General features: G+C 59.5%; 360 protein-coding genes, 5 tRNA genes and 2 pseudogenes (2 of these 367 only partly in view). 155 read left to right on the plus strand and 212 right to left on the minus strand.

The features are described 5' to 3' along the window. The 10 genes from J8C06_RS03900 to secA form a co-directional block, all read right to left on the minus strand. On the minus strand, positions 1-573 hold the 5' portion of the coding sequence (locus tag J8C06_RS03900) for a phenylalanine 4-monooxygenase (protein WP_211429478.1). 291 nt of this gene lie to the left of the window's left edge; the window shows 573 of its 864 coding nt (coding positions 1-573); it begins with the start codon at positions 571-573; the stop codon falls past the left edge of the window. Between the two features lie 239 nt (positions 574-812). After that, positions 813-2,243, minus strand: a complete 1,431-nt coding sequence (locus tag J8C06_RS03905) for a cytochrome b N-terminal domain-containing protein (protein WP_211429479.1) — start codon at positions 2,241-2,243, stop codon at positions 813-815. Between the two features lie 119 nt (positions 2,244-2,362). Beyond that, the gene (locus J8C06_RS03910) at positions 2,363-2,896 is read right to left on the minus strand and encodes a QcrA and Rieske domain-containing protein (RefSeq protein ID WP_211429480.1); all 534 of its coding nucleotides are present in this window, start codon (positions 2,894-2,896) and stop codon (positions 2,363-2,365) included. A 188-nt stretch (positions 2,897-3,084) separates the two neighbouring features. Next, positions 3,085-3,270: a CPXCG motif-containing cysteine-rich protein gene (locus tag J8C06_RS03915; RefSeq protein ID WP_211429481.1), complete on the minus strand. Its 186-nt coding sequence runs from the start codon at positions 3,268-3,270 to the stop codon at positions 3,085-3,087. 8 nt (positions 3,271-3,278) lie between these two features. After that, positions 3,279-4,121 carry a signal peptidase I gene (lepB, locus tag J8C06_RS03920; protein WP_211429482.1) on the minus strand — a complete coding sequence of 281 codons (843 nt, stop codon included), beginning with the start codon at positions 4,119-4,121 and terminating at the stop codon, positions 3,279-3,281. A gap of 351 nt (positions 4,122-4,472) precedes the next feature. After that, the gene (locus J8C06_RS03925) at positions 4,473-5,861 is read right to left on the minus strand and encodes a M16 family metallopeptidase (protein ID WP_211429483.1); all 1,389 of its coding nucleotides are present in this window, start codon (positions 5,859-5,861) and stop codon (positions 4,473-4,475) included. A gap of 124 nt (positions 5,862-5,985) precedes the next feature. Then, positions 5,986-7,386, minus strand: a complete 1,401-nt coding sequence (locus J8C06_RS03930) for an alkaline phosphatase D family protein (protein WP_211429484.1) — start codon at positions 7,384-7,386, stop codon at positions 5,986-5,988. Between the two features lie 80 nt (positions 7,387-7,466). Further along, entirely contained in the window at positions 7,467-8,681 is a 1,215-nt protein-coding gene (locus tag J8C06_RS03935) for a serine/threonine-protein kinase (protein ID WP_211429485.1), read from the minus strand. Between the two features lie 44 nt (positions 8,682-8,725). Next, a complete protein-coding gene (locus J8C06_RS03940; protein ID WP_211429486.1) occupies positions 8,726-10,435 on the minus strand; it encodes an ABC transporter substrate-binding protein in 1,710 nt (569 codons plus the stop codon). Positions 10,436-10,607: 172 nt separating this feature from the next. After that, positions 10,608-13,376, minus strand: coding sequence for a preprotein translocase subunit SecA (gene secA / locus J8C06_RS03945; RefSeq protein ID WP_211429487.1), 2,769 nt, complete (start codon positions 13,374-13,376; stop codon positions 10,608-10,610). Between the two features lie 526 nt (positions 13,377-13,902). Between secA and J8C06_RS03950 the strand changes: the two genes are divergently transcribed. From J8C06_RS03950 to J8C06_RS03970, 5 genes are all read left to right on the plus strand, one after another. After that, positions 13,903-14,400, plus strand: coding sequence for a roadblock/LC7 domain-containing protein (locus J8C06_RS03950; protein ID WP_211429488.1), 498 nt, complete (start codon positions 13,903-13,905; stop codon positions 14,398-14,400). A gap of 69 nt (positions 14,401-14,469) precedes the next feature. Then, positions 14,470-15,060, plus strand: a complete 591-nt coding sequence (locus tag J8C06_RS03955) for a GTP-binding protein (protein ID WP_211429489.1) — start codon at positions 14,470-14,472, stop codon at positions 15,058-15,060. Between the two features lie 167 nt (positions 15,061-15,227). Beyond that, positions 15,228-16,040, plus strand: coding sequence for an enoyl-ACP reductase FabI (locus J8C06_RS03960; protein WP_246602078.1), 813 nt, complete (start codon positions 15,228-15,230; stop codon positions 16,038-16,040). Between the two features lie 32 nt (positions 16,041-16,072). Next, on the plus strand, positions 16,073-16,702 hold the full coding sequence (locus tag J8C06_RS03965) for a hypothetical protein (RefSeq protein WP_211429490.1): 630 nt from the start codon (positions 16,073-16,075) through the stop codon (positions 16,700-16,702). A gap of 82 nt (positions 16,703-16,784) precedes the next feature. Beyond that, on the plus strand, positions 16,785-19,736 hold the full coding sequence (locus J8C06_RS03970; protein WP_211429491.1) for a TonB-dependent receptor: 2,952 nt from the start codon (positions 16,785-16,787) through the stop codon (positions 19,734-19,736). Between the two features lie 59 nt (positions 19,737-19,795). Here J8C06_RS03970 and J8C06_RS03975 read toward each other — a convergent pair whose 3' ends face one another. After that, positions 19,796-20,941, minus strand: a complete 1,146-nt coding sequence (locus tag J8C06_RS03975) for a pyridoxal phosphate-dependent aminotransferase (RefSeq protein WP_211429492.1) — start codon at positions 20,939-20,941, stop codon at positions 19,796-19,798. Positions 20,942-20,967: 26 nt separating this feature from the next. After that, entirely contained in the window at positions 20,968-22,458 is a 1,491-nt protein-coding gene (gene gltX / locus J8C06_RS03980) for a glutamate--tRNA ligase (RefSeq protein ID WP_211429493.1), read from the minus strand. A gap of 216 nt (positions 22,459-22,674) precedes the next feature. Here gltX and J8C06_RS03985 point away from each other — a divergent pair, with 216 nt between their 5' ends. Together J8C06_RS03985 and J8C06_RS03990 are read left to right on the plus strand one after the other, a co-directional pair. Next, positions 22,675-23,604 carry a PLP-dependent cysteine synthase family protein gene (locus J8C06_RS03985; RefSeq protein WP_211429494.1) on the plus strand — a complete coding sequence of 310 codons (930 nt, stop codon included), beginning with the start codon at positions 22,675-22,677 and terminating at the stop codon, positions 23,602-23,604. Positions 23,605-23,807: 203 nt separating this feature from the next. After that, on the plus strand, positions 23,808-25,931 hold the full coding sequence (locus J8C06_RS03990; RefSeq protein ID WP_211429495.1) for an AAA family ATPase: 2,124 nt from the start codon (positions 23,808-23,810) through the stop codon (positions 25,929-25,931). A 7-nt stretch (positions 25,932-25,938) separates the two neighbouring features. Here J8C06_RS03990 and J8C06_RS03995 read toward each other — a convergent pair whose 3' ends face one another. The 5 genes from J8C06_RS03995 to queD are packed head-to-tail and all read right to left on the minus strand — an operon-like array spanning position 25,939 to position 34,417. Next, complete coding sequence (locus J8C06_RS03995; RefSeq protein ID WP_211429496.1) at positions 25,939-28,473, minus strand: glycogen/starch/alpha-glucan phosphorylase; 2,535 nt, start codon at positions 28,471-28,473, stop codon at positions 25,939-25,941. A 44-nt stretch (positions 28,474-28,517) separates the two neighbouring features. After that, positions 28,518-29,009: a hypothetical protein gene (locus J8C06_RS04000; protein ID WP_211429497.1), complete on the minus strand. Its 492-nt coding sequence runs from the start codon at positions 29,007-29,009 to the stop codon at positions 28,518-28,520. Further along, positions 28,969-32,766, minus strand: a complete 3,798-nt coding sequence (locus J8C06_RS04005; protein WP_211429498.1) for a PD-(D/E)XK nuclease family protein — start codon at positions 32,764-32,766, stop codon at positions 28,969-28,971. The genes J8C06_RS04000 and J8C06_RS04005 overlap by 41 nt, the downstream gene beginning before the upstream one ends. Positions 32,767-32,807: 41 nt before the next feature. Next, entirely contained in the window at positions 32,808-34,046 is a 1,239-nt protein-coding gene (locus tag J8C06_RS04010; RefSeq protein WP_211429499.1) for an MFS transporter, read from the minus strand. Then, positions 34,043-34,417 (minus strand): 6-carboxytetrahydropterin synthase QueD, encoded by a 375-nt coding sequence (gene queD / locus J8C06_RS04015; protein ID WP_211429500.1) that lies wholly within the window; start codon positions 34,415-34,417, stop codon positions 34,043-34,045. Before queD ends, J8C06_RS04010 begins: the two co-directional genes overlap by 4 nt. A gap of 236 nt (positions 34,418-34,653) precedes the next feature. Here queD and J8C06_RS04020 point away from each other — a divergent pair, with 236 nt between their 5' ends. The 3 genes from J8C06_RS04020 (at position 34,654) to J8C06_RS04030 (ending at position 42,184) form a co-directional block, all read left to right on the plus strand. Then, positions 34,654-38,823: a protein kinase domain-containing protein gene (locus tag J8C06_RS04020; RefSeq protein WP_211429501.1), complete on the plus strand. Its 4,170-nt coding sequence runs from the start codon at positions 34,654-34,656 to the stop codon at positions 38,821-38,823. A gap of 327 nt (positions 38,824-39,150) precedes the next feature. Next, positions 39,151-39,672, plus strand: coding sequence for a helix-turn-helix domain-containing protein (locus J8C06_RS04025; RefSeq protein ID WP_211429502.1), 522 nt, complete (start codon positions 39,151-39,153; stop codon positions 39,670-39,672). Further along, positions 39,665-42,184 carry a VIT domain-containing protein gene (locus J8C06_RS04030; RefSeq protein WP_211429503.1) on the plus strand — a complete coding sequence of 840 codons (2,520 nt, stop codon included), beginning with the start codon at positions 39,665-39,667 and terminating at the stop codon, positions 42,182-42,184. Before J8C06_RS04025 ends, J8C06_RS04030 begins: the two co-directional genes overlap by 8 nt. Positions 42,185-42,335: 151 nt before the next feature. On the opposite strand, the gene J8C06_RS04035 is transcribed toward J8C06_RS04030, so the two are convergent. After that, positions 42,336-43,361, minus strand: a complete 1,026-nt coding sequence (locus J8C06_RS04035; RefSeq protein ID WP_246602079.1) for a quinone oxidoreductase family protein — start codon at positions 43,359-43,361, stop codon at positions 42,336-42,338. Positions 43,362-43,429: 68 nt separating this feature from the next. Here J8C06_RS04035 and J8C06_RS04040 point away from each other — a divergent pair, with 68 nt between their 5' ends. The 4 genes from J8C06_RS04040 to J8C06_RS04055 are packed head-to-tail and all read left to right on the plus strand — an operon-like array spanning position 43,430 to position 52,833. Continuing rightward, on the plus strand, positions 43,430-47,029 hold the full coding sequence (locus J8C06_RS04040) for a protein kinase domain-containing protein (RefSeq protein ID WP_211429504.1): 3,600 nt from the start codon (positions 43,430-43,432) through the stop codon (positions 47,027-47,029). 22 nt (positions 47,030-47,051) lie between these two features. Further along, positions 47,052-50,684 carry a protein kinase domain-containing protein gene (locus tag J8C06_RS04045; RefSeq protein ID WP_211429505.1) on the plus strand — a complete coding sequence of 1,211 codons (3,633 nt, stop codon included), beginning with the start codon at positions 47,052-47,054 and terminating at the stop codon, positions 50,682-50,684. A gap of 9 nt (positions 50,685-50,693) precedes the next feature. Then, a complete protein-coding gene (locus J8C06_RS04050) occupies positions 50,694-51,338 on the plus strand; it encodes a PH domain-containing protein (RefSeq protein ID WP_246602080.1) in 645 nt (214 codons plus the stop codon). Then, complete coding sequence (locus J8C06_RS04055; RefSeq protein WP_211429506.1) at positions 51,328-52,833, plus strand: PH domain-containing protein; 1,506 nt, start codon at positions 51,328-51,330, stop codon at positions 52,831-52,833. The genes J8C06_RS04050 and J8C06_RS04055 overlap by 11 nt, the downstream gene beginning before the upstream one ends. Before the next feature lie 68 nt (positions 52,834-52,901). Here the strand turns inward: J8C06_RS04055 and J8C06_RS04060 are convergent, their stop codons facing one another. Together J8C06_RS04060 and J8C06_RS04065 are read right to left on the minus strand one after the other, a co-directional pair. Next, positions 52,902-53,531: a histidine phosphatase family protein gene (locus J8C06_RS04060; RefSeq protein WP_211429507.1), complete on the minus strand. Its 630-nt coding sequence runs from the start codon at positions 53,529-53,531 to the stop codon at positions 52,902-52,904. 17 nt (positions 53,532-53,548) lie between these two features. Continuing rightward, a complete protein-coding gene (locus tag J8C06_RS04065) occupies positions 53,549-54,076 on the minus strand; it encodes a GNAT family N-acetyltransferase (RefSeq protein WP_211429508.1) in 528 nt (175 codons plus the stop codon). Between the two features lie 102 nt (positions 54,077-54,178). On the opposite strand from J8C06_RS04065, the gene J8C06_RS04070 reads away from it, so the two are divergent. From J8C06_RS04070 to J8C06_RS04125, 12 genes are all read left to right on the plus strand, one after another. Further along, on the plus strand, positions 54,179-54,889 hold the full coding sequence (locus tag J8C06_RS04070) for a TetR/AcrR family transcriptional regulator (protein ID WP_211429509.1): 711 nt from the start codon (positions 54,179-54,181) through the stop codon (positions 54,887-54,889). Further along, complete coding sequence (locus tag J8C06_RS04075) at positions 54,886-56,124, plus strand: efflux RND transporter periplasmic adaptor subunit (RefSeq protein ID WP_211429510.1); 1,239 nt, start codon at positions 54,886-54,888, stop codon at positions 56,122-56,124. The genes J8C06_RS04070 and J8C06_RS04075 overlap by 4 nt, the downstream gene beginning before the upstream one ends. Positions 56,125-56,143: 19 nt before the next feature. Continuing rightward, positions 56,144-56,923, plus strand: coding sequence for an SDR family NAD(P)-dependent oxidoreductase (locus J8C06_RS04080; RefSeq protein WP_211429511.1), 780 nt, complete (start codon positions 56,144-56,146; stop codon positions 56,921-56,923). A 37-nt stretch (positions 56,924-56,960) separates the two neighbouring features. Then, positions 56,961-60,116 carry an efflux RND transporter permease subunit gene (locus J8C06_RS04085; protein WP_211429512.1) on the plus strand — a complete coding sequence of 1,052 codons (3,156 nt, stop codon included), beginning with the start codon at positions 56,961-56,963 and terminating at the stop codon, positions 60,114-60,116. Further along, a complete protein-coding gene (locus J8C06_RS04090; protein ID WP_211429513.1) occupies positions 60,116-62,641 on the plus strand; it encodes a VWA domain-containing protein in 2,526 nt (841 codons plus the stop codon). The genes J8C06_RS04085 and J8C06_RS04090 overlap by 1 nt, the downstream gene beginning before the upstream one ends. Positions 62,642-62,757: 116 nt before the next feature. Continuing rightward, positions 62,758-63,534 carry an ABC transporter ATP-binding protein gene (locus J8C06_RS04095; RefSeq protein WP_211429514.1) on the plus strand — a complete coding sequence of 259 codons (777 nt, stop codon included), beginning with the start codon at positions 62,758-62,760 and terminating at the stop codon, positions 63,532-63,534. Beyond that, the gene (locus tag J8C06_RS04100) at positions 63,531-66,068 is read left to right on the plus strand and encodes a glycosyltransferase family 4 protein (protein WP_211429515.1); all 2,538 of its coding nucleotides are present in this window, start codon (positions 63,531-63,533) and stop codon (positions 66,066-66,068) included. The genes J8C06_RS04095 and J8C06_RS04100 overlap by 4 nt, the downstream gene beginning before the upstream one ends. A 25-nt stretch (positions 66,069-66,093) precedes the next feature. Continuing rightward, complete coding sequence (locus J8C06_RS04105; RefSeq protein ID WP_211429516.1) at positions 66,094-67,983, plus strand: glycosyltransferase family 2 protein; 1,890 nt, start codon at positions 66,094-66,096, stop codon at positions 67,981-67,983. A gap of 5 nt (positions 67,984-67,988) precedes the next feature. Then, positions 67,989-68,618: an HAD family hydrolase gene (locus J8C06_RS04110; RefSeq protein ID WP_211429517.1), complete on the plus strand. Its 630-nt coding sequence runs from the start codon at positions 67,989-67,991 to the stop codon at positions 68,616-68,618. A 5-nt stretch (positions 68,619-68,623) separates the two neighbouring features. Continuing rightward, positions 68,624-70,486, plus strand: coding sequence for a glycosyltransferase family protein (locus J8C06_RS04115; RefSeq protein ID WP_211429518.1), 1,863 nt, complete (start codon positions 68,624-68,626; stop codon positions 70,484-70,486). Between the two features lie 38 nt (positions 70,487-70,524). Then, positions 70,525-72,480 carry a hybrid sensor histidine kinase/response regulator gene (locus J8C06_RS04120; RefSeq protein ID WP_211429519.1) on the plus strand — a complete coding sequence of 652 codons (1,956 nt, stop codon included), beginning with the start codon at positions 70,525-70,527 and terminating at the stop codon, positions 72,478-72,480. Positions 72,481-72,490: 10 nt separating this feature from the next. After that, positions 72,491-73,870 carry an FAD-binding protein gene (locus J8C06_RS04125; RefSeq protein ID WP_211429520.1) on the plus strand — a complete coding sequence of 460 codons (1,380 nt, stop codon included), beginning with the start codon at positions 72,491-72,493 and terminating at the stop codon, positions 73,868-73,870. 11 nt (positions 73,871-73,881) lie between these two features. Here J8C06_RS04125 and J8C06_RS04130 read toward each other — a convergent pair whose 3' ends face one another. From J8C06_RS04130 to J8C06_RS04145, 4 genes are all read right to left on the minus strand, one after another. Further along, positions 73,882-75,657 carry a tetratricopeptide repeat protein gene (locus J8C06_RS04130; protein ID WP_211429521.1) on the minus strand — a complete coding sequence of 592 codons (1,776 nt, stop codon included), beginning with the start codon at positions 75,655-75,657 and terminating at the stop codon, positions 73,882-73,884. A 65-nt stretch (positions 75,658-75,722) separates the two neighbouring features. Next, positions 75,723-76,694 (minus strand): NAD-dependent epimerase/dehydratase family protein, encoded by a 972-nt coding sequence (locus J8C06_RS04135; RefSeq protein ID WP_211429522.1) that lies wholly within the window; start codon positions 76,692-76,694, stop codon positions 75,723-75,725. Between the two features lie 102 nt (positions 76,695-76,796). Next, positions 76,797-77,141, minus strand: a complete 345-nt coding sequence (locus J8C06_RS04140) for an STAS domain-containing protein (RefSeq protein WP_211429523.1) — start codon at positions 77,139-77,141, stop codon at positions 76,797-76,799. 202 nt (positions 77,142-77,343) lie between these two features. Further along, positions 77,344-77,889: an ATP-binding protein gene (locus J8C06_RS04145; protein WP_211429524.1), complete on the minus strand. Its 546-nt coding sequence runs from the start codon at positions 77,887-77,889 to the stop codon at positions 77,344-77,346. A gap of 226 nt (positions 77,890-78,115) precedes the next feature. Here J8C06_RS04145 and J8C06_RS04150 point away from each other — a divergent pair, with 226 nt between their 5' ends. From J8C06_RS04150 to J8C06_RS04175, 6 genes are all read left to right on the plus strand, one after another. Beyond that, complete coding sequence (locus J8C06_RS04150) at positions 78,116-79,237, plus strand: alpha/beta fold hydrolase (protein ID WP_211429525.1); 1,122 nt, start codon at positions 78,116-78,118, stop codon at positions 79,235-79,237. A 161-nt stretch (positions 79,238-79,398) separates the two neighbouring features. Further along, the gene (gene yhbH / locus J8C06_RS04155; protein WP_211429526.1) at positions 79,399-80,568 is read left to right on the plus strand and encodes a sporulation protein YhbH; all 1,170 of its coding nucleotides are present in this window, start codon (positions 79,399-79,401) and stop codon (positions 80,566-80,568) included. A 129-nt stretch (positions 80,569-80,697) separates the two neighbouring features. Continuing rightward, positions 80,698-81,198, plus strand: coding sequence for a transcriptional regulator NrdR (nrdR, locus tag J8C06_RS04160; RefSeq protein ID WP_211429527.1), 501 nt, complete (start codon positions 80,698-80,700; stop codon positions 81,196-81,198). A 269-nt stretch (positions 81,199-81,467) separates the two neighbouring features. Further along, complete coding sequence (locus J8C06_RS04165; protein WP_211429528.1) at positions 81,468-82,730, plus strand: type IV pilus twitching motility protein PilT; 1,263 nt, start codon at positions 81,468-81,470, stop codon at positions 82,728-82,730. Between the two features lie 57 nt (positions 82,731-82,787). Then, a complete protein-coding gene (locus J8C06_RS04170; RefSeq protein ID WP_211429529.1) occupies positions 82,788-83,474 on the plus strand; it encodes a zinc-ribbon domain-containing protein in 687 nt (228 codons plus the stop codon). Positions 83,475-83,599: 125 nt separating this feature from the next. Continuing rightward, a complete protein-coding gene (locus J8C06_RS04175) occupies positions 83,600-84,064 on the plus strand; it encodes a DUF3299 domain-containing protein (RefSeq protein ID WP_211429530.1) in 465 nt (154 codons plus the stop codon). A gap of 171 nt (positions 84,065-84,235) precedes the next feature. Here the strand turns inward: J8C06_RS04175 and J8C06_RS04180 are convergent, their stop codons facing one another. From J8C06_RS04180 to J8C06_RS04245, 14 genes are all read right to left on the minus strand, one after another. Beyond that, on the minus strand, positions 84,236-85,267 hold the full coding sequence (locus J8C06_RS04180) for a Gfo/Idh/MocA family protein (protein WP_211429531.1): 1,032 nt from the start codon (positions 85,265-85,267) through the stop codon (positions 84,236-84,238). A 312-nt stretch (positions 85,268-85,579) separates the two neighbouring features. Then, entirely contained in the window at positions 85,580-86,119 is a 540-nt protein-coding gene (locus J8C06_RS04185; protein ID WP_211429532.1) for an acyltransferase, read from the minus strand. After that, a complete protein-coding gene (locus J8C06_RS04190; RefSeq protein ID WP_211429533.1) occupies positions 86,116-86,730 on the minus strand; it encodes a D-sedoheptulose-7-phosphate isomerase in 615 nt (204 codons plus the stop codon). The genes J8C06_RS04185 and J8C06_RS04190 overlap by 4 nt, the downstream gene beginning before the upstream one ends. A 71-nt stretch (positions 86,731-86,801) precedes the next feature. Beyond that, positions 86,802-88,079, minus strand: coding sequence for a sialate O-acetylesterase (locus J8C06_RS04195; protein ID WP_211429534.1), 1,278 nt, complete (start codon positions 88,077-88,079; stop codon positions 86,802-86,804). Further along, positions 87,977-89,038: a glycosyltransferase gene (locus tag J8C06_RS04200; RefSeq protein ID WP_211429535.1), complete on the minus strand. Its 1,062-nt coding sequence runs from the start codon at positions 89,036-89,038 to the stop codon at positions 87,977-87,979. Before J8C06_RS04200 ends, J8C06_RS04195 begins: the two co-directional genes overlap by 103 nt. A gap of 3 nt (positions 89,039-89,041) precedes the next feature. Beyond that, positions 89,042-90,178: a hypothetical protein gene (locus J8C06_RS04205; protein ID WP_211429536.1), complete on the minus strand. Its 1,137-nt coding sequence runs from the start codon at positions 90,176-90,178 to the stop codon at positions 89,042-89,044. Positions 90,179-90,181: 3 nt separating this feature from the next. Beyond that, a complete protein-coding gene (locus J8C06_RS04210; RefSeq protein WP_211429537.1) occupies positions 90,182-92,119 on the minus strand; it encodes a hypothetical protein in 1,938 nt (645 codons plus the stop codon). Between the two features lie 8 nt (positions 92,120-92,127). Then, entirely contained in the window at positions 92,128-93,105 is a 978-nt protein-coding gene (locus tag J8C06_RS04215) for a glycosyltransferase family 2 protein (protein ID WP_211429538.1), read from the minus strand. Positions 93,106-93,149: 44 nt separating this feature from the next. Continuing rightward, the gene (locus tag J8C06_RS04220) at positions 93,150-94,346 is read right to left on the minus strand and encodes a glycosyltransferase family 4 protein (protein WP_211429539.1); all 1,197 of its coding nucleotides are present in this window, start codon (positions 94,344-94,346) and stop codon (positions 93,150-93,152) included. Continuing rightward, positions 94,343-95,605 (minus strand): glycosyltransferase family 4 protein, encoded by a 1,263-nt coding sequence (locus tag J8C06_RS04225; protein WP_211429540.1) that lies wholly within the window; start codon positions 95,603-95,605, stop codon positions 94,343-94,345. The genes J8C06_RS04220 and J8C06_RS04225 overlap by 4 nt, the downstream gene beginning before the upstream one ends. Further along, positions 95,602-96,621 carry a glycosyltransferase family 2 protein gene (locus J8C06_RS04230; RefSeq protein ID WP_211429541.1) on the minus strand — a complete coding sequence of 340 codons (1,020 nt, stop codon included), beginning with the start codon at positions 96,619-96,621 and terminating at the stop codon, positions 95,602-95,604. Before J8C06_RS04230 ends, J8C06_RS04225 begins: the two co-directional genes overlap by 4 nt. Then, complete coding sequence (locus tag J8C06_RS04235) at positions 96,618-97,760, minus strand: glycosyltransferase family 4 protein (protein WP_211429542.1); 1,143 nt, start codon at positions 97,758-97,760, stop codon at positions 96,618-96,620. Before J8C06_RS04235 ends, J8C06_RS04230 begins: the two co-directional genes overlap by 4 nt. Continuing rightward, complete coding sequence (locus J8C06_RS04240; protein ID WP_211429543.1) at positions 97,757-98,506, minus strand: class I SAM-dependent methyltransferase; 750 nt, start codon at positions 98,504-98,506, stop codon at positions 97,757-97,759. The genes J8C06_RS04235 and J8C06_RS04240 overlap by 4 nt, the downstream gene beginning before the upstream one ends. A 9-nt stretch (positions 98,507-98,515) precedes the next feature. Next, positions 98,516-99,817, minus strand: coding sequence for a glycosyltransferase family 4 protein (locus J8C06_RS04245; RefSeq protein ID WP_211429544.1), 1,302 nt, complete (start codon positions 99,815-99,817; stop codon positions 98,516-98,518). Positions 99,818-99,876: 59 nt separating this feature from the next. Between J8C06_RS04245 and J8C06_RS04250 the strand changes: the two genes are divergently transcribed. Beyond that, positions 99,877-101,607, plus strand: a complete 1,731-nt coding sequence (locus J8C06_RS04250; protein ID WP_211429545.1) for an LIC_10190 family membrane protein — start codon at positions 99,877-99,879, stop codon at positions 101,605-101,607. A 126-nt stretch (positions 101,608-101,733) separates the two neighbouring features. Here J8C06_RS04250 and J8C06_RS04255 read toward each other — a convergent pair whose 3' ends face one another. From J8C06_RS04255 to J8C06_RS04280, 6 genes are all read right to left on the minus strand, one after another. After that, positions 101,734-102,678, minus strand: a complete 945-nt coding sequence (locus tag J8C06_RS04255; RefSeq protein WP_211429546.1) for a class I SAM-dependent methyltransferase — start codon at positions 102,676-102,678, stop codon at positions 101,734-101,736. Then, complete coding sequence (locus J8C06_RS04260; protein ID WP_211429547.1) at positions 102,660-103,961, minus strand: ABC transporter ATP-binding protein; 1,302 nt, start codon at positions 103,959-103,961, stop codon at positions 102,660-102,662. Before J8C06_RS04260 ends, J8C06_RS04255 begins: the two co-directional genes overlap by 19 nt. A gap of 24 nt (positions 103,962-103,985) precedes the next feature. Continuing rightward, entirely contained in the window at positions 103,986-104,870 is an 885-nt protein-coding gene (locus tag J8C06_RS04265) for an ABC transporter permease (RefSeq protein ID WP_211429548.1), read from the minus strand. 79 nt (positions 104,871-104,949) lie between these two features. Beyond that, positions 104,950-106,341 carry a tRNA uridine-5-carboxymethylaminomethyl(34) synthesis GTPase MnmE gene (gene mnmE / locus J8C06_RS04270; RefSeq protein WP_211429549.1) on the minus strand — a complete coding sequence of 464 codons (1,392 nt, stop codon included), beginning with the start codon at positions 106,339-106,341 and terminating at the stop codon, positions 104,950-104,952. A gap of 25 nt (positions 106,342-106,366) precedes the next feature. After that, complete coding sequence (locus J8C06_RS04275; protein WP_211429550.1) at positions 106,367-107,101, minus strand: arylesterase; 735 nt, start codon at positions 107,099-107,101, stop codon at positions 106,367-106,369. Positions 107,102-107,171: 70 nt separating this feature from the next. Continuing rightward, positions 107,172-110,804 carry a two-component regulator propeller domain-containing protein gene (locus J8C06_RS04280; protein ID WP_211429551.1) on the minus strand — a complete coding sequence of 1,211 codons (3,633 nt, stop codon included), beginning with the start codon at positions 110,802-110,804 and terminating at the stop codon, positions 107,172-107,174. A gap of 242 nt (positions 110,805-111,046) precedes the next feature. Between J8C06_RS04280 and J8C06_RS04285 the strand changes: the two genes are divergently transcribed. Beyond that, a complete protein-coding gene (locus J8C06_RS04285; RefSeq protein WP_211429552.1) occupies positions 111,047-111,745 on the plus strand; it encodes an ABC transporter ATP-binding protein in 699 nt (232 codons plus the stop codon). A gap of 51 nt (positions 111,746-111,796) precedes the next feature. Here the strand turns inward: J8C06_RS04285 and J8C06_RS04290 are convergent, their stop codons facing one another. Beyond that, positions 111,797-112,699 (minus strand): LysR family transcriptional regulator, encoded by a 903-nt coding sequence (locus J8C06_RS04290; RefSeq protein WP_211429553.1) that lies wholly within the window; start codon positions 112,697-112,699, stop codon positions 111,797-111,799. Between the two features lie 248 nt (positions 112,700-112,947). On the opposite strand from J8C06_RS04290, the gene J8C06_RS04295 reads away from it, so the two are divergent. Then, positions 112,948-113,319 carry a response regulator gene (locus tag J8C06_RS04295; protein WP_211429554.1) on the plus strand — a complete coding sequence of 124 codons (372 nt, stop codon included), beginning with the start codon at positions 112,948-112,950 and terminating at the stop codon, positions 113,317-113,319. A 69-nt stretch (positions 113,320-113,388) separates the two neighbouring features. Here the strand turns inward: J8C06_RS04295 and dnaJ are convergent, their stop codons facing one another. The 6 genes from dnaJ to J8C06_RS04325 all read right to left on the minus strand — a co-directional run bounded on the left by dnaJ (position 113,389) and on the right by J8C06_RS04325 (position 120,327). Then, positions 113,389-114,534 carry a molecular chaperone DnaJ gene (gene dnaJ / locus J8C06_RS04300; RefSeq protein WP_211429555.1) on the minus strand — a complete coding sequence of 382 codons (1,146 nt, stop codon included), beginning with the start codon at positions 114,532-114,534 and terminating at the stop codon, positions 113,389-113,391. Positions 114,535-114,671: 137 nt separating this feature from the next. Further along, on the minus strand, positions 114,672-116,534 hold the full coding sequence (dnaK, locus tag J8C06_RS04305) for a molecular chaperone DnaK (RefSeq protein WP_246602081.1): 1,863 nt from the start codon (positions 116,532-116,534) through the stop codon (positions 114,672-114,674). 140 nt (positions 116,535-116,674) lie between these two features. After that, complete coding sequence (grpE, locus tag J8C06_RS04310; RefSeq protein WP_211429557.1) at positions 116,675-117,535, minus strand: nucleotide exchange factor GrpE; 861 nt, start codon at positions 117,533-117,535, stop codon at positions 116,675-116,677. Positions 117,536-117,963: 428 nt separating this feature from the next. After that, on the minus strand, positions 117,964-119,133 hold the full coding sequence (gene hrcA, locus J8C06_RS04315; protein ID WP_211429558.1) for a heat-inducible transcriptional repressor HrcA: 1,170 nt from the start codon (positions 119,131-119,133) through the stop codon (positions 117,964-117,966). Positions 119,134-119,425: 292 nt separating this feature from the next. Further along, positions 119,426-120,019 (minus strand): cupin domain-containing protein, encoded by a 594-nt coding sequence (locus J8C06_RS04320; RefSeq protein WP_246602082.1) that lies wholly within the window; start codon positions 120,017-120,019, stop codon positions 119,426-119,428. Positions 120,020-120,027: 8 nt separating this feature from the next. Then, a complete protein-coding gene (locus J8C06_RS04325) occupies positions 120,028-120,327 on the minus strand; it encodes a hypothetical protein (RefSeq protein ID WP_211429559.1) in 300 nt (99 codons plus the stop codon). Between the two features lie 248 nt (positions 120,328-120,575). On the opposite strand from J8C06_RS04325, the gene J8C06_RS04330 reads away from it, so the two are divergent. From J8C06_RS04330 to ftsH, 6 genes are all read left to right on the plus strand, one after another. Next, entirely contained in the window at positions 120,576-121,637 is a 1,062-nt protein-coding gene (locus tag J8C06_RS04330) for a hypothetical protein (RefSeq protein ID WP_211429560.1), read from the plus strand. 82 nt (positions 121,638-121,719) lie between these two features. Continuing rightward, the gene (locus J8C06_RS04335) at positions 121,720-123,312 is read left to right on the plus strand and encodes a DUF4388 domain-containing protein (RefSeq protein WP_211429561.1); all 1,593 of its coding nucleotides are present in this window, start codon (positions 121,720-121,722) and stop codon (positions 123,310-123,312) included. A 90-nt stretch (positions 123,313-123,402) separates the two neighbouring features. Continuing rightward, positions 123,403-123,978, plus strand: a complete 576-nt coding sequence (locus J8C06_RS04340) for an RNA polymerase sigma factor (protein ID WP_211429562.1) — start codon at positions 123,403-123,405, stop codon at positions 123,976-123,978. 131 nt (positions 123,979-124,109) lie between these two features. Then, positions 124,110-125,489, plus strand: a complete 1,380-nt coding sequence (locus J8C06_RS04345; protein ID WP_211429563.1) for a hypothetical protein — start codon at positions 124,110-124,112, stop codon at positions 125,487-125,489. Beyond that, on the plus strand, positions 125,479-126,534 hold the full coding sequence (gene tilS, locus J8C06_RS04350) for a tRNA lysidine(34) synthetase TilS (protein WP_211429564.1): 1,056 nt from the start codon (positions 125,479-125,481) through the stop codon (positions 126,532-126,534). The genes J8C06_RS04345 and tilS overlap by 11 nt, the downstream gene beginning before the upstream one ends. 199 nt (positions 126,535-126,733) lie before the next feature. After that, complete coding sequence (ftsH, locus tag J8C06_RS04355) at positions 126,734-128,650, plus strand: ATP-dependent zinc metalloprotease FtsH (protein ID WP_246602083.1); 1,917 nt, start codon at positions 126,734-126,736, stop codon at positions 128,648-128,650. Between the two features lie 83 nt (positions 128,651-128,733). Here ftsH and J8C06_RS04360 read toward each other — a convergent pair whose 3' ends face one another. The 4 genes from J8C06_RS04360 to rfbB form a co-directional block, all read right to left on the minus strand. Beyond that, a complete protein-coding gene (locus tag J8C06_RS04360; RefSeq protein WP_211429565.1) occupies positions 128,734-129,393 on the minus strand; it encodes a class I SAM-dependent methyltransferase in 660 nt (219 codons plus the stop codon). Positions 129,394-129,402: 9 nt separating this feature from the next. Beyond that, positions 129,403-131,484, minus strand: coding sequence for a thioredoxin domain-containing protein (locus J8C06_RS04365; RefSeq protein WP_211429566.1), 2,082 nt, complete (start codon positions 131,482-131,484; stop codon positions 129,403-129,405). Positions 131,485-132,002: 518 nt separating this feature from the next. Beyond that, positions 132,003-132,986: a DUF4351 domain-containing protein gene (locus J8C06_RS15130; RefSeq protein WP_246602084.1), complete on the minus strand. Its 984-nt coding sequence runs from the start codon at positions 132,984-132,986 to the stop codon at positions 132,003-132,005. 87 nt (positions 132,987-133,073) lie between these two features. Further along, positions 133,074-134,081: a dTDP-glucose 4,6-dehydratase gene (rfbB, locus tag J8C06_RS04375; protein ID WP_211429567.1), complete on the minus strand. Its 1,008-nt coding sequence runs from the start codon at positions 134,079-134,081 to the stop codon at positions 133,074-133,076. 273 nt (positions 134,082-134,354) lie between these two features. On the opposite strand from rfbB, the gene ccsA reads away from it, so the two are divergent. Continuing rightward, positions 134,355-135,989, plus strand: coding sequence for a cytochrome c biogenesis protein CcsA (ccsA, locus tag J8C06_RS15135; protein WP_246602085.1), 1,635 nt, complete (start codon positions 134,355-134,357; stop codon positions 135,987-135,989). On the opposite strand, the gene J8C06_RS04385 is transcribed toward ccsA, so the two are convergent. The 7 genes from J8C06_RS04385 to J8C06_RS04415 all read right to left on the minus strand — a co-directional run bounded on the left by J8C06_RS04385 (position 135,971) and on the right by J8C06_RS04415 (position 144,302). Continuing rightward, positions 135,971-136,900, minus strand: coding sequence for a 50S ribosomal protein L11 methyltransferase (locus J8C06_RS04385; protein ID WP_211429568.1), 930 nt, complete (start codon positions 136,898-136,900; stop codon positions 135,971-135,973). The genes ccsA and J8C06_RS04385 overlap by 19 nt on opposite strands. A gap of 57 nt (positions 136,901-136,957) precedes the next feature. After that, positions 136,958-137,902 carry a GTPase Era gene (era, locus tag J8C06_RS04390; RefSeq protein WP_211429569.1) on the minus strand — a complete coding sequence of 315 codons (945 nt, stop codon included), beginning with the start codon at positions 137,900-137,902 and terminating at the stop codon, positions 136,958-136,960. A gap of 12 nt (positions 137,903-137,914) precedes the next feature. Beyond that, positions 137,915-138,676 (minus strand): lysophospholipid acyltransferase family protein, encoded by a 762-nt coding sequence (locus J8C06_RS04395; protein ID WP_211429570.1) that lies wholly within the window; start codon positions 138,674-138,676, stop codon positions 137,915-137,917. 13 nt (positions 138,677-138,689) lie between these two features. Further along, positions 138,690-139,445 (minus strand): 5'/3'-nucleotidase SurE, encoded by a 756-nt coding sequence (gene surE / locus J8C06_RS04400; protein WP_211429571.1) that lies wholly within the window; start codon positions 139,443-139,445, stop codon positions 138,690-138,692. 128 nt (positions 139,446-139,573) lie between these two features. Next, a tRNA-Pro gene (locus J8C06_RS04405) sits at positions 139,574-139,650 on the minus strand. Positions 139,651-139,882: 232 nt separating this feature from the next. Beyond that, a complete protein-coding gene (locus J8C06_RS04410) occupies positions 139,883-143,482 on the minus strand; it encodes a two-component regulator propeller domain-containing protein (RefSeq protein ID WP_211429572.1) in 3,600 nt (1,199 codons plus the stop codon). Positions 143,483-143,615: 133 nt separating this feature from the next. Beyond that, a complete protein-coding gene (locus J8C06_RS04415; protein ID WP_211429573.1) occupies positions 143,616-144,302 on the minus strand; it encodes an esterase/lipase family protein in 687 nt (228 codons plus the stop codon). Between the two features lie 218 nt (positions 144,303-144,520). Between J8C06_RS04415 and J8C06_RS04420 the strand changes: the two genes are divergently transcribed. The 4 genes from J8C06_RS04420 to J8C06_RS04435 all read left to right on the plus strand — a co-directional run bounded on the left by J8C06_RS04420 (position 144,521) and on the right by J8C06_RS04435 (position 149,079). After that, entirely contained in the window at positions 144,521-145,489 is a 969-nt protein-coding gene (locus tag J8C06_RS04420; protein ID WP_246602086.1) for a DNA-methyltransferase, read from the plus strand. 4 nt (positions 145,490-145,493) lie between these two features. Beyond that, complete coding sequence (locus J8C06_RS04425) at positions 145,494-147,104, plus strand: hypothetical protein (RefSeq protein WP_211429574.1); 1,611 nt, start codon at positions 145,494-145,496, stop codon at positions 147,102-147,104. Then, on the plus strand, positions 147,101-147,919 hold the full coding sequence (locus J8C06_RS04430) for a 1,4-dihydroxy-6-naphthoate synthase (RefSeq protein ID WP_211429575.1): 819 nt from the start codon (positions 147,101-147,103) through the stop codon (positions 147,917-147,919). The genes J8C06_RS04425 and J8C06_RS04430 overlap by 4 nt, the downstream gene beginning before the upstream one ends. A gap of 140 nt (positions 147,920-148,059) precedes the next feature. Further along, the gene (locus J8C06_RS04435) at positions 148,060-149,079 is read left to right on the plus strand and encodes a DUF4351 domain-containing protein (protein ID WP_211429576.1); all 1,020 of its coding nucleotides are present in this window, start codon (positions 148,060-148,062) and stop codon (positions 149,077-149,079) included. Positions 149,080-149,119: 40 nt separating this feature from the next. Here J8C06_RS04435 and J8C06_RS04440 read toward each other — a convergent pair whose 3' ends face one another. The 14 genes from J8C06_RS04440 to J8C06_RS04505 form a co-directional block, all read right to left on the minus strand. Beyond that, positions 149,120-149,707 (minus strand): GNAT family N-acetyltransferase, encoded by a 588-nt coding sequence (locus J8C06_RS04440; protein WP_211429577.1) that lies wholly within the window; start codon positions 149,705-149,707, stop codon positions 149,120-149,122. Positions 149,708-149,807: 100 nt separating this feature from the next. Then, positions 149,808-151,166, minus strand: a complete 1,359-nt coding sequence (locus J8C06_RS04445; RefSeq protein ID WP_211429578.1) for a circularly permuted type 2 ATP-grasp protein — start codon at positions 151,164-151,166, stop codon at positions 149,808-149,810. Between the two features lie 18 nt (positions 151,167-151,184). Continuing rightward, positions 151,185-151,628: a DUF4870 domain-containing protein gene (locus J8C06_RS04450; protein ID WP_211429579.1), complete on the minus strand. Its 444-nt coding sequence runs from the start codon at positions 151,626-151,628 to the stop codon at positions 151,185-151,187. Positions 151,629-151,680: 52 nt separating this feature from the next. Next, positions 151,681-152,730: a S1C family serine protease gene (locus J8C06_RS04455; RefSeq protein WP_211429580.1), complete on the minus strand. Its 1,050-nt coding sequence runs from the start codon at positions 152,728-152,730 to the stop codon at positions 151,681-151,683. Between the two features lie 199 nt (positions 152,731-152,929). Continuing rightward, positions 152,930-154,672: a serine/threonine protein kinase gene (locus tag J8C06_RS04460; RefSeq protein WP_211429581.1), complete on the minus strand. Its 1,743-nt coding sequence runs from the start codon at positions 154,670-154,672 to the stop codon at positions 152,930-152,932. A 99-nt stretch (positions 154,673-154,771) separates the two neighbouring features. Further along, the gene (locus J8C06_RS04465) at positions 154,772-155,416 is read right to left on the minus strand and encodes a hypothetical protein (RefSeq protein WP_211429582.1); all 645 of its coding nucleotides are present in this window, start codon (positions 155,414-155,416) and stop codon (positions 154,772-154,774) included. Then, positions 155,413-156,012 carry a globin family protein gene (locus J8C06_RS04470; RefSeq protein WP_211429583.1) on the minus strand — a complete coding sequence of 200 codons (600 nt, stop codon included), beginning with the start codon at positions 156,010-156,012 and terminating at the stop codon, positions 155,413-155,415. Before J8C06_RS04470 ends, J8C06_RS04465 begins: the two co-directional genes overlap by 4 nt. A gap of 115 nt (positions 156,013-156,127) precedes the next feature. Further along, positions 156,128-156,637: a hypothetical protein gene (locus tag J8C06_RS04475; RefSeq protein ID WP_211429584.1), complete on the minus strand. Its 510-nt coding sequence runs from the start codon at positions 156,635-156,637 to the stop codon at positions 156,128-156,130. A 65-nt stretch (positions 156,638-156,702) separates the two neighbouring features. After that, complete coding sequence (locus J8C06_RS04480; RefSeq protein ID WP_211429585.1) at positions 156,703-157,365, minus strand: V4R domain-containing protein; 663 nt, start codon at positions 157,363-157,365, stop codon at positions 156,703-156,705. Between the two features lie 148 nt (positions 157,366-157,513). Continuing rightward, positions 157,514-157,987 (minus strand): 2Fe-2S iron-sulfur cluster-binding protein, encoded by a 474-nt coding sequence (locus J8C06_RS04485; protein WP_211429586.1) that lies wholly within the window; start codon positions 157,985-157,987, stop codon positions 157,514-157,516. A 4-nt stretch (positions 157,988-157,991) separates the two neighbouring features. Next, positions 157,992-158,687 carry a ferredoxin--NADP reductase gene (locus J8C06_RS04490; RefSeq protein ID WP_211429587.1) on the minus strand — a complete coding sequence of 232 codons (696 nt, stop codon included), beginning with the start codon at positions 158,685-158,687 and terminating at the stop codon, positions 157,992-157,994. Positions 158,688-158,802: 115 nt separating this feature from the next. Beyond that, a complete protein-coding gene (locus J8C06_RS04495) occupies positions 158,803-159,558 on the minus strand; it encodes a hypothetical protein (protein WP_211429588.1) in 756 nt (251 codons plus the stop codon). 1 nt (position 159,559) lies between these two features. Beyond that, positions 159,560-161,371, minus strand: a complete 1,812-nt coding sequence (locus tag J8C06_RS04500; protein ID WP_211429589.1) for a response regulator — start codon at positions 161,369-161,371, stop codon at positions 159,560-159,562. Between the two features lie 65 nt (positions 161,372-161,436). After that, complete coding sequence (locus J8C06_RS04505) at positions 161,437-161,901, minus strand: PIN domain-containing protein (RefSeq protein WP_211429590.1); 465 nt, start codon at positions 161,899-161,901, stop codon at positions 161,437-161,439. A 172-nt stretch (positions 161,902-162,073) separates the two neighbouring features. Here J8C06_RS04505 and J8C06_RS04510 point away from each other — a divergent pair, with 172 nt between their 5' ends. From J8C06_RS04510 to J8C06_RS04525, 4 genes are all read left to right on the plus strand, one after another. Then, positions 162,074-164,005: a PrkA family serine protein kinase gene (locus J8C06_RS04510; RefSeq protein WP_211429591.1), complete on the plus strand. Its 1,932-nt coding sequence runs from the start codon at positions 162,074-162,076 to the stop codon at positions 164,003-164,005. Between the two features lie 20 nt (positions 164,006-164,025). Further along, entirely contained in the window at positions 164,026-165,315 is a 1,290-nt protein-coding gene (aroA, locus tag J8C06_RS04515) for a 3-phosphoshikimate 1-carboxyvinyltransferase (protein WP_211429592.1), read from the plus strand. Positions 165,316-165,347: 32 nt separating this feature from the next. Beyond that, a complete protein-coding gene (locus J8C06_RS04520) occupies positions 165,348-166,754 on the plus strand; it encodes a sigma-54-dependent transcriptional regulator (protein ID WP_211429593.1) in 1,407 nt (468 codons plus the stop codon). 67 nt (positions 166,755-166,821) lie between these two features. After that, positions 166,822-168,399: a cellulose synthase family protein gene (locus tag J8C06_RS04525; RefSeq protein WP_211429594.1), complete on the plus strand. Its 1,578-nt coding sequence runs from the start codon at positions 166,822-166,824 to the stop codon at positions 168,397-168,399. A gap of 36 nt (positions 168,400-168,435) precedes the next feature. On the opposite strand, the gene J8C06_RS04530 is transcribed toward J8C06_RS04525, so the two are convergent. Together J8C06_RS04530 and J8C06_RS04535 are read right to left on the minus strand one after the other, a co-directional pair. Continuing rightward, entirely contained in the window at positions 168,436-170,220 is a 1,785-nt protein-coding gene (locus tag J8C06_RS04530; protein WP_211429595.1) for a two-component system sensor histidine kinase NtrB, read from the minus strand. Between the two features lie 50 nt (positions 170,221-170,270). Further along, a complete protein-coding gene (locus J8C06_RS04535) occupies positions 170,271-171,056 on the minus strand; it encodes a 4'-phosphopantetheinyl transferase family protein (RefSeq protein WP_211429596.1) in 786 nt (261 codons plus the stop codon). A 41-nt stretch (positions 171,057-171,097) separates the two neighbouring features. On the opposite strand from J8C06_RS04535, the gene J8C06_RS04540 reads away from it, so the two are divergent. The 6 genes from J8C06_RS04540 (at position 171,098) to ftsY (ending at position 178,579) form a co-directional block, all read left to right on the plus strand. Continuing rightward, positions 171,098-172,279, plus strand: a complete 1,182-nt coding sequence (locus tag J8C06_RS04540) for an alpha/beta fold hydrolase (RefSeq protein ID WP_211429597.1) — start codon at positions 171,098-171,100, stop codon at positions 172,277-172,279. A gap of 12 nt (positions 172,280-172,291) precedes the next feature. After that, positions 172,292-173,062 carry a crotonase/enoyl-CoA hydratase family protein gene (locus J8C06_RS04545; RefSeq protein ID WP_211429598.1) on the plus strand — a complete coding sequence of 257 codons (771 nt, stop codon included), beginning with the start codon at positions 172,292-172,294 and terminating at the stop codon, positions 173,060-173,062. Next, positions 173,059-174,180, plus strand: coding sequence for an outer membrane protein assembly factor BamB family protein (locus J8C06_RS04550; RefSeq protein ID WP_211429599.1), 1,122 nt, complete (start codon positions 173,059-173,061; stop codon positions 174,178-174,180). Before J8C06_RS04545 ends, J8C06_RS04550 begins: the two co-directional genes overlap by 4 nt. A 32-nt stretch (positions 174,181-174,212) precedes the next feature. After that, positions 174,213-174,307: transfer RNA gene (locus J8C06_RS04555), tRNA-Sec, on the plus strand. Between the two features lie 128 nt (positions 174,308-174,435). Beyond that, the gene (locus J8C06_RS04560; protein ID WP_211429600.1) at positions 174,436-177,147 is read left to right on the plus strand and encodes a penicillin-binding protein 1A; all 2,712 of its coding nucleotides are present in this window, start codon (positions 174,436-174,438) and stop codon (positions 177,145-177,147) included. Positions 177,148-177,217: 70 nt separating this feature from the next. Then, positions 177,218-178,579, plus strand: a complete 1,362-nt coding sequence (ftsY, locus tag J8C06_RS04565) for a signal recognition particle-docking protein FtsY (protein ID WP_246602087.1) — start codon at positions 177,218-177,220, stop codon at positions 178,577-178,579. A 188-nt stretch (positions 178,580-178,767) separates the two neighbouring features. Here the strand turns inward: ftsY and J8C06_RS04570 are convergent, their stop codons facing one another. The 3 genes from J8C06_RS04570 to J8C06_RS04580 all read right to left on the minus strand — a co-directional run bounded on the left by J8C06_RS04570 (position 178,768) and on the right by J8C06_RS04580 (position 185,287). After that, entirely contained in the window at positions 178,768-180,141 is a 1,374-nt protein-coding gene (locus tag J8C06_RS04570; protein WP_211429601.1) for a response regulator, read from the minus strand. Between the two features lie 33 nt (positions 180,142-180,174). Beyond that, complete coding sequence (locus tag J8C06_RS04575; RefSeq protein ID WP_211429602.1) at positions 180,175-182,397, minus strand: response regulator; 2,223 nt, start codon at positions 182,395-182,397, stop codon at positions 180,175-180,177. 274 nt (positions 182,398-182,671) lie between these two features. After that, positions 182,672-185,287, minus strand: a complete 2,616-nt coding sequence (locus J8C06_RS04580; RefSeq protein WP_211429603.1) for a SpoIIE family protein phosphatase — start codon at positions 185,285-185,287, stop codon at positions 182,672-182,674. A 293-nt stretch (positions 185,288-185,580) separates the two neighbouring features. On the opposite strand from J8C06_RS04580, the gene J8C06_RS04585 reads away from it, so the two are divergent. From J8C06_RS04585 to J8C06_RS04610, 6 genes are all read left to right on the plus strand, one after another. After that, complete coding sequence (locus tag J8C06_RS04585; protein WP_211429604.1) at positions 185,581-186,564, plus strand: VWA domain-containing protein; 984 nt, start codon at positions 185,581-185,583, stop codon at positions 186,562-186,564. A 73-nt stretch (positions 186,565-186,637) separates the two neighbouring features. Further along, complete coding sequence (locus tag J8C06_RS04590; protein WP_211429605.1) at positions 186,638-187,915, plus strand: S41 family peptidase; 1,278 nt, start codon at positions 186,638-186,640, stop codon at positions 187,913-187,915. Positions 187,916-187,966: 51 nt separating this feature from the next. Further along, a complete protein-coding gene (locus tag J8C06_RS04595) occupies positions 187,967-188,749 on the plus strand; it encodes an FAD-binding domain-containing protein (protein WP_211429606.1) in 783 nt (260 codons plus the stop codon). Positions 188,750-188,800: 51 nt separating this feature from the next. Beyond that, on the plus strand, positions 188,801-189,820 hold the full coding sequence (locus J8C06_RS04600; protein ID WP_211429607.1) for a BMP family lipoprotein: 1,020 nt from the start codon (positions 188,801-188,803) through the stop codon (positions 189,818-189,820). Next, positions 189,817-190,980 carry a glycine oxidase ThiO gene (gene thiO, locus J8C06_RS04605; protein WP_211429608.1) on the plus strand — a complete coding sequence of 388 codons (1,164 nt, stop codon included), beginning with the start codon at positions 189,817-189,819 and terminating at the stop codon, positions 190,978-190,980. Before J8C06_RS04600 ends, thiO begins: the two co-directional genes overlap by 4 nt. Before the next feature lie 16 nt (positions 190,981-190,996). Beyond that, a complete protein-coding gene (locus J8C06_RS04610) occupies positions 190,997-191,818 on the plus strand; it encodes a purine-nucleoside phosphorylase (protein ID WP_211429609.1) in 822 nt (273 codons plus the stop codon). Positions 191,819-191,839: 21 nt separating this feature from the next. On the opposite strand, the gene J8C06_RS04615 is transcribed toward J8C06_RS04610, so the two are convergent. Together J8C06_RS04615 and J8C06_RS04620 are read right to left on the minus strand one after the other, a co-directional pair. After that, positions 191,840-192,523 carry a YggS family pyridoxal phosphate-dependent enzyme gene (locus tag J8C06_RS04615; protein ID WP_211429610.1) on the minus strand — a complete coding sequence of 228 codons (684 nt, stop codon included), beginning with the start codon at positions 192,521-192,523 and terminating at the stop codon, positions 191,840-191,842. Between the two features lie 10 nt (positions 192,524-192,533). After that, positions 192,534-192,884 (minus strand): TraR/DksA family transcriptional regulator, encoded by a 351-nt coding sequence (locus J8C06_RS04620; protein WP_211429611.1) that lies wholly within the window; start codon positions 192,882-192,884, stop codon positions 192,534-192,536. Between the two features lie 137 nt (positions 192,885-193,021). Between J8C06_RS04620 and ruvX the strand changes: the two genes are divergently transcribed. From ruvX to J8C06_RS04660, 8 genes are all read left to right on the plus strand, one after another. After that, positions 193,022-193,573, plus strand: a complete 552-nt coding sequence (gene ruvX / locus J8C06_RS04625; protein WP_211429612.1) for a Holliday junction resolvase RuvX — start codon at positions 193,022-193,024, stop codon at positions 193,571-193,573. Positions 193,574-193,636: 63 nt separating this feature from the next. Further along, on the plus strand, positions 193,637-194,107 hold the full coding sequence (locus J8C06_RS04630; protein ID WP_211429613.1) for an arsenate reductase ArsC: 471 nt from the start codon (positions 193,637-193,639) through the stop codon (positions 194,105-194,107). Positions 194,108-194,192: 85 nt separating this feature from the next. Next, complete coding sequence (locus tag J8C06_RS04635; RefSeq protein WP_211429614.1) at positions 194,193-196,979, plus strand: DUF7948 domain-containing protein; 2,787 nt, start codon at positions 194,193-194,195, stop codon at positions 196,977-196,979. A 220-nt stretch (positions 196,980-197,199) separates the two neighbouring features. Then, complete coding sequence (locus J8C06_RS04640) at positions 197,200-197,892, plus strand: NfeD family protein (RefSeq protein ID WP_211429615.1); 693 nt, start codon at positions 197,200-197,202, stop codon at positions 197,890-197,892. Beyond that, positions 197,885-199,486, plus strand: a complete 1,602-nt coding sequence (locus J8C06_RS04645; RefSeq protein WP_246602088.1) for a flotillin family protein — start codon at positions 197,885-197,887, stop codon at positions 199,484-199,486. Before J8C06_RS04640 ends, J8C06_RS04645 begins: the two co-directional genes overlap by 8 nt. Further along, positions 199,483-200,172: a DUF7003 family protein gene (locus tag J8C06_RS04650; protein WP_211429616.1), complete on the plus strand. Its 690-nt coding sequence runs from the start codon at positions 199,483-199,485 to the stop codon at positions 200,170-200,172. The genes J8C06_RS04645 and J8C06_RS04650 overlap by 4 nt, the downstream gene beginning before the upstream one ends. Before the next feature lie 2 nt (positions 200,173-200,174). Next, positions 200,175-200,759, plus strand: coding sequence for a phosphatidylglycerophosphatase A family protein (locus tag J8C06_RS04655; protein WP_211429617.1), 585 nt, complete (start codon positions 200,175-200,177; stop codon positions 200,757-200,759). Between the two features lie 52 nt (positions 200,760-200,811). Next, positions 200,812-201,540 carry an ion transporter gene (locus J8C06_RS04660; protein ID WP_211429618.1) on the plus strand — a complete coding sequence of 243 codons (729 nt, stop codon included), beginning with the start codon at positions 200,812-200,814 and terminating at the stop codon, positions 201,538-201,540. A gap of 43 nt (positions 201,541-201,583) precedes the next feature. Here the strand turns inward: J8C06_RS04660 and J8C06_RS04665 are convergent, their stop codons facing one another. Then, complete coding sequence (locus J8C06_RS04665) at positions 201,584-203,755, minus strand: tetratricopeptide repeat protein (protein WP_211429619.1); 2,172 nt, start codon at positions 203,753-203,755, stop codon at positions 201,584-201,586. 235 nt (positions 203,756-203,990) lie between these two features. Between J8C06_RS04665 and egtB the strand changes: the two genes are divergently transcribed. The 5 genes from egtB to J8C06_RS04690 all read left to right on the plus strand — a co-directional run bounded on the left by egtB (position 203,991) and on the right by J8C06_RS04690 (position 213,228). After that, positions 203,991-205,283 carry an ergothioneine biosynthesis protein EgtB gene (gene egtB, locus J8C06_RS04670; protein ID WP_211429620.1) on the plus strand — a complete coding sequence of 431 codons (1,293 nt, stop codon included), beginning with the start codon at positions 203,991-203,993 and terminating at the stop codon, positions 205,281-205,283. Then, a complete protein-coding gene (egtD, locus tag J8C06_RS04675; protein ID WP_211429621.1) occupies positions 205,280-206,299 on the plus strand; it encodes an L-histidine N(alpha)-methyltransferase in 1,020 nt (339 codons plus the stop codon). The genes egtB and egtD overlap by 4 nt, the downstream gene beginning before the upstream one ends. 218 nt (positions 206,300-206,517) lie before the next feature. Continuing rightward, positions 206,518-210,876, plus strand: coding sequence for a glutamate synthase large subunit (gene gltB / locus J8C06_RS04680; protein WP_211429622.1), 4,359 nt, complete (start codon positions 206,518-206,520; stop codon positions 210,874-210,876). A gap of 66 nt (positions 210,877-210,942) precedes the next feature. Beyond that, positions 210,943-211,440 (plus strand): YajQ family cyclic di-GMP-binding protein, encoded by a 498-nt coding sequence (locus tag J8C06_RS04685; RefSeq protein ID WP_211429623.1) that lies wholly within the window; start codon positions 210,943-210,945, stop codon positions 211,438-211,440. A gap of 78 nt (positions 211,441-211,518) precedes the next feature. Beyond that, positions 211,519-213,228, plus strand: coding sequence for an Rqc2 family fibronectin-binding protein (locus J8C06_RS04690; RefSeq protein ID WP_211429624.1), 1,710 nt, complete (start codon positions 211,519-211,521; stop codon positions 213,226-213,228). 29 nt (positions 213,229-213,257) lie between these two features. Here J8C06_RS04690 and J8C06_RS04695 read toward each other — a convergent pair whose 3' ends face one another. The 5 genes from J8C06_RS04695 to J8C06_RS04715 all read right to left on the minus strand — a co-directional run bounded on the left by J8C06_RS04695 (position 213,258) and on the right by J8C06_RS04715 (position 219,552). Beyond that, on the minus strand, positions 213,258-214,187 hold the full coding sequence (locus J8C06_RS04695; RefSeq protein ID WP_211429625.1) for a M50 family metallopeptidase: 930 nt from the start codon (positions 214,185-214,187) through the stop codon (positions 213,258-213,260). Between the two features lie 72 nt (positions 214,188-214,259). After that, positions 214,260-214,928, minus strand: a complete 669-nt coding sequence (locus tag J8C06_RS04700; protein ID WP_211429626.1) for a biotin--[acetyl-CoA-carboxylase] ligase — start codon at positions 214,926-214,928, stop codon at positions 214,260-214,262. Next, complete coding sequence (locus tag J8C06_RS04705; RefSeq protein ID WP_211429627.1) at positions 214,891-216,639, minus strand: TolC family protein; 1,749 nt, start codon at positions 216,637-216,639, stop codon at positions 214,891-214,893. The genes J8C06_RS04700 and J8C06_RS04705 overlap by 38 nt, the downstream gene beginning before the upstream one ends. Positions 216,640-216,897: 258 nt before the next feature. Further along, a tRNA-Ala gene (locus J8C06_RS04710) sits at positions 216,898-216,973 on the minus strand. A gap of 302 nt (positions 216,974-217,275) precedes the next feature. Next, positions 217,276-219,552 (minus strand): TonB-dependent receptor, encoded by a 2,277-nt coding sequence (locus tag J8C06_RS04715; RefSeq protein ID WP_211429628.1) that lies wholly within the window; start codon positions 219,550-219,552, stop codon positions 217,276-217,278. Between the two features lie 206 nt (positions 219,553-219,758). On the opposite strand from J8C06_RS04715, the gene J8C06_RS04720 reads away from it, so the two are divergent. Genes J8C06_RS04720 through J8C06_RS04735 form a run of 4 tightly spaced genes read left to right on the plus strand, consistent with a single transcriptional unit; the run spans position 219,759 to position 224,841 of the window. After that, a complete protein-coding gene (locus J8C06_RS04720) occupies positions 219,759-220,955 on the plus strand; it encodes an efflux RND transporter periplasmic adaptor subunit (protein WP_211429629.1) in 1,197 nt (398 codons plus the stop codon). Positions 220,956-220,971: 16 nt separating this feature from the next. Further along, positions 220,972-221,184 carry a YgaP family membrane protein gene (locus J8C06_RS04725; RefSeq protein ID WP_211429630.1) on the plus strand — a complete coding sequence of 71 codons (213 nt, stop codon included), beginning with the start codon at positions 220,972-220,974 and terminating at the stop codon, positions 221,182-221,184. Between the two features lie 24 nt (positions 221,185-221,208). Beyond that, positions 221,209-224,487 (plus strand): efflux RND transporter permease subunit, encoded by a 3,279-nt coding sequence (locus J8C06_RS04730; RefSeq protein ID WP_211429631.1) that lies wholly within the window; start codon positions 221,209-221,211, stop codon positions 224,485-224,487. 15 nt (positions 224,488-224,502) lie between these two features. Beyond that, the gene (locus tag J8C06_RS04735) at positions 224,503-224,841 is read left to right on the plus strand and encodes an ArsR/SmtB family transcription factor (RefSeq protein WP_211429632.1); all 339 of its coding nucleotides are present in this window, start codon (positions 224,503-224,505) and stop codon (positions 224,839-224,841) included. Positions 224,842-224,933: 92 nt separating this feature from the next. On the opposite strand, the gene J8C06_RS04740 is transcribed toward J8C06_RS04735, so the two are convergent. From J8C06_RS04740 to J8C06_RS04770, 7 genes are all read right to left on the minus strand, one after another. Continuing rightward, positions 224,934-226,574 (minus strand): hypothetical protein, encoded by a 1,641-nt coding sequence (locus J8C06_RS04740; protein ID WP_211429633.1) that lies wholly within the window; start codon positions 226,572-226,574, stop codon positions 224,934-224,936. Positions 226,575-226,775: 201 nt separating this feature from the next. After that, entirely contained in the window at positions 226,776-228,227 is a 1,452-nt protein-coding gene (locus J8C06_RS04745) for a cytochrome ubiquinol oxidase subunit I (RefSeq protein WP_211429634.1), read from the minus strand. Between the two features lie 18 nt (positions 228,228-228,245). Further along, complete coding sequence (locus J8C06_RS04750; RefSeq protein WP_211429635.1) at positions 228,246-229,367, minus strand: cytochrome b; 1,122 nt, start codon at positions 229,365-229,367, stop codon at positions 228,246-228,248. After that, positions 229,339-229,830, minus strand: a complete 492-nt coding sequence (locus tag J8C06_RS04755; RefSeq protein ID WP_211429636.1) for a QcrA and Rieske domain-containing protein — start codon at positions 229,828-229,830, stop codon at positions 229,339-229,341. Before J8C06_RS04755 ends, J8C06_RS04750 begins: the two co-directional genes overlap by 29 nt. Next, positions 229,823-230,923 carry a hypothetical protein gene (locus tag J8C06_RS04760; protein WP_211429637.1) on the minus strand — a complete coding sequence of 367 codons (1,101 nt, stop codon included), beginning with the start codon at positions 230,921-230,923 and terminating at the stop codon, positions 229,823-229,825. The genes J8C06_RS04755 and J8C06_RS04760 overlap by 8 nt, the downstream gene beginning before the upstream one ends. Before the next feature lie 225 nt (positions 230,924-231,148). Beyond that, positions 231,149-231,727 (minus strand): Maf family protein, encoded by a 579-nt coding sequence (locus J8C06_RS04765; RefSeq protein ID WP_211429638.1) that lies wholly within the window; start codon positions 231,725-231,727, stop codon positions 231,149-231,151. Between the two features lie 24 nt (positions 231,728-231,751). Beyond that, positions 231,752-232,285: a nitrous oxide reductase accessory protein NosL gene (locus J8C06_RS04770; RefSeq protein WP_211429639.1), complete on the minus strand. Its 534-nt coding sequence runs from the start codon at positions 232,283-232,285 to the stop codon at positions 231,752-231,754. A gap of 198 nt (positions 232,286-232,483) precedes the next feature. On the opposite strand from J8C06_RS04770, the gene J8C06_RS04775 reads away from it, so the two are divergent. Both J8C06_RS04775 and J8C06_RS04780 read left to right on the plus strand, forming a co-directional pair. Then, complete coding sequence (locus tag J8C06_RS04775; protein WP_211429640.1) at positions 232,484-233,275, plus strand: helix-turn-helix domain-containing protein; 792 nt, start codon at positions 232,484-232,486, stop codon at positions 233,273-233,275. Then, positions 233,272-234,402 carry an alpha/beta hydrolase family protein gene (locus J8C06_RS04780; RefSeq protein ID WP_211429641.1) on the plus strand — a complete coding sequence of 377 codons (1,131 nt, stop codon included), beginning with the start codon at positions 233,272-233,274 and terminating at the stop codon, positions 234,400-234,402. Before J8C06_RS04775 ends, J8C06_RS04780 begins: the two co-directional genes overlap by 4 nt. Positions 234,403-234,419: 17 nt before the next feature. On the opposite strand, the gene lptE is transcribed toward J8C06_RS04780, so the two are convergent. The 5 genes from lptE to J8C06_RS04805 form a co-directional block, all read right to left on the minus strand. After that, positions 234,420-234,995: an LPS assembly lipoprotein LptE gene (lptE, locus tag J8C06_RS04785; RefSeq protein ID WP_211429642.1), complete on the minus strand. Its 576-nt coding sequence runs from the start codon at positions 234,993-234,995 to the stop codon at positions 234,420-234,422. A 14-nt stretch (positions 234,996-235,009) separates the two neighbouring features. Then, positions 235,010-238,720: a DUF6079 family protein gene (locus tag J8C06_RS04790; RefSeq protein WP_211429643.1), complete on the minus strand. Its 3,711-nt coding sequence runs from the start codon at positions 238,718-238,720 to the stop codon at positions 235,010-235,012. Between the two features lie 195 nt (positions 238,721-238,915). Then, a complete protein-coding gene (gene lpxA / locus J8C06_RS04795; RefSeq protein ID WP_211429644.1) occupies positions 238,916-239,689 on the minus strand; it encodes an acyl-ACP--UDP-N-acetylglucosamine O-acyltransferase in 774 nt (257 codons plus the stop codon). Positions 239,690-239,692: 3 nt separating this feature from the next. Then, positions 239,693-240,667, minus strand: coding sequence for an alpha/beta fold hydrolase (locus J8C06_RS04800; protein ID WP_211429645.1), 975 nt, complete (start codon positions 240,665-240,667; stop codon positions 239,693-239,695). Between the two features lie 22 nt (positions 240,668-240,689). Beyond that, a complete protein-coding gene (locus J8C06_RS04805) occupies positions 240,690-241,943 on the minus strand; it encodes a vWA domain-containing protein (RefSeq protein ID WP_211429646.1) in 1,254 nt (417 codons plus the stop codon). Positions 241,944-242,183: 240 nt separating this feature from the next. Here J8C06_RS04805 and J8C06_RS04810 point away from each other — a divergent pair, with 240 nt between their 5' ends. From J8C06_RS04810 to J8C06_RS04855, 10 genes are read left to right on the plus strand one after another with little or no spacing between them, the layout of a single operon-like run. Beyond that, positions 242,184-242,570 carry an NADH-quinone oxidoreductase subunit A gene (locus J8C06_RS04810; protein WP_211429647.1) on the plus strand — a complete coding sequence of 129 codons (387 nt, stop codon included), beginning with the start codon at positions 242,184-242,186 and terminating at the stop codon, positions 242,568-242,570. Between the two features lie 29 nt (positions 242,571-242,599). Further along, on the plus strand, positions 242,600-243,121 hold the full coding sequence (locus J8C06_RS04815; RefSeq protein ID WP_211429648.1) for an NADH-quinone oxidoreductase subunit B: 522 nt from the start codon (positions 242,600-242,602) through the stop codon (positions 243,119-243,121). Continuing rightward, positions 243,118-243,636 (plus strand): NADH-quinone oxidoreductase subunit C, encoded by a 519-nt coding sequence (locus J8C06_RS04820; protein ID WP_211429649.1) that lies wholly within the window; start codon positions 243,118-243,120, stop codon positions 243,634-243,636. Before J8C06_RS04815 ends, J8C06_RS04820 begins: the two co-directional genes overlap by 4 nt. 36 nt (positions 243,637-243,672) lie before the next feature. Then, on the plus strand, positions 243,673-244,932 hold the full coding sequence (gene nuoD, locus J8C06_RS04825) for an NADH dehydrogenase (quinone) subunit D (protein ID WP_455423713.1): 1,260 nt from the start codon (positions 243,673-243,675) through the stop codon (positions 244,930-244,932). Between the two features lie 5 nt (positions 244,933-244,937). Next, positions 244,938-245,420 (plus strand): NADH-quinone oxidoreductase subunit NuoE, encoded by a 483-nt coding sequence (gene nuoE, locus J8C06_RS04830; protein WP_211429650.1) that lies wholly within the window; start codon positions 244,938-244,940, stop codon positions 245,418-245,420. After that, positions 245,417-246,196, plus strand: coding sequence for a bifunctional hydroxymethylpyrimidine kinase/phosphomethylpyrimidine kinase (thiD, locus tag J8C06_RS04835; protein ID WP_211429651.1), 780 nt, complete (start codon positions 245,417-245,419; stop codon positions 246,194-246,196). The genes nuoE and thiD overlap by 4 nt, the downstream gene beginning before the upstream one ends. Before the next feature lie 7 nt (positions 246,197-246,203). Further along, positions 246,204-247,034 (plus strand): peptidoglycan editing factor PgeF, encoded by an 831-nt coding sequence (pgeF, locus tag J8C06_RS04840; RefSeq protein ID WP_211429652.1) that lies wholly within the window; start codon positions 246,204-246,206, stop codon positions 247,032-247,034. A gap of 7 nt (positions 247,035-247,041) precedes the next feature. Beyond that, entirely contained in the window at positions 247,042-248,205 is a 1,164-nt protein-coding gene (locus J8C06_RS04845) for a glycosyltransferase family 4 protein (protein WP_211429653.1), read from the plus strand. Between the two features lie 9 nt (positions 248,206-248,214). Continuing rightward, positions 248,215-248,622 (plus strand): hypothetical protein, encoded by a 408-nt coding sequence (locus J8C06_RS04850; protein ID WP_211429654.1) that lies wholly within the window; start codon positions 248,215-248,217, stop codon positions 248,620-248,622. After that, positions 248,558-249,052 carry an FkbM family methyltransferase gene (locus J8C06_RS04855; protein WP_211429655.1) on the plus strand — a complete coding sequence of 165 codons (495 nt, stop codon included), beginning with the start codon at positions 248,558-248,560 and terminating at the stop codon, positions 249,050-249,052. Before J8C06_RS04850 ends, J8C06_RS04855 begins: the two co-directional genes overlap by 65 nt. A 13-nt stretch (positions 249,053-249,065) precedes the next feature. On the opposite strand, the gene fabZ is transcribed toward J8C06_RS04855, so the two are convergent. From fabZ to J8C06_RS04870, 3 genes are read right to left on the minus strand one after another with little or no spacing between them, the layout of a single operon-like run. Then, entirely contained in the window at positions 249,066-249,527 is a 462-nt protein-coding gene (gene fabZ, locus J8C06_RS04860) for a 3-hydroxyacyl-ACP dehydratase FabZ (protein ID WP_211429656.1), read from the minus strand. 2 nt (positions 249,528-249,529) lie between these two features. Continuing rightward, positions 249,530-250,606, minus strand: coding sequence for a UDP-3-O-(3-hydroxymyristoyl)glucosamine N-acyltransferase (lpxD, locus tag J8C06_RS04865; protein WP_211429657.1), 1,077 nt, complete (start codon positions 250,604-250,606; stop codon positions 249,530-249,532). Between the two features lie 9 nt (positions 250,607-250,615). Continuing rightward, complete coding sequence (locus J8C06_RS04870; protein WP_211429658.1) at positions 250,616-251,239, minus strand: OmpH/Skp family outer membrane protein; 624 nt, start codon at positions 251,237-251,239, stop codon at positions 250,616-250,618. 297 nt (positions 251,240-251,536) lie between these two features. On the opposite strand from J8C06_RS04870, the gene J8C06_RS04875 reads away from it, so the two are divergent. The 4 genes from J8C06_RS04875 to J8C06_RS04890 all read left to right on the plus strand — a co-directional run bounded on the left by J8C06_RS04875 (position 251,537) and on the right by J8C06_RS04890 (position 255,755). Then, complete coding sequence (locus J8C06_RS04875; protein ID WP_211429659.1) at positions 251,537-252,313, plus strand: RDD family protein; 777 nt, start codon at positions 251,537-251,539, stop codon at positions 252,311-252,313. A 371-nt stretch (positions 252,314-252,684) separates the two neighbouring features. Then, the gene (locus J8C06_RS04880; protein ID WP_211429660.1) at positions 252,685-253,413 is read left to right on the plus strand and encodes an RDD family protein; all 729 of its coding nucleotides are present in this window, start codon (positions 252,685-252,687) and stop codon (positions 253,411-253,413) included. A 433-nt stretch (positions 253,414-253,846) separates the two neighbouring features. Then, on the plus strand, positions 253,847-254,638 hold the full coding sequence (locus J8C06_RS04885) for an RDD family protein (RefSeq protein ID WP_211429661.1): 792 nt from the start codon (positions 253,847-253,849) through the stop codon (positions 254,636-254,638). Positions 254,639-254,993: 355 nt separating this feature from the next. Then, positions 254,994-255,755, plus strand: a complete 762-nt coding sequence (locus J8C06_RS04890) for an RDD family protein (protein ID WP_211429662.1) — start codon at positions 254,994-254,996, stop codon at positions 255,753-255,755. 48 nt (positions 255,756-255,803) lie between these two features. On the opposite strand, the gene J8C06_RS04895 is transcribed toward J8C06_RS04890, so the two are convergent. The 9 genes from J8C06_RS04895 to resB all read right to left on the minus strand — a co-directional run bounded on the left by J8C06_RS04895 (position 255,804) and on the right by resB (position 267,030). Beyond that, positions 255,804-256,787 carry a serine/threonine-protein kinase gene (locus J8C06_RS04895; RefSeq protein ID WP_211429663.1) on the minus strand — a complete coding sequence of 328 codons (984 nt, stop codon included), beginning with the start codon at positions 256,785-256,787 and terminating at the stop codon, positions 255,804-255,806. A gap of 39 nt (positions 256,788-256,826) precedes the next feature. Beyond that, positions 256,827-257,747, minus strand: a complete 921-nt coding sequence (locus J8C06_RS04900) for a S66 peptidase family protein (protein WP_211429664.1) — start codon at positions 257,745-257,747, stop codon at positions 256,827-256,829. Then, entirely contained in the window at positions 257,726-258,349 is a 624-nt protein-coding gene (locus tag J8C06_RS04905) for a pyroglutamyl-peptidase I (protein ID WP_211429665.1), read from the minus strand. The genes J8C06_RS04900 and J8C06_RS04905 overlap by 22 nt, the downstream gene beginning before the upstream one ends. A gap of 22 nt (positions 258,350-258,371) precedes the next feature. Beyond that, entirely contained in the window at positions 258,372-260,660 is a 2,289-nt protein-coding gene (locus tag J8C06_RS04910; RefSeq protein WP_211429666.1) for an NADP-dependent malic enzyme, read from the minus strand. 172 nt (positions 260,661-260,832) lie between these two features. Continuing rightward, entirely contained in the window at positions 260,833-261,789 is a 957-nt protein-coding gene (locus tag J8C06_RS04915; protein WP_246602089.1) for an ABC transporter ATP-binding protein, read from the minus strand. A 35-nt stretch (positions 261,790-261,824) separates the two neighbouring features. After that, positions 261,825-262,289 carry a putative molybdenum carrier protein gene (locus tag J8C06_RS04920; protein WP_211429668.1) on the minus strand — a complete coding sequence of 155 codons (465 nt, stop codon included), beginning with the start codon at positions 262,287-262,289 and terminating at the stop codon, positions 261,825-261,827. A 31-nt stretch (positions 262,290-262,320) separates the two neighbouring features. Next, a complete protein-coding gene (locus tag J8C06_RS04925) occupies positions 262,321-264,072 on the minus strand; it encodes a nitric oxide reductase activation protein NorD (protein WP_211429669.1) in 1,752 nt (583 codons plus the stop codon). Then, the gene (locus tag J8C06_RS04930; RefSeq protein ID WP_211429670.1) at positions 264,026-265,351 is read right to left on the minus strand and encodes a hypothetical protein; all 1,326 of its coding nucleotides are present in this window, start codon (positions 265,349-265,351) and stop codon (positions 264,026-264,028) included. The genes J8C06_RS04925 and J8C06_RS04930 overlap by 47 nt, the downstream gene beginning before the upstream one ends. Positions 265,352-265,368: 17 nt before the next feature. Further along, entirely contained in the window at positions 265,369-267,030 is a 1,662-nt protein-coding gene (resB, locus tag J8C06_RS04935; protein WP_211429671.1) for a cytochrome c biogenesis protein ResB, read from the minus strand. 380 nt (positions 267,031-267,410) lie between these two features. Here resB and J8C06_RS04940 point away from each other — a divergent pair, with 380 nt between their 5' ends. From J8C06_RS04940 to J8C06_RS04950, 3 genes are all read left to right on the plus strand, one after another. Beyond that, entirely contained in the window at positions 267,411-267,815 is a 405-nt protein-coding gene (locus tag J8C06_RS04940; RefSeq protein WP_211429672.1) for a hypothetical protein, read from the plus strand. 12 nt (positions 267,816-267,827) lie between these two features. Continuing rightward, on the plus strand, positions 267,828-269,030 hold the full coding sequence (gene lysA, locus J8C06_RS04945; protein ID WP_211429673.1) for a diaminopimelate decarboxylase: 1,203 nt from the start codon (positions 267,828-267,830) through the stop codon (positions 269,028-269,030). 75 nt (positions 269,031-269,105) lie between these two features. Then, the gene (locus tag J8C06_RS04950; RefSeq protein ID WP_211429674.1) at positions 269,106-270,275 is read left to right on the plus strand and encodes a VWA domain-containing protein; all 1,170 of its coding nucleotides are present in this window, start codon (positions 269,106-269,108) and stop codon (positions 270,273-270,275) included. 27 nt (positions 270,276-270,302) lie between these two features. Here the strand turns inward: J8C06_RS04950 and J8C06_RS04955 are convergent, their stop codons facing one another. Then, positions 270,303-270,941, minus strand: a complete 639-nt coding sequence (locus J8C06_RS04955; protein ID WP_211429675.1) for a carboxypeptidase regulatory-like domain-containing protein — start codon at positions 270,939-270,941, stop codon at positions 270,303-270,305. Between J8C06_RS04955 and uppP the strand changes: the two genes are divergently transcribed. Then, a complete protein-coding gene (gene uppP / locus J8C06_RS04960) occupies positions 270,934-271,785 on the plus strand; it encodes an undecaprenyl-diphosphatase UppP (protein ID WP_211429676.1) in 852 nt (283 codons plus the stop codon). The genes J8C06_RS04955 and uppP overlap by 8 nt on opposite strands. Positions 271,786-271,790: 5 nt before the next feature. Here uppP and J8C06_RS04965 read toward each other — a convergent pair whose 3' ends face one another. The 5 genes from J8C06_RS04965 to atpD form a co-directional block, all read right to left on the minus strand. Beyond that, positions 271,791-274,064, minus strand: a complete 2,274-nt coding sequence (locus tag J8C06_RS04965) for a transglycosylase SLT domain-containing protein (protein WP_211429677.1) — start codon at positions 274,062-274,064, stop codon at positions 271,791-271,793. 109 nt (positions 274,065-274,173) lie between these two features. Further along, positions 274,174-275,940: a hypothetical protein gene (locus tag J8C06_RS04970; protein WP_211429678.1), complete on the minus strand. Its 1,767-nt coding sequence runs from the start codon at positions 275,938-275,940 to the stop codon at positions 274,174-274,176. A 158-nt stretch (positions 275,941-276,098) separates the two neighbouring features. Continuing rightward, the gene (locus J8C06_RS04975; protein WP_211429679.1) at positions 276,099-277,775 is read right to left on the minus strand and encodes an ATP-binding protein; all 1,677 of its coding nucleotides are present in this window, start codon (positions 277,773-277,775) and stop codon (positions 276,099-276,101) included. Between the two features lie 136 nt (positions 277,776-277,911). Beyond that, positions 277,912-278,952, minus strand: coding sequence for an NAD-dependent epimerase/dehydratase family protein (locus J8C06_RS04980; protein WP_211429680.1), 1,041 nt, complete (start codon positions 278,950-278,952; stop codon positions 277,912-277,914). Between the two features lie 86 nt (positions 278,953-279,038). Continuing rightward, positions 279,039-280,490, minus strand: a complete 1,452-nt coding sequence (gene atpD, locus J8C06_RS04985; protein WP_211429681.1) for a F0F1 ATP synthase subunit beta — start codon at positions 280,488-280,490, stop codon at positions 279,039-279,041. 365 nt (positions 280,491-280,855) lie between these two features. Here atpD and J8C06_RS04990 point away from each other — a divergent pair, with 365 nt between their 5' ends. Both J8C06_RS04990 and J8C06_RS04995 read left to right on the plus strand, forming a co-directional pair. Then, positions 280,856-282,280: a tetratricopeptide repeat protein gene (locus J8C06_RS04990; protein WP_211429682.1), complete on the plus strand. Its 1,425-nt coding sequence runs from the start codon at positions 280,856-280,858 to the stop codon at positions 282,278-282,280. Positions 282,281-282,319: 39 nt separating this feature from the next. Further along, positions 282,320-282,778 carry a Fe(2+)-trafficking protein gene (locus J8C06_RS04995; RefSeq protein ID WP_211429683.1) on the plus strand — a complete coding sequence of 153 codons (459 nt, stop codon included), beginning with the start codon at positions 282,320-282,322 and terminating at the stop codon, positions 282,776-282,778. Here the strand turns inward: J8C06_RS04995 and J8C06_RS05000 are convergent. The 4 genes from J8C06_RS05000 to J8C06_RS05015 form a co-directional block, all read right to left on the minus strand. Continuing rightward, positions 282,762-284,114 (minus strand): 3-deoxy-D-manno-octulosonic acid transferase, encoded by a 1,353-nt coding sequence (locus tag J8C06_RS05000; protein WP_211429684.1) that lies wholly within the window; start codon positions 284,112-284,114, stop codon positions 282,762-282,764. The genes J8C06_RS04995 and J8C06_RS05000 overlap by 17 nt on opposite strands. A gap of 66 nt (positions 284,115-284,180) precedes the next feature. Next, positions 284,181-284,738 (minus strand): elongation factor P, encoded by a 558-nt coding sequence (gene efp, locus J8C06_RS05005; protein ID WP_211429685.1) that lies wholly within the window; start codon positions 284,736-284,738, stop codon positions 284,181-284,183. 145 nt (positions 284,739-284,883) lie between these two features. Further along, positions 284,884-285,912 (minus strand): sigma-54 interaction domain-containing protein, encoded by a 1,029-nt coding sequence (locus J8C06_RS05010; RefSeq protein WP_211429686.1) that lies wholly within the window; start codon positions 285,910-285,912, stop codon positions 284,884-284,886. Further along, positions 285,905-287,290, minus strand: a complete 1,386-nt coding sequence (locus J8C06_RS05015) for a sigma-54-dependent transcriptional regulator (RefSeq protein WP_343216886.1) — start codon at positions 287,288-287,290, stop codon at positions 285,905-285,907. Before J8C06_RS05015 ends, J8C06_RS05010 begins: the two co-directional genes overlap by 8 nt. Between J8C06_RS05015 and J8C06_RS05020 the strand changes: the two genes are divergently transcribed. Continuing rightward, positions 287,289-287,741 carry a tRNA (cytidine(34)-2'-O)-methyltransferase gene (locus J8C06_RS05020; RefSeq protein ID WP_211429687.1) on the plus strand — a complete coding sequence of 151 codons (453 nt, stop codon included), beginning with the start codon at positions 287,289-287,291 and terminating at the stop codon, positions 287,739-287,741. The genes J8C06_RS05015 and J8C06_RS05020 overlap by 2 nt on opposite strands. 141 nt (positions 287,742-287,882) lie before the next feature. Here J8C06_RS05020 and J8C06_RS05025 read toward each other — a convergent pair whose 3' ends face one another. The 3 genes from J8C06_RS05025 to J8C06_RS05035 form a co-directional block, all read right to left on the minus strand. Next, on the minus strand, positions 287,883-289,073 hold the full coding sequence (locus J8C06_RS05025) for an AAA family ATPase (RefSeq protein ID WP_211429688.1): 1,191 nt from the start codon (positions 289,071-289,073) through the stop codon (positions 287,883-287,885). Positions 289,074-289,196: 123 nt separating this feature from the next. Next, the gene (locus J8C06_RS05030; protein WP_211429689.1) at positions 289,197-292,466 is read right to left on the minus strand and encodes a SpoIIE family protein phosphatase; all 3,270 of its coding nucleotides are present in this window, start codon (positions 292,464-292,466) and stop codon (positions 289,197-289,199) included. Positions 292,467-292,487: 21 nt separating this feature from the next. Continuing rightward, the gene (locus tag J8C06_RS05035) at positions 292,488-293,513 is read right to left on the minus strand and encodes a zinc-dependent alcohol dehydrogenase (protein WP_211429690.1); all 1,026 of its coding nucleotides are present in this window, start codon (positions 293,511-293,513) and stop codon (positions 292,488-292,490) included. 272 nt (positions 293,514-293,785) lie between these two features. Between J8C06_RS05035 and J8C06_RS05040 the strand changes: the two genes are divergently transcribed. The 4 genes and pseudogenes from J8C06_RS05040 to J8C06_RS15140 form a co-directional block, all read left to right on the plus strand. After that, positions 293,786-294,832 carry a methyltransferase gene (locus tag J8C06_RS05040; protein ID WP_211429691.1) on the plus strand — a complete coding sequence of 349 codons (1,047 nt, stop codon included), beginning with the start codon at positions 293,786-293,788 and terminating at the stop codon, positions 294,830-294,832. A gap of 57 nt (positions 294,833-294,889) precedes the next feature. Then, positions 294,890-295,990 (plus strand): alpha/beta hydrolase, encoded by a 1,101-nt coding sequence (locus J8C06_RS05045; protein ID WP_211429692.1) that lies wholly within the window; start codon positions 294,890-294,892, stop codon positions 295,988-295,990. An 8-nt stretch (positions 295,991-295,998) separates the two neighbouring features. Further along, positions 295,999-296,955 carry a Gfo/Idh/MocA family protein gene (locus J8C06_RS05050; protein WP_211429693.1) on the plus strand — a complete coding sequence of 319 codons (957 nt, stop codon included), beginning with the start codon at positions 295,999-296,001 and terminating at the stop codon, positions 296,953-296,955. Positions 296,956-297,193: 238 nt separating this feature from the next. Next, positions 297,194-297,601 (plus strand): annotated as a pseudogene (locus tag J8C06_RS15140) (class I SAM-dependent methyltransferase); the annotation flags it as partial. A 246-nt stretch (positions 297,602-297,847) separates the two neighbouring features. Here J8C06_RS15140 and J8C06_RS05055 read toward each other — a convergent pair. Beyond that, the gene (locus J8C06_RS05055; protein WP_211429694.1) at positions 297,848-300,397 is read right to left on the minus strand and encodes a hybrid sensor histidine kinase/response regulator; all 2,550 of its coding nucleotides are present in this window, start codon (positions 300,395-300,397) and stop codon (positions 297,848-297,850) included. Positions 300,398-300,539: 142 nt separating this feature from the next. Next, the gene (locus tag J8C06_RS05060; protein ID WP_211429695.1) at positions 300,540-301,364 is read right to left on the minus strand and encodes a formylglycine-generating enzyme family protein; all 825 of its coding nucleotides are present in this window, start codon (positions 301,362-301,364) and stop codon (positions 300,540-300,542) included. A 222-nt stretch (positions 301,365-301,586) separates the two neighbouring features. On the opposite strand from J8C06_RS05060, the gene aceE reads away from it, so the two are divergent. The 3 genes from aceE to J8C06_RS05075 all read left to right on the plus strand — a co-directional run bounded on the left by aceE (position 301,587) and on the right by J8C06_RS05075 (position 306,424). Next, positions 301,587-304,289: a pyruvate dehydrogenase (acetyl-transferring), homodimeric type gene (gene aceE / locus J8C06_RS05065; RefSeq protein WP_246602090.1), complete on the plus strand. Its 2,703-nt coding sequence runs from the start codon at positions 301,587-301,589 to the stop codon at positions 304,287-304,289. Positions 304,290-304,297: 8 nt separating this feature from the next. Next, a complete protein-coding gene (locus J8C06_RS05070; protein ID WP_211429696.1) occupies positions 304,298-305,320 on the plus strand; it encodes a hypothetical protein in 1,023 nt (340 codons plus the stop codon). 132 nt (positions 305,321-305,452) lie between these two features. Further along, entirely contained in the window at positions 305,453-306,424 is a 972-nt protein-coding gene (locus J8C06_RS05075; protein ID WP_211429697.1) for a DUF4351 domain-containing protein, read from the plus strand. A gap of 88 nt (positions 306,425-306,512) precedes the next feature. Here the strand turns inward: J8C06_RS05075 and hisB are convergent, their stop codons facing one another. Both hisB and J8C06_RS05085 read right to left on the minus strand, forming a co-directional pair. Continuing rightward, positions 306,513-307,103: an imidazoleglycerol-phosphate dehydratase HisB gene (hisB, locus tag J8C06_RS05080; RefSeq protein WP_455423715.1), complete on the minus strand. Its 591-nt coding sequence runs from the start codon at positions 307,101-307,103 to the stop codon at positions 306,513-306,515. Between the two features lie 26 nt (positions 307,104-307,129). Continuing rightward, positions 307,130-309,100 (minus strand): M1 family metallopeptidase, encoded by a 1,971-nt coding sequence (locus tag J8C06_RS05085; RefSeq protein ID WP_211429698.1) that lies wholly within the window; start codon positions 309,098-309,100, stop codon positions 307,130-307,132. 148 nt (positions 309,101-309,248) lie between these two features. On the opposite strand from J8C06_RS05085, the gene J8C06_RS05090 reads away from it, so the two are divergent. Both J8C06_RS05090 and glpK read left to right on the plus strand, forming a co-directional pair. Continuing rightward, a complete protein-coding gene (locus J8C06_RS05090) occupies positions 309,249-310,370 on the plus strand; it encodes a M48 family metallopeptidase (RefSeq protein WP_211429699.1) in 1,122 nt (373 codons plus the stop codon). Positions 310,371-310,456: 86 nt separating this feature from the next. Next, the gene (gene glpK / locus J8C06_RS05095) at positions 310,457-311,965 is read left to right on the plus strand and encodes a glycerol kinase GlpK (RefSeq protein ID WP_211429700.1); all 1,509 of its coding nucleotides are present in this window, start codon (positions 310,457-310,459) and stop codon (positions 311,963-311,965) included. 11 nt (positions 311,966-311,976) lie between these two features. On the opposite strand, the gene J8C06_RS05100 is transcribed toward glpK, so the two are convergent. The 12 genes and pseudogenes from J8C06_RS05100 to hemW all read right to left on the minus strand — a co-directional run bounded on the left by J8C06_RS05100 (position 311,977) and on the right by hemW (position 323,489). After that, positions 311,977-312,309, minus strand: a complete 333-nt coding sequence (locus tag J8C06_RS05100) for a nucleoside triphosphate pyrophosphohydrolase family protein (RefSeq protein ID WP_407064910.1) — start codon at positions 312,307-312,309, stop codon at positions 311,977-311,979. Positions 312,310-312,333: 24 nt separating this feature from the next. Next, the gene (locus tag J8C06_RS05105) at positions 312,334-313,860 is read right to left on the minus strand and encodes a sigma-70 family RNA polymerase sigma factor (RefSeq protein ID WP_211429701.1); all 1,527 of its coding nucleotides are present in this window, start codon (positions 313,858-313,860) and stop codon (positions 312,334-312,336) included. Between the two features lie 284 nt (positions 313,861-314,144). Then, positions 314,145-315,263, minus strand: coding sequence for a glycosyltransferase (locus tag J8C06_RS05110; protein WP_211429702.1), 1,119 nt, complete (start codon positions 315,261-315,263; stop codon positions 314,145-314,147). Between the two features lie 71 nt (positions 315,264-315,334). Continuing rightward, positions 315,335-316,135, minus strand: coding sequence for an FHA domain-containing protein (locus tag J8C06_RS05115; RefSeq protein WP_211429901.1), 801 nt, complete (start codon positions 316,133-316,135; stop codon positions 315,335-315,337). Between the two features lie 81 nt (positions 316,136-316,216). Further along, a pseudogene (locus J8C06_RS15405) lies at positions 316,217-316,282 on the minus strand (zinc-ribbon domain-containing protein); the annotation flags it as partial. 39 nt (positions 316,283-316,321) lie between these two features. Continuing rightward, positions 316,322-317,305, minus strand: coding sequence for an electron transfer flavoprotein subunit alpha/FixB family protein (locus J8C06_RS05125; RefSeq protein WP_211429703.1), 984 nt, complete (start codon positions 317,303-317,305; stop codon positions 316,322-316,324). Between the two features lie 143 nt (positions 317,306-317,448). Continuing rightward, positions 317,449-318,234, minus strand: a complete 786-nt coding sequence (locus J8C06_RS05130; protein ID WP_211429704.1) for an electron transfer flavoprotein subunit beta/FixA family protein — start codon at positions 318,232-318,234, stop codon at positions 317,449-317,451. 137 nt (positions 318,235-318,371) lie between these two features. Then, positions 318,372-319,286 carry a succinate--CoA ligase subunit alpha gene (locus J8C06_RS05135; RefSeq protein WP_211429705.1) on the minus strand — a complete coding sequence of 305 codons (915 nt, stop codon included), beginning with the start codon at positions 319,284-319,286 and terminating at the stop codon, positions 318,372-318,374. A gap of 78 nt (positions 319,287-319,364) precedes the next feature. Continuing rightward, positions 319,365-320,597: an ATP-grasp domain-containing protein gene (locus J8C06_RS05140; RefSeq protein ID WP_211429706.1), complete on the minus strand. Its 1,233-nt coding sequence runs from the start codon at positions 320,595-320,597 to the stop codon at positions 319,365-319,367. 173 nt (positions 320,598-320,770) lie between these two features. Next, a complete protein-coding gene (locus J8C06_RS05145; RefSeq protein WP_343216887.1) occupies positions 320,771-321,646 on the minus strand; it encodes a UbiA-like polyprenyltransferase in 876 nt (291 codons plus the stop codon). Positions 321,647-321,818: 172 nt separating this feature from the next. Further along, positions 321,819-322,160, minus strand: coding sequence for a hypothetical protein (locus J8C06_RS05150; RefSeq protein ID WP_211429707.1), 342 nt, complete (start codon positions 322,158-322,160; stop codon positions 321,819-321,821). Between the two features lie 129 nt (positions 322,161-322,289). Continuing rightward, a complete protein-coding gene (gene hemW / locus J8C06_RS05155) occupies positions 322,290-323,489 on the minus strand; it encodes a radical SAM family heme chaperone HemW (RefSeq protein ID WP_211429708.1) in 1,200 nt (399 codons plus the stop codon). 123 nt (positions 323,490-323,612) lie between these two features. Between hemW and pyrE the strand changes: the two genes are divergently transcribed. After that, positions 323,613-324,203 carry an orotate phosphoribosyltransferase gene (pyrE, locus tag J8C06_RS05160; protein WP_211429709.1) on the plus strand — a complete coding sequence of 197 codons (591 nt, stop codon included), beginning with the start codon at positions 323,613-323,615 and terminating at the stop codon, positions 324,201-324,203. Positions 324,204-324,209: 6 nt separating this feature from the next. Beyond that, positions 324,210-325,619, plus strand: a complete 1,410-nt coding sequence (locus J8C06_RS05165; RefSeq protein ID WP_211429710.1) for a cytochrome P450 — start codon at positions 324,210-324,212, stop codon at positions 325,617-325,619. Here the strand turns inward: J8C06_RS05165 and J8C06_RS05170 are convergent. The 6 genes from J8C06_RS05170 to J8C06_RS05195 all read right to left on the minus strand — a co-directional run bounded on the left by J8C06_RS05170 (position 325,570) and on the right by J8C06_RS05195 (position 330,262). Further along, positions 325,570-326,271 carry a SanA/YdcF family protein gene (locus tag J8C06_RS05170; protein WP_211429711.1) on the minus strand — a complete coding sequence of 234 codons (702 nt, stop codon included), beginning with the start codon at positions 326,269-326,271 and terminating at the stop codon, positions 325,570-325,572. The genes J8C06_RS05165 and J8C06_RS05170 overlap by 50 nt on opposite strands. A 24-nt stretch (positions 326,272-326,295) precedes the next feature. Then, positions 326,296-327,333 carry a hypothetical protein gene (locus J8C06_RS05175; protein WP_211429712.1) on the minus strand — a complete coding sequence of 346 codons (1,038 nt, stop codon included), beginning with the start codon at positions 327,331-327,333 and terminating at the stop codon, positions 326,296-326,298. An 85-nt stretch (positions 327,334-327,418) separates the two neighbouring features. Continuing rightward, complete coding sequence (gene nusB / locus J8C06_RS05180) at positions 327,419-327,886, minus strand: transcription antitermination factor NusB (protein ID WP_211429713.1); 468 nt, start codon at positions 327,884-327,886, stop codon at positions 327,419-327,421. A gap of 60 nt (positions 327,887-327,946) precedes the next feature. Beyond that, the gene (gene ribH / locus J8C06_RS05185; RefSeq protein WP_455423716.1) at positions 327,947-328,462 is read right to left on the minus strand and encodes a 6,7-dimethyl-8-ribityllumazine synthase; all 516 of its coding nucleotides are present in this window, start codon (positions 328,460-328,462) and stop codon (positions 327,947-327,949) included. A gap of 126 nt (positions 328,463-328,588) precedes the next feature. Continuing rightward, the gene (kdsA, locus tag J8C06_RS05190; RefSeq protein WP_211429714.1) at positions 328,589-329,425 is read right to left on the minus strand and encodes a 3-deoxy-8-phosphooctulonate synthase; all 837 of its coding nucleotides are present in this window, start codon (positions 329,423-329,425) and stop codon (positions 328,589-328,591) included. Positions 329,426-329,431: 6 nt separating this feature from the next. After that, a complete protein-coding gene (locus J8C06_RS05195) occupies positions 329,432-330,262 on the minus strand; it encodes a 3'(2'),5'-bisphosphate nucleotidase CysQ family protein (protein ID WP_211429715.1) in 831 nt (276 codons plus the stop codon). 373 nt (positions 330,263-330,635) lie between these two features. Here J8C06_RS05195 and J8C06_RS15285 point away from each other — a divergent pair, with 373 nt between their 5' ends. After that, complete coding sequence (locus J8C06_RS15285) at positions 330,636-331,133, plus strand: type II secretion system protein (protein WP_211429716.1); 498 nt, start codon at positions 330,636-330,638, stop codon at positions 331,131-331,133. Between the two features lie 120 nt (positions 331,134-331,253). Here the strand turns inward: J8C06_RS15285 and J8C06_RS05205 are convergent, their stop codons facing one another. Then, complete coding sequence (locus tag J8C06_RS05205; protein ID WP_211429717.1) at positions 331,254-332,507, minus strand: serine hydroxymethyltransferase; 1,254 nt, start codon at positions 332,505-332,507, stop codon at positions 331,254-331,256. A 38-nt stretch (positions 332,508-332,545) separates the two neighbouring features. Continuing rightward, positions 332,546-332,998, minus strand: coding sequence for a ribose 5-phosphate isomerase B (gene rpiB / locus J8C06_RS05210; protein WP_211429718.1), 453 nt, complete (start codon positions 332,996-332,998; stop codon positions 332,546-332,548). Positions 332,999-333,193: 195 nt separating this feature from the next. Between rpiB and J8C06_RS05215 the strand changes: the two genes are divergently transcribed. The 5 genes from J8C06_RS05215 to J8C06_RS05235 all read left to right on the plus strand — a co-directional run bounded on the left by J8C06_RS05215 (position 333,194) and on the right by J8C06_RS05235 (position 341,732). Further along, positions 333,194-334,480 carry an RNA-binding domain-containing protein gene (locus J8C06_RS05215; protein ID WP_211429719.1) on the plus strand — a complete coding sequence of 429 codons (1,287 nt, stop codon included), beginning with the start codon at positions 333,194-333,196 and terminating at the stop codon, positions 334,478-334,480. Between the two features lie 8 nt (positions 334,481-334,488). Then, positions 334,489-335,769 (plus strand): molybdopterin molybdotransferase MoeA, encoded by a 1,281-nt coding sequence (locus J8C06_RS05220; protein WP_211429720.1) that lies wholly within the window; start codon positions 334,489-334,491, stop codon positions 335,767-335,769. 74 nt (positions 335,770-335,843) lie between these two features. Beyond that, complete coding sequence (locus tag J8C06_RS05225) at positions 335,844-338,045, plus strand: carbohydrate binding family 9 domain-containing protein (protein ID WP_211429721.1); 2,202 nt, start codon at positions 335,844-335,846, stop codon at positions 338,043-338,045. A 66-nt stretch (positions 338,046-338,111) separates the two neighbouring features. After that, on the plus strand, positions 338,112-338,966 hold the full coding sequence (locus J8C06_RS05230; protein WP_211429722.1) for a hypothetical protein: 855 nt from the start codon (positions 338,112-338,114) through the stop codon (positions 338,964-338,966). Between the two features lie 75 nt (positions 338,967-339,041). Beyond that, complete coding sequence (locus J8C06_RS05235) at positions 339,042-341,732, plus strand: S9 family peptidase (RefSeq protein ID WP_211429723.1); 2,691 nt, start codon at positions 339,042-339,044, stop codon at positions 341,730-341,732. On the opposite strand, the gene J8C06_RS05240 is transcribed toward J8C06_RS05235, so the two are convergent. The 13 genes from J8C06_RS05240 to J8C06_RS05300 all read right to left on the minus strand — a co-directional run bounded on the left by J8C06_RS05240 (position 341,729) and on the right by J8C06_RS05300 (position 361,562). Continuing rightward, positions 341,729-344,026 (minus strand): sensor histidine kinase, encoded by a 2,298-nt coding sequence (locus tag J8C06_RS05240; protein ID WP_211429724.1) that lies wholly within the window; start codon positions 344,024-344,026, stop codon positions 341,729-341,731. The two genes, J8C06_RS05235 and J8C06_RS05240, sit on opposite strands and share 4 nt — an antisense overlap. A gap of 295 nt (positions 344,027-344,321) precedes the next feature. Next, positions 344,322-345,188: a patatin-like phospholipase family protein gene (locus J8C06_RS05245; RefSeq protein ID WP_211429725.1), complete on the minus strand. Its 867-nt coding sequence runs from the start codon at positions 345,186-345,188 to the stop codon at positions 344,322-344,324. A 7-nt stretch (positions 345,189-345,195) separates the two neighbouring features. Beyond that, the gene (gene pgl, locus J8C06_RS05250) at positions 345,196-345,921 is read right to left on the minus strand and encodes a 6-phosphogluconolactonase (RefSeq protein ID WP_211429726.1); all 726 of its coding nucleotides are present in this window, start codon (positions 345,919-345,921) and stop codon (positions 345,196-345,198) included. A gap of 21 nt (positions 345,922-345,942) precedes the next feature. Beyond that, positions 345,943-347,112 (minus strand): glucose-6-phosphate dehydrogenase assembly protein OpcA, encoded by a 1,170-nt coding sequence (locus tag J8C06_RS05255; RefSeq protein ID WP_211429727.1) that lies wholly within the window; start codon positions 347,110-347,112, stop codon positions 345,943-345,945. A gap of 16 nt (positions 347,113-347,128) precedes the next feature. After that, positions 347,129-348,838 (minus strand): glucose-6-phosphate dehydrogenase, encoded by a 1,710-nt coding sequence (gene zwf / locus J8C06_RS05260; protein WP_455423717.1) that lies wholly within the window; start codon positions 348,836-348,838, stop codon positions 347,129-347,131. Then, a complete protein-coding gene (gene gndA, locus J8C06_RS05265; RefSeq protein WP_211429728.1) occupies positions 348,774-350,207 on the minus strand; it encodes an NADP-dependent phosphogluconate dehydrogenase in 1,434 nt (477 codons plus the stop codon). The genes zwf and gndA overlap by 65 nt, the downstream gene beginning before the upstream one ends. Before the next feature lie 124 nt (positions 350,208-350,331). Then, positions 350,332-353,166 (minus strand): bifunctional transaldolase/phosoglucose isomerase, encoded by a 2,835-nt coding sequence (locus J8C06_RS05270; RefSeq protein WP_211429729.1) that lies wholly within the window; start codon positions 353,164-353,166, stop codon positions 350,332-350,334. An 85-nt stretch (positions 353,167-353,251) separates the two neighbouring features. Beyond that, positions 353,252-355,300 carry a transketolase gene (tkt, locus tag J8C06_RS05275; protein ID WP_211429730.1) on the minus strand — a complete coding sequence of 683 codons (2,049 nt, stop codon included), beginning with the start codon at positions 355,298-355,300 and terminating at the stop codon, positions 353,252-353,254. A 191-nt stretch (positions 355,301-355,491) separates the two neighbouring features. Continuing rightward, positions 355,492-356,457 (minus strand): VWA domain-containing protein, encoded by a 966-nt coding sequence (locus J8C06_RS05280; RefSeq protein ID WP_211429731.1) that lies wholly within the window; start codon positions 356,455-356,457, stop codon positions 355,492-355,494. A gap of 247 nt (positions 356,458-356,704) precedes the next feature. Beyond that, on the minus strand, positions 356,705-358,765 hold the full coding sequence (gene tkt, locus J8C06_RS05285; RefSeq protein ID WP_211429732.1) for a transketolase: 2,061 nt from the start codon (positions 358,763-358,765) through the stop codon (positions 356,705-356,707). Positions 358,766-358,905: 140 nt separating this feature from the next. After that, positions 358,906-359,526: a class I SAM-dependent methyltransferase gene (locus J8C06_RS05290; protein WP_211429733.1), complete on the minus strand. Its 621-nt coding sequence runs from the start codon at positions 359,524-359,526 to the stop codon at positions 358,906-358,908. Further along, positions 359,501-360,490 carry a hypothetical protein gene (locus J8C06_RS05295; RefSeq protein WP_211429734.1) on the minus strand — a complete coding sequence of 330 codons (990 nt, stop codon included), beginning with the start codon at positions 360,488-360,490 and terminating at the stop codon, positions 359,501-359,503. Before J8C06_RS05295 ends, J8C06_RS05290 begins: the two co-directional genes overlap by 26 nt. 103 nt (positions 360,491-360,593) lie before the next feature. Continuing rightward, on the minus strand, positions 360,594-361,562 hold the full coding sequence (locus J8C06_RS05300) for a pyridoxal-phosphate dependent enzyme (protein WP_211429735.1): 969 nt from the start codon (positions 361,560-361,562) through the stop codon (positions 360,594-360,596). 128 nt (positions 361,563-361,690) lie between these two features. Between J8C06_RS05300 and J8C06_RS05305 the strand changes: the two genes are divergently transcribed. From J8C06_RS05305 to J8C06_RS05335, 7 genes are all read left to right on the plus strand, one after another. Further along, complete coding sequence (locus J8C06_RS05305; protein ID WP_211429736.1) at positions 361,691-362,497, plus strand: uroporphyrinogen-III synthase; 807 nt, start codon at positions 361,691-361,693, stop codon at positions 362,495-362,497. Positions 362,498-362,514: 17 nt separating this feature from the next. Continuing rightward, positions 362,515-362,847: an FxLYD domain-containing protein gene (locus tag J8C06_RS05310; RefSeq protein WP_211429737.1), complete on the plus strand. Its 333-nt coding sequence runs from the start codon at positions 362,515-362,517 to the stop codon at positions 362,845-362,847. A gap of 23 nt (positions 362,848-362,870) precedes the next feature. Further along, positions 362,871-363,887, plus strand: a complete 1,017-nt coding sequence (holA, locus tag J8C06_RS05315) for a DNA polymerase III subunit delta (protein ID WP_211429738.1) — start codon at positions 362,871-362,873, stop codon at positions 363,885-363,887. Between the two features lie 109 nt (positions 363,888-363,996). Then, a complete protein-coding gene (gene cutA / locus J8C06_RS05320; RefSeq protein ID WP_246602092.1) occupies positions 363,997-364,338 on the plus strand; it encodes a divalent-cation tolerance protein CutA in 342 nt (113 codons plus the stop codon). A gap of 103 nt (positions 364,339-364,441) precedes the next feature. Next, complete coding sequence (locus tag J8C06_RS05325; RefSeq protein WP_211429739.1) at positions 364,442-365,227, plus strand: DUF4388 domain-containing protein; 786 nt, start codon at positions 364,442-364,444, stop codon at positions 365,225-365,227. A 286-nt stretch (positions 365,228-365,513) separates the two neighbouring features. Beyond that, positions 365,514-366,386: a lipase family protein gene (locus tag J8C06_RS05330; RefSeq protein ID WP_211429740.1), complete on the plus strand. Its 873-nt coding sequence runs from the start codon at positions 365,514-365,516 to the stop codon at positions 366,384-366,386. A gap of 32 nt (positions 366,387-366,418) precedes the next feature. Further along, positions 366,419-367,624, plus strand: a complete 1,206-nt coding sequence (locus J8C06_RS05335) for a hypothetical protein (protein WP_211429741.1) — start codon at positions 366,419-366,421, stop codon at positions 367,622-367,624. Positions 367,625-367,814: 190 nt separating this feature from the next. Here the strand turns inward: J8C06_RS05335 and J8C06_RS05340 are convergent, their stop codons facing one another. The 3 genes from J8C06_RS05340 to J8C06_RS05350 all read right to left on the minus strand — a co-directional run bounded on the left by J8C06_RS05340 (position 367,815) and on the right by J8C06_RS05350 (position 372,340). Next, positions 367,815-368,438, minus strand: a complete 624-nt coding sequence (locus tag J8C06_RS05340) for a hypothetical protein (protein WP_211429742.1) — start codon at positions 368,436-368,438, stop codon at positions 367,815-367,817. 111 nt (positions 368,439-368,549) lie between these two features. Continuing rightward, entirely contained in the window at positions 368,550-370,616 is a 2,067-nt protein-coding gene (locus J8C06_RS05345) for a M28 family metallopeptidase (protein ID WP_211429743.1), read from the minus strand. Positions 370,617-370,699: 83 nt separating this feature from the next. Beyond that, complete coding sequence (locus J8C06_RS05350; protein ID WP_246602100.1) at positions 370,700-372,340, minus strand: tetratricopeptide repeat protein; 1,641 nt, start codon at positions 372,338-372,340, stop codon at positions 370,700-370,702. A 376-nt stretch (positions 372,341-372,716) separates the two neighbouring features. On the opposite strand from J8C06_RS05350, the gene J8C06_RS05355 reads away from it, so the two are divergent. Continuing rightward, the gene (locus J8C06_RS05355; RefSeq protein WP_211429745.1) at positions 372,717-376,304 is read left to right on the plus strand and encodes a TonB-dependent receptor; all 3,588 of its coding nucleotides are present in this window, start codon (positions 372,717-372,719) and stop codon (positions 376,302-376,304) included. 83 nt (positions 376,305-376,387) lie between these two features. Here the strand turns inward: J8C06_RS05355 and J8C06_RS05360 are convergent, their stop codons facing one another. Further along, entirely contained in the window at positions 376,388-376,603 is a 216-nt protein-coding gene (locus J8C06_RS05360) for a hypothetical protein (protein ID WP_211429746.1), read from the minus strand. A 346-nt stretch (positions 376,604-376,949) separates the two neighbouring features. Here J8C06_RS05360 and J8C06_RS05365 point away from each other — a divergent pair, with 346 nt between their 5' ends. From J8C06_RS05365 to cdaA, 3 genes are all read left to right on the plus strand, one after another. Continuing rightward, on the plus strand, positions 376,950-377,384 hold the full coding sequence (locus J8C06_RS05365) for a hypothetical protein (RefSeq protein WP_211429747.1): 435 nt from the start codon (positions 376,950-376,952) through the stop codon (positions 377,382-377,384). Positions 377,385-377,425: 41 nt separating this feature from the next. Then, on the plus strand, positions 377,426-378,724 hold the full coding sequence (locus J8C06_RS05370; RefSeq protein ID WP_211429748.1) for a lysophospholipid acyltransferase family protein: 1,299 nt from the start codon (positions 377,426-377,428) through the stop codon (positions 378,722-378,724). A gap of 144 nt (positions 378,725-378,868) precedes the next feature. Continuing rightward, positions 378,869-380,782 (plus strand): diadenylate cyclase CdaA, encoded by a 1,914-nt coding sequence (gene cdaA, locus J8C06_RS05375; protein WP_211429749.1) that lies wholly within the window; start codon positions 378,869-378,871, stop codon positions 380,780-380,782. A gap of 49 nt (positions 380,783-380,831) precedes the next feature. On the opposite strand, the gene J8C06_RS05380 is transcribed toward cdaA, so the two are convergent. Further along, positions 380,832-381,158 carry a hypothetical protein gene (locus J8C06_RS05380; RefSeq protein ID WP_211429750.1) on the minus strand — a complete coding sequence of 109 codons (327 nt, stop codon included), beginning with the start codon at positions 381,156-381,158 and terminating at the stop codon, positions 380,832-380,834. Positions 381,159-381,237: 79 nt separating this feature from the next. Beyond that, a tRNA-Cys gene (locus tag J8C06_RS05385) sits at positions 381,238-381,312 on the minus strand. Positions 381,313-381,380: 68 nt separating this feature from the next. Here J8C06_RS05385 and J8C06_RS05390 point away from each other — a divergent pair. Beyond that, complete coding sequence (locus tag J8C06_RS05390; protein WP_211429751.1) at positions 381,381-382,364, plus strand: lysophospholipid acyltransferase family protein; 984 nt, start codon at positions 381,381-381,383, stop codon at positions 382,362-382,364. Continuing rightward, positions 382,364-384,511 carry a fibronectin type III domain-containing protein gene (locus J8C06_RS05395; protein WP_211429752.1) on the plus strand — a complete coding sequence of 716 codons (2,148 nt, stop codon included), beginning with the start codon at positions 382,364-382,366 and terminating at the stop codon, positions 384,509-384,511. The genes J8C06_RS05390 and J8C06_RS05395 overlap by 1 nt, the downstream gene beginning before the upstream one ends. Before the next feature lie 96 nt (positions 384,512-384,607). On the opposite strand, the gene J8C06_RS05400 is transcribed toward J8C06_RS05395, so the two are convergent. Continuing rightward, positions 384,608-385,120 carry a hypothetical protein gene (locus tag J8C06_RS05400; protein WP_211429753.1) on the minus strand — a complete coding sequence of 171 codons (513 nt, stop codon included), beginning with the start codon at positions 385,118-385,120 and terminating at the stop codon, positions 384,608-384,610. A gap of 144 nt (positions 385,121-385,264) precedes the next feature. Between J8C06_RS05400 and recN the strand changes: the two genes are divergently transcribed. The 4 genes from recN to J8C06_RS05420 all read left to right on the plus strand — a co-directional run bounded on the left by recN (position 385,265) and on the right by J8C06_RS05420 (position 389,297). After that, positions 385,265-386,962, plus strand: coding sequence for a DNA repair protein RecN (gene recN / locus J8C06_RS05405; RefSeq protein WP_211429754.1), 1,698 nt, complete (start codon positions 385,265-385,267; stop codon positions 386,960-386,962). 102 nt (positions 386,963-387,064) lie between these two features. Beyond that, positions 387,065-387,559 carry a bifunctional nuclease family protein gene (locus J8C06_RS05410; RefSeq protein WP_211429755.1) on the plus strand — a complete coding sequence of 165 codons (495 nt, stop codon included), beginning with the start codon at positions 387,065-387,067 and terminating at the stop codon, positions 387,557-387,559. A 93-nt stretch (positions 387,560-387,652) separates the two neighbouring features. After that, positions 387,653-388,453 (plus strand): ParA family protein, encoded by an 801-nt coding sequence (locus J8C06_RS05415; protein ID WP_211429756.1) that lies wholly within the window; start codon positions 387,653-387,655, stop codon positions 388,451-388,453. Next, on the plus strand, positions 388,446-389,297 hold the full coding sequence (locus J8C06_RS05420) for a ParB/RepB/Spo0J family partition protein (protein ID WP_211429757.1): 852 nt from the start codon (positions 388,446-388,448) through the stop codon (positions 389,295-389,297). Before J8C06_RS05415 ends, J8C06_RS05420 begins: the two co-directional genes overlap by 8 nt. A gap of 18 nt (positions 389,298-389,315) precedes the next feature. Here the strand turns inward: J8C06_RS05420 and J8C06_RS05425 are convergent, their stop codons facing one another. Then, a complete protein-coding gene (locus J8C06_RS05425) occupies positions 389,316-389,861 on the minus strand; it encodes a hypothetical protein (protein WP_211429758.1) in 546 nt (181 codons plus the stop codon). Positions 389,862-390,033: 172 nt separating this feature from the next. Here J8C06_RS05425 and xerD point away from each other — a divergent pair, with 172 nt between their 5' ends. Then, positions 390,034-390,915 (plus strand): site-specific tyrosine recombinase XerD, encoded by an 882-nt coding sequence (gene xerD, locus J8C06_RS05430; protein ID WP_211429759.1) that lies wholly within the window; start codon positions 390,034-390,036, stop codon positions 390,913-390,915. A gap of 287 nt (positions 390,916-391,202) precedes the next feature. After that, entirely contained in the window at positions 391,203-392,219 is a 1,017-nt protein-coding gene (locus J8C06_RS05435) for a sugar phosphate nucleotidyltransferase (RefSeq protein WP_211429760.1), read from the plus strand. Here J8C06_RS05435 and J8C06_RS05440 read toward each other — a convergent pair. From J8C06_RS05440 to J8C06_RS05510, 15 genes are all read right to left on the minus strand, one after another. Then, positions 392,187-393,869, minus strand: a complete 1,683-nt coding sequence (locus J8C06_RS05440) for an ArnT family glycosyltransferase (RefSeq protein ID WP_211429761.1) — start codon at positions 393,867-393,869, stop codon at positions 392,187-392,189. The genes J8C06_RS05435 and J8C06_RS05440 overlap by 33 nt on opposite strands. Before the next feature lie 128 nt (positions 393,870-393,997). Further along, the gene (locus J8C06_RS05445) at positions 393,998-394,414 is read right to left on the minus strand and encodes a single-stranded DNA-binding protein (RefSeq protein ID WP_211429762.1); all 417 of its coding nucleotides are present in this window, start codon (positions 394,412-394,414) and stop codon (positions 393,998-394,000) included. A gap of 27 nt (positions 394,415-394,441) precedes the next feature. Continuing rightward, on the minus strand, positions 394,442-395,122 hold the full coding sequence (locus J8C06_RS05450) for a dienelactone hydrolase family protein (protein ID WP_211429763.1): 681 nt from the start codon (positions 395,120-395,122) through the stop codon (positions 394,442-394,444). 71 nt (positions 395,123-395,193) lie between these two features. Beyond that, positions 395,194-396,723: an aldehyde dehydrogenase family protein gene (locus J8C06_RS05455; RefSeq protein WP_211429764.1), complete on the minus strand. Its 1,530-nt coding sequence runs from the start codon at positions 396,721-396,723 to the stop codon at positions 395,194-395,196. 39 nt (positions 396,724-396,762) lie between these two features. Then, the gene (locus J8C06_RS05460) at positions 396,763-397,077 is read right to left on the minus strand and encodes a hypothetical protein (protein WP_211429765.1); all 315 of its coding nucleotides are present in this window, start codon (positions 397,075-397,077) and stop codon (positions 396,763-396,765) included. 474 nt (positions 397,078-397,551) lie between these two features. Then, positions 397,552-399,096, minus strand: coding sequence for a DegQ family serine endoprotease (locus J8C06_RS05465; RefSeq protein ID WP_211429766.1), 1,545 nt, complete (start codon positions 399,094-399,096; stop codon positions 397,552-397,554). A 97-nt stretch (positions 399,097-399,193) separates the two neighbouring features. Further along, positions 399,194-400,555 carry an adenylosuccinate lyase gene (gene purB / locus J8C06_RS05470; protein WP_211429767.1) on the minus strand — a complete coding sequence of 454 codons (1,362 nt, stop codon included), beginning with the start codon at positions 400,553-400,555 and terminating at the stop codon, positions 399,194-399,196. Continuing rightward, the gene (locus J8C06_RS05475) at positions 400,552-401,007 is read right to left on the minus strand and encodes an acyl-CoA thioesterase (protein ID WP_211429768.1); all 456 of its coding nucleotides are present in this window, start codon (positions 401,005-401,007) and stop codon (positions 400,552-400,554) included. Before J8C06_RS05475 ends, purB begins: the two co-directional genes overlap by 4 nt. 9 nt (positions 401,008-401,016) lie before the next feature. Beyond that, entirely contained in the window at positions 401,017-401,808 is a 792-nt protein-coding gene (locus tag J8C06_RS05480; RefSeq protein WP_211429769.1) for an MBL fold metallo-hydrolase, read from the minus strand. Positions 401,809-401,814: 6 nt separating this feature from the next. After that, entirely contained in the window at positions 401,815-403,197 is a 1,383-nt protein-coding gene (locus J8C06_RS05485) for a M16 family metallopeptidase (protein ID WP_211429770.1), read from the minus strand. Next, positions 403,194-403,871 (minus strand): TraB/TrbI/VirB10 family type IV secretion system protein, encoded by a 678-nt coding sequence (locus J8C06_RS05490; RefSeq protein WP_211429771.1) that lies wholly within the window; start codon positions 403,869-403,871, stop codon positions 403,194-403,196. Before J8C06_RS05490 ends, J8C06_RS05485 begins: the two co-directional genes overlap by 4 nt. A 125-nt stretch (positions 403,872-403,996) precedes the next feature. Then, positions 403,997-405,733 carry a DUF4388 domain-containing protein gene (locus J8C06_RS05495; protein WP_211429772.1) on the minus strand — a complete coding sequence of 579 codons (1,737 nt, stop codon included), beginning with the start codon at positions 405,731-405,733 and terminating at the stop codon, positions 403,997-403,999. Positions 405,734-405,823: 90 nt separating this feature from the next. Beyond that, complete coding sequence (locus tag J8C06_RS05500; RefSeq protein WP_211429773.1) at positions 405,824-406,726, minus strand: DNA-3-methyladenine glycosylase 2; 903 nt, start codon at positions 406,724-406,726, stop codon at positions 405,824-405,826. A gap of 6 nt (positions 406,727-406,732) precedes the next feature. Further along, the gene (locus J8C06_RS05505; RefSeq protein ID WP_211429774.1) at positions 406,733-409,162 is read right to left on the minus strand and encodes a tetratricopeptide repeat protein; all 2,430 of its coding nucleotides are present in this window, start codon (positions 409,160-409,162) and stop codon (positions 406,733-406,735) included. Positions 409,163-409,214: 52 nt separating this feature from the next. Beyond that, on the minus strand, positions 409,215-410,537 hold the full coding sequence (locus tag J8C06_RS05510) for a PEGA domain-containing protein (RefSeq protein ID WP_211429775.1): 1,323 nt from the start codon (positions 410,535-410,537) through the stop codon (positions 409,215-409,217). Positions 410,538-410,656: 119 nt separating this feature from the next. Between J8C06_RS05510 and uvrA the strand changes: the two genes are divergently transcribed. Continuing rightward, entirely contained in the window at positions 410,657-413,467 is a 2,811-nt protein-coding gene (gene uvrA, locus J8C06_RS05515) for an excinuclease ABC subunit UvrA (RefSeq protein WP_211429776.1), read from the plus strand. 146 nt (positions 413,468-413,613) lie between these two features. On the opposite strand, the gene J8C06_RS05520 is transcribed toward uvrA, so the two are convergent. From J8C06_RS05520 to glpX, 7 genes are all read right to left on the minus strand, one after another. Continuing rightward, positions 413,614-414,057 (minus strand): TlpA family protein disulfide reductase, encoded by a 444-nt coding sequence (locus tag J8C06_RS05520; RefSeq protein ID WP_343216888.1) that lies wholly within the window; start codon positions 414,055-414,057, stop codon positions 413,614-413,616. Between the two features lie 26 nt (positions 414,058-414,083). Beyond that, on the minus strand, positions 414,084-414,617 hold the full coding sequence (locus tag J8C06_RS05525; RefSeq protein ID WP_211429777.1) for a peroxiredoxin: 534 nt from the start codon (positions 414,615-414,617) through the stop codon (positions 414,084-414,086). A gap of 215 nt (positions 414,618-414,832) precedes the next feature. Continuing rightward, positions 414,833-414,913: transfer RNA gene (locus J8C06_RS05530), tRNA-Leu, on the minus strand. A 92-nt stretch (positions 414,914-415,005) separates the two neighbouring features. Then, on the minus strand, positions 415,006-415,989 hold the full coding sequence (locus tag J8C06_RS05535) for a radical SAM protein (protein ID WP_211429778.1): 984 nt from the start codon (positions 415,987-415,989) through the stop codon (positions 415,006-415,008). A 69-nt stretch (positions 415,990-416,058) separates the two neighbouring features. Next, positions 416,059-419,028, minus strand: coding sequence for an ATP-binding protein (locus tag J8C06_RS05540; RefSeq protein WP_211429779.1), 2,970 nt, complete (start codon positions 419,026-419,028; stop codon positions 416,059-416,061). 6 nt (positions 419,029-419,034) lie between these two features. Beyond that, a complete protein-coding gene (locus tag J8C06_RS05545) occupies positions 419,035-420,663 on the minus strand; it encodes a TonB-dependent receptor (protein ID WP_211427738.1) in 1,629 nt (542 codons plus the stop codon). A gap of 128 nt (positions 420,664-420,791) precedes the next feature. Then, positions 420,792-421,838 (minus strand): class II fructose-bisphosphatase, encoded by a 1,047-nt coding sequence (glpX, locus tag J8C06_RS05550; RefSeq protein WP_211427739.1) that lies wholly within the window; start codon positions 421,836-421,838, stop codon positions 420,792-420,794. A gap of 219 nt (positions 421,839-422,057) precedes the next feature. Here glpX and coaBC point away from each other — a divergent pair, with 219 nt between their 5' ends. Genes coaBC through J8C06_RS05565 form a run of 3 tightly spaced genes read left to right on the plus strand, consistent with a single transcriptional unit; the run spans position 422,058 to position 425,368 of the window. Beyond that, the gene (coaBC, locus tag J8C06_RS05555; protein WP_211427740.1) at positions 422,058-423,308 is read left to right on the plus strand and encodes a bifunctional phosphopantothenoylcysteine decarboxylase/phosphopantothenate--cysteine ligase CoaBC; all 1,251 of its coding nucleotides are present in this window, start codon (positions 422,058-422,060) and stop codon (positions 423,306-423,308) included. Between the two features lie 42 nt (positions 423,309-423,350). After that, positions 423,351-424,526 (plus strand): hybrid sensor histidine kinase/response regulator, encoded by a 1,176-nt coding sequence (locus tag J8C06_RS05560; RefSeq protein ID WP_211427741.1) that lies wholly within the window; start codon positions 423,351-423,353, stop codon positions 424,524-424,526. Further along, positions 424,523-425,368, plus strand: coding sequence for an NAD-dependent epimerase/dehydratase family protein (locus tag J8C06_RS05565; RefSeq protein ID WP_211427742.1), 846 nt, complete (start codon positions 424,523-424,525; stop codon positions 425,366-425,368). The genes J8C06_RS05560 and J8C06_RS05565 overlap by 4 nt, the downstream gene beginning before the upstream one ends. A gap of 45 nt (positions 425,369-425,413) precedes the next feature. Here J8C06_RS05565 and J8C06_RS05570 read toward each other — a convergent pair whose 3' ends face one another. Continuing rightward, a complete protein-coding gene (locus J8C06_RS05570; protein WP_211427743.1) occupies positions 425,414-425,614 on the minus strand; it encodes a hypothetical protein in 201 nt (66 codons plus the stop codon). Positions 425,615-425,673: 59 nt separating this feature from the next. Further along, complete coding sequence (bchG, locus tag J8C06_RS05575; protein ID WP_211427744.1) at positions 425,674-426,684, minus strand: (bacterio)chlorophyll synthase; 1,011 nt, start codon at positions 426,682-426,684, stop codon at positions 425,674-425,676. A gap of 157 nt (positions 426,685-426,841) precedes the next feature. Between bchG and J8C06_RS05580 the strand changes: the two genes are divergently transcribed. The 9 genes from J8C06_RS05580 to mobA all read left to right on the plus strand — a co-directional run bounded on the left by J8C06_RS05580 (position 426,842) and on the right by mobA (position 434,533). Continuing rightward, positions 426,842-427,792 (plus strand): phytoene/squalene synthase family protein, encoded by a 951-nt coding sequence (locus J8C06_RS05580; protein WP_211427745.1) that lies wholly within the window; start codon positions 426,842-426,844, stop codon positions 427,790-427,792. A gap of 87 nt (positions 427,793-427,879) precedes the next feature. Next, complete coding sequence (ppgK, locus tag J8C06_RS05585) at positions 427,880-428,653, plus strand: polyphosphate--glucose phosphotransferase (RefSeq protein WP_246601988.1); 774 nt, start codon at positions 427,880-427,882, stop codon at positions 428,651-428,653. Next, positions 428,650-429,636 (plus strand): glucokinase, encoded by a 987-nt coding sequence (gene glk / locus J8C06_RS05590; protein WP_211427746.1) that lies wholly within the window; start codon positions 428,650-428,652, stop codon positions 429,634-429,636. Before ppgK ends, glk begins: the two co-directional genes overlap by 4 nt. A gap of 27 nt (positions 429,637-429,663) precedes the next feature. Next, complete coding sequence (locus J8C06_RS05595) at positions 429,664-431,157, plus strand: gluconokinase (RefSeq protein ID WP_211427747.1); 1,494 nt, start codon at positions 429,664-429,666, stop codon at positions 431,155-431,157. A gap of 25 nt (positions 431,158-431,182) precedes the next feature. Next, positions 431,183-431,956, plus strand: coding sequence for a lysophospholipid acyltransferase family protein (locus J8C06_RS05600; protein WP_211427748.1), 774 nt, complete (start codon positions 431,183-431,185; stop codon positions 431,954-431,956). Beyond that, positions 431,953-432,780: a CPBP family intramembrane glutamic endopeptidase gene (locus J8C06_RS05605; protein ID WP_211427749.1), complete on the plus strand. Its 828-nt coding sequence runs from the start codon at positions 431,953-431,955 to the stop codon at positions 432,778-432,780. The genes J8C06_RS05600 and J8C06_RS05605 overlap by 4 nt, the downstream gene beginning before the upstream one ends. Next, positions 432,777-433,523, plus strand: a complete 747-nt coding sequence (fabG, locus tag J8C06_RS05610) for a 3-oxoacyl-[acyl-carrier-protein] reductase (protein WP_211427750.1) — start codon at positions 432,777-432,779, stop codon at positions 433,521-433,523. Before J8C06_RS05605 ends, fabG begins: the two co-directional genes overlap by 4 nt. 43 nt (positions 433,524-433,566) lie before the next feature. Next, the gene (locus tag J8C06_RS05615) at positions 433,567-433,842 is read left to right on the plus strand and encodes a hypothetical protein (RefSeq protein ID WP_211427751.1); all 276 of its coding nucleotides are present in this window, start codon (positions 433,567-433,569) and stop codon (positions 433,840-433,842) included. Position 433,843: 1 nt separating this feature from the next. Further along, positions 433,844-434,533: a molybdenum cofactor guanylyltransferase gene (gene mobA, locus J8C06_RS05620; protein WP_211427752.1), complete on the plus strand. Its 690-nt coding sequence runs from the start codon at positions 433,844-433,846 to the stop codon at positions 434,531-434,533. Here the strand turns inward: mobA and J8C06_RS05625 are convergent. The 3 genes from J8C06_RS05625 to J8C06_RS05635 form a co-directional block, all read right to left on the minus strand. After that, a complete protein-coding gene (locus J8C06_RS05625; protein ID WP_211427753.1) occupies positions 434,510-435,082 on the minus strand; it encodes an LOG family protein in 573 nt (190 codons plus the stop codon). The two genes, mobA and J8C06_RS05625, sit on opposite strands and share 24 nt — an antisense overlap. Positions 435,083-435,180: 98 nt before the next feature. Continuing rightward, entirely contained in the window at positions 435,181-436,761 is a 1,581-nt protein-coding gene (locus tag J8C06_RS05630; protein ID WP_211427754.1) for an ABC transporter substrate-binding protein, read from the minus strand. Further along, on the minus strand, positions 436,748-438,406 hold the full coding sequence (locus J8C06_RS05635; protein WP_211427755.1) for an FAD-dependent oxidoreductase: 1,659 nt from the start codon (positions 438,404-438,406) through the stop codon (positions 436,748-436,750). The genes J8C06_RS05630 and J8C06_RS05635 overlap by 14 nt, the downstream gene beginning before the upstream one ends. A 111-nt stretch (positions 438,407-438,517) precedes the next feature. On the opposite strand from J8C06_RS05635, the gene J8C06_RS05640 reads away from it, so the two are divergent. The 4 genes from J8C06_RS05640 to J8C06_RS05655 all read left to right on the plus strand — a co-directional run bounded on the left by J8C06_RS05640 (position 438,518) and on the right by J8C06_RS05655 (position 447,637). Continuing rightward, entirely contained in the window at positions 438,518-439,057 is a 540-nt protein-coding gene (locus tag J8C06_RS05640; protein ID WP_211427756.1) for an STM3941 family protein, read from the plus strand. A 76-nt stretch (positions 439,058-439,133) separates the two neighbouring features. Further along, complete coding sequence (locus J8C06_RS05645; RefSeq protein ID WP_211427757.1) at positions 439,134-442,265, plus strand: CHAT domain-containing tetratricopeptide repeat protein; 3,132 nt, start codon at positions 439,134-439,136, stop codon at positions 442,263-442,265. A gap of 27 nt (positions 442,266-442,292) precedes the next feature. Then, on the plus strand, positions 442,293-444,356 hold the full coding sequence (locus J8C06_RS05650; RefSeq protein WP_211427758.1) for an FHA domain-containing protein: 2,064 nt from the start codon (positions 442,293-442,295) through the stop codon (positions 444,354-444,356). After that, positions 444,356-447,637, plus strand: coding sequence for a CHAT domain-containing tetratricopeptide repeat protein (locus J8C06_RS05655; RefSeq protein WP_211427759.1), 3,282 nt, complete (start codon positions 444,356-444,358; stop codon positions 447,635-447,637). Before J8C06_RS05650 ends, J8C06_RS05655 begins: the two co-directional genes overlap by 1 nt. 76 nt (positions 447,638-447,713) lie before the next feature. On the opposite strand, the gene J8C06_RS05660 is transcribed toward J8C06_RS05655, so the two are convergent. From J8C06_RS05660 to J8C06_RS05725, 14 genes are all read right to left on the minus strand, one after another. Beyond that, positions 447,714-448,289, minus strand: coding sequence for a Rossmann-fold NAD(P)-binding domain-containing protein (locus J8C06_RS05660; RefSeq protein ID WP_211427760.1), 576 nt, complete (start codon positions 448,287-448,289; stop codon positions 447,714-447,716). 221 nt (positions 448,290-448,510) lie between these two features. Next, a complete protein-coding gene (locus tag J8C06_RS05665) occupies positions 448,511-450,040 on the minus strand; it encodes a M91 family zinc metallopeptidase (RefSeq protein ID WP_211427761.1) in 1,530 nt (509 codons plus the stop codon). A gap of 238 nt (positions 450,041-450,278) precedes the next feature. After that, positions 450,279-450,995, minus strand: a complete 717-nt coding sequence (locus J8C06_RS05670; RefSeq protein ID WP_211427762.1) for an OmpA family protein — start codon at positions 450,993-450,995, stop codon at positions 450,279-450,281. A gap of 217 nt (positions 450,996-451,212) precedes the next feature. Then, positions 451,213-452,256 (minus strand): serine/threonine protein kinase, encoded by a 1,044-nt coding sequence (locus tag J8C06_RS05675; protein ID WP_211427763.1) that lies wholly within the window; start codon positions 452,254-452,256, stop codon positions 451,213-451,215. 52 nt (positions 452,257-452,308) lie between these two features. Beyond that, on the minus strand, positions 452,309-452,659 hold the full coding sequence (locus J8C06_RS05680; protein WP_211427764.1) for a histidine triad nucleotide-binding protein: 351 nt from the start codon (positions 452,657-452,659) through the stop codon (positions 452,309-452,311). Between the two features lie 59 nt (positions 452,660-452,718). Then, positions 452,719-453,777 (minus strand): lipopolysaccharide heptosyltransferase I, encoded by a 1,059-nt coding sequence (waaC, locus tag J8C06_RS05685; protein WP_211427765.1) that lies wholly within the window; start codon positions 453,775-453,777, stop codon positions 452,719-452,721. Positions 453,778-453,804: 27 nt separating this feature from the next. Next, positions 453,805-454,182, minus strand: a complete 378-nt coding sequence (locus J8C06_RS05690; RefSeq protein WP_246601989.1) for a diacylglycerol kinase — start codon at positions 454,180-454,182, stop codon at positions 453,805-453,807. 28 nt (positions 454,183-454,210) lie between these two features. Then, positions 454,211-454,993, minus strand: a complete 783-nt coding sequence (locus tag J8C06_RS05695) for a glycosyltransferase family 2 protein (protein ID WP_211427767.1) — start codon at positions 454,991-454,993, stop codon at positions 454,211-454,213. Between the two features lie 5 nt (positions 454,994-454,998). Next, complete coding sequence (locus J8C06_RS05700; RefSeq protein ID WP_211427768.1) at positions 454,999-455,571, minus strand: NUDIX hydrolase; 573 nt, start codon at positions 455,569-455,571, stop codon at positions 454,999-455,001. Continuing rightward, positions 455,568-455,786, minus strand: a complete 219-nt coding sequence (locus J8C06_RS05705) for a hypothetical protein (RefSeq protein WP_211427769.1) — start codon at positions 455,784-455,786, stop codon at positions 455,568-455,570. Before J8C06_RS05705 ends, J8C06_RS05700 begins: the two co-directional genes overlap by 4 nt. 210 nt (positions 455,787-455,996) lie before the next feature. Beyond that, positions 455,997-456,959, minus strand: coding sequence for a VWA domain-containing protein (locus tag J8C06_RS05710; RefSeq protein ID WP_211427770.1), 963 nt, complete (start codon positions 456,957-456,959; stop codon positions 455,997-455,999). Next, a complete protein-coding gene (gene trmFO, locus J8C06_RS05715) occupies positions 456,956-458,323 on the minus strand; it encodes a methylenetetrahydrofolate--tRNA-(uracil(54)-C(5))-methyltransferase (FADH(2)-oxidizing) TrmFO (protein ID WP_211429841.1) in 1,368 nt (455 codons plus the stop codon). The genes J8C06_RS05710 and trmFO overlap by 4 nt, the downstream gene beginning before the upstream one ends. Before the next feature lie 128 nt (positions 458,324-458,451). Next, complete coding sequence (locus J8C06_RS05720; RefSeq protein ID WP_211427771.1) at positions 458,452-460,491, minus strand: alpha/beta hydrolase family protein; 2,040 nt, start codon at positions 460,489-460,491, stop codon at positions 458,452-458,454. Between the two features lie 275 nt (positions 460,492-460,766). Next, positions 460,767-461,373, minus strand: the end of a protein-coding gene (locus J8C06_RS05725) for a TonB-dependent receptor (protein ID WP_211427772.1). 3,095 nt of this gene lie beyond the right edge of the window; the window shows 607 of its 3,702 coding nt (coding positions 3,096-3,702); the start codon falls outside the window, past its right edge; its stop codon occupies positions 460,767-460,769.

Below are 461,373 nucleotides of genomic sequence, written 5' to 3' on the forward strand. Positions count from 1 at the left end.
CCAGTAGATGCGCCCTAGTTTGAGTGTATCCGCTTCGTTACGGGCATGGATGCCGGCCAGCCCAAACTTGTGGAAAAACGAGGCAAATCGAGGATTGGTGATCATGGGCAAGTGGCCCATGAGATCGTGGAACATGTCCGGCGCCGGCGTGTATTCCAGCTCGGTTGGATGCCGCAGAAAGTCAGTGCACGGAAAAAGCTGCTGCGCCAGCAGCAAAAAGAAGGTCGCCTCTGGAACGTAGCCTTCCACCCGTACGCACTGCCAGCCGGTGCAGGCGCGCAGCCGCTCGCTCAAGTCGGCCAGGTGCGGCACCCGTTCTCGTTCGTAGCGGAGCTTGTCACGCCCGGCGAGGTATTCGTCGCAAACGCGCCCCAGAATCGCTGCCGCCTGTCGGTCGTATAGCCGCCGCCAAGTTTCATGCTGAACCGGCGCATAGACCGGCGGCCGAATATCACGCCCAATCGTGCCTTCTGGGGATGGACTCGGCGCAAGGGGAGGCGATGGTTTCGCCTTGAAGACGACTTCCGTGGAGAGCTTCTGAGGAAGGGGTTGGAGGACCGCTGTTGCCGACATCGTACGCTCTCCTTTCCATGCAAGGGTGTGACTTGGGGACGCCAGCCAAACGCTACCGAAGGATGGCGTTAAGACCAACGGCCACCCGCCATAAGTCGTCCCAACCAATTAGTAACGCTGCGTCCTGGCAAATGTGCCCAGAAAAATAGCCCGAAAAGACACCCTTAGAAAAATCTGCCCAAAAGAAACGCGCCTGCCAAAAGCGCAGGCGCGTCAGCTCTGGGTATGTCGGCTAGAAACTACTTGAGGGTGTGAATCCACTCAGCAATTGCCGCCCGTTCTGCCGCCGAGACTTGTGGCATCGGCGGCATCTTGGAGGCGTCATAGGCAGATGGATTCTCAATCAGCCCGGCAATCTCTTCTTTGCTCCGTCCTGGCTTTTTGGCGATGCCAACCAGCTTTGGCCCAGCCGGACCGCCGGCACCATTTTCACCATGACAAACGGCGCAATTCTTGACGAAAGCTTCGGGTGGTGGCGCGACGGCAAGTGACTTTTGGCTCGTGTCTTTTGGCTCAAACGGCTCTTTCAAGAAACGTGCGCCTTCTTCCTCCTGTGCCTTGAGCTGGGCAGCAAAGTTCTGGTTGTCGTCCTGCTTGGCCAGCAGGTGAAGCGCGCCAATCGCCACCAGCAAAGCCAGCGTGCCCAACATAACAAAGGGACGCTTGAGCGGATGCCGTTCTGGATTCCGGTCAAGGAAGGGGAGGAACGTGATGATGGCCATAACGATGCCCGGAATGATCAACGAACCAATGATGGCAGTTGAGCCGGGGAAATACTTCAAAAGCTGGAACAGAAAAAGGAAGTACCACTCCGGTCGCGCAACATATTGCGTTTGCGACGGGTCAGCCTTTGGTTCAAGTGGCGCAAGGGTTGCGAAGGAAAGGTAAGCCAGGATGGCGAAGACCACCAATGAAAAGACGGCATCCTTGAAGACCTGTCCCGGCCAAAAAGGCTCAACCTTGAACATGGCTTCCTGTTCCGTCATGTTGAATGGACCCGCCGGCTGCGCTTTGCGGAACAAGTAAAGGTGAGCAGCAATCCCGCCGGCCGTCAGTGCCGGGAGCAGAAATACGTGAACCATGAAGAAGCGTGAAATGGTAATCGTACCCATCTCTGTTCCACCGATGATGATGCGCTTGATCATGTCCCCGAAGATGGGTACCTCACTGGCGATGCCTACCGTAACAACCGTCCCGTAGTACGCTTTCATGTCCCACGGCAACAGATAGCCGGACAGTGAAAACGCCAAAACGAGTTGAAATAATCCAGCCCCCACTAACCAAAGCAGTTCACGCTTTTGCTTGTATGCACCCCAAATGACGATTTGGAGAATATGCAGCACCACCATGATAACCATGGCACTGGAACCGTAGTGGTGCATGCCACGCATGAAGGCTCCGAAAGGAACTTCCTTCATGATGTATTCAACCGATTTGTGCGCATCTTCAGCGCTCGGCACGTAATACATCGCTAGGAAAACGCCAGTGATGGATTGCAGCGCAAAGATAAAAAGCAATGCGCTGCCAAAAGCGTAGGCATACTTCGTGCCACCTGGAATCGGTTCGTCAAGCAACTCGTGCATGATTTCACTGATGCCAGCGCGCTCATCAACCCAATCGTAGATTTTTCCTAGCGTACCGTTGAACTGTGGAATTGCCGGAGAAGCCATAAGAAAACCTTTCTAGCTGAAATTCTTCTAGCTAAACGTCAATATGGATGCCGAGGCGTGGGGGCTGTCGCCGGCTACGACGGCCAAAGCCGCCGCATGTTCTTCACGAAAAATGTTCTTCACGAAAAGACTTCCTTGGTTGGAAGCAAGTTCTTGAACTTTTGAAAAACAACCTGAAGCTTACCATCGGAAACGCGATATTCGAGTGTATCCAACCCACGCGCCGAGGCTGCGCCAGGCTTTTTCTCCCCAGTCACTTCAAAGGCGCTATTGTGGCAAGGGCAAAAGTACTCACTGCGCTCTGGAACCCAGTTGACCTTGCAGCCAAGATGTGGGCAAGTTGCCGTGAAGGTGAGAAACTCATTGCCTTTTTTCACTACCCAAATGGTTTCATCTGACGACGATTTAACCCATCCATCACGAATCTCAATCGTGATTTTCTTGGCAGTGGGTTTACCTTCCTCAAACTCGGATGCAGAACCCAAGTCAATCCAGTCTTTACTATCCCCATCGTCTGCCGTTTTTAGTGCGTTCCCAACGGCAAATTGGAAAATTGGATAGGCCAGTGCGCCGCCAATGCCAGCGCCAATCACAATTGAACCAAGCCCCATGAAAAGGCGCTTAGTTTTGTCCACTTCGGACAGGTCGGACATACGAACTCCTTACGAGTCAAGCAAAAGTCAAAGGTACTGCTCTGGTAACATGCGCTGGGGAATACGCTATCGCGCTTGTGGAGGATAACTGAGCGCGAGTATAGCGATGGACTGATGCGGTGTGTGTAAGCAACCTTACAAAGCTTTTGCGTTTTCACCAGGTGGAGTGGCTAGGGTGATTTGAGCCACTACGCCGGCTCAACCACCACGCTCACTTCATCTAAATCGGGATTGAGACATACACGAAGCACATTGGGTTGGCAGCAGACAGCGCAATCTTCGATATATTGCTGCCGCCGTCCGGCGCTCCAGTCAGGAAGGGTGACATTCAGCTCGCCACAGTAGGCGCACGGGTAGGTTGCCGTGTCTTGCATGGTGGTGATTACTCGGCCGGGGGCAACTCGCGTTGCGGCTCCATCCGCCGCAGCGACCGGAGCGGCTCAAGTGTGGTTGCTTCATCTTCAATAAAGCCAATTTCGCTCACTGGCCAGTAGCGATAGACCGCTTTGCCGTAAATGTACATTTCGGGCACCAGTCCCCAATTGCGACTGTCATTGCTGGCATCCCGGTTGTCACCCATCACGAAATAGTGGTGCGGCTCGACGATCCAGGTGCGCGGTGGGCTGACAATGGTCGTGTAGTCACTTGACAAGTAGGTTTCAGGAACCAGCTTGCCGTTGATGTAGAGCTTGCCGCCTGACAGTGTGACCTCGTCGCCGGGCAGCCCAATGACACGCTTGATAAAACTCTCCTGGGGGTTTTTAGGGTAGTAAAACACCACGATGTCCCCCCGCTCGATGTTTGAAAAATTATAGATGAAGCGATTGACGAAAAGGCGTTCACCCTCGCGCAGCCGGGGCAGCATGCTTGTCCCCTTGACATAGACGGGTTGAATGACGAAGAGGCCAATCAGCAGCGCAATCACGAGCGCCAACAGCATGTCCCGACCAATGCTTAGACCCTCCTTGACCCAGTGTTTCCAGCCTGGTGGCGCGCCGGTAAACGTGGACACCACTACGCCACCCTCGTCTGTAAAAGCGTGCCCGGCTGAAAGTGGCTGGTTGGGCGCGACAGTCCACAGTGGGCGGAACGTGGGAAGGGTAAGGAGTGGATCCTGAGCGAATATAACTGCCTCATCCGCTTCATCCGCACCTTCCGGTTGCAACCCATCGGCCTGGGCTGGCGGTGCTTGAGCTAGGACTTCCTCGGTTGGAGGCTCTGACACTGAATTGGCACAAACCGGGTATTCAGTATCGTCGGCGGTAAGTTTCGGCTCTGTGCCAGATTCGCTTGGCGCCGTCACGGATGAATCTTTCGCCAAAGCCTCCGCAAAAAGCACTTCCACAGGGACTTCGGCTGATGAAACCGCGGCTTCTCTCCCTGGCGTTGGTGAGGTGGTTGCTTCGGGGCCCAACGGGGTACTCGACTGGTGAGGCGAGTCGCTGGCCGGGGAGTAACCAGTTAGCGGAAGTGCCTGTGGAAATTCAACTATCTGGTTGTCGGAGAAATCATCGCGCATCGTCGTTATCGTTGTTCAGTTCGTAAGCTTCCAGCCCAAGCTTCGGGACACTCAGGCCTATGGTTGGACAAGTTCAACGTTTCCAAACTTTGCCAATGCCGTTTGAAGTGTGGTGGACCCACCCTGAAGCACCACGAGCCGCCCGCGGCCAAGCATTTGGCTGGCCAAGGCCTGGCAGTCGGCTGGGGTTACGGCTGCCAACCGGGCTGGCAGATCAGCTTCGATGGTTGGACTAAGTCCGTAGGTTTCCAACCATACAAGTTGCTGGGCAATGTCCCGGTTATTTGGCGTATGCCCACGAAGCACCGCTTCGATTGCCGTCCGTGCGGCTTGAACCTCTTCCTGGCTTGGGGGGGCGTCGCGCAGCTTGTCAAGTGTTTGTAAGACAACATCAATATCCGCAACAGCCGTTTCTGTGGTGAGCTTGCTGCTCAACATCCACGGGCTGTCAGGTAGTCGGCGGTGGGTGAGTTCAAGCGTCCAGGGCTGGACACGACGCTTGATCAGCTCGGCCAAAACAAGCCAAGCTGCCCGGCTTTCAGGTGTGGCTTCGGGCAGAAGTCCCCCCAGGCGAACGTGAACCCACTTGCCCGTCCCAGGTTGCAGCACCAAGCGCAGTTGCTCCGGTGGATTGGGCGGGAGGAATGTGGCTGGCGCCAGTTTGCCTTTGGCCCAGCCGCCAAAGGCACGGCGCGTCACACTCCGCACTTGAGCGGCCGTGACATCCCCCACAATGACAACCGCCGCGTTGTTGGGTAGCCAGTGGCGACGGTAAAAGTCGGCGACATCCGCCTGCGTGATGGCGGCAATGCTCTCCGGCGTGCCGAGCAGGCTGTGGTGATAAGGGTGAGCGTCATAAAGCGTCTGGAAAAACAGCGCATCCGCTGCTGCTTCCTCGGTTTGAGCCGCCTGGGCGGCGGCCATCGCAGCTTCCTGAAATGGCTTGAAACGGGCCTCGGCAAAGTCGCGTTTGGCAAAGTCGGCAAGTGTAATGAGTCGCCCAAGCAAATCAATCAGGACCGCCGCGTTGCGGGCTGGCCCGGTAAGCAGAATGCAGGTGCGGTCCCAGTTCACGTCAACCTCGAGTTGGGCTTCAGCCTCCTCAAGCTCAATCCGCACCCGCTCGGCGTCATAGCCACCGCCACCGCTGCGAATACATTCCGCCGTCAAGCGTGCCAGTCCCGCTTTGCCAACTCGGTCAAACGTGCTGCCAACTTTGATGACGACGGCCACAGTGACGGACGTCGAACCAGGCCGTTCACCAACGAGAATGGGCAGTCCCGTCAGTAGGGTATCCCGTTGGACATTCGGTAATCCGTCTGGTTCGCATATTCCAAGTGTCGTCGCCACCACCTGGAATGGCAGCGCAAGTTGCAGGATCAAAGCGAGCCAAGCGGCAAGCCTCCAAGGTGGCTGGCCGTGAAATGTCATCTGCTTGATGGGCATAGCGCTAACACCACGCTCAAAACCAATCGCAAACTTGGCGGGGAACCATCATCGCCCCACCAGCTCAACATCCTAACTGATGCCTGACAGTCACGCTACCGTGCGCCGTTGTGTGTCCCGCCGCCTACGGTTCCGACCATCCACCTGACTTATCTGCCTGGCGGGCGAAGCGTAGCTCGCTGATTGGAATTTCGCGTTTCCAGTGTTCGATGCCGTCTTCGTCAATGCAGCGCATCGTCAGAAGCCGGGTGGCGCGGGAACCCGAGAACTCCAGGATGCCAAAGTTGTGTTTCTCCACAAGCGTGCCACTCACGCGGGCGGGATTGCTTTGTTCAGCCTTGGAAAGGGTAGCGATGCCAGCCGTGAGTGAGCTTGAGGTGAAGTCATACAGCGGGTAAAGCCCTGGCTCTCGGCGCTGATTGAGTTCAGCGAGGTGGCGGTCGCCAGAGATGAACAAGACACCTGAGATTTTCTCCGCTCGAATGAAATCAAAAAGCCTGGCTTGCTCAACCTTGAAGCGGCTGAAGCATTCCCAGGGCGAAACTGGGTTGAGCATTTGTCCGCCGCCGACCACGACCTTGAAGGTCGCTTGGCTGGACCGCAACGATTCCAGGAGCCATTGGAGCTGCTCACGTCCAAACAGCATTTTCTCTGGTGAGTCATCGCTCAGCTCATTTGGCGTACGATGGTACCGACCATCCAGCATGAAAAATTCGATATCCGCCCACTCGAAGCGGAAGAAGCAGCCGGGAATGTCTGGCGTCCCGTAGGCTGGGTTGCCCCAGTAGTCCCGGAAGATGCGCAGGGCTATGTCGCGTCCACGAAATGTGCGGTCCGAGTCGTTTGGGCCGTAATCGTGATCATCCCAAATCGCGTAGTGGTGTGTCGCCGCCCACAGCGGTTGTAGTTCGGCTTGGGCCCGCGTGTGGGCGTAGCGATACCGCATGCCGGCTTCGGTATGGTAGTCCGCTTCCCGGTAATAGCAGTTATCGCCGAGCCACAGCATGACGTCCGGTTTGTGCGCCATGATCGCCGAGAAGATTTTGGCTGGGCTGCCATAGGGGCGGCCGGGGCGATCAAATGGCGGATCGTTGACGTAGTGACACGACCCAAAGGCGACCTTGAACGGCGGCGGTTCCGTCCGCCACTTCCACATGGGCTGCGTTTGGAACGTCATCGCGTAGGGACGCTCAATTCGGTGACCGTCTAGGTACACCTCGTAGTCGTAGCGTGTCCCGAACGCCAACCCGGACAACGTGAATTTGGCGATAAAGTCTCCGGCCTGGGTGGTTCGGTATTCTTCGCTGATGCGCGCCGTCTCTGGTTTGCCCTGAACCCAGTAGCGAAGCTGGGCGCGCGCCGCCCGTCGCGTCTGAAGCCAGATGACGGTTTCCGTGATTTCGCTGTAGCCAACCATGGGACCTGAGAGCAGGGCATCCACTGCCTCCCCTTCAGCTCGGAGCTGAAGGAGTGACAGAGCCACCGGCGACAACAGCAGGTGACTCATGAATGAACGTCGCTTCACGATAAAGTTCCTCGTTTAGGGGATTGGTGGCGGCGCTCGATTGACTAGGTGCGCGAATTGACGCTACCGCCAGAGACGTGTCACCCACGCCAATACCACCACAGCATGCCTCCGATGAAAGCGCACGCTACGACGATAACTGCAATAACGACTGTACGCCAAGTTGCACTCCGGCGCGGCTCTTCACGGGCAAGTACCGTTTGGGAAGCCATGACTAGGTCGGCCGGGCTGGTGGCTAAGGCTGCTGGCTCAACTGCATCCGCAGTGGGTGGCAACGGCGGGGTTGCCGGCGGCAGTGACCGTTGTTCGGCTTCACGCTTGCTCATCGTTGCTGCCAGGCGCACCGCGAGTTCCAATTCACGCGCAAACTCACTGCCTGACTGTGGACGCCGCAGTGGGCTTTTCTCCAGCGCCCGCATGATGACGCGCTCGACGTGAGCGGAAAGGTCTGGGCGTAGTCGGCGTGGCGATGGTGGGATTTCGTTGGCGTGTTTGTTGAGGATAATCTTGGACGGCCCGCCCTGAAATGGCGTCTTGCCGGTGAGCATCTCGTAAACGATGATCCCGAGGCTGTAAATATCGGAACGCGCGTCGAGTTCCAGTCCCTTGGCCTGTTCGGGCGACATGTACTGCGGCGTTCCCATGACCATGTTCTGAGCCGTGAGCGGCGCGCTATCGCTGGTGTCTTCCTGCACCTTGGCAATGCCAAAATCGAGCACCTTGACTCGTTCGCGCTCCGCCTCATCCGTGGGCAAGAGCATGATATTTTCAGGCTTGAGGTCACGGTGAATGACGCTTTGGGCGTGGGCGGCGTCAAGCGCCTCGCCAATCTGCCGAACGATATGCACGGTCCGGTCGAGCGAAAACGGTCCGTCAGTCTGGATGGCGCGCTTGAGCGTCGTCCCTTCCAGATATTCCATGACCAGATAGACATAGCCCTCTTCGCTCGTCCCGAAGTCAGTCACCTGGATGACACTGGCGTGGTCAATCCGGCTGGCGGCCTGAGCTTCTTTTTGAAACCGCTTGACCGCCCGCCGCTGCGCGGCAAGTTCGGCATGTAGAATCTTGACCGCCCAGAGCTTGCGGGTGAGCACATGGGTGCCACGATAGACCGTGCACATCCCCCCTTCGCCAATCCGGGCCGTGAGATGGTAGCGGTCAATGAACACGCGCCCGACCAGCGGATCGTCCCCAAGCTCTTCTTCGTCCGACACCGCCGACAGTGGCTTGCCATCGTATGGGCAAAAGGCGATGTCCGCCGTGTAGGTGCGCCGACATTGCGAACAGGCTTTCATGGCTTACACGATTGACGAAACCGATGGGTGGACCCGCCCCGTGCTCACTTCAGATAAAGTTCCTCGAGATTCCACGTCGCCGCCGGATCGAACGCTGCCAGACGGACATTCAAAACGTTGGACCGCGCGCCAGCTATGGTATGTTCTGAAACAAGGTAGATAACAGGTGAGACTTCATTCCAACTTTTCTGGAAGTCATCATAGAGCTTTTTGCGCTCCTCGACCGTTTTCTGCTGGAGTGCTTTGTTAAAGTCCCTAGCTATTTTCTTGAACCAGTCGTAACCACGCAAGTCTAACTGCGGATTGACGATGGTGGCTTCCGCAAAATAGGGGCGCGTCCCTGTCACAAATGGCTGGAGGAACACGGGGTCTGGGAACTCAGGCTGAAGCTCGACCAAAATCATGTCGAAGACCCCGGTCGTCAGGGCTTTCCACCATTTGTCAAGCGGCTGCTCTTCGATGACGATGTCCAATCCGGCGGCCGTCAAGTCCTGCACGATGGACTGTGCCAGCGCGATTGCCGTCGGCTCCTTGGGCACCGTGAACTTGAAGCGCACCGGCGTTTTGATGCCGTCAAAGAGCTTGCCATCCTGGTAGCTGTAGCCTGCGGATTGAAGAGCCGCCTTCGCGGTTTGCACATTGGGTTCGTAGCGTGGCGCGTTGGGGTCGTACCACGTCGCATTGCCGGGGGCAATAAGCCCGAATGATGGCTTGGCCTCGCCATTCAAGACGGTCTGAGCCAGGCGGTTACGATCAATCAGCCGTGAGATCGCTTCCCGAAAGTCATCGGTGAGGAAGTGCTTTGAGCGATTGCGATCAACCTTGGTTTGATCAATCCGGGTATTACCCACAAGGGTCCACACCCGCAGCGAGCCGCCGGCGTTCCGAATTTTGGCCTGCCCGTCGAGAGCTTTGGCTTGTTCCGGTAGCAAATAGTCAATGATGTCGTATTTGCCTTCCGCAAATCGCTCGGACTGGGTTTTGCGATCGACTCCCAAGTCATAGACCACTTCATTGAGGTAGGGCAGGACTGTGCCTGCGTTATCCACTTTCCAGTAGTTTGGATTGGCCGCCAAACGCAGCTCTTTTGCAGAGGATGCTTTGACGACAAACGGGCCGGAATAGGCCAGTTTGGTTGGATCGTCCTTGGCGGTTGGAAAGTTTGCTTTGGAAACGATTGGAATCCGCGCAAAGACAAACTTGGCTGCGTCTGCCGAGATTGGATCGTTGAATTGGATTTGCACCGTTTGAGCGTCAATGATGCTGAACTTGGCATCTGACCGCTCATTCCCAACGCCGGTCTTGAGGAGGTCGCTCAACGCTGAACCAGCCGCCAAGGCGCTACTGTATGAGAAGACGACATCATCCGGCACAAGCGGCGAGCCATCTGAAAACAGGCACTTGCGCAGTGTTACCCGATAGGTTTTGCCATCTTCTTGGAGCGAAACGGCGGTTGCCAGCCCGCTGTCTTCGACGACCTGTTTTTCAAAGTCGTAATCCAGCAGCGTGCCGTAGAGCTTGCGCAGCACGGCAAAGGTATCTGGCGTGGAATCAACGAATGGATTGAACGTCAGCGGGCCAAACGCCAATGCCAGCCTGAGCACACCCCCCTGCTTACCGGGTTCACATTTGGCTGGTTTGGGATCAATTCCTGCCACGAGCTTGCGGGAAGACGTCCCACACCCGGTGACCAGGGTCAGACAAAGCGACAGCGCCAATGACAGCGCCAAGGCAGCTTGAGTGGTTGATCGCATGTGTTTTTCGGTCCGCCGGTCTTGGCTACAACAAGCCCGCGCCGACGGCAGTTTATGAAATGAAATCAAAGAAGCTTAGCTGCCTTTTACCAAAGTGGCGGGAAAAACGCCATGACTTGCTTCAAACGCAGGCGTATGCGCTGGAGCAACCGGGTGGCTGACTAGGCGGGTGTTATGAAGCGCCGTGACAGTTTTTATACTTCTTGCCTGAGCCACAGGGACAGGGCTCATTCCGCCCAACCTTAGGCGTCCGCCGCACGACCTGCCCCCCTGACCCGGCACGAGCTGCGCTAGCGTTGGCAGCCGTGTAAACCTGTCCGGTCACTGGGCGCGGAGCAGGCAATGGCACCGCCGGCCTGGGTTGGGGCGCGACGCGGGAAAGGTTCGCCGGGGCGATTGCCTCGCTGGCGACCTCGAAGCTCCCACTCTCAACGTCCTCAGCCTCGATTTCGAGCGCCGAAGCTTCCGCGACCTCGACGCGCATGTTGAACAGAATGCGGACACACTCTTCATCCATCCGGTCAATCATCTCTTCAAAGAGGCGACTGGACTCCTTCTTGTATTCAATCAGCGGGTCCTTCTGACCGTAGCCACGCAAGCCAACCCCTTCTTTCAGGTGATCAAGCGTGGCAAGATGTTTTTTCCAGTGGGCGTCAACGACATTGAGCATGACGTGGCGCTCAAGCTGCCGCAGGTTCTCAGCCCCGACCTTGGCCTCGCGCGCCTTATGGCGCTCCAGGACGGTCTGCCATACTTTGTCACGGATTTCATCTCGGCTCAGATGATCGAAGTCGAGCTGTTCCGCCTCACAGTCAAAGGCATAAATGTCGAGCAAGGCGACTCGGAGCCCATCCACATCCCATTCCTCTGGGCGTCCGTGGAGGTAGCGGCGAATAACGTCACCAAGCAAGTCTTCCGCCAGATGAATGAACTCCCGTCCCCCATCTGCACCTTCCATGAGTTCCTGGCGCAGTCCGTAGATGGTGCCGCGCTGGAGATTCATGACATCGTCATATTCGAGCAGATGTTTGCGGATCGAGAAGTTATGGGCTTCAACTGACTTTTGGGCAGCTTCCACGCGCCGCGATACCATCCGGCTTTCAATCGCCACGCCCTGTTCCATGCCCAGGGTGAGCATGACTTTTTTGAGCCGGTCGCCACCAAAAATCCGCATCAGGTCGTCTTCGAGCGAGAGGTAGAAGCGGGAAGAGCCGGGGTCGCCTTGCCGCCCAGCTCGACCGCGTAACTGGTTGTCAATCCGGCGCGATTCATGGCGCTCACTGCCGATGATGTGCAGTCCGCCGATGGCGACGACCTCTGCGTGTTCGCGGTCAATTTGCGCCTTGATTTGATCGAAAACAGCCTGGCGCTCTTCGGGGGAAACCTCCGCCGGATTGCGCTCCTGCCGTCGCAGTTCGGCATCGGTGAGAAAATCTGGGTTGCCGCCCAGCAGAATATCCGTCCCGCGCCCGGCCATGTTCGTGGCAATCGTGACCGCACCCTTGCGTCCGGCCTGGGCGACGATTTCCGCTTCGCGCTCGTGATACTTGGCGTTGAGAACGTTATGTGGAATCCCGATGGCTTCGAGCTTGCGTGAAACCAGTTCCGAGTTAGCTACGGATGCCGTCCCCACCAGAATCGGCTGTCCGGTTTGGTGGCGTTCCTTGATTTCTTCAACAATCGCATCCCACTTTTCTTCGGCCGTCCGGTAGATAAGGTCTGGATAGTCCTGACGAATCATGGGCCGGTGGGTTGGAATGACCGTAACTTCCAGATCGTAAATTTTGGCAAACTCTGGCGCTTCGGTTTCCGCCGTGCCGGTCATGCCGGCCAACTTCTCGTACATGCGAAAGTAGTTTTGGAGCGTGATCGTCGCCAGCGTCTGGGTTTCAGCCTCAATTTTGACGCCTTCCTTGGCTTCGACGGCTTGGTGAAGGCCATCCGACCACCGGCGTCCATCCATCGGTCGCCCCGTGTGCTCATCCACGATGATGACCTGTCCATCCCGGACCATGTATTCCTTGTCGCGGTGATAGAGCGTGTGAGCCTTGAGCGCTTGGTTGACGCAGTGCAACAGCTCGAAGTTCGCCGGGTCGTAAAGATTTTCGATGCCAAGCAGTTTCTCGACCCGCTCGATGCCGACCTCGGTCAGGGCTGCGGTGTGGGTTTTTTCGTCAACGAGATAGTCCGTTGCGCGGTCCAGCTTGGGGATGACATCGTTGGCCAGGTAGTACTTCTCGCTCGATTCATCTGATGGGCCGGCGATGATGAGTGGTGTTCGAGCTTCATCAATCAGGATCGAGTCCACTTCGTCCACGATGGCGAAGTAGTGTCCGCGTTGGACACAGGACGCGACCGCGTATTTCATATTGTCGCGCAAGTAATCAAAGCCGAACTCGTTGTTGGTACCATAGGTAATATCGCAGGCATAGGCTTCACGGCGCTCGTCGTCATAGAGATGATTTTGAATGACGCCCACCGACAAGCCCAGAAACCGGTAAATTTTACCCATCCACTCCGCATCGCGCTTGGCGAGATAGTCGTTGACCGTGACCACGTGAACGCCCCGTCCTGCAAGCGCGTTGAGGTAAACCGGCAGGGTTGCCACAAGCGTTTTGCCTTCCCCGGTGCGCATCTCGGCAATCCGTCCGTGGTGGAGCGCCGTGCCGCCGATAAGCTGGACATCAAAGTGTCGCATGCCCGTCACGCGGCGTGACGCTTCGCGTACGGTGGCAAAGGCATCCGGGAGAAGGTCATCCAGTGACGCTCCGAGGTCGAGGCGTTCCTTGAAGCGGGTAGTTTGCGCCTGTAGCTCGGCATCGGAAAGCGCCTGGAGCTTGGCTTCGCGCTCGTTGATGGCGGTGACAATGGGACGAATCCGCTTGAGGTACCGCTCATTAGCGCTACCGAAAATCTTGGCGAGAACCTTATCGAGAAGCATGGAAGTGCCTGGGCGGAATGAGAAATGAAACGAAGTTGGTCAATGTACCTTCCCTCAGCAAGTCGCCCGGGTAACAGCCAGACGCTTCAGCAGAGCGGTTAAGCCCGGTCTGACATAGTAGGGAACCAGTGGTGTGGCGTCAAGAAAGGGCAGCTCGCGCATTCGTTTCGCTGGACAGGAGAGTTTTGAGCGGATAAATGCCCTTGAAAGCTTTTTTTCGCCTATGCTATGAAGCCGCTTGCTCCAGACAAGCTTCCGTATCGGCGTTTCGCTCGGTGGTGGTGTGGCTTCGGAATGGGTCGGAGTGCGGTAGTGCCGATGCCGCTTGGAGCAGCCGGCGTGCGGATAACCAGCTACGGTAAGTAACCGGCTATGGTAACCGGCTATGGTAAATGACTGGCGCATGGGGTTCTGAAGGATAAACCGGCCACAACTCGCAACATATGAAAACTTGGGCTGCTAGCGCAACTTGGGTGTAGCCAAACTGAGCCGCACGCGCTACCTTTCTCGGCGAGGACGTTACAACATGTCAAGTGCCGCGCTGGTGCTGTATGGTGAAGAGTACCAGCAAATCAAGACTATCATCGCCCGTTTGTGTGAAGACGCCAACGCCCGAATGGTCTTTCTGATCGATAAAAACGGTCAGAAGATCGCCGATCATGGCGACGTTGGCGCCATTGACACAACCAGCTTGGCTTCGCTTACTGCCGGGAACGTCGCCGCAACCGATGCGCTGGCGCACCTGGTCGGGGAAAAAGAATTTCCAGTGCTCTCGCATGAAGGTGAGCGTGATAATATCCACATCTCAATTGTGGCTCAGCGCGTCATTCTAGTAGTAATTTTTGACGAACGGTCGAGCTTGGGGTTGGTTCGGTTACGTGTCAAGCGAGCGGCGACGGATATGGCCGAAGTGCTAGAAGCCATCGCTCGTAAAGTAGAGGAAGAAAAAGCCCGTGGGGTCAACCTTGAGTCGCCATTTGCCGAAATCACCGAAGATGATATTGACAACCTGTTCTCTGACTGAGAAGGTGTACCCAACATACCCAAGTATTTTTTCAGGTTCTGTTCCTAGTCGTCCAAGGAGTAGCCGGCCTTGACATTCATCAACTACGCTGCCCGTGAAATCAATTGCAAGCTCGTCTATTACGGCCCTGGGCTTGGTGGAAAGACGACAAATTTGCAGTACATCTACGACACCACTTCGCCCCAGGCGAAGGGCAAACTCATCAGTCTTGCCACGGAAACGGATCGTACGTTGTTTTTCGACTTTCTGCCGCTTGAGCTGGGTACGGTGCGCGGTTTCAAAACCCGCTTCCACCTCTACACCGTGCCGGGACAGGTTTTCTACGATGCCAGCCGCAAGCTGATTCTCAAAGGCGTGGACGGTGTGGTGTTTGTCGCCGATTCCCAGGAAGAACGCATGGATGCCAACATTGAGTCCCTGTGGAACCTTGAGCAGAACCTCAAAGCCCAGGGCTATGACCTGATGAAGATTCCCTACGTTCTCCAACTCAACAAGCGCGATCTGCCAAGTGCCATGCCAGTCGAGGAGCTGAAGAAAGAGCTGATGCGCAAGGGGGAGCCGGTGTTTGAAGCGGTTGCCTACAAAGGCACGGGCGTGTTTGATACGCTCAAGGCTGTTGCCAAGCAGGTGCTGGTCGAACTCAAGAAAGGTGGCGGCTAGTTGCGCTTCATCGTGTTTGGGAGCGTGAACCATCGCGCACTTCAAGGCTTCGGTAGTCAGCCGAAGCCTTTTTAGTTTAGAGCTTTTTAGTTTAGAGTTAGTGTATTTCCAACGTTGGCGGCTTATCGGCCGACGCGCCGTTCTCAGGATAGGAGCTTCATCATCGCATGTCTGGTCTCATGCTTGCCGATAAAAAGGGTGTCGTTCTGGGTGTTGCCAACAAGCGCAGCATCGCTTGGGGTATTGCCCAAGCGGCGGCGAACGCCGGCGCAACCCTTGCCCTGAACTATCAGAATGAGCGCCTCGAAGCGAATGTTCGTGAACTTGCGGTGACCTTGCAGAACCCACTGGTTCTGCCTTGCGATGTCACCAACGACGCCGACATCGAGACTTTTTTCGCGCAAGTTCAGTCCAAGTTTGGCGCTCTGGATTTTCTGGTTCACGCCGTTGCCTATGCGCCCAAAGAAGACCTCGAAGGGCAGTTTATTGATACTTCGCGTGAGGGATTTCGCATCGCGCATGACATCAGCGCCTATTCGCTGACGGCCGTGGCGCGGGCGGCGCTGCCGCTGATGAAGGATCATGGCGGAAGCCTGGTGACGTTGACCTATCTTGGCAGCGAGCGGGCGGTGGTTGGCTACAATGTCATGGGTGTGGCCAAGGCAGCGCTTGAAGCCAGCGTGCGCTATCTCGCAGCGGATTTGGGCCCCTACGGTATTCGCGTCAATGCCATTTCAGCCGGGCCGATCAATACGCTTGCCGCGCGCGGGATTCAGGGCTTCACCAAGATGCTCAAGCACCATGCGGCCATGGCCCCGTTGCGCCGCCCCACCGAGGTGGCGGAGGTGGCCGATACGGCTCTGTTCCTCATTTCGCCCATGGGGCGCGGCGTTACCGGGGAAGTGATTCATGTGGATGGCGGTTATCACTGCATTGGTCTCGTCCCCAAAGATGAACCAGCCGAAAGTAAACTGGGCTAGCCGCGTTGATACGCCAGCAACTCAGCGCGTGGTTGGCGCGAACCCGCACGCCAATTGATGAGCGCGAACTGCCGTCCTGGGCGGCACTGCTTCCGTCCGTGCGGGACAGCTTCGAGGTCGCTGGTGTTACACCCACCGACTTTGCATGGTTTGGGCGGCGGCGTGGCGACCTGCTCAACTTTTACTGGGCGTTGCGACGAAAGCGCCTGTGGCGACATGTCACCTTCAAACAACCTAACCTAGAAGTCGGTTTCAACGGTCTGCGCTTGCACCCACGCTTTGGAACGGATGAACTCCTTGCAGATTTGCGGGCGGATGCTACCTTCACGGACCTGCGCCAGACCTATCGTGGGCGCTTCAACAGCCGTTTACACCCAGAGCGGTACAACTTTTCAGAAAATGACACGTCCCTCGCGGCGCTCCACTTCAATTTTGATGATGACGCGACCGTGGATGTGCACTTTGATTACTTCAACGCCCATGCGCCGGGAGGGTGGCCGCTGATCGCCCACGCCTTGTGGGAGTATCCGCTCAAGTTTCTAGTGGATTACTCAAACGCCGAAGACATTCGGCGTTGCTTCCAGGCGCGGGATGGACAGGACCCATGGCAAGTGACGCGAGGCGTCACGGATGAGCCTCCCCAAAAAGCGCTTGGCTACTAGACCGGCGCTTCAGTTGAAATCAAAACACTTTTACCACGTTTTTGATGCAATAGAGAAAAAACTAACGCTTTCAGGTTACACAATGATGACCATCCGAGCGCACTGGTTAATCATTTGTTTGGCTGTCTTTTTGGCGCTGGGTTCGAGCACTGGGTATGCCCAGAGCGGCTCAACGACGGGTGCCATTACGGGGCGTGTTCGGGATGCTTCGGGTGCGGTGATTGCCGGTACGGAAATTGTCTGCTTGCAAGTGGCTACCGGAACAGAGCGCGCGACGCAATCCCGTGAGGATGGCACGTATGAATTTCTCAACCTTCCGCCTGGCGATTATGAAATCCGGGCTATGGCGGCCGGTTTTGAGGATCGGCGGCAGACTGTCCGGCTCTCGTTGGGCACAACCGCCCTAGTGGTGATTACCTTGGCCACGGCGGGGACGACGGATGTGATCGAGGTCGTGGCCGATGCTCGGAATGCGGCTGAATCTGCCACGAATGTGAGAGAAACTGACATCCCAAGGCTGCCTATCAACCGGCGCGATTTCTTGCAGTTTGCGATTACCGCTGCGCGGACGGTCCCGGATAATCTCCCGGACCAGGGAGCAACCGCGACTTCTGGTCTATCTTTCAACGCCCAGTCGCCGCGACTGAATAACCTGACCATTGACGGACTGGACAACAACGATGCCACCTCTGGGAGCATCCGCTCGACGTTCTCACAGGAAGCCGTGCGCGAGTTCCAAGTCGTGTCGGATGGGTATTCCGCCGAGTTTGGACGCGCATTGGGCGGTGTCATCAATATCATCACGAAGTCTGGTGACAATACGTTTCGTGGATCGCTGTTTGGCTTCTTCCGCAACGCGGCGCTGAGCGCGCGCGAATCCCTCACGCCGAGCAAGCCGCCATTTGAGCAGTATCAATACGGTCTCACGGCTGGCGGGCCGCTGCGGCCGAATCGGGCCTTTTTTTTCGTGACGGGCGAGCGTCTCAACATCAAGCAGAATACCGTCGTCACGATTTCCGACACCGTCCGGGCGGCGGCGCTGCGGAATGGTTTTCGGTTTGACACCGGTAGTGTCCCGTTCAGTACCGGTGGTTCGACGGCACTGGTGCGCGGCGACTGGCAAATCGTTCCTGAAGACAACCTGACCGTACGTTATAACTACGGCGGACAGGTCAACACGGCGTTTGAGCCATTTGGTGGGCTGACGGCTAGTACCTTCACGGGAGAGCAACGCCTGACGGACCACAATCTGGCGGTCAACAATACGTTTGTCGGACAAAATGCGCTCGTCATCGAGAGTCGCTTTCTGTACAGCACCCGCCTGCAAGACATTGGCGCGGCTGATCCTGGCCCGCGCATTGCCATCAACGCGCCAGAGGGGCAGGTGATCTTTGGTAAATCACTGGTCTTGCCACAGTTTCGAGATACGCAGACCTATCAGTTTTTCACGGCCGTGGGGTTGGTGCGTGGTCGTCATCAAGTAAAATTTGGCGGCGATCTGCTCCGCGTGAACTCACGCCAGCGCCAACCCGCCAGCGAGGGCGGGCAGGCGAACTTTTCCAACACGAATCTGGTCGCTTTGGGCGCGCCGGCCGGATCGCCGGTGCTATCCGCGCTCCAGGCTTTTGACCCTTCGCTCCGCACGCCGGAACAACGCGCGGCACTGGCCCTGATTGGCGCGAGTTTGCCGAGTCGGTTTCCAGGCTTCCCAGCGCTCCCACTCGATATTCTGCCGCTTACCAATGACTATCGGCAGGGCTTTCTCGATCCACAGCCGACGCCGATTCCCCAAACCTCACTGAGCCTGTTTGCGCTTGACGATATTTCACTTGGTCCGAGCTTGAAGCTCAATGTGGGGTTACGCTACGATTTGACGCGGGCGCGGAGTACGCCGGAAAACAATGGACTGCTGTCGCCCCGCGTCGCGGTCGTCTGGCAGCCACTCAAGAAGCTGACGGTACGGAGCGGTTACGGACTGTTTGCGGCCAGCAATCTCACCTTTCCGATCTTCACGGTCGTGCCACCGACGCGCCGGACACTGGTCCTGCCGTTTCCCTTCAGCATTTTGCCCTTTACACAACCCAATCGGCAGCTTCCCCCATCCGGTGATTTTCCGTTTGGGATTCAGTTTGTTCCCCAGTTCGGGCTGGAGTTTCAGTTTGCCCAACGGCTGCCGGCCAGTTACACCCAACAGGCGAGCCTGGCCCTGGAGTCGCAGGTTGGCAACACGCTGTTTTCGGCTGTGTACAACTACGTCCGGGGTAACCGCATTCTCTCGCTGCGCACGATCAACCCGGTCGTCCGGCCGGGCATCGATCCCCTGGACAGTGTCATCAACGGACGCCTCGACCCACGGCGCGGCACGGTGAATGAGTATGCGGCGGCATACGACAGCTACTATCACGGTGTGACGTTTGGCGTGGAGCGGCGCGTCGGACGCTTTACCGGACGGGCCAGCTACACCTTGTCCAAGGCGATTGACAACTATGTGGATTTCCGAACGTCGCTTCAGGAGTTTGCCGAGCCGCTCGATATTAGCGGCGAACGCGCGCTTTCAATCCAGGATGCGCGCCATCGGCTAGTGCTGGCCGGCATCTGGGACATCAACTATTCAAAGAACCCGCTGCTGCGCGACTACGCGCTGTCATACATTTTGACGGCCGTTTCGGGGCGTCCCTGGAACCTGCTGGCCGGCGTAGATTTGAACCGCAACGGAGACGCCAATGACCGACCGGCCGGGCTGGGGCGGAATGCCGGCGTGACGCCCGCGTTTTATAACCTCGATGTGCGCTTTTCGCGCCGCTTCATCAACCGCGAACGGCTCAAGATCGAGGGCATCATCGAGTCGTTCAATCTTTTCAACCGGACGAATGTGCGTGAGTTTGGGCGCACCTTCCCGCCTATCAATCCGCCACTCAATACGCAGTTCAACCTCCCGCCGCGCCGGGGTGGACGTTTCATCGTTACCCCGGATCGCTACCGGCGGGCCTTTCCGCCGCGGCAGTTCCAAATTGGTTTTCGGATTACGTTCTGAAGCCAGTCTGGGACGTCGTTTTGGCATCTTCGCGCGCAATGGCAGACGCCGGCTGGCGCTCAGGCCGGGCTTGATAGCCGATTGACCAGAATCTCCAACCCGGCGCGCAACTGGGTCGGTTCGGTCAGACAGGAAATCATCAGGTGCGCCCCTTGCTCGCAACCGTAGAAATAACCCGGATGGACCAGGACACCAGCTTCGAGTAAGTCCAGGACCAGCTCTTCTTCGTCGTCCCAGCCTGCAACCTGCGGAAAAAGATAATACCCCCCGTCTGGGGGCCGGACGGTAACATTCGAGCAGCGCTGGAGTGTTTCCAGCGCCATATCAAGTGCTGCGCGGATGCGAGCCTGCATCGTTGCGACGAAAGCCGTCCCCTGGTCAAAGAGTCGCGGCAGCATGAACTGCGTCAGGCTGTTGGCACTCAGGAACGCATCGTTGAGGATTTCCAACCGTGCGCCGAACCGGGCGACCGCCGGTTCGTTGAGCGCCATCCATCCGAGCTTCAAGTCCGGTAGGGCAAATCGCTTGGAAATGCCGTTGAGGTGAAAAACAGGCAGTTCCGGGTGGAGCACCCCAAGGGGAGGCGTGGTGGCGGCACGGTAGGTAAAGGCCGCGAAGACCTCGTCGCAAATGAGGGGCAACCCCAGTTGGGTCAGTGTCGGCAGCCGTTCGGCAACGATGCTGCCGGTTGGGTTGTGGGGCGAAATCAGCAGGATGGCCCGCGTTCGCTCGTCGGCGGCTGCCAGCAGTGAGTCGGCCTGAATCGCCCAGCCGCGGGCTTCGTCCAGCGTGTACGTGCGCAGCGCGATGTGATGGGCCGCCGCGAGATGCTCAAACAGTGGGTAGGTGACATCCGGCCCAAGCACGTTATCGCCGGGTTCCGTCAACAGCGTGAACAGCAGGCTGTAGGCTTCACTGGTGCTGGCCGTGATGAAAATTTGGTTTGGCGACACGTCGAACTGCGGTGTCCGCCGCGCATAGTCGGCCACAACAGCCGTTCGCGCTGCCAGCAGCCCGCGCGGGTCGGGCGCGTAGGCTCGATTGCTCCAGTAGCCATCTGCCGCCGCGCGGAGTATGTCGGGCGGGAACAGCAGCCCCTGGGTCGTTGGATTGCTGCTTGTCAGGTCAATGTATGCGCCCGCTTGTCGGCGGGCGCGTTCAATGCGGTTGGGTGTGAGGTCAACGTCTGACAGAAAACCAGGCATGGCCGGAATGGCTGGCAGCCGCGCTTTCAGAATGGTTGCTGGCGAATGGCACGCAAGCGCGCGCAGGAGCGTTCCCGTCCGATGAGCGCGAAGACCTCAAACATGCTCGGCCCAACGCTTTGCCCAGTGAGCGCCACGCGCGCGGCGTTGATAAAAAGGCCGGCCTTGGCAGCCTTTGACTCGGCAAAGTCCCGCAGCGCCGCTTCGACGGTTTCCGCCGTCCAGTCAGTTACCTTTTCCAGCGCATCGGCCAGTTCGGGCAGCCAGTCCAGCAAACGCGCGTCCCGAAGGTTTTTCTTGACGGCCTCCGGGTCAAACTCAAACGCATCGTCAAAATAGGCTCGTCCATAGGTGGTGAAATCCACCAGCGTGCGGAAGCGTTCGCGGATGACATCTACCGTGCGGGCAAACCAGGCGTGACCGTCCCCTTCGGCAAGCTCGGCTTTCCACAGGCCGGCCGCTTCGAGCTGCGCCCGAACCATTGGCAGAAGCTGATCGAGCGGCATCGTTTTGAGATATTCCGCGTTCATCCAGAGCGCCTTTGGGTCGGTGAACTGGCGCGGATCAGGGAGTGGCTGGTCGGTCGGCACAAGGTTGAAAATACCGTTGGTGCGGCTCACTTGCGCGAAATCAAACGCGGCAATCATGGCTTCGCGGGAAAGGATTTCACGGTCGTCGCCGGGCGACCACCCGATGAGGGCAATGGCGTTGAGAAAGGCATCGGGGATGAACCCGCGCTCCTGGTAAAACTGGACCGTTGCGCCCGCGCCATGCTTTCGCTTAGAGAGCTTGGCACGTTTTCCGTCCAGAATGAGTGGCAAGTGGGCAAAGGTTGGTTCGGCGACACCTAAAGCGCGGTAAATCAGCAGTTGCTTGGGCGTATTCGCCAGGCCGTCTTGCCCGCGGATGACGTGTGTGACTCCTTCGGCAATGTCATCGGCGGCATTGCTGAGAATGTAGAGCGGCGAGCCGTCGGAGCGAAGCAGCGCAAAGTCTTCGATGTCGGCATAGCGTTTGGTCTGCTCGCCATGCACTAGGTCGTGAAAGGTAACGGCGCCGTCCGCGCGCGGGACGCGAAACCGGACGACATAGGGAACCCCATCTGCCTCTCGCCGGGCACACTCCGCCGCCGTCAACACCTGACCGCGAAAGACAAAAGCCGTTTTGGCAGCTTCGGCCGCCCGCCGCATGGCATCGAGTTCTTCCTTGGTTTCGTATGACTTGTAGGCATGTCCGCTGGCCAGCAGGCGTTCAGCCAACGCACGGTGATCGGCCAGCCGTTCGGATTGGTAGAATGGCCCTTCGTCCCAGTCGAGGCCAAGCCAGCGCAAGCCATCGAGAATCGTGGCGATGGCATCTGGCGTGGAGCGTTCGCGGTCGGTGTCCTCGATGCGCAGAATGAAGACGCCATTGTGTTTGCGGGCGAAAAGCCAGTTGAAGAGGGCTGTGCGCGCGCCGCCGATGTGCAGGTAGCCGGTCGGCGACGGCGCAAAGCGGACTCGGATGCGATTGGTCATGCGGTATGATGTGTCCTATCAAGAAGATTTGGCGGCGTAGCGTGCCAAGTCACGGCGGTTTCCCCAAAGTCTTAGCAAACTGCCTGGCGTTCGTCACGTTGGTTGCGTCAGGGCTGTCATTGGTTCCGGCAAGTTGTTTGCGTGGCCGCCGTTGCGCTGGCGTCCTGGCGACGATACCATCCCCTCGTTCGCATCATCACGCTTGAGCTACGTTCTATGGCACTTGGTATTACCGAAGACATCACTGAGCTTATTGGCAAAACCCCGCTGCTTCACTTGCGCACTGTCGTCCCGCCGGGCGCGGCAAATGTGTATGCCAAGCTCGAATACCTCAACCCCGGCGGAAGCATCAAAGACCGGGCCGCGCTCGGCCTCATTACCGACGCCGAGCGGCGCGGGCTGCTCAAACCTGGCGCGACCATCATTGAACCCACCGCCGGCAACACCGGCGTTGGGCTGGCGCTCATTGGACGGACACGCGGCTATCGAGTCATCTTGTGTGTTCCCGAAGGCTACAGCCGTGAGAAGATGCAGGTTGCTGAAGCGCTGGGCGGTACGTTGGTTTACACGCCCACTGAAGAGGCTATCCCAGGCGCGATTCGCAAGGCTTTGGAACTAGCGGAAACCATCCCTGATTCATTTGTTCCGCAGCAGTTTAGCAACCCGGCAAATCCCCACATCCACTACGTGACGACCGGCGCGGAAATCTACGAACAGCTTGGCGGCAAGGTGGATGGCTTGGCGATTGGTTGTGGCACGGCCGGGACGTTTTCCGGCGTGGCCCGCTACATTCGAGAGCGCAATCCACAAGCCGTTTGTGTCGCCGTTGAGACAGAAGGCTCAGTTCTGGGTGGCGGCCAGCCCGGCCCGCACAAGGTTGAAGGCATTGGCACCAGCTTCATTCCAGAAAACTTTCACCGCGAGTTGTGTGACGAAATTGTGGCGGTCACAGACCGCGACGCCTTTGCCATGGTGCGCCGCTTGGCGTGTGATGAGGGCGTGTTGTGTGGCGGCTCAGCCGGGGCCAATGCCTTTGCCGCCATCCAACTGGCCATCCGTCTTGGGGAAGGGAAGAATGTTGTCACCATCTTCCCGGACGGCGCCGAGCGTTACATGAGCAAGGGAATCTTCGACCCCATCCCATAGTAACTGCCGTTTCCGTATCCCGGATGGGTTTCGATGACTGTGCGCCGTGCTGACTGTCGCGCGCGGGGTCCGCTGCCTGAAGAGAGTTTTGTCGCATGGGAGCGGTTCCCATGCGATAGTGGAAGTGGGATCACGTGGGCTTGGCTTTTCCCCCGCGCCGACCGGTCATCTGTGGTCTCATCTTGCCCGGTTGACACGCATAGATGATGGACACTGCGGAAGCGCGCGCCGCGAACGTACGCGGCAATGAACATTTACAGCGTGGTGATTATGCCGCTGCCATTGCTGCCTATCAGGAAGCAATTGCGGCTGATCCGCACGCGCGGGCCTACCCACGCGAGCGTGGGATCATTCACGCCAACCTAGCCTATGCGCTGTTGCTGTCTGGGGAGCTGGATGCCGCTCGCGCCGCATATCAAACGGCCATCCAGCTTGAGCCACGTCGGGCAACCTACCATAACGAGCTTGGCGATGTACTTTTCCGCCTTGAGGATTGGTCATCTGCCCTGGCGGCCTATCACCGGGCCGCTCAAGCCGAGACCTTCATGCGGGTGTATCCCGAATCACCCGGGCTGATTCAATATAACTTGGGCGTGACCTACCAGCGGCTCGGTGACCGGGGCGCGGCGCGGCGCCACTTGGCTGAAGCGGCGCGGCGGGAGCCGCGCAACGAAACGTACCGGGCGGCGCTTGACCAGCTTGGTGACGCTGCTGAACCGGTGGCGGCGCCCATCCCGTCAGACCGCCCCACCTTTGCGGCGGTTGGTGGGTGTGCCGAGGCCAAGCAAGCCATTGCCCAGGCTGTGCGGATTGTTCTCGATACCGAGCGCGCCGCCCGATACCGAATCCGCTTGAACGGCATCTTGCTGATTGGCGCACCGGGAACGGGCAAGACGTTTCTTGCCGAGGCCACGGCCGGAGAGTTCAAGCTGCCACTGCTGCGGATCACCCTCAGCGAAGTGACCTCAAAATGGGCCGGGGAAGGCATCGAGCGCCTTCGGCAAGTGTTTGAGCAAGCGGCTCAACGCGCGCCCTGCCTGCTGTTTTTTGACGATTTTGATGGGTTAGCCGCGACGTTGCGCGACACCGAATCCAATATCGAGCACCGCCGCTTCCTGGAAGCCTTCATTCAGCATATTGAGCAAATTCGGCGACAGCCAAGGGTGGTGCTCATGGCGGCAACCTCCCAGCCGGACGCGCTGGACGCTGCCATTGTGCGTCCGGGGCGGTTTGATTGGCGGGTCACCCTTCACCCACCGGGAACGGCCGAACGGCGGGCGATGCTTGAAAGTTTATTGCAAGCCCGCCCAATTGGTGAGATCAATGTTGACCACTGGGCCACGCGCACAACCGGATACACGGCAGCCGATTTGACGCGCCTTGTCAACACAGCCGCACTCAACGCCTTTGATGCCAATCAGTTGATTGCTGACCAGCACCTTGCCGAGGCCCTGTCGCAGTTTGAAGCCAGCGAGCGTTTCGTGGGCGTGAAACGCTCTTGGCAGGACATCGTCTTGGATGAAGATGTACGGGCCGCGTTCCGGCTTATCCAGCACCTGCTAGAAGACCCCGATGCCGGTCGCGCCTTTGGGCTGATGCCACCCCGCGGAGCGATCCTTTACGGACCGCCGGGCACCGGCAAAACGACGTTGGCGCGCGTCCTTGCCTACGAAGCCCGGTGTAGCTTCTACGCCATCACGCCAAGCGACATCTACGCCAAGTGGGCAGGCGAATCGGAGCGCCGCGTCACTGAACTGTTTCAGCGCGCGCGCGCCAACCGCCCCAGCATTATTTTTTTCGATGAGGCCGATGCCTTGTTCGGTGCGCGCTCCACCGCTGCCGGAGAAGCCGCGCCACACGTCAATCGCGTGGTCAATCAGTTCCTGGCCGAAATGGACGGGCTTCGCGCCAATGAGCGGCTATTTGTTTTAGCCGCGACAAATCGTCTCGATCTCATTGACCCGGCAATGTTACGTGCTGGTCGCCTGTCAGAAAAAATCCACGTTCCCCTGCCAAACCAGGCACAGCGCTACGCGCTGCTTAAGCTCTTCACGCGCCACATGCAATTCGATGCGAACCTGTGCCTGGATGCATTGGCAGCGAAGACAGCCGGGATGTGTGGCGCGGATATCGAGGAGCTTTGCCATGCCGCCGCGCGCGCGGCGTTTCTTCGGTACTTGGATACACCGTTATCATCACGCCAGTGCTTTGTCACCGAAGCCGATTTTCATCGCGCTTTGCTCCACACCAGCGCCTGCACGGCACCCTCACCCGTATCACCAGTGACCGAACCACATCTCGACGCCGAGGCATTCGCGGCTAGATAAGGCTCGACTAAACTTCACAGGTTGCCATATTAACCGTGACCGGTGAGACGTTCCAGATTGACTTGGCATATTCCTGTATGGTTCGGTCACTAGAGAATTTCCCCATTTTCGCGGCGTTGAGGATAGACTTTCGCGTCCATTGATCCTGGTCAAGGTACGCCTGCGAAACTTGCTCCTGACATTCAATATATGAACGGTAGTCGGCCAGCACCATGTACTGGTCCCCACCTTCAAGCAGTGAAAACAGAATGGGGTGAAACAGCTCTTTATTCAGTGGGCTAAAGTATCCACCTCCGATCATGTTCAGTACTTCATTCAGCTCTGGATCGTTGTGAAAATAATCCCAAGATGAATAATGTGGCTTGAGGGCAGCTATTTCTTCAACTGTTAATCCAAAGATAAATATATTTTCGCTTCCAACTTCTTCAGCAATCTCAATATTTGCCCCGTCGAGTGTTCCAATAGTCAGTGCGCCATTGAGAGCAAATTTCATATTCCCTGTGCCGCTTGCTTCCATACCAGCCGTAGAAATTTGCTCGGAAAGTTCAGCGCCTGGCATAATTTTTTCGGCAAGGGAAACACGGTAGTTCGGAAGAAAAATTACGCGCAACCGATCTCTAGTAGATACATCATTATTGATGACATCAGCTACCGCATTGATTAACTGGATAATTAGCTTTGCTTGTCTGTACCCTGGGGCAGCTTTTCCTGAAAAAATAATAGTTCTTGGCACAACGTCAAGCTGAGGTTGGTGTCGAATCCGGTTGTAAAGGGTAATAGCATGTAGCACATTAAGGAGCTGGCGCTTGTACTCATGAATTCGCTTGACCTGACAATCAAAAATGGACGACTGGTCTATTTTAATTTTGCCTTTCCATCCTTTTTCAATAATATTGATGATGAGATTCTTACCGGCCTGCTTAATTTTTTGCCACTCTTGACGGAAGCCAGCGTCTTCGGCAAGCGGCAGGAGTTTCTCTAATTGATAGAGGTCGGTCATCCATTTGTCCCCAATAGCCTTGGTAATCAGGGAAGCCAGGTCAGGGTTACACGATGCCAACCAGCGTCGTTGCGTAATACCATTGGTTTTATTCTCAAATTTTCCAGGGAACATGGTAGCAAAATCTCTAAACAGCTCGCGTTTGATGATTTCCGTGTGGAGTGCGGCGACCCCATTAACGCGGTGCGAACCAACAATCGCTAAGTTCGCCATTCTGACAGATTTAGGTCGGATACCTGGAACTGGTTCCTCGATGATAGAGACTCTTTCGACCAATGACTCATTGTTTGGATATTTCATTCTAACTTCACGGAGAAATTTATGATTGATCTCATAAATAATTTCCAAATGACGTGGCAGCACTTTTCCTAAAAGTTCGACTGTCCACTTCTCTAAAGCTTCTGGCAAAACGGTATGATTTGTATAAGCGACAGTTGCTCTTGTCAGTTCCCAAGCCTTATCCCAAGGTAGTTCTTCAATATCGACAAAAATTCGCATGAGTTCAGCAATAGCAATCGCCGGATGGGTGTCATTAAGTTGAATGGAAACTTTGTCGGAAAATTCATCAAAAGTATTTCTTGTTTTTTTATAACGCCGAAAAATATCTTGTAGTGTTGCTGACACAAAGAAGTATTCCTGCTTTAATCTCAGTTCCTTGCCAGAGTGACGACTATCGTTTGGATAGAGAACCTTTGAAATTGTCTCAGATTCAGTTTTCATGCGTACTGCGCTGATATAGTCGCCTTCATTGAAATGATGAAAATCAAATTCTCGTGATGCTTTTGATGACCAGAGGCGGAGAGTGTTGACATTTTGTACGCCATAACCTGGGATGGGAGTATCATAAGCTAGGGCTAAAATCTTTTCTGTTTTGACCCACTTGTGAAAAATTTTCCCTTTCCCGTTTGGATACTCAACAACTTCCCCATAATAGTGGACAGGATAGATTACCTCTGGGCGTACGATCTCCCATGGGTTTCCATAACGAAGCCAGTTATCCGGCTGCTCAATTTGCTCACCATTCTTAATCTGTTGATTGAAAATACCATACTCATAGCGAATTCCATAGCCGTACCCAGGCAGTGCTAACGTTGCCATTGAGTCAAGGAAGCAAGCTGCCAGCCGTCCAAGCCCACCGTTGCCAAGCCCTGCATCTGGCTCAATCTCCTGAATTGCCTCAAGCGCATAGCCGAGTTCAGCCAGCGCCTTTTGACATTCGTCTCTAAGGTTAAGGTTAATAATGGCATTGCCTAGAGTTCGGCCCATGAGGAATTCCATTGAAAGATAGTACACTCGCTTGGCATCAGCCCGGTAATAGGCATCCTGAGTTCGCAGCCAACGTTCAATCATCCTGTCACGAATAGCATGAGCTAAAGCTAGATATTGATCGAGTTCAGTCATGCTAAAGCGATCTTTGGCCAACGTGAATTCAAGGTGGTCAAGAAAGCTGCGCTGGATAGCTTGTGCTGTAAGTCCATGATAGCTTTCATAGGCCGAGAGCTCAGTGGACGAATCAGTAAACTGCTTTGCTAATTGTGACATACTATTTCTCCTTTTCCCTAAGCGACCAAGACGAGAAATACTTTTTACTTGGTATCCGTCACCCTAACCATAGCAGGTGCTAGTGAGCCAAAAAGCGCGCGGCTGACACAAGCCACAATAATGCAGAGAATAGGGGCTGTGAACAGCGCGACTGTGCGTGGAATCATAGCTCTGTAATCAGCTATGCTACCTTCTGGAAGATTGAGTGAATCCCAGTGAAGGAAGTATGAATTATGCAGATTACCCATCAAGCTTATGAGTGTGAAAATCCAGATTAAGATTTCGGCAAACTCAGCAATGATAAATCCAACTAGTGCAGTCTCGATCCATCGAAAGTTGCCGAATGAACTTGATAAAGCTCCAAAGTAAAAAGAACTTAAAATCATTGTAACAACAATTGAAAACATAGAATTTCCGCGCGGCGTGTATGGCACACCCGATATACCAATAACAAATCTTCCAAGCGCAACTATAAAAATTACAATTAGAGGAAGTCTAACGAATTTGAATACTTTCAAGAACATGACTTTTGACATTTTTGTTTTCCTCACCAAAGTTGGTTTTTTGACGGACCCGATAGTTTTCGTAACGACACACTGACTTAAAATTGCAGAATCTACATTCTTCTAATCCACGAAACGGCGTGATTTGAAAATTTCCGTTTCTTATTCTAAATTGATATTTGAATGTATGACTAATTATTGTTTCAATTTGCGAATCCCACTCCGATTCTTCTAATAAGGATTTTTCTGAAATATTTGGCAGTAGATTTTTGTAATTAGATTTATAAAAACCATTGTTGCATCTAGGCGTTTTTGTGATCGAATAATACCCTCCTCCAATGATAGTTTCACGGGGTAAAAAAAGAGACTTTAGTGCTTTGAGGTAGATAGCGACCTGGACATCCCTTCCTTCGAGCATTTGCCTTGGTGAAAATCCACTAGATAGCTTGTAATCATAAGCTATAAAAACTCTTTTGCTGTGTGATTCATTTTCTATTTGCAAGACATCAATTCGATCAATTTGCCCGCGTAAGCGAAGTTCCTGGCCTTGTTCGTTGCTTAGCACAAGTGGATTTTTGTCTGAATGTAGGTCAGCTTCAGGCGGCCGCATTCCGAAAGCAATTTCCGTTATGTGTTCGATTGCTTGTGGGGAATTGGATAGTTCCTCGGCCACAAACTGCTTGAGTTGTCCAATGAGGACGCGCTTCTCAATCTCCCAGAGTCGAGCATTGAGTGGCGGAAGCTGACGCTCATAGTGCGCGCAGGTTTCTTTGGCAATCAGTTCAAGGCGATGTAGCTTCTCCTCAAGCGAGGCATTGTTGGCAAAAGAGACCCGGTAAAAGTCCCTAAGAATATCGTGCATGAGTCGCCCACGGTCCTGTGCCTGAAGGTCGAGCGCCGCCGCAACTCGTGGACGCAGGTTCAGCACCCGATGCGCAAAAAAACGAAATGGGCAAGCGGCATATTCATTGAGCGCCGTGGCGCTGAAGACATATTCGGGGCCAAAACGGAGCGTCAGGCTATCGCGTATGTCTTGTGCTTCAAGCCAGCCATCGAAGGGCGTCCAGTGGAAACCCTGCCGGGCTGCCTCAGCGGCGAGCCGTTGAGCGAGCGTTGGGCTACGCCACGACTTTTCTTGGAGGTACGCTTGAACCGTGTCGAGCTGCTCGGATGGCAACAGTTGATAAGGGGTGTTTTCAAGTGTCAGGAGGGCCGGCTCGGCGACGCCGCGTTGGCGGCGAGCAGCGACGGCTTCAGCGAGGCGTATCAACTCGTGGGGCGTGGTTGCTTCTAGAAGTGGTGAGCCATCGTAGCCCTTGGGAACAACCACGCGGCACGCGCCCCCAGGTCGGATTGCGGGCAAGAGGCGCATCACTTCAGACACGAATGAGGACAGGGTCAGTTCTTCGTCTTCCGCCCCGACGGTGGCGTAGGAGAGATGAAGTGCCCGCGTCGCGCGACAGGCAGCCTGATAAAAATAGTGTTCTTCCTTGGCAAGCGTGGCCGGTGAGATATCTTCGAGCGTCAGTCCATCTTCCTTGAGCCGCTCGCGCTCCGCGGCCGGGTAAATCCAGTCGCCTGGCAGGCGAATGGGAAAGCCCCCTTCGACCAGGCCGGGAAGGAAGATGACCGCGAAGTGCAACCCACGGACGGTTGTGGCTTCCAGAATCCGCACGGCGCCGAAGGTTTCTGGTTCAACCCGCAGCGTCAGTCCATCCAGCGCGCGCAGGATGTCGGATTGCAACGCGGTCAACTTCATCTGTGGTTGAAGGGAAGGATTTGGCGCTGACGCGCCAAGCACGGCCGCAATGCCGCGCGCCGCTACACTCTGAGCGTCGAGCGTCGCCGCAATGGCGCGGCGCACGGCCTGAAGTCCCCGTAAGTCCAGCGTGGCTTGAAGGAGTTGCTGCGGTTTTCCAGCCGCCGCCCGAATGTTGGCCGTGAGCTGTGACTCGAAGTCAAGCGCGGCGAGCGTGTGTTCAAGGGCATTGACCAAGGCTGGGGCCTCGCCCTGCGTTGGGATTGCCGCGATCATCTCTCCTAACTGCGTGAGGAGCGCGCTGACTTTGTCCACATCAGAACTGGTCACGGTATCTGGCCGGACGGTTGTCCCGTGCTCCTCTGCGTCCACGTCGTCGGCGTCCGCTTCCTGAACATCATCCGAAACGCTTTCATCTAATGAAACGCTTTCATCTAATGCCGTCTCGCCTGGAACTGCCAGTTGGTTATCCTTGGTTTCTCCCTTGCCTTCCGTTGTTCGCAGGTACGCCGCCAAGCGCGCGGCGCGGGCAAGCCAAGTGTCCAAGTGCAGTTGGTCTCCGACAAAAGCAACGACGTTTTCAATATCATCCGGTGGCAGATGGCTGCCGGGCAGCGCGAAGTAATCGCTTTTGATCACGTCAAGCAGCCGACTCACCGGCACGTGTGGGATGGTGTCTGGTGGGGTGTTGTCCGGCCGGTCCAGCGCCGCGGCCAAGAGTTTGAGCCAGGCGCGCACAGCCGGAATGTCAGTGATCGGCAGGCGCTCATCGAGCGTGTAGGCAATACCCTCGTCGGCGAGGATGCGCCGCAGGTGCGGCCCGTAGGTTTCTTTGTCGCGCACCACAATGGCGATGTCGGAAGGTGCCAGCCTGGCAACGCGAATGTATCGTTTGATTGTTTTGGCAATGTGCCGAAGCTCGCGTTCCAGATCAGGCGCTTCGGCCAAAAAGACGGGAGCCGGCGCGGGGCCTGGGTCAAGTGAAGTCAATGCTGAATCAATGGTTGGGTTGAAAAGCCCCCGACGCAGGGTATCGAGTCCGTCCGCCACGGGAAAACAAGCTATCGGCTGGTCGCCGGCGCGGTCGTGGAAGATGACGTCCGTGAAGCCCTCGCCCATGGTGCGTACCTTTTCGATGGTTTCCCGAACCGGCGCGAAAACCTGTGGGTTGTCGAGGTCATCATCAAAGTTGAACGTGACCTGTGGGATGCGCCCGATCAGTCGCCGCAGGATTTCACCCTGAACCGGGGTGAAGTCGAAAAACCCATCCACGATCAGCCAAGTCACGCCCTGCACCATTGGCGTCTGGCAGGTGTGTCCATCCAGTTCGCCGTCCAGGGCAGCTATGGCGCGCAAGTAATTCACATCACTATCGGTCAGACCGCCCGCTTCGAGCGCGGCGGCATAGCACTGGGCGATGCGCGCCACATCTTGCTCGTAGCCATACACCTGCTCGGCCGGGTGCGGCGCTTGCGCCCCGGTTGGATCGGGCGCCGGCAAGCTCTCCTGGTAGCGGGCAATGCGTTGTTCGACAATCCGGGCAAATTCCGCCGCGGTCTTGCCGGCCCGCGTGATTTCGCCAATGAGTTTCGTCACGGAAGCGATGCAGCCACTGGCCGTCGCCAGTGGACCAAAGGCCGGTAATGCCCCCTGCTGCGCAAGCTGGCGCATCACTTGGGCAATCAGTGGACGGCGGGCCGGATAGTCTTCCTGGCCGATGTCACGCCGGAGCAGTGCTGGTTGCCACGCGCCGGCGTCTTGGACGCGGGCCGTCCGCAGTAGTTGGTGGATAAACCCGTTGAAGAGATAGACCGGAAGCCCATCAAAGCTGCCTTGCACAGATTTCCCGTCCAGCAAGCGACGGGAAATCGCGTCCAGCATCGGGCGCGAAGCGGTCAGATAGATGACCTGCCTGGCTTTTCCCTCACCAATCAGCCGCTTGACTTCGTCCAGCAAGCGGTCGCGTTGCTGCCCAAGTATGGGTCCACGCCAGATTTCACGCTTCACGGCTACCGCCTGCTTGCCTGACATGGTTTCCCCTCTGAGCGTGCGCCGGCCACTGCCGGTTTCGGTTAGGACTGCGCAGATGCCGTCCGTTGTACAGTCAAGAATGCCAGAAACACGGCCGCGGCCAGCGCCGCGACGGAAGCTCCGGTAACGAATGGAGAAACGACAGCCACATGCTTCATGGCATAGCCGCACCAGGCCGGGGCGACGATGCGCCCAAGGCTGGCAACCGATGCGGCAACGCCGAGCACTTCACCACGTTCATCATCGGCGGCCCGATTGGTCAGCAGCGCCAGGAGCGTTGGGTTGGCCAGCGCCGTGCCAATCCCCATCCCGGCGCACAACCAGACCAGTCCCGTAACCGTACTTGCGGCGGGAGCCAGTCCGAGCGTCATGGTGAGCAAGCCAATACCGATGGCAAAAATCGTCCGCTCACCGAAGCGATGCACCAGCGGGCGAATGAAGCCACCCTGCACGATGGTCATCGTCAGACCCAGGAAGGCAAAGAGGTAGCTGTTGTCGCGTTCCTCCAATCCGAAGCGGAGATTGGTGTAAAGCGGGAGCATCATCTGGTAGCAAGAGGCGGCCACGATGAACAAAAAGTTGATGAGTAGCAACGGCCCAAGTTGTGGGTGGCGCAGCCACGCCCACAACGAAGTCAGGTTACCCGTGTGGTGATTGAGCCTCGCTCCCTGGCGCTGTTCCGGCGAGAGGCTTTCGGGAAGCACCCACCACATCACCAGCGCGTTCACGAGGGCCAGTCCGGCGGCGACGTAAAATGGCGTGGCCGCATTGCTGTAGTGGGCAATCAATCCCCCCAGTGCCGGGCCGATCGTGTAGCCCAGACCAATGGCCGCGCCGATCAGGCCGAGTCCCTGGGCCCGGCGTTCAGGCGGTGTCACATCGCTGGCGTAGCTCATCGCCAGCGCGGTGTTGCCCCCGGTGATGCCATCGAGTGCGCGGGCCAGGAACAACACACCAAGCGCAAGCGCCCCATCCGTCAGCAGGGAGGCCGCGCCGGTGGCCGCCGCCGCGACGGCCGAGCCGCCCATGCAGGCGAGCAGTAACGGCTTGCGTCCGGTGCGGTCGGACAGCCGCCCAAGGGCCGGCGCAAACAGGAGTTGGGCCACCGAATACGACGCCAGCAACCACCCGACGACAATTGCCGAACCGCCGAACGTCCGGGCGTAGGTCGGCAAAATGGGGATGACCATGCCCCACCCAATCTGATCAACCAAGGTGACGACAAAAATGAGCCACGGCGCGCGCCGTAGCCGATTGTCCATGTTCACGACCTTGCTCATGGGGGTGTTCCCTCGCCGTAGTAGTGACAGGCCGAAGTACAGGTTTCGGCAACGCTCACGCGATACAGACAAGGTAATACCGGCGCAAGCCGTTCCCAAATCCAGCGGGCGAGGATTTCGCTGGTCGGGTTTTCAAGTCCGGGAATTTCGTTGAGGTAGTAGTGGTCGAGCTGGAGACGCAGCGGTTCAAACGCTTGCTTGATCTGGTCAAAGTCCATGAGCCAGCCGAGTTCGGGATCAACCTCCCCACGCACGACGACCTCCACTCGATAGCTATGCCCATGCAGGCGTCGGCACTTGTGGCCGGGCGGCACATGAGGCAGGTGGTGGGCCGCTTCAAAGGTGAAAGTTTTCGCCAGCTCAACGCGCATCGTCACGAACCTGCCTGGATAAGAAACTCAATGTGATAGTACGCACAATCGGCATAAGGTCAACGCCCGGCTTGTGTCAAGTCCTGGTCGTCAACGGGCGTTGCTTGACTTGATCTGACTTGACACATACCGTTTAGCCCACACGCTGGTTCCTTTCTAGCTAACCTCTCGACTCGTTTTTTCACTGTGATGAGCTACGTCTAGGATGTAGGTGGTCACGCTCTTCGCCCGCACACATGACTGAACGCGAGTCGCCGTCAACTGAAGCTGCTGACATCCAGTCTGATCCACTCCTTGGGATGACGGTGGATGGGAAGTACCGTGTCGAGCGGGTGCTTGGCGTCGGTGGCATGGCCACTGTGTATGCCGCCGTCCGGCTGCAAATTGGCGATATTGCCGCCATCAAAGTCCTGACGCCAGAATCCACGGCCGTTCCACTGGCCGTTGCCCGTTTTCAGCGGGAAGTGCGGGCCGCCGCGCGGATCAAGCACCCAAATGTCGTTTCGATTTATGATTTTGGCACGCTGCCGGACGGTCGCGCCTACATGGTGATGGAATACATCACGGGTGAGTCGCTGCGTGACGAACTCAAGCGGATGGGACGTCTTTCCCCAGAGCGCGCGGTTTCGATCATGGTCAGCGTTTGCAACGCCATTCACGCCGCGCATCAGGAGGGCATCCTGCACCGCGACCTCAAGCCGGAAAACATCATGCTGGCGCGGATGCGGGATGGGTCGGAAGTCGTCAAGGTCGTGGACTTCGGCGTGGCCGAACTCCACGACCAGGCGGCTACCTCCGCGGTGACGAAGCTGACGGAGTATGGCTTGATGGTGGGCACACCACACTATATGTCACCGGAGCAGTGCCGCAGCGAGCCGCTCGACCCGCGGTCAGATATCTACAGCCTGGGCATCATTCTCTATGAATTGCTGACCGGAACGGTGCCCTTCAACGCCCGTACCGTATCCGCCGTCATCATCCAGCAAGCCACCGAGGCTCCCCGCCGTCCGCGTGACCTCCACCCGGAGCTAAGCTGGGCGCTGGAGCACGTCGTGTTGCGGGCCTTGGAAAAAGACCCGTCGCGCCGACCACAAACCGCGGCCGAACTGGGCCAGGATTTGAGTCTGTCGCTGTCAAACATTCGTCCGTCCCTGTCAAGCCAGCGTCCGACCGGTTCACTTGGCGGCTTTGCGGCGCCGCCAACCCGCGAGATGACCGGTCCGTTGTCACTCACCACCCGTGGCGGAGCCGGAGAGCCGTCGCTGGCGCGCGGTGGCCTGACGCGCCGTTCGGGTACGTTGCGGTACGACAGCCTAACCGGCATCCGCAACCTGACCTTTCTCAAGCAAGAAGTCGAGAGCCTGGTCGCGGCGCGCCGCGCGGCGGCATTGCTCCTGGTCGGAGTGGACGGCATGAAGGACCACAATGACCGACTGGGCTATGCTGCCGGCGACAATCTCCTGCGTGACCTGGCCCACTGGCTGCGGGAGCATGTCGGTGACCTGGGCATTGTCGCCCGATTCGGCGGCGATGAGTTTGCCATCCTCTTGCCGGGCAGCACAGCCTCAGATGCCATCGTCTTTGCTGACCAAATGGTGCAACGATTGTCTGAGCAGCGGTTTTTGCGGGCGGAAGTTCCCGATGGCATCGCCTTGCAGGTGACGGTGGCCGTGGTCGTCTCGCCGGACGATGCCGCAACTGGGGTTGAACTGCTCGATATAGGCGGCCGCGCCCTGTCCGCGGCCAAGGCGCAGTCGCCGGGGCGCGTCTATCGCCGGGGCCTCGATGACAACGCGCTTCAGCATCACCCAAACTTCAATGCGTTTGTCGGACGGGAACAAGAACTGCACTGGCTAAGCGAAATGTTTGACCGAACCGTGGCCGGGCGTGGTCAGCCGGTGCTCGTGCTCGGCCCGACCGGAATCGGTAAAACGCGCCTTCTGCACGAGTTTCGGCGGCGATTGGCCGGGCGGGAGGTCACGTTTCTGACCATGCCATTCTATGAGGCCGGACAGGGAACACCTTACAAGTCCTTTTATGACAGCCTGCGCGCCAGCATTCAGTTGCTGCTTGAAGTCCCCGAGCCAGCGGATGCCGCGCAGCTTTTCGGTCCACTGGCCGAGCGGGTGGCTTTGGAGTTTGCAACGGAAGATGGCTTCTTGCACTTCTGCGACTCCGTGCAGTCTGACAATCTGCATGAGCGTTATCTGGCCTTTGACTATCTCGCGGCGCTCTATGCCACGCTGGCCGGTCAGCAAGTCACGGTGTTGTTCGTGGATGATGCCCACTTTGCCGATGAACTGAGTTTGGACCTTCTCGCCTATTTGGCCCGTGCCCTGTCCGAACAACGTCTGATGCTCGTTCTCACCGCACGGACGGAACTCCTGACCGAGCAGCATCCGTTGCGCAATTGGATGCGGGCCGTCAACCAGTCGGTCGGGTTTGAGTCGCTGACGCTTGAGCCGTTGTCGCTGGAGCATACGACCGCGCTCATTCAGACCATCTTTCCCGGTGTCAAGGTGGCTGCCGGCACCGTTGCGCGCCTGCATCACGAAACCCGTGGCAACCCTTTCTTCTTGGCTGAAACCCTGCGTCACCTGACCCAGACGCAACACATTGTGCGTCAGCCAGACGGTTGGTCGTTCCCCCCGCTGACGGATGTTTCACTGCCGCCTTCGGTGGTCGAAGTCGTCGAAGCCACCTTTTCCCGGCTTTCGCCCAGCGCCCTTGAACTGCTCTCCCAGGCGGCCGTGATCGGCATGGACTTCACCTTCGATTTGTTACTGACCATTACGGAACGCCCGGAACGGGAAGTTTTGGCCGCGGTTGAGGAAGGACTAGCCCAGGGCGTGATCACCGAGATCACCGAAGCCGAAGAGGACAGTTACCGTTTTCGCCATGGAACGGTGCAAAAGGTGCTGTACAACCGTCTCAATCGCCGTCGGCGTCGCACGACGCACGCTGCCGTCGGCTATGCGCTGGAGCGGGCCGCAACGGCGACCGGCCACGGCGGGCGACTGGCCGGAGAGCTGGCTTTTCACTTCCACCACGCAGCGGAACACCTGCCGACGTTGCGTTACGCCTCGGCCGCCGGCACCCAGGCCTGGCGAACCTGGGCCATTGACGAAGCCCTCAAGTTCTACGGCTGGGCCGAAGAAGCTGAGCGGCGACTGAACATCCTGGTGGATGTCATTTTTGATGAAAAACAAGCGTCGTTCGACAATGTCCCCGTGGAGCAACTGCGGCTCATTGCCGACTTCAATCTCCACTACGGGCAACTTCTCGTGCATATCGGCCGGCTGGATGAGGCGGAAAAGAAGCTTCAGCTTGCCCAAACATTGGCCCGTCCCTCTCAGGATGAGCACCTGCGGGGCAAAACGCTGGCCGCCTTGGGCGAGCTGTGCGAATCCCGCAGTGAGTACTCCTCGGCGCTCCTGTACTGCCATCAGTCCCTTGAAGTCCTGCGGCGCAAGGGCGACAAGCGCGCCGAAGCGCGGACCACGGCCGTCATCGGCACACTCTATGACCGGCTTGGGCAATTTGCGCGCGCGGCCGAAGCGCTGGATAAAGCCCTGACCCTGGCCCGCGCCATACGCGACCGCAACGTCGAGGCGCTGGCCCTGCGGGAAGGCGCGTTCGTTCGCGCGCGGCAGGGGCAGTTTGCCACGGCGACATCCCTGGCCAGGGAAGCCGTCACCGTCGCCGAACGCCTGGGCGACCCGCTCGGTGTCTCAATTGCGACAAGTATTCTAGGTTCGGCGCTGCGTGCCCAGGGCGTTTATGAAACCGCCTTGGAACACTTTGAGCGCGCGCGTCAGTTGACCTCCGACCTGAACCGTCCACGCAGTGAGTGCATCGAACTCATCAACTTGGCCGAATCCCTGATCGGACTGGGCGAAGCGCCCCAGGCGTTGGAAAAAGGCCAGAAGGCGCTCGATATTGCCCTTCAGATCGGCAGTCGTCAGCTCGAGGGACTGGCGACGCTCGTCGTCGGCCGGGCCTATCGCCAGCGGGATGAGTTAGGGGCGGCGGTGGTCTGTTTCCAGTCGGCGCTGAAATTGTTGTCGGCCATCAGCGACCGCGCCGCCGAGTGTGACGCCCTGCTGGCGCTGGCCGACTGGCACTGCCTGGACCGCCATCCGGTCGAGGCGCTGGAACTCGTCCACCAGGCATCCACGGTGCTGCCGGATGTCACCGCTTGGCCCTGGCAGTGGCGCATCGCCGTGATGTCGGCACGGTGCCACCGCCTGCTGCGGCAGATGGAGGCGGCGCGGTCCGACCTTGAAAAAGCCCGCACCATTGTCGAAAACCTCCGCGCCAATCTCAGCGCAGAAGTCAGACCCGAGCACTTTGCGCGCGTCATCCAACTGTTTGAGGCGGAGTGGCAGGAAGTGCACGGCGGCTGAGTGTCACACGCGCCGCGGCGACCGTTGTCATCAGCGGGCAACGGCTCTTGTTCAGACGGCCTTGAAAAGTTCCAGCGCCGGCCCGGAGCTAACGCGGCCTTGCTCAGACCAAGGTTGGGGTAGGCAACCGCGTAGAAGGCGGGTTTGGGGCGGAACCTGAGTGGCGTCTGCAACCCCGAATGTTCACCCATCAACGACAGGTAACCGAGCAGCTAGGCCAATTCTGGCGCAAGATGAGTCCACGCAAACGCACTCACGACGCACAGGGTTCAGAGCTGTACTTGACAGTATTACAGTAATTTGCTATACTACTGTCAGATTAAGCTCATGACCATTGAAGAGTTATGTCAAGCGACAGCACACGAACTTGCCCGGCGCGGACTGGCGACACCCCAGCCCGACGGGCGGGTTACGGATGCGCCGGATGAGCGGACCGTGCGTTACTACCAAACGCTTGGGTTGCTGCCGCGTCCGTCAGTCCTCGGCCGCAAGTCGTGCTACGCTGCCGTGCATGTGCAGCGATTGCTGGCCATCAAGGCATTGCAGCGTCAAGGCTGGTCACTGGCAAAGATTCAACAGTGGTTGGTCGGGCGGACCGATGAAGAACTGCACGCCCTGATCGATAGGGTATCGGAGTCAGTTCGTTCTGAAGGGCAGTCACTCCCAACCACCGTCTGGCGGGAAGTCACCCTCCTGCCTGGTCTCAAGCTGCTGGCGGCAACCGACTGGTCTCCGCCAGTCGAGGCCACTGCCGCACTCGAAGCACTGTTTCGCGCGGCACTGGCTACGTTGCGTACGGCCCACCCCGGCTCCCCTGGAGGAAGAATGCATGAACCCGCAAATGAATGACGCTGCAGACCAAAAGACCAACCGACAACTCGGAACACTCGCCGTCGAGCAGTCCAGTAAGCGCGTGGCGCTGCCATTGGAGCGCGTTTGTATTTCCGCGCGCGTGGTTGAGCGGATTGCTGAGGTTGAGGTCAGGCAAACCTTTGCCAATGACTTTGACCAGCCACTTGAGGCGGTTTACATCTTTCCACTCGCGGGTGGCGCTGCCATAACACAGTTTGAAGTAACGTTTGCCGGGCGTACGCTGACCGGTGCGCTTGCCGAGCGCAAAGAGGCGCGGCAGCAGTACGCCGAGGCGGTCCAGCAAGGTTATCGGGCCGCCTTGCTAGAGTCAGAGCGGGATGACGTGTTCACCATCCAGGTGGGTAACCTGCCCCCCAGAGAAACTGCCGAGGTGCGGTTGGTTTACGTCGAGTCACTACCGTTTTGGGCGGATGGCATGACCGAGTTGCGGCTGCCGACAGTCGTCGCGCCACGTTACATTGCCGGACAACCACTTGACCGTGACAGTGTCGGCACCGGGGTTGAGTCAGACACGGACCGCGTCCCGGACGCCTCGCGGATTACGCCGCCGCGATTGGCGCCGGGCTTTGATCCGAATGTCGGATTGAAGATAACGGTTGAGTTCGATGGCGAGGACCTCGCCGACCTCAGTTGTGTCCAGCATGCGATCAGCCTCACGCTGACCAAGGGCAAGGCGCGGATTTCGTTGGCGCAGCAGACCGAACGACTCAACCGAGACTTCGTCTTGCGTTGGAAATCCGCCGGTGACGACATCCAGTTGCGCGCGCGAGCCTTTCCGGCCAAAGCCCGCAAAGTGTTCACCATGCTCACACTGACCCCACCGGTATTGCCTGGCCGGGAAGTCGTGGCGCGTGATGTCACGCTGGTTCTCGACCGGTCTGGCTCGATGGGCGCGGTGAAGATGCTCAGCGCAGTACGAGCCGTCACCTTGTTGCTCAGAAGTCTAACCCCACAAGACCGCTTTGCGATCCTTGCCTTTGATGACCGAATGGAGTGGTTTGACCAGGGTCAACTGCGTTCCGCGGATGGGCCTAACCTCACCCGTGGCGAACAATGGCTGCGTACCATCGAATCGCGTGGGGGCACCGAAGTCACCAAGGCACTTACGGCTGCCTTGGACGGGATACAGCGCCAATGCACCGAAGCCAACCGATTGCCGGTGATCATCTTGCTGACAGATGGGCAGGTCGGTGATGAGTCATCTGCCCTCAAGCTCGTGCAAGAGCGCTTGGGGCATGGACGGCTCTTCACCGTTGGGATTGATACCGCCGTGAACGATGCATTTCTAAACCGGTTGGCCAAACTCGGCAGGGGCACGGCCACGATGGTGACACCTGACGAGAGCCTCGACCGGGCGCTGCGCCAGATCGCCGAGGAAATGGGTACTCCGGTACTCAGAAACTTGGCAGTCGTCGAAGCGGCATCTGGCGCATCTATTTCAACGCTGGCGCCGATGTCCCTCCCCGATCTCTTCCCGGGACGCCCGGTGACGGTTTTCTTAGAGACGAGTGACGTGAGAGAACTGCGTGTGACCGGTGTTTTGCCCAACGGGAAGGCTTGGCAAAAGTCACTCAAGCCGGTCAAGACCGATGTGCCAGCGCTAGCGCACCTGTGGGCCAGGCACCGGATTGCCGATCTCGACGATCAGTTCCGCCTCGAGCGCGCGAGCCATCTCAAGCAAACCATCATTGATTTGTCCATCAGCCACTCGGTGCTCTCCCGTTTCACGGCATTCCTGGTCGTGGACAAGAAGGAAATCGTCAATCAGGGCGGAAAACGCCTCACTTATGTTCAGCCGGTCGAGACCCCAGCTCGTTGGGAAACAGAGACTAATTTCACCTTAGGTGCAGGATTTTGCCCCTTTCCACCATTCGAAGTATCTTCCCCAAGAGACTCTGCTGCCCCACCACCTGCTGCCCCACCACCTGCTGCCCCATTAGCTTGTGCTATGCTACATTTCACAGCAGAGGTTGTAGCTTCTGCGACTGAGGACTCCGCTCGGAATCTCACTCAAGGTGCGCCTGATGCGACAGCATCACTGCCGGATGACCTCACGACCGTCTTGGCTGATTTTGCCAAGGAACTCACGAAATTCGTTCAACTTGCCGACCCATCACTGCCCGAGAAGGACATCGAGACCCTTTGGGCCAAGTTAGCCTCGACGGAACTTGATGATCTCGCCGAGGCCTGCATTTACGCGGAGGTGTATCTTTCGGGCCATTTTTCGGACTTCAAGGTTCATTTCCCTGAGACGCAGCGCTTGCTAAACGAGTTGGACCAGCTTCTTTGGGTGGACAGCGACTTGAGGTTTGGGGGGAAAAGGCAGCTCTCGGCAGCGGAAGCCTGTGCGCAAGGGTTCTGTGCCAAAACCTTCAAGCCATTGATGGAAGCGTGCTTGAAGGAAATAGCCCCTTACGTGAAGCCGGCACCGCCGATGCGAACCTCCTCAAGTCAAGAGGATGGGGATTTCTGGTCGGGAAGCATCTAGAGTTGAGTGGTTCACACCGGGGTGGCCGTGCGGATGGCTCCGCGCTGCCACCCCCCGCACAGGCTCAGGCTACCTTCATACGGGCAGGAAGCGCTTGTCAGTCCCAGTGGCTGGATGCGTCGTTGCAGGAAGCTTTGGCACGTGGTCGAGATCACCGAAGCGCGCTGCCTGTTGGCGGTAGGTTTTCCGCTTCCCCAGACGTGACGAGCAGCAGTTTGCCGATGACGGCGCGGCTTTCGAGTTGACGGTGGGCCGTTGCCGCGTCGCTCAACGGGAAGCTCCCGGCAATGATGGGATGGAAGGTCCGGTCGGCAACCCGCTCCAGGATTGTGTCGAGGTCTGCGCGCGCCTCTGGATAGCGCCCGGCCGCCATCAAGTTCCCCAACTGAAAGCCATAAATCTGGGCGTTTTTAGGGTAAAAATCCCGAACGTTGATGACGGATGGCTCGAGCGTAACGTTGGCCAGCGCCGTGACGCGACCAAACGGCGCCAGGGCTTTGAGGCCGTCGGCAAAGGTCAGTCCGCCGACCGTATCGAGAAACGCCGTCACGCCTTTGCCCTCGGTGATGTCGCGGACGGCTTCGAGGAGGTTAATCTCGGCGTAGTTGACGGTCACATGAGCGCCCAGCCGGGCCGCAACCGCCAGTTTTTCCGGGGTGCTGGCCGCCGCGATGATCCTGGCTCCAACGTGGCGCGCGATTTGAATGGCTGCGACGCCCACGCCACTGGTGGCGGCAGGAATGAGCAGGGTATCGTCCGGGCGCAACCCAATCAGTCGCCGGAGGCAGTACCACGCCGTCAGCCAGTTGACCGGCAGCGCGGCGGCCGTCACGGTTGAAACCGCATCGGGGAGCAGCGCGACCTCGGAGGGCTGGACGACCACCTCGGTTGCATAAAGTCCGGTTCGATTGCCAAAAATGACAACCCGGCTTCCAACCGGGAGGTCGGGTGTGCAAGATTCAACGACCGTCCCGGCCGCTTCGAGACCAAGTCGCGCCGGCGGACGCGCGCCATGGTAGGCTCCGGCGCGAAGCAGAATGTCGGCGCGGTTGACGCCGATGGCTTCAATGGCAACCCGCGCCAGGCCTGGCGTCAGGTTTGGTAGCTCTTCAGTGACGAGGCGGAGCGCTTCGGGTCCGCCAAACGTTTCAACAATCATGGCTTGCCGCGTAGGCATACGGGTTGGGAATGCACCTTTCGTCGGATTGTCTAGGGTCACGCCAGAGTGTGCGCTTGCGCACAACCATGCCATCACGCGGGTGGATTTGGCTACTTGGTCTGTGGTTGGCGTTAGGTGGACTGGGTGAAATTTCCGGTGCCGATGGGGAGGCGTCGTCACCGTCGGGGCCGACCTTGCGCCCCTTCACGCGCCTGTTCACCGGAAAAGACGGATTGCCCCAGGTGTCGGCGATGAGCCTGGCGACCGACGCGCAGGGCTATCTCTGGGTGGCGACGCAGGACGGCGCGGCCCGATTCGACGGGCGTGCTTGGCAGTCCTTTGCCGTGCCGAATCGCAGCCGGTCAAACTTTCTCCGGGTATGCCTTGCCACCCGTGATGGGCGGGTGTGGTTTGGCCGGCAAGATGGCGGGTTGGCCTGCCGTCTGCCGGATGGCACCTGGGAAAACTATGACGAAGCTCAGGGCTTGCCGGCCGGACGGGTCAACGGTCTCCTGGAGCGTTCAGACGGCGCGCTTTGGATTGGAACGGAACAGGGCCTGTCCGTATGGATGCCAACCACGTCGCGGGTGACACCGCTCCCGGCGACGCACGCCACCGGGCGGGTGCTTGCCCTGGCGGAAACCGCCGACGGCCTGGTTTGGCTTGGGACGGCCCAGGGATTGGCCAGCTCCGATGGAAAGACCTGCGAAATCGTCGCCAACGGGCCGACCGGGAGCGTGTTTGCCACGTTCGTTGACGGGACTGGGGCGCTCTGGGTTGGCGGCCGAGACGGTTTGCTTTGGCGTCGGGAAAGCCAAACCTGGCAGCGTTGGCCATTGCCGACCCGGAGCCGCGTGACGGCGCTGACCGAAACCGTGCTGCCCAGCGGTGAACGTCGGCTCTGGATTGCCACCGATGGCGACGGGCTGTTTTACACCCGCTCCGATGGCCGCCCGGACCTGGCCGGCGTTCAGGCGTTCGATGCATCATACGGTTTGCCGAACATCAGCGTCTGGAGCTTGCTCCCGCTCCCGGCGGCCGACCCCGGCCGCCACGTTGGGCTGTGGGTTGGGACGGATGGCGGATTACTGCACGTCTCGTTTACCGGATGGGCGACGCTGGACAATGTTCCGGCACTGGCCGGGGCAAGCGTGTACGGCATGGGCACGGCCACGGGGCCGGACGGGACGACGAACTACTGGTTTGGGACGCGCGGCAAGGGGCTGGTTGGCTACGTGGATGGGCGCTGGCGCCAGCTCACCATGGCCGACGGACTCTCCACCAACACTGTGTTCAGTGTTCATGAGTCGTTCGATCCGAAGACCGGCAGTACGCTCTGGATCGGAACGCAGTTGGGGCTATTCCGCAAGTCCGGGCAGGGGCGGCCGTTGCCGGTGCGCGACGCGCCAGGGCTTGAAAAAGCAAGCATTCGCGCTTTTCTGGCGTCAGATGGTTGGCGTGGCCGGCCGGGGCTGTGGGTGGTTACGGCCGAAGTGGGACTGGCACGCTTTGAAGATGGGCAGTGGTCATCATTCACAACCGCCAATGGCCTACCAACCAACGCCCTGCACAGCATTTGTGAGAGCGTCGCGCCGGATGGTGAAAAGACCATCTGGGTGGGCACGGAAGGCGGCGGACTGGCGCGGTGGCGTAACGGGCGATGGGACACCTGGCAAACGCCGACATTGCCCAACAACACGGTCATGACGGTGCAAGCCATGACCTTTCCCGATGGCAAGCAGTTTCTGTTCGCCGGGACGGAAGGTGGCGGTCTGGTGACGGCCGAACTGAACCTGCCTGAGCTGCGCTTCCACGTCTGGTCACAAGCCACCACACCGGGCTTTCCGAACGATACCGTGTATCAGGTGCAGTTCGATGCTGAGCGGCGGGCTTACGCGCTCACCAACCAGGGGGCTGCCCGGCTAACCTACCAGGGGAACGGCACCTTCACGATTGAAACGTTTGACGCGGAAGATGGTCTCCCCAGCGGCGAGTTCAATGGCGGCGCTTCGATGGTGGATCCATCGGGGCGCATCTGGGGCGGCACGCCCAATGGCGTTGCCGTGTTTGATCCGGCGGTCAATGCCTTACCGCCACCCCCACGCCGGCCGGTGCTTCAGGCAATGACAACCGGGGCGACCAATCTTTTGCTCACCGATGGGCTGACGGTGCCCTACAGTGCGCGTAACTTGACATTTGATGTCTCCACGCCAGTGTTTGCGTCGCCTGCGCGGTTGCGTTACCGAACCTACCTTGAAGGCTTCGATGAACAGCCAAGCGTGTGGAGCGCCGAACCGCGCCGGTCGTTCACCAACCTCTGGCCGGGCGAATATGTTTTTCAAGCGTGGGCACGGGATGGGCAGGGGCGTGAAAGCCAGCCGGTCCAACTCCGTTTTCGGGTCGCTACCCCGTGGTGGTTGCGGTGGTGGGCGTGGGTGGGGTACGTAGGCTGTGGGGTTGGACTGGTGTACGGCGGGGTGCGGTGGCGACTGCGGGCGCTGGAGCGCCAAAACGCCGAACTGGAAGCCAAGGTGGCCGAGCGGACGGCGGCGCTGGAAGCGGCCAAGACCGAGGTGGAAGCCCAGAACCAGGCGTTGGCGGCGGCCAAGACGGAAGTGGAGCGCAAGAACGCGGCGCTGGACGAGAAGGTGGCGGCGCTGGAAGCGTCGCAGCGGCGTGCGGATCGGATTTTTTCGGCTCTGGCGGAAGCGCTGCCTGGGACGGTGCTGGATGGGAAGTACCGGCTTGGGGAGAAGTTGGGGGCTGGGGGGTATGGGGTGGTGTTTGCCGGGGAGCACCTTGGGTTGAAGCGGGCGGTGGCGGTGAAGGTGTTCAAGCCGGTAGCCGGGAACGACAGCGCGGAGGCGCTGGAGCGGTTTCGGCGGGAAGGGGCGTTGGCGGCGCAGATCAAGGATCGGCACGTGGTGGAGGTGGTGGACGCTGGGGTATCGAGCGAGGGGATGGCGTACTTGGTGATGGAGTTGCTGGAGGGGTACGCGCTGACGCGGGAGGTGCGGGGTGGGGTGAGCGTGGAGCGTGCGCTGCGGGTGTGTGGGGCGGTGTGTCGTGGGCTGGCGGCGGCGCATGAGCTGGGGGTGGTGCATCGGGACGTGAAGCCGGAGAATGTGTATGTGGATTGGTCGAGTGGGGAAGAGGTGGTGAAGGTGGTGGATTTTGGGATTGCGACGGTGGTGGAGCGTGGGAGTGGGGAGGTGTTGGAGACGCTGACGGCGGCTGGGTCGGTGGTTGGGACGCCGGCCTACATTGCGCCGGAGCGGGTGGTTGGGGGGACGTATGATGGGCGTGCGGATGTGTATGGGGTTGGGGTGATGTTGTACGAGATGGTGTGTGGGGCGGTGCCGTTTGGAGGTGGTGGGGAGAGTGGGATACGGGTGTTGTTGGCGCACGTGCATGAGGCGGCGGAGGCGCCGGCGGCGCGGGTGGCGGGGTTGGATGAGGAAGTGAGTGCGTATGTGCTGCGGATGCTGGCGAAGCGGCCGGAGGAGCGTCCGACGGCGGCGGAGGCGGCGGCGGACCTTGACCGCCTGGCGGACAAGGTCCGTTGTCAACGAACCTTGGACTTCGAGCCGGCAACCACCAAACCAGAGGATTGGGATACATTGGTTGAAGCCCGGCGGCGGACCATCAACATTCGGCGTGATACGGCAATGGACAAGAACGCATAGCTCGATCGTGAGGCGGCATACGTTGGAACGGCTTCTTTCCAAGCAGTGGCGCGGTTGGGGGCGGCGAGCCATCCTCTGGTTGGGATGGCTGTTGGCTGGCAGTTTGGTTTCGGCCGCCGCCAATGTCCGTGAAGCCCTACCGACACTACGCCCGGCCCTGCGCGTTTTTACGGATCGCGACGGCCTGCCCCAAAATACCGTTGGGGCCATGACCTGGGATCGCCAGGGACGCCTATGGGTGGGAACACAGGATGGACTGGCGTGCTACAACGGGCAACGGTGGCGGACCGTGGCGTTTCCCGCCACCGCCAAGTCGCGCAACATCCGCGCCCTGCTGGCGACTGCCGACGATGCCCTGTGGGTCGGCACACTCGATGGTGTGCTGCGTCTCCAGGCTGGCCAGTGGACGAGCTTTGGGCCGCACGAGGCGGCCGAAACCGGCAAGTTTCCAGGCCGTGAAGTGTACGCCTTACTTGAGGAAGCCACGCCACAGGGGCCGGTCGTGTGGGCCGGTGGCGATGGTGGCGTGGCGCGCTTCAGCGGCGGCCGCTGGGAGGCGGTCCCTATCCGGGCCAGCCTCCCCAGCGTGACGGTAAAGTGTCTCGCCCGCACGGTAGATGCCGCCGGGCAAACGGTGCTCTGGATTGGAACCACCAACCGCGGTCTGGTGCGCCAAGTGGGTGATGAAGCGCGTGTGCTCGGTCTCGACACCGGCCTTCCGGGCGAGTACATCACCTGCCTGCTGGCTGTCCAAAGCGCCGATGGTCAGCCGCAGGTGTGGGGTGGCACGCAAGGGGGCGGCGTGTTTCAACTGGATGGGCAAGGTGCCGTGCTTCAGCGGTTTGACCCGAAAACCTCGCCGCTGCCCAACGGACGGATTCAGTGCCTGGCTCAGTCGGTCGCGCCGGATGGGGCGCGTCACCTGTGGATTGGAATGGATGGGAGCGGTGTCGCCTGCTACACGGGACGTGGCTGGCAGGTTTACACGCCAAAGCAGGGGCTTCCCGCCGAGCGAGTTTTTTCACTGCTCCAAGAAACCGGCGATGTGACACCCGCTGTCTGGATTGGCACCGGCGGCGGCGGTTTGGCGCGCTGTGATCTCGAAGGCTGGCAGTCCCTGACGGTCAGCGAAGGATTGCCAGACCGCCGGGTGTATGCCTTTCTCGAATCGGCGGGGCGCAATGGCAAGCGCTGTTTCTGGATTGGAACGTCGGGCGGACTCCTCCGCGCCGAGGCTGGCCAGCTTCAAACCTTTACCCGCAAAGATGGCTTGCCCGGCGATACCGTGCTGAGTCTGGCCGAGACCCGCGCCCCAGACGGCGCGTCAATCATCTGGGCCGGGTGCGACGGCGGACTGGCCAAGTGGGTTGGCAACCGCTGGCAAGCCGAGCCAACCCCATGCGATGGCAAGTATGGAACCGTCTATTTTTCATTGGCCGTGACCAACCATCCAACCGGACAACCCATCCTCTGGGCTTTTACCTATGATGGTGTCCAGTATCTCGAAAACGGACGGTGGCAACGGGTGACACTGCCCGGATTTGAAGAAAAACATATTCCAACGTCGGTGATGCGCGATCCTCTGCGACCAGATGTGCTGTGGGGCAGCGTCTATGGAATGGGCGTTCTGCGCTATGCCGATGGACAGTGGACACAACTGCCACGCCAGGGATTACCGACCGATTTGCTGCTTGGCGTCGGCGTCTTTGAGGTCCAGGGTCAACCCCAGCTCTGGGTTGGCACGCAAAGCCAGGGCGTGGTGCGCTATGACCCGGAGCGGACTGAGATGCCCTGGACAAACTTTTCTGAGCAGAGCCAACCGCCGCTGCCCAATAATCACGTCTATGGGGTGGTCGTGGATGCGCTCGGACGCTTGTATTTCCCCACCAACCGGGGTGTCGCGCAGTGGACGTTCAGCGACGGCAGTCGTCAGCCGACCCAAACCCGCACCTTCACCATGGACTATGGCTTGCCAAGCAATGAGTGCAACCAGGGAGCGTTTTACCGGGATAGCGCCGGCCGGCTCTGGATTGGCACGGTGGCAGGCGCGGCCGTGTATGATCCAGGCTTGGAGATCACGCCTCCACTGCGTTCGCTCGTCATGGAGCAGGTGTTTGTCAACGGTCGTCCGGCGCGTCTGGCATTGGGACAGCGCCTCGCTTATGCCGACAACAACCTGGCGTTCGAGTACGCCTTGCTTGACTTCACCGAGCCGCAGGCGATCCGCTACCGGGTTCAACTGGACGGCTACGACCGCGCCCCATCCGACTGGGTGTCCGAAGCCAAAGCGGTTTACACCAACGTTCCCGCCGGAAACTATCGTTTGCGGATTTGGGCGCGTGATGCGCGCGGCCGGGTCGTCGAAATGTCGCCGCTGGCGTTTGAGGTGCTGTCACCGTGGTGGTTGCGGTGGTGGGCGTGGGTGGGATACGTAGGCTGTGGGGTTGGACTGGTGTACGGCGGGGTGCGGTGGCGACTGCGGGCGCTGGAGCGCCAAAACGCCGAACTGGAAGCCAAGGTGGCCGAGCGGACGGCGGCGCTGGAAGCGGCCAAGACCGAGGTGGAAGCCCAGAACCAGGCGTTGGCGGCGGCCAAGACGGAAGTGGAGCGCAAGAACGCGGCGCTGGACGAGAAGGTGGCGGCGCTGGAAGCGTCGCAGCGGCGTGCGGATCGGATTTTTTCGGCTCTGGCGGAAGCGCTACCTGGGACGGTGCTGGATGGGAAGTACCGGCTTGGGGAGAAGTTGGGGGCTGGGGGGTATGGGGTGGTGTTTGCCGGGGAGCACCTTGGGTTGAAGCGGGCGGTGGCGGTGAAGGTGTTCAAGCCGGTAGCCGGGAACGACAGCGCGGAGGCGCTGGAGCGGTTTCGGCGGGAAGGGGCGTTGGCGGCGCAGATCAAGGATCGGCACGTGGTGGAGGTGGTGGACGCTGGGGTATCGAGCGAGGGGATGGCGTACTTGGTGATGGAGTTGCTGGAGGGGTACGCGCTGACGCGGGAGGTGCGGGGTGGGGTGAGCGTGGAGCGTGCGTTGCGGGTGTGTGGGGCGGTGTGTCGTGGGCTGGCGGCGGCGCATGAGCTGGGGGTGGTGCATCGGGACGTGAAGCCGGAGAATGTGTATGTGGATTGGTCGAGTGGGGAAGAGGTGGTGAAGGTGGTGGATTTTGGGATTGCGACGGTGGTGGAGCGTGGGAGTGGGGAGGTGTTGGAGACGCTGACGGCGGCTGGGTCGGTGGTTGGGACGCCGGCCTACATTGCGCCGGAGCGGGTGGTTGGGGGGACGTATGATGGGCGTGCGGATGTGTATGGGGTTGGGGTGATGTTGTACGAGATGGTGTGTGGGGCGGTGCCGTTTGGAGGTGGTGGGGAGAGTGGGATACGGGTGTTGCTGGCGCACGTGCATGAGGCGGCGGAGGCGCCGGCGGCGCGGGTGGCGGGGTTGGATGAGGAAGTGAGTGCGTATGTGCTGCGGATGCTGGCGAAGCGGCCGGAGGAGCGTCCGACGGCGGCGGAGGCGGCGGCTGACCTTGACCGCCTGGCGGACAAAGTACAGGGAACGACGGATGGGAAAGTCCGTTCCATCGCTGCGCAGTTTCCAACGAAAGCGACTTTGGTGACGACAGACGAAACAAAACCAACCCCAAGTTCACGCGAGTGAGGTGGTCGCATGCCAGATTCCATGCCTGAAACGGCTACACTTGAAGCGCCGTCAAACAACCAGCCCGAAACCACCCTGCCGCCTTCGCTCGTATCACAAGCCGCGCCGGTCGTGGATGAGCCAATGCGTCTGGAACCGGATGTCATCGCTTTGTGGCGGCTCAATGGTGGAATTGAGTGGGCCATGCTGCTCGGACTTGCCTTTGTGGCGATAACCATCGGCAGCATCATCTTGTCGCTGGGCATGTGGTTCTGGCTGCTTCTGGCCGCCTGGGTTGTCATGGCGCTACTGGCGGTTGTCCAGACGATTTGGTATCCACCTCTAGCCTACCGGCACTATGCCTACCGCATTGCCGAGCGCGTCATTGAGGTACGCCACGGGGTGTGGTTTCGTGAAAGTCGCCTTGTGCCACTGTCACGCATCCAACACGTTGATCTTCGGCAGGGACTGTTTGAGCGGTCATACGGCCTGGCAACGCTCGTTTTTCACACTGCCGGCATGCATGAGTCGAGCACCGTTTTGCCCGGACTGGCCCTGGCGACCGCGACCGACCTCCGCGATCGATTGATGGCGCAGATTCACGGCGGCCGTCCGCTTCGCCGTGAATCACCACACCCTGGCGAAGCCGTATCTGAGGCCGGGCATGGCGGCTGAAGCCAATTCGTTGTCCGCCGGCCGCTTGGCGGGACGGCTGCATCCGTGGACGCTGGCATTCGGCCTCCTGGCCGTGGCGCGGCAAATGCTCATTCCGCTGCTGTACTGGGTCTTTTCCGGTTTTGGGTTCTTCGGCACATTGCTGGTTCTGGTCTTTGGCGTGCCAAACCTGCTGTTGGTGGTCGCGCGGTACTGGAGCTTCCGTTACCGCGTGGAAGCCGAAGAACTCGTCGTCGAGCAGGGCATCCTGCGCCGTCAGGAGCGGCATATCCCGCTAGCCAACATCCAGGAGATTCGGCTGGAGCAAAATCTCATCCAGCGTCAACTTGGTGTAGCGCGGGCCGACATCGAGACTTCTACTGGTGGTGGCATTGAGGCCTCCCTGGCCGTGCTTTCGGTGGGCGATATTGCGCGGTTGCGTCAGCGGGTGTTCGGTCACCGCCCGGTGGCAGCCGTGGAAGCGCAGACGGGCGCGGATGAAGTGCCGATTGTTGCCGTAGGCCCCCGCGAACTGCTCTTGGCCGGACTGACCTCAAACGGCGTTTTTACGTTGTTTATTGTGCTGGGTGCGCTGACGCGGTTTGCCGAAGAATGGCTCCCTGAAACGGCGCGCCGGTTGGTGTGGCAGGGACTTGAAAACCTGGCGGTGACGCTCGGCGGCCGGAGCTGGATGACGGTCTTGGCACTGCTGGTGGGGGTGGTCGGCGGGTTGCTGGTGGTTAGTACGGTAGTTTCCAGCTTGCTCTCGCTTGCGCGATTTTACGATTTTCGGCTGACCCAACACGGAACCGCCTTGCGGCGCACCTATGGACTGTTGACACGCCATGTCAGCAACTTGTCACCGGCGCGTATTCAGTTGATTGCCATCGAGCAAACGCTGGTGCGGCGCTTCTTTGGCTGGGCTGCGCTGCGCGTGGATGTGGCCGGCGTTGCCTACGAACGCGACGAAGAGCAGCAGGGGCGGGGACTGCTGGCTCCGCTGCTGGAGCGCGGCGCGGCCGAACGCTTGCTCCCACGGTTTTTGAACGACTGTGACCTCGACCCACAGGCTTGGCAGCCGGTGTCACCGCTGGCGATTCGACGCGGTATCTGGCGTCGGTCGGCCTGGCTGGTGGCGCTGACGGCCGGTGCGCTGTGGTGGTCGGGCCTGCCCTATGGGCTGTGGCCGTTGACGCTCTTCCCGGTCATCATTTGGGTGAGTTGGCTGGATTACCGCGCGCGGGGCTACATCGCCGGTGAGGCGTACTGGTTTGTTCGGCAAGGATGGATCAACCGGGCGACATACGTCATTCCGGTCTGCCAGATTCAGTCGGTAGTCGTTGCCCAAACCCCTTTTGATTGGCGGTTGGGCCTGGCAACGCTCATCCTGGATACCGCCGGACAGACGCCAGTGGTCATTCGGGATGTCCCAGTCGCTGAAGCCGAGGCGCTCGGCCGTCAAACGGTGTCTCGGGCTGAAACTGCCGCACTGGAGATGACACCGAGTGGTGGATAGCTGCGGATGATTGAAAGCGATCGGGCCCGAAGACCACCTTGGGTCTTGTTTCTGGAAGCTGGGGCCGTTCACCGGCCGTGATCGGGTTCAGGCACGAAATTGTGGAGCACCAGCCGCGGATGCAACGGTCCAAACGTGACAATGTTGAGGCAGCCATGGTGCTGCTCCAGCCGGACGAGGTATTCATCCGGCAGTCCAAGCGCCCAGCCCAAAATCACGCGGTTGACGCCGGAATGAAGCGCGAGGGCGATGGTCGAGCCGGCATGTTGGGCGAGCAGGCGCTCGATGGTCGGCAGCACGCGCTGCTTGACGGACTGGAAACTCTCGCCGTTGGGAAAGTGGCAGGTCGCCGGATTCGCGCGCCAGGCGGTGATGGTTGCCGGAAAGCGTTGGGGAAGCTCATCCACCAAGCAGCCTTCGAGGTCGCCAAAGTTGATTTCGCGCAACGCCGGTAGCGCCACCGGGGAAAGGTTACGCCCGGTCGCCAGGATGCGCGCGGAATGTTGGGAGCGCGTCAAGTCACTGGCGTAGAGGGCATCAATGGGTTGGTGGCGCAGGTAGCGCGCGAGGCGTTCGATCTGTTTTACACCTTCATCGGATAACGCCAAGTCGGCCCAGCCATGGCAGCGTGGCTCTGAGCCGTCCGTTGTCTGTCCGTGGCGAATGATGAGCAGTCTGGTTTCGGTGGAATAGGTCATGAACGTTGTGAGCGCAGTCAGTTGCTTTCTGATGAGATGATTGCTTGAGCGGGCTGCGGACTGGGACGCACCATCTCGACATGGGGAATCCCATCTTCATCATAGGGTTCGGACACCGTCCGGTAGCCGAACGCGCCGTAAAACCGCTCTAGGTACTGCTGCGCCGAGATGCGATTGGCCTGTCCCGGATACAGCCGGTCGTGCAGGTCCAGCGCCTGCCGGAGTAGCGCCCTGCCGAAGCCTTGTCCGCGTCCGGCCGCCGGGGTAATCACCCGCCCAATAGACGGTTCAGCGTATTTGATACCCGGTTCGACGAGCCGACAGTAAGCAACCAGTGTGCGTCCATCTGGCGTTCGTCGCCACCCCATGACGTGGTGGGCATGGCGGTCAACGCCATCGGCATCCTGATAGGCACACTGCTGTTCAACGACAAACACGGCCAGGCGAGCCTGAACAATGTCGTACAGCTCGTCGAGCGTCAGTTCGGCAAAGCGGGCCGTCTGCCACTCAAGTGGCGGCATCGGGGGCGTAGGTTCTGGTGTCATAGGTGGAAAACTAGCTTGTTGGCAGTTGAGACGCCAGTGTAGTGTTGGTGAGTAAGTGAATACTAACTTTGTGGGTAAACGCACACAGTACGCTCTGTCACCATGACCAGCTCCCTGCCAACCGCTTCACCTCGGTCACTTCTGGCCCGCGCCCCGCGGCGCATGTCAGGCGAAGACCGGCGACAACAAATCGTCCGGGTAGCCATGCAGCGCTTTTCTGAAAAGGGTTTCAACGGCGTGACCACCAAGGAAATTGCGGCTGCGGCCGGCGTAAGCGAGGCCATCATTTTCCGGCACTTTGCCACCAAGCAAGACCTGTATGCCGCCATCCTCGACCAGAAAATGAAAGACGCCGATGCGGCAACGTTCTGGGCGTGCATGCGCGAGCTGGCTGCGGAACGCGATGACCGGCGCTTTTTTGAGGCGATCATGAGGCACGTCATCGAACGCCACCGCGCTGATTACTCCTTTCAGCGGTTGTTGTTTTTTAGCGCGCTTGAAGGTCATGAGCTGTCGGAGATGTTTTTCCGGCTGTATGTGCGCGATATTTTTGACTTTTTGGGTGATTACATTGAAACCCGCATCCGCGAGGGCGCGTTTCGGGAAGTGAACCCGCAGGCCGCCGCGCGTTCACTATTTGCCATGCCGTTTCTTCAGACCATGTTCGAGCAACTTCACGGCGATGCGACCGTTACCGGATCGCCGGAAGCGCTGGCGCGCGCTTACACCGCTATTTTCCTCGACGGTGTGCGGCAGCCGGTGGCCGATGTGGCCGAAACGTCATCCCCGGTAAGAAAGGTGAGAACGTCATGACGACGAAAGCTTGGTCGGTGGGTCGTATGGTGCTTGGAGGATGGGGACTGGCACTCCTGGTCGCCGGCGCCGGTGGATGTTCCCACAAGAAGGAAACGGTCAGCGCCGCCGCCCCGGAAGCCACCGCGCCGCCGGCGGTCGTCGAGGTCAAAACCACGCCGGCCGTTGAGCGGCTCATCCGCAAATCCATTGAAACCGTTGGCTCGCTGGTCCCGGATGAGCAAGTGGTCGTCGCCGGACAGGTCGGCGGCGAGATTGCGGAACTGACCGTTGATGTCGGCAGTCCCGTCAAGGCCGGGCAGCCCATCGCGCGCATTTCGCCCAAGGAATATGAACTCAAGCTTCAGCAGGCCGAGGCGGCGCTGGCGCAAGCGCGCGCCATGCTCGGTGACGCCGGACGGCGCGACCCGATTGATATTGAAGCCGTCCCAACGGTGCGCCAGGCCAAGGCGGCTCTGGACGATGCGCGGGCGCAGATGGAGCGTACCCAGCGGTTGGTCGAGTCTGGGGATGTCCCACGCCAGCGGTGGGACACGGTCGAAGCCAGCTACCGCGCGGCCGAAGCCCGCTACCAGGCGGCTCGTGACGAGGCGGTGATGCGCATTGGCGCGGTTGAGCAGCGTCAGGCAGAAGTCCGCTTTGCGAGAAAAAAACTGGAAGACTCAACGGTTCGCGCCCCAATCAGTGGATTCGTCAGTGTCCGCCACAAGTCGCGCGGGGATTTCATCAACGAACAGGGCGGCAACCGTGACATCGTCACCATTGTCCGGCTCGATCCCATCCGGGTCCAGGCCAATGTCGCTGAAGTTGGCGTTTCGTACGTCAAGGCCGGCATGCCGGTGCGTTTCACGACTGACGCCTACCCAGGGCGCGATTTTCCGGCGCGGGTGGCCCGCATCAGTCCTGTTCTCAATCAGCAGGCGCGGCTCTTGATGGTCGAGGCGACCGCTCCGAATCCACAGGGACTCCTCAAGCCGGGCATGTTTGCGCGGGTCTATGTGGACATCGCCAGCGACGTGCCGGCGGTGTTCGTTCCATCTGGCGCGGTGGTCAGCGTCGCCGGCGTGGAAAAGGTCTTTGTTTTTGAGGGTGGCAAGGCCGTGGAGCGGCGCGTCCGGTTGGGCAAGCGCGATGGCGAGGCAGTTGAAATTACCGAAGGCCTCAAGCCCGGTGAAAAGGTCATCACGACCAACCTGGATCGCCTGACCAATGATCAGCCAGTGAACGTTTCATAAGAGTCGAGGACAGAAGGCGATGCGGCTCGAAGGCAGTGTGGTCGTGATTACTGGAGCTTCAAGCGGGATTGGCGCCGCCACGGCGAAGCACCTGGCCGCGCGGGGGGCCGCGGTGGCGCTCTTTGCCCGCCGCGAACCGGAAATGCAGGCCGTCGCGCGCGACATCACGCAGGCCGGCGGCCGGGCGCATGTGGTTCCGGGCGATGTCACCAACGGGGAGCACGTCCGCCATTTGATCCAGTCCACCCTGGATGCCTTTGGGCGCATAGATGCTCTCGTCAACAACGCCGGCACCGGGGGCGGTCTCAATCTGTGCGACACCCGCGACGACCTGCTCAAGCAGGTGCTCGACGTGAACGTGCTCGGCTGCGCGCTCTGCGCCAAGTATGCCCTACCACACCTGTCGCCCGGTGGCGTCATCGTCAACATCGGTTCGGTGGCCGGCGAAGTCGCTACCGTTGGGATGTACACGGCCTCGAAGTTTGCGCTGCGCGGTTTCAACGACGCCTTGCGGCGCGAGGTCAAGGGACGTGGGCTGCGGGTGGTGCTGGTCGCGCCGGGCTTCATTCGCACGGAGATGACCGCCGGACTGCGCTACCGCATGCCGGGACCGGAAATCGTCGCCCGCGCCATTGAAAAGGCCATTCGGTCGCCCCGGCGCAAAATCGTCGTGCCGTGGTGGTATCGCCCGCTGATGTATCTCGGCAAAATTCCCCTCATTGCCGACGCCATCTTTAGTAACCCAAAGACCCAAGCGCGCTACCGTGACCGCGACAGCGTGAAGCGGTTGACGACCTGATGCCGCCGCGGGTGGCTTGTCCCGCGTTTCTACCGCTATGCAAAAACTTGCCGAACTCTGCATCAAGCGCCCCGTTTTTGCCACCATGCTCGTCATGGCGTTCATCGTCGTGGGGGCGTTTTCCTACTTCAAGCTGGGCGTGGACTTGTTTCCCAAGATCGACCTTCCGACTGTGACCATCACGACGCGGCTCGATGGCGCGTCGCCGGAGGAAGTCGAATCGCAAGTCACCAAGCGCATCGAGGAAGCCGTCAACACCATTGCCGGCGTGGATGAGCTGCGGTCGGTGTCGGCCGAAGGCGTGTCGCAGGTGTTCGTCGTGTTCGTGCTTGAGCGCAAGATTGACGACGCTGCCCAAGATGTGCGCGACAAGGTCAACCGCATCCTGGGTGAGCTGCCGTCCGATGTGAAAGCGCCCATCATCGAGAAGCTCGACCCGGATGCGCAGCCGGTGTTGTCGCTGGCCGTGTCTGGCAATCGTTCGCCCCGCGAGATTACCGAAATTACCGACAAGGCAATCAAGCAAAACCTGGAATCGCTCAACGGCGTTGGCCGCGTTTCCTTCATTGGCGACCGCAAGCGGGAAATCCAGGTGACGCTCGATGCGTCAAAAATCGCGGCCTATAACCTCAGCGTGGAGGCGATCAAGCAGGCGTTGCGCGCCCAAAACGTCGAAATCCCCGGCGGACGCCTCGATGACGGCCAGCGTGAACTCTCACTACGCACGCTCGGACGAGTCACCAGCGTGGAAGACTTCAATCAAGTCATTGTCGGCACGGTCAATGGACTGCCCATCTACGTCAAAGACATTGGGTATGTTGAAGACGGCGTGGAAGAACCCCGCTCGCTGGCCCGGCTCGATGGTCAGCCGGCGGTTATTTTGGAGGTTCGCAAGCAGTCGGGTAGTAACACGCTCGAAGTTGTCCGGCTGGTCAAGGAGCGGGTAGCAGAACTGCTGCCGCAACTGCCGTCTGACTTCCGGGTGCAGTATCTCAAAGACCAGTCCATTTTTGTGCAGGATGCTTTTGACGCCGTGCAGGAACACCTCCTCTTGGGTGGCATCATGGCGGCGCTGGTCATCTTGCTGTTTTTGCGCAACTGGCGTTCGACCGTGATTTCGGCCATTGCCATTCCGGCGTCGGTCATCGCGACCTACGGGCTGATGTACGCCATGGGCTTTACCCTCAACCGCATGACCATGCTGGCGCTGGTCCTGAGCGTCGGGATTGTGATTGACGACGCCGTGGTGGTGCTCGAAAACATCTACCGCTTCATGGAAGAAAAGGGCATGTCGGCGTTTGAAGCCGCCAAGGAAGCCACCGCCGATATTGGTTTCGCGGTGCTGGCAACGACGCTTTCGCTCGTAGTGATTTTCATTCCCGTGGCCTTTATGGGCGGCATCGTGGGGCGCTTCATGTCATCGTTTGGCTTCACCTGTGCCTTTGCCATTCTGGTCTCGATGGTCATCAGCTTCACGCTGACCCCGATGCTCTGTTCGCGCTTTTTGCGGCCGCCGAAAGCTGCCGACGCTCGCCACAAATCATCACGCGCCACAGGCTTTTACGGGTGGTTGGAGCGAAACTACATCTGGCTACTCGAATGGTCCCTCCGGCGGCCGGTCGCCGTAATTGGCATTTCGCTGCTGACCGTCCTTTCGGTGATTCCAATTTTTTCTGTGATCGGGAAAAACTTCATTCCCTTTGATGACGCGGGCATGTTTGAGGTCGCCGTCAAGTTGCCGGAAGGAATGACCTTGCAGGAAGCCGAAAAACAAATGGCCAACTTGGAAGCCATGGTCAAGACGACCCCACATGTCACGCACTATCTCACGACGCTTGGCGGTGACGAACAGCGCCGCGTCAATCGGGGCAACATCTTTGTTCAACTAACGCCACTGACAGAGCGACGCCTGACCCAGGCCGACTTGATGCAGATGGTCCGTGACAAGCTCGCCGATCAGCAGGGTAAGCAAATTTCGGTGCAGTACGTGCAAGCCATTTCCGGCGGGGGCAACTCGGCAGCGCCGGTGCAGTATGTCGTGCGTGGCCCCGACATCGCCGTGCTGACCCAAGCCTCGCAACAGCTCTCAGACTTCCTCAAGGCGACGCCTGGGGTCGTGGACGTGGACACCACTCTGGAAGTTGGGAAGCCGGAACTGCGCGCCACGATTGACCGTGAAAAAGCAGCCAACTTGGGCGTGAATGTGGCGACGATTGCTTCGTCCTTGCGCACGCTCGTGGCGGGGGAAGTGGTCGGGACGTACCGCGAAGGCGATGACCGTTACGACGTGCGGTTTCGGCTGCGGGGTGACGACCGAACCGGCCCGGAAACGTTGTTGCGGTCGTATGTCCCCTCGACCAAGTTGGGGAATGCGCCGATTGCCAACTTTGTGTCGTTTTCGAGCGGTGTCGGGCCGGCCCAGATTGACCGTTACAATCGGCAGCGGCAAGTCACCATCTCGGCCAACCTCCAGGAAGGGTATTCGCTTGACCGGGTGCTTCAGGCGCTCGATGAAAAAGCCACGGCGCTCAACCTGGGTCCTGACTACCGGGCGGCAAAGCTTGGTCAGAGCAAGGAATTGGGCAAGGCGGCGGCCAACTTCCTGCTGGCCTTCGTGCTGTCCTTTGTGTTCATGTACATGATTTTGGCCGCCCAGTTCGAGAGTTTCCTCCACCCGGTGACCATTTTGTTGAGCCTGCCCATGGCCGTACCGTTCGCGCTGCTGTCACTGATTCCATTTGGGGAGACGCTCAATATCTTTTCGGCACTGGGCATCCTGATGCTGTTTGGCGTCGTCAAGAAAAACTCCATTCTCCAGATTGACCACATCAACGTTTTGCGCGCCGAAGGGAAAGCGCGTTACGACGCCATCGTGGCCGGTTGCCGCGACCGGCTGCGCCCGATTCTCATGACGACTCTGGCGCTGGTCGCCGGGCTGATCCCCATGGCCGTGGCACAGACGCCTGGTTCGGCCGCCCTCCGTTCGGTCGCCATCATTGTCATCGGCGGACAAACGCTGTGCCTGCTGCTGACGTTGGTGGCAATCCCGGTGTTTTATCAGCTTTTCGACACCCTGACGGACGGTTCCTGGTGGCGCGCGCGGTTTGACGCACTGCCTGGTTTCTGGCGTCCAACACCGCGTGAAGAAGCGCCGACGGATGTTTCGGCTGCCGCGCGAGAACAGATGCCGTAATGCTGCTCAGGACTTGGTTGCGTCTCACCCGACCCCGCCGCCCGACCGCGCCGCCAGCGGGACTTGTCCCTTCATCTGCGGCCGCGTTGGCTGCTGCCGAGCCGACGTTCAGCCCGGATGTGGCGGCGGTGCTGGCCGCCCTGCAAGCTGACCTGGGACGGCTGTCACCCCAGTTGGCCGCCGGTTTTGCCGACCAAGCGCCAACTTTGATCGGACAGCTTGGGGAGCCGGTTTTCATTGCGCTCTGCCGCGCGCTCAACGCCGCCAGCGCGACGCGGCACACGGCGCGCTTGACCGACATTGTTGCGGAAACTTGCCAAGTCGTTCTGGCCCTGCGTGACGATGAAGCCCGGTGTCAGGCTTTGGTCGAGGCGGCGCTGCCACTCTATGCCACGCAGCCGCTGCTTGGCGCAGCCGCCTTGCGCGCCGCGGCTGAGCATCTGGCGCTGACGGCAGATGGTTTCGCGCAGTGGCTTTCATTCGGATTGGCACGCCACGGCGCGAACCCTTCACACTTGGCAGCGTTTGCGCGATTGGAAACCGCGCAAGCGCGGTCGGTGCTTGAAGCGTATTTGCCCGGACTTCCACTGGAAGAAGCCGCGCCAACGCTGCGCCACTACCTGCGGGCCCTCACCGGGCGGAGCTTTCGTCTTGCGCCGTCCGCTGGTGCGGCGGACGTGGGCGGGCAAGTGCGTTTTCAGGCGCAAGTCCATCAGTTGGCGTTGCCGCGACGGGTTGCCCTGTTTTCAGAACGCGACCGAAATTTTCTGCTGTACAAGCTGTTGGCGGCGCAGGGGGCTGGGCGACTCCTGTTTGGCAGCTATGCCGAAGACACGCCGCCGCTGCGAGTGGCCTACGAAACCATGCGGGCGTTTTTTGCGGATTTGGGGGCCGGTGCGGGCGGGCTGTCGCATGTGGATTTTGCCGTGATCCGAGACCGCGCGGTGGAGCGCCGGCTGCCGCCACGTCCCGGCGTGGTCACGGCCGAGGATGCGCTGGCACTTTTCCCCGATGTTGAAACCGCCAGAACGCTCTTCGATGTCGTGGAGATGGCGCGGGTGCTCCGGCGGCTTCGCCGGGCTTACCGCGGCGTGGCACGGGATGCCGACGCCTTGACCGCTCCCTTGCTGGCCAGTCGGCAGTCGTTGGCCGGAGCGCCGTTGACGACGGCTGCTGTTGAGCTGCTCTTTCGCTTGGCGCTGGCGGGCGAAGTTGGGCCAGCGGTCCAGGCAGAGTACGCCGCCCTGACCAAAACGCTCACCGATGCGCTTGCGCCGTGCCTGGCGGGCGATGCAACGGTTGCCGACTCATTGCAAGCAACCCTTGACATTTACAGGCTGTTGCCGCCGCCGTCTCAGCCGCGATGGTCTTCAGACGCGCCACCATCAAACGGCATGGCGCCGCAGCGCGTCCCGGCCTCTGGCACCGCACAGCCCAATCCGTCCATTGCTGATGCCGCCGGCCAGAGCCAGTCCATCCGGGTGGTTCCGGCGCTGCCCGGCGGACTCGCTCAGTCGGTCACAAGTGGCAATCTGCCAGCGTCGGCTGTGCCGCCGCCGGATGATGCGACACCACCGCCGAGCGACGGCCTCCCTGGCGATCAGCCGCTGGTTCCCAGACAAGCGAGCTGGCGCGCAGTGGCAAGCTATCGCTACCCAGAGTGGGATGTTCGACTGGGCGAATATCGCCCCGATTGGTGCCAGGTGAGTGAACTGGATACACCGGGCGACCTGCCGACCGTTCCGGTCGGGGACAGCGCCACCGTGGCGCGGCTGCGCCGCGCTTTTGAACGCTGGCGTCCGGCCGATTTAGCCTGGGTGCGTCCCACCACCGATGGGTCAGAGTTGGCGCTCGATGCCCTGATTGAGCGCCACGTCGAACGGCGGGCGCAGCCTTGGGCTTCAGACGCGGTGTATGCCCGACGGCAGCGGATGGTCCGTTCTGTGGCGGCGCTGCTCCTGCTGGATGTGTCACGCTCGACCGGTGAGCCGATGGCTGGCGCGGCTCCGCGGCGCGTGCTGGATGGCGAAGTGGAAAGTGTCCGCTGTCTGGCGGCGGCGCTCGAACAGATTGGGGATCGTTTTGCCATTTATGCGTTCAATAGTCAGGGGAAAGATGCTGTGCGATGTTTTCGGCTCAAGGCCTTTGATGAGCGCGCTGAACGCCTGGCCGGACGGTTGACGGCGCTGGCGCCGGCGTCCAATACCCGTTTGGGGGCGGCCATCCGCCATGCCACGCGGCTGCTCTTGGCTGAGGCGGCGCGCTCGCGGCTTCTGCTGGTTGTGACGGACGGATTGCCGCACGACAGCGACTACGGAGATGTCACCTACGCCGTGGCCGACACCGCACAAGCTGTGGCGGAGGCACAGGCCGTTGGCATCCGAGCGTTGGGCGTCGCCCTGGACGCCGGGCAGGATGCGGCGCTCTTGGACACCTTGTTCGGGCGCGGCCGCTATGCCCGCCTCCGTGAGGCATCCCGGCTGCCTGACGCGCTGCCTCGCCTGTATCGCCGGTGGGCAGTCTAGCATCGCGTGCCTAAATGCTCTGCCGAACGGGGTTGTGCTGGCTTGGCAAAATCCACACTTGACACTGTGTCAAGGCACGACGCATCATCGGCGGCTTGACACCCAGGAGGTGCCACTTGACGGTTGCCATTCACGTCGAACGTCTCAGCAAAACCTTCAAGCGCTACCAGCCGCGGCGGTATCGGACGCTCAAAGAGTCACTCATCAACGGAGAAATGTTCGAGCGGCGACTATCGGAACGAATTGAAGCCGTCAGGGATGTATCGTTTTCCGTGACGGCCGGTGAGACATTTGGCATCGTCGGGCGCAATGGCGCCGGAAAAAGCACCCTGCTCAAGCTGCTCTGCGGCATTCTCAAGCCGACGAGTGGCCGGATTGCCGTCAACGGGCGCATTGCCGCGCTGCTCAGTCTTGGCGTCGGCTTTCACGAGCAAATGTCCGGTCGGGAAAATGTTTTTCTCAACGGACTCGTGCTTGGACTCACACCGCGTGAGGTTCGGGCGCGCTTTGATGACATCGTGACCTTCGCCGAGCTGGAAGACTTCATTGACGCCCCAGTGTGGACGTACTCGACCGGGATGCGCATGCGACTGGCTTTTTCGGTCGCCGTCAATGTGGACCCTGACATTCTCATCATTGACGAAGTTTTGGCGGTGGGAGACGCTGCCTTCATGGAAAAGTGCCTGGGGCGAATGCGTGAGTTCAAAGCAAAAGGCAAGACCATGTTGCTCGTCACGCACGAGACGGCGGCGCTGACGGAATGGTGCCGACGCGCGCTATGGCTCGATTATGGGCAAGTGCGCGCGCTTGGCGACCCAGCCGAAGTGGTTCAAGCTTATCTCAACGAGTTTTCCGAGGCCGTTTCGGTTGCGGCTATGAATGCCGTTGCATGAAACCCGTTGCGTTTTGCACCATTGCCGCCAAGAACTACTTTGCCTGCATTCAAACGCTGGCCGATTCAATTCGTGACCACCACCCGCAAGTGGATGTCATGGCGCTTGTGGTGGACCGTGACGAGCTACCGCCACTGACACCGATCGAAAAGCCGCTCCAACTTCACGGCCCGCTGGATTTTCTATCCGAAGACCGGTTTCGCTCGATGGCCTTCAAATATGATGTCACCGAGTTTTGCACGGCGGTCAAACCCTTCTATCTTGAATACTTATTCAAGCAGGGCTACCAAAAGGTAATCTACCTCGACCCAGACATTTTGGTCTTGCGCCCGCTTGATATTGTTCTTGCCGCGCTTGACCAGTCCGCCATTGTACTGACACCACACTTGGTCGAGCCGCTGCCGCTTGATGACAAGTTTCCAACTGAAGTCACCATCATGCAGGCCGGGGCCTACAACTTGGGGTTCATCGGTCTGGCGGCCGGCGCGGAAACCGAGCGCCTGCTGGCGTGGTGGTCACAGCGTCTAGAGGACTTATGCTTCAGTGACTTCAGCAAGGGGTTGTTCGTTGACCAGAAATGGATTGACCTTGTGCCGGGACTGTTTGATGGCGTTCAAGTTCTGCGTCACCCGGGTCTCAACGTTGCCTACTGGAACTTGCGGGAGCGAGACATCACCGAGCAGCAGGGCGAGTTCTTTGCCAAGGGTGAGCCAATTCTGTTCTTTCACTTTAGCGGTTACAACCCGTCGCGCCCGACCATCATTTCGCGCTACCTCTCCCGCTACACGCTTGATGACTACCCAGTGGCGGCGCCAATTTTTGACAAGTACACCAAGCTTTTGGCGCAAAATGGTCATGCCATTTACCGAAAGATTCCCTACGGATTTGACACCTTCGACAATGGTTTTCCCATCGAGCCGACTATGCGCCGGCAATATGCCGACGCGCTGAGACAAGGGCGGCACTTTGGCAATCCGTTTGTCGTGGGTGGGCGACGCTCGTTTTTCCGCGAGATCACCGGCGTTGAGGCGGTTGAGTTGCCCATGGGGGTCAATATCGCCGGGTACTTTCGGGCCGAGCTAGGGCTTGGCGAAGCCGCGCGCGGATACGTCCATGTCATTCGGAAGCTGGGCTACGCGACCAGCCTGTATGATTTCTCCGACACCGTGTCCAGTCGAAAGCTGGACACGACCTTTGGTGAGTTTTCCAATGAAAACCCCTTTGGCGTGAACCTCGTATGCGTCAATGCCGATCAGTTCGATGTCTTTACGAGCCGGGTGACCGAAGCTTTTTTTCAGGATCGCTACAACATCGGCCTCTGGGCTTGGGAGTTGCCGGATTTTCCATCTGAATGGTCTCCCTGCGCCAGGTGGTGCGATGAAATTTGGACGGCCAGCCACTTCATCCGGTCCAGTCTGGAGAAAGCTATCCAGACGCCTGTTTACACCATTCCCCATGTGGTCGAAATTGGACCGATCAAGCCGTTGAGCAAAGCGCACTTTGGACTACGCGAGCAAGACTTTTGCTTTCTGTTTTCATTTGATTTCAACAGCACCCTCGAGCGGAAAAATCCCTTGGCGGCGGTGGCCGCTTTCAAGCGGGCATTTCGTCCCGATGAACCGGTGTGCTTGGTGCTCAAGTGCGTCAATGAACATCTCCACCCAGAGAGCTTTGCGCGGCTCGAAGCGGCGGCGCGTGGGGCGAACATCCGCATTCTCAATGGCTACCTCTCGCGTGAGGAAAAGCATGCGCTGACGCAAGCCTGCGATGCCTATGTGTCGCTGCATCGCTCGGAAGGCTTTGGGCTGACGATTGCCGAGGCGATGTACTTCGGCAAGCCGGTCATTGCTACGGGGTGGTCGGGGAACATGGACTTCATGACGCCGGCCAACAGTTATGCGGTGGAAGCGCGTCCGACGGTCATTCGTGAAACGGTTCATGTGTACCGCGCCGGCAACGTCTGGGCCGAGCCGAATGTCGAACATGCCGCCCGCCTCATGCGTGACGTCTATGATCACCCGGAGGCTGCGCGCGCGCGCGGCGAGCAGGCCGCGCGTGACATCCGCGAACACAACTCCATTGCCGCCGTCGGCCGCATTATCGAGTCACGCTTGCGGGATATTGAGCAGCGCCGCCGTACGCAGGTCATCAGCCGCACTCTGGCCGCTCGAGCGGCAACAGCGGCTATGACGGCGTCGCCAGCTCCCTTGCCCGTAGATGCGGTGCCGGCGACGCAAAACGGTCATCATCCAACGTCGAGCTGGCAGCTCGCCCTGCGCTCGAAGCTCGATGTGGCTCGCCAGGCGCTGCCGCTGCCCGGCGAAGCCTACATGGACGATTCCCAGGTTGGGACGCTGGGGCGTATCTCGAAGCGTTTTCTGGCCCGCCTGTTTCGGTTCTACATTTTCCATCAAAACAAGGTAAATCAGCATCTCCAGGCGCGGGTGGCCGAGCTGACCGAGGATATCCATCGGCTGAACGAAACTTTGGCTGAGTTGCGGGCTCCGGTGCTGCCGCCTGAAAAGCACCGCTAGGCAGTCGTGTTCATCTTGGAAAGCCGTGAAATCGCTGCTCGACTATTACCGCCGTCATCCGCACCGGATTCGGCAAGTGATGCAAACGGCGGGCAGGCTCTGGCGCACGGAAGGCGTGAGTGGCATCTGGCGTCATGTGCGAACCCGCATCGCTGAAGAAAGCGGCGCGGCGCCACCGCGTTGTCCCTACGCCCGGTGGGTTGCGCGCTATGACCGACTGACGCCCACCGACCGGCAGCGTATCCAGGAGCGCCTCGGCAAGCTTTCATCTCACCCGCGATTTTCCATCATCATGCCGGTGTGCGACCCGGAGGTGCGCTGGCTGCGCGCGGCGCTCGATTCAGTCCGGCGGCAGTTGTACCCACACTGGCAACTCTGCCTGGCCGACGATGCTTCAACCAATCCCGAAGTACGCCGCTGTCTGACGGAAGCAACGCAAGCTGACCCCAGAATCGTTGCAGTGTATCGTCAGGCGCGCGGCCACATAGCTGCCGCGTCAAACAGCGCCCTCGAACTGGCGACCGGTGACTTCATCACGTTCCTTGATCACGACGACCTGCTGGCCGAGCACGCGCTGGCCTGCGTTGCCGTGGCGCTCGATGTGCACCCCGCAACCGATGTGTTGTACACCGATGAGGACCAGTTTGACGCACGCGGTCGCCGCTTTGCTCCCCATTTCAAGCCACGATGGAGCTTGGAGTTTCTGCGTTCCTGTCACTATCTGGCGCACCTGACCGTCTATCGGGCCGCGACGGTGCGCGCGGTCGGCGGCTTTCGTCCGGGATTTGACGGCGCGCAGGATTATGACCTGTGTCTGCGCGTCATCGAGCAAATCGAACCCGAACGAATTCGGCATCTACCCCATGTGCTTTATCACTGGCGCGTCACGGCCAGCTCAACCGCCGGAAGCGCGGCTGCCAAACCCTATGCCACCGTGGCCGGGCAGCGAGCGCTGGCTGACCACCTGAAACGGGTTGCGCCGGAGGCCGAGGTGACCTCGATCAATCCGGGACGTTACCGCGTTCGTTATCCGCTGCCATCGCCGCTACCGCGTGTCAGTGTCTTGATGGGAACCCGCGATCAAGCGCGTTTGACGCAAGTCGCTCTGCACGGCGTTTTGGCGGCCACGGACTATCCCAACCTGGAAGTCGTTCTGGTGGATAATGGCAGTCGTGAAGCCGAGACGCTTCGTCTGTTTGACGCGCTCCGCACCGACGCGCGGGTGCGCGTCATTGCTTATGACGCGCCGTTTAACTTTTCCGCCATCAACAATCTGGCCGCGTCCGAAGCGACCGGAAGCGTTTTCGTTTTGCTGAACAACGATGTGCAGGTCATGCGCCCCGACTGGCTAACGGAGCTTATTCGTCTTGCCATGCGCCCGGATGTTGGCGTGGTTGGGGCAAGGCTTTTGTATCCAGATGACACCATCCAGCATGCGGGTGTGGTGCTGGGGATTCGGGGCGTTGCCGGACACGTTCATCAACGCACGCCACGTCTGGCCCGGAGTGTCCCTTCCAATGTTCAACTGATCTGGAATGAGGTTGTCCGGGAAGTCTCGGCCGTTACTGGCGCGTGTCTGGCACTTCGGCGGGAAGTCTTTGAAGCCGTGGGCGGACTCGACGCCGAAAACCTGCCTGTCGCCTTCAATGATGTGGATTTGTGCCTGCGCGTGCGCGAACGCGGCTACCGAGTTTTGTTTACGCCCTACGTTGAGTTGTATCATCTGGAATCAGCTTCTCGCGGTTCGGACCACCGGCCGGAACGCCAGGCAGCTTTTCGGAAGGAATGCGACTACATGCGCGCGCGGTGGGGTGAACTGCTTGGCGACGACCCATACTACAACCCCAACCTGACGCTCGACCGTTTGGATGCTTCGCCGGCACCGCCGAGGCGTCCGTACTTTTTTCGGGAGTAAATCTCATGCTGCTGTCTGCCGTGATCTTTGACTATGGCAGGGTACTTTGCCTACCTCAGCCGCCGGAGACGGTAGCGGCCCTGGTAACGCGGCTGGGCATCTCGGAAGATTGTTTCAGACAAGCTTACGCGCAGTTCCGGGAAGCCTATGACCGCGGCACGCTGGATGACGTTGCTTACTGGCAGGCCGTGGCCCGGCACTGCGGCCGGTCGGTGGACGCCGAAACCGCATACCACCTGGCCGATTTGGATGCGCGTGGCTGGTCGCATCCAAATCGGCCACTCGTGGACTGGGCCGCGCGGGTGAGAGCGGCAGGCTTCAAAACCGCGATCCTGTCGAACATGCAGCGGAGTCTCCGTCAGCGGTTGCACAACCTGTGCCCGTGGTTGCCGCCGGTTGACGCGGCTGTTTTTTCAAGTGACGTCGGGATGGTCAAACCTGAATCAGGCATCTATGACCGAGTGCTGGAAGCGCTGGGCGTGCGGCCGGAGCAAGCCCTGTTCATTGATGACGTTGAAGCAAATACAGCGGCGGCGCGACAGTTGGGGATGGTTGCTTTGCGCTTTACCGAGCTGCGAGAGCTGGCGCGGTCAATTGCTGCTTTCCCCAAACTGCCACAGCTCGACGTTTCTTAACCAACATGCGTGACCAACCTGATCTCGTTGACGAAGCTTCCGGTGTAGCGTGGCGCAACTGGCTGCACCGGAGCCTATTGCTGCTGGTGCTTGGATTGTTCGCTGCCGCGACGTGGCGTAAGTCGGGTGATCCCATTGTGGACTTCGGCTGTGAGCTGTACGTGCCGTGGCAGATTACCCAGGGGAAGCACCTGTATCGGGATATGGGATGGTTGGGTGGGCCACTGGCGCAGTATGCCAATGCCTTGGCTTTTGCCTTGTTTGGCGTTTCCCTGACCACGTTGATTTGGGTCAACCTCGTGCTCCTGGCACTGCTGACCGAACTCATCCGCAGCTACTTTGCGCGCTGCGTATCGCCGGCGGCCGGACTGGTCGCCGGGCTGTTGTTTCTCACGCTCTTCGGCTTTGGGCAGTACGCGCCGCTAGCAAATTACAACTACATTGCGCCATATCGGCACGAACCGATTCGGGGGATACTGCTGTCCATCGGCGCTTTGCACGGCGCTACACAAGCCTTGGCAGCGTGGACTGACCGACCCGACCGCGCCAACTGGTGGGCTGGACTGAGCGGACTGCTGTTCGGTGGCATCCTGCTGACCAAGCTTGAAATGGTCGTGGCGACCGGGGGGGCGCTGGCGGCCGGGTTCGTCATCGGGATCCGTCGTGCGCGCATCCAGCCGCCTGCCAAACGCAAAGACGCCTGGACGTTAGCACTATGGTTCATGCTGGGCGCGATGGCGTTGCCGGTTGGGTTTGTCGCCTACCTTTCGTTGCACATGCCAATGACCACCGCTTTGCGGGGGACGCTTGGCAATCTTGTCACGATTCTATCCACCAACCCGACGCAGCAAACATTTTACCGCCACGTGCTCGGCCTCGATGCCTGGGAGCAGCACGTCAACCACATCGCAACCGGCTGTGGCGTCGTTGGCGCGGCTGTGCTCGGTATCCTGGTTGCTGAACGCTGGATACCCCGTCGGTGGCACAGCGCACTTGGGCTGGGTGGGGCGCTCGTGATGGGGTGGCTATGCTACCAAGTCGTGCCCTGGGACTGGTTTGCCAATCCTTTCCCGGTATTGTTGGCGCTGACGGCAGCGGGTTTGGGTTACGCCTCGATGGTAGCGGAGCGCGAGTCCAAACATCGGCAATGGCTGTCGTTGTTGATGTGGAATGTGCTGGCATTGGGGCTGCTTGGGCGCTTGGGGCTGGCGGTGCGGCTCGGTCACTACGGCTTTGCGCTGGCGATGCCGGCCTTTTTGTTGCTGGCCGTCCTGGCACTTTTTGTCTTCCCTGACGTGATTCGCCGGCAGCATGCCGGAACCGGACAACTTATGAGCGGTGTAGCGACGGGTTTTCTGATAGCGTGCACCGTGGTGCACCTCCAAGTTGCCTTTCGCTATCACGAGAAAAAAACACAGGTCGTTGGGGCCGCGGGCGACTACCTGATGACCTATGCCGCACCGTGGTCGCCGGTGGGGCTGGCGCTATCCGAAGCCATCACGGAACTCAGCCACGAGCTGCCACCGCGCGCGACACTGCTCGTGATGCCGGAGGGCATCACGCTCAATTACTGGCTCCGCCGTGAGAACCCGACCACCTTTCTCGCGTTTGACCCGTACTACTTGACCGCCCGCGGAGGAGAGCCAGCGGTCATTGCCGAGCTGGAACGCCGTCCGCCAGATTTTATTGCCCTGACGCGGCGTGATATGCGCGAATACGGCGTCGGTTGGTTTGGCGAGGATCCAAACTATGGAAGGGACATCATGGTCTGGGTTTCACAGCGGTATGAAGTCGCCCGAATCTTTGGCGAATGGGAAGAGTTTGGCGTCGTCTTACTGAGACGGCGGGATGCAAGCCGGGGCTTGTAGAAGCAAAAACGCTTTGGTTGAACAATTGGAATCACAACATGACAGACCACCCTCGCTATGACGCCCTTCCGCCGGAACTTTTGGCAGCTCTGTTTCAAGACTTTGAGCTTCCGCTCCTGCTCATTGATTACGACACCCGGCGCGTCATCGCCGTCAACAACGCTTTTGTCCTGGTATCTGGTTACACGGCCGATCAGGTGGTCGGGCAAGAAACCAAGCAGTTTTCAATTTTTCCTTCCGACGACGAACGCGAACAAGTTTACACGCAGCTCAGTGCGCAAGGGCGCACTGCCATAACCCTGCTTGTTCGTCGTCCACGCGGTGACGTTGGCGAGATCTCCCTGCGCTTGACGCTGCTTGAAGTTGGCGGGCATCGCTACATCACCGCTCAGGTCGATGGCGTGACGGGGGTGGCCCCTGAGTCAAGGTCACAGATCGAACAATTGCGCGATGTTCTCGCCGTTGTTCCTGGCGTGATTTACCAGTACACCTTTGATGTGTCAGGTAAAGGGCGTTTTACCTACATCGGTGGAAGAAGTGATGAGTTGTTCGGTCTGTCGGCGGAAGTCATTGCCACCGATGAGCGCACTTTCTGGCGGCAAGTGCCATACGAACATCGCCTAAGGATAAGAGATACGTTTGCCCCGGTATTTGAAAGCCAGCGTCCCTGGGGTGAGGAATGTCCTTTTCGGCACGCGATCACTGGGGAGGAACGATGGCTACAAATCGTCGCCTTTCCCAGAGCTGCGCCGGATGGAGGAACGATTTGGACCGGCTTCTGCTCTGACATCACCGAAATCCACCGCCTACGGACTTCTCAGATGGAAGCGCAGGACTTGCTAGAAAAAGAACGGCTGCGAAAGAGCAAACTGGAGTCGCTCGGCACGTTGGCCGGTGGCATTGCGCATGACTTCAACAACTTGTTGGCGGTTTTGACCGGAAACATTGGCCTCATCAAGCACGAGTTATCACTCAGCCCGGCAAATCAACGCCGATTTGACGCCATCGAGCAGGCGACCGAGCGGGCAAAGTTGTTGGCCAAGCAGCTTGTGACCTTTGCCAAAGGTGGCGATCCAATTTTGGAAAGCGTTTCACCGGAGGTGTTTGTCATCGAGCCAATGCGCTACATCCTGGAAGGGCGGGGCGTGCAACTCCACTCTGAGCTGGCAAGTCCACTGTGGCTCGTGCGTGCCGATAAGGGACAACTGATGCAGGTTTTCCAGAACTTGGCCACAAATGCTGCCGATGCCATGCCACAGGGGGGGAGTGTGAGCGTGACACTCCAGAACTGCGCGCTCGGCGATCAGGAAGTGCCGGGCTTGGTGGCAGGCAGGTACGTTCGGATCAGTGTCACGGATACCGGCGTTGGGATTGCGCCAGAGCATGTGGCGCGGATTTTTGATCCCTATTTCACGACAAAATCCGGTGGGCATGGCCTGGGGCTATCCATCGGTTACTCGGTCGTCACGAAGCATGGCGGGCAAATTATTGTGAACTCGAAGGTCGGGGTTGGGACACGCTTTGATGTGTATCTACCGGCCAAACCGACAGCCGAAATTACCCTTGAAGCCTCACTACTGACGGAAGACGCTGCCGCCAAATTTCTCCAGCGCCGATTGCTGGTGATGGACGACGACGAGTTGATTCGAGACCTGCTCGGCGCGATGCTCGAGGCCTTTGGCTATGGGGTGGTCGTATCGCGCCATGGCGAGGAAGCCATCGAACGTTACCGGACGGCCCTGGAGAGCGGCCATCCATTTCTTGGCGTGATTCTCGACTTGCGGATTGCCAACGGCCTTGGCGGCCAGGAAACGCTGGAACGTCTGCGGCAGCTCAACCCAAATGTGACGGCGATTGTGTGCAGCGGCTACCACGATGACGGGGTCATGGCGAACTACCGTGAGCACGGGTTTGCTGCCAAGCTACCGAAGCCATTTGATGTAAAAGAGCTGGGACGGCTGCTCGAGCGGCTCTTTGGTTCGAGCGATGAGTGAGCAGGGGCGGATGAGTTTACGGGCGTGTCATATTCCCTTGACCAGTTGGGGGCGTTTTCCGGTCGCCACGGCGGAAGTGTTGCGCCCGGCTCGGCAGTCCGATTTGACGTGGCTGGTGGGTGAGCGAGTCTATCCATCGTTGATCGGGCGTGGCTACGGACGGAGCTACGGCGACGCGGCGCTCAACAGTCAGGGTGGCGTCGTGGAACAAACCTACCTGGACTGCATGCTGGCCTTTGACGAGACCACTGGCGTGCTGGTCGGTGAGGCGGGTTTGCGCCTCAAAGACATCCTCGAAGTCTTTGTCCCGCGCGGCTGGTTTTTGCCGGTAACACCTGGAACCAAATACATTAGCCTGGGGGGGGCGCTCGCCTGCGACATTCACGGGAAAAATCACCATGGCGATGGTTCGTTTTCCGGCCACGTTGAGTGGTTTGAGCTGCTCGCTGCCGACGGAAGTGTGCGCCGCTGTTCCCGGACAGAAAACCCCGACCTGTTCTGGGCGACGGCCGGCGGCATGGGGTTGACCGGACTGATCCTGACCGTAGCCCTGAAACTCCGTCGGATAGAGACCGCCTACATTGCCGTGGATTACGTTCGCACACGGGATTTGGACGAAACGCTGGAACGCTGCGAGGCCGAAGACGACCGTTATCGCTACGCCGTTTGCTGGATTGATTGCCTGGCAACGGGAAGAGCTTTGGGGCGGAGCGTGCTGATGCGCGGTGACCACCTCGCCAAAGCCGACTTGCCGGCGCACCGGCGCGCCCAGCCGTTGACTATCCCACGCAAACTTGAAGTAGCCGTGCCGTTTTCCTTTCCCAATGGCGTCATCAATCCGCTGACCGTCAAAGCCTTCAATACGGTGTTTTATCACAAGCATCCAAGGGCGAAGTCCGGCGTGGTCGTGGATTTTGATTCGTACTTCTACCCATTGGACGCCGTGTTGGAATGGAATCGGGTCTATGGTCGGCGTGGCTTCATTCAGTATCAGCCGGTGATTCCGCTCGAAACAAGCCGGGCCACGTTGATCAAGCTGCTCGAAGCGTTGAGCCAGGCCAAGATTGCTTCGTTCCTGGCCGTCCTCAAGCGCTTTGGCCCGCAGGAGGGGCTGCTTTCCTTTCCCATGCCGGGCTACACCCTGGCGCTGGACATCCCAGTGACGGATGCCCGGATGTTTGCTGTTCTGGATACGCTCGATGAGATTGTCGTCAACGCCGGTGGTCGGGTGTACCTGGGCAAGGATGCCCGGCTGAAACCACAACACTTGGCGGCGATGTATCCGCAGCTCCCGGTGTGGCAGCGAATCAAGCAAACGATAGACCCGGAAAATCTCTTTGCGTCCGACCTGTCCCGCCGGGTGGGCTTGACGCCGGTGGCGCGCCCCTGATGGTTCACCCGTCACGGCTTGTCTGGTCGGAACGGTCGGGCTTTTCCGGCGACGGCTTCGGCGTAAGCGCCATCCCGCACGTCACCTATGGCGATGGCGCGCTCGTAAGCCGCGATGGCTTCCGGTCGCCGGTCGGCCAAGTCGTAGAGCTTGCCGATGGCGACGTGGGCGCGGGACGCCAGCCATCGCTCGTCGGCTTGCGCTAACTTGGCCGCGCGTTCGTAAAGTTCGACGGCTAGCTCAAACCGTTCCTGGAGCGCCGCCAGCTTGTCGCTTTCGTCGGCGTCGGCATCCAGTTCGATGGCGCTGGGTTGCTTGGCCGTGAGTTCGGCGAGACCAAATGCCGCGCGAGCGTTGGTCGGTTCCTCCCGAACCAGCATTTCAAGCAACTGCCGCGCTTCGGCATACTTTTTGGCGCGCAGCAGGTCGTCGGCCTGCTCGATGCGTGACCGCCCGGCGGCCACTGGAGCCGCGCGCGCCCGCCGCCGCTCGACCCGCGCGCGTAGGTCGGCGAGTTCGGTTGGTCGGCGCCGTTCGCGGTCAGTATCAAAACTTGTCACCATGCGCGGCAGCCATTCCAGAATGTCCACGCCGGTTTCATCCAGCGCGGCAAGCTGCTCGAAAAAATGGAGCGCCAGCACGCCACCCCGTTCCCAGACGCCAAGCAGTTCAATCCGGGCTTCCTCGTCGGCCAGGATGAGTGCTGCCCGTGCATCATCCGCGCCGGCGCGGGCCGCGGCGCGCGCTTCCTGGAGGCTCAGGCGCGCTTCGATGGCTCGCCCAAGCGATTCCCGGACGATTTCAAAGACATTGTTCTTGAGTGCCGGATCGGCATTGGGCGCACTCCCGGCCAACTTCACGATGGCCGCCCGCCGGTCGGCAATGAGTTTGGCGGAACGCGCAATGACCGGCTCCAGAATGAAGCGCATCAGCGCCCGCCGCAGGGGGCGATTGGGCGCTTCCCGTGGGGCGCTGACGACCAGGAAAAATTCATCTCCGGGCCGCCGGTACGTGCGGCGGTCAGACCCGTCTAAAAAATCATTGCGTGTCACGACCCGTCCGACCGGGCCAAGCAGGTCCGGCAGGATGAACAGCCGGCGCGTCCGCTCACGCATTTCGCCGGCCGGGAGGCTGGCACTGGTGAGCGTGTCGAGGTCAGCGAGCGGCGGCGCGTCACGGGCCGTCACGATGGGCTGGGTGTGCAAAAACGTCAGCAGCCGAAACAGTTCTTCCTGAGCGACTTGCTGAAGAAGCTCCGCAAATGCCGCATAGTTCGCCGCATATTTGGGGAACACCGACTTGACCGGCGAGCGTGCCGCAAATTCAGCAATCAACGGAGCCAGTCCGGCCAGTGGGCGGACATCCGGGGGCAGGCTCTCCGACGGTGGCAGTGTAAACTCTGGCAACGGGCGCGCGATGAGCGCCAGGGCGACCGCGCTGCCCAGCAAGGTCGAGCGCGTCCGCTCGGCTTCTGGGAGCTGCTTCCAGAAAGCGCGTAGCTTTTCGGTGACTTCCGGCGGTGTCGCCTGAAGGTCGCGGAGCAGTTCCGCCCGGACTTCATTCGGCGGCGCGCCCGGCGTTTCGGCATCGAACCCGGCAAGATTGAGGGCCGCCAGCGTTACGAACAGTCGCTCATCCGTGCCAACGAAGACGTTGTTTGTGGTGGATTGGGGCGACGTTTGCCCAAAGGCTTGCCCAATGAACAGGCTCAACACCAGGCAGCCCAGGAGAAACCACGGTAGTCGTCCCCGGCGCGTCCAGGGAAAGCTCCAAAATAAGCGAGGCATGGGGTCGTCAGTGATTGGTGGATCGAGGATGAAAACAGAATGTGAAAAGGCAGCGGGGAGACGGTTCACGTGAGCCGGCTCGCGTCTGGTTTATACACTCGGCGCATCCAGTCGGCTGTGATGCGCAAGCCTTCCTCCAGGCTGTAGGTATTGCGGTGATCGAGGTCACGAACGGCCTTACTCGTATCCACCAGCTTGGTTTTCGTCGTCAACGGCTCGGATTCGGCATAGCGCACAAGCGTTGGTGACGCGCCGGTGACCTTGAGGACCGCGTCTGAAAGTTCTTCGATTGTGTGCAGTTGGTCCCCGCCGATGTTGTAGGTTTCGCCTGGCTTGAAGTTCTCTACGATGTTGGCGACCGTCCGAACGGTATCGGCAAGGAACGTGGATGTTCGCGCATGCCCCCGATAGACCGTCCAGGGCAGCCCGTGCAGCGCACAGTAGAGAAACCGGCAATTGACGGAACGATAGGGACTGTAGTACTCGCCCGGGCCATAGGTGTTGAAGAGGCGCACCACGACGCATTCAACCCCCCGCTGCGCCGCGGCGTTGCGAATCTGCATCTCGTTGACCCACTTTGAGATGGCGTAGTCATTGAGTTGCTTGATTTCAACGTCGTCCGTGATGTGTTCGACCATCAGGTGCGGATAGTCGCCGTAGATTTCTGACGACGAAAAGTGAACGAGCCGGAATCGCTGGCTTTCCTGGAGTCGCAGCAGGTGTTTGGTTCCGATGACGTTCGTGCGCCAAAGCGTTTCGTAGAAATCCTCGCCATTCCAGCGCCCAAACTCCGCCGCGCAGTGAAACACATAGTCGAACCGGCCAAAGTGGTCGAAGAGGCGGGCGAGCTGGCGGAACTCGCCAACATCACAGCGGGCGTAGCGTGGCTCGCGTAAGTCGCCGTGAAGCCCAAAGGCCGCTTCATCTGGCTGGTGAGCCAGGTCGCAGGCGATGACCTCGTGATGCCGCTCACGAAGTTCACGGACAAGCCCGGCGCCAACCACGCCAAGCCCGCCCGTGACAAGAATGCGCGCCATGAATCTATGGAAACTCAGGATGGAGGTAACGTGTGACTGCGCGGCGAAAAACTCGCCGCCGCCCTACGTTTCAAGGTGAGAAGCGGACGTTGAGCCACCGGCCTAGGCAAAGCTGGCGACGGCATCGGCCTCATTGTCGAACGTGTCGAACACCGTGAGCAGCTTCGTAATCATCAATAAATCCTGAATCTTTTTCGTCAAGTTGAGCAACTTGAGCTGCCCTTGCTGATTCTTGACCGTCGTGTAGCTGTGAACCAGTTCGCCAATGCCGGAACTGTCAACGTAGCTGACATCACCCAAGTTGAGCAGAATGTTTTTATTGCCGTTTTCAAGAAGTGACTTGACAGCGTTGCGAAGTTGGACGCTGCCCTCGCCAATCGTGATTTTGCCACTGAGGTCAAGGACGGCAACATCACCAACATTGCGATGGGAAATGGTAAGTGACATACGAACGCGGGACTCCTTCACTGAAAATATCGGCCGGTGAACCGATAGGATATGGCTTGCCTTCTGCCGCCAGCTTATGAACGACGGCGCATAACCTGCGTCACACGTCCAGTTGGGTCAGAAACCCAAGCCCCGACGACCGACCGCGCGAAAGGTCCGGTCCGAAGCTGTGGCTTGCCCTGCGATGGGACGACTTGAGCGCCTAACTACCACCATTATGGAAACCACCGTTGCGCGTTGGACGGTGCTTGACCATACGAACTTCAAGTCCGCCTTGCTGATGGGTCGAGAACTCAACGTCATCCATAAACGTTCGCATATAGAAGATACCACGTCCGTTCGGGTTGAGCAGGTTCTCTGGGTCGCGGGGGTCGGCCACATGACTGGCGTCAAAGCCATTGCCCCGGTCACGAATGACGACAATGAGCTTTTCATCCGTCAACTGGAAGCGGACCTGAACCGGTTTGGAAACATCGAGCTGATTCCCATGCTTGATGGCATTGACAATCGACTCCCGAACGGCCAGTCCAACCCAGTCAACATTTTCTGTTTCAAATCCGGCAAGCTGGGTGAGTTGGTCGGCGACCGCCCCAACCATTTCGACAAACCGATAATGACTCGCGATAGTAATTTCGACGACCGTGTCGGTCTTGTCCAGAATATCGGGGTGTGTTACTTCCACCGTTGTTGCCCGTCCGCGTGATGACTGATTTTGGCCCAACACCGTGCAACCAGTGAACTCATCCATAACTGGCCAAGCTAGATAGCACGCGGTGAAAACAAGCGTCAAGGCAACGACTGGCATGGCGGGGGCGTGATTCGTGCTATAGTCTAAGTTGGTTGTGACGCGCAGGCGCCGTTGAGTCCTCGCTGCCAGTGGTGGTCGGTGGACTGCGTCCCGGCTCGCGGCCGCTTTTTGTCGCCAGGCCGCAAAACAGATATGATTCCGTGAGTTTTCTGGGGGAAATTACGAAGTGAATACGAAACGATGGCTGGCGGCGCTGGGCGGCGCGGTCTTGGCAGGTGGCGTTGCTTGGCAATATCTCAAGCGCCCACGGGACGTCCGCTGGATTGATTGCGTGGGCGAACTCCCGCACCCAGACGCAAGTCGCTTCCTGGTTGTGGATGGCGTGCGCTTGCACTACCAGGAGTTTGGCGCATCCGACGCGCCCGCGCTGGTGTTGCTGCATGGCTACTGCTCATCCACCTACACGTGGAAGGATGTCGCCGAGCCATTGGCGGCGGCCGGCTATCGCGTCATCGCGCCCGACCTCAAGGGATTCGGGTTTTCGGAAAAACCTGCCGACCGGCGCTATCACGTCCAGGATCACGCCCAGCTTGTGGTTGGTTTGCTTGACCGGCTAGGGATCGAGACCGCCACGTTCGTTGGCAATTCTTTCGGCTGCGCGGTCTCGCTGGCCTGCGCGTTGATGTGGTCGTCGCGCGTGGCGGGACTGGTTTTGCTGGATGCGGCGTACAACGACGCTCCGCTACAGCAGTATCCCTTCAGCCTCTATGCGCAAATTGCCCGAACTTGGTTGGTGGGCGAAGCGACAGTGCCACTTCTGATGGCAACCCGCCAGACATCCGAAACCCTCCTGCGCGGTTTCTTTCATGACCAACAGGTGGTGACGCCTGACCGAATCACGGCTTACTTCCGTGCCTTGCGGACGGTCGAAGGTCAGCGGGCGGCCATGACGACCGCCCGCCAGTGGGACTTGAACTGGATTGAGCAAGAGCTAGACAGCATTACCGTGCCCACGTTGATTGTGTGGGGAGAGTATGATCGGGCCATTCCGGTGACGCTTGGCGTGCGTTTGCGCGCGCGCCTCCCCCATGCCGAGTTTGTTGTGATTCCAGACTGTGGTCATATCCCGGCGGAAGAGCGTCCGGCGGAAACCACAGCGCTGATCCTAGATTTTTGTCGTCGCCAGTCCCCGCGACCGGTGGCGGCTTTGGCCGGTCCGGCGGTCGCGTCGTCGGCGTCATCCGCGGTGATCAACCTGGCGATGTCGGCGTCTGCGACGCCCGCCCCATCGCTTCATTCCACGACTGCTACCACCGTTGACCCGGCTGATGAATCGCCTGCGACGTAGCCGCCGGCCAGAGCCTCGGTCAGCTCGCGCGCCGCAAGTTTTTACTGAAGTGTTTACCTGGCGTGGGTGGTTGCTTGGTTTGTGGTTTACCCTTGTCTGGCTTGTTTGAGGTTGGCAATTCATCAAGCCGGTCAGGTAGGGCGGTACATCGGAGAGAGGGCATGGCTATTCGACAGCAAGACTGGAGCCTCCAACGCAAGGGTGTCATTGACCAGGAGCGTCACAAGGAGCGCGTCAAGGACGCCATCCGCAAAAATCTTGGTTCGATTGTCTCGAATGAGTCGATCATCCTGTCGGACGGCAGCAAAACGGTCAAAGTGCCAATCCGTTCGCTGGACGAGTACAAGTTTCGGTTTGACCGCCACAAGCAAAAGCATGTCGCCCAGGGGGATGGCAACTCGAAGGTCGGAGATGTCGTGGCCCGGGAAGGACAGCCGGGGAACGGTCCGGGCAAAGGCGGGTCGGGGCCGGCCGGGAGCGATCCCGGTCAGGACTACTACGAAGCCGAGGTCAACATTGACGACATCGCGGCACTGATCTTCGAGGACCTCCAGTTGCCTTTCCTCGAGGAGCGCGCCAACAAGGCCATGCCCGCGCGGACCACGCGCTTTACCGAAATCCGCCGAACCGGTCCCTTTTCCAACCTCGACAAACGGCGCTCGATCATTGAAAACCTCAAGCGAAACGCTGTCGAAAAGGGACGCGCCCAAGTCGGCGGCTTCAAAAAGGAAGACTTGCGTTTCAAGAGCTGGGAAGAAGACATCCGTTTCGAGTCGAATGCCGTTGTGTTGGCGTTGATGGATGTCTCTGGCTCGATGGGCGAGTTCAAGAAGTACATCGCGCGGAGTTTCTACTTTTGGATGGTGCGTTTTCTGCGCACCAAGTACGACAACGTCGAAATCGTTTTCATCAGTCACCACACCGAGGCCAAGGAAGTCACCGAGGAGCAGTTCTTCACCCAGGGGGAATCCGGCGGCACGGTCGTGTCGAGTGCCTACAAGCTGGCGCTCGACATCATCGAGAAGCGCTATCCCCCGAACGACTGGAATGTGTATCCGTTTCACTTCTCAGACGGCGACAACTATTACAGCGACAACGAGGAGGCCGTTCGGTTGGCCGATAAGCTGATTGCGACCTGCAACCTCTTTGGCTATGGCGAGATTGGTGACGAAGGGGCGTCAAGCTATCGCCGCTCATCAGGCGCGCTGCTTTCGATTTTCAAGGAACACCTCAAGCAACAGCATCGCTTCATTGGCGTGCGGATTGACAGCAAGGAAGATGTTTATCCCGCGCTCAAAGAGTTTTTCGGCACGCGCGGTATCAAGGTTTAGTTCAGCCAAGGAAGTTTCCTGGTCTATGCTTGCCCAGTCTGAGTCTGCCCTGCGATCGTCCGGTGGCTTGGGCGCACCGGGTGACGCAAGCGTTCCTATCCGACGTATGGAGACGAGAAGAGCAACCCCGTGAAATGTCCATATTGTGGCAACCTTGAAGACAAGGTCGTGGACTCGCGTGAAAGCCGTGAGGGGGATGTCATCCGCCGTCGGCGTGAGTGTCTCAAGTGTGAGCGGCGCTTCACGTCGTATGAGCGGATTGACGAGATTCCCTACATGGTCATCAAGAAAGACGGTCGGCGTGAGCCGTTTGATCGGCAGAAGGTGTTGGCCGGGCTGGCACGCGCCTGCGAGAAGCGTCCCGTGTCAACGGCCAAGCTCGAAGCCCTGGTGAGCGCGGTGGAGAAGTACGTTCAGGAGTCCCGCGACCGTGAGCGTTCGACCCAGAAAATTGGTGAACTCATCATGCGCCGCCTCAAGGACCTCGATAAAGTCGCCTATGTGCGTTTTGCCTCGGTGTATCTGGAGTTCAAGGATGTAACCGAGTTTATGTCCGAGCTGAAGTCGCTGGTGAAGGGGAGTCCGGCGGCAGTGCGCCGAAGGCGTGACGTGGATGGCGTCTCGACCTAGGCAATCGGGGCCCTCCAGCGGCGACTTGGACGACTCAAGGCCGCCGGCCGCACGCGATGGCGACGTGGTTCGCGCGATGGCGGCGTGGTTGATGACTCGCTCGCTTGCATCTGACGCAGGGCTGATATAGCGTTTTCGCCTTGGAACGCTACTCGGTAAACAAACGGTAAAACGGCATCCGAGTCAGTACACGCTTCATCATCAAGAGAGCTTGAGCTGGAAAGCCTGACGATGGCTGACTGGAGCAGACGTACGAGGGGGTTGGGCGTATGAGTTACTTTGACTTACCACCGATCATCGAGCGCATGCTGGCGGTTGATGAAAAAATTAGCGACTTGAACTTTTCCGTTGGGCGGCCGCCGCAGGTCGAGCTGAATGGGAAGTTGGTTCCGGTGGACATCAAGGGCCTGCGCAATCTGACGCCCTACCAGACGGAAATCATTGCCATGGCGCTCTTGGCGGGCAACAGCGATGCCGCCGAAAAGTTGGTGCAAACCGGCTCGGTGGACTTGTCGTATAGCTTGCCCTCACGAACGCGCTTCCGCGTCAACATCTTCTCGCAGCGCGGCACCTACTCCATCGTCATGCGCGTCATCCCAACCGAGGTGCCGACGATTGAGTCGCTGGGTCTGCCGCCGCAGCTAGGAGAAATCTCGCACCTCAAGAACGGGATTGTGCTACTGACCGGCCCAACCGGGAGCGGGAAATCATCCACGCTGGCCGCCATTTTGCGGAAGATCAACGAGGAAAAGTTCTACCACATCGTCACGATTGAGGACCCGATCGAGTTTCTCCATACGCACAAAAACTGCACTATCAACCAGCGCGAACTGGGTAGCGACACGCCAAGCTTTGCGCTGGCCCTGCGCGCCGCGCTGCGTCAGGCCCCGAAGGTCATTCTCGTGGGTGAGATGCGCGACCTGGAGACAACTGAAATCGCACTCGAGGCCGCCGAGACGGGTCACTTGGTGTTTTCAACGCTGCACACCACAGACGCCTCGAAGACGGTGGATCGCATCATCGGTATCTTTCCCAAGAACGAAGAGCACGTCATTCGGGTACGGCTGGCGCAGGCCTTCCGCTACATCATCACGCAGCGTCTGATTCCACGCGCGGATGGCAAGGGGCGGATTGCCGCAGTCGAGATTCTCAAGTCCACGCCCCGCACCCGCGAATACATCGAAAAAGGCGAGAGTGAAGGCAAGTCACTTCTGGATGCAATGGAAGATGGTTCGCTCGACGGCATGCAGCACTTCGATCAAGTCATTGAGCGGATGATTCGCCAGGGCATCATTACTCAGGAAGACGGTGTGGCATTTGCCACCAATCAAAACAACTTGCTGTTGCGGTTGTCTGGGCTTGGTTCCTCGAGCGACTTTGCGGGCGCCGGCGGCAGTGAAATCCAGCGCATACAAAAGGAGCAACAGGGGATACGCAACCCAACGCTGGGTGGCATGCGTCCGGTCGCCCCGCCAGTGCGCACCACAACTGAGACACCACGTCCGTCAATGCTTGACATCATTGAGCGGTGATGGTGTTGGGCGTTGACCAGCGCCCTTTGGCTGTCTGATTTACGTTTTGATGGCGTTATGCAAGTTGTTTGCACGCAATGCCGGGCCAAGTTCGAGATTCAGGAAAAAAACCTGCCGGACAAGCCGTTTTCAGTCAACTGCCCGAAGTGCCGCTTCGGGATGACCGTCAAACCTCCACCAAAAGCCGCACCCACGATCCGCGGCGCGCCGAAGTCCATGCAAGTCAATCAGGATGCCTTGACGCAACTCGTGGCCCTGCTCTCCGGCCAGACAACCCGCAATGCCGATGGCTCGACCGGTTCGCTGGCAAGCTGGCAACGTCGCCAGACCTTGCTGTGCCTGACTGATCAAGCTCAAATACAGCAGGTGCTCGAAAAGCTCGACCACAATGCCTATGCCCCATCCGTCTGCGAAGAAGCTGCCAAAGCGATTGAGCTGATGCGCGATTCGCAGATTGACTTGGTGTTACTCGACCCGCAGTTTGATAGCGCCAACCAGGGGGGCATTGCCGTTCTGCGCCATGTCAACTCGCTGCCGCCCAAGTATCGGCGACGCACTTACTTGGTGCTCATCTCGCCTCAGGTCAAGACGCTCGATACCTACATGGCATTTCTGAACGGCGTCAATCTCACGGTCAACGCGGCTGATGTTGAAACCATCAATCTGATACTGGAGCGGAGCATCCGCGATTTCAATGAACTGTATCGTTGTTACAACACTGCCGCTGGACTGAACCCCTTCTAACAACTGGCGTCGAGTCTGCGCCGCCAGTCCAATCACAGGTGGTAAGTGGCTGTGTCGGGAGGATGATTGCCCAAGCTAGCTTGGTTGAGCTGCTTGTTGAGACCCTTTGAGAGGTTGAAGTCGCTGTGTCGTGGTCGAGATCGTTTGTGGTGACGTTGGTTGTTGTCGGATGCTTGCTGGTTGCCGGCCCCAAGGGATGGGCGGCGACGCTTGCGCCGAGCGCGCTTCGATTCCGCGACCTCAATGGCGTGCAGGTCAATGGCCGGGAAGTGGTGTATCCCCAGCGGGCGCAGCAGCTCAACGGCAAGCAGGTCGAAATCAATGGCTTCATGGTGCCGCTTGGCATCAGCGATGGCAAAATCCGACGCTTCATTTTGATCGAAGTGCCGTTGGCGTGCTGTTTTGGTGATGGCCCAGGCATCGAGCAAATGATTTTCGTCACACTCGCGCCGGGGCAGGAACTCAGCGCAGCCAGTGACTATCCGGTAGCCGTGACCGGAACCCTTCAGGTTGGCGTCCAGCGCCGCGAGAGTGGCGCGGTTGAAAGCCTGTACCGGATTGTCAACGCGCGCGCGCGCAAGCTGGTCTGACATTGGTGGTGCGGCTGGTCAAACAAGCCAGGGTTGACGCTGGTTGCCTTTACGCCACCGGGCTGCCGGGTGCGCCCTGGTTCCCCACCCGCACGCTTCCGGGAGAACTCGTAGCGTGCCGCTGATGTGCCGAACAAGGTTGTCCCATCAGCAAAGAAGCGCGCTTGATAGCTAGCCGGCTTTGCTTACTGGTATCGGCGCGCCATGCTGCAAAAGTGATGCCTGAATGGCTTCGAGCGTACGGACGACTGCCAAGCCACTTTTTCCGTCCGAGACGGTGATGTGTCCCCGGCGCAGGCCGTCGAGGAAGTAACGGGCCTGGGCCTTGAGCGGTTCTTCGAGTTGAATCCGGGGAATCGCAATGTCACCCTCGCGGGCGAGGAGTTGGAACTGCCCGTAGTCTTCGTAATACGGTTCACGCACAACGCCTTTGTCGTAGATACAGATGGGGCCGACCGTCGCCAGGTCATCCCAGACGAGCATCTTCTTGTCGCCGACAACCGTAATTTCGCGGACCTTGCGTGGGTTGAGCCACGACACATGAACGTGCGCCAGCAGGTCATTTGGATAGCGCAGCGTAATGAAGGCGAGGTCTTCCACGCCGGGCTGTAGGTAGGCCGCGCCAGAGGCGGATACTTCCAGCGGCGTTGCGCCCGTCAGGAAGTCGAAAATCGCAATGTCATGCGATGCCAAATCATAGACCGCGTTGACATCCTTGCGAATCGGCCCAAGGTTGGTGCGGGTTGAAACCAGGGTGTAAATCCGTCCCAGGTCGCCAAATTGCAGGTATTCCTTGAGCTTGAGAATGCCGCGATTGAACAGGAACACCTGCCCTACCATCAGCAAGCGTCCCCGCTCGGCGGCGAGGGCGACGAGTTCCTCGCCTTCTTCAGACGTTCGGCAGAGCGGCTTTTCAACGAGAACGTGCTTATCGGCCAGCAACGCATCGCGGACGATGGCATGATGCGTACTCGTCGGCGTCGAAATGACAACCGCGTGCGCTTCTGTTTCCGCCAGCATGCGGCGGTAATCTTCAAACAGCGCCAGGCTCGGATAAGCCTTGCCCACCCGTTCCAAGTTAGGGCGACTCACATCGGCTGCTGCGATAACCCTGGCCTCCGGGAACGAAGAAAACGTGCGAATATGGTTTGGTCCCCAGTGACCGCATCCAATAATGGCAATGTCAACCGTAGCCTGGCCCATGCGTGTGTTTGCACTTTCCAAAACTTTCAGCCCAAGAGCAAGTAAACCGGGGCCGCTCACATGGTCGCCCGCTTCTGCTCCAGGTTGCGTTGCGTGCTGTGGCAGTATCGTCGTTGTCCGGTAACTGCGTCAACCACTAGGCCATAGCCAGTCGCTGGCGCGGAAAGAGCGACGGAAAGAGCCATGGAGCGTGGGAGCCGTTGACGCGCTGCGCCGGGCGTAACTGCCAACTGACCAAGCTGGTTGGCGGGTCGTGGTGTCTCCATCACGAGCGCGAACGACTGTGCCGCCTCGGACTTTTTTCGACGCGCTCTAAACCAGAAAGGGCGCGTAGTTGAAGGCATAGCGCAGGTTGGCTTCCCGGGTGCCGATGGGCCGCGCCGGAACGCCTCCGACAATCGTGTAGGGCGCGACATCTTGCGTCACGACGGCCCCGGCCGCCACCACGGCCCCTTCGCCCACCGTCACGCCCGGCATGATGATGGCGCGGTAGGCAATCCAGACCCGGTCGCCGATGACGATGTCGCCGCCCTGATCGGCAAAATCCGGCGATTGGGGATCGTGCCCCAGGGTGAGCAGCGTGGCTTCGGGCCCAATCGAGACATCGCTGCCGGTGCGAATCGCGTAGCGCCGACCGTCAAACAGACAGCCGAAGTTGATTGAGTTGCGCGGACCTAGAAAGACCTTCCGTCCGTTGAGAAACCGGCACCCCATCTGTACCCAGGTGCGGTCGCCACACGCGCCCAGGTAGGCGCGCAGGTAAGCGCGGCGGATGTGGTGCGAGGGCACATGCGTGAGCCAGTGGTTATAGACGTAGCTGAGCAGGCTTCCGGCAAGCACACGTGGGGTCATCGTCCGGCCTCACCCAGGGTTCGCTCAATCACGTCACACAGAACGTGTCCGATGAAGATGTGCATTTCTTGAATGCGCGGCGTGGCGTCGGACGGGACACACAGGCACAGGTCACACAGCGGCAACAACGCACCGCCGGTGCGGCCGGTCAGTCCCAGAACGGTCATCTGTCGGTCGCGGGCAACTTCAGCCGCGCGGATGACGTTCGGACTCTGTCCACTGGTTGAAATTGCCAGCAGAAGGTCGCCGGGCCGACCCAGCGCCGCCAGTTGGCGGGCAAAGACTTCCGTATAGCCAAGGTCGTTGGCAATGGCCGTAAGGGCCGAGGTGTCGGTGGTCAGGGCCAGGGCCGGGAAGGGGCGTCGGTCGCGCTCGAAGCGTCCGACGAGTTCCGCCGCAATGTGCTGGGCATCGGCCGCCGAACCGCCATTGCCACAGAGCAACAGGCGGCCGTCCCGCCGGATGGTTTCAACCATCCGGGCTGCCAAATCGGCAACGGTCGGCAGCAAGGGCATCAGCGCGGTCACGACCGCGGCATGATCGCGCAGTGCCGCTTCGGCTACTGTCAGGGCATCGTTTACCGGAAGCAAGTCAGAAGATTGGGACGACATAGCTGAAAACCAGGGTCCGGCGCTCTGCCGCGCTCACTCCGCCAGTGTAGCGCACTTCTGCGCTAGCCCCATCAAAAAGGCCGGTGACGACCAGTCTCAGGGGACAGCTTGGCAGAACCCCCGGAGACGGGCGGGGCGTCCGCCGGCGGAGGAGCCTGAAAGATGGCTTCGAGGATTGCCGCGGTCCATAACCCGGCCGCCGCCCTGGTACCCTCCGCGTTGAAGTGAACGCGGTCAGGCTGGCGCAGTGCAGGGCCGAGCTGATCGGTATCCGGCCCGCGCCGGGCCAGTCCAGACGCCCACACCTGCTGCTGGCCGGCGCGGACGCCATCGTAAGTCTGCCCATCCTTGAACGACGCCTGCGCCACCACCCACGGCACCGCCGAAGTACCCAGCGCCTGGTGGGTCGCGGTGATGAGCGCGCGCAAGTACCGGGCATAGTCATCCGCGGTCATGCCGGCGTCACTTTCACCCTGGTGCCAGAGAATGGCGCGCGCGCCGGTCGGTCCGAGGGCGCGCAGCGTTTGCACCAGGCGCGTGAAGTTAGCCGTTCCCGGCTGCCAGTCGCGGATGCTGCTTCCGCCAACAGCAAGGTTGACAAAGCCGACCGGTACCTCGAGGCGTTCCACCAGGGCGTCCCCGACCAGCGGCCACACCGAGCCGCCGCCGTTTGCCGTCTGCGGATCATCGCCGAGCTTCCACACCAGGCGGTCGGCATCGTCCAGTTGTCCGGTCCGAACGAACGGCGACCGGGCGGTAAACAGGGTCGCGCAGCTTCCGGCGGCATTGGACTGTCCGGCCACGACGAACACCTCACCCACGCACACTTCGCACGTTTCAACGTGATTGAACGCCTGTGGGGGGCGCGGCTCCCCAACCCGGACAAACAACCGGGAGCAACCGGTCGGGAGCGCCAAGCGCCCTTGGAACGAGGTTCGGGTTGGACTGCCCAGCACCTGCCATTCGTGCTCGGCAACGTCCAGGTCGTCGGCCTGGGTCGTGGCGACTTCGACCGTGCGGGCCAGCCACCCCACGCGCCCGGTCAGGGGGACGGTCGCCAGGGCGTCCGCGCCGCGCTGGAGCACCTGGCCCGGCTGCGGGAAGGTCAAAGCGTGGATGCGCCGGTCGAGGTAGAGCATCCGCCGCAGGCCGAACCAGTTCTTCCAGATGCCGAGCGCAGCTACGACCAATCCCGTGGACAGGATGACGCCGACCACCAGCCCGCGGGATGAGAACCGGCCGACCTTCACCATGGCGAGACTCCGGCGCGGCGCAAGCGGACGCGGCAGTCGGCGCAGCGTTGGCGGCCGGACCACCAGCCGCGCCAGTAGCCACGTAGGGCCGCCCATTTGACTGCGTATTCAAACCAGGGCAGCCGCCACCAGCCGCCGCGTCCACCGCGGGCGTGATAACGTGCCACGGCGGGCGCCAGTTGCCAGAGGCGAAGGCCCAGCCCACCGGCCCCGACCAGCCACACCAGTCCACCGCCGATGGGCGGCCGGCCCAGGCCCCAGATTTCAAAGCCACCGACCAGCAGCCCGACCGGCCAGGCAAGCCACTCGACCAGCAGCCTTCCGCCAACCAACAAGCCATGCTTGCGCCAGATGTCGGCTTCCCCGGCCCCGAAAAAGTTCCGTTCGGCTTCGCGCCGAAAACGGCGCAGGGTCGCCGGACGTTCCCAGAAGCAACGCGGCGTCGGGGCGCTCGTCACCGCCTTCGTATGCGCATGGAGCAGGAGCGCAAACACCATGTCGTCAGCCGCCAGCGTGAGGTCTTCGGGATACCCACCGAGCTGTTCCCAGAGGCGCTTGCGGTAGGCAATGGCGCGCGATGAGGCATGCGAATCAGGCTGCGCCCGGAGCGCAAACTCAGGGTAGCAGGCAAATTCCACCCGCGCCCATGCATCCGGCAAATCTTCATAACGCACCATCCAACTGCCCATCACGGCGTCGAGGGCCGGATCGGCGAGGAGGGGTGTTGCCAGCTCTTCCAGCCACCGGTCGTCCCACTGGCAACCGACATCCGTTGAAACGATGATGTCGTGCGTCGCGCGCGCAATGGCCAGATTTCGTCCGCGGGCGACGTTACAGCCGACTTCCTGCGCCACGATCAGGCGGTAATCGCGGCGTGGGCAGTAATCCTGCAAAAACGCCCAGGTGCCGTCCCGCGAACCACCATCTACGATGACGATCTCCCGCGGACAAAGCGTCTGTGCCTCCATAGCCGCGAAAAACGCCTGGCAACCGGCAAGGTCATTGAGCACCGTCGTCACGAGTGACACCGGCGCATAGCGGGCTTCCGTCGGCATGGCTCAGTCGAGTTGGCGACAGACGGCGACCCACCGGCGCAGGTTGGCCGCCACATTCTGAAAGTAGCCCTGCAGGGCCTCGCTCCACAGAAAACCCTTCTGGCCGGCGGCCCAGGCCTCGATCCGGTCGGCCAGTTCCAAGGCCGCCGTGCCGTAGTCGGATGCCGGCGTGAGCGGCGTTTCCAGCAGGGGCAGCATGTCGTCGAGCACGACCATCCCGGCCAACTCGTGCCACAGGTCAACGTAGAGGTTGTGCGGCGTCCGGCGATGCTCCACCACCGGCGAGCCAACGCGCACCCAGTGGCCGACGGCCTCGGCGCACTTCTGGACGAAATAGCCGCTGAAAATGTCGCCAAACCGGTCGAGCTTCAACCCGGCCAGGGAAACCCCCATTTTGACGTAGTAGTACGCCGGTAGCGCCGCCCGCATCAGCGCCGTGTTCTGCGTGTTGATCGGAGACCGCACCCCGCGCCCAAGCAAATAGCTTTCCGTGAAGTTTTCGCTGGTTGCGCAGCGCGTCACCAGGCGCGTAGCGGCATCCACGTCGGGGTCGCCCGACCATAGCCCGGCATTGATCGCAACCTGCCCGGTTGCGAGCTGGTCGCTCACCGTGCCGCAGGCGAGCGTCCGGCGCGGATAGGGAAAACCGCGCGGATAGACCGTCTGACCGCCGCCCAGTGACGGACACCTAACCGCCATCATCGAGCAAAGGTTGAACCAGCCCTGGTCGCCAACGGCCAAGCGCAGCGTGACTTCGCGCCCGACGACGGCATGTTCGCCCAGGAAATCCCATCCCTCCGTCGGGTAGTTGTCGTCGTCAATGCTGATAATCGGATCGCAGCCGTCACGGTAGGCCATCAGAAACCCAACGTTGCGCCGGTTGTCACTCCGCCATGGGATTTCGGCCGCCAGTTCCGGGAAATCGGCCAGAAACGCTTCCTGGTCGTCCGGCGTGAGAAAGAACCAGGGCAGCCCACGGCGGGTATAGGCCCGCACCCGCTCGGCACAGTCAGCCGGTGTCGTCAGGTCGCCCACGACGTAAAACCGTGCGTCTTCGAGCCGGCCGTGACGGTCAAAGTGTTCATAGTAGGCGTCAATGAAAGCGCCATCGTAAATGGTCGTGACGACGATTCCAAACATGCGTTAGTCGTCCTTGAGTGGAGTGAAAGTCATTTGGCGAAGCCGCCACGATAGCCGATCCTGCTTCGGCCGCAAGCCGATTTGTTCGGCGGCAACTGCCTGGTCGGCCACGAGGCGAAGTTCGATGGCCTGCCGCGGCTGAATGACCGGAACGGTCACTTCCCACCGCAGGGCCGCGCCGGGCTGAAGCGTCTGCTCATGCGTGGGCCGGCCATCCACCAGGCAGCGCAGTCGTACCGGGGCCGGCATTGCCGCCGGAAGTTCACCGGCAATGACGAAACGCCCCGGCTGATGGACGAGCAGAGTCAGTTCGGGCCCTGTCCAGTCATCGGTTCGCCACAGGCCGCCGTTGAGGGCGAAGCGGACCGGCGGGGCCGCCTCCAGCCGGTAGAGGGCGTGTTCCATGACAACCCGTTGCCCGACGTCGCGCCCCGGTATGAGGTTCGGCATGCCAAAGTCGTATGTTCCCATCGGCGTCAGTTTCCAGCCCAGGTTGGCCAGGCGGGGCAGAAGGTTGACCGTCGCGCAATCTTCAAACAGCCGGACATGCTTGCCAAAGGCATGCGCGTAGCGCCGAAGGGCAAGGTAATCACCGGCGGTCGGCTGCCGGAGTTCGTCCGGCTTCGGGTCCTGCCCCAGCGCCAGCGCGCCGGCGCCGGGCAGCGCGCCAAGTCGCCGGCCGCCATACACGTGCTTGACTTGGTTGTTGACTTCGATGGGGACTTCTTCCTCGGTGATGTTTTCCGGGAAAAAAAGCCGTGAATCGGGCGCGCCGGTTTGCGCATAGGTCTGGGTGAACATCCCGAAGCCCTGCCAGCAGGCGCGTTGCAGGCGGGCCGTCTGCGCGAAGCCGACCACGTTGAGCGCCAGCCACAGGCTGCCCACGCCGGCTGCCACCGTTTGCCACGGTCGGGCAAGCTTGCCAAACGCCTCCCCGGTGAGCAGGAGCGCCGCCAGCCAGCAGGCATTCACCGGCATCAGAAAGTAGCCACAGGGCCATTTCCAGACAATCAGCAGCCCGAGCGCCGCGCCACCGGAAAGCCACGCCGTTGCGCCGAGCAGCCAGATTGGGTCACGCCGCCGCGCTTTCTCCCATTCCAGCGCCAGCCCGATCAGCGTGGCCGCGCCCAGCAAAGCCAGCTCAGGGTATTTCGTCGCGTAGGTGTAGCCGTTGAACGCCATGCCACGCAGTGACAAATCGGCAAGTGTCAGCCGGTAGGTCGTCGGTTGAATGAGGTACTTGGACGGCAGCCAGTACGCGCCGAGGAAGAGCAGCCCGGCCGCCAAGTGCCAGCTCAGGAGTCCGCGCACTTTCCAGCTTTGCGCGACATATCCGGCAATGCCGATGAGCGACAGCGTGCCCAGCGCCACCAGGCCGCTTTCCTTGCACAGGATCGCCCCTCCCGCGCACAGACTCGCCCAGCCCATCCACCAGGGCAGCCGGTGTGGTTGGGTAAGCGCAAACAACCCGGCCGTGATCGCGCCCAAAAGGCCGAGCGCCACCATCCAATCCGCTTTGCCAAGGGTATAGGCGTTTTCGGCCAGTGGCGACTGGATGAATAGCACGGCCGGCAAGCTCCAGCCCAGCCAGGCGGGGGCGTTCATCCGGCGTGCCAGAAGTAGGAGATACCCGCCACCAAATCCCAGCAGCGCGAGCGCCTGGACGATGTGGTGGGCCGCGCGTGACATGCCGAGTCCGTTGGCCATGGCGGCGTAATACAGCCAAAAAACCGGGCGGTAACGTTCCCCGTCGTTGCGGCTGAGCGCCACGTCCACGAAGCCATGACTCGTGGCCATGTCCCACAGCCGCCAGTCGTCCAGGGCGGCCCAGGGCCGTGGGAGCGCCGACGGCAAGATGGCAATTGCCCACACGAAAAGCACAAGGAGCAGGGCCGGCGGCCAGGGCGTGGGTTTCACATCTGCTGTTGAACGTGAAGACATCGTCGTACCTATGCCGGCCAGAGCCTTCGGTAGCGCAGGAAGCGGGACAGCCCAAGCCAGCGCCGAAAGCGCATGGCCCAGGCCGGCTCATCGGCAATGGCAAAGTAGCGCGCAAGCCACTGTTCGGCGCGGGCCAGCGCCGCCTGCGCCGTGCTGGAATCGTTGATGCGGCCGGCGGCTTCATACACGCTTGAATAAGCGCGCATCAAGGCCGCCGCTTGACCGGGCGTTGGCTGGCGACCGCGTTCGGTCAGCCACCGCAGGTTGTACTCTGCCGCTAAATCAAACTCGCGCAAGCGTTTGGCGGGGTCGTCAAGCTGGTTGCGGGCCGTTGGTGTCTGCATGCGGTAAAAGGCTCCGGTCGCCGAACTAAAAGCCGTCGAGCACGTCATGACCAGCCGAAACCAAAAAACGGCATCCTCGTTGGAGAAGCGGTCGAGTTCTTCCGGCCAGAGGTACTCTTCGGTCAGCGCCTCCCGGCGGACGAGCGCCGCATGGACGGCCCAGGGAGGGAAGGCAAAGGCGGCATCCTGGAGCGCCAGTGGCCCCTGTCCGTAGCCGGCCGGCCGCTGGACAACCACCTGTCCGGGCCGGTCGTCGCGTACCTCACGCCATCCGCCCGCGATGAGCGCCGCTTCTGGGTGCCGCGTGGCAACGGCAAGCTGGCGCTCGATGTGGTCTGGGGCCAGCCAGTCATCGGCATCGAGAAACTGAATCCAGTCGCCCCGCGCCATTCGGATGCCGTAGTTCCGCGCCGCGCCTGGTCCCTGGCGAGGCGACGTGACCACCTGCACGCGGGCGTCGTCGAAGCCGCGGGCCAGCTCGGCGCTGCCATCGGTCGAGCCGTTGTCCACCACCAGCAGTTCCCAGTCGGTGCAGGTCTGCGCCAACACGCTGCGGAGCGTGTCACCCACATAGGCGGCCTTGTTGTAGAGCGGGACGACAATCGAAATCAAAGCCAACGTATCGCACTCAATAGCTGACAAATCGTATCACCGGCCGAACCCGTCCGGCCGGTGTGTCTGCCAAGTCAGGTTGTGGAAAGAGCCGTTTGGTAAACCTCTATGTATCGCTCGATGACCTGTTCCCAAACGAACCTGGAAGAAATCTGAAAGCCGCGCTCTCCAAGCTTGGAGCGAAGCGACTGGTTTTGAGCGAGCCGGCAAAGCGCTTCGGCTACGTTTTCTGCGGTCTTGGCTTGGTCTCCAGTGTGATCAACCAGGATACCACCTGGATCATCTCCGTTGATTTCCTCCAGGACCGGAAGCTTTCTCGCTATGATTGGCTTTTTGTACCGCCAGGCTTCCATGTACACGATGCCAAAAGACTCTCCTTCGGATGGTACGCACAGGACATCGCAGGCCGCCAGGGCATCGTGCTTGTCGTCTTCTCCGACGTGGCCGACTTCGATGATCCGACTCGCATGAGGCAGCGGCACGTGGACTTGCGGCATGTCAGCCGGCCCGATGACAACCAGTGTCGCATCCGGGTGGTGCTTGAGGAAGTTCAGGAAAGCTTCGACGGCAACTGGATAGCCCTTGTCCTTCGACCGCCTGCCAAGAAAAAGCACCATGAAGCCCTGGACATCGTGCTTTTTTCTAAATCGTGAGCCGTTGCCGTCGGTACGGTCCTCAAAGCCGTGGATGACGTGGATTTTTGGGGATGGAATCCCACGGCTGATGAGAAAGTCCTTTTCAAAATTGGTGTGCGCGATCAGGGCATCCGCCTGGTGATACAACCTCAAGTCAACGGCCTGGTCGCCCCACTGTCCTGGATGAACGCACGGTTCGACGATGAAAGGTTTTCTCAGCGTCGTTGCGCTTTTTAGGCCTGCGAAACCGAGCAGCTCCAAACCTTGACCCAGGAAGTGAACGACATCGGAGGCTTTGATTTTTTCGGTTATTTTTTCTCTGTAAAGGAACTCGAAAAGTCGAATGGGGATGGTCGCGGTTCGTTCCCTGAAAAGCAATTTGTAGGAACTTTTCAGAAGCCAGCCGGACAGTTGACCGTGGCCGACGACGTGGGTTTGGATGCGCGCGCTTTCGATGGTTTGCTCTCGTTCTGAGCTGACCAGGTGGTTTTCCAGTGGATGGCGCTGTTGGGTAAAGCGGGTGATGACTTCAAACTCATGGTGTCTTTTTTTGAGTTCGTGGCCAAGCTGGGCTGCCAGCACTTGCAACCCGCCGGTGAGTGGAAAGAACTCGCGTGTGACCAAGGTGATCTTCATGTCAACTCCGCAACTTCGGATGCCGATGGTTGGTCGGCGCATGGCGCGGTTTGTCCGGCATAGGCCGCCAGGTACTTGCCGGCCTGGGGTTGCAGTCCAAATTCCCGCTCAACGAAGTGGCGCGCACGGGTTCCCAAAAGCCTTCGTTCGTCATCACGTTCGATGAGGCGAAGGATGGCATCGGCAAGCTTGGCCGTATGTTCCGGTTCGACGGTGATACCGGTCTCTCCATCGCGCACAAGGTCTGGCATGCCACCAACCCGGAAGCTCAGGCAGGGAACACCGCAGGCCATGGCTTCCTGAAGGACAAGCCCAAAGGCCTCTTCGCGCGCCGGGCTGACGAAGACATCTGCCGCCGAGTAGAGGCGCGCCTTGAGATGGTCGTTGAACACGCGCCCGGTGAGTACCATCTGGCAGCCCAGACCGGTGCAGTCGTCCGGTCGGGTATCCCCCAGCACCAGCAGCGTCAGGCGCTGCCGATGGTGGATGGGCAACTGCCGGAGCGCCGCTACCAGCAGGTCACTGCCTTTGCGTGGATCGTTGACGTTCATCGCGGCAAACATCAAAACGAAGCGGTCATCTGGAATCCCAAGTAGTTGCCGACAGGCCAACCGGTCATGCGGACGATACACCGCCGTGTCGAGGCCGGCCGGAATCCGATATACCGGCAGGTCGCCCAGAAAACTGGCCTTGGCAATGGCTTCCATCCACTGACTGAGCACGAAGACGCCGCTGAGGGTCTGGGCGAAGACGCGCCGTTTGAGCCGCCATTCCAGGGCCGAGGTGTCAAACCGCATGGCCGGGTACGCCAGGGGATAGGGACACCGCCCGCAACCGGTCTTCCACCGCTGGCAGTCGGCGCTGTAGCTACAGTGTCCGGTGACGGCCCACATGTCGTGCAGGGTCAGAAATGCCCGCTTGCCGCGGAGCAGTTTCGGCAGCGCCAGATAGTTGAAATAGCCATGGTGCAGGTTGTGCAGGTGAATGATTTCGGTTTCCTGAAACACCGGCTCCCGCGCCAAGTCAAAGGTGCTGGTGATGAGCACATCGGGAAACCGCAGCCAGCGTCCAAGCCGCGCCAGGTGGTAGTCACGTCGCCGCCAGCGTGGTAGCGGGTGAACGTCCACCGCGTCGCCGCTGATGCGGGCCGCCAGGATGCGTGAGTTGACGCCGAGCTGACGCAGTCCGCTATGCAGCCGCCACATGGCCGTAGCCGCTCCGCCGATCTGGTCAAACTCGTTGATGTGCAGCACGTTCATGCCGGGCGTCGCTTCCATAATCGGGTCTTGAGCGGACGCAGCGTCCGCCGCAGACAGGCCGCGCCCAGGGGCCAGGACCACAGCGCCGGTCGCCGCAGCATTTCACGCCACCTGCGCCCGTGGTCGGGTTCGTGGTCGGCAAGGATATGCGCCCAGGTCTCAACCAGCAGGCGGTCGAGTTCAACTGGGTCGTAGCGGTGAACCCGCTGGTTGGCCCGCCGGATGCGCTCAAACAAATCGCCGATGAGGGCGGTCGGCGGATTGCCGGTGGCTTCGTTGACGAAGACATAGGTCAATGTTTCGACGTCGGTTTCCTGAAGCTCGCCCAGTAGCGCCGCCAACTGTTGGCGCAGCACCAGCCGCGTGCCGGCGAGTTGGGCGGCCCGCCGGGTCGTCGTCGTTTGGCCGGCATGCAACCGGTACTTCAGCAGCACAGCCGGCACGTTGGCGACGGCGGCCCGGTTGGCGACGGCTACCCAGTAGGCGTAATCAAAGGCTAACCCAAAGGCGTCGAAGTCGAAACCGCCCGGAAGCCAGGCGTCCCGGCGCATGACGACGGTAGGCGTGGAAAAGGGACACGCCATGAGCAGCCGGACGGCCAAAGCCGCCGGTTCGGTCGGAAAGCAGCGTCGTTCCTGGCGCGCGCCAAAGGTTTCCACCCACGCCCCGCAGAGCGCCACTTCGGGATGGCGTTCCAAAAACGTCACTTGCCGCTCCAGCCGCTCCGGGAGACTGATGTCGTCGCTGTCCATGATGGCCAGGTACGCGCCACGCGCCAGGGCAAAACCACGGTTGAGCGACCCAGCATGCCCAAGGTTGGTCGCGTTGCGGACGTAGCGCAGGCGGGCATCGGCAAATCCCTGGATGACGCTTGGCGTGGCGTCGGTCGAGGCATCATCCACGACGATGAGTTCAAGGTCGGTAAGGGTCTGGCGCAGGATGCTCTCGATGGCTTCCGCCACGTAGGCTGCCTGGTTGTAAACGCATAGCACTACCGAAACACACGGAGAAGTCATGCGAAAATTTCCCTGAGCTTATCGGCGAACACTTGCGCCGGATCGGAGGGCAGACGGTGGCGAATCATCTCCGCGGCGCGCTCGCCCATGGCGCGCCACGTGGCACGCCGGTCGTAGGCTCGTTCCAGGGCTTCATCGAGCGAGACTACATCCGGCGCGCGCGCGATAAAGCCGGTGACCCCATCTTCCAGCAGTTCGGCGTTGCCGGGTACGTCGGTCACGATGGCCGGCCGGCCGCAGAGCATGGCTTCGATCAGGGCCAGTGGCATCCCTTCGTGGCGTGAAGGGAGCACCAGCGCGTGATGCTCCCGCCAGAACGTCGCCATATCCGACACGAAGCCGGCGAAGTGAACCGATGCCAGCCCTAGCTGCTCGGCATATCGCCGCAGTCCGCCTTCCCAGGGGCCTGTTCCGGCCAGCGTGACGCGCACCTCCCGCGCCCGCCACTTCGGCAGCGCCAGGGTTTCCAGCAGGATGTCCTGCCCCTTGGCCGAGGGCTCCATTCGCGCCACGCAGCCCAGTCGCAGCGGGCAATCCGTGTCCGGCCAGGGTGGGCGGGCCTCGGCATCCACGTTGAACGGGTTGAAAATGACCTCGGCATTGCCGAGGGGTTGTCCGATTTGTTTTTCGAGGAGCTGCCGGTTGCCTTCCGACACGAAATACGCCCGCGCTGCCTGGGTGAACATTCGTGTGACCGGCGCCACCAGCGCATCCGAGGGCATCCAGAGCAGGCTGTTGGCCTGGGTGAGGATGGCGTACGGACGTGCCAGGCGGTGGCACTCTTCGGCAAAGAACAGCGACCACTCATCGAAGTTGGCCCCCTGGGAGATGACGACGGCTGCCGGACGGACCCGCTCCAGCCAGCGGCGGCTCGCCAGGTGGACCGGCGGCACATAACCGCCTCCACCCAACCGATGGAGCAGGCTCTGGAGTTTTTTGTATCGGTCGAGCCGCCGAAACGCGACCTGGATACCCACTGCCGCCAGCGCTTCGATGGCCGGGGCCGGTGTTGGCCAATACTTCACATTGGCGTGAACTTCCCATCCGGCTTCGAGCAAGTGGCGCGCGGCGCGGCTCCACAGTTCTTCGCTGCCGCCCCACGGGCTGCCTTCCATCGTCGAGATGAACGCGATGTTCATGTTTTTTCGAGGACGACCACGTTGGCTTGATAAAACGTAAACGGGCTGTGCCAGCTCACCCGTGATTGCAGTTGCCTTGATTTCAGTCCCCACAACAGCAGGCGGTGAACCGACCAGTAAGCGCGATTGACCAGCCGATTGACCAGCGACCGTCCAACCGGCTGCGGATAGCTGCTGGCCAGGAGCGTTCCTAGAATGTCCCAGCCGTCCCCGGCCGCTTTCTGAAATTTGACCTCGAAGCCATACTTGGCGGCAAAGTGTTGAAAGGCGTAGGGTGTCGGGCGCCAGAAGTCGTTTGGTTCCTCATGCAAAAAATAAAAATGAGGGCAAGTTACAAGGGCGCGTGCGCCGGAGCACATCAGGCAGGCAAAGTTGGCAAACGACGTTTCCCAGTCGGCCACGTGTTCGAGGACTTCCAGGCACAGCAGAAAATCAAACGGCCCGGCCGCCAGCAAGGCCTCCGGCAGTGGACGGTCAATCTCACAGAGGAAATCCACCGTCCCTTCGGGATTCTGGGCGACATCGAGGCTGACATACCGAAAGCCATGCGCTTCCAGCCAGGGGCGAAAGGGCTGCCGGCCGCACCCAACATCCAGGGCGCGGCCGGATGGTGATTGGGGCAGGTAAGCTTCCGGCATGGCTTCAATCTCCCGGCGCAAAAGCGGAACCATGAAGGCTTCGTGAGGGGCTGCGGGCCGGTAGTCCGGGCGTTGGATGTCGTTCTTACATTCAAGCATGGCTGCCATGGTGACATATCAAGGTGAGGCAGGCTGGCGGCCGGTCCACAGTCGGCGGGTCAGGGCTATCAGCTTGGCCCGCGCCACCCGGCCGTAATACACGAGCGGCGGCGGTTCGCGCCAATGATCTTCTTCCAGATTTGGATGTGGCGGCGGCAATCCAAGGCGGCGCGACCGGCGGCGCAGCAGCGGTTGCCCCTGATAGGTTGCTTCCCGGTTGCGGCGGTCAAGTAAGTCCAGCCACTGCCGATGGCAGGTTTCCAGGTCGTAGCCGGAAGTAGTGATCTGTCGCCGGGCCCCCTGTGCCAGCCGCGCCCAAGTCTCCGGCTGGCCGGCCAGGCGGGCAACTGCCGCCACGAAGCCGTCGCCACGGTCGGGGACGATGAGGCCGGTTTCTCCGTCCACGACGAGTTCGCCGATGCCGCTGCGCATGGGCGTGCAGATGGGCACGAGTCCGGCCGCCATGGCTTCCATCAGCGCAATCGGCAGTCCTTCATAATCCGAGAGCAGGACGAAAACGTGGTGTTCGGCCATGAGCGCCTGGATGCGGGCGTTATCCACCAGCCCTACGTAGCGCACGCGACCGTGGCTTTCCTGGGCAATGATGCGCTCAACGGCAGCGCGACCCCGTCCGTCGCCGGCGATGGTGGCCGTAACGTTGGGAAGCTGCGCCGCCCGACACAGGGCGCGGGTGACATCCGAAATCCGTTTTTGTTCCTCTTCGAGCCGCCCGGCATAGAGCAGCCGGAGCGGACCCTGTGTCCACTGCGCGGTCGTGGCCGGGAGGGGGACACCGTAGGGGATGCCCCAAACGGACGTTTCGGGCGCGGCCTGGGCTTGCGTGGCTACCGTGAGGTAGCGCGAAACCGTCACGATGTCGGTGGGGCGAAAGCGCGCCGGGCCGGCAACAAACCTGTCCACCAGCGCGCGATGGTAATCGTCATCAGAATGGAGCACGCCCACCGTGGGGAGACCGGCCGGGCGCGTCCAGGCGGTGGCATAGAGTCCGGCAATGACGAAGTTCGGGATGAAAACGCTTGGTTGGAGGGCTTCGAGCTGGGCCAACAGCCAGAGAAGCTTCTTCTCGATGGTTTCCCAGTGGGGAAAGGTCACGAAGCCGATGCCTTGGGCAGCAAGCGCCGCAAGCAGGGGATAATCGTCTGGAATCCGATGCGCATGGGGATTGAGGATGAACGCAAGCACCCGGACCTCGAAGCCACGCACCGTGACAAACGCGCTCCAGCGCCGTAGCCAGCTATTGGGGCCGCCGGTGAAGCCCGGGGCATCGAAGGTGCAGATTGCAACTCTTGGTTTCTTCATGGAAAACTTGATGAGTACGTATGTATCAGATTTTTTACGTTTAGTATATTTTGAAAATTATGATAGCAGTCATTTTATCATGGATTACGGTGTTAGCGATTGCTTACGTTTTTGGAAGCATTTTTGTAACAGAAAAATTATTTGAACGGATGGGAGACCATTTTTTAGTTTCTATTTGGGTAGGGTTAACAGTTATTTCTAATTTTTGGATCTTGTTGGCATTTTTTATTCCACTAAAATTTTTCTCGACAATGTTCTTTACCTTTGTAGTAGTAGTGTTGCTATCTATTCGTTTTAAGATAAAATATAATTTTAGATTTTTTAAGGATTTATTGAGGTATAAGTATTTTATAATTTTGAGTTTTTTTATCCTGAACATTGTTGCATTTTTAGCTTCCCAGGAAGTGAAAAATATAGACACAGGTGGTTATCATTATCCAATAGTTCGCTGGTTAGTAGAGTATGGGGTCACATATGGTTTAGCATTGCTTCAGTTGCAGTATGGTTACATCTCCACTTGGTATGCATTGATAGCCCCATTTGAAGCTGGACCTTGGCAAGGGCACATCGGCGGGATTGGCGCTTTTCCAGTTTTCTTACTCTCACTTCATGGTTTACTTAGCATCTTTCGAATACATAAAGGCGAGGAATGTTTTTCAGATTGGTTTATACTTGTTTCCTGGTTTCTTGGAACTAGCTTAATTGTTCTCTCACCAGTTGTTGTTGGCATGTCTACACTTTCAACTGATATACCAATTGCTGTAACTGTTATTGTTACAACATGGATGCTCATTTATCATTGCAATAAAGAAGATTCAGACAATCTAACCAGTAACCTTAGAATTGTGGTGATCGCTTTACTCGCTTTTGGAGCTTTTGCGATAAAATTTTCGTCATTTCCACTAGCTCTATTTGTAACGTTGTATATCCTCTTCAATCTAGGTAAACGGAAATTTAATAGAATAACTCTCTTAGCGTTGACTCTTGTTTTTTCTTTAGCTCCAACTATGGCAGCTAGGTTTGTTGCATCAGGTTATCCACTTTGTCCCTCAACACTATTTGGCTTTGACTCAGTGGAATGGGCTGTTGATCGCCAAGTCATAGAGAACGCAACTGTAGAGATTAGAGACTTTGCCCGTTGGCAATGGCACACTTTATCATCTCCGCGTTATAGTCTTGGATGGTTTGACCTGTCTTGGTTACAGTATTGGGTAAAGTTTGAAATCTTGATGGCTGCCTATCTAGTTGCTTCTATTTTTTCAACACTTTTCTTAATTTTCAGACGAAAATCCGAGCTAAATTTATTTGCAGCGATCTTTATTGGATTAACAGGGACTTTTTATATCTTTATCTCTGCACCCTTCTTACGTCTAGGCATAGGATTTTTGGTCATTTTACCATCTTTACTTTTATCTTATCTTTTGTGGATGAAGAAATTAAAATTAGCTTACACAGCAGTTGGAATTATTGTTTTACTTACAAGTTTATCTGTTTTTTGCAGACAGCCACCTGGAAAGTTTTCGGTTTTGGTTTTCATTTTTATTCTACTTACGCTCTGGCTTTTTGCGATTTGGAGTGGTAAGAGATGGTCAATGCTAACAAGGGTTGTCATAATAGGGGTGTTGCTATGCTTGCCGATGCTTTTTACTGGTGTTGCTATGCTTGCCGATGCTTTTTACTGCTGTGCGCATGCGTCCCAAGTTATACCTCGTCAGGCCAGCAAAGATGCCATCTTGGCCAACCACGGTAATTATAGTCAATGGAATCCAGGTTCACCGTCCGATTATTGAACCCGGAATTTATCCTTTATGTTGGGGAAGTCCACTTCCTTGTGCCGTATCTCCTGACCCAAATCTTGCACTGCGCAACCCAAAACGGGGTTTAGCAAGTGGTTTTAAACGCTTATCTAAGTAAGATTATTGCTTAAATCGAAATACAACTAGTAGGTTTCTCGGTATTGCTAAACTTGTCATAAACCATGCCAAGGCTTTTGTTAACCATTGCTTGGAATTCTGTCTTTGTTGACTTTGGTAAAAGTTCCATAGCAACCAATCACGCTTACGAAAAAAAATGGAATTATTAACTAACGAAAATGTAAGATACCGATTGTATTCCCCGATTTCCATAGGTATGGTATAGGTATTCCTAAGTGTCATTGGAAAGACGTTAGCCAATGCTTTTAATGATTGGCGATTCCAAAGCCCCATGTGGTGAGGTGGGGCATTGAGTGCAAAGTATAAGTCAAATTTGTAGGCATAAGGATCACTATTTGGAACAGCAATAACTAGGCATCCGCCAGGTTTAAGAAGAGTCAGCGTTGAACTGAGAAAATTGTGAACATTTGTAATGTGTTCAAGGACATGAAAAGCACAAACGACATCATAGGAATGTGCGTGCGCGTTCACGTGAGCTTCAACTGTTTCCAGTCGAACATCCAGCCCATCGGCGCGACACTGGGCGACGGCCGCGCGGTTGAGGTCGAGTCCGACCGCCGCCACCTGGCGGGCTGCCAGGCGTTTCAGAAAGAAGCCGCGGCCGCAGCCGATTTCAAGCACCCGGTCGGATTGTCGGATATGGCGTTCGGCCAGGGCATGTTCCGGGCGGTCGGTGTAGTACCACGGAAATTGGGCAAGCTGCGCGTAGAGGTCTTCGCGTCCGGCCAGCGTGAACGGGTAGTAAAAGCGGTAGCCCGTCACCGAACAGGCGTAGATGTCAACCTGGGGCAGTCCGTGGAAGTAATCGGCGACGTCCACGCCGTAATCGCGCTGATAGCTTTCAATCAACCGGGACGTGTCGAGCGCCTCCACGCAGCGTGCCGGCGCGCCGGGAACGACTGGGCTGGTCAGTTGGCGGCTTCCCATACCACTCCCTCGACCGGCCGGACGGCCGACCACACCGTGTCTTCGACATAGGCTGCTTCGCCCGCATGCCGTTCGTATTCCGCGCGCGGTTGCGCGAGCATCGAGACCTCGAAGGCGAGAATCCCCGAAAGCTTTTCGATGAGTTGATTGGAGCGCCGATTGGCCAGCCAGGTGGTCACGGTATAGCGCCCCATGTAGAGCCGCGGCCGTGGCAAGTGGCACTCAAACTGATGAGCGCCGCGCTCCAGTGGGCCGAAGTCATAGTCGGCCCCAGTCACCGGATTGACGTAATGGCAGTGAAGCACCGGGCGTTCCTGCTCGTCCAGGACCTGAAAGGTGAAGGCGAAGTGCCGGCTGGGTTCGTCACAGTGCAGGACGAAACGGAAGGTAAGCGGTTGTCCCCAGTCGTGCTGGCCGCGCGGCCCGGAGGTCAGGACGCTGGCCCGCGCGACATGGCTGTGACGGGGCGGTGGGTTGGCGACGTAGTTCGACGCCGTATCGGTTGTCAGCCGTTGGCGCCGTTCGTATTCCTGAATCGCGCCGCCGGTAGGACCGGCATAGACGACTTCGCCGCCTGAAAGGACGAGGCAGGTCGTCGTGAGCCGCCGGACGGCCTGCATGCTGTGGCTGACAAACAGGACGGTTCGCCCATGCTGGGCGATGTTCTCCATCTTGCCCAGACACTTTTTCTGAAAGCCGGAGTCGCCCACGGCCAGGACCTCATCCACGATGAGGATTTCAGGTTCGAGGTGGGCCGCCACGGCAAAGGCGAGCCGCATGTACATCCCGCTCGAATAAAAGCGCACCGGCGTATCGAGGAAGCGCTCCACTTCGGCAAAGGCGACGATTTCATCAAACTTGCGCGCAATCTCGGTCCGGCGCATGCCGAGGATCGCGCCGTTGAGAAAGATGTTTTCGCGTCCGGTCAGTTCCGGGTGAAAGCCTGTGCCGACTTCCAGCAGCGAGCCGACCCGCCCGTGCAGCTCGACCTGTCCGGTGGTCGGTTCGGTAATGCGGGATAGCACCTTGAGCAGCGTGCTTTTTCCGGCCCCGTTGCGTCCGATGACGCCGACGGCCTCGCCCCGCTTGATCTCGAACGACACATCTTTCAGCGCCCAGAAGGTGGTTTCGCCGTCGTCCGGGTCGTGGTTCGACCGGCGGCGCAGGGGAGACAGGAGCGTTTCCTGAATGGATTCCCGCAGTGAGCGATAGGGGCCGCGGTTGCCGCCGCCAATCCGGTATCGTTTGCCAAGTCCGCAAGCGCGAATCGCAATGTCATTCATCGGGGTTGAGGTCGCGTGGGTTGGTCATACCCGGTCGGCAAAGGTTTTTTCCATGCGGCGGAAATAGAACGCTCCGGTGAGCAGCAGGCCAAGCGCCGCCGCGCCGGACACCAGCAAGGGGAGTCCGGGAGGGGCGCCTGTGCCGAGCAGCGCCCACCGGAAGCCGTCCACCACCCCGCTCATTGGGTTGAGGTGGTAAAGCAGCCGCCACCGGTCTGGCACGAGGCTACTGGGATACACCACCGGCGTTGAAAACATCCAGATTTGGGTCAGGAACGGTATCACGTGGCGCACGTCGCGGTATTCGACATTGAGCGCCGACGCCCACAGCCCAACGCCCAGCGCCGTCACGGTTGCCAGTCCGACCAGACCGGGCAGCCAGATGACCTGCCAACCCGGCATGATGCCGTAGTAAAGCAGCATCGGCACGAGAATCAGGCAGGCAATGGCCAAATCCACCAGGCCGCCGAGCACGCTGGCCAGCGGAATGACCAGTCGGGGGAAGTACACCTTGGCAATGAGGTGGGCGCTGTTGACCAGGCTGTTGGACGATTGACCCAGCGCGTTGGCGAAGAACGTCCAGGGAATGAGCGCCGCCAGCGCAAACAGCGGATAGGGAACGCCTTCGGACGGTATCCCGGCCAGCCGCCCAAAAAAGACGCTGAACACCACCATGGTGAAAAGCGGCTGGAGAATCGCCCAGGCCGCCCCCAGAACGGTTTGCTTGTAGCGGACTTTGACATCGCGCCAGATGAGAAAGTAGAGCAGTTCGCGGTAGGCCCACAGTTCGCCGAGCTTGATGGCCGTCCACCCGCGCGATGGCGCAATGCGGATGGTCGGGTCGGCAGGCGCGTCGGAAGCGTCCAGACGCTGGTGAACCGGCTTGTCAAGCGGAGCGGTTGAATCCATACGTGGCGACTATACGCAATCGTCTGAGTTGGTCTCAAGAGACGCAATCTAAGTGCAACAACTGCCTGGCTGGTCAGCCTTACTTGCCGATGCAGAAGGTGGCAAACACCCGGTCGAAAATCGCCTCGATGTTCGTTTCGCCGGTGATGTCGCCGAGCGCCTGAAGCGCCTGGTGGAGGCCGGCCAGCGGGACTTCCTCGGAGTGTCCGGCCTGAAGGGTCTCCCGCGCCTGGCGAAGGGCAGCGGCGGCGGTCGTGAGGGCTGCGGCATGCCGCGCCTCGGTGATGAGCCAGTCATGGCCGGCGTCGAAGGTTGTGCCGACGGCAACTTGCTGGATGGTTGCCTTGAGCTGATCGAGGCCGGCGCGGGTGTGCGCCGAAACCCCAACCACCGGCAAGTCGAGGTGATGCTGGCGCAGTAGCTTCTGGAACGAGTCAACGGCCGGCACGAGGTCGCTTTTGTTGACGACGCAAATGGCTTGCCGTTGGCGCAGGTGGTCAAGGACGCGCTTTTCGTCCGGGTGCGGGCCGGCGGCGGCATCGCCCACGAACAACACCACATCGGCGTCGGCCAGGGCGGTGTAGCTTCGCTCGACGCCCATGCGTTCGACGATGTCGGAGGTGTCGCGGATGCCGGCCGTGTCAATCAGGCGAACGGGCAAATCGCCAATCGTAGCCGTTTCCTGCAACGTGTCGCGGGTCGTTCCGGCAATGGCAGTGACAATGGCGCGGTCGGTGTCCAGAAGCGCGTTGAACAGGCTGGATTTGCCGACATTCGGGCGACCGATGATCGCCAGCGAGACGCCTTCCCGAACCAGTCGTCCGGTGCGGTAGGTGGCGGCAAGGCCGTGCAGCTTGGCTTCGAGTTCGGCCAGGTCCGCGACGAGCGCCGTCCGGGAGCGGGTATCGAGTTGCTCCTCGACGAACTCAACCGCCGATTCCAGGTGAACGATGGTCGTCAGCAGTTGTTCCTTGAAGGCGTACAGTTGGGTGGACAGCGCGCCACGCGCCTGCTGCGCGGCCAGCCGCGCCTGGTAGGTCGTTTGAGCAGCAATGAGGTCGCGGATGCCTTCGGCCTGGGCCAGGTCGAGGCGTCCATGGCGGACGGCGCGCAGGGTAAACTCTCCCGGACGCGCGGCCCGCGCGCCTTCCCGCAACGCGCAGGCGACGATGCGCCGGAGCACCACTGGCGAGCCGTGCGCGTGCAGCTCAACGACGTCCTCGCCGGTGAACGAACGCGGCGCCGGAAAATACACGGCCAGGCCGTCGTCAATGGTTTCATCAGCGGCCATGTCAACGAAGGTGCCGCGGAGCGTGCGGAACGGATGCTTTGCCAGTGACCGCCGCCCGCGGAACAAGGTTGAGCCAATTGACTGCGCCTGGTCGCCGCTGATCCGAACGACACCAATGCTGCCGTGTCCGGGTGGGGTGGCAATCGCAACGATGGTGTCTTGCCAGTCGTAAGTCGGCATGGCGGTTCAACGCGGGGCGAAAAAACTACGGTTGGGGCTGGGGCGTCGGGGTGGCGGCCTGCCGGGCGACCGGCTCCAGCACTTTCCAGACATTTTCGGCGACCAGGGCCGCACCTTCTTCGTTGGGGTGAATACCGTCTTTCTGATTGAGGTTAGCTTTGCCGGCAACGCCTTCAAGCAGGGAAGGGATCAGCGGAATTTGGTACTGCTGGGCAAGCTTGCGATAAATCGTCTCGAAACGCGCGCCGTAATCCGGGCCGGCCTCGGTCGGCGCTTTGAGTCCAGCCAGAATGACGTTGGCGCCCCGCGCCTTGGAACGTTCAATAAGCGCGCGCAGGTTGGCTTCGAGTTGGTCCAGCGGCAGACCCCGCAGGCCATCGTTCGCACCTAGAGCAATGATGACAATCCGCGTGTCACCTTCCACCGACCAATCAAACCGCTCGACGCCGCCGGCCGAGGTGTCGCCGGAGATACCAGCATTGACGACCTGGTAGGCCAACCCGGCCCCGTCGAGTTTGCGTTGAAGCAGCGCCGGGTAGCTTTTATCGCGCTCCAGGCCAAATCCGGCCGTGAGGCTGTCACCGAGAATGACGATGCGGGCTTTGGGCGCGGCGGTGGTCTCGGTCGCCGGTGGAGCCAGGACGGGCAGGGCTTCGGGGCCGTCCGTCCCGGAGCGGCCGCACCCGCTCAATCCCAAAACGCCACTGACGACCAGTCCCCCGATGACCAGTCCAAACCCTCCGGTGTATCGTGCGCGCATCTGTCCGTTCCTATGCCACGCCGTGGCTCTCGAAAGTTCTAGTAACCAGAATAGTAGCGCAAGTTTGCCTTCAGCCAACGCCATCTTCGCCCGGTGCTAGCCAAGTCGGCAGGTCGGCGGTGTCATGGGCGGTGTCTGGTTGTGCAAGGTGCGTGGGGCGGGCGGGGCGTGTCGTCACGACTGGCCGGGTCGCCTGAAGGGACGTCAGTTGCTCTTTGACTTCCTGAGCGGACGGACGCCGCAGCGGGTCTTTCGTGAGCATGCGGGCCACCAAATCCGACAGCGCCGGTGGCACATCTGGCGACAGGTCGTGCAGCCGGGGCGGGATGGTCTTCAAATGTGCGTTGATGACTTGCCAAAAGTGTCCTTTGGCTGATGGGAAGGGTGGCTCGCCCGTGATCATCTCGAAGAGCAGTATCCCCAGGCTGTACACGTCGGTTCGTCCGTCGAGCGTCCCGCCTTCGATGCCTTCCGGTGACATATAGACAGGTGTGCCGAGCAAGCCGCCGGTTTGGGTTAGTTTGGCGTCTGGACCCTGGCCGTCCGCGTTAGTGAGTTTGGCGATGCCAAAGTCCACGACCTTGACCACCTGGCCGGCAGTGGACTGGTGCAAAAAAATGTTCTCTGGTTTGATGTCGCGGTGGATGACGCCTAGCCGGTGAGCTTCGGTGAGGGCGTCGGCTACGTCCCGCGCAATGCCCATGGCTTCGCCAAGCGCAAGACGAAGCCTCTGGCGCAGTTCGTCTTTGAGCGAATGCCCGATGAGCAACTCCATGGCGAGGTAGGCGATTCCATCGGTTGAGACGCCGGAATCGAAAACCGTGACAATGTGTGGGTGGGTCAGGCGTGATGCCGAGACACCTTCGCGCTTGAAGCGCTCAATCGCTTCGGCTGAGTCGTTGCTGCTGGAGGGGCGAAAGACCTTGACGGCAATCGGGCGGTTGAGCGCCAGATGACGCGCTCGAAAGACCACCCCAAAACCCCCAGCGCCAATCTTGACTTCAAGGTGATATTTACCGTCGAGTGTCGTTCCGGGGAGAGCTTCGGCCAGGGCTGAAAAGATACGATCCGCTTGCTGCTGTGAAGCGACTAGGTTTTGATTGGCTTGCTCCAGGTCATCGTTGGCCTGCGCCAGCTCACGGTTGACCTGAGCCAGTTCGTCATTCATCCGCGAAAGTTCGTGGTTGCGGGCTTCGAGCTGGACGGCTGCTTCGGCCCGAATCCGGGCTTCGGTCAGGGCGGCGCGTTCGCGCAGGCGTCCCATCTGAAACCGGAAGGCGATGGTCAGCAGGGCCGCCCCGGCGAGGGCATAAAGCGTGTAGGCCCACCAGGTTTTCCAGGGCGGCGGCATAATTCGCAGGCGGAGTGCCGCGCCGCGTTCATTCCAGACGCCGGCATCGTTGGCTGCCCGGACGCGAAAGACATACGCGCCAGGGGCGAGGTTGGTGTAGCTTGCGAAACGCTGCGTTCCGGCTTGAATCCAACCCTTGTCATAGCCTTCCAGACGATAGGCATAGCGATTCTTTTCACTGTTGACGTAGTTCAACGCCGTAAACTCGAAGGCAAAGTTGTTGGCGTCGTAGGTGAGCGCCAAGTCATCCGGCACGGGACGGCTCTCGGGCTGATCGAGCTGGCGAAAACCGGTGATGATGACCGGCGGCGGCGTCTGGTTTTCAAAGATATGCGCCGGGTGGAAAACCGTGTAGCCGGCAATGCCGCCAAACAGCATCGCCCCGGTCGAAGTTCTGAAGAAAGCGTTCGAGTTGAACTCGTTGCTCTGGAGGCCGTCTTGAGCGTCAAAGTTACGAAACGTTTTCGTGTCGGGTGAAAAGCGCGACAGTCCGTGGTTGGTGCTCAACCACAAGTCCCCGGCATCATCCTCCAGGATTCCATACACGATGTCGTTAGCCAGTCCATCGCGGGTGGTGTAGGCCACGCACTGCCCCCCGGCCGGGTCGAGTTGACAGAGGCCGCCACCGTTGGTTGCCACCCAGAGCTGTCCGCGCCGGTCTTCATGAACGGCGTTGATTTCATTGGTCGGAAGGCTATTGACATCCTGTGGGTTGCATCCAAACCGCGTGATGGATTGGGTTGCCGATTCAAAACGGCTGAGGCCGCGGTTGCTGCTGACCCAAACGTTGCCACGGCGATCCCGCTGAATCATCCAGGGTAGCGGGGCGCTGAGACCGGTGGGCGATGTGGGCGCAGGCTGGAAGTGGGTCTTGGTTTTTCCGGTGGCAGGCTCAATCACATAGATGCCTTCTGGCGTTCCTAACCAGAGCTGGTCGCTGGCGACCAGCGCAAGCGCGAGAATGTCATCCGCCGGTAGCTCCTTTGCAAGCGGCACGGGGCGGGCGCGCCGGGTTCGGCCATCCACACGGGCCAACCCCTGCTCATAGCTGACCCAAAGGTTATTGTCCGAGTCAATCTGAAGCGCATTGACCCGGCAACTCCCGTTCAAGGGCTGGGCCGGAAGTGGAATAGGTATCTGCCGGTCCGCTATCCGGTCATGCCAGAGCAATCCATCCTCAGTGCCAATCCACCAGTTGCCGTCACGGTCTTCAGCGAACGCCCAAACGTTGCGGCGGCTCAGTTGCTTCCGGCTCGGCTGGTAAACGAGGTGTGAGGTGAAGGCGCGTGGGCGCAGGCTCAGGCAGTTTACGCCCCCCGTCTCTGTGCCAATCCAGAGACCCTGGGCGCTGTCTTCACCAATGCACCAAATACGGTCGCCGCCCAGGCTGGCCGTTTCACTCGAAACGACCGGAACGCGCTCGAAGGTTTGGGTGCCGCCGTTGAAGCGATAGAGTCCGGCGGTGTAGGTGCCTACCCACAGCGTCCCCAGGCTGTCCTCATAAATGGATAGAATCGCATGGCTGCCTGATCGGGAGGCCAGTCGTGGATCGAGCGAGAGCCGGCGGAACTGGCCCGTCTCCGGCAGAAACTGGCATAGCCCCCCTTGCGTTCCAACCCAGAGTATTCCACTGCGTCCCACGTGCAAGGCGCGTACGCTCCCTTCGCCAAGGGTGCCGGGCTGGGCTGGGTTGTGCCGGTAATGGGTGAACTGGCCGGTTTCCGGGTCGTAGCAACTCAGTCCCTGGGACGTACCGGCCCAAAGCCGCCCGGCGTGGTCAAGCGCCAGGCTCAGAACGCGCTTTCCAAGCAACGCCTGTGGCGTCTGGGTGTCTGCCGATGGGAAGCGGGTGATGTGTCGCCGCTCACGGTCAAGGCGGCACAGCCCTTCGGAAGTGCCAATCCAGAGTTGACCTTGCCGGTCTGCGCAAAGGCTGCGCACCTGCCCGCCATAGAGGCTGGTTGGCTGGTCGGGGTGATGGGCGTAGCGGGTGAAGCGTTCGGTGCGCGCGTCATAGCGACTGAGTCCGCCCTCGCTCGTGCCGACCCACAGCACGCCAGTGTGGTCTTCACACACGGCATAGACCAAGTTGCCGGCCAGGCTGTCGGGCTGGCGCCCGTCACGACGAAACACCTTGAACCCGTAGCCGTCATAACGATTGAGACCATCCGCCGTCCCAAACCAGAGAAAACCGGTTCGATCCTGTAGAAAACAGGTCGCCGTGCTCTGGGATAGCCCGTGCTCGATGGAGAGATTGCGAAAGTGGACCGGGGTTCGGGTTTGCGCCCAACCCAACCCATTCCACAAAACCAGCGTGGCAAAGCAACTCATCACGCTGAGAAGTCGCTTCACCCAAGGGCGTCTATTTTGCTCCTGACTGGTGTTACGTAACCTCATGTCCCTGCCTGCCAAAAGCCACGGGTTTGCGCGTAAGCTCTGGTTAAGCCGCGTGATTCAACGTCGCTGGTCAAATTACTGGTCAACCGGTGACGAGAATGTAACACTGCACGTCATCTCGCCGTGTAAACCTGACGGCGGATACATCCCGGTCGTGAGTGCGGTGTTCAAGGTTTTTTGAAGATCAAGCGTTTTGAATGATTGAACTGAAAGAACTCTCAAAGCAAGCCATCAGTGGACAAAGTCGGTTGACCATTCTCCATCCGCTCGACCTGCTGATTCCAGCCGGGCAATTCGTGGCCATTCTGGGGCCTTCCGGCAGTGGGAAGTCCACCCTTCTGGGGCTGATGGCCGGATTGGACACCCCGACGACCGGCGATGTCATTCTGGCCGGAACCTCCATCACCCGCCTTGGCGAAGATGCGCTGGCGGCATTTCGGAGTCGGACCATCGGATTTATTTTTCAGGCGTTTCACCTCGTGCCGACGGCAACGGCGCTGGAAAACGTCCAGATTCCCATGGAGATTGTCGGGCGGCGGGACGCCAAACGGCGGGCCAGGGACCTCCTTGCCGCCGTCGGCCTGAGTGAGCGTGAACATCATTATCCATCCCAGCTTTCGGGCGGAGAGCAGCAGCGCGTGGCGATTGCCCGCGCCTTTGCCAATGAGCCATCCATCCTCCTGGCGGATGAGCCGACCGGCAACCTCGACTACACCAACGGCATGCGGATTTTCGAGCTGCTGCGCCAGCTCAACCAAGAGGCTGGGACGACGCTCGTCATGGTGACGCACAACGAAGAACTCGCGCGCGCGGCTGACCGGGCCATCACGTTGCGCGATGGGCGGGTGGTCCGCGACAACCCCACGCTCTCCATCGAACCCCTCCCATCCGGTTAGAGTCTGCCTAGGCCATCGAGCAGGTGGCGGGTGGACTGGCGGAATGCCTGTTCAGGCGCATGGTTCGTGATCGGCCGTGCCGGACTCGCGCACCAGCGTAACAAACGCTTGCGCCGCTCGTGACAACGACGCCGGTTGCCGATAGACGACGCGCAGCTTGCGGGCCAGGCGCATTTCCCGAACTGGAATCGCCACCAGTTGCCCCCGCGTGGTTTCCGCCGCCACACACAGGCGAGGGAGGATACTGACACCAATCCCGGCTTCGACCATGCGTTTGATGGCCTCGATGGATGGCAACTCAACGGCGATGCGGAGTGGCGTGCGGTGGCGGGCAAAGGCTTCAACGACTTGCAACCGGTACCGCGACACAATGTTGTGCGCAATGAAGACTTCCTGGCCCAGCTCCCGAATCGAGACCTCGCCGCGCCCGGCAAGTGGATGCTCCGGCGCCGTGACCAATGCCACCGCATCGGTGGCAATGGTCACGGCGCGCAAGCCGTCCTCTGGCGGCGCGAAGCTGATGACGCCCAGCTCAACGCCGTGCCGCAGCACTTCGGATGGCACGTCGCTGGCCCGGCACCGCTTGACCTCGACCTGCACGCCCGGATGCGCTCGAATGAAGCGTTCCAGCCAGGGCAGGATGTAGGTGACGGTTTGTTCATTGGCTCCGATGACCAGCCGCCCGGCAGTGAGCGCATCGAGTTGATGCATCGCGTGCAGGGTTTCGTCGCGTAGATCGAGTAGCCGCCGGGCATAGTCGTAGAGGAGGCGGCCGGCTTGGGTAGGCGTGACGCCCTTGGAGTTTCGGTCAAGGAGTGCCGCGCCAAGATCACTTTCGAGCTTTTTGATGGTTTGGCTCACGGCCGCCTGCGTCCGCGCCAGGCGGGTCGCCGCGCGGGAGAAATGCTTCTCCTCAACGACGGCAGTGAAAACTTCGAGGTAAGACAGTTCCACAGGCTTCACTGATGGCAAGCTACGCAGCCTAGCGCAACTTTGAGTGGACAGTTCACGCACAAGTGTGAGAGTGTTTTCATCCGAAAGTCATAAAATTTCAGCGTTGGCCGTCCCTTCACTTGACCGCGTTTGTGCACGCTAGGCAAGCTTGGAAAAAGCTATGCTTGGCCAGGACTGTGGCTAGCCGCAACGACCTGGCTGCTGCCCCATTGTGTCCTCTCGTTATTACACACTCCGGTGATTGCGCCATGCCGCCATACACGATTTTGATTGTGGACGATGAGTCGTACATCCGTGATTTGCTGGTTTCTGTGCTGAGTCTGGAATATAGCGTCCTCACTGCCGAGGATGGGGTTGAAGCCTTTGAGGCCTACAGGCAGCACCAGGATGTCATTCGGTGTGTGATTACCGACTTGTTCATGCCACGCATGGACGGCGAAGAACTCATCGGACGACTTCATGGTGAAAACCCTGACCTGCCCGTTATTCTCATCACAGCCCTCCAAGATGAAGCTCGACTCAATCAACTGCGCGAGCGCCCAAACGTAACAGTGATGCCCAAACCGTTTAACCTTGGGCAGTTACGTAATACGCTCCGCCAGTCCACGGTGGCCCAGTGAGGGACTGGTGAACGACCTGAACCGGTCGCCGGTGCGGCCGGTTGCTGAAAACCGGCCGGGCGCGGTGGGTTAGCTACCGAAGATGGCATCTTTGACGCGGTCAAAAAAGCCCCTTTCCTCGCTTTTGCGGACGCTGTTACGACGCTCACCCCTGGGGCTGAGTGCCGCGAACTCTTCAAGGAGCCGCCGCTGCTCGCGGGTGAGATTGGTGGGGGTGACAACATTGATGACAACAAACAAGTCTCCCACCTCGCCTGAAAGGGAAGTAATGCCCTTGCCACGCAGCCGAAAGGTCGTCCCGGTTTGGGTGCCTTCGGGTATTTTCAAGCTGGTCTGACCTTCGAGGAGCGGAACTTCGATGTCGGCGCCAAGCGCCGCTTCGGCGATATCAATCGAGACTTGGCAGAGCAGGTTGTTATCCTGGCGTTCAAAAATCTCGTGTTCACGAATGTGAATGACAACCTGCAAATCGCCCGGCGGCCCACCACCCAGCCCCGACTCGCCTTCGCCGCCAACGCGCAGGCGCATGCCGTCGTCAACTCCGGCAGGGACTTTGAGTTCAATTTTCTTCTCTCGCCGCACGCGGCCCTCGCCGCGGCAAGTCCGGCAGGGGTCTTTGATGGTTCGCCCCACGCCACGGCACTGCGGGCAAGTTCGGGTAACACTGAAGAAGCCCTGTTGATAGCGTACCTGGCCGAGTCCCCCACAGGCCGGGCAGGTCTCCGGCGCCGTTCCAGGCGCGGCCCCACTGCCGCCGCAATCATCGCAGGTTTCTAGGCGCGGCACGCGAATTTGTGTGGTCACGCCCTTGGCCGCCTCTTCGAGTGTCAGTTCGAGGTCGTAGCGCAGGTCGGCGCCGCGCTGGACCTGGCTGGTGCGCCGTCCCCCGGCCCCACCGCCAAAGCCGAATCCGAAAAGATCCCCTAAAATGTCCTCGAAGTTTTGGAAACCGGCAAACCCACCCCCGAATCCGCCGGCCGCCGCCGCGCCGACGCCAGCGTGCCCGAAGCGGTCGTAGCGCGCGCGCTGCTCGGCATCCGACAGAACCGCATAGGCTTCAGCCGCTTCCTTGAATTTTTCTTCGGCGGTGGTGTCACCTGGATTTTTGTCTGGGTGATACTTCATCGCCAAGCGGCGATAGGCTTTCTTGATGTCTGTTTCGGTCGCATTGCGAGCGACGCCCAGCACTTCATAGTAGTCCCGTTTAGTTGCCATGCCTCAATCCTTCCGAAGCCAAGCTACGTGCCACGGTCTGAGCGACCTCTGGCGGAGCAGCCGCCGCTGGCAGGCCGCGCCGCAGTCGTCGCGGAGCTATCGGCCATCCGCCTAGTCCCTACCATTTCCGACGGCGGTCATTCCGTCAACATCTTTACGCCGCCGGTTTCGGATGGTGGGGGCGTATCCCCGGTTGGCGCATTGAACATGGCGTTGGTGATGATTTGAGCGGCATTTTCAAGCGCATCGAGCCACTGCTTGACAACCGCCGGGTCCTGGATGCTCAACACTTCCTTGGCGCCGGTCAGCGTTTCACGGACCAGTTCTTGTTCTTCGGCGGCCAGCATCCAGCCAAATTCACCAAAGGAGCGCTGGGTGTTTTGCAGCAGTCCATCCAGGCGACTCTGCATCAGCAGCAGCTCCTTCATTTGGCGGTCGCTTTCGGCGTTGCGCTGGGCTTCGGCAATGAGGTTGGCAATCTCGCCCGGCGAGAGACCTGACGACGGGGTAACGCGCATGTTTTGCTCAAGTCCAGTGGACTTGTCACGCGCCGATACTTGCACGATCCCGTCGGCATCAATCTCGAACGAGACTTCAATCTGCGGGACACCACGGGGGGCTGGCGGAATCCCGATCAACTCAAACTTGCCCAACGAGCGATTACCCTTGGCGATTTCACGCTCACCCTGGAGTACATGAACCTCGACGCTCGATTGGTTGTCCACAACGGTGGTAAAGGTCAATGCCTTGCGGACTGGAATCGTGGCATTGCGCTCGACGATTTTTTGGAAGAGTCCCCCACGGACTTCGATGCCGAGCGAGAGCGGAATCACGTCCAACAGCACCAAGTCCTTGACCTGGCCGGTAAAGACCCCGCCCTGAATGGATGCCCCAATAGCCACGACTTCATCGGGGTTGATGCTCGCGTTGGGTTCGCGCCCGAAAATCTTCTTGACGCACTCATGAATGATCGGCGAGCGCGTTTGTCCACCAACGAGCAGCACTTGGTCAATGTCTTCGGGCTTGAGCCGGGCATCCCAGAGCGCTTTTTGGCATGGCTCGACGGTGCGTTCCACCAAGTCCTTGACCAGCTCTTCAAACTTGGCGCGGGTGAGGTTGAGGTTGAGATGCTTGGGGCCGGTCGCCGGATCGGCCGCGATGAAGGGCAGATTGATGTTGGCTTCGAGGGTGGATGACAGCTCGCACTTGGCCCGCTCGGCCGCTTCTTTCAGGCGCTGGAGGGCCAGCCGGTCGGCGCGGAGGTCAATGCCGGATTCGCGCAAGAATTCTTGGATGAGCCAGTCGATGATGCGTTGGTCAAAGTCCTCGCCGCCCAGAAACGAGTCACCGCACGTTGACAGGACTTCAAATACGCCGTCATTCATTTCGAGCACCGAGACGTCGAACGTGCCACCGCCTAAGTCATAGACTGCGATGCGCTCCGATTCGCGGCGACCCGATCCATAGGCCAGTGCCGCTGCCGTTGGCTCGTTGATGATGCGCTGAACGTTGAGGCCGGCAATCTTGCCCGCGTCTTTGGTGGCTTGACGCTGGAAGTCATCAAAGTAGGCCGGGACGGTAATGATGGCTTCTTCGACCGGTTCGCCAAGAAAGTCTTCGGCCGAAGCTTTCAATCGCTGCAAAATGATGGCTGAAACTTCGGGCGGGCTGTAGGCACGGCCCTGGGCGCGCACCCACGCATCCCCGTTGGAAGACTCACAAATTTCGTAAGGGCAGGTCTCACGGGCGCGTTGGACTTCCGGTGAATTGAACTTGCGACCGATCAACCGCTTGACGGCATAGATGGTGTTGGCGGCATTGGTAATGGCCTGCCGCCGCGCAATCTGTCCCACCAGCCGCTCACCCTTGTCGGTAAAGCCAACGACCGATGGCGTGGTGCGGCCACCCTCTTTATTGGGGATGATTTGCGTTGTGCCACCTTCCATGACGGCTACGCAACAGTTAGTTGTGCCAAGGTCTATGCCAATAACTTTGCCCATGACGTACGTCCATTGCATGTCTTCCCGACATGCGCAAGGGAAATGTCTTTACGGCACGCCAAAAGCGCGCTGGTCGGCGCTGCGCCAGTCGCCAGGCGTCAGTTGTTCCACCCGTCGTTCACCCATTGGCCACTACGCCGTCAGGTAGATGCGGGACGGACCGCGACCCGCACCATTGCCGGACGCAGCAGCCGGTCGCCAAGCTTGTACCCACGCTTGAGTTCTTCCAGTACTGTATTTGGTTTGTACTCGTTCGTCTCATCGGTGGCAATGGCTTCGTGAACCGTGGGGTCAAAGATTTCACCAATGGCTGGAATTGAAACGACGCCCATGCTCGTCAAGCTGTCCGTCAGTTGGCGGTGGATAAGCTCAACGCCGGCGAGGAAATCCACCAAACTGCCACCCTCGTTCCGCCCGGTTGCCAACGCGCGCTCGAAGTTGTCAACGACTTCCAGGATGCTCAAGATCACGGCCTGCTTGCCCCGCTCGACCGCTTCAGCCTTTTCACGTTCGACTCGCCTGCGATAGTTGTCAAACTCGGCCATCAGCCGCTGGAGCTGTTCTTGAAGGGTCGTTTTCTCGGTGGTGGTCTTGGCCAGTTGCTCCTTGACAACCTCGACGTGCCGCCGCGCTGAGTTGGTTTGCTCACGCGCACGCTCCAGGTCTTCCTGCAGGCTTGCCAGGTCCATCAACAGGCGAATGGTTTCATCATCGGAAAATGCTTGACGCCCGCTGGTGCTGGCATCCGGGGTGACCGGTTCATCCGCCAGGACTGGTTCATCCGCCAGGACTGGCTCATCCGCCAGGACTGGCTCATCCGCCACGACTTGGGCTGGGGGAGCGGTCACGTCCGGCGTCGCTTTGCCTGCGCGAGTGTCATCCGCCGGCGGTGGGGCAGACTGTGGTGCGGACTGGGCAGGCGGAACATCCGTCGGCCGTGTTCGGTCAGCTTCCCCGCCGAGCCGAAACGCTTGTGGACGTGGTGGGACGTTAGTTGCCACCTCTGGTGTCTCATCCGTTGAAGAAGATGAGACCGTGGAACTTGTCGTGACAGGCTGTTTGTCATCCGACCTGACAAATGGTGGCACAGCGGAAGCTGTGGCGGGATCCTTGGTTGAGGGCGCGACTTCCGTATGGTCATCTAGAATGTCTGGCGTTGTAGGAAGCTCCAGTTCCATCGTGCGGTGCACCGACGGCCTGACGCCAAACTTGGGCATGACGTTACCAACAGGCGTATTCACCGTGCCATCCTCCTCAGGTCGTGGACCTTCCGCTCGGCCAGGTCACAGGACTTTGCATTGCACTTGTCCGCAGCTAGCTTCAGTCGCGCCAGCTCGTTTGGGTAACGGTGTTTGCACCGCCCGTCCGGTTTCTGCCTACTGCGCAATACGTTTTTGACGACCAGCCCCAGTTTGGCTCCAAACAGCTTTTATCTAACACTGCGTGGAGGTCCACCACTAGGCAAGTTTACGACCTGAATCTGCCCGGTTGGTTGTCCAACGAGTGCTGGGGGGAATGGGGACTGGGTCGTATCACTCAAAAGTTGATTAAACATTTTCGCCATGTAGCCAACCAGCCGCATGACGCGCCCATACCTCATGCGCATCGGACCCACCACCGTTACGCTGCCAACCGAATCAGGCCGATAGTAGTATGGTGCCGTGACGATGGCACAGTCCCGCAATCCGGGTACGTGATGCTCCGTACCAATTTGGACGACGATACCACTGGTTGTATCAGCTTGCGATAGGCAAGCGTTGAGGATTTTGACCAAGCGCCCTTTTTCCTCGAACATGCGAAAGATGGTTCGCATCCGGGCGGTATTGGCAAACTCTGGGGCGTCGAGGATGTTGACCGTCCCATCCACATACACATCGGTTTCCGAAGCACTTGTCCCAAGGTCTTGATTGCACAGCACCAGGGCGTTTTTGAGCAACCGATCATAAAGGCTTTTTTCTTCCGACATGCGTTTGAGCAATTCCACGCGAATGTCGGCAAGGCTGCGCCCGGCAAAGTTTTCGACGATGTAGTTGGCCGTCCGTTCCAGTTCACCGAGGGGAATATCCTCATCCACGCGAACGACAAAGTTGCGCACAAGCCCAGTTCTCGACACGGTGATGACCAGGATACGGCGTGCTTCGAGCCTGACGAAATCAATGTGTTGCAGGATGTCGCGGGAGAGCGGCGGCGACAACACGACGCCTACGTGGGAGGAGAGGTTTGACAGCACATGGGAGGCACGCGCCAGCACATCCTCGCTGGTAACGTTGGGGTCGGAGAATAGGCTGCGCTGGATGATTTCCTCATCCGTCTGTGATGGGCGCGCATCAAAGTCCGCCACGAGGTTGTCCACATAGTAGCGGTAGCCGCGATCCGTCGGAACGCGGCCGGCTGAAGTGTGCGGCTGGACGACGTACCCTTGCTCTTCCAGGTCCGCCATGATGTTGCGGATTGAAGCCGGACTCAGCGTTTGCCCAGCCTGCTTGGAGAGCGTCCGCGAGCCAATCGGCTCACCAGTGGCAATGTGGAGGCGCACCAAGGCTAGCAGTAGCTCGTGGCTACGTTCATCCAGCCCGTGAGTCGCTCGCCGCTTGCCCATAAACCATTGTTTTTCTTGGAAGAAAGGTTTTTCAAAAAACCTAGCACCAGTTTAAAAAAGGTGTCAAGACAGAGGTTCTCAAACTGTACCACAGCAATCATTCGTCGCCGTCGGCGATGACGCTTGGCCGTCCCGTCCGGCTTATTCGGCTTGCCGCCCGGTGGCGGGCGAGCCGATGGCCAAGGCGCGCACAGACATTTCGAGTCAGTCTGCCACGCATGACATCCAAGCTTGCCTGTAGGGTGGTATTCGTTCTCCGCCGCTTCAACCCCAAATGGGATGCATTAGGACGCTAATCCAGTGAGGTGGTCTTGCCTGACTGGGTCGGCTGGGGTGCGCCCTGGACTCCCCCGCGCTGAATCAGGGCTGCCAGGGCCGGGTTGGTCAGTAAGTCGGGGACATCCGCTGGGCGCAGTCGGCGCGGACGGTCGCGCTTGGCATCCACGATGCACAGAAACCCGAAGGGTGTAGGTTCATCGTTGACCAATCGGTGCACGCAGTTCGGGCCGATGTAGGCCAGGTCCAGAAACCTAAGCGTTTGAACGGTATCGCCCAGCAGCACCTTACCCACGCCACGCAAGCCAATGACGGCATGCGCGTGCCCATGGCACTCAAGCGATGACCATCCGCCGGGCGCAATCTCGAAGTAGCGGACTTCAAAGCCAATCGTTTCACCGGACTGGCCGAACAGTGTCTGCCGGGTGATGCCGGCAAAGTCAGCGGCCGTGGCTGGCGTGCGCTGGTAGGCGGTGACCGGTATGTTCTCCCACCGGAAAGGCTCGGTCGTGGGCGTGAAGCGGTGGTCAGGGGCGAGAGGGGGGCGCTGTGTCGTCTCCGGCGAGGCTGCCATTTCTAGCTGGTCGGCCGGTTGGGTCAGGGTTTCCATGACTGATTTTACTCCGTTCCGTCCTGCGTCTGGGGCGAGTCTGTCGTTGAGGGCGATGGATCGGTTTCCAAGTCACGGCTGTCAAGGGCAAAGCTCGCCCGAAACTGTTGGGCCTCGCTGCGACGCGCGGACTCACTTTTGACCAGTGCTGCAAAGTCGTCAATGCTGTAGTCTTCGGCCACGACATAGGCCCGCACGACGAGCGCAACGCCAAAGTTATGCTTCGGGTCGAGTTCGTAGCCAAACCGAGTGCGGGTTGCAAGCTCGTACGTTTCACTTCCGCGCAAACGAATGATTCGGTCGTACATGGCACGGCATGCGATGCGGCAACCCAAACGGTGGTTTTCTACCTCCACATGCACACTGACTTGCTTCCGGGTCTGGGACCGCCGCGTTAACCTGGTGTTTCCCCTGGAAACGTTGCACATCTGGGTTGCTCCAGGATGCGCTACAAGCAAGGTGAACGTCTGTCTCATCGCTGTCAAATGACATTGCCTAGATCATTGCCCAGATACAAGCTTGAAACCAACTAGAGCAATCCATAATGATGATACGTATGCATCCTGTCACATTCATTCAAACGCTAGCACGAGTCTTTCGTTTCCACCTTCTTCGCCCAGTTTTTGTCCTTGGACTCAGTGGGTTATGCGGTTTGGTGAATCCGACCTTTGGACATCGGCCTGGGTCACCAACCGCATCTGGTTTGGTGGTTGGCCCAGGGGCTATCTCAAAGCCGGTTCCAGCATCGGCGCAGCGCGCCCGCGACCTGCGCCCGGTGGATATTGTCGCTGCCTGCGTCGAGGCCTTCTTTCGGGGCGATGACCCGGCCATCCGGGCGTTTTTTACCGAACGCGCCCAAGCGACACTCTCTACGCTGGCAACCAATGATAACGCGGCCTACAACGACATTCGACGGGCGCTGTTGGGCGACCATCCACTGAGCCGGCTGGCTGAGCGTGGCGTCCGGGTGGAGTCCATTACAACCGGCACTGGCGCACGCGAGATGTTGCTTCGCTCAGGAACGCGCATCGTTGGCAACATCGCGTTCCGGGATGTGACAGAGGAAAACCTCGCTTCGGTCGAGCTGCGCGCGTCACTCAACACTGAAGAGGCACAGCCGCTCGTTATCAACGTTATTCTGACCCGCGACCGGAAGCTCAAAACCTGGCGGATTGTGGCGCTTTACGCGGCAACGTTTGGCGGACAGACGGATGATGTATTTGACCTGGATCGCTTGTTCGAGGTCCGCATTGCTGCCAATGAGGCGGCCATCCTCCCCTTGCTTGACCAGTTGCAAGAAGCCCAGGCCCGGTATGCGCTGGGGGTTGGTCAAAACCGCTTCGGAACCCTAGCCGACTTGCGCCGCGCGGGTGAAATCACGGGCCTCACGGATGGTCAGTACCGCGGCTATCGGATTGAAATGCTGGTCAACAATCAGGCCGTTCCCCCAACCTTTCAAATCCATGCCGTGCCAGAGCGTTACCGTGAGACAGGCCGCCGCTCGTTTTTGATGGACGATAGTGGCGTTTTGCGTGGGGCGGATCGCCAAGGCGAACGAGCGCGGCTTTCCGACCCGGTTCTCAAGGGGAAGGACAGTGACTCTGCCGAAACTGACTAACGTGCTGTAGAGCTAACTTGCCTGGGCCGCAGGTCTCCGCGCATGCGTGCCTGCTCCCCTGGCTTTTTCGGAGGAACGCGCCGTGACAAGTCCACTTCTACAAGGTGATCTCGTTCAAGATGGGCTGCCAGATGTGATCCGGCGGATTTACACCCGCCGCCTGAGCGGTGAACTCGTCGTGCGTCAGCAAGCCATCAGCAAGGCGATTTACTTTGAGCTGGGGGCGATTGTGTTTGCGCGGAGCAATGACCGCGCGGATCGCATCGGCGAAAGCATGATGCGCAACGGGCTGCTCTCGCAGGCTGATTTTCTGCGCGCTTCCGAAGCCATGGGCCGTGGAAAAAGATTTGGCCGCGTGCTGGTTGAGTTGGGCATTGTCTCGGAGCGCGACCTGTCAAACGCTGTAACTTTTCAGATTCTGGGTATCATCTACTCGCTGTTTGAATGGACGAGTGGGGAATACCAATTCACGAAACAGGAAAAGCTGGTGCCCGACGATTTGCGGCTTGAACTTTCAACCGCCAACATCGTCTTGGAGGGCGTTCGGCGCATCCGCGATTTTAGCATCATCCAGCGGGGCATGGGCGACCTGAACCGACTGATCGGCCCATCGAGCAATCCGTTGCTGCGGACACAATCACTTTCACTCAAGCCCATCGAGCGCCAGCTTATCGCAGGCATCAACATTCCAATGAATGTCTTGCAGGCGATGATGCTCGTCAACGGTCCGCCCAATGCCACGCTCCAGGCGCTGTATGGACTTATCTCCGCCGGAATTTTGGAGCGCCAAGCGGCCCCGGTGGTCAATCGTGAAACTGGGCAGATGGAAATTCCTGCCGAAGTGGTGGAGCAGGCCGTGAGCGCGCCACCGGTGATCCCCCCAAAGGTGGCGGACGCGGCAGCCAAGCGAACCGGCTCGCTCAAGGCCGTAAACATGCTGCTGGCGATGCAGGCCCGACTTGACACCACCAACGACCCGCATGAGATTCTGGGTGTCTCGCCGCACGCCACCCGCGATGAAATCCGAGATGCTTACTACCGGTTGGCAAAAGATTTTCACCCTGATCGCCATTTGAACGCAACACTAGAGACCCGGCGCCAAGTAGATGCTGTTTTCGCGCGGGTCACGGAGGCCTATGAGGCGATTCGAGATGGTGGTCAAAAGCCAACCGTGCTGTCCCCGATGCCGCTGACGGCGGTGACGCCATCGCCGCGTGGAAGTGCACCGCTGCCACCACCCACCTCGCCTGCGCTCGCCGGGGAGACCACGGCGCAACGTGAAGCTCGCGCCGAGAAGGCTTTTCAAGACGCCCGCGCCAAAATTGCGAATCGTGACTTTGTGGGGGCGGTCACCTTGCTCCGTGAAGCCGTGACCCTCAATCCAGACGCTGCCCGCTACCACCTATTGCTTGGGACGACACTTGCTGCCCACCCAAAAATGCAGCGGGATGCGGAAAACGCCCTGAAAAAGGCTGCGGAACTCGACCAGTTCAACACGGCCCCACTGGTGGCGCTGGGGCAGCTCTATGCCCGGGCCGGCATGAACATTCAGGCTGAAAAAATGTTCAATGAAGCCCTGCGTCTGGACCCAGACTCGAAAGTTGCGCGTAAGGGACTAGAAGCCATCAAATCCACCAAGGGCGGTGGTTTCTTTGACAAGCTGTTCAAAAAGTAAGCGTACCCGGCCGCCCTGCGAGCCGAGTCGTTCGTCATCGAGAACCGCCGGTACTTCAACCCGACATCGCGCATCTGCCGCGAGCTGGCCATGGACACAGACGAGGACCTGCTGCGCGCCTTCCAGCAGGGCGACGAACAAGCGTTTACACAACTCTATCAGCGCCACCGGGCGCCCGTGTATCGTTTTCTGGCGCGGCGGTTATCCTCACCCGCGCGCGCTGAGGAGCTGTGCCAGGATGTCTTTGTCGCGCTGGTCGAGCACGCCGGCAGTTGGCGCGGCGAGGCATCCGTCAAAACGTACCTCTACCGCATTGCTTTCAACCGTTTGGTCAGTGATGCCCGTCGCCGTGAGCACCGCGTTATGGCAGCCTCACCGACGACGCCCGACGATGAGCCGTTGCCAGCCGTTGAGCCGACTGCGGTAGAGCGCCCCGATACTGTGTTTGAGCTCAACGAGCGCGCGCGTCTGGTGCGCGATGCGCTGGTTGAGCTGCCCCCCGACTTTCGGGACACGCTGGTGATGAAAGAGTACGACGGGCTGAGTTGTGAAGAAATTGCTGATATTTTGGGCGTGGCAGTCGGAACGGTCAAATCCCGCCTGTTTCGCGCTAAACTGGAACTCAAGCGTCGTCTGACTGACTTTTTTGCTTCGCCAACCCGCTAACTGCGCCTTGGGCTTGGTGGGAGACGGGTGCTATACAAACTTCAGTCGTTTGAATTATGTTTCAGCCTTGCCACGCTTGGTGTTGGTTGTCTGTCACCCGCACGGTAGCTTTAGCCCACAGGCATTGACCCATGAATGATGTTCAATCCATCACAACTACAGTAGTGGAAGATACGGCTTCATCGGTCATCGCCCCACCGCCACCACTTGCCCCGGAAACCTCGCTGGCGGGTGCAGGGCAACGCTGGCTTTTTGAACTAGACATGCTCGTTCAGAGCCTGGGGCATTTTTTTCGAGTTGAGCTTCATCCACTTCCAGAGTCGAGTTGTCCTGCTCTAAGGCAGCGTGATTTCACCGAAGAGTTGCGCATCATTCGGCAGACCGTGTTGCGGATGAATTATTTGTCCACGGAGGTCATTACTTTCCTTCAGGCTTCTATCGCCAAGGGCGATACCGGGCGACTAACCAAATCGGCCACCCCTGATATGCCGGGGGTGGCTGGTTCGCCATTGGTGGCGGCGCTGTATCAACTGACGGAAGCCCTGTTTGATGTCCGAACCATTATTGACGACCTCATCCGTGCCAAGCCAGTCGGGTGTCATACCTTTACGGCGATCGGGCGATTACTCAATCAATCTATTGAGCAGAGTGGCTTCCAACCGGCGGTTCGCCAGATGATCGTGACGCCAAAGCCGGAAATCAGGTCTGACGCCTTGCACAAGCTCGTCGCCGCATTGCCCGACCCGGCGCTGCGCCAAGACTTACGTTACATCTTTAGTTGTTTTTACCGTTTGCTCCGCTATCTGGACTTTATCCAGGATGACCTGCGCCAGGACCGGCCGCTCAAGAGCACGTTGCCGATTTTTATCCTGGTTCGGGCCGAGGCCGAGGCCCTGATCGAGTTTATCGAAACCCGCCCCATGCGGCTGCCCAACCTCCTCCCAGATGTCACCGATGCTTTTGACGCAACGGTGTATGCGCTCGAAATGGAGCTTCAAAAGATTTACGGGCGGGAACTGGTCGGCTTTGCCGAATTGCATCAAGCGCCACCGATTTACGCCCGGACGGAAAACGCCCATGGCTTGCTCCGCGATTGCTTCCAGCAATCACTCGTCGCGCTGGCAGTCGTCTTTGACCCGGCTTTTGATGGCGCCGCCGCCTTTGACATGTTTCAGACCAAACTCGAACAGTCACTCCACTTGCGCGATGACATCTGGCGGTTGCTTTGCCACTTGCGGCGTTTTGAGTCCAGACCAGACAAAACTGCCGTCGCGCCGTTGATCGAGCGGATCACGCTCTTTCGGGATACATCGCTGCGGTTCCTCATGTACAAGGATTGGGATGAATATGACCGCTTCCTGGACGAAGTCCAGTCAGCGCGCAACCTTGAAGAGCTTCTCAAGACTATCCACCTGCTCTCGACGTTTCTTGAAACCCTGCTTGGGCAAATCAACATGCGCGCGGTACTCGCCAATCACCCGTTTGATTATCCATCCCTCGATGATGCGTGACAGGTCCACCCGGTCGGCGACTGAGCGTTTGGCGCGTCAAAGTGGAAGGCGGCAAGCTGCCGGAAGCCCGCTCAATATCGAATGGCTGCGGCACGTGGTTGGTTTTCCAGAGCGTGGCGTGGTGGTGGCCGTGTCGGGCGGGCTTGACTCGATGACGCTTTTGCATGCGCTGTCCGCTTGGCGAGGGTCGGCCGGGAACTGGCTGCACGTCGCCCATCTCGACCACGGGTTGCGGGGGGCAGCGTCAGCGGCGGATGCTCGGTTGGTGGCTGAAACGGCTGACCAGATGGGCTTGAGCTGGACGGTGGAGCAAGTGGATGTCGCCCGGTTGGTCGCCGTCGAAGGCGGCAATCTGGAAGCCGTTGCCCGGCGAGTGCGCTATGCGTTTCTCCAGCGGACGGCCGAGCGCCTCGGCGCGGCGTTTGTGGCCACCGCGCACACGCAGAACGACCAGGCTGAAACCATTCTGCTCCGACTGGTACGGGGAACTGGCCTGGACGGGTTGACCGCAATTGCTCCAGTGCGTCGGCTGGCGCCTGGGTCGGCGGTACAGGTGATCCGTCCGATGCTGGCAACCCCGCGTCACCGGATTGCAGCCTATGCGCAGCGGCACGGCATAAGGTTTCACAAAGATGCGACGAATGACGACCTCTCACGGGCGCGCAATCGGTTACGCCAGATCGTGATTCCAGAGCTGGCGCGGCTCAATCCACGCTTGGGCGAGTCGCTCGCTAGGCTGGCGGCACAGGCGCGAGAGGATAGTGACTATTTGGCAAGTGTTGCGCAGGGGTGGTTGCAGCGACATGCCCGCCGCGTTGACCGGCGACTGGCGCTGCCGGTCACTGAGTTGGCGGCGCTTCCGCCCGCGATCCGTCGAAGGGTCTTGCATACGGTCGCGCAACAGGATGATTATCCGGCTGTGGCGTTTCGGCACATCAACGCCATCGAGCAAACCCTCCTTGCCGCCGACGCGGTCGGAAAGTGTCTTGATTTGACCGGCGGACGCACGGTACGGCGCGTCGCTGATGCGCTCGTGTTCGCCTAAGCTTATATTGAAGGTAGGTAGGCCACGCCGCCTGCCGCAGGAAAACGCGCGATGACTTTTCTTTGGAAAAGCCATTCGTGTAAACTCACGCTCCCATGCGCGACAGGCGCCCCAACGCCTGTCACAGCTTATTCAACCGAATCTCTCGGTCATCCACACAGAGACAACCGACGACCGAAACGGAAAGGCAGGCGCGACGTTGAATACGGCAGTCCGACAAGTAGTTCTTTGGATCGTCATCATTGCTGGCGGCGTGTTGTTCTGGAGCTTGCTCCATCGCAACGGACCACTCAAGGAAGACAACCCCGATTACGCGACCTTGGTCAAGAAGATTGACGCCAAGGAAATCCAAGAAGCCGTCATCTCGGATACGGAAGTCACAGGCAAGTACGTCAATGGGAAACCCTTTCGTACGGACATCGTGGCTAACGTATCTGGCGACCTGATGAAACGCATGGCGGAAAAAGACATCAAGGTCCAGGGCAAGCCGGCCACCAGTGGTATCTGGCTAACCATCTTGCTCTACTATCTGCCGGTGTTCCTGCTGATTGGATTCGTTTTCCTGATGATGCGTCAGATGCAGGGCAGCGGCAACAAGGCCCTGTCCTTCGGACGCAGTCGGGCGCGTCTGCTCTCGAACCAGGCCAAGCGCATTACCTTCAAGGACGTGGCCGGCGTCGAGGAGTCAAAGGAAGAGCTTCAGGAAATCATCGAGTTTCTCAAAGAACCCCAGAAGTTCCAGAAGCTGGGTGGGCGTATTCCGAAAGGCATTTTGATGATGGGCCCGCCTGGTACGGGCAAGACCCTGTTGGCGCGCGCGGTGGCCGGTGAAGCCAATGTGCCGTTTTTTTCCATTTCGGGGTCTGACTTTGTTGAGATGTTCGTTGGCGTGGGCGCGTCGCGGGTCCGCGATCTGTTTGAACAAGGCAAGAAAAACGCCCCCTGTATCATTTTTATTGACGAAATTGACGCAGTGGGTCGCCATCGTGGGGCCGGTCTGGGCGGCGGCCACGATGAGCGTGAGCAAACGCTCAACCAGTTGCTGGTTGAAATGGATGGCTTTGAGTCGAACGACGGCGTCATCTTGATTGCCTCGACCAACCGGCCGGATGTGCTTGACCCGGCGCTGCTGCGTCCAGGGCGATTTGATCGGCGGGTGGTCGTCAATCGCCCGGATGTCAAGGGGCGCGAGGGAATTTTGGCCGTCCACACGCGCAAGATTCCGCTGGGCGATGACGTGGACATCTCCGTGATTGCGCGTGGTACTCCCGGCTTCACCGGGGCTGACCTGGCCAATCTGGTCAACGAAGCTGCGCTCAATGCGGCCCGCAACAACCAGAAGTTTGTTACCATGCGTGACTTCGAGTGGGCCAAGGACAAGGTCATCATGGGCAGCGAGCGGCGCTCGATGGTGATGTCAAATGAAGAAAAGCGCAACACGGCTTATCACGAAGCCGGACACGCGCTGGTTGGCATCAAAGTGCCGAATGCCGACCCGGTTCACAAGATTACGATTATCCCCCGCGGCATGGCTCTGGGACTCACGCAGCAACTGCCAGAAGCGGACCGCTATTCGCACACCCGTGAGTACATCGAAGGGCAAATTGCCATTTTGATGGGTGGCCGCTTGGCTGAGGAAATCTTTCTCAACCACATCACCACTGGCGCGTCGAATGACATCGAACGGGCCACGGAAATGGCGCGGCGGATGGTGTGCGAGTTTGGCATGTCGCAGTTAGGCCCGCTGACCTTTGGCAAGAAGGAGGAGCAAATCTTCCTGGGACGTGAAATCGCCCAGCATCAAGACTACAGCGAAGACACGGCCATCAAGATTGATCAAGAGGTCAAGCGAATCGTCATGGAGCAATACAATCGGGCGCGGCAAATCATTTTGGATAACAAGGACGCGCTCGTTCGGCTGGCGGAGGCGTTGCTAGAGCGCGAGTCGCTCGATGCCATCCAGGTTCGCCGGTTGGTTGCCGGTCTCCCGCTCGATGACGATGAGCCGACTGGCAGCAGCGATCGCGACGACGCCAAGCCGGATGCGCTGCGCCCGGCGGTCGTCAAACCCTTGATTCCACCGGTTGCCGCCGGTGACAACCCGGCAACGGCATAGCGCCTGGCGCAGTTTGCTGGACCACGCCCTGCGACGTCCGTTTTCGAGGCTCGCAGGGCTTTTTCTTCTTTACCGGCGCGCGCTCAATGCCGAGGCGGCCGTATGAGCGTCCAGTGCCGGTCGCTCGTCTGAGTAACGGTGATGCCGGTCAATCCAGCTTCGCGCGCGGCGGCTTGGATTTCCGCCAGCGTGAGCGCCGCACCGAGCGAGTCCCGGAAAAGTTTCTGCTGGCGCAGGGATTCACCCGCCGCATACTGCGCAACTAGAGCGTCAGCCGCTTCCGGTGTTGCCGGACGAAGCAGGTCACGAATGAAAAGCGCAGCTTCTGGCTTGGCGACGCGCGCAATTTCACGAAGTGCGTGTTCTGGCTGCGGGATGTGGTGGATGATACTGTTCGAAATCACCACGTCAAAACTGGCGTCAGGAAAGGGAAGTGCCTTGGCATCCGTCAAGCGCAGCTCGATTTGTGCCGACAAGCCGGCCAGGGCCACGTTGTGAGCGGCCAGCTTGAGCATTTCGGCTGACAAATCCACGGCGATGATGCGCACTTCCGGCAGCCGCCCGGCAATGAGGATCGGAATTCGCGCCGTGCCAGTGCCCACGTCAAGTAGCCGTCCGGCTTGAATTCCCAGCGCAACGACGCCTTCGGCAAAGGCTGTATTGACTTCGGTAAAGTCCATGGCGTCGTAATCCTGGGCTTCCTCTGGTGTGTCCATCACTTCGGGTTCAAGGATGCGTTCCATGGGGCGTTCCTACGCTTCCGTGAGTTGACTGCGGAGTGCTTCTGGTGATGTCACCGGCGACTGGCAGGTGAAGTTTTGGCAAACATAGGCCGTTGGCTGTCCGTCCTGCATGACACGCTGGGCAGCCAGCGCCACTTCGCGTCCGTGTTCGGCATCATCCGGTGCGACCAAGGCCAGGACGCGATGGGGACGAAACGTTTCTTCAATCACCTGACGCAAAGCCAGCGTCGCCGGCGCGGCTGGCGGGCCAACGATAACGATCTCTTTGGTGCTGGCGAGATAAAAATCAAGTGCCCCAAGGAGTTGTCCAAAACCGGACGGCATCTTGGACAGTGAGCCGGAAAGTGTTCGCAAAATGTTCTCGGCGCGCTCACGATAGCGCCGTTCTCCGGTCAACACAGCCAACCGCAGCATGACCTCTACCGCAACTGAGTTACCAGACGGCGTCGCGTTGTCAAACACATCCTTGACGCGAGTAATCAGTTGCTCATGCCGGTCGCCCGTGAAGAACAACGCCCCGCCCTGGGGATCATCAAACTGCGCCAGCAGGGCGTCGGTCAGTTCACGCGCGGCGCGGAAATACGTGACGCAACCGGTGGCCTCATACAGCGCCAGCAGCCCTTCGGCATAACAGGCATAGTCTTCCTGGTAGCCTGGAAACTTGTTTTGCCCATCCTTGTGCGAGCGATAGAGGATGCCATCCCGGCGCATCGTTCCCAGGACAAAAGCGGCATTGCGTTCGGCCACGGCGCGGTAGTCGTCGCGTCCAAGGACGGCCGCAGCGCGGGCAAACGCATACAGCATCAGGCCGTTCCAAGCCGCCAGGCGTTTGTCATCACGCCCCGGCTTGACCCGCCGCTCACGCGCCTCAAACAAGATGGCTTTGGCGCGAGCAAGCACGGCTTCAAGGGCTTCCGGTGGGAGGTTCTTGAGACGGGCGAGCGCTTCAATGGATAACGGCGTACTGAGAACCGTCCTGCCCGTTCCCTCGAAGTTGCCTTCATCCGTGACATCAAAGTAGCGGCAGACCAGCGCCGCATCTTCTTTGCCAAGCAATGTGCTGATTTCGGCTGGTGTCCAGACAAAAAACTTGCCTTCTTCGCCTTCGCTGTCGGCATCCTGGGTAGCGTAAAAGCCACCGTCTGGAGCCGTCATTTCACGGATGACGTAATCGAGCGTTTCTTCGACCACTTGGCGGTAGCGTGGCTTGCCGGTTGCTTGCCAGGCTTCGAGATAGGTGCGCGCCAGCAAGGCGTTGTCATAGAGCATTTTTTCAAAGTGCGGCACGAGCCAGTGGTCATCGGTTGAATAGCGATGGAAGCCGCCCCCCAAGTGATCATAGATGCCGCCGCTCGCCATCTTGTCGAGCGAGAGTTCAACCATTTCAATCGCGTGAAGTTCGCCGGTGGTGCGCCAGTACCGCAGCAGGAACGACAACGCCATCGAGTTGGGGAATTTGGGCGCGCCACCAAAGCCACCGTGCACATGATCAAATCGCGTCGCCAGCCGCCGGTAAGCATCGTTGAGCAGTTGGGGTGAGAGGTCGCCCGCGCCGCCGAGCGGCTCGTGCATGCGGCGCAACTCCGCTGTAATGTCGGCAATGCTCTGCGTGACCTCCTCCCGGCGTTGGCGGTAGGCGTCGGCTACCGAGCGCAGGATACGCGGAAAGCCCGGCATCCTCCCCCGGTCTTCAGGAGGAAAATACGTGCCGCCGTAGAATGGCTCGCCACTCGGCGTCAGAAACATCGTTAGTGGCCAGCCGCCGCGTCCGGTCATGATCTGAACAGCGTTCATGTAAATGGTATCCAAGTCGGGGCGTTCTTCCCGGTCCACTTTGATGTTGATGAACAGCTCGTTCATGAGCGCGGCGATTTCTGGATTTTCAAAACACTCGTGCTCCATGACGTGGCACCAGTGGCAGGCTGAATAGCCAATACTGAGCAAGATTGGTTTGTCTTCGGCCCGGGCCCGCGACAGCGCCTCTTCACCCCACGGATACCAATCCACCGGGTTGTGGGCATGCTGGAGCAGGTAGGGGCTCGTTTCACTGATGAGCCGGTTGACGAACTGAGGACTAGGTTGAGCCGACATGACGCAAGATTCCTTTATAAGCATTTGGTCAATATAACCAAACTAAGCTTTACCCATGGTCAACGTCCACTGGCTGTGTCGGAACGGACGCTTGCTGCGTGCCGTCCCTCAGCTTTGGCATCTGCGCTATGTTGGTTTGAAAAATGACAGGACTGTGAGCGCCGGTCTGAACCATCAGACCGGACCAGTCATCACACGGTTAGCAGATGTCACTTGCCACCAAAGCCAGCAAGTGGTGAAGTGGTGCGCCGGTTGTCTTACCCGCGTACCCAGATGGGTGGGACAACCCAGATGCCAGTGAATCACCGTTCTGAATCACCGTTCGGCCGCAGGAATAAGCAAGTTAGGTGGACGTACCCGAAACAACGCACGCTGCGCCAGAAAGTCAGTAGCGTGACGTCCGTCAGGTTCTACGGCCGTGATGGACACGGGGCGATCATGGGCTTGATCGATCAGGTAGGTAGTCAAGTGGGCGTGGTTACGAAGCGGTTTATCACGATAGGAAGGGCGCAGGCGCGTTATTCGATGCGATCCAGCCAAGCGGCAAGGTCAGGGGCAGCCGACATGTCAAGCAAGTCTTCGGCGAGGCACTCAAGGACTTTGCGCGGCAGCGCTCGGACGCGCGCGGCAAGCGCGTCTGGCAGTGCTCCAAACTTATGGCGTAGTTGGCGGACAATCATTTCCCGCTCATGTTCAAGCCCCTGTTCAAGCCCCTGTTCAAGCCCCCGTTCAAGCCCCTGTTCAAGCCCCTGTTCAAGCCCTTGCTCAAGCCCCTGTTCAAGCCCTTGTTTCAGCCCCTCGGCTTTTCCCTCTTGCAGAATCAGTTGATAAATGCTCGACTCCCGAAGTTGTTCCAGCGGTATCATGAATGACCTCTCCAAGAGCGCGATGAGTGTTTCGACATCATAGCGCAAGCCGCCCAAAACCAAAAAATGCAGCTCGAGTTCCCGCCGGCGTGCGTCGTCGGGCACGGCAGCAATACGCTCTGCCGCAGCCGTCAGCGCATCGCGTCCGCCTGCCATAAGCGGAATGAAGGGCAACAGCGCGGGGCGGTCGGCATTCAGAACGTCCGCTGCCGTCAGCTCCCACAGCTTGACGACCTCGTAGCCGAAAGTGATGCGCAGTCGTCCCAACTCGACCGTGACTTCGGTCGGCGTGGAGGCTGGGGCGCCGCGCCTGGTGAGCAACAGCAAAAACGCGCGCACTGGAATGTCGTAGCTGATGCGGAGGCGGACGGCATAATCGAGCAGGCGAATGGGAATGTCCGGCGCATAGCGGGTCTGGGCCTCGATATGGGCGATCCAGCGTTCGCCCTGGTCGGCAATCAAGTACAGTTCGTCAGGGATGACGGCGGAGGAGATGAGTTCCTTCGGCAGCCGGGTGATGGTCGCGGTGGCGTCGTGGGGGAGCGCGCCGAGCAAGATGAGCAGGGCGTGTGGGTCGCTTTCGGCGAGATACTTGAAGGCTTGGTCGTAAAGCTTGAGGTTGCCGGGTTCGGTCATGGACAAGATTCTCGCGTGGTGGAGTCCCTAACGGCGGGATGCCGACCAACGGCGCTTCAGAGCGTTCGGCAAATGCGACTCACGTGGCTAAAGTGCGCCGTACATCTGCGCATAATACGTCCGATACTCACCGCTGCGCGCCCGTGCCACCCACACTGGGTTGTTTTGGTACCAAGCAATCGTTTGCGCCAACCCTTCCCGAAAAGCAACCTGTGGACGCCATCCCAGTTCACGCTCGATTTTTGAACAATCCACGGCATACCGCCGGTCGTGCCCCAGACGGTCAGTCACTTCCGTCAGCAGGGAGGTCGGCTTGCCCAGAAGTTCAAGCAACATCGTCAGGACGGTTCGATTCGGCAGCGGTGACCGTCCGCCAATGTGGTAAGTCGCGCCCGGCTGACCCTTTTCCAGAACCAGCCGCAGGGCCGCGCAGTTGTCATCAACGTGAATCCAGTCCCGCACCTGCTGACCATCGCCGTAAACCGGAATCGGGCGATCCGCGAGCGCGTTGGTCAGCGCCAGTGGAATGAGCTTTTCAGGAAACTGATAGGGGCCATAGTTGTTGCTCGTCCGGGTGATGAGGGCGTTGAGTCCGAAGGTGTGGGCAGCGGCGCGCACGAGGTGTTCGGCGGCGGCCTTGCTGGCCGCGTAGGGACTACTCGGCGCTAACGGCCCATCTTCAGCAAAGAACTGATCTTCGGGCACGCTCCCCCCAACTTCGTCGGTTGAGATGTGTAAAAAGCGCTTCACGCCTTTTTCACGGGCAACATCCAGCAGCGTCTGAGTGCCTAAGACGTTGGTCAGAATGAACTCGCGCGCGCTCAGAATGCTCCGGTCAACATGCGACTCCGCCGCAAAGTGAACGATGGCATCACAGCCGTCCGGGATCGCCGCCCGCAGTGCCGCCGCGTCGCAGATGTCGCCGCGCACAAACTGATAGGTAGCTTGGTCGGCAACCTCCGCCAAGTTGTCCAGGTTGCCAGCGTAGGTCAGCTTGTCAAAGTTGATAACGGTGTCGTTCGGGTAGCGCTTCACCCACGACCGAATAAATGCCGAACCAATAAACCCGGCCCCGCCGGTAATGAACATCGCCATGCGCGTTATGTCCTCACTACTCAAGTCGCATTGCTCTGGGCCTATAACACGCGCCTCGGCCAGCGCAAGGTCGCCGTCGGAAACCCCAGCCGTGGTCACCTGTCAGTCCGCGCGGATGAGGCCTCTCGGAAGCACGCCCTCATGGGTTGCCGCCGAATGGCACGCTTCAGTATAGTTTCACACGTTCTTGACCGAGCCAGGCCGCCACCCTAGGCGGTAGGCATCCCCCTAAAAAGTGGCTCGCTTCAGGTTTTCACCCATCGAGGATTCGCCATGTCAACCGACGCACTCAAACTAGACACTTCCATGCCTTCCTCTGCCGCGCCCTCTTCACCGGAGGCTCAATCGGCCTGGCCGCGAAGTTTGCTTTTCATCGTTCCCATTGCGGTGGCAACCGGGTTGGTGTTGGCGCGGGCTTCGGGCGTGGCCCCAACGGTTCTCAAGGAAGGCAATCTTACCGTGTTGGCGTTGTTGTCTTATCTGGGAGCAACGGCTGCCTTTGTGATGTGGATGATGGGGCGTGAGTCGCTGCTTCAGCGCATTGGCATCGGAACGATGGCCTTCGGCTATGTGATGAACCTTGCCGCCTGGGGCATCCGGTGGATTGAGTACGTCGAGTTCGAGAAAACCAAGCCCACGATGCAAGCCATCTGGCACACGTTGCCGTTGATGGAGAAAATCTCGCACACCTATCCGCTCAACAATCTCTACGACATCGGGCTGGCCTTCACCGGTTTTGCCGTCCTCGCCAGCCTCATCATCACCACGCGCGACAAGTACCGCTTTATCGGTGCGATGACAATGCCGCTGGCGGCGTTGACGCTGACCCTGGTGGTTTTTCTGGGGAGTGAAGTCACCACGCTCCAACCCATTTTGCGGAGCTACTGGCGTCCGATTCACGTCAGCATCGCTGCCATCAGCTATGGCGTGTGCCTCGTAAGCTTCGGTATCGCGCTGCTCTACCTGCTGCGCGATGGCGTTCGGATTGAAAGCATGGCCCTGTGTGTGGCGATATTCGGTCTGGTGCTCTATGCCACGATTGGCGACTTCAAAGTACTGACGACCGGAAGCTACGGGCTGGGCGTTCGCTGGATGGGGAGCGGGCTAAACTTGGCAGGTGGTGGCTCACTGCGCGCAACGCTGCCCGGCGTTGGGGCGCTCATGGCACTCGGCTGGCTAACCTATGCCGCCGCCGCCGTTGCGCTGACCGTGTACTTTTTCCGCAACGACAGTCTAGCCCAGCAGTGGGGCAATCGTCTGATTGGGGCGGCGCTCATCGTACAGGTACTGGTCTTCGGCGCGATTTTCTATCAGATGAAGTCTCCGATGGACATCAACGGAGCGATCAACGCCAATCAGCACCAAGCGTTTGGCGCGTGGCTGGCCAAGCGTTCTGACATTGACCCGACCACGCTGGCGCCGCAGCAGTTACAGGCTGAAGGCGCGCGCTGGCTGAATCAAAATGCCAGCGGCTTGGAAATCAGCTTCAACTCGAATCCGGTTGAACTGGCCGGAATTTTGACCCTCATTGCCTGTACGGCTTTTGTGGCACTGTTTGCCTGGCGCGGCAAGCGCATGCTCGAAAAACTGCCGAACCTCGATGCCCTGGATGACTTGACCTACAAAACGGTTTCGGTTGCGTTCCCATTGCTCCTGATGATGCTTGTGACCGGAGCCGTCTGGGCCAATGAGTCGTGGGGAACCTACTGGAGCTGGGATCCAAAGGAAACCTGGGCGCTCGTGACTTGGTTGGCCTATGCCGGCTATCTCCACACCCGCATCGTCCATGGTTGGAAAGGGCGCACTTCGGCGTATTTTGCCGTGCTGGGCTTTATTTTCGTGCTGTTCACTTACTTGGGCGTGAGCTTCCTTCTGCCAGGGCTACATTCCTACGCCGGGGTGGATTGATGGTGGTCCGTCCCTGGCGCCGGCGGTATGGGCCGCCGCTGCGCCAGGGCAGCCCACCATTCACCATCCGTTTGTGTGGTCAACACCTCCATCCCGGCGGCCCTAAGTGCCGCGCCGACGGCAAAGTGCCGGTCGGTGAGCACCCCGGCGACAATGAGCCGACCACCAGGGCACAGAACCCGTGCAAACTCCGTTGCCAAGTCCGTGACAACTTCCGCTGTCAGGTTGGCCAGTAGGATGTCAACGTCACTGTCTGGGTAGGCCGTAACGCTCCCCACCAGAAAGTGGATGCGCCCATCCACGCCGTTGCGCCGGGCATTGTCGGTTGCAATGGCAATGGCGTCCGAGTCGGTATCACAGGCGTAGCACCGGGCTTGGGGAAACAGTTTAGCCGCCGCCATCGCCAAAATGCCCGTTCCGGTGCCGACATCCAGGATAACCTTGGGTGAGGTGGGCAGGGACTCAAGCAGTTCGAGGCATGCGCGAGTCGTCGGGTGGGTTCCGGTTCCGAACGCCATACCCGGCTCGATCTCGATGAAGATACGCTCGGTTGAGTCCGATCGCGCTTGGGCTTCGGCCTGTCGCCAGGGCGGCACGATGAGCCAGTGTCGCCCAATCGGCTGGGCTTGCCAATCGGCTTTCCACTTGGCGAGCCAGTCTTCATGCGGATGTTGCTCGATGGTCAGGTTCAGTGATTGCGCGGTTGAATAATCGAAGGCGGACAGGGTGCGTTCTAGCACCGCCTGGATGGTCGCCCGCGCCGGAGCGACCGGAAAGTAAGCGCGCAGGGTTGTCACGGCGTCGGTTTCGGCAAGCGTCTCGATACCTTGTGCGCCCAACTGCCAGAAGGCTTCACTCACGGCGTCGGCCGTATTGCGCGGGATGGTGACTTGCGCCGTGTGGAAATGCATACTTTTGTCTGATAACGTTTTTACCAGTAAGTCGAAGCAGTCAGCCTCGTGACCAGCCTAGTGAATCCCCAATTCATCCAGTCGGCGCTCGTCGTTGCGCCAGTGAGGCTCGACCTTGACAAAAATTTCGAGAAACACCTTGCGCTCAAGCATGGCCTCAATCTCAGCACGGGCAGCCGTGGCCATGTCGCGCAGGCGTAAGCCGCCCCGGCCCAGCACAATGGCGCGCTGTGATTGCCGTTCGACAAGGATCACACAGGCCAAATTCAGTCCGCCATCGTCGCGCTCTTCCCATTTTTCAACGGCGACAGCAACGACAAAGGGCAGTTCGTCGGAGAGTCGCCGGAGAAGCTGCTCCCGGAGAAATTCGGCAACCAGCGTCCGCTCGGTTTGGTCGGTGAGGTCATCTTCGGCAAACGGGGGGGGCGCAAGTGGTAAGTGATTCAGCAGGCAGTGCAGCAGGGTGTCCGTTCCTTCTCCTGTGAGTGCCGAAATAGGTACGTAGTCTAGGAAGTCCAGTTCATTGCGGTAGAAGTCAATGAGCTTGAGAAGCTGGCCCTTGTCGCCAAGGCGGTCAGTTTTGTTGAGCGCCAGAAGCGCCGGCCGTCCAGACTGCCGGACCAAATCGAGCACGAACCGGTCGCCGTTTCCGGTCGAGACCGACGCATCACGCAAAAGCACCACGACATCTACCGTCGCCAGCGCATCCAGCACAGACTGCATCATCCGCTTGTTGAGTCGGTAGCCGGGCTTGTGAACGCCTGGGGTATCCACAAAGACAACTTGGCCTTCCGGGCGCGTCACAATGCCCAGAATGCGCGTACGTGTCGTCTGTGGTTTGTTTGAGACGGCGGCAATCTTTTCACCCACCAAGTAGTTGATCAGCGTGGATTTGCCGGCGTTGGGGCGTCCGACAATGGCGACAAAGCCGCTACGGACGGCGTTGGGAGGCTGGGCTTCAGTCGAAGATGTTTCAGTGAATGATTCGGACGGATGCTCCATCGGGATTTAGCCTTACTGTCCTGAATCCTGGGCAGGGCGGACAGCAACACCAGAAATGAGTGTTTCAGCGGAGGTTTTCAACTCCTCGAACATCACGCACACCCGCTGCCAGCAAGCTGTGGCGAACTGCTCTTTCGTGGGGAAGTCGGCCGGAAGTAGTGGTTGGCCGTACTTGATCCAGACGCGCGTCGTGAGCTGTTCGAGAATTTTTTCCGAGCCAAAGATGGCGATAGGCACTACCCCGATGTTTTCCTGCCAGGCTGTCCAGATCAGCCCCCAGTGCGGTTCAGGCTTGGGTTCACCCGTTTTGCTCCGGGTGCCTTCGGGGAAGAGGTAAATCGAGCTGACCTCGCGCATGCGCTGCACGGCAGCCCGCTGGACACGCTTGCGGTCTTCTGGGTCCTTGCGGTCGAAGAGGAGGTTCCCGCCGACATTGCCGGCAAAGGCGATGATTGGGACGCTCAACACTTCCTTCTTGCCAATGAACGGATAGGGACTCAACGAGAGCAACAGCGGCGTGTCGGCCAGGCTCAAGTGATTGCTGATGAACAAATGGTTTTTCATCAGCGCCCCACGGGTGTGCTGATGCCCGTCAGCCGTGAGGCGCACCCCAAAGACCCACCCTAGCAAGTATGAGAAAAATTGAAACGGATAGGTCATGATGCGCGTCCGCAGGGGCTGACGGAATGGAAGCGCAATCCAGGCCGGAACGAGCAGAATCAGCGCCGCCAGGAGAAGGGTTATCGCCAGCCGCAGCCCCGTGATGATTTTCATGTCAAACGCTCCTTCAGATATCTTCAGCTTCCCAGTGTTTGAGTTGTGCCAGAGCGTTGCGGTCGGTCAGGTCGTTACGCAGGGGCGTGATGGCGACCAGTCCTTCGGCAATGGCGGTGTAATCCACATCGGGAGCTTCGTCCCGTCCGTCGGCCTCGGTTCCAATCCAGTAGTAGGGCCGTCCGCGGGGGTCGAAGCGTTCTTCGATGTTCGTGCACAGCAGCTTCGTTCCCGTGCGTGTGAAACGGTAGCCGCGAATTGGGCCAGGTGGGATGTTGACGTTGAGCAGCGTATGCCTGGGGAGTCCTGAGGCCAGCACCTTGCGCGTCAGGCGCCCGGCAAAGGCGGCCGCGTGGGTGTAGTCAAACTCCGCGCGTGACACAAGGGAAAAGGCCAGACTCGGAATGCCGTTGACCGCGCCTTCGAGCGCACCGGCCACCGTTCCCGAATAGGTCACGCTGTCGCCGAGGTTCGCGCCGCGATTGATGCCGGAAACCACAAGGTCGGGACGGGGCTTGTCTTTCAACATCCAGTGCAGCGCCAGCACGATGCAGTCGGTTGGCGTCCCCTCGACAGCGTACCAACCATTCCGCTCGCGCTGGTGACGAATCCGCAGCGGACGGCCCAGCGTGACCGAGCGCGAACAACCGCTATGTTCGCTGGCCGGGGCGACGACCATCACGTCACCCAAGGATTGAAGCTGTTCGACCAGCGCGCGCAGTCCAGATGCATAAATACTATCGTCGTTGGTTACGAGAATAAGCGGCATAATGTGTGAATAGCGCAAGTTGGCGACTCACGCCAAGTGGGTTCGGTGGTTCAGGAAAGTTGCGTCAATCTTCCGGCAAAGAAAAGGCGAGGCAGCCGCAACCGCCTCGCCTACGGGTCGTCAAATCGTGGTCGGGATGACTGGATTTGAACCAGCGACCTCACGCACCCCAAGCGTGCGCGCTACCAGGCTGCGCCACATCCCGTTGTACCTGCCACCGTCAGTGGCGGAACGCGATTCAACCACAACCAGGGCCGGTTGTCACGTTCCATAAGCAACCCCAACGTCCAACGGGGCAACCTCGTCCCAGCGCAGGATGGTTGCGGTCGTCTCTCAGCCAAGTCGGGGCTGCCGAATTCATCCTCGGTCAACTGCCTGCCACCGGTCGAACTGACTATTCAGTTGAACGGACTTTCTAGATGCGTGGCCGCCCTTGGTCACGTTCTGTTATTGTCTCTACGGCTGGACTGTGTTTTCGGCGAATGGCTGTAGTCGGTCAGTGACCTTTCCAGCAAGATCGTCGCTTGTGATTCAGGGAGAATGGTTGCCTCCTCTTCTTGACCAAGGCGCTGCTCGCCACCCAGGGTTAGCCGTCCAGTCGTGGATACGACGCCGCGATAAGCCGGCAACCCGGCCGCAGCCGCTAGTCGATCACCAAGGTCGCGTGCCGTTGGGCGCTCGTCCGGTGATTTAGCCAAGGCTTGAAACACAATCTCGGCAATCTTCGCCGGTACGTTTTTGAGTGGCGGCGGCGGTTGTTTGAGGTGACCAATAATCACACCCAGCATGCCGGTGCTTGTGGGAAGAAACGGCACTCGACCAGCGAGCATTTCATACAAAACGACACCGGCGCTGTACACATCCGAGCGCCCATCGTAGGCGCGTTCATCGAGGCGCTCAGGGGCTATGTAGATCGGTGTCCCCACCACGCCACCCGTTTCAGTCATCGCGGCCAAGGGGTCATTCGTCTCTATCTCAAGGAGTTTGGCAATGCCAAAGTCCACCACCTTGACGACTTCACCCTCCGGCGATTGGTGGAGGAAGATATTGTCCGGCTTGACATCGCGGTGAATGACACCGGCCTCATGCGCCGTCGCCAGTGCATCAAGCACCGGCAGCATGATGGATAAACTTCGCTCCACTGAAAGCGCACCACAAAGCCTCAGTTCCGTGGCGAGCGAGACACCCTGGAGTAGCTCCATAACCAAGTAGGCAATCCCATCCGATGAAACACCGGAATCAATCACGCCAATGGCGTTTGGATGATTGATGCGGCAAGCTGAAATCCCTTCGCGCCGGAAGCGTTCGACGCTGGTGGTTGTCGCGTTTTTGCCGCTTGGGCGAAAAATTTTGATAGCAACCGGTCGTCGCAGGGCAAGCTGTTCGGCGCGATAAACCACGCCAAATCCGCCGCCACCAATTTTCTCACCCAGTCGGTATTTGCCATCAATCACTGTCCCCGGCAGAACATCCGTCAACGCCGTAAAGATGGCGTCGGCCCGGCGGTGAAGTTCAAGCAAGGCATCGTTTTTGCGGGCGAGTTCTTGATTTTTGACACTGGCTTCCTGCTGTGCCACCTGGACATCCGCAAGGGCCCGTTCCAGTGCGGTGTTTTTCTCGTTGAGCTGGGCCGTGCGAACCACGACTTGCCGCTCGAGTTGGGCTGCTCGGTGCTGAAGGGTTATGGTCCGCCAGCGAAGTCCGCCCCAGAGAAGCAGTCCCAGGCTGAGGACAACCAGTCCACGCGCCCAGATGGTCTGGTAAAAAAATGGTTTGACGGTGATGGTGATGGTCGCCGCCGTGTCGTTCCACACGCCATCGTTGTTGCAAGCCGTGACCTGAAAGCGATAGTCGCCCGGTGGAAGATTCGTGTAGTAAGCCGTCCGCCGCGTGCCTGCCTCAACCCAAGTTTTGTCAAAGCCCTCGAGCTGGAAGCGGAAGCGCACCCGCTGGGGTGCCAGAAAGCTCAAGCCGGTGTAGTGGATCTCAAACTTCTCGACGCCCGGCTCTATCACCAAGCGCGGTTGCGTCAGCGACTTGGCTGGTTCACCGACCGCAAAGGTTTGTTGCTCGGTCACGACCTCTTCAATGACAACCGGCGGCGCATGGGGGTTGAACGGCAGCCGCTCCGGTGCGACCAATGCCACGCCGCCAACGGTAGCAAACGCCAGCCGTCCGTCACGCTGGCGAATGGCGCAGGGCTGGGACGTTCCGTTGCATTGATTCGCTCCCATCCCATCACCAAGGTCAAAGTTGGTACAGTGAACGCGAGCTTGCGCCCCAGTCATGAAGGCCTCGCGGACGCGGCGCTCCAGGCGAAAGATGCCGCGGTTGCAACTCATCCAGAAGTCGCCGGCGGCGTCGGGCACGATGGCAAAAACGGTGTCGTCAAACAAACCATCCTTGTGGGTAAGCGTATTGAACTTACCGTCTCGGTACCAGGCCAGTCCGCTACCGGTGCCGATCCAGAGCGTGCCATCCGTTTCCTCGTGGATGGCAAAAATCAAATTGCTTGGCAGGCCTTCCTTGACCGTGAACCGGGTCACGGTGTCCCCCTGAACCCGCATCAGTCCACGCCCGTTTGTGCCAACCCACATGGCGTCGTCGCGTGTTTGGATGATGACGCGAATGTTGCCCCCGGTGATATTTTCATTCTGGGCGTCAATCACGCGAATGACCTTTCCATCGCGCAGCACGTTGATGCCGCCGCCGACCGTCCCGACCCACAGCGAGCCGTCGCGGGCGGCGCAGAGCGCAAACACATTGTCATTGGTGAGTCCCTGAGCCGTGGTGATGCTTGTCCAGTGTCCGTTGGCGAAACTGGCTACGCCACCTTGGTTGAGTCCAAACCAGATGCGCCCTTGCGCATCTTCGGCCGCCGCCCGGATGCCGAGCGTTTTTAGTCCATCTTCCAGCCCGTAGTGTTTCCACCGTCCCGCTGCGAGGCAGTCCAGCCCGGACTCATCCAAGCCAACCCAGAGCCGTTTTTGTGAGTCCTCAAAGACAATGCGTACGTTGGCATCCGTCAAGCCCTGATAAGTGCCCAAGTTGACAATCTTGGACTCACGCAACCGATTGAGGCCGCCATTCGTGCCAAGCCAATAGCTCCCTTCGTGGTCGCGGCAAATCGCGCGAACGAACCGATGCGACAGTCCGTTCTGGTATGTTCGCCAGTCCCACTGGCCTTGGCTCAAGCGCCCTAAGCCACCGCTTTCTGTCCCGACCCAAAGCGTGCCGTCAGCATCTTCATAAATGGCGTGAACGGCATCGTCCGGGAATGCCGTCTTCCGGGCATACTGGGCCAGGACTCGCCCCTGGGCGTCGAGGTGGAGCAAGCCCTGCTGGTTTGTGCCAGCCCAGACCGTTCCATCCCGAGCAACATGAAGCGCAAACACAATATCATTTGGCTTACCGCCATTGAGTGAGTAATTATGAAATCCGCCATCCCGGAGAATCGAAAGGCCGCGTCCGTAGGTTGAAATCCAGAGGTCGCCACTGGGTCCTAGCGCCAGTTGCTGAAGGCTATTGAGAGGGAGTCCATCCTTGACGGTGAAGGTTTTCCACTGGCCATCGCGCCAGCAAGTCAGCCCACGACTGGTTGCAAACCAGAGCGCGCCATCTGGTGTTTGTGCGATGTCAAGGACAAAATCACTGGCCAGTCCCTGCTCGGTCGTCCAGCTTTCAAAACTACCCTGCCGGTAGCGCACCACGCCACCGCCAAAGGTGCCAATCCATAACGTGCCATCACGGTCCTCAAAGATGGCGCGGATGTTGTGATTGTGGAAGGCTGGCGTGTTTCGCCGGTCGAAGGTCACAAAGCGAACACCATCAAATCGGACCAAGCCCTCATACGTGCCAATCCACAAGTAACCGTGGTGATCCTGGGCGACGGCCAGGACGGCGGCCTGGGGTAGTTCGTCGCGCCAGGCGTCAAGCGTGTAATCGCGTAACGGCCTGACTTCCGCCGCGAGGACGAATGCCGACCACAGGCACAGCCAAACAGCAATCCGGCAAATACTGGCAAACAAGCGTGACACGTAAAGGAAGACCGCTTCTGTAAAGCACTTCGACGGTGAGGCGCTTCAACGTCTCAGTCAAAGATTAGGGATCGCGCGCCGGTGGGCAACGTTGGGCGTGAGCAAGCGCGTGCGGGTCGGTGACCAGTGCGACCTAAATGTTTTCAGCCCACTGAGGCAAAATCTGCGGCGCATCATACCAGGTTGTCAATGGCATGGGCAGGTGGTACACGCCCGCAAGCTGGATAACCTCTGCGCCGTCGAGCGTCATGCAGGGCTCGGGAACGATGCCGTCGCCCCACACATCCCCTGGCGCGGCGAGCAGACTTTCATATAGTGCGTAGGCCGTCCGTTCGGCCAGTGTACCCTGCGAATTGCCTTTGATATAACGGCTGTTCACGCTCACGTAGCGAATCTTGGGTGCGAAGAATGTGCCGGGGTAGTGCTCATTTGCCCAGCGGGTCGAAACCGAGCTGGCCGGGGCCCAGCTATGGTGGGGAGTCCCAAGACAAACCACCGTGTTGACGAACCGGTGGCCAGCATAACGTCGGCCGCAGTAGTCATCTTCGCCCAGGAATTTCCGTGTCAACCGCCCGCCGGCGCTGTGTCCTACCACAGTGACCGACTCACCAGTTTGTTCGGCGACGCTTTCGATACACGCTGCCATCACATCAATCACCGGGCGAAAGTTAGCCCCAGATGACTGCCACCAGTGGTACGGCTCAATTGGCGCAATCCAGACTCGTCGGTTGAATGGATTGGCACGCAAGCGGTTGGCGAGTGGCAGGTATGCCCGCCATTCGAGGAAGTGACCGGCAACAATGACAATGGGGGAGGGCATACGCGGCTGTTTAGGCGATAGTGTGAGTTGCGTTTTGACGCGCTGTTATTGAATATAGCGCATGTCCACTTCCTAACCGCCGAGTAAGTCGTCCAACTTCGTGAGATGGTGTCCGGGTGGCTTCTCTTCCGCGGTTTTCCAGGTTGAACCAGGGGCTTCGAACCAGGGTTTCGAGCCAGGGGTATCCAGCGGGACTTCCGTGGGAGGTAGCATGCACTGTGACTCTCGATACCATCGTGCACGGCGACTGCCTGGCTTGGCTCCGGCAGTTGCCATCCGAGATGGCCGACCTGACTTTTGCCGATCCACCTTTCAATCTCGCCAAAAAGTATCGCAGCTATGACGACCACCGAGGCGGCGAGGAGTATCTCGACTGGTGCCGCCAGTGGCTACATGAGTTGCTGCGGATTACAAAGCCAACCGGAAGCTTGTGTGTGCACAACATTCCCAAGTGGCTAACCCACTATGCGGCTTTTCTCAACACTCAGGCCGATTTCCGGCACTGGATTGCCTGGGACGCGCTCGGCATGCCCCTCGGTAAGACCCTCATGCCCAGGCATTACGGCATCTTGTTTTATGCCAAGGATAAGCGGCGTCAAAAGTTTTATGAAATTCGGCATCCGCACCGGCGTTGTCGCAAGTGTGGCGTTTTGCATAAAGACTACGGCGGAAAAAAACACGGGCTGCATCCCTTTGGGCCGCTGGTTTCCGATGTGTGGAGCGACCTCCACCGCATCAAGCATGCTTCGCGCCGCGACCCGCACCCGTGTCAGTTGCCGGAAACCGTGCTCGAACGCATCATCCTGATGACTACCGACGCTGGGGATGTGGTAGTTGACCCGTTTGCCGGCACGGGCACGACACTGGTGGCGGCGAGAAAACTCGGTCGGCGCTACTTGGGGATCGAACTCGATGCCGCCTATGTCGCCATTGCGCGCGAGCGGCTGACACAAGCGCACCCTGTTTCCCGGCTAGGCGAGGTGTGGGTAAGTCAGGTGCGTGGGGCGCTGGTGACGATTCGGGATTGCGATTGGCCACAGCTCCAGGCTTACTATGCGATTCCGGAGCCGGCCGCCGCCATCGAGACAGCCCCGATTGTTTTTGACTGGCGGTTGGCTGCCGTGGCTTCACTTCCGACGTTGGCGGCTGCGCAGACGCCGTCGGCCCGGCGACGCAAAACAGCCTGACCTTTTGGGGGTGCTTCATGTCACGCCTTCAGCCGAGCAGCCACCGGTGACGCCCTGTCTTGCCTTTTCCGCCGACAGCTTGCGCTGGTCAAAACTAAACTGGTTTGTCTTGGCGCTAGCCAGTTTGTTTCCGGTGTGGTGTGGGGTAGGGCAGGGTTTCAACCTCAACGACGACGCCTACATCACGTTGACCTATGCCAAAAATCTAGCTGCTGGGCGCGGTTTTGTTTTCAACCACCCACCAGCGACGTTTGGAACGACAACACCGTTGCTGGCGCTGGTTGTGGCGGCGTTGGGGGCACTCCTGCGTGGCGTATCCGTCGAGGCGGTGGCCGTCTGGGTGACGGTGCTGGCCTGGATTGCCGCCGGGTGGAGCTTCTATGGATTCCGCCGGGCCTGGGGCTTGTCAGATGAGTCGGCGTTGCTGGTGGCGCTGGCGGTGCTCTTTGGTGGGTGGTCGGGCCCCATGGGCGTGCTCGGTTCGGAAGTCTTTCTGTTTCATGCTCTGCTGGTGTTGACCTTCTCGCTGCACCTAGCGGGATATGGCGTGGCGTCGGGGGTTGCCGCCGGTTTGCTGTTTCTGACGCGCGGTGAGGGGGTCCTGGCATTGGGGGTGATTGGATTGTCGGCCGGGGCGCAGTGGCTGGTCACACCCCTGGGTGAAGCCGACGCATCTGGAGGTGCGCCCAAACCTGCCTGGCGACAGGTTGTGACAACCCTTGCGTCCAGCCTGCTGCGCCCCGTCGTTGGCTTTGGGATTGTGGTTGGTTTGTGGGCAGTCTATGCCTACGGGACGTTTGGACATGTGCTTCCTGCGACGCTATCCGCCAAGCGAATCCAGGTGGCCCTGGGCTGGCCGACCTTTACCCATGAATTGGCAACCAAGTGGTGGCGGAACTGGGGCGGCCCGGCCCTGGGGCATCCACTCCTAAGCGTTTGGTGGGCTCTGGTTGCCGTTGGCATCAGCGCCGCCATTTGGTCGCGCCGCCGATGGCTGGTGTTTTTGCTGTGGCTGATTGGCTATGTGGGAGGGTATGCCGCGCTGGGCGTGGCCGGTTACTGGTGGTACCAAACCCCGGTCTTCCTGTCACTGCACTTGTTCTTCGCTCTGGGGCTGGTTGCCGTGGTTGAAAGACTGGCCGTGTGGCGCAACGGGCAGCTCCATCTGATAGGGAGGGCCGTAACGGTCTGTGGATTAGCCTGTGCGATGTGGCCGGCGGCAAAGGCCGTGACAACCTACCACGGCGACTGGCGGGCATCATCGTACCGCGCCTTGGCCGCGTGGTTTCACGCGCACGCCCACCCAACTGACCGCGTCGCCTTCCACGAGGTTGGTTACTTGGGGTTTTATAGTGAGCAGCGCATCGTGGATTTATGTGGTCTGACGACGCCGGAGGTTCTGCCGCACTTTGCGCGACGCGACTTGACCTGGCCCCTTCGGACACTCCTGCCAGAGTGGTACGTGGCCAGTCCGACGTGGGATATTCTGCCGGCGCTCCGCGAAGGTGGATGGCTCGACCAACACTACCACCAAGTTGCCACCCTGCCGGCCCCGGGTGGCGGCGACCTGCGGGTTTTCCAGCGCATCCGCAGGGATGCTAACGTAACGCCATGACCACCCTGACGCTTGGCTACTCACCCTGCCCAAATGACACCTATATTTTTGGCGCGTTGGCGCTTGGACTGGTGCGGCCTCCAGGCATGACATTCGACATTCGGCTGGCGGATGTGCAGACGCTCAACGAGTGGGCACAAGCTGGGACATTGGATGTCACCAAGCTTTCTTTCGCGGCGCTGCTTACCCCAGAGGTCACGGCCCACTATGATTTGCTTGAGGTCGGCGCGGCACTTGGGCGTAACTGTGGCCCGCTGGTCGTGGCCCGCGAATCGTTTTCAGCGGACACCTTACGGAACAAGCGAATCGTTACCCCAGGTCGGTTGACAACGGCCCACTTGCTGATTCGCCTTTTCACAAACGATGCCCCGGTCGCCGCGGAACTGCCGTTTGAGCGCATTATGCCGGCGGTTGTGAACGGAGATTATGACGCGGGTGTGATCATTCATGAAAGCCGCTTTGTTTATCCGACCTTTGGGTTGACGCGCATTCTGGACTTGGGGATGTGGTGGGAACAGTCAACGGGGCTGCCACTGCCCCTGGGGGGGATTGCTGTCAGGCGGACGCTAGACGCAACCCAGCGCGAGCAGATCAGCCAGGCCCTTCGGGAGAGTCTGGCTTATGCCGACGCCCACCCAACCGCCGTCCAACCCTACATCGCGGCTCATGCCCAGGAGATGGCGGCAGATGTTCAGGCACAGCACATCGCGCTCTACGTCAATGCGTTTACACGCGACTTGGGTGATGAGGGGCGGCGGGCCATTGCCGCGCTCCGACGCCACGCGCAAGGGCTATCCGACCCCGTGCAAAGGTAGAGGTATTCGGGCATCCCAAGCGGGGGATCCGCAATGTCAGTGGTTGGTTCGGTAGCATTGGTTTGCATTGGCCTCAGAAGGCACGGCTTGGTTTAGCGGGCGATTGTCACAACCATGTGAGAGATGGAACAAAAAAGCCAATGACGCAAGCCATTGATCACGACCGCCTGTTCAAGGAACTCCTCACCGTATTATTCATGGATTTTCTTGAGCTTTTCGCCCCGGATATCGCGGCCTTCGTGGACAAGACTTCCTTGCTCTTTCTTGACAAGGAACTTTTCACTGATGTCACCCAGGGCGAACGGCGCGCAGCCGATCTGGTCGTCAAGTGCCGCCTGCATGACCAGGACGCTTACTTTCTGGTTCACGTTGAAACCCAAGCAACGCGCCGAGCCGACTTTGCCGAGCGGATGTTTCTCTATGGCGCGCGACTCTATGAGAAGCACCGGCTACCTATCTATCCGATAGCCGTGTTGTCCTATGATACCCCACGTAACCCCGAAGGCGATACGTTTGAGTTTCGGGTTAGGGAATGGACTCCGTTGCGGTATACGTTTCAGGTCGTCCAGTTGAATCGCTTAAACTGGCGCGACTTTGTGAATCGGCCAAACCCGGTGGCCAGCGCCTTGATGGCCAAGATGGGGATGGCGGATGAGGAGCGGGTGCGAGTCAAAGTTGAATGCCTGCGAATGTTGGCAACCTTGAAACTCGACCCGGCGCGGACGCAGTTGATTTCTGGTTTTGTGGACACGTATTTACGGTTGAACGATACCGAAGAGGTAGCGTTTACCGCGGCGTTGGCGCAGCTTGAGACGACGGCACAGGAGGTTGTGATGCAGATCGTGACGAGTTGGATGGAAGAGGGACTGCGGAAGGGGTTACAACAAGGACTGGAACAAGGACTGGAACAAGGACTGGAACAAGGACTGGAACAGGGGCTTGCACAAGGACGCAAAGAAGGACGCGAGCTGGGAGAGCAGGTTGGCGAGGCCAAATTTGCGTTGCGCGTTTTGCGACGGCAGCTAGGGACGGCGGTTGACGCTGAGTCTGCGCGTATTCAGGCGCTCCCAACCCCTTTGCTGGAGCAGTTGGCTGACGACTTGCTTAGTTTCACCCGACTTGAAGACTTGACCGCTTGGTTAGATAACCAAGGGGTCTAGGGCATCGTCAGGCGAGACTGGCCATCCCCCTGTCCGTCTATCAAGAGTGTTCGTCCACGGCGTGGTGAGCGCCGTCTTGGCGGATATTGTGCGGCCAGAGAAGTATCATCGCCGTGACCAAGCCGGTCGGTGGTTCATGACAGAAGTCAAATTCGCTGACGCGCACGAAACCAAGGTTTTCAAGGCTGCGATAGCGCGCCATACCGGTTATGCGCGACCAATAAGCCAGCACTGTCCGCGCCCCAGTGGCGCGCGCGGCGGCAAGGCGCAGTTCGTCGAGCTTCTGGCTTAGTCCTTGACGGCGCGCAGAAGGGTGAACAACCAGGCGGTTGAGCGAAGCAATTGGCGGAATGATTTCACAAGGCAGTTGGGCGAAGAGATGCCCGCCAGGGGCCTCCGCCAGTGCGTGGTGAAGCGAGAGCCGCCCGGCAGCAACCAAATCCTCCCCCCGAAACACCGCCCAATGCCGAAATGGTGGGCGCTCCTCCCCAGGGTCGCACCACTTGCCACTTGGGAACAGCGTAGCCGGCAGGCCCGTGGTCGCCCAGCTTTCCGCGCGAAGTCGCTGGATGTTGGCAATCGTCACCGGATCGGAGACTTCCAGAATGCGGAATTCCTGAACCGCCATTGCTCGCTCCAAAGGGTATTCGCCTTGTGGTCGCAGTATTGCCATTATTGTTAGAAAGCGCAAATAGGTGGTGAGAAAAACCAGCCAATCGTTGCTCGGCCTAGGCGCGTGGTGTGACCGTGAAGGTTGGAATACTACCGCCGCCAGCGCTCACATTGATGACGGCGCTTTGCGAGGTGCGCACAACGGCGCCGGCAATCTGGCCCCCGAGGTAAAACGGGTTGACGTTGTATTTCATGGGGTGAAAGTCAAATCCCCCATCTGCCTGGCGTACTGGAAACAGCTCGACCGGGGTGGGAACGCGCTGTTGCACGACCCACAAAGCATCATCCGTGACCGCCTGCCGGAGGGCCTGTGCCCAAACCGTGTCATCCGTTTCGCTGCCGACATAGACATTCGTGCCGCCGTAGGCATCGGCTGGCTTGAGCACGAACTCCGTCCGGTGGCGCACAACATAGTCACAGAGGTCCACCCGCTCCCCGGTGGGTAAAAGTGTATGCTGTTCGGTAACGATGCGTGTCCAAGGAAGGTGGTTGAGGAGACATTGCTGCGCTTCCTCTGGGAGAAAGGCGATGTGTGCCGGATCCGTCAGAAATGCAAAAAACGCTTTGTTTTCACTGACCCGGCAACGAAATGAGTTGATGAAGCAGGCAGCTCTGGTTTCGTAGGCGGTGGTGAACGCTCGCGTTTCGTCTAGCTTGGTCAAGAGTTCACTGGTCACGACGCGCCGGTACACAATATCCAACCGCGTATCTCCAGCGTAGAGTTGCCCCTGCCGCAACTCAACCTCCCGTGGGTCGGCAATGACGGACGGGTAGCCCTGAGCGATGAAGTAGTCCCGCAGGATAATCTGGTCGGCAGAGGTGCGAACATCCGTCCAGTCCACAATACCAATCGTGGGATGAGTCTTTCCGCCAAAGTCCCGGTAGGCTCTAAGCAAAGCCGCCAGCAAGGCTGGGCGCGGTTCATCTGGTTCAAGCTGATAGCGTTCGGCAAAGCGCCGTAGGATAGATAAGCCAAGGTAGATTTCCGTCATGGCGGCCGCATAGCCGATGCCAGCCGGCGCGTCGTGGTTGAATTCCAGGAAAAGCACGCCATCTGGCGTGGGGAAGGCATCCAGGCGTGTCCACACCACGGCATCCTCGTAGCCAGGATTCACCCGGAGAAGCTTTCGCTCCCGGTCCTGAATGTGGAGAGCCTCGTAAAGTTGTTCGTGGTTGCCCCCAAATAAACCTTTCTCGGCCAGGAGCGCTGCCCGAAGAACACTTGCCGCAGCCGACTCAAGCTGTCGTCGTTGAGATTGGGAGACGAGGTATGGCCGCAGGTGAACCGGCATCGCTTTGCCGGCAAACAAAATCCCACGGGCAACAAGCGCCGCGTCGAGTTGGTTGGCGTCAGCGCTCGCGCCACGTGGGTCATCCGTGATGAGTTGGTGAAAATCGTCAACCGCAGTCTGCATCCACCCGCCCAAGGTCGCTTATGATTGCTTTTCGGCCGCGTCACCGATCAATGGGAGCTTGAGGGTTTCGTTCCCGTAGGCTTTGAGCATCAAAAAAATGGATAGCCCAAGCCCGGCAAGAGCAATCACGAGACCCAGTAGATATGAAGCGAGCGAAAGTAACCCGCTAATCTGGCCCAGGAGCGTTCCGAAAAGCGAGTTCAAAATTCCAATAGCAAGCAGAGACAGATGAAAAAACAGACCTTGCCAGGAATGAAACTTGACGAAGCGATTGGTTTTTTCCGTGATGACGAAGACAATGGACATGATAAGGCCGACACAACAAGGCGCGTAGGCCAGCATGCTGGCGACATTGGGCTGTAATCCGAGCGGACCAGGTTGGTTCCCGCCGCCGGGTGGCACGGATTGGTAAGGGTTGGACGGCGGGTAGGGTGGTTGTTGGTAGGGATTTTGCGGGGTCATCGAGGTAACACTCCTCGCGGATCAGGATTGGACTTACATTGGTCGGCAGTGACTATTTCTTTTCAATTGGTGTGGCGGTGACGGTGTATTCCTTGTCCTCACGACGAATTCGAATCTGGAGCGATGTGCCCAGACGGCTGCGAGCCACAATCCGGTTGAAGTGACCACTTGACGTAACCGGCGTGTTGTCAACGGCCAAGATGACATCGTCCCGCCGAATGCCGGCCTGGTCGCCGGGCAACCCCCGTTCGACCTTGACGACCCGAACGCCGCGGGCTGAACCGGTAATGCCTAATCCACGCCGGTCAAAGGCTGAAATATCCACGGCCTCAACCCCAATTGAACTCCGCCGGACCCGTCCGAGCGTCCGCAGGTCAGGGAGGACATCCTTGAGAATGTTGACTGGGATCGCGAAGCCTAGACCTTGTCCACGCGCGAGAACCAAGGTGTTGATGCCGATCACTTCACCGGTGAGCGCCACCAACGGTCCGCCTGAGTTGCCGAAGTTGATGGCGGCATCCGTTTGCAGAAAATCATCATAAGCGCCATCTAGCCCACTGCGTCCCTTGCCACTGATAATGCCAACCGTCACCGTATGGTCGAGTTCAAATGGGCTTCCAATGGCAATGACCCAGTCCCCAACCCGTACGGCATCACTGTTTCCCAGTGGAAGCGTCGGAAGCGGTTTCTGCCCTAAATCAACTTCGAGCAGCGCCAGATCAGTTGCCTCGTCATATCCCCGGACGCTGGCCGGTAGGGTTCGTCCATCCTGCGTGACGGTCAAAATTGGGCCTCCAATTTTGAGGGCGTCCCGGATGACGTGAAAGTTGGTGACAATCTCACCCTTAGCGTCGAGGCAAAACCCACTGCCAATCGAAGTCCCGCCATCTTCCGCGACGGACTGTATGTTGACCACGCCACCATTGGCGCGCGCCACGACATCCGCGATGTTTGGAAACGGCGTGATGGCTGGTGCGCTGCGCGAGGCAGTCCGGGCGGCTGGCCGTTGCGCGGATGCGGTCAGCGAGACGCTTCCTACCCAGGCGAGCAGGCCAAGCCATAACCACGGAGAAACAAAAAACTGACTTCGGAGCAAGTTCATCAGCTCGACTGGGATGACTGAACCCAAACGGGCACGGAATCGGAAGATGGCTCGTCGGACGGTGGCACCTCTGACGAGCCTTGACACCGTAGCATGGTTGCCAATCGCTCTGCATCATAGCCACAGACTTCGGCCAATTCTTCTCGGACGGCGTGAAGTTTTTCTAGGAAGCGTGGTTTGCGATACATAGGAGCAGAGTCTAAGGCGACGGCGAAGGGATTTCAGTGAGGTGGAAAACCTGGATAAGCGTGCGTGGTGGTTGTCGTTCGATGGTCAGGTAGGCGCGTGCCACCGGTACCCAGGCATCGTCAAGTATCATACCGGCTGGTTGATATTCAGCAATTGGTAATCCGTCCGAAACAAGCGAAATCTTTCCAGATGAGTGAAAGAAGGTCACAAACTGTCCGTGGTTGTTCACCGCGTAGATTGGCTCGCCCAAGTCCATTTCCGCCAATGCTTGGTTTTTGGCAAAGGTAACGAGCCGCATGGCTTGCTGATTGCCGTCTCCGAAAAGGATTGTGTGAAAATCACCGCCGACCTGTGAGCGCATAACCGTCAGTGCTGGCGATGGCAGGCTTGCCTGATATTTGACGCTGCCCTGAGCATCCAGACAAGTGATCGTCGGACGGATTGGACCGGAATTGACCAAGATGTCATCGTCACTCAGGGCCACGATGTGGGGGGGCTGCAAGTAGTTGCACAGCGCAATTTCCCAAAGTTGCCGCCCTTCCAGCGAGTAGCCGGCCGCCTGGGTATGGCTGGCTAGGATGAGCAGCGTTTCAGAGGGCGTAACCGCCAGACTCTTGACTGGAAAGCGAACCTGGAACAGTCGCTGTGGCGTGACCGCGCCAGCGCGCATGGCATAGAGACTCTGGTTCGTTGCAAAGTAGCTGGTTGTGGCGGCAAGGCTTGGCGTGGCGGCAGCCGTGATCCGCTCCGGCAGGAAATAGGGAACGAAGCGCCGCCGCTCAAGCTCAAGAAATCCGGTTGTGCGGTCATCAGCAATATAGACTGTTGGCCGCTGCGCCGGGTTCAGAACAAAGAGCCGCTGGCTCCCCGCCAGCTCAACCGTGAACCAGGGTTCGAGGCGTTGCGCCTGTTCAAGGTTTGGCGTGTCCACCTGGGGGCTTACTAGTGACGTGGCTGGTAAGCTCGTGGGGGTTGATGGTGTGAGCTGCGCGTCCAGCGCCTGCCAGAGGTCTTGAGCTGATTTGACCCGCTCTCTCGGCGACTTGCAGAGCAGGGCGGACACGAGCGGCCGGACCTGCTCTGGGATTGGACGTAAATCCGGGGGCTGCTTGGCGTGCTTGGCAAACAACTCCTCTGGCAAGCCATGAAACGGCCGGTCGCCCGTGAGGATTTCATAGAAAATAATGCCGAGCGAATAGAGGTCGCTGGCATAGGTTGAAAAGTCATAAAACTGCTCAGGGGCCATGTAGGCCGGTGAGCCGTTGGGTTTTTGCTGATCAAAAACATTTGCCAGGTGGTTGGCAATGCCAAGGTCAGCCACTTTATATGTCACGGTGCCAGTTGACGCATCGGGAAAGACAAGGATGTTTTCGGGCTTGAGATCGCGGTGGAGGATTTGTTGGCGGTGCGCGTAATCCAACCCGAGCGTTACGTCGCGTAGGACGTGTAGGGCTTCTGGGACGGGCAGCTTCCCCCGCTCATTCAGGACATCCCGTAAACTCCCGCCAGCGGCATACTCAAGCACAAGTTTATTGCGCTGGTTGCCTTGGCCATAAATCACGTCAAAGCAACGAACGATATTTGGATGCTGAAGCGCAATGAGTGACGAGAGTTCACGGAAAAAGAGATGGGCGGCCTTGCCGCCGCCCAGGAATTCCTTGACCGCATAGAGATCGCCAGTCGTCGAATCCCGCGCTAGGTGAACGATGGCGTGCGCTCCACTACCAATGACCTTGAGAACTTCATATACCATAGGCAATGCCTGCTGAAACCGTAGGCCAATCGGTAAGGTTCATGCGGAAAAGGCCACAGGATTGAGATGCGGCTGACAACCGCATGGAGCAAGCGCCGGCTAGACGCTTGCTACAACTTGCTCGTGGGTCAGCCCGCCTTTGATTTTCTCATCAATGCCCCGGAGGCGCGCCGCGCCAGTGACCACAAACTGACTGGCTTCAGCGCCCCGTGAGATGCAGGCCGTCTGAACACAATCAAGGTCCTGACCGCTCATATGACTCATCATGCCAGCCAGGATGCCAGCAATCATCGGGTCTGAAAAATCTTCTTCATCCCGGATGACTTCGGCAAAGATTGAATCTTCCAGCGTGACGGTGACGATCCCTGTTTCACGGGCTTGGGCAACGTCAATGGTCATCAATCCCCAGCCATGATAAACAAAGTACTCCCTGAAAAACCGCAAAAACATGGAGACAGGCATTTCCCTGAGCTGTAGGTTGCCCACGGTCTGTGCCTCACGCTCCAAGCGGCGCATGATGCGCTCACCCCAGATGCGGCCACAGGTCTTGAAGATAACGGGCCACGCCGGACCTGCTTCATCCTTGACGGCGGTGTAAACGCCCGTCAAGAAGTCGGTTGAAAGAAGGCACAACCGCGTTTTGGCGGGATTCCACAACACGCCTTCGCGGAGGTCGAAGCCCAGCCGGGCTTCATCAAAAAAGCTTTCCAGTCCTTCCAGTAAATCCGTGGTAGCCTGCATCATGCGCCATACTCCTCTGAAAGTACATTCATGGCGAGGTCAAGGTAGGGCGCCATCAGCCGAAAACTGGCGGCGTCAAGTTCCTGCTGACACTCGCGCTTGACAACATAGTACATGTGATAGATGGATTTGACCTTACCCTTGAATGGCTTGAGTTTCGCGGCCAGCGTGGGGTCAATCTTGGCAAATGCCTCACGCATGGCTTCGGTCTGACCATGTTCTGGAAAATCAAAAGCCTGAAGGATGGTTTTCATCCAAATCAGTAGCTTATCCTCGAACCAGCGCGTGTCGTCAATCAACATGGCGAGTGTCGCATAGGCGAGCACATAGCGCGCGTCACGAACACACTTGGCCGTGGCATGGTCGTGGTGCTGCTCGTAGGGATACATCGTGTAGATTTCCTTGACGCTGCGTCCGACGATGCCGGTTTCCTTTGCGCGCACGTCCTTGGCAGCCGCAATCTGCGGCGACAGATTTGGATAGATGCTTTCTAACTTGGCAAACTCAGCGTCAGTAAAGTACTTGCCCTCAGCTTGACGGAAGATGCTGGCCAAGTCAGGGTGACGGTGAGGTGAAAGTACGGTGGCCGGTGATGTCATGAGAGCTAAGCTACCTCCAGTCGGCGGAACTTCCGCCGCGCGCCCGGCACCCTCAGAGGCGTGGGAGCGGCGTGGCGGAAAAACCAGGGAAATTAGGAATCATCAACTGACAAGACTAGTTTTTGGGGTTTGATGCCCGGATGGCGCTTTCAGTCGCTGCGCGTAAAAAATCACTTGTCCCAGAGCTTGACCAAGGGGAGCGCTTGACGGCGCTCCCACCCGGATTCCAGGGAATGGCTGTGAAGAACTCCGCGGCGCTAACTTCCTCGGCCACAGCGACCGCCGTGGCCGTCGCGACGGCGGCCACAGCGGCCGGTTGGGGAGTCGGCTGCGTGACCGGCGGCGTGGCCATTGGCAACGGCGGAAGTCCACCCGTCGTTCGGCTGGCGGCCGTGAGCCGGGTTGTGGATGGGCGAACAATCGCTGAACGAAGTGGAGCGCCACCCCGTTGCCCCCAGGGAACTTGTTCCGTGAAGAAGGCTTCGGCCGTGTCCTCCAAGCTCAGGGCGACCCGCGCGCGTTGCATCGCCAAGTTGAGTTTTTCACGGCAGCGCGCAATGCGCGCCAGCAGGGCTTCCTGCTCATCGAGCAAAGCTTGCGGGAGCGAGAGACTAAAGGTTGCCATAGCTGTCAGGTCCGTACGTGTAATCTGTCGTGGGGTAGGTTGTAGTCGGGTTATACCGGGGTAGGTCAGTCAACCAACTTGGTCATGATTTCCTGGGCGGTCGCGCCTTCCCGCCGCCAGAACTCAGCCGCGTTGACTTTCTTCTGGGAGCCGACGATGAACTTGCAGCAGTCGTTGCCCATCGAATAGCACTGAACCTCGATGCCGCCACGTTCTTCACGGTCAAACACGCTGAAAACACCCGCAAACATCCCGGCGTACATATAGCAAACGGGCTTGCCAACCTGCTCCATGGCTTTGGCCACGGCGGAGTTCTTGATAGTGACGAACACCATGCCTTGTTTTTCAAAACTAAAGTCAATCGCCCAGGCTCCCCAGCCTTCGATGGTCAGCGGCCACCACCAGGATTCGAGCACAAACTTGCGATTCATTTGCCAGATGTCGAGCTTCCCGCCGCCGAACTCGTGACGCATTTTCTCGGCAAAGCGCTTCATGTCGCTCACACCCCATTCGTAACCGCATTTGTACATAACGAGGTTTGAGGCATCGCCAACTTCGTCATTCAGCCCGGTGTGCAGGCTGGCAATGAAGTCTTCCGAGGCGTAAACCCCGCGCTGCCCATCGCGGAGCCGAATCGTGCGCGTTCGCGCGTCACGCGCGAGAAATTCTTCAGGGACGAAATAGTTGTGGTAGTTCTTGATGCCACCATCGGCTACGTTGATTGCCATGGATTGTTACTCCTCAAGTGAGGCTAGAGTTGCTCAAGGGTTTCGCAAAACCCAATACGGCTGGGGGTTGGTTTCAAGTGTTCACTGCTAGACAGACGAGCCAAGGCGTACCTAGCTGCGCTCCAAACGGCTAGGCAAAGGTACGGTTTCAGGAGGCCGACGCTGCTAGCTTGGTCATATCAAAATCTTCGCCTTCAAGCTCCAGAATTCTTGACTTCGTAATGATTTTTCCTCGCTCGATAAGGACACGCCCGTCGCGCGGATGCATGATCGGAATCTCAGCGCGTTTCCCGACCAGAACGCGCAAGTCCTCGATATCTTGAAGGTACATCCCCTCGGGTAGTTCAACAACAACGCCGTCACCGATCACACGGGCTTGGCAAGAGAGGCGGGAACGGGCCGTCGCCCCAGTGATCGTGCCGAGCGTACGGATTTCGCGCTCCGTGCGTGGTGTGAGCGCTTCTTCACCCCGGATAACAAAAACGTGGCAGGTCGCACATAGCCCCATGCCTCCGCAGGCCATGGCGACTTCGCACTGTGAGGCGAGCAGGGTGTCCAGTACCTTGGTGTCGGTCTTGACTGAAATCGTCTTGTTGATTGGCTGTAAGGTCAGGGACTTCATCGTGCTAGCTCCAGCGCTCAACGAACGTGCTTTGCTTTGGAATTTCAGCCGCTTGAAGAAGTTGTTGGTAGAACTTTACTTCAGCGAACTCGCCGGCTGCGTAAAATTTTGTCTTTGGGTTCTCAAGGTAAAGACTCCGTAGCATGACCGGCGTGATGCGCCCCAGTCCGCCAGCCCAACCGGCCGGTCGGTTGGGCTGATTGAGCAGCACCACACGGGTCAGTGGGCTGTTTTGTTCGAAGTGCTTGAACTCATTGTCGTAGAGGACTTGGTCTAAGCTCGTTACCTCGTGAAAGAGTGTCATCTTCCGCTGCGGCTGACGGATGAGGATATAGTAAAAAAAGCTACGCGCGGCGGGAATACAGTAGTCTGAACCCAGAAAACAGACCGGATCCAGGGTGTCGGTCTGGAGTTTGAGTTGTCCCATTGGCTCACCAATAGAAACTGTGTCACCAATTTGTGCCTGGTCGTAAAACTGCGTGCCAAAGTTGCCCGTCCGCTTGACTGTGAATTGGAAGTATTTCTGGTCGTGGGGCGAGGAGCTGATGGTGAGCGGCGCTTGGCATTCGGCGTTGAGGTGGACAACCGTAAACTGCCCTGGTGTGAAGCTGAAGGGATGGTCACCAAACTCAAGGATAAACGAACGCACGTCTGGCGTTTCCTGAAGAATGCGGCGAATCGTGTAGGGCTTGGTTTCCATAATGTGTTGATGGCAAAAGACCGCGTTGCAAAATGAACCGAAGTAATGAGGTGATACCTAGGCGGCGCTGGTGAAACGTGCCGTGGGGGCGTGAGCGATGACTGCCATAAAGGATTTAGCTCCCGCGTAAGGCCGCTAATTCCGCTTCGAGCGACCGAATATGCGCCGTTGTCACCTCATTGGCCTGCGCCACTTCAGCTACGATGGTGTTGAGTTCTTGTGACAGGCGTTCATTTTCCGTTCCCACTTCGCCATACACCCGCGAAAATGCCTTGTTCTGGCGCAGGACTTGCTCAGACAGGGCGTCAAGTTCTGATTCCACTTCACGTGAGGCGTCAATCATACTCAGTAACGCCAGGTCCGTCACTTCAACCCGCCGATTGAGCTGGCGATGGTGACTACGCACGGCATTTTCCAGGCTATCCAGGTCGGACTGGACGTCCTGCATATCCCAGGCCGCTTCGCGGAGGCTTTGCTGGAGGCGAAGGATATGGGTTTCGAGCTGGTGAATATGCTCGGCAACATGTGAGTGATGCGCCGCCATCGCCTGCCGGATGTCTTCAATTTCACGTGTTGTTTCACCGATTGCCGAGAACAGGTTGCGCGCGGCTGTGTCATAGTGCGCCAACTCCTGGTTGCGCTCACGCAAGTAGCCCAGGGCTTCATCGCGCTCACGGCGGAGCCGGCGAATGGTTGTCTCAGCCTCTTCTAGCCGCTCGATGCCGTGCTGGAGCAGGGGGAAGCGCGCAAGCGTGCGGTTGATAATGCGCACGCCCCACCTGTAGAGAAGGCGGGTCAACGCTGGCAAGCTCTCTGTAGAGAGGCGTTCATCGGTTGAGGGCGGCGGCGTAGAAATATCGCTGAGTGACATGTTACACCTGTAGGCTGTGTTGAATGACTAGCCGTAATAGGCTGGTCACTGCTTCTGGCGACTGAATATCCCAAGTTCCAACCTGTTCTGCCGGGAGCGAAAGCTGTTCGGCCAGCGCTCCCAGCCCCGGCGAGGTGAACGGGCTGTTGAGAACACATAGGATAACTGATTTTCCAAGCAAGTCACGGTACTTTTTCAGACTTGCTTGGCTGCGCGCGGCGGCTTGCCGGTCATGGTTGCTGGTAAAGAGGATACTACCAATCCAGGTCGGTGGTTTCGGGCCGGTTGACTGGTGAGCGCTTTCGGTCTCAGGCGGCGGAGCCAGCAGGACAAGCCGTAGGTCAGGACGAAGCGGCACCCATTCAAGTTCAGCCCATCCAAGTGCATTGGTTTCGGAGGCAGGTACGTCAAGCACCTCGCTGGAGAGATGTTGTTGTTGGACCTCGCGGATGCGCCTCAGAGTAGCTGCCAGGACCGGGGCATAGGCGGCAGGCAAGCCGGCCGTACAGACATAGGCCACCGGAGGAACTGGATAGCCCGACCGTAGGGCCAGCGCCTGGGTCAGCAACAGGGCGTCACTGGGTGATAGATAGGGGGCTGTGGGTGGTATCCAGTCTGGAGATGGGGAGAGCGGTGGAAGGTCCTCTGTTGCCAGGGCGGTTGCGGTTGGTTGGCTCGGCGCGCCAGGCTCAACTTCACGTAGCAGCCCGGTAACTTTCAGTCCGTTGACGAGGAAGGTGATCGCGGTGGACTGCTCCGGCGCTATGGAAAGAATTTCTCCCAACGTGAGTCGCCCGTCAAACAGACGGAGGAGTTTGGCCGTTTGCTGGGGGAGTTCATTGTTTTCGATCCGCCGCCGGAGTTCGGGGTTGACCGCGTAAATCTTTGATTCTTCATCCGTGGACGGCACAAGCCGGTCAGCCATCTGAAGCACCGACTCGGCCGTCTTGATGGCTTCTTCCGTGAGCTGGTCGGATGCTGTGGGCCGTGCAGGGTGCTGCTCAACTGGCGCAAAGGTTGTACTGTGGGGTGGCCAGTCGGCATCAACGGCTGCCAGATGAAGTGCGGCGTCTGCCCTCCTCGCTTCAGTTGGTCTGGGTTGGTCGGATGGTGGGTGGTGGGTGGCGCGGCGGCGTGTTTCTTCGGCTTCATCGCGCCGGCGGAAGGCCTCCATGAGAAGCCCCATGAGCCGATCATGAAGGGTTCGCGGCGGCGGAACGGCCGGCAGCGCGGTCATCTGAAGCTGAACCCCTTCCCAGAGCAGAATGTCAAAGGCCGCTGCCTCCCCGCCCACCTCACCGGTCTCCGCGTGAATCAGTGCGCCATCTTCAAAGTAAAGATAGCCGACGCGCCCAGACTTGGTGACGCGCAAGACGCAGCTTTTGCGCTCAACTTCGAGAAGCTGGAGAAACGACGCCAGCGTAAGCCCCTGGATGACGCCCTGCCGGCGGGCATCAAGCTCATTGCAGATCGTGTTGTAGAGCGTGGTAATGCTGAGCGGCTTGCGGAGCACCGGAAAGGCACCGATGTTGCTCAGCCGGGTTTCGGCATCGCTGACAGCCATCGCCGTCATGACAATGATTGGCAACTGGATTTGCTCGCTGAGCAAGTGCGCAATTAGCTCGAAGCCATCCATAACTGGCATTTGGAGGTCAGTCACCACGATGTCCACGGGGTGTTGCGCGAGAATCTCCAGCGCGGCGCGTCCGTGCTCGGCCGTAACGACGTTGAGTTCTTCGCGATGGCGGCTAAGCCACTTAGACACAATCTGAACAATGGCGCTGTCGTCTTCGACTAAGAGGACTTGTTTCATGTGTATCTTGCCTACCCAGGCCTCACTTGGCACGCTGCCGCTGTAACGCTTGCTCCTGTCGGGCTTTAGATACCAGTCGTAACGAGAAATTCAGGCGTCACGATAATCGGACAGGGGAAACCGCTGGTTAGATTGAAGCGCCGAACCCGCGCTTGCCGGTGAATGCTGGCAATGTGCCCAAAGTTCCAAGTCACAAAGAAGTCTATATTATGGACTGAGGCGAGAGCGACATGAAAGGCATCCGCGAGAAAGCGTCGCTGGAAGATGCCACAGCCGACATAGCCGGTGGCGAGCATAGTGGCTTCGTCCCGAATGGGAACTTGGGGCAGGGGCTGAATCAGATTCAGGTAGGCCGAGCGGTGCGGCTCCGCCATCCGCGCTAGTTCGTGCTCGACAAGGGGCGAGACAAAGGCCTGGTATTCCCATCGGTCATATTCCCACCACCGAAGGGTGAGGTCACGACGAAATGGGTCGTCATTATCGAGGTACGCCCCGATGACTGAAGTTTCAAGGTAAAGTGTCAGTTTCAACGTAAGCCCTCAACGACTAAATACATCCCTGACAAGTACGCGACGCAATTGACGCTGACGCCGAATACGCCCATACTTTTTATCTATGCTACTTGCGTCCCCGACGCAGGTGCGCGCGCACCTTGCTTGCGCCTGAGTTTGCATCTCATCGTCTATGACGGGAGCCGCTACCATGTCTGACACCGAAACTTCAAAGCCCGATATTAGTCAACTGCTTGAAGCACATCGCCGCGACCGCGCCTCGCTGCACTGGGAAGGCACCTTCCGCGAATACTTCGAGATGGCGGTCAAGCGTCCTAAGCTAACGCAGTTGGCGCATGCTCGTATCTGCGACATGATTCTTGCGGCTGGCACAACCGTTATCAACGAAGGTACGCGGGACGAACTAACACGCTATAACTTTTTCAGCGAGGAACTCTTTGGCATTGACGAAGCCATCGAGCAACTCGTCGAGTATTTTAAGTCGGCTGCCCAGCGTCTGGAAGTACGCAAGCGAATTCTGCTGCTGATGGGTCCGGTCGGCGGCGGCAAGTCAACCATTGTCACGCTCCTCAAGCGCGGGCTTGAAAAATGGACGCGCACCGAGGCCGGCGCGGTCTATGCCATCAAGGGCGATCCGATGCATGGCGATCCGATGCACCTGATTCCACAGGACCTTCGGCCGGAAATCCAACGGCACTACGGCATTTATATCGAAGGAGAGCTTAGCCCTCAGGCCCGCTATGACCTCGAACACACCTACAAAGGGCGACACGAGGATGTCATCGTCGAGCGCATTGTCTTTTCGGAAAAAGACCGCGTGGGGATTGGCACGTTCGCGCCAAGCGATCCAAAGTCGCAGGATGTATCGGAGCTGACCGGTTCGATTGACTTGTCAACCATTGGTGAAGTCGGCGTGGAAAGCGATCCGCGGGCCTATCGCTTCGACGGTGAGTTGAATGTTGCCAACCGCGGCATGATGGAGTTTATTGAAATCCTCAAATGCGATGAGAAGTTTCTGTATTCACTACTCACGCTGTCCCAGGAACAAGCCATCAAGACTGGGCGCTATGCCATGATCTATGCCGATGAGGTGATCATTTCGCACACCAACGAAAATGAATACCAGTCTTTTGTCGGCAACAAGAAAAATGAGGCACTGCAGGACCGGATCATCATGATCAAGGTTCCCTACAACCTCAAAGTCTCAGAAGAAGAGCGAATTTACAAGAAACTACTTTCACAGAGCAGCTTGCAGGGCGTGCACATTGCGCCCTACACCCTGCGCGTGGCCGCCATGTTCGCCGTGTTGACGCGCCTTGAAGCCCCCAAACGGGCCAACGTGGACCTAGTCAAAAAAATGAAGCTCTACGACGGCGAAGACGTCGATGGCTTCAAGAGCAAGGATGTCAAGGAGCTCAAAGCTGAGACCGTGCGCGAGGGAATGTTTGGGATTTCGCCTCGTTACATCATCAACCGCTTGTCCAACGCCCTGGTGCAAGAGTCAAAGAAATACATCACGCCGATTGACGCACTGCGCACCATCCGCGATGGCTTCGAGCAACACACCGGCATCACTTCTGAAGAACGCGAGCGGTACTTGAATCTCATCACCTTGGTTCGCAAGGAGTACGACGAAATCGCCAAAACGGAAGTGCAGCGGGCTTTTGTCTACTCATTTGAAGAAATGGCGAAAAGCATTTGTGATAATTACCTGGACAACGTCGAAGCCTACTGCAACAAAGAAAAGCTCAAAGACGCCATTACCGAAGAAGAAATGGAACCAGATGAGCGGCTGATGCGCTCGATTGAGGAGCAAATCGGGATTTCAGAAAATGCGAAAAACATGTTCCGGCAGGAAATCCTGATTCGCATTTCAACCTATGCTCGGAAGGGCAAGCGGTTTGAGTACACTTCCCACGAGCGTTTGAAAGAGGCAATCGAGAAAAAAATCTTTGCCGATCTGAAAGATATCGTCAAAATCACGACCTCAACGAAGTCGCCAGATGCTGACCAGTTGCGGCGGATCAACGAAGTCATTGATCGGCTGGTGAAAAAGCACGGTTACACGTCTGAAAGCGCCAACGAGTTGCTTAACTACGTGGGAAGCCTGCTATCACGGTGAGCATGATACCGGAGGCTGGCATGGCCTGGCGTCTCGACCCGGTTCGTCGCTTGCGCGGACAGGTCCGTGTCCCTGGAGATAAGTCCATTTCCCACCGAATGGCGATGCTGTCCGCCATCGCGGAGGGAGAAACGGTCATCGAGGGCTATTCGGAAAGTGCTGATTGTGTGGCTACCCTGAGCTGTCTCAGACAGTTGGGCGTGCGCATCCAGGCAATCCCCGGTGGAGTCAGGGTTGGTGGCGCTGGAAAACAGGGATTGCGCCATAGCCCAACCACGCTCGATGCCGCCAATTCAGGAACAACCATCCGGTTACTGGCGGGTATTTTGGCCGGTCAGCCATTTGAAACGCAGATAACGGGTGACGCCTCCCTGCGCCGCCGTCCCATGCGTCGCATCATCGAGCCGCTCCGGCGCATGGGGGCAACGATTTCGGCGGTGGATGACAACCTTGCGCCGCTCGTCATTCGCGGCGGACCGTTACGCGGCATCACGCAGGCGGCCTCGGTCGCCAGCGCGCAAGTGAAGTCCTGTTTGCTGCTCGCCGGGTTGTTTGCCGAAGGTGAAACAACCGTCATCGAGGCGATCCCTACCCGCGATCATACTGAGCGGTTGCTGGGTGCGTTTGGTGTTCCGGTGGTGGTTACCGAGACAACACGCACAGTGTCAGGTGGCTACCGATTACAGAGTCCAGGTCGTTTACGCGCCCCAGGTGACTTTTCATCTGCAGCGTTCTTGCTTGCTGCCGGGCTGATGGTAGAACCGTCCGCCCTGACGATAGAAGGCGTTGGGCTGAACCCGACGCGCACAGGGATGCTGACGGCACTTCAGCAGTCTGGTACTGAGATTGTGGTTGCCAATGCACGCCTGGAAGGCGGCGAGCCGGTTGGTGACCTCTGGGTGGATGCAACGATGGCCCGTCCGACGCGGCCGCTTCGGCTCGAAGGCGCTTTGACGGCAAATGCAATTGACGAAATCCCCATCCTAGCGGTGCTCGGCGCACGCTTTGCCGGGCTATCTGTTGCCGATGCCGGCGAGCTACGTGTCAAGGAAAGCGACCGGCTTGCGCTCATGGTTCATAACCTACGTGCTATGGGCGTTGAAGTGGAAGAGCATCCAGATGGGTTGACCATTCCGGGTGGACAACGCTTTCGTGGCGCGGCCATCGAAACCGCTGGCGACCATCGCATCGCTATGGCGTTTGCCGTTGCGGCGCTGACAGCCGAGGGCCCTACGACGATTGATGACGCCGCTTGCGTGCGGGTGTCGTTTCCAGATTTTTTTACTGTTTTGGAACGACTCCAGCGTTAGGCTTGCCTTAGCGTAGATATGCAGAGTTAGACATGCCAAGGAAAGGTTCACTGCTCGTCGTTGATGACGAAGAAATCATGCGTGATGTGCTGGAGACACTCCTCTCTGGCGCAGGTTATAGCGTCAAGCTGGCCCAAACGGGGGAGGAAGGGCTAGAACTCTATCGGGAGCAAGTGTTCGACGTCGTCCTACTGGATGTCTCCATGCCGGGCATGGGAGGCATTGCCACGCTCGACGCTTTGCTTGAACAGGATCCCGACGCGATTGTGGTGATGATCACCGCTTACGCTACCTTTGAAACAGCGGTGAGCGCCTGGCAGCGCGGGGCATTCAACTGCATCCGTAAGCCTTTTGAAAATGAAGACATCTTGCGCGTCGTAGAGGCTGGCATTCGGCGGCGGCGCAAAGACGAAGAACATGCTCAACTCAAACGAGTTTTGCAACAAAGCGCCGACAAGCATGGAATCGTTGCCCGAAGTGCCGTCATGCAGGATATTCTGGCATTGGTCGAGCAGGTTGCACCTGCGCGAACGACTGTCCTCATCCAGGGTGAATCTGGAACTGGGAAGGAACTCATTGCTCGTGCTGTTCACTTTGCAAGTCCACGGGCAAAACATGGCCAGTTTGTCGCGGTCAACTGTGGAAATATTCCAACCGAACTCCTCGAAAGTGAACTGTTTGGTCACGTGCGAGGTGCTTTTACAGGAGCCTTTGCGGCTAAAAAAGGTTTATTTGAAATTGCCGATGGCGGGACGCTCTTTCTGGATGAAATCGGCAATATCTCATTTGAAACACAAAGTAAATTGCTGCGTGTCATCCAAGAACGAGAGTTTATTCCCCTTGGTGATACCTCCCCGCGTCGGGTGGATGCGCGAATCGTAGCGGCTACGAATCTTGATCTAAAGCAAGCTGTTTTAGATGGCAAGTTTCGAGAAGACCTTTTTTATCGCCTCAATGTTATTACCATCAAGTTACCTCCCCTGCGTGAGCGTCCACAGGACATTCTTCCGCTAACCAGACATTTTATTCGCAAGTACAATGCTGAAAATCAACGCCAGATGTCAGAGGATATTGATCCAGAGGTGCTGGCGCTGCTTGAAGCTTATCCATTTCCAGGCAATGTGCGTGAGCTTGAGAATATTATTGAACGGGCAGTTGTCATTTCACGCACCGACCGTCTAACCATGGAATGTTTGCGCGATGAAATATTAAATCCAACGGCAAAAAGTACGCCATCTGCATTTTCAGGAAACTTGCTCTCCTCACAACTTGATATTTCTCAGGGAATACGTTTCTATGACGTCGTTGCACAGTTTGAGATAGAGCTTATCCAGCGAGCGCTTGATTTTACGCATAATCATCAGAGCCGAGCTGCCAAGCTGCTCAATCTGAACCCTACGACATTAAATAGCAAAATCAAGAACTATAACATAAAATAAAACCTATATCATGACAGACCGGTAAAATCTTATATTGTCTCCAAGTATCTACACGGATGAAGCTAACATGATACCAGGACTTGAGAAATTTACTAACACAAATAACATTAGTTATATTTATACGCTTGACACATTTGACTGGATAGTGTTTTTACTCTATTTTGGCTTACTTTTTATTCTTGCAGTCTACGGAGCTTATCGCCTAAGAATCACATACTTGTTCTTGAAGTATCACCAATTTAGGCCTGAGCCTAAAGCCTACTTCAGTGAAGATGATCTGCCACCTGTAACGGTTCAACTGCCACTTTTCAATGAAATGTACGTGGTTGAGCGCCTGCTGGCATCTTGTGTCGCGCTTGATTATCCAAAAGCTAAACTTGAGATTCAGGTACTAGACGATTCCACGGATGAAACCCAGTCCATCGCCAGGGCTGCCGTGGAGCGTTATGCTGCCCAGGGTTTTGACATCGTTTATTTACATCGAACGGATCGCGCTGGTTTCAAGGCAGGCGCGTTGCAAGCGGGACTCAACGTTGCTAAAGGACAATTCATCCTAATTTTTGATGCTGACTTTCAGCCGAAGCCAGATTGCATTCGCAAGATGATTCACTACTTCACTGAGCCACGGGTAGGCGTCGTCCAGTTTAGGTGGAGTCATCTCAATGCGGATTATAACCTCCTGACGCGCGTTCAGAGTGTCATGCTCGATGGTCATTTTGTCATTGAACACACGGCGCGTCATCGAAGTGGCGGGTTTTTCAACTTCAATGGCACGGCTGGGATGTGGCGACGCGAAGCCATCACCTGGTCGGGTGGGTGGCAGGCTGATACGCTAGCCGAAGACACAGATTTGAGCTATCGCGCCCAGCTTTTGGGTTGGAAGTTTGTTTATGTTTTGGACGAAGACGTACCGGCAGAACTCCCAGTTGATATCAACGCTTTCAAAGTGCAGCAACGGCGCTGGGCAAAGGGTTACACGCAAGTCGCGCTGAAAATTCTGCCGCGCTTGAGAAACCTTGACTTACCACTTCATGCCAAAATCGAAACCTTTTTTCACTTATCTGGTAATCTCATTTATCCATTGATGATTTTATTCCATTTGCTCCATCTGCCAATTCTAATAATTCGATATAACCAAGGGCTTTTTCATCTCATGCTGCTTGATGTGCCCTTTTTGCTTCTTTCAACCTTTTCGGTTACATCATATTATTTTATATCCCTCAAGGAATTATACGGAAGAAAATGGAAAAACCTGCTGATGATCTATCTAGCAATGTCAATAGGTGTTGGTATTTCAATCAGCAATGCCAAAGCCGTTTTGGAAGCATTATTTGGCATTAAAAGTGATTTTATCAGAACTCCAAAATATGCTATTGAAGACAATAAGAAAGAAGAAAAATGGCAAAAGAAAAAATACCGCCGTGCTATGGGTTGGCTTCCATTGCTTGAAATTGGGATGGCCGTCTATTTTCTGTTTGCAATTATCTACGCCGTCAATAGCGAGATGTGGGGTGTGCTGCCATTCCTCTCCATTTTTATCATTGGCTATGGTTATGTCGGCATTGCCTCACTCCTGAACGGGCTAGGCCTGCTGCACATGGCTAAATCTTCAACCGATAATCAACTTTCTCCCGCAACGGAGTAAACTGTGACCCAGCAGCTCCGTTGAAATGGTCATTGCCTAGGATTGTTCACTAGATTTTGTGTCACTGGCCGGTTTTGACGCCATGGCTGATGAAGAAAACGAGAGTGCCGGAACGCCAGACGGCGTTCGTTTTAGCTGCCGCCGCGAATCGGCTAGGATATCGTTTTGTAGTAGTGGGGAACCAGTTGTCTGTGGAAGCGTCACGATAACTTCCGCTCCGGTAGTCCCATCCGTGCGGTTATGAATGCTAATGCGTCCGCCATGGTCTGAGACAATTTGGTAAACAATCGCCATGCCTAGCCCGGTGCCGCCCTCGCGATTGGAGTTGAACGGCTCGAATGGGCGCTCCAGGTTATCTTTTGGAAAGCCGGTTCCCGTATCCGTCAGGCGGATTTCAATCTGGTCGGCAAGTGGTCGGAGTGTGACACTGAGCTTCCCGCCGTGGGGCATGGCTTGAATGGCGTTGCGCGCCAGATTCCAGATCACCTGCTTGAGCTGATCGCTGTCTGCCACAATCGCCGGCAAGTCTGGCGGAGACTGAAGTGTGATTTCGTGATCGGTTCGTGTCTCAGAGCTATGCTGGAGCAGGGAAAGTGTATCACCGATGAGCCGTTCAAGGTTGACGGCGACCGGTTGCAACGATCGGGGGCGGGCGTACTTGAGAAAGTCTTCAATGGTGCGGTTGAGGCGGTCGGATTCACGGAGAATGATGCGCATGAGCCTGGCCTGCTCGTCATCGAGACGTAGCTCAGACTGGAGCATCTGAATCGAGCCACGCATGGCGGCAAGTGGGTTACGGATTTCATGCGCGATGCCGGCCGCCATTTTTCCAAGCGCGGCCAGGCGATCTTGGCGACGGATTTCTTCCTCAAGCTTGATAATTTCAGTCAGGTCTTGGAAAGAAAGAACATAACCAGTGATGTCATCTGACTCGCTGGTGAGCGGCGACATCGCAAACCCCAATCGCAGGGTTCGCCCATCAGCCGCCTGGCAGTCAGCTTCAAATCTGCGAAACTCGTCTTTTTGAGGCGTAACTGGTAATCGCTCAGGCTCAAAGTTACAGTCAAGTTCACCAAAGATGTCTCGCAGGTGCTTGTTTCGCACGACCTTCATGCGGTAGCCGGTAATTTCCTCAGCCGCGCGGTTGAAGGTAACGATTCTGCCGCTCAGGTCAATCGTAACCAGTCCGCTTTTGACACTTTCGACAATGCGCTCGTTGAATGCCCGCAGTTGGGCCAGGTCCCGGGCGGCGGCTTCAAGTTCCGCGTCGCTTCGCCGCAGCCGTTCGGCGAGTTGTCCGCCAAGAACGGTCAGCGCCAGAATGGCAACCACATAAAGCAGAGGGTTGTTTTGCAAGTAGCGTTCGTTTTGCTCGACAATGGCGTATCCCCCAACCAGCAACCCAACCTTGAAGGCCATGATGAGTCCGACGTAGGCCAGGGCGCACGTAATCCCAATCGCAATCGTGCCGATGCGCGGCAAAATCATGGCCGCAACGAAGACGATCACGAGATAGAGCGGCGCCAGCGGGAAGGCTGAATCGCGCATCTGGTAGGTGAGCCACGTCACGGCAATGACATCCCCGAGCAGTTGGACATAACCCTGCACGAGATAGAGCGTGGACATCCGCAGCCAAGTGAAATAGAACACCGAAAGCAATCCAACCACAACCGCCAACCAGACCAGCGGTTGCGGGTTGATGTCGGCGTTGGCCCAGGAGTTTTCCGAGCGCGCCATGGCGACGGCGAGTGAGAGCAGGATGGAGATGACAACCAGCCGCGAAACGATGAGGTTGATGAGGCGCGTGTAGAGCGGGTTCATGTGGTGCTCGCTTCTCGGTCGGCTTCCGACCGCTCCGGCTGGCGGACAGGTCAGGACTGACCGAACGCCAACACAGCGATTGGTTCATCTGGTTGCCACTCGACGACCAGTGTCGCGCATGCTGGCCCCCGTGAAACATCCTGCATGAGCCAAGTGCGTCCCTGGGTGTCGTGTATCGTGAACCGGGGGGCCGTGGCGGCGCAAGGTATTTCCAAAGGCATATCCATCTGAAGCAGTCGGCGCAGCGCCGCCTCGCCGCTTGCCTTGAGCCAGGCTTCCTGGCGCGTCCAGCAGCGGCGCATGGCCAGCGGACGTTCCAGTTCCGGCAGCCTCCAGAGGCGGCGGTATTCGGCTTTAGGCAGACACCGGCGGGCAACCGCCAGCCACCGTTCAGCACAGCCGGGAAGTTCGACGTCAACCCCAACGCGGCGACCGTGAGCGATGGCAAGGAGTCCCACGTCATCCGCGTGCGCCAAGCTGAAAAAAAGTTGGGGGGCATCTGGCAAATAGGGTTTGCCGTTGGTTGTATAAGCAAATCGAATGGCGTCAGGTGCTTGCTCAAGGTAGTGCGCGAGGATGTGGCGCAAATGGGCGCGTCCGAGACTGAAACGGCGCGCCCGTCGTGGACAGCGCAAGCGTTCTGCCCGCCGGCGCTCATCCAGACTCAGAACCGAGCTGCCGTGCAATGCACCCGACACCGACGTGCTTTCACCCAGCGGCTGCAACGTCAGCCACCATAGGTGAACAGCCTCAGGTGAAAGCCGCGGCTGCGCTGAAGATGGATCAATAACAGATGGAGTTGCTGATTTGGCACTGGTCTGGTTTAAGTAGAGCATGACTGCAAGGGTGAATTTTGAAGGTTGCTTTTGATTATCCTATGTCGCTGCTCATTGCCGAACGCTTGTTCAGGACCTTGTTTGGTGAACCAACTGGGCCGCTTGACGAAGACGGCTACGTTGCCGAAAACGAGGCAGGCAGGCGACGCCGGTCAGGTGCGGCGCGGCCGCTCCACTACGAGCTTTTGCTTGATGCGCCAACGCTCAAGCTTCGACGCTACGCGCCCCGCCGCCGCTTACGCCGGCGGTTGCCGGTGTTGCTAGTGCCACCGCTGATGGTCACGGCGGATGTTTTCGATTTACACCCAAGGCGCAGCCTAGTGCGCCACTTGGTCGAGCAGGGCTACGATGTTTTCCTGCTCGATTACGGTAAACCACAAGCCCGTGACCGCCGTCTGTCGCTGGGGCGTTACATCGAGCACCGCGTCCACACCGGGGTGCGAATGGTCAAGCGCGTCACCGGGACGGACGAGTTGTCGCTGGTCGGGTACTGCTTAGGGGGCATTTTTGCCAACTGCTACGCCGCACTCCACCCCCAGTCCGGCATCCGCAACATTGTCACGATTGGCACGCCAACCGACTTTTCGGCCATGCTCTTGCACCGCGTTTTGGCCGGAGTTTCACGCCAGCCGCTTGAAGCGCTCGCCGCGCATTATGGCTACATCCCGGCTGCCGTTTGCAACGCCTCGTTTCATCTTTTACACCCAGACGTTGTTTTGCGTAGCCCGAAGACATTTTGGCGTGGGCTAAGTGATCCGGATTTCATTGCTTCTCCACGCCCGGATGGCGGGCGGCATCTGGAGTATGTCAACTTGACCGAAGCGGCCTTCAAGCAGCTATGGCACAACGTTGTCCTGGGCAACGAATTGGCGGCGGGACGGTTCACCATCGGACGACGCCGGGTTGACTACGGGAGAATTCGGGCCGCATCGCTGATCATTGCCAGTCGGGAAGATCGGCTGGTGCCGCCAGAAGCCGTGACGGCCATCACCAAGACGTTGACGACAAAAGACGTCGCGGTGCGCTTTGTCAAAGGCGGCCATTTAGGGATGCTGATTGGGTCACGCGCTGGTCGCACCTGGCGTTTGGTCGCGGAGTGGCTGGAAGTCCGTTCCCGCCGTCAACCCGTCGCGCCCGCGAAGCCCAGCGCATCGGTGACACCCTGGCGTGTCGTTCCACTGCCAGCCGCGGCCCTGCCATCCGCGTTACGGAAAGTTTCGTAGGCCCTGTCAGCCATGGACATCGTGACCTATGAAGTTCAGGGGACGACGGCAATTGTGACGCTTCAGCGCCCAGAGGTTCGCAATGCCGTTGACGACCCCACGGCGGCGGCGCTGGATGCCGCCTTTACCCGCTATGAGCAGGACGATGCCTGTTCGGTGGCCGTCCTTACCGGAGCCGGTGGTCACTTTTGCGCCGGGGCTGACCTCAAGGCCGTGGCAGCCGGGGCGCGGGTGAAGGTCCAGGCAACCGGTGTGGCCCCCATGGGACCGACGCGGCGGCGACTGACCAAGCCGGTGATTGCCGCGATTGAGGGTTATGCCGTCGCCGGTGGGCTGGAGCTTGCTTTGTGGTGCGACCTGCGCATTGCTTCGACCACGGCCGTTTTGGGCGTTTTCTGTCGGCGTTTTGGCGTCCCGTTGATTGATGGTGGCACAGTGCGCCTCCCGCGGGTCATTGGCTTTGGGCGCGCCCTTGATCTCATTTTGACCGGCCGCCCGGTTGGCGCGGAAGAAGCCTTGTCCATCGGACTCATCAACCGCCTCTGCCCAGCGGGTCAGGCGCTTGAGACGGCCCTTGCGCTGGCCGATGCCCTAGCAGCCTTTCCCCAGGCGTGCTTGCGGAGTGACCGGCTATCGGTTTACGAACAGTGCGAGCTTGATTGGGACCAAGCCCTGCGCAATGAGTTCCAACGGGGGATGACGGTTCTGGCGTCTGGAGAAACCCAGGCCGGTGCGCGTCGCTTTGCCGATGGCAGCGGTCGTCATGGAGCTTTCGACCGATGATGCATTCTCACCGGGCTTGGCGTTGGCTGTGCTGTGCGGCACTTCTACTGGTTGTGGGGAGCGCCTTGGTCCACGCCCAACAGCGCCCACGGCTGACAACCATTTTGAATGGAAGGGCAACCGTCCCACTTCAGCCACTGTCCACGGTGTGGCTCTACCTGGAGGCAGATGGGGCACGCCAGGAACCCCTTGTGACGGAACGGGCGGTTTACGTTCCACTGCGTAGTGGAAAGGTCATCGCGCTGGCGCGCCAAGACGGCGCGCGGCTCTGGGAGACATCGCCGGGCGTGGCGCTGACCGCCAACCTCTACCGGCTTGGCAACCGCCTGGTGGCTTGCGCCTCGCGTCCGGCGGCGGATGGCGTGGGCGCGATGGGCATCGTCCGCTGGCTCGATCTGGAAACGGGCGTGGTACAACGTGAAATCACCCTCTCGTCCCCGATTACATCAAATCTGGTTAGCGATGGAGCGCGGCTCTACGCGCGGCTTGGTGAAAAGGCCATCGTGGCGCTTGACCCGGATACCTTTTCGATAACGTGGCAGGTTGACGGGGATTTCACCGAGGCGCTGGCCTGCGACCGTGACTTGGTAGTGGTGAGTACGCCGTCTGGTGAACTGTGGTCGCTGCGGGCGGTGGATGGCAGCCGGCAGTGGCGCTGCTTCCTGGGCGCGCGTCCGGGGCCGGCGACCGGCGACGATAAGTGGGTTTACTGTGGCACGGAGCGAGGCGAGGTCGTTGCCATCCAGCGAACCACCGGTCGAATTCAGTGGCGCCGCCGAACCGGCGGGGCGATTACGGCGCCACCGCTTGTCTATTCAAACTGGGTATTGGTGGCCTCGTATGATAACTTCCTCTATGCCCTCGATGGGCAGACCGGCGAGCTACGCTGGCGACAACAGATGGCTGGCCGCCTGACGCGCCAACCAACTTGGCTGACGGATGCCACGTTTGCCGTGGCCGCGCTTGACGACCGCGAGATCACAATCGTCAATAGCTCAGATGGGCGGGTCGTGGCTCGGTGGCGGCTTGACACGGAGCGCGTCTTTTCGGCGCTCCATATCTCTAATGGCTTGGTCGTCATGGGAACTGAACGTGGGATTGCCGCTGTCAAACTCTAGACATTATCTAAAAAAACTGTCTTTGTGCTGCGGGAGGCGCATGCGGTCGGGTGGCCGTCACGGACTTCAAATCCGGTGCGTCCGCATGGAAATGCGGATGGGTGGGTTCGACTCCCACACGCCTTCGCCTGTGGTGGTCACGCATAGTTGATTTTTTTAGAAGGGCGCGCCCAGTCCAGATTGCGCAACCGGGCAGGCTAACGAATAATCCAACCGATGCGCGTAACCTTTGACTTCACGAGCTAATCCCGCCTTATGTCAAACGTTTTGAAGTTGTCTCAGCCCAATGACCCGCCGGTTGATGTCGTGATACCAGCGCCATTTCGATGGGGGCGATGGTTGACGCTTCCATTGGCGTTGCTGGTTTCGGCTGCCGCCGGTTCGCTGGCCATGTTCTTGTTCTTGGAGTGGTTTGCCTCGACCGACGATCAACGGCAAGTCGGGGCGCTCGCCGACTTTCAACCCAGTGTGGTGACGCGCGTTTATGCTGACGATGGGCGCACCGTGATTGGCGAATTCGCGCTCGAACGGCGTGTGCCGCTTTCCTATGAGGAAATCCCGCTGCGGATGCGGCAGGCCATCATGGCGATTGAGGACGTGCGGTTTGAGCACCACTGGGGGGTGGACCCACTGGGCCTGGCGCGGGCGACCTGGAAAAACTTCCTTGCCGGACGCACGGTTGAAGGCGGCTCAACGCTAACCCAGCAGTTGACCAAAATTCTGTTTTTGTCGCCCGAGAAGACATTCGAGCGCAAGATTCGGGAAGCCATCCTAGCGCTTCAGATCGAGCGACAATACAGCAAAGAACAAATCATGGAGTTGTACTGCAACCAGATCAACTTGGGCGGCGGCGCGTATGGGGTCGAAGCCGGCGCGCAGTATTACTTTGGGAAGTCAGTCAAGGATTGCTCATTAGAAGAATTTGCACTACTGGCGGCGATTCCTAAGGCCCCGTCTGGTTACTCGCCCATCTTGAGGCCACAAGAAGCCAAGCGCCGGCGGAATCTGGTGATTCTGAACATGCTCGAAGCTGGCTACATTACGGAAGCCGAGGCGGAGGCGGCCAAAGCCACCGAAATCAAGCTCAATGTGGCATCGGCGCGTGAACTCAACACGAGTGGCCCCTTTGCCTACGTCGTCGAGGAAGTCCGGCGTGAACTGGAGAGTCGGTTCGGCACCCGTGGCACCCACACCGGCGGTCTTCAGGTCATAACGACCATTGATGCGCCGGCCCAGATTCAAGCCGTCAACGCTGTCCGGTGGGGACTGCATCGCTACGAAGAGCGCCACGGGGGGGCGCGGCGCGACGCCCCTGTGCCAAACGTTTTGGAAGAACTCAAGGGCAAAGACCTCACTGCCTATCGCCACCCGGAGTGGGCCTATGAGCCATTCAATGGGATGTATGTGCACGGGCTGGTGACGCGCGTCACCGGACGGACGGCTGAGGTTTCATTTGGGAAGTACCGCGCAACCGTGGCGTTTCCCCCTGATCGCCCACTGCGTGAGGGTGACCTGCCAATGTTTCTCATCAAAAGCGGCGCGCCGCGCCAACATGCCTTTGCCCCGGCAACGCCAGTCCCTGACGCGCCGCCGGCTACGGCTCGCAAAGGCAAGCGCGAGTCAGGCAAAGCATCGGCTGAACCGGCTGCCAGCGACGGCACGCTTCAAGTCGAACTGCGCTCACTCCCGGCGGTGGCTGGAGCCATGCTTTGTCTCAACGCCCAAACTGGCGAGATCAAGGCGATGGTGGGTGGCTACGATTTTTCGCAATCAAAGTTCAATAACGCCACGCAGGCCAATCGGCAAACTGGGTCCTGCTTCAAGCCATTCATTTACACTGCTGCCATCGAAAACGGATGGACGCCTGACGATCTGATATCGGATACACCTTTTCAGTCTGGGAACTGGTCGCCGCGCAACTACGATGGCGGGTTTACCGGCTCGATTCCACTACGGACGGCGCTTGCCAAATCTCGGAATATCCCGGCCGTCCGATTGCTGGCGAGTGTGGGAATTCGCCGCGGCGCGGAAGTCGTCCGGCGGTTTGGCATCACCAACCCCATGGCCCCCTATTTGCCGTCGGCGCTTGGGGCGACTGAAGTGCCGTTGATTGAGATGGTTTCGGCCTATTCGGTTTTTCCCAATCAAGGGAAACGCGCCAAGCCACATCTCATCCGGCGGATTCTTGACTACGACGGAAGAACCATTTTCGACTTTGACCGAGATGAAACGGAACGCGAGTCGCGGGTTATTTCATCCTATGTTGCGGCTCAGATGGTGGACATGATGCGTGGCGTGATTGACGGCGGCACGGCTTCAAAAGTGCGAGGAGTTTCCCAAGGCGATCTCAACAAGCGCCAACTTGCCGGCAAAACCGGCACGGTCAATGATTGGACGGATGCCTGGTTCATTGGGTACACGCCATCGCTCACCTGCGGGGCCTGGATTGGCTATCCTGGCGAAAAGCGCACGTTAGGGCGCGGAGAAACCGGCGGGGAAGCAGCGCTGCCCATGTGGATCGAGTTTATGAAGCTGTATCTCCAAGGAAAGCCGCTCGAGACGTTTGACAAAGCTCCGACGCCAGACGCTGACCTTGAAAAGCTCCAGGCCGAACGTGACCGACAAGAACGCAAAGAACTTGAAAGTGGTGTGGCGACGTTGATGGAAGACACGGGAACCTCATCGGCCAAACAGGCCGCATCTGGTCGAGAAGCCTCCCCGCCGCGGGATGAAGAACCCGGAAAGCCGCGCCGTGAGCGCACCATGATTGAAGAAACGAGCGGCCAGACGGCAGTTGATGAAGCGCAGTCCGCAAAGCGTGCCCAGCGGCGCGATCCACCGGAAAGTAGCGAGCCGTCCCGTCCAACGCCAAAGCCGACCGTCAAGAAGCCATCCTTCGTGACGGATGAGCCACCCAAGCCACCCCAGCGAAATGCGCCGAAGCGCGAAACGCCAGGAGTGGACTAGTGACACGCACCGGCAAAGTCGCCAGGCCGCAAACGTCGCCTCCAAGGTTGTGGAGCGCTAAAGGATCGCTATGTTGTTTTGGAGACGCAAGAAAGACGAGACCCCTGCCGAGCGGGCTGGGCTGACTACGCTGTTCGGCAGCGAGCCAGTTCCATCGGTGCAGTTGCCGGGTGCGCCGCCACCAGCCGACGAACGGCCGGCCGTTGCGTCGCCGGCCGTTGCTCAGGTGGCTGAACCGGCCGACGTGAGTTGGAATCCACCGCCGGTTGCCTCTCCGCCGGCAACGGACGCTGTGGCGTCACCAAGCAGCCTGCCTGCGGCCGTTGCGCCGCCACTTGGTGATGCGCCACCGGAGCAAGCGCGCCGTGGTTTGCTGTCACGGTGGTTTGGACGGGCGGGCAGCGATAGTCCGCCAGCGGCCGATGTGGCTTCCACGCCGGTTGGCGCGCCGGTGGTTGCGCCCCCAGCGGCACCAGCCGATGCGCCCCGTGAAACATTTCTACTGCGAATGAAAAACGCGGTTCGCCGGACTCGCCAAAACTTGGTGGGGCGGCTCGATACCCTGGTGCGCGGCAAGAAGGTCATCAGCCCAGAGGTTTTGGATGAACTCGAAGAGATTTTGATTGGGGCGGATATTGGCGTCCGAACGACGCTCGACCTAGTGGAAAAAATTCGCGCGCAAGTGGATCGCAAGCTTCTCAATGACACTGACGAACTCAAGCGCGTTTTGCGGCAAGAGCTCTTGGCGCTACTACGGTCTCCGGTCAAATCAGTATCGGGCCGCGCCGTTCGTTCAGAGCAAGACCTGTCGTCAGACATTCGTCCGTACGTCATGATGGTCGTCGGCGTCAATGGCGTTGGAAAAACGACAACCATTGCCAAGCTGGCCAACCTCATCAAGCGCGAGGGAAACGAGGTCATCGTTTGCGCGGCGGATACCTTTCGCGCAGCAGCGGCTGACCAATTGACGGTTTGGGCAAACCGTGTCGGCATTCCGGTCATTCAGCAAAAACCGGGAACCGATCCGGCGGCCGTCGTGTATGACGCCATGCAAGCGGCCAAATCGCGGGACGCCGATGTGGTGATCGTGGATACGGCCGGGCGGCTCCACAACAAGGTCAACCTGATGAACGAGCTGGAGAAGATGTCACGCATTGCCCGGCGCGAAGTTCCACAAGCGCCGCACGAGGTGTTGCTTGTCCTGGACGCGGCTACTGGGCAAAACGGACTTGAACAGGCTCGGCAGTTTGCCAAGTCAGTGCCGGTAACAGGCTTGGTTTTGACCAAACTGGATGGCACGGCCAAGGGCGGGATTGTCGTTGCCATTGCCCGCGAGCTAGGTCTTCCGATTCGCTATATCGGCACAGGTGAACAATTGGATGACCTGACCGTGTTTTCACCTGAAACCTTTGTGGATAGCCTGTTCGAGTAGGTCCGACACGCGCAAGTTGGACAGACGATGCCAAGACGGACGCGCGCGGTATTCAGTCCGGCTTGGGTTGCTCCCTTCAAAGCCAAGACTGGTTTGGACTGGGCTGCCCGTCCCGACCAACTGGAAGCAGGTGTAGTAGGTTGCTTGGCCGGCACGGGGCCTGGCGGTGGGTGCTTTGAACGTGGCGCTCACAACATTTCGCCACAGTGCGGGCAAAGAATGTCGCTTTCAAGTACGTTGCCACCGCAGTGTGGGCAGTTAAGCGTGGGTACTGTCAGGACGGGCGGCTCGGTTGTGGGAGCGACGGCAACGATGACGGCTGACGTCAGAATGTCCGTGCCAGTCTTTTGAAGAAGCTCGACTTCCTCGGTGGCAAGTCCGTCGCTTGAGACATCCGCCTCGTCAAGCGTTTCTGAAACTGGAGTCGGTGCATCCGAAGGGAGAAGGATTTCCTGCGTGTTGCTCTCAGGTAGCTCGACCTCGGTCACTTCATAGAGTCCGCCAATGTGAACGGCTGCGTTGCCGGTGTCGAACCGGATACTGAGTCCGGCCGCCGGGTCAGGTGGGGGAAGTTCGGCGGTGATGTGCTCTGGGACGCTGAAGTTGACGTCCGCAGTCGTTTGTGTTGGGATCGGCGCGAAAAAGTTGGTCGAAGGGTACGGGTCTGTAAAGGGAAGCGCTTGGTCTATGACTGTTTCCGGCGAAACGATTGCTCCCAGAGAGGCCGCCGAGCGCTCCTCTGAACTATCGTTTGAAACTGACCTATCGTTTGAAACAGCACGCTCCACTGGGGAAGGCGGACTCGATGACTCGCTGGTAAAGTAGTCGGCATAGTCGCCACTGGCGACAACCGAGTATGGATCAGGCAGCTCGGCAGTTGTCGGACCCTCAGCCGCAACCGGTTGGCTGGACGCATCTGGCAGAGCCAAGTCAGGTACTTCCGGTACTAAAGGAGTGGCAACCGATGACGTCGGCCCAGTGTGGGCGGTGTCTGGTGGCGCAAGGCTGCTCACCACTACTTCTTGCTGTTCATCCTCTGGTTCTTGCTGCTCATCCTCTGGCGGTCGTGGTTCGAGTGAATCGCTGCTTGTTGTGGGGAACCCCATCGCCTGCCCGTTGCCAAAGGCGGCTTCGAGGTCTTCTTCCTGAACTTCTTGTGAAAAATCGCCAGACTCAAACCCAATCGGGGTTTGCCCGTATTTGCGCCAGAGCGCATTGACGGTTTCAAGCAGCGCGAAGGGGTCAATCGGCTTGATCAACGTTTCATCCGCGCCAACCCGCGTGGCCTCCGTCCGGTCAAACGGTTCCCCCTCGTGATGAATCATCAGGATTGGCAGTTCTAGTTTGAGCACCTGCTTGATGTGTCGGCAGGCTTCATAGCCAGTTTTGCCCGGCATGAGCACGTCGAGAACAACCAAGTCTGGACGCATCTCTCCAGCCCGGCGTGCCGCAAGGTCCCCGTTGCCAACCGCCACGACCTCAAACCCTTGCTGTTGGAAAAACGCTTGTAAGTCGCGCCGGGTTGGAATGTGGTCATCGGCAATGAGAATTCGACGGCTCATCGTACAAAAAAAGCTTACAGGCAGAACACTGTGTCAAAGTCCCTTGGCAACAAATTTGACCCGCCCGTTTTCAACAGAGACTGAAAATGAGATATGCGTACATTTCAACTGGCTTTTGATCTTGGCCGACTGGTCACACAGGATTTGATGAAAGCGGGCAAAGGTAAAATCCTGAAGTGATTCACCACACTGTCGCTTGGCGGCTACGACTGCTTCATAGAGCTGCTTGGCAAGAGCTTGCTCGGCGGCTGGATCGGCAAAGGTGACGCGGTACTCTCCTCCCTGAACCGGTGGCGCCCCGGCGAGCGGCTGCGCTGTCAGCATTCCACTTGAGCCTACTGGGGCCGGTGGCGCGTAGGGGGGGGCGTAATTTTGCGGCGCATAGGTGGATGGTGGTGGCGCGTATCCGGCCTGTCCATGCCCGGCGGGCGGATAAGTCGGCGGCGCATATCCCCCCTGTCCGGCTGGCGGGTAAGCTGGTGGCGCATTCTGGGCCGGATAGGCTGCCGGATAAGGAGGCGCGGGTGGGTAATAAGGTGGCTGGACCGCTGGCGCGTAAGGAGCTTGTGGCGCGAGCGGTTGATTGGGCGGCAGTTGATGACTCCCTCCACCGTAGTATGGCTGACTGGGTGGATAGGTTGGCGCTCCCACGGGTGGTGCCGCAACGGATGGCATGGGGTAGGACGGAAGCGATGGTGAGGTGGGGAGTCCACTTGGCGGCGGAGTCGTCATTGGCGGCTCCACCGTCGGCGCAAGTGGTGGAGGCGCGGCTGGCGGCGATGACTCACGGGCGCTCGGCGACCAGATAACCGAGAGCATTCGTATCAAGTCAATATCGTGGTGCGTCTGTTCGATACACTGCCCAACTGTATGCCTCCCATCCAGAAGCGTCATCAACCGCCGTACTTTCTCCATTGGGAAACCGGCAAACCAAGACACGTCAAAACTTGCCGGTAGCACGGCCAAACTCTCTCGCGGCGGTAGGGTAGCCAGCAGACTTTGTTCTTCATCGTAGCGGTGCAAGGCTTCCAAAATCAGTTCGGAGGCCCGCATGTTGATGACGTTTGAGCGTGTGACCGGTTGCTGCGTGAAGGCGTAGCTGCCATCCGACCACTGTACCATGTGAATGATGGCAGCCAGTCCGGTGAAAGAGCCGCTTTCGGCATCCACGGCTGCCCCATCCTTGAAGTAAATCGTGCCAACTTCTTGGTTTGGCGTGACGATTTTGACGACACCTTCCTTGCGCTCACGCTCCATTTGGTTGAGGAGGTCCGTAACGCTGGTGTGCGACAGTTGTCCGCCAACACGCGCCAGGGTGGGCTGCCGTTTGAGAATGCGTTTGACCTTGAGCGGGATTTCCTTGACGCTGAATGGCTTGGCCCAGTAGTCCTCGACCCCCAGTTCGAGGGCGGACACCTTTTCGTCTTCCTGCGCCCGCGACGAGAGGCAAACAAATGGAATCTTGGCCAAGCTTGGTTCATCCTGAAGCGCGGCAAAGAGCTGGCTGCCGTCCATCTTGGGCATCATCAGGTCAGAGATGATGAGTGCCGGGGTGTGTTGGCGGATGATAGCCAGCGCCTCCAACCCGTTGTTGGCGGTCATGATTTGGCAGCCAAGCGGCTTGATGATTTTCTCCAGGATCATCAAAACGTGTGGCTCATCGTCCACGAGCACCACCAGCCGGTCAGAGAAGTCTTCCTGGTCCTTTTGCGTGCGCCCGCTGTTTTCTTCCGTGACCCAGGTCGCCTTTGCCCCCTGCATCCACTTTTCGCTGCGCTCTTGGATCATTTCACGCAGCTCTTTGCGATAATCAGCGTCCTTTTCCCCAAAGCCAGGCAGCATTTTGAGGAAGCCCATCGCGGCTTCAGACTGCTGTTCGCCAAGGTAGAGTCCGATGACTTGGCGACAATACTCATAAGCCCGGTCAAACTGCCGGGTCTCAAAGTAAATGTTGACGATGTGCTTGAGGATGGTCGCACGCTGGGACGATTCAACCATGCGTTCTACCTTGCGGTAAAACACCAGGGCCAATTCGTATTGCTTGCTGCTGCGATATACGTCGGCAAGGCGCATGAAATGGCTAATGGCAGCTTCCAAGTTTCCACTCTCTTGGTAAGCTTCAGCCAGCCGCTTGAGGGCATCAACATTGCTTGGGTTGTCACGAATGAGATTTGAAAGCTGCTCGATCTCACGAGCCAACTTCATCTGATCAAGCTGACTGGCAACTTGGCGGCGGACATTCTTAAAAAGTTCCATAGTTACTCACGGTCCAAGAGCCGTTTCCCCACCTGTCGGCGCTGCTTTACAAGCCTTACGGAACCTTACGGTTACAGGCAGTCTAGTGGTTGTGTCGCCAAGGCGCGGAGCGCGTTTGCATCCGCTGTCTTTGATGCTGACTTGCCCCGGCTGAGTCTAGGACAGCTTGACCGATGAAGCAACGGACTACTGAAGACTTTCTACTCAGCCAAGTGTTCTGTCAGCCTGAATGTTGTGGCCACCCGGCGGCGCGCCGGGTCAGCCAAGTGGCAACCTATCCAAAGTGAATGATGACCAAGGTCACATCATCTTCGGCGGCGGCTTCCCCTAAAAAAGCCCGTAACGCCGCGAGGAGCGTTGCCCGCAACTCGGCCGCCGGCAGTGCTCCGTGCTGGGCGATCAGTGCCTCAAGCCGCTCAAACCCAAACGCTTCGTTCTGATGATTGCGCGCTTCGACCAGTCCATCCGTATAAAATACGACTGTGTCGCCGGCTTGATACGTCAGTTGCTGAGTGGGGTAATGTCCATTCGTCCGCACCCCAAGCGGGTAGGCGCTGTATTCGATAGCAACCACCCTGCCCGTCGCGGACTGATAGTGGTAGGCAAAGGGATGTCCGGCATTGGCCAACTCGATCGACTGGGCATCCGCGTCAATGACGGCGTAGGTCAATGTCATCAGATCGCGTTTGCTGCCTGACGCCGCGATCAGTTGGTTCATCGCCGTCATCACGGACGATGGATGCGCGTCATTGCGAACTTGATTTTGCAGTCCCCCTTTGGCCAGGGCCATGAGTAACCCAGATGAAACCCCGTGACCAGTGACGTCGCCAATAGCCACTGCCAAGCGGCGTGGACCAAGGACGAAGAAATCGAAGTAGTCCCCACCCACGTCGCTGGCCGGAAGTGAAACACCAATCACGTCAAGCCCTGACATGGCTGGTGGCGCGGCGGGCAACAACTGCTGCTGCATGTCACGGGCAATTTCCATCTCGCGGCGGAGGGTGGCTTCGGCGGTGAGACGCCGCACAAGTTGGGCGTTGTCAAGGCGCAGCGCGACAGACTCGGCCACCGCCATCAGAAGTGACTTGTCTTCGCCCGTGTAGGGTTCGCCGGAGAGTTTTGGCCCCAGGCTGAAAACACCAAGCAGGTTGTCGCCGGATACCAATGGCACGAGAAGGTTGGAGTCAAGCCGCCGAATGGTTGGGTGCTTCCCGTATGGAATCCCGTCAGTTGATTCCGGGTCGAGGTCAAATGGCTCTGGCTCGCGGCGTAGCTTGGCCAGGAGCGGCGATGTCGTTGGGAACGAGAGTTCAGACTCGATGACCCCGGATGTGTTTGGCCCAAAGCGACAGGCAAAGCCCCTGAGCATCGGCGCCGCCCCGTTGATGACGGTCTCCGCCGATGGGGCACTGAGCAAGGTGGGGTGCAGCAAAAAGCCAATGGTTTTGACATGAAGCGCGGAATCCACCGTGGTCGCCACACGCCGCAGCATCTCGTCAATGTTGGTCGCCTGCCGGACGGAGGTGGCCAGATCGCTGAGAACCTGCTGCGCCTTGTAGGCCTCACGGAAAAACCGCCGGTCAATTGCCTCCTGAAGTCGTGGATTGATGTAGGCTGCTACGCCAAACAGCAACCCGCCGGTTCCCAGCATCCAAGCGCCAAGCGCCAAGAACGTAGGTTTGACGCCCGCCACGCCATAGCTCCCCAAAACGAGGGGAAAAATCACGTACCGTGCCACGAAGTAAAATACGATGCACTCGAGCACGATGACCCCGCGCGAAATGAACAGGTAGCGCAAGCCGCTCCGCAGAATTTGCTGGATGCCGAGCACCCGATGCTTGACGACGACATAGGCAAACGAGAGGGGAAAAAGCGGAAAGAGCGCGATTGGCAAGACATAGAGCCACGGATATTCCTCTGAGTCCAGCTTGAAGAAACTGACTGCTAGCAGCAGCAGCAGAACCGGGATAACCCCAAAGGCTGAACCGAGCGTGAAGACTTTCAAACGCCGTGCCTGCTCCGGTGTTTGGGTGCGGCTCCGGTCAAGGTAGCCAAAGAAGGGCGCGGCCAGTCCGAACCACAGCAAAACGAGGCGCGCCGAAAGCAGCGGATTGACGAGCGGAAGCTCCCGAAACCACTGGACCGCTTCAAACGACACCAGGCGTGCCGCAAAGCCGGCCAAGCTCAACAAGCCGAGTAGGAGGGCCGCCAACCCATAGACCTGCTTTAGAACGCGCACCTGCTTCGTGAAGCGGGTTGGGTTAGGGAATTCCAGAAAAAAACAAAGGCAAAAGTAGCCGACGGCGCTGCTCCCAAGTGTTTGGAGGAATCCCGCCGGGGTGGTCAGCCACGGGCTGAGCAGGAGCGATTGGGTGCTGCCAAACAGCGTAATCAGGCTGATGAAAAAGAGTCCACCGAGCCGGGCGGTCGTGTCTTCCCAGCGAAGCCAGCAGACCGCCAGCCCGACGCCGGCGCACAGCAAAACAATCAGCGCCGTCTCGACGACAAAGAATACCTCCAGAGACAGCCAACTGGTTGACGGCGGCAGGAGCTTGACCTCGATGCGATAGAAATTGCCATCCGGCTTTTTGACCACCAGCGGAAGGACGTGTGTCTGTTCAGCCGCGCGCCGCAGGCGCGCATAGTCGCCAAACGACGCGAGAGGTCGGCCGTCAGGTTGAAAAAGCTCGTCTCCTGGTTCAATCCCGGCCAGTTGGGCCGCGCTGTTGGGTTCGACCGATCGGACAATCGGCTGGGTATCTTCGAGCGCCATACCCGTTGACCAACTGCGTAACTCGTTCACGCCCGACATCAAGCGCACCATCACGTAGAAACCAACCAGAAAGGTCAACAGCCAGAGTGAGAGTAATGAATGGGTGCGCTGCGTCATAGGTGGTGGCTTCCAAGCGTGTGAGGCTTGTGTTACTCGAAGTCTAACCCTGGCGGACACCTTGCCCAAGCCTGAAATGGCTTTCAAGCGCGAATTGGGCAGGGCTGGCACTGAGCTGGGCGACTTGAGCTACCCCTGGATGGTTTTTCCCTCACAGTTTGTCTTTCTTGCGCGTCGCTGCGTACAACCTTACAATGAATCACCTTACTGAGCGCGGTGGCGATTCGCCCCGGCCGGTAAGTGCATAGTTGCGCGCTGTGTTCGCCCCCCGATGCTTACGAGGTCTGGCGCTTATGCAAAACCGATTATTGACTGTTATTCGGACTGTTACGGTTCTTCTCGGGCTGGCGGCCAGCTCACCGGTCTGCCTGGCGCAGCAACCAACTACCCCACCGCGCTCGGATGAAACCCCAGTCGTCAAGACCACGACCAACCTAGTCACCCTGAACGTAAGCGTCACTGATGCTCAGGGGCGCTTCGTGACCGGACTCGATGCCGAACACTTTGAAATCTACGAAGATAACGTCAAGCAAACCATCGAGTTTTTCAGCGATGAGGATGCGCCGGTCTCGATAGGCATCGTGTTTGACATGTCGGGCAGTATGCGTGGGCGGCTCAACCGCTCCAATGTTGCCCTTCGCAAGTTTCTCGACGCCTGCCATGATGAGGATGAGTTTTTCCTGGTTGGCTTCAACAATCAGGCCAAGCTCATGATGGATTACACACCCAATCCAGAGCGAATCACCGGGGCGGTGATGTTGGCTGAGGCCCGTGGGCAAACTGCGCTTTACGATGCGGTTTACATTGGCGTTGAAAAGCTCAAGGAAGGCCGTCATGGGCGGCGGGCCCTCGTGATCATCAGCGACGGCCAGGACAACAGCAGCCGCTATACGTTTCGTGAAGTGCGGCAGTTGGTGCGGGAAGCCGATGTGCAAATCTACGCTATCGGCATTGCCACGGCCTTCAACGATACGTCACTCGATCTACAAGGACGCGCCATTTTGGATGAACTGGCGCGACTCACCGGCGGGCGGGCTTTTTTCCCGAATAGCCAAGTTGAGTTACAAGAAATCATCACCCGGATTGCCGTCGAGCTACGCCACCAGTATGGTATTGGTTACACACCGACCAGTCTGGCCACCATTCCCGTGAGCCTGAAATCAAATGACAAACAACGCTGGCGGAAGCTCAAGGTCAAGCTCAATGCGCCGAAAGGCCTTCCAGGTTTGACAGTGACGGCCCGCGAAGGTTATTACGCAACGTTTTCAAGTGAGTGACCAACCGGGCCGGATGATGGCTCGCCGTCACTAAACAGTGGATTCTCAACTCTCGCCTTCGAGCCTTAAGCCCATGTCGTTCAAAGCCAAACTCGCTCTGCTTGCCCTCTCGACGATGCTTGCCCTGTATGCCGTGGTTGGCGGTTTGCTGGCCCGTCGCACCAGTGCCGTGGCGAAGGGAAATCCGTACGTCCAGCTCAAGATTTTCAATGAAGTCGTCAAGCGCATTGCCAACGACTACGTGGACGAGCCTGACCTTGGGAAGGTGCGGATTGGCGCGCTCCGCGGTCTGGCCGACGGACTTGACCCCTACTGTGCCTATCTCTCGCCGGAGCAGGCCACGCGCTTCAAACCGGAAACCATGGCGGCCGTCCCCTTTGGGATGGTTGTTTCAAAGTATGCGGGCTTTGCCTATGTCGTCGCCGTGGTGCCTGGCTCGCCGGCGGCCCAGGCGGGTGTCAAAACCGGTGACTTCATCGAGTATGTCAATACGGTGGCGACGCGGGATGTAAGCTTGTACGAGATCATGGATTTGCTTGTGAATGTGCCTGACGGTCGCCCCGTCGAGGTGACGGTGTTGCGTCCGGGGCTTTCAAAAGGAGAAAAGCACACGCTCAAAGCTGGGCCGTTCCAGTCTGTCGTTGAGTCGCGGATGGAATCACCGGATACCGGATATATCAAGGTTGGCTTGCTGACCAAGGGGAAAGCCGAGCAGGTCGCGGCCGCGATACGGCAGCTCCAGCAGCGCGGCGCTCAGAAATTGTTACTTGACCTACGCGAATCGGCGCACGGCGAGTTGGCGGAAGGCGTGGCGCTGGCCAGTATGTTTGTGTCGTCTGGCGTCGTGGCGCGGACGCTGGGCGCAGGCAATGCGGTGACGACCGTGATGGTGCAGCCAGGGGCGACGATGTTCAACGGCAAGGTGATCGTTTTGACTGACCGTTCGACGGCTGGGCCGGCGGAAGTCATCGCGGCCGCGATTCGGGATAACCAGCGTGGCGAAATCGTCGGTGAGAAAACATTTGGCGCCGGCTCGCAGCAGGCATTGTTTCCGCTACGTGACGGTTCAGCGCTGTTGTTGACGACACTTCGCTACGCCCCGGCAACCGGCAAGTCATTCATGGAAGAGCCGGTCAAGCCCTCGGTGGAAGTCAAAGTTGCATCTGTTGAACCGTCGCTACCTGACATAGACGCCGACGCGCCGTCACCGGCCGAGACACCTGAGGAACCCAAGAAGGTAACACCCCCAAGTGAAGATACCATCCTCAAGCGCGCGCTGGAGCTGCTCAAAGGCGAGGCCAAGCAGGCGCACCGCGCGATACCCAAGACGCAGCTTCCAAAAGCGGCGTGAGTCATCCGAGCGGAGCTTTCGTCGGAAATCTGGGGTTCCGTGGAGTGAACCATGAAGCTTGACGTGACGCGCCGCTCGCGGGAGGCCATGCGCGCCTACCTGGCCGAGGCGCTGGACGGGTGTTACGAAGGTGAGCCAACCATCTCGCCGATTGAGGGTGGGCGCGCGGCCGCTGAACGTCAACTCAGTAACTTTGATGTGCGCCGCTACGCTTCGCGCAATCACGTGACTCGCGGCCATGTTTCGCGGATGTCCCCGTACATTCGCCATGGCGTGATGACGTTGCGCGAAGTTCGTGATGCGGTTTTTGCGCGCTTTGGCCGAGTCGGAGAAAGCATCTACAAATTTGTCTTTGAACTTGCCTGGCATCAGTTTTGGCAAGAGGTCTATGCCGGGCTAGGCGATGAGATTTACGCCGATATTGAAGACTACAAATTTCCACCGCCGGTCTGGCAGGAAACGCTCCCGGATGACGTTGCGCGCGCCGAGACGGGGTTGGTGTGCATGGACGAAGCCCTGCGTGAGCTATACGCGACCGGCTACCTGCACAACCATGCGCGAATGTGGTTCGCTGCCTATTTGATTCACCATCGCCGCGTTCACTGGTCGGTTGGAGAGCGACTGTTTTTTGCGCACCTGCTGGATGGCAACCCCCCGCCAAACGCGCTTTCGTGGCAGTGGGTGGCGTCAACCTTTTCCAGTAAGCCCTACTATTTCAATCGCCAAAATATCGAGAAATATACGGATGGCACGTGGTGTCGGCAGTGCACGGCCGCCTGTCCGTTTGACCAAACCTATGATGCGTTGGCGGGTCAGCTATTCGGGAACGCCTGATGGCGATCAGCACGAACTACGTTTAGCGACAAAGGATGCGTGACTGAGGGAATGATGTGGCGCACGAGGCTGGGTGTTGTTCTGTCCATCGTTTTGGCCTGGTTCGTCTCCATCGGCTGTGGCAGCCGGGTTCCACGCGATGAGTCTGGAAAGCTGCGGGTCGGATTGGTTTTTGATATTGGCGGAAAGGATGACAAGTCGTTCAATGCCGCCGCTTGGGAAGGCGCTAAACGCGCGAAACAGACCTTGCCTATCGTGCTGCGCCATGCCGAACCTGGCGAGCCAAACAACCTCGAACCGTGCATGCGGGCCTTTGCCGAGCGCGGCTACGACCTCATCATTGGGATTGGTTTTGCGCAGGGGCCGGTACTGGCGGCCGTTGCCAAGGAATATCCAAACATCCACTTCGCCATCGTGGACTCGGTCGTGGATTTGCCCAACGTCGCGTCGCTGGTATTCAAGGAACACGAAGGCAGCTTCCTGGTGGGCATGATGGCGGCCCGGGCCAGCCAAACCGGCAAAATCGGCTTTGTTGGTGGCATGGACATTCCTCTCATTCGTAAGTTTGCGACCGGTTACGAGGAAGGCGCACGTTACGTCAATCCGAATATCACAATCCTGAAGAACTTTGTCGGGATCACCGATGCCGCATGGAACAATCCGGGGAAGGGCAAGGAGCTGGCCACGGCCCAGTACGAAGCCGGCGCCGATGTCGTTTTTCAAGCGGCTGGCAACTCCGGCATTGGCGTGTTTGACGCAGCCGAGGAAAACCGGAAGCTGGCAATTGGCGTTGACGCCAATCAGAACTGGGTCAAGCCCGGTTTTGTGCTGACCAGCATGGTCAAGCGGGTGGATGTGGCCGTGTACACCATCATCCAGGAAGCGCTGGAGAAACGGTTTCGCGGTGGTCTGCACGCCTACGGGTTGGAAAACGACGGCATCGCGTACGCGCTCGACGACTACAACCGCCCACTCGTGTCGGACGAGGTCCTGCGCGAAGTTGAAGCCGCGCGGCAAAAAATCATGACCGGTGAAATCAAGGTCACTGACTACATGGCGAACCTGAAATGACCGCAACCAGTGATGCCGTTGTGATTGGCGGCGGGGTGATCGGGCTGGCCATTGCGCGGGCGCTGGCGCGGGATGGCTTGCGCGTGACTGTTTTTGAACGAAATGCGCAACCTGGTGGGGAGGCGTCCTGGGCCGCAGCCGGGATGCTGGCCCCACAATCTGAGGCCGACGCGCCCGGACCACTGTTTGACCTCTGCCTCGCCAGCCGGTCGCTCTATGCCGACTTTGTGGCCGCGCTCTGGGAGGAAACCAGGATAGACGCCGAGCTGTGCCCGGCTGGAACGCTCCTTCTGGCTGAACAAGAAACGGACGTGGCGGCCTTGCAGTCCAAGTTGGCTTGGCAAACGGCGGCCGGTTGTCATGCCGAGTGGCTGTCTCCGTCCGACATCCGAACGGTTGAGCCGCTGCTGGCCGGTTGTGCCGGGGGACTCTACCTACCGGATGACTGGCAAGTTGAGAACCGCCGTCTGACGCAGGCGTTGGTTGCGGCCGTGACGGCGGCCGGAGTGAACATCGTGTGCCATTGCGAAAACCTCGAACTGGTGGTTGCGGATGGACGGGTTGTTGGGGTTGAAGCCCACGGTGAGCGTTGGTCGTCTCCGGTGGTGATCAACGCTGCCGGGAGTTGGGCGGCGCGGATGTCCCCCACGCTGTTACGGCTGCCAGCGGGTGCTGTCCGTCCGATTCGCGGCCAAATGGTAGCGCTCCAGATGCCAATCCAGGCCAAGGTGCGGCATGTCATTCGGACGCCGCGGGTGTATCTGGTACCGCGCCGGGATGGCCGGCTTGTCATCGGCGCAACTGTCGAGGATGTCGGTTATGAAAAGCAGGTTACGGCCGGTGGTATAGCGGCTCTGCTCTCCGGTGCGCTTGCTATTGCGCCGGGTTTGGCGCGTGCGCCGCTGGGCGAAACTTGGGCTGGGCTACGCCCCCTGGCCACCGACGATCTGCCACTCATCGGCGCGACTGATGTCACTGGGCTGTTTTGCGCAACGGGACACTACCGGAACGGCATTTTGCTGACGCCCATCACCGCCGAGATCATGCGCTGTCTCGTGCAGCGTCTTCCGCTGCCATGTGATATTGCTCCGTTCTCGCCCAAACGATTTGATTCGTCCGGTGTGCTATGTTCTGAAAGCGTCTCATCCGCACCACTCTGACTGCCAAAAAAATGACATGACGGACAATTACGAAAAAGCTCTGGAAGCCGCCCATTTTCTTCGATCAAAACTGCCGAAAGTACCTGAGATTCTGGTTGTGCTTGGTTCTGGGCTGGGCGCATTCGCGGATACACTGGAGCAGTCGGTGCGTGTGGACTACCGGTTGATTCCCCATCTTCCAACCTCGACGGTGGTCGGTCACCATGGGCGGCAAGTGTGTGGCTACACTGGGGGCAAGTGCGTCGCCGCCATGCAGGGGCGGTTTCATTTCTACGAGGGCTACACGCTCCAGCAAGCGACGTTTTACTTGCGCATCGCCAAATTGCTCGGTATCGAAAAAGTCATCCTCACCAACGCGGCCGGTGGCATTGATCCATCGCTTGCGCCAGGCGACCTGATGCTGATTGATGACCATATCAACCTGATGGCTGCCAACCCGCTCCAGGGCCTCAATGACGAACGCTTCGGGCCGCGCTTCCCAGACCTGACCGACGCCTATGACCCGGACTACCGCGCCATTGCGCGTGAGGAAGCCGCGCGGCTCGGCATCCCGCTCAAGTCTGGCGTGTATGCCGCGCTGCTGGGTCCGAGCTATGAAACGCCCGCCGAAATACGGATGATCCGTTGTTTTGGCGCGCATGCGGTTGGGATGTCCACTGTTCCAGAGACGATTGTGGCGCGGCACATGGGCATGCGTGTCCTGGGCATTTCGTGCATCACCAATTTGGCGGCCGGTGTCCTTGACCAACCGATCAATCACGAGGATGTACTGGAAGTCGGTCGGCAAGTTGCTGACCGCTTCATTCCTTTGCTGCATGCCGTGATTGCGCGGATGTAAGCCGGTTTGTGGGCGCGTTTTTCACCGCTCGCCAAAAATGGCTGTTCCGACGCGGATGTAGGTTGCGCCTTCCTCAATCGCCACCTCGAAGTCGTGACTCATGCCCATGGACAGCTCCGGCAGTTGGTCACCGGGGAAGTCGGTCAGCAGCGCATCCCGGAGCAGCCGCAGTTGACGAAAGTAGGGCCGCGCGTCTGTCGGGTCAGGGCAAAACGGCGGGATGGTCATCAGCCCCTGAATGCGGATATGCGGCAGTCCACGCGCCGCCGCGTAAGCGGAGGGTAGGTCCGTCGGGGACAGTCCAGATTTTGTCGCTTCGTCACCAAGCCTGACCTGGAGCAAGACCGCTTGCGGGCGTCCCCGTTCCTGAGCCAAACGGTTGAGGCGCTGCGCCAGTGCGAGCGAATCCACGGTATGAATGAGGTAGAAATGCTCGGCAGCCAGCTTGGCCTTGTTGCTTTGGAGGTGTCCGATCAGATGCCAGCGCAAGTCCGGCGGACTGTGTGGGAGCTTGGTCAAGGCCTCCTGAACGCGGTTTTCACCAATATCCTGAATGCCTGCCGCGGCTGCCGCTTGAATGGCCGCGACCGGTTTGGTTTTGGACACGGCAATGAGCGTAACGGCGTCGGGGTTGCGGCCGGCGCGGCGGGCGGCCGCAGCGATTCGCTCCCGAATGGCGGCGATGTTTTCTGCGATGGATGGCATGCCCAACGATTTACTCGGTGACGAGGCCACGCTCGATTTTTTCCTGATAAGCTGCTGTGTAACGGGCCCACGGCACCGCTTCCAACCGCTTCCGTGGGATTTCCTCGCCCGACCCCTGACAGATGCCATACGTGCCGTCGGCAATCCGCTCGAGGGCTTCTTCAACGTCTTGCAGCAACTGGCGATATTGTTCGGCCTGGCGCGCGGCAAGTTCGCGGTTGGCGTAGGTCACGGCAGCATCGAGCGGGTCTTTGACTTCCTCGCCGGTTTCCTCTTGCGTCGTGAGATTGAGGGCTAACCGCAGCTCGCGCCGCTTCTCTAAAAGTTTTTCTCGCTGCTGGGCCAGAAAGGCGTCATCCATTGCGCATTCTTTCTCCTTACAAGCTCAAACTTCTGACAGCTTCAAAGCCGATGTGGCTTTTGGACGCGCAAGCCTAGTGAGGACTTTCACGAGTGTCAATTTGTGTCAGAATCAGTCGTCTGTGTGAGGTATCCCCGATGCGACAAGCCAGTGTGGTGACGTCAAGCCTGCCTTTTGACCGACAGCCGGTTTCGGGAACACCGGCTGAAGTGGAAGAACCCAATACCGCCGCGCCTGCGCCACTGCCTTCCCAGCGAACCCTTGCCGTGGACTGGGGGGCAAAGCGCACCGGTTTGGCGATTTGTGATGAGCTGGGCCTCATTGCGCGTCCGTTGGCGGTCTGGCCGACCGGGTCGCGCAAGTCATTGGTGGCGCGGGTCGTGGCGCTGGTTGCCCAAGAGCAGGTCGTGCGCTGTGTCGTGGGGTTGGCCTGTCGGTTGGACGGTTCGCCTAACCAGGCCACGGTTCCTACCCTGGCGTTTGTCGAAGCCCTGCGCCGCGCCGCGCCCGTCCCGGTCGTGACCTGGAATGAGCGATTGACCTCGGTTGCGGCTGAAACGTGGCTACGCGAGCGCCGCATTCCCCGTCAACGGTGGGCGCTTCTGCAAGATGCCGTTGCCGCGGCGATCCTGCTGGAAGACTTCCTGGCCAATCAAGGCGGTTCATTGACCTTACCGGAAGCGCGTTGATGGATCGTTGATGTATTTAGTCATGCCTCGTCAACCAACCCTAGACTGCATTCGGAGACGCTCATGGCAAAGCCCATCGTATTTGTGTGTATTGAAAATTCCTGCCGAAGCCAGTTGGCGGAAGCGTTCGCCCGGATACATAACCCCGGTGGCTTCGAGATTCATAGCGCTGGTTCACGGCCGTCAGGTAGGGTGAACGAAAAGGCCATTGCCGCCATGGCTGAACTGGGCTACGACCTCACGCGGCACACCTCCAAATCGCTCGATGCCTTGCCTTCCGTTGTGTTTGCTGCTGTCATCACCATGGGATGTGGGGATGCTTGTCCGAGTCTGCGCGGCGAAATTCACGAAGACTGGGGCATTCCTGACCCCAAGCATCTTCCGCCGGCCGCCTTCAACTGCGTTCGAGACGAGATCGAAGCAAAAGTAAAAGCGCTTTTTGCGCGACTGTCTTCAGAGAACCTAGCTTGCAACGAAACACCTTTTCTCAACAGAGCTTGCGGGACACTTGTCAACGTTGGGCGAGAACAGTAAGCTCGCGCAACAACTTAGAAGCGCACAGATCTCCGAGTCCAAACGCTGGAATGGAATTTCTCACAAGCCCACGAGGTAATCTCCTATGAAGCGGTTTTTACACCAGTATCGCCTACGCCGGTGGATAGCTCTGCTGGCCGTTCCACCGGTTGCCCTTGCCTTTGCGCCCTTTATCGCGCAGGCCGACCGTCACCTTCCCAAGCCGACGCGGCCGACCCCCCAACCGGCCGTCCGACACGTCCTGAGTACGCCGGCCGAGAACCAAAGCAGCCGTCTGTTATTCGAGGAAAATCGCGGGCAGCATGCTGGCCCGGTACGCTACAAAATGTTTGGTGGGTCGGTGTTTCTGACCGACCGGGCGGAAGCCTGCATGCTGGTTGAAGCCGGACGCGAACCCCTCTGGCGTCCAACCGGCAAAGCTGCCCAGAATCCACTGTGGCGGAAAGTCCCGACCTCGCGTCCGGTGTATCGGGCGCTGCGCATGCAGCCGGTCGAACGTGAGACCGGGCAACCCATCCCTCCGGCGGCCTCGGAAGGACTGGCCCGTAGTCCGATCAAGCTGGCGTACTGCAAGGGCGAACGCACGCAGTGGCGTAGCCACGTGCCCCTCTATCGGCAAGTCGTTTACCACAATGTCTATGCTGGCATTGACTTGGTCTATTACCCAAAAGATGAGCGTCTGACCTATGATTTTCGCGTCTCGCCCGGTGCCGATCCAAACGCCATCTGCCTGAGTTTTGACGGAGCCGACCGACTCGCTCTGGACCGTGAAGGTAACTTACAGTGCCTAGTCGGTCAGCAAACGGTCGTGATGCAAAAACCAACGCTTTACCAGGAAGTGGCCGGTGAACGACGGATCGTATCCGGGCGGTTTGTTGTGGACGGCAACCGGGTTGCCTTTGAGGTCGGTGCGTATGACCGGAATCTGGCCTTGGTGATTGATCCAGTGCTGCCGTTTTATTCAACCTTCCTCGGCGGTGACCAGGATGATGAGGCCGTGGGCGTGGCAGTGGGCCGCATCTTCAATCGCGGCGCAACGACAAGCGGCACTGTGTTCAGTTCGCCAAACACCATCCCTGTTTTTGTGGCGGGAACTACCTTCAGTCCCTCCTTTCCTGTGCCGGTTGGCTCAGGTCCGAACGCGAATAATCCGCTTTCTACGTCGGATGTGGACATCGTTGTGGCTCGCTTCGAGTTCCGAGCGGATGGATCGGTTCCAACCAACTTGCCTGACCTTGGGCCTGCGCGGCGTTTCGCGCCGTGGAATAACTTTGCCAACGGCAGTAATTCAAGTTTCACGTATGATGACCGCGGCGCGGAAAACGGATTGGCGGCGGTCATTATCTACGGTGGAAGCGGCGATGATGTCTGCACCGGTGCCAGCGTCAACGCACTGAGTTCTGGCGTAGAACAGGTTGACGGCAGCTACTTTCGCCCGCAGATTGGACCGGTTGTTGTTGGTTACACTACCAGCAGCAATTTCCCCACCGGACGCCAAGCGTTGGGGAGTGGAACCCCTACCACCTTTCAAGCGGCGTTTGGCGGGGGCAACGCGGATGCCTTTGCCATGGTGTTTCCATTCTGCCTCGATCCACTTGCCGACAACATAACTTCGTCACCGAGTTCTCCGGTCGCTTACGCGACCTACATTGGCGGCAGTGGGGATGACGTCGCCTGGGCTTGCGCCGCGGAGCAGCGCGGTACCGATGATTTCCAATTTGTCGTGGGTGGCGATACAACCGGCAATCTGCCGGTTGGTTCAGCTAGTCCTCCGCTGTTTGATGGCACCTATGGTGGCGGCGATGCCGACGGCTTTCTGGGGCGATTCAATCCAGAGATAAATACAAGCAGCGGTCAACGTCGCTATCTGACTTATTTTGGCGGAAATGACTATGACACGGTTTCCGGGATTTCGGTTTTTATCAGTAGTGGCCCGCGGGTAGGTGTGACCGGCTTGACCTTTTCTGATCCTGAGACAGACTTTATCAACGGTTCAAGCAACGCGGTATCGAGTTCGCTAAGCGGAGCCACACGCAATGGGACGAGCGATGCCTTTGTGGCTGTTTTCAGGGAAACCACTGGCCCCATGCGCGATTTCTCAACCTATTTGGGTGGTGCGGCGGATGACTGGGGAACCGGTATTCAAGTTCGCCGCCGTGTAGTGGACATGGAGACGCGCTATGTCGTGCATGTCGCCGGGCTGACGACTTCGACGACGACCGGGGTTGGTGTCGCCGGCACAGGGGCGCTCTCCACATCGAACAAGGGCGGGCGGGATGCCTTTGTTGCCCAAATCCGTTGGGATGGAGGCCCGGTACTTACGACTCGGACACTTCAGTACTTTGGCTATCTTGGCGATGCCGGCGATGACGACGCCTTGACCCTGGCCACCAGCAACACTGCCGGCCCCGCCAACTCCATAGTTTATGTTGGTGGTATTTCCGAAGGGCCAAGCTTGACGTTGTTTGCGCCGGTCGGCGTTATCCCAGGGTTGCCAAACTTTGCGGACGACTTGCTATACCCGGCGGGTGGGATGGGAGTTCCAACCAGCCGCGGTTTTCTGGCCCGGATTTCGTCGGTGAATGAAGGCGGCACCAACTTACCAGCAACCTTGCACAACTTGGTCAACGTGGGCGGACGCGACTTTATTACCGGCGGGCAGCCCATCCAGGTGGTTTACAGCATTGCGCCGTACTTGGTCGCGCCGGTAAGTGAAAACGGTGGCGTGCTGTTTTTTGCCGGGGCCTCCAACGCAACCAATGTGTTGCCGTCTTCGCCGCCGGCTCCATACGACGTCTTCCAACCGGCACGCGCAAATAACACCAGTGACCGTAAGGATGCTTACCTTGGCTCGGTGCGACTGACGCCGTAGCCGCTGGCCGTCACCGAGCATCACTTGGACTACCCGCCGGGCAGTTACAGCCCGGCGGTTTTTTTTCAGGCGCGCACTGAGCCAGTCGCCAGAACGGCAGATGATACGCACCGCGCTTGACCGTCCAACGCAAATGCAGGTACTGTTGATTTTCACACGTTTCGTCGCGTACCGTCACGAATTTTCCCCAAAACAAGCCCGTTACGCCCGGAGACGCCCCATGACGCTAGGCAACTGGTTTGGTTTACCCTCGGTGCTTGAGTCGTTGTGCTGGGGCGTAGCGATACTTTCAACGAGTCTCCTGCTGCTCAAGCTCGTGGTTGGAACGCTGCTCGACGGCCTCGACGGACATCTCGACGGGCATTTCGCTGGAAGCGTCGGGCTACTTGGTGGTGGGGACGGAGAGACCCTCCCAGGTGGCGGACTCAAGGCAGTTCTGGCCGGGTTGGGCGTCGCGGGCTGGAGCGGCGTGCTGTGCTTTCAACTGACCCGTTTCTCTCCGCTTGTCGTGCTAGGCATGGCGCTCGGATCCGGTGCCGTCACGTTTCTACTGACAGTCTGGCTTCTCCGGCAGCTCTATCGGATTGAGTCGGATGGTACGCTCCAACCAACCAGCGCGATTGGCCGGTTTGGCACCGTGTACTTGACCATACCGGCGCATGGGCAAGGCTGTGGACAGATTCAAATTGAAACCCAAGGGCGGCTTGCCACCCTGGACGCAATGACCGACGGTCAAGCTATCCCGACTGGGTCGCGGGTGTTTGTCCATAGCGTGAGCAATGGCGTTTTGATGGTTGCGCCGGAGTCGCTACTGAGTCCCTACGCCGGTCTGGAGGCAGTGTGTCGCTCCAACGAAGCCAAAACTGACGACCGTACGTTAGCCACACCCCACAAGGAGGTTTCTCATGGGTGACATCAGTCTGTTGATGCTGGGCGTGATCGGCATTTCGGTTCTGGCCGTGCTGATTGTGGTGGCCATTATCGTCAATCAATACAAGCGTTGTCCGTCGAACCGCATTCTGGTGATTTACGGTAAAGTTGGCGGCGGACGGAGCGCCAAGTGTATTCACGGGGGTGGGGCGTTTGTTATTCCTGTCATTCAGGATTACCAGTTTCTAAGCCTCCAGCCGATGCCAATCGAGATTAATCTGACGGGGGCGCTCTCGAAGCAAAACATCCGCGTCAACGTGCCGAGTACCTTTACGGTAGCTATCTCAACCGACCCAAATGTCATGGTCAATGCTGCCGAACGGTTGCTGGGCCTTGATGAACGGCAAATCAAAGAGCAGGCCCAAGACATCATCCTGGGCCAACTGCGCCTGGTCATCGCTACGCTGACCATTGAGGAAATCAACCGTGATCGTGAGGTGTTCCTCAAGTACATCAACACCAATGTGGCTTCCGAGCTACATAAGGTTGGCTTGCAACTCATCAACGTCAACATCAAGGACATTACCGACGCATCTGGCTACATCGAAGCGATTGGGAAAAAGTCCGCGGCTGAAGCCATCAACAAGGCCCGTGTTGAAGTCGCCGAACAGGAACGGTTTGGGGCGGTAGGCGAAGCCAAGGCCGTGCGCGAGCGCACGGTGCAGGTTGCCCTTGAAACGACTGAAACTGAAAAAGGACAAAAAGAAGCCGAACGGACGGTGCGGATCGCCACCGCACAACTCGAAGCCGAGGCGGCTATTTCAGAAGCGCAGACCTCACGTAAGAAAACGATTGATATTGCCGCTGAACGGGCCGAGGCCGAAGTTGGTCTCAAGCGCGCGGAAGCCCAGCAGCGTATTTCCATTGCCGAACTCGAAGCTGAAACGGCTGCCAAGGAAAATAACTCCCGCGCTGCCGTCATCGAGTCAAATGCGATGTTGTCCGAGCGACAGGCCGCGGCCCAGCAGCGAGCCGAAGTGGCCAAAGCCAATGCTGAACGAGAAATTCTCATCGCCCAGCGCCAGCGCGAAACGGCCCTGTTGGAAAAAGAGGAACTGGTTCGGCAAGAAATCGAAAAACTCAAGCGGCAAGTGGATGCCGATGCCGAGGCCGAACGCATCCGGCGGGTCGCCCAAGGCGAAGCTGATGCGCTGTTGCTCAAGTACAAGGCCGATGCCGATGGGATGAAGCAACTCTTGCTGGCCAAGGCCGAGGGTTACCACAACATCATCCGCGCCTGCGGCAATGATCCGGACACGGCCGCCAAGCTCATCTTGCTTGAAAAGCTTGAAGCGGTGGTCGAGAAGCAAGTTGAAGCCATTGCCAATCTCAAGATTGACAAGATCACCGTCTGGGACGGCGGCGGCAACGGTGAAGGCAGTTCGACATCACAGTTCATTCGGAACTTCGTTTCAGCCTTGCCACCGCTCCAGGAGATTGCCCGGCAGGCGGGGATTGAGCTGCCGGCTTACCTTGGCTCGTTGGCCGAATCTGGAACGAACGGCAAAACGGACAAGGCGCTTCCGCGTTCGGCGACACCCGTTGCTGCCAAGCCGACGCCAGCAAAAGAAGGGTGACACCCGCCGAGATTTTGAGCCAACTCGATGCTTGTGCTGAAAGCCTGGCGTTCCCAATGCTGGATGCGCCGGGCTTTCGCTTGGCCGCCGCGCGCCTGCACGCTTACCGGGATGCTGAACGGTGGGCGTTGGTGATTGAGACGCTTGGCTGTCATGAGTTTGGCATTGGTCATGCAGCAATTGACAACTGCCTGCACGTCTATGGCAACTGTCTGGAGCGACCGCCGGGCACGCGCCCGGAGGATTACCTGCACCCCACTTCAGATGGCGACGAGTGTCCAACGTTTGACGAGCGCCAGTACGTCCGGCGGGAAGCCCGCACCGTGCGTATTCGCGGCCGACTCGTATTACTCCCAGACCGGTCACCGCTCTTGGATTCGGAAGGACGCCCGCTGGCGCTTGGGCGCCGGTGGCGTGACGACGAGCTGCTGCGCTGGTTGGCAGCCCGATACCGCCATGACTTGCTGGCGACCGAAGCCGAGTTGCGGGGACGGATTCCACCAGACCTGCCCGAGTTGCTCACCCTGGATGCCTGGCATCATCCTGACCTGGGCAGTGAAGTCGTCCCCAGCGCCTCCGAAACCTTTCGGCAACTGGCAGAGGTTTTGGCAACTGGCGACGTAACGCGCTATCGTCCGAGCCATCCATCCAATACCTGCCGACCTGATTGGACGGTTGGAGCCTAGCCGTGCGTTTGACCAAAGCGGTTGTCTATGACCGCCCGCGAGTGCCACCGAAAACCTTTGGCGACTACATCGCGCTGGTCTGGGCAACGGGCTTTTTTTCCGGCTTTTCGCCAATTGCACCTGGAACGGCCGGCTCGGCTGTGATGGCCGGGCTGTACTATGCCGGTGGCAAGCTAGGTTTTTTTCAGCCGTTTGCGCTCGATACGCTGATTTGGGGACTGGTCGTCTGTGCCGCCGTGAGTTACTCAGGTATATGGGCTGCCGAACGCGCCGAGCGCTTCTTTGGAGCTAAAGACCCTAAAGAAGTCGTTGTGGATGAGTTTGCCGGACAACTGATCGCGTATTTGTTCCTACCACTGCTGCCGATGCTTGCCCATATCCCGTGGGCTTTTGAGGCATGGGTTATCGGTGGTTTTGGGCTGTTTCGGCTTTGCGATGTTATCAAGCCCTACCCGGCCCAGCACTTTGAGGCCCTGCGTGGCGGGCTTGGAACTGTGGCCGATGACATTGTGGCAGGGGTGCAGGCCAGTCTGCTGCTCCTGTTCTTTGCCAAGGGACTGGTGTTGTGGTTTGGCTTAGCTGTCTAACACTGGCTGGCTAAAAGCCACTGGCTAAAAGCCAAAGGTTGGTACGTACGCCATGGCCCACGATGCAGATGGACAACTCAATCTCGGTCGCTGGGAGCTGTTCATCCAAGCCATGATCTTTCTGTCGCTGGTTGACTTCGCCCTTGAAACGCTCCCCAATCTGACACCGATGCAGCGAGCTTGGCTCGAAAGCTTTGAGCTGTTTTCAGTTGGCCTGTTTACGGTGGAGTACCTCGTCCGGGTCATTGGGTCGCGGTCGCGCGCCAGATACCTGTTCAGTTTCTACGGCATCGTGGACTTACTGGCCATTTTGCCTTTTTATCTGGGCCTGGTCATTGATCTGCGCTCACTCCGGTCACTGCGGTTTCTCCGCTTGCTGCGCATTCTCAAGCTGACGCGCTACAGCCGCGCCATGAGACGCTTCCACCGGGCGCTGATCATTTCTAAGGAAGAGTTGCTCCTGTTTGCGGCAACGGCATTGATTTTGCTCTATCTGGCGGCCGTTGGCATCTATTACTTTGAACACGAAGCCCAACCGGAAGTCTTCACATCCATGTTTGACGGTCTGTGGTGGGCAGTTGCCACGCTGACCACCGTAGGGTATGGGGACAGTTACCCGATTACGGCCGGCGGACGATTTTTTACCTTCGTCGTGCTCGTTCTCGGACTGGGGATTGTCGCGCTGCCTTCCGGGATCATTGCCTCCGCGCTGGCCAAAGCCCGGCAGGAAGAAGATAGCGCCGCAGAACGGAAGGTCTCGGATACCACCGACGAAGCCTAGTTGGCGCGCAAACCAACCGCCGGACCCACGCCAAGGCATCTGACTACCGAGATGGTGCCGGTTTCCAGGCACGCGCCCGGTCAAGTGTTTCGGCCAACTGGGCACGGATGTGGGCCGCCTGGGTTCCAACCGCATCTTCGGCCGCCTGACGATGCGACTGGATGGTTGAAACGGCTGCCTGGCTCATCCCCTGGTTTCGGAAGCAGGTTTCGGCTTGCAGGCAGGCGGCAAAAACCAATTCAGGTGATGCGCCATGGCGTGCCATGAACAGCGCGTATTCGTACCAAGCCGCGCCCTGGGTTGTCAGGGATTGGCTTTCCTGGGCAAGCCGGATGGCGAGATGGTGATGCTCGGCTGCACGGTCGAGCCGGGCGTGCTGAGCATGCAGGTCCGCCTGGCGCGTGGCTGTCACGCTGGCCAAGTCAAGCGCCGGCAACGTGGAAGCCGCTTCAAAAACTGTGGCGTAGCAGCGTTCGGCTGCATCCGCTTTGCCGATGGCCGCATAGCTGTCACCAAGCTTGAGCGTCCATTCAAGCGACTGGCGCTGTGCCTCCGGCCCGCTCGGCAGTGCTTGAAGCCCCTTCTCATAGGCTTTGGCCGCGTCCTGATGGCGATTGGCGCGCATGTAGGCATCGCCCAGGTTAGCCCAGGCAATGGGTTGTCCATCCGGGTCAAGCTGCACGGCGCGTTCCCAGGCCGCCATGGCATCGGTTTCGGCCCCCTGCCGCGCGGCCAGCGTCCCCAAGTTGACGAGGGCCGCAACGTTATTGGGCAAATGGTGGTGAAAATTTTGGTAGTGACGGTAGGCCGCGTCATATTCGCCCTGCTCGATCAGGATTTGTCCGAGCATGGCCTGATGTTCCGCATCGTAAGGATTGACGGCGACAACTTTTTCAAGGGCTTCGCGGGCACGTAACCGGTCGCCTTCTGCCAGCGCCAGCCGCGCCAGACGGGCTGCCACTAGGGCGTCGTTCGGATTGAGTTGGATGGCTTGCGTCAGAGCGGCAACATCCGTGGTGCGCCCACCTAGCATGAACTTGATGAGGTCAACCCCCGCCAGGACGGCCAATCCAACCACCGCCGCCGATAAACCAAGCCGTCGCAGCCAGGGCGTCCGGGCCGCCACCGCTTTGGGAGTATCTGCCATCTGATCCCGAACCAGCACCGCCGCGACGTGGGGTTCGCGCAGCTTCCACACGGCGCCGTCCAGGATGAAATGGTGGATGTTGACCAGGGCCGTGAAAGCCAGAAAGCTCGTTGTGAAGTCGAGACCGAACACCAGGCTGGCGACCCACGGCCCAGGGATGAAAAGCAGTACCCCGACCGCAAAAAGGAAAACGACGTAAGACCACGGCCGCCACTGCGCGCCCTGTTCGCGCCGCGCATAGTGGGATGTCACCCAGAGGTACTGCGCCGAATGGAGTACCGCCAGCATCCCAGACGTGTACCGAACCTGAAACACGGCTTCACCGGCCAGGACGATGCCGGCCGCGGGAATAAACCACAGGGCCTGGGTTGCCAGGAGCGCCAGGGTCGGCCCGCTGGCTTGCCAGTCGTGGCGCTGGCGCAACTTTCGTCCGATAATGAAAGTTATGAGGAAAAAGGCCGCGCCAAAGACGCCGATCAGGGTTTTCGCTACCGGTGGCGGCAACTCGACCGAGTACAGCAGCGGATCGGCCGAAGCTCCGCTGTTGAATGCCGTCAGCAGCATGGCGTAGGGCAAGGCAAACGCCCCCCACAGCCAACGCTGCATGTGGCGATCAAGTGCGCCAAGCCCGTTACGACGCGCAAACATCAGGGCAATGCCGTAGTTCTGTCCGGTGTAGTGCCACGGACTCCAGAAGACGTAAAGCGTAAAGGCCCAAACCAGCAACGGTGGATGGGCATGAACTAACAGAAGCCCGGCCGCTGTCGCCAGCGATGACCACATGAGGACCGTCCCGTAGCGTGTTCGAGCCGCCGGGGTGGCGCACGCTCGATGCCAGGTCGCGGCATAGTGCGGGTAGTTGCACACCAGCGCCAAGGCGTAAAAGGCAAGGGCAAAACTTCCGGCAAAGTGCGGCTCGACGGTGTAGCTCACGAGCAGCAGGGGCAGCGACCACAACCCGCAACCGATGGTGAGGTCGGTCAGCCTGCCATAGAGCCAGCGTGGTGGGTGGTCGGTGGGTTGGGATGCTTCCGGTAACGTCGTTTCAGTGATCGAGCGGTTGTCCATAAGCAGTCACCGGCTCAAAAACGGATGCAAGGAGGTTTGCGCAAGCTTGCCATGCAAAAAGTAGTATGCGAAAAGCTTAAACCCAGCGAGGCCAGCCTCGTCAAGGACGGTAGGTTTCGCTTTGCTCCGTATGGTATGGTGACCCGAACGGCGCATGTAATCCGCGTCACTTGCCGCGTCAGGCCACATTCCACCTAGCGTAGGTTGTCTGCTGCGCATCGCGTTACGCACGCCCATGGAAGCTACTCGAACCCAACTCGAACTGATGGACGACCGCGAGCCGTGGGCAGCACGTTATCGTGCAGTGCGCACCGTTTCAGAACAGATTTGCCGTCCCTTGGAAATCGAGGACTATGTGGTGCAGCCGATGCCGGAGGTCAGCCCCCCGAAGTGGCATCTGGCGCACACGAGCTGGTTTTTTGAGGCCTTCATCCTCAAGCCATACGTTACCGGCTATCGGCCCTTTCATCCGCGCTATGACTATGTCTTCAACTCGTACTACGAAGCCGTTGGCGAACGTCATCCACGTGCCCAACGCGGACTGGTCACGCGCCCAACCGTCCGTGAAGTCTATGCCTACCGCGCCTATGTGGATGCTGCCACCGAACGTTTCATCCGGCACTGTGACAGCGCCACTTGGGCCACGGCTCAGCCTGTCCTGACCCTGGGCGTGCATCACGAGCAGCAGCATCAAGAGCTGCTCCTGACCGACATCAAAGCCATTATGGCGACCAATCCGCTCGACCCGGCCTGTGCGCCGCTGCCCGACCCCTTGCCCGTGTCGCCGGTCTTGTCCACTTGCCCGGCGGATGGGTGGTACACAGTTGATGGCGGCAGATACGCCATCGGTCACACTGGCGACGGATTTGCCTTTGACAATGAAGGTCCACGCCACGAAGTCTTGTTGCGCCCCTTTCGACTGGCGGCGCAATCGGTGACGAACCGCGACTTTTTGGCCTTCATGGCTGATGGTGGTTATACTCGGCCGGAGCTGTGGCTCTCAGACGGATGGGCAACGGTGACGGCGCGCGGGTGGCAGTCACCGGCCTACTGGCGGCCGGGAGCAGGCGGCACGTGGCAGGTGATGACGCTGCATGGTTTACGTCCGTTAGGCCTCGATGAGCCGGTTTGCCACCTCAGCTTTTATGAGGCCGATGCCTACGCCCGCTGGGCCGGAAAGCGGTTACCGACCGAAGCCGAGTGGGAGGTGGTCGCCAACCGTGTGCCGATGGTTGGGAACTTCTATGAGTCTGGCGCATGGCATCCGTTGCCGCTGCCGGCGGCCGCGCCATTGTTTGGCGATGTCTGGGTATGGACGGCTAGCCCCTACACGGCTTATCCGGGGTTTCGCCCAGCAAATGGGGCGCTCGGCGAATACAACGGCAAGTTCATGTGCAACCAGATGGTATTGCGGGGCGGCTCATGCGCGACCTCCGTGACGCACATCCGTCCCACGTACCGCAACTTTTTCCCGCCCGATGCGCGGTGGCAGTTTACCGGTGTCCGGCTGGCAGAGGATATGTCATGAGTCATCCCCAACTGGTTTCGGCAGCTCGCCCGTCCTACGGGTACATTGTGTCGTTTCACGACCTCCATCCGACGCCGGCGGCATTTCGGGAGGAAGTCGTGGCCGGGCTGCGTCGTCCGCGCAAGGCGATTCCGGCGAAGTTTTTTTACGACCAGCGTGGTTCAGCACTCTTTGACGAAATTTGCCAACTGGAAGAGTACTATCTGACCCGCACCGAAACAGCCTTGCTCGAAAACCATGTGCCCGAAATTGCCACGCTTCTTGGCGAAGATGTCTTGCTGATCGAGTATGGCAGCGGCAATGGACGTAAAACCCGGATTTTACTGGACTGTTTGCCCAATCTGGCCGCCTATGTGCCGGTGGACATTTCAAAAGATCATTTGTTGGCCGCGGCAACGGACATTGCCCAAGCGTATCCCTACTTGCGGGTGACGCCGGTGTGCGCGGATTACACCCGCGAAATGGCGTTCCCGGACTTTGAAGAGTTTCCTTATCGGCGACGGGTCGTGTTTTTCCCCGGCTCGACCATCGGTAACTTCACGCCGGACGAGGCCGAAGATTTTCTCCGCCATGCGGCCGACGTGGCCGGGCCACCTGGCGCCCTGCTCATTGGCGTGGACCTGAAAAAAGACCCGACGGTGATTGATGCAGCCTACAATGACAAGCGCGGCGTAACGGCTGCCTTCAACCTGAACCTCCTCCACCGGATCAATACCGAACTCGATGCCGATTTCGACCTGCGCGCGTTCGAGCACCGGGCTCTGTATGATCCGGTCCAGGGACGGGTGGAGATGCACCTAGTCAGCACACAGCCCCAGACCGTTCGCATCGGAGACGAAGTCTTCACCTTCGCCGAGGGGGAAACCATCCATACGGAAGACTCGCACAAGTACGACCTCGCCGCCTTTCAAGCCATGGCCGGCCGGGCCGGATGGACGGTCAAAAGGGTTTGGCAGGACAGTTTGCAGTACTTTGCGGTGTGCTTGTTTACCCTCGCGCCCCAGTCGGTTGCGTAGGTTGCCAACGTCAAGCGCTATTCATCATGCTTTCCAGCATTGAGCCGGCCCTTGCCAGAAGAGCCGGTTGCTGGAAAACCGCCAAGCAAGACCGGGAAGCCGCTCTCCCCAGGGGCTTCTAGAAGCTTTTCACCACGTGGACGTGGTTATCGCCAGTCGTGTTGCCGATCTCCCGCGAGAGGCGGCGTGGACCCTTTCCCAATGGAAGGTGCTTTCCCATGCGGGTTGAAAAGTCGAGTTGTGGCGTCGGTTTCGTGGCTTCGCGGCGAGGTGCGTCTGATCGCGCGGTGATCGAAGCTGCGCTCCAGGCGCTTCGCCGCGTCGAGCATCGGGGTGCTTGCGCGGCGGATGGCCGCACCAGCGATGGGGCTGGGTTGATGGTTGATCTGCCGCACGCTTTGTTTGGTTACTTGCCGGAAAGCATTGCCGTAGCTTTTCTTTTTTTGCCAGGCGATCCCGCGCGCAGCGCCCAGGCCTTCGATATTTTTGCCGATACCTTTGAATTTTATGACTTGCACGTTCTGGAGAGCCGGGACGTACCCACCAATCCGACCGTGCTCGGCCCACTTGCCCGGCAGACGCTCCCGACGCTCAAACAGGCGGTCATCAAGCGTCCGTCACCGGCGCGAACGCTGGCGGCCTTTGAGCGCCTACTCTATGCGGCCAAGCAGATGACACGCCAACGCTGGCGCAAGCAGGGGCTGGACACGAGTTGCTTTTTTGTGTCGCTTTCCGCGACCACGATTGTCTATAAGGCGCTGGTGCGGGCTGCCGACCTCGACCGGTTTTATCTGGATTTGCACCATCCGGCCTTTGTCTCGCGGTTTGCGCTCTTTCACCGGCGCTTCAGCACGAATACCCGCACGGCCTGGGACCGGGCGCAACCTTTCCGCCTGATCGCCCACAACGGCGAAATCAACACGATTGCCGGGAATCGCGCCTGGGCCTATTCGCGGGAGCGGTTGTTGGGTTTGCAGGCCGGGGAACTCCTTACCCATGACGGCATCAGCGACACCGGCAGCCTCAATGAAATGATCGAGGCGCTCCGCTGCCGAAGCGGCCTGTTCAGTCTGGCCGAGGCGCTGGCCATCGTCATGCCGCCGGCCGAGACTGATCCTTACCATGTTTTTTGGGGAAGGGCGCTCGAACCATGGGACGGACCGGCAATTGTAGCCTTTGCCGATGGTCAGGTCGTCGGCGCGCGGCTTGACCGGAACGGGTTTCGACCGGGCCGCTGGGTCGAGACCAATGACGTTTTCTACTTGGCTTCCGAAGCTGGGGCCTTTGCCGTGGATGAATCACTGGTCTGCGCCAAAGGAGCGCTCCATGCCGGAACCGGTGTCGTCGTGGATTTGCGCTCCGGCTCGGTGAGCTTTACCGAGCCACGCTCGCAAGCGGCGAGTGCCGTTTTCGATGCGCGCGTGTGCCGGTTGCCGTCGGTGGCTTCACCTGCCGAACCAACGGCCATGCATTTGGTTCGGGCATTTGGCTATACCCATGACGACATCCAGGCGTTGCTCGTCCCGATGATCCTGACGGGCAAGGAACCCATCGGTTCGATGGGGGACACCGCACGACTGGCGGTGTTATCTGACCTGCCACGCCCACTCTTTGATTTTTTCTATCAGGACTTTGCGCAGGTGACGAATCCGCCAGTGGATTACCTGCGCGAAGCGCTGGTCATGAACACCACGGTGCACCTAGGCGCCAAACCCAATATCTTTGCGCCCAAAACACTGGTGCCCCTGCCGCCTGCCATCGAGCTGGACGGCCCAGTGCTATCGCTGGCGCACAGGACGGCTCTGCGCGCCGCGTCTGGAACGACTCGCCTGGGAGTCCATGTCGCCGAACTCGACGCAACGTTTACGGCGGCCGATGGCGTGGATGGGCTGCGGCTGGCGCTGGCCGAACTCCAGCGGCAAGCCCTGAACTTGACCGAACATGGGGCATCGGTGCTGATTGTCAGTGATCGCGCCGTTGGCCCACACCGAGCGCCGATTCCCAGTCTGCTGGCGCTTCGGGCTATCGTCAACGGCCTCAACGAAGCGGGCATGCTGCTCGATGCGGCGATTGTTTCGGACACCGGGGAAGCGCGTACTGCCCACCACGTCGCGGCGCTCGTCGGTTTTGGCGCGGCTGCCGTGTGCCCCTACCTAGCGCTGGAGTGCGCCCGATTTGGTCAGCATCCAAAGCTGACCGAACTGACGCCCGACCGGCGTGAAGCCAATCTCATCCAGGCGCTCACGAGTGGCGTCATGAAAATCATGGCAAAGATGGGCATTTCAGTTTTGGCCAGCTACCAGAATGCCCAGCTTTTCACGCCCATCGGACTTGGCGCGAAACTCCTGAGTGAGTTTTTTCCCGGCAAGGAAAGCCGCTTGGGTGGGTTGGAGCTGGCCGACTTGGCGCATCGCCAACTCCACAGCCATGCGGCTTGGTGCGCTCACGCTGCCAGCGGAAGCCATGACCTTGATTTACGGTCGCTTGCGCGTCACTACCGCTTCAAGGAAGACACCCAGGGCCAGTATGGCGAGCGGCACTCGATGACGACGGCCCGGGCGCGGGTCGTTCATGCTTTCGTTCGCGCGGCAACGCCAGCGCCGGAGCACTACGCCGAATACCTGGCGCTCGGCGCCGCGAGTGAGCCAGTGAGTCCGCGCCATTTGCTCATGATTCGTCCTGACGTGTCACCGCTCCCACTGGACCAAGTCGAATCACCGGAAGCGATTGCGCAAACCTTCGGCACGGGTGGCATGTCATTTGGCGCGATCAGCGCCGAGTCGCAGCGCGACCTCTTTCTGGCGATGCAGCACTTGAACGGGCGAAGCAACAGCGGCGAAGGCGGGGAAAATCCCTACTACTTCAGCACCGGCATCACGGCCAGCACGAAGCAAATTGGCTCAGCCCGATTTGGCGTCACGGCACGCTATCTCGTCACGGGCCGGGAAATCCAGATCAAGATTGCCCAGGGAGCCAAGCCCGGTGAAGGCGGTCAGCTCATGCGTCATAAAGTGACGCCGGAGATTGCGCTGGCGCGTCATGCCACAGCCGGCATGGATTTGATTTCTCCGCCACCAATGCATGACATCTACAGCATCGAAGACCTCAAGCAACTTATCGAGGAACTCAAAAACCTCCATCCGGGCGTACGGGTCAGCGTGAAGCTGGTGTCCGGGTCGAATGTCGGCACGATTGCCGTTGGGGTGGCTAAAGCGGGGGCCGACACCATTCACATTGCCGGCGGCGACGGCGGAACGGGGGCGGCCGGTCTGGGTTCGATGGCGCATGCCGGGCTGCCGTGGGAAATCGGTCTGGTCGAGGTTCACCGCGCTCTGGTGGAAGAGGGACTCCGCAGCGCCGTAACCCTGCGGGTGGATGGTGGACTCGCCACCGGTTTGGATGTCGTTCTGGCTGCCATCCTGGGCGCTGAGTCGTTTGACTTTGGGAAGCTCGCGCTGGTGGCGCAAGGCTGCATCATGGCCCGGATTTGTGAGACCAATCAGTGTCCGGCGGGCATTGCCACCCATGACCCACGCCGCAAAGCGAAATACACTGGGCAGCCTGAGCATGTTGTGCGTTTATTTGAAGCGCTCGCCGATGACGCGCGTCGGTGGTTGGCCACGGCCGGGTTGCCTACCTTGGCGTCGGCCGTCGGACGGACCGACCTGCTCGCGCCGAACAGCCGACATACGGACTGTCTCACCCAATGCCGCATTGATTTATCATACTTTCTGGCGCCACCGGTTCCCCTGCCGCCACCCATGCCGCGAGCACTGCGGTGGGTTGGTGATCTCAACCAGCGCATTCTGCGCGATGTTCAGGCAAAGTGGGCCGCCGGTGAGCCGGACATTTGCCTGGACTATGCGATTACGACCGGCGACCGGGCCGTACCGGCCACCCTGTCTGGTTGGCTGGCGAAAGCTGCGCACCAGCGTGAGTTCTCAGGCAGTGGCGGCGCGAACCCGGAACCGGTTGATACACCGATAACGCTCCGGTTTACGGGGAGCGCCGGGCAGGGATTTGGGGTTTTTCTCACCGAAGGATTGCAGCTCGGTTTGCAAGGGGAGGCAAATGACTCGGTTGGGAAGGGAATGAGCGGCGGAAAGATTGTGATCCGTCCCCATCCGGGGCTGCGGAGTGGCGCTGAGACCAGCGCCATCATTGGCAATGCCGCACTCTACGGCGCGACCGGTGGAACACTGTACGTCGGTGGCTTTGCCGGCGACCGTTTCGCCGTCCGCAATAGTGGCGCGACTGCCGTCGTTCACGGCGTCGGCCTCCATGCTTGTGAATACATGACCGGCGGTCGGGTGGTTATTCTTGGACCGACCTCAAAAAATCTGGGAGCTGGTATGACCGGTGGCGTGGTGTATATCTACGGTGGCGCGCCGGCAGACCATATCAACCGGGACTTTCTGACGGAGCGAGTTCCAACCCCGGATGAGCTAAGCGCCTTACACGCCCTGCTGATGGATTTTGTGCTAGAAACGAACGGCCAGGCAGCGCGTCAGCTTGTGGATACCTGGGCAACAAGCGCCGCCCGCTTCGTCTCCTATGTTCCGCGTTGGGTAGAATGATTTCAGCCTCGAGGTCGCCTTACACTTCACGACTACTTTTGGTGGATACCGGGCCACGATATAGCTATGGCAAAGGACAACTCATTCGACATCGTTTCACAGGTTGACATGGCGGAGGTCGTCAACGCCATCAATCAAGCTACGAAAGAAATCGGCCAGCGCTTTGACTTCAAAGGGAGCCAGAGCCGCATTGAGCTAGAAGACCACGACATCGTGTTGGTGTCGGACGATGAATATAAACTCAAGAGCGTGATTGACATCCTTGAATCAAAGCTCATCAAGCGGAACGTGCCGCTCAAGGCGCTCGACTATGGCAAGATCGAGCCGGCTGCCGGTGGCACGGTTCGGCAGCGGGTGACGCTGCAACAGGGCATTCCGACGGAAAAAGCCCGCGAGATTGTCAAATTCATCAAGGACACCAAAGCCAAGGTGCAAGCCTCGATCAACGGCGACATGGTGCGTGTCAGCGGCAAAGACCGCGATGTATTGCAGGAAGTGATTGCCAAGCTGCGCGCGCACGACTTTGGGATCGACATGCAGTTTACCAACTACCGCTCAAACTGACTGCTGTCTGAACCGGGCTGCTGAGCCAGACCAGGACTAGGTGGCAAGGTAGCGTCGTTCGGCCTCTGAGCTGTTCCCATGGACGCCTTTTTATTGTCTGCGCTCGTCACAGAGCTGAATGATGCCGTGGCGCGGCACGACCAGGGCCTACTGGTGGGCAAAATTGCCGTCGTGGGCCAGGCGGCCATTGGGCTTGATATGCGGCGGCGCGACGGACGTTGGCTGGTGCTAGTGGCGCGTCCGCACGACAGTGCTTTCTACTCGATGAGTCGTCACCCCGGCGCGGCTGATGCCGTGGGTGAGCCACCCTTTGTTGCGCGGTTGCGCAAAGCCCTGCGTGGCGCGCGCTTGGTCGGGGCCACGAAAACCCAGACCGAACGTTCGGTGACACTGACCTTCCATGGTTTTGACGATGCCGAGCAGCCAACCCGGTGGCTGCTGCGCCATGATCTAACGGGTCATTCCGCCAACCTTTGGCTACTGACGGCCGATGAGTGCATCGTGGATGCGCTTCGTCCGTGGGACGGTCGTCCTGGAGAGCGGTACCAAATGCCGCGCCAGGCACGCCACACCCTGACTTGGTCTGATGTGACCCCGGAACGGCTGCCGGGTACGTCCGACGCGCTGGAGACGTTTCTGCGTGATGTTGTGTGTGGTTGTCACCCACGGCTGGCACGTGAGGTGGCTTTTCGAGCGCGCAGCCGCCCGCCCTGGACGGCTTTCTCGGAAGTGTATCAATCACTGGTCAGCCCACAGGCCTTTTTCCTGTATGCGTTGCCAGAGGGGCTGGAGGTCTTCCCACTTCGGTTGACCCACGTGCCGGAGTTGGTGCCCACGCCTTTTGTTTCGGCACATGAGGCCGTGGAGGCTCGCTTTGAGCGGCGGGCAGCGCAGGCCGCGCTTGCGGCGCGTCGCCGGCGCTGGCAGCAGGCCCTTGGGACGTGGCGCAGGCGAATCGAACGTGCCCTGGATAGGCTGGATGCCACCACGCGCCAGGCCCAGGACGCCGACCGGTGGCGGCGCTGGGGCGAGTTGCTGTACGCGAACATGGCGACGGCCAAACGAACAGGCCCTGGGGTCGAGGTCATGGACTACTACGCCGACGAGCCGACGCCACTCACTATCCCTTTGGAATCTGAGTCAGAAGACTTGGCGGCGGCGGCCCAGCGTTACTTTCGGCGTTACCAGCGGGCGCAGCGTGCCCTGACGGCGAATGCTGAACGGCGGACCGAGCTTGAGGCTGTCCAGGCGACTGTGATGCGACTTGACACTGAACTGGCGCAGGCCACGCAAGTCGGCGAGCTAGACGCCTGTATCGTGAAGCTACGGGAGCAGATGCCTTTTGAGCTTCAACCCCAGGAAGAGCCACTGGAAAACCGGACTGACCGAGCACGAACCGGGGAGAAGGGAGGTTGGGCCGGTCTGCGGCGTTATCGCGGACCGGAAGGGTATGAAATTGTCGTGGGACGCACTTCACGTGATAACGACCGGCTGACGTTTGAGTTAGCGCGGTCGCATGACCTCTGGTTACATGCGGCAGATTATCCGGGGGCGCATGTCGTCATTCGGAATCCGCAGCGCAAGGTTGTGCCACCACAGGTCGTAATGGCGGCGGCTGAGCTGGCCGCGTACTTTTCCCAAGCCAAGCAGGCTGACCGAGTGGAGGTGCGCGTCGCCGAGCGACGGCATGTATCCCGTCCGCGCAAGGGCGCGCCGGGGCAGGCGCTGGTGCGTGAAAGTCGAACGGTTACAGCGCTACCGCGTGAGGTCCTGCCCCGCATTGCCTGATGTGTGTCTGATCTAGCGCGCGGCACTCTCTAGCGCGCGGCACTCGCCACGTTGCGGTTGGGAACACGCCAGAAAATCATCCACAGGGTTACGCCCAGCAAGAGCACCCCGGAAACCAGCCAGAGGATGGCCCAAATGGTTGCCGGAATGCCGGTCATCCGCGCCATATTGGCGGCGTCGCTCTGTACGTTGGTAAAAGCCGATAGGAAAAACAGGGTTTTGAGATCGGATAAAGCGTCCAAACAGCACTGCACCGCCAGGAAGTTGACGATGAACTGTCCAATCGCCGGCTTGGTCAACACGCCGAGAGCAATCAAGCTGACACCAATGCTGAGTCCGGCCACCCAACTGTAGAGCGTCCCGGTAGCAATGCACAGCACCGATAGCAGGAGGATGAGTACCCCTCCCGCGCCGAGCATGCCCCACCGCGCCATCATCGGAAGGTTCATCCGTAAGCCCCCAAGCAGCAGCATGCTGGCGAGCGCAAGCGGCAGGACCATCAGCCAGGATGCCTGACCATTGACAAACAAAATGGTCAGCAGCAATACCAGCACCCCTGAGCCAACCAACAGTAAGCTAACCCGGTCGCGGCGTTGGGCATGGTAAAGCAGGAGCACGCCGAACAGCATCGTTCCCAGGTATCCGGCGCTCGCAACAAACCAGTTCTGTCCAGCCGTGAGCGTCAAACCGCTCCCGTCCCAGTGAATCGTCATGCGGATGACGTGGTAGCCACTGAGGAGCGCCGCCAAGGCATGGCTACCTTCATGAATGAAGGTGACAAACATGCGAATGGGGAAGGTGATAACCGAGGCAAAGGGGACAACCATGAGCATCAGTGTGGCGACGGTTGCCAGGATGAGCCACATCAAAGACGAGTTGCGGTTGTTTTCGACCGGGATGACAGCCGACTGGGCAGCGCGAAATGGTTGGCGGTTTGGAAAGTCATCGGTATGGCGCATGGTGTAACTCCCGAAGTATGGCGTTGGCCTCACAACCAAGTATGACTATCGTCTTCGGTTGTGGAAAGTGCGTCAATAACATACGACGCCTTCGCGCTGACTGGCCACGCATCCCCCCGGGTCAGTGACAAACGTATCCCACTGGGTGTCAAACGTTTCCAGAATGTGCTGGAGGACGGTTTCCCGCGTTGGCGCGGCATCCCCCAGAGCCAGTCGCAGCGAGGTGGCCGGGTAACGCAGTCCGTCCGGAAAGGACAGATGATTGACGTTGATGCCAATACCAATGATCAGGAAGTTGAGTGTGTTTTCTTGCCAGTCGGCTTCAACCAAGATGCCTGCCACTTTGCGTCCGTCAAGCAAGACATCATTCGGTGCCTTGATGGCGAGCCGGGACTGATCGCCAACGAAGAGGCTCAAGACCTGGTGAATCACCAGTCCGGCGAAGGTGGTAACGTGGATGAGCTGGCCGGACGTCAGGGACGGCCGAAACAGCAGAGATAGATACAGTCCAGCCCCGGCCGGTGAGTGCCAAGTACGTCCGTACTGCCCACGCCCAGCCGTTTGCTCGTCAGCGCACAGCCCCGTCCACTCGGTCGCGCCGGACCGGGCCAGGGTCTTCAGGGCAGTGTTGGTCGAATCTACCTGTGATAGCCACCGAAGGGTGGCGCGCCCAGTCCGCACTACCGCCGCCGGAAAGTGATCATCATGGAGTCGGGTCAGATTGCTTGACTTCGATGCCATTCGCCGTAAGTGACGTGCCGAGCGTACGTTGAAGCTGGGCGACGGCCTTGTTGTAATCCGTCAGGGCTTGAATCTCATTCCCACGCGCAATCGAGAGCCGGTTTTGGCGATCAAGGATCAAGAACGTGGTGGATAGCCCAGCCGCATAGCGCTGTTGCTCGCCACGTAACTGAGTTTCAGCCGCAATCCGGGCGGCCCGCGTCGCTTCAACCCGCTGCCGGGCTGACGCCACCGCTTGCAGACCATTGCGAACTTCAACCTGAATACCTTGTTGGAGGTTACGCTCCTGCGCCTTGAGTTGCCGTCCGGTAGCCAACGCGCGTCCAACGGCAGCGTTGGCGGTGCGGTTGCGGAAGGTGAAGGAAATGTTGGCGCCGATAGTGTAGGTTGGGAAATCCAGCGAAAAGAGGTTGTTGAGCGCTGTTCCGTAGCCGCCAAGGAAGCGCTCGTTGATCAGGACTGGGCTGCCTGGCGGTAGTTGAATCCGAGACGTGCCGCTCAGACCAGCAAACGTCAGGGCCGCGAAGGCATCCACTTGGGGCTTGCGCTGATTTTCAGCAAAGCCCCGCTCGATGTCGTTGAGTTCTTGCTGTAAATGAATTTGTTCGAGTTCCGGGCGATTGCGGAGTGCGCTGGCGAGAGCTTGTTCGACATCCAGCTCGACAGGCGTGAAGTCCACATCGTCGGCTGGCTCGATGGCGGCTTGCCATTCGCTGGCTTGGGGGTCGCCCAAGATAAGCTGCTTGAGCTGATTTTCAGCAGTCGTAATTTGCTGGAGCGCCGTAATGGCTGCATTCTTGCGATTTTCGAGTTCTGACTCATTCTCGACGACATTGATCGGAGCGCTTGTGCCGACCTCAACTTGGCGGCGCGTAACCGCCATGGAGATGTCCGCCAGCTCGACGGCATCGCGTTGAATCTGGAGGTTGCGGATGGCAAAGACCAAGTCCCAGTAGGCGGATTGCACGGAAGCAATCGTCGTCAACACGCGCTGCCGAAACTGGGCGTCGCTGAGGGTCAACTGCTTGCGGCTGATCTTGACCGACCGCTCATTTGCGCTCGACCGAAAGTTCCGAAACAGGGGCTGCGTGAAGCGAAAATCGAGTGTCGTAAAGTACTGCGGACTCAACCCGGCCGAACCGGCGTTGTTCGTCTCCCGGCTGTTTGAGAAGGTGATCGCGTAGTTCCCACCGGTGGGCAAATTCTGAACGAGTGTTGGCGTAAACTGGAGCTGCTTCCGTTTGAAAGCCCCGCCTTCCGCCCCGATGAAGGTCTGGGCCGTCGGTGAGGTGGACGACTGGAACTGCACCGTCGCCTGGAGGATGGGGTCATAACTACCCAGTGAGCCGCGCTCGTTGTACTGGGCAATCTGGACATTAGCCCGCTCGACTTCGATATCTTGGTTATTGCGCAGCGCCATGAGGATCGCTTCCCGGAGGGTGAGACGCAGGAAGCGGCCGGGCGTAACCCCAATCCGGGTGGTCGGAAGCTCATCCAGGGCGCGCTTCACGCGCTGGTCGGCAACGGGAAGCGAAGGTGTTTGTCCGCTTCCACCTTGTCCGTGACCGGGTAGCGGAGCCGGGTTTTGAGCAACCACGCCGTCAGGCCGCATATCAGGCGCACCGCTTTGCGCCAGGGCCGAGGCCGAGACCAGCCCCAAGAGTGTCATCAACCCAAGGCTGAGATGAAAGAGCCGATAATACGACGACATAGCGATTCGTAGTGTCCCGTGGGCGACAAGAAGTGAAAACCGTGGCGGCAATCGTGGCGCTTTACGAAAGCGACGCTAGACAAGTTCCAAGAGTTTAACGCCAGACTTCTACCCCCCACGACGGTGCTTTTCCGCACGGAAAGCCACACAAAGAGGCACCCGCAAGGTTTGACCCAGGCGCGCCACACAGTCAGCCGTGAACATCAGCGGAGAACTGAAGACCGACCCAGCTCGGTCAGTCTCTGAGCTTGTGGAACTTGGTGGAGATGAGGGGGGTCGAACCCCTGGCCTCTGCATTGCGAACGCAGCGCTCTACCAACTGAGCTACATCCCCACAGCATTGACGAACCGGCAAGATAGAGCTGCCAAAGAGAAGCTGTCAAGCCGCATCTTCAGGCTCAACGCCAACGTCACTGAATCTGCCTCGCAAACTGAAGTGTGGCCGGCCAAGGCGGCGGGATAGAAACCACTGATTGAGAATCCCCGCTGCTCATTGCCTTTGTTTCGTGGTAGGTGCTCGTTATCGCACCCGGCGTGGGGCTTGGCGTGGTTTCGGCAGGCGAGACCGTTCGATGTGTTCCCCTTCGACAAAGGCGCAAGCCACCCTCGCTTGCGCCTTTCCAGACGGCCTGTCGCCTAGAAGAACCGCATCGTGTAGGCAAACCGCACCCCACGTCCGATTTCGGGCGCAAAGGCCTTGATGAATGACAAATGGTTGCGGTAGAGCCGGTCGCCTAAATTGAAGCCCGTTACGGAGAACACATGCGCCGTATGGGATGTCGTCACCGTGTAAGACCCCACCAGATTGACCACCGTGTAGCCGGCCGTGGGTTCTTCAAGGGTAAAGACCCGCTCCTGCCGATTGGCCATCAACAGCTCTGGCATCAGCCGTAAGCCTTTGAACGTGCCTTCCACGGCGACGCGCGCCCGCAAAGGTGGAATGCGGGGCAGGGGAAGACCGGTTTTCAGTTCGGCATTGGTGTAATCGAGTTGGCTGTAAAACCACACGTTCGGATGCAGGTTGATGTCGAGTTGGGCTTCCGTGCCGACAAAGCGAGCGTTCCCCTGGGTGAAGACCCCAACCGGTAACCCATCATCAAACTCGCCCGTCAGCGCCGGAAAGACGAAGTTTCGGATGTCGTAGTAGTAAAAACCGGCGCTCGCGCGAAGCCGCCGCGCTTGGTGACGGACATTGACTTCAATGCCGTTGGTCAGCTCACGGGACAGGTCTGGGTCGCCGATTTCAAACAGAAACGTGCCAGGGTGCGGCCCGAAGTTGTATAGCTCTTCGAGCGCCGGGGCGCGGTAGGCATGGCTGTAATTGGCCGTCAAGGCGGCGTTTTCCCAGAGTCCGACGCGCAGCCCGACGCCACCTGAAAATCCCGTGAAACTGCGCGACCGGGCATTGGTTGGGGCATAGGCGTTGCGCTCCACCCGTCCGCCAAACTGAAGCGTCGCCCGCTCAAAGGTCAACTTTTCAAGCCCAAAAAAGGCAACGTTCGTGTGCGTCGTGGCCGGCGTCAGTTGTTCTTCACCGCGTGTCGAATAGTCCCGATAAAGGCCTGACAGTCCCCAGGTGCCCTGCAGCCGGCCGATCCGCCGATGGTCGGCCAGAACGCGGTAAGCAAAGGTATCGTTCCGAAATGCCGTTTCGATTTCGTTTTCCTCGATTTTGATTTCATCGTGCCGGTAGCGATTGTACTGAACCTGGACCTGCGCATCGGTGAAAAACGTATCGAGGTTGCGAACGCCGGTCGTGAACCGAAACCCATGGCGACGTGGATTGAGCCGGACCAACTCACCGGGTTCACCGCCTTCAGGACGCAAGTCCGAACGTTTGCGCCGGGTCTGAGAAGCGCGCTCGTCCTCGTCATCATCGTCAGGAAGTGGCGGCACACCGTAATTTTGACTGTTGTAGGTGTATGTGAAATTGAAAAAGCCACGCGCGCCATAGTATCCCAGCCCCCCGGAGGCGTTGCCGCTCCGCGCAAATGAATTCTCTATGACGCCCACGGGCGTCCGATAATCGCCGGCGCGTTGGCCGCCACCGTTTCCAAACAACATCCAGGCGCCGCGCCCGTACTTGATACCGCCACTGCCACCGCCAAGCGCGTTGCCCGTGCCACCAAAGGCCGTGGCATAGCCCTGTAGCCCAGGATGGGATTCTTCAGTCCCGGTTACGGCGTTGACGACGCCACCTACCGCCGTGCTGCCATAGAGCAGGGTAGCCGGCCCCTTGACGACCTCGATGCGTTCAACGCCCTGGAGGTCCACAATTTCGGCATGGTCGCCGGATTGAAAGCCAATCGAGCCAGTGGTCAGTCCGTCCTGCGTGACCAAAACCCGGTCGCCATCAAAGCCGCGGATGACCGGGCGACCGGTGCCCGGCCCGAATGAGCGTTTAGCCACCCCGACTTCGCGTTCAAGCGCGTCGCCCAGTGATACCGGCGCGCGCTCGGCCAGGTCAAAGCTGTTGACTGTTGTGACCGATTGAATGGCATCACGGGTCGTTTCTTCCCGAAGCGTTGCCGTGACGTTGACTTGCTCGGTTTCGGCACGAAGTTTGAGGACGAAGTCCAGGGTGGTTGGTCCCGCGACGGTGACACGCTGGACAGTGTCCGGGATGCGGTCGAGGTGGGCAAAGACTTGGTAACTCCCTGGCGGCACATTCTCGAAACGGTAGCGACCTTGGTTGTCTGTGACCGTGGAGCGCCGCAGCTCCAAGATGGTCACGATGGCTTCGGAAACCGGGTTGCGTTCCTGTTCAAGGCTGACACGTCCTTCGAGGGTGGCGCCGGATTGCGCGAACACGCCGGCCGACCAGAGCCAAAAGCAACCGCCGAGCCAGAGAATCTGCCACCAGCTCGGCATCCGCCACCAACTTGGGCGGCTGGCCGTTGTGTAAGTCTGCATAAAAGTTCCTCTCCCCAAATGTCTGTGTTTCTGGGTTTATCACTTAAGGAATTTTCCTAACTACTGACTTTGGCGATGAAATGCAACCCCTGCTTGCTGGCGTGGCGGTGGGAGATAATGCTTGACTTTATTACTTTATAGTTATAAAAGTTGGATTAGCTTGCAAAGCGAGGTACGTCAACGCGATGTCCGTATGGGTAAAACGAATGGCAATTGTCGGCAGCCTGGCCCTGGGGCTGGTTGGGCTGTTTTGGCTCGTCGGGCAGTGGCGCTCCCATCCAACACCGGCCAAGGCTGAAACGGTTCCAACCGTGACCGGGGCCGTTGACCGGGAAACGGTGAAGCGGCACCCGCTGCCGCGTGTCTGGCGCGTGGCCGGCACCCTCCGCGCGCGTGAAACGGCCACCTTGACGGCCGAAGTGACCGCGCGGGTGGCATCGGTTCTCGTCAAGTTGGGTGATGAGGTTCGAGCTGGCCAACCGCTGGTCATCCTTGACGCCGACGTGCCGACGGCGGCACTGGCAACGAGCCAAGCTGAAGTCGAAGCCCTGAAGCGCGCTACGGAGGCCATTCGCCGCCGGATTGAAGCTGCCGAAGCCGGCGTACGTGGGGCGCGTGCCGAGCGCGATCTGGCGCGAACGCTTTATGAGCGGCAGGAAAAGCTCTTTGCGACCGGTGACGTGCCGCGTCAGAACCGCGATCTCGCCGAAGGACGGCTCGCCGCGGCCGAAGCCGCCCTCGAAGCTGCTGAACGGCGACTGGAAGCTGAACGGGCAGAGCTTGACCGCGCCCAATCCCAGGTTGCCGTCGGACAGCAAGCGCGGCGCGAAGCCGAAACGCGCGTGGCGCAAACCCGGATTGTCGCGCCGTTTGCCGGACGGGTTGCCGCCCGATTGGCTGACCCCGGCTCACTGGCCGCGCCTGGCATCCCGCTGCTGGTGATTGAGGCGGCCGGGCCACTGCGGGCCACGGCTGAAGTTGAAAGTGACTTGGCTGCGACGTTGCGTCTGGGGCAATCCCTCCGGGTTGTGCTTCCTGATGGGACGGCTGTCGAAGGCACCCTGGTTGAGCGTAGCCCCGCGGCTGACCCAGCCACACGCACAGTCACCATCAAAGCCGAAATTCCAACGACCGCCGGCATCCAGAGCGGCACGTTTGTTCAAGTACTCATTCCTCGGGATGTCGTGGAGGTATTGACCGTCCCAATGGCTGCCGTGACCGAACAAGGTGGCTTGCAGAGTGTATTGGTCGTGGACACCGCCGGCGTCGTCCGCCGCCGAATCATCACCTTGGGCGAACGCTTTGACAACCAAGTAGAGGTTCTGACTGGACTGCGCGATGGCGAAACAGTTGTGTTTGGTCATCCCGAGCTACGGGATGGCGTCGTCCTGACTACCAAGTAAACGGAGGGAAAACCCGATGCCGATGGAGCGTGTGTTGTTTGTGATTGCGGGCGTTGTCGTCCTGGCCAGCCTGGCCGCCAGTGTGTGGTGGACACCCCATGCCCTATGGCTGACCGCCTTTGTTGGACTCAACCTGATTCTGGGCGGCGTCGCCGACTGGTGTCCGATGATGGCGATCTTGCGTCGGTTGGGCGTCAAACGCGCTGCCGAACTGGCCGCCGAACGCTAGTGTCAGCCCTTGGGTGAGGTGGTTATGTCAGCCGAAACAGACAATCTCATGGCGCGCCTCGTGCGCTTTTTCATTCAATCGAAGCTGACGCCGCTGGTGATTCTGGTTGCCGTCCTGGTCGGACTCGGTGCCGTGGTGGCTTTGCCCCGCGAGGAAGAGCCACAGATCAGCGTCCCGATGATTGATGTGATGAGCCGTCTGCCGGGGGCATCGGCCAAGGAAACCGAGCAGCGGCTGACAACGCCACTGGAGCGTTTGGCCTGGGCAATTCCGGGCGTTGAATACGTGTATTCCACGACAACGCCGGGCGAAACGCTGGTGGTGGTCCGGTTTTTGGTTGGCGTGCAGGAGGAAGAGGCTCTGGTTCGGCTACGTCGCCAGCTCGATGCCCATGCTGCTGAACTACCGCCAGGCGCCACGCCACCCCAGGTCGTGCTGCGCTCGATTGACGATGTTCCGATCCTATCCCTCACCTTTTGGAGCGCCACCCAGGATGATCTGGCGCTGCGCCGAATTGCAGCCGAGGTCGAAACCATCGTCAAACAAACCCCAGATGTTTCTGAAACCCAGATCATCGGCGGGGCGCGGCGGCAGTTTCGGGTCATCCTCGATCCGGCTCGGATGGAAGCCTATGGATTGACCGCCGACACCTTGGCGGCGCGCCTGACGGCGGCAAACCAAGCGCTTCCGCCGGCCGAAGCGGCACGGCATGACGCAGCCCATGTCATTGTGGCAACCGCTGCCGTCGAAAGCGTCAACGACCTGGGAACCATCGTTGTCGGGGGCACGCCGGAGCGGCCGGTTCGCCTGCGGGATGTTGCCGAGATACGCGACGGACACGAAGAAGTAACGCAGTTGGTCCGCCATGCGACGCGGAGCGCGGCCGACAAGCTGCCCAGTGCCGAATATCCAGCCGTGACGCTCAGCATTTCCAAGCGCCGGGGCGTCAATGCTACCCGGTTGGCAGATGAGATTCTTGACCGAGTTTCGGCCCGTGTGGGTGATGTCATTCCGTCTGACGTGCAGATGACGGTAACGCGCAACTACGGGGTGACGGCGGCCGAAAAATCCAACGAGCTGCTCTTTCACATGCTCATTGCCGTCGTCTCGGTGATGGCCTTGATTGGCTTGATGCTCGGTTGGCGTGAGTCGCTGATTGTGGGGGTTGCCATTCCGGTGACGCTGGCGCTGACGCTGGCAACATTTTACTGGCTTGGCTTTACGCTCAACCGCATCACGCTCTTTGCCCTGATTTTCTCAATCGGCATCTTGGTGGATGACCCGATTGTGGATGTCGAAAACATCGTGCGTCATGCACGCATGGCCAAGAATCGCCTCCGTTCGGCGCTCGATGTCACCGTCGAAGCAGTCAACGAAGTCCGGTCGCCGTTGATTCTGGCCACGTTGGCCGTCATGGCCGCCATCTTGCCCATGGCCTTTGTTGGTGGTCTGATGGGTCCCTACATGCGTCCGATTCCGATTGGCGCGTCGGCAGCCATGGCTTTTTCCATGTTAGTGGCTTTTGTGGTGACGCCCTGGGCGGCCTACCGCATTCTTTCGCGCCAACCAAGCCACGCCTCTGGTCATGGGGAAGGGGAGCCGGAAGGGCTGTTGACACGACTCTACCGGCGCGTCATGAACCGCATCATCCGCGAAGTGACTTGGCGGCGGTGGTTTCTGATCGGAATCATCGGACTCTTGCTGGCGGCTTTTTCGCTCGTTCCCCTCAAGGCAGTCATCGTCAAGATGCTCCCCTTTGATGACAAGTCAGAATTCCAAGTCATCGTGGACATGCCCGAAGGGACGCCCCTGGAACGCACCGGCGCGCTGGCGCGCGAGTTGGCTGATTACTTGCTGACGCAGCCGGATGTGCGTGATGTCCAGTCATATGTTGGGACGGCCGCGCCCTACAACTTCAACGGTTTGGTTCGACACTACTTCCTGCGGCGAGGCCCGCTGGTCGCCGATTTGCAGGTGAACCTGACCGACCGGCATGACCGTCGCACAAAGTCACACGATATTGCCAAGCGGGTACGGCCTGAGCTGACGGCAATTGCTGAGCGGTATGGTGCGCGGCTCAAGGTGGCCGAAGTGCCACCCGGCCCGCCGGTGCTTTCAACGCTCGTTGCCGAGATCTATGGACCCGACGACGCCGAACGCGAGCGGGTTGCGCGTGAGGTGCGAACCATCTTTGAGCAGACCGAGGGAGTCGTGGATGTGGATTGGTATGGTGTCGAGCCACAGCCACAGACAACCTTCCGCCTGGACCGCGAGCGCCTGGCCTGGCACGGCCTGGCAGAGACGTCCGTTTTGGATACGCTGGACTGGGCGCTCAACAAGCGTGTCGTCGGACTGGCCCATCTACCCACCGAGCGCGAGCCGACCCCGATTGTCCTCGAGACCCCGCGGGCGTTCCGGTCGGATGCCAGCGCGCTTGGACGGTTGCGGCTTGCGAATCGTCAGGGAAGCGCCGTGGCAATTGACGAAGTGGCGCGGCTGGAAGCCGGGACGGCTGAACGTCCGCTCTATCACAAGAACCTGATGCCGGTGGTCTATGTCACGGGCGACACTGGCGGTCGGACGGAAAGCCCAGTCTATGCCATCTTGAAGCTCAATGCGGCGCTGGATCAGCTCAAGCTCCCGGATGGCACGACGATGGCCCGCTACGTTGCCCAGCAACCGGAAAGCGACGCCCGCTATGCCATGAAGTGGGATGGCGAATGGCACATTACCTATGAGGTCTTTCGTGACTTAGGCTTGGCGTTTGTGGTGGTGCTGGCGCTGATTTACGTCCTCACCGTCGGCTGGTTCGAGTCATTCACGACGCCGTTGATCATCATGGCTGCCATTCCGTTTTCACTGGTCGGTATTTTGCCCGCCCATGCGGCATTTGGCGTCTTTTTCACGGCAACCTCGATGATCGGCTTCATTGCCGGGGCCGGGATTGTGGTGCGCAACTCGATTATCCTGGTGGATTTTATCGAGCTACGGCTGGCCGAAGGCATGCCGCTCGAAGAGGCCGTCGTGGATGCCGGCGCGGTGCGCTTTCGTCCAATGGTGTTGACGGCTGCGGCCGTGATCGTTGGGGCCGGTATCATTTTGCTGGACCCAATTTTTCAAGGCCTGGCACTGGCGTTGATTTCGGGCGAAGTCGCCAGTCTATTCCTCTCGCGTCTGGCTGTTCCGACGTTGTATTACATTGTGCACCGTCCACGGGTGGAAACAGAACCCCCACCCGCTAGTCCGGTTGAGGAATCATCTGCGTCTGAGGTGATAGATACTGAACCAGCTTTGAAATCCTAGTCAGGTTATCAAGCCATGCCGAATGCGCCACACCGCCTAAGCGATGAAGCCCTGGAGCTGATAGCTGCCCGTTTTCGGGTCTTGGCCGAGCCGACGCGCCTCAAGCTCCTCAACTTGTTGCGTGAGCGTGGTGAAATGAGCGTTGGCGAAATTGTCGCCGAAACGGGCTACGGTCAGGCCAACGTGTCAAAGCATCTCATCGTTTTGCTCGAAGCCGGGATGGTGGCACGGCGGCGGGAAGGAACAAGCGTCTATTACCGGATCGCCGACCACAGCATTTTCGCGTTGTGCGAACTGATTTGTGCCGGCCTCGAGGCCCAGTTACAAGCGCGTCAAGCCGCGCTGCTCGGATGAACCAGCGTGCGCGATGAGCATCCGGCTGGCGGAACCAGACGTGTCGTCGGTCGGAACGACACGTCTGGTGTCTGGGGCGCTTTCCAAGCCGCCTAGTTGACCAAAACCTTGTAGCGATAGCTCAACGTCACTTCTTCACCGGCTTTCATGGGAAACTCCCACATGACCCTGGAAGCCGGGTTGACGCTTTGAATTGCTTGGGCCGGACGCTCAACCTTGCCGTTTGGGGAAACGGACAGCACTTCGCCCGCAATGTTTTTGCGCACCAGCATTCGCACGTCGGTTGATTTGTAGTTCTTGAGTTTCAACGTTCCGGCAATGGTCACGATACTGTAGGTCGTGCGGTTGATGGTGATGGCGTCGTTTTCGCGCTTGACCTCTTGCTCGGCACGACTCACGCGAATATCCGTGGCCAGGGTCAGGCGCAGACTAGTGGTTGCTCCGTCCGGCGTGTAGTTCAATACTTCCTGGGCAAGCGGTTGATTGCCTCTGACAACCAGCGCTGGGGCTGTTGTCCAGGGTAGCTTGAGCGTGTTGGTCAGGCGCAGCATGTGCCAGACCTTCTCCGCGGTCGTTTCCGGTGGCGAGTCTGGGCGCGTGTCGTAGGGCCGAATCGGCAAGGTGTCAGCCACGTCCCACTCATAGACGTTTTCGTAGCTCACTCGACCTGAAAAGACACCGTAGGCCGCGCGTTCGCCTTTGGCCAAGGTGACATTCTGGCGACCGTAAAGGAATAGGTCTTCCTCGGATTGCGCGGCGCCTTCAATGGCGCCGCCAATCGCAAGGTCCTCATCGGTCATGGCTGGTCCAGGACGGTATGCCGCCGGCCGCTGCGCCATGATGGCGTTCGACATGACGTTTTCGTTTTCACCGGTTGAGCGTCGCTGGACGCTTGACAGAAAACCGGCCAGCGATTGCTGGAGCGCGAGAGGCGAAATGACGCGGGCAAAGGCGAAGTTGGGAAACCCAACCACAAAGAAAACTTCAGCGTTGTCAATGTCTTCGGCGTCGTTGATGACGACCGCCTGCATCGCCATGGTCGCCGTTTTGTCATCTTCGAGGACAATCCGGTACGCCGGCGTCCACCCCAACCCACCCCGCAGGTAGCCCATCGCCAGGTTGACCGGCCCCGTCGCGCCTTTGAAGCGGAACCGCAGCGCCGCCTGCCGATTGCCCTCGGTCCCCTCCGGCGTTCGGGCGACTTCCAGTTGTGCGACCGGCCGCTCATAAAAGACGGCTTGCTTGACATCACCGGGCTGAAAGGGGGCATAGGTTTTTTCGTTGCCGGCGCCGACTTCGAGGTACAGCAAGGCATCCGTTGTCGGCGACCCAAATGCGCGGATGGTGCCGGATACCTCTTTGCCGTTGGTTAGCGTCAGTGTGACGCGCTTGCCCACGTTTGCCCGCAGGAGGTCGGCGGTGGACGCTGCCGATTTCATTTCCAGGATTGGCGGCACCGGAATGGTTGCGGCGATGAGTTCGTCGAGCGCAACGTTGGCGTCGGTTGGGGATACCCAAAGCGTGCCCAGCGCCGCCGGTGGAATGTGGGTTAGGTAGCCTTCGCCTTGTCTGGTTTCGACTTGTCCCTTCCGAATAAAGAAGGCCAGTCCATTTTTGAATGCGGCCACCGACGTTGGTTTGAGCCGTGTGGTCGGCAGAGGCGGCAGCGTGGTCTGGGCGGTAGCGAGTGTGGCAAGGAGCGAAGCGGTCACAAGTGTGCTGAGAAACCGCATAAGGTGGGGCCCTTTTCATTTGATTTGGTACAGCGTTGTGTGGCGCTTTGCGACGGCATTTCATTGGGCGCGAGATGTGAAGTCAATCAAAAGCGTTGCTAGATGCTGAGAAAAGCAAGCAACAAAAAAGAAAGCCTGTTGGGTATCCCCACAGGCTCATGCGTAGTCAGTTCCAAGGTTTGTCGTCCGGGCGAAAAATGCTCAGAAACTTGGCTTCCCAGCCTGAGCAAGCTGGCTGGGCCGTGATTTGACGTTGTGATTGATGAGGGCGTCCAGGTAGTCGGTCAGTGCCTCGACTTCGTCCGGCGTTCCCACCAGCGGCGGCATGTAGCTGCGATAGGGTGAGTCTGGTTTGTTCTCGTGCAGTGTTTTCAAGAACGACCCGATGGACTGGCGGTCACGTCCCTGGAGCAAGCGCGCGATGGGGCGGTAGCCGTCCACCGTATGGCAGGCCAGGCACTGCCCGCGGAACATCAACTCGCCACGCGCCAAGTTGGCCGTGACATCCGGTTCAACCCGTTCACTAAGGGCAACCCGGCGGAGCGAAACTGGCGGCGTGTCTGTCTGCAACCACATCGAGTTGGCCAGGTAGCCCTCACGATTGAACTTTTCGACCTCCTGCTTGCGAATGCCGTTGGAGTACATGTGCTCGCCGACAACGAACGGCTTCCGCAGCATTTCACGTGAATGTTCCGCCGAAGCGGTAGCGGCAAAGGCTAGAAACAACACGCACAGCGCCCGTCCAAGGTTGAAATGCCGCGAGTTGCGCCAGGCCGAGAAATAAACAAAAGCCAAAATCGTGGCTGAGGTCATGACCACGACCGTGGCCGCGCGGGTAACCTGCGTGAATGTCCCCTGCCCAATCGTTGAGATACCTAAATTGAGCAGCGCGCGCTGTGATTCGGGAACGCTCGCCAAGTACCAGAAAAAGCCAATCGGGACGAGGATGAACGACGGCAGCAACCACTTTGCCGACCAGCGGATGAGTTCGTCCTTGAGCTGTGGCTCGGCGAGCGGATCAATCCGACTGGCGGTGATGAGGGCATAGACGCCGGCCATCGAAATGCACACCAGCGTCCGCAAGACCAGGCTAGGGAAGTAGGTCGGATTGAAGAATGCCTGCCAGAAGTAGGTGGCTTCCTGTCCTGTCCCGGCCGCGCCAAGCCAGCTTGCGCCCGGCGTGAGCATGAAGGTCAGAATGCCGTTGATGATGACCAGGCTCATCCACGCGCAGAAAGCATAAATCCATCCAACGATAAGGTGGATCCGCCGGGGCAGCACGTCCCAGCCATAGTAATACACGGCCGCTGCCGTGAGTTCGACGATAAAGAACACCCACTCAATGGCCCATCCAAAGACAAAGTTGTGGATGAGCGTACTGGTGGATTCCGGGTGCGCCAGCCCGATGGCAAACCAGATGCCAACGCCTGACACTGCGCCAAAGACACCGGTCAGAATGATGAAGAAGCGAGCATGGCCACGGATGGCCCGCAGCCAGTCTTCCCGACCTTCCCGGATTGCTTTGGCTTCAGCCATCGGCAGGTAAAACCCACCGCCGACGGCAAAGTGCGAAATCATGACGTGGAAAATCGCAATCAACCCGATGATCCAGCCACTACCGAGCAGCGGCACATCCCAAAATGGATAGTTCATGACCAAACTCCCCAGTCGCTATTTGAGGTCGAAGTAACCCCAAATGCTGAACACAATCATCCCAAGCAGGGCGAAATAGCCAAAGTAAGTCGCGATTTGGGCGCGCCGTCCGCCGGCTGTGCGCGTGTCAAACAGCGGAATGGCCGCCCAGATGACAATGGCCAGTGTGAAGAGCGAGATACCGAGGGCTTCGCCGGCTGCGCCTGGAAACCACCGCCCAAAGACTTTGAGCACCTGAAACTGGCTCATGAAGTACCATTCTGGATGGATCCCGACCGGTGCCGGGGCCAGTGGGTCAGCCTGTGGGCCAAGCTGCCACGGGTACAACGACGCCAAAATTGAAAGCACGTTGAGGGCAATCAGCCACATGCCCAGATCGAGCGAGAAGAAATCCGGAAAGAAGGGAATGCTGCGGCGTTCGCTTTCCGGTTTGGCTTCTTCGCTTGGCGGGAGCGCATTGCCGTGCTTTTGGACCAGCCACAGGTGAAAGGCCAGGATGGGAATGTAAACCAGGGGGAGAATGACGACGTGCAGGGCAAAAAAGCGCTGAATCGTGGTTTCGGTGACTTCTGGCCCGCCCCGCACGATGTCGGTCATCAGCGTTCCAACAATCGGGAGCGCCGCCGGAATTTCCAGACCAACCTTGGTGGCAAAGTAGGCCAGGTCGTCCATCGGCAACAGATAGCCGCTAAAACCAAACAGCAGGGTCAGCGCCAGCAGCGCCATGCCGCTCCACCAGCCAAATTCACGCGGCTTGCGGTAGGCCTTCATGAAATAGACCGAAAACATATGGACAAAAACGGCTAGAACCATCAGGTTCGCCGACCACGAGTGCGCCGAGCGAATGAGCCAGCCAAACCGCACGTCATACGTGATTTGGCGAACGGATTCATAGGCTTCTGCGCCGGGACGGTAATACACCAGCAACAACACGCCGCTGAAAACCTGCACGAAGAAGAAAAACAGCGAAATCCCACCCCAGTAGTACCAGAACGAATGCTTGTGGTCGGGAACCGTTTTCTTCCGGGCAAGCGCTAGAATTTCTTCCAGACCAAGCCGCTCATCCACCCACTCATAAACGGCAGTGGCGAGCGAGCGTGGGCGCGTCGCGTCAGGCTTTCGTGACCAGGATGCGTCCATCTTGCACCTCCACGTTGTAGCGGGTCAGGGGTTTGGGGGGCGGGCCGGCAACGTTGTTCCCAGTTTTGGGATCGTAAACGCCGCCGTGACAGGCGCAGTAAATGCGCGATTGTTCTGGTTCGTAACTGACCGTGCAGGCCAGGTGCGTACACACGGCTCCAAGTGCCACCCAAGTCCCATCGGTGTGGTGGATGAGCATGGCGGGCGTCGTGCCAAACTTGAACATCAGCGACGAACCTGGCGGGAGCTGATCGGCCCCGTCCAGAACGGCCTGCGTCACCATGCCCTGGGCTGCCGCTTTGCGGGCGGGCGTAGCAAGATATTGATAGACCGGATAGCCAATCAGTCCGGCATAGCACGCGCCGAGCGCGCCAATCCCAAGGGCAACGAAGGTTCGGCGGCCGGTGTCGGCCAGGACCGGATCGTGTTCGGCAGGATGGGAAGTGGCTTGAGCATCAGGCATGGCGGGCAACTCCTTTGGCTTTGGCCAGCACGTACGCCATCCAGCCGATGACGCCAAGGCCGGCGACAAACAAAACAAGAAAGATGACAACAACCTGCCAGTTAGAGACGACCGGCTGCTGCCAGACATCAAATCCTTTCGCCAGCAACGTGAGGTCGCGGATGCCATCGCGGGCAATCACCGCCATCGTGGTGGCCAGGAATGCCGCGCCGGCCGCGCCAATAGCCGGTATCCAACCCTTCATCTTCAGCGCCAAAAAACCAAAGGCGGAGAGTAACGCCGCGCAAAGCAGAAAGCCGGGCAAGCTCCAGGCATAAAGGTGATGATTGGCCAGGGCAGTCTTGACAATTTCCGGCTGGACGCTATGCGCCCAAACGCCCACCGCTATGGAAAGCAGCCCGCCAAGTCCAGCCAGCCAGCTTCCCCAGCGTCCCATCAGCGAGCGAACCGCGGCATCCGCGTGACTGTAGTGCGCCACCAGCAACAGTCCCGCGCCCGTCACCGCAAATGAGGTCAGCATCATGAAGAAAAAGCGGGGCAGGGTGGTCGGGTCGTCCGTCGGAAGTTGCGCCCCCAAGGCACTGGCTCGATAGAGGTCAAGCCAGACTTCAGGGCGCAGCATGAGCGTCAGGTTAGTGGCGTAAATCCGCCCAATGTAGGCGACACCAACCAACGAGAGCAGGCTCAAGTACCAGAAAGCACGGCGCTGGTCAGCTCGGCGGGCAGCGACATACAGTAGATAGTAGGCACCGCTCAACAAGAAAATGACCGCTAACCAGTAAGCGCCAATCAGAATGCTGCTCGTGTACAAGGCGCGTCCGTAAAGCACCTGAGCGAAGAGGAGTGGCGGAATCCCCAGGTTGACCAAGTAGGTCATCACTACCGGCAACCGATGGGCAATATCGGCGGAGGCCCCGTAGAGCGGTGTGTCGGCGTCGTTGCGGGTGCGAAAATTCCACAGTGCCGCCAGCGTCAAGCCGCCGACCATGAGGTAAATCGTCAGGAAGTGCAGCGCGAGCGTGATAATGTGGAGAACTTTGAATAACCAGACGGGGGCCGGAAGGGGAATCGGATCGAGCGTCGGAAACGGCATGCAGTGTCTCCTCGGAAGGCAGACGGAGAACGCTTGGGGACGTTCACCTGCAAAACTTTTGGTGAATGGCAGCCGGAGCGTCGGGGGGCGCTCAGCTTGAATGTAACCTTCCGTACATCAAGCTATATTGTCCACTCCAACGAGGCAAAAATTTTTTGTATGGCCTGTCACAAAAGCCCGGCACAGGGTTCACCTGACACGCTAGGCTGCTGATCGAAGGGCGACTCAGCTACGAGGCTCGTCAAGCAGACGAAGCTCGTCGAGCAGGCGGATGACGCTCGCCATCGGCAAACCGACGACGTTGTGGTAGTTGCCCTCGATGCGCGTGATGCGCGTTCCGGCCCGCCCCTGGATGGCGTAAGCTCCGGCTTTGCCGAATGGCTCGCCGGAGGCGACGTAGTCCGCGATCCAGGCTGCTGGTAGGTCGTCAAAGGTCACCAGCGTTCGCTCGTGCGTCACCCGGCACACAGCGTCCGTGGAGCGACGAATGGCCACGCCGGTCAATACCTCATGGGAGCGACCGCTAAGGCGGTGGAGCATGTGGGTGGCGGCTTCAGCGTCGCCCGGTTTGCCAAGGCACTCGCCGTCGAGCACCACCGTGGTGTCTGCGCCGAGAATGAGGGCCGGTTCGCAGGTGACGACTGACTGGGCCTTGGCCAGCGCAACGCGCCGGACGTACGCCTCCGGCGCTTCCTGGGGAAGTTGGGTCTCGTCAGTATCGGTCGCTTGAACGTCAAAGGCGTAACCGGCCAGGGTCAGGAGTTCGATGCGGCGCGGCGAAGCCGAGGCGAGAATGAGTTTCATGTCTGGCGGGTTTGGGGCAAGTCGCTAGGGAGAGGTTTTGTAGTTGTCCGTTTGACGAATCGCGCGGCGAAGTTCATCCCACGTCAGGATTCTTCCACCATGTCTTTTGTAGATTGCTTCCGCATCAGCGCGCACGGCGAAAGCGGCTGTGAGGGGGGGCATGGCGGCGCGTACGTCGAGTTTCGATGCATACAGGTGAAAGGCCGTCATTGCTGGCACAAGCGTCCGGTGCTGGTAGTCAACCACATCCAGCCGGGTGACTTCGGGGCGGCGGTCGGTGTACACCACGGCGCACAGAGCAGAACAAAGCTGCACCGGCGGCTGGTTAGGAACGGTCGCTTCAAAGCGATTTTCACTTTCTTCCGCCAGAACCGGCATGCCGCAAATCGGACACGAGGGAACTTCGGGTGGTTGAGAAGTCTTTGGTGGTCGTTGTTCTACCGCGGCGGGCGCGGATTGCGGGCGGTTCTGGCAGCCCACGCCGGCAATGCCTACCAATCCCAGTAAGCTTTGTAAGACTTGGCGGCGGGTTTTGGCTTCCACAGCGTGGTGCGTCATGCCCTAAGATCCTTGATTGATGTGGTTTGAGCCATTGAATCAGCTTTAGTATCACCGATTTGACAGTCAAGGAAGCGGATGACTACCATCTTTCCGAGCCGGCGTTGAAGGACCTGCTGCAACGCCAGACGTGGTGTAAGCCGCGACTGACTAGCTCATCGGAGTATGTAAGCTGGAGTGTGAAGCAGGAGACAAGCCATGGCAACGCTGGGACAGGAACTCAAGCAGCAGCGAGAGGCGCGTGGCAAGTCGCTTGAGGAAATATCACGGACGACAAACATCGCGGTTCGACTTTTGCACGCCATCGAACGTGATGACTACCGGGAACTGCCGGGCGAACTTTACAACCGCTCGTTCATTCGGCAGTTGGCGCAAGCCGTGGGCTACGATGAGGCGCGCGCGCTTCAGCTCTACGAACGGCAGTCAGGAAGCCCGCACATTCCCACCGATGAAGAAGTCAGTCGCGCGCCGGAGATACTCCCGCCGCCCAAGACCGGCAACGCCCTTCTGTTGACACTGAGCCTAGCCGTCGTGGTGGTCGTGGCGGCCGGCACGTCCTATGCCTTCCCCGGTTGGTGGCAGGTCTTTGGCGGTTGGTTTGTTTCGTTGAAATCCGCCCCGTCACCGCAAGCGCCGCCGGCGGTAGAGCCAACCCCCCCACCGACTGCGCCGACGGAGGCCCCGCCGCCGCCGATGGAAGGGTTGACCTTAGAACTACGCGCAACGGGCAAGTGCTGGACGCGCCTTCAGCTTGACGACAGCCGGCCGGAGGAGTTCGTGTTGCTGCCGGATGATGTTCGGCTTTACCGCGCAAAAGAGAAAATCGTCCTCTCCCTTGGCGCGCTTCAAGCCGTCTCGGTAACCGTCAACGGGCGCGCGCTCCAGTTGCCTTCGCGCGATGGCATCACGGTCAAGCGGGCCGTGATTACCCCTGATACGCTTGAAACCGGTGTGGTGAGCGGACTAACCCGGGCCAGTAACCTTCAATGACCGGCCTGTGGGGTAGGGGACGCCAACTTGCGACGGTCTGCCATCGGGTGGTCGCTTTTTGGCTTTTGGGTTGGCTGTGGAGCTACGGACTGCCGACCGCAGGTGGGGCGACATCGGGTGTTTGTCACCAGGATTTGTCTTGGCTGGCGCGCTATCCCGTGCGGTACGCCGCCGCGCCGCTCCAAACTCCACAGGGCACGGTCAACGCCTGGCTATATCAGCCGGAGGGACTTACCGACGCGCCGGCGTTGGTGATGGTGCATGGCGTTCACAAGGACGGCGGGCAGGAAGCGCGCCTGAAGAATTTTGCCCAGGCGCTGGCGGCTGCCGGTTTTACGGTTTTGACGCCCCATGTGCAGTCGCTTGCCGACTATCGGATTGAAAAAAGCGCGATTGAGGTGATTGGCTGGTCGGCCCAGGCGCTCCAGCGCCGAACAGGGCGACGGGTTGGCGTCATGGGGTTGTCCTTTGCCGGTGGCTTGTGTCTGATGGCGGCGGCTGACAAACGTTTTGCCCCTGCGATTGGCTACATTTTGGCGGTTGGGGCGCACGCTGACCTTGGGCGGGTGACGCGCTTTTTGCTCACTGGTGAGATTGCCACGCCGAATGGCGAGACGTTGAAGTTACAGGCCGACCCCTACGGCGCTTTGCTGCTGGCCCACACCCATGCCGCAGTCTTGTTTGCCCCATCAGATGTTGAGCCGGCCCGCGCGGCCCTGCGGTCTTGGCTGTGGGGTGAGCCTGACCGGGCGCGCCGGCAAGCCGCGAAGCTGTCTCCGGCCGGTCAGAGGTTGGCGCAGGCGTTGTTCGATGGCGATTATGCGGCGGCAACCCCAAGCTTGCTGCGCCAACTCGAGCGGCGACGGAGTGCGCTCCGCGAGGTTTCGCCGCAGGATGCGCTGGCGCGGATTCGCTGCCCAGTGTTCCTCGTCCATGGGGCGCGGGATGCCGTTGTGCCGCCATCCGAGACGCAGTGGCTAGCCCAGGGGCTTGGCGGCCGCTGCCGCGTCCTGATCAGCCGGGCGGTTGGTCACGTCGAAGTCAACGACAGCGCGACGCCCTTGGAAAAGCTAGAGGTCGCGCAGTTCCTGAATGATTTTTTGGCGACGGCGCGCGCCATTCGCTAGGTGACCTCAGCGAAACCTCAAAACCGTTCAAGCATCGTCGTCACGACGCTCCGGGCAAAGTCGCGGGCAAGACGGTCAACGGCCGGATCTTCTTCGTTGAAGAAGGAGCGCGGGTCGGATGAAAACTCGTATTCACCACGAAATTCAAGGTTAGGGTTGTCAAACAACACGCGGTTGCGGGTTTGGTCGCGCAGCGTGACGCCGGAGCGAATGGCAATCTGAAACAGTCGCACCGTGCCGCGATTATCAACGAGTGCCTGCCCCGTGGTCACGGCTTTGATGTCGCCGGAGAGCACGGCATCCGCCCGTGCCGGATCGTTGACCAGGGCGACCGGCAGCCGGCGGCGCAGGATTTCTTCAGCCACAGCTTGAGTAAATCGCTGCTCGATTCGGTAGCGCAGGGTTTGATTGGTGAAGGGCTGGATCGCCAGTGTTCTGACGTCTGGCGGGAATGCTCCGCTGGTGTCGAGCCGACGGTATCCGCACGGCCCGGCGCCAAGGCAAGCCACGAGCGAAAACCAGAACAACAGAGCCGCGCGCCGTCGGACGCCGGGGCGCGCCAGACTGGACGCGCAACCAGTCAGCTTTGGCATGGTAGGTTTCATCATTAGCTTCGTTTCTGAACGTCAAAGGTGATGGGCGACTCATCTGGCAGCCCGGCCATCCATTCGGCAATCCGCGCGGCCAGGTCAGCCTTGGTGGTGGACTCACCAGGTGAGAGTGGCAGGGTCGTTGTCACTGGCGTCACCGGGGTGCCAGCTAGGAGGGCGGCGTTGATGTGGTCCATCGCTTCCGGCGCAACCACGAAATCCGTGGATGGCGTTGGAGAAGCCACCGCCGTGAGGGTGGCGGTCACGAGTCGCTCATCGGCTTCAGGGAGTCCGAGCGTCCGCAAGTTTTGGCTGATGAGGTTGCGGTTTTGCGTAATGCACTGCCGGAAGTGCCGAATTCCCTGGTGAACGATGGCTTTGAGTTGGTCAATTTGCTTGGGCAACGGCGGGAGTGCGCGCCGCCGTATCAAGCCACCGACGAGCGGTTGATGTTCGAGGAACTCACGCAGATGAAGCGCTCGCCGCCGGGTTTCAATGTCGGCGAGAATTTGCCTGGCGTGGCGGGCATACTGCTCGTCGGCGATCACCAGTCGGGATAGCGTTTCAAAGAGTCGCCACACCGGACTGGCCAGGAAGTTCGTGAGCAACGATAGGTCAATGTTTTTCGTCGCTTGTTCGTCCTGCATAATGCAATCTTCGATGTAGTGCTTTTTGAAGCGTTCAAAGACTTGCTCGAAGCGGATGCGCTTGTCTTCATCGAGCAGGCGGTGCGGGTGCTCAAAGAAGTTTCCGAGTTCCCGGCGCGCGTTGCGGGCATCGGCGTCGGCAACGGGCAGCGCGCTCAACGTGTAGGATTTCGCCTTGACATAGAACGGCAGCCAGTCGAGAAACTCGACCAGAACCCGCAAGTCAATGACTGCGCGCTGGTAAATGGTCGGGTTGGCGGCAAAAATATCCACGATGCGGGCCAGACCCATTTCAAGGGAAATGCGCTCAAACAGGACGGCTTCAACGGCGGCGGCAGTGGTTTCAAAGTAGCGCTTGCAGGTGATGATGAGCTGCCAGGTGCGAGTCGTCAGCATCTCCATCGGCAACGACTCGAAGCGTTCGGCAAGGCGGTAACTCAACCATTTCTGATGCCACTGGGCCAGGCTCTCACGCACCTGCTTCCGGTCGGTGGCCAGGTCAGGAAGGTCAAAACGCTCCGTCAGCAACCGACACCATTCGGAAAGTGTTTCCGAAGCATAGGTAATGGCGGCCGTGCGCCGGACCGAACCATACTGCCGAAAGCTCACATCCTGGGTCAGTTCGGCGGCGGTGAAAATACGCAGCCCCGACACATCCATCAACTCGATGCGCCAACCGGCAACCAGAGCCATCATGACGATTTGCTGCGCCGGTTCGAGGAGTCCATACGGCTCGCGGCGCAGCGTCTGGTAAACAACTTGAACCGGCACCGGTTCTGACCCGGCTGCTTCGACCAAGCGCAGCACCTCGCTGATGCAGGGTTCGCCCAGCGCCTCGTCGCGGTCCATGGCCAGTTGGTACAGTCCATCCCGCTCGACGACGATATGGAACGGAGCCGCGAAGCGCTGTGCGATTTCCTGCACCGTCGCGTCGGTTGGATTGAGGCCGCCAAGCAAGCCAAGCACCAGGCGCTTGGTTTCCCGCTCGGTCAGCGGCGCCGGGAAGATGGGGTGCGCCGGAAACCTGAGGTCGAGCGGCTTGCGAATCACAGTACTCAGAAAGTCATGCAGGGTGCGCGGTAGTCCGTCTGGAAACAGTTCGGTGAGCTTGTGGCGCTCACCGTTAGCGGCGACCAGTTCGCCAGCTTCGACATACAGTTTCAAGAAAATGGCACGGTTGAGCGTTTCGAGCGCAGCGACCCGGTCTGAGATTTCATCCCCAAACACGTCTTCCCCGCGGGTGTAAGCAATCCAGAGCGACTTGAGGGTTTCGGTGTCCTCGGCGCTGAGGGGTGCCGGACACCAGTAAAGCAAGCTCGGCGTCGTGGTGCTTGTGTTGGGAGGCAGGGGCGACTGACTGCTGCCAATGCAGAGCTGCCAGTCGTATTCACAAAGGTCTTCAGCCCAGTGGTAGGTCACGGATGGCTTGGCGTCTGTCTCGGCTTCGTCACCCGTTGGAATAATGACCGTTGCCGGCGTGAAAGGGTCGCCGCTGCGTTCAATACCGACCGGTGGATTGGTAAAGATTTCTGGGGGTGCGCCAAAGCTGACGATGCCCCGCCGTCCGGTATTTCGCCAAAGGATAGTCATTTCATCCCGGTAGGTTTTCGCGCCGCTGAGGAGCAGGGCGTCGAGCGTAAAGGGAAAGTCGTGAAAGAGGGCGCTGCCGCCCAGTGTAACCAGGAGCGCGTCAAGCGTATCGTCATTGGGTGTTTCGGCCAGCGCGACCTTGAGGCGGGCTTCTGGGTCAAACTGCTCTAGCACCGTGAGACTGTAGCGGCAAATAGCTGTGCTCGTGTCTTTGATGATTTGTCCTTCGCTGTGGGCGTGCAGGTCGTCAAGCAACAACGCTGCCTGGTTATAGCCAATATCGCCCAGCATCATGGCGTTGGTAAGCTCATCGGCGCTGACTGACCGCCCAATCAGCGAGTACAGAAACAGCCCCTTGAGGAGCAGCTTGGCCGGGATGCGCTGCTCGAAGCTCAGTGCCGGAAGCCGCATCGTTGAAAGATAGTCATACATCGCAACGGCGCGGGCCAGGGTCGGGTGGCGTTTCAGTTCAAAGTCATACTTGTCAAACAGGTCATCCAGCGAGATGAGCTGCATGGGGCGGCGGCGCAGCGCACCCCCGATAATGCCGTTGATGAAGCTGAAGAGTGAAAAGCTGTCACAGTAGGTTGAGAGTCCCGGCGCGACTTCCAGGACGGCAGGATGAATCGGGTAGAGGCTGCAAAACTCTTCTTCGCTCCAGTGAAAGCGCGGGAGTGACTTGAGCGTTTCCTGGTAAAGCGCCGTCAGTTCGGCCCGTTGCTGTGGGGTTTTGCGAAAGACGGCCTGGTCGGTTATCCGGCGCAGATTGTCAAGGGTGAGGGCGTCAGTTTGATAGTCCGCCGTCAACCGCGCGGCCATGCCTGTATGGGGCGCAGTAACGTCGCTATCCAGCGCCAGGAGCAGGGCAAACGGCAGACTCCGCGATTTCTCCGCCAGCTTCGTCAACCAATCGAGCGTATCTTGCACCAGGGCGCGCCGTGGCATGCGCAGCGCATCTGAGATTTCATCAATGACAAACAAGAAGGCCATGCCCGGAAATAACCGACTGGCCAGTAGCTCGCAGATTTGGTTGCCCTCGATGGCTGAAAACCATTGCGTGTCGTCAAAGGCGATGGGCGATTCCGGGATGTTGGCCAGGGCGTCGCGCAGCAGTGTGGCGAAATCCGTGAGTTCCTCGGTCAGTGGCTTTCCAGAGATATACACCGGAAGAAACGTGACACCTTCGAGCCGCTTGACGGCATTGGCCAGCGGTGGATTGTTAGCCACCGTGTGGCGGGTCTTCGGCGTGCAGGCCAGCGCCCGCACCACGGCCAGGGTATGGCTCTTGCCGGTGCCCCGCGCCCCGGCAATCAACCGCGCCGCCGCCGGGCTTTTGAGCGAAGCAACCCCCTCAATCAACCGCGCCGTCAGCCGTGAGAGTTCCGATGTGAAGTGATATGACCGGATGATGCGCTCGGCATTGGCATCCAGAAAATTCACCAGGGGATCAATCGGCTGATAGTCAAAATAGGCGCGGATACTTTGCAACATAAACTGTGGACGGACCAAACGTGAACGATGACTGGGCGTGCGCTAAGGATTGGCTTTCAGAAACAAAGAGAGTGAACAGGCCTGCGCCACCTCGCTTTTTGAGCGTGCCTCCTGTTCGGTATGTCCTGAAGCTTCGGTATATCCTGAGCGTGCGCCTGTCTTGGGCGTTGGTGGTTGGTGTTCGAGAAACCGCGCTCATTTAATAACACCGCGCTGGGAGGTGGCAATAAAGTCGAGCAAGATGTGGATGCGTGGATGGTTGCCAAACGTTTCCGTCATGGCCGCCACGGCCTGGGAGGTGTTGAGTTTCGAGTTGAGCAGCAGCCGGAAGGCTTGCTCGATGGCCCGCAGGTCTTCGCTGGAAAACCCCGCACGCCGTAGCCCAAGGCTGTTTGGCCCGTAACATTTGGCGTGGTTGCCGACACTGCGCGCATAGGGTAGGGCATCTTTGACCACGACGGAATAGGCGCCGATGAAGGCATGCGTCCCGACCCGACAAAATTGGTGGACGCCAACGTATGCGCCAAGTGTGGCGTGATCATGAACCTCGACGTGACCGGCCAGCGACGCGCCATTGGCCATGATGATGTGATTGCCAACGATGCAGTCGTGGGCGACGTGGCACTGCGCCATGAGCAAGTTATCGTTGCCGACGCGCGTCACCCCGCCGCCGGCGCCGGTGCCACGGTGCAGCGTGGCAAACTCACGGATGACGTTGCGCTCACCGATGATGAGTTCGGTTCGCTCGCCGGCATATTTCAAATCCTGTGGGTCCTGACCAACCGAGGCAAACGGAAACAAGCGGGTCCCGCGTCCGATCCGGGTTGGGCCGTCAATCACACAGTGCGCCCCAACCGTCACGTCGTCTTCGAGCACGACGTCCGCGCCGATGACGGCATAGGGACCAATCGCAACGTTTTCACCAAGTCGAGTTTGGGGGTTGATGATGGCGGTTGGGTGAATGGGCATAACCTACGGAATCAGCGTGTATTCATGTTCGGCCGGTGGCGAGGCGCGTAAAAATCGCTCCACCTCCCGCCGGAAAGCGTCTGGGCGCTCGATGGGCGGCATGTGACCGCACCGGTCAAGGACGACAACGTTGGCCGTCGGCAGCCCGCTTTTGATGATCTCGCCGGAGTGCAGCGGCAGCAGCGCATCCTGCTTGCCCCAGATAATCAGGGTCGGGGCGGTGATGGTTGGCAGGCGTGGCTCAAGGGCATCGTCACCGGTCATCATGGCCGCCAGCGCCCGGTCAATCACCCACGCCTGCTGGCGAGCCTGCGCCTGGAAATCTCGAATCAGGGGCGCGGGCAACTGCGGTGGATTGAAAAAGAGCACCTTGAGAAAATTTGAAAAGTCTTCAGGGGTCGTTCCCGGGTCCAGCAGGGCGCGGTCTGGCGCCGGCTCGAAGCGCACCCCGGCGCTATCCACCAGGATCAACCGCATGACGCGGTCGGGATACTCGCTCGCCGTGTAAGCCGCAATCCAGCCGCCCATCGAAAGCCCGCACAGATGGGCCCGCCGGACGCCAACCGTATCGAGAAACTTGACCAGCGTCGCCGCTTGCGACCGGATGGCATAACTGGCTTGGGGCGGCTTGTCAGACTGCCCAAATCCGGGCAGGTCGAGCGCATAGACGTGAAACTGCTTGGAAAGGGGCGCAAGTGTCTGTCCCCAATCGGCGTCGGAACTCCCGCCCAGCCCGTGGATGAGCACCAGCGGTTCGCCCGTGCCGGCTTCCTTGTAGTGAAGCCGTATGCCATCAATCACGACCTCACGCGACGCCACCCCAGCCCACCACAGCCGCCACCGGTCATACCAGCCAACCACCGTCAACGGCCGCTGATAGGCAAAAGTCCCGGCGCAGCCCAGGGCCGCGGTCGCCACGAGTAGCACCAGGAGGCTGCGCCCAAACCGGCGTGAAAGGGAGTGAAGCAAGGCCGACATGGTTTTCAGCTCACCAAGGCGGTTACCGGACTCTCTTCCGTTTGCGTCGCAGGAAGTCCATCATAATGTACTCGCCAAGGGTCATAACGGTCGTGAAGTAGGCTTTCCCCTGGGCAATGCTGGTGACTTGCTTGATGAAGTTCACCAGATAGGGGTCGTCGGCCAGCATGAAGGTATTGATGGCAATGTTGCTGCGGCGACACTGGGCCACTTCCTTGTAGGTGGCGTCCATGATCATGGGATCGAGACCCATGGAGTTTTTGTAAATCCGCCCATCTTCCAGCGTAAGCGCCGAGGGCTTGCCGTCCGTGATCATGATGATTTGCCGCATGTCCACCCGTTGGGCCAGCAGCAGGCGCCGCGCCAGCTTGAGTCCTTCGGCCGTGTTGGTGTGGTACGGGCCAACGGTGAGTTGCGCCAGCTTGCCAAGCGGCACTTCCTCGGCTGAGTCGTGAAAGAGCACCAACTTGAGCGTGTCGCCGGGATACTGCGTGCGGATGAGATGCGTCAGCGCCAACGTCACCCGCTTGGCCGGCGTGAAGCGGTCTTCACCATAGAGAATCATGCTGTGGCTGCAATCCAGCATCAGCACCGTTGCGCACGAGCTGGCGTACTCCGACTGGTGAACCATCAGGTCACCATACTCGACGTCGAGCGGTACACCCAGCCCGCTGCGCCGAATGGCCGACAGCAGCGTGGCGTTGACATCCAGGTTGAGGGCGTCGCCGAACTCGTAGGGCTTACTCGATTGAAACGCCTCGATGCCGGTCGAAAGGTGTTGGGTGTCGTGGCGTCCGGCGTAGCTCTTGCCCAGCGAGCCGAGCAGTTGGCTCAGGGCCTTGTAGCCGAGAAAGTCGGTGCCCTTTTCGGTCAGCTCAAACTTGACCCGCGCCCCGCTGTCACGCTCGATGCGTCCTTCTCCGGGCTTGGGCGGCGCGCCCCCGCGTTCATCCCGCGTGGCGCGCAAGTAACCCTGTTCGAGCAGCCGCTGGATGAGCGCGTCCACCAGTTCATCGAGCTTTTTCTCATCCAGGCCGCCAGACTCATCCTGGAGCGCCTGCATTTCAGCTTCACTCAATAGCTGGCCAGAACGAATGAGCTGCCGAATCGCTTCGCGGAGGGCTTCCAGGGATTGGTCCGGGTCCTGAATCCGCCGCGACCAACCCCCGTTGGAAAAGCCGCTTTGCAGGAAAAAGTCGGAGAGCTTTTCGAGCAGGTTTTCAAGATTGAAGTGGTCAAGGTCAAGCCCATCCCATTTTCCGTAGCGCGTAAGCATAGGCGCGTCCTCAAAAAGCTGGTACGTAAGACATAGGGCAGCGGCCGGCCGCCGGTGGAGGTGACACCAAGGAGAACTGACCGCTAGACGCTACCCAACGACCGACGCAAACGCAACCACGCTTGCCTTGCTTGACCTTGAAGCAGTGGCTTTTTACCATCGCTTTGGTATGCCCTCTCACAAAGCCGGTTCGGCGCGCTTGTTTTCCGGCATCCTGTTACCCAGTGGAGCGTCCGCCTAATGTCGAGTGATTTGCAAAACTACTTTCCGCTCCTGATGGTGTTTGGGTTGGCGTCTTTCGTGGCCACGATGATCCTCAACACGTCGCGGCTGCTCGGACCAAGCATCAAAACCCGCGAGAAACTCATGCCCTATGAGTGCGGAAACGACCCCGTTGGCAGCGCCCGCGAACGCTTTTCGGTCAAGTTCTATCTGGTCTGCCTGCTGTTCATTTTGTTTGACATCGAAGCCATCGTGCTTATTCCGTGGGCGGTCGTCTATAAGGCCCTCGCCGAAGAACTCGGCAATAAGCTGTTTGTCTATGGCGAGATGATGCTGTTTGTGGCAACGCTTTTCGTTGGCTACATTTACGTTTGGAAGAAAGGCGTTTTCGACTGGAGCAAGTAACGCTTGAGTCGGACGAAGGAGAATGCGCCATGGGACTCGAAACGACAATCGGTGCGGCACTGCCTGAAATCCTGACCGCGCGCCTGGAAGACCTCATCAACTGGTCGCGCAAGTCATCGCTCTGGCCGGCGACGTTTGGCTTGGCCTGCTGCGCCATCGAGATGATGAATGCCACCTCGGCCCGCAACGATATGGCGCGGTTTGGCTCGGAAGTCTTCCGCGCCAGTCCGCGGCAAGCCGATGTCATGATTGTCGCCGGTCGTGTCTCGCGCAAAATGGCGCCGGTGCTGCGGCGCATCTACGATCAGATGCCCGACCCGAAGTGGGTAATTTCGATGGGGGCGTGCGCCACAGCGGGTGGAATCTTCAACAACTATGCCATCGTGCAGGGCGTTCACCAGGTGGTGCCGGTGGATGTGTATGTGCCCGGCTGTCCACCCCGGCCGGAGACGCTGATGTATGCCCTGATGAAGCTCCAGGAAAAGATCATGACCGAGCGTTTGACCGACCGCCGCGACCGCAACCTATTGTCCGAGGGAGCCGCGGCATGAGCAACTCGTCGGCCACGCCCGTTGTGGTTTCGCCCGACGATCTAGAACTGGTCAAGGGCGCGACTGACACCTTGGCCCAGTTGCGCCAGCGTTTCCAGACGGCCATCGAGGAGGTCGTCGTCCACAACGGGGAAGTCACGGTGTATATTTCCCGCGCCGCCATTGTGGACGTGGCGCGCTATGTGCGCGATGAACCAAAGCTGTTGTTCAACCTGCTCTCTGACCTGTGCGGCGTGGATCGCGGCCCCGAAGCCGATCCACGCTTTGAAGTGGTCTATCACCTGTTTTCCATTCCCCATGGCTATCGCCTCCGGCTGAAGGTGCGCGTCCCCGAAAGCGACTGTGAGGTACCCACGCTCGTTGGCGTTTATCCGACAGCCGAATGGCATGAGCGCGAAACCTTCGACCTGCTGGGCATTCGCTTTACCAATCACCCGGACTTGCGCAAGATTCTCACCCCCGACGATTTGGAAGGCCATCCCTTACGAAAGGATTTTCCGCTCCAGGGTTATTGAAGGACCGCCCTGTGCGCCGCGCTGGAGCCACCGGCCATGTCATCACTTCGTCATTCAAATGTCATCGAACTCGATTACGCGCCGCAGCAAAAGATTCGGGAGATGCTGCGCGAGCAGTCAGCCCTCGACAACGCCATCACGGTGAGCATGGGTCCGCAACACCCTTCGACGCACGGCGTGTTGCGGCTTGAACTCATCCTGGACGGCGAGACCGTCGTCAGCGTCAAGCCCGACATCGGCTATCTCCACACGGGCATGGAGAAGCAGATGGAGACCAAGAAGTATCAGCAAAACATCGTCATCACCGACCGGATGGACTACCTCAACCCGATGGGCAACAACCTTGGGTATGTGATGACGGTCGAGAAGCTCCTTGGGTTGGCCAACGACATTCCACCGCGCGCCCAGACCCTACGGGTGTTGCTGACCGAGCTGCAACGGATTGCTTCACACTTGGTGTGGTTGGGGACGCATGCGCTCGACTTGGGCGCGATGTCGCTCTTTTTCTACTGCTTCCGCGAGCGCGAAAAAATTCTCAACCTTTACGAAGCCGTCTGCGGCGGACGCATGACGGTCAGTTATTTTCGCGTTGGCGGGCTGCCGTACGATGTGCCACCAAACTTTGGTCGGCTGGTTCGGGAGTTTCTGGATGAGTTTCCGGCGGCGCTCAAGGAGTACCACACGCTGCTGACGAACAACCCGATTTTCCAGAAGCGGACGCGCGGCGTGGGCATCTTGTCGGGTGAGGATGCCATTGCTTTGGGCGTGACGGGTCCGACGTTGCGCGGTTCCGGGGTAGCCCATGACGTGCGCCGCGCTGAACCTTACTGCGGCTACGAAACCTATGACTTTGAGATTCCGGTTGAACGCGACGGCGATGTGTATGCCCGTTACCTCGTGCGCATGCGCGAGATGGAAGAAAGCTGGAAAATCTGCCGCCAGGCGCTCGACCGCCTCAAACCAGGTCCCATCAAGGCCGACTCGCCAAAGATCGTCCTGCCTGATCGTGAGGACATGAAGCACCACATGGATGCGCTCATCCATCACTTCCTGCTGGCAGCCTATGGGTTCAGTGTTCCACCCGGCGAGGCCTATCACGCCATCGAAGGCTCCAAGGGCGAACTCGGCTTCTATATCATCAGCGATGGTACTGAGCGACCTTTCCGCTGCCACGTGCGCGGGCCGTCGTTTGTCAACCTCCAGGCGATTCCCAAGCTCTGCCAAGGCGCACTGCTGGCCGATGTGGTGGCAATTATTGGAAGCCTCGACATCGTGCTGGGCGAAATTGACCGGTAACGACTATGCCAACCTTTGCCGACGTCCTGACCCAAGACTTTGAACGCCAGGCGGATGCCATCATTGCCCGCTACCCACAGAAGCGGTCGGCCATTCTGCCCCTGCTCCATCTGGTGCAAAACGCCTGTAACTACATCCCGGAAGATGGCATGCGCTTCATTGCCAAAAAGCTGGGGCTGAACATGAACGACGTGTACGAGACGTTGACGTTCTACTCGATGCTCTTTACCGAGCCGATTGGCGCCTACCATCTCCAGCTCTGCCGGACGATTAGCTGTTACTTGTGTGGGGCGGCGCAGCTCCGCGAACATCTCGAAAAGCGGCTTGGCATTCGGCCGGGACAGAAAACCCCGGACGGGCGCTTTCGATTGAGCGAAGTTGAGTGCATCGGCGCGTGCTCGGCGGCCCCGGCCATGCAGATCAACTTCGATTTTCACGAAAACCTGACACCTGAGAAGGTGGACGCCATTCTCGACGCCCTGCCATGACAACGGTCGTTCTCTCGATTGCCGGGCTTGACCCGGCAGGCGGCGCGGGTTTGCTGGCAGATTTGAAGACGGTCGCAGCCTGTGGGGCGCATGGCGTCGGCGCGCTGACCGCCACGACGGCGCAAAACACGGTCGGCGTCAAAAGTTTCCATCCGCTGCCGCCGGACGTGGTGGTTGCCCAACTGGCTGCCTTGCGCGAAGACCTGCCGATAGCCGCTGCCAAAACCGGCATGCTGGCCACGGCGGGCGTGGTCGAAGCCGTTGCCGACTGGCTGGCGGCGAACTGGCGCGGGCCGCTGGTGGTGGACCCGGTGCTCGTGTCCAGCAGTGGCCACCTTCTGCTCGAACCCGATGCCATTGCCATACTCAAGAACAAACTGCTGCCGCTGGCGACGGTCGTGACACCGAATCTCCCGGAAGCCAGAGAACTCACCGGCTTACCCGTCGAGACGGTGGCCGATATGGAACGCGCGGCCCGGGCGCTTCAGGCCATGGGCGCGCGGTACGCCCTGGTCAAAGGTGGCCATTTGACCGGCGACGCTACCGATGTGCTGTTTGATGGACGTGACCTGCGCTACTTTTCCGGCGAGCGCATCGTGATTGAAACGCATGGCACCGGCTGTACGCTGTCGGCCGCCCTGGCCACGCACCTTGGGCAGGGCCAGCCAGTGACCGAAGCCGTTGCGCGGGCTAAAGCCTACGTCCGGGAAGCCATGGCGCGTGCCGTCCAACTTGGAAAGGGGAAGCGGCTGCTAGGCCACTTGCCGCTGGCATGAGCATGGCATGAGCAACCAAGCTTTTAGTTTTCGACGCCAGGGCGAAGTCGCGGTTCTGGTGTGTCTGCCGCTCGAAGCGGCTGGATTCCGCCATGGCTTCAGCACGCGCTTGGGTGGCGTGAGTCCACTCCCGTCCAACGCGCTCAACCTTGGCTACTTTGCCGGTGATGCGCCGGAACATGTCACCGAGAATCGGCGACGATTTTTAGCCGTGCTGGATGAAACAGAAGACCGTTTGCAGACGCTCCGCCAAGTTCATGGTCACACCGTGCACACGCTGGATGCCGTAACCGAAAACGAAGCCGAACCGAGAAGCGGGGACGCCTGGGTTGGACAAGACCCGGCGCGGTGGGCAGCCGTCTATACGGCAGATTGTCAAGCCGTGCTCATCGGTTGCTCACGGACGGGCGCGTTCGCCGCAGTGCACGCCGGATGGCGGGGAACGCTGGCCCGCATTGTCGAACACACCGTGGCCCGGCTGCGCGCCGACTTCGGAGCGCGGCCGGAGGACTTGCAGGCCGCACTCGGTCCGGCGGCGAGCGTTGACCACTACGAAGTTGGGGATGAGGTCGTCGAAGCGTTTCACCAAGCTTTTCCGACCAAGGCGGCGCAGTGGTTCAAGCGACCGCCAGGCGCCAGCAAGTTCCATCTGGACATTCCAAAAGCCAATCAGCAGCAGTTGGTGGAAGCCGGACTGCGCCCGGAGCGAATTTACGCTTCGGGTTGGTGCACGATGGCCCGGACCGACCTGTTTTTTTCTTACCGACGCGAGCGTGGACGCCATCCGGTCGGGCGGTTGGTGGCCGCGATTGGTCGGCCGACACCCGCGACCCCGTAAGGCGGAGATGGCGGAAACGGCGCAACGACTTCTGTACTTCTTGGAAGAAAGCTACGGTGGCACGGCCGACTATGCCCACGAGCAATGCAATGCGTTGGCGGCGCTGGGGATGACCGTGACACTTCTGACGACGCCCAAGTACCCGTGCCATCCAGAGGCCGGCTATGCCAGGCAGCCGGAGCTGCTCGAGCCAAAGCCAGAGCGTCCGATTGCCAATCGGTGGCGACGTGGTGGGCGCTACGCCTGGATCAAGCTGGAAAACTATCGCCGGTTGGCGCGGATCATTGATGAAACTGGCGTCCGGCAGGTCTTGATTGGTTCCTTTGGCGAATACCTGGCTCCGCTCTGGGCCGGACGGTTACGCCGGTTGGCGCGGGAAGGGGTCGTTTTTGGGGCGGTCATTCATGACCCGGTGCGCGATTACGTGGTTGGGCCGCGCTGGTGGCACCGGTGGTCAATCGGCGCGGCCTATGGGCCCTTGCGGGAGGCCTTTGTTCACGAAGCGATTGCGCTGGACACCGCGCGCCCGAACCCGGCGCTGCGGGTGACGGTCATTCCGCACGGTCCCTACACCTATCCGCCCCCGACGCGCACTCGTCTGGACACGCGCCAACAGTTGGCGCTTCCACCGGATGCGCCGGTCTTGCTGGCGTTCGGCCATATCCGCGACGCCAAAAACCTGGACTTGGTCATTGAAAGTCTCGTTCACTGCCCGACGCCATACCTCATTGTCGCCGGCCGGGTACAGTCCGCCGGGCAGCGCCCGGTGGACTTTTACCGCGCTCTGGCCGAGCAACGCGGGGTGGCGCATCGGTGTCGGTGGATTGAACGCTATGTGCCAAACGACGAGGCGGCCGATCTCTTCGCGGCAGTGGACGCGGTTCTGCTGACCTACAGTGGCGCGTTTCGCTCGGCCAGCGGCGTGCTGGCGCTGGCGGCCCATTATCGCGTGCCTTGTTTGGCTTCGAGCGGTCCTGGACCGCTCAAAACCCTGGTGCAGCGCTACCAACTCGGCGTATGGGTTGAGCCGGATGATGTTGCGGCGCTGGTCGGCGGGTTGCAGGACTTGCTAACGTCCCCGCCACAGCCGTCGTGGGCGCGTTTTCAAGCTGACAACTCGTGGCGTGTCAATGCGCAACGGGTGGCTGAACGAATGTTTGACCGGAGGTAGCTTCACCTGGTGAAGTCGTGGCGGACACTGCGCACCATCTGGACGTTGGCGACGCATGCCCGAAGCGGGCTGACTTGGCGTGACCGATGGTTGGCTTTTTTACTGGCTGGGCTGGTGTCGCTCGGAGAACGACGCGCGCGGGCGCGCGCCTGGTTTCTCGAGCGGATCAATGCCCATGCGCAGAACGGACAAGTGACGCTCCGGCTGCGAATCGGAACGCGGGCCTGTAGCTTTGCAATGCGGCAGGGCGACCGCGAAGACTTTCTCATCGGAGGGGAGCTGGTCAAAGGCGCTTATCCGGCCCCCCCCCTTCACGCCACGCCAGATTGTGGATGGCGGCGCGAACATCGGCATGTTTGGCGTGCTTGCCAAGGCATTGTTCCCGGATGCCAGGCTCGTTTGCTTCGAGCCGGATGAAAAGAATCTGGCCCAGCTCCGCCACAACTTCGCCGCCAATGGCATTGTGGCCGACATTCACCCGGTTGGCTTGTGGTCGCGTGAAACCACGCTCTACTACCACCCCGGAACGTCCTACGGCGGCTACATTGACGAACAGCCGCCCGGCATTCCGATTCCCTGCGTCGTGCCACGGATTGACGCCGATTGTTGGCTCAAGCTGGACATCGAGGGCAGCGAGTACGAAGTGTTGCCACGACTGCTGGCCGATGGAGCTTATCCACGGTGGATTTCCATGGAAATTCATGACTTCAACCGGCGCGGATCGGCGCTGCTCGCGCTTTTGCGGCAACACGGTTACGAGATCAGCGGCGATGTGTCGCCGGGTTTGTCCTGTACGACGGTCGAGGCGTGGCGAAACGCGGCTGACAGCGCGGGCGAAACCCATTGAATCGGGCGCGCCATCATCCACCCAGGGAAAGGCTTTCCCGATCAACCAGCACCGAGGTGATGATGGCTTCTGAAATGGCCTGGTGGTCAACGGTGATTTCGCCGCGCAAGCGCGCCACCTTGCCTTTGAAGCGCAGCAGCGTCATGGTGATGTGGAGCGTGTCGCCCGGCACAACCGGACGCCGAAACTTCACTTCGTCAATGCCGGCAAAGAGCAGCAGCTTTTTTTCGGGTTCGGCAATTTGATTGAGCAGCAGCAGCCCACCGGTTTGGGCCATGGCTTCGATTTGCAAGACGCCGGGCATGACCGGCATGCCGGGGAAGTGACCTTGGAAGAACGGTTCGTTGATGGTGATGTTTTTGAGTCCGACAATCTGTTGCCCGGGCGTGAGCGCAATGACCCGATCCACCAGCAGGAAGGGATAGCGATGTGGAAGGAAGGCTTGAATTTGGGCAATGTTCAGCACGGTTTCCATGGTCAGTCTTCACTTTCAACGGGTTGGCGGAGCTGCATTGGCTGGCTTGCGTCGAGTCGCGCTTCAACTGCGGCCAGGCGGGTCTCGATGTCTGGGAGGCGGTACGGAATACGCGCCGCGTAAATCCGCTCGCGCTTCCACTCGCGCAGGGTCGTGATCGGTACGCCGGCATAGGTTTCGCCACCCGCAACCGACTTGGTGATCCCAGCTTTGCCCGCGATGATGGCGCCATCACCGATTTCAACCTGTGGGTTCGCCCCGACTTGTCCGGCCAGGGTGACGCGCCGCCCAACCTTGACGCCACCGGAAAGCCCGACCAGCGCCGCCAGCAAACTTTCTTCGCCAATGACACAGTTGTGGGCGATATGAACGAGATTGTCAATCTTGGTGCCGCGTCCAATGCGCGTTTCGCCGAGCGTCGCCCGGTCAATCGTCGAGTTGGCTCCAATTTCGACATCATCCTCGATGATGACTGTCCCGACTTGCGGAATTTTGACATGTGCGCCGGTGGCGTCGCGGGCGTAGCCATAGCCGTCCGCGCCGATGACGACGCCGGCATGCAGGATGCAGCGCGCGCCGATGCGCGCGTCGTCGTAAACGGTCACATTGGGGAAAATCGTGGTGTCATCCCCAATCTCGACGCGGCATCCAATCACCACGCCTGGATGGATGGTGACCCGCGCGCCAAGCCGTGACCCGGCCCCGATAACGGCCCGCGGCCCGACGGTTGAACCCTCGCCAATGACGACATCCGGGGCAAGCAGGGCTTCCGGGGCAATTCCCAGGGCTTGACGTGGCGGAACGTGTAAAAGCTCAATCGCCTTGGCAAACGTGACTTTGGGATAGTCCGCCGGCAGGAGGTCGTAACGAGTCAGCTCGGCATCTGTCACCGTGTCGGCAGCAACGATGAAAGCGGCAGCCCGGGATGACGCGAGTTGTTTGCGCCGTGTGCCGATGGCCAGCGTCAGGTGGGTGGGCGAGGCTGTTTCAAACTCGGCGACGCCCAAAATCAAACGGTCGGGATTGCCAAGGCAGGGAACGCCAAGCGCAGCAGCCAGGTCGCCTAGCTTCATAGCCATGCCGGAAGCTCAGGGCTTGGCGCTGGCAGCCGGTGCCGCTGCCACCGGGTTGGCGCGATTGTATTCCTTGATGAAGTCCTCGGTAATGTCAGCCGCATTGTCCACGTAGGGAAGCATGCCCAGATTGTTGTTGGCGGCCAGCGCACCCACGTCAATGATCATGATGATGCCCCGCGCTGCCGCGTAGCTTTCCATGAACTTGAACACCTTTTCACGCAGTGGGTTGAGGATCGTTTGCTGCTCGCGCTCGATGTCGGCACGGAGGTCTTCATCCTTGCGCTTGTATTCCTTTTCAAGCGCCAGTCCTTGCTCCTGAGCCTGCCGGCGAACTTCAACCGAAAGTTTTTCGTCCTGCACCTTCTGGCTCAACTCCTGCAACCGCTTACTGAGTGTCTCTAGTTCAGTCGTGCGGGGCTTGAACTTGTCTTCCAACTTCTGCGCCTGCCGCCGGAACTCATCAATCTTTTCGCCAAACGCTAGGGTGTTGACGATGACAACCCGTCCCGTTGGAATGGATGTGGCCTTGGGTGGGGCAGCCGGTTGGGCAGTCCCCGTCGGGAGCGCTTGCGCCGAGGCTGTCGTAAAGCCTGCCGCGACGACGGCAAGCGCCCAGAGCGGAAAAGAAAACTTCATGATCTGTAGCAGTCCTTAGAAAGTTTGGCTGTGGTTGGTCGTGTCTTGCGCAAAACAGAGCCGACTACGCCGCGTAGTGGCAGATGCGTCTCCCACCAGGGAAGTTTGCCATTATACGGATGCCCGGTCAGAACGCAATCCGATGGTTTGTTCCGTCAATCTGGCGCCATCTCAAACGTATATCGTTGACAGGGCAACTTAGTGCGTTACGATAGCCGCCTGTATCCGTAGATGAGGCCTTCCTCGCTCTGAATTGGGTATCGCGCGACCACTCTCCCAGAAAGGCATTTTTCCATCATGACCTGGCGTGTCGTCGTTCAAGGGCAGACCTATGAAACAAGCCTTGAAGAACTCAGGCAGTGGGTTCAAGAGGGTCGGGTACTACCTACTGACCAGATTTTTCAGCCTGGCGTGGGCTGGGTTGCGGCTGGTCAGGTTGCCGACCTCCAGGCGTGGTTTCCACCTGGAGCGGCGACGCTCCCGCCTCCCGCCGGCTTTTCTGGAAGCACGCCAGGCGGTGGTGACCTGGCTTCGTCCCCCTATGCATCGTCTTACGCGCCTCATACGCCGCCCCTTGACCCTTACACCCCGGCTTACGGACAAGTTGGGGGGTACGGGCCGCCAATGGCAATCTCCTTTGGCAGCCCCGCCAGCCTTGGCAAGCGTTTCTTGGGTGCTTTCGTGGACGGATGCCTAACGATGCTTTGTAGCTTGCCCGGTATAATTCTTTACATGACCGCCATCGCCGCTGGGGTCCAGGATGGCGGGAGCGTGCCGGCTGGTCGAGCCGCCGGAGGATACCTTCTCATCTACCTTGGCGCGATTGCTTACGGGCTGTTGTGCGCCTACATGCTCAGCAAGAGTGGCGCATCGCCGGGCAAAAAACTCGCCGGGACAGTGGTTCTGCGTGAAGATGGTCAGTATCTCACATTTGGCATGGCCATTCTGCGTGAGTTCCTCAAAAACGTTTTCAGCAACATTTGCTTCCTGCTCATTTTGTGGTTGCTGTTCGACTCAGAGCGCCAGCAACTCTATGACAAGGTGGTGCGGGCGAACGTGTATGAAGCTTCCTGAATTTTGCCTATTTGCCTTGTTCACCGTCGGACCGCGCTACCCACGCTAGCAGGAGCGCCTGGTAATGCCATTTTGGTTCGATTTGTCGGTGGCTGAGCGCCGGCCGGCTCGAACGCCTCTGCGCTTTACCCAAGCGTTTTTGCGCCCTTCTGACTCGACCCTCTCAAACGCTTCCCAGCGTCTCCAGTCAGGACTCCAGCGCGCAATTGGATGGTTGTCCCCCGGCCCGGCGCGGGTTGGCAAGCGTGCTGTTGACAGGGCAGAGCAACGCACTACCATGACCGCATCTGTGCATCGAGTCGTTTTCATCACCTTCAGCCTGGCGGCCGGCAAGCTTTGGGCACGGCATCCCTTTGAAAGGTTTTCCCGTCATGACGTGGCGTGTCATCGTTCACGGGCAGACTTACGAAACAGACCAGGAAGGACTCAAGCAATGGGTTCGGGAAGGACGGGTATTGCCCACCGATCAGGTGTTTCAGCCTGACGTTGGCTGGGTGACTGCCGGTCAGATGCCAGAACTCCAGACCTTGTTTTCCCCGGAAGCTATGGCCCCGCCATCCGCTGGCGACGTTCCTGGGGACGGAATAGCTTCGTATGTATCCTCTGATGTGCCGTCCCCTGAACCCGACCTGGCGACTTACGGGCAAGCCAGGGGATATCCGCCGCCACAAATGTCAACCAAGATTGGTGATATTGCCGATCTTTGGAAACGTTTCCTGGCGGTGTTAGTGGATGGCTTTGTGATGATGTCCTCTGGTTTCCCCGGAGTCTTCATCCTCACCACCGTCAGGGATAGCTCACAAGTCGGGCGAATGACGGGGGGACTGACCATCATGTACCTTGGCCCGGTGATCTACTGGTTGTTGTGCGTTTACCTGCTCAGCAAGACTGGCGCATCGCCGGGCAAGAAGCTCGTCGGGATCGTCGTTCTACGCGACAATGGTCAATATCTGACGTTTGGCATGGCCCTGCTGCGTGAGATACTCAAAAGCGTTCTCGGCAACCTGTGCCTCGTGATCAATTTGTGGTTCCTTTTCGATTCAGAGCGCCGGCAACTGTATGACAAGGTGGTGCGGGCAAACGTATATGAAGCTTCCTGAAATTTTGCCTATTTGCCTTGTTCACCGTCGGACCGGCGCCACCCACGCTAGCACGAGCGCCGGTAACGCCGTTTTGGTTCGATTTGTGGACTGACGCCGGCCTGAGCGCCTCTGCGCTTCACCCAGGCGTTTTTGTGCCTTCTGACTCGACTCCTCTGCAACCGCTTGCCCAGTGCCTTCGGTTCAGTCGTGCTAAGCTTGGAATCTACTGCCAGCGTTTGCGTTGGCGCCAACGCCGATCGTCAAGCCTGCCGCGATGGCACCAGAGGACTTCTGAACACAATCGGAGAGTTGGGGTTACCAAGCCCGGCGCACGTCAGCAGGTAAGAAGTGTTGACAAGGGAAAAAGAAGTATTACCGTACGCGCATTACCCAAAAGTAGCTTTTTTTTCGCCTACGGCTTTCAAGAGTTCCAGTGGCTAGGGAGCCTTGAGTGGAAACCTTTGAAAGGCTTTTTTTGAAAGGTTTTCTTAGTATGACTTGGCGCGTCATCGTTCACGGGCAGACTTATGAAACCAACCAGGAAGAACTCAAGCAATGGGTTCGGGGAGGACGAGTATTGCCTACTGACCAGGTGTTTCGGCCTGACGTTGGCTGGGTGATTGCCAGTCAGATACCAGAACTCCAAAGCTGCTTTCCATCTAGGGTGATGCCACCACCACCTTTTGGAGGCATGCCTGGGAGTGGAATGGCTCCGTCACCCTATGCTGCGTCTTACACGCCGCCCCTGCCTTATGCTCCCTTATACGGACAAGCCGGGGGATACCTGCCACAGCCAATTGTACTTCGTACGCCTGCCAGTCTTGGAAGACGGCTGCTCGGTTCTCTGGTGGATACCTTTATATCCCTGTTCTTTACTTCCCTTGGTTGGCTCACGATTCTTATCGCCCTTGAGGCATCTGCCAGCCGTTCACGGTCGTCTACAGATGGGGACATGCTCATGGTTGGATGCTTCCTTCTTTTCCTTGGTGGGTTTGTTTACTTGCTTTTGAACTCTTACCTGATTAGTCGGAGCGGAGCGACAATTGGCAAAAAATTCGCCGGGACGGTCATTCTGCGTGACGACGGTCGGTATCTCTCATTCGGCAGGGCCTTGCTGCGTGAGCTTCTCAAAGGTGTTTTCGGCAACGCTTGCTTTTTGTTCAATTTGTGGTTGCTTTTCGATTCAGAGAACCAGCAGTTGTATGACAAGGCAGTGCGGGCAAACGTGTATAAAGCTTCCTGAATTCGCCTGCTTGCTTTGGTTGCTTGGTTGCCGTCGGACCAGTGTCACCCACGCTAGCACGAGCGCCGGTAACGCCGTTTTGGTTCGATTTGTCGGTTGAGCGCCGGCCGGCTCAAGCGCCTCTCACGCCGGAAACGCTCACGGGTTCGTTTGCACTTTACCCAAGCGTTTTTTCGCCTTCTGACTCGACTCCTCTGCAACCGCTTGCCCAGTGCCTTCGGTTCAGTCGCGCGGGGCGTGGACTGTTCTGCCAACGTTTGCGCTGGGCTAATACTGTCGTAAAGCCTGCCGCTTAATTTTTTTGAGCTATGGCCAGTCTGGTCAATGGCGCCCCCCCAGAAAGGTGCCTCTCTGTATGACGTGGCGTGTCATAGTTGAAAGACAAAGCTATGAAACAAACCTTGAAGAACTCAAGCAGTGGGTTCGAGAAGGCCGGATACTGCCTACTGACCAAGTTTTTCAGCCTAGAGTTGGCTGGGTTGCGGCTGGTCAGGTCCTAGAACTCCAACCCTTGTTCTCCCCTGGGGAGTCCCCGCGGCCACCCTCCGGTGATATTCCTGATGACGGAACGGCTCCATCACCCTATGCATCCTCTTACACGTCTTATGCACCACCGCCTAAACCCTATGCTCCAGCTTACGGGCAAGTCGCAGGGGGATACCTGCCAGAAACGTCAATCGGGCATGGTGGCAGTGCTACCTTGCTGAAACGTTTCCTAAGTTATGTTGTGGATCAAGCGCTGATGTGGGTCTGTACTCTCCCCGGGCTTGCCATCCTCCGGAGCATCGAGGATGAATCCCAGGCTGGGCGGGGGATGGGAGGAGTTATCCTTATGTACCTTGGCTCATTTGCCTACTGGCTGGCGTGTGCTTACATGCTCAGCAAAAGTGGCGCATCACCGGGTAAAAAAGTCTTCAAACTAGTAGTTGTGCGCGATGATGGTAATTATCTCTCGTTTGGCAGGGCTATTCTGCGTGAAATGATCAAAGCCGCTTTACTCAACGTTTGCTTCTTTTTTGTACTTTTCAAAGTAGTCATTCATTGGTTGTTCTCCAATGAAGAGTACCGGCAGCTTTATGACAGGCTTGTGGGAGCGAACGTATATGAAGCTTCCTGAAATCCGCTTGCGCTCATCTGCTGTGGTCAGGGGCGGCGCCGGCGCGGCTTAGGTTTCTGGACCAAGGTTGGGTGGTTTGAGCGCATCCATCTGCCGGGTGCGTTTCCAGGCTCCAGCTTCGTCCGTTTCTGGCGGCTGTACGCGCTGATAAATAACGTCTTCATCAACTTCTGCCAGGGCTTGGTCAAAGGCTACCCGCAGGTCCAAAGCGGAGGCAAAGCGCCCGTCCGGGTCTTTGGCTAAAGCGCGAAGCGCAACCGAAGCCACGGCCTCTGGAAGATGCGGTCGCCGCAGGTGAAGCGGTGGCGGTTCACCGGCAATGTGCCGGGCCATGATGTACTGTGCCGGGCCGATAAATGGTGGACGCCCCGCAAGCATGCGGTAGAGCACCACGCCAAGACTATAAATATCACTGGCCGGCGTCAGGTCTTTTTCGCTGCACTGTTCGGGACTCATATATTCCGGCGTTCCAACCGCAAGACTTTCGGTTGAAATTTCAAAGTCGTCGCTTTCCCAGTCAAAAAGTGGCTTGGCAATGCCAAAGTCAAGGAGCGTGACGTGTTCGCGCCCCTCTGAGGTTTTGCTCAAAAAGATATTTCCGGGCTTCAGATCACGGTGGATGATACCGGCTTGGTGAATCACGGCGACGGCATCGCACAGGGGGGCGAGTATCGCCTGAATGCGTGTGAGTTCGAGCTGTCCAACATGGTCGAGTTCGTCGAGTAGCGTCCGCCCGTTGAGCCACTGCATCACGAAATAGGTAATCCCATACGGCGTCTCGCCACGGTCATAAATTTCGATGATGTTTGGGTGGTGAATGGTCGCCAGGATTTGCATCTCGCGGCGAAACCGCAGAACGGCCTCGTGATACTTCCCAAACTCGTGCTGCGAGATTGACTTGATGGCAACCAGGCGATTGGTCTGAAGGTCTCGTCCCTGATACACGGTCGCGCCCGCGCCGGTATGAATGCGCGTTAGGATTTCATATCGGCTGTCCAGTGTGACACCGACGAGCGCGCTGCCTGAGATCATCGGTTGTCCCTCCCACGACAGATTAGCCCAAGGCTGAGGTCATGCCACGGCGGCTTCCGTCACGGTCAACGTGCCCGCGCGCGCATCGAGCGTCACCCGGACGCCGCATGGCAGCGTCCGATTGCCCACGTCGCTGTGCCCGCTGCGCCAACCGTAAATGGCCGGGACGCCCAGCGGGCGAATCAGGTCATGAATCACTTCTGCCAAGTGGTAACCCTGCTCCGCATGCTGGACACAGTCACTCATTTCACCAAAGACAAAACCGGCCACACGGTCAAGCTGCCCGGCGAGGTAAAGTTGTTGAAGCAAGCGGTCAATCTGGTAGGGCTTGGTTGCAGTATCTTCAAGAAACAGCACCGTGCCAGCCGTATCGAGCTGCCACGGTGTCCCGACCAGGGCCGCCACGAGCGACAAACACCCACCAACCAGTACGCCACTCGCGTGGCCGCCGATTAATGTTTCAACATGCGGAGAAGTCAGCGTTCCGGCCGGCTGGGCGTCCATCGTCAGGCGACAAAATGAATCCCAGTCGTAGTGCGCTGTTCCGGCTGAAAAGTCTTTGGCAACCATCGGGCCGTGAAACGTCACGAGGCGACAAGCCCGCCACAGGAACAGGTGCAATGCTGTCAGGTCACTGTAGCCGACAAAAATTTTGGGCTGCGCGCTCAGCCGCGCCGCATCGAGATGGGGCAGCAAGTGCATCGTGCCGTAGCCACCCCGCGCCGCAATCACGGCCTTGACTTCTGGATTCATCCAGATTTCGTGAAACTCGGCGAGCCGCCGTTGCAGGGTTCCGGCCGTGTAACGCGCTTTGGCTCCAATGTCCGCCCGGTGGATGACGCGAAAGCCGCGCCGTTCGAGTTCGCGGGTGCCAGCAGCCAGCCAGTCGAGCTTGACATTGCTGGCCGGTGCAATGACGCCAATGAGGTCGCCCGGTTTCAGAGCAGGTGGTTTGACCATACGTCCTGTTCAGTTGTGTCGCGCAAGGTTTCAAGCAACCGCTCGACGGCGCGAAGCTGTGTGCTGAGGGGCAGTCCGGCACGTCCCAAGTCAGGCGTTGGCGGCAGGTGCACAAAACCGAAGCGGCACCGGCCGGGCTGCCGTTGGAGAGCATACTGGACTTGGTAGAAAAGGTGATTACAAACGTACGTTCCGGCCGAATAGGAAATTTCAACCGGGATGTCCGCGGCCTTGAGCGCCTTTTCCATGTGGCGAATCGGCAGGGTTGTCCAGAGGGTCGGCGGTCCGTCAGGCACAATCGGCGTGTCGTAGCGCAGATTCCCGGCATTGTCCGGGCGGCTGAAATCATCGAGGTTGACTGCGACCCGTTCGAGTGAAACCACGGCGCGCCCGACCGCGAGGCCGAGCGCGAGGACCGCTGCCGGACGCTCCGCCTCAATCGCCTGTAGCAAGCGTGTGACGCAGGTCTCAGCGACGACCGGCAGCACAAACCGCATCACGTGCAGGCCGACCGGCGTATTGACGGTCAGGGCAACCGTTTCGGTCGGATTGATGGGAAGCTGGTCAAATGGCTCAAAGCCGGTGACGAAGACCTTCAGCATGGCCGGTTGAGGTAACGCGCCTTCACCACATGTTGCCGGCGGCGTAGGCGGCCGGTTGCCGTTGACGCTCCTGCGCGTCCACAACGGCAATGGCCGCCAAGTTGACAATGTCCTTGACTTCGGCGTTGTTGGGCAGGACGTGGGCCGGATAGGCCAACCCCATCAAGATTGGGCCGACGGCCTCCGCGCCGCCCAGCGTCGCCAGCAGCTTGTAGGCAATGTTGGCCGACTGGAGATCGGGAAAGACGAGTACCGTCGTTCGTTTGTCACCCAGGGCCGCGAATGGGTAGTCGCGCGCAAGCTGTTCGGGCGACAGGGCGACATCGGCCATGACTTCGCCGTCAATCTGAAGCGCCGGCTGCTTTTGCCGCGCCAGTTCAACGGCCAGGCGGACTTTTTCCGCCTGGGGATGGCGAACGCTGCCAAACGTTGAAAATGACAGCAGTGCCACCCGTGGTTCGATACCAAACTGTTCCGCCTTGCGCGCTGCCTGAATGGCGATGTCGGCCAAATCCTCGGCCGTCGGTTCGATGTTGACCGTCGTATCCGCAAAGAAATAGGCCCGATTTTTGGCAAGCATGAGGTGCAGTCCCATGGCGCGCTTGACGCCGTGGGAAGTGCCCAACACCCGCAGCAAGGGCTTGAGGGCTTCGGCGTAGGCGCTCGTCACCCCGGTCACAAGGGCGTCGGCATCGCCGGAACGAACCATCATGGCCCCAAAATAGTTGGCCCGCTTGAGCATTTGCCGCGCCCCAATGAGCGTCAGTCCCTTGCGTTGACGCAGGTGGTGCAAGGCTTTGGCGTAGCTCTCAACCTGTTCGGCCGCCCGTGGCGCAAGGATGTCAACGGCATCGAGGGACAGCCGCAACGCCTCTGCCCGCGCGCGAATCGCCGCCGGATCGCCAAGCAGGATTGGGCGCGCAATATGGTCTTCGACCAGCGCCGCGGCGGCGCGGATCACACGGTCGTCGTCGCCTTCCGGGAGGACAACGCGCTTCGGGGCGCGCCGCGCCTTCGTGAACATGATGCGCAGCGTTTCGCGTGACTTGCCCAGCCGGTTGGCGAGCTGCTCACGGTATTCCTCGAGGTCGAGCTGGATTCGCGCAACGCCATCGCGCATGGCGGCTTCGGCGACGGCCGAAGCGACCCAGATCAGCACCCGGTAGTCAAAGGGCTTGGGGATGATGTAGTCGGAACCAAAGACCAAGTGAGAGACCCCATAGGCTTTGGCGACGGTTTCGGGTACGTCCTGCTTGGCCAGGGCGGCCAGGGCGCGGGCGGCGGCGATCATCATCCCGTCCGTGATCGTGCGCGCTCGCACGTCCAACGCGCCGCGGAAAATGAAGGGAAATCCAAGCACGTTGTTGACTTGGTTCGGGTAGTCGCTTCGTCCCGTGCCCATGATGCAGTCGGGGCGGGCGGCGCGGGCTTCCTCGTAGCTGATTTCCGGGTCCGGGTTAGCCATGGCAAGCACGATGGGACGGTCGGCCATGGTCTTGAGCATGTCGGCCGTGACCATCCCTTTGGCCGACAGGCCAATGAAGACATCGGCTCCAACCATGGCATCGGCAAGCGTCCGCGCTTCGGTTTCCACGGCGAACTCGGCTTTGTGCTCGTTCATGCCTTCGGCGCGCCCGCGGTAGATGACGCCCTTGGTGTCGCACATGAGGATGTTTTCCGGGCGGACGCCGAACTTTTTGTACATGCGGGCGCAGCCCATCGCGCTCGCGCCGGCCCCGGAAAAGACGATTTTGACCCGGTCGAGCGATTTGCCGACGAGTTCGAGCGCATTGATGATGGCGGCGCTGGAAATGATGGCCGTGCCGTGCTGGTCGTCGTGGAACACCGGAATATCGAGTTCTTCACGGAGGCGCTGCTCGATGTAGAAGCACTCCGGCGCTTTGATGTCTTCGAGGTTGATACCGCCAAAGGTGGGTTCAAGAATCTTGAGTGTGCGGATGAGTTCGTCTGGGTCTTCGGTCGCCAGTTCGAGGTCAAACACGTCAATATCGGCAAAGCGTTTGAACAAGACGCCCTTGCCTTCCATGACGGGCTTGCCGGCCAGCGCGCCGATGTTCCCCAGACCGAGGACGGCCGTGCCGTTGGAAACCACCGCCACCAAGTTGCCCTTGGCCGTGTAGGTGTAAGCCGTTGCCGGATCGCGGGCAATTTCTAGGCATGGCTCAGCGACGCCGGGCGAATAGGCCAGCGATAGATCGCGTTGTGTCAGACAGGGTTTGGTCGGGACGACTTCGATTTTTCCGTGGCGTCCCTGGGCGTGATATTCCAATGCGGCTTGGCGGCGATTCATGACATCCCCTTTTGTGCATCAAGACATTCGGCTGACTCTAGCGCAGGCGCGTTTCACCCGTACACTCCCCTTTGGCAAGCCGGTCTGACCGGTTGGCTACTCTGAAGCTCTCGAGACGGCAGTTGGAAGGCTGTTCAACGTCTTTCAGCTCACCAGGCGCTCACCAAGTCTTTCAGCTCGCCAGCCAACAGGCGACGTGGTGACCGTTACCGACATCGCGGAGCGGAGGCGCTTGGTGACGGCATTCCTCAACCGCAATCGGACAGCGCGGGTGAAACCGGCAACCCGGCGGCGGCGCAAGCGGACTCGGTACATCCCCGGCCAGCGGCGCGTGGGGTTTCCTCCGCGTCGGGTCTGGAATGGGAATGCTATCCAGTAGCGCCTGGGTGTATGGGTGCCGTGGCTGGGTGAAGAGCTGCCGGGTCGGCGCGACTTCAACCAACTTCCCAAGGTACATCGTGCCCACCTGCGCGCAAAAATGCTCGACAACGGCCAGCCCATGCGAAATGAAAAGGTAGGTCAAGCCAAACTGCTCGCGTAGGTCAGCCAAGAGGTTGATGACTTGCGCCTGTACCGAAACATCCAGCGCCGAAACCGGCTCGTCCGCAACGATGAACTTCGGCTCCAGGGCCAGGGCGCGCGCAATGCCGATGCGCTGGCGCTGTCCGCCAGAAAACTCATGCGGGTAGCGCGTCGCATAGTCGGGGTCCAGCCCGACCACCCGAAGCAGCTCGGCAACTCGTTCGCGGCGGGAAGCCTTGTCACCAATCCCATGAATGACCAGCGGCTCGGCAATCGCGTCGCCAATCCGCATGCGAGGATTGAGCGAAGCGTAGGGGTCTTGGAAGACAATCTGCATGTCGCGGCGCGCCTGACGCAGTTCTGCCGGCCGCAGCCGCAGTAGGTCGCGGCCGTCAAATACAACCCGTCCGCCGGAAGGTTCGATTAGGCGCAAAATGGCGCGTCCGATGGTGGTCTTGCCACAGCCAGATTCGCCGACCAGTCCGAAGGTCTCGCCGGGATGCAGCGTGAAACTCACGTCATCCACGGCTTTGACCACGCCGCCGGAGACCGGAAAGTGCTTGACGAGCTGCTCGACTTGAAGCAGGGGGCGGGCCGGAGTGTTCACGGCAATTGTCAATGTGAAACCAAAGGTGGGATGGGCTACCGCAGCGCGACTTTCACCAAAGTCAAGACCTGCGTCAATAGGGCATGGCTGCGGGCGTAAACCCCAGGTTGCTCGCTTTCGCGTGGTCCGGCGATGTTGAGTCGTACCGGGCGCAGACGACCAAGCCACTCCGTGATGATCGCTGGGGCGTCGGGGAGTCCAAGCGTCACCAGCGCGCAGGGCCGGCGCCACGCCAGGGCATACTGAACTGTCAGGGCCGTGCCGCCCAGGAGCGCGTCTTCAACCAGAACCAGCGTGGCGTTGCTATCGCGCACATTCCAGGCGGTTCGCTGGGCCGGCGCGGCATCTGGTGTCTCCACCAGTGGATACGTCGCCGGAATCACGCCGTCCTCGGCCCACCGCCCGCGCGGACACCATCCGGCGCGCGGCAGCCCAACCTGCCGGGCTGCATCCAGGGCTGCCCGATCCACACCGGTTTGTCCGCCTGAAACAATCACCATGGCCCAGTTTGGTGGTTGGATTGGTGTGCGGCTAGGTCGTCAGCCGGCGGTAGATGCCCGGCAGCTTCTCCGGCAGGCTCAACACATCGTCAATCACCGTGTAGCCCACGTCGCCGTAAAGTTCCTTGAGTTCCTGGTCGGCATCGCGTTCAATCGTGATGCAGAATGGAACAATCCCGGCCTGGCGCGCGTCCCGTAGAGCTTGCTTGCTGTCTTCGCGGGCATAGCGGGCGTCGCCGTAGTCGTGGTCGTAGGGCCGTCCGTCCGAAAGCAGGATCAAGAGTTTCGTGCGGGCGTCGCGCCCTTCGAGTTTCTTGGCCGCATGGCGCACCGCCGCGCCCAGCCGCGTGTTGTTCTGATAGTTGATTCCGCCAATTCTCGCCTCGATGTCGGCGTCGTAGCGTTCATCGAAGTCTTTGACCACATAGAAGCGAACGTTTCGCCGTCCCTCGCTTGTGAACCCATAGATGGCATAGCTATCACCTACGGCTTCAAGGGCTTCGTTCATAATCACAAGCCCTTCCTTCTCGATGTCAATGATGCGCTGTCCTGGGCGGCTGTAGGGCATCTTCGGGTGGCGCGTCATGGTGCGCGCCGTTGAACTCGACATGTCGAGCAAAAAGGCCACAGCAACCTGCCGGTGCCGCCGAAGGTGCTTGATGTAAAACCGGTCATTGCCAGACAGCGCCGCGCGACGGTCAATACAACGATCAATCACGGCATCGAGGTCAAACATTTCCCCGTCGAGTTCGCCGGTGACACGCCGCAACGCCTCTGGCTTCATGAGCTGGAACTGATGGCGAATGGACGAGATCAACCCCTGGTGCCGGGTGCGTGTCAATTCGACGAACGCGCGCGTGCCGGCCGTTGGGCGACGCTCAACCACCCGGCACCAATCCACCCGGTAATCACCCAGTTCGCGGTCCCACTCGTCATAGAGAAAGGCGCGGTCGGTAGAGTCGAGCGTTTGCTCCTGCGCTGCCGAACCTTCACGTAGAAACTGGGCCGTCAAATCCTGGAGCGGAGGCGTCGAACGCTCCTGCGCCCAGGCCGCGAAACTTTCCCCAGGCGACGGCGGAGACGATGCCGGATGTGGCGTCTGTGGGTCGGGGACTTGCGCCGCGCCAGTTTCGCCTGGCGTTTCATCGCTGGACTGGACGGTTTCGGTCACGGCATTCAGCGAGGCATCCCCCTGCTGAAGCTGCTCGATAAGCTCATAAATACACCGTGTCGCCAGCAGCGTGTCGGTGAGCTCGGCCGTTGGCGTATCCAGATAGCGCGTGGTGATTTGTTCGAGCGTGGCGACGATGCCAGGCAACTGCTGCCGCGCCATCGCATCTACGCCGCCACACAGCGCAATCTGAAATAAAATCTCGGTCCACTGCCGTTCGGGTGGCAACTGCGTCAAATCTGGGCGAGCCGCACGGAGTCGTTCGGCAATGAAATCCAAATCCCGCCGAATGCCCCGGTAAGCACGCCGTAATCGCCGGTCAATCCGTCCGTTTTCGAGCGTCGTGAAAATACGGGTTGCCGTTGCCAGGTCGGGAAACTGCCGCAGCACTGTCCGGTAGGTGACCGGCTCACGGCGCAGCGGCGGTTTGGTCTGGAACGCCTGGTGAAAATCTTGTTGCAGGGCAATGAGCGCCGGCGTGTTGGCGGCGTGTGTCCCGTATTCAATCTGCCCAGCCCCGTGGGCAGCCAGCACTTTGTAAAGGCGAAAGTTTGAGGCCTCATCCTCAAAGTCGCTGGACCCGGCTCGGCAACTGAATTGCTTGCCCGTCACCGATGACCGCCTGCTCGGATGGATTGGCCATTGGTGCCACGGCAACCGAGCGCCCGGTCAGCCCTTCAACATAAAGCCGCAAAATGGCCGCCACGGCGTCAAGCGCGACCCCTGACAGTTGCCGCCCGCCTCCGAGGACGTCGCGGCTGGCACGGGATTGCAGCCCGTAGTAAGCCTGTGCGGCTCGGCTGTCCTGGCGGTGCCGGGCGATGCCGGCCAGCGCCCAGTCGCGGAACTGCTCAAGGCTGCTCTGGCGAAGGGCAAGCGGCGCCGATTTGAAGCACTCGAGCGCGGCCAGGCGATCAATCCGATCAATCTCGGCTACCGTATCGCACAGCCGCCCAAACGCGGCCGATAGGTCGGCCGGTCCGGGTTTGGCGGCCGCCAGCGCTTCGACCACCTCTGGCGTGATTCTCAGAAATTGGTAGCTATTCGTGTTGCCCTGAGCGCACATCGTGAGCGCCAGGCGACGCCAGTGGTCATAACCCTGAGCCTGGGCTTGTCGGATGACGGCCGCACCGGCGCGCAGGTAGTGCAGCGCCAAGCTGCCGCCACGCTCTAAAAAGGCCTGGGTGTGATCGAGCAATAGGGGGAGGTGGGCTTGGGTATGGCGATCGAGCAGGCTGGGAATGGCGAGGAAAAACTCGGCCGCCGTTCCGCCTGCTCGATAGGCAAAGGCCGCCGTCATGTCAACCAGGCGGTTGAGGAGCGCCGGCTCAGGCGTATCAAACGTCCGAATATGGGCCACAACGGCCGGCGATTGGCGCAGCAGGTCTTGGCTATGACGCACGGAATGACGCGCAATTTCACTGGCAATCGAAAGCAGCCGGGGCAGGGCTGGCGTCTCACCCATCTGGGCAATGACTGTCGGAGACAGCTTGAATGTTTCGACGGCCGTGCGAGTGGAGAGCGTGGACTGGCGGGTGGTGAGGATGATGGCGCTCAAGCGATGGGCCGCTGGTAGCGCCTCGATGGTTTCCGGGCTGGAGCGGAAAAAGTCATGCGCGGCTTCGACGTTGGTTGCCGCCAACCGCTTTCCACACTCACCCCAGGCTTGAAGTTCAAATGAGGTGAGCCGCGCGGCTACTTCTGGCGTGACCCGGAAAAACTCCAGCGCCGTCCGGGGCGACAAACCGGCCAGCCCCGCGCCGATGCCCATCAGAAACAGCAGGCGCTCGGTGGGAATCCCAACCAGCCGCGGGGCAAGTTGTTCCACTTCGGTGGCATCACTGCCTTTGAACAACTGGCGGAGCTTGGTTTTGAGTTGGGAGTCGCCCATGGCCACTTCACTTCAGATTAGTTTGTTGCCGCAGACTCGTCTTCGGGAGCATGGCTTGTCGTCTGATGGTCGCTTGCGATGGGTGGGGAGAGTGTCGCGGCAATGGCTTGGAAGCGCTTTTCAAAAGCCAGCCGGTTGCGATTGGTATTGCCGGCAAGGCTGATGCGCGCAGTGCCGTCCGGCATCGGTTCGACCAGAATCCACAGCCGCTGGTGCGCGAAGAAAAACACCAGCCACAGGGCAATGATGAGCATCGCCGAGCCAAGGTACACCGTCGTCACCCCTGGGTCGTATTGGACTTGCAGGATGTGACCGCTCGAAACCTTCTCGAAATCGGTCATGACGATGCGCAGGTCGCCCACTTCCGTCTTGGCTTTGAGAAACGGGGCGTTGCCAAGGGTTTCAAGCCCCTCGGCCGGCAGGGCATAGAGTTGTCGTGGGTTGTCGCCCAAAACATCCAGCACCGCCATCGGTCGCCGATACTCGCCACTCGCGCTGCCAACTCGCCCGCCCTGAAAGGTGACATCCGGGATGAAATCTGCCAGCCGGACGCGCCCTAAGCCCGGAATATCGGTCGGCTCACGGCGAATGACGTAAGCCGTGCCGGTTTCGCTGCCCGCCGGACGAAGTTCGATGTTGACCGAGCGCGCGCTGCCAAAGTTGTCAAAGCTGGCCTGGAAGAAGCGATAACCCCGGTAGTCAAACGGATGATTGAGATGAATGTGAGCCGGGATTTCGACCTGGCGTTGCTCATCCTTGATGATGGCGCGGGTATGCCAGTCGAGCGTGTTCTGAGCGCTGAGGTCTGGCTTGCGCGGGTCGAGCAGGTTCTGTTCGATGTCGGTACACACCAGCGTGAATGGCATCGCAAACGCCTGGGGTTGTTCGTCTGGCGCGCCAAAGCTGACGAAGGTGTTGGCCGACTGCCCCGGCACCATGCGGGTCGTCCCCTTATGTCCATACAGTCCACTCACGAGCGCGCCGCCGAAAATCGTGAGGAGCGCGATATGAACCCCGTAGGCCGTCAACCGGTTCCAGGCATGGCACTCCGTCAGAACCGTCACGCTGCCGTCGCGTGGATTCGTCGTCTCGATGGTTCGATACACCGCGCCGAGTGGCAGGATACGGTGCGCGAGTGGGCGCAACTGTTCGGCTGCCGCCGTCTTGAGCGCCTGAACCACGGCCGGGACATTGCTTTCCTGGGCAACCTGTTTGAACGGCTGGCGGCTGACGAACGCCTGATTGATTTTGACCACGGGCTTGCGCACATAGCGCCACGCTGCCGGAAAGTAATCAATCGAGGCCAGCACGATGTTGAGGCTGACCGTCAACAGCAGCAGGTTGAACCAGCGCGTGTGGTAAATATCGAGTAGCCCCAAAAACTCATACAGCTCACGCTCCGCCGGAAGCAGGCTGGCGTAATACTCCGTGAAGCCGCTGGTTCCTTTCTGGATGATGATTGTCCCCAGCGCCGAAGCGACGATCAGGAGCGCCAGCAGGAAAACACCCACCTTGACCGAGCTGAGGAAGCGGAGTGTTCCATCCAACGCGCGTTCGAGCAGTGGTTTGCGCGGTCTTGACGCTGGTGGCTGCGGGGCCCGGGGTGGTGGCGTCGTTTTGGCGGTGGCGTCCACATTGGTGTCGGGCGCGGCGCTTGGTGCTTCAAGGGAAACTGCCATGGAGGCTCACAGACTTGACAAGAAAAATACCGTCGCCAACGGGGGAGGCAACTGGCTGAGATGCAACCTAGCCCAAAGTATTCGCACTCGGCCGGGCATGGTCAAGGCAAGTGTACGCCCACAAACGTAGTCAGCCGTTGGCTCAAGATGGTGTAATCCCACAAGATGGTGTAATCCCAGAAGCGCGCTTCAAAAAACGTGGATGCATAGCCTCTTAGACTGGCCGAAAGACGCGCTCCCGCTAGGCATCGGGTTGGCTGATTGGTATGATGCCGCGCAACCGTCGGCAGACCCCGAAAAAGTACAGCAATGCGGCCGTGTCCTGGTGTGCGTTGCGCGGCCGCCAATGACGACGTTATCACCTTGAGGAGAAATTTGGCATGGGCGGATATTTCGTTCTGCGTCGTCCGACGCGCTCCACTGAACGCGGTGAAGGACAGGGACAACTCATTGCCGTTTTGAGTGTCGTGGCCATTGTTGGCTTCATCATTTTCAAAACCTTGCCGGTTTATTGGCGCGAGCAGAATGTCAAGAATGAAATCACCGATATGGCACGCAAGTTTGCCATCGGGGCAAAAGGGTTTGTTACTGAGAAAGAACTGGAGTCCCAGTGGTCGAAGATTAGCAACGAGTTCAACGTCCCGGAGGAAGCCAAGTTTACGGCGACCCGCCAGGGAGGCAAAGTTGTGCTCAAGGTCCAATACACCGAGCCGATCAACTTCCTGGTCTATACCTACGATTGGGAGGTCAACGCCGAAGTGTCTGACTCGATAGGTCGCTACTGAGCAGACCTCGCCATGACGATGCTGCTTGACTATCAAAACCGACGCTTGCGCTTTGGTCTTGACGGAAAGGTTTGCTTGGCTGAGTTTGTCAGTGCGCGCGAAGAGCCATGCTACCTGTACGACCTGCGGCACTTCACCCAGCGCTACCGGCACTTTCAGGAAACCTTCGCCGACCTTCCGCACATGATTCACTATGCGGTCAAGGCCAATGCCCATCCAACGTTCTTGCGCCGGGTCGTTGAGCTGGGCGGTGGCGCGGATGTTGTTTCCGGCGGCGAATTGCAGCGCGCGCTTGAAGCCGGCGTGCCGCCGGAGCGAATCATTTTCTCAGGCGTTGGAAAGTCGCATGCCGAGCTGCGGCTGGCAATTTCGCTTGGCATCAAGCAGATCAACATCGAATCGGTTGGTGAGCTGCGCCGCATCATCGCGCTGGCGGAAACACTTGACCGCCCGGCCAGGGTTGCCTTTCGGTTCAATCCCTCGGTGGATGCTGAAACGCACCCATACATCGCCACGGGTTTTCGGAGTCACAAGTTTGGCATTGACGCCGAAGCCGTCATGGCGTGCCTCGCGCTGGCGGCGGAAGCGCGTCAGTGGGTACGCATCGTTGGTATCTCGCTGCATATCGGTTCTCAAATCCTTGACGTGGGCAACTTCGCCGAAGCGTTGCGCAACACGCGCCCTTTGGCGGCGGCGCTGCGCGAGCAGGGCTTTCCGCTATCCACGCTGGATGTCGGCGGCGGGTTTGGCATCCATTACGACACTGGCGATGAGTCCCGTGAACTGACTAATTTTGCCCATTACACAGAAGTCATTCGGCAAGGCACACAGGGCTTGGCTGATGAGATTCTCTTCGAGCCAGGACGATTTCTCGTTGCCCGCTGTGGTGTTTTGCTGGCGCGGGTCGAATACGTCAAGACAACGCCCTACAAAACATTCGTGATTGTCAACACCGGCATGCACCATCTCATTCGTCCGGCGTTGTATCAAGCAAGGCATCGTATCCTGCCGGTCGTGCTTCACAGTGAGCGGGTAAGCCGGGTGGATGTCGTCGGCCCGCTTTGCGAGTCGTCGGACTTCCTGGCTCAGGACATCGAGCTTCCTGAAGTCCACGAAGGGGACTGGCTGGCAATTGCTGATGCCGGCGCTTACGCCCGCAGCATGGCCAGTGAGTACAACTTACATCCATTTCCCGATGAGCAGTTCATTGCTTGAATCCTGGTTGGCTGTGATTCGGGTCACGCCAGGCAAGTTGTGGGGCGTGGTGAAGGTCGGGAGGGGCAGTTGACTATGGTTCAAGTTCGGAAGCTGGGGTGGGTCGTTGGAGCCATCGTGCTTTTGCTGGTTGGGGTGGTTGGCGTTCCGACGGCGGCGCAGAGTGGGCGGAAGCGTGAGTCTCCGCCGCGGCAGTATGAGCCGCCCAGGCCCGTCCCGGAGCAGAAACCTGAATCTGATAAGGTTCCTTCACCCTCTCAACCACCGCGGCCGCGGCTGGCGCCGGCTGACGCGAACCGCATCCCCGATGCGCCAGACGGCGCGGCCCAGGAAGATGACTCGCAAGAAGACATCCTCACCATCAAAACCCAGCTCGTATCGGTGCCGTTTGCCGTCACGGATCGACGCAACCGGTACATCAATGACCTGACGGCACAGGACATCCAAGTGCTGGAGAATGGCAAGCCACAGGAAATTTTTTCATTCGCCCGTGAGAACGATTTGCCGCTGACCTTTGCGTTGATATTCGACATCAGCGGCAGCCAGCAGTACAGCATTGCCGAGCAGCGCGCGGCGGCCCAAACGTTTCTGCGCCAAATCCTGCGCCCGGAAAAGGACCTCGCCGGGGTTGTCACCTTTCGCCGCGACATCGAGCTACGGCAAAAGCTTACCAACAACCTTTCGGCGCTTGAACGGGCCATTGATGATGTCCGGTTCGAGTCTGGCGGGTATATCCCTGGCGGCACGCCGCCGATTGACCCGTCCATTACCGGCACGAGTCTGTTTGATGCGGTCTATGTCGTCTCTGGCGAAATGCTGACGCGCGAAGCCGGGCGGCGGGTCATCATTTTGCTGACCGACGGCGAAGACACCACCAGCCGTTACCGACTCAGCGATGCCATTGACATGGCCTTACGCTCGGATGTGCAGGTCTATGCGGTTGGCATTCCCGGCGGCGTCCCGAATGGCTTTGGCGGGGTTTCCATTACGGGACTCGATCGGCGGACGCTCGAACGACTGTGTGAGTCCACAGGTGGGCGGGCGTTCTTTCCACGTAGTCCGTCTGACTACGTGACGGCGTTTCGACAGATCGAGACGGATTTGCGCCAGCAATACATTGTGGCGTACAGCCCGGCCGACCCGACCCGGGATGGTAGCTTTCGGACGATTGCCGTGAAAATTATCCGTCCCGGTGAGGCCAAAGACTGGCGAGTGTTTGCCCGGAAGGGGTACTACGCGAAATAGGCTTGCCCGTAAACCACTGATTTCGACTTAGTTGCGGATGACATACCGGATTGAGCCGTCTTCCTTGTCAAGCAGTGAGGATTGATACCGAATCCGCTTGACGCGGTCTGGACGGTGGGGCATCCGTGGTGGTAGGTTGACGACAAGCTCAACCGTTGGCCAGGTGTGAACGGTCACATCCGTGACCTCAACCGTCGTGAAGTCTGGGTGCGTGAACCGAACGCGGTACGTGCCCTCCGGTACGCCCACGTGCATGCCAAGTCCCTGACGGTCGGTATCGAAAGCCAGTCCAGGGCCGGACCTGGCAGGGTACAGTTCGACGTTGACACCTGCAATCGGACGCGCACCGAGGGGCTTCGCGCCTTCCGTGTGAACGCTCACGCGGAGTCGCCCACAGCAGCGCGACTGTCCGGCGGATGCCACCGCCGACAGCACCGGCATTACCGCTCCTTCGGTGAAGATGCCGGACACAACCAAACTGACGACAGCCAAAGCCAGGCCGCCACTGCGTCGTATCCAGTCTCCCAGAACCGGCGCGCTCGTAAGCGTCCTGGTAAGAAAGCGCGTGCTTCGTCGGGCGTCGTGCAGTAGCATCGCCGACTTGGCGTGTCGCACCGGCCGCGCCGAGCACTCCTGACAACCATTGGTGACGTTCTCGATGTCCATTTTACAGGCGATTCTCCTCGGCATTGTCCAAGGATTGACAGAGTTTTTGCCCATTAGCAGCACGGCACACTTGATTTTAGCCAGTAAACTACTTCAGCTCGATCAAAAGCTGACGCCGGAGCAACTGACCGGCTTTGTCGCCGTGATTCAGTTGGGCACGGTCATTGCCCTGATTGTGTACTTTTTCCCTGACCTATGGAACATCACACGCGGATTTCTGGCTGATAATCTCGCCTGGATGCAGGGCACTGGCAAGCTTGGCGAACCAGCGCGTCTTGGTTGGCTGATTGTGATTGGCTCGATTCCGGTGGTGGTTTTTGGATTTGGCTTCAAGAAGATCATCGAGGGGGTACTGACAAAAAATCTTTACGTCATTGCCGGGGCGCTGGTTGGGCTGGCGCTCCTGTTGACTGTGGCCGAAGTCGTCGGTTCGCGTCGGCTCAAGCTGGCTGACCTGACGTGGTTTCATGCCCTCATCATCGGCTTTGGTCAGTCGGTGGCGTTGATTCCAGGGGCGTCGCGGTCTGGCACGACCATCACCGCCGGTTTGCTGCTCGGTCTTGACCGCGCCACCGCCGCGCGTTTTTCATTTCTCCTGTGCGTGCCCGCGCTGACGGGGGCCGGACTACTCCAGTTCGTCAGGGAAGTGAAGGACTTTGACACGTCAATGCTTTTGGCCACGGCGATTGCCACCGTTGTGTCGGGCATCACGGGCTACGCCGCGATTGCTTTTTTGCTGTACTTTCTCAAAACACATAGCTTGTTTGTGTTCGTGGCCTATCGGCTCATCCTTGGGGGGCTGATTTTTCTGCTGCTGGCGACCAACCGTATTGCCCCGGTTTGACGTTCCTAATCTTGAGCGGCGGTCGGCTCACCGCGGCGGTCATTGCCGTAAAGCCGCCGGTAATGCGCGGCATTGCGCGTGACGCCCTGCACATACAGCCGCGTTTCCGTAATGGGAATGGCGTCAATCCATACATCAAGCTCATCGGTGGGTAAGGTTTTGAGCCAGTTGACGACGCGCCCCGGACCGGCATTGTAGGCCGCAAAGGCGTATTCATAGCGTCCAAACTGGCGGCGCATGTCCGACAGGTAGCTCGTTCCCAGCACGATGTTGAGCTGGGGATTGTAAAGCTGTTCGGCCGTGATCGGTCCGGCGCCCTTTTTGTTGGCGACCAGTCGTCCGGTGGAGGGCAGCAACTGCATCAAGCCAATGGCATTGGCGCGGGAGCGGGCATTGGCGTCAAACACCGACTCCTGGCGAATGAGTCCGGCGACGATGAACGGGTCAAGTCCGTTGGCTTTGGCTTCACGCTGAATGGTTTCCCACTCACGGAGCGGAAAAAAGATTTCCCATTCCTCGCGGCTGATTTCATCCCCCTGGTAAGCCAGGTAATCCGGGTGGGCGCGTTGCAACGCCTGCACCGCCCGATTGGGTTGCCCAAGGTCACGGTACACACGCGCAATTTCGAGGGCTACCTTGGGCGATGTGGGAGCGGTTTGCCGCGCGGCCTCCATTTCGTTCAAGGAAAGCTCCATCAAGCCAATGATGCGCAGTTGGGATGCCCGCTCCAGCCAGGCATCACCTTCCGGTCCAATGCTTTCAGGCAGTGGTTGGGCCGGTGGAAGACCCGCCACGGCGCGCATCACCGGATGCTGCGCCGGCAGTTGCGCCGGCGGGACGGCGCGCAGGACACGGAGGCGTTCAGCGGCTTGCTGTCCGTAGTAGCCATAGCGATACCGCCGAACGATGGCTTCGTAAAGTGGCTTGGCTTCGGCGCTGCGTCCGGTGCGTTCGAGATTGCGCGCGCACCAGTAGGCAGACATGCCTTTGTAATCCGAGGACGGGAACAGGGCGACGTGCTCCAGGAGCAACGGCACCGCTGCCGCGTATGCCCCCTGCTGGTGGGGCGTCCACGCCCGCTTGAAGTGCCAGCGCTGGCCGGCTTTGCGTTCTGGATACTGCCGAACGAGCTGGTCGTAGTAGCTTTCACCACCCCGTTTTTCGGCCCACTGAGCCAGGTTTTCGAGCGCCTCGCCGGCGCGTGGTGACGTTGGGTAAAGCTTCAGCAGCCGTTGGACCGTGGTTGGGTAGTTGGCGCTGCCACCGCGCCGCTGGGCTTCGGCCAGGTAAAACAGCGCCTCGGCGTGGCGCGACGGGTCTGCGGTGCCAACACCGGCCAACTGGGTAGCGGCTTGGGCGAACTTCTGGGCAAAGTAAAGACTCACCCCATATCGAAAGCGGGCTTCATCGCTTTGCAGGGCGTTGGGATCAAGGGTAGCCAGTTGGGTGAAATCTTCGGCGGCGGCGGCATACTGTTTGACTTCATAGAACCGATTGGCGCGCCGCCGCAGCCCGGCCGCATCCGTGACCCGAAGCGCGGCGGCTGCCTCCAGCGGGTCGGGGAAGAGCGCCTGCTGGGCATTTTTGACTTCATCGCGGCTCAGGCTATCGGGCGCTTCAGTGATGATGCGTCGCCAGGTTCGGCTCGCGTCGTCCAGTTGTCCGGCGCTGTGGTAAGCCAGTGTCAAGATGGCCAGGGCGTTTCCATCGCCGGTATCGAGCAGGGGCTTCAAGATACGCTGAACGCCGGCCAGGTCGCGCCGCACGGCCGCCGCGCGTCCGGCCTGAAGGGTAGCCTCGCGGGCAAATAGCGATTGTGGGTACTTGATGGCGACTTGAGCCAGGGTTGCCTGGGCCGCCTCGAACTTGCCGCTGTCGAATTGGGCTTTGCCCAGGTAATACAGTGCATAGTCACCCAGCCGGCTGAAATCACCGATGAGGGATGTATCGAGCAGGCTGGCGGCCGTGGCGTAATTGCGTCCCTGGTAGCTGTCATAACCGCGCCGGAATCGGGCGAGCGCTGCGACTTCAGAGTTTGGATAGCGCCGCTCAAAGTTGGCGAGCACCCCTTCGGCGGGTTGGTTGCCGGCCCGCGCTACGGCTTGCCGGAGTTCGGTGAGGGCTGCGGTCTTTTCTGAGGGAGGTGCGGCCTGGAGGCAGTACCGCGTCGTGAAGATGCCGCCCAGTGCCAACCCAAAAATGAGCAACGGGAAACCAACGCCAGCGAGCAACCGCGCGTGGCGGGTGTGGATCCAGTGCGAGAGAGACGATACGTTCATGGAAGTGGTGCCATTAGAAAAGACAGTAGAAAAAAATGGACGAGCCGTCCGTTGCGCTCGTCCACATCACTGGCGATCTTTTGGATGCTCGTGCCAGGTTTAGCGTGGCTTACTCTAGCTGAACCAGTATCGGCCCAGGGCAGTCAGCGCCCAATCGAGATGAATCACCTTCCGCCAGCGAGGAAACAAGCTCATCGTAGAAGTAATCATACTTCGCCGCCACAATCGGGTTGACGCGCTTGTCATACATCTGCCGTGACCGGTCAATGTCCTCTTTCAGCCGATCATACAAGTCACGGTTGGTGCGGCCTTCGATGACTTTGGCTTCATTGTAGAGTTTGATTTCCGAGACAAGCAGTCGCGCGAAGCGGCGGGCGTCATTATGCGCTTTGGTTTCTTCCTCGGTGGAAGGCTTGGGCGGCCCAGCCGGCATGCTGACGGCCACTGGCGGCGCAGGCGGCGAGGCTGTTTGGCTGAGCGGTCCGACCTGAAATACGCCGTTACTCGGTGGCGCGGTGGGTGTTTCCGTCCCCATCGGGTCAAAGGACGGTGGCATCGAGGGCGGTGGCGGCCCACCTGGTTCCGCGCTGTCAGCCGGTGTGGTGTACTCCGAAGTTGCCGGTGGATTGATACCCGATGTGAAGTCAAAGCCGGTTGGCTCCGAAATCGTTGGTCCAGGCGGCACGACTGGGGGAAGCTGCACTGGCTCGAAGCTTGGTTCGCGGACTGAGGTCTCGGAGTCACTTGGCTCTGGGCGGAATGGTGTGAAGCTCACCTGCTCACCTTCTTGAGCTGGTGGCAAAGTTGCTACGTTTTCACCGAATGGTGGCGCAACTGGTGGTTCCGCTGAATACGTCTCCGATACGGCAGCTTCTCCATTGACGGGTGACTCAGCCTGGGCCGTGCTCTCGGTTTCAGCCTTCGGTTCATCCGCGGGCGGCTCGGGGGCGCTCACCGTTGGCGGCGTCGCACTGTCCGGTGCAGCCTTGGCTTCATCATCTGCCTTGGCTGCCACCTCGGTTTGAGTTTCCGCCTTGGTCTCCTCCGTCGTGGTGACGGTCGGTGGGGGAGGGGGTTCCGCGGCTGGCGGATCCATGGTTTTGGTGGTGCGATCCGGTGGGGCAAGCGTGGTGGTGGCAAGGCGGTTGCGGGCATTGAGGAGTTCGACGGTCAAGCCGGCCACGTTGACGAGGATCTGGAGCGGGGCCAGCGTGATGCTGGCGACCGGCTGCTCACCGGTATCGGCATACAGCACCGCGGCAGCCTTGCCCCGCACCATCAAGGGAATGCCGGCCATGGCTTCCGGTACATTACCTATCCGGTCGAGCAACAGTTGGTTTTCACTGTAGGCATAGGGACTGTCCAGGACGGCTGTTTGTTGTTCGACGGCGGCCAGAAGGGTTGTTTGGGCTTGGAGTGGAAGCATCAGCCCGCGCAGGGGAACCCCAGTCGCCTCGAACCCACGCTCGGCCCAGGCGACCACATTCCCCGATTTGACCACGAAGAGTGCGACCCGCGGCGCGTATTCTGCCGTACGCATAACCAGCAGGTTGAGCACATCGGCCTGGGTGTGCTGGCCCTGAAGCTCGACGATGTAATGGTAAAGCGCCTGTAGATCAACGGGTTGGTCAGGGGTTGGCGGTGTATCGTTTGCCGTGGGGGGAGCGGCACTACTCTCGGCGTCCGGTGGCGCAGCCGGTGTCTCGGTTGCCATGGACGCCGGTGAAAGCACGGCAAGGTGCGACAGGGCACGCTCCGCGAAGTCGGCAATGGCCGCGTCATGGCTAACCGCCGCCAAGCGCGCCGCCGACTGCGAAAGCAACTGCGTGAAGGACTGCTCGACCTGGTGGTGCATCCGGGCAATCTCAGATTCCATCTTGCCCAGTTCCGCGCGGACAATAGCCTCAACTTCTGCGCGCCAGCTTGCCTTTAAGTGTTCGTATGACACGGGTTCCTCTCCACTCAATGAGATACCTGGTGCCTGTTTGAATCAATCACGGCATCCGAGTTTGGTTGAGATTTCACTGCTGCCAACTATGCTTGGCCCGTAACCTTCAAGCCATCGGGAGGTGGCGACAGTGGTAAGTGAATCGTAAAGGTCGTTCCTTCTCCAAGTGTGCTTTGGCAGGCAATATCGCCATCGTGGCCTTCGATGATCCGCCGACAGATGCCTAGACCAAGCCCCGTTCCTTCGCTGCCCTTGGTCGTAAAAAAAGGTTCCCAAATACGTTGCAGGTTTTCTGGCGAAATACCGCAGCCTGTATCTGACACCATGATTCTGGCGCTCCCGTCAGCTTCGTCAACCCGCACGGTGAGTTCACCAAGCCTGTCTTTCATCGCTTGCGCCCCATTGCGGAGCAAATTAAGCAGGACTTGCATGATCTTGTCACGGTTGAGGTTGACGAAAGGCGCGGCCGTCGCTTGAAAGTTGGTTCGGCAAATCTTCACCAAGGGGTCATAGCGCGCGAAACTGATGGCCTCTTCGACAATCGGGACAAGCGGCTGAACGGTTTTTTCATAGACTTTGGCTTCTGGGCGCGCAAAGTCACGAATTTCATTCACCATCGCCACCATGCGTTGCTGGGCGTTGAGAATGAGCTGGATGAGCTGACGCTGGCGCTGGTCTTCGGTATCGCTCATCAGGATTTCAGCGGCCGTGAGTGCCGAAAGCTGGTTCTTGAGTTCATGCGCGATGCCACTGGCAAACTGTCCGAGGGTGGCCAGCTTTTCATTATTGATGAGCCGCTCTTGCGTGGCGCGCAACTCCTCGATGAGATGGAGATTTTCGAGGACAAACCCGGCTTGCTGGGTCAGGGCAAGAAAGTACTCTAGCTCCTCATCGCTAAACTGCGTGGTCGCCAGAAGGTTATCTATGTAGCACACGCCCCATACTTTCTGGGTTGAGCTAATCGGGGCGCACATGACCGAGTGAATGGCTTGCTGGATAATGCTCGAGGTTGGCGCGAAGCGCGTGTCAGCCATGGCGTCAAAGCTACGAATGGCAACATTTTGCTCAAAGGCCTGCATGGCAATCGAGAGACTTGGCTGCACCTGGCCTGTTTCAGAGCGAGTCCGCATGACGCGCATTTCGAGCGCACCGGTCGCTGGATCGCGGAGCAGGATGCCACCGCGTTCGGCGGGCAGTGTTTCCATAGTAGCGTCCAGTAAGCATTCCATGAGAGACTGAATGCTGCCGGCCGTCAGCATCTTGCGGTTGAACTCATTGAGCGCCTTGAGGCGATTGAGCGTGAAATCCGTGATGTTTTCCGCGCTATCGAGGAGCGATGTGTTGAGAAAGCGTGAGCGCGGGCTGGCGATGACTGTCGTCAGGCGGTCGGTTGTGCGTTGCTCCTCATCCGTTTGGACCATGCCATTGCTGTCTGGCGAGATGGGATGCGTCTCAAAGAGCAGCGTTACCGGGGCAACGTCGCCAAGCTGAAACTGGTCGCCAGACTGAAGCACATGACTCGTGATGCGCTCGCCATTGAGCAGGATGCCGCCTGTGCTTTGGTTGTCACGCAGAATGAACTGCCCATCTTGATAAATGATTTCGGCATGGCGCCGGGATACGTATGAGTTGTTGATCTGGAGATCATTGGTGCGCAGTCGGCCAATGCTAAACACCGTGCGATTGATGCGCACGGTTCGTTGAAATCCCTGGCTATCGAGGTAGCTCAACGTGGCATAGATGGCGACTGGGACTTCTGGCATAGCTACTAAAACTGCGTGCTGCGCAGCTTGACAAACATAGAGTGTGACAAAAATGAAACCGGTGGTTGATTGGTGGTGTAGTGTAACACAGCCAACAAAAACACATCCATGCCCTGTACGGGATGCTCATTGACTATCACGACTCGGTCAGTGGCGGCCGCGCTGGTCGTGGGCGTCGTCGCCGGGCAACTGGTTCCGCTTCATCAGTTTCGGCAGTGATGGGGAGTCGTCGGCGAATCGAGCGAAGGGCTTTATGGAGCGAGAACCGTGGCTTGAAGCCAAATGTTTCACGGAACTTGCTCCCATCAATCACGCACGGAAACATCAGGAAGTCATACTGTGGCGTTGGAAATGGCAGCACGCCGACCGTCCAGCCAAGTTTCATCAGCGGCGCGGCCATTTGGTAAATCACCGGAATAGCCAGTCCACCGGCTTCCTGGATGGCGGCTGAAAGGGGCAGCTCGCCCGGACCCGTGACGTTGTACACCCCACTTCGCTTCTGCTCCAGGACCAACAGCAACGCCTGAACCATGTCGCGCTCGTCAATTACCTGAATCATCGGATCGTAGCCCAGCGGCACAGGCACGACCCCAAACCGGAGGTAGGTCGTCAAAAAGTTTTGAACGTGCGGGCCGACGATATGGCACGGACGAAGCAGCGTTGTCGTTGTGGACTGTGACCGATGCATCCAGGAGCGGCAATAGGTGTCAAACTCGACCTTGTCGCCCATATCAGCGTAGCGCTGGATGGCCTTGAGCGGGTAGTCCTCAGTCAGAAACGTTGGATTCGTCGGGTCGGCGCCATAAACATCGGCGCTGCTGAGCAGAACGACTTGTGGGATGCCCTGCCGCTCACAGCACGCCAGAAGCCGCATCGTAGCAATGACGTTGACCGTATGCCGAACGGCCATGGGCAACCGCGCGTCGTTGGCGACCGCCAAGTGAATGACGGCGTCAAAACGTTCGTTGCGAAAAAGGTTTTCCAGCGATTTCTTGCGAATATCGAGTTGGCGATAGGTAATATCACGGCGAATGGGCAGTTGCGGCGGCCGTCGCCCAATGCCGACGACTTCCCAATCCAGTGGAATGGCCGAAGCCAGTTGGGTGGCCAGCCCACCGGCAATCCCGGTGATGAGCAAGCGTTTGCGATGAGGCGGCGAAGTGGCTTTTTTAGCCATGGCAGGGAATCAGCGGTCAGGGACGGTGAACATCCACAAGCGAATGTTCACCGCGTAACCAGGCGTTGGCAGGCGGCAGGACGGCCTCACTGGGCCATCTGCTTGGCGTTCTCGATGGCGTCTTCGATGGCGCCGCACATATAAAACGCCTGTTCTGGCAAATCGTCATGCTTGCCTTCTAAAATCGCCTTGAAGCTCCGAATGGTGTCTGCCACCTTGACGTACTTACCCTTGCGTCCCGTGAACTGTTCAGCCACGTGGAACGGCTGCGACAGGAACTTTTGAATTTTGCGCGCGCGCGCCACCGTCAGCTTGTCGTCTTCGGAAAGCTCATCAATGCCTAAAATGGCAATGATGTCTTGAAGCTCTTTGTAGCGTTGCAGTGTTCGCTTGACGCCTTCGGCAACCTCGTAGTGTTCCTGCCCGACAATTTGCGGGTCGAGAATCCGCGAGGTCGAGTCGAGTGGGTCCACCGCCGGGAAAATCCCCAGTTCCGCAATCTGGCGCGAAAGCACGGTTTTGGCGTCCAGGTGGGCAAAGGTCGTGGCCGGTGCGGGGTCGGTCAAGTCATCGGCTGGAACGTAAATGGCCTGCACTGACGTAATCGAGCCGGTTTTGGTGGACGTGATGCGCTCCTGCATCTCGCCCATTTCGGTGGCCAGCGTCGGTTGGTAGCCCACCGCCGACGGCATGCGTCCAAGCAGTGCCGAGACCTCTGAACCGGCCTGCGTGAAGCGGAAGACATTGTCCACGAAGAACAACACGTCTTGATTCATTTCATCGCGGAAGTATTCGGCGACCGACAGCCCTGAGAGCGCCACGCGCGCGCGCGCGCCGGGCGGTTCGGTCATCTGTCCATAAACCAGCGCGATCTTGGATTCTTCGAGGTTATCCATGCGGATGACGCCACCCTCTTGCATTTCAACCCATAGGTCATTGCCTTCGCGTGTCCGCTCGCCAACGCCGGCAAAGACTGAATAGCCACCGTGTCCCATGGCGACGTTGTTGATGAGTTCCATGATCGTCACGGTCTTGCCGACGCCCGCGCCACCGAAAAGCCCGATCTTGCCGCCTTTGAGAAAGGGCTGAATCAGATCAATCACTTTGATACCAGTTTCGAGCATCTCGGCTTCCGTGGATTGCTGCTCGAACGACGGTGCCGGGCGGTGAATCGGATAGCGTTTTTCACACTTGACCGGACCCATTTCATCAACGGGTTCGCCTAGGACGTTCATCACCCGCCCTAGTGTGCCCTTCCCCACCGGGACGCTAATCTGCGTGCCAAGGTCGTAAACCTTCATGCCCCGTACCATGCCTTCGGTGGGCAGCATGGCAACCGTCCGCACCAGGCCATCGCCGAGATGGCGTTGCACCTCGACGACGACATCAATTGGCTGGGCTACGTCAAACCCTTCACTGGTGACCCGTAGCGCTTGATACATTGGCGGCAAGAAGCCATCGCTGAACGCGACATCAACAACTGGGCCAATAACTTGAACAACTTTGCCCGTAACCGGGGCGGGAGCAGGTGCGCTCATTGTCGTGATTGTTCCTCCAAAGTGGTCAGGCCGCTTACCAAAGCGGCAGTGACCTGAATCAATGTGCTTCACGTTGTTACTGACGCTACCACAGTGGTGCTCTGACTGACCACTCGGCGCGGACGGAATCGGCTCAACCAAGGAAACCACGTGGAATGGGTGGTTGGTTGCGGTTGTACTCATTAGTGAGTTGCAATCAACATCATCATGGCGCAAGCTAGTAGCCGGGTCCTTTAGCGCGTTATCCTCTGACGCGCGTGGGTTCTGCGGCTGGTCTGGCTGCGTCTGACCAGCGGCCAACTTCGAGTAGGGACGAGCGAGGGGGGAAATGTCTTTCTCGGAACTTGAGGATGCTCGCCTCCGCCATGGCAGACCGAACTGTGACAACCGCGCTTGACCGGGCTTCAGTGCGTCATCTGGCGCGCTCGCCTGAAATCCAACTACAAAACTTGTTGCGCCACGGTCGGCAGCTCTGGGAGCTGGGCGAACTCGACGCTGCCCGCGAGGCATTCCGGCAGGCGCTCAAGTGCGATGCCGAGTCGGCCGTGACCTACCAGTGGTTAGGTCTGGTGCTGCGTGACTTGGGCGAGCTGCGCGAAGCCGTCCGTATGTGGCGCACGGCCGAGACGCTGGCGCCGAGTGATCCGCAAATCCTGCTCAATCTTGGCGTTGGGTTATTTGAGCTGGGGAGGTTCTTCATCGCCAATCGAACCGACGAACCACTCCAACTGCTCCGCCGGGCGGTTGAATGCGCGCCGTCGCCGTATGGCAAGGCGTGGTTTAGTCTTGGAAATGTCTGTTACGTCCACGGTGACTACGCCGCCGCGCGGGATGCGTATCAGACGGCGCTGGCTGCCGAGCCGGGGTTGGGGGTGGCGTATCGGAATCTGGGGAATGCGCTTTTCCGGCTTGGCGAGCCGGCGGCGGCGCTCGATGCCTATCGCCAGGCGCTGGCGACCGGCGATGCCCAAGTTGCCACCTACCACAATTTGGGCCTGGCTGCGCTGAGCCTGCGCGATGCTGAAACGGCCGAGACGGCATTTCAGACTGCCGTTGCCATGCGTCCAACCGATGGCGAAAGTTGGTTGGGGCTAGGTAACGCCAAGGCGCTTCAGGGCGATTTTCCGGCGGCGCAGGCGGCCTTTGCGGAAGCCCTGTCCAGTCGTGGCGGGCAGTATGGCGAAGCCGCGCTGGAGTTGGGTAAGTCGTCTTTGGTGATGGGGCAAGCGCAAGCGGCCGTGGAGGTGCTCGCGCGTCACTTGACCGAGTCGCCGCTGCCAGGTCTCTACATTGGTTTGAGCCGCGCCTATGTCAAACTGGGTCAGTTGGCGGAAGCCGCCCGGACGCTGCGGGCCTTTGTCACGACGCCGGGTGGGAATACGGCGCAGGGCTACTACGAGTTGGGGCTTGTTCTGGCGCAGTGCGAGCCGCCACATGCCGCTGAACTGGCTTTTCGGACGGCCATCGAAAAGCGCAATGGGGTTTATCCCGAAGCCTGGCACCGCCTGGGGCGCGCCCTGATGCGCCAGAATAAGCCCCTGTTGGCCGTCGAGGCTTTCCAGCAGGCGATTGCGCAGCGGCCGGACTTCGCTGAGGCGCTCAAAGACCTGGGGCAGGCGCTCTATCGTTCGAGCGACCTGCATGCCGCCGACGCTGCCCTCAATGCGGCCCTTCGCGTCGAGCGGACGACCGGGCAGCTCAACGTACAAGCCGTGTGGCAAATCGAGCCGGAGCTTTTGTCTGGATTGCGTCAGGCAGCGTGCCTGTACGACTTGCCGCCGAGTCCGTAAGCTGGTGACACCCATCTTCTCGTTTTTTGTGAGTCGCTTATGCTTGATACCCTCTGTGTCGCTTTGAAAGGCACGCCGCGCGTCGTAATCCAGACCCTCAAGCAACAAGGTCCACTGACGCCAGCGCAACTTGTGGCTGAGACCGGGCATCCCGAAAAGTCGGTCAAGCTGGCGCTTGGGGAGCTTGAAAAGGCGCGCCTGGTCAAGCGCGACGGCGAGACTTATGCCTATGCGTGCCGGGATGAAATGGCGCCGATGAGTCGGGTTCCCTTCAATACCGAACTTGGGCGCAAGGTGCATGCTACCGCTTGCGCGGAATGCTGGAAAAAATGGCAAGCCCAGCAGCTTGTGCTGATGAATCACTTTGGCCTGAACCCGCTTGATCCGCAGGCGCAGAAGTTTTTGTTTGGCGCGATGGAGTCGTTTTTCTTTGGCGACGGCACGCCACCGATGATGGTTGACACGACGCTACAAGGCAAAATCAGCCATCTTGAGTAAGACTAAGGGCCGGAAGACGAGGAAAGACATGCGCTTCCAGGGCGTCCATCGCCGCCGCGACGGCGCCCGTCTCGGCGCTCCAGACTGACCGGGCGCGCTGCGCCAAGTCAGCGGCGCGCGCCGGTGTGGTCAGCAACGTCTCAACGGCCAGCGCCAGCGCCGACTGGAGGCGGTCGGCTGGACCTGGGGCAAGTTGCCAAATCGCGTTGGCCGCCTGGAAGCGGGCAATGATCGCTCGAAAGTTCTCCGTATGTGGTCCGGTCACGATTGGGCGACCTTCGGCAGCCGGTTCAAGGATATTGTGCCCGCCGCGCGGAACGAGACTCCCACCGACAAAGGCAACGTCCGCCCAGCGATAGGCGGCAGCAAGTTCGCCGATGGTATCGAGCACGATGATATCCGCCTGGAGGTCATCCGCCTGCGGTTGGCTTCGCCGCGCAACTCGCCACCCGCGATTTTGCAGGCTGCGCGCGACACCGGCAAAGCGTTCTGGGTGGCGTGGCGCGACGAGTAGGCGACAGGTGGTCAGGCGCTCCCTCTGCCGAAGTTGAGCAAAGACCCCGGCCAGAAGTGGTTCTTCGCCTTCGACGGTGCTCCCAGCGACAATACAGGGGCGCCCGTCGCCCAGGCCGTACTGCTGTTGGATGGATTGAGCGATGCGATCGCGGCGGGCGCGTTCGGTGGCGTCCGGCGGGGCATACTTCAAGTTGCCGGTGGTCAGCACTCGCGTGGCGGGTGCGCCAAGCGCGCGGATGCGGTCGGCATCTTCCGCAGACTGCATCAAGCAGAGCGCGAAGTGGCCCAGAAGATCGCCCATGCTTGAACCCAGCCGACGATACCGCCCAAATGAGCGATCAGACAGTCTTCCATTAGCCAAGACGACCGCAATGTGGCGGCGCGCGCAAGCTCGCAGGAAGTTGGGCCAGATTTCTGTTTCAAGGATAATGACGAGGGTTGGGTTGAGGCGCTGGAGCGCACGCTCCATGACCCAAGGCAAGTCCAGCGGAAAGTGAATGTGGGCATCCATCCAGGCAAGCTGCTCACGGGCGCGCGCTTGTCCGGCGTCGGTGGTCGTTGAAATGGCAAAGCGAGTTGCTGGAAACCGCTCCCGCAGCGCCTGCGCCAAGGGCTGACCGGCAAGGACTTCGCCAACCGAAACGCAGTGAAACCAAATGGTCGGGGCCGGCAGGGATGGGAGTCGGTAGGCGAATCGCTCGTGCAGGCTGCGCCAACTCATCCGCCGCCGGAGCGCGCGCAACCCGTAGTAGCTCAACCACAGCGGCGCGCTTGCTCCGAGCGCCAGATTGTAAAGCCAGAAGGGAAAACGTGAAAACACGCCAGAATCGAGTCCCGTGGGCGCCGCGCCGGCACCCAACCGCCGGACGTGAGGCTTGCGGATGAACTACTTGGCGCGCTCGATGTACTTGCCTTCGCTGGTGTCCACCCGGATGACGTCGCCTTCCCGGATGAAGCCGGGCACGTTGATTTGCAGACCCGTCTCAAGCTTGGCCGGCTTGCTGGTTCCGGTCACGGTCGCGCCCTTGAGTTCCGGCTCGGTTTCAACCACCTTCAGCTCGACGACCGCCGGAAGTTGAATGGCGACCGGCTGCCCCTCGTAAACCTCGACTTGAAGCGTCATGTCTGCCGTCAGGTAATTGAGTGTGTCGCCCAGGATTTCTTCATCCAACCCAATCTGTTCATAGGTTGTGATGTCCATGAAGTAGTGGGTCGGGCCTTCCTGGTAGAGATACTGCATTTCGTGCTGTTCGAGGGTGGCGCGCTCAACGTCTTCGGTGGCGCTGAAGCGGTGCTCAAAGGTTGTCCCGGTGATGATGTTCTTGAGCTTGGTCTGCATCATCGCCCGCAGGTTGCCCGGCGTGTGGTGGCGGCATTCGAGAACGCGATGGGGTTGCTTGTCAAACAAAACAATCATGCCACGCCGAATCTGATTAGCTCGCATGACGTAAAAACTCCTTGCTGCATGAGATCTCGCTGGATGAAATGACGCCACCAACCTCAATAGGCAGAGACCGGACGCCGTGAACGGCCAAGCACCTTGAACGTTCAACAAAAGAGCGGAAGCTACCGGATACCCACCAGTCGGGTCAAGGCGATGCGTCGCCGTTGGCATCCTGGCTCGGAGGCCGGTAGGGAATGCCGTAGGCGCGCAGCTTTTCGTAAAGGTTCTTGCGGCTGATACCCAGAATGCGCGCCGCCTCGACCTTGCGCCAGGCCACTTGCTGAAGAATCTCGCGGATGTAGGCGGCTTCGAGTTCCGCCAGCGTCGGTTTGCGGGTTGGGTGCTGCATCAGCGCCGTGGCGGCCGTCATCCGCGCCGGTAAGTGTTCCCGGTAAATGACCGCTCCGGCGGCAGTCAGTGTGGCGTAATCCATGGCATGCATCAGTTCGCGCGCGTTGCCTGGAAAGTCATACTGCTCCAGAAAGGCCAGTGTTTCAGGCGCGAGCTTTGGGCAGGGGAGTCCGTTGCGCTGGGCCGCGCGGGTCACGAAGTGCCGCGCCAGTGGCGCAATGTCGCCTGGACGGGCGCGGAGCGGTGGAACCTCCAGGGCGATGGTATTCAAGCGGTGAAACAAGTCCGCCCGAAACGCCTGACGCTTGACAGCCGCGGCCAAGTCAGTGTTGGTGACGGCGACGAAGCGGACATCCAGCGTGACGGCGCGCGTTCCGCCCAACCGCATGACGCGCCGCTCCTCGAGCGCCCGCAGGAGCTTGGCCTGGGCTGCCAGCGACAGCGCGGCAACTTCGTCGAGGACCAACGTACCCTGCTGCGCGCCTTCAAATCGGCCAGCTTTGGCCGTCGCGGCGCCGGTGAACGCGCCACGCTCAAACCCGAACAGTTCGGCTTCAAGCAGGGATTCGGGGAGCGCGCCACAGTCAATGACAACAAAGGGTCCCACCGCTCGGCGGCTGTGCTCGTGAATCCACCGCGCCAGCAAGCTCTTGCCGGTGCCACTCTCCCCGGTGATGACGACGGTGGCGTCTGTGGGGGCAACCCGCGCCGCGTCCCGCAGCAGTGCCGTGAGGCTGGATGAAGCGCCAATAAAAAACTCAGAGCCTGAACTGGCGTCGGAACTAAGCATGGCGGTGTGGCGGATGGAGCGTCCGTTAGCCACGGAGGCTAATGCCAAGCGCCTTGATGCGGCGGTAGAGGTAGCTCCGGTCAATCCCCAGGGCCTCGGCCGCCTGCGTTACGTTACCATCGAATTCAGCCAGCTTGCGGCGAACCAGCTCGCGCTCGAAGGCTTCGCTGCCCTCCCGGAGCGAGCCAAACTGAAAACTGGCCCAGATGGAGTTACTGGGCGCTTCCAATGGAATATGTTCGGCCGTGACCGGCGATGCCGATTCGGTGATGACGAGTCGTTCGATCAGATTGCGCAGTTCCCGGACGTTGCCCGGCCAGTCATGGCCGCGCAGCTTGTCGTAGGCATCTGCGGTCAGGGTCAGCGGGGGGCGGCCGTAGCGTTGGCTAAACTGCTGCGTGAAGTGCTCGACCAGCACCGGAATGTCTTCTAGGTGCTCCCGGAGCGGCGGCAGTTGAAACGGCACGACATTCAGCCGGTAAAAGAGGTCGGCGCGAAACTGGTTGCGCTCGATGGCTTCGTCCAGGCGTTTATTCGTCGCGGCGATGACGCGAACATCCACCTGGCGCGCGCCCTGGCCGCCGACGGGTTCAATCGTGCCGCTTTCGAGCGCGCGCAGCAGCTTGGCCTGCATGCGCAAGCTCATGTCGCCAACTTCATCGAGAAAGAGCGTTCCGCCATCCGCCTGCTCAAACTTCCCGCGGCGCGATTCCGTTGCGCCCGTGAAGGCGCCTTTGACGTGACCGAATAGCTCTGATTCGATGAGGTCTTCGGGGACAGCCGCGCAGTTGACTGCAACAAAGGTTCGGTCGGCGCGCTTGGACGCCCCATGCAGTGCCAGGGCGACCAGCTCCTTGCCGGTGCCGGATTCGCCGTAGATTAGCACGCGCCCGTCGGTCGGGCCGGTCAGCGCGACCTGTTGGCGGAGCGCCCGCATCGGGACGCTGTTGCCGACGATGAGTCCCCCAGGGCTGGGTGTCGGCGCCGGCCGGTGGGTGGCAATGGCATGGCGCACGGCCTGTAGCGTACGCTCGATGTTGAGCGGTTTTTCAATGAAGTCGCTTGCGCCAAGTCGAATGGCGCGCACGGCCGTGTCAATCGTGCCGTGGCCAGAAATCATGACGACCGGAATGTGGGGGTACTGCCGGCGGACGCACTCAAGGGTTGCCATGCCATCGAGCTGGCTATTCGGCATGTAGATGTCAAGCAGGACGCAGTCCACCGCCGCCGTCGCCAGCCGACGCAGGGCGGCATCGCCGCTTTCGGCTTTTTCGACCGCGAAGCCTTCGTCTTCGAGCACGCCACGCAGTGATTCCCGGATGCCGCGCTCATCGTCCACAATCAAAACCGTTTCCGCCATGGCGTCTGTCAGGATGCTACGGTCGCATAAAAAATCCAAGGGATAACCCATGCACGTTGTTTTGGTCGAGCCTGAGATTCATGTCAATACCGGCAACATTGCGCGCACTTGCGTCTGCACGGGGACGCCGCTGCACCTTGTCCATCCGCTTGGTTTTTCGATTGACGCGCGAGCCGTCCGCCGGGCCGGACTCGATTACTGGCATCTGCTCGACCTGCACGAATGGACGGATTTTGCGGCGCTGCGTCGGGCTTACCCAACCCAGCGGTTCCTGTTCATCGAAACCGTCGGTCAGCGTCGGTACGATGAAGTGGCCTATCGTCCCGATGATTTTCTCGTCTTTGGCCGGGAGACGAAGGGGCTGCCGCAAGCTTTACTCGAAGGCGAATGCGTCGTGCGCATCCCGATGGTGTCGCCGGCCCGCTCGCTCAACCTTTCAAACTGTGTGGCGCTGGTTCTGTACGAAGCGCTTCGTCAGTGCGGCTTTCCACAACTGCGGTGACGCCTGCCTGGCTGTGGAGCGCCGGCCTGCGCCTAAAACGTTTGGTGTCCGTGGTCACCAAGGGTGGGGTTCAGTGCTCGGAAAGCTGACAATCGGCCACGGCAAGAACCGGACCCCAAGCCGAGAAGTCTGCACTTCCACTCAGTTTTCACTCACCGTGCGGGCCGAGGTTTGCGGCCGGTGGATTGAAAGCGCGACGGACCGGCTTTCAGGCGACTCACTCTCTGGCATGGCCCGCGTGGCTTCGGTGCCGGCGCTGAGCACGAGCGCGCCGTGATGCTCCTTCGAGAACAGAAGCTTTTTCGCTTCCGGGTCATAGTCCACGAGCAGTAAATCGCCGGTGCTGACTTGCTTCGTGGCAACCAGGCTCGCTATCGGGTTGACCAGGAATCTTTCAATCGCCCGCTTGAGATGCCGCGCGCCGTACTTCAAGTCAATGCCTTCATCGAGCAGGAAGCGCTTGGTTTCCGGTGAGCAGCGAATGACGAACTTTTCCGCTGCCGTCTGGGTGATCCGTTCCTGGACGGCGCTCAACTCCAACTCAAGGATTTGCTCGAGGTGGTGATCCTTCAGGCTGCGAAAGACCACGACCTTGTCAATCCGGTTCATGAACTCTGGCGAGAACTTGCGGCGCGCCGCCTCGGTGGCCGTGCGGTAGATTTTCTGATCGAGATCGTCACGCTGGGTTTCGGGGCGTGATGGCGCAAAGCCAATGCTGCCGGTGATGAGTTCGGACATTTCCTTGGCCCCCAGGTTGCTCGTCATCACGATCATGCACTTCGAGAAATCCACCCGCCGGTTGTCGCCGAGCGTCAGCGTGGCCTTGTCGAGAATGCCCAACAACAACTGCCACAGCGCATCGGAGGCTTTCTCGATTTCATCGAACAACACGAACGTCAGTTTGTCTTGCTCAGTGTGGTGTTTGTCGAGATTTTCCTGCGTCAGGAGCGGCGGGGTTTCCCGGTGGCCCAAGTAGCCGGGCGGCGAGCCAATCAGCTTGGCTACTTCGTGGCTGTGCTGAAACTCGGCGCAGTCAATTTTGACGACGGCGTACGGGTCGCCAAACAGGGCTTCGGCAGCGGCTTCGACGACGCGCGTCTTGCCAGAGCCGGTTGGGCCGAGAAACAGCATGGTTCCGAGTGGGCGGCCGGGGTGGGCCAACCCAGCCAAGTAAATCTGGTAGAGGTTGGCAATGCGCCGGACAGCGCGCTCTTGTCCGACGACCCGTGCCATGAGCTTTTCTTCGAAATCGCGGGCGCGGGGACTCTTCAAGTCTGGGTTGAGTGAAATCCGCTGTGGAGCAGCTTCGCCAGGCGCGGCAGCAGTGGTCATCGAATGTTTATCTCCTTCAACGCTATCGTTATCAAGAAGACCGGGACAGCGTTCGGCCCATCGGGGGAAGTGCTTTGGATAGTATGCGAAAGCCGGTTTTTTTGGCAATCGAGTGCTTGGAAACTACAGGCGGATGCCAACGATGGTCACGTCGTCGCGCAATCGCTCGGTGCCGGCATGTTCGCGCAACGCCTGTTGGAGCCGTTCCCGTTGCTCCGCGACCGGGTGGTGGCACAACGCACACAAAAGTGATTTGAAGCGGCGCGTGCCATATTTTTTGCCCTGTCCATCGTTTTGATCGGCAAAGCCGTCGGTGGCAAGGTAGAGCATCGCGCCAACTTCAAGCTGCACCTCGTGACCTGTGAACCGCCGTTCGCGGCGCGACCCGCCAACCGAGCGCAAATCGCCTTTGATTTCCGTCAAGACCCCATCGTGTGCAATGTAAAGTGGACGCCGCGCGCCGGCATAACGCAACCGCTGCCGGCGTTGATCGAGGCACACAATGCCGGCGTCGAGGCCGTCATCCACGCGACCGATGCCATCGCCGACGCCTTGGCTGAGGGCGGCGATGATGCCCGCATCCAGTTCGTTCAAAATTGCGGCCGGGTCGGTGATGCCCCGCTCGATCACGATTTGGTTGAGAAGATCGTTACTGATCAAGGACATGAACGCTCCGGGCACGCCATGTCCGGTGCAGTCCCCAACGACGATGATGATGCCGTCTTCAACTGGCTGAACCCAGTAGAAATCACCACTGACGATGTCACGCGGCTCATAGAGGACGAAGCTCTCTGGAACATAGCGCCGCAGGTCTGCCGGCGTCGGCAATACGGCTTTCTGGATGCGCTCGGCGTAGCGAATGCTGTCGAGAATCTCATCGCGCTGGCGAGTGATTTCCGATGTCCGTTCGCTGACCAGTCGTTCGAGCGCGCGATTTCGCTGGACCAGGATGCGCTCTCGAAACCGGACGCCGGCAACGGCCAGTCCGCCGAGCACGACCGTCGCCAGCGTGTAGGCCCACCACGTCCGGTACCAGGGCGGCAGAATGCGTATCCTGACTGGCACCGCTGCCTGTAAGCGTCCGTACAGGTCCTGGGCTTCGACCTGGAGCGTATAGATGCCTTCACGCAAGTTTGTGTATTCCTTGACGGTCTCTGTGCTCCACGCTGACCATTGGCGGTCACTGCCGTCAAGTCGGAAGCGAAACAGATGCTGGCGTTCTCGCGGAAAGGCAGTTAGGGCGACCTCACAGCGGAGTCGGTTGCTTTCATAGGGAATCACCAGTGGACCAGACGGTACATCACCATAGCCAGCAAAGAGCGCTTGCCCGTTACCGGCTTCGAGGCGTCGGAGTAGAGTGTGCCCCTGGTTCCCGAAAGGCTGCGCAGCGGTCGGTTCATAGCGAAAAAGTCCCTTGTCGCCACCGAGCCAGACAACCCCATCGGCTTCGCAGCGTATGGCGCGTAACAAGCCGGCCGGTGGAAGGCGCAACACCTGCGCATCCACCTGCGGCTTGCCATCCTGGCCCGGGCGGAGCCGTCCCCGTTCAGCGAAGTCTTTGGCGTACCACAGGTCGCCAGCGGCATCGGCTCCAATCCGAAAGACCGGTACTTCGCCAAGCGCCGAGAAGTCGCTGGCCAGCGCTAGTGAGCGTCGCTGTGGGTCAAAGACATACACACCCCGCTGAGTCGCCAAACAGGCCTTGCCGTTCACACTTGCGACGAAGGTTTCACGCTGCGTTGGAAGCCCGATCCGGTCATCAATGCGGAACGCCGGCGTGGCATCGGATTGGCGGTTGGACTGGAGGGCGTCGGTGGGAACAAGCCAAGCGCCTTGGTGCATGGTTCCGCACCACAGCCCGTCGTCAGTCACGACCAATGAGCGCACTTCGTCCTGAATCCCAAAGAGATTCATTTCCATTGTCCAGTCTGGCCCGCGCCGCGTCAGGCGGTGCAACCCGCGGCGCGCGCCGACATAGACGCGCTCAGGGCGGACCGGGTCCTGGCAGAAGGCATAGGCCCGTCCTTCAAAGTCGAGCTTCTTGACTTGTGACACGCCGTCCTTGCCCAAGGCAATCACATACAGACCGCCGCCGCCAGCCACGAGCATGTCGGGTCCATGTGTCACCATGTGCCAGCAGTCGTCATTCAGACCAACAACGCGGACAAATCGCGCCTGCCCGCGCACCGGGGCCGTTGGAAAGGTGGTGGTGAGTTCAAAGAGTCCGCCAAGCGTTCCGGCGTACAGGCGACCGGCATGGCGGTGGAGCGCGAAGACCCGGCCTTCGAGGCCATTGGATTCATCAAAGTATGACAGCGGCGAACAGGCTTCGATGCGCGCGACGCCATTGCGGTGAGCGGCCCACAGTCCGCCCTGGTGATCGCTATACACCCAGTGCACGGAGGGCGATCCTAGCCCGGCCTGGCGTCCGATGACTTCACCTATGCGTCCTTCGCGGTCGCAGATAACAACGCCGACATGGTTGCTTCCGAGAGCGATGCGCCCATCGGCGAGCAAGCAGGCGTGGTTGATGTCGAGTGGGCGTTCCAGCCGTGGCGTCAGTGGAAAATCAGTGATCTCGCCCGTGGCTGGTTGGTAAAGCCGCAATCCGTCTTCTTGCGTGACGGCCAGAAGGTGGGTTGCGTCAAACGGTAGGAGCGCACACACCCGCCGCTCAGCAAAGTGTTCGCCACCAAGGGCGAGACGCAAGACTTCATCGTTGCCGAGTTGCAGGAGTCCGACATGGCGCTGGTGAACGTATAGCCGGCCGGCGATCCAGTGACTCCAAACAAAGTCATCCCGCGCAACGCTGCCGTCGGGTTCGTGTACGTGAACGTCCTCGCCAACGAGGTGAAAGAGATACCGATAGGACTGGAAGAACATGCCCTCCGGTGTCGCCCAAGTTCGCCAAACCGAGCCAAAGCGCCGCTTGGCAGGGGGGATGCGTTCCAGGAGCGAGACAAACTGCGCCGTCCCGTTTGGCGTGGCGGTGAGATAGCCAAATTCGTTTTCCGCGCCAATATAAACCCGGTTGTCCGGAGCAATGGCCACCGACCGAACCGTGGCGCTGTTGGGCATCGTCAAGCGCTGCCAGCGGGCGCCATCATAGATAACCAGTCCGGCATCATTGGCAAAGTACAGCACCCCCTGGGCGTCCTGAGCGATATGCCACATTTGCGGCAGGGACTGAAACTCATCTTGTCCATAGTTTTGGACAAAACGTGCGCCCCGTTCACTTGGTTGTTGGGCGAGTGGGGCAAGCGGCGGTGGAAGCGCGGCTGGGCGGCCAAGTTGGGCTTGGGTATGCCACCCCCAGCTAACGAGCCAGAGCAGCGTCCACAATCCGCCCCAGCCCAGCTTGCCTCCACCGCGGTCACTTCTCCGGCGTGCCATGGCCAACGTTAGCCCGATGTCTCACGGGAGAACGGCAAATTTGATGCAGTCCCCCCGTTGTAGCTCGTCCAGCGCCTCGCCAAGCCGTTCAAGCGGATAGTCGGCCGTGATGAGTTGGCCCCAGGCGACACGGCGTTCAATCAAAAGCTGCCGCGCCTGCCGGACAGCCCGCGGCGTCATGTGGAATGGACTCCGCAGTGTGATTTCGTCGTAATGGATGCGCTCGGTGTCAAAGGTCACGGTCGTGCCCCGCTTGCAACCGCCAAAGAAGATGACATCACCACCCCGCCGGACAAGTTGGACGGCAAGTTCCCAGATCTGCGGCTGCCCGGTGCATTCGATGACGAGGTCCGCGCCGCGTCCGTTGGTCAAGTCATGAACGTGTTCCGGGAGCGTTTCAGCTTCAAAGGGAATGGTCTGGGCCGCGCCGATGGCGCGCGCGACCGCCTGACGGTAGGCGCGGCGTCCGGCCACAATGATGTTTTCCACGCCCCGCGCCTTGAGTGCCGCCACGTGGAGCAGGGCAATGGCGCCGTTGCCCAGCACGACTACGGTATCGTCCTCGCGGGTAGTGACGGCTGCCAGCCCGTGAACGACGCAGGCAAGCGGCTCCATGAGGGCAGCTTCGCGGTAGGGAAGGCTGTCCGGCTTGGGATACATGTTGTGCCGGACGATGCGCTCTGGAATCCGAATATATTCAGCGTAGGCGCCAAGCACCATGGTGGACATGATGGTGTCGCATAGGTTCTCCTGCCCGCGTCGGCAGTAGTAGCACTCGCCACATGGCGCGGAGTGGGTGGACATCACCACGTCGCCTTCCTTGAAGCGCGTCACGCCGGCACCCACTTTGGCAATCACGCCGGCGAATTCGTGGCCAAACAGGGTTGGGGTGGGAAACTTCGGATGTCCGCGGAGAAAGGCTTTCAAGTCTGTGCCACAGGTGAGCGCCGTCATGACCTTGACCACGACACCGCCCGGCTCTGGGTCAGGGATGGGGACATGCTGCATTTCAATCGTGCCGGGTTCGATGAGAACGTTGGCACGCATAAGCGTCGAATGCTCTGGCATAAGTTTTCGAGGTTCGTGAATGTCGTCGGGAATGTCGTCGGATTGTTCGTGGGATGACTCGCGCTCCAGTATCATTCAGTATTCTGTTCGGGCAAGTTGAGACGGGCAAGCTATTTGCGCTGCACCCGTAGCATGAACGGGGTTGACCATGGTAGCGTCTGGGGCGTCCTGCGCATTGTTCCTGGTCTGCTTTGACAGCGAGCTTGAAGGGAGGCGTTTTGGGGAACGCCTCTCAAAGTTCTGGAGTTGGGATGTCCACGTTACCAAAGCGTCGCCCGCGCCGCGCGACCAATCTAACGCCAGAGCCGCTCTATCGGTTGGGAACGGCCTTCTGGAGTAGCGGCGTTCTGTTCACGGCTCACCGGTTGGCTGTGTTTGAAATCCTGGAAACTCGTCCGCGAACCGCGTCTGAAGTCGCCGGTGCGTGCGGACTCATGGCGATAGGCGCTGAAAAGCTGCTGGCCGCCTGCGCGAGTCTGGGGCTGGTCGTCAGCGACGAGGCCGGCCGCTACCATAACAGTCCATTGACCGCTACGTTTCTGGTTCCCGGCAAGCCGGCTTACCAGGGACACCTGCTGGCTTACTTCGCCGACTTGTGGACGCGCTTTGGCGAACTGGATTACCTGTTGCGAACCGGCGAAATCGGCCCACGCGAAGCAGCGTTTACCTTGGTCCGGCCGGACGACGAGCGGCAAACAGCCGAGCGCGCGTGGGTCCTGGCGATGCACGAAATTGCGGTCGGGGGGCAAGCCCTGGCTCTGAGTCGGGCCGTTGACTTGAGTGGCTACACCCGGTTGCTTGATGTGAGCGGTGGGGCTGGCTCGTACGCCGTGCGCTTCGCCGAGCAGTATCCGCAACTGACGGCCGAGGTGCTTGATCTCCCGGAAGTCATCGCCGTGGCGAGCGAGTTGATTCAGCAATCCGCGGTGAGCGACCGAGTCCACACCCGGTCGGGCGACTTCATCAATGCGGATTATGGGCAGGGCTACGATGTCGTATTGCTGTCAGGCGTTCTCCACGGCCTTGGCGAGCGCCACATCCAGCGCGTGCTCAAGAAGACCTATGCCGCGCTGAATCCGGGTGGCTGCGTCGTCGTCCAGGAGCTGACACCAGACGCCCCCTCACCGGCCGCCGCCCAATTTGCCACGCTTTTTGGACTCAACATGATGTCTGGTGCCACATATTCGTCCGAGCAACTTGCCCTCTGGCTCAACCAATCCGGGTTTTTACGGATTGCCATGACGCCACTTGAGCAAGCGTGGTGGTTCGATCATGTGATTGTGGGCTACAAGCCCTGAGCCATTGTCCCTTGGGGAAACTTGCCAGGTCAGATTCTCCTGTGGAGTGTTTGTCGTATGCCGCCACGTAAAAAAAAGACACGGATTTTTCTCTATCTCAAATTCTTTATTCCAGCCATCGTTGTGGCGATTGCCGTTGCCGTTGGTTACACCGTCTATGCCGTCAACGCCATTACCAAATCCAACCGAAGCCTGCTGGCTATCAAGGATTTCCCCAAAAAACTGCCGGATAACTGGGGAAAAGTCGTTAGCCTGACCTGGAAAGACATACAAATCAACGGTGACAGTGGGACGCTGAATGGATGGGTTCTCATTCGGGGTGCTGGGCTGCCAGGCGTCATCATTACACACGGACTGAATGGGTCGCGCGCGGACATGATGGACTTGGGCTACCGGCTCTGGGAACGAGGCTACAACGTGTTGCTCTATGACCTCCGCGCCCATGGCGAAAGTGGTTCGCTGGTGACGACACTGGGCGCATCAGAAAAAAAAGACCTTTTGAAAGCTATTGAGGCTTTCAAGCAGGTGAAGGTGCCGGCCCCGAAAGGCGGTGGCGAGGAGCAGTTGATCGATCCGAATAAAATTGGCCTCTATGGCGTGAATATCGGTGCTTATGCGTCTTTGATGGTTGGTGGCGAGCAGGACGCGGTCAAGGCCGTGGTGGCGGACATGCCCTATGACTCAGTGCAGGAATTCGCCCACCTGCGCGCCCGCGAGCTGTTTGGTTTCGATAACTTTGTCACCAACGGACTGCTCGACATCGGCTTGCAGATCAATCAGGGCGGGATTTACGACACTGGCTCGGTGCGGAGTCAAGTGGCGAACTACCAGAGCAAGGGGAAAAGCGTCGCTGTTTTGGTTGCCGAAAATCAGCCGAAATCAGCCCAGCAAGTTGCAGTCAGGGTGTCATCACTGTTTGGGCCACCGGTTGGCGAGCGGATTGATGTTCCCAGGTCGCGTAATATCCCGCTCGCCGGGAAAGAAGCCGATACTTACAATGAGCGAGTTTGCAACTTTTTTGCGCAACGCGGATTTCCTGTGACCCCGTTGCCAACGGCTGCGTCCGCATCGCCATCGGGCAGCAGCCCGCCTGACACGGCTGGAACAGACAGTGGCGCAAGCGCTGGCAAAGACACCGGGAAAGAGTCTGGCAAGTAGCGTTGGCCATGGTGGAGATCGGCGTGATTGGCGTTGGCGCGCTTGGGCAGCACCATGCCCGGCTCTATGCCGACTTGCCTGGCGTGCGACTGATGGGCGTTTGTGACCTCCGTCCCGACGTTGGGCAGGCCGTGGCGCAACGGTATGGGGTCGCATACTTCGCCAACTGGCAAGACCTGGCCGCCCAAGTCACCGCTGTGAGCGTGGCCGTCCCAACCTGCGACCACTGTGCCCTGACGGTGGCGCTGCTAACCCAGGGCAAGCATGTGTTGGTTGAAAAGCCAATTGCCGTCACACTGGCTGAAGCTGACCAAATGATTGCAGCGGCTGAACAAGCCGGCGTCGTGTTGCAGGTCGGTCACCTGGAGCGATTCAACCCGGCCCTTCAGTCCGCTCGCTCACTGGTGCGGACGCCGCGCTTCTTTGAGATTGACCGACTCAGTGTGTTTACTCCCCGGAGCCTGGATATTGATGTCGTTGCCGATGTCATGATTCACGATCTCGATTTACTACGTTGGTTTGTGGCGTCTCCGGTAGCGACCATTCACGCCGTTGGCGTGCCAGCGTTGACGCAAAAGATTGACATTGCCAGCGCGCGCATTGAGTTTGCCGACGGCTGCGTGGCGAATGTCACCGCCAGTCGAGTTTCATTGGAGAAAGTCCGCAAGCTGCGCTGCTTCCATGCCGAGGGCTACGTCTCGGTGGATTGCTTGGCGCAACAGGTGACCGCGTTGGAGGTGCGGCACGCTTCCGGTGAGCAGGCTCAGCCGGTGATTGCCCCGCGCTCAGTTGTGGTGAGGTCGGATGAGCCGCTGCGCGCTGAACTGGAACACTTTGTCACCTGCGTTCGGGAGAAACGGCGTCCGCTGGTGGATGGCCCGGCGGGACGCGCGGCCCTGGAGCTGGCGCTTCAAGTCACAGCCGAAATTGCCGCGCACGCCCGCCGTGCCGGGCTTGCGCTGTAATCTTCTTGGTAGCCATCTTGTCACCCGGCAACTGACCAGTATGGGCGCTCACTGGCGCGAGAGTCGGCTGAGATGATCGCCTGCGGTCATTTCAAGATTTGTGATTCAACAAAGTATGGAACATGGCGAATACCGCAGGATGTTTGAGCTAGAAACGACCTACTGGTGGTTCGTCGGCCGGCGGGACCTGGTGCGGGATTGGGTGGCAGCCGCGCTGCGACGCTCTCCGCCGCCGGTGATGGAGCGAAAATCGTCGGATGTCCCAAAGTTACTCGATGCCGGGTGTGGCACGGGCGCGAATGCCGACATGCTCAAAGTTTTTGGCTGGGTCGTGGGGACAGACCTATCGTCCGAAGCCCTGTCTTGGTCACGTCAACGTGGGCTTCCCGCGTTGGCGCGGTGTCGGGTTGAGCAACTGTGTTTTGCTGACGACACATTTGACATCGTAACCGCGCTCGACATGCTCGAGCATGTGGATGACGATCTGGCGGCGCTGGCGGAACTGCATCGGGTGTGCAAGCCGGGCGGCGCCGTCATCATGACCGTGCCGGCCTATGGGTTTCTCTGGAGTCCTCATGATGAAGCGCTTCATCACCGCCGCCGATACGCCCCACGGGAACTGCGCGACAAGCTCGATGCCATGGGGTTTGAGGTCGAGCGGCTCAGTCACTTCATGGGCGGACTTTTCTTTCCGGTGGCCGTCCTGCGTTTCTGGCAAAACTTGCGCAAGCGCGGCTTGCGCTCCCAGAGCGACCTCCGCCCCCTACCGGGCTGGCTCAATCAGTTTTTGATTTTCATTCTTGGCATCGAGCGACGGGTTATCAATCTTTTTGGCTTGCCTTTGGGAGTCTCCCTGATCTGCACGGCTCGGAAACGCGCCTGGGTTCGGGCGTCAGTGAAGCGTCGCCCGGAGTTCGCATACGATTTCGCTCAACGTGCGTTCGACGATCTGTATATCAACCGGCTTGGGGATGAGTCGCACCCGCTGCGCTTGCAGGTCTCTGGGATGGAGACGGGCCGCCCACCCTGTGACGAGTGTGATCGAAAGGCCGGGAACGATGGCTCGTGCCTCGGCGATGAGCTGCCAGCCATTGATGTCAGGCATGCCAAGGTCAGTGAACAGAGCATCAAAAGACTCCGTGCGCAAGCGTTGTAATGCCTGGGCTGGATTCGTTTCAACAGTCGGTAAGTGGCCAACCGATGCAATGATGTCGCTGACTGTTTCGGCTACCGGTCGTTCATCATCCACGATCAATATCCGCAGTTGACGTGGCGGTAACTGCGGTACTGATTCGACCACGAGTTCTTGCGCCAGTGAACGGGGCGTCAGGGGAAGGGTGAGAAAAAACGTTGTGCCCCGGCCAAGTTCGCTTTCGACCTCGATTCGCCCTCGGTGCCGGCTGATAATGTTATGTGAAACGCTCAGACCCAACCCCGTTCCTTTTCCCCCCTTGGTGGTATAGAAGGGGTCGAACAGCCGCTTCTTCGTTTCTTCGTTCATGCCAAGGCCGGTGTCGCGGACCACCAGTTTGGCCGACTCGTTTTGTTCATAAACATTGATGATGATTTCACCGCCATTGGGCATCGCATCCAGCGCATTGAAGACCAAATTCGTCACAACCTCGCGCAATTCGGTTGGATTGCCAAGAATATAGACTGGCGCTGGGGCTTGACAGGTAACGCGGACGAGTGTCCCACTGGTTCGCTCCATCCACTTCGGCTGGGTAGCCTCGATGGTTTGTTGCACGAGTTGGCTCAGATCAAGCCGTTCAAAGTCGGAGTCGTCCTGTCGAACACGGGCAAAGTCCTGGATGCGTTTGACGATGTTGGCTGCGTCTTTAGAGACCGTATGGATGATGTCCAGCGAGCGAAGCAGGGTAGCATCCGTCACGTGGGTTTTGAGCAGGCTAATCCGCCCCTGGATAATGGTGAGCGCGTTATTGAAGTTGTGGGCCACGCCCGATGCCAGCTCCCCGAGCGCCCGCAGCCGTTCGGTTTGTTGCATCTGGAGGTGATGCTCCCGCTCTTGCTCGCGCAGTCGCTGGGTTTCAGCGAGTTGCTCCTGGAGTTGCCCGATGAGCCGTGAGTTGTGGAGGACAACCGTGGCATGATCAGTCAGTAACTCAAGAATTTCCACTTCTTCAGGCAGCGGGTCCGGGCCGTGCCGGTCCACGCTAAACGTGCCGAAAAGGCGGCCCTCAAGTGCCAAGGGGACAATAACAATAGTGCCTGGATGCCAGAGACGCAGGGGCGACTCCGTATTGCGTCCGACGATAAACGAGTGGTCGCCAACCCGCCGGTGCACGCCGGAGATCCGCGCGCCAGGCGTGGTGGAAAAGCCGCCAACCTTGGTTCGTTGAGAGCTGAGAACATCCAGTTCGACGCGCTGGGCATCACTGAACGTTCCAGCAAAAGCGGCGATGAACGAATCATTGGCTGAAGTCAACGCTGGGTCGCGGAGGCAAAATATGGCCCGCTCCCAGCCCATATCGCAGGCCACTTCGCACATCCAACGAAGAATCTCTGAGACGCTGAGATAGCCAATGTTCAGGCTGAGGTGATGTTTAACCTGATTGGCGACTTCAACGATACGGCGCAGCCGTTGCGACTCTTGCGTGAGGCGCTGGCGCAACCGGGTGTTGTTGATAGCAACGGCGACCTGCTCGGCCAGTGGTGTCACCAACTCAACGGTAGCATCACAGTAAGCCCCTACAGTTCGGCTGGTGAAGTTGAGTGTTCCAATGACTTTGCTATCCAGGGTCAGCGGATGACAGAGCGTCGAGCGGTAGCCCTGCTCACTCCATTCGGCGTACGTGACAAAGCGTGTTTCTTGCCGAATGTCTGGCACGACAACCGGCTGCCCATGGCTGACGACCCAGGCGGTTACCGTCTTGTCACCAGGAACGATGGTGCCGGCCTGCACCGAACTGGAGCCATCCCCCTGAAGCGCGTAAACCTCGACTTCATTGGTATCGGGCTTGAAAAGCGTGATGCTCGTGCGGTCGAAGGGCAAGAACTGAATCACCTCGCGGGCTAACGTTTGAAAAATTTCCTCCATCGTGCGACCCGCGTGAATCGCACGGCTGACGGCGAGGAGCGAGGCCGTGGTTTGCGTTGGCTGGCAAGCTGGGGCATTTGGCGAGATAACCAGCGCGATAAATTTTTCCTGATTGAGTTCGATTGGATAAAGCGTGGCGGTCGTTTCCGGGTCGAGGCTGACAATCTGTGGCAGGGTTGTTTCGCCACGTGCCAGTGAATGAACATATGGCCGGAGCGATGCTGGAAGTTGAGGTAAGGACAATGCGCCAGACAGGTCAAAAGCGGTTTGCTCTGCTGAAGGCTCTGTGGTGCTGGACAGCGCCGTGGCCTGAAGCAGTTGACCGTTCGCATCGAAAAGGTAGTGTCCGGGCGCAAGTGACCCCGACTGCGCAGTAGAAGCCATTGGTTGATTCCTTGGCTACATCGTTTGTTGAAGTCGTGCACGCTAAACCACCAGATGGCTTGGGGGAGGTGGTGGCGTTAGTGTTTTGGTAAATTCAGCCCCTGGTTGTCAAATGGTGGCGATGTTGCTAGCCGGTGTGACCTCACTTGGTCTGCGGGACATCTCCTGCGCAGCGAAATCCCAGGGTGAACGCAATTGTGCCCGGTGGCAGTCCGTAGCGGTGCGTGACCTTCAGGTACTCGGCGCGGTCATTCCATGAGCCGCCGCGCACGACGCGCCCGCGTCCAAAGTCGGGACCACGCGGGTTGCGTACGGCCCGGCCTACGTCATCCTCCGCGTCAAACCAGTCGGCGCACCACTCGGCAGCATTTCCGGCCAGGTCATAAAGTCCGAATGGGTTGGGTGGAAATGTCGCCACTGGGGTCGTTTGAATCCCACGCAGTGGCATGCGTCGGGGATTAACGATGACGTAGTCAAAGGTCGCCGCTCCAGGCAGAGCATCGCTGCCGGTTCCATACTGTGCCGCTGGTCGTCCGGCGCGTGCCGCAAACTCCCATTCGGTCTCGGTCGGCAGGCGCTTCCCGGCCCAGTGAGCATAGGCAGCGGCATCGTTCCAGGTCACCGCGACAACGGGGTGGCGGTCCCGGTCAGGTGTTGCGTAGAGCATCCAGCGTCCCTCGCTCTGATAGCCGGTTGCGGTGACGAACCGCCGAAAATCAGCATTCGTCACCTCGGTTTGGTCAAGAAAAAATGGTGATACCGTCACCAAGTTACTGTGCGCCACATCGGGCTGACGAACAAAGGTGCCACCAGGAATGAACACCATGCCCGGCGGTGGCGCCGGGATGCGGTACGGTGGCTCAGGTGGGCGGACTTGGCAGCCAGTCAACCAAAACAGCAAAACGGTCACCCATAGTCCGGTGCGGCGCAGGGCTACCTGTCTCCAAGCCTGGCTACGATGGAGCATTTCACAGTGTTACGTCGAGGCAGGTGTTGCGTTACGGTGGATGATATACCACCTGGGCGGCACGTAAACTGTGCGCTGGGTCGCGCCACCCAACCCACCAACTGAGCTGGCTTGCGAACGAATGGCGGGTAGTCGGTGGCTTGCAGAACGATTGTATCTTGACGTACAAACAGTCTCACCCGCCTACGAGCTTACAAGGTGGCTTCCAGCGCAAGCCGGATCATGTCGTACGGAGGAGGTTCCCCGCCGATGTACCTCGACGAGTTTAAGCAACAGTTGCCAGACGCCGATCCGCAGGAAACTGCCGAATGGCTCGAAGCTCTTGAGCAAGTGGTCAATCAAGAGGGTTCTGAGCGCGCCCAGTTTTTGCTGCGCAAATTGCTCAAGAAATCGCGCCTGATGCGGGTCGGACTGCCGGAGTTGGTGCAGACGCCCTACATCAACACCATTTCACCGGAGCAGGAGCCGCCATTTCCGGGTGACGAAGAGATGGAGTTGCGGATTCGGCGCATCGTGCGTTGGAACGCCGTCGCCATGGTCGTGCGGGCAAATCACTACTACCCTGGCATTGGGGGGCACTTGGCAACCTATGCCTCGTCGGCCAGTCTGTACGAAGTCGGTTTCAACCACTTTTTCCAAGGGAAGGATGACGGACAAGCCGGCGATCACATCTTTTATCAGGGCCATGCCGCGCCGGGTATTTATGCCCGGGCTTTTTTGGAAGGACGCCTAACCACCGAACACCTCGAACACTTCCGCCGCGAAGCACTTGGGCGGGGGCTGTCGAGTTACCCACATCCGCGGTTGATGCCGGATTTTTGGGAATTTCCGACCGTGTCAATGGGGTTGGGTCCGATCAATGCCATTTATCAAGCGCGCTTCAATCGCTATCTGCACAACCGGGGCATCGTTGACACCTCCCGGTCGCGAGTCTGGGCTTTTTTAGGCGATGGTGAGACAGACGAGCCGGAATCACTGGGGGCGCTCCATCTAGCGGCACGGGAAAGCCTCGACAACCTCACCTTCGTTATCAACTGCAACCTGCAACGGCTTGATGGTCCGGTGCGTGGCAACGGCAAGATTATCCAGGAACTGGAGGCCGTGTTCCGGGGGGCTGGGTGGAACGTCATCAAGGTGATTTGGAGTCGGCGGTGGGACCCACTGCTGGCTAAGGACACCGAAGGGGCGCTGCTGCACATCATGAACACGACCCTCGACGGCGAGTTTCAGAAGTATTCTGTCGAGACCGGCGCTTACATCCGACGGCACTTTTTCGGCAAGGACCCACGGGCGCTGGCCCTGGTTGAGCATATGTCCGATCGTGACCTGGAGCGCCTCCGTCGTGGCGGTCACGATCACTTGAAGATTTATGCTGCCTACAAGGCCGCCATTGAACATCAGGGGCAGCCGACCGTCATTCTCGTCAAGACGGTCAAGGGCTGGATGCTGGGAGAAAGCGCGACCGGACGCAATGCCACGCACCAACTCAAGAAGCTCACTGAATCAGAACTCAAGAAATTCCGTGACTTGATGGCACTGCCGATTCCGGATGCCCAGGTTGGCGATGCGCCCTACTACCATCCCGGCGAGAAGTCACCTGAAGTTGAGTACTTACGCGAGCGGCGGCGGCAACTTGGGGGCGATCTCCCAAAGCGCGTCGTGCGGTCAAAACCGCTGACCTTGCCGGAAGCCGATCTCTACACGGAGTTTACCGTTGCCAACCAGCAGCCGGTTTCGACGACGATGGCCATCGTTCGTCTCTTGCGCAAGTTGCTCGATGACAAGCACATCGGACGCCGCATCGTGCCCATTATTCCAGATGAGGCACGGACTTTCGGCATGGATTTCCTCTTCAAAAAAGTCGGCATCTACGCCGCCAAGGGCCAGCTCTACGATCCGGTGGACTCCGATTTGCTCTTTAGTTACCGCGAGGCCAAAGACGGGCAGCTTCTCGAAGAAGGCATTACGGAAGCGGGCGCCATGGGGTCGTTTACGGCCGCCAGCACGGCCTATGCCACCCATGGCGAGCCGATGATTCCGTTTTACATGTTCTACTCGATGTTTGGTTTTCAGCGAACCGGCGATCAGGCCTGGGCGGTTGGTGACGCGCGCGGCCGGGGCTTTCTAATCGGCGCGACGGCCGGGCGCACTACCCTCAACGGAGAAGGTCTCCAGCACCAGGACGGTCATAGCCACATTCTGGCTTCGACCGTTCCGTGCTGCGCGCAGTACGATCCGGCGTTTCACTTTGAAATTGCTTGCATCGTGCGCGATGGGCTGCGGCGGATGTACGAGCGCGAAGAAGACGTTTTTTATTACATCACCGTTCACAATGAAAACTACGCCATGCCGGCCATGCCACGCGGCGTTGAGGATGGCATTTTGCGTGGACTCTATCTGTTCAAGCCCTGCCTTGATGCCAAGCGGCATACTGTGCAGCTTTTCGGGAGCGGGGCAATCATGATGCAGGCGCTGGAGGCGCAACGCATCCTGTCTGAGCGCTATGATGTTGCGGCGGATGTCTGGTCGGCGACCAGCTATCGCGCCCTCCGTGATGACGCCTTGGCAGTCGAGGCGTGGAATCTGGACAATCCGCTGGAAGCGCCCCGGATACCCTACATTCAGAAGGTTTTGGCTAATGCGCAAGGCCCAATCATTGCCGTCAGTGACTATGTGAAAGCCTGGCCGGATAGCGTTTCCCGGTGGATCAAGCAGCCATTCATCGCGCTGGGAACGGACGGCTTCGGAATGAGTGATACCCGCGAGCAGTTGCGCCGTCATTTCAAGGTAGATGCCGCATCCATTGTTTATACGGCGCTTTACAAGCTGGCTGAAATGGGACGGCTCGGCTTTGATGAAGTCGCGCGCGCCAAGGCCGAACTCTACGGGGATGCCGTGGTTTCCGAACCGGTCGCCAGCCACTAGCATGTTCGGTGAGTGGACTAGCCTTTCCCCCGACCCAGCTCGATGTGGTTCAGGTTCACCGCTGGGCGCTTGCCTTGCGCCGGGCAGCCGAGCTGTTTCGGTCCGGGCGCTTTGCCGAGCTTTATTTTGGTCCGGCTGAACAGCTCGACGCCGACCGGTTTCCCGGTTTTCGTCCGGCGGTGCTCTACTGGGTCGCCACTGCGGAGCGTGAGCGTCTGACCTACGGGCTGGCGTTGGCGGAAGCCGGGCTGACGCTGGCCGACTTGCCGACCGTCGAGCCGCGCGTCGAGTGTCATCAGTCCGATTTTCTCAAGGACTGCCAGCAGCTTTGGGCTGCCCTCGCTTCAGAACTGCCCTTTGAACTGTCGCTCGATGAAGCCGCGCTCGCCGGCGTCACGGGCCTGCCCGAAGATTGGCTGACACGATTCAATGTGGCGACGGATTGGGCGCGCCGGCAGCCAGCGGCGCAAGCCACCTGGGCAGCCTGGAGTGACTTGGCGCTGGTGGCACGGACGGCACAGAGCATGGAGACCATTCGGGCGGCACTCGTGCTGGCCGAACTCGACCTGCGAACCGATCTGTCTGCGCTCATCACGCGCATCAGCGCCGATTTCGGACGCCGTCTCAACGAGTTTTTCTTTGCGCAAGTGCTTGGCGGCATTGCGGACGAGCCTCGCGCCACGGGCGAGCGCTTGGGACGCAACGGTGTCTTTGCCGAGCACGACCTTTCAAAGACGCATGTCCAGCCCCTTGCCGGCTTGCTGACCTTGGTTGGCGCCTGGCTGGGTGGTCCACCGCTCACCATTGAAACCACCATTCGGACGTGCTCTTTTCAAACGCAGACCCGGGTTGTTTTGACGGCCGAAGGACGTGAGCCGGGGCTAGGACGGCATCTCTGCAGGCTCTGCGCCGCTTTTGACCAAGCAACGCTCGACGCCGTCCTCCCAAGGTTGCTCAACCCCCGAAGCCGATTGCATGCCAGCCTAGGTCGTGGTGATCCGGCCTGTCGGTTTAGCGCCGAGCTTGGCTAGCGAATCACTTGCCGCGTTCAATCGCGGCGCAGTGTGGGTCGCTGGGTGCGTTGGCGTTCGTGTCAACGTAAGGCACAGGACGAAACAATTGAAAACGCCAAGGTAGCCAACTTCGTGCCTGAGGAGGTGCTTGTGACGCCAACCACTGACCACGACCGCCTGTTCAAGGAACTCTTCACGCTATTCTTTCCCGACTTCCTTGACCTGTTCGCCCCCGATGCGGCCGCCCGGGTGGATAAAGCCTCGCTGGTGTTTCTCGACAAGGAACTCTTCACCGATGTCACGCGCGGCGAACGTCGCCAGGCAGATTTGGTCGTCAAAGGTCGCCTGCGTGACCAGGACGCCTGCTTCCTCGTTCACATCGAAACCCAGGCGACACGGCAGGCGGACTTTGCCGAGCGGATGTTTTTGTATGGGGCGCGGCTGTATGAAAAACACCGGCTACCGCTCTACCCGGTAGCGGTGTTGTCCTATGATGCACCACGTGCGCCTGAACCGGACGCCTTTGAGCTGTGGTGCGGTGCATGGCTGCCATTGCGGTATGCCTTTCGGGTGGTACAGTTGAACCGGTTGAACTGGCGTGACTTCGTGAACCGTCCGAATCCGGTGGCGAGCGCGTTGATGGCGAAGATGGGAATGCGTCAGGGGGAGCGGGTTCGGGTCAAGGTGGAGTGTTTGCGGATGTTGGCGGGCTTGCGGCTAGACAAGGCGCGGACGCAGGTCGTGTCGGGTTTCGTGGATACATACTTGCGATTGAACGAAGTGGAGCAGGCGGCGTTTATGGAGGAAGCAGCGCAGCTTGAGCCGGAAGCGCGGGAGGGCGTCATGCAGATTGTAACGAGTTGGATGGAAGAAGGTCTCCAACAGGGTCTCCAACAGGGTCTCCAACAGGGTCTCCAGCAAGGTCTCCAGCAGGGGGAGCAAGTTGGGGAGGCAAAGGTCGTCCTGCGATTGTTGCGGCGGCGCTTTGGGGCGGCCGTCGAAGCCGAAACGGAGCGTATCCGGGCGTTGCCGACGACACGGTTAGAGCAACTGGCCGACGACTTGCTGGACTTCACCCAACTTGAAGACTTGACCAACTGGTTGGATGCCAAAGCTGGGTAGGCGGATTCGAGAAGCGCTCGGTTGCCTTGCGCTTTGCCACCGTTCATGAGTCCCGCCGGTCTTGGCGTCATCGGTCACGGGATTGCTCTTACAGCCGGCCTTTCGTCGAGGGAATGTCAGAGCGTCCGCTCAGGCGCCGCGTTGCTGTCCCAAGGGCGCGGGCAGCGGCTTTGAAGGTGGCTTCCAGAATGTGGTGCTGGTTGCGCCCGTAAAGAACGGCAATGTGTAAGGTGAGGCTGGCACTGAAGGCCACCGAGCGCCAAAAATGCTCGGCCATTTCGACGGCAAACATGCCGATTCGTTCGCGTGGGTTGGCCACGTCGTACACCAGATAAGGTCGGCCAGAAATATCCACAACTGCGCGCGCCAGGGTCTCATCCAGTGGGGCGTAGGCGTCACCAAATCGAGCGATGCCCGCTTTGTCCCCAAGGGCCTGCGTCAATGCCTGCCCAAGCGTGATACCGACATCTTCGACGGTATGGTGCTCGTCAATGTCGAGGTCGCCATCGCAGTGAATATCCAAGTCGATGTCGCTGTGCTTGGCAAGCTGCGCCAGCATGTGGTCAAAAAAGCCAATGCCGGTTGTGATCCGGGAAATCCCGGTGCCATCCAAGTCAAGCGTGACAATCACGTTCGTTTCATTGGTGCGTCGCGTGAGCGACGCCGTGCGGTGCGTCATGGTCGTTACTGTCAAATCCTGAGTCGTCAAAGCAGGCTGACCGCGCCGTGGAGCAGCCACTGCATCACAAGCAGCGCGCGCGCCAGTAAGCTGGCGTTGGCTTGCGCCGATGACAAGCGCGTTCGACTGTTATTCGCCGGGTTCATGTCTAACCGCAGGGTGTCGTCTGGATCAAGGACGACGGCAACCAAGTCCCGGTCGGTGGTGATTGGGTAACGATCCGCTTGGCCGTCCCACGTCTCGCGGCGCACGCTGCCATCGGCAAAGCGTAACTCGATGCTGTGCGGCATCACTGCTTCGCCCTGGCGCGTGATGGTGACTTGGCGCGTGTCGAGCGATGTCACGGCGTAGTCGAGTAGCTTCGTTCCACGAAAATACTGGTCGAAAAACCAACTGAGGTCTTCTCCGGCAACTTCCGAAGCCACGTCGAAAAAATCATCCGAGGTCGGGTGTTTGAAGCGCCATCGCTCAAAGTAGGTCTTGAGGATGCGCTGCATCGTTTCCGGCCCAACGTAGCCTTCGAGCATTTTCAGCGTGAGGGCCGGGCGGGCATAGGCATTGAAGGCATAAAGTGACGGGTCGGAGAACTGCCACGCCGGGGTGAGAATGGGATGGGTTGTCACGGCACGCGCCCCCAAGACAAATAACTGGGCGCGTTGAAACGACCAATCTGGGGCGCGAACCGGTAGGCGGAACACCGGACGGCCGCCAAGGCGCAGCCACTGGGCGCTCGAGTTCGGATAGTGGTCTGCCATGAGATTGGCTTCGCAGTAGCTATTGATGCCCTCATCGAGCCAGGCTTCCTCAAACTCATTGCTGGCGACCATGCCATACCAGTACTGATGCCCGAACTCGTGGATGAGGACCACTTCCGGCCCAAGCAGCTCATCGTCGGGCGATTGACGGCGCGTCCCGACGGTGATGAGTGTTGGGTACTCCATGCCGCCGGCGCCATCGGCCGCATAGGCCGGGTCAACGATGGTGAGCGTCTCGTACGGATATGGTCCAATGCTCCGTCCATAGGCTTCAAGGGCGATCCGCGCTGCCCGCAGATGCCGCTCCCGTTGGTCGGCATGCTCCGGCTGAAGCAGCAAGATCAACTTGACGGGCGGAAGACCGGCGGCTTCAAACCGTTCTTCGGTGACAAGAAAATACGGCGAACAAGTCCACGCGAAGTCGTGAACATCAGCTTGGGTGAAGCGATAGCGCGTCCGCCCGTTGGGTAGTGTCTGGCGTTCTCGTTCCACGCCGGTTGCGCCAACCTTGAAGTGGCCGGGCACGTCCAGTGTGACGTCGTATTCGCCAAAGTCGGCGTAAAATTCCGTTGTGGCGTGAAACTGGTGGCAGTTCCAGCCGGCCGTCGTCCGCCGGCGCATGCCGACTGGTTCATAGACGCCCAGTTTGGGAAACCACTGCGCAACCATGAAGAAATCCCCGTAGTAGCCGGTGCGGGCAAACACACGCGGGAGCTTGGCCAAAAATTCAATGTCCAGCGCAATGGTGCCGTTAGGCGGGACAGGCTGAGGTAAGACAACCCGCCATACGGTGCGATCCTCGGCGTTGTCATCGTCCGGGTGAATGAATTCCCCGGCCGGAAGCAGGTCAGTTCCATCGCTGAGGCGCATGCTCAACAGGTCAATCGCACCAGGAAACTGAGCATCCATCCGGTCTCCACGCAACTGTCCGCCATCAGAGCCACGGCGAAAGGAGCTTCGTTCATCCCGAAAAGCGTTCAGGTAAAGATGAAACTGCAAGTCCGGCACGGCATGGGACGCCGGATTGCGCCACACGAGGCGTTCCCGGCCGCGGATTTCCTTGTTCTCGGTATCGAGAATGGCTTCAATCTGGTATCGTACCCGGCGGTCGGAAAGTGGCGCATTCGCATCGCCGGGTGCCGCGGGCGTTAGACCAAAGTGTAGGACCAGCCAGAGCAGGAGACCGCCAAGTATCCTCCAGGTGCGCGGATGGTTTTTTGTTTTCCAGACAGCTTCCGACATGGTCAACCCTTCATTATCAAACCTTTTGCTGGGTGAAGCGTTCTAACCGTAAGGCGCTGGTAGTTTTTAGCGACGCGACAAGACGATGGGCGCGCTAACGTGTACACTAGCGCGCAGGCTTGATTTCGTCACGGGAGGATTTTAGCTCATGTTCTCGGTACGGTATTCTCGATGCGTTGTAAGCTGGCTGCTCGTCACCGGATTACTGGTCGTCCCCGTGTTTCCCACTCGTGTCTGGGCGGATGACAAGGATAAGCGAACCAACTCTCCGGTGACGCGCAAGTTGAGCGACAAAGAAAACCCCTTGATGATCGGCAAACGCGACATCAACAAAGGCAGCCTCAACTTTTACTCAAAAGACAAGGAAATGGCGATTGGCGCGCAGTTAGCTGCCGATCTTGACCGTCAACTCAAGTTTGTCACCGATCCAGTCGTGGTTGAGTATGTCAACCGCATTGGGCAGACGCTTGCTCAGAATTCCGATTCCAAAATGCCTTTTACCATCAAGGTCGTTGATTCACCCGAGGTCAATGCCTTTGCCTTACCGGGTGGCTATTTCTATGTCAACAAGGGATTGATTCTGGCGGCAGATAACGAAGCCCAGGTGGCGAGCGTGATGGCGCACGAAATTGCTCACGTCGCCGCGCGGCATGCCACCGAACAGGTATCCAAAGGCCAGTTGGCGCAGTTTGGCATGATCCCGCTTATCTTTGTCGGTGGCGTGGCTGGCGTACTCGTCGCCAATGCCGCAAACATTCTCGTGCCGCTGACCTTTCTCAAATTTGGTCGCAATGCGGAATTTGAGGCTGACATGCTTGGCGCGCAGTACGCGTGGGCCAGTGGTTACGACCCAGATGAGTTCATTGCCTTTTTTGAAAAGCTGAAAGCGCAACAGGATCCGAAGCAGAAAATCCCGACGGTGTTCTCAACACACCCGCCATCAGAGGAGCGCGCCACGAAAATGCGTCAGTTGACAGCGGCTTTCCCAGTGCGGGACGAATACACGATCAGCTCTTCGGAGTTTGCGCGGGTCAAAGCCCGGTTAGGGGCAATTGCGCCGGATGCCGGGCGGCGGATTGGCCCGGGTGGCGGCAGCGACACCGGCCCGAGTCGTCCTACCCTGCGCCGCCGTCAACCGGATGCGCCACCCGACGATGACGACATGGGCGCTCCAAGCGACCGTCCACAGAAGTCTGAGCCATCCAACCGTCCAACCCTGCGGCGGCGTACCGACACGCCACCGAGCGATGACGAGCCGCCACTAAACTAGGTTTTTTGTTCGGGCTAGGTTGACCGCCTCCACATGTTTTGCAGCAAACGTGTGGAGGCGGCTGCCTGTTTTGAAAAGAAACTACGATGACCACACGTTACATTCTTGCCCTTGACCAGGGAACGACCAGTTCGCGCGCGATTGTGTTTGACCAGGAAGGGGGCATCGTGGCGCTTGCCCAGCGACCCTTCGAGCAGCTTTTCCCACAGCCGGGTTGGGTTGAACACCGACCAGAAGACATCTGGAACTCACAAATCGGGGCAGCGCGTGAAGCGCTCCGGCAGTCCGGATTAACCGCCCGTGACATTGCTGCCATTGGCTTGACCAATCAACGCGAGACAACGCTGATCTGGGACCGGACAACCGGCGAGCCACTGGGCAACGCAATTGTATGGCAGTGTCGCCGCACGGCTGCGCGCTGCGACGCCCTCCGCGCCCAGCCGGTCGCGCAGACAATCCAAGCCAAAACTGGACTGGTCGTGGATGCCTACTTTTCGGCCAGCAAGGCTGAATGGCTGCTCGAACACTGGCCAGATGCGCGCCGCCGGGCTGAAGCCGGTGAGCTTGCCTTTGGAACGGTGGATACCTGGTTGCTCTGGCAGTTGACCGGCGGACGGGTTCACGCCACGGACGTCACCAATGCGAGCCGAACCATGCTGTTTGATATTCACCAACTGACGTGGGACGCCGAATTATGCTCGCTGTTTTCTATTCCCATGGCGATGTTGCCGACGGTTGTCCCGTCCAGTGGTTACTTAGGTGAAACCAGCCCAGAAATCTTTGGTGATGCCATCCCAATTTCGGGATTAGCTGGCGACCAACAAGCCGCGTTGTTTGGGCAAATGTGCGCGCGCGTCGGCATGGCTAAAAATACCTACGGAACAGGCTGCTTTTTGCTTTTGCACACCGGGACGAAGCCGTGCTTATCTCAGCAATCATTGCTCTCCACGGTAGCCTGGCGGTTGGGCGATGCCCCGGCTGAGTACGCCCTTGAAGGCAGTGTGTTCATTGCCGGCGCAGCCGTGCAATGGCTCCGCGATGGACTCCAACTCATCGGTGGTGCGGCTGAAACCGAAGCCGTAGCGCGCTCGGTACCAGATACGGATGGCGTGGTGTTCGTGCCGGCCTTTGTGGGGTTGGGTGCGCCCTACTGGGACCCCCATGCCCGCGGTCTTATTGCCGGACTGACGCGCGGAACGACGCGCGCCCATCTCGTGCGCGCCGCGCTCGAAGCCATTGCCTACCAGACGCGCGATGTGGTCGAGGCGATGCTCACCGATGCACGGCAGGCGTTAGGCGCTGGATTTGCACTGACCGAACTCCGCGTGGATGGCGGCGCCGCCGCCAATGACTTTTTGATGCAGTTTCAGGCGGATGTTCTGGGGGTTCCGGTGGTTCGCCCGACCGTGACCGAAACCACCGCAGCCGGTGCGGCCTATCTGGCCGGCTTAGGGTCCGGTTTCTGGCGCGATTTGCCAGAGGTGACAGCCGTCTGGCGGAGCGAACGGATATTTACGCCGTCGCCGGATGGTTCGACAAGGCAGACCGGCTATGCGGCGTGGTTGGATGCCGTGCGCCGTACGCAGCGTCTTTGACAACAAACTGGTCAGCGCTTGTCACCATCCCCACCGATCACGCCGCGCTCGGCCCGCGAGGCGAGCTTATCCAGGTTGGCGCGGGCAACTGCTTCAAGTGAGGTATCAAGCTCTGCGCAAATCGCAGCAACGTACCACAACACATCTCCAACTTCGTCCAGTAAGCGAGCGCGTTGGTCTTCAGAAAGTTGTCCGCCAGTGTCGCGGATAGCCTTCTTGAGTTTACCGGCGACTTCACCGGCTTCGCTGGCCAGCCCCAAAACCGGATAGACAAGGTTATGCCCACGATTAGGGTAGGCGGCGGTGCGCTCGGCCGCTTGTTGGTACTCATCTAGGGTCAACATCGCCAAACCGTTCCAATGCCTGAGTCAGGTGTGGAGCGCGTCACGGAGTTTGCGACTGCGGCTGGGGTGACTCAGCTTTGCCAGGGCGCGCATTTCAATCTGGCGAATTCGCTCGCGGGTCAACTGAAAGTGCGCTCCAATTTCTTCAAGCGTCCATTCACGGCCGTCCGGCATAAGCCCAAAGCGCCGCATGAGAACTTCCGATTCTCGCGCTGAAAGACGACTCAGGGCCTCACGCAGGTTCTGCGCCATTTCAACCGTCATGGACTCACGCAGGGGGTCCTGCGTGTTGTGGTCAGGCAGCAGGTCGCCGAGTGAGTGCTCCCCATCATCATCGGCCGTTGGTGTTTCAAGTGACACCGGTTCAGTCACGACATTGAGCACCTGGCGCACGTCATCAGGACTCAGCCCAACCAGTGGGGCAATTTCTTCCGGCGTCGGGTCTTCGTCACCATTGGTTGTCATTTGACGCAACACCCGCCGCACCCGGTTCACCCGATCTACCATATATGTTGGAAGGCGAATTGTGCGGGATTGATTCGCAATGGCCAGTTGAATGGCCTGCTTAATCCACCACACGGCATAGGTGGAAAACTTGATGCCGCGCCGCCAGTCGAATTTCTCAACCGCACGAATCAAGCCAATGTTGCCTTCCTGAATGAGGTCTTCCATGGCGAGTCCGCGTCCCATAAAGTCGCGTCCGATAAACACAACCAGCTTGAGGTTAGACTCAATCATGCGGAGCTTGTAAGCTTCGGCCTTTTGCTTGGTTTCCGCGAACCGTTTCCAACTGGAAATAATGGCATCGAGGGGCAGGGCATTGTCGCATTCCATCTTGCGAATCTGCGCCCGGACGGCCTTGAGCTGATGCTTGAGCAATCGAATGGTTGCGGCATCGAGCCGCGAATCCTTGAGCCGGTATTCAAGCCGCGCGCGTTCTGCCTTGAGCGTCAAGGCGTCATCCACGACATTGCCCCACGCGATTTCGAGCCGTCGCCGAATCGTTTTGTTGAAAGGCAGCTTGTAGAGCATGCGTCCGATTTGGACACGTAGCCGACGCACATCGAGGTTCGGGTGGTTGTGCTTGTAGTTTGGTTGCGCAACCATGGCCCGGATGCCGGCCTGGGCAGCTTCGATTGCGGCAAATTTCTCACAGAGCGCGCGTTCCTGGCGTTCGTCAAGGTCTGGCTTGAGCGGCGCTTCACAGCGCTCCCCATCGGCGTCGTCTTCTCCGCGGGGAAGAACCAGCAGGTCGGAGAGCCGTAGCCCTTCGGCTTGTAACCGCTGCGCCAATTGAACGACGTAGTCGGCAACCGCCATGGCGCGTGCTAGCAACCGTATGGCACGGCGTTCCTGGCGCTCCATTTCACGGGCGACAACCGTTTCCTCCTGCCGGGTCAGGAGTGTCGTGTGGGAGAGTGACTTGAGATAAACCGAAATCGTGTCACTCGCGTCGTCATCGGTGGCGTCTGGAGTTGAGTGGGTCTCTTCCGTGACGGAAAAGCTTTCTTCGCTAGGGTCAAGCTCATAGCGCATTGCGTTTTTACTCATGGATACTAAATCTCCAGAAGAAGCACCGCATTGGAAGCCCAGGGTCAACCGGTGAAGAACTGGTTAGGTGGCTTCAGATGTTGAACCAAGCAATGCGAGTTACCAATGAAGGGAGGTCTTCGTCAGGTCATCACGCTGAAGTATTTGTCCGCGCAACTCAATTCTTGTTACTAGGTAAAACACTGATGATTACCCAAGTGATTACCCAAGTAAACACTGTGCGTTATCATACGCTTCCGGGTGGTAAGCGTAAATCTGAGTTGCCGTACGTTATCCGTATAACCTCAGCGAGCTGGTTGCCGTTGCTTGAGTTGCTGCTCGAGAAGCGCCGCGACCTCAATAAAACGGGCATCCCAGGTTTTATTCCGCACCGCCATCTGCCGACGATCAGCGTCTGTTTCGGTATCGGCTACCAAACAGGCTTCGACTTGGTGGATAAAGTCATCCGGTGTTCGCGCGATGCGGACCACATCCGCCATTGGTTCAAACTCTGGAATGGGGACGATGACGACCGGTTTGCCCGTAGCCAAGTACTCCCTGACTTTGGTGGCGCTGGTGTATTTGACAATGTCATGCGTGGCGTCTTTCGGAACGACACAGACATCAAAGTTTGCCGCGAAAGCTGGAAGCTCAGCATAGGGCTGGGCCGGAATGAAGTGGACGTTGGGCAGCCTTTCAATCTGAAGAGGCGCGGTTTTGTTTCCAATGAATACAAACTGCCAGTCTGGACGATGCTCACTCACGTGCATGATGAGCGACTGGTCAATCTGCCACCGTTCAATCGCCCCAAAAAAGCCCAGAATAGGCTTCCCAAGGCGCTTGATGGGGGCTAGGGGAGGGGGACACTCCCAAGAGCCATGGCGCGCGGCCGCGAAATGCTCGAAGTCCACGGCTTGTTCGAGGAGGAATGACTTCTCACGTCCCTGTTGGGCGTCGGCGAGGAGCTTCCAGCCGTGGTAGAAAACAAGGTCGGCCGCCGTAATGAGTTCTTCGTGAAGTTGGCGAATAAAGGCGACGTGTCCGCCTGTATCCACTGGATTGGCATCATATTTATCCGAGACGTGATATGCAACCAGAGATTCGTTGAACTGCCCCACCATGTCTCGCGCCGTTGGAATGGCAATCCACAGAATTGGTCGCTCGATGCGCAACCAGCGGAGGAGCAGCCGTAGCTGGGTGACGAGTAACCAGTGGTTGATGCGTCGCCAGATTGGGTTTGAAAAAAAAGGCGATAGAATCGGTGTGACGACCCAGATTCCTTCTGGCGTCCGCCGGACGTACTTCACATAACTCCGCAGCTTGCGCCGAATTTTGGTCAGAAGTTCTGGGCTGCCGAAGCCGGGCAGCCCCATCGAGATTGAGTTGACAAACACCACCTGGTTGTCGCGCGCAAAGCGTTTCATCAGGTGGTTGTTGGCATGAGGGTGGTGATACCACCAGTCTTCTCCACCAAAGCAGAGAATCGCTCGTCCTTTCATTGCAGGAAAAGAAAGTATGCGGCAATCGCACCAACAATCAGCAAAAACAAAAGCCCCACAGCCCCAATCACAATGAATAAAACTAGGTTTGATTTGCCGCTGGTCTGAGGTGGCGAAGGCACAACCGATGGCGCCATGCTCACCTGTGCATCGTAGCCTGGCATGTCATAGCCTGGAGCATTGACCGGTGGCGGCTCATAGTTCCGTGGTGTTGCTTGGGCAACTTGAGCCACCGTTGCTTCTGACGCAAAAGGCGGTGGGGTTGGCGGTGGCGGGGGAAGCGGGGGATAAGGTTGCTTGTCAAGAACCGTTTCTGCATCAGTCGAAACTGCGGGTGGCGATTGTGGTGAAACCACATCGCTCGGCACCGTGGACTTGCGCGAAATGGTCACGTCACTCGGATTTGGCGCCATGGCCGGTGATGGCGCCAACGTTGCGGCCTCGAAGCGATCCACGGCTGCGCCTGGTGCTAAACGGGCTTCCGGCTGCTCTATGAAATCAAAGCGAACCTTGGGCCCGCCAACCCCAAACTCGATGACATCCGCATGCTTGAGGCGGACTTCGGTAATGCGGCTGCCATTGTGGTAGGTGCCATTGCTAGAGCCAACGTCGCGCAAGAGGTAGCTGCTCCCCTCATGCACGATTTGCGCATGTCGTGTCGAAGCAAGCTGATCCTGGAGCGCCAGTGGCAGCGAGCTGTTTGGATCACGCCCAATGGTGGCTGGGAAGGCGGTGAGCTTGACGCTTTCGCCTTTGCGTAGCCCAGAAAGAAAGACTGCCTCAAGTCCGATCACCATAGGCGATTGGGTCTCCGTTGAAGGGGTGCCGGCCACTGTAGCCAAGGTATTTTCTGGGACAGGCGCAAGTGGTTTGAATGGCGTGCCACAAGCTTTGCAAAACTTAGCATCGTCACGATTCAGCGCCCCACAATTTGGACAAATCATGACTTCTTGCCTCTCACCAGTGAAATCACCGTGCCTAGATTAGTTCTGGCGCAAGGTCTTGACCTGCTCCGTTAGCTTAGGAACGACCTCAAACAAGTCGCCAACAATGCCATAGTCGGCAATCTTGAAAATCGGCGCTTCGGGGTCTTTGTTGATCGCCACAATGAACTTTGAGGACGACATGCCAGCGAGGTGTTGAATCGCACCGGAGATGCCACAGGCGATATACAGTGTTGGGCTGACTGTTTTGCCAGTCTGCCCGACTTGGTGTGAGTGATCAACCCAGCCGGCATCCACGACAGCGCGCGACGCGCCGGCCGCGCCACCCAGGGCATCGGCCAAGTTCTGAATCAGGTAGTAGTTTTCAGGTCCCTTGATGCCCCGTCCGCCAGAGACAATGATACTGGCTTCGGTGAGCTCGATCTTACCTTTGGCCGCAGCCAAGATATCCGTCACCCTCGCCTGGGGCGCATCCACAATCGTTGCGCCAATGGACCTGACTTCGGCCGTGCGGCTGGTGTCCGGCGCGGCAGCCGGGAACACATTCGGGCGCAGCGTGGCAAAGGCCGGCGACCGGCGGAATGTCACCGTGGCAAAGGCCTTGCCCGCATAGACCGGGCGGACGACGGTTAGCACGCCGTTTTCAACCTGTGTTTCAACGACATCCGAGGCTAGTCCGACATCCAGCCGAGCCGCGACCCGTGGCGCCAAATCTTTGCCCATCGCCGTTGCCGGAGCCAACACGACAGCCGGCTGTGCTGTGTGAATCGCCTCCACAAGCACTTTGGCGTAGCCGTCCGTTGAGTATTTTGCCAACGGTGCAACATCCGCGACATAAACCGTGCTGGCGCCATAGTGCGCGGCTTCACCGGCCAGGTGCCCGATAGTTGAACCGATAACCACCGCACTCAGTGGCTGTCCCAGCTTTTCGGCGAGACGTGCCCCTTCCGATAGGGCTTCATACGTTGCTTTCTTGAATGCACCATCGCGCTGCTCAGCAAAAACCAAAACTCCATTCGCCATACCTAAAATCTCCTCAGAAAAACACAAATCCAGCCAACCAGAGGCATCGGGGGAACCCAGGACGGCCTTCCAGGATGTGCGTCAGTGGTTATGCCACCAAAGTTATGCCACCAGCCTGCCGTGCGCTACACCAACGCGCCGCACTAGATGACTTTGACTTCACTTTGCAGCGCTGACAACAGCTCACTGGCTTGTTGCCCAGGATCGCCCGTGATTTTGCGTCCTGCCTGGCGCGGCGGCGGTAAGCGAAGCGCCAGCGTGGTCAGTCCGGCCGCTTCTGGCCCGACGTCAGCCGCGGATAGCCCAAAATCAGCTAAACTTTTCGTTACCAAAGGCTTTTTCTTAGCCTGCATGATGCTTTGCAGTTTTGGATAGCGCGGCTCATTGAGACCCTTCTGAGCGCCAATGACCGCCGGAAGCACCGTTTCAACGACTTCGATACCGCCTTCAATCTCTCGTTCAGCGCGCAGCCGTCCGTCGCCGACTTCAAGCTTCGTGACGACTGTGACCTGTGGCCAGCCAAGTTTTTCGGCAACAATGGCGTGGACTTGCTGGTTGTCGCCGCCAACCCCATGTTTGCCAAAGAAAACGATGTCGGGCGTCAGCGCCTTGAGTGCCGCCGCCAAGGTTTTGCCGACGCAGAGGGGGTCATCGGTTGCGATACCAGCACTCGAAATGTGAATGGCTTCGTCGGCGCCACGCGCCAGGGCCTCGCGCAGGAGATTCGGTACCTCGTCGCCACCGAGCGACAGGGCAATTACCTGCCCACCTTTGGACTCCTTGAGTCGAACGGCTTCTTCAAGCGCGAATTCGTCGTAGGGGCTAATGATGAACTTCACATCCGTCCGCTCGATTGAGCAACCGTCGGCCGCAATTTTAATGCGGGTGTCGGTTTCCGGTACGGCTTTGATACAAACAGTAATTTTCACAGGAAAGCCTCCAATCATGATAGCGGCGAGCCACGTCTGCTAGCCAGCAGCTTGGTGGGAAAACGCACATATAGCACGCGGTTTCCATAACTGGCAACCGTCTCAATCAGCGTGGCGCTCAGCGAGTCTGTCCAAGGCTAAACAGTTGCTCTCCGCTCAGATAGGGCTTCGGCCACCAGCGCCGTAATCTCGTGATGGACATCCGCCACGCGAACACCGGCGGCCCGGAGCGCTTCGACCTTTTGGCGCGGACTTCCCATGCCTTGTTCCATGATGGCCCCGGCATGCCCAAAGGTAATCCCTGACGGCATGGCGTCGGCAAATTTTCCAGCAATGAAAGCGATGAGCGGTTTCGTGAACCCCCCGGCTTTGACCAACTCTGCCGCTTGTTCTTCATACACGCCACCCGGCTCGCCAAACATCACGACGGCGTCGGTGTCTGGATCGGACTCAAAGAGCGGCAGTAAGTCGGCGAAGGTCGAGCAGGCGATGACATCCCCGCCAACGCTCAGGGCCGTGCTGATACCGAATCCGGCCTGGCACAGCACCCAAGCCGTCTCGCTGGTCATCGAGCCAGACTTGCTGACAATGCCAATGCGTCCTGGCTTGAACTGGAAGTCTGGATTTGTTCCGCCGATGGGGCCAAGCTTGCACTTGCCTGGCGTCAAAATCCCAACCGAGGTTGGACCGACCACCCGCGCGCCTTTGCTGACCGCGTAGGAATACAAGTCTGCCGTGTCGTGAACCGGAACGCGCTCCGTGATGATGTTGATCAGCCGGATACCGTTGCTAATGGCTTCGATGGCAGCGTCCTTGGCCGAAAGTGGCGGCACGTAAACGAGCGATGTGTTGATTGTTGGATGGGCCGCCAGCGCCTGCTTGAAGGTATCGTAAACCGGCACGCCGTGGACGACTTCGCCCCCCTTGCCCGGCGTCACGCCGGCCAGCACCTTCGTGCCGTAGCGCAGCATCTCGTTGGTGACAAATGAACCCTCTCGACCGGTGATGCCCTGTACGACAACGTGTGTGTTCTCATCAACCAAGATACCCATATATGCCTCTTCTGATGTGTCGTCTCCTGAGTGACTCTCCTGAGTGACTGCCTCACGCTCGCCGTGTCGAATCTGGGCTTAGCAGTTCAGGCTGCGTAGCTTGTTTTTATACTCCTCACTTTTTTGAATGACGATTTTGGCGCTTTCGGTCATCGGCATTTCCGGGCCAAAGATGGTCATATCCAAGTGGAGTTCCTCGCGCGCGCGCTCAAGCGCTGCCCGGGCCTCATCCCAGCCTGGGCCGCCACGCCGGACGACAATCGGAAATGGTGGGCGAATGGCTCTGAGTCCAGCAATGAAGCCTTCCATCGTGATGTCCACACGGGTGTTGTTCGCCACCGCCCCCACGTGCCAACAAGCCGTTAGTCCAGGTTTGGAGAGCACCACCCGCGTCAGCTTTTCGACTTTCTCAGCCGGTGGGTTGCCACCATATTCCGTGTAGTTGGCCGGGCGGCCGCCATAGCTGATCAGGGCGTCCATATTGGTGATTGAGCCACCGCCACCGGCGCTCATCATGGCAATATCGCCATCGAGTTCGATGTATTTGCCAGCCACGCCCCGGTAGTCATTCTGGTCAATCAGTTTGGCTTGTAACTCGCGTTCGGTCAGCGGGCGTCCGAGTCCGCCACGCGGTGGATAGTTGAAATCCCGGTGGCGCGTCATGGCGTCATCGTCCAGGATCACAACGGCGTCGGCGGCAAAAAAATTCATTTTAGGCGTTTCGATGACCGGGTTGATTTCAAGCAACCGGATGTCATTCTCACGGAAACAGCGGTAAGCGCGCACCATCAGGTCGGCCATCTTGCGCATGCGCTCCTCACGAAACCCGGCTTCAGCCGCAATCTCGCGCGCTTTCCACTCCGGCAATCCGAAAATGGAGTCAATCGGACGGATGACCGTTTTTTCCGGGTGACGATGCGTGAGTTCCTCGACATCCACGCCACCTTGCTGACTCAAGATCACCACCGGCGCGCGGTGATAGCCGTCAAATGTCAGCGAGAGATAATACTCCCCAACGATGGACAGTCGCTGCTCAACCAGAACGCCAACCGATTCCGAGCCGTGAATCGTGGCGTGCAGGAGGAGTTCTACGGCCAACTCAGCGCCTTCGGCCGTTTTACAGAACCGGATGCCACCGGCCTTGCCGCGTTTACCGGCAAGAACCTGCGCCTTGACGGCAACTTCGCCAACTTCTTCAACAAATGCCTCGATATTTCCAGTGTTTTGCGGGGCATTGATGAAGATACCCTCCGGCACGCGGATGCCATACTTCTTGAAGAGCGACTTGCCTTCGTATTCGTAGAGATTCATGGAACCCACCCCAGATGTACAGTGAATGGCCCGCCCAGGCCGCCAGTGGCAGAAAGGCCGCCTGAGCAACAAGCTGTCCGCCGTGTGCCATAACGCACATAGTCGAGCGTAGCTTTGCCAATTGCTGACCGAACGTCAACTGTTCACTGGACTGGAAGGCTTGTTTTTGTGATTTAGCGGCTGAGGAAGGCTACGTCTGCGCCCAGGGTGAGAAACAAAATCACACTGACGAAGGCATTGGTGGTAAAGAAAGCGGCATCGAGGCGCGACAGGTCGGATGGGCTAACCAGTCGGTGCTGGTGAATGAGCAAGCCGCCCGTTGCGAGCACCCCAACCAACGCGAGCCAGCCGAGTCCGGTCATCCACACAAGACCAACGAGAGCGGCAAACATCGCGGCGTGGAGACCCCGCGCGACCTGCATGGCCCGCGCAATCCCAAGCCACTTCGGAATAGAATGCAGGGTTGGGTGTTGTCGGTCAAAGTCGTAATCCTGGCAGGCGTAAAGAATGTCAAAGCCGGCCGTCCAGAGCAGGACGCAAAGCGCGAGCAGCACGGCCGTGTCGTCGAGTGTTCCCCGGATAGCCACCCAGGCCCCGGCTGGGGCAATGGCCAGGCACCAGCCGAGTACGATGTGGGAAAACGACGTAAAACGCTTGGTGTAGGAATAAAAAAGCACCGAACCAAGCGCAATCGGCGAAAGCCAAAGTGCCAGTGGATTGAGCATCGCAGCGGCCAGAAAGAGCAGCGTGGCGGCCGCCACCGTGAAGCCGGCCACGAAACTTCGGCTCACCAATCGAGCGGGAAGCGCCCGATTGGCCGTCCGCGGATTGGCTGCATCATAGGGTTCATCCACCAGGCGGTTGAAGGCCATGGCGGCACTGCGCGCCCCAACCATCGCGACGGTGATCCAGAGGAGTTGGTCGAGCCGGGGCAGTCCGCGCGCTGCGAGAAACGCCCCTAGAAAAGCAAACGGCAACGCAAACAGCGTGTGCTCGATCTTGATCATCTCGCAGGTCGTTTTGACGTTGCGCAGTACGGTGGACATCATGTCATCCCTCAGCGACCAACCGGCAGGCATACAGATTCAGGGAGGCGTAACCTTATTAATCCGATGCCGAGAGCTTGGCAAGCGAGGTGACCGGAATACCGTCCAACCAGACGATAGGTCGCGCCCAGCGGGCGCCAGCGTTGTCTTGGGCACTGACCGGCACTGGGTAGTTTCAGCGTTTCAAAACGATGCTGGCGATCTGGCTTGGGTCCCCTTTGATGCCAGACTCAGGAATGATCTGTCCGTTGAAGTCGCACTGCGGATCCAGCCAGAGCTTGAGGTTGTGCCGCTGGGCAAACTGACGAACCTCACCAATGGCTTCGTAGCGCGTGACGAAAAACTCGTCCGAGCTTGGTGGAACATAGCGCGCCAGGAATGACATGCCGACTTCTTCGCGCTCGAAAACCGGCAGCGCGTTGCCAAAAACCCGACGGATATCAAGCTGTTGGCCGGCGAGCGGGGCAATCCGTCCGTCTGCCGTGCGAATGCATAGTACGTTGACTCTCTGCGTCATAGCCAGGTCTTTCAAAGAAGAAAGGATTCAAACGAAACGGGGACTGGCGAGGACGGAACCGCCTGGCGGCGGGGATTGGCGAGCAGCGCCCGCCACCGAAGTGGTGCTACTGTGAATGTCGTTCATCGGTCATAAAAACGCTAGAAAAACTTCATTTGACAGAAGTCGTCCGCGAATCGTGAGGCGAAGCCGATCCGGCGTTATCACAACCAGGCCGGCCGCCTGCAAATCATCGAGCACCAAGCGGTAGGCGCTGAGGTCAATCCCATGCTTGGCGCACAGCGGCGCGACCGCTACCCCTTCGTCCAGGCGCAGTCCAAGCATGAGTTCTTCGTGCCAGCGGTCGTGTGCCGAGCGTTGGGTACGGGTTATTACGGCGTGATGGCGCTGCTCGATTTGTGAGCAATAGTCTTCCAGGCGTTCGCTGTTCCAATAGCGCTCATCCCCATCATAGCCGTGCGCTCCGACACCAAAGGCCGCGTAGGGCACGTCAGTCCAGTACTTCAGATTGTGTCGCGCGCGATAGCCTGGGCGCGCGAAGTTTGAAATCTCGTAGGCGTCAAACCCGGCTTGCGTCAAGGTCTCCAGCAACACAAGGTACATTTCGGCGGCCGCGTCCTCATCGAGCGCCGGAAGGCGTCCCGTGGCCAGTTGGCGGGCCAGCGTTGTCTGCGCCTTGACTTCCAGCAGGTAAAGGGAAAGGTGCTCTGGTTCGAGGGCGAGCGCTTCGGTCAGGTTTGCGCGCCAGTCAGACAGGGTTTGCTCAGGGAGTCCGGCAATCAGGTCAAGGCTGATGTTATCGAAGCCAGCGTTTCGCGCGGCCTGGAAGGCGCGCTTGGCGGCTTGTGCGCTGTGGTCGCGTCCGGTGAGTGCCAGATCGCGGTCACTGAAGGACTGGACGCCCAAGCTCAAGCGCGTCACGCCGAGTGCGCGATAGGCTTCCAGGCGATCTGGTTGGGCATCACCGGGATTGATTTCAAGGGTAACTTCAGTGTCGGGAGCAAAGTCGAAGGTGGCTCGGCAGGACTGTAGCACGCGCGCGAGTTGAGATGGCGTGAGGCGGGAAGGGGTCCCGCCACCGACATAGAGCGTATCCGCCTGGCGTGTTGGAAAGGCCAGTGGAACGGTGGCGCAAGCTTCCGCGAAGTGCCGCAACTCTTGTTCAAGTGCCCGGACGTAACGCTCTGCCAGAACGTGGTCATAGCTGCGCGTCACAAAGGCGCAGTAGGTACACTTCGTGACACAAAACGGAAAATGAACGTACACGCCAATCCGAGGCATGGTTTGAGGAGCGTCACCAAGGCTGCCGATGTGGGAGGTGCTTGCCATACGCATGGACAGTTCACGGGCCAAAGCGGTACGGTTCAAACCCATCTGGACACCTTTTGATTTTTAAAACAAGGACAGCTCGTGTAAACGCGAGTTGCCGCCCGACAAGGTTGGTGGGAGCGTATGGAAGCGCTTGATATGCGCCGCTTGTTGCAGGAGACCGGCGCGCTGTTGACCGGCCACTTCCTGTTGAGTTCTGGCTTGCATAGCCCAAACTATGTGCAGTGCGCCCGCTTGCTTCAGTTTCCGACGGTGGCCGAGCCGGTTGGGCAAGCGTTGGGTGCGCGCTTGCAGGCAGTTGGCGGGGAGCCGGATGTCATTGTGGCGCCGGCGATTGGCGGCATCGTGATCGCCCATGAAGTGGCGCGCGCGCTGGGCGTCAGGTGTGTCTTTGTCGAGCGGGAACAAGGCGTGATGACCCTCCGGCGCGGCTTCACGCTCGCGGAGGGCGAGCGCGCGTTCGTCGTCGAGGATGTCGTCACGACCGGTGGTTCAACCCGCGAGACCATGGCCGTGGTGAGCCAGGCTGGGGCGCGGACACTGGCGGTTGGCGCAATCATTGACCGCAGCGGCGGTCAGTCCGGTTTTGAGTTACCCTTTGCGTCCTTGATTGCATTGAGCGTTCCAACTTACCATGCCACAGACTGTCCGTTATGCCAGGCCGGCCTGCCACTCATCAAACCTGGAAGTCGCACCTTCAAAGCCAGCGAGTAACGCCTTATGGAAGCTACATTGCCAACCTCCACCGGCAAGCGGCTCGCGCCAATGCCGCCAGACCAACACTGGTTGTTTGGGAGTTTTCTCCCGGTGCGCAACGACCTGCTGAATTTCTACACGCGCATGTTTCGTGAACTGGGGGACATCATCCGGTTTCGCGGCTTGCCGGGACTGTACTGGCATCTCGTGCTGCACCCGGCCTATGTCGAGCACGTGCTGCTCCGCAATCAGCAAAACTACCGCAAGGGGAAGGTCTTTGACGGCCCCATCGGGTTGATTACCGGCAATGGGCTTCTGACCAGTGACGGTGATTTCTGGCGTCGGCAGCGCAAGCTCATGCAGCCATCGTTTCACCGCCAAGCGCTCACCGGATTTGTCACTACGATGGCCGCGGAAACTGAAACGCTCTTCGCTCGGTGGGATGCTCACGCCCACCGTGGTGAGCCGTTTGATGTTGCCCAGGAGATGGCCGCGTTGACGCTGGGCATTGCCGGACTTACGCTTTTCTCAACGCCCGTTGGGGAATCGGCCGACGCCTTTGGGCAAAACCTGCGAACCGCGTTCGATTTCGTTGGTTTCAAGATGCGTCCAACGCTGCCGGTGCCATTGTGGGTGCCAACGCCGTCGAACCTGCGCTTCAAGGCGGCCCGCCGCCGCCTGGACGCGGTGGTGTATCAAATCATCGAGCGGCGGCGGAAAACCCTCAACCCCCCGCCGGATTTGCTGACGATGCTGATGGCCGCCCGGGATGAAGATACTGGTGAGGCCATGAGCGACCTTCAGCTACGGGATGAAGTCATCACGCTCCTGCTTGCCGGGCATGAAACCACAGCTATTACACTGACCTGGGCATTTTACGTCCTGACCCAGGAGCCGGTCGTTGCGGAGCGTTTGTACGAGGAAGTTCGGTCGGTGCTGCGTGGGGCAGAGGCGACCGTCGAGGACCTCCGGCGCTTGCCGTACACCCGCATGGTGATTGAAGAAACCATGCGGTTATATCCTCCGGCGTGGGGGTTGCCCCGCGAAGCAATCAATGAGGATGAAATCGGCGGCTACTACATCCCAGGGCGGACGCTGGTGGCGCTCAATCAGTTTTTGACCCACCGCCACCCAGATTTTTGGGAAGACCCGGAGCGGTTTGATCCAGAGCGATTTTCACCAGAACGTGCAGTTGGCCGTCCAATGTTTGCCTACTTCCCCTTTGGCGGCGGCCAGCGGGTGTGTATCGGGAGCCAGTTTGCGCTCATGGAAGCGACGCTTGTGCTGGCGATGCTCACGCAGCGTTATCGGTTCAAGCTTGTGCCGGGGCATCCCATCGAGTTCGACACGCTGTTCACGCTCCGGCCTAAGCATGGCGTGCGTGTCATTTGTGAGCGGCGGGCAGGGGAGCCGTCGGCAGCGAATCTTTCGTGATTGGTAGGGGAATCGGATCGCCGCGAAAACGTGGCTGCGTGTCGAGTAAGTAAACATCGAGCACGGCCTTACACCGCGCGCCGTATTCCCTTAGCCGGGTTCGCGCCGAGGCCGACCAAGGAAGGTTGGGCGCACCATAGGCAATCGCCGCGATGCCAAACCGATCACACAGAAACAGCGCGCGATAGACGTGAAACTCGTCTGAAATGATCGTGAAGCGGGACTGCCCAAAAATGTCCCGCGCCCGCACCACGGAGTCCAGGGTACGGCGTCCGGCATAGTCCGCTGTCATGGCAGCGTCTGGAATACCTAACCCGCGCAGCGACTTGCGCATTTCGGTCGGTTCGTCATAGGCCAAGCTTTGGTTTGAACCGCTGAGAATCAGGTGCTGGACTTTGCCAGCGTGGTACAACTCGGCGGCGGCCTGGATGCGGTTTTGAAAGTATGGGTTGAGTCCGCCGGTCGGAAGGTACTTGGATGTTCCGAGAACCACCCCCACCGCGTTGGCCGGCATCTGCGCGGGATGGGCAAACACACGTCGGTAGGTCGAAGAAACCACCCACAGGTTAGCCGAGAAAACCAAAAACGGTGGCAGCGCCAACCCAAACAGGATTGCCCACTGCCACCGGGCCAGGCGAGGTTTGCGCCTCATCATCTGGTTGGGCGAAGGAGCGGCTCAAGCTGTAACGAGGCTGCGCTCCAGGCACTGCCGACGCAACTCAACCCGGTAGTCATAAAGCACCTTGTGAACTTGGCGTGGCGTGACACCTCCGACCTTTTCGGCAATGGTCGTGTGGAGGGCACGCTCGGGTGGGGCATCCTGGTTCAAGTAGTTCTGATACTCAGCCAGAATGGCCGCTTGCTGCTGGGGTGTGACCTCTGGCAGGTCGGGCGGAAACTTGCTGTCGTCGTAGAGAACATCAATCCACCGCAACACTTGGTATGGGGTGACGAAACTGAGTTCGTGAGCAATGGCTTCGGGTAGCTCCTCGTAGGACTCATCGCTTTCACTCAAGTGCCTACAGAAAGCTTTCTCGATTAGGAAGAGTTGCTGGCGCGTGGGTTTGGGCGTGGGCGATTGCTCGTACTGCGACTGCGCCCACTGTCGGATGACAAGCACGACGGAATCAAGGCTCACCCCGAGTTGTTGGGCGATGAAGCGTCGCCGTCCACCTGGGGGCCGCTGTCCAGTCTCGATGAAGTGCCGGTACATGGCGATGGCCTGTTCGCGTTGAGCCGGTGTGAGGTCAATCGTGGCCGTCTCGAGTGCAGCGCGGAGTTCTTGAATGACTTCCGAGACGACGGCACGGCTCACCCATAGTTGCTGGGAGATGGCCGTGTGAATCCGCCGCAGGTAGCGTTCGATTTGCTTGGCATCGAGTGGAATGGCGCTGCCGGGCACGGTCTGAAGATGCTGGAACGCCGCAGCGATGCGCGCGCGCACTTCAGGCGTCAGCGTGCGGACTTGTGGTTGGCGCTGCCGGGCGATGCCTTTTTGGCGCTTGCCGTTTGGCAGACCCATCGGCGGGCGACCACCCATGACGACTTTGGCTAGTTTTGGGGAGGACGGCGCCGACCCCGTTGGCAGGTGTCCGCTTGGTTCATGCCCAGCCCGCCGTGGCTGATGCTTGGCGCAAAAACGCGCCTTGCGATCGGTGGAAAAGAACGTCGTGCCACACTGGTCGCAGGAACGGCGAAACTTCATCCCTGTCATAATTCGCGACCTCGTTTGGGCGCTCCTGTGGGACGCGCGGAATTGGAAGAGTCTTTAGAAAAGTTATGTCACACAAGAGCTGAAATCAATGTGAAGCTGACGGTGACGTGGCAGGCGGCAGTGTGGCCTCTTGTTCATCGAGTTCACGCTTGATGGCATCCAGGACGCCGTTGATGAATTGGGACGCTTCGGGCGTGCTGAATCGCCGGGCGACTTCTAGCGCCTCATTGATGACAACCGCACGGGGCGTCTCGGTTTCATACAAAAATTCATAAACTGCGACCCGGAGGATATTGCGATCCACAATTGCCATGCGTGAGATGCGCCAATGGTCAGTGTGTCGGCTAATCACCAAGTCAATATCAGATAGATGGTTGACAACCCCGGTGACGATCTGGTTGGCAAAGGCCGGGACTTCTATCCGGTGCTCTTTTTTGAGTTCGGTCAGTTCATTCCAGTAGCTTTCAAATAAATAGTCGAGCGATGGCTGACTGAGGTCATATTGAAAAAGCATTTGCAACGCACATTCGCGCGCACGTCGTCGAGAACCCATAATGCTTAGTGAATCCAGTTGCAGTGCGAAGCAAATTGGCTGGCGTGCGTAGCTGGCGCGCTAGGATTTGGCCACGTCGATTGCCCGGTAGAGATTAGCCAGCTCAATCGCGGCCATGACGGCTTCCACGCCCTTGTTGCCGGCTTTCATCCCCGCGCGATCAATGGCTTGTTCGAGACTGTCAGCCGTGATGACCCCGAACGTTACCGGGATGCCAGTTTCTAGCGAAACCGCGGCAATCCCCTTGGTGACTTCGGCTGCAATATAGTCAAAGTGCGGCGTTTCACCGCGAACCAGTGCACCAAGACAGATAATGACATCCCAGTTTCCGGTCAGGGCAAGTTTTTTGACGGTGAGTGGAATCTCGAATGAGCCTGGAACGCGGGCAACCGTGCATGCACTCGGTTGCCCGCCCAGCCGCTCAAACGTATCCAACGCCCCTGCAAGCAGGCGGTTGACCACAAAGTCATTCCACCGACTCACGACGAATGCTGCCCTGAGACCATCCGCGACAAGTTTTCCTTGGACCTCACGTGCAGCGTTCAGCGCCATGTTCGTCGTGTTCGCATCACTCATAATCTTTACGATGTTCGTCGGTTGCATCGCGCTGCGACCCAACGAAACCGTAAGCCGGTGTGATTTATCATGGCGTCCCAGAGGGCGCAACCATCTCAGGCAGCTTAGGCGGCGTAGCTACTTGTTTTATCGCTCTACGAAGCCCGTACTTGCTGCACGGCGCGCTTCATCAATGATCACAAGTTGCTGGAGGAGTTCAGGGAGGCGATCCAGCGGGAGCGCATTGGGCCCGTCGCTCAGAGCGCGTGGTGGGTCGTCGTGAACTTCCATGAAAAGGCCGTCCACGCCACAGGCAACGCCGGCGCGCGCAAGGTGCGGAATAAACCTTGCATCGCCGTCAGACGACGCCCCGCGTCCGCCAGGACGCTGAAGGCTGTGGGTGACATCAAACACAACTGGATGGCCAAACTCGCGCATGATGGGAAAGCTGCGCATGTCCACCACCAAGTTGTTGTAACCAAATGAGGCCCCGCGTTCCGTCAACCAGATGTCTGAAGCCTGTGCCATCTGGAGCTTTTCGACGACGTGGCGCATGTCCCACGGCGCAAGAAATTGCCCTTTTTTGACGTTGACGGTGCGTCCGGTGGCGGCAGCGGCGAGCAAGAGGTCGGTCTGACGGCAAAGAAAGGCCGGAATCTGAAGTACGTCAACGACTTCGGCTGCTGGAGCCGCCTGGTCGGTGGCGTGGATGTCGGTCAGCACGGGCACCCCCTGGGTTGCCTTGACGCGCTGTAAGATGCGCAGCCCTTCCTCTCGCCCCGGTCCGCGAAATGACGTGTGTGAGGTCCGATTGGCTTTGTCGTAAGAAGCCTTGAAAACGTAGGGAATGCCAAGCCGCCGAGTGATGGTTGCAATGGCTTCCGCCATGTGGAGGGCGTGCGCCTCACTTTCAATCACGCAGGGGCCGGCAATCAAGAAGAAGCCTTGCCGCAATTGGTCAGGAGAAAAGAGCGTCGAAGCCATGCGGGTTTACCTATGCGGTGGAAACACATCACGAATTTGCGCCACAATGGCGGCATGCCGGATGCCATTGCTGGCCACCAGTCCGGCCCGATGATGCAGGTCAGGCTGGCGGTAGTCGAGGGGTTGCCCCTGAAAATCGGTCAAGACGCCGCCGGCTGCCCGTAAGATGGCCTCCGGCCCGGCAGTGTCCCAGAGCTTGGAACGGGTTGAGGCGCTGATAAAAAGGTCGGCGCGTCGTTCGACCAAAAGCCCAATCTTGAGTCCACCGCTCCCGGAGACAATTTCCTTGTGGATGCCGAGTCGTTCGGCAGCGGTAGCAAGGTAGCGGTTGCGGTGCGACCGGCTGGCCGCGAGCGTCATCGCGCTAATGTCGTTGACGGAGGAAACACGCAGTGGCTGGCAGTCACCCTGCCAGTCGAGCCAGGCGCCGTAGGGAGTCGCGTACCAGGTTTTGCCGGTCGTTGGTTGATGAACGACACCCAAGCTGGGGCATCCGTGCTCACACAGCCCAATCATAATCGAAAATTCCCCGTTGCCAGCCAAAAACTCCTTCGTTCCGTCAATTGGGTCAATGAACCAGACCCGTGGTGCCGTGGCGCGTCTGATCGGGTCATCATCTTCAGCTTCCTCGGAAACAATCAAGTCATCTGGAAAGTGACGCTGGAGTTCGGTGACCAGAAACGCATTGATCGCGCGGTCGGTGTCCGTGACCGGCTCAGCGTCCGCCTTGTAGCTGACACGGATCCCATGCTTGAGGTCGGAAAGCGCTCGCTGCCCAGCTTCAATCGCTAGTTGGCGAACGATGCTTGTGTCGGTGGCAACGTTCTCGTGCGACATTGAACAATTCCTGAATTCCGAGACTGGGGTGCTTTCAAGATGTGCAAGTGACAGAATCTGTTTAGACTGGTTGACATAAAATGTCACTATGGCGGTGTCATGATTCCCTAAACTCCTTGAGCGTACAGTGTTGTTGATATGATATGTGTGTCGGCGGCGTCTAAAATTACCAAAAGGTGCATTGTCCGCGTGAAAACACGAGACAAGCAGGCGATGAAGCTTTTGGCACAAGGCTTGCTTCCTCAGTAGGTGAAAACGTGCGCTTTCGTCCTGACCGTTCTGCTGGCGTTGAGCCACGAGACCTTCACGCCTTGCTGCCCAAGGCAACAGATTATGGCCACGAGCCTTTTCCCACCAAGGAGACCTACGAACCATGAACCTCAAGAAGCAAAAGGGTTTTTCACTCATCGAACTGCTTATCGTCGTTGCTATCATCGGCATCATTGCGGCGATTGCGGTTCCTAACCTTCTCGCCGCTCGCCGCAGCGCCAACGACGCTTCCGCGCAGCAAACGCTCCGCAACATTCACTCTGCCAACGCGACCTATGAGTCGGGTATCGGTCGTGGCAACTTCGCTTCACCGATAGCGCTGTTGGGCGGTTCAGATACCAACAACGTTGGTATGCTCGATGAAACGGTCATCAACGCAACGACAACGCCAAAGAGCGGCTTTAGCTTGCAAAACTACAGCGCAACAGGGAAGACCTCCACAACAGCGGCGCTGTACTCAGTGCAGAACGTCCCATCTCAGTCAACAGGTATTTCTCGTACCGGCAACCGTTCCTTCTTTATCAATGAAACGGGTGTGGTGCGCTCATCCGATGCTTCAAACCAAGTGGCTAACTCCACCTCTTCACCAATCGGCAACTAGTTTTCTGGTTGTTTGATATGCAAACGGGGAAGCCAAGTTGGCTTCCCCGTTTTTGTTTTTATTGATTCGCTTCTGTACCGGTAACATCCGCGACTTGCTTGGTAGGCAGTATCAGGTTCTTTAGCGAGTGTAGAGCGGAAAGTCGTGGGTCAACTCGCGTACCTTTTGGCGAACTGCCGTCTGCCGGGAGGCATCCTCAACATTAGACAGCACTTCGACAATTAGCTTTCCAACATAGCGCAGATCATCCTCGCGCATGCCACGGGTGGTGAGCGCTGGTGTGCCAAGGCGGATGCCACTACCGATCATGGGTGGGTTGGTGTCGAAGGGAATGGTGTTTTTATTGACGGTAATACCAGCCCGCTCAAGTGCCTGCTCGGCTGCTTTGCCGGTGACACCCTTCGTGAACACATCCACCAGGATAAGGTGGTTGTCCGTTCCACCGGTGACCAGACGGAAGCCAGCATCGGCAAGAACTTCACCTAAAGCCACCGCGTTTTTCCGAACCTGCCGTTGATACTCGATAAAGTTTGGAGCTAGTGCTTCTTTGAAGCACACCGCTTTGGCCGCAATAATGTGCATGAGCGGGCCCCCCTGGACACCGGGGAACACCGCACGGTCAATGAGTTTAGCGTCTTCGGTACGGCAGGCGATGAGTCCGCCCCGCGGTCCGCGTAGCGTTTTGTGGGTGGTGGTGGTCACAAAGTCCACACAGCCAACGGGAGATGGATGTTCACCGGCCGCGACCAGCCCGGCAATATGCGCCATGTCAGCCAGCACGCGCGCACCAACGGCGCGGCCGATCTCACCAATCCGCGCAAAGTCAATCTGGCGTGGGTAGGCACTTGCGCCACAGATAATAAGCTTGGGGCGGTGCTTGTCAGCCAGTTGAGCCAGCGCGTCGTAATCCAACCGCTCAGTATCACGATCCACGCCATAGGTGACGACATTGAAATACATCCCGGAGATGTTGAGCGGATGTCCGTGTGTGAGGTGTCCGCCATGGGCGAGGTCCATCCCTAGAATGGTATCCCCTGGCTTGAGCGTGGCCAGAAAAACAGCCATGTTGGCTTGTGCGCCGGAATGGGGTTGGACATTGACGTGCTCGGCGCCAAAAAGTTGCTTGGCCCGCTCGATGGCGAGGCGTTCGGCAACATCCACAAACTCACAACCGCCGTAGTATCGGCGACCGGGATAGCCTTCGGCATACTTGTTGGTCATGACCGAGCCGGCGGCTTCCATCACGGCCTGGCTGGCGTAGTTTTCGGAAGCAATCATTTCAAGCCCATCAGCCAGCCGATTCGTTTCATCCACAAGGGCCTGGGCAATCTCAGGGTCGGTTTCAAGGAGAGAGCGATTGAAAGTAAGTGGCATGGCAAGTATTTCAGCAAAAAGCAAAAAGTTGAGGGGGGTTAGTGCTGTGTCGAGGCTTCAAGCGCGGCAATCTTTTCAATTCGTCGCGCATGCCGCCCGCCCGCGAAGGCGGTCTTGAGAAATGTCTCAATGACTTCGGGCAGCATGTCTGGGTTGGCGTTGCGCACGCCCATGGCCATCACGTTGGCATCATTGTGCTCGCGCGCCAGCCGCGCTGTTTCCACATCGTGAACGACCGCCGCTCGGATGCCAGGGATCTTGTTGGCGGCAATCCCAATCCCAATCCCTGTCCCACAGAAAAGCAATCCACACTGGGCGTCTTGCTTGGCGACGGCTTCGCCAACCGCGCGGGCATAGTCCGGGTAGTCCACTGACTCCGTATCGGTTTGGGTTCCAAAGTCTTCGTAGGCAACACCCAGCCGCTCTAGCACACGCTTGGCGGCTTCTTTGCCGGCGAAGCCGGCGTGATCGCTACCGAGGGCAACTTTCATTTGAAAACTCCAACTGGCAACCCGGCTTGGCGCGGGGGAGTGTACGCTGGCGTACAGGCTGGTAGTGTAGCACGCTTAGTTTTCCGGCGGGAATCGTTTTACCTTGGGCGCGCGCATGCCCTACTGTGTGGCCAGCGTAAGGCGTGCCTGCCTGTGACCTGAAAGCAAGCTCGAGTTTGCTGAGGGGTGATCGCTATGAGTCGCAAAAAAGTTCGTCGTCGTGGATGGCTGCCAGAAACGGAACGCTCACTGCATAGCCACCTGACAATGCGTGATAACGCACATACGCTTGACCGTCGGGAAGTCCTGGATTTGGTTCGTGGCGGTGAAGATAGCGAGGTCGAATTCAAGGTTCGCTACAGCAACCCGGAGCGCATTGCGGCTGAAATTCTGGCGCTCGCCAACAGTGGGGGTGGCGCGATTTTGTTTGGTGTCAGTGACACCTGCCGGGTCGAGGGACTGGATGACGCCGAGCGCGTCGAGGTCGAGCTGCGGGAACTTTGCGCCACGGTGATGTCCCCGCCAGTGCATCCCTACATCAACAAAGTCGCCTTTGACAGCGGCAAGCGCGTGCTGGTGCTCGAAGTGGATGATCGCCGCGCGCCCCACGCTAGCCGCGACGGTAAGTATTACATCCGCATCGGCTCAACCAAGCGCGAGGCGGATAGCCAGGAAATTGCGGAGTTGTTCCACCGCTACAATGCGGCGCGCTATGAACAGGTTCCCCTTCATCAGGTTTCGTTTGACGACATTGATGACGCCGGCGTGTGGAGTTACCTGCGCGCCGTAGTGCCGGACGAATCGCGTTTGCCCAAGGGCTTCCCAACGGCGATGGCCATGACCGACATGCGCCTGGCGGTCATGACGGCCGATGACTATGTGCCGACGGTTGCCGGACTGGTACTGTTCGGACAGAGTCGCGCCATGGAACGGTCATTTCCGCGCAGCCACATCACGCTGACCCGTCTTGCTGGCCACGATGCGTCCGCGCCGGTGATTGAACAAGCCACCTTTACTGGAAATGTAGCGAGTCTCTACTGGCGCGCAGAAAGCTTCCTGACGCGCTATGTGGATTTGCATGACGCGCCCTTGACGCGGCGTGAAGCAAGGACTGACGCTGATGCCCGCGCCGCTTACTCCCGCCCGGCTGTGATGGAAGCTCTCACCAATGCGCTGGTGCACCGTGACTATGGTATCCGTCAGGAAGGTATCCGTATCATGCTCTATGACCGACGGCTGGAGCTTAGCAACCCGGCGGTTGGAAAGCATATTTGGCGTGGCGCACTTGATTACGGTGTCAGCCATCCCAACAACCCCAGCATCAAGAGTTTCTTCAAGAACACTGCTTATGGCGTGACAACCTATGCCGGCGGCTTGCCAATGGTGCGGCGCGAGACGCTCCGTTTTGCCCGGCGCGAGCCGAAAATAACCACGCTGCCTCACGAGTTTCGAATCGAACTACCTGCCGCAAATGCCCAGTAGAAACAACAATGAACCCGAATGAAAAGCCGCTTTCCGTTGCTGATGCGCAAGCCACCGCGCTGGAGTGGATAACGCCGCTTGGCGTCGAGCGCGTCTCTCTGCTGGACAGCATCGGGCGGGTCTTGGCTGAGACCGTCGTTGCGCCAGGTGATCTGCCGCCCTTCGACAATGCGGCCATGGATGGCTACGCCGTCATCGCCACTGATACTACTGGGGCAAGCGAAGCGTCACCGGTTTGCCTCCACGTCATTGAGCGCGTCACGGCCGGACAGCTTCCAGACCGTCCACTGTTGCCAGGTCAAGCCATCCGAATCATGACCGGCGCACCGCTGCCAGAAGGCGCCTCTGGGGTGGTGATGCAGGAGCAGGTTCGGCGGGAAGGTGATATGCTCACGCTGACTCGTCCAGTCCTGGAAGGGGACAACATCCGCCGTCGTGGGGAAGATGTTGCAGCCGGACAGCCGGTGATGGCGGTTGGTGAACGCCTCACGCCTGCCCACATCGGTGTCTTGGCCGCCTTTCACCGGTCATTTGTGACGGTACGGCGGCGTCCGGTCGTGGCTATTCTGGCCACCGGGGATGAACTTATCGAGGTAGATGAACCAGCGACACCCGGCAAAATCGTCAACAGCAATACCTATGCCCTCGCTGCGCTTGTCCAGGAGTCCGGCGCACACCCGCTTGTGTTGCCACTGGCGCGCGACAACCAGGCCCAAGTTGAGGCTTCATTTGCTGAAGCTGCCGCAGCGGCCGATCTCATTGTGTCGTCGGGTGGCGTTTCGGTCGGCGATCACGATTTGGTCAAACCGGCACTAGAAAATTTAGGTCTGGAAGCCCGCTTCTGGCGGGTGTGGATGAAACCAGGGAAACCACTGCTGTTTGGCCGCCTGCGCGGCCGGCCCTGCTTTGGGCTGCCCGGCAATCCGGTATCCAGCATGGTTTGCTTCCATCTTTTTGTGCGCCCGGCGCTTGGCAAGATGCTGGGCCTGCCGGACGTCGAGTGGCGACTCCCGGAAGTCACCGCGCGGCTGGCAGGTGAGGTCAAAACAAAGGGGGATCGCCCAACCTACCTGCGCGCGCGGCTGTTTTGGACAGACGGCGAGTGGCAGGCCGCTGTCCTCCCAGGGCAAGGCTCTGGGATGCTGACCTCTATGCTCGGTGCCAATGGATTGGTTTTTTTTGCTGAAGGAAAACAACTGGGCCGAATGGGAGAACCTGTGCCGGCGCTGTTACTGACGGCCCTGACTCACGGCCAGCCAAGCTTCATCAAAAAGCAACTGATTGGCTAAAACATAGCTTGCAAGGCGTCGTGTGGCGCAGCACCGTGCGACCACGGTGGAACTTTTTGATGGGCGCAGCTTTTGTGTCTTCACGTTATTCAACGTTGGTCTGGCGTTGCCTCGTTGCCCTGATTGGTATTGTGGCGAGTGGGCAACTGGGAAAAGGGCAGAACGTCGCTTTGGAGTCTCGTCCGTCAGTTCGTATCACCCGAACCGACGAACCGATGACGGTGGACGGCCGCCTCGATGAACCCGCCTGGCAAACGGCTGAAGTCATTCGGGACTTTCGTCAGCAAGAGCCTTTTGAGGGTTCGCTCCCGACGGAAAAGACCGAGTGCCGCCTGCTCTATGACAAAAGCTACATCTACATCGGTATTCGGTGCTTTGACAGCGAGCCGGACAATATCAACGCCCGCGACCTCAACCGCGATTCGAGCTTCAGCAACGACGACAAACTCGTGGTGTTGCTGGATACCTATCGGGATGGGCGAAACGCTTATCGCTTTTCGGTCAACCCCTTGGGAACCCAGTCTGACGCGCTCATTACCGATGAAGGACGGGATTTCAATCTGTCATGGGATACGCAGTGGCTGTCTGGCGCGACACGCGACGGCGAAGGCTGGTCGGCTGAAATGGCCATCCCGCTGGTGAGCCTGCGGTTTCGCAAGGGCGCCGACACCTGGGGGTTCAATGTGTCGCGGATCATCCGCCGCAAAAATGAAATCTTGCTCTGGACGAGTTGGCAGCGCGCTTTTGGGTTGTTGCGGGTTTCCCAAGCCGGACTGCTGACCGGCGTTGAGGGCATCACGCGCCCCCGTTTGATTGAAATCAAGCCCTATGTCACCGGCCGCGCACGCCAGGATGTTCCGGTTCCCCTCGGCAATCGGCTGGAGTCCGGCTTTTCCGGCTCGGTCGGAATCGAGGTGGCGCGGATTGGGATCACGCCCTCGCTGACGGCGGAATTTACTGCCAATCCAGACTTTGGGCAGGCTGAGGTTGATCAGCAAGTCGTCAACCTGACGCGCTTTTCCGTGTTCTTTCCTGAGCGACGGGATTTTTTCCTTGAAAACGCCGGTATCTTTCTTTTTGGGCGTCCGGGGGTCAATCAGTTGTTTTTCACGCGCCGCATTGGATTGACTGACAACGGCGCGCCGCTTCCAATAGATATCGGCGCCAAGGTGACGGGTAAAGCCGGGAAGTGGAACATCGGTTTTTTGCACGTTGAGACTCGTCCATTGCGGGATGAGGCCGGTAACGTCACCGTGCCACGCGAGCGTTTCACCGTAGCGCGTGTCAAGCGTGACCTCAGCACTCGCTCCAATATCGGCGCTATCGCGCTGAATCGCCAAGGCGGGGAACGGCGGGCCTATAACCGTGGCGTCGGACTGGATGCGCAGATTAACTTCAACGACTACTGGACGAGTTACGCCTTTCTTGCCAAAACCTTTTCGCCCGGACTCCAGGGCGACGCCATGACGTTCCGCTTTCAGAGCGGTTACGATACCAACCAGATACGGCTTTTTGGGGTTTACGAAGAAATCGGTCGTAACTTCAACCCTGAACTTGGCTTCGTCCTGCGCCGCGACGTGCGGCAGTACTTTGGAGATGCCGCCTACAAGTGGCGGCCGGCGGCCATTGCCAAAACCATTCGTGAGATTCGCTTCGAGGGGTTTGGCGAATACTACCAAGACCGGCGGACGGGCGACCTTCAGACCCGAACCATCGCCACAGCGGTGAATATTGATTTTGCCAACTCGGCCAGCCTTATCTTGCGTCCGCTGCGGACTGAAACGGATGCGTTGACGCGGCCGTTTCAGATTCGTCCGGGCATTACGATCCCACCTGGGGTGTACACCTTCAATCGTCATGGGGGGAGCTTGGCGACCAATCGCAGCCGACGGTTTGTCTTCGATACAGGGGGAAGTTGGGGTGGTTTTTATGGCGGGAGCCGGCAGGAAGTGAACGCTGGTTTTACCTGGCGGCCAGACTCCCACCTGTCACTTGAAGCCAGTCACAGTTTCAATGCCGTTCAGCTACCACAGGGGAATTTTTCAACCAGCTTGTTCAATGGGCGGGTAACGTATAACTTTTCGCGCAAGTGGCTTTCGACCTGCCTCGTTCAACTCAACTCAGCCGCGCGCCTGACCAGCATCAACGCCCGGGTGCGCTATATCTACCGTCCAAACTCAGACATTTTTTTCATTTATAACCAGACATCTGGGGTTGGGGTCGAGCGTCCGAATCGTCAGTTTCAAATCAAGGTAACGTATGATTTTATTCGTTGATGCCGCTTTTCAAGCCCGCCCAATATTGAACGTCTGATTCAACCTTCTTGGAGGTTCACGACTCCCATGCAGCCTTTTCCCCCTCCCTACACACCCCCTCCCTACACGCCACCCGCGCCAGCGAAGAAGTCAAGCAACACACTCATTTGGGTGCTCGGTGGCTGCGGCTGCGTTTCAATTCTTGCGATTGCGGTTTTCGCCATCCTGTTACTCATTTCGCTGTCAAGTGGTGGCACGATTCCGCCCGATAAGCAGGCTTACATTGGCAACTGGCAGGGAGATGGGGTCACCCTCAACATCTCAGGGGACGGCAAGGTGAACTGGCGCTCCCAGAAAGGCAACGCATCGAAGTCCGTCGAGAATCTGCCTATCCAGCGCTTTATTGGCGATGACTTTGAAGTGGGGGTTGGCCCCTTCACGACTAGGTTCACCGTGCAGAGTGCGCCAAAGATGATCGCCGGCCGGTGGACCATGACGATTGAAGGAACAACGGTAACGCGCGACGGCGGTGGTGGTTCAACGCCGGACGATAGCTCTACCGGCATACCGGACGGTGGTTCTTCATCCGGTGGTCTCCGCGACTTGAAAATGGCCCGCCTCACCGGCAGCAATGACGATGACATGACCTTTACCTCGACGTTTGACACGAGCGACACGAAGATCACCTGTGTCATCTACCCGACCAAAATCCTGGAAGGGGAAACCTACGGCACCCGGTGGTATGCCGAGCGTGTTCCGCGGTTGAGTCGTGACAAACTGATTGGGGAAGTTGACTTCCCAACGATTACTAAAGAAACGAGCCGTTTGACCGGTATTCGCCTTTCGCTGACATCGGATAGTGGTTTCCCGCCAGGGTTATACCGGGTCGAGGTCATTCGGGATGGGGCGGTGATAGGAACAACCCGTTTCACTGTGCAATAAGCGCCAAGTGATGCTGCGTGGCCGCGACTGGCGGTCAAGCTCCGAGACTATCGGTTTGGAGGTTGAAACTGCGCCATGCTCCTGCGTCTAGCCTGTCCCATTCGGATAACCCTGTGGGTTTTTCTGTGGAGCGTGACAACCCTGTTGGTTCGCGCTGAACTTCCGCCCCTCCTTGACCGACAGCTTATCTTTGGCAACCCGGAGATTGCCAGCGCGCAGTTGTCACCCGATGGCAAGTATGTGGCTTTTCTGAAACCCTATAAAGACACGCTCAACATTTGGGTCAAGTCAACCAACGAGCCGTTTACGCGGGCGCGTCTGCTGACCGATACCACGGCCCGCCCCATCCGCAACTTCTTCTGGACCCGCGATGGTCGGTTTATTCTCTATGTGCAGGATCGGGGCGGTGATGAAAACTTCAATCTCTACGCGGTGGATCCCACCGCGGAGCCGGCTGATGGGCGGGACGCGCCGTTGTCGCGTGATTTGACCGGCATCAAGGGGGCGCGCGTTCAGATCTATGCCGTGCCAAAAGGTAGCCCGGATGTGGTGTGCATTGGTCTCAACGACCGCGACCCGGCCTGGCACGACGTTTATCAGCTCAGGCTGTCAACCGGGGAGCGCACGCGACTGCGCGAAAACAAGGAGCAAATTTCAGGCTGGTTTTTCGATGAAGCCGGACAGTTACGGTTGGCCGTGCGGGTAGCGCCCAACGGCGACACGGAAATCTTGCGCGTGGATGCCGACCGCTTGGTGAAAGTCTATGCCTGTAGTGTTTTTGAGTCGGCCGGTCCCATCCGCATGCACCCGGACGGCCAACGGGTGTATATGGTCACGAACCGGGGTCAAGACGTCGATCTCACGCGACTTGTCTTGTTTGACCCCAAGACGGGCAAGGAAGAACTGGTCGAAAGCGACCCACTTGAGCGGGTGGATTTTGGCAGCGCGTCATTTTCCGATGTCACCAATGATGTCATTGCGACCGTTTACATAGATGAGCGGATTCGCACGTACTGGCGTGACAAAGGGTATGAGCGTGACCACCGGTGGCTCCAGAAACGCCTGCCCGGGAAGGACATCGCGTTTACTTCTGGAACCCGCGACGAGCAAATCTGGCTGGTGACGGCCACGAGTGACACCGAACCGGGCGAAACGTATTTGTTCGACCGCCGCGCCAAGCGGCTCACGCTTCAGTATCGGCTCTATGAAAAGCTCGACCGGCGGCATCTGGCGCCGATGAAGGCGATTCGCTATCCGTCGTCGGATGGGTTGGGGATTCCGGCGTACCTGACCTTGCCCAAGGGGATAACGGCGAAGAACCTGCCGCTGATGGTCGTGCCACATGGTGGGCCCTGGGCGCGTGACGTATGGGGCTACAACCGGCAGGCGCAGTTTCTGGCAAACCGTGGGTACGCCGTACTTCAGCCAAACTTCCGGGCTTCGACCGGCTATGGTAAGAGGTTTCTCAACGCCGGCAACGGGCAATGGGGCGACCTGATGCAAGATGACCTGACCTGGGGCGTCAACTATCTCGTGGCCGAGGGCATTGCCGACCCGCGACGGGTGGGCATCATGGGGGGCAGTTATGGGGGATACGCTACGTTGGCTGGGGTAGCGTTCACGCCCAAGCTCTATGCGGCCGGTGTGGCAATTGTCGCGCCGTCAAACTTGATCACATTGCTGAATACCATCCCGCCATACTGGGAAGCGGCGCGCCGCCTTTTTCATACGCGAATGGGCGACCCCGGCAAGCCTGAAGATCGCGCGCGCATGGAGCGTCAATCGCCGCTCAATGCGGCTGACCGCATCGAGACGCCGTTGATGATTGTTCAGGGGGCAAACGATCCACGGGTGAAGAAATCCGAAGCCGACCAGATTGTGGTTGCGCTGCGCGACCGGGGCTTTCCGGTCGAGTACCTTTGCGCCCCGGACGAAGGGCATGGATTTGCGCGTCCGGTCAACAACCTGGCCCTGTATGCGGCGTCGGAGCGCTTTCTGGCGGACCACCTCAAAGGGCGTTTCCAGGCGGACATGCCCGCCGATGTGGCGGCGCGGTTGAAGGAAATCACGGTGGATGTCAGCACGGTGACTGCTCCTGAGCGAGGCCGTCCGGCCACGGTTGGCGTGGTCAAGCCGGAAAGCGACTTACGAGCCGGCCGGCTGCGGTATCGCGGAACCATTGATGTGCCGGGCCAGACCATTCAAGCCACGGTTGAAACGACCGTGACCGAAGCCGGTGATGCCTGGGAAGTCCGCGAGGAAATCAGCCTTCCGATGGGAAGTGTCATTGAGACCACCAAGCTCGAAAAAGCGTCTTTGGTTGTCCGTTCGCGTCGCGTCGCGCAAGGTCCGCTGACGGTGGATGTTGCCTTCCGGGATGGGCGAGTCGAGGGCGCGGTAACACTGAATGGGACGCCACGTCCCATGGCGGCCGACCTCGGCGGCGAACTCCTGGCCGATGGCGCGGGACGTTACTTGGTCATCGGTCGGCTGCCGCTGGCTATGGGGTACACCGCGACGTTGCGCAATTTCAACGTTCAGAATGGACGCCCATCGTTGGTGCAGCTCAACGTGGCCGCCATCGAGAACGTTAGCCTGGCCTCTGGACATTTCACAGCCTATCGGGTTGAGCTGACGGATGAAGGCGGCGCGCGAACCACTGTTTGGGTGGATCAGGCTACCCGCTTGCCGATCAAGGCCGTGGTCAAGACGGCCACATTGGGCGGCGCGGCGATTTCGCTGGAACTTGTCGAGTCGGATGGTTAGCTTCCATCTTTGGCCCGACTTGAAAGCACGGTCTCGCCGCTGTCGCCGGCCGTTTTGGGCGCGGGTTGGTCAAGCGTTGTTTGCCCGACCTTGCTTGCCCAGCAGGGAAGGGTAACGGTAAAGGTGCTGCCCACGCCGACCTGGCTTTTGACCGAAATGTTGCCGTCATGCGCGGCAACGATCCGCTTGGCAATCGCCAAGCCCAATCCGAAGCCGACTTTTTGTTTCCCTTGTCCGCCTTGCCGGTAGGGGTCAAACAAGAAGGGTAGTTCGGCCGGCGGCATGCCCTTGCCGGTGTCGGTAACGGACACTTCAACAAAGGACAGCCCGGCTTCAACGCCTTGTCCGATGATCTCACGGGCTGAAACCGTGACCTTCCCCTCAGGTGGCGTGAACTTTGCCGCATTGGTGAGCAGGTTCATGAACACGCGCTCTAGTTTCCGCTGGTCACCAGCGACGGCCGGCAGTGTAGTTGGCAGCTCCAAGACAAAGCTGAGTTGATGCGATGTGCCCATCCGCGTGCTTTCGACACACTGTCGTAGCAGTGGAACGATATCGAGTAGCTTGAGGTCGAGCGTCAGCGACTGTGATTCGGTGCGGGCAAGTTCGAGGAGGTCGCTGATGAGGTCGAGTGTCCGACGGATGTTGTCCTTCGAGGCACGGATGAGTTCTGGCAAGTCGGGGTCGGTCTCTGGCAAAACGTTTTCGATTAATTCCAGGGTGCCATTGACAGCCGCCAGCGGCGAACGTAGGTCGTGAACCAGCATAGCCGTGAAGTCTGCCTTGAGCCGGTCCAACTCCAGCAACCGTGTGTTGGCAATTTCAAGTTCGGCGCGGCGTTCCTCAGCCTCCTGCCGCGCGGCTTCACGCGCTTGCAAGGCATCCTGTAGTTCCTGATTGGCCCGTTTGAGCTGTTCGTTGAAGGCGGCTGAGATTGCCACTTCGTTTGCTCGCAGATCGGCTTCGGCGCGTGCGGCCTCTTTTTCCTCTTTGATGATCACCATGCGTGCCGTTATGCCAAAGGATAGCATCAACGCTTGCACGGCTGTTCCGGCGTGGAGGATGCCCTGCCAGTCCACTGACTGTGGCACAAAGCCCAGTGTGCGCAATGTGTTGAGCAGGACAGCGAGCACGACGAGCGTCCAGGCCAGCAAGAAATAGACCGCCGGGCGATACCCTTGCCGAAGTGGAATCACGGCCGCCAAGAGAGCTGGGATACTGCTAACTGCCATCAGGATGGTCGAAATTTGGGCGATGCTCTGTGCCGGCCAGATCCCACCGAGAAGTGCTAAGCCGAAAAAGGCAATGGCAAGACTGCCTAGCAAGCGATGGGTAAGTGGGTGGTAAGTTGCAAGGTTCAAGTACCTTTGCGCCAGCAGCGCCGCTATGCCGGAGGCAGCGTTGCCCAGGGCGATCCGCACGCGCAATCCCTCCGCGATGATCCCGCCAAAGAGCCATTCCTGAACCTGTGGCAGTAGTCCATCCGCACTCGACTGAAAAAAGCCGATGGCCAAAATGTAAGCCGCAAAGTAAAAACTGGCTTCATCGCGCAGTCCCACAAATAGCGTGACGTTGTAGAGCAGGAGCAAGAGCAAGAGACCGTAGTAAACACCCAGTAAAAAACTATGGATACGATCCTTCCGGGCATGCTCAAAGGACGGCCACAACTTTGCCGAAAAGGTAAATGAGCCTTGGGTTTCGACCCGCAGATAAACCGTACATTCAGCCTGCGCTGGCAACTTAACGGGGAAAATTGGCAGCCGGTGGGGAATCGCGCGAAGGCTAATGGGAAGCGCATCACCGGCCACCAGCGGCGCCAGCGCGGTCACGGGCGCATTGCCCTGAAGTAAATAACAATCCACGCGCCCCAGGTAAGGTTGTTCGACTTCAATCAGTTGCTCAACTTCGTGGGCCGTATCGTTCTTCAAGCGCACGCGAAACCAGTAGGCGGAGGTTGTGTAGCCAAGATTGAGTACCCGTCGGTTGACCGGTTGAAATGCCAGGCTGGCAGTGGCAACTTGCTCGATGGTCAACTGGCGGGCTGGGTCCTCCAGCATGTCTAAACGCGCCGTTAGCGGCTCGGCTGCCAACGGGCTGACAAGCAGGACTGGCGGTGCGGTCGTGTCGGTTTGAAGGGAAGTGGTGATTGGAAGGGAAGCCGTTAGGTGATTAACGGATGCGGAAGTCCGCGCTGTGGACAGCCCGGCCGCCGCAAGCACACTGGAGAGAATGGCCGTTGTTGAAACAAGGTAAGCCAGACGGCGAAGAAACTGGCAGACCCTTTTGCAGAACATAACAAAGCGTGTTGTTGTACATTTGTTGATTAAGTAGAGTCAGCATAAACCATTGATCCTCGGCTTTCTAGACCAGCTCAGGTTGAGGGTGCGCCTAAAGTGTCGCGGCTGACCAGTTTTCGTGCGGTTGGGAAGGCAAGGTAGGGCACGTCCCAATCCTTATCGCGGTCGGAAGTCGGGTATTGAGGGGCAGTTTTTAGCCATTCAGTCCCCTTTGCCCGCTGCGCTACGGCTCGGCACCGGCAAGGAGGGCTTCGTAACCGAGAAGCACTTGCCCTGACCAGTCGCTGGTCAGTTACAGCTCGTCTAGAAGGGCATCGAGGGCCGGCCGGTGCGCTACCGCTTCCCTTGCCCCTTGGGCAATGGTTGCCTCGACTAAATCCGGCCGCGTGTAATCCCACCGTGAAACCGGCGGCGGGGTCAGGGGAGCGACATAAAGACGCTGCCGCTGCCGCCCGGTAATCTCTGCCGGGTATGTCCGGGACATCAACACCACCTGCCGTTGCACGTCGGAAATATCATCGAGCAGAAACGCCGGGATATTGTCCACAAGCCCACCATCGAGGAGTGTTTGTCCGTCAACCCGGCCGAGCGGCGTAAATGGTGGCGTCGCCGATGAGGCGAGGATGAGCGCCGTGAGGTCAGCCGCCGTGGCGCAGTCCCGCATGTCGAAGACGGCCGGCCGAAAGCCAAGCCGCCGACCCCACATCGGGTGCACCAATCCCCGTTTGAACTGCTTTTCGAGATTGTAGGCGGTCAGCCCTAAAACCACCGCCGCCGCCGGTGGCACGCCCGGCGGAAGCCGCGCCGTCAGGACAAGCAAGGGAAAGGGCTGGGCGCGGATTCGCTCAAAACCGCCATCCGCTAGGCAAAAGTCGAGGGTGTCCCGATAGATCGGGGCATGGGGCGCCAGTGGTCTTCCCACCAGTGGATGGAACCAGTTGATGTTGCGAGTGACGTGCGCCCGACGTCGTTTCCAAAAAGCTGCCGTCTCCGTGGCGCGTCCGCTCAGGAGCATGGCCACGACGCACGCTCCGGCACTACAGGCTGCCACCGCCCGCACCCGCGGCCACAAGTCCGCCCAGCTTTGCATGAGGCCGAGTTGATAAAAGGCCCGGTTTCCACCGCCGGCAAACACCAGCCCTAGTCGGCGTTCGACCATTTGGCAATCAACCCTGTTTCGGTAACTCAGCGGCGGCATCGGCCGTCACAAGCCACGTCAACGTGCCATCCTTCGGACAAATCATTTGGGACGGGTAATGATGGTTTTCCCCAAACAGGACTTCACGTAGGACCAGTGCCTTGCTGGCGCCGGTGACAAAAAACTCAACGGCGCGGGCCGCGTTGATCAGCGGCGCCGTGAAGGTGATCCGCGTCGTTTGAAGTCTAGGCACGGCATTGGCCACAACCCTGGCTTGGGTTTCACCGAGGGCAACCGTGTCGGGAAAGAGTGAGGCCGTGTGACCGTCTTCCCCCAGTCCGAGGTGAACCAAGTCAAAGCGGCGGGGGCCATCGCCAAAAAAAGCCGTCAGGTCAGCATCGTAGCGCGCGGCGGCCTCGTCTGGTGGCCGCTCGCTTTCGATCCGATGAATGTTCGAGTCTGGAATACCGAGCGGTGCAAGGAGATGTTCCTGTGCCAAGCGAAAGTTGCTGTCTGGGTGATCGGGAGGCACAGCTCGTTCGTCGCCCCAGAAAAAGTGAACGTTTGACCAGTCAACTTGTGGGGCGAATTCATCGCTCGCCAGTTTGCGAAACACAATGCGCGGAGTGCTGCCGCCGGAGAGCACAACTGCAAACCTGTCATGGGATGCAATCGCGGCGGCTGCATGCCGAACAAATGACGCGGCCGCATGACGCGCTAACTCATCGGCGGATGGAAAGACCAGCAGGGACATAGGCGTAACTGGGCTGACGGCTCAATCAAGTTGAGCGTCAATTTCGAGTTCATTGATGATTTCAAGCGCCATGCGCAAGGCGCGCTCATAGGGCTTTGAACGGCCAAAAATTTCAACTTCCCGTGACATCAGGCGCGCATCGGTAAGCGGCGGCAGCCCGATGGTTGTGTGATAATGGGCGCCTTCAGTGATCTTGACGGCCGTTGTGTAAAGCCAATCCGTTCCGTCTGAAGGTCGGCAGGTGACGCTGAAGCTGGCCGGTTCAGCTCGGTCCGCCTCCAACACCACCTCAACGAGCTGTTTTTGCGGAAGTTGTGTCCCGGCCCTTGGTTCGATGGTGAGAACCACCCGGCGCCGCCGGGCGCGAAAGCGAAGTTCGGCCTGATGCGGGTTGATTTCGTGCGCATCCTTGAGCGTCCAGCCGAGTTGTGCCGCGAAAAAACCGGCGAGCAGGAGGGCCTGCATCGGAACGCCGGAGGCTTCATCGTCCTTGGCATAGGTGATCGTGACGCGCGTCAATTCTTGAAGGTAATGCGTCAAGTCTGGCGCGTCAAAAAGTCCGGCCGCAAGGTCGCGCCAGCGGGTCAGGCGCGTCCAGTTGAGGTCGCTGAATGCCGCCCGGTGACGCGATTCGAGAACGAACCTTGCCAACTGAGCGGCGATGGCATCCCGGTGTGTCAGGCCGCGACTATCAATGATAATGCGGTCAACTTCGTGCAGAAAATCGTGAAAATACTTCTCGCGCAGCGTTTTGAGGTCTTGCCACCAGAGGAAAACCGGGAGGTCGGGCGCAATGAGCGGAGCTACCGTTCGGGCAAGGTACTGGACGGCCGTCCCGCTGGCGGCAACCCGGATTTCCTCGCAGCACACCTGGCGCATCCGGTCGTCAAGGTGGCAGTGCGAAGCAATCCAGGCCTGGGTTTCAGGTCTTGGTTCAGTCAAATTGCCATACATGATGATGGCGCGGCAGGGGGCTGATTCAGTCACCTTTGCCACGACTTCGGAAACCTCACCGAAGCGCGCTTCGTCGGTGATGAAGACCAGCAAGTTGAGCAGGCAGACGCGGGTGACGGCGTCGCCGGTGTCTCCGTCCTTGGCGGCGGCGGCGGCCTTCCACAGCTCGGTCAATTCGCGCTCGATGGCGGTGACATCCACTTGGCGGCGACGTTCGATGTCTTCGACGATGCTCATGGTCTTTTTCTCCTGGTTAGAGCCGCCGCCAGGCGCGGCCGTCGCCCATGAGTTGGTTTGCGGCTTCTGGCCCCCACGTCCCAGCTTCGTAGAAGTGCAGGTTTTGTTCACCACTGGCTGCCCAGTGTTCGAGAATGGGCATCATCAGCGCCCAGCCAGTTTCGACCATGTCGCGCCGGGTAAAGAGCGTGGCATCTCCAAACATGCAATCGAGCAAGAGGCGCTCATACGCTTCGGACGACCGGACGCCAAATGATGTGCCATAGCGAAAGTCCATGTTGACCGAGCGCAGGTGAATGGCATGCCCAGGAAGCTTGGCGGCCAGCCGCAGGGTCAGCCCTTCGTCTGGTTGAATCTTCATCACAAGCAGGTTCGGCTCGTGTAGGTCGGCTTCCGTGGTTGTGAACAGGCGCATGGGTGGTTGGCGAAACTGGACGGCAATTTCAGCCGCGCGCTTGGTCATACGCTTACCGGAGCGTAGGTAGAAGGGAACACCTGCCCAGCGCCAGTTGTCGATTTCAAACTTGATTGCGGCATAGGTTTCGGTCGTTGAAGTGGGGCGCACCCCTTCTTCCTCGCGGTAGCCGGGAACGGCCTTGCCGCCAACCCAGCCAGCCGTGTATTGCCCGCGCACGGCATGGGCATCCACGGCATCGGGCGCGATGGGACGAATGGCTCTGGCGACCTTGATGGCTTCGTCGCGGATGGCATTGGCGTCGAGTGACGTAGGCGGCTCCATGCCAACCAGCGCCAGAAGTTGGAGCAGGTGGTTTTGAAGCATGTCGCGCACCGCTCCCGACCCTTCGTAATAACCGCCGCGTCCCTCGACGCCGACGGCCTCGGCGGCCGTAATCTGCACGTGGTCAATGTAGCGCCGATTCCAGACTGGCTCGAAAATGCCATTGGCAAAGCGCATGGCCACGATGTTCTGGACGGTTTCCTTCGCCCGGTAGTGATCAATGCGATAGACCTGATCTTCATCAAAGATGCGGCTCACATGCGCGTTGAGTTCCTGGGCTGTTTTGAGGTCATATCCAAGTGGCTTCTCGATAATGATGCGCGTCCAGCCACCCGGCGGACTTTGGGCAAGCCCCGATGCCCCAAGCGTATCCATGATCGGCCCGATGAGGCTGGGCGGGGTTGAAAGGTAAAATATCCGGTTGCCACTCGTGCCACGCTCGGTGTCAATCGCGGCCAGGCGGGCTTTGAGCTGTTCATATGCCGCAACGTCGTCGTAGCCGCCCTGGCAGTAAAACATGCCCGCCGCGAAGCTTTCCCATTCGGCCGCCGTCGGCGGGCCGGAACTTGAAAACGTTGACACGGCATCACGCATCAGCGCGCGGAGGTCGTCGTCGCTCATGGCGCTGCGAGAGTAGCCCACGATGGAAAATCCGCCGGGGAGTCGCCGTTCGCGGGCAAGGTTGAAGAGGGCCGGCACGAGTTTGCGCTTGGCAAGGTCACCGGAAGCGCCAAAGATGACGACGGTACAGGGGGCCGGGGTGCGTTCGACGCGCGCTTCGTCGCGCAAAGGATTGAGGTCGTTGGCCATGGTGTGCTCGGTGCTCCCGGTCGTGGCGGCGGTGAATGCCGCCGCCACGACGATGATGCGCTTACATGCGGCGAGTGTCCGCGCCAGCTCGGGCGCGCTGGTTACGCGCTGGTTATTGGATGAGTTCTTTCCACTCGGTATGCACAAACCCAGCTTCGGGCTTGTCAATCCGCTCATAGGTATGCGAGCCGAAGAAATCCCGCTGCGCCTGGGTGAGGTTCTGCGGCAGGCGGGCTGTCCGGTAGCTATCGAAATAGGCCAGGCTGGCGCTCATTGCCGGAAGCGGCACGCCCGCCAATGCGCCAATGCTGACCACGCTGCGCCAACTGGTCTGGGCGTCGGCCATCCACTGGTTGAAGTCTGGGTCGAGCAGCAGGTTGGGCAGATCGGCGCGGCGGTGGTAGGCTTGCTTGATTTTATCCAGGAACTGCGCCCGGATAATGCATCCACCTTTCCAGATGCGGCTGATTTCACCCAGGTTGAGGTTCCAGTTGTAGGCGCGTGATGCCGTGGAGAGCATCGCCATGCCTTGCGCGTAGGAACAAATCTTGCTGGCGTAGAGCGCATTGTGGACGAGCATGATAAAGTCTCCCTTATCAGGCATTTCCGGCGATGTCGGCGGGCCGACAATGACTTGGCTGGCGGCGACGCGCTCATCCTTCATCGAGGAAAGCACCCGCGCGTCAATGGCCGCCTGAATCGTGGGGACAGGTACGCCCATATCCAGCGCGGCTTCTGAGGTCCACTTGCCCGTCCCCTTCTGTCCGGCTTTGTCGAGAATGAGTTCGACCAGTGGCTGGTTGGTTTCTGGGTCAATGGCGCGGAAGATCTGCGACGTAATCTCGATGAGGAAAGATTGGAGGACGCCTTCGTTCCACGCTGCAAATACAGCGGCGAGTTCTGGTGCGGTGAGGTGTCCGACGCGCTTGAGCAAGTCATAGGCTTCGGCAATGAGCTGCATGTCGCCGTACTCGATGCCGTTGTGAACCATCTTGACAAAGTGGCCGGCCCCGTCTGGCCCAATGTAGGTGACACAAGGGCCATCATCCACCTTGGCCGCGATGGCTTCCCAAATTGGTCGCAGGTTTTCATAGGCGTCTGGCGCACCGCCGGGCATCAGTGACGGACCCCAGAGCGCGCCCTCTTCGCCGCCAGAGACGCCGCAGCCAATGAAGTTGAACCCTTCCGCCCGAAGCGCTTTTTCACGCCGAATGGTGTCGTGGTAAAGGGCGTTGCCGCCATCAATGATAATGTCGCCCGGTTCGAGGTAGGGCTTGATCTGGTCAATCGTCCAGTCGGTAGCGTCACCGGCCTTGACGAGCAACATGATCTTGCGGGGCCGGGCGATGGCGTTCACGAACGCTTCCGGCGTGTGCGCCCCAACAAACTTCTTGCCCGCGCCAACGGTTGCCATGAACTCATCCACCCGCCCTGGATCGCGGTTCCAGACGGCGACCGTGAAGCCATTGCGCTCGATATTTTGCGCCAAGTTGCTGCCCATCACGGCCAGCCCAATCATACCAATGTCGGCTAATGCTTCCGCCATAACGTTTGTGCCTCACTCCTTGAATGGATACAGTCGAAAAAAAACAGCGTCGTTACGCAATGCGTTTCACTGAACTCGATGTGTTTCACGGATGCGTTGTTGCGAATACGCCGCCGTGCGAACGTCAGTGAGCTAGGGCCTGGGCCACCGCCTCACGGAGTTTCACCAAGTCGGCGGCAACGTCCGGTCCAAGGTGAATGCGCAGGAGGCGGCGCTGCCGCTCGGCCAGGACTTGAAAGTCCCCCCGCGCCTGGGCCGCCTTGACGGCTCCGAACGTGTAGGCTTGACCTGGAACCGGGAGGTCGTGGGCGTCGTCACAGGTGATTTGCAGGAAAACCCCGGTGTTCGGGCCGCCCTTGTAGGCCTGTCCGGTCGAGTGCAAAAAGCGCGGTCCAAAGCCCAGGCAGGTGGCGACGCGCTTTTCTTCTCGAACGGCGTGCCGAATTGCCTGCAAGTGCGCCTTGTTGAGATGGTTCATGTCGAGGTAGGCCAGGAGAGCGAAGTAGTCACCTGTGGTAAGTCGCGCCAGGTGGGCGCGGAGATAGCCCGCGAGGCTGTCCTGTGCGCCAAGTGCCGCGGCATTCGCTGGGTCCGTGAAGAGACGGATGCCATCGGCTTCAAACATGGGTGTTTCCGCCGGGAGCGCGCCGGTGCGTTCATATTCAGCCGTCAACTCGCGCGTCGCCACTTTGCTGGCTTCGACATCAGGTTGATCAAACGGGTTGATCCCGATGACCGCGCCGGCCACGGCGGTGGCAATCTCCCAGCGGAAAAACTCCTGCCCCAGGGTCATTTCCGTTGCCAGCCGGTTGATAATCACCGGGTAGCCCGCGTCTTTGAACGCCGCAATGGCAGCATCGGTCGCGTCGTTGTCGTCGTCCTCCAGACGCAGATAGGCAAACACCCGGTCGTTGCCATAGACCGAAACGTCGCTAGGGAACTCCAAGTCCACTGGAATGATAGCTTTGCCTTGTTTGCCCGTGGACTCGGCGATGAGTTGTTCCAACCAGGCTCCCATGTCCCAGAGCTTCGGCGAGGTAATGAAGGTCAGCTTGTCGCGTCCGGCTTTGGCCAACTCACCGAGCGCGCAACCCAGGACGACGCCCGGATTTTCGGCAATCGGCACGCAGTATGAGCAGGCGTTGACCATGTCGTCGGCGAGGTCAAGAAACTCACCCACGGGAATGCCCATGATGGCCGCCGGAACGATGCCAAAATTGGAAAGCGCCGAGTAGCGCCCCCCGACACTCGGCACACCGGCGAAAATGTGACGAAACCCATCCGCCCGGGCAATCCCTTCCAGCTTCGAGCCGGGATCGGTAATCGCAATGAAGTGCTGTCCCACCCGCTCCGGGCCAACGATTTGCTTCATGCGCTCAAAAAAGTACTGCTTGAAGATATTGGGTTCGAGCGTGCTGCCGGACTTGCTGGCGACAATGAAAACGGTGTGTTCCAGGTCGAGCTGGGCTTCGAGTTCGCTAATCTGCGCCGGGTCAGTGGAATCGAGTACGTGCAGCACGGGGGCATCCGTCAGGATGCCAAAGGTCATGCGCAGCACTTCCGGGCAAAGGCTTGAGCCACCCATCCCCAGGACGACGGCATGCTTGAAGGTCTGCTTGACATCGTTGGCGGCCGCCATCAGCGGGGCAAGGTTGGCAAGTTGATCTTCAACCAAGTTGAGCCAACCGAGCCACTGGCTTTCATCGCGGTTCGTCCAGACGCTGGCGTCGCGCGACCACATGCGGCGCACCTTGCCGTTGATTTTCCAGTCGTCCAGCGCCTGGTCAACGAGCCGGCGGTGTTCGGTCGAGAGGTGTAATTCCTGCGCGTTGAGGCGCGTCCAGTTGACGGCCTTGCATTTCTTGTCGAGCGAGTTGAGGAGCTTGTCAAACGGTTCGGCAAAGAGCCGAACGGCCTCGACCAGCAGGGTATCGGTGACTTCCGTCAGCGATACCCCGACTTTGGCCAGAGTTTCAAGCGTGTCGTGGGCCGCGTCGAGGTCGCTTTCCAGCGTCGGGCGGATGCGCCCGTGGTCGCGGAAGGCATCCCAGGTCGCCGGTGGAATGGTGTTGACGGTGTCTGGACCGATGAGTTCTTCGACATAGAGCACGTCGCTGTACTGCGGGTTTTTGGTTCCGGTGCTGGCCCAGAGCAGGCGCTGGGTTTGCGCTCCGGCAGCCGCCAGCGCGTCCCAGCGTTCGCCGGAAAAGAGCTTTTTATAAGCCTGATAGGCAAGCTTGGCGTTGGCGATGGCCACCTTGCCCTTGAGGCTCTCGATCAGCGCACGGTCGCCTTCACCAGCCTTGAGCTTGGCATCGAGCTTGGCATCCACCAGCGAGTCAATCCGGCTGACAAAGAAGCTGGCGACGCTGGCGACGTGGCGCAGGTCGCCGCCGGAGGCACGGTAGGCTTCGAGTCCAGCAATGTAAGCTTCGGCGACTTGCCGATAGGCAGATTGGGCAAAGAGCAGGGTGACGTTGACGTTGATGCCTTCGCTGATAAGCGTTTGGATGGCGGGAACGCCTTCTGGGGTCGCCGGGACCTTGATCATCAGGTTGGGGCGGTTGACGGCTTGCCACAGGCGGCGCGCTTCGGCCACAGTGCCGTCCGTATCCTTGGCCAAATAGGGAGACACTTCCAGGCTCACGTACCCATCCCGCCCCTGCGTTTTCTCATAAACCGATTTGAGGATGTCGGCCGCTTGCTGGATGTCTTCAATGGCCAGTCGCTCGTACAGCGCCAGCGCATCGAGGTTTTCCGTTTCAAGCGCGGCCAGCGCCGCCGTGTAATCCTGGCTGCCGGTGATGGCCTTTTCAAAGATCGCAGGGTTCGAGGTGACGCCCATCAGTCCGTCTTCCTCGATCAGGCGCTGCAACTCACCACTCGTGATGAGACTCCGCCGGATGTAGTCGAGCCACGGCGATTGACCCTGTTCGTGTAGTGCTTGAAGGGGATTCATACAAATTTGCTCCAGATTGTTTGCAAAGTACTTGTTTGGAGTGTTTTAGATGTTGACACTCAAGGCGCGACATGAAGTTCTGGACTTACCCGGTCGCCGGTAGGTGGTCGTGGGTGCGCCCAAGCAGGGCCCTGGCGGTTGCAACGACATGCTCAGTCGTGAAGCCAAATTCACGCATGAGAACCGTGAAGGGTGCTGATGCGCCAAATCCTTTCATGGCAATGATTGCGCCTTCATCAGTAATGTAAGTTCTCCAGCCAAGCGGCGCGGCGGCTTCAATGGCAATCCGCTGCTTGACGGCTGGCGGCAAGACGCTGTCACGGTAGTCAGCCGGTTGTTGTTCAAAAAGCTCCCAACTCGGCATGCTGACAACCCGGACGGCCACGCCTTCAGCTTGGAGTTGAGCCTGTGCCGCAACGGCCCACTGAAGTTCCGAGCCGCTGCCAATCAAGATGAGGTCAGGTGAGCTAGCTTGTTCTTTTGAAAAGATATAAGCCCCGTAAGCGAGTTCGCTTGCCGGAGCGTGGCTCGCGCGGTCGAAGGTCGGCACTTTCTGGCGGGTGAGAATGATCGCCGTTGGTCCGGTCGTGTTGTGGATGGCCGCCCGCCAGGCTTCGGTCACTTCGTTGGCGTCGGCCGGCCGGATGACGGTCAGGTTGGGGATGGCGCGCAAGCCGGCAAGTTGCTCGACGGCCTGGTGCGTGGGGCCGTCCTCACCAAGCCCGATGCTGTCGTGCGTGAAGACGTAGATCACACGCAGGCGCATGAGCGCCGCCAAGCGGATGGCAGCTTTCATGTAGTCTGAGAAGATGAGAAACGTGCCACCGTATGGAATGAAGCCGCGCGTGAGCGCCAATCCGTTGAGGATGGCCCCCATGGCGTGCTCACGGACGCCAAAGTGAAGGTTGCGGCCGGCTCGGTCAGCGGCGCTGTAGGCGGTTGCGCCCTTGATGGCGGTGTTGTTGGATGGTGTCAGGTCAGCCGAGCCGCCGACCAGGAACGGCAGTCGCTCGGCAAGCGCATTGATGGCCGCGCCGGAGGCCTGGCGCGTTGCCATGGCTTCGGTAAAGGTGGGTAGGTCGGTGTCCCAGCCGTCTGGGAGTGCCTGGGACTGAAACGCATGCCAGGTGGCCGCCAGTTCAGGGAAGGCCGTTTCATAAGCGGCAAGGCGTGACTGCCATTCGGCTTCCAGGCGCTGCCCACGGGAGACACAGCGCCGATAGACTTCGAGCGCCTCGTCGGGAATGGTAAACGGCGCTTCGTAGGGCCAGCCGTAAACCTGCTTGGTCAGCTTGGTTTCCTCCGCACCCAAGGGTTCGCCGTGTGCTTTGGCCGTGTCTTGCTTGTTGGGGCTGCCATAGCCAAGGTGCGTTCGGGCGACGATAAGCGATGGGCGCGTGGTTTCAGCCTGCGCTGCGTCGAGCGCCTGCGCGATTTGCTTGAGGTCGTTGCCTTCGATGGACTGCACGTGCCAGTCATAGGCTAAAAACCGCGTTGCAACCTGTTCCCGAAAGGCAAGGTCGGTGCTGCCGTCAATGGTGATGCGGTTGTCGGCGTAAAAGACGATGAGCTTGCCAAGCTTGAGTGTTCCGGCCAGGCTGCAAGCCTCCGAGGCGACGCCTTCCATGAGATCGCCGTCGCTGCATAGCACGTAGGTGTAATAGTCCACCAGGGGATGGCCAGGACGGTTGAAGTACGCTGCCAGCTTGGTTTCAGCCAGCGCCATGCCGACGGCCGTGGCAATGCCTTGGCCGAGCGGACCGGTGGTGGTTTCGACGCCCGGCGTATGTCCGTACTCTGGATGTCCGGGTGTTTTTGAACCCCACTGGCGGAAGCGCTTGATGTCATCCAGCGGCAAGTCGTAGCCCGTCAGGTGAAGCAGGCCGTAGAGCAGCATGCAGCCATGCCCGGCCGAGAGGACAAAGCGATCCCGGTTGGGCCAGTGCGGATTGTGCGGGTTGTGGCGTAGGTAGCGCGTGTAGAGCAAGTACCCAAACGGCGCGTTTTCCATCGGTGCGCCAGGATGACCCGATTGCGCTTGCTCAACGGCGTCAATGGCAAGCGTGCGAAGGGTGGTGATGCAAAGCTGGTCAAGCGCATCGCCAGCCATGCTAGGGGCAGGGGAAGGAGCCATGGCTACATCCAGTGAATTGAAACCTGTGAATTGAAACCTGAAGTTTGGTTGAGGGTCGAGAAAGGTAATGAAACGAACGATGGTCCTGTTTGTATCGCCCTGACCTCATGAAGGCAAGCGTAAAAAGTGTTTAGCGTGAAAAGCGTTTGTCCAGGTGTTGGTCGGTCGCCAGGAGTGGGTCCGCAGGTGGATCATTCACGCGGCGCGAAGTATCCCCGTCGTGTTTTGACCACGTAGCTTTCCAGGCTTGAGCCGACGCGAATGACCACCTTGCGAAACTTGCCGTCACGGTTCGGATTGGATGAAACCCACGCTACCGTGTAGCGCGCGCGCAAACGATTGAGGGTCTCCCCCAGGCGATTGCCGGCATCGGCATCGGTGGTTCTGACAGTTTCGCCACCGGTTTGGGCGGCATAGTCGTTCAGGTCACCAGGCGAAAGGGTTGGGTTTGCAAGTCCGCGTCGCCAGGCCTCACGGAGGCGAGCGCCGGGATTTGGCAAGATAAGCCCGCATACGGTTGCCCCAACTTCAGATAGCAGAGTTTGGGCGTCTTCCGCGTCGAGCCGGTCGAGATGGCGTGACTGCTGGGCGACGTTATCCGAGATGACGACGATGACGCGCCTTCCGGCCGGGTTGGCCGCGACTTTCAGCGCCAGGGCAGCACGGGCAATGGCATCGTGAAGAAAAATTCCTTCTTCTCCATATTTTCGCTCATCAAGTTCACGTATTGCCTTGGATAATTCCCGGCGATCATAGGTGAAGTTGCAGATGAGTTCGGTCCGTTCAGCCGTAACCAAAATACCCATTTCATCTGATGGACGTAAGTAGAATGTAGCTTCCAGCAGCCGCTGACGCAAAGCTTCAAACTGTTTGTGGGTCGTTTTGCTTGTATCGAGCACCACCATCACGGAAAGCGGTTTTTCTTCTTTTCCAAATTGGGCTATCGTTTGTGGCTTGCCATCCTCAATTATCGTGAAGTCGGCGGCTGATAAGCCATCCACTGGAGCGTTTGTGTTCCGGTTGAAAACGCTGACCTCAAAAACAACCAACTCGGATGTCAGCCGGATCGGGCTGTCTTGCGCCCAGGTCGGCACCAATCCAATCTCCAGAAAGACAGTTGCCAGAATGGCCAGGATGCGGGACGTTACGCTTCGCAATTGAGGTACCCTCTGAATGATTTGTGAAAACTTGAGAAAATGTTGAGGATCGGCCTGTGAGAAAACTAATAAATTTTGTGTTAAGTCTCTGTGCTGCTTTGATTTATTAGAAATAGAAAAAAAGTTCGGTAAGCGCTCAGGCTATTTCTTGCATGAGGTTGCGCGCCAGCGTGGAAAGCCCTCCCAAATCAAGGATTGGAAGGGCTTGGGGCTACTGGCTAGTTTTCTAATCAGGGATGTTTTCTAATCACTGATTGGCTTCGATTTCACGCTTTGCAGCTTCAACAATCGCTTCAACTGTGAAGCCAAACTTTTTGGTGACTTCCTTAAGTGGAGCGCTCGCGCCAAAAGTTTTCATGCCGATGATCTGGCGTTGGTGCGTGACGTAGCGTCCCCAGCCGAAGGTCGAGGCCAATTCAACTGCCACCCGCGCCCGAACCTGTGGCGGGATAACGGATGCTTGATATTCCTCGCTATGGTGCTCAAACAGTGACCAACAGGGCATGCTGACGACACGCGCCCGGTGGCCATCGGCCATCAACCGTTCGTATGCCGCAACGCAAAGCGATACTTCCGAGCCGGTGGCCAGCAGCACGACTTCCGGGGTGTCGCCAGGGGCGCTATCGGCCAGGGTGTACGCGCCGAATCGCGCATGTTCGGCGCTAGCATAAATACTGCGGTCAAGGGTTGGAATGGGCTGGCGACTGAGAATGAGTACGGCCGGCTCGTGCTTGAGGCGCAAGATAATCTTCCAGCATTCAGCGACTTCATTGGCGTCTGCCGGACGAAAAACATGCAGCCCTGGAATGGAGCGCAATCCGGCGAGCTGCTCAATCGGTTGGTGGGTGGGGCCGTCTTCACCGACGCCAATCGAGTCATGCGTAAAGATATGGATCGTGGGCAACTCCATCAGGGCGCTGAGCCGAATGGCCGGCCGGGCGTAATCCGAAAAGATGAGAAAGCCAGAGCCGTAAGGGCGCACCTTGGCCAGTGATAGCCCGTTGAGAATGGCGCTCATGGCATGCTCGCGGACGCCAAAGTGGAAGTTGCGTCCGCCATAGGAGTCGGCCAGAAAGTCGCCGGCCCCCTCAAAGACGAGGCGGGTTTTGGTCGAAGGGGCAAGGTCAGCCGAGCCGCCGAGCAGCCAGGGGAAGTTTTTTGCCACGGCATTGAGCACCTTGGCCGATGCGTCGCGTCCGGCAAGGCCCTTCGCGTCTGGTGGAAAGGTCGGAATGTCCGCATCCCAGCCCTGGGGAAGTTCCCGCTTCTGAACCCTGAGCATCTGGTCAGCCAGATCGGGGTAAGCCTCCCGGTAGGCCTCGAAACGCGCCATCCAGCCACGGCGTAGTTCGCGCCCGCGCTGCCCGATGCCGGACCGAAAATGTTCGCGCACTTCATCGGGGACAAGGAAGTGCGCGTCTTCCGGCCAGCCATAGTTGCGCTTGGTCAGGCGAATCTCTTCTTCGCCAAGCGGTTCGCCATGGGCCGCATGGGTATCTTGTTTGTTGGGCGCGCCCCAGGCGATGTGACTATCCACGATGATGAGGGTTGGGCGTTCGCGTTCCTTGTTGGCGGTGGTGAGCGCGCGGCGCAGCATGGTGGTGTCATTGGCGTCGCCGACGCGGGTGACATTCCACCCACAGGCAATGAAGCGGGTTGCGACATCCTCGCTAAAGGCCCAGTCGGTGTGGCCTTCAATCGTGATTTTATTGTTGTCGTAAATCCAGCACAGATTGGACAGCTTGAGGTGTCCAGCGAGCGAAAGGGCTTCCTGGGCAATCCCTTCCATCAAGCAGCCATCCCCGCACAGGGCATAAACGCGGAAGTCAAACATCTCGAAGCCTGGACGGTTGAAGTACTGCCCTAGCCACTTCGAGGCAATCGCCAGTCCAACACTGGTGGCAATGCCTTGTCCGAGTGGGCCGGTCGTGGTTTCGACGCCGGAAGTCCACCGATATTCAGGATGGCCGGGGCACTTACTATCGAGTTGGCGGAACTTCTTGATGTCGTCAAGGCTTACAGATGGTGTGCCCGTGGTTTCGTATTTGGCGTTGACGGCTTTGGTTTCCGTGAGGTGAAGCAGTGAATAAAGCAGCATCGAGGCATGCCCCATCGAGAGAACGAAGCGGTCGCGGTTGGGCCAGATGGGGTCTTCGGGGTCAAAGCGGAGAAAGTCGTTCCATAGCGTGTAAGCTACCGGGGCCATGGCCATTGGCGTGCCCGGGTGGCCGGAGTGGGCGGCCTGAACAGCATCCATCGAGAGGGTGCGAATCGTGTTGATGGCAAGGGTTTCCACGGACTGCGACATAGACAGGTCCTTTCTGCCACTGAGAGCCAAATGGGCAGGGGAAGAATCAGAAAAACCGGTGTCATCGTGGCGAACCCTTTGTAGAAAGGCAAGCGTCGCGCAACCAGACCATCGCCGCACCGGACCCGCCCCGAGCTTTTTCAGGGCTGCCGGATCGCCTCAAGTTCAGCCAGGATGTCAAGCAGGGAAAGCCGCTCGTAGTTGATACTGAAGCCGGCGGCTTGAATGGACTGGCGTGTCTGGCGATTGAGGCAGCAGCCGGCGGCCAGTCGTTGCTGGAGTGGCGTGAGCGCGTCCGCCAGATACCCAAGCAGTCCGCCGGGGCGGACGTGCTCAAGCGCAACGAGGCGTCCGCCGGGCCGCAGAACGCGGCGAATTTCAGCGAGCGCCAGAGCTGGGTCCTGGACGCTACACAGCACCAGCGTGGTGACAACCGTATCGAAGTGCGCGTTTGGAAAGGGCAGCGCTTCCGCCTTGGCGCTGACGAAATCAACGGCGAGCGTGGCGGGACGGGGCTTGGTTGCCGCGATCCAGAGCATGGCCGGGTCGGGGTCGGTGAAGGTCAGGGAAGTCGCTGATTGATAGAAAGGCAAGTTCGCGCCCGTCCCGCCGCCGACTTCCAAAACCACGCCTTCCGCGCGTGGAATGAGCTGTCGCCGCCGCGCCTCGAAAAACCGCCGTTCGAGCGGTCGCATGCAGGCATCGTAGTTATCGGCAAACTTGCCCATCGCCCAGTCAATGTGTTCCGAAGAGCTGGTCAACCAGCTCGTTGAGTTCGGGAATCCCGCAGCGGCGTTTGCTGATGTCTTCGATCTGCTTGAGCTTGCGAATCATTTGCACCACGGGCGCCTGCATTTCCGGGAACTTGATGATGATGTTGAACTGCTCGCCGGGTCCAACCATGCAGGCCTTGTCATTGAGGAAGGTTGTCAGGTGGTTGAGCATGCCCTGCGCCAGGATGGCGACTTCAGCCAGGGTTTTTTGGTACTTCTTCTCAAGCCGCTGCCGCTCCGCTTCAGGGTCGTCGGTTCCTGGCGGCAGTGAAACATCCTCTGTGAACTTGCTACTGTCGAGAAGTTTGTCACTGTCGCGGGGGGCGCGGCGCAAGTCATCGAGTTGCCGTTCGGCCTCGTGCATCCGTCGTTCGTAGTCGGCGACAACGTCTTCCAACTCCTTGAGATCGCGTCGTCCTAGTTTGACCTGTAGCCGTTTGCGCAGGCTGCGGTTGTCTTGTTCAAGGCGCTCGATGCGGGTGATGAGTTCGGCTGGCGACAGGTGGGTAAGGTTGCTGGCTGGCCGGTCGGGCGTCAGGCTGCGCTCGATTTCAGCTTCCGCTTCATCGTCTGGGTCATTCCCCTGAGCGATTTGCTCGCGCCGGTACTGTGTAATGAGTTGGTCGAGCAGGATGACATCACCTTGTATGGGTCGGGTGCTCGACAGGGTGTTGCCGGATGGCGTACTTGCCGCCGTCGGTGGGGGTGGAAAACGCCGCTGAAGGTAGTTGGCTAAATCACCACCCTGCCCCACCTTGCCGAGATACGCCAAGAAGGATTGGTAGATGACCGGCGTGACCAGTGCCGACTGAAAGTAGGACTGCCACCGCTGATAGCTTTCAGTAACCTCAGGCTGCGCTAAGTAAGGGGACAGTGGGTCGGATTGTTTCAGGGTTTCCACTTGGGCCAAGTAGGCAAGCCCATCGGCCATGTACGGGAATTGCTCTTCCATCGTCTGCCGAGCTTCCTCACAAAAAGCAAGATAGAGTCGTCTAACATGACAGCCATCACAACCGCGAGGCTGGTGGGTGGCGCCGGTGAGACACCCCACTGGGTCAACAGTTCAGGCAATCTATCAGTTGTTGAGCATCCAGGTTGCCACCCGAAAGCATAACCCCAACGCGCTTTCCCTGCACTGGAACTTTGCCTGCCAGGAGCGCGGCTACTCCAACCGCGCCAGTTGGCTCAACGGCGATCTTGAGACGGGTCAACAAAAAGCTGACCGCGGCCCGGATTTCATCCTCTGAGACAAGCAAAATATCGGTCACCGTCTGCTGGATGATCGGAAACGTCAACTTTCCGGGCGCGAGGTTGCGCATGCCGTCCGCAATGGTGGCGGGTGGGGAAATCGAGATTCGTCTGCCTGCCCGAACTGATTGATAGGTGTCCTGAGCGAGTTCGGCCTCGACGCCATAAATGGCCATATCGGGAAACCAGGTTTTGGCCACGGTAGCGCATCCGCTGAGGAGTCCGCCACCGCCAACGGGAACGAGCAGCGCATCGAGCCATCCGACCTCCGCCAGGAGTTCAAGGGCGGCCGTCCCCTGGCCGGCCATGACGGCATAGTGATCGTAAGGCGGAATCACCGTGGCGCCACGTTCTTCCGCCAGGCGGTAGGCAATGGCTTCCCGGTCTTCATGTTGCCGGTCATAGTAAACGATGCGCGCGCCATAGCTTTCGGTGCCGGCAACTTTTGTTCTTGGCGCATCCGTGGGCATGACAATCGTGGCTGGCACGCCAAAGGTTTGGGCGGCCAGGGCAACCCCCTGGGCATGGTTGCCGGATGAAAAGGCCACCACGCCCCGCGCCCGCGCGCCCGATGGCAGCGTCGCCAGACAGTTCATGGCACCGCGCACCTTGAACGAGCCACCACGCTGGAAGTTTTCTGCTTTGAGAAAAACACTCGCGCCCGCGCGCGCATCGAGCGTGCGCGAGGTAAGCACTGGCGTCCGATGAACGTGGGGAGCAATCCGCGCCTGCGCCGCCGTGATATGCGCAATGGTGAAATCGTTTACATCTGCCATGACCGGCAAGTATCACACACCTTTCAAGACTTTCGCTATTTCCAGCGCCTTGTTTGGAAGTATGCTGAAAAAAGCTGGAGGGCTGCGTGAGCGTCATGGTGAATGAGTTTCCACTACAAGGAAAGCACGTGCTGATCACACGCGCGGCCCACCAGGCGGCCGCGTTTGTCACGTTACTGGAGCAGTATGGCGCCCAAGTAACCTCACTCCCCACGATTGCCATTGCCGAACCGACCAGTTGGGCGGCGCTGGATAGCGCCCTTCAGCGCCTGCGCGACCAAGCGGCGGGAACGGCACGCCACTACGACTGGCTATGTTTTACCAGTGCCAATGCCGTTGAGTTTTTCCTGAAACGCCTTCGGTCGCATGGGGCGGATGTCGGGCTACTGACCGATTTACCCGTCTGCGCAATCGGCAAGGCAACGGCCGGCGTGGCACGTGACGCCGGGCTTTCGGTGGCGCTCATCCCGGCGCAGTTCAATGCCGAGGGCGTCGTGGAAAGCTTCGTGGACTTCCACGGCGGGCAGGTGGCGGGGTTGCGGGTCTTGCTTCCACGGGCGCGGGTGGCGCGTGAGACAATCCCGGAAGCGTTCGCCGCGCTGGGCGTGAAGCTTGAGGTGGTTGAGGCCTACCAGACGGTCCGGGCCACATTTGAGCCTGAGCTGTGGGCGCGGCGCTTGGCAGCCGGTGAGTTTGATGCCGTGACGTTTGCCAGCGCTTCGGCGGTCACGCAGTTTGCCGAGGCTTTTCCTGACCACAACCTGGAAGAGCTACTGGCGCGAACCCAGGTCGCCTGCATTGGGCCTGTCACCCGCCGCGCCGCCGAGGAACTTGGCCTCACCGTTGCTGTCGAACCGACCGAGGCTACGCTGCCAGCCCTAGCCGCGGCGCTGGCAGAACACTTTCTATCTCAAGACCTCAACCCAGATACCTGAAAGGAGATGCTGCAACCATGGGCGGGCCAATGTTACTTATCGAGCAGGACCTTGAAACCGATATTCAAAATATTCCCAACTATGCCGTGCAAGTGGAAGCTTGTGTTGCCCAGCGATTGGCATCGGGCGATGTGCGTATTACGGGAACGGTGGTGAATACCGGATTGACGCGCTTGCAGACACCTTACCTATATTTTACCGTCCACGATCGATTTGGAACGCTGCTGCGGGAAGAAGTCGCCGCGGCGGGCGTCAAGGCCATCCAGGGTGGCGAGGAAATTGCCATCGAGATTCTGATTCCAGATTGCTCGACCAGTGCCGCCTGTGTCCGGGTGCTGGCCTCCATTTGAGACCTGAGGCCGGCTTCGATGGAATGAAAGCGACTGAGTTTTTACGATTGCCGCCAACCACGCCGCCAGATCGGCTCTATGTCATCACGGGCGAGGATAGCTACCTTCAGCGAGCTTGCGTGCAGGCTTTGCGGCAGCGGGTCATTCCAGAGGAAAGTCTGTGGGCCTTCAACTACTCCGAGCATGACCTGGGACAGGAGGCGCTGAGTCGTGTCCTGGCGGTTGCGCAGGAACTGCCCTTGCCCCCAACTGGGCGGTTGGTCGTTGTCCGCAACCTTGACCGGTTGGCCGATACGGACGTTGAACGACTAAAAGATTACGTCCGCCGGCCAGCCACGACAACGACCGTAGTGTTTCAAGCCCCGACCCTGGACAAGCGCCGGGCGTCCACCACGGTCTTGCTCAAGACGGCGACCCTCATCGAGTGTCAGGCGCTTGTCCCCGAAGAAGCTCGCCGGTGGGTGACGGCTTACGCGCGGGAGCGTGGTTTTGAGTTGCCGCCGATGGCGGCCAGTCACTTGATTGGCGCGGTCGGCTGTGATCTCTTGCGTTTGACCAGCGAAGTCGAAAAACTCATGAACTATGTCGGCGTGGGCGGGCGCATCGAACCAGAAGCCGTTGCGGCATTGGTGGTTCGGTCGGCGCAAGAGGATAATTTTGACCTGAGCGAGGCGCTTTGGCAGAGCGACGCCCCACGCGCCCTGCGGACGCTGCACCGGCTGCTTGACCGGGGCGCGGAACCCGTCGCATTGGTTGGATTGCTCGCCTGGCAACTTCGGCAAATGTTGACGGCGCACGAACTCATGGCCGTCAATACGCCCCGCGAGGCGCTGCTACGTGAGCTGCGCTTACCGCCCAGTCGGCTGACGGCCTTTCTGGGCGCGGTTCGCAAGCAGTCGGCGCCCCACCTGCACTGGGCGCTGATGCGCCTCCAGGCCGTGGATGATGCCATCAAGCGTGGGTATGCAACCCCACGCCTGAACCTGGAGTTCTTCCTATGTGAAGTGCTGGTCGCTAACCAGGCAGGTTATTCAGCATAACCGAACTTTTTTGGGGGAGATCTGGGCTGTAATAGTCCAGCTTGGTCTGCTATAGTCGAAGGTGCAGTCGAACGTAAGTGTCAAATCCACATCAGTAGGTAATGCCCAAGTGCCTGATACAACGGATGTGTGGGTTGTCTTGGTGACGACGGATACATTTGAGTCGGCGCGTGAACTAGCGCGCTTGGTTGTGCAGGCGCGGCATGCCGCCTGTGTCAACATTGTGCCGGGCATAACGTCGGTGTATCAGTGGGAAGGGCTCCTGCGCGAAGATGCCGAGTGCTTGCTTATTCTCAAGACGACAGCGGCACGCTATGCCGCGCTGGAGGCGGCAATCCGGGCGCACCATCCGTACACCACGCCGGAGATTCTTGCCTTGGGCAGCCGCGAGGTTTCACCGGCCTATGCGGCTTGGGTTCATCAGGCCTGTGGCACGGAAGTGACCACGTGAGGTTACGCTTGAGGTTAACATGAGCAAGTACCCGCCCGCTTCGCTGCCGCCATCGTGGACTACATCACCGCTTCTGGGAAGTACTGTGACAAGAGGAACTAACATGCCAACAAATCTGGCTGACATCAAAGAAGTCATGGTGGATGTCGAACTGCTGACCAAGTATCGCATGTTCGACCGCGCGCTTTCCCTACTGGAGACGGCGATTGGCGTGTCACCCAAAAATCTTGAGCTGCGTGAACGCGCCTGTAGCATCGCTATCGAACAGGGCTGGCGGCAGAAAGCCATCGAGCATTTGCTTTCGCTCTCGAGCCTGTATATCGAGGCCGGCAAGCTGGAGCAGGCCAATTCCGCACTACTCAATGCCAAGCGCCTCAATCCGCAGCTTTCGATTACTTCGCGGCTCAATGCGCTCAAGGACATCGAGCGCCACCCACGTCAGCTTGGCAACCCACAACCAGCGCCGCAAAATTTGGCGGCCTCTAGTTACTATGGTTCCCGCAGCCGGGCATTGCTGACTGGCGATCTAAGCTGTTTCAGCTTGTTTGATATTATCCAAGTGATTGAAAATAGCCGGATTACTGGTTTTATCTCGATCCAGTCACCGGGACTGCTCGGGAAGCTCTACTTCAACGACGGCCTCATCGCTGACGCCTCGACCGACGTCCTGCGCGGGATTCCAGCCCTCAAAAAATTTGCTGAACTCACGACTGGCTATTTCGAGGTTGAAAAATCAGCCGTTGAATACAAGCAAAATATCCAGACCACGAGTAACACCAGCTTAATTCTTGATATTTTGCGGGAGCTGGACGAAGAGCGCTCTGGGGGAGCTGCGCCAATCGAAGTCAGCCTTGACGATGCAAGTGGCGCCGGAACGCATATCCACTGAACCGCTGGCGCTCACAACCACACGGTTCCCCTGGCCATCTGTCATTGTGTTAAGGAATCTGTCATTGTGTTAAGGAACTTGACACTGTCAAGTCCGCGCTGTCTAGCGCGTTGATAGTGGGCGGTTTCAGCGGCTTGGATTTTTCCTTGGTAACACTTTGTTTTATAAGCTGTTACGCTTTTCGGACGCGCGCCGCGAGCGCGTCGCCGGGCTGACCAGTGCTTGGCACGCTAGTTGCATCTAACTGATTGAACAGTCATTCATTCTTTGGTTTTGAGAGGCGGCAATGATGCGCAGCTTACGATTCGGGTGGCTCGGTTTGGCGGCTCTGTGGTTAGGCCTGTGGTTTGGGTGCGGCGCGAGCGCGTCGGCCCAGACGACGCTCGTCTTTGTTCACGGAAAGTCTGATGGCGTTTCGACGGATAGCCGCGCCAAGGTCATCAACAACTACTGGACACCGGACATGATTCGGGCGGCGACGCGCAACTATACCGTCCCGTATGAGGTTGTGTTCTATGACGGACGAAAGCACTACTGGGATTGTGCCGTGGATGTGTCCGCGCAGATCAACCAGTTCATCACGAACGGGCGCCGCAATCTCGTCTTTGTCACCCACAGTATGGGGGGGGTCGTCATGCGGTTCATCCTGTGCAACGCCGATCCGTCCGACCCGTTCTACAACTACCGGGGCGCGAATTTTAATCGTATCCAAGCCAATACGCGGCATGTTCTGTCGTATGCGCCGCCGAACGCCGGTTCAGAAGCGGCTGACTTGGCCGGCTCGTTGAGTGGGTCCTGGCTTACGGCCTGGCTGGTGAGCCTAATTGACAACAATGCGCCCTCGACCCAGGCATTGACGACGGCACATTTTCGGACGGCAAATGCCAACTGGATGCGTGACAACTTGCGCAGCAAGTCCATTTTCACGGTTGCTGGGACCGGGCTGTGGAATGACTTCTGCACGGAGTGCGTCGGGTTAGCCACCCTCTCTGGGTTGGCCGGCTTGCCAGGTGAAGATGATGGCATGGTGGCGGAATACAGTGCCCACCACACGAAGGCGCCGGGTGGACGGTGGTACAACACCGTCGCCAACCATCACTACAATCGCCGCAACAGCTACCGCAAGTTGGGTGATGACATTGCCCAGTACGGCTACTAACCGGGATGGCCACGAACAAGGAGACTACCACCATGATCCTCAAGACACGTAGTTTGGTTCTCGGCCTCGTCGCCGCCGGAGTGTTGGGAAGCGCGGCCTTGTACGGTTCGCTGCCAGCCAGGAGCCAGGGCGCAGTGGATAACCCGATTCCGGTGTCGGCGCTGACAACCACGACCTTGGATAGCGTTTCGACCGACTGTGGCGTGCTGACGAAAGCCGACTTGGCGCTATCCAGCTCGCTTGAAGAAACCTTCTCCTCCCGCTACGTGATAGAGGGAGCAACCGGTGACGTGTTGTTGCCGGTGACGGGTGAAAAGGCCTGCATCGGCGTTTTTGTGGATGACGAAACGGCCAAAGCGACGCTCCTGACGCCAAATGGTGGGCGCGTCCCAACCCAGGATGTCCCGCGTGACACTGATTTGGGGACGGCCCTTTCACGCCAGACTGAAGCCGTGGATGGCAAGGTGGAAGCGACACCCCGTGACTTCGTCAGTCAGCCGGGCTACTATCGTCTGCGAATCGAGGAAACTGCTGGGGCGCGGCGCAAACGTGAAGGCATGTCCGGCGCGCCGCGGGCAACGGTCGTGGTCAACGACAATGCTCGCCTCATCCTGCGCACTTGGCTCACCGATAACCTCATAGATGCGCGCCAAACGACTGAAATTCACGCCCAAGTGCTTGACGGTGAACAGCCGGTTGAAAAGGTGAAAGCAACGGCGCGCATCTATCATGAGAATGGAACGCTGGTGCTGACACGCGAGATGACGGCGCTTGGCAGTGGCGATTTCGGGCTGAAGATTCGTCCGACGCAGCTTGGTCGGTTTGGCAAGGTCATCATTGATGCCGAGGGGGTCACGGCGGGCGGGTTGGCGTTCAAGCGGACTGGCTTGCTCGAAATTGCGAGTGGCGTGGCCGGTGGGCGCTTGATGCGCATTGTAGGCGAGCGTATGACGGAGCAGGGACTAGAACTGGACATGGAATATATCGTCACGCGGTCAGGGCGTTTTCATGCCCGCGCCAACTTGGTGACGGTAGATGGGGACCCGGTGGCCTGGGCGCAGGCCGCTGCCGAGGCTGCCGTTGGACGCCATGTGCTGACCTTGCGTTTTGACCGGCGATTGCTTCCTGCCGGGAAGCTCGTGCTGCGTGATGTTGAACTCACGGATGTGACTGAGTTTCCTGGCGTGAAGAGTCCGACAAGAATTGGAACTTATGCCATCGAGCGAGCGTTGCAGTAAGTGGGATTTCTCCTGAAAAGCCGTTTTGCTTTGGGCGCGTCGTCTTGGCGACGCGCCTTTTTTTCGTTGGTTTGCCGCTATTTCGTTGCCTTCCCACGAAGCGCCCCAACGTGCACGGCGCCGACATTGGACTGGAGGGGCGGCACGCCACAGGCAGAACGCCTGCGACCCTGGGACTTTTCAGGCCCTTTCAAAATGCCGTCCGTCTTGAGCGGCGCAGGATGACGACAACCTCGCGCCCCCCAAAGGCAGTTTCCGCGACGGCCATGACGACAAATTGAAACCCTTCGCGTCCAGCCGCCGAGAGTTCTTTTTGCATCGTCGAGGTCCTCGACGTAGCCAGAAGCTTGTACTCAACCGGAACGATCCGGTCTGATTTCGGGCGTTCCAGGATCACGACGAGTTCCCGTCCACCAAAGACCGTTTCAAAAATCGTCTTGCCACGAACTTCAAAGCCGCTGTTCCCGGCTTGCTGTAGCTCTCGCTGCATGGTGGACGTCTTGTTTGTCGCGAGCAGCTTGTATTCGTATTCCATGTCAAGTGGCTCAGTGCGCGACATCACAACGACCGACTCGTTGCCTCCAAAAGCGGTTTCCCCTCCCATGACGCCCTCAAAGCGAAACCCTTCCTGGGCGGCTTGATTCATTTCGCGTTCCATCGTTGAGGTTTTTGATGTCGCCAGCAAACGGTACTCAAGCGACCGGCTCGAAGAAGGCAAATCATCAAAGCGTCTCCGCTCCTGGGCTGAAGCGGGCTGCCATGCGGCTGCGGCAAGCAAAAACCAAAGGAAAGCCAAGTGCCGTCTGAATCTCATGATAGTCGTTCCTAGAACATGGTATTCACAAGCTGTGCTCGAACTGGATGCCACAACCATACGTGATGGTTGCGCGCCAGTCCAACGCCAGAGCGGAGCCGGGCAAGGGGACTACTTTTCGCCGTGGAGGGCTTGCGCCGCCTGCTTCAGCGCGGCCACTACTTGCGTGGTGGCATGGACGATGTCCTCGGCGTCGTCCCGTTCCAGCGCGTAGCGGATACCGGAAAACACCTCCGCGCCATAGCCTGTAAAAACGCCTGGCGCATAGATGACGTGGCGGGCGTCAAGGCGTTTCGGCAAGCCATCTGGCGTCAGAAGAAAACCCTCGAACTGCCGGCGCTGCCGATTGCGCGCTGCCAGTGTGGCTTTGGTGTCCGCCTCGGTCTCAAAAGCTTCAGCCGCCGTTGCCAAGTCACGGGCCGCATCGAGCAGCGCCGCCGCATCGAGCTTCGGATGCTCCTGGGCCAGCGCTTGGGCGAGTCGCTCGATCTCACGGGCGTAATCCAGCAGGTTGAGTTCGATGCGCGCCGATTCCGAGAGCCGAAAAGCCAGCAGGGCCCACCCGCGCGCCATGGCGGTGTGACGGGTAAAGAGCGGATCGCCGAACTTTTCCATCCAGCGGAAACTGTCGTAGGTCGAGTGATAGACCCCATAGCTCCCGGTTGACGCCATATCCAGGCAAGCAATGCCCGCCAACTGGAGAAACGGCGCGTAGTCTGAACCGCTCCCCAATTTGCCAAAGCGAACTTCGGTGGCGTTTTTATCTTGGGCGCGCCAATTGTCATACAAGCTGCGCGTGCCGCTCGAATCAGGCGTGTCCCGCAGTACCGACTTCGCAATCTCCCACAGGCTCGGCACGGCGCTGGCGCGGAAGTTATCGCCGCTGACAGCGCTATCCACGTTGAGGTAGCAAACTGCTTTTTCGCGCAGCTCACCCAGGTGTTCCTCGACCCATTCCGTCGAACCAATCAATCCATACTCTTCGGCGTCCCAGCTACAGAGCTTGATGGTGCGTTGGGGTTGCCAGCCGGTTTTTCGCAGTTCGCCAAAGGCGCGCGCGACTTCGAGCATGGCCGTTGTGCCGCTCGATGGGTCCACGGCGCCATACACCCAGGCGTCGCGATGGTTGCCAAGCAGGATCCATTCGTCAGGCAGGACGTGACCCGGCAGCGTGCCGATGACATTCCAGATGGTGCGTTGGCGGTAGTCCATTTCCAGCACCATCCGCGCGCGCGTTGCGCCATCGCCAATCCGGTACTCAATCGGCAATCCCCCAATCCATTCCTTGGGCGCTACCGGACCCTGCAGGCTTTCCAGAATTGGCAGGGCGTCACGGTAAGAAAGCGGCTGGATGGGAATTTGGGGGAGTCCGGCCGCCTTGGGTGATAGACGTGGCACGCCTTTTTTGGACGGACGCCCCGGCGTCAGCGGGTCGCCCGGCGATTGGGTAAACGCCCGGTAACTGCCGCGCTGAACACAGTTGTCCGTCCGCCACGGTCCGTCAGGATAGGTTTTGCCCTGCACGTAGCCATCATCTTTTGGGTCGGAATAAACCAGCAGTCCCGCCGCGCCGCGCGCCTGGGCGACCTGCGCCTTGACGCCCCGGTAGCACTCGCCGTAGCGCACCAGCACGATCTTGCCCCGTACGCTGACGCCAAGCTGATCAAGCACGGCATAGTCGCGGGGCAAGCCGTAGTTGGCATACACCACCGGCGCTTCCACCTTGGCCGAGGGCGACCAGGCCGCAAACGTCGGCACCGCAAGCGGGGAAGCCGAGTCGGGATCGTCAGGCAGCGTCGGCTCGGTGAGGCGACAGCGATACTTGGTCGGCGCGGTCATTTCGACCCGCCGTGACTTGGGACGCGGCAAGTAAACGTCATACTCAACCAACTCGGACTGGAAACCGGCTTTGGCCAGTTCGTCACGCACATAAAGCGCCGTGGCATAATCCTCCGGCGTGCCGGCCAGGTGTGGTTTGGCCGTGAGCGCGCGGAGCGTCTGGCGCGCGCGCGCCGAATCGGGAACGGACAAGAGCTGGCTTTCGAGCGGCGAAAGTGAGGCAGCCGGGAAGCGCGTGGGCGTGGCGACCCCAGCCGCCGGGAAGAACCTTCCGCTCCCAAGCAGGGCCACGCAACCAAGGGCAATGGTGAACAGGCGAGTCACAGGGCGATGCAGCATAGTCACTGGTCAACTGGGGCTCCGTGAGCGCGAACGAATGGCGCGCACAGCCGGTTAGATGTCATGATTTCAACTGGCAATGCCTAGCGGCGACGTGGTGTGGTTTCCGCGCTGACGGTGCCACGTTGGGTGAGTTCTTCAAAGAGGGCAAAGAGCTTGGGGTCGCGGCGGGCGAGGTCGGCGCGGGTATGTCCGGCCGTTGGACTCGCCGGCCGCCGCTTGACCGTAGAGACATAGGCTTCGTAGCCCTGCGCAAAGTACTCAAACTTGTCAGAGGCCGCGTAGTAGTCCAGCGCGCGACCTTCACGAACGGCAGCATCATAAAGCTTTTCGATCCGGTCAAGCGTCGCGGTGTCGAGGGCGCAGCTATGAATCTGGTGGGCAAACTCATGCGCCAGCGTATTGAAGCCACCGTGTTCGACGGCCCGCAAGGTCTCGATGCCGGAAACCGTCACGACGCCGCCAACGCCGCGCAGGCTGCCATAGTACCGACCGTCGAAAGTTGCGCGTTCGGCTAGCGGCGCGCAGCCCGGCAGGTCGCCAAGTTGCCGGTCGAGGGGAAGTATCCAGTGCTTGGCCCCGCATCGTTGAAGCTTTGGCAGTAAATGCGCCAGCGGAGCAACTGTCCCCAGGACGATCTGCTTTTGGCGCGGCGTGAGCGTTTCAATGTTGGGAAAAACGGTCTCGATGTCCGCAATCGTCGTTGGCGCGCCGTGAAAGTCAACATCGGGAATGCGCGCGCCAAGTTCACGCGCCGCCATCTCGTGCCGCGCCAGGTTGACGAGGCTCAACTGTAAGTGGGGAAGCGGGTGATGCGGGTCAAGCGCGAGCGCCCGCCGGGCCAGGGCCTCCGCGCGCTCGATGTCTTCCCGCTCAATGGCCAGCGCGGCGCGACTGAGCAGGGCGGCAAAGAAATCCGGGTAGTGGGTGAGGGCTTGGTCAAGGTATCGGGTCGCGGCGGCTATGTCATGTTGCTGGCGGGCGGCTTGCGCGGCCGCGTAGGCCACCCGCGCTTCCGCCGGTGGGACTGGGTGTGCCTTCTGGCTGCGGATGTACTGTGAGTACGTCCGGCGAACACGGATGTTATTGGGTTGGCGTTCCAAGATGCGTTCGGCCAGTTGGCGAACGTCTTGCGGCTTGCGCTCCATGACGCGAACGGCGCACAACGCAGCCAGAGCTTCCGGGTGTTCAGGCGCAAGGGCCACCGCCTGCTCGGCATGATGGCGAGCTTCTGACACCTGATTGCGCTCGATAAAGAGTCGCGCCCCAACGACGTGTACTCCGGCCGTGTTGGGATACCGCGTTAGCAGTGTTTTTAGTTGCTGTTCACAGTCGTCGAGTCGCCCCTGCGCAAGCGCCACCGTGGCAAGTCCGGTCAGTCCCCGTGGGTCGTCTGGAAAACGGCGCGCCAGGGTTTGAAAGTAGTCGGCAGCCGGCTCAAGGCACTCGGCTGTCAGGTAAATGAGTCCAAGTTCGGCGAGGGCATCTGCCTGAGTCTCCGAAGTGCCGAGCTGAATCGCCTGTTCGGCATAACGCGCGGCAATCAGATAGGCTTGGGTATTACGGGCAGCTTGTGCGGCTGCCAGCATCTCGGCGACGCTCGACGGCTCGCTTGCCCGGACGGTAGGCGCGGCTAGCTGGACCCCCAGCAAATAGATACCCGCCAGCCACCACACCCAAAGTGGAAGCCAGTCGGGACGCCACCTGCGGACTTGACGAACCACAAGCCTCAAGACGAGTTCCTCACGCTGCTTGGAACGACAAACTCAATCAGGTCAACCGACGCCAGGCGCGGTTTAGGAAAGCCAATCGCGCGCAGCGTCACTGACCAGGCTAATCTTCAGTTTGAAAAGCAAATCAGCGGAATGCCGAGTCATAGGCTAGCCGGTTTGTGTCGGTTCCAGCAACCCCAAGTTGCTGAAGGATGACCTAGGTGTTACAGGCCGTATCAGTGGTGCGTGACAACTCGAACAAAAAACGGCAAGATATGAGCGTTCCAAAAACATAACTCGGTTCACTGCGAGGTTTGCTATGCCCGCTGTTTGGAAGTTCACCCATGCAGCCGCCAGGCGGTTGTCCAGGTTGGTTTGGTTTGGTTTTTTGGCGTTATGGCTCGGTTACCCGGCCCTGGTCAGTGCCCAGGGGACGACATCCCGGCTCACTGGCACGGTCCGTGACCCATCGGGGGCGTTGGTCGCTGGTGCGCGCGTCACGCTGACCAACGAAGGCACAAATGCCACGTTTGAGGCGCAGACCAGCGACAGCGGCGTCTATGTCTTTGATTCAGTGCAAGTCGGCGTCTATAGCGTGACGGTCGAAGCCAGCGGCTTCAAGCGGCTGGTGTTGAAGGGAAACAACGTCAATGTCGGCCAGCCGACAACCGTCAACGCGACGCTGGAAGTTGGCGGCACAGAGGAAGTTGTGGAAGTGACCGATGCCGCGGAGCGTATTCAGACCAGTAGCTCCGGCAACCTGGGCAATCTTGTCGAACGGCAGGCCATCGTTGCCCTGCCCATTGTGGGTTCCCGCGGGCGCAATCCGCTTGATTTCATCAACTTTCAGCCTGGCGTCGTCACTGGCGCGAATACCGGCGGCGGTGTTCACGTCCACGGCGCGCGCGACCGCGCAGTGAACTTCACCCTGGATGGCATTGACACCAATGAAACCAGCGCCGGTGGGTCAAACTTTTCCCCGACGCGCGTCAATCCCGATGCCTTGGCCGAGTTTCGCGTCATCACGAGCAACCCATCGGCCGAGAACGGACGCAGCAGCGGCGCACAGGTCAACATGATCACACGCTCTGGGACAAACGAGTTTCACGGCACGGCCTTTTGGTTCTACCAAACGCCGGGCTTCAATGCGAATGAGTACGAAAACAACCTCAACCGGATCGTCAAGCGGCAGTTCGTGCAACACATTGCCGGCGGCAGTCTCGGCGGACCGATTGTTCGGAATCGGCTGTTTTTCTTCACCAACTTTCAGGCACTGCGCGCCAGTGAGGGGCGTCCGGTGACGCGCCTGGTCTATACCCAGACGGCGCGTCAGGGTATTTTCCGCTACGTCATTGGTGGACGCAATTTGCCGTTTGGCGCGGCTGGGGCTTCGGTAGATGCCAACGGCAATCCGGTGCCCGGCCTCAACCTTGGTTCATACAATATCGGCATGATGGATCCGCAGGGGCTTGGGTTGGACCCCACCATTCGGCGTGTCATTGACTTGACGCCGTTGCCGAACAATTTCGCGGTTGGGGACGGCCTCAATACAGCCGGCTTCCTGTTCAACGCCCGTGGGCGTGAGCAGCAGGAAGATTATGTGACTAAAGTCGATTACGTCATCAGTGACCGGCAAACCATTTTCGCGCGAGTCTCGTGGGGGCGGCAGGATTCGCTGGGCGATTTTGCCAACGCCGGCCCCGCGGCGTTTCCCGGTACCGCGCGGTTGGTGGACACCCGCCGCAGTCCACGCAATGTCGCTATCAACCATCGTTGGTCGCCAACAAGCAGTTTGACGAATGAGTTTGTCGTTGGACTGAATCGTTTCACCTTTAGCTTTGACAACCCAGACCCAGAGTTTGCCACCAATCCGCCGGTCACGCTCAACGACGTGACGACGCCGACGTCAAACTTGGCTCCAGTCATCAACCGGCGCGCGCTGACCACGTTTCAGTTCGTGGACAACCTGACCTATGTGCGCGGCGCGCATACCATCAAAGCGGGTATGAACCTTCGGTTCGGTCGGCATATTGACCGCCGCACTTCGGTGGCCGGTCTGAACACGCAGCCGGCAGCGAACTTCAGCACGGCAATCAACACCGTGAGCGTGGCGGCCTTTGGCATTCCGGGCAACATCAATACCGCCTTTGATTTGCCGCTCTTGCAACGCACGATCAACAACTTGCTGGGGCGGGTCGGGCGCGTCTCGCAGGCGTTTGTCTCGATTGGGAATCAGTATGGTCCACCAGGCACTGTCTTCACTGCTGACGCGCGGTATCCAGAATATGACTTCTATGTACAAGACACTTGGCGGCTCCGGCCCAACTTGACCATTGACTACGGTTTACGGTGGGAAATCCGCCCGGCGTTTCAGGAGCCGCGGCGGTTGGCTGTGCCGGATCAGCGGCTGGTTTTTGGTGCGCCGCCAACCAACACGGCCCGGTGGGTCAATGGCGAAGCCTTTTCCGATGACCTGAACAACTTTGGGCCAAGTGTCGGGGTGGCCTGGGACCCCTTCAAGGATGGCAAAACCTCGATTCGCGCCAACTATCGGCTGGCCTACGACCGGCTCAACACCTTTTTGGCTTCCTCGTTCTTGCTGCCAACAGTTCCCGGTGCGACACTTGGCGTTATCAACGATACCTTTGGACAGGGCGGGGGACGGTTACGCAACCTGCCAACGCTCGCTCCGCCGGCCGGGGTTTCCCCGGACACGCTCCGGCAGCCGCCGGCCTTTTCCGCCAACGCCATCACGGTATTTGATCCCAACTACCGAACCCCAAAAGTTCACCAGTGGGCGCTGAGCATTCAGCGCGATCTGGGGTGGGGATTGGTCATTGAAGCCAACTACATTGGTCGCCATGGCAATGGGCTGTTGGGTGGCTATAACGCCAATCAGGTCAAGATTTTTGAAAACGGCTTTCTGGATGCCTTCAACACGCTGCGTCCGTGCGCGGTGTCGGGAACGTTTACGCCGGCCTGCAACAGCGCGCTCATCAATCAGTTGTTGGCAAATCCAAATGGCTCGCAGACCACGATCAACAATTTTCGCAGTGCCATCGTGAACAACAGCGTGGCCGGCTTGGCGACTTCGCTGGCCCAGCAGATTGGGGCCAACCTCCCGGCCCGTGGGTTTTCACCGTTCTTCTTCTTTGACTTTCCGCAGTACACTGGCGGCGTCTCCGTGGTGGACAACTTCGACTTCTCGAACTACCACGCGGCCGAGCTTCAGTTGTCACGACGGTTTCGGGATGGTCTGAGCTTCCAGATCAGCTACACGCTGGCCAAGTCACTCGATACCCGGTCATTTGATCCGACCTTTACCGTGGCAGCGGCTGGGGCGGTGCAATCAGCCAGCAGCACGCCGTTTGACCTGCGCAACCGGCGGATCAACTACGCCCGGTCAGATTTTGACCGGACGCACGCGCTTCAGGGTAATTTCGTTTACGAATTGCCCTTTGGACGTGGGCGGCAGTACGCCAATAGCCTCAATCCAGTGATTGACCAAGTCATCGGCGGCTGGATGGTCGCCGGGGTTCTGCGGCTGACTTCAGGGCGGCCGTTTACGGTCTTTTCCGGCGCCAACACGCTAAGCAACGCAGTTCAGTCGTTTGCCAACTGCAATGGCTGCTCACGGTCGCTGGGTTCGGTGCGTCAGGAGTCGGGGACAAACTTTTACTTCACGGCCGATGAGCGCACGCGCTTCAGTATCCCAGCGCCGGGAACGTTGGGAAACACGGGGCGGAACTTCTTCAACGGCCCGGGTTTCTTCCAGCTTGATCTGACCGTGGCCAAATCATTCCGCATCATTGAAGGCGTCAACCTGCAATACCGATTGGAGATGCAAAATGCCACCAACACGCCGTCCTTTGCTTTTCCTGTGACGACGGTAACCGCGGGGACGTTTGGTCAGATTCGGGATGCCGTGGTGAGCGGCGCGCGCCGGATTCAAATGGCGCTGAAGTTTACGTTCTAGCTTTCCACTTGGTACGATACACATAAAAACGGTGAATGGTCAGACTGGCCATTCACCGTTTTTTGTGTCACTCAAGGGCCCGCTCAACGTCCTTTTTTGTCCACGTTATAGCGTTCCAGGACCTCGCCGGTTAGTCCGTCAATCACAACGCAGGGACGGTCGCCGAGATTACTGATATGTAAGTTCAGCGCTGACCTTGCGTCTTGGGCGCGGATGACATAGATGAAGCGTTCTTCGGGGCTGTTCCCAATTACGCGGATGAAGAAGTCGCGCATGACTTCATTCGTTCCACCGGGCATGGCTGATGTCCTCGGAGTGTGTAGGATACGCAAATAATGCGAACGAAACCGTTGGCGCAAAGTGTATGACGCCATACGGTTATGGGTAATGGGCGAATATAGCCACGGCAAAATCATTTGGTCAACCTTCGCTGGTGCGCGGCTCGGTTTTACCTTTCGGAGCCGGTCTGAAACGTCCGAGCGGGGCACAATCACCGGCCTGCTCGTGGTCGCTGACGGATGACGTGAGGCGCTTGCCTTCGGGTTTGGGGTCGTTCTGGGCTGCGCTGAAGGCGGTGGTGTTTGCGGTCGCCCGCGTCGCGGAGTAAGCTGTGCCGGCCACATTTCTCACTGGAGGTTCTCCGTTATGGCCGCGCCTGAAGAACGTAAAGTCGTGATCATCGAACGCAAGGATGACGCCACCCCGTCGTCTGGAGATCTGCCAACTTCGGCAAGCGAAGAGCCAAAGGGGACAATCGAGGAAATCACCAGTTCCGTCCGCGAGCTGGCTAGGAACCTGCCTGAATCCATCGGCAAACTGCCCGGTTCGATTGGCGCTGCGATCCAGCAGGCGCTGGCGAGTCGTGACCTGAACCTGACCGTGCACCTTTCCGAAGATGCGATGCGTTCGATTGAAATGCTTGTGCAAGCTGGTATTTTTGCCAACCGTTCGGAAGCTGCGGCCTACCTGATTGGGGAGGGAATTGTCGCCAAGCGCGACCTCTTTGAGCAAGTCACCGAGAAAATTATCCAAATAGAGAAGCTCAAATCAGAACTGCGCTCCCTCACGGGACGTGCCTAGGTGGTTACGGCAACACTGGATCGGAAGCTGGGGGCTGGCTTTTGCTCTGGATCATAAAGTTGGTTGTCCATGCGTTGTTTCGCGTGGTGTTTACACTCGAATATACCGGCGTTGAGCATGTTCCCCTGACGGGCAGCGTAATCTTGGCTGGAAACCATCCGAGTTACCTTGATCCGGTGCTTATTTCACTCCCGGTTCGGCGGCGGATTCGCTTTGTGGCATGGGACAAGTTGTTCACCATTCCGGTATTGGGTCCGCTGATCCGTTTTTTTGGGGCGTTTCCAGTTGATACCACGAAGCGCGACCAGCAAGCTTTCCAGCAGGCGCTTCAGGTGTTGCGCGATGGCGATGCGCTCGGGATTTTTCCCGAAGCCGGTCTTTCCAAGGAAGCCCGCATGAATGCGCTCTTGAAGTCAGGTGCGGCGCGGCTGGCGCTCGCTGCCCAGTGTCCACTCGTGCCGGTGACGATTGCCGGCGCGCGTGCGGCGTGGCCGCGTCATCAGTGGTTGCCCCTTCCGCGAAAGATCACGGTCAAGTACCACCCGCCCATCCACCCGCCACGGATGGATAGCGCGCTGGCGCCCGATGAGCCAGCGATTGCGCAGGCACTCACCGAGCAGCTCCGGCAGACCATCGAACGGCGACTGCTGCCGGCGCTCAAGGTGGGAGCCAAACGGGCTGAGCTGTATGGTCGCCCGGCTTGGGCGCTACGCTCATTCGAGTACACCCCGCTGTGGATGTGGCTGGTGGGTCTCCTGCTGGTCGGGCCGAGTTGGAGCTTGACGCTGCCGACGGCCGCTTATCTGGGCTACGTGCTGCTGGATATTTGGTATTTCCCGCAACAGCGACTGACCAAAACACTGCGGGATTTGGCCTTGCCGCTCTGGCTGGTGGCAGTCTATCCGTGGGCCGTTGCCATGTTTATCGCGCCCGATGCCCAAGCCCGTTTTCTCGATGCCAAGGCCGGGGTGCTCGGATTGGTCATGGCGAGCATCTTGTTTCCTTTCCACTGGACAAGTTACTACGACACGCAGCGTTTCATGCGGGGTCTCACGCTGGGCTACCTGGCCGTTTGGTGGCTGGAAGTCATTCGTCCTGAGCCGACGGGTTACGGTCCCCATGGACTCCTGCTCACGTTTGTCGTGGCCTACGCCGTCGTGATTCGTCCCCTGCATTGGCCGCTCGTGACGGCCGGGACACTCACATATTTGGCGTTATTCTGGTTACTTTCAGCCGAGCACTGGACGTTGGATATGCTTTACTATGCTGGGGCCGGGCTGGCTGTGTGTGGTTACGTGCGAGCTGTCAAGTTTACGGCCCATGATGGACGCTTGGTTTGAAGCGTCAGTCGAGGGTCAAGCTTAATAGTCTTGGTTGTAGCCTTGGTTGCGCGGCAGCGTTCACGCCCAGCGGAGTGCTTGGGCTTTCTTTGCCAACGGTGGGTTGGGGACTGTGGCCGGTTGGCTTGAGAGGGAAAGCTTCACATGATGACGACACTGATTCACTGGCTTGGGCAATCCTGGCTCTCCGCCCTGATTGACCTAGTGCTGGTGTTTTTCGTCGTATATGAGGTCTTGAAGCTCCTCAAGGGAACGCGGGCCGCCCAGGTGGCCATTGGCATTGCCATTGTGGCGTTGCTTTACCAGGCCTCCCACTGGTTGCGCTTACCGACGCTGGAGTTTGTCATTCGGCATAGCCTGCTCTACGTTGGGTTTGCCGCGGTCGTGCTGTTTCAAAACGAAATCCGTACTGCCTTCGCCCGATTTGGAACGAACTTACGGCTTCCAGCTAGGTTTGGATGGCGTGCGCCCAAATCTCCGGTGGCGCAGTACGAGGACGTGCTGCTGGCGGTGACGACCTTTGCCGCAAAGAAAACCGGTGCGCTGATCGTGTTTGAACGTCAGGACGACCTGGATGAGTATATTGCTCGCGGCGTCAAACTCGATGCGCTCGTGGGCTATGACCTGCTGATCAACATCTTCAATCCAGAGGCTCCGCTCCATGATGGCGCCGTGATCATTCGTCAGGGACGTATTGCCGCCGCAAGTTGCTTTTTACCGCTGACGCTCAATCCACGGCTGTCGAAAGACACCGGGACGCGCCACCGCTCGGCAATTGGGGTCACTGAGGAAAGCGATGCCTTTGTCATTGTTGTCTCTGAAGAGACTGGGATGGTGTCGTGCGTCGAGGGCGGCCAGATCAAGCGCGGGCTTGGCATTCGGGAAGTTCGGGCGCAACTGTCACGCGCCTTGAATACGCCGACCGGTCAGGCGACGCCGGTCCGGCGGCGGCGGCGAACCATAATGGATGACGCCTCAAACGTGGATTTTCTAACCGCCGAACCGCGAAGTGAAACCAGCGAGACGCCATCCACCGGTACACCAGCGCTGATCGGCGAAGGGCAACGCTCGCGGTTGAGTGAACGCGGAGCGCTCGATCTGGCAGCCATCTGGCGACAGGGTCAGCACTGGTCAGCCTGGTTAGGTGAGAAAGCGCGGGTGCTGATTGTCGAGAACTTCTTACTCAAGCTCATCGCTGCGCTCATGACCAGCGCCCTGTGGCTTTCGGCAACCAAGCAAGACGCGATTCCGTTTGTCTTGCGTGGCGTTCCGATCAATTACCAGGGCTTGCGGGAAGACCTCGTCATTGCCAATGGCAGTGATGTGCAAGAAGTTACCTTGCGGGTGCGTGGTCCGCGCGACGTGGTTGAGCGCCTGCGCCCTGAGTCGTTTGTGGTCACCGTCCCCCTGGACGGCAAGAGTCCGGGCGACCGGGTGATTTTGCTCCGTGAAGACGCAAGAATCGAAAAACCCACCGGGGTTGAGATTCTCGAAATTGAACCAGCGCGGATTACCCTGAGTCTGGAGCGCCAGGTGGAACAGCAAGTCGAGATCAAGCCAAACTTTCGTGGGGTGTTGCCGGTTGACCGGGAAGTGGCCGAGTACCAAGTAACGCCGCCGGTGACAAAGCTGCGCGGGCCGGAGGCCTTGGTCTATGCCTTGCAGTCAGTCGGCACTGAGACCATTTGGCTCAATACCCATGACCGATCCTTTACCGAACGCTACAAAGTGGATGTCAAGGACCCACGAATCGCCATTATTGGCGCGCAGGAAGTCGAAGTGAGGGTAGCGATTCGGCCGATTATCGTCCGCCGGCGTCTGGAGATAGTTCTGGATGTGCCCGGCACACCCCCAACGCGCATCGAGGTCACTGTGGAAGGGCCGAAGTCAGTTGTTGAGAAGCTACGCGCGCGCGATTTCCAAGTGACCGTCGGGAAGGAGCTGGTATCGGAGCGTCCGCCCCGGCGGTCCGTCGTGGTGACGCCTCCCGCCGATGTCGCCGACCAAGTGCAGATTGTCAACGTCAACCCCGGCGAGGTTGTCAATCGCGCGCCCTGAGGGGTCACCGACCGTTTTTTGCAGGGGCAGCTTTTGGGGGTGTTACTTCTTATTCGAGCGTCCTGGCCGACTGGCGTAAGGCATTACGGCGAAACATTGTGAGCAGAAATGTGCAGGCAAGCATGTCATCCAGGAGAAGCGCCGCATACAAGGCCATATCACCGCGAACCCCGGCTGCCATCAAAAGATGAATCAGTCCCAAGTTGATCAGATAGAGCAGGAACAGCACAGCCGACATGAAGAGCAGCGGCTGAATCGAGGCCCGGTACAGGCTGGCGCCCTTCTTGACGCGAACCGCCGAAATACGGGCCAATGCCAGTAACATGACGGTAATAATCAACGTGCAGGACGTGCCAACAAAGAGATCAGACGCCATGGCGAACGTTCCAATGACTGATAAAATGCTGATCGATGCCGTGAGGGGGCATGACGGAAACGACCGAGGTCAAGGAAACTGGAGGTGGCGGTCGGAATCGAACCGACGAATAAGGGTTTTGCAGACCCGCGCCTTACCACTTGGCTACGCCACCGAGCGTAAGCGTGGCCTGAGCTGCGCGACAACGACCGCCGCGACAACGTGGCTCACACCGGACAAGGGATGCTAGCGACCGAGTCTTCGCCTGTCAATCTGTCTTCGGCTGTTCGTCAGTGGGCTGAAGGCGCCTGTGTTGGTGCGTTGGTGCGGGGGGCCGGCTGGCTTCCGCGCCGGTGGGCCTGTCGGTTTGGCATCCTGGTGGCGGGGCTACTGGCGCTCGTCAGTCCGCGGTTGCGGCGGGTCGGCCAGGACAATCTGGCGCTAGCCTTCCCGGAACTCCCAGAGCCGGCCCGGACGCGCTTGCTCTGGGGGTGCATTGCAAACCTAGGGCGGCTGTTCGGCGAGTTTTCCCAGCTTCCCAAGCTCCATGCCGGGAACATCGCCGAACTGGTCGAGTATGAAGGCTTTGAGCATTTCGCGGCCGCGCGCGCCCAGGGGCGCGGCGTCATTTTCTTTACCGGACACCTGGGGGCGTGGGAGTTGAGCGCCTATGCCCATGCGCTTTATGGTCATCCCCTGACGGTCTTGGTGCGCCCGATTGACAACCCGCGGATTGACGCCCTGGTGCGTCACTATCGCACCAGGAGTGGCAATCGGATACTTTCAAAGCACCGTGATCTACGGTCGCTGGTGGCCGGCTTGCGGCGCGGTGAGACGGTCGGCATCCTGGCCGATGTCAACGTCCAGCCACAGCACGGCATCTTTTGTCCGTTTTTTGGCCGTCCGGCCTGCACGTCGCCGCTGGTGGCGCGGCTGGCGCGGCGAACCGGCGCCGTCGTCATTCCAGGCTACATGGTCTGGGACGCCCGGCGGGCGCGGCATCGGTTGATTTTTGAGCCGCCGGTTGATTTGGCGCGAACGACCGACGAAGCCCACGACATTGCGGAAAACACCGCCCGCTTGACGCGCCGCTGGGAAGCCGTGGTGCGGCGTTATCCTGATCAGTGGCTATGGATTCATCGCCGCTGGAAAAGCCAACCGGCAAGCGCCGTCAACCCGACGGCGGTTCCGGATGGCGCTACTTTTGCGACGTTAGGACGTGATTGATGTTGAAACAAAAAAACACTGCCTGGTTCTGTGTGAACGTGGCGGCTGCCTTGTTCTGGCTATGGAGCCTGGGGGCGCTGCCGGCGCGCGCCGAGGGGGCTGCCTTTTGGGAAGCCGCGCGGAAGGAAGACTACCTCAGTGGTCGCCTCGTTGGGTTATCTGTGTCTGATAATGGTATTTTGCGCGTCGTACCCACCCCGCAACTCCTGGGCGATACCCAACAGCCCTTTGCCCTCTGTAGCCTGCTGGTGGGCCAGGATGTCTATATCGGAACCGGTCACGACGGCAAACTGTTCAAGGTTGCCACAAACGGAACGATGACACTCGTGGCTGACTTTGAAGAACTGGATGTCACCGCCCTGGCCACCGACGGAAAGGGTACGGTATTTGCCGCAACCTCGCCGGATGGAAAGATTTATCAACTCACCGGCGGCAGCGCACGGGTGGCTTACGACCCACCGGAAAAATATATCTGGGCGCTGGAGTGCTTGGCCGATGGAACGCTGGTGTACGCAACGGGGGCGAAAGCCGGCGTTTTTGCCCTTGTTCGCGGAGAGATGGCGGCGCGGGCGCTGTTTACCACCGATGAGTCAAACATCACCAGTCTCCTGGTGGCACAGGATGGCGCGATTTGGGCCGGCACCGATCCCGGAGGATTGGTCATCCGCATGGCGCCGGATAAAACGGTAACGGCCGTGTTTGACGCTCCATCGCGTGAGATTCGCCAACTTGCGCAACTGGCCGATGGCACGGTTCTCGCGCTCGGCATCGGCGATGGCAAACCGGCGGCAGCCACCAGTAGCCCGGTCACGTCGGCCGATGTGACCACCGGTGACGGGGAAGGTGGCGCGAGTCCGCCGCTGCGCCCGGCCTCCGGGGGAACGACCCTGTATCGGCTTGGGAGCGATGGACGGCAGGCCCCCATCTGGACGACCGGCGATACGGCAACGGTGCTGGTGCGCTGGCAAGCTGGCGTTCTGGTTGGCTTGGGCAGTGGCGCGTCAGGTGGGCAAGGGCGGTTATTTTTCATCACGCCCGATGGTCAGGCCTCGCTCTTTGGGACGGTTGACGAGGAGCGCGTTGCGGCGGCCAGTGTTGGGGCGAATGACGCGCTGTATGTCGTGACGAGTGGGTTGGCCAAACTCTACCGCCTTGGCCCCGAAAATCAAAACGAAGGCGTGTTTACCTCGGCGGTGCAAGATGCTAAGGCACTGGTTGAAGCTTGGGGATACTGTTACCTTGAAAGCAAAGGAGATGTCGTCTTTCAGACACGAACCGGAAACACCCAGTCGCCAAGTTCGCTGTGGAGCGATTGGTCGGCGGAAACACCGTCGCCTGGGGGGATGATTCGGAGTCCCAAGGCTCGTTTTCTTCAGTGGCGAATACGGTTGAAGAAAGGGGCGGAAGTGACGGCCGTGCGCATTGCCTACTTGCCTAAAAACCTGCCGCCGGTGATTACGTCATTCAGCGTGCTGCCGGTGGGGGTTGCTTTGCAGGAAGCCGTCATGCCGCCGCCTGATCCAAGTCTGGTGACCTCTGGGCTGGACCCGCTCCAGTTCGGCATCATTGCCAACCAGCCTCCCCGCAAGGTTTTCCAGCGCGGCGCGCGAACGCTTCAGTGGCAGGCGGAAGACAAAAACGGCGACACCCTGACCTACCGGCTGGCCTATCGGCTGCGTGGGCAAACGAACTGGAAACCGTTGGCTGAAAAGCTACGCAATCCATTTTTTGTCATTACACCCGAACTGCTGCCGGACGGAACCTATGAGTTTCAGCTAGAGGTCAGTGACAGCGCATCTAACCCCACGGCGTTGGCGCTAACATCCACACAGCTCCTTGGCCCGGTGATTATTAACAATCGCTTGCCAAAAATAACTTTCCTTCCTTCAGTTATTTCCGAAAAGGAATCGAAACTGAAAGTTGAGATTTTGGCGGCTGCCTTTCCGCTCAAATCGGTCGAGGTGGCCTTCAATGGCGGAGACTGGGAGCTTATCTATCCAGACGACTTGGTTTTAGACTCGGCTAGTGAAACTTTTACATTGACTTATCGGCAGCTTCTTCCGGGTGAGTATCTCGTGTCTATCCGGGTTTTGGACGCGGCCCTGCAAACGACGAGCGAAAAGTTTATCTTAGCCATCAAACCGTAGAACGGGGGGCCGGTGAAGGTGAAAAGGCAGTACCGTTCCCAAATAGGTTCTCGTATGTCAGGCGCATCTGGGTCGTTTTCCGCACGGTGCGGGTTCTCAGGTTGGTCTCGAGGTGGAGCTTGATTCGGGTGATAGGGCATCTGGGAGTGTCGGCTGACTCAGAAACGCCCGCCAGGTGGCCAGGGCTTGACCGTAGTGCTGGGCCGCCAGCGCCAGCCGTTCGACGAGGAGTGTCCCGATGGTGGTTTGGCGGGGATTGGGGAGGTAGATGATTTTGGCGAGGTCGTCATCCGTGAGGGCGGTTTCTAGTTTTGACGTGAGACTGATAACGTCACTGAGGTAGTCGCCCAAGCGGGTTGGGGTGGAGAGCGTTTCGCGCATGGTCCATTCTGCCGGGTGGTCCCAGTAGTTGGATAAAATGCCGTTGACGACATATTCGATGCCGCCCGCCATGGCGATGAACCACTCCCCACCAGACCGGTTGTTGAAGTCGTGGTAGGGAAGCGGTGGTCGCCAATACAAAGCTGTTTCAGGAAGGTCGGCCAGGTAAGCTTGACCCTCGGTCAGGAGTTGCTTGTACTCTTGTGTCAGACTCCGTAGTATCGGCATGGGTATCTCCCTTGGGTTCGTGGTGGCTACCGAACCAGGCGGCTCACCCTAAGCTGCGAAACGGACCGGTGACGTTGGGCGCCGGCGCAGCGAATCGCCCGTTCGTGATTTGCCGTTGATTGGTTTTGCTCTTGGCGCTGGCGCATGCTCAGGCTACTCAACATCGAAAACATTGCTGTCGTGCATCGGCAACGGGTGGCGTTTGACGCTGGATTGACTATCGTAACCGGCGAGACCGGGGCCGGGAAGTCACTTGTGGTGGATGCTTTGGCGCTGGCGGTCGGGGGGCGCGCGACGGCCGACATCATTCGCGCCGGTGAGTCACGGGCTGTGGTCGAGGCGTTGTTTGATTGCCCTGCGCACCCAGCGGTGGCGCGCATCCTGTCGGAAGCCGACATCGAGGCCGGGGACGAGTTGCTGATTCGGCGGGAGGTTGCCGCGAGCGGCAAGGGACGCCTTTTCATCAACGATCAGCTTTGCTCGGTGGCGACTGTCCGGGCGCTGCGTCCATACTTGGTGGACATTCACGGGCAAGGGGATCAGCAGACACTGATGTTTCCATCGGCGCATGCTGGTGTGCTCGATGCATTTGGTCAGCATGTGGCGCTGTCCGACGCCACGGCCACAGCGTTTTCGGCTTGGCAAACCGCACGGCGCGACCTCGACCAGCTCAAGCGGGACGAGGCAAGTCGGTTACAGCGACTGGACATGCTCAATTTTCAGCGCGCCGACATTGAACGAGTCGCCCCGCAGGCTGGTGAGGATGAGGACTTGCGGCGTGAACGGATGCGGCTGTCCAATGCGGAACGGTTGTTGGCGCTGGCGGCGGGCAGTTATGACTTGCTTTATGAGCGCGAGGCGTCAGCGCTGGACTTGGTGGCGCAGGCGCTACGGCGGGTTGAGGATTTAGCGGCCGATGACCCGGCGCTGGCCGATACTGTAGCTACCTTGGAAGCTGCGCGGTACGGGATTGAGGAAGCCGCCTTTGCGCTGCGCGATTACGCCGATGCGCTGGTCGTTTCACCAGAGCGGCTTCGTGAAGTCGAAGCGCGCCTGGATGCTCTCGACCAGCTCAAGCGCAAGTATGGCGGGACGCTCGCTCAGGTTCTGGCCACGTTCGACCAAATTCAGCATGAACTGGCGAATATCGAAAACTACGACGCGGACGTGCGCCGCCTGACTGCGGCGGTCGAGGCTGCCGCACAAGCGTATCAGCGTTCGGCGCTCGCGCTTCGGTCGGCGCGACAAGCTGCGGCGCGGCGCTTTGAAGCGGCGCTCGAACAGGAACTCCATGCGTTAGCCCTACCACAGGCGCGGTTGGTGGTAGCGTTTGACGAGCGCCACGTAGATGCCCCTGAGACTTGGGAAGCATCCGGGCTGGAAGCGGTGGAGTTTTTGTTTACCTCGAACCCTGGCGAGCCACCCCGCCCGCTATCCAAGGTTGCCTCTGGCGGCGAGTTGGCGCGGATGATGCTCGGTGTAAAATCTATCCTTGCGCCAACGGATATTCCGCGTACGATGGTGTTTGACGAAGTGGACGTTGGCATTAGTGGGCGGGTTGCGGAGGCAGTCGGTGTCAGGTTGCGGCGATTGGCCGAGCGGCAGCAAGTGTTATGTATTACGCATCAGGCCCAGGTGGCGCGTTTTGCCACGACGCATCTGCGGGTCGAGAAAAGCATCGTGGACGGACGGACACGCGCGGAGATTACGTTATTGGATGCCAGGGAGCGGGTTGAGGAGTTGGCGCGAATTATTGGCGGGGCTGTGGTCACCGATTCAGCCCGCCGCGCTGCGCGTGACCTATTGGCGTCAGAAGGCGCTGTCGGCGCGCCGACAACATAGGTTAATCTTTGATTTCAAAGGTTTTGTATTGTTTAAGTGGGCTGCTTTTCGATGCATCCGCGATCTGGTTTAGATTAAGACTTTATGGGGAGGGTCGGTCCTATGGAGCGTGAAATGAAAATCCGGGGGTTGATGATTGATCCAGCCGCGAATACCCCGATTGTCGTGCTCAAGGAGGTGGACGGCGATCAGTTGCTTCCGATTTGGGTTGGACCCTTTGAAGCCAACGCGATTGCCTTTGAAATTGAGAAGATGGCGCCGCCGCGTCCTATGACGCATGACTTGCTACGCAACCTGATTCTCCAGATGGACGGCCGGGTGCGGCGGGTGGTTGTGACCGAGCTGCGCAACAACACGTTCTTTGCTGTGATTGAGCTTGAAATCGCTGGCAAGATGATCTTTCTTGATGCGCGTCCGAGCGATGCCATTGCGCTGGCGCTTCGGGTTGACGCCCCGATCTTTGTTCACGAGTCGGTTCTGGAAAGCTCAACCTCCGTGCTGGTCGAGCGTTCGGATGGTGAATCGGTTGAGAAAACGGACGACCTCGAATTTGACTGGCCCGACGAAATTGACGAATCCGACATTGGCCGCAGCTAGGGCGTGACCCCCGGTTGGGCGAGCTGGGGACGCTCGCGCTACGTTTCGGCTGCTGTCAACTTAGCCGCCAGGGACTTTTGAGCAAGGGGAGCCATGGGTACGGGAAACGGACATCACCCGCGACGATTGGATACTTGTCTGGTTATTGCCGTCGCCAATCAAAAAGGGGGCGTTGGAAAGACGACAACTTCCATCAACCTGGCGGCTGGGCTGGCGATTCGTGGGCGGCGAACGCTCCTACTGGACCTCGACCCACAGGCGAATAGCACGCTTTCTTACCTGCCTTATGAGTCGGCTGGGCTGTCTGCCTATGACGTTCTCACGGATGTCAAGCTTGACCCATTGAGCGTGGTGCAGCCCAGCCCCGTGCCAGGTCTGGACCTGCTCCCGGCGCGGATCAGTCTGGCAAAGCTCGAATCCCGATTGGTGGGCGAGTTTGACGCCCCGTATCGCCTCAAGGATCGGCTTGAGCCACTGCGGAAAACCTATGATGCCATCATCATTGACACGCCCCCCACCCTAGGGCTGATCACGGTCAATGCATTAGTGGCTGCTTCGCACGTGCTCATCCCGATCCAGTCATCGTACTTTGCCATGGAAGGGACGGACGACCTGCTGGAGACGATTGACAAGGTCAAGGCGCGCCCGAATCCGAACTTGCAGGTGCTGGGCGTTGTCATTACGCTTCATGACAAGCGGACGGCGCTGGCCCGGGATATTTATCGGCAGATATACGAAGTGTTTGGCGACAAGGTATTTGAAACCGTGATTTCCAAATCGGTGCGGCTCGAGGAAAGCCCGGCGTACCGTGAGTCCATTTTTACGTTCGCGCCCCAGTCGAGTGGCGCGGTTGAGTACGCCAAGCTCTGTGAGGAGGTATTGCGTCGTGTCTAAGCGGGGATTGCCGGCTACGGTGCGCATGCGCCATGAGTCTCATTACGTCGAAGACCTGTGGACGCGCACGGGCGCACCCATTGGGCGCATGATTCCAATTGACCGACTTGAGCCGAATCCGGCGCAGCCGCGCATCGAGTTTGGCGACTTGGAAGAGTTGACCAACTCCATCCGGGAAAAGGGCGTTCTGGAACCGTTGCTGGTGCGTCCGGCTGAGGTTGGCGGGCGGTTTATGATTATTTCCGGTGAGCGCCGGTATCGAGCCAGCTTGCTGGCCGGGTTGCGCGAGCTGCCCTGCATCGAGATGGATGTTGATGACCGGGCCGTGGCCGAGATTGCCCTGATCGAGAACCTTCAGCGCAAGGACCTCACGCCCTTTGAGGAGGCCGAGGGGCTGACGGCGCTGGCCGAGCGGTTCAGCTACACGCACGAGGAAATGGCGCGCAAGCTTGGCAAGTCGCGGTCCAGCATTACGGAGTCACTGACGATTGGGAGCCTGTCGCCCGAAATCCGGGAGTTGTGTCGGCAGGCTGGCATTACCTCGAAGTCCACGCTTCTGCAGATCGTGCGCCGTCCATCGGATGAAGAGCGGCGGGCGTTGATTGCCCGCATTCGCCAGCTTGGACTCACGCGCGATGCCGTGCGCCAAACCACGAAGTCGGGCAAGCGAGCCGCGCCCTTCAAGTTTCGTTTTCAGGAGCCGTCACGCACGTTCACGCTCGACTTGAAGTTTCGCAAGTCAGACGTTGACAAGTCACAAGTGGTGGCGGCGCTCAAGCGCGTCGTCGCTGAGTTGGAGCAAGAACTGGCAACGGAGCGTCCCGACGCTTCGAGCGGGAGTTAGCGCGCTCCCTGCCCGTGGCTACTTCGCCCGTTTGGCGCGCGCTTGAAGCGCTTTGCGTTGTTGGCGGGCCAGCCAGCGGGCAAAGCGATCGAGGTAGGGGAGCAGCGGGCGCATCAGCCGCATGCGAAAGCTGTTGTCCTGTTCGCGGAGCGCTTCCAATCCCTTGCGGATGTATTCCCGGATGGCCGGCTCATATTCAGTTTTTTTCCGGCCGTGGGAAAAATTGAGGTGGTAGTGTTGCCCCATCAGGGCGAGAAGCGTATGGGTCAGGTTGACCCGCAGGGTGCGCCGGGCAACAAAGCGTTGCCACCAGCCCTTTTGATCCGTGAGAGGGCCGAGCGCGATTTCAAACCAGGCCCCGGAAACTGGTGTTTTGGGGTGGTAAAGCAACGGTAGCTTGTCGCGCTTATCAGCCGGCACGTTGCGGTCGAGGATGCGATCCACGAAGACGACGCGAGTAACCCCGGCGGTGTGGTTGCGGGGCAGGGCCGCAAAGGTGGTTTGGACAAGCTCTTCCAGGTTGAGTTTCGTTTTGTAGGTTGCGCGATTCTCGACTTTGATCATGGTCAGGTGCATCTGATAACGATTAACTAGGCAGGGCTACCGGTGGCAAGCGTCGGTGGAAGCCGTCGCCAGAGGTGAGGTATCCGTTGACCGCCTCATCTGATGACTGCCACGGCTAAACCAATTAAACCGCAACTATCGAGGAAGGGGCAACTCATCCAAGGGACGGCGTATGGCACGGGATATCGTCAAGGAATTTTTGTCTTACTTACGGGTTGAGCGCGGGCTGTCGGCGAACACGCTTGACGCTTATGGGCGCGACCTGGCCAAGCTCGCGCGCTTTGCCACCGAGCAGCAGAAAGAGGTACTGACACTGGAGCGGAAGGATGTGGCCGCCTTTGTCGAGTCGCTGTTCAAAGCCGGGCTTGACGCCCGTTCAGTCGAACGGGCGCTCGTCGTGGTGCGGAACTTTTACAAGTTTTTGGTGCTAGATGGTCATCGCAAGACAGACCCGACGGTGGCGCTCGCGCAGCCAAAGAGTTGGCAAACCCTGCCGAAATTTCTCACGCCAGAAGAAATCGAGAAGCTCTTTCAACAGGCTGACATTACGACTGAAACCGGCGCGCGCGACCGGGCAATACTGGAGCTGCTGTACGCCACGGGTCTGCGAGTCTCTGAACTGTGCAGCTTGAAGATCGGCGACGTGAACCGGGATGTCGGTTACTTGACCTGCTTGGGAAAGGGCAGCAAGGAGCGCCAAGTCCCGATTGGACGCTCTGCCTTGGCGGCGCTCACCCGCTATTTGCAGTTCCGCGCCGCGCGGCAAACCGACCGTGACAACCTCTATCTATTTGTCACGTCGCGCGGCAAACCGCTCACGCGCCAGCTTTGCTGGAAAATGGTTTCTGAATACGGGCAACAGGCCGGGCTGGGAGCGATCACGCCACACATGATCCGACACACCTTTGCGACACACCTCCTGGAGCGTGGCGCGGACCTGCGTTCCGTGCAGATGTTGCTTGGGCATGCCGACCTAGCCACGACCCAAATCTACACCCATGTCACATCGGAGCGTCTCCGAGAGACCTACCGAAAGTTTCACCCACGCCACTGAGCCAAGCGATGCCCACAGGCTTGCCGACCCTGGCGTATGAAAGGGCATAACTGGCTGGGTTCGGACTGACTAGGTGGCTATTGTCCCCGTGAAAGCAGGTGCGACACATAGGCGATGCCAAAGAGCGCGCCGACGGTGAGGATAAAAAAGCCAAGGACGGAGAGAATTTGACCAAAGACGTTCCACATAGCGGGCCTCGTCTCACATCTGGTGATTCGGTGGACGCATTCCCAATGTACTTTGTTTCTGGGCGCGTCACAATTTGATTCTTACCAAGGAAGAAGCCGATGCAGATTCTGATTTTAGCCGGCGGCAAGGGAACGCGCTTGCGACCACTGACGCTGCACACCCCCAAGCCCATCGTCCCCATCGCCAATCGGGCGTTTATTTACTATCAACTCGACCTGCTCCGTCCGCTGAACGTGGATGGAACCCTGGAAGTCCTGTTGAGCTTGTCCTATCAGCCCCGCAAGATTGAAGAAACCCTGACGCACGAAGAACTAGGTGGCATCACGATCCGCCCTATCGTCGAGCCGCACCCGCTCGGCACCGCTGGTGCCATGCGCAACATCAGGTCGCGCGTCACCGGGACGCTGGTGGTCTTCAATGGCGATATTCTGACCGATATTGACTTGCGTCCACTGCTCGATCGTCACCGCGCGCGGCGCGCGGCCGCGACACTGGTTTTGGTGAATGTGGCGGATCCAAGCGCCTATGGCGTGGTCGAGCTGGATGCCGAGCAGCGCATCCGCCAGTTCTATGAAAAGCCCGCGCCGGGCGTGACGAGTGCCTCATCCATCAATGCCGGTATCTACTTGCTTGAACCCGAAGTGATCGATCTCATCCCAGATGGACGTGAGTATTCATTTGAGTATGATCTGTTTCCCCGCCTACTCGCTTCGGGGCTGGCGCTGTACGGAGAAGTGACCAACGCTTACTGGCTTGATATCGGCACGCCAGAGCGGTATCGCCAAGCCAACGCCGACGTGCTCCACGGGAGACTGCGCCGCTATCCACCGGAATCATCGCCGTCTCTCACCGCTGATGGTTCACTGGTTGATGCCGAGGCGACGCTCAAATCTGGCGTGTCGGTGATTCGTTCCGTGGTTGGGGCAAACTGCTACCTGGAGGATGGCGTCAGTGTGGTGGACAGTGTGGTTTTGGCCGGCTCACGGATTGCGGAAGGCTCGCGCCTGTCGTCGTCCATTGTTGGGCGCGGCGTTCACATCGGTTCGCACTGTGTCCTCCGCGACGCTATCGTCGGCGACAAGTCAGTCGTGACCGATTTCTCCCGCCTGGGTTGAGACGAGGCGGGCGAGGGTAAACCGTCCCGCCGTTCCCAGCGGCCTGAGTGTGTAGGCCGCGGATTGCAAGGCTGCCAACTCACGCTGTGGAAAAATGACCAGCAAGCCGCCTCGCTTGCGGACTTCGGCTTCGACCGCGGCCGGGTCGGGAAGTTGATTAGGCTCGCGGGCTGCGTCGCAGCAGGTGGTGTGCCCTGGGTTGTAGAAAACCGGCGCGTACTCCCGGCAGCGAAAGAACGCGACAATCTCGCCGGGGCGCGCCTCGCGGGCAATGATCGTTGCCAGTGGCTTGGTTGAGAACCGTCCCTCGATGACCGGGAAGTATGTCGTTAGCCAGAGGACCATCCCAAGGCTGACGCCCGCCAGCCGGACCGTGGCCTGCGACGGCTCGTCCGCATACATTGCGCTGATGCCAAAGGCGGTGATGAGCCATCCCCCAAGCAAGAGATGCCATGTATCTAAGTCTTTTTCTGGAAAGTTTTTATGAATGGCAATTTGGAAAACTACATAAAGAATTATTTGACTGAGGCTGGCAAGCAAGAGCCACGGAAGGCGGGTTTTTGTGGACAGGCTCCACAAGCCATGGGCCGCAAGGATGCCGGCAAAGGGGATGGCCGGCAGAATGTATCCGGGAAGCTTCGAGCCGGAGATGCTGAAGAAAAGGAGAGGAAACAGAAAAGCGCATAATGCAAGCCGAATCAGTAGTTGACTGTCTGTCATTGAAGCTTTTTCTGGATTTGGTTTAGTCAAACCATCAGAGATGGCACGGTAGACTCCGACAAGCCAGAACGGCGTCCAGGGGATGATCCCGGCCAGAACGATTGGCACATAATAGTAAGGCGGGCCGGGATGACGAAACCGATTGGACGTAAACCGCTGAAGGTGATGGGCGATAAAGAACTCTTCGATGAATGCCCACCCATGCTGTGCGATAACTGGCGCATACCAGAGTCCGGCTACGCCGGCGAAGATCAACCCGCCGAGCACCGGCCGGCAGCGCCAGAAGGCTTGCCAGGGGCGTTGCCGGAGGTCTGGCGTCAAGAGCATGAAGAGCGCCAGGCTGCCGAGTGGCAGGACAAGCCCCACCAGGCCTTTGGCCAGGACGCCAACCCCCAGCGCGACGTAAACGAGCCAGCGCGTGATGGCGGCTGTTTTCAAGTGCCCTTGGGACGTCGCTCGAAAACTCAGATAGAACATGAGTATGGAGCTTGTAATTGCAAATGTCAGAAGGGCTTCAAATGTCGTTGCCCTAGCAAAGGCAAGCAGGAGCGGGCTGGTGGCCGTGATGACGGCGGCCGTCCAGCCAAGGTGGATTGGACGTAAGCAACCGAGCGCCAAGACGGTCAGGGTCGCGGCGATGGCCGAGGGGAGCCGTGCGCCCCACTCGTTGAAGCCGGTCACTTGGCAAGTCAGCCCGATGAGCCAGTAGAGCAGCGCCGGCTTTTCAAACCAGGTCGTCCCGCCGAGCGTGGGCGTGATCCAGTCACCGCGTTGCCACATTTCACGGGCGACTTGGGCATAGCGTGGTTCGTCCGGTCCAAGCAGTCCTAGCCCGCCAAGCTGCCAAAAAAAAGCAACGCCACAGGTGACCAGCAGGAACGCAACCTGGCGCACCGACGGACGAGCGATGGGCGACAGGGGATCAGGCATGGAACAAATCAGACGACCATTTGGTCAGAGGCACCGCCTTCGGACTCAGGTTACCAGTCCCGGTGGTGATCATCGGAAGCAATGCCCGGTGTTGGTTTGCCCAGTGTTGGTTGGTCGGGCAGGAGGTTTCAGAAGGGAACGTCCTTGTCGTTGACGGTTTCTTCCGGCGTGGGTTCGCCGCTCGTTGCGCGCTCGGCGCGTCCTTCGCCATCGCTTCGGCTACCCATGAGGTGCAGCTCGGTAGCCGTCACTTCAAGCGAGGTGCGTTTCGTGCCTTCGTTATCTGTCCACTCACGGGCTGCCAACCGACCTTCGACATAGACTGGGCTGCCTTTCTTGAGAAACTTGTTGGCAGTTTCGGCAAGGTTGCGCCAAGCCGTGATCCGAAACCAGGTGGTGGTTTCGGTTGGCTCGTTGTCGCCCTGGCCTTTCTTGCGCTCACTGGTGGCGACAGAGAACGTGCAAACCGGGACGCCCTGCGGGGTGTAGCGCATTTCAGGGTCGCGGCCGAGGTGCCCATAAATGATAATTTTGTTGAAGGACATAGTGGTTTTCCCTTGTCTTGGTTGTGGTTAGCTTAGGTTTGCCCGGAAGAAGCGCAGGACCCGATCCCAGGCATCGTAGGCCGCATCGGCGTGATAGACTTCCGGGCGCGTATCGTTGAAAAACGCATGGTCAGTCCCAGGATAGGTGTCAAACTCGTAGGTTTTGCCGTGCTGGTCCAGCTCGCTGCGGAGTCCGGCCACCGCTTCGGGCGTCACGAAAGCGTCTTTTTCCGCGAAGAGACCGAGAACCGGGGCGGACAGGTTGGCAAAGTTGGGCTTGACGTTGGGGTGGATACCATAGAAGTCCACGCAGGCGCCGATTTCCGGGTTTTCACAAGCGGCGTAGAGCGCCAACTGCCCGCCCATGCAAAAACCGATGACACCGACCTTGGGGTGTCCCGCCGTGGCCGGGTGCGCCAGCAGGGCATGAACGACGGCGCGCAGCTTGGTTGCGGTTTCACCGATGTTGAGTGCCATCATGAGTTTTCCGGCTTCATCGGGCGAGGTCGTTGCCTGGCCATCGTAGAGGTCTGGGGCAAACGCGACATAGCCGGCCTCCGCGAAGCGGTCGGCCACGGCTTCGATGTGGGGGACAAGTCCCCACCACTCTTGCAGCACGATGACGCCTGGGCCGCCAGTCGCCGGAACGCTGAGGTAGCCCGCTACCGTAAGGTTGTTCGCCGTGAGTTCAGTCCGTTGTCCAGCCATGGGATGCGCCTCCGTAGGAGAATGCGCCAGGTGGTTGGGCGTCCGGTGAGTGGACGCCCAACCACCTGGCGTTAGTCGGTGATCTGGGCCTTTTGAAGTCGGCCGCTAAAGTCAACGTAGAGCGTTTTCCATTCCGAGAAAATATCGAGGGCCTGGAGTCCGCCTTCGCGGTGGCCGTTTCCGGTGCCCTTGACGCCGCCAAACGGGAGGTGAACTTCAGCGCCAATGGTTGGGGCGTTGACGTAGCAAATCCCGGTTTCGAGGTCGCGCATGGCCTGAAAGGCCCGGTTGACATCGCCGGTGTAAATCGAGGCTGATAGCCCATAGCCGACCCCATTGGCGATGGCGATGGCATCTTCAAAGCCCTGGCAGGGGATGACGGCCGTGACCGGCCCGAAGATTTCTTCCTGGGCAATGGTGGCGTTGGGGGCGACATCACCAAAGACCGTCGGCGCGATGAAGTAGCCGTGCGCCAAGTCGCCATCGGTTATGCGCTCACCACCACAGAGCAGTTTGGCCTTGTCTTGGGTGCGTCCGATGGCAATGTAGTTGAGTACCCGTTCGAGCTGGTCCTGGTTGACCACGGGTCCGACATCGGTGGCCGGATCGAGACCGTTCCCCAGCCGGAGTCCCTTGGTGCGTTCGACGAGCATCTGGGTAAACTTTTTGACGACTTTTTTGTGGACGATGAGCCGTGACGCGGCCGTGCAGCGTTGCCCGGCCGTGCCGAACGCGCCCCAGACCGCGCCCTCAACGGCCAGGTCGAGGTTGGCGTCATCCATGACCAGGATGGCATTTTTGCCGCCCATTTCGAGGCTGCACTTTTTGCCTTTGTCCGCAGCCTGGGTCGCAATGATGCGACCTACTTGAGTCGAGCCGGTGAAGGAGACCAGGCGAATGGTGGGGTGCGTGACCAGCGGAGCCCCGGCCGTCTCGCCATAGCCGGTAACCATATTGACCACGCCGGGCGGCAGTCCGGCTTCCTCGAACGCTTTGACGAAACGATAGACTGACAGCGGCGTGTCTTCGGCCGGCTTGATGACGACCGTGTTGCCACAGAGGATCGCCGGGAGAATCTTCCACGATGGGATCGCAATCGGGAAGTTCCAGGGCGTGATGAGGCCGCAGACGCCGATGGCGTCCCGAACCGTCATGGCGAACTTGTCTGTCAGCTCCGAGGTGGTGGTTTGTCCGTGCAGGCGGCGTCCCTCACCGGCGACGAAATACGCCATGTCAATGGCTTCCTGGGTATCGCCGCGCGTTTCCTTGAGAACCTTGCCCATTTCCCGCGTCATGTCCCGTGAGATGGCTTCTTTGTCGCGGATCAGGATTTCACCGACGCGGAAGATATATTCGGCGCGCTTGGGTGGTGGGACGAGTCGCCACCGGGGATAGGCGTCAGCGGCGGCGGCCACCGCTGCGTCAATGTCTTCTGCCGTCGAGTTCGGGAAGTAGCCCACGACCTCACGGGCGTCGGCTGGGTTATGGTTGGCGAAGGTTTCGCCGTTCTGAGCGGCCACCCACGCGCCATTGATATAGTTGGCGTAGGTTGCCGGTGACGTTTTTGATGCTTTCTTGTTCGATGCTTTCTGAGCTGGCATGGAAGGTAGGATTCCTCACTGAAACGTTTTGGTCGAGCATTATGGCACTTTGGCTACTGTGGGTTTACTGATGACGTGGCAGCCTGTGCAAGCAAATTTTTCATCGAGCCACTTTTGGGGATGGGTTGGCTGTAGGCGGTGACTGATGGCCGCCCCCTGGTTGGGGTCATGGCAGCTCAGGCATTGCCCACGTCGCTCGCGCACGGGCAAGTCTGGCTTTTGGCGGGAAACGTCGCAGGCAGCAGCGACCGGCCGCGGACGTTTGCCGGTGCTGGAAAGATAGGCCAGTCCAGCAATGACAAGCGCAACCACCACGGCAAAAAACACGTCGCGTCTCTGGAGACGGAAAGTCATAGGTTGACATCCTCAAGAAAGGAAGCTGGAAAAGCGAACCTGACGCGGAAACGTCAATAGACCATGTTCCATGTCTTTGTCGCGCAATGCGCCCTTCTTTGGCTATGTGAAGTCGAGGACGGCCACACCGTCCCTGTCATTTCGGCTAGAACGCAATCCTTCCCAGGGTCAAGGACCGCCGCCCACCGTTTGCTGTAATCTATCAGGGGCGGGGTTGGAGACGGTAGCTGGTGACGTTGGTCGTCAGGCCAGCCTGGGCCGTAGTTTGGAGGATAGAGCGTGGGCGTTGTCTTGGTAGGTAGGGGGCTAATTGAGCGTGGATACAACTCGGCCTGCCGTAGGCGCTTGCCGTAGATTGTAGCTGTTTGTAGAGCGGACTGACCGGTACCGTGCCCGCAACTGAATTTGCTTCATTTGAGCCAGCGAGTCAGGCGCAGTGGGCGCGTCTGACTCGCTGGGAAAACAAGCATGTCCCTAGTCGCGCCCGCCACGCGGCACAACCAGAAAGAGATTGACGCCGCCGCGGTAGATGCGCAGCAGGACCTCACCCTGGCTTTGCCGAACGGCCGCGTCAAAGGCAGCCGGGCTGGTCACGGGCTGTTGATTGACCTGAAGAATGATGTCGTCGCGTTGGAGTCCAGCTTCGGCGGCCGCGCTGTCGGGCCGCACGGCGCGGACGATGACGCCGCTGCTGAGATTGAGACGGCTGCGGAGGGTTGGCGAGAGGTCGCCAACCGTGACCCCGGCCAGGGCACTCCCGGTTGGTGCGTTGGCGCGTGGGGCATCATCATCTGGCGCTTTGGCAAGCGGTTGGTCTTCGGGCAGTTCGTCGAGTTTGGCGCTGACTTCGCGTGGGGCTTTGTCGCGGAGAAGTTTGAGTTTTACCGTCGTCCCAGGGGGCGTTTGGGCAACGGTGAGGCGCAAGGTGCGCAGGTCACGGACTGGTTGCCCGTTGAATTCGAGGATGACATCACCGGGTTGCAATCCGGCTTGGCGGGCCGGGCTGTCTGGGGCGACATCGGTAATCACCACGCCGCGCTGATTCTGGACCCCAAACTGCTTGGCCAGGGCTTCGTTGAGGTCTTGTAGCGTGACGCCCAGGTAGCCGCGAACGACGCGCCCTTTCGTCACGAGCTGCTCCATGACCAGGCGGGCCATGTTGACCGGAACGGCAAAGCCGATGCCCTGGTTGCCCTGCGCGCCACGGGCAATGATGGCCGTGTTGATGCCGATGAGCTGACCCTGAAGGTTGATGAGCGCGCCGCCGGAGTTGCCCGGATTGATGGCGGCATCGGTTTGAATGAAGTCTTCGTACGTTTCAATGCCGAGGTTGCCGCGTCCCAGGGCGCTCACAATGCCGAAGGTGACAGTTTGGCCAAGATCGAAGGGGTTGCCGATGGCCAGCGCGAAGTCACCGACCTCGACTTGGTTTGAATCTCCGAGTGGAATGGCGGGCAGGTTGTTTTCATCAACTTTGAGGACGGCAACATCCGTTTTGGGGTCGGTCCCGATGAGCTTGGCTTTGAGGACACGCCCATCGGCGAAGGTGGCTTTGATGTCGCTAGCCCCGTCCACGACGTGGTGGTTGGTGAGGATGTAGCCATCGGCGCTCACGACGACACCGGAGCCAAGGCTGTTGGTTGGTTGGCGGCGGGGCGCGGGGCCGAAGATGTCCGGGAAGAAGGGCAGGTCAAAGCCTGGGTCAACCTGGCCGCGAGTCGTCCGGGTGGTGGAGATATTGACGACGGCCGGGAGGGTGGCTTTGACGATGGATGAGAAGCTGGCTGCCGGGAGCGCCTCTCCGGCGCGTGAGGTGATAGGTGGTGGCGAGGGCGGCGTGTCGGGGGGAGATAGCCAGCGGGTCGTCATCGCCCCGCCGATGCCCCCAAGCAGGGTCGTGGTCAGGAGTGCGCCCGCCGCCAGCCAGGGTTTGACTTGGAAGTTGGCTAGGAAAGCGCCTGGGCGCTGGGTTGGTGGCGCTGGTTGGTCGGTAGCAACAATCGTCTGATAATGAACCATAGACCGTAAGCTCTCCTTGACGCTCCTTCAGGTTGTCTGAAGTTGTGTTCCGGTAGAAATCGTTTCGTCGAACGACTGCCACTCAGAAAAGTTCCGCTCAGAACAGTTCCGCGTCGTTTGCGGCTGCCTGGCGGTCAGCCGGAGGTGGCAGGTCGTCCGCGACCGGTGGGGCAAAAACGCGCTTGAAAATGGCATCCACATTGCGTAGCTGGTGGTTGAGGTCAAACAGCCGGTGGAGTTCAGATGGGGTGAGATAGGCCTGAACTTCGGCGTCCTGGCTGGCCAGGGCAACGAAGTTGTCGCCGGTATCCCAGGCGCGCAGGGCCAGGCGCTGCGTCACGGCGTAGGCCGCTTCCCGCGTCAGCCCGCGGCGGGTGAGTTCTAGCAGCAGTGCGCCGGAAAAGGTGACCCCGCCCAGGCTTTCGAGATTGGCGCGCATGCGGTCGGCATCCACCACGAGGCCGGCGACCAGTTCGGTCGCTTTCGCTATCATGTAGTCCGTCAGAATGCAGCTATCCGGCAGGATGATGCGTTCGACACTGGAATGGGAAATGTCACGTTCGTGCCAAAGCGCGATGTTTTCGAGCGCCGCCTGGGCATTGGCGCGGAGAACCCGCGCCAGTCCACAGAGTTGTTCCGAGGTGATCGGATTCCGTTTGTGGGGCATGGCGGAAGAGCCTTTTTGTCCGGCTCCGAAGGACTCACGCGCCTCGCGGACTTCCGTTCGCTGAAGGTGCCGGACTTCGAGCGCCAGTTTTTCAATGCCGGCGCCAATCAGCGCCAGGACGGTCAGCAGTTCGGCATGGCGGTCGCGCTGGATGACCTGGGTGGAAATCGGCGCGGGGCGGAGTCCCAAGCGCGCACAGACGCGCGCTTCAACTTCCGGGTCGAGATGGGCAAAGGTGCCGACAGCGCCGGAAATCTTGCCAACGGCGACCGTCTGGCGCGCTTGCTGAAGTCGTTGCCGATTGCGCTGGGTGTCGGCGTAGTAGAGCGCCAGCACCAGACCAAAGGTGGTCGGTTCGGCGTGGACGCCATGCGTGCGTCCGATCATGACCGTATGCTTGTGTTCTTCGGCGCGCAACCTGAGCGCCTCGGCGAAGGCATCAAGCCGCCGCAGCAAGTGATCGCAGGCCTCACGCATGAGGATGGCGTTGGCCGTATCTACCACATCCGACGAGGTTAGCCCAAAGTGGACGTAGCGGGCCGCCGGGCCGATGTGCTCGGCTAGCGCCGTGGTAAAGGCAATGACATCGTGGCGGGTGGTTTGTTCGATGTCGGCAATGCGCTCGACCGTAAAGCGCGCCTTGGCACGAATCTCGGCCAGGGCTTCGGGCGGAATGACGCCCATCTCGGCGTGAACTTCACAGACGGCCAGTTCAACGGCCAGCCAGGTCTCGAAGCGGCGCTCATCGCTCCAGAGGGCGGTCATCTCGGGCAGGGAGTAACGCTTGATCATCGGTCGGTGACTCCGGGTGGCGGCGCAAGGCGGTGGGCCTCAAAGCGGCTCAGGCGTTCCCGCAGCGCCGCCGGGATGGGCAGCGCCGTTCGGGTCTGCGGATTGGCATTGACATACACGAGTTCGCCGCTGGTGAGGCAGGTTGTTTGGCGGTAAATGCCTAGGGCATAGGTCATGCTTGATCGTCCGAGGCGGGCACAGCGGACGCCGATGGTAATCAAGTCATCAAAGCCAGCCGGAGCGTGGTACTCAACTGTCGCCTTGACCAGAAAGAGGTCAGTGCCTTCCGTCGTGAAGTCTGCCGGGTAGGTCAGTCCGGCTGCGCGCCAGTATTCGGTCACGCCGACGTCGAAGTACGTCAGGTAATGGCCGTTGAAGACAACGCCCTGGGCGTCCACTTCTGCCCAGCGGACACGCAACGAATAGGTGAAGGAAAAGGCAGCGTCAAGCATAGGTCGGGTCTAGAGCCTGTGCCACTTGGCGAAGCCGTGTGGCGGAGCGACCGAAACCACCTCGGTCCAGGCGTGGCGCGGGTAGCGATCGCCCAGGGATTGGAGCGCGGCTAAACGCGCCAGCTCGGGGTGATTATTCTGCTGGCTGAGGTGAGCCAGAATGATATGGGCGGCTTGCCCGTCAAAGTCTTCGCGCAGGAAGCGCGCCATGGCGTCGTTTGACAGGTGTCCCAGGCGGCCGGCAATGCGCTGTTTGAGTTCCCAGGGGTAGTTCCCGGCCTGGAGCATGTCACGGTCGTGGTTGGCTTCCAGGACAAGCGCCTGGCAGCCGGTGAGGTGATGGGCGACGTGAGCCGGGATGTAACCTAAGTCGGTGACAACGGCCAGCTTGACGCCACCCGCCTGCGCGGTGAAGACAAATGGTTCGGCGGCGTCGTGGGGAACGGCAATGGGTGTCAGTGTGAGATCGCCGATCGTGATCGGCGCTTCCGCCGTGAGTGGGTCCGCCCAGCGGATGGCGGCCATGTCTTTTTCCTTGAAGCGAAGCTGCTGGCGGGTCGCCGGCGCGATGAAGACCGGCACGGCCAGGCGACGCGCCAGCACCGAGAGGCCGCCGACATGATCGGCATGCTCGTGGGTGATGACAATGGCGGTCAGGCGGGCCGGGTCGAAGCCAACGTCGGTCATGCGCTGCGCGAGCGCACGGGCGGAAAGGCCGGCATCCACCAGGACGGCCGCCCGGTCGGACGCAATTAGGGTTGCGTTGCCCGCGCTACCGCTGGCCAGAATGGTAAATCGCATGACATTTCAAGAAATGACTTGAACCGTTGAACGTGAAACATGGCGGGGAATATGGAGCCAGTCGGGTTGCAATCCGTAGCGCCCCAGGTTGCCCAGGGCAATGCCGGAACAGGTCTGTCCGGCGAAAAGATCATGGGCGAGGGCATGCAGCTCCAGGCGGGTAACGGAATTAATCTCCTGCTCTAGGTTTTTCTTACTAACTATCTGTCCAAAAAAGATTTCTTGGTATCCATTCTGATTGGCGCGGACGCTGCTGGCATCGTGTCCCAAGTGCAGGCTCATCAGATGTTGGGCCTTGGCCAACTCGACTTCATCGTCGGTCAGGTTGCCCTGCGCCACGTCGGCCAGTTCACGGATAATGGCTTTGACCGTCCGCTTGAGGTTGTGCGGGGCGACGGCGGCATAAATGAGGAACACCCCGGCGTCACGGTAGGCTGTTGCGTCAGCGTAAATGTGGTAGGCGAGTCCGGCTTCTTCCCGGATGCGCAGGAAGAGGCGTGAACTCAGCCCTCCGCCCAGAAGCGTTGCCAGGAGGGTGGAAGCCGTACGCTCTGGCGATTGGATGGCCGGGGCTGGAAGTCCAAGCAGGAGGTGCGCTTGCTCAAAGTCGGCGGCATGATTGAGACAGAATGTCGGCGCGCCGACAGGTGAGTCAAATGGTTGATTTACAGGGGGTTGAACGGAAGAGCGCGGGTTGATGGCGGATTGGCAATGGTCGAGGATGAGGTCGGTGTCAACCCGTCCGGCCACGGAAAGCACGAGTTGGTCGGGACGGTAGGCGAGTTGGTGAAACTGCCGCAGGCGATCCGGTGTCATGCGGCGCAGCGTGCGCGGCGTGCCTTCAATCGGCCGCCCCAGGGCGTGGCCGGGGAAGAAGTTTGCCAGGAACAACTCGAAGATAAACTCCTCTGGGCTGTCGGCAATCGTCTTCATTTCCTCGAGGATGACGGCGCGTTCGCGGATGAATTCCACTTCGTCAAAGCGCGGGGCCAGCAATAGGTCGGTCAGGAGGTCCAGGGCCGGTTGCAGGCAGGTGTCAATGGTTTGAATCTGGTAGTTGACACTTTCCATCATGGTCGCGGCCTCGATCTGTCCGCCGAGGCGGTCGCTTTCCATGGCAATCTGGCGGGTATCGCGGCGGTCGGTGCCCTTGAAAAGCATGTGCTCGACAAAATGGCTGATGCCGTTCAGGTTCGCCGCCTCATGGCGCGTGCTGATGCGGCCCCAGACCGACAGGGCCACTGAGCGCACATGGGCCATGGGTTCGACGATGAGCGTAAGTCCGCTTGGCAAGACCATCCGGCTCGGGCCACGGCGGCGCGGCCGGATGGTTGGGGCTGGGTTGCGGGTGAACTCGAGGGGTGAACGGGATGGAATGGATTTTTTCACAGGGCAATGGTGGTTGGTTTCGTGAGGGTCAGCCGAATGATGGTGCCTTGCGGAAGGCGGATGTCGTTGCCGCGCGTCAGCAGGACGCCGCCCAGCGCGCCGCCGCCCAGCGTCCCCGCCGCGGCCGCGCCACTTCCGCCACTCAGGATGATGATGCTTGAGCCAATGCCGCCCAGCCAGCCGCCGTTGATGGCATTCTGGACGGTCCGGCGGCCGCTGCGCCCGCCGGAGACCGTTCCATCGCGGTCGGCCCGGAGGCGGGCTTCATTGCCAATATCATCCACTGACACGACCACGGCCGCGATTTGCTGCTGGCCTAGGTCGGTGGTGACGGCATCAAAAACCATCTGGAGGCGGGCGGCCCGCTGAGGCATTTTGGCGGGGCTGATGGCCTCGATCGTGCCGCGCACCTCGGTGCCGCGCGGCAGAACCAGTGTCCCGTCGGCGAGGCGCACCGATTCCCGGAGCTGGGCCACCACTTCATCGCCGGGGCTGTTGATGCGGGTGTGGATGGGTGTCAGGAGTTCCAGCGTGAGCGGGGTGCCGGCCGGGAGCGTGATCCGGTCGTTTGGGGTGATGGCATAGGCGCGGGGGCGCGTGGGTGGGTCCTGTTGCGCGTGGATGACAAGGTTCCCACCGGTCAGGCCCAGCGCCAGTCCGAGGGCGAGTCCCATTGCCCGTGCATAACTGGTACCAAGGCGACTTCCGGGGTGATGCAGTGTGGTGTGCTGAGCTTGACGGCTTGTGGGTCGCATGGTGCAGCGCCTCCAAAGATAGGTTTCAATCGCGTTGGGATGGTTTAGATATGGCGTAAAAATTCTCGAATTCCACCGAGTTTGAGTTGAAAGAGTTCCTGTTCGTCGGGCGGGCAGAACGGCATCAGGTCAGCAATGAAAGCTTCGTAGAACACATCTGGGTTGAAGGCGGTGAGAACGCGCGACCGTTCGGCGTGGCGAATATCTTCAAGGGCCGCCAGGAGCATCTCGTTGAGCGGACGGTTGCGGTGGCTCACCTGGTTGTAGGCCCAGCCGGCGACGATTTCGGCGACTCGCTCGCGTGGCAGAGCGTACGGTGGCTCGGTGCGCAGGAGCAGGGAGAGTGAGTCGCTGACAATCAGTGGCGCTTTCTGGTCGTCGAGGTAAGCCAGCAAGTCATCAATCGCGGCATCTACCTCTGGATTGCCGGTTGGCTTGACCGGGTTAGGCAGGCGCTGGGCGGTGGGAGCGGCTTCGGGTGGTGGCAGCACTGGTGGAGGCGTGACCGCGCGGGTGGGTGACGGGAGTGGTCCGGTCGCTGCCACCGGGTAGCTGCCGGTCACGCGCGCAAGGCTTGGGGCGGCGGTGAAGCGTCCTGTGGTGCGCTGAAGGCGAGTTTGCATAGATTGCTGACGGAGATACTCAAAGCTCTGGACGATGTGACGGAAGACTTCGTTGATTTCCTGGCGCAGCGGAATGGGCGCGGTGAGGAAGCGATCCGGGTGAAAGCGGTCGGCGAGGCGGAGGTAGGCAAAGTTGATTTCCTCGACCGAGGCTCCAGCGGGAACATTGAGGATGGCGTTGGGATGATTGAGGCGAATGCGTGACCAGAGCGCGTCAAGTTCGGCGCGCAGGGCGGTGAAGTCCGGGCTGTAGGCGAGGTTGGCCTGCGATGCCGTGGCCGAGGTAGCGAGTGGGATGACCGGGCGCAGGGCGGCCGGAAGCTCGAGCTTGCCGGTATCGCGGGAGAGCGTCGGTGGTTCGGTTTGCTCCAGGACGCCGGCGGAGATCAAACCAAAGAGGGACTTGAGCGTGACCGCCGGGGGCGTCGTCGCCACAACCAAAAGGTGCAGCAGGTCGAGCGGCTGGGTGATGAGTTCCAGGAGCTGGCGCTCAAATGGCTTGAGCGTCATGGTTTGCATACGGAGCAGTGGCGATGACGATGGGGCGATGAAGCGATTGAGATCGCCCAGTCCGCGCCGGATGATGCCAAAGTCTTCGATGCGGCGAACGCCTTCCAGGATGATACTGGCGGTGGTGAGCTTGAGCTTGAGTTCTTCGGCCACCCGTTGCTCGCCGGCAATGAACTCAAAGGAACCGGTGGTCCAGTTGAAAACGGAGTAGATAATATCCAGAACTTGAAAGGTGATGTTGGTGATGAGGTCGCGCTGGGACATGATCCCGGCTTCGACCAGGGCTTGTCCAAAGCGCTTGCCTTCGACCGTTTGAGCCATGACGCGATCGAAGTCGGCTTGCGTAATCAAGCCATGGCGGAGCAGTGACGCGCCGATGCGATCCTCGTCCTGGTTACTCGATGCGAAAACGATGTTGCCGGTTTCGAGGTAAATCTGCTTACGCGCCGCACCACGGGTGAGCAGGAGTTCACCCGTGAAGCGTTCACTGTAGGCGCGCCGCAGCAGGTCGGGAACGCCGGTGGTGGTGAGGCTGCCGGTTGTCGGCAGCGGGTCCGTGGTTGGTGTCGTTTCGCCGGATAACATCTCGCCTGGGGGTGTTTTACTTGGGGCTGTGCTGGTGGGCGATGGCTGAGGTGTTTCGGGCATGGCGCATTTTCCTTATGCCGTGGCTACAGTGGTAGCGTCATCATACTCAGTCTTGGCGCGGCGGGCTACTGTCAGGCCGGATGCGGTCCGTCAAGGCTGGTGACGGCGACGGCGCAGCGCCTCGAAGAGGTACTGCTGGGCCAGTCCGGCGAGTGTCCCGAAGTGAGTGGCGGCGGCTTCAGCAATGTGGCGGTCGGTGAGACGGCAGTGGGCCGGCGCTTGCGCCGCGAGTAGAGCGGTCATGGCGCGCCGCACCCAGACATCAATCGGAAAGGCCTCCCAGCGGTGAAAACCAAAGAGGAGCACACATTCGGCAACCTTGGGACCGACGCCGGGGAGGGCGATGAGGCGTTGCCGGAGGTCGTCGGTTGGGCAGGTGGCCGCCTGGTTCCAGAACTGGCCGTGGCCGGCGATGGATTGGGCGAGTTGGTGGAGATAGCGGTCACGGTAGCCGACCCGGCATTCGGTGCGCAGCACGGTAGCGGGGACGGTGGCCAGCGCCGCCGGGGTTGGGAAGGCGTAAGCGTCTTGGGTGAGCGGTGTTCCGAACTTGCGACTGATAATGTTTATGATCTGGCGAATGCGCGGCAAATGGTTATTGGCGGAAATGACAAACGAAACCAACACTTCAAACCACGGTTGGCGCAAGAGCCGCAGCCCGGCCAGTGGCGCGACTTCGTCGGCCAGTCCGGTCGCGCCAGGCATCCTGGCTAAACGCTTCACGAGTGTGGCGTGGACGCCAGCATAGTCGCGGTCAAGGTCGAAGTAGTGCGCCAACCAGCACCGGCGTTCGGTGGTTAGGGCATGGTTGACCAGCCGGACATGCCATCGTCCCTGAATCTGGGCAACCGTCATCACGGCATCTTCCACGACGCCCTGGTAGGTCGCTTTGCCGCCGGGGGCAAGGCGGGCTTCCCAGCGGAAGGCCTGTCCGCCGAGCAAGGTGAGTTCCGGGTTGAATGCGGCCGGGAGCGCGACCGTATCATTAGGCAAGGCGACTCATGGCTTGCGGAAGGGATCGCCACTGAAGCCCGGCAGGAACTGAATGTCCGTGAACGTCAGTGTGACCGTCCGCCCCCCCTGGACGCTCCGAACGATGCGGTGGGGCAGCAGGATGCCGCCCACCGGTTTGAAGTCTTCATAGCGTTCCTCGATTTGAAGCGGTTGTCCAATGTCGGTGGGGAGTTGGTAGGCACATTTCCGGGGGAGGCGGGACTCGAGGTCAATCACCACATCGTACGTGTCGCCGTCGGCATCCGTGATACGGATGGTCTCTTCGACTTGTCCATCGGAGAGGTGGCGGGAAAAGCGAATCAGCTCGTTCCCCGGCAGGAGCAGTTGTTGGTACAGTCCGATTCCGGCCAGCTTGGATTGGATACGAACTTGCTTGAGGGTTTCCCGTTGCGTGATGGGTTCAGTGCGCCCATTGGCACGTTGCCAAAAGAGCTTGTCTGACCGGAGGAAAAGGAGTCCCGTCGGGCTTCCCGGTGAGACTTCAAAGCGCAGCTTTCTGGCGCGCGCCCAGAGTTGGCGAATCGGCTTTGGATCGGAGGTAGATTCGGGTGTGGCCAGGTCTGGCTCGGTGGTGATTTGCGTGCCGTAGAATTGCGCTGCCGTAACTCGTTCGATGTTGGCGCGTCCCCCGACCGCGCCGACCATGGTGCCAATGAGCACTCGCGCGCGGACTGGTGATGGTGCGCCGGTTGGGGCGTCATCCACGACTGGCGGCATCGGGCGCGGTGGGGGTGCGGCCGCGGTGGATGGGCGCGATTCCGCCTTGGCAATGGGTTTGGCATTTGTGGTGGCGGCTGGCTTGAGCGGTTTCGCTTTGGTCGGCTGGCTTGACGACGCGGGCGGGGCTGAGCTGGCATCGTCACGGGGCGCGTTCCTGGCCGTGGCTTGATCCGTCAGGGGCGCCGGCGGTTTCTCTTTGGTGTCTGACGCTTCGGTGTCCGACTGGGCACGCTGTTTATCGTTATCTTTCTTTTTGTCGCGGTCTTTCTTGTTGTCATTGTCTTTCTTGGTCTTGGGTGGCGTTTCGTCCGTCACTGCCGGGTCATTGGTCTTGGTCTGGCTGGTGGCGCTTGGCGAGGGACTGGTTGGCGTTGCCCGGTTCGGATTTGCATTGACGGCCAGGAACTCCCGATGCACTTCGAGTGAAAATCTAAGAACTTCTTCTATATTCCAGAGAAAATTGATTTTATCTCGCTGTGAAAGCTGGTTTTCTGGCCCTTCTCCGCGTGGGTCGTAGGTGTTGGCCAGGGAGAACTGAAGGTCTGGCAGGCGCTTTGGTGCGCGCGTGCCGGCCAGAACCAGAAAGACCTCACTTTGCACGTCCCCACGGATGAACACCCGCGAGAAGGACTCGAGCGGAAATGTTTGGGTTTCATCACTTTCAAGGAACGCCAGCCGCAAGTTTGAGCGTGAAAGTTGCAAGCGCACTGGCTGGGGTGCTTTTTTCTCGGTGTGCAGGACGAGGTTGAAGTCGAGCATGCCATCGGCATCGAGAATACGCTTGGCGGCAGCCGTAAAGTTTGGCGTGTCGTTGAGCCGCAGGTAGTTTTGCGCGAGCAGGTTGAGGGCCGGGAGATGGCGCGGCAGGATGGTCAAAATTTCAAGTAGAGTATTGACTGATTTAGTGTAATCCTTGCTAGAAAAAGATTTTTTAGCATCCAGAATCGTTTCTTCGATGAGGTCTTCATCCAGCTCCAGCTCGACCGGCAGGGTCAGGTTTTGGCCGGACTTAATCTGGATGATCTGAGTGATTGGACGGTGCCAGCGGCTTTTCGCCTGGAGCGTATAGACGCCCGGCGTAAGTTCACGGCGGGCGAAGCTCCCAGTCAGCGAGGCGAGTTCGTTATAGACCACCACTTCCAGATTGGGGGTGAGTGGGGTAATGGTCAGGCTGCCAACATTGAGTTCCGGCTCAAAGACCACGTCCTGGTTATCGCGTGGGGCAAGGACGACGCGGATTTGTCCGTCTTTATACTTGGGGCGGTTGCGGGTTTCGATGAGGTGTTCACCCGGTTCGAGGTCATTGATTTGGAGGATGCCGGTGCTATCCGTCACGCCATACTGCTTGCCGTCCACCAGGACGGTGGTGCGGTCAAGCCTAGTCACGACCCGAATGGCGGCTTTCGGGAGGTATGGCTCGAGCGCACGCAGGGTTTTTTCCTGCGCGCCGAGCAACCGGAGTGTTTCGAGGGTTTTCCGGTCAAAGGTATTCGAGAAGTCAATGCCCCGGTCACGAATTTCACCGGCGAGCGCGGTATCTGGGAAGTCGTTCTGGATGAGCCGCTTGATTTGCTCGAGCGAAAGGGGTTTTCCATTGTCGTCCTGGGCAGTGCCCATGGAGGTAGGAAACAGGCTGATAATGATGAGACCAAGAATGCAGATCAACGTGCGCATGGTGGTGCTGGCAGAACTCACAGGACAGAATTCTTGAACAGGCTCATGGGGCCTCAGGATGCCGAACGCTCCATCATAGAGGTTCGGGCGCGGTTGGCGACACTTCGCTTGGTGGCGACTTGAGAATTTCGATGGACTTTTGGATGCGGCGCTTCAGGTCGCGGGCGCCGCTATGTTTAGGGTCTTGCTTGAGGATCGCGTCACACTGCGCCAGGGCTTCCGTGTAGCGCCGCTGTTCGTACAGGGCTTGGGCGCGGGCGAGTGGTGAAGCCAGTCCGGGGTCTGGACCGGTGGTGACCGGCGGCACGGGCAGGTCGGGTGGTGTGACGAGGCGTGGGCCTGGTTCGAGACTGCCCGGTAGCGGAGGTGGGGTTGCGGTGGACAAGGGCAGGGTACTGAAGGATGGCTTGGTTTCTGATCGGCTGCCGGTCCAGTTACCGGTGCGCTTATCATCGCGCCATGTTCCGATCAGGTCGCGCCCGGTCACGGAAACCTGTGCCTCAAAGGTCAGGGTGCGTCCCGTCTCATCCTTGCGTTCGAGGGTGAGGCGTTGGTTTTCGAGCAACCTTCCCGTGACCGGAAAGGCCCTGGGCGGCTTGGTGGGCGATGGGGGTGGCTCTTCCCAAAGGCCCGAAAGCGTCATGCCGGTTTGTCCAAGGCTGAGGATGAAGTCACTTGACTTGCCTGTGACCTGTTCCTGGACCATACCTTTCCAGTAGCCGTTGAGGTCGAGGTGAAGTGGGAAGGCGAGCTGGTGATTGCTTTCCGGCATCTCCAGGATCGTGGCGAAGGGGAGGTAGCCGCTGCGCTGGAGTGAGATCTGGTGGCTTCCGACCCGGACTTGAGGAATGGCCAGGCTTCCAGTCTGGGGGTCGGTCTCGCCGACTTGGACGCCATCGAGGCGGACGGTCGTCAGTGGCTCGGTCTGGATGGTGAGCGTGAACAGCGCCGGGCGGAGTGGCAGGTTGACCTTGATGGGCAGGAAGCCATACTGGACTTCGATTTCCTGTTCGACATCCAGGTATTCAGGATGGGTCAGTCGGACCACATGCTTGCCGGGTGCGACGCCGGGGAGTGAGAGGCGGCTCAGTTGATTCGTTGCTCCGCGTGGCTCGCCGTCGAGGTAAACTGTCGCGCCCATGGCATTGGTAATGATCACGACGGTTGGTTTTGAGAAAAAGAGGACCAGCGCGCCGATGGCGAGGACTGCAACTACCAGTCCCAAGCCGTATAACCATTGGTTGACGGCCCGGCGGCTGATGAGCGTCACCTTGGGTTGGGGGGGTTGGGGGCGCGGCGGCGCAGATGTTTTGGTTGGATAGGCCTTCATCAGGGGTGTTACGTCGCGGCCGTCGGCTGGTGATTCACGGCGTTGTTCGGTGCGATAGTTTGCCATGGCGGTTGGAATTGCAAGTTTAAGTAAACAATAGTCTGATAATGTTTATAGAACCATAGGGCATCATAGACAAACATCATACACAAGATAGACCTAATCGGTAACGCATTTGACGACCCATGAAACCACTGGAAATCACCAACGCGCGCGAACACAATCTCAAAAACCTTACCCTTACCATCCCCCCCCAATCCCTCACCGTTCTGACCGGCGTCAGTGGCTCAGGCAAGTCATCACTGGCGTTCGATACGATTTACGCTGAGAGCCAGCGGCGTTACGTGGAGTCCTTTTCAACCTATGCGCGCCAGTTTCTGACGCGCCTCGAACGCCCAGCCGTTGACAGTATTCGCGGACTTAGCCCAGCAATTGCCATCGAGCAAAAGACAACCAACCGAAGTCCGCGTTCAACCGTGGGGACGGTCACGGAAATCTACGATTACCTGCGACTGCTTTATGCGGCAATCGGGACACCCCATTGCCCAGTTTGCCAAGTCCCGATCAGCGTGCAATCACCGGAGGCCATTGCGGTGTGGGCTGCCGCACAGCCACCGGGAACCAAGCTCATGGTGCTTGCCCCTCTTGCACGCAATCGCAAGGGAGAGTTCAAAAAGGAACTGGCAAGCGCGCTCAAGCAAGGCTTTCCCCGCGCCCGAATTGACGGTGTGCTGCGTGCCCTGGATGAGGAAGAGATTCACCTAGACAAAAGAAAGAAACACGATATTGAAGTAGTGATTGATCGGGTCATCATTCGGCCAGGACTTCAGGAGCGGCTTCGTGACTCGATCCAAGCGGCAACTCGCCTGGCCGGGGGGATGGTCATTCTGGCGCTTGAAGGGCAAGCAGATCGGCTGTTCTCACTACATTTGGCCTGTCCGGTGTGCGGTATCAGCCTGCCAGACCTCGAGCCGCGCTCATTTTCATTCAACAGTCGCTTCGGGGCCTGCCCAACGTGCGACGGATTAGGCTTTGTGACCAGCATTGTGCCGGAAGACATCGTGCGCGATGCAAGCCAGCCCCTTGCCGATGCCGACTTCGCAGTGGACGATGGCCATATCGTCAACACGCTGCGAGCTGCACTCTATGCGGTCGCGCATCACTGCGGGGTGCCGCTGGCGGTTTCCTTCCAACAGGTACCCCAGCGGCTACGCGAGATGTTTTTTTATGGGACATCGGAAAAAATCACGTTTACGTATGGTGACTACACCTACCGTGCGCGGTGGCGTGGTGCGGTGACCTATCTGGGCGAGCGCCTAACCGAGGCCCGGACGCCGCGCCTGCAAGCTGAACTCGGTCGGCTCGTGGCGGCGCGTGTTTGCTCATCATGCGACGGCTCACGTCTCCGACCCGAAGCGCGCGCCGTCACCATTCAGGGGCAAAGCCTCGTGGCGCTCACCCGGCTCCCACTCGTCGAGGCCGAAGCTTGGTCGCGCGCGCTGACACTGACCGGCAAGGAGGCGCAGGTGGGCGCGGGACTTCTACATGAAATTCAGTCGCGGCTTCACTTCCTTGTGGAGATTGGGCTTGGATACCTGACGCTTGACCGCGCGACCAGTTCGCTGTCTGGCGGCGAGGTTCAGCGAGTCCGTTTGGCGACGCAGCTCGGCGCGCCGCTGCGGGGGGTTTTGTACATCCTCGATGAACCAAGCATTGGGTTGCATCCACGGGACAACCTACGGTTGATTCGGTCACTTGAGCGCTTGCGAAATGCCGGCAACACGGTTCTCGTCGTTGAGCACGACGAAGAAACAATTCGCCATGCGGATTGGGTGATTGACCTTGGGCCGGGCGCCGGCAGTCATGGCGGGGAAGCCGTTGCTGCCGGTCCACCTGACCAGATTGCGGCACACCCGGCTTCGCTCACCGGGCGCTACCTGACCGGCCAGCAAACGGTCGTTGCCGACCGTGCCCCCCGGCCGGCGACGCGGGGCCATGTCACGGTTCATGGCGCAACGCACCACAACCTCCAGGATGTGACGGTTCGGTTTCCAATCGGGCTGCTCACGGTGGTGACCGGGGTTAGCGGAGCAGGCAAATCATCGCTGGTCCTGGACGTTCTTCACCGGGCGCTGGTGCAGCATCAGAAGCACATACCAAAAGCTGGCGCGCATCGCGGCATCACGGGGCAAGAGGCATTCGACAAGGTCATCGAAATTGACCAGTCCCCCATTGGGCGCACGCCGCGTTCCAACCCAGCCACGTACACCGGCGCTTTTACGCCGATTCGGGAGCTATACGCCAACTTGCCTGAATCCAAAGCGCGGGGCTATCGCGCCGGACGGTTTTCCTTCAACGTGCGCGGCGGGCGGTGTGAAGCCTGTGAGGGGGATGGACTCAAACGAATCGAGATGGCCTTTCTGCCGGACGTGTATGTGCCCTGCGAGATCTGTCGCGGAAAGCGGTACAACCGGGAGACCTTACAGGTCAAATACCAGGGACGCGACATTGCCGAGACCCTTGGGCTTACCATCGAGGAAGCCGGCGAGGTGTTTGCTGCCTTCCCGGCCATAACCCGCGTGCTGCGAACCCTGGTCGAGGTCGGGCTGGGCTACCTGACCCTTGGGCAATCGGCCACGACGCTTTCCGGCGGTGAGGCGCAGCGCCTCAAGCTTGCCTGTGAGCTTGCCCGCCGGGCGACGGGGCGCACGCTGTATATCCTGGATGAGCCAACAACGGGGCTTCACTTCGAGGATGTCCGCCGCCTTCTCGATGTGCTGCATTCATTGGTTGACCAGGGCAACACCGTGATTGTCATCGAACACCACACCGATGTGATGTGGGCGGCCGACTGGATCATTGACCTTGGCCCGGAAGGCGGGCAAGGGGGCGGCCGGTTGGTCGGTGAGGGCATTCCGTCCATGATTGCCCAACTGCCGACACCCACCGGCAATGCCTTGGCGGCCGCGCGGCAACGGGTAGCTCGCCGCGCCTAACCCAGTGCCGACGGCGGTCGAGCGTATCTTTTGGCCAGTCCGCAAGACGATGGCCAGCCCGCAAGAAGACTTGGGCTGGTTCCTTGCGAAACCAGCCCAAGCATCAGGCTGTGCCGCTACCAGCGAGGCACTCGCTCAAGAGATTTCTAGCCAAGCAATCGGTCAAGCGCCGGCTGGACCAATCGGGCGGCATGTTCGCCCGCCGAAAAACTCTTGAGTTTGCCTTCGGCGTCAAAGAGGTAGAACGCCGGGACGAACTCATTGCCGAAGGCATCCGCGATAGCGTGTTGGTTATCAATAGCGCAGGGTTGGGTGAGGCCATACTTGGCAATGGCGGCATCCACATCGGCAAGATTGGTGTCAGCTTCGTAGCGCGGCATGTGGATGCTCACGACGCTGACCCCTTTTTCGGCTAGGGTATCGCGCCATTCATTCACTTTGGGCATTTGTTCCGAGCAGATGCCACAGCTCACAGCCCAGAAGTGAACGAGCACGATGCGGTTTCGCAAGTCATCCGCGGTGACTGCGCCATTACGCCATTCAGTCGCGCCAGTGAGGTCTGGCATCACGGTGCCAATTCGCATCGGCATGATGGTTCTCTCCGTTGAGGCGTACGCTAGATATTTTCTTGCCCTGGTTTCCAGTTGACCGGACAGCGTCCGCCAGACTGTAGCCCCTGAAGAACGCGCAGGACTTCGTCCACACTGCGTCCAATGTTCAGAGAGTGGACGACTTGGTACTGAAGAATGCCTTCTGGGTCAATAATGAACAGACCGCGCAGCGCAATACCCTCGTTTTCAATCAGCACCCCATAGTTGCGGCTAACTTCTTTGGTGATGTCACTGCCCAGGGGATACTTGAGACCGGCCACGCCGTTCTTTTCGCGCGGCGTCTCAATCCAGGCTTTGTGCGAGAATACGCTGTCCGTGCTGACGGCAATCACTTCAGCATTGAGTGCATGAAACTCCTCGAGCCGGTCGCTGAAGCCCGTCACTTCCGTCGGGCAGACAAACGTGAAGTCAAGGGGGTAAAAGAACAACACGAGCCATTTGCCTCGGTAGTCTTCGAGTTTGACGCGCTCTTTGAGCGTCGTCAGGTCTTTCGTGGACGCCATGTCAAAACTCGGCGCCGGTTGGCCAACTTGCAGCATAGGACACTCCTTTGCAGGAACAGTCAAAATGATGAATCTCGGCGCTTCTGCCAAGGTAGCAACGAGCTACCCCGGCCAAACGCCGGACGCAACCTTACTTGCGCCGCTATCTGAGCTGCAATGAGTGTTTCCGGTCGCCTTGGGGCGAAAGGCCAGGCACGAAGCCACGCCACGGCCCCGGAGGGGGTTGCGGGAAAGCTGACCTAGGAAAGGAGTGCGGAAGGAGAGACTCGAACTCTCATGCCTTGCGGCGCCAGATCCTAAGTCTGGTGCGTCTGCCATTTCGCCACTTCCGCAAGTGAATCACAGGCGCATAGGCTAGCAGATTTAGGTTGAGATTGCATCTGGTCGGTCGCTGACGGGGACCGTTGCCCATGCGCCAAGCCGGTCACGTTTGGACAGGTGCCGGGGCTTGACCATCCTGGGGGTCGCGCCAGAAATCCATGGTTGATGCGCGGTGAACACAGGCAATGGTGCAAAGGGGCGCGCATGGCTTTGGCGTTGCGTATTCCCGCCGGAGGTCTTCCTTGGTATAGCTGGCAAGCGGAATGCCGGGGTAGCCACGCTGCTGCGAGCAATAGTGAACCAACCCGTCCTCGCAGATGTAAAGGTAACGCGCGCCGGCGCGGCACTTCCAGGTATTTGGCCGGCCGTGGGCGAGGTTGTCCTGAAACGTATGAATCATTGCGTAGCCGGTCTTGCCGATGCGCTTTACTTCTTCATAAGCGCGCAGCTCGGCTTGAGAAAGCGGCTTGAGCGCGCCGTGGCCGTCGTGGATGATGCCACAGGAGACGGCAAACCCCAGCGACGCCGCGCGTTTGGCGACGGTCACGGCATCTTCGGGATGGCGGATGCCACCGCCAATCACGGAATTGATACTCACCACGAAGCGCGCGTAGCGGTGCAGGTCAACGAGTCGCCGGTCGAGCACCTTGAGGCTTTTTTGGGAGACCTCATCCGGGTTGACGTTGTCAATGCTGATTTGGAGGTATTCGAGGCCGGCGTCGTTGAGTTTTTCAATCCGCTCCTTGGTCAAGTAGTAACCATTGGTGATGAGTCCGGCCATCATGCCGTGAGCGCGGATGCGGCGAACCATGGTGTAAAGCTCTGGATGGAGCATTGGCTCGCCACCGCTGAAGGCCACGACCGACGAGCCTAGCTCGGCCAGCTTGTCAATCCGCCGAAGCATCTCATCGAGCGGAAGCGGGTCGGATACCGCGTCATACTCATTACAGTAAGCGCAGGCGAGGTTGCACCGGCGAATCGGCACGATGTGAACCAAAACCGGGTGCCACCGATCAAAAACACCGTGGAGCACCATGCGTGCTTCACGGTAGCGGCGACCAAACGAGGAAATAGACCTAAAGGGCATGGTGTTGGGCAATCTAGGGAGGAGTCAATCCAGGGCGTAACGTAGGTCGAAAACGTAGGCGGAATGGGACTAGGCATGCAAGCGACTGACCTCGACGGGCATCACGCCGTCCGGGGTTGGTTGGTTCTGGCCGGCGACCGCCTCCGCGGCCTGGCCCCTGGCCGATGACGGACTGGGGACGGCCCCGGGCAGTTTGACCCGGAAGGTCGAACCCTTGCCGGGCGCACTCTCGACAAACACATGCCCGCCATGTTCTTGCACAATGCCATAGCTGACGGCGAGTCCAAGCCCCGTCCCCCGTCCCACCTCCTTCGTCGTGAAGAATGGATCGTAGATGCGATGAATGACATCGTCCGGCATGCCGACGCCGGTATCCGAGATTTCAATCGTGACGGCATTTCCCTCGGACGTCGCCGCGATGGTCAAGACCCCGCCATGGGGCATGGCATCGCGGGCGTTCAGAATCAGGTTCATGACGACTTGCTGAAGTTTACCGGCGTGGCCCCAGACCGGGGCGAGATTGTCACCATACCGTCGGACGACCTCAATGGACGTGCCCCGGAGGTGGGTTTCCAGGAGCTGGAGCGTGTCGTCGAGCAGCGCTCTCATCGAAACTGGCGCAAAGGTCGAGTTGCCGGTGCGGGAGAAGTTGAGCAAGTTGTTGACGATGTCGGAGGCCCGCAGCGTCTGGCGGCGAATTTTTTCCAAAATGGTTCGGCGTGGGTCCTGCTCGCCACACTCCGCCAGTAGCATCTGGGTATAGCTGGAAATGCCGGCCAGGGGCGTGTTGACTTCGTGGGCAACGCCGGCCGCGAGTAAGCCAATCGAGGAAAGCTTGTCGGCTTCGCGGATTTGCTCTTCGAGGCGCACCCGATCGGTAATGTCCTCGAAGCAAATCAGCGCACCGTCAGCCAGGGTGTCGCGGCTTTGCAGCGGCAGGAGCGTAATGTTGAGCACCAGCGGCTGGCGGTCAGGTCCGTGGGTCCGGCAGCGATACATGGTTCGCGCTTCCGTGATCTGCCAATCCGCCCCACCGACCATGCCACGCATGGCACGCACCAAGTCAGGGTCGAACATGCTTTCAAGCGACTGCCCTTCGGCCACGGCGAGCGGTTGCCCAAATAGCTTTTCAAAAGCGCTATTCCAGGTGGTCAGGCGGCCACGGCGATCAATGACCACAATCCCGACGTTGATGGACTCGATGATGTTTTCGTTGAACTCCTTGAGTCGGGCCAGTTCCTCGACGCGCGCGCGCTCGCGTTCATAGAGCAGGCTGTTTTCAATGGCGACCGCGATATAGGGCGATAACCCACGCAATAGCTCGGTGTCTTCGGAGGTGAGCAAGGTGCGCTGCGTGGTCTTCCCAAGGGCGATGATCGCCACGAAGCGCCCACGCGCAATGCATGGAAAGTAGTAAGCCAGCCCGCCAGAGGCCAAACCAGCTTCATCCACGATGTAGCCACGCGGGCCAGCTTCAAGGAGCCGCTCCTGGATGCGCGGCGGCGCTTCCGGGGATGAAAGCCCGCCGCTGGCAAAGACGAGGCGGGGTGATGGGGCCGCCTCCCCAGCCGGGGTGGTCGCCGGAAGGAAAACTGCCAGATCGGTTACGGCGATGGTCTCGGACAGTTTTTCAGCAATGGCTGATAGCAGTTCCGGCAGAACCGTCGTGGTGGCCATGGCGCGTCCGAAATCCGCAATCCCCAGGCGCGTGTCATAGCGCGCGCCGTAGAAAATGCGATCAATGCGCTCCTGAAGCCAGTTTTTGAATGGCGCATACAGGATAGCTCCGCAAGAGAGCACGATAACCTGGAGAAACGTCGTCGTTACGTCGGGAACGGTTGGGTAGGTTTCCCGGATCCAATCCGCCATCTTGACCACGCCCAGCATGAAAATCATCACAATGCCAAACGTCGCAAGCGCATAGGTCAGGCTTCGCCGTACGATGACATCCACATCCATGAGGCGGTAGCGGATGATGGCGTAGCCGAAGGCCAGTGGGATGAACACTGTTGGGCCAAGCGCCAGAGCCTCCATGGCTGGGGTTGGCTCAACACCGGCCAGAACCGGCGCGCCATAGAAAGCCATCCAGGGCAAGATGCCCAGCGTCAGCCCAAGGACAATCCACTTCATCTGCTGCTTGAGCAGCGCCGTTTCCGTTTGGAAAAACGTAACGGTGACCACTCCGAGCGCCGCAGCAAACGCCGTGACGAAGTGAAACAGGGCAAGTGAATCAAGCTGGGGGCGGAGGTCAAGTAACCAGGCGCTGTAACGCCCCAGCAGTACATGAAGCGTTTCGAGCAGGACGAGCACGGCAGCCGGCGTATAGACCACCCACATCAGTTGCCGGTGACGCTCCAGCCAGGCGCTCCGCAGGGGAAAGACCGCGCAAAAGTGAAGAAAGAGCGGACACAGCACGGTCAGCGCAGACCGATCGGCCCAGAAAATGAACGTGTCGAAGGTCGTGAATGAACCACTCGCATTCCAGACAAGGTAGATGAACGATAGCGCGCAGATGGCAAAGAAATGGAGTGACTGGCGGGGTTGCTCATGCTTGGCAAAGACGACGATGCCAATGAGCAGGTAGAGACTCCCCACGAAAGCCAGGTACACCTCAAGCCAGAAGCGGCTCGGCTGTGGCTCGATACCACGCAACTCGGCTTGCCAGAGTCCAAGGCTGACACCCAGCGGATTGTAGCGCTCAACCAGATAGGTGGCATTGCCGCCAACGTGAACATACTCGTCCAGGTAGTACTGAACATGCCACTCCTTCGTCACCGCCAGTGGTTCAGGCGGCTGGTCGGAGGACCGCTCGACCAGAATGGCCCGTAACACATCGCCCTGAATAATGCCGGCCCGCTCGGCGGAACTGCCGGCTCGAATTCGCCCGGCCGTGAGGCCGTGAGCGGCCGGCCGCCACCGCACGCCATCATCCGCCAGCGGCGGCTGCCCGGCGCGTTCAGCCAGGTTGACGACGCCAAGCAGAATGATTCCCAAACTCACCGCAACCACAAGCCAGGTTGGGTAGGAACGGGAACGCATAGTCTCCTAGAAACGCACACGCAGACCACCCCGCACCAGTCGGCGCTGGGGAAAGCCGAAGTTCGTCCCAAGACCGGTAACTTCACCGCGGTGCTCATCGAGGTTGCGTCCCTCGACAATGGCTTCCCAGCGACCGGGCAGGGTGAACCAACTCGGAAGCGTTTGAAGAAAAGCAAAACTCAGCCCCGATTCGGTCAACGCCAGGCGGGAAGCAAAGGGGTCAATGGCATGAAGGGCCTGCCCCGTTGCGCCACGGTAGCCAACATTCAGCCGGGCCCCCGGCAGCGGAAGGATAGCCTCGGCCACGACGGTGACGATGTGATAGGTCGTCCGCGCAGTCGTCTCCGGCCTCGGCGGCGTGACCTCCGGCGTTGTCGTCAGTTCAGCGGATGGGGCATGCCCAACGGCATAGGCCGTCGTGATCATCAGCCGCTGGTGAGGACGGTAAGTCACCAGCAGCCCGCCCCCTTCGGCCCGACCGTCAACGCGCGCCACAGGCGTCCCGGCCAAAGCGAGCGCCTGCCCATCAATGCGGTCCCGGTAAGCAAAGACTTTGACCGTTGTTTTGGGAGCAGCTCGCCAGGCCACGCCAACCTCAGTGCGAAGATTGCGCGCTATCACCGGGGTGTCACCCTGGAGCGCGAGACGCTGGGGCGGGTTAGGGAAGTCGCTTGGAAAGAGCAGGCTCTCCGGATTTGTCCAATCCGGGGTGGATTGGCCATCTGCCGTCAGGGCGGTGTGAAACTGAAGCTGGGCGCAAGGTTGCCAGTGGGCGGCCAACCGGGGCAGCCAGGCGTCCTCACCGGACCGGCCAATCTGGATGTAGTCAAACCCGTATGTCAGTTGCAGCTCAGGCGTGACCTGCCAGGCATCGGCAGCCTGGACCTCATGCCGCCGGAACAGTCCAAACGCCGAAGCCTTATCCCAGCCGCCGGAGGTAAGCGATGGGTCGCCGATGACCTGGCCGTTCACCTGGCTGGCCAGTGAGCGAACGATGGCGTGGTGGTTCTCCGTTGTATAGCGCAGCGCCCCGCCAAACGTCGTGGCCCGTCCTTCCCAGTCACGGCGGAGCAGGAAGCCAACCTCCAGCCCCGGCGCAGCTTCAAGCGCAACCTGGGTATCGTAGCCACTCGAACCAACCATGGCAGCCGCCTGCCAGGCGAGCGCTGGGGCTTCGCCGGCCACTGGAGCCGCATTGAAAATGCCACGGTTGCGGCGATTTTGGTACTTGACCGGGTTGACGCTGGAATGCTTGCCATCGGGCGCCGGACGCAGTGTCAACGTCATCTGGGCTGGAGAACCGGGCGTAAGTTCCGTTCGGTCACTGATCAGGGTTTGGAATCCGCGCGCGGCCGCCAGGAACCGATACGCGCCAGGGGCGAGTCGGGAGAGGAAGAACTTACCGCTTCGATCACTCGAAGCCGTTGCCAGGGCTTCCTTCTCATCACCATCCCGAAACATCGAAATGATGGCATACGCCACCGGCACGCCCCGGTGGTCCGTAACCAGCCCGGTTACGCTACAGCCTTCTGAGCGATTGGCGGCCGCCTCAGTGGCGGACGTTGCCGATGGTGTCACCAGCAACAGTGCCACCAATGTGAAGCTCATCAGCAAACCACGGAATGGGTATCGCATGCCGGCCTCCATCACCGCTAGGTTCGGTTCAAAAGTTTCACCATTGTAACGATGCCAGCCATCTGTCACAAGGCAGACACGTTTGCCCTTCATGGCAGGGCCGGTGGTTTACTATGCGACGTTCGGCTTCAGAAACGAATGACCGTATTCGGGCCACCCTCGACATGAACAGTATCAACTAGGCGGACCGTATGCGGCTGGGTCGTCATCAGGAGCGAAGAGGTGCGCTTACCATCCCCAAAGAAGCGCACGCCGCGGAGGACGCTACCGTTGGTCACGGCGGTCATGGCAAAGATGATGTGCTTTCCAGGGGCAAGGTCATCGGTGCGGTAAACGCGGGTCGGGTCGCTAATGCCCATGGACTGCATGCGCGCGATGGTTTCGCTATCTTCGGCGACCTTCGTCTGGTCTTCGGCATGAAGCTGGTCTTTCAGGACGAACCGCGCTTGGATTTCACCATTCAGGCATTTCATAGCCGCGGCGGTGAGAACGCCCTCCGGCGCGCCCCCAATCCCCATGACGGCATGGACGCCGGAGCCACCCACGGCGGCGCTGATGCCGGCAGATAGGTCCCCGTCCGAAATAAGCTGAATGCGCGCGCCGGTTGCCCGAATGTCGGCAATCAGTCGCTCGTGGCGCGGGCGATCCAGCACCGAAATCACCAAATCCGTAACGGCGCGGCGTAAGCAGCTCGATAGCCTCTTGAGGTTTTCGGCCACCGGGGCATCAATGTCGAGCTGTCCCCGCGCCGCTGGCCCGACGACGAGCTTGTTCATGTACATGTCGGGGGCATGGAGGAGTCCGCCCCGTTCGGCGGCGGCCAGCACGGCAATCGCATTGGGCGCCCCGGTGGCGCACAGGTTCGTGCCCTCAAGCGGGTCAACGGCAATATCCACGGCCGGAAAGGCATTCGGGTCGTCGTCACTCAGTTCAGCGCCCATGCCGACGCGCTCGCCAATGTACAGCATGGGGGCCTTATCGCGCTCGCCTTCACCAATCACGATGCGCCCGTTCATGCGAACCGCACGCATGGCTTCGCGCATGGCTTCGACGGCAGCCCGGTCAGATTGTTTACGCTGGCCGAGTCCCATGGTGCGGGCGGATTCAATTGCCGCAACTTCAACGACGTGGAGGAACTCTTTTGAGAGATGGGAAAATTTCGTCTCGGTGGACATGATGGTTGCCTTTCTCCTGACTGAGCAGTTCTAAGCAGCTCTAAGCGGTGACCTCCCGTGGTGGGAAGCCCTGCAAAGCCTTTTTCTAGAAACTTGCTGTACAACCTAGTGCTGATTAGCCGATACCTGAACCGCGTCTATGATAGGCCTGCCTTCCGGTATTCGCTACGATATTGTTTCATCAGAGGAACACAAGCTCAGATGCGAGGCAGACCGGTGATGACACGGCTAGCGACAAAACAGGTGACGCTCGGCGTCACGGGCTGCATTGGGGCTTACAAAGCCGTGCTCATTCTGCGTGGGCTTCAGCAGGCCGGGTTGGCGGTGGAAGTCGCCATGACCGAGGCGGCGACGCGCTTCGTTCAGCCACTGACCTTCCAGGCGATTTCGGGCAAACCCGTCTATGTCTCTCACTGGGGACGGGATGCCGACACCGACATTGCCCACATCAGCCTGGCCCAGCGCACGGATGTGCTGGTCGTCGCCCCGGCAACCGCCAACTGCCTGGCCAAATTCGCCCACGGTATTGCCGACGACTTCCTTTCGACACTCTACTTGGCAACAACGGCGCCGGTCTTGGTTGCGCCCGCCATGAACGTCGAGATGTGGCGTCACCCGGCAACCCAGAGCAATGTGGCGCTTCTGCGGGCGCGCGGCGCGCGGATCATCGAGCCAGCGGCTGGCTTTCTAGCCTGTGGCATGGTTGGAGAAGGAAGACTGGCTGAACCAGAACAGGTCGTCAGCGCTGTCTTGGAATGCCTTGCCGGTCAAGCGGCTGACTCAGCCGGACACACCGACCAATCCCTTGCCTCACACCACATTCTGGTGACGGCGGGTCCAACCATTGAGGACCTCGACCCCGTTCGCTACCTCACCAATCGTTCGTCGGGCAAGATGGGCTATGCGGTGGCGCGGGCGGCGCGCGCCCGGGGGGCTACCGTGACACTCATCACCGGCCCGACTTCGCTGACGCCACCGGCCGGTGTCAAGGTGGTGCCAGTTCGCTCGACGCGCGACATGTATGACGCCGTCATGAACCACCTCGAAGAAGCGACAATCGTCATCAAAGCCGCCGCCGTCTGCGATTATCGTCCCCGGCAAACGGCTCAGGAAAAGTTGAAGAAGGCCGCGGGAACAACGACTTACCACATTGAACTCGAGCCGACCGAGGACATCCTGGCCGCCGTTGGCGCGCGTAAAGGGCAACGTTTTGTCGTGGGTTTTGCCGCTGAAACCGACTGGTCGCCGAGCCTGGCGCTCGATAAACTGCGGCGCAAGCAAGCCGATCTTCTGGTGGTCAACAACGTCCTGGAAGCCGGCGCCGGATTTGACGTTGACACCAACCGGGTGTCGCTCGTTACGGCGGACGGTGAGACCATCCCGCTCCCGCTGATGACCAAGGATGCCCTCGCCCATGCTATTCTGGACGCCGTTTTGAGCCATCATCAGACCGGTCGAAACCCGCGTTAGCGCCTCCCGGTTTGTTGCCGCCGGAGGAACAGGGACGCTCCTATGGTAAACGACACATCATTGCCCTCGCTGGGCATCGAACGGCGCGTCTTGGTTGTGGATGATGAGGCCGAAATTCGCGCTTTTTTTGAGGACTTCCTCGCTGGCTACCAAGTCCGCGCAGTCGCGGACGGAAGCGAAGTCGCGCCGTTGCTTCCGGTTTTCTGCCCGCACCTCGTCATTACCGATCTACGCATGCCGCACCAGGGGGGGCTAAGCGTCATTCGAATGGTCAAAGACCATGATCCCACCACCGAAGTGTTGGTCGTTACCGGTTATGGACGGATTGACGAAGCGGTTGAAGCCATGAAACTGGGGGCGAGTGACTTCATCCCAAAACCCTTTGAAGTCGAGCAAATGCGCGCGGCCATCGAAAAGTGCTTTGACCGGATTGCCCTCCGCCGGCAAAACGCCGCCCTCATCCATGCCAACCAGGAACTTCAGCGTCTGACGGAGCTGAAGGAGAAGTTTCTGCGCCTGACCAGCCATGAACTCCGCGGGCCGCTCACCATTCTCCAGGGGTATTGTGACTTGCTTTCCATACTGGCCGATTCCCCGACCGATGTCCGGGAGGCCGGGCAGGCAATGCAGACGGCCGTTTCCAACCTGACCACCATCGTTCAAAACTTGACCTTACTCCTCGCGGCCACCTCGGACCAAATACCCATCACGCGCCAGTCGTTTGACGTCATGGAGGTTCTCCGAACCACCCTTGAAGAAATCAAGGTTCACGCCCACCACCGCCATCACGAGTACCATCTCACCGGACCAGACCGGATGGAAGCGCTGGGCGACCCGTTGCGCGTGACCCAGATTGCGCGCGAGCTGCTATTCAATGCCGTGAAGTTCACCCCAGACCACGGCACGATCTGGCTGGAGCTTGGGGCGGTCGCCGATGAGCATTTTGCCATCAAGGTTCAGGATAACGGCATCGGCATGGCTTCTACGGAAGTTGTCAGCGCGTTTGAGTCGTTTTACGAAACGGCCAATACCCAACACCACAGCACCTCACGCACTAACTTCCGGGGCGGTGGGCTTGGGATTGGACTGACGCTCGTCCGCGACATCGTCAGTGCGTACGGCGGCAAGGTCGGTATTCTGAGTGAGCCAGGGCAGGGAACGACGGTCACGGTCTCGTTACCGCTTCGCTACCAACCGCCCGCGAGCGTCAAGGCATGATGGATTGGCTGGTGACCGGTGGCACCGGATACCTGGGGACGCATCTCGTCACACTGCTTGGCGCGACGCCGGCCGGCCGGCGGGTTCAGAGTGGGCTGTTCGAGCCGAGGCTAGCCGACTTGCTCCGGTCACACCGATGTATTGTCCATCTTGCCGCCCATGTTTCGAAGTCGGCGGATGCGGCCATGACCTGCTTTGAGATCAACAGCGACGGAACGCGCTGGTTGTGCGCACAGTTGACGGCCGGGCAGACGCTGATTCTGGCATCAACTAAGGATGTGTATGGGGCGCATGCCGAAAACCATACTTGTGTCTCGGAAGCGTGCCCGACGACCTTGAATGGACAGTCGGCCTATGCTTGGTCAAAGTGGCTAGCCGAGGAGTATGCGCGCTTCTACGCGGCGCAGCGTGGCTTTCGACTGTTCATTCTTCGGCTCTCGACGATCTTTGCGCCACCCACGCCAGGCAATCCAGGCGGACTGGTCAGCAGCTTTGCGCGTGCGATTCGCGCCGGACAGCCGTTGACGCTCCGCTGGCAGGGGCAGCAGGTGCGGGACCTTCTCCCCGTATCGGAGCTGGCCAGGGTCATTCGAGCGTGCGCGGCATCCTCGCTCACCAGTGAAACTTTCAATATTGGTGGGGGCAGCGGCTATGCCTTGACGTTTGCCGAGCTGGCCCACCGTATCGGTCAGTCCCAGGGATACATCCCACAGCTCAACTTGACAGATGCCGAGCCGTCACCAGATGACCAACGGCGCTATGTCAGCGACCTGACGCGCGCTGGAGACAAGCTTGGTTGGGCACCGGGCTTTGACCTCGATGCCGCGCTTGCCCAGGCCTAGCCACTAAGCCTAGCCACCGAATCCACGGGAGAAGCGAGTTGCCGTTTAGGTCGCGTCGGGGCGGTTGCCGCGTAACAACGTCGCCAGGGTGCGCACGACCGTATTGGAAAACAGCATGGCCTGGGTTTGCGCAATCGTCAGCGCTTTTTCCGGCAGGGACAGCGTCCGAAAGGTTTCGAGGGAAGCATTGACGGCCGGGACGTCGGTTGACGAGGGTGATGTTGGTTTCGTTGACGTTTCCTTCATGACATGCGCCTCGATATGAAATGGATGACTGATGGCGCAAGTTTAGCCAAAGCCAAACTTCATCGCCAGTAACCATGAACAATGGCCACGGCCGTCAGGGCCGTCACGGTCAGCAGGTTGCTGCCGACCAGGAAGCGAATAAACCCCGGATGCGCACCGCTCTGGCTCTGGCTAATCAGTGAGCGACCGGCTGCGTTGCGTCCTAGGCTGGTCAGGAGCCGCGCGTCATTGGGTGCACGGTAAAGCTGCACTTGCTGGATGACTTGTGGAATGAAAAAAGCAACCCCCAGCCAGCCAATCACCGCGTAGCCAAAATAAAAACAGGTCGCAACGAAGATGACCTGCGCTAGGTTGATTTCCGTGAAGGCAATGAGCATGGCCCCGCGCTCGCCATAGAGCACCGGCAGGGTTTTGAGGTTGTTCTTGCGGTCGCCCTCGATGGACTTGAAGTCATTCATGGTAATGAGTCCCATGGCAACCAGGGCATTGACCACGCCAAGGGCAAGGTGGAAGAACGGAAAACCGGGTTCGCGCGCGAAGAGATGCGCGGCCAGAAGCCAGGGCACCATGCAGTAGCCCAGCCCAACCGAAGTCGTCCCAAACCAGCCGTTTTCCTTGAGCCGAAACCCCGGCGCGCTGTAGGCATAGGCCAGGAAGAGCCCGGCAGCACCCAGCAGGAGAATCAACGGACTATCGGTCACCAAGTACAACAACGCCATGTTGCCGATTGCCAACAGCGCCGTCAGGATGAAATTGGCCCGCGCGGCCGCCAATGAAATCCGGCCGGCCGGAATCGGACGCTCCGGGTCGTTGATGGCATCGAGGTGGCGGTCGAAGTAGTCATTGATAGACTGGCTGAACCCAGTCAAGAGCGGACCAATCAAGCCGCAAGCGAGGAAAAACTTCACGCCATCGGCCCACGTCAGGTCCGCCGGACGGAGTCCGACGGCCAGGACGCCGCAGCAAAAACATTGCCATGGCCCAAGCCAAGTAACCGGATCGAGAAGCTGAAGGTGAGTAAGAACGGTGCGTATCAGTGGGGATGGAATGACCGCGTCCGAGGACGGCATGGGTGAGTTCCTGCCAAGGCTGGGATTGAAAGTGGTCGTTCGGGGGCAAACGCCAACCAAGGTGACCGTTCCGGCGCTGCCGTTGACTCTGGCCTCAAGTCTATACCATAGTGCGCCGTGTTTTCACGCGAAGGAAGTCCGGCGCGCCAGTCAGAGCATGGAAACAAACGTTGGTATTCGTGCCATTCGTGACGTCTTCACGGATTATCCATACATCCAATCACCGCAGGCAGCACAGGTGGCCGCGGCCTATGCCTATTGCCGGGATGTGACCCGCACCCATGCCAAGAGTTTTTACTTTTGCACCCAAACCTTGCCGGCCCGGAAGCGTCCGGCAATTTATGGCATCTATGCGCTATGCCGGCAAATTGACGACCTCGTGGACACCAACCGCCAGGCATCTGCCACGGAGGTGACGTTTGCGGTTGAGCGTTGGTCACAGGTACTGGAAGCCGTCTATACCGGAGCCGCGTTTCCGGCGCATCCGGTGCTGATTGCCTGGCATGACTTTTTGCCACGGTTTCCGGTCAAGCTGGAACACCCACTGGAACTGATGCAGGGGTGTCTGATGGATGCGCGAACGGACGGGCCGGTCCGGTTTGAGACGTTTGATGCGCTGTATGCCTATGCCTATCGGGTGGCCTCGCTGGTGGGTCTGATGACGAGTGAGGTGTTTGGCTACCGCGATCCCAGCGCCTTGCAGTATGCCGTGGCCCTTGGCATTGCTTTTCAGTTGACGAACATTTTGCGGGATATCGGAGAAGACGCGCGCCGTGACCGAATTTATTTGCCTCTGGAAGATTTGCGTCGCTTTGGGTGCTCCGAGGAGGTTATCCTGCAGGGGCGGCTGACACCGGAACTGATTGCCTTGCTGAAATTTCAAATCCGGCGCGCGCGGGATTTTTACCGCGAGGCGGAGTGCGGCATTCCGCTTCTGTCGTCAGATAGTCGCTTTACGGTGTTTCTGAGCAGTCGGCTGTATGGCGGGATTTTGCGGGATATTGAGCGCCATGGTTACGACGTCTTTTCGCGGCGGGCGCATGTTTCATTTCAGGCGAAACTGTGGGCGTTGCCGCGGCTGTGGCTACAGGCGCGGTGGCAGTACTAACATAAGGCTTATTATCAGACTCCACCTACCACACCGACCGGAAACCTCCCCTGTCACCGACGCCAACGCGCGGCCTCACCGGAGAACATGATGACCAAGTACGCACTCGGCATTGACATTGGCGGCACCGGCGTCAAAGGCGCTCCGGTCAACCTGCGCACTGGCGAGCTGGTCCACGAACGCTTTCGCCTGCTCACCCCCCAACCAGCAACACCCAGCGCCGTGGCGGAAACCGCCTTCGAGCTGATTCGCCACTTTGGGTGGAGTGAACAGGATGGCGCCATTGGGATTGGCCTGCCGTCGGTCGTCAAGCATGGCGTTGCGCATACCGCCGGCAATATTGACCCAACCTGGATTGGCTGCGATGCAGCCGCACTCTTCAAAGCCGTGACCGGATTCAACGTCGTGCTGCTCAATGACGCCGACGCCGCTGGACTAGCTGAAATGCGCTTTGGCGCTGGGCGTGACCTGTCCGGCTTGGTCATGGTTGTCACGCTCGGCACCGGCATCGGCACGGCTGCCTTTTACCAGGGCCAACTCATTCCCAATACCGAACTCGGCCACCTCATCGTTCGGGAAAAGGATGCCGAACGGCGTGCCTCTCTCGCGGCGCGTGAGCGCCATGACTGGTCGTGGAAAAAATGGGCCGGGTATGTCAGTGAGTACCTGAGCGAATTGCATCGCCTCCTCTGGTGCGACGCCTTCATCCTCGGCGGCGGCGCGAGTAACAAGTTTGATAAGTTTGCGACCTACCTGACTTGCCCTGTCCCCGTCCTGCCGGCCCAAATGGCCAACTTGGCCGGCATCATTGGCGCGGCGCTTGCAACCTGCCCCCCCTCGAAGACCAAAGTAACCAAATGACGACGCCCTATATCCTTGCCGGTGACGTTGGTGGCACGAAAACCCACTTGGGCCTGTTCGAGCTGGCCACGCTGGCCCCGCTCGAAACCAAAACCTTTGCCAGCGCTGACTTCACCGACCTCCTGGCGATGATCCGGTCGTTTGCGGGCGCCCGCGAACTGCGCTGCCAAGCTGTCTGCATCGGCGCGGCCGGTCCCGTTCTCGATGGCGTATGCCAGATTACGAACCTAACCTGGGCGATCCGCGCGGCCGAACTACGCCAGGCACTCGACTGCCCAGCCTTCGTCATCAACGACCTCGAAGCCAACGGCAATGGCATTGCCCTGCTCCCCCAAAGTGATCTCTACCAGCTTCAGGCTGGCAAGCCGCAACTTGGCAACGCCGCGCTGATGTCAGCCGGGACCGGCCTGGGCGAGTGCATTCTGTTTTGGGACGGGACGCGGCACATTGCCGTCCCATCCGAAGGCGGCCATGCCAGTTTCTCGCCCAGTAATCCGACGGAAGCTGAACTGCTGGCCTACCTCTGGCAAACCTACCGCCACGTCAGTTGGGAACGCCTCGTCTCGGGCACCTTTGGATTTGAACACATTTATACCTTCCTCCGTGACACCGGGCGCGCCGCCGGGTCGGCCGAACTCGAAGCCATGGCGGAAGCGGAGGGCTACGGAGCGGCCGTTTCAAAATTTGCCGACCAAGGCCTGCCGATTGCAGTTGCCACCATGGAGCAGTTTGTCGCCCTTTACGGCTCCGAAGCCGGCAACCTGGCGCTCAAGGCGCTGTCCACTGCCGGACTGTTCATCGGCGGCGGCATCGCCCCAAAAATCCTCACGTGGATGACCCGCGGCGGGTTTCTTCAGGCGTTCGTTGCCAAGGGAAGATTTCAGAACTTTCTCGAACAAATTCCGATCTCGATCATCCTCAATGAGCAAACGGCTCTCCTTGGCGCGGCACGCTACGCCAAGTATCACGCCCATCTCGCCTAAGCTTCATCATCCATAGCTTCGTCATCCATGATTTTGGCGATTGATATTGGCTCGTCATCATTGCGCGCGGTCGTATTTACCCCAGATGGTCAATGGCGGACTGAAACCCTGGCGCGCCAACCGGTCGCCCCGACCACCACCGCGCCGGGCGAGATGACCTATGCTGCACCGACCCTGCTACGCCAGCTTGCCCACGTGGTAGGTCAATCCCTGCGCGCCGCCAATGCTCAGGGGCTGACGATTCAGGGCGTCGGCATGTCAACCATGATGCACAGCCTGCTGGGCGTGAAGCTCTCGCCAGATAGTTCTGTTCCGGCGACTGTCGGCGCGCCGACCACACCCGTATTCTCTTGGGGAGACACCCGTTCCGAGGCAGAAAGAGAGAATTTGGTTGAATACTTCACCAGCCGCCAGCTCTACGCCCGGACCGGCTGTCCGCTCCATTCAAGCTACTGGCTGCTCAAGTTGGCCTGGCTCAAGCGAACGCTCACCATCCAGGACTGGCAGTGGATGTCCTTTGCCGAATACGTCTGGCTCCACCTCTTTGGCGTTGCCTATGCCAGTGTCTCACTGGCGTCAGCGACCGGGCTGTACGCCCGGCAAGCCGGCGATTGGGATGATGAAATCCTTTCCCAACTAGGACTTACCCGACGCAACCTCACCCCGATTGCCGATGATGATTTCGCGCTGCCGGGAACGGAGCTGCGGTCGCCGTTCAAAGTTCGCTGGTCAACTCTCCAGGATGCCAGTTTTTTTCCGCCGCTCAGCGATGGCGCGTGCAGTAACCTCGGCAGCCTTTGCTTTTCAGACGCCCGCGCGGCGATCAATATCGGCACGACCGCGGCGCTCCGCATCACCGTGCCGAAAGACCGCGAACCGGCAGCCCCACCTCCCGGACTCTGGGCTTACCGCTTCGACCAGCAGCACGCGCTGATCGGCGGAGCCCTGAGCAACGCCGGAAACCTCCTCGCTTGGGGACGACGCGCGCTACGACTTCCTCCCCCAGAAAAGTTAGAAGCCATGCTCCAGGCCATGCCCCCGGACGAGGCCCAACTGACGGTGCTACCCTTCCTGACCGGCGAACGCAGCCTGGGTTGGCAGACCAACGCGACCGGCGCCATCCTTGGGTTGCGCCTCTCCACCTCGCCGGTCGCCATCTGGCAGGCGCTCCTTGAAACCCTCGCCATCCGTCTCGCCTGGATTGCCGAAACCCTGGAGACCGCTCACCTACTGCCGGCCTCCACATCCATTATCGTCTCGGGCGGCGTTTCTGCCTCACCGGCCTTTGCGGCCACCCTGTGCCATGCGCTCGGACGGCCCATTTGTGTTATCCAGACGGAAGCTTCGGCCCGGGGCGTAGCGCTCTGGGTCAGTCTCCGCCTGGGACTCATGGTCACGGAGGCTTGCCCGCTCCCCGATGGCCGGTGGTTTCAACCAGATGCCGAACGCCACGCGCAGTACCAGGCTTGCCTCATGCGTCACCGCGCGGCGTATTATCAAATCATGACCGCTCCCGGCTGACACCTGCACGGGTAGCCCCTTGCCTATGGTTCGCTTGATACACTCGATTGTCGCATTGGCGCTCATTGTTATCTACACCATCGTTATGGCCTCGCTGGCCCTGCTCATCGCGCCGTTTGACCGAACCGGCGAATACCAGCACTGGTGCGCGCGCACCTGGTGCCGCCTGATTGCCTGGACCGTCGGCATGCGCGTGACCGTCACCGGGCTGGACCAACTACCCTGCCATACACCGGCAGTGGTCTTATCCAATCACCAGAGCCTGCTGGACATTCCGGTTCTCTTTGCCTTTCTGCCGTTTCAGTTTCGCATTCTCGCCAAAAAAGAACTCTTCCGCCTTCCCTTCCTGGGTTGGTTTCTCTGGCGCGCCGGCCATATCCCGGTTGACCGTGGAAACCGAAATGCCACCCCGACGATGATTCGGGCGGCCAAAAGCGTGCTAGAGGCGCGGATTCCGGTGGTCATCTTTCCAGAGGGCACCCGCAATCTCCAGCCAGCCCAAGTCAAGGCTTTCAAACCGGGTGGCTTCCGCTTGGCCCAGGAAGCCGGCGTTCCGTTGGTCCCAGTGACAATTTACGGAACGGCGGCTTTCCTGCCGGCGGGTTCATTTATTCTGACGCCTTGTCCGGTGAACGTGACGATTCACCCACCCATCCCATCCGATCGGCCGATTGAAAGCGCCATGGCCGAGGTCACCGCTGTCATGAACCGACAACTCGAAGCGTCAGCTCACCTTCACCGCCAGTCGGCGCCCCTGGCAACCGGCGCTCGACCGGGCAACGAACTGTCCCGCTCATGACACGCCACACCCCACCAATGGCTGACGGACGAGTGGCTAGCCCGCCGCCACTAAGGGTGGGTTGGAATGCCAGCGCGGCGCTTGTCGCCTGGCTCGTGAGCGTCAGTTGCCTATTCTTGGCTTCGCTTGGCGCGCAACTCGGCTGGCTGACTTGGTACTACTGGAAGCAAGGCATGATGCCCACCCAAGCCGACATGGTGGGATCGCACTCGCTCACACTGACCCTGATACTCTCTACGTTCGTTGCCCATGCCGTCATCCTTGGCTGGTGTGTTCGGCTCATCCGTAGAACGTCACCCCAGGGCATGCTCCGGGCGCTTGGCTTTGATTGGGGTTTCCCGCTCTGGTCGCGCAAGGGTGGCCTGCTGGCCGCCTGTGTCCTGGCGGCGCCGGGCTTTCTGGCACTTGGCGCCTGGCTCGAACGCTATGTTCCCAACAGCAAAACCGACCTCGACCGCGTGCTGGCCATGGGTCCATCCATTCGGATTGCCATTGCCCTGGTGGCTGCGCTATCCGCGCCGCTGGTCGAAGAAATCGTGTACCGTGGTATTGTGTTTGGCGGACTCCGTACCCGCCTCGGAACCGGTGTCACCGTCGCGGTCGTTTCGGTCTTGTTTCTGGTCGTCCACGTTCCCCAGTACTGGGGTGCGTGGGCCGGGCTGACCATGTTGGGGCTGCTGAGTTTGGCCCTGACGCTCCTCCGCGCCGCCACCGGTTCCGTGCTCCCCGCGGTGGCACTGCACTATGCGTTCAACGGCATCCAGGCCGTTGCAATTATTTTTTTCTGGGAACATCTGGAAGCTTCCCAATCAACCACGCCATGAACTTTCACAACCAGACGATCCTTATTACAGGTGGCTCACGCGGCATTGGGCGCGCCATTGCCCTCGAACTGGCCTCCCGCGGCGCCAACATCGCCTTCACCTACCGCAGCCAAGTCGAAGCCGCTCAAGCAGTCGAGCAGGAATTGCGCCAGCACGGCACTGAGGCCCAGGGCTATCAGGCCGATGGGGCTGACTTCGAGGCAGCGCAAACGGTCGTCAAGCAAGTCCGGGAACGGTTTGGCGCGATTCACGCCCTGGTCAACAACGCCGGGATCACCCGTGACAAGCTGCTGGTGATGATGAAAGAAGAGGACTGGGACGCCGTTTTGTCCGCCAACCTCAAAAGCGTTTTCAATCTCTCGAAGGCCGTCGTCAGCCTCCTCATCAAGCAAAAGCAAGGCGGGACGATTCTCAACATCAGCTCCATCAGCGGGGTTGTCGGCATGGCCGGGCAAACCAACTATTCGGCCGCCAAAGCTGGCATGATTGGCTTCACTAAAGCTCTGGCCAAGGAAGTCGCCAGCCGCAGCATTACGGTCAACGCCCTGGCGCTCGGCCTCATTGAGACCGATATGACCGAAGCGCTCGGCGCCGATTACCGCGCCAAGCTACTGGCCGACATTCCGCTCGGACGGTTTGGGACACCCGCGGAAGTGGCCCGCATTGCGGCCTTTCTGCTTTCCACCGACGCGCGCTATATCACCGGACAGGTCATCCAGGCGGACGGTGGACTGGCCATGTAGGCCGGCCCCCAATCATCGCCATCACCCAGACCAAGGAGATCTGATGCCGGCGCCAGACCTGTCGAGCCTCGAAAAAATCCAGGCTGAACTCCGCCGCTACGAACACCCGCTTTTTGACTTTCGGGCTGAAGCTGATGAGCGTGGCGTTCGGGTGATCATTTCCCTCAAAGTGGACGGCATTCTGGAGCCGTACAGCTTTGTCGTGCCACACCGCGACCTTCAGGACCCGCGCTATGGTTGGCGCTTTCAAAACCTGGTCTTCAACTACCTGCACGACTATATGATTGAAACCTTCACGCTCACGCCCCATCACCTGTGACATGGTGACTGCCCAGGAAGCCTCGTACCCGCTTTATATCCTGGTCGGTGGGCAGAGCCGGCGCATGGGCCGGCCAAAGGCACTCCTGCCTTTCCCTGTGGCTCCGCTCGTGGTGGTTTTGATCAGTCGTTTCCTTGGTTGCTTTCGGGATATTTACCTTATTTCTTCTTCTGCGCTGCCGGCCTGGTTACTAGAAAAAACATTATCAGACTATCGTTTCACCACAGATGACATCCCAGTCATCGTTGATTCCCATCCGGCCGCCGGCCCCTTGGCCGGCCTCGAATGCGCCGCCCACCACGCCCAAGGCCAGGGCGCGGCACGCTGGCTGGTCATCCCCTGTGACATGCCGTTTCTGACCACGGACTTTCTGCAACGCTTGGCATGTGCTTCACCACAGGCCTCAGCCGTCGTTCCCGCTTCGGCAACCGGACAACGCACCGGCGTCTGCGCGGCCTACGGCGGCCCGGACGTCCACCCGGCGCTGACCGCTCTCCTCGCAGCCGGACAGCACCGAGTCCACGCCTTCATCGAGCAGATTGGCGCGGCAACCCTTCCCTTCTCGGCTTACGCCGACTTGCCTGCGGCCGAGTGGCTACTTTTCAACCTGAATACGCCCAAAGACTACCAGCAAGCGCTCAGATGGCAGACCACTGCCCGCCCGCCACTACCGAGCGGCAGCTTCGGCTGAAACAGCGGCGGCCAGGCGCGCCAGTAATGGCACGACGTCTCGCTCAACCATCAGCAATGCCCGACAGTCGGGCGTCAAAAAGCCCTCGCGCACGGCCCGGTCGAGAAAAGCCAAAAGACCATCATAGTAACCGCCCACGTTCAGCAGGCCGACCGGTTTGGTGTGATAACCCAACTGCCGCCAAGTCCAGATTTCAAACAGTTCATCCAAGGTACCGATGCCGCCCGGCAAGGCAACAAAAGCATCGGACAGCTCCATCATGCGCGCTTTGCGCTCATGCATGGTCGGCGTGACGTACATGTCCGTCACGCCGACATAGGCTACCTCGCGGGCCATCAATCGCTCTGGAATGACACCCAGGATCCGTCCGCCAGCACTCAGAACAGCGGACGCCACAACCCCCATCAAACCAACGCTGCCACCGCCGTAAACGACCTCAATGCCCTGCTGCGCCAGGTATTGCCCAACGGCTTGCGCCGTCTCACGGTAGATGGCGGCTTGCCCAGCCTGCGACCCACAGTAAACACAGACCCGCTTCAGTTGTTTCACGGCTCACCACCCTCCGGCTGGTCTTCGGCGCTTTTCGGCTTCTCGGCCTTGGCTCGGCCCTTGCGCTAACGTTATCAGACGAAAGTCATAAAAAAACACTACGGCGTGTCGGCAATCCAAACCTTCCGCAAGAAGGCGTAGCTCCCCGATAACTCCAACGCAATCCCCTGCACCCGCTCGTGCGCCACCGCCACGTTGTCGGGATGCCAGAGAAAAATTTGTGGCGCATCGGCCACGACTTGCTTCTGTACTAACCCATATAACCGCCGCTGCTCCGCCTTATCGGTCGTCCCAGCCGCCGCCCGCAGCCAGCCGTCCACCGCCGCCGAACGGTACCGCGCCCGGTTCGCCCCCTCGCTATACCCGCGCTCTTTCGTGGGGATGCGTGAGGATTCATAAAAATAGCTCAGGAAATCCACGCTTTGATTGGCCCCCACGTTGATGAGGTAGAACATTTGAAAATTCCCGGCAATCGTATCCTGCAAAAAGGTTTGAAACTCAAATGAACGCAGCGCCAGCTCGATCCCCACTTGCTTGAGCTGCTCCTGAAGCACGGCCGCGACCTGACGTGACAATTCAGCCGAAGACGTCTTGAGTTCCAGGCGGAGTGGCCGCTCCGGCCCATAGCCGGCCTCGCCCAACAGTCGGCGCGCCTCTTCCGGGTCATACCGCGCCGGCGGTAAGTCTGCCGGATAAGCCCACTGCTCCGGCGGTAATGGACCGGCTGCCGGCCGCGCCATGCCGCGAAACACGGTTCGGATGATGGTCTCCCGATCAATGGCCAGTGCGAGCGCCCGCCGGACCCGCACGTCGGCCAAGCGCGCGTCCTCGCAGTTCAATCCCAGGTAGGCAATGTTCGTTCCCTTGGACCGCACAAGCTTGAGACCCCGCGCTTTCCCCAACGCCTGGTTCGTGCTGTAGGCCAAATCCGCGTTGATCGCCAACTGGACCGTTCCCTTGCGCAACTCCAACTCCCGTGTCGTCGCGTCGGGAATGAAGCGAATCCGCAGGTGCTTTAGCTTTGGCGCGCCCTTGAAGTAGTCCGGGTTGGCTTCCAGCCAAATGTCGTTCTGTTCCCGATAAGCCACCACCTTGAACGGTCCGGTGCCGATCGGCTTCGTCGCTGCCTCGGCCGCGTCCGTGCCCTTGGGCAGAATGCCCACCGCGACCAGGCTCCCCAGCATGGGTAGATTGGGCGCGCGACAGCGAAAAATTACCGTTTGCGCATCGGGCGTCTCAATGCGCTCGACCAGCGCGAAATCCCCCTTCTTCGGCGAACTGAAATCCGACGCGCACATGCTCTCGAACGTGTACTTCACATCCTCGGCCGTCAGCCGCCGCCCATCGTGAAACCGAATGTCCGGCCGTAACCGGAAGGTAAACACGCGCGCATCGGGCGAAACCGTGAAGTCCGCCAGCTCCGGCACAATTTCAAGCTGGTCGTTCTTGTTCACCAGCGTGTCAAAGACAAGCTGCTGCAACCTGGCCGAAACGGCGTCGTTGCCAACGCGCGGGTCAATCGTCTTGGGCGGCTTCTCGACCGCCAGCACGAGCGTGTCAGCCGCCAGCGCCACGGGTCGCCGACACCCACCGCCGGCCAGCCAGCCAGCCACCACCAACCATAAACACTGGGCCGCGACCAGGACGGCCGCCGGTCGCCGCGCCTCACGCCAGGGCATAGCGATAGTAGGTCGCGTAGTTGTGGAAGTCTTCCCGAAGCCCCCGCCCGACCTGTCCGGTCAGCCCGGCCAACTGCTTCTGAAAGGCGAAGGATGAAAACTCAATGAAGTTGAGCACCCAGGCTGAGGTATAGACCGTTCCGAGCTTGCGCGGCACGGCCTCCCAGATGTTGGGGTGTAGCTTCTGCATCTGGAGCATCAGCTTCACAAAATCGCCCCAGTCCATACAGTCCTGAAACAGTCCGGTCCGCGCGGACGGCGGCAGCCGGTGCAACGCTTCCATGACGATGTTGAGCAGCTCGTTGACGGCCTTGGGATCCTCGCCGGCATCCGCCACCATGTAGCGTGTGAACGCCGCCATGATCGCAACGCCCGGCTCATAGGCGTTAATGAGCCGCAGTGACCGTTCATCCAGATGGTCGCCCTTGAGCGCCAGGTCAATCAAATGCGTTATCCGCCGCAAGTTCCGCACCAGCGACCCAAACCCACAAAACGTCAGCGGAGAATTCAATGACGCCGCGTCCCCAACCAACAGCACCCGATGCGTCGCCGTCCGCTTCTGCGGCCCCAGCCCCACGTGGTGCAGACCGGGAATATACCCGAACACGGGACGCTGAAACCGAAACCCCGGCCCCGGCCGCTTGTACGTCGGCAAGGTCTCGAAATAGGTCTCGAACAACGCCAGCAGTGACAGCCGGTCCAGGTCGGCCACCGGCGCGTAGTGAAACAAATACGTCGTAAACTCGTCCCCGCGCCCGGCAAAGCCTTCCCACAACAACTGCCGCCCACCCTGAGCATGCTCGGTCGTGACCAGAATTTCCCCGACCCGCGCATCCACCTCATCCGCCGCCGTCCCCGTGGCAAACCCGCTCGCCACCGTCCCCACCGTCGGACACAGGTAACTCACCGTCTCACGCGGGTTGAGCTGCCGCGCAATTGGCGACAACGTTCCCATCGTGTCAATCAACAACCGCCCGCGAAACACCAGACGCTCATCCGCTCGACCGGCAACAGTAACCGTTACGCCGTCCTCTTCCACCTGCACCCGCTCAAGCGTCGCTCGGTCAAGGCACTGACTCCGCCCATCCGCCACCAACTTGCGCCGACACTGCGCCAAAAGCTCATCCGATGACACCGCCAGCGTCAAGACGTCGTCGAACCACAGCCGCTCAGCCGCAAGCCAACACCCCTCAGCATGAAACTGGACAAAACCCCGGTCATACTCGGCCACGATAAACGAGCCCAACTCTGACTCGCTAAACAACCCGGCCTCGCACAAGCGCCGAATTTCACCCCGTGAAATGTTCCAATCCCGATGGGTTTTCCCCACCTGATGCCGATCAAAGACCAGCACCCGCCAGCCATAATGGGCCGCCAACGTCGCCCCGATGATCAAACCAAAGCAACCACCGGCCACGATGACGTCAAAGGTATCAGCCACCGGCGGCCGTGACTCGGAAGGCGGGCCATAGGCAATCATCGGCTCCGGCGCCGCCAACAGCCGGTGGCGGCCGGCGTCGAGTTCAACCAACCGCTCAAACCACAGCTCCCCATCGGGCATACCAGAAAATGCGGCATGGGTCTGCGGGTAGGTTTCACGAATGGCAGGTGAAGCAAGCCGGGGCAGCACGTTTGACTGACTCATTGGCATCTGGCAAATCCATCAGGAATGTGAGAAAAGTCGCACTGACACTGTATCGTACCCTTCCCGAAAACAAAACATCATCCTGGGCGTTCCATCCGGGACAAACCAGCCATGCCGACGGCGCCATCGCTGCTCACTGAACCGTTTCCCATCATCCTGCGCCCAAGCCGGCGGCGGCTCACCGGACTCCTCGCCGTGTCACTCCTGTTCGTTGGACTGGGCACCTGGCTCATCCCGCGCAACCCACTCATCGGCATCGCCAATATCATCTTTTTTGGCGCCTGCGCGATCATCTTTCTCGCGCAATGCCACCCCCGCGCCAGCGCCCTGGTGCTCGACAAGGAAGGGTTTACCTTCTCGTCCCTGTTTCGGGCGCAGACCGTTCGGTGGGAAGAGGTGCTGGCTTTCGAGGTCGTCGTCATCGGCCCAAACCGCCTCGTCGGTTGGGTCGGCACGACCACGCCGACCCAGTACCGCCGACTGGCAACCATGAACCAGGACCTTTTCGGCGTCACCGCCTGCCTCTCTGACAATTTCGGTCTCCCGCCGGAGGAATTGGCGGTTCTGCTCACGGTCTGCCACCAGTTGGCGCTGAAGCCGTCCGCGCCGGCCCCTGATGCGCCAGACGCAAGCCCGCATTCCGCTGAATGATACGCTTTGCTCGCGCTTGTCGCGTTTATCATCTGGATACAACGCTCATCCCAATGTGCAGTTGAAGGAGCCGGCTATGCGCCTGTTGTCGCTTCGCGCCGCCCTGTGCGGGTTGTGGCTGCTCACCATACCGTCCATCAGCTTGGGGCAGACGGCTGACGCTCCCCCCAAAGCCAAACAACTGACCAGAGGGGTTGTCATTGAAGGGCGCATCCAGGCTTCGGAAACCCATCGGTTCAGCGTCGCCCTCAATGCCGATGAGGTCGCCGTCGTCAAACTCAACCAAATTGAGACTCCACTCAATGTCGCTGTTTTTTGCGGCACCGAGCGCCACTACGAACGGCTTGCCGGTTGGGATGGCAAGCTGCGCACCCGACCAATCATCCTCGGAGCAGAACAACCCACCACGTACGTCCTGGCGCTAACCCCGCCAGATGCCAAGCAAGCCGGCCGGTATAGCATCACGCTCGAAGCCCAACGTCCGGCCACCGCCGCCGACCGGCGCCGCCTGGCCGCCTTTACCCTGTTCCAAACGGCCCAGCAGACGCGCCGGCAGCAGCGCACCAAAGAAGCCCTACAGACCGCTCTGGAACAGTTCCAACAGGCACTGGCCAACTACGAGGCCGCCGAGGATAACGACGGTGCGTCCGAAACCCTGACCACCCTGGGACTCATCTACGACAACCTGGGTGAAACCCAGCGGGCCATCGAATGCTATCAACGTGCCCTCCCACTGCGCCGGTCCATCAGTGAACCCCATGCCCTCATCCAACTGCTCAACAATTTGGGGCGCGCTTACGACAATGCCGGCGAAAAACGGCAGGCCGTTGCCACCTACCGCCAGGCCGTCGGCCTCGTTGAAGCCATCCAAGACCCCGAAACCATCGCCGTCCTGTACACCAATCTCGGCTACACCCTTGACATCCTGGGTGAAAAACAAGAAGCCCTCGACCTTTTGGAACGGGCCATTACTCTGGCCCGGCAAGTCGGCTGTACCGACTGCGAAGGCGATGCCCTCAACAACCAGGGCCTCGTCTATGAGTCACTCGGCTCACTGGCGCGCGCCCGCGAGCACATCGAACGCGCCGTCGCCGTCTACCGCCAGCTCAACAACCGACGCTCCCTGGCCATTGCTCTGACCAACTTGGCGCGCGTCCAAAGCAAGCAAGGTGAACTCGAACTGGCCCGCCGCACGCTCGAGGAAGCCCTACCACTGCGCCGCGCCGTCGGCGACAAGCGCGGTGAGGCCTACACCCTGACCGGACTCGGCAGCATCCATGTCGCCCAACAGCAGCCCGAACCAGGCTTGCGCTACTTCGACCAGGCGCTGTCCCTGCGGCGGGAAACCGGCGACCGGCGCGGTGAAGCCATCACCTTGGCTTCCATCGCCCAGACCCAACTGCTCCTCGGACGGCCCGGCCCCGCCGAAACCACGTTCGAGCAGACACTGGACATTTTCCAAGCCATCAGTGACCGCAACAGCACGTCCACCATCCTGTATTGGCTGGCGAAACTCCGCCGCGATGCCGGTGACCTCACGGCCGCCCGCGACCGAATCGAGCAGTCCATTACCATTGCCGAATCCCTGCGCACCAAAGTCGCCAGCCAGGAACTGCGAAGCGCCTACTTTGCCTCGATCAAGGACTATTACGACCTCTACATTGACATCCTCATGCAACTCCATCGCCGGCAACCCACCGCCGGCTTTGACGCCCAGGCTCTCCAGGTCGCGGAGCGCGCCCGGGCCCGCACCCTGCTCGACCTCCTGACCGAAGCCAACGCCACCGTGCGTCAGGGCGCCGATCCCGAACTCCTCGCCCGCGAACGCGACCTCCAATCCCGACTCGCCACCCTAACCGACCGACTCACCATCCTCATGGTCCGCAACGCGCCTGAACCACAGCGCCAGGCGCTCCGCCAGGACCTTGCCCACCTAGCGGAGGACCTCGCCCGCGTCCGCCAGACCATCCGGGAACGCAACCCGCGGTACGCCGACCTGACCCAGCCCACCCCACCCACGGTGGCCGAACTCCAGCAGCAGTGCCGCGACGCCGACACCACCCTGCTGTTTTACAGTTTGGGCGAAACCCGGAGCTATGCCTGGGCTGTCACACGGCAGGGCTTGAGGAGCTTCGAGCTGCTCCCCCGCCATACCATCAATGCCGCCGCCCAACTCTTCTGGCGCGTTTGCCAGCAACCGACCACCGATCCCACCGCCGACGGCGCAGCCCTGGCGCGCCTGATTCTAGCCCCGCTCGGCCGTGCGCTTGACACCAAGCGGCTCGTCATCGTGCCGGACGAAGGGCTGCATTACACCCCCTTCGCTGCCTTGCCCGACCCGCTCCGCCCAGGACACCAGCTCGTCGAACGCTGCGAACTCATCAACCTCCCCTCGGCAACGGCGCTCCTGGCCCAACGCCGCCACCGGGTCGAACGCCCCGCGCCCCACGGGGAAGTGGCCATCCTTGCCGATCCGGTCTTTGACCTGGATGACCCACGGTTGAGCCACTCCCGAACAACGAACCCTCAACCGGATCAAACCCGCGAAATCGGACTCAAGCTGGCCGGCGACCGGCTCAAACAAGCGGCGCAGCATGTCGAACTCCTGCCAGACGACACCGCCGAACTGACCATTCCCCGCCTGCCGGGCACCCGCCGCGAAGCCGATGCCATCACCGCTTGTTTTCCCACGTCGCGCCGCCTGCGCCTGACCGATTTCGACGCCAACCGCGAGGCGCTCCTGGCCGGCGAGGCGGCCAAGTACCGCATTCTCCACATTGCCTCACACGGTCTGATGGACAACGAGCAACCGGAGCTTTCCAGCCTTATCCTGTCGCGTTTTGCCCCGGACGGCCGGCCACAGGAAGGCACCGTCGGGCTGGCAGACATCTTTAATTTGCCCCTCGCCGCCGAGTTGGTCGTCCTCAGCGCCTGCAAGACCGGACTGGGGGCTTACGTGCGTGGCGAAGGGCTGGTGGGGCTGACCCGCGGCTTCATGTATGCCGGCGCCCCCCAGGTTGTCGTCAGCCTGTGGAGCATCAGCGACCGGGCAACGGCACGCCTGATGACCGATTTCTACCGCGCTTTGCAGCGGAAACAACCGACGGCCGGCGCTTTGCGCGCGGCCCAACTGTCCCTGCTGCGCGATACCAACTACCGCCATCCGTTCTTCTGGGCCGCTTTCCAACTCCAGGGCGAGTGGCAGTGACCATCCCATCCCCATCGAGGCAACGTCATGGCTACAACTGAAGCATCTCCGGTACTCTGGGTGCTGAACGGCGATCTCTCACCCTATGCGGTCGAAGTGACCACCTTTCCTTTGACCATCGGGCGGCACGGTAGCAATCACTTGGCGCTGCGCCATACGGCGGTTTCCCGCTCGCACGCCGAACTCATCCAGACCGAAGGCGGTGACATCGTGTTCCGTGACCTCCACAGCAGTGGCGGAAGCCTGGTCAATGATGAGCTGGTCACCGAGCGCTGCCTGTCGGATGGGGACACCATTACCCTGGGCAAAACCGGCGGTATCCAACTGCTGTACCTGTCCCATCCGGCGACCACTGCCTTTCTGTTGCTGACCTCAGCCGATGCCCCGGCCCAACGCTTCCCCCTGGGTGACACCAAGTTCACCATCGGACGCAACCCCGATTGTCACTTGACGCTCAAAAGCTCCACGGTATCCCGCTACCATGCCGAAATCTGCCCCACACCCAACGGCGATTACCAACTGCGCGACCTCAACAGTATCGGCGGCACGTTTGTCAACGGTCAGTCCATCCGGGAGAGCGTCCTGAAAACCGGCGACGTCATCACCATTTCCAAGCCGCCCGTGGCGAGCCTGAAGTTCGTCGGCGCTCATGCTTCGCTGCCGGTCTTCAACCCCAACGGCAGCACCGAGGAAGAAGCTCTGCCAGAAACAACCCTGGTTCTCAAAGAGAGCCAGACCCGTTTCCTCAATCCCGACCTCATGCGGGAAACCGCCAACGTCAATGCCAAGATGCTACGCCGGCTCAGCACCCTCTATGACCTCAGTCATCAGCTCATGGCCCAATCCAGCGTGACGGCGCTGGCCGAAGCCTGGCTGACGGCGCTCTTTGCCGCCTTGCCGCTCGACTATGGCATCGTCCTGGTCGGCAACCCACAAACCAACCAACTCGAAGTCGTCGGTTCACGCGGGCAGGGACGCCCCAGCCGCAGTGTCGTGGCGCGCGTCCAAAAGGAGCGCGTTGGCTGCCTGAGCAGTGATGTCCGCGCCGATGAGCGGTTTGAAACCGCTCAGAGCCTGGCTATCGGCAATACCCGCGCCATCCTGGCCGTCCCGATTACCTCTGGGAAGCGCTTCTGGGGCGTGTGCTACCTGTCGAACGAACATCACCCAGGTGTGTTTGCAAGCGAGGACCTGGAATTCGTCCTGGCCACGGCCCGGACAGCCGGGCTGGTGCTCGACAACCTCAACCTCATCCGCGAGCTGCGCGCCACCCAGGACATGCTCGTGCAGTCCGACCGCCTCGCCACGATGGGCAAAATGTGCGCTTCGATTTCACATGAACTGCGCAACCGCCTGGCGCTCATCAGCGGCGTCGAGGTCATCTGCCTGAAGTACGCCCACGACCCCGATGTCGTCCGCCTGACCGAGCTGGCCCTGCACGGCCAACGGCGGGCCCTGGAACTGGTCGAAGAAATCCGGCTCTTTGCCCGCAACTCGCCGGCCCAGTATGCCTTCGAGGTCCATGCCCTCCGCCCAATGCTCGAACACATCCTCTCCCTGATCTGCGTGGATACCGAAGTCAAACGGCGCACCGTCACCTTCCAGGCGCTGGCCGAACCCTACGCCGTCGTCAACGAAGCTAAAATCGAACAGGTCATCATCAACCTCGTCCGCAACGCCGTGGACGCAACCCTACCCGGCACCGGGGCAATCAACCTCACGCTTGGACTCGAAAACAACATGGCGACCATCCATATCACCGACAACGGGTGTGGTATTCCGGCGAACCTTCTCCCGCGCATCTGGGAACCATTTTTTACGACCAAGGGCGAGCACGGCACCGGCTTGGGCTTGGAAATTTGCCGCCGCATTACGGAAGCCCACCACGGACGCTTGATGTGCACGAGTCAGGTCGGTGTCGGCACACGCTTCACCATCGTGCTTCCGGCCGTATCGCCGCCGGCACAGGTCACACCCCAGCCACCTCTCCATCCTCACCAGACCGGCAGGCTGTCACCTGCCGCGCCACCTCACGCAACAGCGCCGGGCATCCCAGGCGCAGCCCACGCTCTACCAGGAGGAACGCGGTGATGATGCGCTGGCTTTGGCTACTGGTACTGCTCGGACACCCCTTCCCTGGCTTCGGGCAAACGCCCGACCAACCCCGACCGCTGACCCCGGATACCAGGGTGGAGGAAACCTTGCCCAGCCAGGGCATTCACACCTATTCGGTGCAGCTCGACCAGGATGATTTCTTGCACGTCGTCGTTGACCAACGAGGCGTGGATGTCGTGATCACCATCCTTGACCCAACCGGCCAGACCGTCCTGGAACAAGACACCCCCAATGGCCGCTACGGCCCGGAAGATGTCCAGTTCATGGCAAGCACCGGTGGACAGCATCGGTTGGTTATCACGGCGCTGCCGAATCAGGGCAGCGCCGGACGCTACACGCTGCGCATCCTCTCGCTGCGCCCACCCACCGCCGAAGAGCGCGCCACCAGCGCTCGGCTCATCCAGGGACAGGCCGCCCGCGCCAAGGGCGCTCAGGCTGAAGCGCTGCGGGTGTCCGGCAAGTACGACGAGGCTATGAAGCTGGCCCAGACCGCCCTGGCGCTCAAGGAAGCCGCCTATGGGCCGGAAAACCCCTTTGTCGCCGACTCAATCTTCACGATTGCGGCGATCCACTATGACCAGGGTGATTACGCTCAGGCCGAGGCCTGGTACCGGCGAGCCCTGGCGATGCGTGAAAAAACACTCGGACCGGAACACCATTACGTCGCCTTTACCCTCAACAACCTTGGGCTGACGCTCCAGAAACAAGGCAAGTTTGCCGAAGCCGAGGCGCTCTACCAACGCTCCATCCAGATTGATGAACGGGAGATCGGCCAGGACAGCGACGAGATCATACCAACCCTCAACAACCTGGCGAGTCTCTACCAGGAACGCGGGCAATACCTCCAGGCGGCGCGTCTCTACCAACGCGCCATCGCCGCCTGGGAAACCCTGCGCGGACCTGACGCAACCGATCTCGCCTATAGCCTCAACAACCTGGGCGCGCTTCAGGCACAGCAGGGCGATTATGTCGCCGCCGAAGGCACGTTTCAGCGCACCTTGACCATTTTTGAAAAAGCCCTTGGCCCCGAGCACCCCAACGTGGCCATCATCTGCAATAACCTGGCCGAAACCTTCCGAAACCGTGGCGACTATGACCGCGCCGAGCCGCTCTACCAGCGGGGCGTGACCATCCTCGAGAAAGCCGTCGGGCCGCAGTCGCCCAATGTCGCGTCACTGTTGACCAATTTGGGACTGGTCGCACAGGGGCGCAAGGACTATCCGACTGCCGAAGCCACGTTCAAACGCGCCCTGTCCATCTACGAAGGCGCGTTGGGCAAAGGCCACCCGCTCTACGCCGGCTGCCTCAACAACCTGGCGGAAACACTTCGGCGGCAGGGCAACCTGGAAGCAGCCGAACAGCTTTATCACCGGGCCAAAGCCATTTACGAGAAAGCCCTTGGCGGCCGGCATCCTTCCGTGGCGCTCAGCCTGTCCAATCTCGGTTGGGTGCGCGGTGCGCGCAAGGATTACCCAGCCGCCGACCAGCTCCTTCACCAGGCCCTGACCATCCAGACCGAAACCTTTGGACCTGAACATCCCGACGTCATCCGCACCCTCAACAACCTGTCCATCCTGGCTCAGGCGCGCGGGCAGGCGCCGGCGGCGCTCGAGTTTCAAGTCCAGGCCAACATCGCCCGTGAACAAACCCTGGCCCGCAACCTCGTGGCCGGCTCCGAGCGGCAAAAGTTCCTGTACCTTGCGCTGGCCAAGGAGGAAACCGACCGCACCATTGGCCTCCACCTGCAAGCGTTGCCCAAGGATAGCTCCGCCGCGCGCGCCGCACTGACCGTCATTCTCCAGCGCAAGGGACGCGCCCTCGACGCCATGACCGATGCCATTGCTGTCCTGCGCCGCCGCGGGAATCCCGAAGAAATCAAACTCCTCGACGAACTCACCGCCCTCAAGGGACAAATCTCCGTCCTGACCCAACGTGGTCCGGGCAAGGCCGGCCCGGAGGCCCATCGCGCCGACCTCAAAGCGCTGACCGACCGCGCCGACGCCTTGGAAGCTGACATCAGCCGCCGCAGCGCCCAGTACCGCGCCCGCTTCACCCCGGTCACGCTCGACCGCGTCCGCCAGGCTATGCCACCCGACACCGTGCTCATCGAGTACGCGGTCTATCAACCGTTTGATGTCGAAGCGCGAACGACCCGTTCACCGCGCTATGCCGGCTACGCCCTCAAGCGCGACGGCCAAATGCACTGGGCCGACCTCGGCGATGCCGCGGTCATTGACGCCGCCATCCAGGCCTTCCGCCAAGCCATTTCCTCCCCAACCTCCATCTCCGCTGCCAAGCGGACCGGAAAACGCCTCGCCGAGCTTGTCGTCCGCCCGCTCGACCCGGCGCTGGCCGGCGCCAAGCGCCTGCTGCTCTCACCGGACGGACTGCTCAACCTCGTCCCCTTTGAAGCCCTGAGCGATGCGCGCGGCAACTACCTCATCGAGCAGTTCGACTTGACCTACCTCACCAGCGGACGCGACCTGCTGGCGCTGCCCGACACGACCGATGACAACCCCAACCCGCCGGTCGTCGTTGCCGCCCCCACCTACGGACAGGGCGACCGACTCACCCTCGATGGTCAGAACTTCCCGCCCCTGCTCCAACTCGCCGGCACCGAAGCCGAAGCCCGCGCCATCCAAACCTACTTCCCCAACGCCACGCTTCACCTGCATGGGACGGCCACCGGGGATGCCGTCCGTGCCATTCATCGCCCCTGGTTTCTCCACCTGGCCACCCACGGCGCCTTCCTCGACGACATCACCGAGCCAGCTTCTGCCGATGGACTGACGCGCGCCATTGGGTTGGCCACGGCTCAACCGCTGGATGTGGCCAAGGCGCGCCGAGAAAATCCGCTGCTTCGCTCCTATCTCTTCTTTGCCGGCGCCAACGAGGCCGCTCCCAGCAGTATCCTGACCGCACTCGAAGCCGCCCAACTGGACCTGTGGGGAACGCGCTTGGTCGTTCTTTCCGCTTGCCAAACCGGCGTCGGCACGGTGCGCCAGGGTGACGGTGTTTATGGTCTGCGCCGCGCTTTTGTCCTTGCCGGAGCGCAGACCCAGGTCATGTCCCTATGGGCTGTGTCCGACCAGGGAACGCAGGCGCTGATGACCAGTTTTTACGCGCGGCTTCGGCAGGGTGAAGCGCGTAGCACGGCCATCCGCAATGCGCGCCTTGACCTTCGGCGACAGGCACGTTACCGGCATCCGTTTTACTGGTCCAGTTTTATCCTCACCGGTGACTGGCGTCCGTTATGACACCGGATCACGCGAACCCAGGCTTGGGAAATTTTTTGGAAAATTTTTTAAGCTGCTCGATGTTACAAACTCGATGTTACAAATCGGAAGCGTCAGACCAGTGAGCGGACTGAACGCCGCTCGACCAAAAATGCTGCTCCTGGGCCGCTTCTGGCGGGAAGGTGTCGTTTTCCCGGACCGTCCGCTTCCCCCCGGCAAGCTGATAGCCCAGCCGAAACTCAATCCGCGCACCATCCACCGTTTTTGCCCGCTCGGCCTCATCCAGGCAAAAATCAAACGGCGTATGCGTCTTGAACGGAAGCGCAAAATACACGTCTTCGGTCATGACCGCGCCTGGCTTGAGAACTGAAACCCGCGGCAGGATCGGAACATAGGTCGGGGGGCAGTCCGGCGGTGCGGCGAAGGCCTTTTGGCTCAGCTCAATCACCCCATCCGGGCGGCGCTCGACATAACCGAGCGTTGACTGCGCATTGGTGTGCCCCCGGTTGAAGATGCACACCTCCGCCTGAGACTTGTTTTCAAGCGTGTATGTAATCAGCAAGTGGTCGCTTGGGTAATCAATCCCGGCGTGGGTTCCCTTTGCCAGGACATAGCCGCGCATCGTATAGCGCACCCCATCCTGTTCGGCTTCGATGACAAAGCGTGGTTGCATAGGCTTTTCAGCAGGTTGTTGGTGAAACATCGGCGTCAGAGAAAAGGGAGAAACCGGCCCGCCACCACCCGGCATCAAAACGATCAACAGCCATCCGATCCAGCGCATGGGTATCCTTCCCCAACCAGTTTACTGCAAGCGAAGCCAAAAAGACTTCCACCGAATATCTCAGTGGAAGTCTTTTTTAGCCAGCGTCAGGCAGTCGGTTTTGATTCACCAGACTAGAAGCCCGACAACCCCGACAGCGCGTAGCTCCGGCGCAACCGCAGGTTGAGTTCCTCGCGGAAGCCGTTTTCGGTCAGCGCGTAGGGGTGATTCGCGTCATCGCGCTGCTCCGGTGTCCGGGGGTTGTTATCGTGGTCGAGTGGCACGCCAACCGCGACGCGCTCCAGATTGGGCACCCGGCCGTTGTCGGCCGCATCTACGCCGCGATAGGTTCCCGGGCGGAGCGTCCCGTGGGTGTAGTCATAGGCATGCGCCATTTCGTGGAAGAGCACGACCACCGGCGGCGTGTAGGCCGCTGTGCCATCCGCAAACTCAAAGGTCGGCGCAAAGGTCGGGTTGTAGCCAATGGTGGCGTTGGTCGGCGTGCCGCGCCGGCCCGTTGCCGGGTCGAGGAAGGGGTTTGAGGCGCGCGAACGCGAAGCAAAGCCGTTGTCTTCAGTGATTTCTTCAATGGTCACGGTGACGCGATCCCGCTGCCGCGCCGCGTCAAAACTCGCCAGCATTTGACGCCCGGCCGGAGAGGAGCGAAGCATTTCGAGGTCGTCCAGCACGCGCTGCCGGAATTCATCTGAACCACGCACAATCACGCCTGTGCCGCCCGGATTGCCGGTCAGCTCAACGGTCACGACTTGGTTGCTGCCTCCCCGGGGCGCACTTCGGACCGTGTCATCCGCCTGCACATACAGCTTGTTGTTGCCGGTGCTGCCGCTGATCTCATCCTTGCCCTGCCCGGCATAAATGGCATCATCACCCGCGCCGCCGAAGAGCCGGTCATCACCCAAGCCACCGGAGAGAACATCGTTGCCGACGCCACCATAGAGCGTATCTTTGCCTTCCCCGCCTTCGAGGTAATCATCACCGGCATTACCGTACATCAGGTCATCGCCACGACCACCATAGACGGTGTCATTGCCATCGCCACCTTCAATCCGGTCATTGCCATCACCGCCGTAGATGTAGTCATTGCCGGCGCCACCAAAAAGGCGGTCATTGCCCGCGCCGCCATCAATCCGGTCGTGGCCACTTCCGCCGGTAATCACATCGTCGCCATCGCCACCAAAGAGGCGGAGGTTGACCGTGACGCCCCGATCAACCTGGATGACATCGTTGCCAGCTCCAGCCCGAATGACCAAGTTGTTGCGGTCGTTGCCCGTGAATGTCCGTGACTCGCCATTGACCGACACAGTGACATTGCCGTTCTGAGGATCCTGTGTGACGCTGATCTGGTCATCGCCATCGCCAGTATCAATCACAACTTGACCGTTGACGCGCGTGACGGTTGCTTCACGGGAAAAGCCACTGGTCTGAAGGGGCATTGCCGCCTGGCTGGGAACCGAACGTCCCGTCGCCTGCATCAAATGCGCTTTGATGTTTTGGCCAACTGACTGCAACTCGCTCAACTTCGTGAGGCGTTCCTGGTTCGACGCCGACGGCGGGAGGACGGCAGAACGCAAATCTACTTTGGACGGCGCCGAGGTTGATGGCGTCGGGTTGACGGACTGGACAGCTTTGGCAGCAACTCGCATGGCGTTAGGGTAATCCTCCGAAACAAATCTGTAAGAAGCATCTTTCAAATTCGGTTATCGGTAACGCTTCTGAAACGTTGCTAGCCAGCGTCAAATTTTTTTCCACTTAGCCCGGCCGAGATACACATATTTTTCATTATCAGCCTCAAGTAACAACGAAGCAAACAACAATGCGGGACGAGTCAGATCAGCTTGACTCGTCCCGCATGCGATACCAACTGACTCTGGTTGTGCGTGGTTATGGTCCGACGTTGCCGCCCTCTGCTTCGGTCACGACTCGATTCGCCAGCAACCGCACATCCACCCGGCGGTTGCGCTGAAGTTCCTCTGGCGTCCGGGCGCCATCATTGATCTTGCCCGCCCCAATGTATTCAATGCGCCAGGCTTCGATTTTGTGAACGTTATACAGATACAGCTTGACTGACTTCGCCCGATTTTCGGTCAATGTCAAGTTCCGCGCTTCACTGCCACGGCGGTCGGCAAAGCCAGAAAGTTCAATGCGCACACCCCGCCGGGATTTTGCAGCTTCAGCCAGCGCATCGAGTTCCGCCTTGGCTTCGGGACTCAAGTCATAGCGGTTGGTTTGGAAGTACACCGAAACCGTCCGAATTTCGATGAAATCGTCAACGGCCCGTGCCGTCTCGGTCAGGCGCGTGTTTGTCCGCTCAACCCCCAACTGCGCCTCCTCAGCCTTACGCTCGGCAGCCTGTGCCCGCGTATTCGCCTCTTCTGCCCGCGCGCTCACCGTGTCAATCCGCGCCGACAAACGGGTATCCAAATCCCGAATAGCCGAGGTATTACGTGCCACTGACTGTTCGAGTTCTTCCGTCCGCCCCTCAAGCGGGGCAACCCGCTCATCAATGGTCGTGCGCACATACTTCTTCGTGGCGCAGGCTGGTCCGAATACCACCGCAATGGCAGCCAACAAGCAAAGTGATAGCAATCTACCTGTCATGCGTCGCTCCTTCAGAGATGTTGTGGACAAAACCCACGTTGGGCACCGACTTTACTAGATTTCTCTGAGGATATTAACCTCAGCAAAAATTCAGCCGGAGTCTAGCACGCTCACCTGAAAGACTGAACCCCTATTTTCTGGCTTCGATACCGGAACCAGTTACAGGTACCAGTTACAGGTAAGGTCACCTGTGAGGAACGAGATGCCAGGGCAGCATTCAGCTTCTGAGTCCCTGCTGGAGCGCATCCGCCAATTCCAGCGTGGTCGCCGGACGGTCCTGCGGCTGCTTGGCCAACGCCCTGAGAATGGCTTGCGAGATACCAACCGGCAGGTCGCGGCGCAACTCGATGGGCGGCTGCGGCGGAACTTTCACATGCTTGTTGGCGAGTTGCATCACCGTATCCGCATTGAACGGCACGCGCCCAGTCAGCATTTCGTAGCAGATGATGCCCAGGGCGTACACATCTGTCTGGGCGTTGAGTGGGCGGTCCATCCACTGCTCCGGTGCCATGTAGTAGGGCGTTCCGGCAACCCGGCCCTGTTCGGTCAGCGTCTTGATCAACTTCCCGGTCATGCGCAACCGCGCCAAGCCGAAGTCAATTACCTTGGCGACTTCATTCTGGCGGTCATACTGCTCGACCATGATGTTTTCCGGCTTCAGATCGCGGTGAATGACGTTGCGCTCATGCGCCACATAAAGCGCGGAGCAAACCTGGACCAGCACCCGCACGGTTCGGCGAACGTCGAGCACATGTTCTTGACGCAAGACATCGCGGAGCGTTCGACCAGACAGCAGTTCCATGACCAGAAAGATTGAGGCAGGACGGTCCGCTTGGCTCGGTTGTTCAAAATAGTCATAGATGGCGATGACATTCGGGTGACGGATTCGCCCGAGCGCGAGCGCCTCACGCCGGAAACGCTCGGCAGCCGCGTAGTCTTCAGCAAATTCCGGCTTGAGAACCTTAACTGCCACACAATCGCCAATGTTGATTCGCTCGGCGCGATAGATAGCGCCGGTCGCGCCCTGGCCAATCTTGGACTGGATTCGATACTTTCCCTCCAGAACCCGCCCGATCATTGGGTCATCGCTGGCAGTCGGCGGCAACACCTGCTCACGGGTGAGCCTTGTCTCCTCCCGCGTGATTTTCTTGACCATCCCCGTTGATGATGACTTACGCGCTGGCGGTAATTCCGCGCCATCCAGCGGGCAAAAGCGCATGGCATCCGCCCACACTCGACCGCATTGAGGACAGGTTTTCATGACGCTTGTCAACGGACAAAGAAGACCATGACCACTCTAGGTCACTGCGCTTTCAACCAGGCGGCCAGGCCAGCGGGCGACCACCTAAAAGATGCACATGAAGTTGGAAAACCGACTGCCCCGCATCGGGTCCAGTGTTGATGACGGTTCGGTAGCCAGTTTCAGCAACACCAACCTTGTTCGCAATTTTCGCGGCTACCCGTAAGAGATGGCCTAGCACCGTTTCATCGCTTTGCGACGCATCATTCAGGGACTCCATCGGTATCCGCGGAATGATCAGAATGTGGGTTGGCGCTTGTGGGTGAATATCACGGAAAGCGACACAATGCTCATCATCATACACAATATCCGCCGGAGCTTCGCCACGGGCAATCTTGAGAAAAATGTTGTCCGTATCAGCCATGTCACCTCTTTACACAGGCAAAAAAACAGGAAATCGCAGTGAATCGTAACACAGTCAAGTCACGTCCCAAGTAAAAATCTCTTGTAGCCAACGGCTTGCAAACGCGCCTCCACGGCCTGAGCGACCCGCTGAACAGCGATATTCATGCAGACATGTTGTTGACAGGTGCGGCGGTGACAATCTACGCGGCACGGGAGGTCAAGCCCAACCACTTGGTCGTCCGGGGCGAATGGACCATTGCGCTCAGCAGCCGTCGGACCATACAACCCGACGATTGGCGTTCCGACCGCCGCCGCCAAGTGCAGGGGTCCGGTGTCACCGCCAACAAACACGGCCGCTCGCTGGGCAAGCGCCAGATACTCACGCAACGTCGTTGGAAATGACACAACTGGCGCGCAGCGCGCCACTGCCCGTATCTCACTGACCAATGGCTCCTCACCGGGGCCGTACGACACCACGCTGGCCAACTGGTACCGTTCCCACAGGACATCAGCCAACTGCCCAAAGTCGGCCGGTGGCCAGCGCTTCGTTACCCAGCCACCGCCTGGATTGAGCAACGCAAAGCGGCCCGTCACGCCCTGCGCAATCAGTTGGGCAGCTACGCGGGCCGACTCATCCGCCAAAGGTGGTAGCAAAAACTCATAAGTTTCTGGCCGCGGCACGCCCAAAGCGGCAACGAGCCGCAGGTTGGCGAGAATCACATGCTCACGCCGATTGACGGCAACTTGCTCCGTGTAAGCAAAGCGGCTCATGGCTTCCCGGAGCGCCTCGGTGGCAAAGCCAATCCGCCGTCGCGCCCCGGCACACCAGGCGACAACGGCGGATTTCATGAGTCCTTGAAAATCCAGGGCCACATCCACCGCCGGCTGACGGAGTTGAGTCAGGCAAGCTGTGATTTGCTGATAGACTGCCGGCGTACGCCACTGACGACGCCACCGCCGGGTATCTAGGACAATCACTTCGTCAAGCCCCGGAGCGCCAAGCAGCAGCGGCGCAGCCCCTGCTTCCACAACCCAAGTGAGATGTGCCGATGGAAAGGCGCGGCGCAGCGCGGCCACCGCCGGCATCGCATGCACCACATCCCCAATGCTGCTCAACTTGACGATGAGAATGCGCATCGCCTCAGCGTAACGGTATAAACGTTATCAGACGGATGTTAAGATAGACCACAGCGCCCGTAACTTCATCACAAGCGCCGGACCCATCGCCAGCAGCCCAACCGCCACGGAAACAATGGCTGCCAGCAGCGTTGCGCCGGCCGCGGCATCCTTGGCAACCTTGGCCAGTGGGTGCGCCTCCGGCGATGCCAAATCCACCACCGCTTCAATGGCGCTATTGACCAGTTCCAGCGACAGCACGAGCGCCGACATCACGAGCACCGCCACTAGGCCGGTCTCCAGCCAGATGGCCAACGCAACGGCCAAGCCTCCAATCACGCACTCGACCCGAAAGTTAGGCTGGTGCTGCCAAGTATGGGCGATACCGGCCCAGGCATAGGTCAACGCCGCCCGCAATCGCGCCATATCCAGCGCGATCCGTGGTGGTCGCGGCTCATGAGGTGGTGGTTTCATCCGTCTGTGGCGACGGTCGTGGCAAGGCGTCGCGGACTTCCGATGGCGGCAGCGACGCGCGCGGCACGGTCAACCCATACTTTGCAATGCACCAAAGGGCTTTGAATCCGTCCCGCCAGCCAATCTTTTTCCCTTCCTCATAGGTGCGGCCATAGTAGCTGATGCCAACCTCATAGACCCGCAGCCGCAGTCGCGCCACCTTGATGGTGATTTCCGGCTCAAACCCAAACCGATCCTGCTCAAGCGAAATGGATTGAATGATTTCGCGCCGAAACGCCTTGTAGCAGGTCTCCATGTCGGTCAGGTTGAGGTCCGACACCATGTTGGAAAGCAAGGTCAGAAACCAGTTCCCCACCGAGTGCCAGAAGTACAGTACCCGGTGCGGGTGACCGCCCATGAACCGCGACCCAAACACGACATCGGCCTTCCCCTCCATCAATGGCGGCAGGATTTGCTTATAGTCTTCTGGGTCATACTCCAGGTCAGCGTCCTGGACAATGACGTAGTCGCCCGTCGCCTGTTTGAAGCCCTCACGCAGCGCCGCCCCTTTGCCACGGTTGACCGGCTGAAAGAACACCCGGAGGTTAGGCTGGGTTTGGGACAGTTCGCGCAAAATATCGGCCGTGCCATCCGTCGAGCAGTCGTCCACGCAAATAATTTCCTTTTCGAGCGGCACGGCGACGGCTTGAACGCGGCCGATCAGCTCCCGCAGGGTGCGCCGCTCGTTATAGACCGGAATCACAATGGACAGCTTGCCAGCCATAGGCGTTACCCGTCGTATCGCACACCAGTCAGTAAACTCAACCGATGAAAGGCGACAATCACCAGCGCATGAGTAATTGCCCCGGTTGTGATCAGAGCCGGGATATCTTTCAAAGGCACGAGTCTTACTGCCAGGTCCTCATTACCATCAAAGCGCGTCGGCTTGAGTTTTTGTGCGCCGCGCGCAACGAAGCTATAGCAACGGTTATTCTGAATGGCCGGATTGGGATGACAGTCGCCAAGGGGTTCAATGGACGTTGCCACGTAGCCGGTTTCTTCCTCCAGCTCACGCGCCGCCGCGGCCGCCGGGCTTGGGTCCTCGGCATCCACCATCCCGCCCGGAATTTCAAGCGTTACTTGGTGGACGCCATGCCGGTACTGTTCCACCAGCACGACTTCGTTGGCCGGGGTCAAAGGAATCACATTTACCCAGTCGGGCGTGTGGATGACGTAAAAATCACGTGCTGCCGCCTCGTTCGAGTCTGCATCCGGTGGAAACGCGCGCTCGCGATGAACCGAGAAGACCTTGGCTGAGGTCAGCAACTCCGGCGGTAACTTGCGCCACGGACGAATCGTCATCGCTCGGCTTGATGGGCAGACGCAGCCAAGGCCCGCGCACCCTCTTGTCGAGCGCGAAAGGCCAGTGAAACCTCAACGATCATCGTGACATCGTGGCCCTCAGCGCGCAGGTTGTTCAGTTCTGAGCGAACTCGCGGCGATTCCCAGACAACTTCTCGCAAAATGTGACTCAAACGATCAGTTGCTTCCTGTAGATAGGGATTATCACGTTTCATCACCCCGCCTCCAACTCACCAGAAGTCTCCCAAGCTTGGAAATCGGGGTAAATTGCTGCTCAACCACCAATATCCAAACCACCTTGCCCCAAGTTTCAAGCTAGGAGAAAAAGCTTGGCCATCGTACGCAAAGAAAGCCCACTGAGTCAATTTTCATGGTCAACCAACTTTCCTGGTCAGCTAGTCCACGGCTCAGTGCCGCTTACCAGCTCACTGTGTTGGCGCGTAGTAGCCACGCCGCGCCCGAACCGTCACGCCCGGACGCTTGACGCGCACCTCGATCCGGCGAAACTTGCCATCCCGCGCCTCGTTCGAGGAGTAGTAGCTCAGCACGTACTGCGCGCGCAGTTCAGTTTCAAGCTGGGTAAAGCCAGTCGCCAATTCCGCCAGATTGTTCACCATGAAGACCCGTCCGCCGGTTTGCCGACACAACAGCTCGAAATCGTTGTCCGGCGGCGGCAGGAAGTCGTCGTACTCGGTTCGGATGACCGGGCAGATACCAAAAATGACCGCGTCGGTGCGGTTGACTTCTTCAATCGCGCGCTCGCGGGTTACACGGCTCACCGTGTTTTGCCCATCCGAGACCACCACAATGACGCGCCGCCCAGGCTCGCGCTCCAGCCGCCGCGCGGCAATGAAAATAGCATCATACAGCGCGGTGGCCCCGCGGGCATCGAGTCCCCGGATGGCAGCTTCCAGCGCCCCTAGGTTGGATGTCAAATCCTGCCGAAGATAAACATCATGATTGAAGGCGTAAAACGCCGCGCGGTCTTCTGGCCGCAGCATGCGACGAAAGAAATCAAGCGCGGCGTCTTGCTCAAACTTCAAGCGGTTGCGGACACTCGCGCTGATGTCGAGCAACATCGCCAACCGCAGCGGTTGGTCGTCTTGCCGCCCGATCCGGCTGATGGTTTGCAGTTGTCCGTCCTCATAAATTTCAAAGTCGCTTTCGCTCAGATTACCCACGGGCAGGCCCGTGGCGTTGTTGACGGCCGTGAGGACGGTCACGTAGTCAGACCTGACAACCACATCGGCCGCAGCGTCGTTGTTGCGTCCCCGCACCGCATCCGCTGGGAGTGGCACCACCTGGGCAACCGCTGCCGCGCCGCCACCCAGTATGAACCAACTTGCAACCCACCATTGCCGCCAAATTTTACGGCACCAAATGCTCAAGCCGCCTCGCTTGCCGCGTGACACGCAATCCCTCCCCCCATAGCTGTGAGCCATTGGTCAAATTCCGCCAGGGCGACCGCCACTTGCCGCGCCCGCCGCTCTGGCTTGTGTCGGAACATACGCGCCTCGGTTTCTGCTAGTGGCGGTAACAACGCAAACGTGATGTTGACCGGCTGGTAATCGTTGTTTTCACAGTGGGCGACATAGTTGATGAGGCTTCCGATGGCGGACGCGCGTGGTATCGGAAGCAATGGCCGTCCCTGGATGAGCGCGGCCGTCCACCGTCCGACAGCCAACCCCGTCGCCAGCGACTCAACATACCCCTCGACACCAGAAATCTGTCCGGCAAAAAAGAGGCGTGGTTCATGCTTGACCTGCAAGGTCGGGGTTAGCAGTTTTGGCCCGTTGACATAGGTGTTTCGGTGAACCTGGCCAAACTTCAAGAACTCAGCTTGCTCCAAACCCGGAATCATTTGCAGCAGTTTTTTTTGCGCGCCCCACTTAATGGAGTTTTGAAACCCGACCAGGCTGTAGCTATCCGCCATCAGGTTTTCCTGGCGGAGCTGCACCGCCGCGTAGGGTTCTTTTCCGGTGCGCGGGTCGCGGAGGCCGACCGGTTTCATCGGGCCGAAGCGCAGCGTATCGCGCCCCCGCCGCGCCGCCACCTCGATGGGGAGACAAGCCTCAAAGTAATTCGCTTTATCAGATTCAAAGTCTTTCGGCAGCACGCATTCGGCGGTCAACAGCGCCTCCACAAACGCTTCGTACTGCGCCTTGTCCAGGGGACAGTTCAGATAATCAGCCCCACCCTTGTCATAGCGCGCCGCTCGAAAGACGATGTCGTAGTTGATGGTGTCGGCGTCCACCACCGGCGCAATGGCATCGTAGAAGTAAAGCTGCTCGGCGCCGGCCAGTGCCTGAATTTCAGCCGCTAGTGCGTCTGAGGTCAACGGTCCAGTTGCGATAACGGTCACGCCTTCCCTGGGGATGGTCGTAACCTCCTCTCGAACCACTGTAATGCGCGGATGGGCCGCGATTCGCGCCGTCACTTCGGCCGCAAACCGCTCCCGGTCAATGGCCAACGCTGCCCCGGCAGGCACGCGGGTTGCTTCCGCGACGGCTATCAGGAGCGATCCGGCCCGGCGCAGCTCTTCCTTCAGCAAGTGCGGCGCGGTGTTGACCTCATCCGACTTGAACGAGTTGCTACAGACGATTTCCGCCAGGCGATCAGAAGTATGGGCCGGCGTCTGCCGGACCGGCCGCATTTCGTAGAGCCGTACCGCAACCCCTTGCTCGGCACACTGCCAAGCGGCCTCACAGCCAGCCAACCCGCCACCAATAATCGTCACCACGTCGTTGGTCATCATTGTCTCCACATCAGGGAAAAACGCTTCCGACGGGGACGTGTTCCCACGTCTCCCTCGCCCAACGGCTCCACCCTAAACGATTTGCCGGCCGCCAACCAGCGCCACCGGTCGGACCGAAAGGGCAACTAGCGCCGATGCTTACCAAACCACGCTTGCAGGTAAAGCTGCTGGGCAAGCTGGTGCGACGGCCGCCGAAAACCATGAAATTCGTCCGGGACGCGCACCAGCAGCGTCGGCTTACCGAGCATCTTCAGCGCCCGATAGTATTCTTCCGTCTGCCCGATGGGCGTTCGCAAATCGGCTTCGCCGGTGAGCAACATCGTCGGGGTTGTGACGTTGGCGACGTAGCTGAGCGGCGACCGGACGGCAAACTCCTGCGGGTCTTCCCACGGGTGCTTGCGGAATTGGTCATACCAAGTCACGGGTCCATCGGTCGTGCCGACAAAGGAATGCCAGTTGACGACCGGCCGCATGGAAACTGCTGCGGCAAACCGATTCGTATGCCCGACAATCCAGGCCGTCAGGACGCCGCCGCCCGATCCGCCGCACACAAACAGATTTCGCTCGTCAATGAAGCCCTTGGCCAGCGCCGCATCCACCCCGGCCATGAGATCGTCGTAGTCCTTGCCTGGGTAGGCATACTGGATGCCATTGACAAAGTCTTGCCCGTAACCGGTCGAACCGCGTGGGTTGGTGTAGAGCACGGCATAGCCTTCCGCCGCAAAGTTCTGAAAAGCCCAGTTGAACGCCACCGAGTACATGGACCACGGGCCGCCATGAATCCACAGCACCATTGGGTAGGTTTTGGCCGGGTCGAAATCGGCCGGCTTGATGAGCCACCCTTGAATGTCGAGGCCATCTGCCGACTTGAAGCGGAGTTCTTCGGCTTGGCCGAGTGTCACCCCATCCAGCACATCGGCATTGACATCAACCAGTCGCCGCAAATCATTGGGTTTAGCAACATTGAAGGTCACGAGCGTCCCCGGTTCCGTGAAACTGGAACGGATGGCCGCGACCTGGCCGGTGGCCGCCAAGGAAAAAGCACTCAGAACGTGCGTACCATCCGTCACACGCCGGGCCTGGCCACCGACGGGCGCGAAGTAAAGCTGCACGGTGCCGCGTTCCTCAACGGTGAAATACACGCCGCTCCCATCGCGCGCCCAAGTCACACCGGTCGGCGAACCGGTCAGGTTAGCGGCCCAGGCTTTGGCCTGGCTTCCGTCAGCATTCATCAGGTAGAGGTTGGACACATGGTACGTGAGCTTTTGATAGTCATACCCCACATAGGCAATGCGCTTGCCGTCGGGTGAAACTTTCGGCTGGGCGTCGCGGCCACGGCGGTCGGTGAGTGGACGAATTTCGCGTGTTGCCAGCGTAATGGCGTAAATTTCACTATCGCCACGCGCAAACTCCCAGTCATCGCGCCGGATGGATGATACGTACACCTGCTTGCCATCCGGTGACCATTCCGGGTCGTCATAGCTGTATTTGCCATCCGTGATTTGCCCAGGCGTGCCGCCGAGTCGGGCATCCACGGTGAAGATTTGGCGCTTGGTTTTGGGAATTTGCCCCTGGCCATCCACCGCCCAAGTCATCCGGTCAATGACCACAGCCGGTTTGGCCCACTGCGCGCCTTTGGGCGCTTCCGGCAGCTTGATCGGAAGCGGCGAGTCGGTGTCCGGCACGAGCATCGAAAAGGCGAGTTGCGTGCCGTCCGGCGACCAAGTCAGGTCGGCCGGCTCACGCTCCAGATGGGTTAGTTGCACCAGATCGCCAGTTTCAGGCGTTAGAACGTGAATCTGGGCACTGCCATCGCGTTCGGCAATAAAGGCAATTCGCTTGCCATCGGGTGACCAGACGGGCTGGCGGGCGCTGTAGGTTTGCCCCGTCAGCTCACGAACCCGTGACCCGTCGCTTTCCACCATCCAGAGCACCGAACGGTAGCGGTCGGCCATCTTGTCCACGAACGTGCGGGTGAACACGATACGCCGCCCATCGGGCGAGATGGCCGGGTTGGTGACGGACTCCATATCCATGAACGTGTTTTTGTCGAGCCGGCGCGGTGTCTGGGTGGCGCTTGCCGCCGTCTGGGCAAACGCGAGCCACGGCCCGCTCAGTAACAAGGTACCGACGGCGAATCCCCAAGTCAGGTCATGTAGGCGCATGGTTCATTTGAATGACAGGTGAAGTTTCAACCCCTGGCGCGGCATGGAACGCTGGCCAGCGCGGCCTTACCGCTCATGGGTCAGCATTGCATCCGCCAAGTATCTTCAAAGCGCGAGTTCTAAACAAACCAAACCTGCCGCCGCCCCAGTGGCGCGCCATGGTGAAGACCCGCGCCGCGCCGTTGGTCAACGTGGTAGTTGACCAACGGCATCGTGCCCTTTGTTGGCATCACCAACGAGGCTTCTGCGCCCGGCTTTCCGAAGAAAAGCCGCTTTCAGAAGAAAAGCTTGAGCGCAAACTGAATTTGACGCGGATCACGGGCGCGCGTGACGCGCCCAAAGTTTTCGCCTTCAGTAATGTTGCCGCGTGGGTTGAGAAACTGCGTCTGGTTGAAGACGTTGAAGAATTCACCCCGAAATTCCAAGCGCAGACGCTCATTGAAGCGAACCGTCTTGCGGATGTTGAGGTCGTAATTGTAGATGCCCGGCCCACAGCATATCGTGCGCGGTGCGTTGCCAATGGTGCCCAACGCCTGCGGCGCAAATGCCGCCGGATCGAAGAAGTACAGATTGTTGCGCCGGGGATCGAACGTCCGAAACCGCCCGACGAGGTCTGGCTGCCCCGGCAACTCAAAGTCAAAGCTGTTCATCAGTTCCAGGTCGTCCGAGGACGTGATCCGAATCGGGAATCCAGTCTGATAGACGACGATCCCACTCACCGACCAATCGTTGACCAGTCCGCCCCATCGCCGACCTTCAACAAACTTTGGCAGCCGATAATCAAAGGTCGCCACCAACCGATGCCGCGCATCAAACAACGACAGTGACCGGCTCAACCGAAGGTCAATGGGGTTGACGATATTTTCAAAGCTTGAGGCATTA

The organism is Chloracidobacterium validum, assembly GCF_018304825.1.
GTDB classification, from domain to species: domain Bacteria; phylum Acidobacteriota; class Blastocatellia; order Chloracidobacteriales; family Chloracidobacteriaceae; genus Chloracidobacterium; species Chloracidobacterium validum.

What these genes read in the sequence shown, in the direction of transcription:
- J8C06_RS03905 (WP_211429479.1), bottom strand. Translation starts at nt 2,243, where the DNA reads ATGGCTTCTCCGGCAATTCCACAGTTCAACGGTACGCTAGGAAAAATC.
- J8C06_RS03910 (WP_211429480.1), bottom strand. Translation starts at nt 2,896, where the DNA reads ATGTCCGACCTGTCCGAAGTGGACAAAACTAAGCGCCTTTTCATGGGG.
- J8C06_RS03915 (WP_211429481.1), bottom strand. Translation starts at nt 3,270, where the DNA reads ATGCAAGACACGGCAACCTACCCGTGCGCCTACTGTGGCGAGCTGAAT.
- J8C06_RS03925 (WP_211429483.1), bottom strand. Translation starts at nt 5,861, where the DNA reads ATGCCCATCAAGCAGATGACATTTCACGGCCAGCCACCTTGGAGGCTT.
- J8C06_RS03935 (WP_211429485.1), bottom strand. Translation starts at nt 8,681, where the DNA reads ATGAAAGCCTGTTCGCAATGTCGGCGCACCTACACGGCGGACATCGCC.
- J8C06_RS03940 (WP_211429486.1), bottom strand. Translation starts at nt 10,435, where the DNA reads ATGCGATCAACCACTCAAGCTGCCTTGGCGCTGTCATTGGCGCTGTCG.
- secA (WP_211429487.1), bottom strand. Translation starts at nt 13,376, where the DNA reads ATGCTTCTCGATAAGGTTCTCGCCAAGATTTTCGGTAGCGCTAATGAG.
- J8C06_RS03950 (WP_211429488.1), top strand. Translation starts at nt 13,903, where the DNA reads ATGTCAAGTGCCGCGCTGGTGCTGTATGGTGAAGAGTACCAGCAAATC.
- J8C06_RS03960 (WP_246602078.1), top strand. Translation starts at nt 15,228, where the DNA reads ATGTCTGGTCTCATGCTTGCCGATAAAAAGGGTGTCGTTCTGGGTGTT.
- J8C06_RS03970 (WP_211429491.1), top strand. Translation starts at nt 16,785, where the DNA reads ATGATGACCATCCGAGCGCACTGGTTAATCATTTGTTTGGCTGTCTTT.
- J8C06_RS03975 (WP_211429492.1), bottom strand. Translation starts at nt 20,941, where the DNA reads ATGCCTGGTTTTCTGTCAGACGTTGACCTCACACCCAACCGCATTGAA.
- gltX (WP_211429493.1), bottom strand. Translation starts at nt 22,458, where the DNA reads ATGACCAATCGCATCCGAGTCCGCTTTGCGCCGTCGCCGACCGGCTAC.
- J8C06_RS03985 (WP_211429494.1), top strand. Translation starts at nt 22,675, where the DNA reads ATGGCACTTGGTATTACCGAAGACATCACTGAGCTTATTGGCAAAACC.
- J8C06_RS03990 (WP_211429495.1), top strand. Translation starts at nt 23,808, where the DNA reads ATGATGGACACTGCGGAAGCGCGCGCCGCGAACGTACGCGGCAATGAA.
- J8C06_RS03995 (WP_211429496.1), bottom strand. Translation starts at nt 28,473, where the DNA reads ATGTCACAATTAGCAAAGCAGTTTACTGATTCGTCCACTGAGCTCTCG.
- J8C06_RS04000 (WP_211429497.1), bottom strand. Translation starts at nt 29,009, where the DNA reads ATGTCAAAAGTCATGTTCTTGAAAGTATTCAAATTCGTTAGACTTCCT.
- J8C06_RS04005 (WP_211429498.1), bottom strand. Translation starts at nt 32,766, where the DNA reads ATGTCAGGCAAGCAGGCGGTAGCCGTGAAGCGTGAAATCTGGCGTGGA.
- J8C06_RS04010 (WP_211429499.1), bottom strand. Translation starts at nt 34,046, where the DNA reads ATGAGCAAGGTCGTGAACATGGACAATCGGCTACGGCGCGCGCCGTGG.
- queD (WP_211429500.1), bottom strand. Translation starts at nt 34,417, where the DNA reads ATGCGCGTTGAGCTGGCGAAAACTTTCACCTTTGAAGCGGCCCACCAC.
- J8C06_RS04020 (WP_211429501.1), top strand. Translation starts at nt 34,654, where the DNA reads ATGACTGAACGCGAGTCGCCGTCAACTGAAGCTGCTGACATCCAGTCT.
- J8C06_RS04025 (WP_211429502.1), top strand. Translation starts at nt 39,151, where the DNA reads ATGACCATTGAAGAGTTATGTCAAGCGACAGCACACGAACTTGCCCGG.
- J8C06_RS04030 (WP_211429503.1), top strand. Translation starts at nt 39,665, where the DNA reads ATGAATGACGCTGCAGACCAAAAGACCAACCGACAACTCGGAACACTC.
- J8C06_RS04035 (WP_246602079.1), bottom strand. Translation starts at nt 43,361, where the DNA reads ATGCCTACGCGGCAAGCCATGATTGTTGAAACGTTTGGCGGACCCGAA.
- J8C06_RS04040 (WP_211429504.1), top strand. Translation starts at nt 43,430, where the DNA reads ATGCCATCACGCGGGTGGATTTGGCTACTTGGTCTGTGGTTGGCGTTA.
- J8C06_RS04050 (WP_246602080.1), top strand. Translation starts at nt 50,694, where the DNA reads ATGCCAGATTCCATGCCTGAAACGGCTACACTTGAAGCGCCGTCAAAC.
- J8C06_RS04055 (WP_211429506.1), top strand. Translation starts at nt 51,328, where the DNA reads ATGGCGGCTGAAGCCAATTCGTTGTCCGCCGGCCGCTTGGCGGGACGG.
- J8C06_RS04060 (WP_211429507.1), bottom strand. Translation starts at nt 53,531, where the DNA reads ATGACCTATTCCACCGAAACCAGACTGCTCATCATTCGCCACGGACAG.
- J8C06_RS04065 (WP_211429508.1), bottom strand. Translation starts at nt 54,076, where the DNA reads ATGACACCAGAACCTACGCCCCCGATGCCGCCACTTGAGTGGCAGACG.
- J8C06_RS04070 (WP_211429509.1), top strand. Translation starts at nt 54,179, where the DNA reads ATGACCAGCTCCCTGCCAACCGCTTCACCTCGGTCACTTCTGGCCCGC.
- J8C06_RS04075 (WP_211429510.1), top strand. Translation starts at nt 54,886, where the DNA reads ATGACGACGAAAGCTTGGTCGGTGGGTCGTATGGTGCTTGGAGGATGG.
- J8C06_RS04080 (WP_211429511.1), top strand. Translation starts at nt 56,144, where the DNA reads ATGCGGCTCGAAGGCAGTGTGGTCGTGATTACTGGAGCTTCAAGCGGG.
- J8C06_RS04085 (WP_211429512.1), top strand. Translation starts at nt 56,961, where the DNA reads ATGCAAAAACTTGCCGAACTCTGCATCAAGCGCCCCGTTTTTGCCACC.
- J8C06_RS04090 (WP_211429513.1), top strand. Translation starts at nt 60,116, where the DNA reads ATGCTGCTCAGGACTTGGTTGCGTCTCACCCGACCCCGCCGCCCGACC.
- J8C06_RS04100 (WP_211429515.1), top strand. Translation starts at nt 63,531, where the DNA reads ATGAAACCCGTTGCGTTTTGCACCATTGCCGCCAAGAACTACTTTGCC.
- J8C06_RS04110 (WP_211429517.1), top strand. Translation starts at nt 67,989, where the DNA reads ATGCTGCTGTCTGCCGTGATCTTTGACTATGGCAGGGTACTTTGCCTA.
- J8C06_RS04115 (WP_211429518.1), top strand. Translation starts at nt 68,624, where the DNA reads ATGCGTGACCAACCTGATCTCGTTGACGAAGCTTCCGGTGTAGCGTGG.
- J8C06_RS04120 (WP_211429519.1), top strand. Translation starts at nt 70,525, where the DNA reads ATGACAGACCACCCTCGCTATGACGCCCTTCCGCCGGAACTTTTGGCA.
- J8C06_RS04125 (WP_211429520.1), top strand. Translation starts at nt 72,491, where the DNA reads ATGAGTTTACGGGCGTGTCATATTCCCTTGACCAGTTGGGGGCGTTTT.
- J8C06_RS04130 (WP_211429521.1), bottom strand. Translation starts at nt 75,657, where the DNA reads ATGCCTCGCTTATTTTGGAGCTTTCCCTGGACGCGCCGGGGACGACTA.
- J8C06_RS04135 (WP_211429522.1), bottom strand. Translation starts at nt 76,694, where the DNA reads ATGGCGCGCATTCTTGTCACGGGCGGGCTTGGCGTGGTTGGCGCCGGG.
- J8C06_RS04140 (WP_211429523.1), bottom strand. Translation starts at nt 77,141, where the DNA reads ATGTCACTTACCATTTCCCATCGCAATGTTGGTGATGTTGCCGTCCTT.
- J8C06_RS04145 (WP_211429524.1), bottom strand. Translation starts at nt 77,889, where the DNA reads ATGGATGAGTTCACTGGTTGCACGGTGTTGGGCCAAAATCAGTCATCA.
- yhbH (WP_211429526.1), top strand. Translation starts at nt 79,399, where the DNA reads ATGGCTATTCGACAGCAAGACTGGAGCCTCCAACGCAAGGGTGTCATT.
- J8C06_RS04165 (WP_211429528.1), top strand. Translation starts at nt 81,468, where the DNA reads ATGAGTTACTTTGACTTACCACCGATCATCGAGCGCATGCTGGCGGTT.
- J8C06_RS04170 (WP_211429529.1), top strand. Translation starts at nt 82,788, where the DNA reads ATGCAAGTTGTTTGCACGCAATGCCGGGCCAAGTTCGAGATTCAGGAA.
- J8C06_RS04180 (WP_211429531.1), bottom strand. Translation starts at nt 85,267, where the DNA reads ATGGGCCAGGCTACGGTTGACATTGCCATTATTGGATGCGGTCACTGG.
- J8C06_RS04185 (WP_211429532.1), bottom strand. Translation starts at nt 86,119, where the DNA reads ATGACCCCACGTGTGCTTGCCGGAAGCCTGCTCAGCTACGTCTATAAC.
- J8C06_RS04190 (WP_211429533.1), bottom strand. Translation starts at nt 86,730, where the DNA reads ATGTCGTCCCAATCTTCTGACTTGCTTCCGGTAAACGATGCCCTGACA.
- J8C06_RS04195 (WP_211429534.1), bottom strand. Translation starts at nt 88,079, where the DNA reads ATGGGCGGCCCTACGTGGCTACTGGCGCGGCTGGTGGTCCGGCCGCCA.
- J8C06_RS04200 (WP_211429535.1), bottom strand. Translation starts at nt 89,038, where the DNA reads ATGCCGACGGAAGCCCGCTATGCGCCGGTGTCACTCGTGACGACGGTG.
- J8C06_RS04205 (WP_211429536.1), bottom strand. Translation starts at nt 90,178, where the DNA reads ATGTTTGGAATCGTCGTCACGACCATTTACGATGGCGCTTTCATTGAC.
- J8C06_RS04210 (WP_211429537.1), bottom strand. Translation starts at nt 92,119, where the DNA reads ATGTCTTCACGTTCAACAGCAGATGTGAAACCCACGCCCTGGCCGCCG.
- J8C06_RS04220 (WP_211429539.1), bottom strand. Translation starts at nt 94,346, where the DNA reads ATGAAGATCACCTTGGTCACACGCGAGTTCTTTCCACTCACCGGCGGG.
- J8C06_RS04225 (WP_211429540.1), bottom strand. Translation starts at nt 95,605, where the DNA reads ATGAACGTGCTGCACATCAACGAGTTTGACCAGATCGGCGGAGCGGCT.
- J8C06_RS04230 (WP_211429541.1), bottom strand. Translation starts at nt 96,621, where the DNA reads ATGACTTCTCCGTGTGTTTCGGTAGTGCTATGCGTTTACAACCAGGCA.
- J8C06_RS04235 (WP_211429542.1), bottom strand. Translation starts at nt 97,760, where the DNA reads ATGAACATCGCGTTCATCTCGACGATGGAAGGCAGCCCGTGGGGCGGC.
- J8C06_RS04240 (WP_211429543.1), bottom strand. Translation starts at nt 98,506, where the DNA reads ATGGCAGCCATGCTTGAATGTAAGAACGACATCCAACGCCCGGACTAC.
- J8C06_RS04245 (WP_211429544.1), bottom strand. Translation starts at nt 99,817, where the DNA reads ATGAAGAAACCAAGAGTTGCAATCTGCACCTTCGATGCCCCGGGCTTC.
- J8C06_RS04250 (WP_211429545.1), top strand. Translation starts at nt 99,877, where the DNA reads ATGATAGCAGTCATTTTATCATGGATTACGGTGTTAGCGATTGCTTAC.
- J8C06_RS04255 (WP_211429546.1), bottom strand. Translation starts at nt 102,678, where the DNA reads ATGGGAAGCCGCCAACTGACCAGCCCAGTCGTTCCCGGCGCGCCGGCA.
- J8C06_RS04260 (WP_211429547.1), bottom strand. Translation starts at nt 103,961, where the DNA reads ATGAATGACATTGCGATTCGCGCTTGCGGACTTGGCAAACGATACCGG.
- J8C06_RS04265 (WP_211429548.1), bottom strand. Translation starts at nt 104,870, where the DNA reads ATGGATTCAACCGCTCCGCTTGACAAGCCGGTTCACCAGCGTCTGGAC.
- mnmE (WP_211429549.1), bottom strand. Translation starts at nt 106,341, where the DNA reads ATGCCGACTTACGACTGGCAAGACACCATCGTTGCGATTGCCACCCCA.
- J8C06_RS04275 (WP_211429550.1), bottom strand. Translation starts at nt 107,101, where the DNA reads ATGCGCGCACGATACACCGGAGGGTTTGGACTGGTCATCGGGGGACTG.
- J8C06_RS04285 (WP_211429552.1), top strand. Translation starts at nt 111,047, where the DNA reads ATGATTGAACTGAAAGAACTCTCAAAGCAAGCCATCAGTGGACAAAGT.
- J8C06_RS04295 (WP_211429554.1), top strand. Translation starts at nt 112,948, where the DNA reads ATGCCGCCATACACGATTTTGATTGTGGACGATGAGTCGTACATCCGT.
- dnaJ (WP_211429555.1), bottom strand. Translation starts at nt 114,534, where the DNA reads ATGGCAACTAAACGGGACTACTATGAAGTGCTGGGCGTCGCTCGCAAT.
- dnaK (WP_246602081.1), bottom strand. Translation starts at nt 116,534, where the DNA reads ATGGGCAAAGTTATTGGCATAGACCTTGGCACAACTAACTGTTGCGTA.
- hrcA (WP_211429558.1), bottom strand. Translation starts at nt 119,133, where the DNA reads ATGGGCAAGCGGCGAGCGACTCACGGGCTGGATGAACGTAGCCACGAG.
- J8C06_RS04320 (WP_246602082.1), bottom strand. Translation starts at nt 120,019, where the DNA reads ATGGAAACCCTGACCCAACCGGCCGACCAGCTAGAAATGGCAGCCTCG.
- J8C06_RS04325 (WP_211429559.1), bottom strand. Translation starts at nt 120,327, where the DNA reads ATGTACGACCGAATCATTCGTTTGCGCGGAAGTGAAACGTACGAGCTT.
- J8C06_RS04330 (WP_211429560.1), top strand. Translation starts at nt 120,576, where the DNA reads ATGCATCCTGTCACATTCATTCAAACGCTAGCACGAGTCTTTCGTTTC.
- J8C06_RS04340 (WP_211429562.1), top strand. Translation starts at nt 123,403, where the DNA reads ATGGACACAGACGAGGACCTGCTGCGCGCCTTCCAGCAGGGCGACGAA.
- J8C06_RS04345 (WP_211429563.1), top strand. Translation starts at nt 124,110, where the DNA reads ATGAATGATGTTCAATCCATCACAACTACAGTAGTGGAAGATACGGCT.
- tilS (WP_211429564.1), top strand. Translation starts at nt 125,479, where the DNA reads ATGATGCGTGACAGGTCCACCCGGTCGGCGACTGAGCGTTTGGCGCGT.
- J8C06_RS04360 (WP_211429565.1), bottom strand. Translation starts at nt 129,393, where the DNA reads ATGGAACGCATCCTTGAACCCGAAGTGATGGACACACCAGAGGAAGCC.
- J8C06_RS04365 (WP_211429566.1), bottom strand. Translation starts at nt 131,484, where the DNA reads ATGTCGGCTCAACCTAGTCCTCAGTTCGTCAACCGGCTCATCAGTGAA.
- J8C06_RS15130 (WP_246602084.1), bottom strand. Translation starts at nt 132,986, where the DNA reads ATGACCGAACCCGGCAACCTCAAGCTTTACGACCAAGCCTTCAAGTAT.
- rfbB (WP_211429567.1), bottom strand. Translation starts at nt 134,081, where the DNA reads ATGGCGATGTTCATTACCGGCGGGGCCGGGTTTATTGGTTCGGCATTT.
- ccsA (WP_246602085.1), top strand. Translation starts at nt 134,355, where the DNA reads ATGTCAACCGACGCACTCAAACTAGACACTTCCATGCCTTCCTCTGCC.
- J8C06_RS04385 (WP_211429568.1), bottom strand. Translation starts at nt 136,900, where the DNA reads ATGCATTTCCACACGGCGCAAGTCACCATCCCGCGCAATACGGCCGAC.
- era (WP_211429569.1), bottom strand. Translation starts at nt 137,902, where the DNA reads ATGGAGCATCCGTCCGAATCATTCACTGAAACATCTTCGACTGAAGCC.
- J8C06_RS04395 (WP_211429570.1), bottom strand. Translation starts at nt 138,676, where the DNA reads ATGAAAATCATCACGGGGCTGCGGCTGGCGATAACCCTTCTCCTGGCG.
- surE (WP_211429571.1), bottom strand. Translation starts at nt 139,445, where the DNA reads ATGCCGCTTATTCTCGTAACCAACGACGATAGTATTTATGCATCTGGA.
- J8C06_RS04415 (WP_211429573.1), bottom strand. Translation starts at nt 144,302, where the DNA reads ATGCCCTCCCCCATTGTCATTGTTGCCGGTCACTTCCTCGAATGGCGG.
- J8C06_RS04430 (WP_211429575.1), top strand. Translation starts at nt 147,101, where the DNA reads ATGACCACCCTGACGCTTGGCTACTCACCCTGCCCAAATGACACCTAT.
- J8C06_RS04435 (WP_211429576.1), top strand. Translation starts at nt 148,060, where the DNA reads ATGACGCAAGCCATTGATCACGACCGCCTGTTCAAGGAACTCCTCACC.
- J8C06_RS04440 (WP_211429577.1), bottom strand. Translation starts at nt 149,707, where the DNA reads ATGGCGGTTCAGGAATTCCGCATTCTGGAAGTCTCCGATCCGGTGACG.
- J8C06_RS04445 (WP_211429578.1), bottom strand. Translation starts at nt 151,166, where the DNA reads ATGCAGACTGCGGTTGACGATTTTCACCAACTCATCACGGATGACCCA.
- J8C06_RS04450 (WP_211429579.1), bottom strand. Translation starts at nt 151,628, where the DNA reads ATGACCCCGCAAAATCCCTACCAACAACCACCCTACCCGCCGTCCAAC.
- J8C06_RS04455 (WP_211429580.1), bottom strand. Translation starts at nt 152,730, where the DNA reads ATGAACTTGCTCCGAAGTCAGTTTTTTGTTTCTCCGTGGTTATGGCTT.
- J8C06_RS04460 (WP_211429581.1), bottom strand. Translation starts at nt 154,672, where the DNA reads ATGGTATATGAAGTTCTCAAGGTCATTGGTAGTGGAGCGCACGCCATC.
- J8C06_RS04465 (WP_211429582.1), bottom strand. Translation starts at nt 155,416, where the DNA reads ATGATGCAGGCTACCACGGATTTACTGGAAGGACTGGAAAGCTTTTTT.
- J8C06_RS04470 (WP_211429583.1), bottom strand. Translation starts at nt 156,012, where the DNA reads ATGACATCACCGGCCACCGTACTTTCACCTCACCGTCACCCTGACTTG.
- J8C06_RS04475 (WP_211429584.1), bottom strand. Translation starts at nt 156,637, where the DNA reads ATGGCAACCTTTAGTCTCTCGCTCCCGCAAGCTTTGCTCGATGAGCAG.
- J8C06_RS04480 (WP_211429585.1), bottom strand. Translation starts at nt 157,365, where the DNA reads ATGGCAATCAACGTAGCCGATGGTGGCATCAAGAACTACCACAACTAT.
- J8C06_RS04485 (WP_211429586.1), bottom strand. Translation starts at nt 157,987, where the DNA reads ATGAAGTCCCTGACCTTACAGCCAATCAACAAGACGATTTCAGTCAAG.
- J8C06_RS04490 (WP_211429587.1), bottom strand. Translation starts at nt 158,687, where the DNA reads ATGGAAACCAAGCCCTACACGATTCGCCGCATTCTTCAGGAAACGCCA.
- J8C06_RS04495 (WP_211429588.1), bottom strand. Translation starts at nt 159,558, where the DNA reads ATGTCACTCAGCGATATTTCTACGCCGCCGCCCTCAACCGATGAACGC.
- J8C06_RS04500 (WP_211429589.1), bottom strand. Translation starts at nt 161,371, where the DNA reads ATGAAACAAGTCCTCTTAGTCGAAGACGACAGCGCCATTGTTCAGATT.
- J8C06_RS04510 (WP_211429591.1), top strand. Translation starts at nt 162,074, where the DNA reads ATGTCTGACACCGAAACTTCAAAGCCCGATATTAGTCAACTGCTTGAA.
- aroA (WP_211429592.1), top strand. Translation starts at nt 164,026, where the DNA reads ATGGCCTGGCGTCTCGACCCGGTTCGTCGCTTGCGCGGACAGGTCCGT.
- J8C06_RS04520 (WP_211429593.1), top strand. Translation starts at nt 165,348, where the DNA reads ATGCCAAGGAAAGGTTCACTGCTCGTCGTTGATGACGAAGAAATCATG.
- J8C06_RS04525 (WP_211429594.1), top strand. Translation starts at nt 166,822, where the DNA reads ATGATACCAGGACTTGAGAAATTTACTAACACAAATAACATTAGTTAT.
- J8C06_RS04530 (WP_211429595.1), bottom strand. Translation starts at nt 170,220, where the DNA reads ATGAACCCGCTCTACACGCGCCTCATCAACCTCATCGTTTCGCGGCTG.
- J8C06_RS04535 (WP_211429596.1), bottom strand. Translation starts at nt 171,056, where the DNA reads ATGCTCTACTTAAACCAGACCAGTGCCAAATCAGCAACTCCATCTGTT.
- J8C06_RS04540 (WP_211429597.1), top strand. Translation starts at nt 171,098, where the DNA reads ATGTCGCTGCTCATTGCCGAACGCTTGTTCAGGACCTTGTTTGGTGAA.
- J8C06_RS04545 (WP_211429598.1), top strand. Translation starts at nt 172,292, where the DNA reads ATGGACATCGTGACCTATGAAGTTCAGGGGACGACGGCAATTGTGACG.
- J8C06_RS04550 (WP_211429599.1), top strand. Translation starts at nt 173,059, where the DNA reads ATGATGCATTCTCACCGGGCTTGGCGTTGGCTGTGCTGTGCGGCACTT.
- J8C06_RS04560 (WP_211429600.1), top strand. Translation starts at nt 174,436, where the DNA reads ATGTCAAACGTTTTGAAGTTGTCTCAGCCCAATGACCCGCCGGTTGAT.
- ftsY (WP_246602087.1), top strand. Translation starts at nt 177,218, where the DNA reads ATGTTGTTTTGGAGACGCAAGAAAGACGAGACCCCTGCCGAGCGGGCT.
- J8C06_RS04570 (WP_211429601.1), bottom strand. Translation starts at nt 180,141, where the DNA reads ATGAGCCGTCGAATTCTCATTGCCGATGACCACATTCCAACCCGGCGC.
- J8C06_RS04575 (WP_211429602.1), bottom strand. Translation starts at nt 182,397, where the DNA reads ATGGAACTTTTTAAGAATGTCCGCCGCCAAGTTGCCAGTCAGCTTGAT.
- J8C06_RS04580 (WP_211429603.1), bottom strand. Translation starts at nt 185,287, where the DNA reads ATGACGCAGCGCACCCATTCATTACTCTCACTCTGGCTGTTGACCTTT.
- J8C06_RS04585 (WP_211429604.1), top strand. Translation starts at nt 185,581, where the DNA reads ATGCAAAACCGATTATTGACTGTTATTCGGACTGTTACGGTTCTTCTC.
- J8C06_RS04590 (WP_211429605.1), top strand. Translation starts at nt 186,638, where the DNA reads ATGTCGTTCAAAGCCAAACTCGCTCTGCTTGCCCTCTCGACGATGCTT.
- J8C06_RS04595 (WP_211429606.1), top strand. Translation starts at nt 187,967, where the DNA reads ATGAAGCTTGACGTGACGCGCCGCTCGCGGGAGGCCATGCGCGCCTAC.
- J8C06_RS04600 (WP_211429607.1), top strand. Translation starts at nt 188,801, where the DNA reads ATGATGTGGCGCACGAGGCTGGGTGTTGTTCTGTCCATCGTTTTGGCC.
- thiO (WP_211429608.1), top strand. Translation starts at nt 189,817, where the DNA reads ATGACCGCAACCAGTGATGCCGTTGTGATTGGCGGCGGGGTGATCGGG.
- J8C06_RS04610 (WP_211429609.1), top strand. Translation starts at nt 190,997, where the DNA reads ATGACGGACAATTACGAAAAAGCTCTGGAAGCCGCCCATTTTCTTCGA.
- J8C06_RS04615 (WP_211429610.1), bottom strand. Translation starts at nt 192,523, where the DNA reads ATGCCATCCATCGCAGAAAACATCGCCGCCATTCGGGAGCGAATCGCT.
- J8C06_RS04620 (WP_211429611.1), bottom strand. Translation starts at nt 192,884, where the DNA reads ATGGATGACGCCTTTCTGGCCCAGCAGCGAGAAAAACTTTTAGAGAAG.
- ruvX (WP_211429612.1), top strand. Translation starts at nt 193,022, where the DNA reads ATGCGACAAGCCAGTGTGGTGACGTCAAGCCTGCCTTTTGACCGACAG.
- J8C06_RS04630 (WP_211429613.1), top strand. Translation starts at nt 193,637, where the DNA reads ATGGCAAAGCCCATCGTATTTGTGTGTATTGAAAATTCCTGCCGAAGC.
- J8C06_RS04635 (WP_211429614.1), top strand. Translation starts at nt 194,193, where the DNA reads ATGAAGCGGTTTTTACACCAGTATCGCCTACGCCGGTGGATAGCTCTG.
- J8C06_RS04640 (WP_211429615.1), top strand. Translation starts at nt 197,200, where the DNA reads ATGACGCTAGGCAACTGGTTTGGTTTACCCTCGGTGCTTGAGTCGTTG.
- J8C06_RS04645 (WP_246602088.1), top strand. Translation starts at nt 197,885, where the DNA reads ATGGGTGACATCAGTCTGTTGATGCTGGGCGTGATCGGCATTTCGGTT.
- J8C06_RS04660 (WP_211429618.1), top strand. Translation starts at nt 200,812, where the DNA reads ATGGCCCACGATGCAGATGGACAACTCAATCTCGGTCGCTGGGAGCTG.
- J8C06_RS04665 (WP_211429619.1), bottom strand. Translation starts at nt 203,755, where the DNA reads ATGGACAACCGCTCGATCACTGAAACGACGTTACCGGAAGCATCCCAA.
- egtB (WP_211429620.1), top strand. Translation starts at nt 203,991, where the DNA reads ATGGAAGCTACTCGAACCCAACTCGAACTGATGGACGACCGCGAGCCG.
- egtD (WP_211429621.1), top strand. Translation starts at nt 205,280, where the DNA reads ATGAGTCATCCCCAACTGGTTTCGGCAGCTCGCCCGTCCTACGGGTAC.
- gltB (WP_211429622.1), top strand. Translation starts at nt 206,518, where the DNA reads ATGCGGGTTGAAAAGTCGAGTTGTGGCGTCGGTTTCGTGGCTTCGCGG.
- J8C06_RS04685 (WP_211429623.1), top strand. Translation starts at nt 210,943, where the DNA reads ATGGCAAAGGACAACTCATTCGACATCGTTTCACAGGTTGACATGGCG.
- J8C06_RS04690 (WP_211429624.1), top strand. Translation starts at nt 211,519, where the DNA reads ATGGACGCCTTTTTATTGTCTGCGCTCGTCACAGAGCTGAATGATGCC.
- J8C06_RS04695 (WP_211429625.1), bottom strand. Translation starts at nt 214,187, where the DNA reads ATGCGCCATACCGATGACTTTCCAAACCGCCAACCATTTCGCGCTGCC.
- J8C06_RS04700 (WP_211429626.1), bottom strand. Translation starts at nt 214,928, where the DNA reads ATGGCATCGAAGTCAAGCAATCTGACCCGACTCCATGATGATCACTTT.
- J8C06_RS04705 (WP_211429627.1), bottom strand. Translation starts at nt 216,639, where the DNA reads ATGTCGTCGTATTATCGGCTCTTTCATCTCAGCCTTGGGTTGATGACA.
- J8C06_RS04715 (WP_211429628.1), bottom strand. Translation starts at nt 219,552, where the DNA reads ATGCAGACTTACACAACGGCCAGCCGCCCAAGTTGGTGGCGGATGCCG.
- J8C06_RS04720 (WP_211429629.1), top strand. Translation starts at nt 219,759, where the DNA reads ATGGCAATTGTCGGCAGCCTGGCCCTGGGGCTGGTTGGGCTGTTTTGG.
- J8C06_RS04725 (WP_211429630.1), top strand. Translation starts at nt 220,972, where the DNA reads ATGCCGATGGAGCGTGTGTTGTTTGTGATTGCGGGCGTTGTCGTCCTG.
- J8C06_RS04730 (WP_211429631.1), top strand. Translation starts at nt 221,209, where the DNA reads ATGTCAGCCGAAACAGACAATCTCATGGCGCGCCTCGTGCGCTTTTTC.
- J8C06_RS04735 (WP_211429632.1), top strand. Translation starts at nt 224,503, where the DNA reads ATGCCGAATGCGCCACACCGCCTAAGCGATGAAGCCCTGGAGCTGATA.
- J8C06_RS04740 (WP_211429633.1), bottom strand. Translation starts at nt 226,574, where the DNA reads ATGCGGTTTCTCAGCACACTTGTGACCGCTTCGCTCCTTGCCACACTC.
- J8C06_RS04745 (WP_211429634.1), bottom strand. Translation starts at nt 228,227, where the DNA reads ATGAACTATCCATTTTGGGATGTGCCGCTGCTCGGTAGTGGCTGGATC.
- J8C06_RS04750 (WP_211429635.1), bottom strand. Translation starts at nt 229,367, where the DNA reads ATGGACGCATCCTGGTCACGAAAGCCTGACGCGACGCGCCCACGCTCG.
- J8C06_RS04755 (WP_211429636.1), bottom strand. Translation starts at nt 229,830, where the DNA reads ATGCCTGATGCTCAAGCCACTTCCCATCCTGCCGAACACGATCCGGTC.
- J8C06_RS04760 (WP_211429637.1), bottom strand. Translation starts at nt 230,923, where the DNA reads ATGCCGTTTCCGACGCTCGATCCGATTCCCCTTCCGGCCCCCGTCTGG.
- J8C06_RS04765 (WP_211429638.1), bottom strand. Translation starts at nt 231,727, where the DNA reads ATGAAACTCATTCTCGCCTCGGCTTCGCCGCGCCGCATCGAACTCCTG.
- J8C06_RS04770 (WP_211429639.1), bottom strand. Translation starts at nt 232,285, where the DNA reads ATGACGCACCACGCTGTGGAAGCCAAAACCCGCCGCCAAGTCTTACAA.
- J8C06_RS04775 (WP_211429640.1), top strand. Translation starts at nt 232,484, where the DNA reads ATGGCAACGCTGGGACAGGAACTCAAGCAGCAGCGAGAGGCGCGTGGC.
- J8C06_RS04780 (WP_211429641.1), top strand. Translation starts at nt 233,272, where the DNA reads ATGACCGGCCTGTGGGGTAGGGGACGCCAACTTGCGACGGTCTGCCAT.
- lptE (WP_211429642.1), bottom strand. Translation starts at nt 234,995, where the DNA reads ATGCCAAAGCTGACTGGTTGCGCGTCCAGTCTGGCGCGCCCCGGCGTC.
- J8C06_RS04790 (WP_211429643.1), bottom strand. Translation starts at nt 238,720, where the DNA reads ATGTTGCAAAGTATCCGCGCCTATTTTGACTATCAGCCGATTGATCCC.
- lpxA (WP_211429644.1), bottom strand. Translation starts at nt 239,689, where the DNA reads ATGCCCATTCACCCAACCGCCATCATCAACCCCCAAACTCGACTTGGT.
- J8C06_RS04800 (WP_211429645.1), bottom strand. Translation starts at nt 240,667, where the DNA reads ATGTCGGCCTTGCTTCACTCCCTTTCACGCCGGTTTGGGCGCAGCCTC.
- J8C06_RS04805 (WP_211429646.1), bottom strand. Translation starts at nt 241,943, where the DNA reads ATGCTTACGCGCTACGGAAAATGGGATGGGCTTGACCTTGACCACTTC.
- J8C06_RS04810 (WP_211429647.1), top strand. Translation starts at nt 242,184, where the DNA reads ATGTCGAGTGATTTGCAAAACTACTTTCCGCTCCTGATGGTGTTTGGG.
- J8C06_RS04815 (WP_211429648.1), top strand. Translation starts at nt 242,600, where the DNA reads ATGGGACTCGAAACGACAATCGGTGCGGCACTGCCTGAAATCCTGACC.
- J8C06_RS04820 (WP_211429649.1), top strand. Translation starts at nt 243,118, where the DNA reads ATGAGCAACTCGTCGGCCACGCCCGTTGTGGTTTCGCCCGACGATCTA.
- nuoD (WP_455423713.1), top strand. Translation starts at nt 243,673, where the DNA reads ATGTCATCACTTCGTCATTCAAATGTCATCGAACTCGATTACGCGCCG.
- nuoE (WP_211429650.1), top strand. Translation starts at nt 244,938, where the DNA reads ATGCCAACCTTTGCCGACGTCCTGACCCAAGACTTTGAACGCCAGGCG.
- thiD (WP_211429651.1), top strand. Translation starts at nt 245,417, where the DNA reads ATGACAACGGTCGTTCTCTCGATTGCCGGGCTTGACCCGGCAGGCGGC.
- pgeF (WP_211429652.1), top strand. Translation starts at nt 246,204, where the DNA reads ATGAGCAACCAAGCTTTTAGTTTTCGACGCCAGGGCGAAGTCGCGGTT.
- J8C06_RS04845 (WP_211429653.1), top strand. Translation starts at nt 247,042, where the DNA reads ATGGCGGAAACGGCGCAACGACTTCTGTACTTCTTGGAAGAAAGCTAC.
- J8C06_RS04855 (WP_211429655.1), top strand. Translation starts at nt 248,558, where the DNA reads ATGTTTGGCGTGCTTGCCAAGGCATTGTTCCCGGATGCCAGGCTCGTT.
- fabZ (WP_211429656.1), bottom strand. Translation starts at nt 249,527, where the DNA reads ATGGAAACCGTGCTGAACATTGCCCAAATTCAAGCCTTCCTTCCACAT.
- lpxD (WP_211429657.1), bottom strand. Translation starts at nt 250,606, where the DNA reads ATGGCTATGAAGCTAGGCGACCTGGCTGCTGCGCTTGGCGTTCCCTGC.
- J8C06_RS04870 (WP_211429658.1), bottom strand. Translation starts at nt 251,239, where the DNA reads ATGAAGTTTTCTTTTCCGCTCTGGGCGCTTGCCGTCGTCGCGGCAGGC.
- J8C06_RS04875 (WP_211429659.1), top strand. Translation starts at nt 251,537, where the DNA reads ATGACCTGGCGTGTCGTCGTTCAAGGGCAGACCTATGAAACAAGCCTT.
- J8C06_RS04880 (WP_211429660.1), top strand. Translation starts at nt 252,685, where the DNA reads ATGACGTGGCGTGTCATCGTTCACGGGCAGACTTACGAAACAGACCAG.
- J8C06_RS04890 (WP_211429662.1), top strand. Translation starts at nt 254,994, where the DNA reads ATGACGTGGCGTGTCATAGTTGAAAGACAAAGCTATGAAACAAACCTT.
- J8C06_RS04895 (WP_211429663.1), bottom strand. Translation starts at nt 256,787, where the DNA reads ATGATCTCAGGCAGCGCGCTCGTCGGTGTCACACTGGACAGCCGATAT.
- J8C06_RS04900 (WP_211429664.1), bottom strand. Translation starts at nt 257,747, where the DNA reads ATGGTCAAACCACCTGCTCTGAAACCGGGCGACCTCATTGGCGTCATT.
- J8C06_RS04905 (WP_211429665.1), bottom strand. Translation starts at nt 258,349, where the DNA reads ATGCTGAAGGTCTTCGTCACCGGCTTTGAGCCATTTGACCAGCTTCCC.
- J8C06_RS04910 (WP_211429666.1), bottom strand. Translation starts at nt 260,660, where the DNA reads ATGAATCGCCGCCAAGCCGCATTGGAATATCACGCCCAGGGACGCCAC.
- J8C06_RS04920 (WP_211429668.1), bottom strand. Translation starts at nt 262,289, where the DNA reads ATGGTGATTGTTTCAGGCGGACAAACCGGTGTGGATCGGGCAGCCCTG.
- J8C06_RS04930 (WP_211429670.1), bottom strand. Translation starts at nt 265,351, where the DNA reads ATGGGCGACTCCCAACTCAAAACCAAGCTCCGCCAGTTGTTCAAAGGC.
- resB (WP_211429671.1), bottom strand. Translation starts at nt 267,030, where the DNA reads ATGGCAGTTTCCCTTGAAGCACCAAGCGCCGCGCCCGACACCAATGTG.
- J8C06_RS04940 (WP_211429672.1), top strand. Translation starts at nt 267,411, where the DNA reads ATGGGCGGATATTTCGTTCTGCGTCGTCCGACGCGCTCCACTGAACGC.
- lysA (WP_211429673.1), top strand. Translation starts at nt 267,828, where the DNA reads ATGACGATGCTGCTTGACTATCAAAACCGACGCTTGCGCTTTGGTCTT.
- J8C06_RS04950 (WP_211429674.1), top strand. Translation starts at nt 269,106, where the DNA reads ATGGTTCAAGTTCGGAAGCTGGGGTGGGTCGTTGGAGCCATCGTGCTT.
- uppP (WP_211429676.1), top strand. Translation starts at nt 270,934, where the DNA reads ATGTCCATTTTACAGGCGATTCTCCTCGGCATTGTCCAAGGATTGACA.
- J8C06_RS04955 (WP_211429675.1), bottom strand. Translation starts at nt 270,941, where the DNA reads ATGGACATCGAGAACGTCACCAATGGTTGTCAGGAGTGCTCGGCGCGG.
- J8C06_RS04965 (WP_211429677.1), bottom strand. Translation starts at nt 274,064, where the DNA reads ATGAACGTATCGTCTCTCTCGCACTGGATCCACACCCGCCACGCGCGG.
- J8C06_RS04970 (WP_211429678.1), bottom strand. Translation starts at nt 275,940, where the DNA reads ATGGAATCTGAGATTGCCCGGATGCACCACCAGGTCGAGCAGTCCTTC.
- J8C06_RS04975 (WP_211429679.1), bottom strand. Translation starts at nt 277,775, where the DNA reads ATGCCAGAAGTCCCAGTCGCCATCTATGCCACGTTGAGCTACCTCGAT.
- J8C06_RS04980 (WP_211429680.1), bottom strand. Translation starts at nt 278,952, where the DNA reads ATGGCTAAAAAAGCCACTTCGCCGCCTCATCGCAAACGCTTGCTCATC.
- atpD (WP_211429681.1), bottom strand. Translation starts at nt 280,490, where the DNA reads ATGAGCGCACCTGCTCCCGCCCCGGTTACGGGCAAAGTTGTTCAAGTT.
- J8C06_RS04990 (WP_211429682.1), top strand. Translation starts at nt 280,856, where the DNA reads ATGGCAGACCGAACTGTGACAACCGCGCTTGACCGGGCTTCAGTGCGT.
- J8C06_RS04995 (WP_211429683.1), top strand. Translation starts at nt 282,320, where the DNA reads ATGCTTGATACCCTCTGTGTCGCTTTGAAAGGCACGCCGCGCGTCGTA.
- efp (WP_211429685.1), bottom strand. Translation starts at nt 284,738, where the DNA reads ATGCGAGCTAATCAGATTCGGCGTGGCATGATTGTTTTGTTTGACAAG.
- J8C06_RS05020 (WP_211429687.1), top strand. Translation starts at nt 287,289, where the DNA reads ATGCACGTTGTTTTGGTCGAGCCTGAGATTCATGTCAATACCGGCAAC.
- J8C06_RS05015 (WP_343216886.1), bottom strand. Translation starts at nt 287,290, where the DNA reads ATGGGTTATCCCTTGGATTTTTTATGCGACCGTAGCATCCTGACAGAC.
- J8C06_RS05025 (WP_211429688.1), bottom strand. Translation starts at nt 289,073, where the DNA reads ATGACCACTGCTGCCGCGCCTGGCGAAGCTGCTCCACAGCGGATTTCA.
- J8C06_RS05030 (WP_211429689.1), bottom strand. Translation starts at nt 292,466, where the DNA reads ATGGCACGCCGGAGAAGTGACCGCGGTGGAGGCAAGCTGGGCTGGGGC.
- J8C06_RS05035 (WP_211429690.1), bottom strand. Translation starts at nt 293,513, where the DNA reads ATGCGTGCCAACGTTCTCATCGAACCCGGCACGATTGAAATGCAGCAT.
- J8C06_RS05040 (WP_211429691.1), top strand. Translation starts at nt 293,786, where the DNA reads ATGTCCACGTTACCAAAGCGTCGCCCGCGCCGCGCGACCAATCTAACG.
- J8C06_RS05045 (WP_211429692.1), top strand. Translation starts at nt 294,890, where the DNA reads ATGCCGCCACGTAAAAAAAAGACACGGATTTTTCTCTATCTCAAATTC.
- J8C06_RS05050 (WP_211429693.1), top strand. Translation starts at nt 295,999, where the DNA reads ATGGTGGAGATCGGCGTGATTGGCGTTGGCGCGCTTGGGCAGCACCAT.
- J8C06_RS05055 (WP_211429694.1), bottom strand. Translation starts at nt 300,397, where the DNA reads ATGGCTTCTACTGCGCAGTCGGGGTCACTTGCGCCCGGACACTACCTT.
- J8C06_RS05060 (WP_211429695.1), bottom strand. Translation starts at nt 301,364, where the DNA reads ATGCTCCATCGTAGCCAGGCTTGGAGACAGGTAGCCCTGCGCCGCACC.
- aceE (WP_246602090.1), top strand. Translation starts at nt 301,587, where the DNA reads ATGTCGTACGGAGGAGGTTCCCCGCCGATGTACCTCGACGAGTTTAAG.
- hisB (WP_455423715.1), bottom strand. Translation starts at nt 307,103, where the DNA reads ATGACGCACCGCACGGCGTCGCTCACGCGACGCACCAATGAAACGAAC.
- J8C06_RS05085 (WP_211429698.1), bottom strand. Translation starts at nt 309,100, where the DNA reads ATGTCGGAAGCTGTCTGGAAAACAAAAAACCATCCGCGCACCTGGAGG.
- J8C06_RS05090 (WP_211429699.1), top strand. Translation starts at nt 309,249, where the DNA reads ATGTTCTCGGTACGGTATTCTCGATGCGTTGTAAGCTGGCTGCTCGTC.
- glpK (WP_211429700.1), top strand. Translation starts at nt 310,457, where the DNA reads ATGACCACACGTTACATTCTTGCCCTTGACCAGGGAACGACCAGTTCG.
- J8C06_RS05100 (WP_407064910.1), bottom strand. Translation starts at nt 312,309, where the DNA reads ATGTTGACCCTAGATGAGTACCAACAAGCGGCCGAGCGCACCGCCGCC.
- J8C06_RS05105 (WP_211429701.1), bottom strand. Translation starts at nt 313,860, where the DNA reads ATGAGTAAAAACGCAATGCGCTATGAGCTTGACCCTAGCGAAGAAAGC.
- J8C06_RS05110 (WP_211429702.1), bottom strand. Translation starts at nt 315,263, where the DNA reads ATGAAACGCTTTGCGCGCGACAACCAGGTGGTGTTTGTCAACTCAATC.
- J8C06_RS05115 (WP_211429901.1), bottom strand. Translation starts at nt 316,135, where the DNA reads ATGGTGATCGGACTTGAGGCAGTCTTTCTTTCTGGGCTACGCAAAGGC.
- J8C06_RS05125 (WP_211429703.1), bottom strand. Translation starts at nt 317,305, where the DNA reads ATGGCGAATGGAGTTTTGGTTTTTGCTGAGCAGCGCGATGGTGCATTC.
- J8C06_RS05135 (WP_211429705.1), bottom strand. Translation starts at nt 319,286, where the DNA reads ATGGGTATCTTGGTTGATGAGAACACACACGTTGTCGTACAGGGCATC.
- J8C06_RS05140 (WP_211429706.1), bottom strand. Translation starts at nt 320,597, where the DNA reads ATGAATCTCTACGAATACGAAGGCAAGTCGCTCTTCAAGAAGTATGGC.
- J8C06_RS05145 (WP_343216887.1), bottom strand. Translation starts at nt 321,646, where the DNA reads ATGATGTCCACCGTACTGCGCAACGTCAAAACGACCTGCGAGATGATC.
- J8C06_RS05150 (WP_211429707.1), bottom strand. Translation starts at nt 322,160, where the DNA reads ATGACGCAGAGAGTCAACGTACTATGCATTCGCACGGCAGACGGACGG.
- hemW (WP_211429708.1), bottom strand. Translation starts at nt 323,489, where the DNA reads ATGGCAAGCACCTCCCACATCGGCAGCCTTGGTGACGCTCCTCAAACC.
- pyrE (WP_211429709.1), top strand. Translation starts at nt 323,613, where the DNA reads ATGGAAGCGCTTGATATGCGCCGCTTGTTGCAGGAGACCGGCGCGCTG.
- J8C06_RS05165 (WP_211429710.1), top strand. Translation starts at nt 324,210, where the DNA reads ATGGAAGCTACATTGCCAACCTCCACCGGCAAGCGGCTCGCGCCAATG.
- J8C06_RS05170 (WP_211429711.1), bottom strand. Translation starts at nt 326,271, where the DNA reads ATGAGGCGCAAACCTCGCCTGGCCCGGTGGCAGTGGGCAATCCTGTTT.
- J8C06_RS05175 (WP_211429712.1), bottom strand. Translation starts at nt 327,333, where the DNA reads ATGACAGGGATGAAGTTTCGCCGTTCCTGCGACCAGTGTGGCACGACG.
- nusB (WP_211429713.1), bottom strand. Translation starts at nt 327,886, where the DNA reads ATGGGTTCTCGACGACGTGCGCGCGAATGTGCGTTGCAAATGCTTTTT.
- ribH (WP_455423716.1), bottom strand. Translation starts at nt 328,462, where the DNA reads ATGAGTGATGCGAACACGACGAACATGGCGCTGAACGCTGCACGTGAG.
- kdsA (WP_211429714.1), bottom strand. Translation starts at nt 329,425, where the DNA reads ATGGCTTCGACGCTCTTTTCTCCTGACCAATTGCGGCAAGGCTTCTTC.
- J8C06_RS05195 (WP_211429715.1), bottom strand. Translation starts at nt 330,262, where the DNA reads ATGTCGCACGAGAACGTTGCCACCGACACAAGCATCGTTCGCCAACTA.
- J8C06_RS15285 (WP_211429716.1), top strand. Translation starts at nt 330,636, where the DNA reads ATGAACCTCAAGAAGCAAAAGGGTTTTTCACTCATCGAACTGCTTATC.
- J8C06_RS05205 (WP_211429717.1), bottom strand. Translation starts at nt 332,507, where the DNA reads ATGCCACTTACTTTCAATCGCTCTCTCCTTGAAACCGACCCTGAGATT.
- rpiB (WP_211429718.1), bottom strand. Translation starts at nt 332,998, where the DNA reads ATGAAAGTTGCCCTCGGTAGCGATCACGCCGGCTTCGCCGGCAAAGAA.
- J8C06_RS05215 (WP_211429719.1), top strand. Translation starts at nt 333,194, where the DNA reads ATGAGTCGCAAAAAAGTTCGTCGTCGTGGATGGCTGCCAGAAACGGAA.
- J8C06_RS05220 (WP_211429720.1), top strand. Translation starts at nt 334,489, where the DNA reads ATGAACCCGAATGAAAAGCCGCTTTCCGTTGCTGATGCGCAAGCCACC.
- J8C06_RS05230 (WP_211429722.1), top strand. Translation starts at nt 338,112, where the DNA reads ATGCAGCCTTTTCCCCCTCCCTACACACCCCCTCCCTACACGCCACCC.
- J8C06_RS05235 (WP_211429723.1), top strand. Translation starts at nt 339,042, where the DNA reads ATGCTCCTGCGTCTAGCCTGTCCCATTCGGATAACCCTGTGGGTTTTT.
- J8C06_RS05240 (WP_211429724.1), bottom strand. Translation starts at nt 344,026, where the DNA reads ATGTTCTGCAAAAGGGTCTGCCAGTTTCTTCGCCGTCTGGCTTACCTT.
- J8C06_RS05245 (WP_211429725.1), bottom strand. Translation starts at nt 345,188, where the DNA reads ATGGTCGAACGCCGACTAGGGCTGGTGTTTGCCGGCGGTGGAAACCGG.
- pgl (WP_211429726.1), bottom strand. Translation starts at nt 345,921, where the DNA reads ATGTCCCTGCTGGTCTTTCCATCCGCCGATGAGTTAGCGCGTCATGCG.
- J8C06_RS05255 (WP_211429727.1), bottom strand. Translation starts at nt 347,112, where the DNA reads ATGAGCATCGTCGAAGACATCGAACGTCGCCGCCAAGTGGATGTCACC.
- zwf (WP_455423717.1), bottom strand. Translation starts at nt 348,838, where the DNA reads ATGAGCGGATTGACAAGCCCGAAGCTGGGTTTGTGCATACCGAGTGGA.
- gndA (WP_211429728.1), bottom strand. Translation starts at nt 350,207, where the DNA reads ATGGCGGAAGCATTAGCCGACATTGGTATGATTGGGCTGGCCGTGATG.
- J8C06_RS05270 (WP_211429729.1), bottom strand. Translation starts at nt 353,166, where the DNA reads ATGAATCCCCTTCAAGCACTACACGAACAGGGTCAATCGCCGTGGCTC.
- tkt (WP_211429730.1), bottom strand. Translation starts at nt 355,300, where the DNA reads ATGGCTCCTTCCCCTGCCCCTAGCATGGCTGGCGATGCGCTTGACCAG.
- tkt (WP_211429732.1), bottom strand. Translation starts at nt 358,765, where the DNA reads ATGTCGCAGTCCGTGGAAACCCTTGCCATCAACACGATTCGCACCCTC.
- J8C06_RS05295 (WP_211429734.1), bottom strand. Translation starts at nt 360,490, where the DNA reads ATGGAAGAGCAATTCCCGTACATGGCCGATGGGCTTGCCTACTTGGCC.
- J8C06_RS05300 (WP_211429735.1), bottom strand. Translation starts at nt 361,562, where the DNA reads ATGGCAGATGTAAACGATTTCACCATTGCGCATATCACGGCGGCGCAG.
- J8C06_RS05310 (WP_211429737.1), top strand. Translation starts at nt 362,515, where the DNA reads ATGGGCGGGCCAATGTTACTTATCGAGCAGGACCTTGAAACCGATATT.
- holA (WP_211429738.1), top strand. Translation starts at nt 362,871, where the DNA reads ATGAAAGCGACTGAGTTTTTACGATTGCCGCCAACCACGCCGCCAGAT.
- J8C06_RS05325 (WP_211429739.1), top strand. Translation starts at nt 364,442, where the DNA reads ATGCCAACAAATCTGGCTGACATCAAAGAAGTCATGGTGGATGTCGAA.
- J8C06_RS05330 (WP_211429740.1), top strand. Translation starts at nt 365,514, where the DNA reads ATGATGCGCAGCTTACGATTCGGGTGGCTCGGTTTGGCGGCTCTGTGG.
- J8C06_RS05335 (WP_211429741.1), top strand. Translation starts at nt 366,419, where the DNA reads ATGATCCTCAAGACACGTAGTTTGGTTCTCGGCCTCGTCGCCGCCGGA.
- J8C06_RS05340 (WP_211429742.1), bottom strand. Translation starts at nt 368,438, where the DNA reads ATGAGATTCAGACGGCACTTGGCTTTCCTTTGGTTTTTGCTTGCCGCA.
- J8C06_RS05345 (WP_211429743.1), bottom strand. Translation starts at nt 370,616, where the DNA reads ATGCTGCATCGCCCTGTGACTCGCCTGTTCACCATTGCCCTTGGTTGC.
- J8C06_RS05360 (WP_211429746.1), bottom strand. Translation starts at nt 376,603, where the DNA reads ATGCCCGGTGGAACGAATGAAGTCATGCGCGACTTCTTCATCCGCGTA.
- J8C06_RS05365 (WP_211429747.1), top strand. Translation starts at nt 376,950, where the DNA reads ATGGCCGCGCCTGAAGAACGTAAAGTCGTGATCATCGAACGCAAGGAT.
- cdaA (WP_211429749.1), top strand. Translation starts at nt 378,869, where the DNA reads ATGATGACGACACTGATTCACTGGCTTGGGCAATCCTGGCTCTCCGCC.
- J8C06_RS05380 (WP_211429750.1), bottom strand. Translation starts at nt 381,158, where the DNA reads ATGGCGTCTGATCTCTTTGTTGGCACGTCCTGCACGTTGATTATTACC.
- J8C06_RS05390 (WP_211429751.1), top strand. Translation starts at nt 381,381, where the DNA reads ATGCTAGCGACCGAGTCTTCGCCTGTCAATCTGTCTTCGGCTGTTCGT.
- J8C06_RS05395 (WP_211429752.1), top strand. Translation starts at nt 382,364, where the DNA reads ATGTTGAAACAAAAAAACACTGCCTGGTTCTGTGTGAACGTGGCGGCT.
- J8C06_RS05400 (WP_211429753.1), bottom strand. Translation starts at nt 385,120, where the DNA reads ATGCCGATACTACGGAGTCTGACACAAGAGTACAAGCAACTCCTGACC.
- recN (WP_211429754.1), top strand. Translation starts at nt 385,265, where the DNA reads ATGCTCAGGCTACTCAACATCGAAAACATTGCTGTCGTGCATCGGCAA.
- J8C06_RS05410 (WP_211429755.1), top strand. Translation starts at nt 387,065, where the DNA reads ATGGAGCGTGAAATGAAAATCCGGGGGTTGATGATTGATCCAGCCGCG.
- J8C06_RS05415 (WP_211429756.1), top strand. Translation starts at nt 387,653, where the DNA reads ATGGGTACGGGAAACGGACATCACCCGCGACGATTGGATACTTGTCTG.
- J8C06_RS05425 (WP_211429758.1), bottom strand. Translation starts at nt 389,861, where the DNA reads ATGATCAAAGTCGAGAATCGCGCAACCTACAAAACGAAACTCAACCTG.
- xerD (WP_211429759.1), top strand. Translation starts at nt 390,034, where the DNA reads ATGGCACGGGATATCGTCAAGGAATTTTTGTCTTACTTACGGGTTGAG.
- J8C06_RS05435 (WP_211429760.1), top strand. Translation starts at nt 391,203, where the DNA reads ATGCAGATTCTGATTTTAGCCGGCGGCAAGGGAACGCGCTTGCGACCA.
- J8C06_RS05440 (WP_211429761.1), bottom strand. Translation starts at nt 393,869, where the DNA reads ATGCCTGATCCCCTGTCGCCCATCGCTCGTCCGTCGGTGCGCCAGGTT.
- J8C06_RS05445 (WP_211429762.1), bottom strand. Translation starts at nt 394,414, where the DNA reads ATGTCCTTCAACAAAATTATCATTTATGGGCACCTCGGCCGCGACCCT.
- J8C06_RS05450 (WP_211429763.1), bottom strand. Translation starts at nt 395,122, where the DNA reads ATGGCTGGACAACGGACTGAACTCACGGCGAACAACCTTACGGTAGCG.
- J8C06_RS05455 (WP_211429764.1), bottom strand. Translation starts at nt 396,723, where the DNA reads ATGCCAGCTCAGAAAGCATCGAACAAGAAAGCATCAAAAACGTCACCG.
- J8C06_RS05460 (WP_211429765.1), bottom strand. Translation starts at nt 397,077, where the DNA reads ATGACTTTCCGTCTCCAGAGACGCGACGTGTTTTTTGCCGTGGTGGTT.
- J8C06_RS05465 (WP_211429766.1), bottom strand. Translation starts at nt 399,096, where the DNA reads ATGGTTCATTATCAGACGATTGTTGCTACCGACCAACCAGCGCCACCA.
- purB (WP_211429767.1), bottom strand. Translation starts at nt 400,555, where the DNA reads ATGATCAAGCGTTACTCCCTGCCCGAGATGACCGCCCTCTGGAGCGAT.
- J8C06_RS05475 (WP_211429768.1), bottom strand. Translation starts at nt 401,007, where the DNA reads ATGCTTGACGCTGCCTTTTCCTTCACCTATTCGTTGCGTGTCCGCTGG.
- J8C06_RS05480 (WP_211429769.1), bottom strand. Translation starts at nt 401,808, where the DNA reads ATGCGATTTACCATTCTGGCCAGCGGTAGCGCGGGCAACGCAACCCTA.
- J8C06_RS05490 (WP_211429771.1), bottom strand. Translation starts at nt 403,871, where the DNA reads ATGGGACTCGCCCTCGGACTGGCGCTGGGCCTGACCGGTGGGAACCTT.
- J8C06_RS05495 (WP_211429772.1), bottom strand. Translation starts at nt 405,733, where the DNA reads ATGCCCGAAACACCTCAGCCATCGCCCACCAGCACAGCCCCAAGTAAA.
- J8C06_RS05510 (WP_211429775.1), bottom strand. Translation starts at nt 410,537, where the DNA reads ATGGCAAACTATCGCACCGAACAACGCCGTGAATCACCAGCCGACGGC.
- uvrA (WP_211429776.1), top strand. Translation starts at nt 410,657, where the DNA reads ATGAAACCACTGGAAATCACCAACGCGCGCGAACACAATCTCAAAAAC.
- J8C06_RS05520 (WP_343216888.1), bottom strand. Translation starts at nt 414,057, where the DNA reads ATGCCGATGCGAATTGGCACCGTGATGCCAGACCTCACTGGCGCGACT.
- J8C06_RS05525 (WP_211429777.1), bottom strand. Translation starts at nt 414,617, where the DNA reads ATGCTGCAAGTTGGCCAACCGGCGCCGAGTTTTGACATGGCGTCCACG.
- J8C06_RS05535 (WP_211429778.1), bottom strand. Translation starts at nt 415,989, where the DNA reads ATGCCCTTTAGGTCTATTTCCTCGTTTGGTCGCCGCTACCGTGAAGCA.
- J8C06_RS05540 (WP_211429779.1), bottom strand. Translation starts at nt 419,028, where the DNA reads ATGCGTTCCCGTTCCTACCCAACCTGGCTTGTGGTTGCGGTGAGTTTG.
- J8C06_RS05545 (WP_211427738.1), bottom strand. Translation starts at nt 420,663, where the DNA reads ATGCGATACCCATTCCGTGGTTTGCTGATGAGCTTCACATTGGTGGCA.
- glpX (WP_211427739.1), bottom strand. Translation starts at nt 421,838, where the DNA reads ATGTCCACCGAGACGAAATTTTCCCATCTCTCAAAAGAGTTCCTCCAC.
- coaBC (WP_211427740.1), top strand. Translation starts at nt 422,058, where the DNA reads ATGACACGGCTAGCGACAAAACAGGTGACGCTCGGCGTCACGGGCTGC.
- J8C06_RS05560 (WP_211427741.1), top strand. Translation starts at nt 423,351, where the DNA reads ATGGTAAACGACACATCATTGCCCTCGCTGGGCATCGAACGGCGCGTC.
- J8C06_RS05565 (WP_211427742.1), top strand. Translation starts at nt 424,523, where the DNA reads ATGATGGATTGGCTGGTGACCGGTGGCACCGGATACCTGGGGACGCAT.
- J8C06_RS05570 (WP_211427743.1), bottom strand. Translation starts at nt 425,614, where the DNA reads ATGAAGGAAACGTCAACGAAACCAACATCACCCTCGTCAACCGACGTC.
- bchG (WP_211427744.1), bottom strand. Translation starts at nt 426,684, where the DNA reads ATGCCGTCCTCGGACGCGGTCATTCCATCCCCACTGATACGCACCGTT.
- J8C06_RS05580 (WP_211427745.1), top strand. Translation starts at nt 426,842, where the DNA reads ATGGAAACAAACGTTGGTATTCGTGCCATTCGTGACGTCTTCACGGAT.
- ppgK (WP_246601988.1), top strand. Translation starts at nt 427,880, where the DNA reads ATGATGACCAAGTACGCACTCGGCATTGACATTGGCGGCACCGGCGTC.
- glk (WP_211427746.1), top strand. Translation starts at nt 428,650, where the DNA reads ATGACGACGCCCTATATCCTTGCCGGTGACGTTGGTGGCACGAAAACC.
- J8C06_RS05595 (WP_211427747.1), top strand. Translation starts at nt 429,664, where the DNA reads ATGATTTTGGCGATTGATATTGGCTCGTCATCATTGCGCGCGGTCGTA.
- J8C06_RS05600 (WP_211427748.1), top strand. Translation starts at nt 431,183, where the DNA reads ATGGTTCGCTTGATACACTCGATTGTCGCATTGGCGCTCATTGTTATC.
- J8C06_RS05605 (WP_211427749.1), top strand. Translation starts at nt 431,953, where the DNA reads ATGACACGCCACACCCCACCAATGGCTGACGGACGAGTGGCTAGCCCG.
- fabG (WP_211427750.1), top strand. Translation starts at nt 432,777, where the DNA reads ATGAACTTTCACAACCAGACGATCCTTATTACAGGTGGCTCACGCGGC.
- J8C06_RS05615 (WP_211427751.1), top strand. Translation starts at nt 433,567, where the DNA reads ATGCCGGCGCCAGACCTGTCGAGCCTCGAAAAAATCCAGGCTGAACTC.
- mobA (WP_211427752.1), top strand. Translation starts at nt 433,844, where the DNA reads ATGGTGACTGCCCAGGAAGCCTCGTACCCGCTTTATATCCTGGTCGGT.
- J8C06_RS05630 (WP_211427754.1), bottom strand. Translation starts at nt 436,761, where the DNA reads ATGCCCTGGCGTGAGGCGCGGCGACCGGCGGCCGTCCTGGTCGCGGCC.
- J8C06_RS05635 (WP_211427755.1), bottom strand. Translation starts at nt 438,406, where the DNA reads ATGAGTCAGTCAAACGTGCTGCCCCGGCTTGCTTCACCTGCCATTCGT.
- J8C06_RS05640 (WP_211427756.1), top strand. Translation starts at nt 438,518, where the DNA reads ATGCCGACGGCGCCATCGCTGCTCACTGAACCGTTTCCCATCATCCTG.
- J8C06_RS05645 (WP_211427757.1), top strand. Translation starts at nt 439,134, where the DNA reads ATGCGCCTGTTGTCGCTTCGCGCCGCCCTGTGCGGGTTGTGGCTGCTC.
- J8C06_RS05650 (WP_211427758.1), top strand. Translation starts at nt 442,293, where the DNA reads ATGGCTACAACTGAAGCATCTCCGGTACTCTGGGTGCTGAACGGCGAT.
- J8C06_RS05655 (WP_211427759.1), top strand. Translation starts at nt 444,356, where the DNA reads ATGATGCGCTGGCTTTGGCTACTGGTACTGCTCGGACACCCCTTCCCT.
- J8C06_RS05660 (WP_211427760.1), bottom strand. Translation starts at nt 448,289, where the DNA reads ATGCAACCACGCTTTGTCATCGAAGCCGAACAGGATGGGGTGCGCTAT.
- J8C06_RS05665 (WP_211427761.1), bottom strand. Translation starts at nt 450,040, where the DNA reads ATGCGAGTTGCTGCCAAAGCTGTCCAGTCCGTCAACCCGACGCCATCA.
- J8C06_RS05670 (WP_211427762.1), bottom strand. Translation starts at nt 450,995, where the DNA reads ATGACAGGTAGATTGCTATCACTTTGCTTGTTGGCTGCCATTGCGGTG.
- J8C06_RS05675 (WP_211427763.1), bottom strand. Translation starts at nt 452,256, where the DNA reads ATGAAAACCTGTCCTCAATGCGGTCGAGTGTGGGCGGATGCCATGCGC.
- J8C06_RS05680 (WP_211427764.1), bottom strand. Translation starts at nt 452,659, where the DNA reads ATGGCTGATACGGACAACATTTTTCTCAAGATTGCCCGTGGCGAAGCT.
- waaC (WP_211427765.1), bottom strand. Translation starts at nt 453,777, where the DNA reads ATGCGCATTCTCATCGTCAAGTTGAGCAGCATTGGGGATGTGGTGCAT.
- J8C06_RS05690 (WP_246601989.1), bottom strand. Translation starts at nt 454,182, where the DNA reads ATGGCGCGATTGCGGGCGGCGTTGACCTATGCCTGGGCCGGTATCGCC.
- J8C06_RS05695 (WP_211427767.1), bottom strand. Translation starts at nt 454,993, where the DNA reads ATGGCTGGCAAGCTGTCCATTGTGATTCCGGTCTATAACGAGCGGCGC.
- J8C06_RS05700 (WP_211427768.1), bottom strand. Translation starts at nt 455,571, where the DNA reads ATGACGATTCGTCCGTGGCGCAAGTTACCGCCGGAGTTGCTGACCTCA.
- J8C06_RS05705 (WP_211427769.1), bottom strand. Translation starts at nt 455,786, where the DNA reads ATGAAACGTGATAATCCCTATCTACAGGAAGCAACTGATCGTTTGAGT.
- trmFO (WP_211429841.1), bottom strand. Translation starts at nt 458,323, where the DNA reads ATGACCAACGACGTGGTGACGATTATTGGTGGCGGGTTGGCTGGCTGT.
- J8C06_RS05720 (WP_211427771.1), bottom strand. Translation starts at nt 460,491, where the DNA reads ATGCGCCTACATGACCTGACTTGGGGATTCGCCGTCGGTACCTTGTTA.